This is a genomic window from Arthrobacter sp. NicSoilB11 (assembly GCF_019977375.1).
Classification (GTDB): Bacteria; Actinomycetota; Actinomycetes; order Actinomycetales; family Micrococcaceae; genus Arthrobacter.
Genome location: NZ_AP024657.1, coordinates 1197262 through 1658634 on the forward strand (window position 1 = coordinate 1197262; position 461373 = coordinate 1658634).

General features: G+C 66.9%; 415 protein-coding genes, 5 tRNA genes, 2 pseudogenes and 2 riboswitches (2 of these 424 cut by a window edge). Of the genes and pseudogenes, 265 read left to right on the forward strand and 157 right to left on the reverse strand.

Features of this window, described 5'->3' with window-relative positions; all coding sequences use genetic code 11:
• A protein-coding gene (locus LDO14_RS05625; protein WP_223994304.1) for a TetR/AcrR family transcriptional regulator crosses the window boundary here: on the reverse strand, positions 1–435 show its 5' portion. It extends 228 nt beyond the left edge of the window; 435 of the gene's 663 nt are visible here — the first part of the coding sequence; it begins with the start codon at positions 433–435; its stop codon lies off the left edge, out of view.
• A gap of 98 nt (positions 436–533) precedes the next feature.
• Here LDO14_RS05625 and LDO14_RS05630 point away from each other — a divergent pair, with 98 nt between their 5' ends.
• Genes LDO14_RS05630 through LDO14_RS05640 form a run of 3 tightly spaced genes read left to right on the forward strand, consistent with a single transcriptional unit; the run spans position 534 to position 2370 of the window.
• On the forward strand, positions 534–983 hold the full coding sequence (locus LDO14_RS05630) for a nuclear transport factor 2 family protein (protein ID WP_223994306.1): 450 nt from the start codon (positions 534–536) through the stop codon (positions 981–983).
• A complete protein-coding gene (locus LDO14_RS05635) occupies positions 980–1870 on the forward strand; it encodes an NAD(P)H-binding protein (protein WP_223994308.1) in 891 nt (296 codons plus the stop codon). Before LDO14_RS05630 ends, LDO14_RS05635 begins: the two co-directional genes overlap by 4 nt.
• Positions 1871–1890: 20 nt before the next feature.
• The gene (locus tag LDO14_RS05640; protein WP_223994310.1) at positions 1891–2370 is read left to right on the forward strand and encodes a nucleoside deaminase; all 480 of its coding nucleotides are present in this window, start codon (positions 1891–1893) and stop codon (positions 2368–2370) included.
• Between the two features lie 17 nt (positions 2371–2387).
• Here the strand turns inward: LDO14_RS05640 and LDO14_RS05645 are convergent, their stop codons facing one another.
• The 6 genes from LDO14_RS05645 to LDO14_RS05670 form a co-directional block, all read right to left on the reverse strand.
• The gene (locus tag LDO14_RS05645; protein ID WP_223994312.1) at positions 2388–2780 is read right to left on the reverse strand and encodes a type II toxin-antitoxin system VapC family toxin; all 393 of its coding nucleotides are present in this window, start codon (positions 2778–2780) and stop codon (positions 2388–2390) included.
• Complete coding sequence (locus tag LDO14_RS05650) at positions 2777–3043, reverse strand: type II toxin-antitoxin system prevent-host-death family antitoxin (RefSeq protein WP_026265951.1); 267 nt, start codon at positions 3041–3043, stop codon at positions 2777–2779. Before LDO14_RS05650 ends, LDO14_RS05645 begins: the two co-directional genes overlap by 4 nt.
• 46 nt (positions 3044–3089) lie before the next feature.
• The gene (locus tag LDO14_RS05655; RefSeq protein WP_223994314.1) at positions 3090–3863 is read right to left on the reverse strand and encodes a DeoR/GlpR family DNA-binding transcription regulator; all 774 of its coding nucleotides are present in this window, start codon (positions 3861–3863) and stop codon (positions 3090–3092) included.
• A 136-nt stretch (positions 3864–3999) separates the two neighbouring features.
• Positions 4000–5004 carry a 4-hydroxythreonine-4-phosphate dehydrogenase PdxA gene (gene pdxA / locus LDO14_RS05660; RefSeq protein WP_056393322.1) on the reverse strand — a complete coding sequence of 335 codons (1005 nt, stop codon included), beginning with the start codon at positions 5002–5004 and terminating at the stop codon, positions 4000–4002.
• A 10-nt stretch (positions 5005–5014) separates the two neighbouring features.
• Positions 5015–6205: a four-carbon acid sugar kinase family protein gene (locus LDO14_RS05665; RefSeq protein WP_223994316.1), complete on the reverse strand. Its 1191-nt coding sequence runs from the start codon at positions 6203–6205 to the stop codon at positions 5015–5017.
• Positions 6202–7191, reverse strand: coding sequence for a 2-keto-3-deoxygluconate permease (locus tag LDO14_RS05670; RefSeq protein ID WP_018770443.1), 990 nt, complete (start codon positions 7189–7191; stop codon positions 6202–6204). Before LDO14_RS05670 ends, LDO14_RS05665 begins: the two co-directional genes overlap by 4 nt.
• Positions 7192–7399: 208 nt before the next feature.
• Here LDO14_RS05670 and LDO14_RS05675 point away from each other — a divergent pair, with 208 nt between their 5' ends.
• The 4 genes from LDO14_RS05675 to LDO14_RS05690 all read left to right on the forward strand — a co-directional run bounded on the left by LDO14_RS05675 (position 7400) and on the right by LDO14_RS05690 (position 9654).
• Complete coding sequence (locus LDO14_RS05675) at positions 7400–7606, forward strand: DUF4177 domain-containing protein (RefSeq protein ID WP_134165583.1); 207 nt, start codon at positions 7400–7402, stop codon at positions 7604–7606.
• Between the two features lie 45 nt (positions 7607–7651).
• Positions 7652–8056, forward strand: coding sequence for a hypothetical protein (locus tag LDO14_RS05680; protein WP_223994324.1), 405 nt, complete (start codon positions 7652–7654; stop codon positions 8054–8056).
• Positions 8057–8218: 162 nt separating this feature from the next.
• A complete protein-coding gene (locus LDO14_RS05685) occupies positions 8219–9214 on the forward strand; it encodes a hypothetical protein (RefSeq protein WP_056393326.1) in 996 nt (331 codons plus the stop codon).
• A gap of 107 nt (positions 9215–9321) precedes the next feature.
• Complete coding sequence (locus LDO14_RS05690) at positions 9322–9654, forward strand: hypothetical protein (protein WP_056393328.1); 333 nt, start codon at positions 9322–9324, stop codon at positions 9652–9654.
• Between the two features lie 11 nt (positions 9655–9665).
• Here the strand turns inward: LDO14_RS05690 and LDO14_RS05695 are convergent, their stop codons facing one another.
• On the reverse strand, positions 9666–10307 hold the full coding sequence (locus LDO14_RS05695; RefSeq protein WP_223994326.1) for a TetR/AcrR family transcriptional regulator: 642 nt from the start codon (positions 10305–10307) through the stop codon (positions 9666–9668).
• A gap of 51 nt (positions 10308–10358) precedes the next feature.
• Here LDO14_RS05695 and LDO14_RS05700 point away from each other — a divergent pair, with 51 nt between their 5' ends.
• Positions 10359–10799, forward strand: coding sequence for a nuclear transport factor 2 family protein (locus LDO14_RS05700; RefSeq protein ID WP_134165586.1), 441 nt, complete (start codon positions 10359–10361; stop codon positions 10797–10799).
• A gap of 13 nt (positions 10800–10812) precedes the next feature.
• Positions 10813–11316 carry a nuclear transport factor 2 family protein gene (locus LDO14_RS05705; RefSeq protein ID WP_223994328.1) on the forward strand — a complete coding sequence of 168 codons (504 nt, stop codon included), beginning with the start codon at positions 10813–10815 and terminating at the stop codon, positions 11314–11316.
• Between the two features lie 9 nt (positions 11317–11325).
• Here the strand turns inward: LDO14_RS05705 and LDO14_RS05710 are convergent, their stop codons facing one another.
• Together LDO14_RS05710 and LDO14_RS05715 are read right to left on the reverse strand one after the other, a co-directional pair.
• Positions 11326–11778 carry a GNAT family N-acetyltransferase gene (locus tag LDO14_RS05710; protein ID WP_223995145.1) on the reverse strand — a complete coding sequence of 151 codons (453 nt, stop codon included), beginning with the start codon at positions 11776–11778 and terminating at the stop codon, positions 11326–11328.
• Positions 11779–11822: 44 nt separating this feature from the next.
• On the reverse strand, positions 11823–12689 hold the full coding sequence (locus LDO14_RS05715; protein WP_223994330.1) for a ribokinase: 867 nt from the start codon (positions 12687–12689) through the stop codon (positions 11823–11825).
• 157 nt (positions 12690–12846) lie between these two features.
• Here LDO14_RS05715 and LDO14_RS05720 point away from each other — a divergent pair, with 157 nt between their 5' ends.
• Together LDO14_RS05720 and LDO14_RS05725 are read left to right on the forward strand one after the other, a co-directional pair.
• Complete coding sequence (locus LDO14_RS05720) at positions 12847–14286, forward strand: MFS transporter (RefSeq protein WP_223994342.1); 1440 nt, start codon at positions 12847–12849, stop codon at positions 14284–14286.
• Positions 14287–14335: 49 nt separating this feature from the next.
• Entirely contained in the window at positions 14336–15337 is a 1002-nt protein-coding gene (locus LDO14_RS05725; RefSeq protein WP_223994344.1) for a nucleoside hydrolase, read from the forward strand.
• An 18-nt stretch (positions 15338–15355) separates the two neighbouring features.
• Here LDO14_RS05725 and LDO14_RS05730 read toward each other — a convergent pair whose 3' ends face one another.
• From LDO14_RS05730 to LDO14_RS05740, 3 genes are all read right to left on the reverse strand, one after another.
• Entirely contained in the window at positions 15356–16138 is a 783-nt protein-coding gene (locus LDO14_RS05730) for a GntR family transcriptional regulator (RefSeq protein ID WP_223994346.1), read from the reverse strand.
• Between the two features lie 94 nt (positions 16139–16232).
• Positions 16233–16586 carry a hypothetical protein gene (locus LDO14_RS05735; protein WP_223994348.1) on the reverse strand — a complete coding sequence of 118 codons (354 nt, stop codon included), beginning with the start codon at positions 16584–16586 and terminating at the stop codon, positions 16233–16235.
• Between the two features lie 8 nt (positions 16587–16594).
• A complete protein-coding gene (locus tag LDO14_RS05740) occupies positions 16595–17317 on the reverse strand; it encodes a hemerythrin domain-containing protein (protein WP_223994350.1) in 723 nt (240 codons plus the stop codon).
• 193 nt (positions 17318–17510) lie between these two features.
• Here LDO14_RS05740 and LDO14_RS05745 point away from each other — a divergent pair, with 193 nt between their 5' ends.
• On the forward strand, positions 17511–18401 hold the full coding sequence (locus tag LDO14_RS05745; RefSeq protein WP_223994352.1) for an alpha/beta hydrolase: 891 nt from the start codon (positions 17511–17513) through the stop codon (positions 18399–18401).
• On the opposite strand, the gene LDO14_RS05750 is transcribed toward LDO14_RS05745, so the two are convergent.
• Both LDO14_RS05750 and LDO14_RS05755 read right to left on the reverse strand, forming a co-directional pair.
• Entirely contained in the window at positions 18379–19104 is a 726-nt protein-coding gene (locus tag LDO14_RS05750) for a hypothetical protein (protein ID WP_051081399.1), read from the reverse strand. The two genes, LDO14_RS05745 and LDO14_RS05750, sit on opposite strands and share 23 nt — an antisense overlap.
• A 97-nt stretch (positions 19105–19201) precedes the next feature.
• The gene (locus LDO14_RS05755; RefSeq protein WP_223994354.1) at positions 19202–20791 is read right to left on the reverse strand and encodes an alkaline phosphatase D family protein; all 1590 of its coding nucleotides are present in this window, start codon (positions 20789–20791) and stop codon (positions 19202–19204) included.
• Between the two features lie 202 nt (positions 20792–20993).
• Between LDO14_RS05755 and LDO14_RS05760 the strand changes: the two genes are divergently transcribed.
• A complete protein-coding gene (locus LDO14_RS05760; RefSeq protein WP_018770428.1) occupies positions 20994–21776 on the forward strand; it encodes an SDR family oxidoreductase in 783 nt (260 codons plus the stop codon).
• 88 nt (positions 21777–21864) lie between these two features.
• Here the strand turns inward: LDO14_RS05760 and LDO14_RS05765 are convergent, their stop codons facing one another.
• Positions 21865–22203, reverse strand: a complete 339-nt coding sequence (locus tag LDO14_RS05765; protein WP_223994356.1) for a hypothetical protein — start codon at positions 22201–22203, stop codon at positions 21865–21867.
• Between LDO14_RS05765 and LDO14_RS05770 the strand changes: the two genes are divergently transcribed.
• The 5 genes from LDO14_RS05770 to LDO14_RS05790 all read left to right on the forward strand — a co-directional run bounded on the left by LDO14_RS05770 (position 22187) and on the right by LDO14_RS05790 (position 29259).
• Positions 22187–22591, forward strand: coding sequence for a GerMN domain-containing protein (locus LDO14_RS05770; protein WP_056393347.1), 405 nt, complete (start codon positions 22187–22189; stop codon positions 22589–22591). The genes LDO14_RS05765 and LDO14_RS05770 overlap by 17 nt on opposite strands.
• 361 nt (positions 22592–22952) lie before the next feature.
• A complete protein-coding gene (locus LDO14_RS05775) occupies positions 22953–23801 on the forward strand; it encodes an alpha/beta fold hydrolase (RefSeq protein ID WP_223994365.1) in 849 nt (282 codons plus the stop codon).
• 88 nt (positions 23802–23889) lie between these two features.
• Complete coding sequence (locus tag LDO14_RS05780; RefSeq protein WP_223994368.1) at positions 23890–24576, forward strand: class I SAM-dependent methyltransferase; 687 nt, start codon at positions 23890–23892, stop codon at positions 24574–24576.
• 156 nt (positions 24577–24732) lie between these two features.
• Positions 24733–27456, forward strand: coding sequence for a magnesium-translocating P-type ATPase (gene mgtA / locus LDO14_RS05785; RefSeq protein WP_223994370.1), 2724 nt, complete (start codon positions 24733–24735; stop codon positions 27454–27456).
• A gap of 123 nt (positions 27457–27579) precedes the next feature.
• Positions 27580–29259 (forward strand): GAF domain-containing protein, encoded by a 1680-nt coding sequence (locus LDO14_RS05790; protein ID WP_223994372.1) that lies wholly within the window; start codon positions 27580–27582, stop codon positions 29257–29259.
• Between the two features lie 15 nt (positions 29260–29274).
• On the opposite strand, the gene LDO14_RS05795 is transcribed toward LDO14_RS05790, so the two are convergent.
• The 3 genes from LDO14_RS05795 to LDO14_RS05805 form a co-directional block, all read right to left on the reverse strand.
• Positions 29275–29961: a response regulator transcription factor gene (locus tag LDO14_RS05795; RefSeq protein ID WP_018770421.1), complete on the reverse strand. Its 687-nt coding sequence runs from the start codon at positions 29959–29961 to the stop codon at positions 29275–29277.
• Positions 29962–30095: 134 nt separating this feature from the next.
• A complete protein-coding gene (locus tag LDO14_RS05800) occupies positions 30096–30422 on the reverse strand; it encodes a hypothetical protein (protein ID WP_134164607.1) in 327 nt (108 codons plus the stop codon).
• A gap of 13 nt (positions 30423–30435) precedes the next feature.
• Positions 30436–30996: a hypothetical protein gene (locus LDO14_RS05805; protein ID WP_223994374.1), complete on the reverse strand. Its 561-nt coding sequence runs from the start codon at positions 30994–30996 to the stop codon at positions 30436–30438.
• Between the two features lie 438 nt (positions 30997–31434).
• Here LDO14_RS05805 and LDO14_RS05810 point away from each other — a divergent pair, with 438 nt between their 5' ends.
• The gene (locus LDO14_RS05810) at positions 31435–32142 is read left to right on the forward strand and encodes a hypothetical protein (protein WP_056393356.1); all 708 of its coding nucleotides are present in this window, start codon (positions 31435–31437) and stop codon (positions 32140–32142) included.
• A gap of 95 nt (positions 32143–32237) precedes the next feature.
• Here the strand turns inward: LDO14_RS05810 and LDO14_RS05815 are convergent, their stop codons facing one another.
• From LDO14_RS05815 to LDO14_RS05830, 4 genes are all read right to left on the reverse strand, one after another.
• On the reverse strand, positions 32238–33140 hold the full coding sequence (locus LDO14_RS05815; protein ID WP_223994376.1) for an SRPBCC family protein: 903 nt from the start codon (positions 33138–33140) through the stop codon (positions 32238–32240).
• Between the two features lie 102 nt (positions 33141–33242).
• On the reverse strand, positions 33243–34007 hold the full coding sequence (locus LDO14_RS05820; protein ID WP_134164604.1) for an alpha/beta hydrolase: 765 nt from the start codon (positions 34005–34007) through the stop codon (positions 33243–33245).
• Between the two features lie 24 nt (positions 34008–34031).
• A complete protein-coding gene (locus LDO14_RS05825) occupies positions 34032–35297 on the reverse strand; it encodes an NAD(P)/FAD-dependent oxidoreductase (protein WP_223994378.1) in 1266 nt (421 codons plus the stop codon).
• 2 nt (positions 35298–35299) lie between these two features.
• Positions 35300–35701 (reverse strand): TfoX/Sxy family protein, encoded by a 402-nt coding sequence (locus LDO14_RS05830; protein WP_223994380.1) that lies wholly within the window; start codon positions 35699–35701, stop codon positions 35300–35302.
• A gap of 192 nt (positions 35702–35893) precedes the next feature.
• Between LDO14_RS05830 and LDO14_RS05835 the strand changes: the two genes are divergently transcribed.
• From LDO14_RS05835 to LDO14_RS05860, 6 genes are all read left to right on the forward strand, one after another.
• Positions 35894–36433 (forward strand): hypothetical protein, encoded by a 540-nt coding sequence (locus tag LDO14_RS05835; RefSeq protein WP_223994382.1) that lies wholly within the window; start codon positions 35894–35896, stop codon positions 36431–36433.
• A gap of 10 nt (positions 36434–36443) precedes the next feature.
• Positions 36444–37670: an Nramp family divalent metal transporter gene (locus LDO14_RS05840; RefSeq protein WP_223994384.1), complete on the forward strand. Its 1227-nt coding sequence runs from the start codon at positions 36444–36446 to the stop codon at positions 37668–37670.
• Positions 37667–38077 carry a hypothetical protein gene (locus tag LDO14_RS05845; RefSeq protein ID WP_056393368.1) on the forward strand — a complete coding sequence of 137 codons (411 nt, stop codon included), beginning with the start codon at positions 37667–37669 and terminating at the stop codon, positions 38075–38077. Before LDO14_RS05840 ends, LDO14_RS05845 begins: the two co-directional genes overlap by 4 nt.
• On the forward strand, positions 38064–38411 hold the full coding sequence (locus LDO14_RS05850) for a hypothetical protein (protein WP_018770411.1): 348 nt from the start codon (positions 38064–38066) through the stop codon (positions 38409–38411). Before LDO14_RS05845 ends, LDO14_RS05850 begins: the two co-directional genes overlap by 14 nt.
• A gap of 201 nt (positions 38412–38612) precedes the next feature.
• On the forward strand, positions 38613–38816 hold the full coding sequence (locus LDO14_RS05855) for a cold-shock protein (RefSeq protein WP_009372930.1): 204 nt from the start codon (positions 38613–38615) through the stop codon (positions 38814–38816).
• A gap of 439 nt (positions 38817–39255) precedes the next feature.
• Positions 39256–40212 carry a plastocyanin/azurin family copper-binding protein gene (locus tag LDO14_RS05860; protein WP_018771832.1) on the forward strand — a complete coding sequence of 319 codons (957 nt, stop codon included), beginning with the start codon at positions 39256–39258 and terminating at the stop codon, positions 40210–40212.
• A 57-nt stretch (positions 40213–40269) separates the two neighbouring features.
• Here the strand turns inward: LDO14_RS05860 and LDO14_RS05865 are convergent, their stop codons facing one another.
• The gene (locus LDO14_RS05865) at positions 40270–41004 is read right to left on the reverse strand and encodes an FCD domain-containing protein (RefSeq protein WP_026266159.1); all 735 of its coding nucleotides are present in this window, start codon (positions 41002–41004) and stop codon (positions 40270–40272) included.
• A gap of 191 nt (positions 41005–41195) precedes the next feature.
• Here LDO14_RS05865 and LDO14_RS05870 point away from each other — a divergent pair, with 191 nt between their 5' ends.
• The 3 genes from LDO14_RS05870 to LDO14_RS05880 all read left to right on the forward strand — a co-directional run bounded on the left by LDO14_RS05870 (position 41196) and on the right by LDO14_RS05880 (position 44125).
• Complete coding sequence (locus tag LDO14_RS05870; RefSeq protein WP_056393373.1) at positions 41196–41741, forward strand: gluconokinase; 546 nt, start codon at positions 41196–41198, stop codon at positions 41739–41741.
• A gap of 35 nt (positions 41742–41776) precedes the next feature.
• On the forward strand, positions 41777–43180 hold the full coding sequence (locus LDO14_RS05875; RefSeq protein WP_018771829.1) for a GntP family permease: 1404 nt from the start codon (positions 41777–41779) through the stop codon (positions 43178–43180).
• 114 nt (positions 43181–43294) lie between these two features.
• A complete protein-coding gene (locus LDO14_RS05880) occupies positions 43295–44125 on the forward strand; it encodes an SDR family NAD(P)-dependent oxidoreductase (RefSeq protein WP_056393378.1) in 831 nt (276 codons plus the stop codon).
• Here LDO14_RS05880 and LDO14_RS05885 read toward each other — a convergent pair.
• On the reverse strand, positions 44122–44901 hold the full coding sequence (locus tag LDO14_RS05885) for a hypothetical protein (RefSeq protein WP_223994386.1): 780 nt from the start codon (positions 44899–44901) through the stop codon (positions 44122–44124). The genes LDO14_RS05880 and LDO14_RS05885 overlap by 4 nt on opposite strands.
• A 131-nt stretch (positions 44902–45032) precedes the next feature.
• Positions 45033–46442 (reverse strand): PLP-dependent aminotransferase family protein, encoded by a 1410-nt coding sequence (locus tag LDO14_RS05890; RefSeq protein ID WP_223994388.1) that lies wholly within the window; start codon positions 46440–46442, stop codon positions 45033–45035.
• Between LDO14_RS05890 and LDO14_RS05895 the strand changes: the two genes are divergently transcribed.
• Positions 46441–47367 carry a DMT family transporter gene (locus LDO14_RS05895; protein WP_056393382.1) on the forward strand — a complete coding sequence of 309 codons (927 nt, stop codon included), beginning with the start codon at positions 46441–46443 and terminating at the stop codon, positions 47365–47367. The genes LDO14_RS05890 and LDO14_RS05895 overlap by 2 nt on opposite strands.
• A 19-nt stretch (positions 47368–47386) precedes the next feature.
• Positions 47387–48011, forward strand: a pseudogene (locus LDO14_RS05900) (FMN-binding negative transcriptional regulator).
• A 12-nt stretch (positions 48012–48023) separates the two neighbouring features.
• On the opposite strand, the gene rlmC reads toward LDO14_RS05900, so the two are convergent.
• Both rlmC and LDO14_RS05910 read right to left on the reverse strand, forming a co-directional pair.
• Positions 48024–49151, reverse strand: a complete 1128-nt coding sequence (gene rlmC, locus LDO14_RS05905) for a 23S rRNA (uracil(747)-C(5))-methyltransferase RlmC (RefSeq protein ID WP_223994390.1) — start codon at positions 49149–49151, stop codon at positions 48024–48026.
• A 100-nt stretch (positions 49152–49251) separates the two neighbouring features.
• On the reverse strand, positions 49252–49887 hold the full coding sequence (locus LDO14_RS05910) for an HAD hydrolase-like protein (RefSeq protein ID WP_263422493.1): 636 nt from the start codon (positions 49885–49887) through the stop codon (positions 49252–49254).
• 125 nt (positions 49888–50012) lie between these two features.
• Between LDO14_RS05910 and LDO14_RS05915 the strand changes: the two genes are divergently transcribed.
• Positions 50013–50528, forward strand: a complete 516-nt coding sequence (locus LDO14_RS05915) for an Lrp/AsnC family transcriptional regulator (protein ID WP_144600536.1) — start codon at positions 50013–50015, stop codon at positions 50526–50528.
• Here the strand turns inward: LDO14_RS05915 and LDO14_RS05920 are convergent.
• Both LDO14_RS05920 and LDO14_RS05925 read right to left on the reverse strand, forming a co-directional pair.
• On the reverse strand, positions 50512–51930 hold the full coding sequence (locus tag LDO14_RS05920; RefSeq protein WP_223994394.1) for an aldehyde dehydrogenase family protein: 1419 nt from the start codon (positions 51928–51930) through the stop codon (positions 50512–50514). The genes LDO14_RS05915 and LDO14_RS05920 overlap by 17 nt on opposite strands.
• Positions 51923–52975 (reverse strand): homoserine dehydrogenase, encoded by a 1053-nt coding sequence (locus tag LDO14_RS05925; protein ID WP_018771818.1) that lies wholly within the window; start codon positions 52973–52975, stop codon positions 51923–51925. Before LDO14_RS05925 ends, LDO14_RS05920 begins: the two co-directional genes overlap by 8 nt.
• 285 nt (positions 52976–53260) lie before the next feature.
• Between LDO14_RS05925 and LDO14_RS05930 the strand changes: the two genes are divergently transcribed.
• Together LDO14_RS05930 and LDO14_RS05935 are read left to right on the forward strand one after the other, a co-directional pair.
• Entirely contained in the window at positions 53261–54706 is a 1446-nt protein-coding gene (locus tag LDO14_RS05930) for an amino acid permease (RefSeq protein WP_018771817.1), read from the forward strand.
• Positions 54707–54858: 152 nt separating this feature from the next.
• Positions 54859–55632 carry an IclR family transcriptional regulator C-terminal domain-containing protein gene (locus LDO14_RS05935; RefSeq protein ID WP_018771816.1) on the forward strand — a complete coding sequence of 258 codons (774 nt, stop codon included), beginning with the start codon at positions 54859–54861 and terminating at the stop codon, positions 55630–55632.
• A gap of 7 nt (positions 55633–55639) precedes the next feature.
• Here the strand turns inward: LDO14_RS05935 and LDO14_RS05940 are convergent, their stop codons facing one another.
• From LDO14_RS05940 to LDO14_RS05950, 3 genes are read right to left on the reverse strand one after another with little or no spacing between them, the layout of a single operon-like run.
• Entirely contained in the window at positions 55640–56416 is a 777-nt protein-coding gene (locus tag LDO14_RS05940; RefSeq protein ID WP_056393396.1) for an IclR family transcriptional regulator, read from the reverse strand.
• Between the two features lie 30 nt (positions 56417–56446).
• The gene (locus LDO14_RS05945; protein ID WP_056393397.1) at positions 56447–57196 is read right to left on the reverse strand and encodes a cyclase family protein; all 750 of its coding nucleotides are present in this window, start codon (positions 57194–57196) and stop codon (positions 56447–56449) included.
• Positions 57193–57642: a hypothetical protein gene (locus LDO14_RS05950; protein ID WP_018771813.1), complete on the reverse strand. Its 450-nt coding sequence runs from the start codon at positions 57640–57642 to the stop codon at positions 57193–57195. The genes LDO14_RS05945 and LDO14_RS05950 overlap by 4 nt, the downstream gene beginning before the upstream one ends.
• Before the next feature lie 117 nt (positions 57643–57759).
• On the opposite strand from LDO14_RS05950, the gene mmuM reads away from it, so the two are divergent.
• Positions 57760–58704, forward strand: a complete 945-nt coding sequence (mmuM, locus tag LDO14_RS05955) for a homocysteine S-methyltransferase (RefSeq protein ID WP_223994396.1) — start codon at positions 57760–57762, stop codon at positions 58702–58704.
• A 54-nt stretch (positions 58705–58758) separates the two neighbouring features.
• On the forward strand, positions 58759–59109 hold the full coding sequence (locus tag LDO14_RS05960; RefSeq protein WP_018771811.1) for a hypothetical protein: 351 nt from the start codon (positions 58759–58761) through the stop codon (positions 59107–59109).
• A 2-nt stretch (positions 59110–59111) separates the two neighbouring features.
• Here LDO14_RS05960 and LDO14_RS05965 read toward each other — a convergent pair whose 3' ends face one another.
• Positions 59112–59663 (reverse strand): dihydrofolate reductase family protein, encoded by a 552-nt coding sequence (locus tag LDO14_RS05965; protein WP_018771810.1) that lies wholly within the window; start codon positions 59661–59663, stop codon positions 59112–59114.
• A gap of 222 nt (positions 59664–59885) precedes the next feature.
• Between LDO14_RS05965 and LDO14_RS05970 the strand changes: the two genes are divergently transcribed.
• A complete protein-coding gene (locus LDO14_RS05970; protein ID WP_144600522.1) occupies positions 59886–60290 on the forward strand; it encodes a hypothetical protein in 405 nt (134 codons plus the stop codon).
• A 3-nt stretch (positions 60291–60293) separates the two neighbouring features.
• Here LDO14_RS05970 and LDO14_RS05975 read toward each other — a convergent pair whose 3' ends face one another.
• The 4 genes from LDO14_RS05975 to LDO14_RS05990 form a co-directional block, all read right to left on the reverse strand.
• The gene (locus tag LDO14_RS05975; RefSeq protein WP_223994398.1) at positions 60294–61202 is read right to left on the reverse strand and encodes a diguanylate cyclase; all 909 of its coding nucleotides are present in this window, start codon (positions 61200–61202) and stop codon (positions 60294–60296) included.
• Positions 61199–64201 (reverse strand): response regulator, encoded by a 3003-nt coding sequence (locus LDO14_RS05980; protein WP_223994400.1) that lies wholly within the window; start codon positions 64199–64201, stop codon positions 61199–61201. The genes LDO14_RS05975 and LDO14_RS05980 overlap by 4 nt, the downstream gene beginning before the upstream one ends.
• Before the next feature lie 135 nt (positions 64202–64336).
• Positions 64337–66469 (reverse strand): bifunctional diguanylate cyclase/phosphodiesterase, encoded by a 2133-nt coding sequence (locus LDO14_RS05985; RefSeq protein ID WP_223995146.1) that lies wholly within the window; start codon positions 66467–66469, stop codon positions 64337–64339.
• Between the two features lie 204 nt (positions 66470–66673).
• On the reverse strand, positions 66674–66943 hold the full coding sequence (locus tag LDO14_RS05990; RefSeq protein WP_018771805.1) for a GlsB/YeaQ/YmgE family stress response membrane protein: 270 nt from the start codon (positions 66941–66943) through the stop codon (positions 66674–66676).
• Positions 66944–67218: 275 nt separating this feature from the next.
• Between LDO14_RS05990 and LDO14_RS05995 the strand changes: the two genes are divergently transcribed.
• On the forward strand, positions 67219–68082 hold the full coding sequence (locus tag LDO14_RS05995) for an HAD family hydrolase (RefSeq protein WP_056393407.1): 864 nt from the start codon (positions 67219–67221) through the stop codon (positions 68080–68082).
• An 18-nt stretch (positions 68083–68100) separates the two neighbouring features.
• On the opposite strand, the gene LDO14_RS06000 is transcribed toward LDO14_RS05995, so the two are convergent.
• Both LDO14_RS06000 and LDO14_RS06005 read right to left on the reverse strand, forming a co-directional pair.
• On the reverse strand, positions 68101–69471 hold the full coding sequence (locus LDO14_RS06000; RefSeq protein ID WP_223994402.1) for a UDP-glucose/GDP-mannose dehydrogenase family protein: 1371 nt from the start codon (positions 69469–69471) through the stop codon (positions 68101–68103).
• Positions 69468–70625 (reverse strand): glycosyltransferase family 1 protein, encoded by a 1158-nt coding sequence (locus LDO14_RS06005; protein WP_223994404.1) that lies wholly within the window; start codon positions 70623–70625, stop codon positions 69468–69470. Before LDO14_RS06005 ends, LDO14_RS06000 begins: the two co-directional genes overlap by 4 nt.
• 258 nt (positions 70626–70883) lie before the next feature.
• On the opposite strand from LDO14_RS06005, the gene LDO14_RS06010 reads away from it, so the two are divergent.
• Positions 70884–71738, forward strand: a complete 855-nt coding sequence (locus LDO14_RS06010; RefSeq protein WP_223994406.1) for a PRC and DUF2382 domain-containing protein — start codon at positions 70884–70886, stop codon at positions 71736–71738.
• Between the two features lie 436 nt (positions 71739–72174).
• Entirely contained in the window at positions 72175–73491 is a 1317-nt protein-coding gene (locus LDO14_RS06015) for a DUF6350 family protein (protein ID WP_223994408.1), read from the forward strand.
• Between the two features lie 14 nt (positions 73492–73505).
• Here LDO14_RS06015 and LDO14_RS06020 read toward each other — a convergent pair whose 3' ends face one another.
• The gene (locus LDO14_RS06020) at positions 73506–73937 is read right to left on the reverse strand and encodes a hypothetical protein (protein ID WP_056393416.1); all 432 of its coding nucleotides are present in this window, start codon (positions 73935–73937) and stop codon (positions 73506–73508) included.
• Between the two features lie 39 nt (positions 73938–73976).
• On the opposite strand from LDO14_RS06020, the gene purN reads away from it, so the two are divergent.
• Together purN and LDO14_RS06030 are read left to right on the forward strand one after the other, a co-directional pair.
• A complete protein-coding gene (gene purN / locus LDO14_RS06025) occupies positions 73977–74570 on the forward strand; it encodes a phosphoribosylglycinamide formyltransferase (RefSeq protein ID WP_223994410.1) in 594 nt (197 codons plus the stop codon).
• Between the two features lie 120 nt (positions 74571–74690).
• Positions 74691–75641, forward strand: coding sequence for a hypothetical protein (locus tag LDO14_RS06030; RefSeq protein WP_144600506.1), 951 nt, complete (start codon positions 74691–74693; stop codon positions 75639–75641).
• Positions 75642–75704: 63 nt separating this feature from the next.
• Here LDO14_RS06030 and LDO14_RS06035 read toward each other — a convergent pair whose 3' ends face one another.
• Positions 75705–77057, reverse strand: coding sequence for an MFS transporter (locus tag LDO14_RS06035; protein ID WP_018771795.1), 1353 nt, complete (start codon positions 77055–77057; stop codon positions 75705–75707).
• Positions 77058–77199: 142 nt separating this feature from the next.
• Between LDO14_RS06035 and purH the strand changes: the two genes are divergently transcribed.
• Entirely contained in the window at positions 77200–78885 is a 1686-nt protein-coding gene (purH, locus tag LDO14_RS06040) for a bifunctional phosphoribosylaminoimidazolecarboxamide formyltransferase/IMP cyclohydrolase (RefSeq protein WP_018771794.1), read from the forward strand.
• A gap of 61 nt (positions 78886–78946) precedes the next feature.
• On the opposite strand, the gene LDO14_RS06045 is transcribed toward purH, so the two are convergent.
• Both LDO14_RS06045 and LDO14_RS06050 read right to left on the reverse strand, forming a co-directional pair.
• Positions 78947–79120 (reverse strand): hypothetical protein, encoded by a 174-nt coding sequence (locus tag LDO14_RS06045; protein WP_166673078.1) that lies wholly within the window; start codon positions 79118–79120, stop codon positions 78947–78949.
• On the reverse strand, positions 79104–80069 hold the full coding sequence (locus LDO14_RS06050; RefSeq protein WP_018771793.1) for a hypothetical protein: 966 nt from the start codon (positions 80067–80069) through the stop codon (positions 79104–79106). The genes LDO14_RS06045 and LDO14_RS06050 overlap by 17 nt, the downstream gene beginning before the upstream one ends.
• Positions 80070–80397: 328 nt before the next feature.
• Here LDO14_RS06050 and LDO14_RS06055 point away from each other — a divergent pair, with 328 nt between their 5' ends.
• The gene (locus tag LDO14_RS06055; RefSeq protein ID WP_223994412.1) at positions 80398–82617 is read left to right on the forward strand and encodes an NADP-dependent isocitrate dehydrogenase; all 2220 of its coding nucleotides are present in this window, start codon (positions 80398–80400) and stop codon (positions 82615–82617) included.
• Between the two features lie 93 nt (positions 82618–82710).
• Here the strand turns inward: LDO14_RS06055 and LDO14_RS06060 are convergent, their stop codons facing one another.
• The 7 genes from LDO14_RS06060 to LDO14_RS06090 all read right to left on the reverse strand — a co-directional run bounded on the left by LDO14_RS06060 (position 82711) and on the right by LDO14_RS06090 (position 90792).
• Positions 82711–83223, reverse strand: coding sequence for a hypothetical protein (locus LDO14_RS06060; protein ID WP_134164575.1), 513 nt, complete (start codon positions 83221–83223; stop codon positions 82711–82713).
• Positions 83220–84503 carry a serine/threonine-protein kinase gene (locus LDO14_RS06065; protein WP_026266154.1) on the reverse strand — a complete coding sequence of 428 codons (1284 nt, stop codon included), beginning with the start codon at positions 84501–84503 and terminating at the stop codon, positions 83220–83222. Before LDO14_RS06065 ends, LDO14_RS06060 begins: the two co-directional genes overlap by 4 nt.
• 282 nt (positions 84504–84785) lie before the next feature.
• On the reverse strand, positions 84786–86165 hold the full coding sequence (locus LDO14_RS06070) for a hypothetical protein (protein WP_134164574.1): 1380 nt from the start codon (positions 86163–86165) through the stop codon (positions 84786–84788).
• Positions 86166–86253: 88 nt separating this feature from the next.
• Positions 86254–87222 carry a hypothetical protein gene (locus tag LDO14_RS06075; protein ID WP_223994414.1) on the reverse strand — a complete coding sequence of 323 codons (969 nt, stop codon included), beginning with the start codon at positions 87220–87222 and terminating at the stop codon, positions 86254–86256.
• Positions 87223–87430: 208 nt separating this feature from the next.
• Entirely contained in the window at positions 87431–88501 is a 1071-nt protein-coding gene (locus LDO14_RS06080) for a Gfo/Idh/MocA family oxidoreductase (RefSeq protein WP_134164573.1), read from the reverse strand.
• Between the two features lie 120 nt (positions 88502–88621).
• Positions 88622–89329 (reverse strand): ABC transporter ATP-binding protein, encoded by a 708-nt coding sequence (locus LDO14_RS06085; RefSeq protein ID WP_018770244.1) that lies wholly within the window; start codon positions 89327–89329, stop codon positions 88622–88624.
• Between the two features lie 2 nt (positions 89330–89331).
• Complete coding sequence (locus LDO14_RS06090; RefSeq protein WP_223994416.1) at positions 89332–90792, reverse strand: FtsX-like permease family protein; 1461 nt, start codon at positions 90790–90792, stop codon at positions 89332–89334.
• 145 nt (positions 90793–90937) lie between these two features.
• Here LDO14_RS06090 and LDO14_RS06095 point away from each other — a divergent pair, with 145 nt between their 5' ends.
• Entirely contained in the window at positions 90938–91972 is a 1035-nt protein-coding gene (locus LDO14_RS06095) for an AAA family ATPase (RefSeq protein WP_134164571.1), read from the forward strand.
• Positions 91973–92143: 171 nt separating this feature from the next.
• Here LDO14_RS06095 and LDO14_RS06100 read toward each other — a convergent pair whose 3' ends face one another.
• From LDO14_RS06100 to LDO14_RS06115, 4 genes are all read right to left on the reverse strand, one after another.
• Positions 92144–93247, reverse strand: a complete 1104-nt coding sequence (locus LDO14_RS06100) for a sugar-binding protein (RefSeq protein WP_056332472.1) — start codon at positions 93245–93247, stop codon at positions 92144–92146.
• Positions 93248–93293: 46 nt separating this feature from the next.
• The gene (gene mmsB, locus LDO14_RS06105) at positions 93294–94577 is read right to left on the reverse strand and encodes a multiple monosaccharide ABC transporter permease (protein ID WP_056393436.1); all 1284 of its coding nucleotides are present in this window, start codon (positions 94575–94577) and stop codon (positions 93294–93296) included.
• A gap of 45 nt (positions 94578–94622) precedes the next feature.
• Complete coding sequence (gene mmsA, locus LDO14_RS06110; RefSeq protein WP_056393438.1) at positions 94623–96182, reverse strand: multiple monosaccharide ABC transporter ATP-binding protein; 1560 nt, start codon at positions 96180–96182, stop codon at positions 94623–94625.
• Between the two features lie 131 nt (positions 96183–96313).
• Entirely contained in the window at positions 96314–97504 is a 1191-nt protein-coding gene (locus LDO14_RS06115) for an ROK family transcriptional regulator (protein ID WP_018770238.1), read from the reverse strand.
• 239 nt (positions 97505–97743) lie between these two features.
• Between LDO14_RS06115 and LDO14_RS06120 the strand changes: the two genes are divergently transcribed.
• A complete protein-coding gene (locus LDO14_RS06120; protein WP_056393439.1) occupies positions 97744–98601 on the forward strand; it encodes a nitrilase-related carbon-nitrogen hydrolase in 858 nt (285 codons plus the stop codon).
• Positions 98602–98607: 6 nt separating this feature from the next.
• Here LDO14_RS06120 and LDO14_RS06125 read toward each other — a convergent pair whose 3' ends face one another.
• The gene (locus tag LDO14_RS06125) at positions 98608–100227 is read right to left on the reverse strand and encodes a PucR family transcriptional regulator (RefSeq protein ID WP_134164626.1); all 1620 of its coding nucleotides are present in this window, start codon (positions 100225–100227) and stop codon (positions 98608–98610) included.
• Between the two features lie 214 nt (positions 100228–100441).
• Between LDO14_RS06125 and LDO14_RS06130 the strand changes: the two genes are divergently transcribed.
• Together LDO14_RS06130 and LDO14_RS06135 are read left to right on the forward strand one after the other, a co-directional pair.
• Positions 100442–101872, forward strand: a complete 1431-nt coding sequence (locus LDO14_RS06130; RefSeq protein WP_346656253.1) for an amino acid permease — start codon at positions 100442–100444, stop codon at positions 101870–101872.
• Positions 101869–103605, forward strand: coding sequence for an NAD(P)/FAD-dependent oxidoreductase (locus LDO14_RS06135; protein ID WP_223994420.1), 1737 nt, complete (start codon positions 101869–101871; stop codon positions 103603–103605). Before LDO14_RS06130 ends, LDO14_RS06135 begins: the two co-directional genes overlap by 4 nt.
• Positions 103606–103621: 16 nt before the next feature.
• Here the strand turns inward: LDO14_RS06135 and LDO14_RS06140 are convergent, their stop codons facing one another.
• Both LDO14_RS06140 and purU read right to left on the reverse strand, forming a co-directional pair.
• Positions 103622–104140, reverse strand: a complete 519-nt coding sequence (locus LDO14_RS06140) for a gamma carbonic anhydrase family protein (protein ID WP_018770233.1) — start codon at positions 104138–104140, stop codon at positions 103622–103624.
• 115 nt (positions 104141–104255) lie between these two features.
• Complete coding sequence (purU, locus tag LDO14_RS06145) at positions 104256–105116, reverse strand: formyltetrahydrofolate deformylase (RefSeq protein WP_018770232.1); 861 nt, start codon at positions 105114–105116, stop codon at positions 104256–104258.
• A 275-nt stretch (positions 105117–105391) separates the two neighbouring features.
• On the opposite strand from purU, the gene glyA reads away from it, so the two are divergent.
• The 10 genes from glyA to LDO14_RS06195 all read left to right on the forward strand — a co-directional run bounded on the left by glyA (position 105392) and on the right by LDO14_RS06195 (position 114701).
• Positions 105392–106690: a serine hydroxymethyltransferase gene (gene glyA, locus LDO14_RS06150; RefSeq protein ID WP_056393445.1), complete on the forward strand. Its 1299-nt coding sequence runs from the start codon at positions 105392–105394 to the stop codon at positions 106688–106690.
• Between the two features lie 3 nt (positions 106691–106693).
• Positions 106694–107596: a bifunctional methylenetetrahydrofolate dehydrogenase/methenyltetrahydrofolate cyclohydrolase gene (locus LDO14_RS06155; RefSeq protein WP_018770230.1), complete on the forward strand. Its 903-nt coding sequence runs from the start codon at positions 106694–106696 to the stop codon at positions 107594–107596.
• Positions 107597–107757: 161 nt separating this feature from the next.
• Positions 107758–108699 carry an ABC transporter ATP-binding protein gene (locus tag LDO14_RS06160; RefSeq protein WP_223995148.1) on the forward strand — a complete coding sequence of 314 codons (942 nt, stop codon included), beginning with the start codon at positions 107758–107760 and terminating at the stop codon, positions 108697–108699.
• Complete coding sequence (locus tag LDO14_RS06165) at positions 108692–109576, forward strand: ABC transporter permease (RefSeq protein WP_223994422.1); 885 nt, start codon at positions 108692–108694, stop codon at positions 109574–109576. The genes LDO14_RS06160 and LDO14_RS06165 overlap by 8 nt, the downstream gene beginning before the upstream one ends.
• On the forward strand, positions 109573–110418 hold the full coding sequence (locus LDO14_RS06170; protein ID WP_144600486.1) for an ABC transporter permease: 846 nt from the start codon (positions 109573–109575) through the stop codon (positions 110416–110418). The genes LDO14_RS06165 and LDO14_RS06170 overlap by 4 nt, the downstream gene beginning before the upstream one ends.
• A 77-nt stretch (positions 110419–110495) precedes the next feature.
• Positions 110496–111059: a hypothetical protein gene (locus LDO14_RS06175; RefSeq protein WP_026265924.1), complete on the forward strand. Its 564-nt coding sequence runs from the start codon at positions 110496–110498 to the stop codon at positions 111057–111059.
• Positions 111060–111069: 10 nt separating this feature from the next.
• Complete coding sequence (locus LDO14_RS06180) at positions 111070–111903, forward strand: exodeoxyribonuclease III (protein WP_018770225.1); 834 nt, start codon at positions 111070–111072, stop codon at positions 111901–111903.
• A gap of 15 nt (positions 111904–111918) precedes the next feature.
• Positions 111919–112962: a tryptophan--tRNA ligase gene (gene trpS, locus LDO14_RS06185; RefSeq protein ID WP_018770224.1), complete on the forward strand. Its 1044-nt coding sequence runs from the start codon at positions 111919–111921 to the stop codon at positions 112960–112962.
• 4 nt (positions 112963–112966) lie between these two features.
• Positions 112967–113671, forward strand: coding sequence for a 2'-5' RNA ligase family protein (locus tag LDO14_RS06190; RefSeq protein WP_081620213.1), 705 nt, complete (start codon positions 112967–112969; stop codon positions 113669–113671).
• A gap of 106 nt (positions 113672–113777) precedes the next feature.
• Positions 113778–114701, forward strand: coding sequence for a YihY/virulence factor BrkB family protein (locus LDO14_RS06195; RefSeq protein WP_043425099.1), 924 nt, complete (start codon positions 113778–113780; stop codon positions 114699–114701).
• A 45-nt stretch (positions 114702–114746) separates the two neighbouring features.
• On the opposite strand, the gene LDO14_RS06200 is transcribed toward LDO14_RS06195, so the two are convergent.
• Positions 114747–117035: a hypothetical protein gene (locus LDO14_RS06200; RefSeq protein ID WP_223994424.1), complete on the reverse strand. Its 2289-nt coding sequence runs from the start codon at positions 117033–117035 to the stop codon at positions 114747–114749.
• A gap of 304 nt (positions 117036–117339) precedes the next feature.
• Between LDO14_RS06200 and LDO14_RS06205 the strand changes: the two genes are divergently transcribed.
• On the forward strand, positions 117340–118641 hold the full coding sequence (locus tag LDO14_RS06205) for an extracellular solute-binding protein (RefSeq protein ID WP_223994426.1): 1302 nt from the start codon (positions 117340–117342) through the stop codon (positions 118639–118641).
• Between the two features lie 25 nt (positions 118642–118666).
• Here the strand turns inward: LDO14_RS06205 and LDO14_RS06210 are convergent, their stop codons facing one another.
• The 5 genes from LDO14_RS06210 to sdhC all read right to left on the reverse strand — a co-directional run bounded on the left by LDO14_RS06210 (position 118667) and on the right by sdhC (position 123023).
• Entirely contained in the window at positions 118667–119440 is a 774-nt protein-coding gene (locus LDO14_RS06210; RefSeq protein WP_144600482.1) for an alpha/beta hydrolase, read from the reverse strand.
• A 90-nt stretch (positions 119441–119530) separates the two neighbouring features.
• Entirely contained in the window at positions 119531–120313 is a 783-nt protein-coding gene (locus tag LDO14_RS06215; RefSeq protein WP_134164564.1) for a succinate dehydrogenase iron-sulfur subunit, read from the reverse strand.
• 1 nt (position 120314) lies between these two features.
• Positions 120315–122114, reverse strand: coding sequence for a succinate dehydrogenase flavoprotein subunit (gene sdhA / locus LDO14_RS06220; RefSeq protein WP_018770217.1), 1800 nt, complete (start codon positions 122112–122114; stop codon positions 120315–120317).
• Positions 122115–122222: 108 nt separating this feature from the next.
• Positions 122223–122684: a succinate dehydrogenase hydrophobic membrane anchor subunit gene (locus tag LDO14_RS06225; RefSeq protein ID WP_018770216.1), complete on the reverse strand. Its 462-nt coding sequence runs from the start codon at positions 122682–122684 to the stop codon at positions 122223–122225.
• A gap of 3 nt (positions 122685–122687) precedes the next feature.
• Complete coding sequence (gene sdhC / locus LDO14_RS06230) at positions 122688–123023, reverse strand: succinate dehydrogenase, cytochrome b556 subunit (protein WP_026265921.1); 336 nt, start codon at positions 123021–123023, stop codon at positions 122688–122690.
• Positions 123024–123344: 321 nt separating this feature from the next.
• Here sdhC and LDO14_RS06235 point away from each other — a divergent pair, with 321 nt between their 5' ends.
• The 28 genes from LDO14_RS06235 (at position 123345) to LDO14_RS06370 (ending at position 152286) form a co-directional block, all read left to right on the forward strand.
• On the forward strand, positions 123345–124478 hold the full coding sequence (locus LDO14_RS06235) for a mannose-1-phosphate guanylyltransferase (RefSeq protein WP_223994428.1): 1134 nt from the start codon (positions 123345–123347) through the stop codon (positions 124476–124478).
• 99 nt (positions 124479–124577) lie between these two features.
• Positions 124578–125795, forward strand: coding sequence for an amidohydrolase (locus LDO14_RS06240; protein ID WP_018770213.1), 1218 nt, complete (start codon positions 124578–124580; stop codon positions 125793–125795).
• Positions 125796–125939: 144 nt separating this feature from the next.
• A complete protein-coding gene (locus LDO14_RS06245) occupies positions 125940–126374 on the forward strand; it encodes a MarR family transcriptional regulator (protein WP_018770212.1) in 435 nt (144 codons plus the stop codon).
• Positions 126375–126417: 43 nt separating this feature from the next.
• Positions 126418–126849 carry an organic hydroperoxide resistance protein gene (locus tag LDO14_RS06250; RefSeq protein ID WP_134164562.1) on the forward strand — a complete coding sequence of 144 codons (432 nt, stop codon included), beginning with the start codon at positions 126418–126420 and terminating at the stop codon, positions 126847–126849.
• Positions 126846–127862, forward strand: coding sequence for an NADP-dependent oxidoreductase (locus LDO14_RS06255; protein WP_018770210.1), 1017 nt, complete (start codon positions 126846–126848; stop codon positions 127860–127862). The genes LDO14_RS06250 and LDO14_RS06255 overlap by 4 nt, the downstream gene beginning before the upstream one ends.
• A gap of 293 nt (positions 127863–128155) precedes the next feature.
• Complete coding sequence (locus tag LDO14_RS06260; RefSeq protein ID WP_051081395.1) at positions 128156–129226, forward strand: BMP family ABC transporter substrate-binding protein; 1071 nt, start codon at positions 128156–128158, stop codon at positions 129224–129226.
• A 179-nt stretch (positions 129227–129405) separates the two neighbouring features.
• Positions 129406–130977, forward strand: a complete 1572-nt coding sequence (locus LDO14_RS06265) for an ABC transporter ATP-binding protein (RefSeq protein ID WP_144600478.1) — start codon at positions 129406–129408, stop codon at positions 130975–130977.
• Positions 130970–132364 (forward strand): ABC transporter permease, encoded by a 1395-nt coding sequence (locus LDO14_RS06270; protein WP_144600476.1) that lies wholly within the window; start codon positions 130970–130972, stop codon positions 132362–132364. Before LDO14_RS06265 ends, LDO14_RS06270 begins: the two co-directional genes overlap by 8 nt.
• Entirely contained in the window at positions 132361–133686 is a 1326-nt protein-coding gene (locus LDO14_RS06275; protein WP_018770206.1) for an ABC transporter permease, read from the forward strand. Before LDO14_RS06270 ends, LDO14_RS06275 begins: the two co-directional genes overlap by 4 nt.
• A 5-nt stretch (positions 133687–133691) precedes the next feature.
• A complete protein-coding gene (locus tag LDO14_RS06280; RefSeq protein WP_144600474.1) occupies positions 133692–134099 on the forward strand; it encodes a cytidine deaminase in 408 nt (135 codons plus the stop codon).
• The gene (locus LDO14_RS06285; protein WP_144600472.1) at positions 134096–135412 is read left to right on the forward strand and encodes a thymidine phosphorylase; all 1317 of its coding nucleotides are present in this window, start codon (positions 134096–134098) and stop codon (positions 135410–135412) included. Before LDO14_RS06280 ends, LDO14_RS06285 begins: the two co-directional genes overlap by 4 nt.
• A gap of 6 nt (positions 135413–135418) precedes the next feature.
• Entirely contained in the window at positions 135419–136048 is a 630-nt protein-coding gene (locus LDO14_RS06290; protein ID WP_018770203.1) for a VTT domain-containing protein, read from the forward strand.
• Between the two features lie 134 nt (positions 136049–136182).
• A complete protein-coding gene (locus LDO14_RS06295; protein ID WP_223994430.1) occupies positions 136183–136908 on the forward strand; it encodes a DedA family protein in 726 nt (241 codons plus the stop codon).
• A gap of 53 nt (positions 136909–136961) precedes the next feature.
• Positions 136962–138098, forward strand: coding sequence for an adenosine deaminase (locus LDO14_RS06300; protein WP_018770201.1), 1137 nt, complete (start codon positions 136962–136964; stop codon positions 138096–138098).
• Positions 138099–138159: 61 nt separating this feature from the next.
• Positions 138160–138732, forward strand: a complete 573-nt coding sequence (locus LDO14_RS06305; protein ID WP_018770200.1) for a MazG nucleotide pyrophosphohydrolase domain-containing protein — start codon at positions 138160–138162, stop codon at positions 138730–138732.
• 118 nt (positions 138733–138850) lie between these two features.
• Positions 138851–140131 carry a phosphopyruvate hydratase gene (gene eno, locus LDO14_RS06310; RefSeq protein ID WP_018770199.1) on the forward strand — a complete coding sequence of 427 codons (1281 nt, stop codon included), beginning with the start codon at positions 138851–138853 and terminating at the stop codon, positions 140129–140131.
• Positions 140132–140268: 137 nt separating this feature from the next.
• On the forward strand, positions 140269–140949 hold the full coding sequence (locus LDO14_RS06315) for a septum formation initiator family protein (RefSeq protein WP_018770198.1): 681 nt from the start codon (positions 140269–140271) through the stop codon (positions 140947–140949).
• 27 nt (positions 140950–140976) lie between these two features.
• A complete protein-coding gene (locus tag LDO14_RS06320; RefSeq protein WP_018770197.1) occupies positions 140977–141648 on the forward strand; it encodes a DUF501 domain-containing protein in 672 nt (223 codons plus the stop codon).
• The gene (locus LDO14_RS06325) at positions 141645–142592 is read left to right on the forward strand and encodes a Ppx/GppA phosphatase family protein (protein ID WP_018770196.1); all 948 of its coding nucleotides are present in this window, start codon (positions 141645–141647) and stop codon (positions 142590–142592) included. The genes LDO14_RS06320 and LDO14_RS06325 overlap by 4 nt, the downstream gene beginning before the upstream one ends.
• 3 nt (positions 142593–142595) lie before the next feature.
• A complete protein-coding gene (locus LDO14_RS06330; RefSeq protein WP_018770195.1) occupies positions 142596–144005 on the forward strand; it encodes a S8 family serine peptidase in 1410 nt (469 codons plus the stop codon).
• A 34-nt stretch (positions 144006–144039) separates the two neighbouring features.
• On the forward strand, positions 144040–145506 hold the full coding sequence (locus LDO14_RS06335; protein ID WP_134164553.1) for an FAD-dependent oxidoreductase: 1467 nt from the start codon (positions 144040–144042) through the stop codon (positions 145504–145506).
• A 110-nt stretch (positions 145507–145616) separates the two neighbouring features.
• Positions 145617–145690 (forward strand) — tRNA-Leu (locus tag LDO14_RS06340).
• Positions 145691–145932: 242 nt separating this feature from the next.
• On the forward strand, positions 145933–147165 hold the full coding sequence (locus LDO14_RS06345) for a branched-chain amino acid ABC transporter substrate-binding protein (protein ID WP_056393470.1): 1233 nt from the start codon (positions 145933–145935) through the stop codon (positions 147163–147165).
• A gap of 156 nt (positions 147166–147321) precedes the next feature.
• Complete coding sequence (locus tag LDO14_RS06350) at positions 147322–148329, forward strand: branched-chain amino acid ABC transporter permease (RefSeq protein ID WP_018770192.1); 1008 nt, start codon at positions 147322–147324, stop codon at positions 148327–148329.
• Positions 148326–149573 carry a branched-chain amino acid ABC transporter permease gene (locus LDO14_RS06355; protein ID WP_018770191.1) on the forward strand — a complete coding sequence of 416 codons (1248 nt, stop codon included), beginning with the start codon at positions 148326–148328 and terminating at the stop codon, positions 149571–149573. The genes LDO14_RS06350 and LDO14_RS06355 overlap by 4 nt, the downstream gene beginning before the upstream one ends.
• A complete protein-coding gene (locus LDO14_RS06360) occupies positions 149570–150517 on the forward strand; it encodes an ATP-binding cassette domain-containing protein (RefSeq protein ID WP_018770190.1) in 948 nt (315 codons plus the stop codon). The genes LDO14_RS06355 and LDO14_RS06360 overlap by 4 nt, the downstream gene beginning before the upstream one ends.
• Positions 150504–151217 carry an ABC transporter ATP-binding protein gene (locus tag LDO14_RS06365; RefSeq protein WP_018770189.1) on the forward strand — a complete coding sequence of 238 codons (714 nt, stop codon included), beginning with the start codon at positions 150504–150506 and terminating at the stop codon, positions 151215–151217. Before LDO14_RS06360 ends, LDO14_RS06365 begins: the two co-directional genes overlap by 14 nt.
• A 151-nt stretch (positions 151218–151368) precedes the next feature.
• Positions 151369–152286 carry a Bax inhibitor-1/YccA family protein gene (locus LDO14_RS06370; protein ID WP_056393472.1) on the forward strand — a complete coding sequence of 306 codons (918 nt, stop codon included), beginning with the start codon at positions 151369–151371 and terminating at the stop codon, positions 152284–152286.
• Between the two features lie 106 nt (positions 152287–152392).
• Here LDO14_RS06370 and galK read toward each other — a convergent pair whose 3' ends face one another.
• Together galK and galT are read right to left on the reverse strand one after the other, a co-directional pair.
• Complete coding sequence (galK, locus tag LDO14_RS06375) at positions 152393–153583, reverse strand: galactokinase (protein ID WP_223994432.1); 1191 nt, start codon at positions 153581–153583, stop codon at positions 152393–152395.
• A complete protein-coding gene (galT, locus tag LDO14_RS06380; protein WP_134164551.1) occupies positions 153580–154737 on the reverse strand; it encodes a galactose-1-phosphate uridylyltransferase in 1158 nt (385 codons plus the stop codon). Before galT ends, galK begins: the two co-directional genes overlap by 4 nt.
• Before the next feature lie 98 nt (positions 154738–154835).
• Here galT and LDO14_RS06385 point away from each other — a divergent pair, with 98 nt between their 5' ends.
• From LDO14_RS06385 to LDO14_RS06400, 4 genes are read left to right on the forward strand one after another with little or no spacing between them, the layout of a single operon-like run.
• A complete protein-coding gene (locus LDO14_RS06385; protein WP_223994435.1) occupies positions 154836–155798 on the forward strand; it encodes an aldose 1-epimerase family protein in 963 nt (320 codons plus the stop codon).
• Positions 155799–155834: 36 nt separating this feature from the next.
• Positions 155835–157166, forward strand: a complete 1332-nt coding sequence (locus LDO14_RS06390; protein WP_223994437.1) for an AI-2E family transporter — start codon at positions 155835–155837, stop codon at positions 157164–157166.
• A gap of 3 nt (positions 157167–157169) precedes the next feature.
• Positions 157170–158408, forward strand: a complete 1239-nt coding sequence (gene ilvA, locus LDO14_RS06395; RefSeq protein WP_018770183.1) for a threonine ammonia-lyase — start codon at positions 157170–157172, stop codon at positions 158406–158408.
• Between the two features lie 9 nt (positions 158409–158417).
• A complete protein-coding gene (locus LDO14_RS06400; protein WP_134164549.1) occupies positions 158418–159035 on the forward strand; it encodes a rhomboid family intramembrane serine protease in 618 nt (205 codons plus the stop codon).
• A 133-nt stretch (positions 159036–159168) separates the two neighbouring features.
• Here LDO14_RS06400 and greA read toward each other — a convergent pair whose 3' ends face one another.
• A complete protein-coding gene (greA, locus tag LDO14_RS06405; protein WP_018770181.1) occupies positions 159169–159663 on the reverse strand; it encodes a transcription elongation factor GreA in 495 nt (164 codons plus the stop codon).
• Positions 159664–159815: 152 nt separating this feature from the next.
• A complete protein-coding gene (locus LDO14_RS06410) occupies positions 159816–160274 on the reverse strand; it encodes a DUF4307 domain-containing protein (protein ID WP_134164548.1) in 459 nt (152 codons plus the stop codon).
• 128 nt (positions 160275–160402) lie between these two features.
• On the opposite strand from LDO14_RS06410, the gene mca reads away from it, so the two are divergent.
• Together mca and LDO14_RS06420 are read left to right on the forward strand one after the other, a co-directional pair.
• Positions 160403–161308 carry a mycothiol conjugate amidase Mca gene (gene mca / locus LDO14_RS06415; RefSeq protein WP_018770179.1) on the forward strand — a complete coding sequence of 302 codons (906 nt, stop codon included), beginning with the start codon at positions 160403–160405 and terminating at the stop codon, positions 161306–161308.
• A gap of 98 nt (positions 161309–161406) precedes the next feature.
• Complete coding sequence (locus tag LDO14_RS06420) at positions 161407–161748, forward strand: hypothetical protein (protein WP_056393479.1); 342 nt, start codon at positions 161407–161409, stop codon at positions 161746–161748.
• Positions 161749–161789: 41 nt separating this feature from the next.
• Here LDO14_RS06420 and LDO14_RS06425 read toward each other — a convergent pair whose 3' ends face one another.
• Entirely contained in the window at positions 161790–162452 is a 663-nt protein-coding gene (locus LDO14_RS06425) for a hemolysin III family protein (RefSeq protein WP_043425080.1), read from the reverse strand.
• Positions 162453–162681: 229 nt separating this feature from the next.
• Between LDO14_RS06425 and LDO14_RS06430 the strand changes: the two genes are divergently transcribed.
• Positions 162682–163443, forward strand: a complete 762-nt coding sequence (locus LDO14_RS06430) for an isoprenyl transferase (protein ID WP_018770176.1) — start codon at positions 162682–162684, stop codon at positions 163441–163443.
• A gap of 239 nt (positions 163444–163682) precedes the next feature.
• Entirely contained in the window at positions 163683–165101 is a 1419-nt protein-coding gene (locus LDO14_RS06435; RefSeq protein WP_018770175.1) for a PhoH family protein, read from the forward strand.
• A 357-nt stretch (positions 165102–165458) separates the two neighbouring features.
• Here the strand turns inward: LDO14_RS06435 and LDO14_RS06440 are convergent, their stop codons facing one another.
• Together LDO14_RS06440 and LDO14_RS06445 are read right to left on the reverse strand one after the other, a co-directional pair.
• Positions 165459–166106, reverse strand: a complete 648-nt coding sequence (locus LDO14_RS06440) for a GNAT family protein (RefSeq protein ID WP_056393480.1) — start codon at positions 166104–166106, stop codon at positions 165459–165461.
• 36 nt (positions 166107–166142) lie between these two features.
• The gene (locus LDO14_RS06445) at positions 166143–166943 is read right to left on the reverse strand and encodes a hypothetical protein (protein WP_026265915.1); all 801 of its coding nucleotides are present in this window, start codon (positions 166941–166943) and stop codon (positions 166143–166145) included.
• Between the two features lie 59 nt (positions 166944–167002).
• Here LDO14_RS06445 and LDO14_RS06450 point away from each other — a divergent pair, with 59 nt between their 5' ends.
• Entirely contained in the window at positions 167003–167548 is a 546-nt protein-coding gene (locus LDO14_RS06450) for an A24 family peptidase (RefSeq protein ID WP_018770171.1), read from the forward strand.
• A 42-nt stretch (positions 167549–167590) separates the two neighbouring features.
• On the forward strand, positions 167591–168061 hold the full coding sequence (locus tag LDO14_RS06455; RefSeq protein WP_018770170.1) for an NUDIX domain-containing protein: 471 nt from the start codon (positions 167591–167593) through the stop codon (positions 168059–168061).
• Between the two features lie 22 nt (positions 168062–168083).
• Here the strand turns inward: LDO14_RS06455 and LDO14_RS06460 are convergent, their stop codons facing one another.
• The 5 genes from LDO14_RS06460 to LDO14_RS06480 form a co-directional block, all read right to left on the reverse strand.
• On the reverse strand, positions 168084–169808 hold the full coding sequence (locus LDO14_RS06460; RefSeq protein ID WP_223994438.1) for an MDR family MFS transporter: 1725 nt from the start codon (positions 169806–169808) through the stop codon (positions 168084–168086).
• Positions 169805–170470: a TetR/AcrR family transcriptional regulator gene (locus LDO14_RS06465; protein WP_018770168.1), complete on the reverse strand. Its 666-nt coding sequence runs from the start codon at positions 170468–170470 to the stop codon at positions 169805–169807. Before LDO14_RS06465 ends, LDO14_RS06460 begins: the two co-directional genes overlap by 4 nt.
• Positions 170471–170599: 129 nt before the next feature.
• On the reverse strand, positions 170600–172027 hold the full coding sequence (locus LDO14_RS06470) for a class II fumarate hydratase (protein ID WP_018770167.1): 1428 nt from the start codon (positions 172025–172027) through the stop codon (positions 170600–170602).
• 87 nt (positions 172028–172114) lie between these two features.
• Positions 172115–172729 carry a carbonic anhydrase gene (locus tag LDO14_RS06475; RefSeq protein ID WP_018770166.1) on the reverse strand — a complete coding sequence of 205 codons (615 nt, stop codon included), beginning with the start codon at positions 172727–172729 and terminating at the stop codon, positions 172115–172117.
• A gap of 9 nt (positions 172730–172738) precedes the next feature.
• Entirely contained in the window at positions 172739–173506 is a 768-nt protein-coding gene (locus LDO14_RS06480) for a DUF4245 domain-containing protein (RefSeq protein WP_081620211.1), read from the reverse strand.
• 138 nt (positions 173507–173644) lie between these two features.
• Here LDO14_RS06480 and glpX point away from each other — a divergent pair, with 138 nt between their 5' ends.
• Together glpX and LDO14_RS06490 are read left to right on the forward strand one after the other, a co-directional pair.
• Positions 173645–174667, forward strand: a complete 1023-nt coding sequence (gene glpX, locus LDO14_RS06485) for a class II fructose-bisphosphatase (RefSeq protein WP_018770164.1) — start codon at positions 173645–173647, stop codon at positions 174665–174667.
• Between the two features lie 88 nt (positions 174668–174755).
• Complete coding sequence (locus LDO14_RS06490; RefSeq protein ID WP_223994440.1) at positions 174756–175811, forward strand: peptidoglycan bridge formation glycyltransferase FemA/FemB family protein; 1056 nt, start codon at positions 174756–174758, stop codon at positions 175809–175811.
• Between the two features lie 78 nt (positions 175812–175889).
• Here LDO14_RS06490 and manA read toward each other — a convergent pair whose 3' ends face one another.
• The 4 genes from manA to LDO14_RS06510 form a co-directional block, all read right to left on the reverse strand.
• The gene (gene manA, locus LDO14_RS06495; RefSeq protein WP_223994442.1) at positions 175890–177134 is read right to left on the reverse strand and encodes a mannose-6-phosphate isomerase, class I; all 1245 of its coding nucleotides are present in this window, start codon (positions 177132–177134) and stop codon (positions 175890–175892) included.
• Positions 177135–177215: 81 nt separating this feature from the next.
• Positions 177216–178865, reverse strand: a complete 1650-nt coding sequence (locus LDO14_RS06500; protein ID WP_223994444.1) for an LCP family protein — start codon at positions 178863–178865, stop codon at positions 177216–177218.
• 10 nt (positions 178866–178875) lie between these two features.
• Positions 178876–179460 carry a 5-(carboxyamino)imidazole ribonucleotide mutase gene (purE, locus tag LDO14_RS06505; protein WP_223994446.1) on the reverse strand — a complete coding sequence of 195 codons (585 nt, stop codon included), beginning with the start codon at positions 179458–179460 and terminating at the stop codon, positions 178876–178878.
• Positions 179457–180605 (reverse strand): 5-(carboxyamino)imidazole ribonucleotide synthase, encoded by a 1149-nt coding sequence (locus tag LDO14_RS06510; protein WP_263422501.1) that lies wholly within the window; start codon positions 180603–180605, stop codon positions 179457–179459. The genes purE and LDO14_RS06510 overlap by 4 nt, the downstream gene beginning before the upstream one ends.
• A 222-nt stretch (positions 180606–180827) precedes the next feature.
• Between LDO14_RS06510 and LDO14_RS06515 the strand changes: the two genes are divergently transcribed.
• Positions 180828–181388 carry a GtrA family protein gene (locus LDO14_RS06515; protein WP_134164543.1) on the forward strand — a complete coding sequence of 187 codons (561 nt, stop codon included), beginning with the start codon at positions 180828–180830 and terminating at the stop codon, positions 181386–181388.
• Between the two features lie 14 nt (positions 181389–181402).
• Here the strand turns inward: LDO14_RS06515 and LDO14_RS06520 are convergent, their stop codons facing one another.
• Entirely contained in the window at positions 181403–182104 is a 702-nt protein-coding gene (locus tag LDO14_RS06520; RefSeq protein ID WP_018770157.1) for a TIGR03089 family protein, read from the reverse strand.
• 392 nt (positions 182105–182496) lie between these two features.
• Between LDO14_RS06520 and LDO14_RS21560 the strand changes: the two genes are divergently transcribed.
• From LDO14_RS21560 to LDO14_RS06535, 3 genes are read left to right on the forward strand one after another with little or no spacing between them, the layout of a single operon-like run.
• Positions 182497–183030, forward strand: coding sequence for a WhiB family transcriptional regulator (locus LDO14_RS21560; protein WP_018770156.1), 534 nt, complete (start codon positions 182497–182499; stop codon positions 183028–183030).
• A gap of 29 nt (positions 183031–183059) precedes the next feature.
• Positions 183060–186428 carry a glycosyltransferase family 2 protein gene (locus tag LDO14_RS06530; protein WP_223994450.1) on the forward strand — a complete coding sequence of 1123 codons (3369 nt, stop codon included), beginning with the start codon at positions 183060–183062 and terminating at the stop codon, positions 186426–186428.
• Positions 186421–188145 carry a DUF5719 family protein gene (locus LDO14_RS06535; protein WP_223994452.1) on the forward strand — a complete coding sequence of 575 codons (1725 nt, stop codon included), beginning with the start codon at positions 186421–186423 and terminating at the stop codon, positions 188143–188145. The genes LDO14_RS06530 and LDO14_RS06535 overlap by 8 nt, the downstream gene beginning before the upstream one ends.
• A gap of 19 nt (positions 188146–188164) precedes the next feature.
• Here the strand turns inward: LDO14_RS06535 and LDO14_RS06540 are convergent, their stop codons facing one another.
• A complete protein-coding gene (locus tag LDO14_RS06540) occupies positions 188165–188677 on the reverse strand; it encodes a metallopeptidase family protein (protein ID WP_223994454.1) in 513 nt (170 codons plus the stop codon).
• 117 nt (positions 188678–188794) lie between these two features.
• On the opposite strand from LDO14_RS06540, the gene LDO14_RS06545 reads away from it, so the two are divergent.
• From LDO14_RS06545 to LDO14_RS06560, 4 genes are all read left to right on the forward strand, one after another.
• Positions 188795–189181, forward strand: a complete 387-nt coding sequence (locus tag LDO14_RS06545; protein WP_026265913.1) for a DUF3499 domain-containing protein — start codon at positions 188795–188797, stop codon at positions 189179–189181.
• 78 nt (positions 189182–189259) lie between these two features.
• On the forward strand, positions 189260–189487 hold the full coding sequence (locus LDO14_RS06550; RefSeq protein WP_018770151.1) for a hypothetical protein: 228 nt from the start codon (positions 189260–189262) through the stop codon (positions 189485–189487).
• 75 nt (positions 189488–189562) lie between these two features.
• Complete coding sequence (gene ahcY, locus LDO14_RS06555) at positions 189563–191029, forward strand: adenosylhomocysteinase (protein WP_134164539.1); 1467 nt, start codon at positions 189563–189565, stop codon at positions 191027–191029.
• Between the two features lie 63 nt (positions 191030–191092).
• The gene (locus LDO14_RS06560) at positions 191093–192331 is read left to right on the forward strand and encodes an Ig-like domain-containing protein (protein ID WP_056393498.1); all 1239 of its coding nucleotides are present in this window, start codon (positions 191093–191095) and stop codon (positions 192329–192331) included.
• Between the two features lies 1 nt (position 192332).
• Here the strand turns inward: LDO14_RS06560 and LDO14_RS06565 are convergent, their stop codons facing one another.
• Positions 192333–193133, reverse strand: coding sequence for an RDD family protein (locus tag LDO14_RS06565; protein WP_056393501.1), 801 nt, complete (start codon positions 193131–193133; stop codon positions 192333–192335).
• Between the two features lie 88 nt (positions 193134–193221).
• Between LDO14_RS06565 and LDO14_RS06570 the strand changes: the two genes are divergently transcribed.
• Positions 193222–194214 (forward strand): stage II sporulation protein M, encoded by a 993-nt coding sequence (locus LDO14_RS06570; protein ID WP_186447784.1) that lies wholly within the window; start codon positions 193222–193224, stop codon positions 194212–194214.
• Between the two features lie 124 nt (positions 194215–194338).
• Positions 194339–195628, forward strand: coding sequence for a TIGR01906 family membrane protein (locus tag LDO14_RS06575; protein ID WP_223994456.1), 1290 nt, complete (start codon positions 194339–194341; stop codon positions 195626–195628).
• On the opposite strand, the gene LDO14_RS06580 is transcribed toward LDO14_RS06575, so the two are convergent.
• Both LDO14_RS06580 and LDO14_RS06585 read right to left on the reverse strand, forming a co-directional pair.
• Positions 195619–197448 carry an AMP-dependent synthetase/ligase gene (locus LDO14_RS06580; RefSeq protein ID WP_223994458.1) on the reverse strand — a complete coding sequence of 610 codons (1830 nt, stop codon included), beginning with the start codon at positions 197446–197448 and terminating at the stop codon, positions 195619–195621. The two genes, LDO14_RS06575 and LDO14_RS06580, sit on opposite strands and share 10 nt — an antisense overlap.
• Positions 197449–197515: 67 nt before the next feature.
• Positions 197516–199243: a phospholipid carrier-dependent glycosyltransferase gene (locus tag LDO14_RS06585; RefSeq protein WP_223994467.1), complete on the reverse strand. Its 1728-nt coding sequence runs from the start codon at positions 199241–199243 to the stop codon at positions 197516–197518.
• A gap of 46 nt (positions 199244–199289) precedes the next feature.
• Between LDO14_RS06585 and rsmI the strand changes: the two genes are divergently transcribed.
• The gene (gene rsmI / locus LDO14_RS06590; protein ID WP_056393510.1) at positions 199290–200165 is read left to right on the forward strand and encodes a 16S rRNA (cytidine(1402)-2'-O)-methyltransferase; all 876 of its coding nucleotides are present in this window, start codon (positions 199290–199292) and stop codon (positions 200163–200165) included.
• Between the two features lie 181 nt (positions 200166–200346).
• Positions 200347–201846 carry an NAD-dependent succinate-semialdehyde dehydrogenase gene (locus tag LDO14_RS06595; protein ID WP_026265912.1) on the forward strand — a complete coding sequence of 500 codons (1500 nt, stop codon included), beginning with the start codon at positions 200347–200349 and terminating at the stop codon, positions 201844–201846.
• A 60-nt stretch (positions 201847–201906) separates the two neighbouring features.
• On the opposite strand, the gene LDO14_RS06600 is transcribed toward LDO14_RS06595, so the two are convergent.
• The 3 genes from LDO14_RS06600 to LDO14_RS06610 are packed head-to-tail and all read right to left on the reverse strand — an operon-like array spanning position 201907 to position 207053.
• On the reverse strand, positions 201907–204435 hold the full coding sequence (locus LDO14_RS06600; RefSeq protein ID WP_223994469.1) for a DUF3488 and transglutaminase-like domain-containing protein: 2529 nt from the start codon (positions 204433–204435) through the stop codon (positions 201907–201909).
• Positions 204432–205943: a DUF58 domain-containing protein gene (locus tag LDO14_RS06605; RefSeq protein ID WP_223994471.1), complete on the reverse strand. Its 1512-nt coding sequence runs from the start codon at positions 205941–205943 to the stop codon at positions 204432–204434. Before LDO14_RS06605 ends, LDO14_RS06600 begins: the two co-directional genes overlap by 4 nt.
• A gap of 9 nt (positions 205944–205952) precedes the next feature.
• Positions 205953–207053 carry a MoxR family ATPase gene (locus LDO14_RS06610; RefSeq protein WP_018770139.1) on the reverse strand — a complete coding sequence of 367 codons (1101 nt, stop codon included), beginning with the start codon at positions 207051–207053 and terminating at the stop codon, positions 205953–205955.
• 164 nt (positions 207054–207217) lie between these two features.
• Between LDO14_RS06610 and LDO14_RS06615 the strand changes: the two genes are divergently transcribed.
• The 5 genes from LDO14_RS06615 to LDO14_RS06635 all read left to right on the forward strand — a co-directional run bounded on the left by LDO14_RS06615 (position 207218) and on the right by LDO14_RS06635 (position 213395).
• Entirely contained in the window at positions 207218–208123 is a 906-nt protein-coding gene (locus LDO14_RS06615; RefSeq protein ID WP_018770138.1) for a TatD family hydrolase, read from the forward strand.
• A gap of 257 nt (positions 208124–208380) precedes the next feature.
• Entirely contained in the window at positions 208381–209574 is a 1194-nt protein-coding gene (locus tag LDO14_RS06620; RefSeq protein ID WP_186447783.1) for a resuscitation-promoting factor, read from the forward strand.
• A 113-nt stretch (positions 209575–209687) separates the two neighbouring features.
• Positions 209688–210560 carry a 16S rRNA (adenine(1518)-N(6)/adenine(1519)-N(6))-dimethyltransferase RsmA gene (gene rsmA / locus LDO14_RS06625; protein WP_018770136.1) on the forward strand — a complete coding sequence of 291 codons (873 nt, stop codon included), beginning with the start codon at positions 209688–209690 and terminating at the stop codon, positions 210558–210560.
• Positions 210557–211534, forward strand: coding sequence for a 4-(cytidine 5'-diphospho)-2-C-methyl-D-erythritol kinase (locus tag LDO14_RS06630; protein WP_056393518.1), 978 nt, complete (start codon positions 210557–210559; stop codon positions 211532–211534). Before rsmA ends, LDO14_RS06630 begins: the two co-directional genes overlap by 4 nt.
• Before the next feature lie 37 nt (positions 211535–211571).
• Positions 211572–213395, forward strand: coding sequence for an ABC-F family ATP-binding cassette domain-containing protein (locus LDO14_RS06635; RefSeq protein WP_223994474.1), 1824 nt, complete (start codon positions 211572–211574; stop codon positions 213393–213395).
• 108 nt (positions 213396–213503) lie between these two features.
• Here LDO14_RS06635 and LDO14_RS06640 read toward each other — a convergent pair whose 3' ends face one another.
• The gene (locus LDO14_RS06640) at positions 213504–214130 is read right to left on the reverse strand and encodes a TetR/AcrR family transcriptional regulator (protein ID WP_018770133.1); all 627 of its coding nucleotides are present in this window, start codon (positions 214128–214130) and stop codon (positions 213504–213506) included.
• Positions 214131–214262: 132 nt separating this feature from the next.
• On the opposite strand from LDO14_RS06640, the gene LDO14_RS06645 reads away from it, so the two are divergent.
• From LDO14_RS06645 to sufU, 9 genes are all read left to right on the forward strand, one after another.
• A tRNA-Gln gene (locus LDO14_RS06645) sits at positions 214263–214334 on the forward strand.
• Between the two features lie 104 nt (positions 214335–214438).
• The gene (glmU, locus tag LDO14_RS06650; protein WP_056393612.1) at positions 214439–215917 is read left to right on the forward strand and encodes a bifunctional UDP-N-acetylglucosamine diphosphorylase/glucosamine-1-phosphate N-acetyltransferase GlmU; all 1479 of its coding nucleotides are present in this window, start codon (positions 214439–214441) and stop codon (positions 215915–215917) included.
• A gap of 2 nt (positions 215918–215919) precedes the next feature.
• Entirely contained in the window at positions 215920–216900 is a 981-nt protein-coding gene (locus tag LDO14_RS06655; protein ID WP_018770131.1) for a ribose-phosphate diphosphokinase, read from the forward strand.
• A gap of 225 nt (positions 216901–217125) precedes the next feature.
• A complete protein-coding gene (locus LDO14_RS06660) occupies positions 217126–217740 on the forward strand; it encodes a 50S ribosomal protein L25/general stress protein Ctc (RefSeq protein ID WP_018770130.1) in 615 nt (204 codons plus the stop codon).
• Positions 217741–217848: 108 nt separating this feature from the next.
• Positions 217849–218454: an aminoacyl-tRNA hydrolase gene (pth, locus tag LDO14_RS06665; RefSeq protein ID WP_018770129.1), complete on the forward strand. Its 606-nt coding sequence runs from the start codon at positions 217849–217851 to the stop codon at positions 218452–218454.
• A gap of 208 nt (positions 218455–218662) precedes the next feature.
• Positions 218663–221299 carry a LuxR family transcriptional regulator gene (locus LDO14_RS06670; protein ID WP_082581843.1) on the forward strand — a complete coding sequence of 879 codons (2637 nt, stop codon included), beginning with the start codon at positions 218663–218665 and terminating at the stop codon, positions 221297–221299.
• 70 nt (positions 221300–221369) lie between these two features.
• Entirely contained in the window at positions 221370–223943 is a 2574-nt protein-coding gene (locus LDO14_RS06675) for a helix-turn-helix transcriptional regulator (RefSeq protein ID WP_223994476.1), read from the forward strand.
• Between the two features lie 541 nt (positions 223944–224484).
• Positions 224485–225810, forward strand: a complete 1326-nt coding sequence (locus tag LDO14_RS06680; RefSeq protein ID WP_026265910.1) for a SufS family cysteine desulfurase — start codon at positions 224485–224487, stop codon at positions 225808–225810.
• Positions 225811–225833: 23 nt separating this feature from the next.
• Positions 225834–226283 (forward strand): Fe-S cluster assembly sulfur transfer protein SufU, encoded by a 450-nt coding sequence (gene sufU, locus LDO14_RS06685; protein ID WP_018770125.1) that lies wholly within the window; start codon positions 225834–225836, stop codon positions 226281–226283.
• A gap of 90 nt (positions 226284–226373) precedes the next feature.
• Here sufU and LDO14_RS06690 read toward each other — a convergent pair whose 3' ends face one another.
• From LDO14_RS06690 to LDO14_RS06700, 3 genes are read right to left on the reverse strand one after another with little or no spacing between them, the layout of a single operon-like run.
• Positions 226374–226595 carry a hypothetical protein gene (locus tag LDO14_RS06690; protein ID WP_056393524.1) on the reverse strand — a complete coding sequence of 74 codons (222 nt, stop codon included), beginning with the start codon at positions 226593–226595 and terminating at the stop codon, positions 226374–226376.
• Between the two features lie 3 nt (positions 226596–226598).
• Positions 226599–227096 (reverse strand): DUF2505 domain-containing protein, encoded by a 498-nt coding sequence (locus tag LDO14_RS06695; protein WP_223994484.1) that lies wholly within the window; start codon positions 227094–227096, stop codon positions 226599–226601.
• A 44-nt stretch (positions 227097–227140) separates the two neighbouring features.
• Complete coding sequence (locus LDO14_RS06700) at positions 227141–228646, reverse strand: SDR family oxidoreductase (protein ID WP_223994486.1); 1506 nt, start codon at positions 228644–228646, stop codon at positions 227141–227143.
• A gap of 296 nt (positions 228647–228942) precedes the next feature.
• Here LDO14_RS06700 and mfd point away from each other — a divergent pair, with 296 nt between their 5' ends.
• Together mfd and LDO14_RS06710 are read left to right on the forward strand one after the other, a co-directional pair.
• Positions 228943–232707: a transcription-repair coupling factor gene (gene mfd / locus LDO14_RS06705; protein ID WP_223994488.1), complete on the forward strand. Its 3765-nt coding sequence runs from the start codon at positions 228943–228945 to the stop codon at positions 232705–232707.
• A 6-nt stretch (positions 232708–232713) separates the two neighbouring features.
• On the forward strand, positions 232714–233526 hold the full coding sequence (locus LDO14_RS06710) for a metal-dependent hydrolase (protein WP_223994490.1): 813 nt from the start codon (positions 232714–232716) through the stop codon (positions 233524–233526).
• Positions 233527–233607: 81 nt separating this feature from the next.
• Here LDO14_RS06710 and LDO14_RS06715 read toward each other — a convergent pair whose 3' ends face one another.
• From LDO14_RS06715 to nirB, 6 genes are all read right to left on the reverse strand, one after another.
• Positions 233608–233871, reverse strand: coding sequence for a hypothetical protein (locus LDO14_RS06715; protein WP_018770119.1), 264 nt, complete (start codon positions 233869–233871; stop codon positions 233608–233610).
• Positions 233872–233923: 52 nt separating this feature from the next.
• On the reverse strand, positions 233924–234643 hold the full coding sequence (gene deoC, locus LDO14_RS06720; protein WP_018770118.1) for a deoxyribose-phosphate aldolase: 720 nt from the start codon (positions 234641–234643) through the stop codon (positions 233924–233926).
• Positions 234644–234732: 89 nt separating this feature from the next.
• The gene (locus LDO14_RS06725; RefSeq protein ID WP_223994492.1) at positions 234733–235605 is read right to left on the reverse strand and encodes an FAD-dependent oxidoreductase; all 873 of its coding nucleotides are present in this window, start codon (positions 235603–235605) and stop codon (positions 234733–234735) included.
• Positions 235606–235830: 225 nt separating this feature from the next.
• A complete protein-coding gene (locus LDO14_RS06730; RefSeq protein ID WP_223994494.1) occupies positions 235831–236997 on the reverse strand; it encodes a uroporphyrinogen-III synthase in 1167 nt (388 codons plus the stop codon).
• Positions 236998–237011: 14 nt separating this feature from the next.
• Complete coding sequence (cobA, locus tag LDO14_RS06735; RefSeq protein WP_223994497.1) at positions 237012–238043, reverse strand: uroporphyrinogen-III C-methyltransferase; 1032 nt, start codon at positions 238041–238043, stop codon at positions 237012–237014.
• Positions 238044–238045: 2 nt separating this feature from the next.
• A complete protein-coding gene (gene nirB / locus LDO14_RS06740; RefSeq protein ID WP_018770114.1) occupies positions 238046–240688 on the reverse strand; it encodes a nitrite reductase large subunit NirB in 2643 nt (880 codons plus the stop codon).
• Between the two features lie 272 nt (positions 240689–240960).
• Here nirB and nirD point away from each other — a divergent pair, with 272 nt between their 5' ends.
• On the forward strand, positions 240961–241341 hold the full coding sequence (gene nirD / locus LDO14_RS06745) for a nitrite reductase small subunit NirD (protein ID WP_018770113.1): 381 nt from the start codon (positions 240961–240963) through the stop codon (positions 241339–241341).
• 70 nt (positions 241342–241411) lie between these two features.
• Here nirD and LDO14_RS06750 read toward each other — a convergent pair whose 3' ends face one another.
• The gene (locus LDO14_RS06750; RefSeq protein ID WP_223994499.1) at positions 241412–243160 is read right to left on the reverse strand and encodes a phospho-sugar mutase; all 1749 of its coding nucleotides are present in this window, start codon (positions 243158–243160) and stop codon (positions 241412–241414) included.
• A gap of 56 nt (positions 243161–243216) precedes the next feature.
• Entirely contained in the window at positions 243217–244035 is an 819-nt protein-coding gene (locus LDO14_RS06755) for a purine-nucleoside phosphorylase (protein ID WP_018770111.1), read from the reverse strand.
• Positions 244036–244138: 103 nt separating this feature from the next.
• Here LDO14_RS06755 and LDO14_RS06760 point away from each other — a divergent pair, with 103 nt between their 5' ends.
• The 6 genes from LDO14_RS06760 to LDO14_RS06785 are packed head-to-tail and all read left to right on the forward strand — an operon-like array spanning position 244139 to position 249063.
• Positions 244139–245554: an NAD(P)H-quinone dehydrogenase gene (locus tag LDO14_RS06760; protein WP_134164529.1), complete on the forward strand. Its 1416-nt coding sequence runs from the start codon at positions 244139–244141 to the stop codon at positions 245552–245554.
• 49 nt (positions 245555–245603) lie between these two features.
• Positions 245604–246362 carry a prolipoprotein diacylglyceryl transferase family protein gene (locus LDO14_RS06765; protein WP_223994501.1) on the forward strand — a complete coding sequence of 253 codons (759 nt, stop codon included), beginning with the start codon at positions 245604–245606 and terminating at the stop codon, positions 246360–246362.
• The gene (locus LDO14_RS06770) at positions 246359–246706 is read left to right on the forward strand and encodes a hypothetical protein (protein ID WP_223994503.1); all 348 of its coding nucleotides are present in this window, start codon (positions 246359–246361) and stop codon (positions 246704–246706) included. Before LDO14_RS06765 ends, LDO14_RS06770 begins: the two co-directional genes overlap by 4 nt.
• Position 246707: 1 nt before the next feature.
• Positions 246708–247067 carry a hypothetical protein gene (locus tag LDO14_RS06775; RefSeq protein ID WP_134164527.1) on the forward strand — a complete coding sequence of 120 codons (360 nt, stop codon included), beginning with the start codon at positions 246708–246710 and terminating at the stop codon, positions 247065–247067.
• Positions 247068–247083: 16 nt separating this feature from the next.
• A complete protein-coding gene (locus tag LDO14_RS06780) occupies positions 247084–248670 on the forward strand; it encodes a radical SAM protein (protein WP_223994505.1) in 1587 nt (528 codons plus the stop codon).
• Between the two features lie 9 nt (positions 248671–248679).
• Positions 248680–249063, forward strand: a complete 384-nt coding sequence (locus LDO14_RS06785) for a hypothetical protein (RefSeq protein ID WP_134164525.1) — start codon at positions 248680–248682, stop codon at positions 249061–249063.
• Between the two features lie 21 nt (positions 249064–249084).
• On the opposite strand, the gene LDO14_RS06790 is transcribed toward LDO14_RS06785, so the two are convergent.
• The 3 genes from LDO14_RS06790 to LDO14_RS06800 are packed head-to-tail and all read right to left on the reverse strand — an operon-like array spanning position 249085 to position 254262.
• On the reverse strand, positions 249085–250644 hold the full coding sequence (locus LDO14_RS06790; protein ID WP_223994507.1) for an FAD-dependent oxidoreductase: 1560 nt from the start codon (positions 250642–250644) through the stop codon (positions 249085–249087).
• Positions 250641–252848, reverse strand: a complete 2208-nt coding sequence (locus LDO14_RS06795) for a molybdopterin oxidoreductase family protein (protein ID WP_223994509.1) — start codon at positions 252846–252848, stop codon at positions 250641–250643. Before LDO14_RS06795 ends, LDO14_RS06790 begins: the two co-directional genes overlap by 4 nt.
• Position 252849: 1 nt before the next feature.
• On the reverse strand, positions 252850–254262 hold the full coding sequence (locus LDO14_RS06800; protein ID WP_223994511.1) for an MFS transporter: 1413 nt from the start codon (positions 254260–254262) through the stop codon (positions 252850–252852).
• Between the two features lie 279 nt (positions 254263–254541).
• Between LDO14_RS06800 and LDO14_RS06805 the strand changes: the two genes are divergently transcribed.
• On the forward strand, positions 254542–255951 hold the full coding sequence (locus LDO14_RS06805; RefSeq protein ID WP_223994514.1) for an MFS transporter: 1410 nt from the start codon (positions 254542–254544) through the stop codon (positions 255949–255951).
• A gap of 58 nt (positions 255952–256009) precedes the next feature.
• Here the strand turns inward: LDO14_RS06805 and LDO14_RS06810 are convergent, their stop codons facing one another.
• From LDO14_RS06810 to LDO14_RS06835, 6 genes are all read right to left on the reverse strand, one after another.
• Positions 256010–256741 (reverse strand): glutamine amidotransferase, encoded by a 732-nt coding sequence (locus tag LDO14_RS06810; protein ID WP_223994516.1) that lies wholly within the window; start codon positions 256739–256741, stop codon positions 256010–256012.
• Positions 256742–256784: 43 nt separating this feature from the next.
• Entirely contained in the window at positions 256785–257222 is a 438-nt protein-coding gene (locus tag LDO14_RS06815; RefSeq protein ID WP_018770100.1) for a nuclear transport factor 2 family protein, read from the reverse strand.
• Positions 257223–257240: 18 nt separating this feature from the next.
• On the reverse strand, positions 257241–259040 hold the full coding sequence (locus LDO14_RS06820) for a biotin carboxylase N-terminal domain-containing protein (protein WP_223995150.1): 1800 nt from the start codon (positions 259038–259040) through the stop codon (positions 257241–257243).
• A 141-nt stretch (positions 259041–259181) separates the two neighbouring features.
• The gene (locus tag LDO14_RS06825; protein WP_223994518.1) at positions 259182–259826 is read right to left on the reverse strand and encodes a nucleoside triphosphate pyrophosphatase; all 645 of its coding nucleotides are present in this window, start codon (positions 259824–259826) and stop codon (positions 259182–259184) included.
• A gap of 9 nt (positions 259827–259835) precedes the next feature.
• Entirely contained in the window at positions 259836–262358 is a 2523-nt protein-coding gene (locus tag LDO14_RS06830) for an MMPL family transporter (protein ID WP_223994520.1), read from the reverse strand.
• Between the two features lie 18 nt (positions 262359–262376).
• Complete coding sequence (locus tag LDO14_RS06835) at positions 262377–263051, reverse strand: TetR/AcrR family transcriptional regulator (RefSeq protein WP_056393552.1); 675 nt, start codon at positions 263049–263051, stop codon at positions 262377–262379.
• Between the two features lie 163 nt (positions 263052–263214).
• Here LDO14_RS06835 and LDO14_RS06840 point away from each other — a divergent pair, with 163 nt between their 5' ends.
• The gene (locus tag LDO14_RS06840) at positions 263215–263775 is read left to right on the forward strand and encodes a hypothetical protein (protein ID WP_223994523.1); all 561 of its coding nucleotides are present in this window, start codon (positions 263215–263217) and stop codon (positions 263773–263775) included.
• 93 nt (positions 263776–263868) lie between these two features.
• Here the strand turns inward: LDO14_RS06840 and LDO14_RS06845 are convergent, their stop codons facing one another.
• The 4 genes from LDO14_RS06845 to LDO14_RS06860 form a co-directional block, all read right to left on the reverse strand.
• The gene (locus LDO14_RS06845) at positions 263869–265317 is read right to left on the reverse strand and encodes a dicarboxylate/amino acid:cation symporter (protein ID WP_018770094.1); all 1449 of its coding nucleotides are present in this window, start codon (positions 265315–265317) and stop codon (positions 263869–263871) included.
• Positions 265318–265500: 183 nt separating this feature from the next.
• Complete coding sequence (locus LDO14_RS06850) at positions 265501–267186, reverse strand: DUF885 domain-containing protein (RefSeq protein WP_223994531.1); 1686 nt, start codon at positions 267184–267186, stop codon at positions 265501–265503.
• A gap of 68 nt (positions 267187–267254) precedes the next feature.
• Positions 267255–267506: an acyl-CoA carboxylase subunit epsilon gene (locus tag LDO14_RS06855; protein WP_018770092.1), complete on the reverse strand. Its 252-nt coding sequence runs from the start codon at positions 267504–267506 to the stop codon at positions 267255–267257.
• Positions 267506–269089: an acyl-CoA carboxylase subunit beta gene (locus LDO14_RS06860; RefSeq protein ID WP_018770091.1), complete on the reverse strand. Its 1584-nt coding sequence runs from the start codon at positions 269087–269089 to the stop codon at positions 267506–267508. Before LDO14_RS06860 ends, LDO14_RS06855 begins: the two co-directional genes overlap by 1 nt.
• A 216-nt stretch (positions 269090–269305) precedes the next feature.
• Between LDO14_RS06860 and LDO14_RS06865 the strand changes: the two genes are divergently transcribed.
• From LDO14_RS06865 to LDO14_RS06880, 4 genes are all read left to right on the forward strand, one after another.
• Complete coding sequence (locus tag LDO14_RS06865; protein ID WP_223994533.1) at positions 269306–270193, forward strand: NAD(P)-dependent oxidoreductase; 888 nt, start codon at positions 269306–269308, stop codon at positions 270191–270193.
• 85 nt (positions 270194–270278) lie between these two features.
• Complete coding sequence (locus LDO14_RS06870; RefSeq protein ID WP_142073951.1) at positions 270279–271187, forward strand: biotin--[acetyl-CoA-carboxylase] ligase; 909 nt, start codon at positions 270279–270281, stop codon at positions 271185–271187.
• Positions 271180–271776 carry a PH domain-containing protein gene (locus tag LDO14_RS06875; protein ID WP_223994543.1) on the forward strand — a complete coding sequence of 199 codons (597 nt, stop codon included), beginning with the start codon at positions 271180–271182 and terminating at the stop codon, positions 271774–271776. The genes LDO14_RS06870 and LDO14_RS06875 overlap by 8 nt, the downstream gene beginning before the upstream one ends.
• Before the next feature lie 145 nt (positions 271777–271921).
• The gene (locus tag LDO14_RS06880) at positions 271922–273001 is read left to right on the forward strand and encodes an adenylate/guanylate cyclase domain-containing protein (protein WP_223995152.1); all 1080 of its coding nucleotides are present in this window, start codon (positions 271922–271924) and stop codon (positions 272999–273001) included.
• A gap of 361 nt (positions 273002–273362) precedes the next feature.
• On the opposite strand, the gene LDO14_RS06885 is transcribed toward LDO14_RS06880, so the two are convergent.
• Positions 273363–273608, reverse strand: coding sequence for a hypothetical protein (locus LDO14_RS06885; protein ID WP_223994545.1), 246 nt, complete (start codon positions 273606–273608; stop codon positions 273363–273365).
• A 37-nt stretch (positions 273609–273645) separates the two neighbouring features.
• Between LDO14_RS06885 and LDO14_RS06890 the strand changes: the two genes are divergently transcribed.
• From LDO14_RS06890 to LDO14_RS06970, 17 genes and pseudogenes are all read left to right on the forward strand, one after another.
• Positions 273646–279309, forward strand: a complete 5664-nt coding sequence (locus LDO14_RS06890) for an Ig-like domain-containing protein (protein WP_223995154.1) — start codon at positions 273646–273648, stop codon at positions 279307–279309.
• A 145-nt stretch (positions 279310–279454) separates the two neighbouring features.
• On the forward strand, positions 279455–285565 hold the full coding sequence (locus LDO14_RS06895) for an Ig-like domain-containing protein (protein WP_223994546.1): 6111 nt from the start codon (positions 279455–279457) through the stop codon (positions 285563–285565).
• 66 nt (positions 285566–285631) lie between these two features.
• Entirely contained in the window at positions 285632–286603 is a 972-nt protein-coding gene (locus LDO14_RS06900) for a MoxR family ATPase (protein WP_223994548.1), read from the forward strand.
• Between the two features lie 73 nt (positions 286604–286676).
• Positions 286677–288020, forward strand: a complete 1344-nt coding sequence (locus tag LDO14_RS06905) for a DUF58 domain-containing protein (protein WP_223994557.1) — start codon at positions 286677–286679, stop codon at positions 288018–288020.
• On the forward strand, positions 288017–290635 hold the full coding sequence (locus LDO14_RS06910) for a transglutaminaseTgpA domain-containing protein (protein WP_223994559.1): 2619 nt from the start codon (positions 288017–288019) through the stop codon (positions 290633–290635). Before LDO14_RS06905 ends, LDO14_RS06910 begins: the two co-directional genes overlap by 4 nt.
• A pseudogene (locus LDO14_RS21565) lies at positions 290632–290688 on the forward strand (hypothetical protein); the annotation flags it as partial. The gene LDO14_RS06910 and the pseudogene LDO14_RS21565, both read left to right, overlap by 4 nt.
• Before the next feature lie 285 nt (positions 290689–290973).
• Positions 290974–292254 (forward strand): RDD family protein, encoded by a 1281-nt coding sequence (locus LDO14_RS06920; RefSeq protein WP_018771880.1) that lies wholly within the window; start codon positions 290974–290976, stop codon positions 292252–292254.
• Positions 292251–293183, forward strand: a complete 933-nt coding sequence (locus LDO14_RS06925; RefSeq protein ID WP_018771881.1) for a protein phosphatase 2C domain-containing protein — start codon at positions 292251–292253, stop codon at positions 293181–293183. The genes LDO14_RS06920 and LDO14_RS06925 overlap by 4 nt, the downstream gene beginning before the upstream one ends.
• Positions 293170–295176 carry an FHA domain-containing protein gene (locus LDO14_RS06930; protein WP_223994561.1) on the forward strand — a complete coding sequence of 669 codons (2007 nt, stop codon included), beginning with the start codon at positions 293170–293172 and terminating at the stop codon, positions 295174–295176. The genes LDO14_RS06925 and LDO14_RS06930 overlap by 14 nt, the downstream gene beginning before the upstream one ends.
• A complete protein-coding gene (locus LDO14_RS06935; RefSeq protein ID WP_223994563.1) occupies positions 295173–296954 on the forward strand; it encodes a serine/threonine-protein kinase in 1782 nt (593 codons plus the stop codon). The genes LDO14_RS06930 and LDO14_RS06935 overlap by 4 nt, the downstream gene beginning before the upstream one ends.
• Positions 296955–297032: 78 nt before the next feature.
• Positions 297033–297737 (forward strand): hypothetical protein, encoded by a 705-nt coding sequence (locus tag LDO14_RS06940; RefSeq protein ID WP_018771884.1) that lies wholly within the window; start codon positions 297033–297035, stop codon positions 297735–297737.
• On the forward strand, positions 297734–302179 hold the full coding sequence (locus LDO14_RS06945) for an FtsK/SpoIIIE domain-containing protein (RefSeq protein WP_223994565.1): 4446 nt from the start codon (positions 297734–297736) through the stop codon (positions 302177–302179). The genes LDO14_RS06940 and LDO14_RS06945 overlap by 4 nt, the downstream gene beginning before the upstream one ends.
• Before the next feature lie 123 nt (positions 302180–302302).
• Positions 302303–302926, forward strand: coding sequence for a hypothetical protein (locus LDO14_RS06950; RefSeq protein ID WP_223994567.1), 624 nt, complete (start codon positions 302303–302305; stop codon positions 302924–302926).
• A gap of 140 nt (positions 302927–303066) precedes the next feature.
• Positions 303067–305319 carry an NAD-dependent DNA ligase LigA gene (ligA, locus tag LDO14_RS06955; RefSeq protein WP_223995156.1) on the forward strand — a complete coding sequence of 751 codons (2253 nt, stop codon included), beginning with the start codon at positions 303067–303069 and terminating at the stop codon, positions 305317–305319.
• The gene (locus LDO14_RS06960) at positions 305316–306125 is read left to right on the forward strand and encodes an inositol monophosphatase family protein (RefSeq protein WP_018771887.1); all 810 of its coding nucleotides are present in this window, start codon (positions 305316–305318) and stop codon (positions 306123–306125) included. The genes ligA and LDO14_RS06960 overlap by 4 nt, the downstream gene beginning before the upstream one ends.
• Positions 306126–306307: 182 nt before the next feature.
• Positions 306308–306811 (forward strand): GNAT family N-acetyltransferase, encoded by a 504-nt coding sequence (locus LDO14_RS06965; protein WP_223994569.1) that lies wholly within the window; start codon positions 306308–306310, stop codon positions 306809–306811.
• Between the two features lie 46 nt (positions 306812–306857).
• A complete protein-coding gene (locus tag LDO14_RS06970; protein ID WP_223994571.1) occupies positions 306858–307238 on the forward strand; it encodes a RidA family protein in 381 nt (126 codons plus the stop codon).
• Positions 307239–307251: 13 nt separating this feature from the next.
• Here LDO14_RS06970 and LDO14_RS06975 read toward each other — a convergent pair whose 3' ends face one another.
• The gene (locus LDO14_RS06975) at positions 307252–307914 is read right to left on the reverse strand and encodes a response regulator (protein WP_223994573.1); all 663 of its coding nucleotides are present in this window, start codon (positions 307912–307914) and stop codon (positions 307252–307254) included.
• Positions 307907–309694 (reverse strand): ATP-binding protein, encoded by a 1788-nt coding sequence (locus LDO14_RS06980; protein WP_223994575.1) that lies wholly within the window; start codon positions 309692–309694, stop codon positions 307907–307909. The genes LDO14_RS06975 and LDO14_RS06980 overlap by 8 nt, the downstream gene beginning before the upstream one ends.
• A 236-nt stretch (positions 309695–309930) precedes the next feature.
• Between LDO14_RS06980 and LDO14_RS06985 the strand changes: the two genes are divergently transcribed.
• The 5 genes from LDO14_RS06985 (at position 309931) to LDO14_RS07005 (ending at position 315772) form a co-directional block, all read left to right on the forward strand.
• A complete protein-coding gene (locus tag LDO14_RS06985; RefSeq protein WP_026266170.1) occupies positions 309931–311427 on the forward strand; it encodes an SLC13 family permease in 1497 nt (498 codons plus the stop codon).
• A 146-nt stretch (positions 311428–311573) separates the two neighbouring features.
• Positions 311574–311870: an Asp-tRNA(Asn)/Glu-tRNA(Gln) amidotransferase subunit GatC gene (gatC, locus tag LDO14_RS06990; protein ID WP_223994577.1), complete on the forward strand. Its 297-nt coding sequence runs from the start codon at positions 311574–311576 to the stop codon at positions 311868–311870.
• Positions 311871–311872: 2 nt separating this feature from the next.
• Positions 311873–313447 carry an Asp-tRNA(Asn)/Glu-tRNA(Gln) amidotransferase subunit GatA gene (gene gatA / locus LDO14_RS06995; protein WP_018771893.1) on the forward strand — a complete coding sequence of 525 codons (1575 nt, stop codon included), beginning with the start codon at positions 311873–311875 and terminating at the stop codon, positions 313445–313447.
• A complete protein-coding gene (gene gatB, locus LDO14_RS07000) occupies positions 313447–314955 on the forward strand; it encodes an Asp-tRNA(Asn)/Glu-tRNA(Gln) amidotransferase subunit GatB (RefSeq protein WP_018771894.1) in 1509 nt (502 codons plus the stop codon). Before gatA ends, gatB begins: the two co-directional genes overlap by 1 nt.
• Before the next feature lie 190 nt (positions 314956–315145).
• The gene (locus LDO14_RS07005) at positions 315146–315772 is read left to right on the forward strand and encodes a DUF5666 domain-containing protein (RefSeq protein WP_018771895.1); all 627 of its coding nucleotides are present in this window, start codon (positions 315146–315148) and stop codon (positions 315770–315772) included.
• Between the two features lie 48 nt (positions 315773–315820).
• Here the strand turns inward: LDO14_RS07005 and LDO14_RS07010 are convergent, their stop codons facing one another.
• Positions 315821–316732, reverse strand: coding sequence for a LysR family transcriptional regulator (locus LDO14_RS07010; RefSeq protein ID WP_018771896.1), 912 nt, complete (start codon positions 316730–316732; stop codon positions 315821–315823).
• 130 nt (positions 316733–316862) lie between these two features.
• On the opposite strand from LDO14_RS07010, the gene tdh reads away from it, so the two are divergent.
• From tdh to LDO14_RS07040, 6 genes are all read left to right on the forward strand, one after another.
• Complete coding sequence (gene tdh / locus LDO14_RS07015) at positions 316863–317909, forward strand: L-threonine 3-dehydrogenase (RefSeq protein ID WP_018771897.1); 1047 nt, start codon at positions 316863–316865, stop codon at positions 317907–317909.
• Positions 317910–317917: 8 nt separating this feature from the next.
• Entirely contained in the window at positions 317918–319114 is a 1197-nt protein-coding gene (locus LDO14_RS07020; protein ID WP_018771898.1) for a glycine C-acetyltransferase, read from the forward strand.
• A 40-nt stretch (positions 319115–319154) separates the two neighbouring features.
• On the forward strand, positions 319155–320270 hold the full coding sequence (locus LDO14_RS07025; protein WP_018771899.1) for an FAD-dependent oxidoreductase: 1116 nt from the start codon (positions 319155–319157) through the stop codon (positions 320268–320270).
• Between the two features lie 11 nt (positions 320271–320281).
• Positions 320282–321493: an imidazolonepropionase gene (gene hutI / locus LDO14_RS07030; RefSeq protein WP_018771900.1), complete on the forward strand. Its 1212-nt coding sequence runs from the start codon at positions 320282–320284 to the stop codon at positions 321491–321493.
• A 102-nt stretch (positions 321494–321595) separates the two neighbouring features.
• Positions 321596–322384 (forward strand): DeoR/GlpR family DNA-binding transcription regulator, encoded by a 789-nt coding sequence (locus LDO14_RS07035; protein ID WP_018771901.1) that lies wholly within the window; start codon positions 321596–321598, stop codon positions 322382–322384.
• 111 nt (positions 322385–322495) lie between these two features.
• Positions 322496–323275 (forward strand): CPBP family intramembrane glutamic endopeptidase, encoded by a 780-nt coding sequence (locus LDO14_RS07040; protein WP_018771902.1) that lies wholly within the window; start codon positions 322496–322498, stop codon positions 323273–323275.
• Positions 323276–323320: 45 nt separating this feature from the next.
• Here the strand turns inward: LDO14_RS07040 and LDO14_RS07045 are convergent, their stop codons facing one another.
• Together LDO14_RS07045 and LDO14_RS07050 are read right to left on the reverse strand one after the other, a co-directional pair.
• Entirely contained in the window at positions 323321–324973 is a 1653-nt protein-coding gene (locus LDO14_RS07045) for an HNH endonuclease signature motif containing protein (protein WP_223994579.1), read from the reverse strand.
• A 189-nt stretch (positions 324974–325162) separates the two neighbouring features.
• Positions 325163–325801 carry a VOC family protein gene (locus LDO14_RS07050; protein ID WP_026266126.1) on the reverse strand — a complete coding sequence of 213 codons (639 nt, stop codon included), beginning with the start codon at positions 325799–325801 and terminating at the stop codon, positions 325163–325165.
• 218 nt (positions 325802–326019) lie between these two features.
• A riboswitch (SAM riboswitch) is annotated at positions 326020–326134 on the forward strand.
• A 43-nt stretch (positions 326135–326177) separates the two neighbouring features.
• Here LDO14_RS07050 and LDO14_RS07055 point away from each other — a divergent pair.
• The 4 genes from LDO14_RS07055 (at position 326178) to LDO14_RS07070 (ending at position 331547) form a co-directional block, all read left to right on the forward strand.
• Positions 326178–327500, forward strand: a complete 1323-nt coding sequence (locus tag LDO14_RS07055) for a bifunctional o-acetylhomoserine/o-acetylserine sulfhydrylase (protein WP_018771616.1) — start codon at positions 326178–326180, stop codon at positions 327498–327500.
• A gap of 100 nt (positions 327501–327600) precedes the next feature.
• Positions 327601–327716: riboswitch (SAM riboswitch) on the forward strand.
• A 12-nt stretch (positions 327717–327728) separates the two neighbouring features.
• Positions 327729–328844 (forward strand): homoserine O-acetyltransferase, encoded by a 1116-nt coding sequence (locus LDO14_RS07060; RefSeq protein WP_018771617.1) that lies wholly within the window; start codon positions 327729–327731, stop codon positions 328842–328844.
• 166 nt (positions 328845–329010) lie between these two features.
• Complete coding sequence (locus LDO14_RS07065) at positions 329011–330393, forward strand: MFS transporter (RefSeq protein WP_018771618.1); 1383 nt, start codon at positions 329011–329013, stop codon at positions 330391–330393.
• Between the two features lie 8 nt (positions 330394–330401).
• The gene (locus tag LDO14_RS07070) at positions 330402–331547 is read left to right on the forward strand and encodes a zinc-binding dehydrogenase (protein ID WP_018771619.1); all 1146 of its coding nucleotides are present in this window, start codon (positions 330402–330404) and stop codon (positions 331545–331547) included.
• A 35-nt stretch (positions 331548–331582) separates the two neighbouring features.
• Here LDO14_RS07070 and LDO14_RS07075 read toward each other — a convergent pair whose 3' ends face one another.
• On the reverse strand, positions 331583–332491 hold the full coding sequence (locus LDO14_RS07075) for a LysR family transcriptional regulator (RefSeq protein ID WP_223994582.1): 909 nt from the start codon (positions 332489–332491) through the stop codon (positions 331583–331585).
• Positions 332492–332626: 135 nt separating this feature from the next.
• Between LDO14_RS07075 and mmsB (LDO14_RS07080) the strand changes: the two genes are divergently transcribed.
• Both mmsB (LDO14_RS07080) and LDO14_RS07085 read left to right on the forward strand, forming a co-directional pair.
• Complete coding sequence (mmsB, locus tag LDO14_RS07080) at positions 332627–333547, forward strand: 3-hydroxyisobutyrate dehydrogenase (protein WP_018771621.1); 921 nt, start codon at positions 332627–332629, stop codon at positions 333545–333547.
• 34 nt (positions 333548–333581) lie between these two features.
• Positions 333582–335066: a CoA-acylating methylmalonate-semialdehyde dehydrogenase gene (locus LDO14_RS07085; RefSeq protein WP_018771622.1), complete on the forward strand. Its 1485-nt coding sequence runs from the start codon at positions 333582–333584 to the stop codon at positions 335064–335066.
• A 64-nt stretch (positions 335067–335130) separates the two neighbouring features.
• Here the strand turns inward: LDO14_RS07085 and LDO14_RS07090 are convergent, their stop codons facing one another.
• The gene (locus LDO14_RS07090) at positions 335131–335736 is read right to left on the reverse strand and encodes a hypothetical protein (RefSeq protein WP_018771623.1); all 606 of its coding nucleotides are present in this window, start codon (positions 335734–335736) and stop codon (positions 335131–335133) included.
• 49 nt (positions 335737–335785) lie between these two features.
• A complete protein-coding gene (locus LDO14_RS07095) occupies positions 335786–336655 on the reverse strand; it encodes an SGNH/GDSL hydrolase family protein (RefSeq protein WP_018771624.1) in 870 nt (289 codons plus the stop codon).
• 78 nt (positions 336656–336733) lie between these two features.
• On the opposite strand from LDO14_RS07095, the gene LDO14_RS07100 reads away from it, so the two are divergent.
• Positions 336734–337384, forward strand: coding sequence for an alpha/beta fold hydrolase (locus tag LDO14_RS07100; RefSeq protein WP_018771625.1), 651 nt, complete (start codon positions 336734–336736; stop codon positions 337382–337384).
• An 84-nt stretch (positions 337385–337468) separates the two neighbouring features.
• On the opposite strand, the gene LDO14_RS07105 is transcribed toward LDO14_RS07100, so the two are convergent.
• Entirely contained in the window at positions 337469–337702 is a 234-nt protein-coding gene (locus LDO14_RS07105) for an RNA-binding S4 domain-containing protein (protein WP_018771626.1), read from the reverse strand.
• Between the two features lie 32 nt (positions 337703–337734).
• Between LDO14_RS07105 and LDO14_RS07110 the strand changes: the two genes are divergently transcribed.
• The 3 genes from LDO14_RS07110 to LDO14_RS07120 all read left to right on the forward strand — a co-directional run bounded on the left by LDO14_RS07110 (position 337735) and on the right by LDO14_RS07120 (position 341294).
• A complete protein-coding gene (locus LDO14_RS07110) occupies positions 337735–338733 on the forward strand; it encodes a DMT family transporter (RefSeq protein ID WP_018771627.1) in 999 nt (332 codons plus the stop codon).
• Positions 338734–338865: 132 nt separating this feature from the next.
• Positions 338866–340251, forward strand: coding sequence for a glycine--tRNA ligase (locus LDO14_RS07115; protein WP_018771628.1), 1386 nt, complete (start codon positions 338866–338868; stop codon positions 340249–340251).
• Between the two features lie 2 nt (positions 340252–340253).
• Positions 340254–341294: a GNAT family N-acetyltransferase gene (locus LDO14_RS07120; RefSeq protein ID WP_144600384.1), complete on the forward strand. Its 1041-nt coding sequence runs from the start codon at positions 340254–340256 to the stop codon at positions 341292–341294.
• 69 nt (positions 341295–341363) lie between these two features.
• On the opposite strand, the gene LDO14_RS07125 is transcribed toward LDO14_RS07120, so the two are convergent.
• Genes LDO14_RS07125 through LDO14_RS07135 form a run of 3 tightly spaced genes read right to left on the reverse strand, consistent with a single transcriptional unit; the run spans position 341364 to position 343128 of the window.
• A complete protein-coding gene (locus tag LDO14_RS07125) occupies positions 341364–342221 on the reverse strand; it encodes a lysophospholipid acyltransferase family protein (protein WP_223994584.1) in 858 nt (285 codons plus the stop codon).
• Positions 342222–342232: 11 nt separating this feature from the next.
• Positions 342233–342958, reverse strand: coding sequence for an alpha/beta hydrolase (locus LDO14_RS07130; RefSeq protein WP_223994586.1), 726 nt, complete (start codon positions 342956–342958; stop codon positions 342233–342235).
• Positions 342910–343128 (reverse strand): hypothetical protein, encoded by a 219-nt coding sequence (locus tag LDO14_RS07135; protein WP_223994588.1) that lies wholly within the window; start codon positions 343126–343128, stop codon positions 342910–342912. Before LDO14_RS07135 ends, LDO14_RS07130 begins: the two co-directional genes overlap by 49 nt.
• A gap of 42 nt (positions 343129–343170) precedes the next feature.
• On the opposite strand from LDO14_RS07135, the gene LDO14_RS07140 reads away from it, so the two are divergent.
• The 11 genes from LDO14_RS07140 (at position 343171) to LDO14_RS07190 (ending at position 353386) form a co-directional block, all read left to right on the forward strand.
• Complete coding sequence (locus tag LDO14_RS07140) at positions 343171–344682, forward strand: YibE/F family protein (protein ID WP_223995158.1); 1512 nt, start codon at positions 343171–343173, stop codon at positions 344680–344682.
• 154 nt (positions 344683–344836) lie between these two features.
• Complete coding sequence (dusB, locus tag LDO14_RS07145) at positions 344837–346015, forward strand: tRNA dihydrouridine synthase DusB (RefSeq protein WP_018771634.1); 1179 nt, start codon at positions 344837–344839, stop codon at positions 346013–346015.
• Positions 345999–347312, forward strand: coding sequence for a deoxyguanosinetriphosphate triphosphohydrolase (locus LDO14_RS07150; protein ID WP_051081449.1), 1314 nt, complete (start codon positions 345999–346001; stop codon positions 347310–347312). The genes dusB and LDO14_RS07150 overlap by 17 nt, the downstream gene beginning before the upstream one ends.
• Positions 347313–347430: 118 nt before the next feature.
• Complete coding sequence (locus LDO14_RS07155) at positions 347431–347784, forward strand: hypothetical protein (RefSeq protein ID WP_056390000.1); 354 nt, start codon at positions 347431–347433, stop codon at positions 347782–347784.
• A gap of 1 nt (position 347785) precedes the next feature.
• A complete protein-coding gene (locus tag LDO14_RS07160; protein ID WP_056389998.1) occupies positions 347786–348922 on the forward strand; it encodes an FAD:protein FMN transferase in 1137 nt (378 codons plus the stop codon).
• Positions 348915–349472: a ferric reductase-like transmembrane domain-containing protein gene (locus LDO14_RS07165; protein WP_223994590.1), complete on the forward strand. Its 558-nt coding sequence runs from the start codon at positions 348915–348917 to the stop codon at positions 349470–349472. The genes LDO14_RS07160 and LDO14_RS07165 overlap by 8 nt, the downstream gene beginning before the upstream one ends.
• On the forward strand, positions 349469–350791 hold the full coding sequence (locus LDO14_RS07170; RefSeq protein ID WP_056389996.1) for an NADH-ubiquinone oxidoreductase-F iron-sulfur binding region domain-containing protein: 1323 nt from the start codon (positions 349469–349471) through the stop codon (positions 350789–350791). Before LDO14_RS07165 ends, LDO14_RS07170 begins: the two co-directional genes overlap by 4 nt.
• On the forward strand, positions 350788–351048 hold the full coding sequence (locus tag LDO14_RS07175) for a ferredoxin (RefSeq protein ID WP_018771640.1): 261 nt from the start codon (positions 350788–350790) through the stop codon (positions 351046–351048). Before LDO14_RS07170 ends, LDO14_RS07175 begins: the two co-directional genes overlap by 4 nt.
• A gap of 28 nt (positions 351049–351076) precedes the next feature.
• Complete coding sequence (gene dnaG / locus LDO14_RS07180) at positions 351077–353023, forward strand: DNA primase (protein WP_056389994.1); 1947 nt, start codon at positions 351077–351079, stop codon at positions 353021–353023.
• Positions 353024–353116: 93 nt separating this feature from the next.
• Positions 353117–353189 (forward strand) — tRNA-Asn (locus LDO14_RS07185).
• Positions 353190–353313: 124 nt separating this feature from the next.
• Positions 353314–353386, forward strand: a tRNA-Asn gene (locus LDO14_RS07190).
• A gap of 72 nt (positions 353387–353458) precedes the next feature.
• Here the strand turns inward: LDO14_RS07190 and LDO14_RS07195 are convergent.
• From LDO14_RS07195 to LDO14_RS07205, 3 genes are all read right to left on the reverse strand, one after another.
• Positions 353459–353866: a hypothetical protein gene (locus LDO14_RS07195; RefSeq protein WP_018771642.1), complete on the reverse strand. Its 408-nt coding sequence runs from the start codon at positions 353864–353866 to the stop codon at positions 353459–353461.
• A 65-nt stretch (positions 353867–353931) separates the two neighbouring features.
• On the reverse strand, positions 353932–354156 hold the full coding sequence (locus LDO14_RS07200) for a hypothetical protein (RefSeq protein ID WP_018771643.1): 225 nt from the start codon (positions 354154–354156) through the stop codon (positions 353932–353934).
• Between the two features lie 120 nt (positions 354157–354276).
• The gene (locus tag LDO14_RS07205) at positions 354277–355500 is read right to left on the reverse strand and encodes a multidrug effflux MFS transporter (protein ID WP_018771644.1); all 1224 of its coding nucleotides are present in this window, start codon (positions 355498–355500) and stop codon (positions 354277–354279) included.
• Positions 355501–355681: 181 nt separating this feature from the next.
• On the opposite strand from LDO14_RS07205, the gene LDO14_RS07210 reads away from it, so the two are divergent.
• The 6 genes from LDO14_RS07210 (at position 355682) to LDO14_RS07235 (ending at position 360923) form a co-directional block, all read left to right on the forward strand.
• Complete coding sequence (locus tag LDO14_RS07210; RefSeq protein WP_223994592.1) at positions 355682–356533, forward strand: phage holin family protein; 852 nt, start codon at positions 355682–355684, stop codon at positions 356531–356533.
• Between the two features lie 66 nt (positions 356534–356599).
• The gene (locus LDO14_RS07215) at positions 356600–357223 is read left to right on the forward strand and encodes a CDP-alcohol phosphatidyltransferase family protein (RefSeq protein WP_018771646.1); all 624 of its coding nucleotides are present in this window, start codon (positions 356600–356602) and stop codon (positions 357221–357223) included.
• Complete coding sequence (locus tag LDO14_RS07220) at positions 357223–358131, forward strand: DMT family transporter (protein ID WP_018771647.1); 909 nt, start codon at positions 357223–357225, stop codon at positions 358129–358131. Before LDO14_RS07215 ends, LDO14_RS07220 begins: the two co-directional genes overlap by 1 nt.
• A 112-nt stretch (positions 358132–358243) precedes the next feature.
• Positions 358244–359440 carry a glycosyltransferase gene (locus LDO14_RS07225; protein ID WP_018771648.1) on the forward strand — a complete coding sequence of 399 codons (1197 nt, stop codon included), beginning with the start codon at positions 358244–358246 and terminating at the stop codon, positions 359438–359440.
• 74 nt (positions 359441–359514) lie between these two features.
• Positions 359515–359588: transfer RNA gene (locus tag LDO14_RS07230), tRNA-Ile, on the forward strand.
• Between the two features lie 144 nt (positions 359589–359732).
• On the forward strand, positions 359733–360923 hold the full coding sequence (locus LDO14_RS07235; protein ID WP_018771649.1) for an acyl-CoA dehydrogenase family protein: 1191 nt from the start codon (positions 359733–359735) through the stop codon (positions 360921–360923).
• A 69-nt stretch (positions 360924–360992) separates the two neighbouring features.
• Here LDO14_RS07235 and LDO14_RS07240 read toward each other — a convergent pair whose 3' ends face one another.
• Positions 360993–361604 (reverse strand): M23 family metallopeptidase, encoded by a 612-nt coding sequence (locus LDO14_RS07240; protein WP_018771650.1) that lies wholly within the window; start codon positions 361602–361604, stop codon positions 360993–360995.
• A gap of 458 nt (positions 361605–362062) precedes the next feature.
• Between LDO14_RS07240 and rpsB the strand changes: the two genes are divergently transcribed.
• The 6 genes from rpsB to LDO14_RS07270 all read left to right on the forward strand — a co-directional run bounded on the left by rpsB (position 362063) and on the right by LDO14_RS07270 (position 367068).
• A complete protein-coding gene (rpsB, locus tag LDO14_RS07245) occupies positions 362063–362920 on the forward strand; it encodes a 30S ribosomal protein S2 (RefSeq protein WP_018771651.1) in 858 nt (285 codons plus the stop codon).
• A gap of 128 nt (positions 362921–363048) precedes the next feature.
• Positions 363049–363885, forward strand: coding sequence for a translation elongation factor Ts (gene tsf, locus LDO14_RS07250; protein ID WP_018771652.1), 837 nt, complete (start codon positions 363049–363051; stop codon positions 363883–363885).
• 134 nt (positions 363886–364019) lie between these two features.
• On the forward strand, positions 364020–364757 hold the full coding sequence (gene pyrH / locus LDO14_RS07255; protein ID WP_018771653.1) for a UMP kinase: 738 nt from the start codon (positions 364020–364022) through the stop codon (positions 364755–364757).
• A gap of 129 nt (positions 364758–364886) precedes the next feature.
• Positions 364887–365444, forward strand: a complete 558-nt coding sequence (gene frr / locus LDO14_RS07260) for a ribosome recycling factor (protein ID WP_018771654.1) — start codon at positions 364887–364889, stop codon at positions 365442–365444.
• A complete protein-coding gene (locus LDO14_RS07265; RefSeq protein WP_018771655.1) occupies positions 365444–366364 on the forward strand; it encodes a phosphatidate cytidylyltransferase in 921 nt (306 codons plus the stop codon). Before frr ends, LDO14_RS07265 begins: the two co-directional genes overlap by 1 nt.
• Before the next feature lie 119 nt (positions 366365–366483).
• A complete protein-coding gene (locus LDO14_RS07270) occupies positions 366484–367068 on the forward strand; it encodes a DivIVA domain-containing protein (RefSeq protein WP_018771656.1) in 585 nt (194 codons plus the stop codon).
• Positions 367069–367089: 21 nt separating this feature from the next.
• Here LDO14_RS07270 and LDO14_RS07275 read toward each other — a convergent pair whose 3' ends face one another.
• The 5 genes from LDO14_RS07275 to LDO14_RS07295 are packed head-to-tail and all read right to left on the reverse strand — an operon-like array spanning position 367090 to position 371602.
• Positions 367090–367782: a hypothetical protein gene (locus LDO14_RS07275; protein WP_144600375.1), complete on the reverse strand. Its 693-nt coding sequence runs from the start codon at positions 367780–367782 to the stop codon at positions 367090–367092.
• A gap of 4 nt (positions 367783–367786) precedes the next feature.
• On the reverse strand, positions 367787–369268 hold the full coding sequence (locus tag LDO14_RS07280) for a cation acetate symporter (protein WP_018771658.1): 1482 nt from the start codon (positions 369266–369268) through the stop codon (positions 367787–367789).
• Between the two features lie 34 nt (positions 369269–369302).
• On the reverse strand, positions 369303–369674 hold the full coding sequence (locus LDO14_RS07285) for a membrane protein (protein ID WP_018771659.1): 372 nt from the start codon (positions 369672–369674) through the stop codon (positions 369303–369305).
• Entirely contained in the window at positions 369671–370387 is a 717-nt protein-coding gene (locus LDO14_RS07290; protein WP_018771660.1) for a LytTR family DNA-binding domain-containing protein, read from the reverse strand. The genes LDO14_RS07285 and LDO14_RS07290 overlap by 4 nt, the downstream gene beginning before the upstream one ends.
• A gap of 33 nt (positions 370388–370420) precedes the next feature.
• Positions 370421–371602, reverse strand: a complete 1182-nt coding sequence (locus LDO14_RS07295) for a histidine kinase (protein ID WP_026266130.1) — start codon at positions 371600–371602, stop codon at positions 370421–370423.
• Positions 371603–371834: 232 nt separating this feature from the next.
• On the opposite strand from LDO14_RS07295, the gene LDO14_RS07300 reads away from it, so the two are divergent.
• Positions 371835–372215, forward strand: a complete 381-nt coding sequence (locus LDO14_RS07300; protein WP_056389964.1) for a DUF485 domain-containing protein — start codon at positions 371835–371837, stop codon at positions 372213–372215.
• Positions 372212–373828: a sodium/solute symporter gene (locus tag LDO14_RS07305; RefSeq protein ID WP_018771663.1), complete on the forward strand. Its 1617-nt coding sequence runs from the start codon at positions 372212–372214 to the stop codon at positions 373826–373828. Before LDO14_RS07300 ends, LDO14_RS07305 begins: the two co-directional genes overlap by 4 nt.
• Before the next feature lie 138 nt (positions 373829–373966).
• Here the strand turns inward: LDO14_RS07305 and LDO14_RS07310 are convergent, their stop codons facing one another.
• The 4 genes from LDO14_RS07310 to LDO14_RS07325 all read right to left on the reverse strand — a co-directional run bounded on the left by LDO14_RS07310 (position 373967) and on the right by LDO14_RS07325 (position 376329).
• Entirely contained in the window at positions 373967–374587 is a 621-nt protein-coding gene (locus LDO14_RS07310; RefSeq protein ID WP_223994594.1) for a hypothetical protein, read from the reverse strand.
• A gap of 2 nt (positions 374588–374589) precedes the next feature.
• Positions 374590–374994, reverse strand: a complete 405-nt coding sequence (locus LDO14_RS07315; RefSeq protein WP_056389952.1) for a DUF4383 domain-containing protein — start codon at positions 374992–374994, stop codon at positions 374590–374592.
• Positions 374995–375164: 170 nt separating this feature from the next.
• Positions 375165–375710: a hypothetical protein gene (locus tag LDO14_RS07320; protein ID WP_018771666.1), complete on the reverse strand. Its 546-nt coding sequence runs from the start codon at positions 375708–375710 to the stop codon at positions 375165–375167.
• Positions 375711–375855: 145 nt separating this feature from the next.
• Positions 375856–376329: an Lrp/AsnC family transcriptional regulator gene (locus tag LDO14_RS07325; protein ID WP_223994596.1), complete on the reverse strand. Its 474-nt coding sequence runs from the start codon at positions 376327–376329 to the stop codon at positions 375856–375858.
• Positions 376330–376521: 192 nt separating this feature from the next.
• Here LDO14_RS07325 and pdhA point away from each other — a divergent pair, with 192 nt between their 5' ends.
• The 3 genes from pdhA to LDO14_RS07340 are packed head-to-tail and all read left to right on the forward strand — an operon-like array spanning position 376522 to position 380101.
• Complete coding sequence (gene pdhA, locus LDO14_RS07330; RefSeq protein ID WP_223994598.1) at positions 376522–377691, forward strand: pyruvate dehydrogenase (acetyl-transferring) E1 component subunit alpha; 1170 nt, start codon at positions 376522–376524, stop codon at positions 377689–377691.
• Positions 377691–378701, forward strand: a complete 1011-nt coding sequence (locus LDO14_RS07335) for an alpha-ketoacid dehydrogenase subunit beta (protein ID WP_018771669.1) — start codon at positions 377691–377693, stop codon at positions 378699–378701. Before pdhA ends, LDO14_RS07335 begins: the two co-directional genes overlap by 1 nt.
• Entirely contained in the window at positions 378698–380101 is a 1404-nt protein-coding gene (locus LDO14_RS07340) for a dihydrolipoamide acetyltransferase family protein (RefSeq protein ID WP_223994600.1), read from the forward strand. Before LDO14_RS07335 ends, LDO14_RS07340 begins: the two co-directional genes overlap by 4 nt.
• 8 nt (positions 380102–380109) lie before the next feature.
• Here LDO14_RS07340 and LDO14_RS07345 read toward each other — a convergent pair whose 3' ends face one another.
• A complete protein-coding gene (locus tag LDO14_RS07345) occupies positions 380110–380775 on the reverse strand; it encodes a TetR/AcrR family transcriptional regulator (RefSeq protein ID WP_056389961.1) in 666 nt (221 codons plus the stop codon).
• A gap of 159 nt (positions 380776–380934) precedes the next feature.
• Between LDO14_RS07345 and LDO14_RS07350 the strand changes: the two genes are divergently transcribed.
• From LDO14_RS07350 to LDO14_RS07380, 7 genes are read left to right on the forward strand one after another with little or no spacing between them, the layout of a single operon-like run.
• Complete coding sequence (locus LDO14_RS07350; protein WP_056389937.1) at positions 380935–382542, forward strand: carboxyl transferase domain-containing protein; 1608 nt, start codon at positions 380935–380937, stop codon at positions 382540–382542.
• A 13-nt stretch (positions 382543–382555) separates the two neighbouring features.
• Entirely contained in the window at positions 382556–384775 is a 2220-nt protein-coding gene (locus LDO14_RS07355; RefSeq protein ID WP_223994602.1) for a biotin carboxylase N-terminal domain-containing protein, read from the forward strand.
• Positions 384776–384777: 2 nt separating this feature from the next.
• A complete protein-coding gene (locus LDO14_RS07360; protein ID WP_018771673.1) occupies positions 384778–385941 on the forward strand; it encodes an acyl-CoA dehydrogenase family protein in 1164 nt (387 codons plus the stop codon).
• Between the two features lie 35 nt (positions 385942–385976).
• The gene (locus LDO14_RS07365; protein WP_018771674.1) at positions 385977–386780 is read left to right on the forward strand and encodes a CoA transferase subunit A; all 804 of its coding nucleotides are present in this window, start codon (positions 385977–385979) and stop codon (positions 386778–386780) included.
• A gap of 2 nt (positions 386781–386782) precedes the next feature.
• Positions 386783–387559, forward strand: a complete 777-nt coding sequence (locus LDO14_RS07370; RefSeq protein WP_155845655.1) for a CoA transferase subunit B — start codon at positions 386783–386785, stop codon at positions 387557–387559.
• Positions 387556–388113: a MaoC family dehydratase gene (locus LDO14_RS07375; protein ID WP_018771676.1), complete on the forward strand. Its 558-nt coding sequence runs from the start codon at positions 387556–387558 to the stop codon at positions 388111–388113. Before LDO14_RS07370 ends, LDO14_RS07375 begins: the two co-directional genes overlap by 4 nt.
• Positions 388110–388943 carry a CoA ester lyase gene (locus LDO14_RS07380; protein ID WP_018771677.1) on the forward strand — a complete coding sequence of 278 codons (834 nt, stop codon included), beginning with the start codon at positions 388110–388112 and terminating at the stop codon, positions 388941–388943. The genes LDO14_RS07375 and LDO14_RS07380 overlap by 4 nt, the downstream gene beginning before the upstream one ends.
• An 18-nt stretch (positions 388944–388961) precedes the next feature.
• Here the strand turns inward: LDO14_RS07380 and LDO14_RS07385 are convergent, their stop codons facing one another.
• On the reverse strand, positions 388962–390431 hold the full coding sequence (locus LDO14_RS07385) for a lipase maturation factor family protein (RefSeq protein ID WP_223994604.1): 1470 nt from the start codon (positions 390429–390431) through the stop codon (positions 388962–388964).
• Between the two features lie 102 nt (positions 390432–390533).
• On the opposite strand from LDO14_RS07385, the gene dxr reads away from it, so the two are divergent.
• The 8 genes from dxr (at position 390534) to LDO14_RS07425 (ending at position 397854) form a co-directional block, all read left to right on the forward strand.
• A complete protein-coding gene (dxr, locus tag LDO14_RS07390; protein WP_223994606.1) occupies positions 390534–391718 on the forward strand; it encodes a 1-deoxy-D-xylulose-5-phosphate reductoisomerase in 1185 nt (394 codons plus the stop codon).
• A 17-nt stretch (positions 391719–391735) separates the two neighbouring features.
• Positions 391736–393067 (forward strand): site-2 protease family protein, encoded by a 1332-nt coding sequence (locus tag LDO14_RS07395; RefSeq protein ID WP_223994607.1) that lies wholly within the window; start codon positions 391736–391738, stop codon positions 393065–393067.
• Between the two features lie 77 nt (positions 393068–393144).
• Complete coding sequence (locus LDO14_RS07400) at positions 393145–393849, forward strand: MarR family transcriptional regulator (RefSeq protein WP_134164469.1); 705 nt, start codon at positions 393145–393147, stop codon at positions 393847–393849.
• A 63-nt stretch (positions 393850–393912) separates the two neighbouring features.
• On the forward strand, positions 393913–394536 hold the full coding sequence (locus LDO14_RS07405) for a hypothetical protein (RefSeq protein WP_223994609.1): 624 nt from the start codon (positions 393913–393915) through the stop codon (positions 394534–394536).
• A gap of 154 nt (positions 394537–394690) precedes the next feature.
• Positions 394691–394984 carry a YciI family protein gene (locus tag LDO14_RS07410; RefSeq protein WP_018771944.1) on the forward strand — a complete coding sequence of 98 codons (294 nt, stop codon included), beginning with the start codon at positions 394691–394693 and terminating at the stop codon, positions 394982–394984.
• Positions 394985–395019: 35 nt separating this feature from the next.
• Entirely contained in the window at positions 395020–396186 is a 1167-nt protein-coding gene (gene ispG / locus LDO14_RS07415) for a flavodoxin-dependent (E)-4-hydroxy-3-methylbut-2-enyl-diphosphate synthase (protein ID WP_018771945.1), read from the forward strand.
• A complete protein-coding gene (locus LDO14_RS07420) occupies positions 396149–397039 on the forward strand; it encodes a GNAT family N-acetyltransferase (RefSeq protein ID WP_056389905.1) in 891 nt (296 codons plus the stop codon). The genes ispG and LDO14_RS07420 overlap by 38 nt, the downstream gene beginning before the upstream one ends.
• A gap of 248 nt (positions 397040–397287) precedes the next feature.
• Positions 397288–397854, forward strand: coding sequence for a hypothetical protein (locus LDO14_RS07425; RefSeq protein ID WP_082581695.1), 567 nt, complete (start codon positions 397288–397290; stop codon positions 397852–397854).
• A gap of 33 nt (positions 397855–397887) precedes the next feature.
• Here LDO14_RS07425 and LDO14_RS07430 read toward each other — a convergent pair whose 3' ends face one another.
• From LDO14_RS07430 to LDO14_RS07440, 3 genes are read right to left on the reverse strand one after another with little or no spacing between them, the layout of a single operon-like run.
• Positions 397888–398526, reverse strand: coding sequence for a TetR family transcriptional regulator (locus tag LDO14_RS07430; RefSeq protein WP_134164467.1), 639 nt, complete (start codon positions 398524–398526; stop codon positions 397888–397890).
• A complete protein-coding gene (locus tag LDO14_RS07435; RefSeq protein WP_082581698.1) occupies positions 398523–399266 on the reverse strand; it encodes an ABC transporter permease in 744 nt (247 codons plus the stop codon). Before LDO14_RS07435 ends, LDO14_RS07430 begins: the two co-directional genes overlap by 4 nt.
• An 11-nt stretch (positions 399267–399277) precedes the next feature.
• Positions 399278–400111 carry an ABC transporter ATP-binding protein gene (locus LDO14_RS07440; RefSeq protein ID WP_223994619.1) on the reverse strand — a complete coding sequence of 278 codons (834 nt, stop codon included), beginning with the start codon at positions 400109–400111 and terminating at the stop codon, positions 399278–399280.
• A 399-nt stretch (positions 400112–400510) separates the two neighbouring features.
• On the opposite strand from LDO14_RS07440, the gene LDO14_RS07445 reads away from it, so the two are divergent.
• The 3 genes from LDO14_RS07445 to LDO14_RS07455 are packed head-to-tail and all read left to right on the forward strand — an operon-like array spanning position 400511 to position 404561.
• Positions 400511–402322, forward strand: a complete 1812-nt coding sequence (locus LDO14_RS07445; protein ID WP_223994621.1) for a proline--tRNA ligase — start codon at positions 400511–400513, stop codon at positions 402320–402322.
• Positions 402319–403113 (forward strand): TSUP family transporter, encoded by a 795-nt coding sequence (locus tag LDO14_RS07450; RefSeq protein WP_018771953.1) that lies wholly within the window; start codon positions 402319–402321, stop codon positions 403111–403113. Before LDO14_RS07445 ends, LDO14_RS07450 begins: the two co-directional genes overlap by 4 nt.
• A 56-nt stretch (positions 403114–403169) precedes the next feature.
• The gene (locus LDO14_RS07455; RefSeq protein WP_223994623.1) at positions 403170–404561 is read left to right on the forward strand and encodes a pyridoxal-dependent decarboxylase; all 1392 of its coding nucleotides are present in this window, start codon (positions 403170–403172) and stop codon (positions 404559–404561) included.
• 57 nt (positions 404562–404618) lie between these two features.
• Here LDO14_RS07455 and LDO14_RS07460 read toward each other — a convergent pair whose 3' ends face one another.
• From LDO14_RS07460 to LDO14_RS07470, 3 genes are all read right to left on the reverse strand, one after another.
• Complete coding sequence (locus tag LDO14_RS07460) at positions 404619–405659, reverse strand: aminoglycoside phosphotransferase family protein (RefSeq protein ID WP_056389958.1); 1041 nt, start codon at positions 405657–405659, stop codon at positions 404619–404621.
• A 67-nt stretch (positions 405660–405726) separates the two neighbouring features.
• Positions 405727–406494 carry a VIT family protein gene (locus LDO14_RS07465; protein ID WP_018771956.1) on the reverse strand — a complete coding sequence of 256 codons (768 nt, stop codon included), beginning with the start codon at positions 406492–406494 and terminating at the stop codon, positions 405727–405729.
• Between the two features lie 99 nt (positions 406495–406593).
• Complete coding sequence (locus LDO14_RS07470) at positions 406594–407811, reverse strand: DUF4439 domain-containing protein (RefSeq protein ID WP_223994625.1); 1218 nt, start codon at positions 407809–407811, stop codon at positions 406594–406596.
• A gap of 104 nt (positions 407812–407915) precedes the next feature.
• Between LDO14_RS07470 and rimP the strand changes: the two genes are divergently transcribed.
• The 5 genes from rimP to rbfA all read left to right on the forward strand — a co-directional run bounded on the left by rimP (position 407916) and on the right by rbfA (position 413917).
• Positions 407916–408527 carry a ribosome maturation factor RimP gene (rimP, locus tag LDO14_RS07475; RefSeq protein ID WP_056389881.1) on the forward strand — a complete coding sequence of 204 codons (612 nt, stop codon included), beginning with the start codon at positions 407916–407918 and terminating at the stop codon, positions 408525–408527.
• A complete protein-coding gene (gene nusA, locus LDO14_RS07480) occupies positions 408527–409507 on the forward strand; it encodes a transcription termination factor NusA (RefSeq protein ID WP_018771959.1) in 981 nt (326 codons plus the stop codon). Before rimP ends, nusA begins: the two co-directional genes overlap by 1 nt.
• A 179-nt stretch (positions 409508–409686) precedes the next feature.
• Positions 409687–410034, forward strand: a complete 348-nt coding sequence (locus LDO14_RS07485) for a YlxR family protein (protein WP_056389877.1) — start codon at positions 409687–409689, stop codon at positions 410032–410034.
• A 152-nt stretch (positions 410035–410186) separates the two neighbouring features.
• Positions 410187–413102 (forward strand): translation initiation factor IF-2, encoded by a 2916-nt coding sequence (gene infB / locus LDO14_RS07490; protein WP_223994627.1) that lies wholly within the window; start codon positions 410187–410189, stop codon positions 413100–413102.
• Between the two features lie 305 nt (positions 413103–413407).
• Positions 413408–413917: a 30S ribosome-binding factor RbfA gene (gene rbfA / locus LDO14_RS07495; RefSeq protein WP_018771961.1), complete on the forward strand. Its 510-nt coding sequence runs from the start codon at positions 413408–413410 to the stop codon at positions 413915–413917.
• Positions 413918–413991: 74 nt separating this feature from the next.
• Here the strand turns inward: rbfA and LDO14_RS07500 are convergent, their stop codons facing one another.
• Positions 413992–415137, reverse strand: a complete 1146-nt coding sequence (locus LDO14_RS07500; protein ID WP_223994629.1) for a ScyD/ScyE family protein — start codon at positions 415135–415137, stop codon at positions 413992–413994.
• Positions 415138–415311: 174 nt separating this feature from the next.
• On the opposite strand from LDO14_RS07500, the gene LDO14_RS07505 reads away from it, so the two are divergent.
• Entirely contained in the window at positions 415312–415815 is a 504-nt protein-coding gene (locus tag LDO14_RS07505; protein ID WP_018771963.1) for a nucleoside deaminase, read from the forward strand.
• A 2-nt stretch (positions 415816–415817) separates the two neighbouring features.
• The gene (trxA, locus tag LDO14_RS07510) at positions 415818–416255 is read left to right on the forward strand and encodes a thioredoxin (RefSeq protein WP_223994631.1); all 438 of its coding nucleotides are present in this window, start codon (positions 415818–415820) and stop codon (positions 416253–416255) included.
• Positions 416256–416305: 50 nt separating this feature from the next.
• Here the strand turns inward: trxA and LDO14_RS07515 are convergent, their stop codons facing one another.
• A complete protein-coding gene (locus LDO14_RS07515; RefSeq protein WP_223994633.1) occupies positions 416306–417463 on the reverse strand; it encodes an aminotransferase class I/II-fold pyridoxal phosphate-dependent enzyme in 1158 nt (385 codons plus the stop codon).
• 101 nt (positions 417464–417564) lie between these two features.
• On the opposite strand from LDO14_RS07515, the gene truB reads away from it, so the two are divergent.
• From truB to LDO14_RS07565, 10 genes are all read left to right on the forward strand, one after another.
• Entirely contained in the window at positions 417565–418500 is a 936-nt protein-coding gene (gene truB, locus LDO14_RS07520; RefSeq protein ID WP_026266187.1) for a tRNA pseudouridine(55) synthase TruB, read from the forward strand.
• 3 nt (positions 418501–418503) lie between these two features.
• Entirely contained in the window at positions 418504–418857 is a 354-nt protein-coding gene (locus LDO14_RS07525) for a hypothetical protein (RefSeq protein ID WP_223994635.1), read from the forward strand.
• Between the two features lie 19 nt (positions 418858–418876).
• Positions 418877–419344, forward strand: coding sequence for a hypothetical protein (locus tag LDO14_RS07530; protein WP_223994637.1), 468 nt, complete (start codon positions 418877–418879; stop codon positions 419342–419344).
• A 96-nt stretch (positions 419345–419440) separates the two neighbouring features.
• Entirely contained in the window at positions 419441–420424 is a 984-nt protein-coding gene (locus LDO14_RS07535; protein WP_018771969.1) for a bifunctional riboflavin kinase/FAD synthetase, read from the forward strand.
• A 65-nt stretch (positions 420425–420489) separates the two neighbouring features.
• Positions 420490–421344 carry a tryptophan 2,3-dioxygenase gene (kynA, locus tag LDO14_RS07540; protein ID WP_018771970.1) on the forward strand — a complete coding sequence of 285 codons (855 nt, stop codon included), beginning with the start codon at positions 420490–420492 and terminating at the stop codon, positions 421342–421344.
• Positions 421341–422600: an aminotransferase class V-fold PLP-dependent enzyme gene (locus LDO14_RS07545; protein WP_018771971.1), complete on the forward strand. Its 1260-nt coding sequence runs from the start codon at positions 421341–421343 to the stop codon at positions 422598–422600. Before kynA ends, LDO14_RS07545 begins: the two co-directional genes overlap by 4 nt.
• Before the next feature lie 184 nt (positions 422601–422784).
• The gene (gene rpsO, locus LDO14_RS07550) at positions 422785–423054 is read left to right on the forward strand and encodes a 30S ribosomal protein S15 (RefSeq protein ID WP_013600532.1); all 270 of its coding nucleotides are present in this window, start codon (positions 422785–422787) and stop codon (positions 423052–423054) included.
• Between the two features lie 240 nt (positions 423055–423294).
• Positions 423295–425553: a polyribonucleotide nucleotidyltransferase gene (locus LDO14_RS07555; RefSeq protein ID WP_018771972.1), complete on the forward strand. Its 2259-nt coding sequence runs from the start codon at positions 423295–423297 to the stop codon at positions 425551–425553.
• 112 nt (positions 425554–425665) lie between these two features.
• Positions 425666–427009: a pitrilysin family protein gene (locus LDO14_RS07560; RefSeq protein ID WP_018772253.1), complete on the forward strand. Its 1344-nt coding sequence runs from the start codon at positions 425666–425668 to the stop codon at positions 427007–427009.
• A gap of 99 nt (positions 427010–427108) precedes the next feature.
• Positions 427109–427615 (forward strand): DUF1579 family protein, encoded by a 507-nt coding sequence (locus LDO14_RS07565; protein WP_223994639.1) that lies wholly within the window; start codon positions 427109–427111, stop codon positions 427613–427615.
• 8 nt (positions 427616–427623) lie between these two features.
• Here LDO14_RS07565 and LDO14_RS07570 read toward each other — a convergent pair whose 3' ends face one another.
• Positions 427624–427905: a hypothetical protein gene (locus LDO14_RS07570; RefSeq protein WP_018772255.1), complete on the reverse strand. Its 282-nt coding sequence runs from the start codon at positions 427903–427905 to the stop codon at positions 427624–427626.
• Positions 427906–428250: 345 nt separating this feature from the next.
• Between LDO14_RS07570 and LDO14_RS07575 the strand changes: the two genes are divergently transcribed.
• Positions 428251–429168 (forward strand): LuxR family transcriptional regulator, encoded by a 918-nt coding sequence (locus tag LDO14_RS07575; protein WP_223994641.1) that lies wholly within the window; start codon positions 428251–428253, stop codon positions 429166–429168.
• Between the two features lie 56 nt (positions 429169–429224).
• Here the strand turns inward: LDO14_RS07575 and LDO14_RS07580 are convergent, their stop codons facing one another.
• The 3 genes from LDO14_RS07580 to moaA all read right to left on the reverse strand — a co-directional run bounded on the left by LDO14_RS07580 (position 429225) and on the right by moaA (position 432554).
• Positions 429225–431057: an HNH endonuclease signature motif containing protein gene (locus tag LDO14_RS07580; protein WP_223994643.1), complete on the reverse strand. Its 1833-nt coding sequence runs from the start codon at positions 431055–431057 to the stop codon at positions 429225–429227.
• Positions 431058–431154: 97 nt separating this feature from the next.
• A complete protein-coding gene (locus LDO14_RS07585; RefSeq protein ID WP_056390936.1) occupies positions 431155–431421 on the reverse strand; it encodes a MoaD/ThiS family protein in 267 nt (88 codons plus the stop codon).
• 5 nt (positions 431422–431426) lie between these two features.
• Positions 431427–432554: a GTP 3',8-cyclase MoaA gene (gene moaA / locus LDO14_RS07590; protein ID WP_026266125.1), complete on the reverse strand. Its 1128-nt coding sequence runs from the start codon at positions 432552–432554 to the stop codon at positions 431427–431429.
• Positions 432555–432819: 265 nt separating this feature from the next.
• On the opposite strand from moaA, the gene LDO14_RS07595 reads away from it, so the two are divergent.
• From LDO14_RS07595 to LDO14_RS07625, 7 genes are all read left to right on the forward strand, one after another.
• Positions 432820–434403 carry a molybdopterin-dependent oxidoreductase gene (locus LDO14_RS07595; RefSeq protein WP_186447792.1) on the forward strand — a complete coding sequence of 528 codons (1584 nt, stop codon included), beginning with the start codon at positions 432820–432822 and terminating at the stop codon, positions 434401–434403.
• Between the two features lie 68 nt (positions 434404–434471).
• Positions 434472–435779 carry a gephyrin-like molybdotransferase Glp gene (gene glp / locus LDO14_RS07600; protein ID WP_018771610.1) on the forward strand — a complete coding sequence of 436 codons (1308 nt, stop codon included), beginning with the start codon at positions 434472–434474 and terminating at the stop codon, positions 435777–435779.
• The gene (gene moaC / locus LDO14_RS07605) at positions 435767–436258 is read left to right on the forward strand and encodes a cyclic pyranopterin monophosphate synthase MoaC (protein ID WP_026266123.1); all 492 of its coding nucleotides are present in this window, start codon (positions 435767–435769) and stop codon (positions 436256–436258) included. Before glp ends, moaC begins: the two co-directional genes overlap by 13 nt.
• A complete protein-coding gene (locus tag LDO14_RS07610) occupies positions 436255–436785 on the forward strand; it encodes a MogA/MoaB family molybdenum cofactor biosynthesis protein (RefSeq protein ID WP_223994645.1) in 531 nt (176 codons plus the stop codon). Before moaC ends, LDO14_RS07610 begins: the two co-directional genes overlap by 4 nt.
• The gene (locus tag LDO14_RS07615) at positions 436775–437266 is read left to right on the forward strand and encodes a molybdenum cofactor biosynthesis protein MoaE (RefSeq protein ID WP_018771607.1); all 492 of its coding nucleotides are present in this window, start codon (positions 436775–436777) and stop codon (positions 437264–437266) included. Before LDO14_RS07610 ends, LDO14_RS07615 begins: the two co-directional genes overlap by 11 nt.
• Before the next feature lie 130 nt (positions 437267–437396).
• Entirely contained in the window at positions 437397–438167 is a 771-nt protein-coding gene (dapB, locus tag LDO14_RS07620) for a 4-hydroxy-tetrahydrodipicolinate reductase (protein ID WP_223994647.1), read from the forward strand.
• 3 nt (positions 438168–438170) lie between these two features.
• A complete protein-coding gene (locus LDO14_RS07625; RefSeq protein ID WP_018771605.1) occupies positions 438171–438644 on the forward strand; it encodes a hypothetical protein in 474 nt (157 codons plus the stop codon).
• Between the two features lie 19 nt (positions 438645–438663).
• Here LDO14_RS07625 and LDO14_RS07630 read toward each other — a convergent pair whose 3' ends face one another.
• Complete coding sequence (locus LDO14_RS07630) at positions 438664–439899, reverse strand: heparan-alpha-glucosaminide N-acetyltransferase domain-containing protein (protein ID WP_223994649.1); 1236 nt, start codon at positions 439897–439899, stop codon at positions 438664–438666.
• A 102-nt stretch (positions 439900–440001) separates the two neighbouring features.
• On the opposite strand from LDO14_RS07630, the gene LDO14_RS07635 reads away from it, so the two are divergent.
• From LDO14_RS07635 to LDO14_RS07665, 7 genes are all read left to right on the forward strand, one after another.
• Positions 440002–440403 (forward strand): hypothetical protein, encoded by a 402-nt coding sequence (locus LDO14_RS07635; protein WP_223994651.1) that lies wholly within the window; start codon positions 440002–440004, stop codon positions 440401–440403.
• 58 nt (positions 440404–440461) lie between these two features.
• On the forward strand, positions 440462–441370 hold the full coding sequence (gene dapA / locus LDO14_RS07640; protein ID WP_018771602.1) for a 4-hydroxy-tetrahydrodipicolinate synthase: 909 nt from the start codon (positions 440462–440464) through the stop codon (positions 441368–441370).
• A gap of 40 nt (positions 441371–441410) precedes the next feature.
• Positions 441411–443102, forward strand: a complete 1692-nt coding sequence (locus tag LDO14_RS07645; RefSeq protein ID WP_018771601.1) for a ribonuclease J — start codon at positions 441411–441413, stop codon at positions 443100–443102.
• Positions 443103–443284: 182 nt separating this feature from the next.
• On the forward strand, positions 443285–446173 hold the full coding sequence (locus tag LDO14_RS07650) for a DNA translocase FtsK (RefSeq protein WP_223994653.1): 2889 nt from the start codon (positions 443285–443287) through the stop codon (positions 446171–446173).
• Positions 446174–446190: 17 nt separating this feature from the next.
• Entirely contained in the window at positions 446191–446889 is a 699-nt protein-coding gene (gene pgsA / locus LDO14_RS07655; RefSeq protein ID WP_223994654.1) for a CDP-diacylglycerol--glycerol-3-phosphate 3-phosphatidyltransferase, read from the forward strand.
• Positions 446886–447365, forward strand: a complete 480-nt coding sequence (locus LDO14_RS07660) for a CinA family protein (protein WP_018771598.1) — start codon at positions 446886–446888, stop codon at positions 447363–447365. The genes pgsA and LDO14_RS07660 overlap by 4 nt, the downstream gene beginning before the upstream one ends.
• A gap of 168 nt (positions 447366–447533) precedes the next feature.
• Entirely contained in the window at positions 447534–447986 is a 453-nt protein-coding gene (locus LDO14_RS07665) for a helix-turn-helix transcriptional regulator (protein ID WP_018771597.1), read from the forward strand.
• Between the two features lie 127 nt (positions 447987–448113).
• On the opposite strand, the gene LDO14_RS07670 is transcribed toward LDO14_RS07665, so the two are convergent.
• Entirely contained in the window at positions 448114–448644 is a 531-nt protein-coding gene (locus tag LDO14_RS07670) for a MarR family transcriptional regulator (protein WP_018771596.1), read from the reverse strand.
• Between the two features lie 41 nt (positions 448645–448685).
• Here LDO14_RS07670 and LDO14_RS07675 point away from each other — a divergent pair, with 41 nt between their 5' ends.
• The 6 genes from LDO14_RS07675 (at position 448686) to dapF (ending at position 454319) form a co-directional block, all read left to right on the forward strand.
• Positions 448686–448910, forward strand: a complete 225-nt coding sequence (locus tag LDO14_RS07675) for a DUF3046 domain-containing protein (protein ID WP_018771595.1) — start codon at positions 448686–448688, stop codon at positions 448908–448910.
• Between the two features lie 248 nt (positions 448911–449158).
• Positions 449159–450214: a recombinase RecA gene (gene recA, locus LDO14_RS07680; RefSeq protein WP_026266121.1), complete on the forward strand. Its 1056-nt coding sequence runs from the start codon at positions 449159–449161 to the stop codon at positions 450212–450214.
• Between the two features lie 120 nt (positions 450215–450334).
• On the forward strand, positions 450335–450835 hold the full coding sequence (locus LDO14_RS07685) for a regulatory protein RecX (RefSeq protein ID WP_196804798.1): 501 nt from the start codon (positions 450335–450337) through the stop codon (positions 450833–450835).
• Positions 450836–450976: 141 nt separating this feature from the next.
• A complete protein-coding gene (gene miaB, locus LDO14_RS07690; protein ID WP_263422503.1) occupies positions 450977–452416 on the forward strand; it encodes a tRNA (N6-isopentenyl adenosine(37)-C2)-methylthiotransferase MiaB in 1440 nt (479 codons plus the stop codon).
• Between the two features lie 2 nt (positions 452417–452418).
• Complete coding sequence (gene miaA, locus LDO14_RS07695) at positions 452419–453330, forward strand: tRNA (adenosine(37)-N6)-dimethylallyltransferase MiaA (RefSeq protein WP_018771591.1); 912 nt, start codon at positions 452419–452421, stop codon at positions 453328–453330.
• Positions 453331–453374: 44 nt separating this feature from the next.
• Entirely contained in the window at positions 453375–454319 is a 945-nt protein-coding gene (gene dapF, locus LDO14_RS07700) for a diaminopimelate epimerase (RefSeq protein WP_056390943.1), read from the forward strand.
• On the opposite strand, the gene LDO14_RS07705 is transcribed toward dapF, so the two are convergent.
• Positions 454291–454914 (reverse strand): methyltransferase, encoded by a 624-nt coding sequence (locus tag LDO14_RS07705; RefSeq protein WP_018771589.1) that lies wholly within the window; start codon positions 454912–454914, stop codon positions 454291–454293. The two genes, dapF and LDO14_RS07705, sit on opposite strands and share 29 nt — an antisense overlap.
• Before the next feature lie 436 nt (positions 454915–455350).
• Between LDO14_RS07705 and hflX the strand changes: the two genes are divergently transcribed.
• Together hflX and LDO14_RS07715 are read left to right on the forward strand one after the other, a co-directional pair.
• The gene (hflX, locus tag LDO14_RS07710; RefSeq protein WP_223994658.1) at positions 455351–456931 is read left to right on the forward strand and encodes a GTPase HflX; all 1581 of its coding nucleotides are present in this window, start codon (positions 455351–455353) and stop codon (positions 456929–456931) included.
• Positions 456924–458984, forward strand: a complete 2061-nt coding sequence (locus LDO14_RS07715; protein ID WP_223994660.1) for an ATP-dependent DNA helicase — start codon at positions 456924–456926, stop codon at positions 458982–458984. Before hflX ends, LDO14_RS07715 begins: the two co-directional genes overlap by 8 nt.
• 78 nt (positions 458985–459062) lie before the next feature.
• Here the strand turns inward: LDO14_RS07715 and lexA are convergent, their stop codons facing one another.
• Positions 459063–459797 carry a transcriptional repressor LexA gene (gene lexA, locus LDO14_RS07720; protein WP_018771586.1) on the reverse strand — a complete coding sequence of 245 codons (735 nt, stop codon included), beginning with the start codon at positions 459795–459797 and terminating at the stop codon, positions 459063–459065.
• A 353-nt stretch (positions 459798–460150) separates the two neighbouring features.
• Between lexA and LDO14_RS07725 the strand changes: the two genes are divergently transcribed.
• A complete protein-coding gene (locus LDO14_RS07725; RefSeq protein WP_081620253.1) occupies positions 460151–460552 on the forward strand; it encodes a LysM peptidoglycan-binding domain-containing protein in 402 nt (133 codons plus the stop codon).
• Between the two features lie 108 nt (positions 460553–460660).
• Positions 460661–461373 carry the 5' portion of a histidinol-phosphate transaminase gene (locus tag LDO14_RS07730; RefSeq protein WP_026266116.1) on the forward strand. It continues 406 nt past the right edge of the window, so 713 of the gene's 1119 nt are visible here — the first part of the coding sequence; it begins with the start codon at positions 460661–460663; its stop codon lies off the right edge, out of view.

Consider the following 461373-nt stretch of genomic DNA (forward strand, 5'->3'; position numbering starts at 1 on the left):
GCGCAGGAGCGCGGCCATGTCCTGGTCCCCGCTCGCCGCGGCGTCCCGGATGAGGAGGTAGACGGGGGAGCCCAGCGGGCTCACCTCGGAAATGAAGCGGCCGAACTGCTCCATGAGTTCGCGGGGATCGGTGACAGTGGCCTGGGCGCGGTCCGACCGCTCTTCCGCCGGCGGGCCGCCGGCGCCCAGCAGGCTCCGTTCGTAGATGGCCCGCACCAGCCCAGGCTTTCCGCCGAACCCCTTGTACACGGACTCCTTGGAGACGCCGGCCGCGTGGGCGATGGCGGCGATGGTGGTCCGGCCGTAGCCGTGGGCCAGGAACAGCGCGCGGGACTCGGCCAGCACCCGTTTCCTGGCTTCCCCGGCAGCCTCCTGCCGGCGCCGGGCGTCGTAGCTGCGGGAGCGGGGTGGCGCACCATTGACCGCGGGTCCCATCGGGCTTAAGCTCCTTGTATCAGTTAGATACAGCTGACTGTATCAAATTCAGTGTACCAGCCTCTCCGCCTCCCGCGACGGAACCTAAGGAGCAGATCATGGACGCTTCAGGAATCGAGCGCGTCCCCGAAGGCCCGGTCCGGCGCATGCTGGCCGCGGCCAACCGCCATGACCTCGAGGCCATGGTGTCCCAGTTCGCGGAGGACTACCGGAACACCGCCCCCGTTCACCCGGCCCGCAGCTTCACGGGCTCCGCGCAGGTCCGGAAGAACTGGACGGCGCTCTTTGCCGGCCTGCCGGACCTCACCCTGACGGTCCATGACGCGGCAACCGGACCGGACGGCAAGGTCTGGATGGAATGGAGCAACCGCGGCACCCGGCCGGACGGATCCGTGCAGCGCGCCGCAGGGGTGGCCATCTTCACCCTCCGCGACGACAAAATTGCCGCCGCCCAGTTCTACCTCGAACCCGTGGACCAGGACTCCGGCGACGTGAACGAAGCCGTCCGGGAGGCAGTCCATGGTGCGGCCGGAGGTGACCGGTCATGATCCTGGTGGTCGGCGGTACAGGCCGCCTTGGCCGCGCCGTGGTTCCCCTGCTCGTTGCCGCAGGGCAACAGGTCCGCATCATGGCCCGGGGCAAGTCCCAGCCCTTCCCGCAAAAGATGGGCGGCGGCGTCGAACTCCTTCACGGGGACCTCGGCTCCGACGCGGACTGTCGGCAAGCGGTGGCTGGCTGCACTGGGGTGGTGTTCGCGGCGTCGGGGTTCGGGATCAAGGACTCCAGCCCGCGTGCGGTCGACCGCGACGGCGCCATCCGGCTGGTCCGCGCGGCGGCCGCGGCCAGAGTGCGGCACGTGGTGATGATGTCCATGCCCGGCGCTGCCGCGGACGGGCCCATTGATTTCCTGCGCTGCAAAGCCGCGGCCGAGGACGCCGTGCGCTCGTCGGGCATGGACTGGACGATCGTCCGGATCGGTGCCCTCCTGGAACAGCGGCTTGAGATCATGACGGCCCCGCTTGAGTCGAAGGGCAAGGTGCCCGTGTTCGGCTCGGGGTCCGCCCCGGTGACCTATACCTCGGTCCGGGACGCGGCCGTCGTCGTGGTCCGTGCCCTCCGCGACCCGGCGCTGCGGAACCGCGTCATCGAATGGGGCTCGCAGACGCTCACCGCAAATGAGGTGGCGGAGGCTCTGCTTGCCCGGGCCGGCCGTGGATCGGTCCAGCGGGTTCCGGCGGCCGCCGTCCGGCTGCTGTCCGTGGCGGCCAGGCCGTTTTCACCGTTCCTTGCCCGGGTGGCGGGTGCCGCGGCCTGGGAGGAATCGGGGGCGGCGGCGTTCGAGTTTGGTCCAGCGCGGGCCGGGTTTCCCGACATCCCGGTCACCGGGCTGCAGCAGGTCCTCGAGGCGTCCGGCGCTCCGGGATCTCTGGCCTAGCCGCGTGCAACAATGGCGCCATGACCCATGAGCAGCATGAATCCGCCGCGCCGGAACCGGACCGCGCCGCCCACCCCGCATTCGAAGCCGCCTACCAGGCCGCCCAAAAGAGCCTGGCCGAGGGCGGGATCCCCATCGGGGCGGCGCTCGCCCGGGACGGCGTGGTGGTTGCCAGTGGGCATAACGAGCGGGTCCAGAACGCCGATCCGATCGCGCACGGGGAGATGTCCGCGCTGCGCGCCGCCGGCCGGCAGAGGAGCTACCGGGACACCACGCTCTACACCACGCTGGCACCCTGTGCCATGTGCGCGGGAACCATCATCCAGTTCAAGATCCCCCGCGTGGTGGTGGGGGAGGCACAAACGTTCGACGGCGAACTGGAGTTTTTGCGGTCACGTGGGGTTGAGGTGGTGGTGCTGGACGATCAGCGCTGCGTGGAGATGATGCGCACCTTTCAGTCCGGCCACCCGGAGCTGTGGGCGGAGGACATCGCGGAGTAGGGGTGCGGGGCAGCTGGTTAGCTGCCCGGGGAGATCGTGTGAAGTCCTGCTCGGGTTGCTGCCCCCAGCAGTTCCTTGTCGAAGGCGATCAACCGGTCTGCTTCAAGCCTGATCGCAGCCGCGAGGTGGATCGCGTCCGCGCTGCGCAATTTGCCTGGCAGTGCGGCCGCGTACAGGAGGTCTGAACGCGTCAGGTCCACCAGGTTGATTCCGGTCAACACCGCGTTGACCAGTTCCGGCGGCAGGCCGCGGCGGTTGGCGGCGCAGTGCAGCTCTGTGTGAAGGAGCATCGAGGCAACAAGTCGGTCACCCGGCTGCGCCGCCGTTGAAAGAAACTCCGCAGTGGGACCGGACTCGGGTTCCTCGACCACCAGTTTCAGGGCCGCCGACGTGTCGACGTAGAGAATCACCGGTCGCCGCGGAGGTCGGCGATTATGTCGGCCGTGCCCACATCAGACGTCACGCGTTGGAGCAACTGGAAGTCGACCGGGCTTTCCGCGGCCTGCCGCACGCTGCCGGACAGGAGCAGACGCTCGAAGGGTGAGGCTGCAGGCGGGATAAGCGTGGCGGCAACTTCGCCGTTATTCGTGACATCGATGGTTTCGCCGTTTTTCACCCGCTCCAGGATTTTGCTGCTTTGATTCCTTAGCTCGCGGTGGGGGATTGTTGTCATGGCACACCTCCGTAGCAATCGTAGCATTCGCTTCGAAGCCTAGGACTTAACGCCTGACCGCAGCCACCTCAACCTGTACCCCGGCGTCCCGGAACTTCTGCACCTGGGCGGGGTCGGCGCCGTCGTCCGTCACCAAAGTCCATGGCAGCGCCAGCCGCACCCAGGCGTGGAACGGACGCAGCCCCAGCTTGGAGGAGTCGGCCAAAACATAGACTTCCCGGCCGCGCCGGGCCATCAGCTCCTTGAGCCGGGTCTGGGCATGGTCGGCTTCGCAGATGCCGTCCTCGGCGGTGACGGCGTCGGCGCCCAGGAACACGCGGTCAAAGCTCATCCGCTCCAGCGCCGCCTCCGCCAGCGGACCCACAAAACTCTGCGAAAGGCTGCGCAGCCGGCCGCCCAGGCAGTCCACCTCGATGCCCTCGGACTCGGCCAGTTCCTGCATGGTGTTGATGCCCGGCGTGGTGACCGCGAGCTTCCCGAACCCGCGCAGTTCGTGGGCCAGGGCACCCACGGTGGAGCCGGCGTCGAGCAGGATGTTTTCCCCGGGCTGGATCACGGCCGCCGCCCAGCGGGCGATGGCGTGCTTCTGCTCGAACGCCTCGCCGGTGCGCTGCCGCAGCGACGCCTCGGGGTGGGCGCCCAGTGCCATGGCACCGCCGTAGGTGCGGGCCAGCCGGCCCTGCCCGTTCAGCAGCGCCAGGTCGCGGCGGATGGTGGAGGCCGTCACCTGGAACCGGGCGGAGAGTTCCTCCACGGAGGCCAGGCCGGTGGTCACGGCAAGGTGGTAGATCTCCTCACGCCGCGCGTTTGCGCTGAGCATTCCCGGTCTCCTTTCCGTGGGCATGGCTGTGGCAGTGCTAACCATGCTAGTTCCGGCTCCGGCAAGGTCCGCAGCCCGGAGCCGGCAAAACGGCCGGTCAGCAATATTACGCTGACCGGCCGATTCTTCCGTGCGGCTAGGGGGCCTCGTCGCGCGACGGCGCCAGGTCAACTGCCTGCCGCAGTGCCTCCAGCAGCGACTCGTGGTCCGCGATGTTCTTGCCCGCGATGTCGAACGCCGTGCCGTGGTCCACGGACGTGCGCACCACGGGCAGGCCCACCGTGATGTTCACGCCGTTCTCCAGGCCCAAAACCTTCACCGGGCCGTGGCCCTGGTCGTGGTACTGGGCCACCACCAGGTCGAAGTCGCCGCGGCCGGCCAGGAAGAAAAGGGTGTCCGCCGGGAGCGGGCCAAAGGCGTCGATCCCGTCCGCCTGGGCCTTCTCGATGCCCGGCTGGATCTTCTCCGCCTCCTCGCCGTAGCCGAACAGCCCGTTCTCGCCCGCGTGCGGGTTGATGGCGCACACGGCGATCCGCGGGTTCTCGATGCCGGACGCGCGCAGCAGTTCATAGCCCCGCTTGATGGTCCGGTACACCAGGTCGCCGTTGATCTTGGCGATCGCATCGATCAGGCCGATGTGGGTGGTCACGTGGATGACGCGCATCTTGGGCGCCGTCAGCATCATGGACACTTCCTCGGTGCCGGTCAGTTCGGCAAGGAGTTCGGTGTGGCCGGGGAACTTGTGCCCGGCCGCGTGCAGCGCCGCCTTGTTCAGCGGCCCGGTGCAGATGGCGTCCACCTGCCGGTCCATGGCCAGCTGGACGGCCTTCTCGATAAAGAGGTAGGACCCGTGTCCGGCGGCGGCGGAGAGCTCGCCCCAGGCAAGGTCCTCCGGGATGCAGTCGATGTCCAGCACGTCGATGGTGCCTTCCTCGAACAAAGCCTCGGACGGCTCCAGGACCGGGCGCAGGGTCAGCGGGCTGGCGACGATGTCCGCTGCCAGCCGCATCCGGCGGAGGTCGCCGATGACCAGCATCCGCGCCTTTGACCGAAGCTCCGCGTCGGCAAGCGCTTTGACGATGATTTCCGGGCCAATGCCGGCCGCATCGCCCATGGTGATGGCAACAATCGGGCGTCCCATTATTTGATACTCATTTCAGTCGTGGTGGCAGTAAGGAAGTTGGTGGTCCGGGCCAGGGTCCCGGCGTCGCCGAACGCGCCGCCTTGGTGACCAGCAGGGGAAGTGACCCGGGAAGCAGGCTCATCACGACGCCGGGCTCAATCTCTCCGAGGACGGTGAAGCTGCCGGCGCCGAGGGCTTTCAGGACCGCCGTGGCCGTCTCCCCGCCGGTGAGGACCAGGGCGTCGCAGTGCCCGATGCCGGACGCGGTGGCACGGGCCAGGGCCGCCGCCACAACAAGTGCCTGCGACTTGTCCACGGCGCCCATGGCGTCCGGGGTCAGCACCACGTTTGTCCGCGCCATCGCCTGGGCAACCAGGCGCGGGACCGCAGTGCCGTCCAGGCTGGCGTGGTCCAGGGTGATGTGTTCAGCCCCGGCCGCGACCAGCTCACCAATCTGCTGCCGGGCAAGGGCGGAGTAGCTGCCGATCACGGTCAGGGTCCGGCTGACGCGCCGAACCTGCGCGTTTTGCGCACCGGCACGTTCTTCGCGCTCCGCGATGTGCCCTGCCAGGCCGCCGGAACCGACCAGAAGGGCGGGGAAGTCCAGCAGGTCCGCGGCAACCGCGATGGCCTTAAGGTCATCATCGGAGACGGCGTCCAGTACGACGGCGTCAATTCCGCGTTCCTGCACGTCCCGCAGGTGCCGCGCGATTTCCTCCGGCGTGCGTCCGGTTGTTCCGGCGACTTCGGCGGTGAGGCCTCCGGCGGCGAGTGCCGCGGCGATGTCCCCGTCAAAGTTCCCTGCGGTGTTGGGAACACCGTTGACGTGCACGATGCCGCCGAGGGTGGTCCGTCCCGTGCCCGGGAACGCGGGGGCAACAACGGCCAGGCCTTTGCCGCGGCCCTGGGTGAGCCGCGCCAGTGTTGCCGCCACTTCCACGCCCACGTTGCCGCGCAGCAGTGAATCAATCTTCTTGAAGACCCGCCGGTGCTGGCCCAGGGCCCGGCCGGCCGCCGTCGTGACGGCCTTGGCTGCGTCCGCGGGAGGCAGGTAGCGGCTCTCGGTATTGATCGAGAGGATCTCGGCGTCGGGCCAAGCGCTGTCGATGTCGAGGATGACGGAACTGCTGTGCGTGGGCCCGTAGGCTGCGGCCGCATCCGCCGCTCCCGTCAGGTCGTCGGCAAGGATTGCCCAGCGCATGGCTGCGTTGGTGTTCATACTGCTGGGGACACCTCGAGAGTCTCCACGGTCTGCTTGGCTTTCAGGCGCTTAGCGTACCAAGCGACCATGAGGGGGCAGCCGATGGCGGTGACCACCACGGAGGCGGCAACCAGCACGGTGGCGGGGCCGGCTGCGGGAGCGTAGGCCGGATTGGCTGCCGCCACCAGCATGGGAACGGTGGCTGCGTTGCCGGCCGTGGTGGCTGCCGCCAGGCCGGCAATGCCCGAGCCGCCGGTCAGCTTGTCCGCAAGGAAGAGCACGGCGCCGCCGGCGATGAGGACGAACAGGCCGAGCGCCACTCCCAGCAGTCCCGCGTTGACAACCTGTCCCAGGTTCAGGCCGAAGCCCAGCGCGAGGGCGAAGAACGGAATGAGGACGGGGGCCGCGGAGGACAGGAATTTGCGCATGGCCGGATCCAGGGCGCCCAGGATGGCTCCGAGGAGCAGGGGGATGATGGCACCCACCAGGGCCTGCCACGGGAAGGCGGACAGTCCGGCGACGCCGAGGGTCACCATGGTCAGGAAGGGGCCGGATTCCAGGGTCATGACGGAGTAGGCCGCCACATCCTTGGGCTTGCCGTACTGGCCCATCAGGGCCATGTACATTCCGCCGTTGGTGTCATTGAGGGCCGCCAGGATGGCCAGGACAGAAAGGCCCGACAGGATCCCGCCGTCAATGGGAAGTTCGCCCAGGAACCTGCCGGCGATGACGCCGATGATGATCGCGAACAGGACCTTGCTGCCGAAGAGGACGCCGCCCTTTTTCAGGATGTACGGGGTGGCCTTGATATCGATGCTCGCGCCCATGCAGACGTAGAAGACCGCAAGGATGGTGGTGCCACCGGTGAAGAGTGCGCCGGTGAAGGAGCCGAAGAACTTGGCGGAATCCGGGGCGAAGGTGCCGAGAAGGGCACCGATCAGCAGGGGAATCAGCATCATGCCGCCGGGAACTTTTTCCATGGTGGCCTTGATTGGGACAGACATGAATCAACCTCATTGTTGTTGGGGGAGAGGGGCCGAGCAGTCAGCTCGAAGCATGATGTAGATCATATGCCGCGTTGCGCGTTTAGCGCAAGCCAACTTGCGTGAACCGCGCAGCGCGTTGGAGGCCGGCATCGCGGCGTTGCGATGTCTCACGCTTCCCGCGAGTAGCATTGCTGCCACTTGACCAGCGTCGGAAGGAAGCAGCGCCATGCAGTACGTCGTCATGCAGGTGATCCTCAAGGAGAAACTGTGGGGAACCGGTTCGGGCAACCTGACCTCGCTGGAAAAAGCCATCAACGACCAGGCCGCAAAGGGCTACCGGCTCCACACCATCACCACGTCCAGCAGCGGGAGCAAGGGACTTGGCGGCGGTGACCGCATCCAGGCAACGATGGTCTTCGAGAGCCTGGCGTAAGCCCACACCTCCAATCGAGCCGCGACCCCTGAATAGCCCGCCGCGATGAGTCAGGCTGCTGTCCGGGAGGCCCGGCGACGATGGACCGGAACCATTGGGTGGCTTTTGCTCGTCCTCGCCTCGATGGTCCTGATCGGCTATGGGATTGTGCGCGCCGATTTCTATTTCTGGCTGCCCACTCCGGCGGAGATGGAGGAGTCCTGGGTCGGTAACCGCTTCACCTGCGGCGGATGCGTGATGTCGATCGCGGCCGCCATCTGGTCGCACCGTCGTGGCAACCCCGTCTGGGTGACTGTCTGCGTGGGGCTGCCGGGTGTGCTCGTGGGCTGGGCGGCACTGGCGGAGCCCTACAACCTGATGCGCTTCCTGGCCGCCGTCGTTGCGTTCCCACTGGCCCTGGGCGGCGTTGCTGAGGTTATCTGGGCGCGGGGCCGCCGACAACGGGGATAGCTGGGAAAGGCCTTCGGCATTCTTGGGCACCGCCCCCCGCAGGATTCACAGCACTCCACCCTTGACAGCCGGTCCAACGCGTAAGGAGGATCAAGGTGCCGGTGCGCGTGGCTGCCTAATGCACGCCGACCTGCGGTTTCGCTGCTCGAAAGGGGATACGGGATGCGGCAAGCACTCCCTCGCCACAAACCCTTCCGGCATGTAGCCGCAGTTTCCGCAGTCCTGCTGGCGCTCTCTGCCACGGCCTGCACGCCGAAGCCGCCGGAGCCCGCGCCTCCCGGGCCCGATGTCCATATCGCCGCGGTGGGCGACATGAACCCCGCCGACAACGTTGACCCTGACAGCCCGTCCGGGCGGAACGGCGCGGCGATAACCAAGCTTGTGGAGAACAATGAGATTGACGCGTTCCTGGGGCTGGGGGACTTCCAGTACGAGACCGGATACTGCGACAACTACGTGAAGACCTGGACACCGCTGTGGGGCGGCACCAAACCCAAGCTGTATTGGGTGTCCGCGCCCAATCACGACTGGGAACCCGGCCGCAACGAAGACCTGGCGAAGTTCATGAACGGCCAATGCCCGGGATCTCCCGAGAAGGCGGCGATCAACCAGGAGCGTGGATTCATCCCGAACGGGGAACCGTACTCGAAGGACTTCGGCAACTGGCACTTCGCCTTCCTGTCGTCCGCGCTGTGGCGGTACGACAAAGCGGAAGCTTCGGCTGCAACCACGTGGCTGGACAAGGACCTCGCCGCCGCCCAAAAGGCGGGGAAGTACCTGGCTGTCGTGTACCACGAGCCCTACTTCACCTCGGATACGGAGGAGCACGGGCGGGCCGGGGACCAGAAGCCGTGGATCGACCTGATGTGGAAGTACAGGGTCCGGCTGACTTTGTCGGGGTCGCAGCACAACTACGAACGGTCCTGCCCGGTGAACAACGCGGACAAGTGCGTCAATGACGGGATGACGGCATTCCAGGTGTCCACCGGAGGCATCGATACGCGCCCGTTCATCAGCAAGCCAAAATACATCGCCAAGCGCTTCAGTGACACCCGCGGCTTCCTCCGGCTGACTCTGCACGGCGACGGGTCCTTCGACTGGAACTTCGTCCCCACCACCGGCTCCAGCAAGGACTCGGGAACCCGCTCCGCACCCTAAAGCTGCACCCATGGAGATAGAACCCCGGTGACCTTCGCCTCTACATCCACCGACACCTGGCAATGAGACTGGATGGCAGGAAGTGCGGAGCAGGGAGGTGGCTCGCCGTGCCGCAGTGGGATCTGGGAATTGCCGGCCTGTTATTGCTGGCGGCCATGTCGCTCGCCTTCGGCCTGGTGGCCCACCTGATTGTCGGCAGGCACGTGACCCGCTGGCTCTGGCTCTACGCGGCCCTGGCCTATTTCGTTGCCGGAATCCTGGTCAGCGAAGCCTGGTTCGGCTGGGCTACCGGGGAGGAGCTGCAGCCGAACATTGACGGGCTGTCCTTCGACGAAGTGCAGCTGGTGACTCTCGCCGGCCTCATCGCTGCGCTCACTGCGAGGTTCATGCTCCGGAGGAAAGGCCGCGCTGGAGGATCCGCAGGGAAACCGGCCGGCTGAAGCCCTGACCGCTACTTTGCCCGGACGAGCGCACCGATCCACGTCGCGCCGAGCCAGGTTGAGAACCTCTCGTCGCTCCAGCCGCGCTGCCCCACCAGCTGGGCCCACAGGGTGCCGTCCATGGTGGCGAACAGCACGTCCCTGCATTCCTCCTCGCTGACGCCCAGCTGGCCGGTCGCAGCCGCGGCATGCGCGTAGCGGGTGGCCACGTCCAGGCGCCGGTCCGCCCACTCGGCGAGCATGGCGGCGGCGTCGGGCTCGCTCGCAGCAGCTCCGGTAAGCGCGTCCAGGAGCGGAAAGATGCGGCGGTTGCTCGCCGTGACGAAGACAGCGTGGCGGCGGATCCTCTCCGACAGGTCCGGCTCGGCCAGGATGGACTGCATCTCCTGCCGGTCATAGAGCGCCACGTCCGCTTCATCCCCCCGGAAATCGACATACCAAACGTGCCTGAGCAGCGATGCCTTGGTGCCGAACGTGGCGTATACGGTCTCGACGGAGACGCCGGCGCGCGCGGCCACCTGCTTGATGGTGGTCTGGCCGTATCCCTGGGCAATGAAGAGTTCGTTCGCCGCCGCGATGATGGTCAGCCGGGTTTCTGCAGCCTGTTCCCGGCGGCGACGGGAATCGTACTGCCTCTTGATCTTCCGTTCCATTGGATGCATTATAGCTGTATTCAAAACAGTATGACTGTAATGGAGTTGGTCATGTCCACCGAAACGGATGCATTCCTGGCCGAAATGATTCCCCGCCAGCGGGCCGCGGACGCCGCCATCCACAACGGTGACGTCGCCCCGCGCATCGCGCTTTGGTCGCAGGATGATCCTGTGACGCTCTTCGGGGCGCGGCTCAGCGGCACCGGCTGGGCCGAGGTGGAGCCGATGTTCCACAGCGTGGCCTCGTGGTTCACGCACGCAGACTCCTTCGACCTGGAGATCATCGCTGCCGGAGCAAGCGGCGACCTCGCCTACACCGTGGGCTACGAGCACACCTCCGCCACCGTCGACGGAACGCCGCGCCAGTACACCTTGCGGGTAACGCACGTCTACCGCCGGGAGGACGGGAACTGGCGGATCGTGCACCGGCATGCGGACTTCCCGCCGGGGGAGGCCACCGTTCCTTTGCCTGGCGCCCGGACCGGCACCTAAAGGCGGGCGGCCCATGCACAAGGAAGTCATGCACAAGGAAGTCATGCACAAGGAAGCCATGCACAAAGAAGCCATGCACAAAGAAGCCATGCACAAGGACAAGGACGCGTTCCTGGCGGAGATCCTGCCAAAGCAGCGGGACATGACGCTGGCGCTGCACAGGGGAGACGTGGCACCCCGCCTGGCCCTGTGGTCACACCGGACCCCCGTGACGTTGTTCGGTGCACACATCTCCGGAGCAGGCTGGGCGGACCTCGAACCCAAGTTCCGCCAGGAGGCCCGCCGGTTTACGGGATCTGCCGGATCTGAGTTCGAGCTCGTTGCCGCGGGTGCCAGCGGAAGCCTCGCCTACACGGTCGGCCTTGAGCACAGCAGCGCCGTGGTGGATGGCATCCCCGCCGTCTACACGATGCGCACAACGCACATCTACCGCCGCGAAGAGGGTGCCTGGCGGATCGTCCACCGGCATTCTGATTTCCTGGCAGATCAAAACTCCCAGCTGGCCACGAGGGTTTAGCGGGCAGGCTCAGCCACCGAGTTCCAGCGTAAACACCCACAGCAGCACGTCCTCGCCGGGCACATGCCAATCCCGTTCCGGCGCACGGCGGAAGCCCAGCGACCCGTACAGGGCGTGCGCGCGCTCCATGAACGTGGCGCTGGTGATGCTGATGGCCCCGATGCCGGGAAGCTGCCGGGCGTGCTCGACAATCCCGCGCACCACCGCCCGGCCCACGCCGCCGCCCTGGTGTGCCGGATCCACCGCCAGCATCCGGAACTCCAGCTCCCCGGGCTCCGCGATCTCGCTGTACGGCTGGCCGGCGAATGTCAGCGTCACCGCTGCCACCACCTTCCCGGCGGACTCCGCCACCCACACCTCGGCATGGGCGGCGCGGTGCTCCACGTCTTCCAGCACGCCAATGTAGGGATGGTCTGCCGCGAAGTGCCCGGCCCTGAGGTACGCGTCCCGGGTGATGCGCATGACCTCGGGAAAGTCCGACGGCGCCGCCCGCCGCAGTGCCACGCTCACCGTGTGTCCACGGCCGGGGCGATCCGCTCCAGATAGTAGCCCAGCCGTGCCAAATCGGGCTGGGAGGAAGGGTCGCCGACAGCGTCGGCACCCACCAGGTTGGCAGCAGAAAGTGCCGAGGTGTAGTCCAGGCCCCGCTGCAGCGCCAGGACCAGGGCGGCGCAGAACGCGTCCCCGGCGCCGATGGTGTTCACCACGTTGACGGCACGGGCCGGCGCCTCCGCCACCTTCCTGCCGTGTTCCAGGAGGGCGGATCCCGCGCCGCCGTACGTGACGGCCACGAGCCGGGCCGAGGCCAGGGCCGGAATCAGGGCATACTCGCTCTCGTTCACGATCACCAGGTCGCAGCGCTCCAGCAGCTCGGCAGAGAGGTCCATGGCCGGCGCCGCGTTCAGCACAAAAAACCCCGGGGCCTTCCGGGCCGCTTCCAGCACCACGGGCAGCCCCACCTCCAGCTGGCACAGCACCGCCTCGTCGGGTCCGAACCGCACACCCTCCAGCGACAGGCACGAGTTGGCGCCCGGGCACACCACAATCTGGTTCTCGCCCTCGCGGTCCACCACGATCAACGCCGTCCCGGTGGGCTCAGGCAAAAGTTGGACGTCCCCGGTATCGACGCCGGCCCCCGCCAGCGCGTCCAGCATCAGGTGGCCGGAAGCGTCCTCACCCACAGCCCCCACCATGCGGACCCTGCCGCCCAGCCGCGCAGCGGCCGCCGCCTGGTTGGCGCCCTTCCCGCCCGGCTGCCGGGACAGCAGGGCGCCGCCGATGGTTTCACCAGCGGTGGGAAGCCGCTCCGCGGTGGCGATCAGATCCAGGTTGATGCTGCCGACAACGGCGACGGCAGGAAGTGAATTGCTCATGGGAAAACTCTCTGAAGGGGGAGGGCCGGAAGCGGCCGGGATTGGGAAATAGTGTAGCCCATGGTTGTACTTGTGAGTCATACATGGTTGTATAACAACTCGAATCGCCGCCCCGAAGCGTGGCATTCCCCAACCTGCTCGAACAAAGGAGTTTGATGTGAACGCCCCAACCCCCGCCCCAGCAGCGCCTTCCGCGGAAGCCGCTGCCGCCGTCGCAATCCCCGGCGACGCAAGGTTTTCCGGCCGCCGCGCCGCCCTGCTGATCTCCACGCTGCTGCTGGGCGTGCTGTCCTTCCAGCTCAACGCCAGCATGGTCACCCCGGCCCTGCCCCAGATCGCCGCCGACTTCGGCCGCGGCGCTGACAGCACCGCCCCCGTCCAATCCATGTTCTTCCTTGCCGGCGCCATCGCCGGGCCCGTCATCGGCCGGTGGAGCGACTTCATCGGCCGCCGCGCCGCGCTCCTGCTGGTCCTGGGCATCATGGGCGCAGGCACCATCCTCTGCATCACCGCGCCCACGCTGGAACTGCTCATCGCCGGCCGGTTCCTGCAGGGTGTCTCCAGCGCCGTCTTCGCACTCGCCTACATCGTCCTCAGCGAGAACCTGCAGGCCAGGGTCTTCGGCACGTCCGTGGGCATCATCGCCGCCATCAACGGCGGCATCGGGGGAGTGGACGGCTGGGTGGGCGGGCTCATGGCCGAAACCCTCGGCTTCCGGTCCATCTTCGTCGTCGTCCTCGTCCTCACCGCCATCGCCGCCGCCTGCATCATCCGCACCGTACCCGCCGGACGGCCGGTTGGGGTGCGCGGCGCCATGGACTGGTGGGGCGCGGGCTCCCTCTCGCTGTTCCTGGTGTTCATCACCTACTTCGTCTCGGACGGATCCGCCGCCGGCTGGACCTCGCCCACCGCCCTGGCCCTGCTGGCCGGCACCGCCGCCTCGTTCGCCGCCTTCTGGATCATCGAGAAGCGGCGCAGCCACCCGCTCATCGCCGTGCACCACCTGCGCTCCCGCCAGGTGTGGCCGGTCATCACCACCACCGTCCTCACCCTGGCCGGCATCTTTGCCATCATCAACTTCACCGTGGTGCTGCTCAGCCAGGACCACGACGGCGGCTTTGGGCTCAGCGCCTCGCTGTCGGCTTTGCTGTTCCTCACCCCCGCCGCGCTCATCGGCGTCTTCGCCGCACCCTTGGCCGGCTGGCTGGCGGGCCGCCGCGGCTGGATCAAGACCCTCCGCGCCGGCACCGGGCTGAGCCTGGCCTGCGCCGTCGCGGCCGCCGCCTTCTCCACCAGCCAGCTGGCGGTGCTGATCGCCGTCGCGGCGCTGGGCATCTTCTACAACGGACTGTTCCTCACCGCCATCAACGGGCTCTCGGTGCTGCTGTCGCCCAAGGAGGCGCCGGCGGCGCTGCCCGGCATCAACGGCGCCTCCTTCGGCATCGGGGCGAGCCTCGGCGTCGTCCTCGTGGCGCCCTTCGCCGCGCAGGCCACGGCGGCCGGCTACGCCACCGCGCTCTGGATCTCGGTGGGCATCACCGCCGCCGCCTTCATCTCCAGCCTCTTCGTCGCCGCCCCCAAGGGCGGAACCCTCTGACCCGTTTTCCCCTCCGCCGACCTGAAATCCGCTGACTGAAAGAAGAACCATGACCATGCCTTCCCCCATCTACCTGGACTGCGACACCGGGATCGATGACGCCCTCGCCCTGGCCTACCTGCTGGCCGCCCCCACCGCCGATGTGGTGGGAATCGGGACCGTCAGCGGCAACGTCAGTGCCGCCGTCGGCGCCCGGAACACGCTGGACCTGCTGGACCTTGCCGGCTCCGCACACATTCCCGTGGCGCTGGGCGCCCACCATCCGCTGGCGGGTTCCTTTGGCGGCGGGGCGCCGTGGGTGCACGGGGAGAACGGGATCGGTGAAGTGCCGCTCGCTCCTGCCGCGGCCCCGCTGGCCGGGGAAACCGCGGCCCAGATGCTGGTGCGGCTCGCCCGGCTCTACCCGGGGACGCTGCGGGTGGTGGCCATCGGTCCGTTGACCAACATCGCCGAGGCGCTGCGGCTGGAGCCGGCGTTGCCCTCGATGGTGGACACCGTGACGGTGATGGGCGGCGCCGCGCTGGCGCCGGGCAACATCACGCCGGTGGCGGAGGCCAACGTCCACAACGACCCCGAGGCCGCCGCCCTGGTGCTGGCCGCGGACTGGGATGTGACCCTGGTGCCGCTGGATGTGACCATGGCGTCGGTTCTGGAGGAACACCACCGGCAGGCGTTACTGGCGTCCCCCGGTCCGGTGCCGCGGGCGCTGGGGGAGATGCTGGGCTATTACTTCCGCTTCTACGAGGGCATCTACGGCCGGCCCTGCTCCGCCATGCACGACCCCCTCGCGGCGGCGCTCGCCGTTGGCGCCCTAAAGCCTGCCCTGGCACCTGTGGTGCGGGCCGCCGTCGACACGTCCGACGGGCCCGGCCGCGGGCAGACCCTGTGCGACATGCGCGGACTGTACGCGGGCTACCCGCCCGTGAAGGGCGCCCGCTGCCGCGTGGTGCTGTCGCTGGACGAGGACTTCGCCCCGCACCTGGTGGAGACGCTGCTGGGATTCTTTGGAAGCACGACGGCGGAAGCAGGGAAGGTGCCGGCGGTCGCCTAGGGCAATGAGCGGCTTGGCCTAAGACTGCAGGGACTGCATCACGGACAGGTGCCCGGCGCGCGCCGAGACCAGGCACTTGGCCAGGTAGAACGGCCGGTTGGTGTGCCGGACGAACTGCGTCAGCACGAGGACGGGGTCCGACGGCCGCAGGTCCAGCAGCTTGGCGCGGCTGGGTCCCACCTGGCTGAGGCTGATCTGGCACTCGCCCGGGCCGGCCAGCCGGCCCAACTGGTTGTTGAGCGTGGCAAGCAGGGTGGCGCCGCCGTCGTCCTTGATCTCAAGGGATGCGGCGGCGTTCCTGCCGATGCTGACCGGCTGGGCGGTGACGTTCTCCTGCAGGTGGGCGATGGCCTCGCCGTCGCGGATCAGGACAGATTCCCACAGCCAGCAGTCGGTGCCGGGCTCCACGCCGATGCCCGGCGCCACGAACTCGGAGGCGGCCTGCCGCACCACCTGCGTGCGCTTGACCTCCAGCGTCTGCCCGGGGACCCCGAGGACTTCCTCGAAGGGGCGGATCCGTTCGATGCCGATCCGGGGCAGCGTGTCCGCCACGAACCGTCCCACGCCGCGGCGGGCCCGGATGAGCCCGTCCTCCTCAAGGAGCATGAGCGCTTCGCGGACCACGGTGCGGCTGACCTTCATGTCGGCGCCGAGCTCGGTCTCGGTGGGGATCATGGAGCCCGGCGTCAGGAGGCCGTTGCGGATGGCCTCGGCGATCCGGGAGTACACAGCCACGCGCAGCGGTGAGCCCGGCTGGGCCGCCACCGGCTGGGACAGGAACCGGGCGGCATCCTGGTGCACGTTTGCCTCGCTCTTTTGTTTGGTCTCTGGGTGGATTCCCAGCCTAGAACAAGTTGCACGTGTGTGTTGGACAAGGTGCAATGTGCGGCTTACTTCAGCCCGGCGGGCGCCCGTGCCGGAGGTTCCGGGCATGGAGGTACACCATCAGCACCAGGAGCGGAACGTGGATGGCGGGCAGGTTGTGCGCGAACCATCGCGGCAGGTAGATGTCGGTGACGGAGCCGCGCTCGGCGCCGTAGCGCTCCGCGAGTCCGGTGAGCGGACAGCGGAACCCGTTTCCGGCGAACACCATTGATTCGGCGGCAACCACGGCGGCCGCCCACCCCACCCGCCTGTCCGTGCGGCCGGCCAGGCCGCTGTAGAGCACGTAGATGACGCAGGACTCGATGGAGAACCACGCCAGTGTGTGGACGGCCCTGACCGCCGCCACCGCAGCTTGGCGCCGCAACAGAACGCCTACAGCGTCTCGGGAACCGGGCGTCCGGGGAACAGCGTTGAGTACTGTTTCCGGTACATCCGCCGTCCCACCAGGCGGTAGGCGAGCCGCACCGGGGGAGGGATTTCCTTGAACAGTTCTTTCCGGTCCGCCGGCGGGTTGGTAGCCAGCACCATGCCGAGGTAGCCCACCAGGAATTTCTTGTCGAGTTCCTGGATCCCGTGCTGCCCCACCGCGGCAGCTTCCTTCTCCGTCATCACCCTGTCAGCAACCGGCATCATCTCCGTGACCTCGCGGCGCAGATGTACGTTGAGGACGCCGGACAGGTCTTCATAGCGGGCGGCGAGTTCCGCGCCGGACTCCTCATCCGCCGTCTGCATCCAGCGCAGCCGGACCGGCTCGATGGCCTCCAGCCTCTGCGTGACCTGCCTGTGCTGCTCAAGCATCTGCCCCACATGCAGCGCGCATGCCGGTGCCCGCTCCTTCAGCTGCGGGTACATCAGGAGGTCTTCGCCTTCGTGGTGGATATGCAGCACCTTGTCGAAGTTGCCCAGCACTTCGCCCACGTAGGCTGCCCGGGCAGTGTCGCCGGCGGCGGAGCGCACCAGTCCCGGCGCCTCGCCGTAGGCCCAGAGGAAGAACCGGTGGATGCGCCGCATCGCTGCCGTCCCCGCGCACAGGACGGGTCCCGCCGGCAGGGGAGGCGCCGTCTCGCCGGGCTGCATTGTGAAGAAGTCGGTCATGTGCGTGGCCCTTTCCAGTCTCGCGAGACAAAGGACCTCTCCCCGGGAGCATCGTAGCCCCGGGCTCCACGGCGCACAACGGCTTTGCGGAAGTACGACGGACCAGGCCTTGATGCGCGCAGGGCCGGGTGCACCCGGAGGGGCTGCGCGGCAGGTCCTGACACCGGTACTACTTAAGTAGTAAATTAGGTTCATGGAAGGCAAGGTCGCTGCGGTGCCGGAGCTTGATGGCGTCACCCACAGATGGATGAACATCCGCGGCATCCGATTGCATATCGCTGAGGCAGGTAGCGGGGATCCCCTGGTTCTCCTGCACGGCTTCCCGCAGAACTGGTGGGAATGGCACGGCGTGATGCCTTTGCTGGCCACACATTACCGGGTGATCGCGCCGGACCAGCGGGGTTTCGGCTGGAGTGATGCACCACAGGGCCGATACTCAGCCGGGTTGCTGGTGGAGGACGTCATCGGACTCATGGCAAAGCTTGGCATCAGCCGAGCCCGCTTCCTCACCCACGACTGGGGTGCCATCGTGGGGCAGCTACTCGCCGTGCAGCGGCCTGATCTTGTTGAGGCACTCATCGTTACAGGTGCCCCCGACGTCCACATCAGGCCCAATGCCCGGCTGGTTTTGGTCTTTCCCAAGCTGTGGCACGCCTTCGCCCTTGCCGTTCCATTTATCGGCCCGCGGATCCAGCGGAGCCGGAAGGTGATGCAGCACCTCTTCACAGCATTTGAACCCGCAGGGGGCGTATCCGAGGCGGACATGAACCTCTACAACGCAGCAGCCGCAAAGCCTGCCAGGGCAAAAGCGGGCTCGGCACTCTACCGCGGCACCATCCTGCCAGCCTTCCTGAAGATCATTTTCGGGGTGTACGGCCGGCGCGACTTCACGGTCCCCACCCTCGTCCTTATCGGATCCATGGAACCATCGGCCACCCTGCAACGGATGGGCCACCGCCGCGGCCGGGGCGGCAACGTCACCACCGAGATCGTCCCGGGTGAGGGGCACTTCATCGCCGACCACCGGCCGGAACTGGTCTCCGGCAGAGCTATGGAGTTCTTCAGGACTCCGCGCGCTGCTTGACCCCGCGGAGCACGCCAACTTCCATGTAGTGGTGCAGCGGGTCGCCAATGAAAAGGTCGACGGCGCGTGCCAGCAGCATCGCGCCCGGAACGTTTTGGAGGGTGAAGGCCAAAGCCCGGGTTGCCATGGGCGCGTCGGGCCCGGCACCGCGCGCCGCGGCGCTCAGGTACCCCTTGCCGCGGTACCGGATGATCAACCGGGTGCGGTTCCCCGGCAGGGGCCGCAGGATGAACTGTTCTCCCGCCACCAGGTGCCGCTTGGGCTCAAGCGCGGTGACGGTCGCGTACACGCCCCCGCCATACGGTACCTTGTCGCCCACCTTGAGGTCCTGCAGTTCCGGGTGGATTCGGGTTGCAGACTGTTTGCCCTCGACGTACCGGGCATGGAACAGGGCACGCTCGACCCGGTCATGCGTGTAGAACCCGGCGCGGTAGATTCCCATCTGCACGATCCACGGCCACACGCGCTCGGGCGGGGCGTCGATGCTGATGGCCCTGGTGCTCTGGATCACCGGTTGGGGCTCAAGGTCGTCGCCGGGCAGCCGCTCCACGGCTTCCGTGCCCTCGGTTCCCCAGCGCAGCATGGCCGGACGCCACAGCAGATATGCCGTGATCTGTACGCCGAGCGACGCCGCCAGGAGCTGCAGGCGCCTGCGCCGATTAGCTCCGCCGTCCGTCCGTCGCAAATATCGCAGTCCGGCCATAGCCGCAACATGCCACGGGACCCCCGGCACGCAAAGTGCCGAAGGTCCCGCCGCCCGGGCCACGCAGGAAAGTCACGCAAACGCCCGCCGCGAGGCGTCAGGCCCGCGCCTGCAGCCCCGGCACGCCGTCGCGGATCTCAAAGGAGGCCTTCGTGGCAACGGGTGCGCCCGGCGTCGTCACGTGGTCCAGCACGCGGAAGTCCGCCGTCATGGAGTCCCTGGTGATGCGCGTGTTCACATAGCCGCGGTTGTCGTTGTAGAACTTCAGGTGCGGGTTCCAGGCCATGGTGGCGTCCGTGGTGGAGCCCGTGCCGTCACCCGTGGAGGTGATGGACGTGCACACCAGTTCCGAGCCCACTACGGGGGAGGCGGGGTCCTTGTAGTCCACCTTCACGTCGTTGGCCCAGTGCCGGTGCACATCGCCGGTGAGGACGACGGCGTTGCGCACCTTCGCGTCGGTCCATCCCTGGGTGATGCGGCGGCGGGAGGCCGCGTACCCGTCCCAGCCGTCCATGGAAACGTCGTCGACCTCCGGTGCCTTGTTCCGGTCGCGCTCGGCGAAGAAGACCTGCTGGCCCAGGATGTCCCACCGCTGCGTGGAGTTCCTGAATCCGTCCAGCAGCCACTTCTCCTGCTCGGCGCCGGTGATGGTCCGGTTTTCGGCGAGCCGCTCTGTGACGTTCTTCTTCCAGCCGTCGCCGGCAAGCTGGTCGTCCCGGTACTGCCGTGTATCCATCATGTGGAAGTTGGCCAGCTGGCCCCACTGGATGCGGCGGTAGATCTTCATGTCCGGCCCGGCGGGGAGCGAGGACGGGCGCAGCGGCATGTTCTCGTAGTAGGCCTGGAAGGCTGCGGCGCGGCGCTGCCGGAAGTGCTCCACGCTGTCGTTCAACTGGGCGGCGTCCTGGTTCTCCGGAACGTCGTCCGCCCAGTTGTTGTCCACCTCGTGGTCATCCCACACCACCGCCCAGGGTGCGACTGCGTGCGCTGCCTGCAGGTCGGCGTCGGCCTTGTACTGGGCGTGGCGCTGCCGGTACGTCTCCAGCGTGACGGTCTCCGGGCCCTCGTGGTCACGGGGGTTCCCTCCGCCGATCACGTAGCTGCCCTTCTTGTATTCATAAAGGTAGTCGCCCAGGTGCAGTACCAGGTCCGGGTGGTCCTCCGCCAGGCGCCGGTACGCGGTGAAGTAGCCGTGCTCATACTGCGCGCAGCTGGCGAACGCCATGGCCAGCGCGGCGGGCGTCTCGTGCAGGGCAGGGCTGGTGAGGGTGCGGCCCACGGGGCTGACGTACTTGCCGGTGCGGAACCGGTAGAAGTACTCGCGGCCCGGCTGCAGGCCGCGCAGCTCCACGTGCACCGAGTGCGCGGTCTCGGTGCGTGCCTGCTCCACGCCGCGGGCCGCCACCTTCCGCATGCCCTGGTCCTCGGCCACTTCCCACTGCACGGCCACCGGGCGCGACGGCATGCCGCCCAGCCCGTCCTCCGCCACCGGGTTCACGGCCAGGCGGGTCCACAGGACGAAGCCGTCCGGCCACGGCTCGCCCGACGCGATGCCGAGCATGAAGGGATCGGTGCGAAGACCGGCGTCGTCCGCGGTGGAAACGGCGACGGCGGCACTTGGCAGTGCGGCGACGATGCCGGCTCCGATGCCGGCGGAGATGAGCGTTCTGCGGGAGATGTTGTCCATGGCTTCCACGCTATTTCCAGCTGTTGGACAGGTTTCGAGGAGGATATGAATGGCCGGTTAACGGCGTGACAAAACCTGTTGATGGATCCGCCGACGCTGGAGCCAGAGCGGGATGCGGCGCAGGGCCTTTGGACTCTGGCCCCGACGCGGGGTCGCAGGCAGAGTGGCTCACAACCCTAAGAAGCCAGGGAAAGAGGACATCATGCCCCGCACCTCCGTCGTCACCGGCGCAGCCTCCGGCATTGGCAAAGCCACCAGGGAACTGCTTGAGCAGCGCGGCGAACGCGTCATCGGGGTGGATCTCCACGATGCCGAGGTGGTGGCCGACCTGTCCACCGCCGAGGGACGCGACGCGTTGCCGGATGCGGTGAGGAAGGTCAGCGGCGGCAGGATCGATGCCATCTACGCCAATGCCGGCCTCGCCGTTCCGGCCCCCGCCACCGTGGCCGTCAATTTTTTCGGGACGGTGGCAACGCTGGAAAGGCTCCGGCCCCTTCTGGCGGGGTCGGACGCGCCACGCGCCGTCGCGGTCTCATCGATGGCCGCCCTCCTGGCCAGCGACAGCGAGCTTGTTGCACTCCTGGCCGCCGGGGATGAACCGGCGGCCATGGCCCGCGCCGAGGTCATGGCCAAGGAACCAGCGACCACGGGCCAGCTCATCTACGCCTCCACCAAGCTGGCGCTCTCCCGCTGGGTCCGCCGCCAGGCCGCAACGGCAGAGTGGGCCGGCACCGGGATCCCCCTGAACGCGGTGGCGCCGGGCGTCATCGCCACGCCAATGACGGCGGACCTGATCGATACCGAAGAGGAACGAAGGTCGCTGCTGGAAGTGGTCCCGATGCCGCTGAACGGCATCGCCGAGCCCATTGTGGTGGCCCGCCTGCTGGCCTGGCTCAACAGCGAGGAGAACACGCACCTCTGCGGGCAGATCGTCTATGTCGACGGCGGCAGCGATGTTGTCCTGCGCGGCGACTCGGTGTGGTGAGTCTCCGGGGACTCGGACTTTAGTCCCTGTTCTGGACTAACCCTCAGGCGTAGCTTGAAAGTGGTTCCCGCAACCGCGGGGCGAGCAGTCAAGGGGGCGTCATGACCAGGCCCAGGCATTCGGCACTCAGCATTCTCGGGTTCAGCAGCCTGCTGCTCCTTACGGGGTGCTTCGGCCCTCCCGCCCCGGCCCCTTCCAGCAGTTCCCCGGCCCCCAGCCCCACCGCCAGCAGCGCCAGCCCCAGCGGCGCGTCCCCAAGCACGACGGCGAGCCCCACCGCATCGGCCACCCCCACCGCCCCTGCCAGCACCTCAGCCGCGCCCACCACGTCAGCCGCCGCTCCGCCGTCGTCCGCTCCTGCCAGCCCGCCGCCCACGGCGGAACCGACGCCCACCGGGCTGCCCGAGCAGGTGGCCCCGCTGACCATCTACTACGTGGCCGTGGGTGACAACGGCGTCTCCGGGCCCGCGATCGGCTGCGGTGACAGCCTGGTGGCCACCACCACGGCTCCCGTCCGCTTCACCGACCAGGTGGGCCCCAGCATCAACACCCTGCTGGCCAACAAGAGCCGCGACATCGGCCTGTCCGGCCTCATCAACGTCCTGTACCAGTCGAGCCTGACCTATCTTGGTGGCGAGTTGAACGGCAGCACCATCACCATCTGGCTTTCCGGGCAGTTCATGCTCGGCGGCGTGTGCGACATCCCACGCGCCAAGGCCCAACTGGAATACACGGCCATGACGGCATCCGGTGCCACCAGCGCGCAGGTGTTCGTCAACGGCCGTCCCATCGACGAGGTTCTGAGCCTCAAGTAGCGATCCTGGGCAGAACGTACGACGGCAGACCTGTACGCCCGGCCGAGAGTCTCACGCCATCTGCACATTCGTGCAGTTGGGGCGGTGCTGTCGGAACGGTTCCGGCTCCAAAGGCCATGGGGGTTTCGGCCGCGCTTAATAGCTACTCACCAGTAACAATGAATATCCCGGCGTGCTGGGGCCGGCCGGGTTGCGGTGGGCCGGACGCGGACCAATTCCCCGCACGTTCGTGCAGGCGGGTCCACCTGCGGGTCCAGGCTGCCTAGCATTTCTAGGACCGCACCCCGGGCACCGGCAGGCACACCGCCGCTGGCACCTGGGGCCGCGGAACCCCTGCTGACACGCGAACAAAGAGGTTTATATGTCACTGCTGAAACGCGCCCTGTCCGTCGCCGCAGCCGCCGTCCTGGCAGGCTCGCTCTCCGCGACTCCCGCCCAGGCCGACACCCTGGACATCGCGCCGCCGGGCGCCAACGACTGGTCCTGCAAGCCCTCCGCCGAACACCCGTACCCCGTGGTCCTGGTGCCCGGAACCTTCGAAAGCATGGCGAAAAACTGGTCCACGCTTTCGCCCTACCTCAAGAGCGCCGGATACTGCGTCTTCGCCCTCAATTACGGCGAGACCAACGGCGTCTACGCAACCGCGCCGGTGGCCGACTCCGCGAAGGAACTCGCCCCGTTCGTTGATGCCGTCCGCGCCGCCACGGGTGCGCTGAAAGTGGACCTGGTGGGCCACAGCCAGGGCGGCATGATGCCGCGCTACTACATGCACCTGCTGGGCGGCGCCAAGTACGTCCACCACCTGGTGGGAATTGCGCCTTCCAACCACGGCACCCAGGGCCTGATCGTGCCGCCGCCGGATGCCGTCCCGGATCCCGCCTACACCACCCTGGGCTGCGCAGCATGCGCGGACCAGCAGGCCGGGTCGGCGTTCATGCAGGAACTCAACGCCAAGGGCGATACCGTCGCCGGCCCGTCGTACACCGTGATCTCCACCGTTTATGACGAAGTGGTGATTCCCTACAACAGCCAGTTCCTGGCGGGACCGGCCAGGCAGGTCACCAACATCACCATCCAGGACAAATGTCCTGCCGATGTCTTCGAACACGACCAGACACCCAACGATCCCGTGGTGCACCAGTTTGTGGCAAACGCGCTGGGCCAGGCCTCCGGCCCGGCGGACCCCGCGTACCAGCCCAGCTGCCTGTAGCCCGGACCGCCTTTACCAGCCGCGCCCGGCCCCGGCACCCACGCGCCGTGCCATGATGAGAGCCAGACAGTCCCAAGGAGGTATCCGGATGGACCGCACACCTGGCGGCACGGAGGGCGGGGTGGGGCCGGGCCTGCTGCAGCATCCATTCTTTGCCCGGGCATTTGCCCGGGCCGTGGGTTGCATGGACCGCCGCGGGGCAGCCGACCACCGCCGCCGCGCCCTGGCCGGCCTGCATGGATCAGTCATCGAAATCGGGGCCGGGGCCGGGGCCGGCTCATCCTTCCCCCTGTACCATCCCGCCGTCACCCGCGTCCTGGCCCTGGAACCCGATGACTACCTCCGGGCCCTGGCGCAGAAACAGGCCGCCACGGCCAGCGTCCCCGTAACGGTGGTTGCCGCCGCAGCAGAGAACATCCCGGCAGAAACCGGCAGCGCCGACGCCGTGGTGGCCAGCCTGGTTCTCTGCAGCGTCAAGGACCAGGCCGCTGTGCTTGCGGAGATCCGCCGCGTCCTGCGCCCCGGCGGAACACTGGCCTACTACGAGCATGTCCGGTCCCGGCACCCGGTCCTGGCCAGGGCAGAAGACCTCCTGACTCCGCTTTGGGGCCGGTTCATGGGCGGATGCCACCTCAACCGGGACACCCTCGCCGCCATCACCGCAGCAGGCTTCACGATCCAGGACAACCAGCGCTTCGGCTTCGCCGTGCAGCGGCTGAACCCTCCGCTTGCCCACATCCTGGGCACGGCCACCAGCCCCGGACCGCCGGGCTGACGCGCCCCGCTGGCGCGCCGCACTGATATGTCATTGAGCGTCTGAACGCCCCGGTCCGCCTGGCCAACCTCGACCTTGGGCCCTTGGCGAGGCCACGCCGTCGTACCCTTGCCCTAAGCTAACGCCACGAAAGCAAAACGTCCGAACGGATGCGGCATGACAGAGCTCAATGTCCGGGAGCGGAGCTCCCTCCAGCTGCCGATCACTGACGCCGCGAGCCTGACATCCGGACAGACGCTTGCGCGCCTGGCCTCCGGCCCGGACGGCCTGCCGGAGGAGGAAGCCGCCGCCCGCTTTGGCAGCCTTGGCCCCAATGCCGTCCGCACGCACCGCGCCAACGCCTGGGCCGTGCTGGGCCGGCAGTTCGCCAGCCCCATCCTCATCCTTTTGCTGGTCACCGCCGGGCTGTCCCTGTTCCTGGGTGACGCAACCAACTCGATCGTCATCGGCGTGATCCTGCTGGTCAGCGTGGGCCTTGGCTTCACCAACGAATTCCGCGCGGAGCGGGCGTCCGAGGCGCTGCACGACCGTGTCACCCACCGCGCCGTGGTCCTTCGGGGCGGGACCACCAGGGAAGTGGACGTTACCGCCTTGGTGCCGGGCGACGTCGTCCATCTCTCCTTGGGTGCCATCATCCCCGCCGACATCCGGCTCCTCGCCACCAACAACCTGCTCTGCGATGAAAGCATCCTCACGGGCGAGTCCCAGCCCGCCGCCAAGGACCCCGCTCCCGTGGCCGCAGGCGCGGCACTGGGCGACCTCGCCTCCTGCGTGTTCATGGGCACGGTGATCCAGTCCGGCAGCTGCACCGGGGTTGTGGTGGCCACCGGTGGCCGGGCTGAGTTCGGCCGCATCGCGCTGGGCCTGGGGGAGAGGCAGCCGCAAACCGAGTTCCAGCTGGGACTCAGGCGCTTTTCGTTCCTGCTGCTGCAGGTGGCGATGGTGCTCACCACGCTGATTTTCGTGGCCAACCTGTTGCTGCAACGCCCGCTCATTGAATCCCTGCTGTTCTCGCTGGCAATCGCCGTAGGCATCACCCCGCAGCTGCTTCCCGCCGTGGTGAGCACGTCCCTGGCCACCGGTACCCGGCAGCTGGCCAAGCGGAAAGTGCTGGTCAAGCGGCTGGTGTGCATCGAGGACCTGGGGGACATGGACATCCTGGTCACGGACAAGACCGGCACCCTGACGGAGGGGCGGATCAGTTTCACCAGCGCGCTTCCGGTGACGCAGGACGTTTCCGAAGATGACCTGCTCACTTTGGGCCTGCTCGCCACGGAGGCCGACTACTCGGAAGGAAATGCTGCCCCGGCAGGGCAGAACCCGCTGGACGCCGCCCTCTGGGACAGCCCCGGCGCCGCCGCCTTTGAACCGAAGCGTCATCAGCGCCTGGACATGATCGGCTTCGATCACCAGCGCCGCCGCACCACCGCGCTGGTCCGTGAAGACGGCGGCCCCGCCCGCCTGGTGACCAAGGGCGCCCCCGAGGACGTCCTTGCCTTGTGCGGGCCAACCCCACCCGCGGTGCAGGCGCTGTTGGACGAGCAGTTCGACGCCGGCTCCCGGGTGGTCGCCGTGGCAACCCGTCCGGCTGCAGACCTGGTGGAGCTGGCCCCGGCTGATGAGCATGGGCTGACGCTGGCCGGGTTCCTCGTTTTCCTGGACCGGCCCAAAACCAACGCCAGGCAGTCCCTGGACCTGCTGGAGGCCCTGGGTATTTCGGTAAAGATTGCCACCGGGGACAACGCCAAGGTGGCGGAGAAAGTCTGTGCCGACCTGGACGTGATCTCCGGCGGCACCCTCACCGGTGCCCAGGTTGAGCAGATGTCCGACGCCGACCTTGCCGCCGCCGCGCGGACAGCCACCATCTTTGCGCGCGTCTCGCCCGAACAGAAAGCGCGCATCATCGGCCTGCTGCGCCTCAGCGGCGGCTCCGTGGGCTTCATGGGCGATGGCGTGAACGATGCCCTGGCACTGCACAAGGCGGACATCGGCATCTCCGTCGACACGGCAACGGACGTTGCCAAGGACGCGGCCGACGTCGTCCTCCTGGACAAGGACCTGGGAGTGCTGGCGGACGGCGTGATGGAGGGGCGGCGGATCTTCGCCAACACCATCAAGTACGTGCTGATGGGCACGTCCAGCAACTTCGGCAACATGTTCAGCGCGGCAGCAGCCTCCGTGGTACTGAGCTTCCTGCCCATGCTGCCGGGCCAGATCCTGCTGAACAACCTGCTGTATGACTCCGGGCAGCTGGCTATTCCGGGGGACCGGGTGGACAAGGAGCAGCTGCGGGCGCCGTCCCACTGGGACATCGCCTTCATCCGGCGGTTCATGCTTCTCTTCGGGCCCATCAGTTCGCTGTTCGACTTCGCCACCTTCGCTCTGATGCTGTTCGTGTTCACCGCTGTGCCGGGGGAGTTCCGGGCCGGCTGGTTCATCGAATCCATCGCCACCCAGACGCTGATCATCTTCGCCATCCGCACACGGCGTGTTCCCTTCCTGCGCAGCCGGCCGTCAGCCGGCCTGATTGCCGCGTCGCTCGGCGTGGTGGCGCTGGGAATCTTCCTGCCGCTCTCGCCGTTGGCCGGCCTGCTCGGCTTCGACCCGCTGCCTGTCCCGTTCTTCCTGGCCCTGATGGGCATGGTGGTGGTGTATCTGGTCCTGGTGGAACTGACCAAACGATGGTTCTTTGCCCGCAGCGCCCAGCAGCTGCCCGCCCCGCCACCTCCCGTCAAGCGCCGGCACGCCACGCACCACATCGCCCGCAGGGCCTCCAGGTACAGCATCCCGGTCAAGGTCCCCAAGCCCGCGGTCCCCTCAGGCGTGCCCAGGCTTGGGCGGCGCAAGGCGCGGCAGGAGAGATCTGTCCGTAACCCATAACCCTTGTGGCGACGCCGGGGTTAGCATGGAGGAGAGAGAAGCTGGGGCTTTCGCTGAGATGTTCAAAGCAGGGTGATGAAGGCCGCCTTGGATCATGCTGTTCGAACTTTGGGGTGTACTCTCATGTGGCGTGAACCGATCAGGCGGCGGACCCGGGAACTTCTGCGGGAGTTCGTAGAACGGGCTGATGACCTTGTCCGGGCACAGGAACACGTTGAAGGCCTGCTCGGTGCAGTGGTGTCCCTGACCGAAGACCTCAGCCTGGAAGCGGTGCTTGACCGGGTGGTGCAGTCTGCTTGCGAACTGGTGGGAGCGCGCTACGGGGCTCTGGGCGTCATCGGTGATGACCAGCAGCTCAGCCACTTCATCACCGTAGGCATTGATGACGAGGGAGCCCGCCTCATCGGTGACCTTCCAACCGGCCACGGAGTGCTTGGCGAACTGATCCGCGAACCCAAACCACTGCGGCTCCACGATCTCGGCGAACTTCCCATTGCCGTCGGTTTCCCCGCCAACCACCCGCCGATGAGCACGTTCCTGGGTGTTCCGGTCCGTGTCCGGGACGAGGTCTTCGGGAACCTGTACCTGACGGAAAAAATCGGCGGGCAGGATTTTTCGGGTGAAGACGAAGACCTGGCTGTAGCCCTGGCTTCTGCTGCCGGCGTGGCCATCCAAAACGCCAAGTTGTTCGATGACAGCAAGCGGCGCCAAAAATGGCTTGAGGCGGGCATGGAGGTCAGTGACTGCCTGAAGGACCGGCCACGCTCGGATACCGAAAACCTGGACATGATCGCGGAACGGGCCGTTAAGGCCTCCGCTTCGGTCCTGGGGGTAATCGCATCCGCGGGCGGGGACGGAACCGTCAGGTGCCGTACATCGGTGGGCGTGCAATCGATGCCTGGCGGCCAGGAATTGCCAGCCTCTGACGTGTTATCCGAAGTCCTGGAAAGCGGGGAGTCCAGGGCGCTGGCAGACCCGTCCCTGGTATTCGACCATGAGCTGGCAGAGAAGCTCGGGCCGGTCCTGGTTGCCGCCCTGGGAAGCAACAGTGACGGACACCGGGACAGTGTGCTCATCCTGGCCCGGGGGACCGGTGGAAGCCGCTACACGGACGTGGATGTTGAGCAGAGCGCCGTGTTTGCCTCGCGGATCGGCCTGACGCTGGACCTGCTCAAGGCAAACCAGCTGCGGGAAGAGCACGCGTTGTTCATCGACCGCGAGCGGATTGCGGCGGACCTGCACGACCTGGTCATCCAGCGGCTGTTCGCAGCCGGGTTGAGCATCCAGGGCCTGCGCCGCTACACCTCCGACACCGTTGCCCATGAGCGCCGCATCGCCGATATCACCACTGAACTGGATGACTGCATCCACCAGCTCCGCGACACGATCTACTCACTGCAGGCCAGGAAACCCGACCGGGAACTCCTCAGCGGCCGCGTCCTGCGCGCCGTGCAGGAAGCAGCCAACGCCGGTGGCTTCCTGCCAAGGATCCAGCTCTCGGGCCCGGTGGATGACATCGTGGACGAGGACGTGGCCGAACAATTGTTGCCGGTGCTGTCTGAAAGCGTCAGCAACGCCGTGCGGCACTCGGGCTCTGAAGAAATTTACGTCCTCCTCGCCGTTCAGGACGGCGACGTGGTCCTCACCGTCCAGGACCATGGCTGCGGATTTGCCGATCCCGGCCGGATCAGCGGACTGAACAACATGAAGAGCCGGGCCAGCCGGCTGGGCGGGACCTGCACCATTGAGAGCGCCCCCGGCCAAGGCACCAGCGTGACCTGGCGGGTGCCCCTTCCGGCCTGACGGCGGCGTGCCCTCTCAGGACAGCATTTCCCACGCGCGCGGGATGGGAGCCGGGATCAACGGGCTGCGGCGCCGGAATCCCAACTTCTGCAGTACCGAGGACACGGTGCCAACCACCGCATCTTCGGGGAGCACCAGCTCCTGCCCGATCTGCCGGTTTGTCAGGCCGCGGGCCATGAAGGCAAGCACGTTCCGCTCCCTCCCTGTGAGGCCTTGCAGCCAGGAGGCAGAGGCGGCTGCGTACAGGCTTTCGGCAACCCTTTCCCGGACCTCCGGCCGGAACAGTGATGCGCCGGCGGCGGCACAGCGGATGCTGTCCACCAGATCCTTGCTGTTGCTCACCTGCTTGAGGACGTACCCGGACGCGCCCGCCAGCACCGCCGCCCGCACGGCATGCTGTTCGTCCCAGCCGGTCAGGATCAGGCATCGGACCCCTGGGGCCGTGGCGCGGAGGTCGCGGCAGACCTCGATCCCGGTTCCGTCCGGCAGCCTGTCGTCCAACACAGCGATATCGGGTTTCAGGCTGGGGATCAGGCGCCGGGCCTCTGCGGCCGATCCGCTCTCGCCGGCAATCGTGAACCCATCATTTTCGAGCAGGTCCTTCAGGCCCCGCCGCACCAGTTCATGGTCATTGAGGATGAAGATCCGGGCGGTCCCGGCTGGGGACTGAAAGACATCCCGGGGTTCTGCGGGTGTTTCCATGACGACGCTCTCATTGATTCGACGCCCTCCCCGGCTGCCCGTCTGATGCAGCCGCCCCGGTCGGAAGGATCCTCGTTCAATCATTTCGCGTCCCTCTGCTGTGCCAGCAGGGCCAAAAGTCCGTTCCTGATTCGTCACCAGCCGAAGCCACGGGGAGCCAATGGCCCGGCTGCCTCCTGAAGTTGGCGAAGGGCGCTGCAGCCAGAGCACCTCATGGTGTCTCCGGCCCCCTTTGCCCTGACCCACCGGTGCGATTCCTCCAGCCGGTACTCGAGCCAGCCCGAAAGCTTTTGCAGCCGGTTGAGTGCCACGCTGGCTTTCTCCCAGGAACTCCAGCGTCCCACGACGGCACCGTTGTCCTTGAAAATGACGTTGCACCCGCCATCGCCAATTTCCGCTGGGGCCTGGCCGCCAGGCGCTTCCTGACCGTACACGGCCCTGTACTCTTCAGAAGTTGCCACGGTGCCTCCCTGATCAGGCAGCTTTGGTTTGCGGGCGGGCGAGAAACGCCTCCAATGACTGGAGGGTGATGGTTGCGTCAGTGAAGGCCGGGCTGCCATGCGGGTGCAGGCGCTCCAGCAGGCCACCGTTGTAGCGGAGGCGGCGGAGGGCGGTGGACACGGCACGGATGGCGTATCCCAGGTCGCCCTGGTGCCGGAGCAGCGCGAGCGTCATGCCCTGCATTGATGCCAGTGCGACAGCAAGCACGTTTGCGTCCAGCTGCCGGCCCGCGGCCCGGTGACGGCGCAGCTGGGCGGCAAACCCGTCCCAAACCTCCCGGGCCGCAATCCGGGCCACTTCCGTCCGTGCATCCTTCTCCGCCAAACCGCGTCCCACCAGGTCCGCATGAAGGCATTCGAACCTGCTGCTGAGCTCCCCGGCCCTCCCGCCGGCTTCGCTGCCCGGGGATGTTGAGGGTTTGAAATTGGCAGGATGCAGGAGCATCGCCCGACGGCGGGAGGCGTCCTCCCGCGACAGCCGCGCGGGCTCCAGTGGCGCTTTCAGGGCGGGACGGAGCGTGCGGATGTCAGGCATGCTGGTCCTTTCAAAGTGCAGCGAGCTTGCAGCATGTGCCTGCAGGGGGGGATCATCTGCGGTGACACTGCGGGAATGCCTCAGCGGCAAGGGAAGTGTGTGCAAGTGAACTGTGTGCAAGTGAACTGTGTGCAAGTGAACTGTGTGCAAGGGAACTGGGTCTCAGGGGAGGGGCGTCAGGGGGAAAGCCACTCCGGCCTCGCAAACCTGAGGATCCGGACGGCGCCCCTACAAGGATGCCAAGGGTCTGGGCTCCCGCTGTAGGGCTGAAAGTCCCGTCATGGGGGAGGACGGGTACGGATTCCCGCGTGGAAGGTTTGGAGGTTTGGTTCCCATGGAAGGCGGGGGCTTTGTGCCCTGTTTCCGGTTGCGGGGCCGGCCCTAGCCTGAAATCAGCAGGGCGGCGTAAGGCCGCCTGCCGGATCCGGGAGGCACACGGTGAAATCGGCGAACGCAAGCATCATTGCAGGCCTTGTCCTTATTGGGCTGGGTGGGCTCTTACTGCTGGACCGGCTCGGCGTCATGGACACGGCAGCTTTTGTCGCACCGCTGATCTTCGCGGCCATAGGGGTTTTGTTCCTGTCCCTGTTCGTCCAGCGCCGGGAGAACTGGTGGGCGGCCATCCCCGGGTCCGTGTTCCTGGGCCTGGCAGCGGTCATCACCACCACGCAGCTCACCAACGGCGCATGGGGTGCATCTTTCCTCTTCCTCTTCATGGGTGGCGGGTTCGCCGCCGTGTTCCTCCGCGAGCGCACCAACTGGTGGGCCCTGATCCCGGCGGGCGTCATGTTGACGCTTGCTGTCATCGTGGCACTCCCGCAGGAACTGCAGGGCATGCCGACCGCGGCCGTCCTGTTCCTGGGCCTGGCAGCCACCTTCGGCGCGCTCTCCCTGGTCCCGGTCCGTAGCTCCGGGCACGCTGCCGACCACCCCAGCGAAAGGATGAGTTGGCCGCTGATCCCCGCGGCGGTCCTGACGGTCATGGGTTTGATCTTTGCGCTCCAGGCCACGGTGGTGTTCATTTCCCTGGACTTCGCCTTCCCGGCCATCATGATCCTGGCGGGAATCACGCTGATGGTCTACGCCTACGTCGCCCACCGCGACGGACGGCAGAAGACGCACGGCCCCGGGCCCCGGGCAGGCTAAGGGGCCCAGGCAAACGAAGCGGCAGGTGCTGGCGGACCTGCCGCCCTAGCCCCCGCCGGTTCGCACCTGCCGGTCAGCGCCGTTCCCTGGTCGGGCTACCGTGCCCCGGCCTGGGCTTCCGCCGTCGCCTTGATGCTGGCCAGGAGTTCGGTCTGGCCGCGCTCGCCCATCTTCATGACCAGGGCGTCAACTGCCGCTTCCGCCATGTTCCGCGGAACCACGTCCGATCGCATGCTGAGCCGGGTCCAGCCGTTGGCCGGGGCCACTTCCACCGTGAACACCGGGCCAAGGGCGGCCTTGGAAGTGAAGTGCTCATTCCGGGTGAACTCGGTGTACTCGTGCGTTGTCTTCAGCGGGATGCCAAGGACTTTCCAGGCCGCCTGGAAGGTGGTTCCCACGCCCTCGGGGGTGGTCTTCAAATCCGTGATCTGCACATCCGGGCCCAGCCAGACCCTTGGGTCGCGGACCAGTTCGAAGACCGCCGGCAGCGGGGCATCGATGATGACAGACCCGGACCACGTCAGGTTCTGGGTGAATTTTGCCTCGCTTTCGGGGGTCGTCTTCATCCCTGTTTCCACCAGGCTTTTGACGTTTGCCGCCATACCCTTGATGTCGGCCTCCGTCCATCGCGCAAACAGGGCCTGGGCCGGCACCCGGACCACGGGCGCCGGGATGTCCAGGCTCTCCTCGACCGTCAGTTCGGTTCCGTCATCCACCGGCTCCAGCGTGAAGGTGAGGGTGGGCCCCACGGACGTTCCGGAAACGATGCGCTTGTCCGGAACCACTTCCCGGTACTCGTGGGTCACGTGCATGGGCAGGCCCCACATCTTGGCGGACCAGCGCGCCGAGGTGCCGTTGCCCTCGGGTTTGATGTCCAGCTGGGTGACGTCGCTGTCCCCGGGGAAGGCCTTCATCCAGTTCGCGGGGTTGCTCAGGAAGGAGAACACCCTGTCCACGGGGGCCTGGATCCTAATGCTCCAAATAACGTTCCTGGTCATTTTCCATCTCCTTTTCGGCAAGCGCCGGGGTGCCCTGCACTTGTCTCTCCAGTGCAGTCCCTGGGGGAGGGCAGAAACAGGGGAAAAGGTCCCCGTCTGCAGCTAGGAGGCCGCCTCCGCCCGGGTCCAGTGCCCACGCAGCAGTGCGGCGACCCTCTGCGGCTCAGCCCGGTGCGGGGGGTCGAAATGGTGGCGGCCCGGGAAGACTTCCAGCCGGTAATCGGAAAAGACGCGGGCCAGCCGGGCGGCGTTGTCGCCCTGCTCGTCCGGACTGCTCATGCCGCCCAGCATAAACAGCACAGGTTTCGTGAAGGAGGCAAGGCGGCCGCGGTCCAGGTTATAGGTGTTGAACGCCTGGAGGAAGGCGTTGATGCCTGCCGGCCGCTTGGCCATCCACGGCGGCGGCGGGCCGGGCGGCGGTGCCGGCAGGACGGCGTCGGGCTTTACCTGCAGCCTCATGAAGGCCGGCATGAACTCGTCCTGCGGCAGGGCGGACAACTGGCCGTAACGCTGCCACAGTTCGGTGTGGGCAGGGCTCCAGTCCCAGTTTCCCGCCCAGGCCGGCTCAAGCAGCGCCAGGCTGCGGAGCCGTCCGGGATGTGAGGCGGCAAGGGCCAACGCGGCAGCCCCGCCGCCGGAATACCCCACCAGGTGGAAGGTGTCCCAGCCATGGGCGTCGGCCTCGCGGAGCACGCCGTCCCCCTCTGTATCCAAGCTCCATCCCGGCGGCGGGGCATCCCCGGCGTAGAGCTCCAGGTCCTTGGCGATGGCGTCCACTCCGGGTCCCAGGACCTGCAGCAGCGCGCCGTAGGCGGGGCCGGCGGGAAGGACGCTGCCGGGAAGCAGGATCACGCGGAGCGGTTCCATGGCATTGTCTTTCGCCGGCGCCGGTCAGCGGCGCGCTGCCAGATGTCCGGTCACGTACTCGGCGTCCGGGCCCGCCCCCACGAGGGTGGCGGAGATATGGCGCGTGAGCCAGGGGAGCCCGACGGCGTACAGGCCCGGGTGCTCCGTCACGCCTTTCGTGTGGCGCGGGTAGTTCCATTCGTCCAGGAGGGGAAGGTCCAGCATGCTGAAGTCCAGCGCGTAGCCCGTGCACCAGATGATGGAGGTGATCCCTTCCGCCTTAAGGTCCAGCCGGGCGCCTGGCTCTGCGGGCAGCCAGTGGTCTTCCTCCGCCACGTCCGCCGCCGGAGCGTCGATCCCGGCAGCCTTGATGTACGCATCGGACAGCCGTCCCAGCCGCTGCCCGAACCCTGCCTCAACCAGTGCCAGGCGCTCGGCGAGGTCGTCGGTGAAGACGAGGACGCCGTCGTCGATTCCCTCGAACCGGCCGTGCAGCCGGACGCCGCGGCGGCCCAGTTCGCGCAGGTGCACGCTGTGGCCGCCGTCGTTGCCGGACAGCAGCGGATTGCACATGAAGCGTCCGGCGGGGGAGGGCAGCCCGTCCACCTGGAGCGCGTTGATGCCGTACTCCGGGCCGTGGACGTTCACCTCCACGATCCAGTGGAAGATGTCCTGCCCCCGGTACCGCCGGGGCGCCTCCGGGCAGCTGGACACGGACAGGTGCACAGTGCGGCCGGCGTCCAGCAGGTCCTCGGTGATCTGGCCGCCCGATTGCCCGGTGCCCACCACCAGCACCGCACCTTGCGGGAGCTGGGCGGGGTTGCGGTAGTCGTGGCTGTGCAGCTGCAGGACTTCGGGGGAGAGGCCGACGGCGGCAGGCGGGGTCCGTGGGCGCTGGAAGGCGCCGCTGGCCAGCACCACGTTCCGGGCGGCCCACGTGCCCCGGTCCGTTTCGAGGGTGAACCCGGCATCCGCCGGGGCGATCCGGGTCACCGTCGTGTCCAGCTCCACCGGGGCATGGATGTCCCGGGCGTAGCGGCGGAAGAAGTCGATGGTGGCGTCCCGGGCGATGAACCCGTCCGGTTCCGGTCCGTCGTAGGGCTTCCCCGGCAGGGAGACTGAAAAGTTGGGGGTGTTCAGGTAGAAGGAATCCCACCGATCCTGCCAGGCGCCGCCCAGGGCGGGCCGCTGCTCCAGGATCCGGTGTTCCACGCCGCGCTGCGACAGCCAGTAGCTCGTGGCCAGGCCTGCCTGTCCGGCGCCCACTACCACCGTGTTGGTCTCATGGCGGGAAACCGCGGGGGCGGACATGGCTACTGCGCCGCCTTTGAGGTCCTGGACGCACGGGCTTTAGGTTCCTTGGGCTCTTTGGGCGGCAGGGACGCGACGTAGTCCAGCGCCTTCCCGGCCCAGGCCCGCGCCCGGGTGTCATCGCCGTCGCCCTCTTCATTCCACATTTCCGGCAGCCCGGTGTATCCGCCCATGGGCCGCTCGGCCGGCCCGAACGGCACGGTCCGCTCGGACGACTCCAGCACCTCCTTGTCCTTCGGGGAGAGCTTCACGCCGATGGTGGAACCGAACAGCCCGGCGAACATGTTGCCGTTGACGAACGCGCCAAGGTTGCCGAACATCGGCTTCACCACCACCCCCGGATGGTCGGGAACCACGCGCCGGAACCGCTCTTTTTCTTCCTCGGTGGCTTTGGGCATCTCCATGGCTTCATCTCCCGGTGGCAGGGTGTATCCGCAGGATCTGGATGCAGGATATGCCTATTCGGAGGCGGGGTCGAGGGTCCGGGATGCATGCGCCCAGCCGGCAATAAATCCCGTCCTGAGCAGGTCAAACTTCCCGGCGGAGTGCTATATATAGCTCAAGGCAACTATTTTGTGGCTGCCCCGCCAGGTCGCATGGATCCGGGATTGTCCCGGGGGCTGGAGGCAACGGTGCTGAACACGCCGGCCTCCGCCCCGGCTGCAGGAAGCCGGTGCCGCCCGGCCAACCGTCCCGCCACCGCACCCCGGCTCGCGTTCGTTGCCCTCGCCGCGCTCGCCCTCCTCACCGGCTGCAGCGGCGGCACCAGCCAGTCGGTGGCCACCGCCGTGAAGGACAGCTCCTCCGCGGTGGCCACAGCCCGGATCGCGCTCCGGCAGGATATGGACGGCAAGCTGACCCGCGCCGCCACCTCCACCGCCCTCGACGATGAGCTAAAAGAAGTCCAGGGGAGCCGGAACACCGTCCTCAACCTCTCGCCGGCAACGCAGGAGGACCGCGAAAGCCAGAAGCAGGCACTGGACGTGCTGGACCACTGCGCCGCGGGGTTCGCCGTGGCGCGCGCCGCCCTGGCAGGGAACGACGGCGGCGCCCCCTCCCTCGCGGACGGTGACAAGGCGCTCGCGGACGCGCAGGACGCCCTGAAGCAGCTCGAAGGCAAGGTGGGGTCACAATGAGGGCGGAACCGTGAAGCGGCTCCTCGGCGTCGCGCTCGGGATCCTCACCGCCATCGGCGGGTTCGTGGACATCGGGGACCTGGTGACCAACGCCGTTGTCGGTTCCCGCTTCGGCCTGTCGCTGGTGTGGGTGGTGGCCGTCGGCGTACTGGGCATCTGCCTCTTCGCCAACATGTCCGGCCGGGTGGCGGCCGCATCCGGCCGCGCCACGTTCGAAGTGATCCGCGAACGCCTGGGGCCCCGGGCCGGGCTGGCCAACCTCTCGGCGTCGTTCCTAATCAACCTCATGACGGTCACGGCGGAGATCGGCGGCGTGGCCCTGGCCCTGCAATTGGCCAGCAGTGTGTATTACCTGTTGTGGATTCCCGTGGCCGCGGTGGCAGTGTGGCTGGTGATCTGGCGGGTGCGGTTCTCCATCATGGAAAACGTCACGGGCCTGCTGGGGCTGACGCTGATTGTCTTTGCGGTGGCGCTGTTCCTGCTCAAGCCGGACTGGGGTGCGCTCGCCGGGCAGCTGGCGCCGGCCGTGCCGGAGCAGGAAACGGTATGGACCTACAGCTACTACGCGATCGCGCTGTTCGGCGCTGCCATGACCCCCTATGAGGTCTTCTTCTTCTCCTCCGGGGCCGTCGAGGAAGGCTGGACCGTGAAGGACCTGCTGCAGGAGCGCACCAACGTCCTGGTCGGCTTCCCGCTGGGCGGCCTGCTGTCCGTGGCGATCGCCGGGTGCGCCGCCGTCGTCCTCCTGCCCGCCGGTATTTCGGTGACGTCGCTGTCCCAGGTGGTCCTGCCCGTGGCGGAGGGTGCCGGGAAGGTCGGGCTGGCGTTTGTGCTGGTGGGCATTGTGGCCGCCACGTTCGGCGCCGCCCTGGAGACCACCCTCTCGTCCGGATACACCCTGGCCCAGTTTTTTGGCTGGTCCTGGGGGAAGTTCCGCCGGCCGGCGGAGGCCGCGCGGTTCCACCTGTCGATGATGGTGTGCCTCCTGGCGGGCATGGCCGTCCTGGCCACCGGCGTGGACCCGGTGCTGGTGACCGAATACTCGGTGGTGTTCTCCGCCATCGCCCTGCCGCTCACGTACCTGCCGGTCCTCATCGTGGCCAATGATCCCCAGTACATGGGCGAGCATGTGAACGGGAGGGCCGTGAACGTGCTGGGAATGGTTTACCTGGTGATCATCCTGGTGGCCTCGCTTGCCGCCATCCCGCTCATGATTGTGACAGGAGCAGGCTCATGACATCGCCATCCGGTCCTTTGCCGCCGGTTCCGCGCGTAAGCGGCCGCATCCTGGACGCGCAACTGCACCTCATGGACCGGCAGGTCCTGGACCACGACGGCGTCCCGGTCACCACCGTGGACGACCTTGAGGTGGGCGGGCCTGATTTGGACGTGGAGATTCCGGCGGGGACGGCACCGCCGGCCATCACCGCCCTGCTGACCGGCGCGGTCCTGGGCACGCGGATCTTTGGCGGCAGGCCGCCGTCGTCCCGGCTAATCCGCATCCCGTGGAAGGACGTGGCGGAAGTGGGTGTGGTGGTGCGCCTTGGCGTGAGCGGGGAGCCGCTGGACGCCAGCTGGGTGGAACGGTGGGTGCGGGACAAGATCATTGCGCGGATACCGGGAGGCCGCCATGATCCTCGGTGACCTGCTGGGCACACCGGTCCACGATGCCGACGGCGGACGGCTGGGCCGCGTTGCCGACGCCCGTTTCGTGCTGGACGGAGCCCCGCACCAGCTGATGGCGGAGCCGCGGCTGCTGGGGCTGGTGGTCAGCCCGCACAGTGTCGCATCGTTCCTGGGCTACGAGCGGAACGGCCTCACCCGGCCCTGGCTGCTGGCCCGGATCCTCCGGTGGCGGCACCGCGGCTCGTTCCTGGTGCTGTGGGAGGACATATCGATGGTGGGGCCGCACTCAGTCCGGCTCCGGCCGGGATACACCCGCTACAGCACGGCGTTGGAAGGCGGCGGCCAGGTTTAGCGACGCCCAACCGGTGCGGGATTAGGTGTGGGCCGAAACTCCTGTAGTGTTGAGACTGTTGTTGTGTTTATGCAGTTGGTAGTTCAGGCAGTACGCGCGGTCGAAAGTCCGTGTTCTTCTGAAGTAGCGGTTTTTGAACACCCCACGCCGGAGGGCCCGAAAGTCGGGATTTTCCCTCCACCTTCACGAAGGACAAAAATAATGGCTACTGGTACCGTCAAATGGTTTAACGCTGAAAAGGGCTTCGGCTTCATTTCCCCGGACGACTCCTCGCAGGACGTTTTCGCGCACTACTCCGCGATCAACTCCAACGGCTTCCGCTCCCTCGAAGAGAACCAGAAGGTTTCCTTCGACACCGAGCAGGGCCCCAAGGGTCCCCAGGCCACCAACATCCAGGCTCTCTAATTCCTTAGAGTTCCGGGACCGTTAGGTTTCCAAGCAGGGCCTGCCGTTTATCGGCAGGCCCTGCTTTCTGTTTAACCCATGTGTGCCAGTTCCCCGGGTTGGGCCTTGCCCAGGGCTGAGCGTTGGGCGGGCATCTTCCTTGGAAGAACCGTCTCGACAAATGTGAATTGCAGGAGCACTCTTGTACTGCGCACGCCTCTGACGTGCGGAACCAGCGCCTTGGCTGGGAAGAGAATTGAACCTGCGCGGCACCAGTTGGGGTGGTGCATATCCGGCCCCGATCACCGGCCGGCACTGGCTGCCCGCGCTCCCCGGCATCGGCAGCCGGCACCTTCACTCCGAAAAAACAGTGGCCGGTTGGGCCAGTCATGCAATGGGTTTGAATCGGCCGCAGCTGCAAATCGGCATTTAACAGATCGCCGTTCAAGAAAGCATCGCCATGAAGCACTATCGGGGAATCAAACCGAGATCCAACAAGCTGGCATTGATTGTGGCATTCGCTGTCGCATTGCTCGCCTCCCTGGCTGCAGCCGGCCCCGCGTCAGCCGACGGAGGGGGCCACCGGACCTGGCAGGTACAGGTGGGCTCTGAGTCCAGCGACCAGGAGATCCAGGGGATGGCCTTCCTTCCCTCAGAGATCTACATCAATGAGCGGGACACCATCACCTGGCAGGCAAACTCCGCAGAAATACATACCGTGACGTTCCTGGCGGCAGGCCAGTCGCTGCAGCCGTTCAATCCGTTCAGCGACGATGAGCTGCAGAAGCGCGGAAAGGATTATTACGACGGAAAGTCGTACTACAACTCCGGCATCCTGGCCAACGTGGACGTCCCTGGCTTCCCGGATGCGAGGAGTTACACCCTGTCCTTCCCCCGGGAAGGAAACTTCACCTACTACTGCCTGGTCCACGGCACGATGATGAAGGGGACCGTGCACGTGCGCGACCGGGGCACCGACTACCCGTACAGCCAGGCTGACTACGACAAGGCATCACGGGCGCAGGAGCGGGCCATCCTCCGGGACGGGCACCAACTGGACGCATCCCTGGCACAGGAGGCATCCAACCACAAGGTGATGGCAGGCGGTGACGACGGCGTGGCCATGGTCATGCGGTTCGTGCGGCCCACCGTGACGGTGCACGTGGGCGAGACGGTGGAGTTCGTCAATGACGGCATGGGCGCACCCCACACGGTCACCTTCGGCACTGAACCGGCGAACATTTTCGCCCCGTCCGGCGACCCGGAGCATTTCACCGGCGGCGACCTTAGTTCGGGCATCATCCCGCCCGGTGGCGGCACATTCGAAGTAACGTTCAAGTCCGAAGGAACGTTCGAGTACATCTGCGCACTCCATGACTACATGGGCATGGTGGGCAAGGTGAGAGTGGTCGACTAACGCCGGCTACACGGTCCGGCCGGGGCGGTTGCCCCGGCCGGACCTGCGTTTTCCGGGTCAGTGCAGCCCCATGGCCTCCCGCACCTCATCGAGGATGTGGTGCATGGCCCGTTCAGCCTCCGCCGTGTCACCGCCGGCCACGGCTGAGGCCACGTCCTCGTGCGCCTTCAGCGCCTCGTTCCTCGGCTTGAACGGCATGAGCCCCTGCCGGGTCCGGCTGGTCAGGACCTCTGCGATCATTCCTTCCAGCGCACGGAACATTTCATTGCCGCAGCTTCGCAGCAGCAGCTGGTGGAAGGCGATGTCGGCGGCCAGGAAGGCCTGAAGATCACCAGCCTCGCCCAGCTTGCGGAGGTCAGCGGCCAGGGCCACGAGCTGGGCACGTTCTGCTGCGCTGGCCCGGCGTGCCGCCCCAGCGGCCGCGATGGGTTCGACGGCGATGCGCAGCTCGGTCAGGCTGCTGTACTGCAGGTCCCGCCGGTCCGAGGCCAGCCGCCAGCGCACCAGGTTGGGGTCAAACACATTCCACAGGGAAGGTTCCTGCACCACGATGCCCACGCGACGCCGCGAATAGACCAGGTTCATCGATTCCAGGACCTTCATGGTGTCCCGGGCAACGGTCCGGGAGATGCCGTAGTCGTGCTGCAGCCCTTCAAGGGTGAGGCGGGTGCCCGGGGCCAGCTTCCCGGAGGCTATGGCTACCCCCACTGCCTCAATAACCCGGCCCTGCGTGGCTGGGGCAGGCCCGCCGTCGTGCACTTCATCGCCGTCCTGGACTGTCGCCGTCGACATTCTTTTCCCCGTTCCCTTACGCGCCGGTGCGCCCCTCAAGAATAGCCCCTAACCGCCAAAGGTATGACTTGTGACACGAATAGATAGTATCTATTGCTGAAAAAGGTGATACCTTATCGCTTGGTCCGATGAACACCGGACCCGCAGCGAGCTTCTTCGAAAGCCAAAGACGTCTTCTCCGGAGGTATGACATGCAGTATCCAGCCACGCACCTGGTGGTCATGGGCGTTGCCGGTTCCGGCAAATCCACCCTGGCGGCCGCCCTGTCCCAGCAGCTGGGATGGGCCTGCGCCGAAGCAGATGAGTTCCATCCAGAAGCGAACATCACCAAGATGAGCCAGGGGATTCCGCTCCAGGACGAGGACCGCTGGCCCTGGCTCGATGAGATCCGCAGCTGGATGACCGCGCAGGCCGCCGCCGGCAAGAGCACCGTCCTCACCTGCTCCGCGCTCAAGCGCGGCTACCGGGAGCTGCTCGCCGGCGCCGAAGGCCGTGTCATCTTCCTCCACCTCGACGGCGGCGCGGACCTGATCAGCCAGCGGATGCAGGGCCGGGTGGGCCACTTCATGCCGCCCGCCCTGCTGCCCAGCCAGCTGGCCACCCTAGAACCGCTCAGCCAGGAAGAGCTCGACGCCGGCAGCCTCCGCCTCGATATCTCGCACTCACCCGAAGAGCTGGTCGCCGCCGTCGTCCGGGCCCTGAACCTCCCCGCCGGCCAGGCGCCCAAAGCGTCCTGACCCCGTAGTCCCCAACCCTGTTTCAAAGGAGAACCATGACCATCGAAGGATGGACCCAGACGATGGGTGCAGGCCCCCTGCTGCTCATCGCTGCGGCGGCAATTCTTGTGCTGCTGTTCCTCATCATCCGGCTGAAGATGCACGCGCTGGTGGCACTGATCCTCATCAGCCTCGCCACCGCCTTCGCCACCGGAATCCCCGCCAACCAGGTGGTTCCGGTCCTGATCAACGGCTTCGGCACCACCCTGGGTACCGTGGCACTGCTCGTCGGCCTCGGCGCCATGCTCGGCCGCATCGTGGAAACCAGCGGCGGCGCCAAAGTCCTGGCCGATTACCTGATCGGCGTCTTTGGCGAGAAACGGGCACCGTTCGCCCTGGGCCTGGCCTCCCTGATCTTCGGCTTCCCCATCTTCTTCGACGCCGGCCTGGTGGTCATGCTGCCCGTCGTCTTCGCCGTAGCCCACCGACTTGGCGGCGGCGTGCTGCGGTATGGACTTCCGGCCGCCGGCGCGTTCTCGGTCATGCACATCTTCCTGCCGCCGCACCCGGGGCCGGTCTCGGCCGCTGCATTCTTTGACGCCAACATCGGCCTGGTGCTGATCGCCGGCCTCATCACCGCCATTCCCACCTGGTACGTCACGGCCTACCTGTATGGCCTCTGGACCGGCAAGAAGCTGGTCCTGCCCGTGCCGGAAATCCTGGGCCACGCCAGCGCGGAGGCCGAGTCCCACCCGCCCCGGTTCCGCACCATCATTGGCCTGCTGCTCCTGCCACTGGTCCTGATCTTCCTCAACACCGGCCTGAACACCCTGGCCTCCTCCGGTGTGCTGTCCGACGCCGTGAAGAAGGAACAGTGGTTCCAGCTCCTTCGCACCGTGGGTGAAACGCCGGTGGCGCTGCTGATCGCCGTGCTGGTGGCCATGTATGTCCTCGGAGCCCGCCGCGGAACCCACGCCGGTGCCCTGGAGAAGCTGCTTGAGTCCTCGCTGGGCCCGGTCTGCTCTGTCATCCTTATTACCGGCGCCGGCGGCATGTTCGGCGGCGTCCTGCGCACCTCGGGCATCGGCGCGGCGCTGGCTTCTGTCCTGGGCAACCTGGGCATCCCGCTGATCCTGGCCGGCTTCCTCATCTCCGCCATCCTGCGCATCGCCCAGGGTTCGGCCACCGTCGCATTGACCACCACCGCGGGCCTCATCGCCCCGGCAGTGGCCACCGCGGGGCTGACGGGCATGCAGGTGGCGGCGCTGGTCATCGCCGTGGCTGCGGGCTCAGTAGTGGTCTCACACGTCAACGACTCCGGCTTCTGGCTGGTTGGCCGCTTCTTCGGCATGGACGTCAAGACCACCCTGAAGACCTGGACCGTGATGGAAACGCTGATCGGCGTGATGGGCTTCGCCGTCGCCGCGGTCATCTTCATGGTGGCCGGTATAGGGGGCTAAAGGCCACGCAGGGTTTGGCGGCGGGGCGGCCGGTGGGAACACCGGCCGCCCCGCCGTCGTTGTTCCCCATGGCGTGCATTCCATGCGCGCCACCCGCCAACCGAAGGACACCCCTTGACTCCTCGCACCATCGTGATCACCGGCGCCAGCGACGGCATCGGCGCTGCGGCCGCCCGGACACTGGCAAAGGCGGGGGAGCAGGTGGTCGTCGTCGGACGTTCCGCTGAAAAGACCCGCGCCCTGGCGGAGGAGATTGGTGCAGACTTTTACCTCGCCGACTTCGCCGACCTTTCGCAGGTCCGGACCCTGGCCACGGAACTTGAGGAAAAGTACCCCCGCATTGACGTCCTGGCGAACAACGCCGGCGGCATGATGGGCAAGCGAACGCTCACGGTGGACGGGAACGAACTGACGTTCCAGGTCAACCACCTGGCGCCGTTCCTGCTCACCACCCTGCTGATGGACACGCTGGCGGCCAGCAACGCGAAGATCATCAACACCGCCAGCGCCGCAAACTACTCGGGAAAGATGGACCTCTTCGACCTCAAGGCCGAGCAGGGGTACCGCACCTACCGCGCCTACGGGACGGGCAAGCTCGCCAACATCCTCTTCACGTCCGAGCTGCACCGCCGCTTCCATGACCGGGGAATCACGACGGCGGCGTTCCACCCCGGCGTTGTCCGCACCAACTTCGCGGCAGATTCCACCAGCCACTTCCGGCATGCCTACAAGACCCTGCTGAACCGCTTCATGCTCAGCCCGGACCAGGGTGCCGACACCATGCTGTGGCTCATCAACGGCACCCCCGGCACGGACTGGATCTCCGGGGCCTACTACGCCAAGCGCGCCCTGGCCAAGGCCAACCCGCAGGCTTACGACGCCGAACTGGCGCGCGGGCTGTGGGACAAGAGTGATGAGCTGGTCAAGGCCTTCGTCCAGCCCTAACGCTCACAGGCAACGCCGTCGTGGTCGGCGTCCAGCCCGTAGATGTCCCTGCCAATAACCTGGAGGGGGCCACTGACGTAGGCCGGTCCGTTGCCGCTTCCGCCGGCGCAGTCCACGTCCGAGGCAATGGGGACGCACCCTGAGTAGTTCGGGTCGCAGCCGGGATTGGTGCCCGGAACGGCCGGGGCAACAGGGGCCGGAGGCGCAACGGGAGCGGGCGGCGCTGCCGCCTTCGCGGCTGCTTCGGCGGCGGCCTTTGCTGCCGCAGCATCCTGCGCCGCCTTCGCCTCGGCGGCCTGCCGGGCGGCAGCTTCTGCAGCGGCTGCGTCAGCGGCGGCCTTGTCGGCAGCGGCCTTGTCAGCTGCCGCCTTCTCGGCGGCTGCCTTTTCCGCCGCGGCCTGGTCGGCGGCCGCCTTCGCTGCGGCAGCGGCTGCCAGCTTCTCCGTGACGCGCTTGGACTCCGCGGCTTCCAGCCACACCAGCCTGCCCGACCCGTCCTTGGTACAGACGTAGGTGGTGCCGGCCGAAACCTGCTGCCCGTTTGCGGCGGTGCACGGCGTACCGGCAATGGGCGTTGCGGTGGCGGATTCGCTGGCGGGTCCGGCAGCGGCGCTCAGGGAGGCCTGGGGTGCACCGCACCCGGTCAGCAGAAGCACGACGGCGGCGGCCCCGGCGCCCAGCACCTTGTGCGGGCCCTTCCGCCCGGCGGCTCCTGGGGTCAGCGCGGGTTCCCGACGGCGGGTGCGGGGCGCGGAAAAGCGTTGGACGGCAGGCATGGTTCCCCCAAGTGCGTGTGCTGGATGCGATGTGCACGGCCAGCGTAGCTACGCCGGGATGGCCGGAACGGTTTAAGCGCAAATCTTGATGTATTCCTGCACCAACCTTGAAGCTCCCGGTTGTGCGGAGGTCAGCCCTGCCTGGCCAGCGCCCCACCGATCAGCCGCGCACCCTCCGGGTAGGCGCCCGGATTCGGACCCGAGAAGTTGAGCCGGATGAAGGCTCCGGCGGGTTCGGCCGGGAACCACTCCGTGCCGGCGGCTATGATCACGCCGGCATCCTCGCAGTCCCGCACCAGGCACGGCAGATCCGTGGCGTCGGGCAGGCGCAGCCACAGGTTCAGGCCGCCCTTCGGCAGGACATCGAGGTGCGCCTGGGGGAGGTGCTCCCGGATGCTGGTGGCCAGCAGGTCGCGGCGTGACTGGAGCTGCTGCCGGAGGCTCCGCAGGTGGGTCTGCCACCCGGGTTGCGTCACCACGTCAAGCGCGGCGGCCTGCAGGAGCCCGCTGACGTACATCGACTCGGCGGCGCGCTGGCCCAGGATGCGTTCGCGCGCCGGTCCCCGGACGATCACGGCAGCAATCCGGATGGCGGTGGACACGCTCTTGGTCAGGGACCTGATGTACACCACGTGCCCGGAATCATCGCGGGTTGCCAGCGGAACGGGGTCGGAGGTGATGCCGAAATCGTGTGCCCAGTCGTCCTCCACCAGGAAGGCGCCGTGCCGGCGGGCCACGTCCAGGATCTCGTCGCCGCGCCCTGCCGCCCACTGCCCGCCCGTGGGATTCGAATAGTTGGGCTGCACGTAGAACGCCCGCGCCCCGGTCTCGGCAAAGGCGCGGTCCACGTCCGCGGGATCCGGCCCGTCCGGGCCGGTGGGCACCGGAACCACCCGCACCCCGGTCTGCGCGGCGGCAAGGATGGCGCCCCAGTACGACGGCGACTCCATCAGCAGCGGCTGTCCCGCGCCCACCAGCGCACGGAAGATGGAGCTGAGCCCGCTCTGGCTTCCGGGCAGCACAACCACATCATTCGGGGTGGGAGGCGTGATTCCCACCGGGGTGGCCGACCCCAGTTCCTGCGCGAACCATTGCTGCAGCTCCGGCATGCCCGCCGCCGGCGGCCGCGACAGTGCGGCGTCGCCCCGGGCAGCCCGGGCCAGCGCGGCGCGGACCAGCCGTTCCGGCAGCAGTTCGCGGTCCGGGTAGCCGGAATGGAACCAGATGGCATCGCCGGGAACGTTGCGCATGGTGCCCGACGACGACGGCAGCGGGGACGACGGCGACCGCAGCGCAGCCGTCTGCCAGCCATAGTCGGACGGACGGGCGGTGCGCACGGCACGCACGAACGTTCCAACGCCGGGCCGGCTTTCAATCAGCCCCTGGGCGGTCAGCGCCTGCAGCGCCTTCTGCACTGTCACCGGGCTGGCCTGGTACTCGGCAACGAGCTGCCGGGTGGACGGCAGCCGGGCCCCCGGACCCGCGCCGCCGACCCATTGCCGGAGTGCCGCAACGATCCGCGAACTGCTATCGTTATTCATGAAAGAACATAGTAGCGCTACTGTCCTGAATCGCCCAGTGATATCGCCGCGAAAGGCCACCGGAATCTGGTGGGGCCTGCTCGGCGTGGCGGCCTTCTCCTTCACCGTTCCGTTCACCCGCGTGGCCGTGGCAGGCATCCCGCCGCTGCTCATCGGTTCCGGCCGGGCCGTCGTGGCCGCTGCCCTCGCCATCGCAGCACTTGCCATCACCCGCCAGCGGCTGCCCCCGCCCCGCACCTGGCTGCGCCTGTCGCTCGTGGCGGGCGGCGTCGTCGTCGGCTTTCCGCTGCTGACGTCCTATGCCCTCACTGCCGTACCGGCGGGACATGGAGCCGTGGTCATCGCCCTCCTGCCGGCCGCCACCGCAACGGTGGCGGTCCTGCGCGCCGCTGAGCGGCCCCCGGCCGCCTTCTGGGTGGTGATGGCGCTCGGCTCGCTGGCAGCCATCTCCTTCGCCTTCCTCCAGTCAGGCGGCGTGGGGCACCTGCACTGGGCGGACCTCCTGCTGCTCGGCGCCGTGGCCTGCGCCGCGGTGGGGTACGCGGAGGGCGGCCTGCTGGCGCGCACGCTGGGCTCGTGGCAGACCATCGCCTGGGCGCTGGTCCTTGCCGCGCCGGCCATGCTGGTCCTCGCCGTAGTTTCAGTCCTGGACCAGCCGCCGTCGGCCACACCCGTCCAGTGGGCTGCCTTCGCCTACCTCGCCGTGGTCAGCATGTTCCTTGGCTTCTTCGCCTGGTACCGGGGGCTGGCCATTGGCCCCATGGCGCAGGTGAGCCAGATCCAGCTGCTCCAGCCCGTCCTCAGCATCGGCTGGGCCGCGCTGCTGCTGGGGGAGGCGCTCACCTGGACCACCCTGATCGGCGCCCTCGCCGTGATCCTCTGTGCCGCTGCGGCCGTCCGCGTCCGGCTCAAACCGGCCCCCTGAACTGCTGAAAGGACTTCCCATGTACATTCCCGCCCACTTTGCTGCCGGCCCCGATGCCGTCCGGCACCTCCTCACGACTCCCGGCGCCGCCAACCTGGTGACCATGACGGACCACGGCCTGCTGGCAACACTGCTGCCCTTCGCCTTCAACCCGGCGGTGGGGGAGCGCGGCGCGCTGCAGGCCCACATGGCGCGCACCAACCCGCAGTGGTCCACCGCGCCGGCCGGAGAGGCGCTGGCCATCATCCAGGGCCCCGACGACTACATCTCGCCGTCGTGGTACGCCGCCAAGGCCGAGCACGGGCGCGTGGTCCCCACTTGGAACTACAGCACCGCGCACGTGTACGGCGAGCTGGTTTTCCATGACGACGCCGGCTGGCTGGCATGGCATGTCCGGCACCTGACCGGACTGCACGAGGACGGCCGGGCAGACCCCTGGGCCGTGGACGACGCGCCGGAGAAGTTCATTGCCGGGCAACTGCGGGCGATCGTGGGCGTAGAGCTGGTGATCAGCCGGATCGAGGCGAAGGAAAAACTGAGCCAGAACCGCTCCGACACCGATGCTGAAGGAGTGGCAGCGGGTCTCCGGGCCGGGGGGGCGTGAAGCCGGCGCGGCCGCCGTCGAACGCGCGCGCCGGATCTGACGCCTATGGGCCCTAAGCCGCCCGTTCCAGCAGCACCATCACCTCGTAGTGCGTGGTCTGCGGGAACATGTCCAGGACGCGGGCACGCCGGGCGGTGAACGACGGGAGCGCGGCCAGGTCCCGGGCCAGCGACTGCGCGTTGCAGCTGGAGTACACGACGTGCTGCACGTCCGAGGCTTCCAGCCAGCCGCAGAGCTCCTTGCCGATGCCGCGCCGGGGCGGGTTCACGATCACCAGGTCCGGCGACTGCTTGCTGGCCAGGGCAAACGCGGTGGCGTCCCCGGCCTGGAACTCCATCCCCTTCAGGCCTGCCTCGTCACTGCTGAGGCGGGCGGACACGATCGCTTCGCTGCTGGCTTCAATGCCCGTGACGGTGCGGGCCGGTGCGGCGCTGTGCAGGGCGAACCCGCCCACGCCGCAGTACAGGTCCCACACCGAGGCCGGCGCCAGTTCGTTGACCCACTCGCGTCCCTGGCGGTACAGGGCCGCGGCCATCTCACTGTTGGTCTGGAAGAAGCTTTGCGGGCGGAGGTGCAGGTTGATGTCGTTGACCCGCATGTTCAGGGTGGACTCGCCGGTCAGCAGGATCTCCCGGTCGCCTTCCAGCACGGCCTTGTGTTCCGGATGCAGGTTGACCGAGACCACCTTCACCTGCGGCAGGGCGGCCAGGAGGTCCGGGAGGTGCTTCCGGATGCGCGGCACCACCTGGTCCGAGCGCAGGACCAGCCGGAGCATGACCTCGCCGTCCGGGGATTCGGTGAGGATGACGTGCTTGAGTTCACCGGTCCGGCGGGGAACGTCATAGGGCGTCAGACGGACCCGGCGGATGAAATTCGCCAGCACGGGGAAACAGGCGAGCAGGCCGGGTGAGCAGACGCCGCACTTGCGCAGGTCCACGCCATGGCCATCGGCGTCCAGGATCCCGATGGTGGGATTCTGAGCGGTCCCGCCGATCACCATCTTGGCCTTGTTGCGGAAGCCGGACTCCTGGCTGGCCACCGGCGGCAGCCATTCGAGTTCGGTGTGACCGGACAGGAGGGTCTGGCAGTGCAGCTGTTTGCCGGCCAGCTGCTCACCGTAGGGCACGCCCATGTGGGTGCAGGAGCGGCAGGTACCGGCATCAAAGTAGGAACAGCGCATGACCGGACAAGTTTACCCGGTTGCCTTCCCCGCCACGACGTGCAGGTCCGACGCCGGCACTTGGGGAAGTGCCGGCGTCGTACCTTTCAGGGCTGTACCGTCAGGGCAGCGCAACCGGCAGCACCCCATCCGGGAAGGGCGCAACGAAGACGGCTCCTGCTTCTTCCCCTGCAGAGCCGTAGCCCCAACCGGCGAAGACGGTGGGAATACCGTGGACGGCTGCCCCGGCCACGTCGTAGCTGCGGTCACCCACCATGAGCGGGGCAGAGACATCCACCTTGGCTGCCCTCAGCCTGTCCAGCACTTCGGCAATGACATCTGCCTTGCTCCACCTGGCTTCCTGGTCCGATGCGCCGCAGACGGCGGAGAAGTAATGGTCAATCCCAAACAGGCGGGCCATCCGGAGCGCCTGGTCTTCGGCCTTCGAGGTGGCAACCGCCATGGGTACGCCCGCACGATGGAGCTGTTCCAGCAGTTCCCTGATCCCGGTGTACGGAACCGACTGGTGTGCACCGTGATCCGCGTAAGCCTTCCGGTAATGCCGCAGCGCCAGCCGGGCAAGGACCTCATCGTGTCCCAGGTGCTCGCGGAAGGACTCAAGCATGGGCGGCCCCACCAGCCGGACCAGGTCCCCGGCCGGTGGCACAGCGGCCCCCACGGCGGCAAGCGCCCGGGCGGCGCTCGCCGTCACGCCTGCCGCCGAATCCAGCAGCGTCCCGTCCATGTCCAACAGCACGCAGCTGAAGGCTCTCCGCTGACTCTGCAGCGGCTGCTGCCGAAGTATCATCTCTGTGTGCTTTCGTTCTGGAGCCGGGCCGACTCGTGTCTGCTGTTGTGAAGTCATGCGGTGAAGGGTGAAACATGGATCGGGCGAGTCTTGACCGGATCGACCAAGGTATCCTGGCGGAGCTGACCCGCAATGCCCGGGTCAGCCACGCGGAGCTGGCTGCAAAGGTGATGCTGTCCCGCAATGCGGTCCGGCAACGCATCGACAGGATGGAACGGCAGGGTTACATCCAGGGCTACACCGTGGTGACCGGCGCCCCGGGGCACGGCACAGTCTCTGCTTTCCTGATGGTCTACCGGAAGGACAGGGTGCGCGGATCGGACGTCATCGCCGTGCTGCAATCGATCCCGGAGGTGGTCCTGTGCGATGTGGTCAGCGGCGACTTCGACCTGCTGGTGCGGGTGGAAGCACGGTCGCTTGAACGCATCCAGGAGATCTGGGAGCAGATAGCGGCCACGCCCGGCGTGACGGACACCGTGACGGCGATGACCCTTTCCAACTACATCCGGCGGGATGCGGCAGCGAAGCCGGCCCAGCCGGGAAACGCTCTCGACCAGGCTCCGCTTCCGGTGATCAGCCCTGGCGCTTGACGCATACCACTTTCGGCTGGGTCATCTCCTCATAGGCGAACCGGACCCCTTCGCGGCCCAGGCCGCCATACTTGGATCCCCCGAACGGCATGCCGTCGAAGCGGTAGTCCGATGAGTCGTTGACCATGACGCCGCCTGCGTCGATGCGGCCCGCGGCGTCCAGGGCCGTGTCCAGCGAGCCGGTGAAGATCCCGGCGTGAAGGCTGAAGTCGATGGCGTTGGCGGTCCCCACGGCTTCGTCGAAGGTTGTGAAGGGGTACAGCATGACGACCGGCCCGAACACCTCCTCCGTCCACAGCCTGCTGCCGGCGGGCACTCTCTCCAGGACCGTCGGATGCAGCACGTTGTTTACCCTGGTGTTGCCGGCGAGGACCACGGCGCCGGAGGCAACCGCCGCCTCAATCTTGGCCTGGAGCTGATCCACGGCGGCGGGACTGATCATGGGACCGACGTCGGTGGCTTCCTCGGCGGGGTCGCCCGCCACCAGCCGTGACGCCTCCTGCAGGAAGCGCCGACGGAACTCGTGGTAGCGGGAGGCGGCCACGAGGATGCGCTGAACCCCCACGCAGTTCTGTCCGGCTGCCCAGAAGGCTCCGGAGACGCAGGCTGAAACGGCAGCATCCAAGTCGGCATCATCCATGACGATGACCGGGGCGTTCCCGCCAAGGTCCATGGACAGCTTCTTCAGGCCTGCGGTCCTGGCAATGGCCTCGCCGGCCGTGAATCCGCCGGTGAAGGACACCATGCGGACCTCCCGGCTCCGCACGATCGCCTCCGCCACGTCCGTGTCCCCGTGGACCACTGTGAGGACGCCGGCAGGCAGGCCAGCTTCGGCGAAGACTTCGGCAAGCAGTTGCGCGGACAGGGGCGTCAGCGCAGACGGCTTGAGGATGACGGCGTTGCCTCCGGCGATTGCCGGGCCCAACTTGTGTGCCACCAGATTAAGGGGGTCGTTGTACGGGGTGATGGCCGCAATGATGCCCAGCGGTTCCCGTGCGTACCACCCCATGCGGTCCTCGGAGCCTTCATAGGAGTCAAAGGGAATGATCTCGCCGGCGTTCCGGCGCGCCTCCGCGGCGGACAGGCGCAGGGTGTTGACTGCCCGCAGCACCTCCTTTCGTGCCTGGCGGATGGTTTTGCCGCTCTCGGCTGTGATGGTCTGGGCGAATTCCGCGTGGCGCGCGTCGATTAGTGCGGCAGCCGCGTCCAGCAGCTTCCCCCGGGCATGGCGGGACAATGCGCGTGCCTGCGCCGCCCCGGACCTGGCAGCCCGGATAATCGCGTCCACGGACTCCGCCGTGGTCAGGGCCACGGCTCCCACCACCCGGCCGTCGTAGGGGCTGAGCACCTCCCGGATCGCGGCCGTTGCGTGATCCAGCGGTGCAAGGGTTGATTCACGCATCTGCAGCCACCTGGTTCCGTGCGGCGTGCATGGCGATGATGTCGGACAGCAGGGCGTACGCTGTCTCCACCCGCCCGGCCCCGGGTCCGGACACCGTCACCGGGCCGAGGAGATCGGTGTTGAACGACACTGCATTGTTGGCACCCGAAACCCCGGCGAGGCCGTGGGCCAGGGGGAGCGCCACGGGGGCAACTCCGGCACTGATGCTTCCATCCAGGTTCCGCCGCGCGGAGCCCACCAGTTTCCACCGCCGCCCCTCGTTCCTGGCGCGCCTGATGTCCTCGGGCGACAGCGTTGACATCCCTTGGCGCTGCACGTCCGCCAGCGTGATGTCCGCCCCCAGCAGCTCATTGGCCAGGATCAGGACTTTCAGTTGGACGTCGTGGCCCTCGATGTCGGCCGTGGGATCTGCCTCTGCGTACCCCCGGCTCTGGGCTTCGAGGACCGATTCCTCAAAGCTGAGGCCCTCTTCCATCCTGCCCAGGACATAGTTGCTGGTGCCATTGAGGATGCCCTCGAAGCCATTGAGCGCCAGTCCGGGGAACAGTTGTTTGGCCAAACGGATGACGGGTGTCCCGCTCATCACCGCGCCCTCGAATTCGAAATGCAGCCCTTTAAGCTTCGCGAGCCGGCTCAACTCCTGGCCATGCAGGGCGACCGGACCCTTGTTGGTGGTGCAGACACTCTTTCCCGACTCCAGCGCCCAGCGAACGTGTGAAGCCGCAGGCTCGCCGTCTGCAGGGTTGGTGAACGTTGCTTCGCAAATGATCCCTGCGGAGCAGGTCCGGATCACGCGCTCGTTGTCCGGGTCCGCTGACCCGCCGTACGCTGCAAATGTCGCGACGGCGGGATCCAGGCCCAAGGCCATGTCAAGATCGATCCCCCCGTCCTGGACCAGGGAACCCAGCCCAAGGTCCGTAATGGCAACCACCCGCAGGTCAAAGCCGAGGGTGCGGCCAAGCGCATCCCCTCTGGTGGCAATCAGTTCGGCCAGGGTCCGGTTGACGCCGCCGAACCCGATCAGCGCGATGTCGTAGGTGGTCATTGCTACTCCCTTGAGGTGGTTGTTGTTGCTCCCATCCTGTGCCCACCCGGTGTCCGTTGAGGCATGTCCAAACGCTCCGCCGGGGAGGCGAAACGACCATCTGAAGGGCAAATCGACATACGGAGTAACAGCAATTAACGTGCAACATTCGCATTTGAATATGATCTTGATGACTAAAAATGCCAGTTTGTGTTACTTTCGTCACTGTCGACGCGCTTAAAGCTTTCATGGACCGGCACCCGAACCGCGGCCGTCCTTCCGACCATCCCCCACTGGAGGCACCACTTGGAATCTTCGACCCCCCTCACCCTCAAGCCGGAGCCGGACGCACCGCCGTCAACGGAATCAGGGCTCCGCCGCTCCATGGGGCCCCGGCACCTTGTCATGATCGCCATGGGCGGCGTGATTGGTTCCGGACTGTTCCTCAGCTCGGGCTACACCATTTCCCAGGCCGGCCCGCTGGGTGCCGTTCTCGCCTACCTCGTCGGTGCCTTCGTGGTTTACCTGGTCATGGCCTGCTTGGGGGAGCTCGCCATCGCCTACCCCGTCTCCGGTGCGTTCCATATCTATGCTTCCCGGTCCATTGGTCCCGCCACGGGATTCGCCACCGCCTGGCTCTACTGGCTGTGCTGGGCGGTCGCCATCGGATCGGAGTTCACAGCCTCGGGCCTGCTGATGCAGCGCTGGTTCCCGGGCGTTGACGTCTGGGTCTGGTGCCTGATCTTCGCCGCAACGTTGTTCGGCCTCAACGCCGTGTCATCCAAGTTCTTCGGTGAGTCGGAATTCTGGTTCGCCATCATCAAAGTGGGCGCCATCATCGGGCTCATCGTCCTGGGCGGGGCAGCCCTCCTGGGCTTCCACCCGCTCAGCGCATCGGGCAACCATCCCTTCCTGTTCGAAAACTTCAACACCGAGGGAGGGCTGTTTCCCAACGGTTTCACCGGCGTTCTGGTGACGGCGCTCGCAGTCTTCTATGCCTTCTCAGGCTCTGAACTGATCGGCGTCGCCGCAGGGGAGACGAAGGATCCCGCCACCAGCATTCCCAAAGCGATGCGCAGTACGGTCATCCGCCTCCTGGTGTTCTTCGTCGGAGCCATCGCCGTCATCGCCGCCACGATCCCGTACCAGGAAGTTGGGCTCGACGAAAGCCCGTTCGTGACGGTGTTCACGGCGACGGGTGTTCCCTTTGCCGCCGATCTGATGAACTTCGTCATCATCACGGCGCTGCTGTCTGCAGGCAACAGTGGCCTGTTCTCGTGCGCCAGGATGCTGTACTCCCTGGCCGACGAAGGCCACGCACCCCGGGCGCTTAAGAAGCTGACTAAGCGCGGCATTCCCATGACCGCGCTCTCGGTGAGCATGCTCGGAGGGCTGGCCTCACTCATCAGCAGCGTGGTTGCTCCGGAAACCGTGTACCTGGTGCTGGTATCGGTAGCGGGCTTCGCAGTGGTGGGAGTCTGGATGTCCATCACCGCCTCGCATTTCTTCCACCGGCGGTCTTTTGTCCGGAACGGCGGGGACGTGTCCACCTTGTCCTACCGCGCGCCGCTCTTCCCACTGGTGCCGGTCCTGGCATTCACTCTCTGCACAGTCTCCCTGGTCGGCATCGCTTTCGATCCGGCCCAAGTGGCGGCGCTGTACTTTGGGATTCCTTTCGTCGCCGCCTGCTACGGTTACTTCCACATCAGGCACGGGCGCCGGGCCGCAGCCGAAAAGACGGCGCAGGGCTGAACCGTTTCCATGGCCTGGCGCGGACGGCCGAACGTCCGCGCCAGGCCATCGCCGTGCCCGGGACTGCGTTGCTTCCGGCTGATTGGTGTTTCCCGTTGGGCGGTGCCGCAACGTGTGAGGATAGGCTGGTTGCCGGTCGGAAGGAGCAGCAGGTGGATAACTCCCCGGAGGCGGCGTCGCTGGCGCAGGGATTGCGGATAGTGCGCCTGGTCATTGACCGGGAAAAGACGGGGAAGCAGCTTATGGGTGTCTCCCAGTTGGCCGCCGAGCTGGACATGGACCAAAGCCGCGTCTCCCGTTTGACCCAGGAGCTTTGTGAGCTTGGCCTGCTGGAGCGCCGCGAACGCGGCCCGTTCCGCGTAGGGACGGGCTTCTTCGGCCTTGCCGCCACCCTCAATACGGGGTGGATCCGGCATGCGGCGGCGGAACTGGAGGCGCTGGTGGCCACTACCGGGCTGCGCGCCCGGGTCTCGGTCCGCGACGGCTACAGGGTCATCCTGCTCCTGGCGTCCAGCAACGATTCGCAGGCGGGCAGCTTCGTCCAGCCCGGCATGGTGACGCCTGTGTGGTGTACCGGATCGGGCAGGGCGCTGTTGTGGGACCATAAGCGGCGCGGGTTTGAAGCTTTGCTTTCCGACGTGAACTTTGTCGGCGTCGGTGGTCCCGGCGCCCCGCATTCCAGCGCGGAGGCCTGGGAACTCATGGCCAAAGACAAGCCCCATGGTTTCGTTGTCGCCACCGAGGAATTCGAACACGGCATCGTGGAGGTGGCCGTGCCTGTCCGGGATCCGGGCGGTGGGATCGTCGCTTCGCTGAGTGTGCTGGGCGGGCAGCCGGACGTTGGACCCCGCGCAGGGGAATTGGCGGATGTGCTCGCGGAGGCCGCGGCAAGGCTCGGTTCGGTCCATCCCGGGCCGGAGGGGTAGGCGGCCCTTAGGGGTTGCTGTCCGGAGACCGCCATCCCAGCATGCCTTCCAGCCAGCGGCCCTGACGGACGAGCGCTTCGGCGTGCCGGGACCGGCTGGGTTCAAGGCGGCCCTTCAGGCCCACCACCTGCAGGGCCGCCACCACGTCGCCCCTGAAATCCCTGATGGGTACGGCCAGTGAGTAGAGCCCGGGCTCCGCTTCCTCGTCGACGATGGAGTAGCCGCGGACCCGTGCGTCCCTGAGCCGTGCCAGGAAATCCTCGACGTCCGCGGGGGTGTTCGGGCCGTGCTGCTGGAACTGGACGCCCGCGAAGATTTTGCGGACCTCATCGTCCGGAGTCTCCCACAAAAGTGCCTGCCCGGCGTCGCTGCAGTAGGCAGGGTAGGGCCGGCCCAGCCACGAGCCCACCAGCCGGCTGCTCGCCGGGACGCTTTCGCCCACCGTTACGGTGCTCCTGCCGCTGAGGACCCCCAGGAAGCACCCCTCATCAGTCTCCCTCGAAAGGCGTTCCAGGGCGGCGGTCCCGTCGGTTGCCAGCCGGCGCCGGGTCAGCAGGAGGGCGTCGGTCAGGACGCTCCAGTCCAGGGCGAAGGTGCGTTCGGGGGTTCTCCGCAGGAAACCTTCCTGTTCAGCTGTCCGCAGGCTTCTGGAAACCTGGCTTCGGTCCCTGCCCAGGTCCGCAGCGATCTCTGCAACCGTGCCGCCGGGGAGGCCACGCAGGTGGCGTTCCCCGGCCGCCAGGACGGCCATGACGCCACGTCCCATGCTTGAAGTCCTCGACATGGTCCGAGTCTAGAGGACCGCCCGCCCGGGTCAGGAGATGGCGAAGACGCGGGCCGGGAAGCCGCTCCCTTCGGAGGGTTTGGCCCAGCTGGCCACGATTGCGGCACCCGATTCAGGGAGGCCGGACAAATCAGCCATCAGTTCTATCTGCCAGCGGTCCTTCGCCAGGATGTAGGTTTCCAGGCTAAAGTCCCCCTGCGAGGTTGCCAGCCCCGGATCGGTGTCCGTTTGCTCGTGCCCGATGGCCGAAACCCAGCGTTCCTCCACCAGGAAGGACAGCACCTCACGGGACCACCCGGGAGTGTGGCTGACTCCGTCCGCATCCTTGTTGGCCATGGCATCTCCGTCCGGCCACCGTGAGCTCCAGCCGGTCCTCAGGGCAACGAAGCATCCAGCCGGGATTCTTCCGTTCCGGTCTTCCCATCCGTGCACATCCTGCAGGGTGGGGGTTGCATCCGGATCCCGTTCCACCCGCCGGGTGATGTCCAGGACCACAAGGGGAAGAATCATGTCCTGGACTGGAATCCGGTCAAGGGTGCGTCCACCCCGGATGAAGTGGGAAGGCGGATCCACATGCGTGCCCCACTGGCCAACGATCGAATACCGGTGGGCCGTAAACCCGTCGCCCCTTTCAAGGTCGAAAAGAGCCTCCCGGGTTTCGTCCGGAAAGGCGGCGAAACGGGGCTGGCCTGGATGGAAGGCATGGGTGAGGTCCGTGAACGTCCTGCCTGCCAGGGCGGACTGAAGCGCGGGCCAGGCGGCAGTGGTGGTGAGTGTCATGATGCTGCCGCCGCCGAGGGGGTTTTACGGTGCAGCCCACCGGCCACGCTCACGGGACCGGTCACCTCGATGACAGGCAGTTCCCACGGGTGGATGGCCACCAGTTCCTGCATAACCCGTTCCAGGACGGCCTCGTCCAGGGTGGCATCAAAATAGGTGGTGAAGACGAACGTGGGGGAGAGGGTCTGCTCGCCCACCCTGCCAAGCGTGGGCGACGCCCCTTCGCCGCACGAGAATCCTTCGAATCCGATGCCGGATTCGAAGACGTGCTTGTAGTTCCCGAAATCACCGAGGTCCGGGTAATGCCCAACGGTGTGCAGGAGTTCTGCCAGCCCCGGATCCTGCTGGACGGCGTTGGCGTCTCCGGCGGCTATCCGGCCGAAGGTTTCCGCACTGATGGGCCAGTGGACCCGTAGCTTGCGGACACTGTTCAGGTGCACACTCACGAATATTCCTCCTGTAATGGTCGTTGCTGCAGTCATCGTGGCACACAGTGATATGCATTACAAGCATGGAAACTTGCCTATAATGAAGAAAACAGCCAACAATCGACCGGAGGTGCGATGCCTAGCCGCCGTTCCCTGTCCACCCTGCTTGACGCCGGCGCAGGCCTCGTAGCTGACGGCGCCCTGGCCACCGAACTGGAGGCCCGCGGCTGCGATTTGAACGACGCACTGTGGTCCGCCAAGGTCCTCCTGGAGCAGCCCGAGCTGATCAGGGACGTGCACCGGGACTACTTCGCCGCCGGCGCGAACATCGCCACCACCGCCAGCTACCAGGCCACGCCCCGGGGGTTTGCGGCGCGGGGGATGGGCGAACGGGAAGCCCTGGAGCTCGTTGCGCTGTCCGCCCGGCTGGCGGATGAAGCGCGGCGGCAGCATCTGGAGGACCACCCGGACGCCGGGCCGCTGCTGGTCGCCGGTTCCGTGGGTCCCTACGGTGCCTACCTTGCGGACGGCTCGGAGTACCGGGGGGACTACGCCCTCACCGCAGAAGAGTTCCAGGACTTCCACGCCCCCCGCATCGCCGCGCTGGTGGACGCCGGCGTGGACCTCCTGGCCTTGGAAACGCTGCCTTCCTTCGCTGAAGCCGAAGCCCTCCTGGCACTCAGCCGGGAACACGGCGTCGACACCTGGTTCTCCTTTTCCCTGCGCGACGGCGGGCACATCAGCGACGGAACCCCGCTCGCCGACGTGGCCCGGCTCCTTGACGGACAACCCCACGTCGCCGCCGTGGGTGTGAACTGCGTCCCGCTCAACCTCGTCACTCCCGCGCTCGCAGCACTGGGCCTGCACACGGACAAGCCGCTGGTGGCCTATCCCAATTCGGGGGAGACCTACCATCCCGCGACAAAGACGTGGAGCCAGGACCGGGCGGCTTCCGGCAGCCGTGCTCCCTCCAGCCTCGGCACAGGTGCCCCTGGGTGGCGGCAGCTTGGTGCCCGCATCGTGGGCGGCTGCTGCCGGACCACGCCCGCCGACATCGCAGCGTTGGCCGGGAAGGCATAGTTACCGGGAACACTGCCGTCTCCACGGGTGTTAAAACCTAAGGAGAAACGAACGATGAACAACAGAACTTACACAGCACTCGTAGTACCGGCGGGCAATTCCGAGCCCATGCGCATCGAGCAGGTGCCGGCAGACCTGCAGGCCTTGGAAGCCCTGGTGGGCGGGCCGCTGGAGTCGGTGATCCGCGGCGACTGGCATGTCTACCTCAACGCCGAAAGCGTCACCATGCTCCTGCCGGTCAACTTCCGCGCCGGGCAGCTGATGCACGAATGCGGCCTGGACCTTGACGGGATCCGTGGCACCGCGGTCTTCCTCGGCCGCGGCGAGCACGGGGCCGAAGCGGACATCCCGGACCACTTGTCCCGGCTTGCGGAGGAGCTTTTCGGGGCCCCGCTGGCCGCGTAGGCTTAGTCCCCGCGGACCCCGTAGGTGCTCAGCACGTTGCCCTTGCTGGTGGTGGACTGGTCAAGCAACACCAGCCGGGTCAGCGGGTCACCGTCCTGGAACAGCCTGCGGCCGCTGCCGGCAATGACCGGGTGCGTCATCAGCTGCAGCGAGTCCAACAGCCCGGCGAACAGCAGCTGCCGCACCACCGAGATGCTCCCGCACACGGCGATCTCGCCGCCGTCGCGGTCCTTCAAGGCGGCAACGAACTCCTCAAGCGGAGCGTCCATCAACTGAGAGTTCTGCCATTCCAGCTGCCCGGTCAGGGTGCGTGACGCAACGAACTTTTCCACCGGGTTGATGAACGCGGCAAAGTCCTGGTCTGCCGAGGCGGTGGGCCAGTAACCAGCCCACTCCTGGTAGCTGACGCGGCCCAGGACCACGGTATCCACGGTGTTCATCATCTTGGTCAGGCCCGCGCCGAGTTCGTCGTCGAAGCTGTCGAACTGGAACTTGAAGGGTTCGGACACCACCCCGTCCACGGAGTGGAACAGGCCGGCAGTGACTTTGCGCATGGGAACCTCCAGTTTTCGAGCGGACAGGCATTACGGTATGCGCCCAGGGCCTTTCCGGGAAGGGCGCCGGACCTTATTTTGTCCCGGGAATTCGGACGACGGCGGATGGTTACGTTAGCTTGATCACTCGCCGTGTCGTCTTGCACGGTTTCGCGCCGGCCGGGCCCCATACTTGTTTTTGAGCGGCTTTCGCCGTCCCCCCGGCCAGGCAGGAGGAAGTGCATGGAAACCCTGAAAAAAGTCGTGACCAACCAGTATTTTCCTGCCGGCGCTGTCCTGACGGCCGTAGTGCTGTTCTGGGTTGTTGGCATGCTGGGCGGACTGTCCCTGCTCAACAACAACCAGCCACCGCTCACCACCCTGACCTGGATGCTGTTCGTCTACGCGGCAGCTGTGCTGACCCCCCTCGCAGGCCTGCTGGCCGCCGTCGACCTGGTCCGCCGCTGGCGCCGCAACCGCGCCGCCGCACCCGGTGTGCACGCTGAACCTGCTGCTTCCGCAACGGCCAGGGCGCCGTACGCTGGCCGGCCGGCAGAAACACCCGCCCATGCGGCAGCCGTTGCTGAGCAGCGGCCCTCCGGTCAGAAGGCCCCGCAGAAGAAGTCTGGCGGGAAAAAGGCAGCATAGCGCCTACGGTGCGAGCATCACCTGGTTCCGCCCTGCGGCCTTTGCCGCGTAAAGGGCTGCGTCGGCTTCATTTAGCAGCATTTCGGCACTCACCACATGCCCCGCGGAGAACCCGGAAACTCCAGCGCTGAACCCCAACTGGCCCGATGGGTCGCCGGCATGGGGTATGGCCAGGTCACGTACGGCGCATAACGCCCGTTCCACAAGGGCCCTGGCCCCGATCACGCCCTGTCGGGGAAGCACCAGCAGGAACTCCTCGCCCCCGAACCGGTAGACACCGTCAGTCCGTCGTGCCGTTGCCGCGAGGGTGGATGCCACCGCCCGAAGGGCCAGATCGCCGGCCTGGTGACCGTAGAGGTCGTTGTAGCTCTTGAAATTGTCCACGTCGCACAGCGCCACACTGTATTCCTCGCCATGGCGGGCGCTCCGGGCGTGCAGTTGCTCCAGGTCCTCTGAAAGTTTCAACCGGTTGTGAAGTCCGGTCAGGGGATCGGTGCGCGCTTGCTCCGAGAGGACTCTCCGGTAGTGTGCGAGGTCCGCGTGAAGCGTGGTGATCCGCAACGCCACTAGGAGCCTGGTGTGCAGGACAAAGGGGTCCAACGGCTTGGTGACGTAGTCGTCGGCGCCGGCCTCGAGCCCGGACAGAACGTCGTCGCGCGATCCTTGCGAGGTCAGCAGCACGATGTAGGTGTACAGCTCAGGCTCCTCTGCACGGATGGCCCGGCAGAGTTCCAATCCGTCCATCACGGGCATCATCCGGTCGGTGACCACCACATCCGGCCGGTGTGCCTGGAACAGGGCCCATGCCTCGCCACCGTCCGCAGCCGTCATGCAGTCATGCCCCGAACGTTCGACGGCGGCCCTGGCCACCAGGAGCGACCCCGGATCATCGTCCGCTACGAGAACTCTCAATGGTCCCCCTTCACTGCGGCCTCCAGTTCGGCGTCCAATCGGTGCAGTTCAGCCTCGAGCCGGCTGACGAGTCCCTCGGCGTTGCCCAGTTGCCCGTTGCGGCCCAGTTCTTCGAGCTCGGCACAGACCGAAACCACGCCGGAGGCTCCGATGTTTGCCGCGGACCCCTTCAGGGCGTGGGCAGCCTGCACCAGGACCTGGCTGTCGCCAGGAACCGCTGCGCGGAGCGCCGCCACGCGCACCTGGCTCTCCCGTCGGAACGCCTCCAGCGTTGCCCGCAACAATGCCCCTCCGTCATCCTGGCCCAGGTCCCTAAGGACGGCGATGCGGTCCGGGTCCAGTGCGGGCCCGGGGCTTCCGGCGGAAGGACCTCCGGTGACAGCAAGAGGCTGCGGGAGCTGCACGGGAACCCAGCGGGACAACGCAGCTTCCAGGGCAGCCGCGTCCACGGGTTTTGACAGGTAATCGTCCATGCCCGCGGCGAGGCAGCGTTCCCGGTCTCCATCGAGGGCGCCTGCGGTCATGGCAATGATGGGCACCCGGATTGCAGAGGGCAGGCGGCGGATCTCGCGGGTTGCCTCGAAGCCGTCCATCACCGGCATGTGGCAATCCATCAGGATGGCGGAGTATCTTGTCGCGGCCGCGGCCGCCACCGCTTCGGCACCGTTGCACACCACATCCACCGCGTAGCCGAACTTTTCGACTGTTGCGCGTGCCACCAACTGGTTCACCTCATTGTCCTCAACGACCAGGATCTGCCCGCGGCGCGGCGTGCCGCGCCCAGCCTGCGCGGTTCGGGCGGGCCTTGGGCGGCTCCAGGATTCCGGTGTGGGCTCGCGGGTCGAGATCAGGCGGACCAGCCGGTTGTAAAACTCGGAACTGCGGACGGGTTTCATCAGCCACTCACGCACACCCGCGGCGGCAATCTCTGCCGGGTCTACCTGCATGGTCGAGGTCAGCATGATCAGTTCCATGCCCGCAAGTGCTGCGTCGGCCTTGATGCGCCGGGCCAGCTCCAGGCCATCCGTGTCGGGCATGCAGTAGTCCAAAACGGCGAAATGGAAGGGTGTCCCGGCCTGCCGCGCGGCGCGGGCCACTTCCAAAGCGGCCGTCGCGTCCGGAACGGATTGCGGTTCAAGGCGCCAGCCACGGAGCTGGGATTCGAGGACCAGCCGGTTTGTGGCATTGTCATCCACCACCAGGACGCGGAGACCGGTGAGGAATCCGGCGGCCGGCACAGGATCCGTGGACGGGGGTGCTATGGGCAGCGGCAGCCGGAACCAGAATGTGCTGCCCTGGCCCGGCGCACTGTCCATCCCGATGGCACCGTCCATCACAGCGGTCAGGCGCCTGCAGATGGCCAGGCCAAGACCCGTACCGCCGTAGCGGCGGGTGGTGGAAGCATCCGCCTGCGAGAAGGATTCAAACAATTTGCCGTGATGTTCCGGGCTGATGCCAATGCCGGTGTCGCGGACCTCGAACTCAATTGCCGCGGTGCTTCCCGGGCCGTAGCCCGGGTCTTTGGCCGTGACCCGGATGGAGACCTCCCCGGATGCCGTGAACTTCACGGCATTGGAGGCAAGGTTGAGCAATATTTGCCGGATCCTGCCGGAGTCGCCCTGCAAACGGGCAGGAACGTCAGGCTCACAGTAGGCGATCAGCTCCAGGTTCTTGGCCAGTGCAGGTTCGGCCAGCAGGGCGGCCACCTCTTCGACGAGGACCCTGGGGTCGAAGGGACGGACGTCCAGGTCCACCTTTCCGGCCTCCAGCTTCGAGAAATCGAGGATGTCATTGATAAGGGCCAGCAACGATTCCCCCGCACCCTTAACCCCTTGGGCGTACTGACGCTGCGTCTCGTCCAGCCCGGTTTCCAGAAGGAGCCCGGTTAGGCCGACTACCCCGTTCATCGGAGTGCGGATTTCGTGGCTCATGGTAGCCAGGAATTCGGATTTGAGACGGCTGGATTCCAACGCCGCCTCCCGGGCCGCCTCAAGTTCCACGGTGCGGGCAGCCACTTCATCCTCGAGTCCGCCGGTCAGGCTGATGTTCTCGAAGACGATCAGCACCTGACGGACCAGCACGGAGGCAAGGACAGTGGCTCCCACTACGAGAAGGAACGGATCGAGCTCCTGCAGGTGCGGGCCGGCGAACTGGAGTACAGCCAGGAGGAGGGGAACGTATGGGAGCAGTTCCAGTGCAAGCGTGTACCCCTTCCGGTCCGGGCCTGTGTTCTCCACGTACGGTGCAGCAGGAGCCATGGCGATGATGAGGAAGGCGCCTATCCAGCCCAAGGCAAGCGGTGATCCGGTGGTTCCCGTCACGCCGTCGAACGTCATGCGCACGTAAATGCTGTCCGTAACGGCCAGCACCACCAGGCCGCCACCGAAACAGAGCCAGGGCAGGCGCTCGCCCGGCTGACGCCGCATGGCCAGGACCAGTACCAGGGACGTGATCACCAGATCCACCACGGGGTAGGCCATCCCGGTAAGGCGTGTCAGTGGGTCCCCAACAGCGTTGAAGGCGGGGCCAAGGGCCGTGTACCAGCTGACCACAAGCACCGAGCCGGCAATGACGGCGGCGTCCATGACCGCCCGAAACAGCGCCACGGGAGTGCCGGCGCGGCGCTTGAACGAGAACAGCGCCACGACAGCGGGCACCGAGTAGCCAAGGAACAGGGCGTCTGCCAGGGAGGGAAAGGGGTAAACATGGTCGTTCAGAAGGCCGTAAAACGCGTAGAGCGCCATTCCGGCTGCCCAGACGAAGGACGCCGCAGCCATATAGGTCCAGGCCTTCGCGTTCGCACCACCTCGGGCACCGGCTCGCGCACAGCTCACCCCGGCCACCAGGGACGCGGCCAAAATGAGGAAGTCGCCGGTAACAAGGGCGGCCGGAGTGCCCCTGTTCACTGCCAAAAACACCCCGAGTCCAGTGAGGACCAACGCTGCCGCCACGATCCGCGGCCACAGCCGCGACCCACCGCTGTTGACACGGTGTTCCAAGAGACCAGACTGGGACACGGAGACCCCTTCCCCCTAATTGCGCCCAATGCCCCAAAACAGGGGCGGAGCCGCCGGAGACCACGGCGGAGACGCCCCCTCATAATATCCCGCGCATCCTTGGAATGGGCCGGAAAATTACCGCCCCTTCAAGGCATTGAGGGCTTCTTCCGCGTTCTGCAATGCGTGGCCAAGCCGCTCGCCTGGCTCCGGCAAGGAAAACAGGTAACCCTGCAGCGAATCGCACTCCAGCGCGGCCAGGTAATCCGCCTGCGCCGCCGTCTCAATCCCTTCAGCCGTGACGGTCAGCCCCAGGCTGTGGGCCATGTTGATCATGGAGCTGAGGATCGGCAGGCGCTCGTTGCCGGTCCGCACCATGGACACAAAAGACTTGTCGATCTTGACCGTGTCCACGGGCAGGTCCTGCAGCCGGCCCAGTGAGGAGTAGCCGGTGCCGAAATCATCCAGTGCCACCCTGGCGCCGGCGTCCCGCAGCGTGCTGAGTTGCCGGATCAGGCTGCAGTCGGCGTCGAAAAACACACTCTCGGTAACTTCCATGACCAGCTGGTAGGGGGCCACGCCGCTGGCTGCCGCCAGCCTTAGGACGGTCTCGGCGAAGTCCGGTTCCTGCAGCTGGACTCCGGAGACGTTCACCGCCAGGGACCGCGCCGGATCCTCGCTGAGCCATCGCGCCAGCTGCACCATGCCGGAGGCCATTACCTCGGCCCCGATCTCGCCGATCAGCCCGGTGCGCTCGGCAAGGGGGATGAAGATCGACGGCGGCACCCGCTCGCCGCCGCGGTCCCACCTGGCCAGCGCCTCGAGTTGGACCACCTGCCCCATGCGGTGCGACACGATCGGCTGGAAATCCACGGTGATTTCGCCGCGCGGAACAGCCAGCCGCAGCCCGCCCTCCATGTGGGTGCGCTGCACCAGTGCCTGCATCATGTCCGGGTGGAAGCGGAGGAACCGGTTCTTGCCTGCCGCCTTGGCCGCATACATGGCAATGTCGGCATGCCGCAGGAGTTCCGAGGGCCCAACGCTGTCCTGCCCCAACGAGGCGAGGCCCAGGCTGAGGCTCGGCCGGAGGACAGTGCCGTCGATGGTCACGGGGACGTGCAGGCAGCGCACGATGCACGCCGCGATGGCGTCGGCATCCGGGCACGCCGTCAACAGCACCACGAACTCGTCCCCGCCCAATCGTGCAACAACGTCAGCTGTAGGGACGCAGCCGCGAAGCCGGCGTGCCACTTCGATGAGCATGTCATCACCCGCCTGGTGGCCAAGGATGTCGTTGACCTCCTTGAAGTCGTCCAGGTCAAGGAGCAGGACATCCACCGTCTTCAGCCGGGCTTCCTGAAGTGCTTCGGCCAGGGCGTCGTTGAACACGGCCCTGTTCGCGAGCCCGGTCAGGGGGTCCTGGAACGCCATGGCCCGCAGCTTTTCGGCCTGGACGGCCAGGTCCATCATGGCCCTGTGCGCCTGCTCCTGCGCTTTTCGCCGGGGCGTGACATCGCGGAAGCTCCACACCCGTCCAACGATCTTTTCCTCTACCCGTTGGGGGCGGGAATATCTTTCATAGGTGCGGCCGTCCCTGAACTCGACCACGTCGTGGCTCTCGGCGGCCGGGTCTTCCTGAAGTTCGCCCAGCCGGGCGGTGAAGGCCGCTGGGTCTGCCACCTGCGCCACGATGAGCTGCATGGCCGGTTCTCCGCTGTCCGCTTCCATCAACTCGGGCGGGATGCGCCACATGGCAAGGAATTGTTCGTTGAACCCAGCCACCCTGCCGTCATTGCCCATGACCAGGATGCCGTCGGCAGTGGATTCAAGGGTGGCCGTCAACAAGGACATGGCCTCGCGCAGATCCTCGTCCGCCGCCTTGCGGTGTGCCGTGCCACGGGCGGAGAGCAGCAGCCGCGCTCCGGATTGCCCTGCCCGTTCTTCCGATTGCCCTTCGGGTCCGCGCTCTGCGCGGGCGTGGTCCTCGGTTGGCTGGGGGAGGAGTGCGGCCGCCACTTCGATGGGGATCTCGCTGCCGTCGTGACGGAGTCCCCTGATCTCGCGGGGCAGCGGATGCCCTTCCGGCTCTGCAAGGAGCTGGAGGAACAACTGGCCTACCTCGTCGCGGAAATCCTCGGCAATCAGTGGGCGGTGGTCCAGGCCGGCAAAAGCTTCCTTTGGTAAGCCGAAGAGCCTTGACGCTGCAGAATTGGCCGCAAGGATAATACCGTCCGCGGTCAAAGCCAGCAGTGCGTCCGGGCTGGCATCCATGACCACGCCAAAAGTTTGTAATGCCACATCATCGCCACGGCCCATAAAACTGGTCATTACACCACCCCTTCGCCATCATAAAGGCCATTGGCAGGAATTGGGTGCGCACCAGGGAAGGCAAATTGGGGCGGCGCGGAACAGAGAAAGCGCCGTCCTCCTTTTGGGGAGTCCGGCGCTTCTTGTTCAGTTGACTTTGTGCTGCGGCTACACCCTGCGGCCGCTGCGGTTGGCGACTGCCCCGTAGATCAGCAGCACGATGATGGAGCCGAGGATGGCCAGCAGCCAGGTCCTGAGGTCGAAGAATTCGGCCAGTCCGCCGCCAAAGATGAGCGATCCAATCCAGCCGCCCAGAATGGCTCCGACGACGCCGAGGACCAGGGTCACTACCCAGCCGCCGCCCTGGCGACCCGGCAGGATTGCCTTTGCAATGGCTCCAGCAATCAGGCCCAAAATGAGAAATCCGATAATGCCCATGTTGCCACTCCTTGTCAGTAAGTTGTGCCGGGCCCCCATTTCCGGTTCCATAATTCAATCAGCAGGCTTACTACTGTGCAAGGCCTTGAATATCACAGGATGACTGTCAGTTTCAGGCGTAATGCCGTGCTTTTATCCATCAGTGTCCTGACGGTCCTTGGTTTTCCGCCGTGTGGCCTGGCTTTGGCATCCCGTGAACGTTCATTCTCGGGTGCGGCCTGCCTGGCGTCCGCCGATAGGATGGCAAGTCCCCGAACAGACCAAGGAGCGCAGGCATGCCCAGCCAGACCGCCAGGCCCCGTGCCATCTTCCTCGACATCGACGGAACCTACGCCGACCACGGCCTGGCTCCGGCAGCGCACGTGGACGCGGTGCGGACCGCCCGGGCACGGGGCCACCTCGTCTTTGTCTGTACCGGACGCCCGCTGTCCATGGTCCCCGGCCACATCCTGGACGCTGGGTTTGACGGCACCATCACAGGCGCCGGCGCCAGGGTGGAGGTCAACGGGGAGATCCTCAAGGATGCCCGTTTTGAACCCGGCCTGGCCGCACGCATCGTTGAGGCCCTGGATGCCCACAACGCCGCCTACATCCTGGAGGCCCCGGAAGCCCTGCATGGCCGCACCGGTGTGGACCGGCGGCTGAGGGAGGTGCTGGGCCCCATCTTCGCCGGGCGTCCACGCCACGACGGAGTGCTCAGCACGGACGTGGATCCGCTCGAGGACATCCTGGGGCCAATGCATTACGGCGATGACCTCCGCGCCACCTCCTACGCCAAGATCTCCTGCTTCGATGCACCGGTGCCGCTGACCCGCCTGTTGGAGGCCTTCGGGCCGGAGGTTGGGCTGATCCCGAGCTCCCTGTCAGCGCTCGGCGACCGTGCAGGGGAAATCTTCATGGCCGGCACGCACAAGGCGGTGGGCATCCAGGTGGTGGAAGCCCGGCTCGGCCTGGACCGGGCCGACATCATTGCCATCGGCGACAGCGCCAACGACATCGAAATGCTTGAGTACGCAGCCGTCGGCATCGCCGTGGAAGGCGGCCACCCCGCCGTCCTTGCCGTGGCGGACAGGACCACTGCCGCACCCGCCGGCAACGGCGTGGCCCTGGCCTTCGCTGAGCTGGGGCTCCTCGGCTAGGCCGTCCCCTGTCGGGCGTCAGCCCACCGCGCCTGCCGTGGCCAAGGTGCCGGCGGAGGTGCCAAGGCCGCGCACCAGCCAGCCTTCCTCCCGCCACGCTGCCGCGTCCAGCACGTTCCGCGCGTCCAGGACCACCCGCCGTCGTACCAGCTGTCCGGTGACGGCGGGGCACAGCCGCCGGTACTCGTCCCATTCGGTGAGGAGCAGCACCAGTTCGGCATCCTGGAGTGCCCGCCCGGGGGACGCCTCGAAGCGCAGGCGCGGGTAGCGGCGCCAGGCAAGATTGACCGCTTTGGGGTCGGTGACGGTGACGTGCGCCCCGGCAGCGGCCAGCCGGTCCGCCACATCCAGCGCCGGCGAATCCCGGATGTCGTCCGTATCAGGCTTAAAGGAGGCGCCCAAAACAGTGACCGAGCGTCCGGCCAGCGCTCCGCCGCACAGCTCCCTGGCGAGGCCGACAGTGTGTTCACGCTGGCTAACGTTCACCGAATCGACCAGCCGCATCCAGTCCTCCACGGCGGGCACGCCGAGTGTGGCGGCCTGTGCGCGGAAACTGCGGATGTCCTTGGGCAGGCAGCCGCCGCCGAATCCCAGCCCCGCGTGCAGGTACCTGCTGCCGATCCTCGGATCCAGCCCCATCGCCGCGCTGAGCTCCGTCACGTCCGCGCCGGCAGCATCACACAGCCCTGCCACGGCGTTGATGAAGCTGACCTTGGTGGCCAGGTACGCGTTCGCGGCGGATTTGATGAGCTCTGCCGTGGCGAAGCTGCAGACCAGGCGGGGGATCCCGGCGGCCAGCAGCGGTTCATAGACGGCATCCAGTGCTGCCGCCACCCCCAGGGGCGCACCGGTTGCCGGGTTGAAGGCAGCGGGCCGGCCGCCCTCCACGCCGTAAACCAGCCGGTCCGGCACCAGCGAGTCCTTGACGGCGGTGCCCTGCCGCAGGAACTCGGGGTTCCAGCCGAGCAGCACGTCGGGCCGTCGCGCCAGGATGCGGCGCAGCATGTCCACGGTGCCAACCGGCACGGTGGATTTGCCCACGACGACGGCGCCCGCGGCCAGGTGCGGCAGCAGGCTTTCCAGGGCTGAGACCAGGAAGGTGAGGTCGGCGGCGTCGGACGCCTTGTCCTGCGGCGTCCCCACGCACAGGAAATGAACCTGCGCGCCCCTTGCCTCTGCCGGGTCGGTGGCGAACCGCAGCCTTCCGGTAGCGCGGCCGTCCTGGAGCAGATCGTCAAGCCCGGGCTCGTGGAATGGCGCCACCCCCTGCGCCAGTTGCTGCACCTTGCCGGGATCGACGTCGATGCCCACCACCGAGTGGCCCATGGATGCAAGGGCCGCCGCGTGGACAGCGCCCAGGTAGCCGCAGCCTATTACAGAAATCCTCATGACGGTGCTCCTGTCTTTGACGCCTTCCGCGGGGGACCGGGAACCGTCGCGGTGACGTCCCGGTAGTGCTGCGCCAGTTCGGCGCACAGCGCCGGCCAGGTCCTGTCCTGCACCGACGCGTGGGCTGCCGCCGCGAACGCCCGGCGCTTGGCGTCGTCGCCCACCAGGTCCTGCACCCTGGCGCGCATGGCCGCCAGGTCGCCCGGTTCGTAAAGCCACCCGGTCCGCGAATTCTCCACCAGGTCCAGCGGACCGCCCCGCCCCGTGGCCACCACAGGAACAGCCGATGCCATGGCCTCCTGGATGGTCTGGCAGAAGGTTTCGAACTCGCCGGGGTGGACGAACAGGTCGAAGGACGCCACCGCCCGGGCCAGTTCTTCGCCGCCCAGGAACCCGGTGAACACCGCGCCGGGGAGTACCGTCTCCAACGCCGTGCGCTGGGGCCCGTCGCCCACAATCACCAGCCGGGTGTTGGGGAGGCCGGAGAGGGCGGCCAGGTCCTCCACCTGTTTTTCCACGGCGAGCCTGCCCACGTAGCCGATGATCCGTTCACCGTTCGGGGCCACCGAAGCCCGCCACCCGCCGTCGCGCTTTTCCGGTGAAAACCGCGCGGTGTCCACGCCGCGGCGCCACATCCGCACCCGCGGAATGCCCCGGCCGCGCAACTGGTTCAGCGCGAACGTGGAGGGCACCAGGGTTCGGGTGGCCAGTAAATGAATGTTCTCCACCCGGTTCCATGCCCAGTTCTCCAAAAAGGGCACACCGTACCGGGCGGCATAGCTGGGGACCTCGGTCTGATAGACCGCCACGGTGGGAATGCCCAGCTGCGCGGCAGCCTGGGCGGCGCGCCAGCCCAGCACGAACGGCGAGGCAAGATGCACCACATCGGGCGCGTACTCGGCAAGGATTCGCTTGACCCGGTACACACCTCCCACGGCCACCCGCACGTTCGTATAGCCTGCCAGCGGAACCGCTGGAAGCCGGTGGACCTCGGCGCCGTTGACGTGGACTGCGGCCTCCCCGTCGTGCGCGGACGGGGCAATGACCATGACGTCGTCGCCCCGCTCCTGCAGATGGTCCAGGACCCGCAGGATTGAGTGCGTGACGCCGTTCATCAACGGCAGAAATGATTCGGCGACTATTGCGATCCTCACCCCTCAACCGTGCGCGGCCTCCCTGAAATGGTGGGGGAGTAGGCGTTACCCAGAGGCAAAGGCCCGGTGAACAACTGGACCCAGTCCCGAAAAAAATTACTAAGTAGGCTTGGCATTCGATGCTAAGCATGCTTACGGTAGGGGGGTAGTCAGCGCAGAGCCTCAAGCAGCCGGGGCGGAAACCGGGCGTCGGAGACATCCCGCGCAAGGACATCCATTGCTGGCAGACCCAGTGCAACGACACATCCAAGGAGAGTCATGCTCAACAGGGAAAATCTTGAAAACCTGCTCACCAAGGGCGGCAACGTCGTCGGTTCCGATGGTACGAAGATCGGTTCGATTGGCCAGTTGTACGCAGACGACGACACGGGTGAGCCCACTTGGGTCACGGTCAAGACCGGCCTTTTCGGCACTTCCGAATCGTTCATCCCGGTCGAAGGCGCACGCCACCAGGACGACGACCTGGTAGTCCCCTACACCAAGGAGCACGTCAAGGACGCGCCCCGCGTGGACGCGGACGGCCACCTCACCCCCGAGGAAGAGGACCGGCTGTACACCTACTACGAACGCGGTGCCCGGACCTACACGCAGGCGACCACCGGCACTGACCGGGACGTTGACCTGCAGGGCGACGCCGACCTGAACGCCGGCACCCCCACGGCAGGCCTGGCGGCAGGCAACGGCACCTCCGACCGCGACACCACTCGCGGAACCGTCGGCCACGACACCTCCGGCCCCACCACCGATGACGCCATGACGCGGTCGGAGGAACAGCTTCACGTGGGCACGGAGCGTGAGGCCACCGGCCGCGCGCGGCTGCGCAAGTACGTCACAACCGAGAACGTCACCAAGACCATCCCGGTGGAGCGCGAAGAAGTCCGCATTGAGCGCGAGCCCATCACGGACGCCAACCGCGGTGCCGCCATGGGCGGACCGGCCATCAGCGAGGAAGAGCACGAAGTGGTCCTCCATGAGGAGCGCCCGGTGGTGGAGAAGGAAGCCGTCCCCGTGGAGCGGGTCCGGCTGGACAAGGATGTTGTCCGCGACGACGTCACGGTCAACGAGGAAGTCCGCAAGGAAAACATCGAAACAGACGGCGGCAGCCGCCGCTGACAGGTGCGGGGGACTCGTCCCTACATTCCGCGGGCAGGCTGGCTGAAACAGCGGCCCTGACACGGTGAACGGCGCCGGGAGCCTACTTGGGGGCTCCCGGCGCCGCACTCTTTAAACGCTGGTGCAGCCGCGCATAAACGTGGCTGCACCAGCCAGTAGGACGAATATCTTCAGAACTTACGGTTCATCTCTCATTCGCGGCTCCTGTTTTCCCGGTTTACGGAATCCGGGTCATCGAACTGGCGCCGGGTGACGGCGGCGGCCAGCAGAAATCGCAGCACGCCCTCGGCGGGGCAGCGGGTGTTGGTTTCTACCAATTTTACGGCGGCCTCCAGGAAAAAGCGCCGGCGTCCCGGTCATTTGATTGATCATCCGCGCCCCCGTGGAGCCTGTCGTTCGCGGGCAGAGCCCACCCGGCGTGACACCATGGAGCACGATGAAACTGCGCGCTGACCAGACCGGAGACCGTGGCCTTCCCATGCCGTTGTGGCTGCAGGGAGCCCTTGAAACGGCGCAGGCGGCCATCATTTCCGCGCTGGTGGTGGTGGCGCCCATCGTGGCTGTCTGGGCCACCGCCGGTTTCCAGAACGGGCAGTTCGAGGTCCTGGCCCGGCTGGCAGGCCAGTCCTGGCTCCTGGTACACGGCGTGCCGCTGGAACTGGCGGGTGCGGGACCGCAGGCGGCCACGCACGGCGGAACCGGCGTCCTCAGCCTGATTCCCCTGGGCCTGACCCTGATCCCGTTCCTCCTTGCCTGGCGGGCTGGCCGCCGGCTGGCCCGTGCTTCCTACACGGACCAGCTGTGGCAGGCGCTGCTTGGATCCTGGGTGGTCTACGGGGCTTTCGGCGCCGCCACCGGGTTCGTCTGCCGCAATGCCGACGTCGTCATCAATCTTTGGTACGCCATGCTGGTTCCCCTGGTTCCGTACGGACTGGGCATGGTGATCGGCGCGCGCAGGGAAGCAGGATCCTGGAGCCGGCTCATCGGCGTTGACGCGGTGGACTGGATTTCGCGCACCAGCCAGCATTCACGCTGGGCCGGTTCCTACTTCGCGTCGGTGGCCAAGGCAGGATTCGTGGCGGTGGTGTCCGCGCTTGCGTTGGCAGCAGCGCTGCTCGCAGTTGACCTGTTCATCCACTGGAACCTTGTGGTGTCTGTCTATGAGGCGCTCGACGCCGGCCCGGTGGGAGGTGCCGCCCTCACCATCGCGCAGCTCGGCTTCCTGCCCAACCTTGTGGTCTTCGCCCTCGCCTGGACATCCGGTGCCGGCTTAGCCATGGGCGTGGGCTCCCAGGTGGGTCCGCTGGGCACCGCCGTGGGTCCGCTTCCGTCCATCCCCGTCCTGGCGGCCATCCCCTCGGGCCCCCTGGATTACGCCTTCGTGGCCATGATCGTTCCGGTGCTGGCCGGTGTCATGGCGGGGTGGTGGTTCCTCCGGGAGGGAGAGAACCACTTTGATGAGTGGCTTGCCATCAAGGTCCACGCCCGCTGGTTCACGGCGACAGTTTCCACCCTCGCCCTTGGCGCGCTGGCCGGCGTGGCCGCGGGGCTGCTGACCCTGTGCCTGGCCTGGGTTGCCAGGGGCTCAGCCGGGGTGGGCCGCCTGACCGCCATTGGACCTGACCCGCTGTGGACGGGACTGTGGGTGGCCGCCGAGGTGGCTGCCGGCGTCGTGATTGGCTACGCGGCCGGACCATGGCTGGAACGCGAGAAAAGCACGGCTGTTGAACGGGACGCGGAACTGGTCCACTAGGACCTGCGCGGGGCCTAGCGCACCTTGGTGGGCAGGACGTCCTGGAACTGCACCATGCAGGCGTGGGTGGCCCGGTCCGTCAGCGCACGGCCAAGGCAGGCCTGGTACTCGCGGACCTGGTCAAAGAGGACCATGGTGGTGACAATCAGCAGCACCATGACGGCAGCGACCACCAGGCCGGAAATGGTGCCGAAGAGAATCAGCTTGGATTCCTTCAACCGGACTGCACGGACCAGCAGGACAATTCCCAGGACCAGGCCCGAGGCGGTGAGCACCGTGGTCAGCCAGAGGTAGCCCACATCCAGCTGGTAGACGAAGAACGCGCCGAGCACCGAGACCACGAACATCCGGAACAGGGTCTGGGTCTTGGCGAGGGACGCTTTCGCCGCCTCGCTGAGCGGGGGCCTGACCTGCTGCTGCCCGCTCCGGCCCGGTTCGCTGTTCATGTTTTCCAGCGTACGCGAGCCTGCACCTAAGCTGGACCAATGCGTATCGTCGTCCTCGTTTCCGGCACCGGGTCCAATCTCCAGGCAGTCATCGACGCCGTCAAGGCGGGCGGGCTCGCTGTGGAAATCGCTGCGGTGGGCGCGGACCGCGAAGGAACGGCCGGCGTCGAACGCTCCGCTGCCGCCGGCATCCCCACGTTCGTGGTGGACTTCAAGGCCTACCCGGACCGTGCCGACTGGAATGCCGCCCTGACCGAAGCCGTGGCCGCCTACAAGCCGGACGTGGTGGTGTCTTCAGGGTTCATGCGGATTGTCAGCCCCGGTTTCATCGACGCGTTCAACGGCAGGTACCTCAACACGCACCCGGCGCTGCTGCCGGCGTTCCCAGGGGCCCATGGCGTGCGGGATGCGATGGCATACGGGGTGAAGGTCACGGGCTGTACCGTCCACTGGGCGGACGCGGGCGTGGACACCGGCCCCATCATTGCCCAGGAGGCCGTGACCATCGAGGATTCAGACACCGAGGAAACGCTGCACGAACGCATCAAGGTGGTGGAGCGGCGGCTCCTGGTCTCCACCTTGGCGGCCCTCGCCGCAGACCCCTCGTTCCCGTCCCCCCAGCCCCCCAACTAGCTCGCAGTTGTTGTCGTTTTGACCCGTCAAAACGACAACAACTGCGAGTCACTTAATCATCGCCGCCGCTGGCTGTGGATAACTCCGGCAGATGGCAGAAGCGTTTGCGACTATGGTCGCGTGAAGACGCCTCGTCCACTTCCCGCCGAGATCGCCCGGGTGCCGTTTACGTGCCAGGAAGCGGTCGACGCCGGCGTAACTCTTAGGCGGCTGCGCCACGGAGAGCTGGACGCACCCAGCCGCGGCATCAGGGTCCCGCAAGACGGCTCGGGCCAGGGTCGAGAGGGCACGGCCCTGTCTGAAGCGTTGAGGCCGTTTACGAGGATCACTTCGTTTTCGGCGGTGTCCCACGCCACGGCCTTCACGTTCTGGAGTTTTCCTGGTTTTTTGCCCGGTCAAGAGGACCCGCTGATCCATATTTCCCGTCCGGACACCATGGCTATTCCCCGCCGCAAGGGCGTTGTCGGCCACGTAGGACAGTTCTTCGACGACGAGATCGTGCATGTGGAAGGGGTGCTGGTAACCAGCAGGCCCCGGACATGGCTGGACAATGCCCGAAGGATGAGCGTTGAGGAGCTGACAGTAGTGGCGGACCATCTTCTGCGGGTGCCGAGGGCTGCGTTCGAAATCAGGACGGAGCCGTTTTGTACCCTTGGGCAGTTGTCCGACATGTTGGATCGACACAAAGGTACACCCGGCATCCGGAAGGCAAGACTTGCCCTGGAGTTGGCGCGGGTTGGTTCGGACTCGGCGCCGGAGACGCGGCTTCGGCTTGCCCTGAACGCCGCGTGCCTGCCTGAGCCGATGCTGAACATGCCCATCGAACTTCGCCCCGGCGTCATTCGTCAGCCTGACCTGAGCTATCCGGAGTACAGGATTGCGGTGGAATACGACGGCGACGGCCATTCCGAGCCACAACAGATCGTTAGGGATATCGACCGCGAGGAGGATTTCAGCCGAGGAGGATGGCTGCTCGTGAGGATCTCAAAGCGCCACATGCAAAACCAGGCGTTGTCCGCCCTCTCGAAAGTGCGCGGGGCGCTTCTCAGCAGAGGCTGGGTACCAAAGTAGCTCGCAGTTGATGCCGTTTTGACGTGCGAGAACGACAGCAACTGCGAGTCAGTTGGGAACCGTCTACTGCAGCCGGCGCTGGCGGGTTTCGGGGGAGAAGAACGCCATCCACAAAACGGAGACCAGTACCAGGGCTCCCGCCAGTGCAAACGACGTTGCAAGCCCGAGTTCCGGCCAGAAGTAGTTCGCGAAGATCAGCGGCCCAAAACCTGCGCCGAGGCGCGAGAACGTGGATGCCCAGCCGAAGCCGGTGCCGCGCAGTTCTGTGGGGTAGAGCTCGGACACGTAGGCATACAGCACGGGGATGGCCACCTGCACCACGAAGCCGAACACCAGCAGCCAGAACACCGCGGCCGTGGGGATGTCCACCACGAAGGCCACAATCACCAGCGTAAGAGCGGACAGCGGGCCGGTGATGGCCAGGATCCATTTGCGGCCCACACGCTCCACCAGGAGCGCTGCCACCACCACGCCAAGGAAGCCGACGGCGGCCATGGAGGCTGTGGTGACGAACGCCTTGTACTCGGCGAACCCTGCGCCGATGAGGATGCGCGGCATCCAGGTCAGGGACAAGTAGTAAACCAGCAGGATGCTGAAGAACAGGGACCATGCGGCGGCGGTGATCTTCCAGCTGAACTGCCACACTGAGCGCAGCTGCGTCCAGGCGCTGCCGGCGGAGAGCCGCGGGACATCCCTGGCGTCCGGAAGGCTGTAGGCACGCGGTTCTGCCCCGGTTGCTTCCACCAGTCCGTCGATGATACGGGCCGCTTCCTCCCGCCGGCCTTTCCGGATCAGGAACAGCGGGGACTCGGGCACGCTGCGCCGGACCCAGAAAACCAGCAGCGCCGGCAGGACCATCACCAGCATGGTCAGCCGCCAGTCGCCGTAAAGGGCCACCAGCCCGGCCGAGACGAATCCCGCCAGGGCAGCGCCGATGGGCCACCAGCCATCCATGGCCGTAAGCACTTTCCCGCGCTGCTTCCGCGGCGTGAACTCACCCACCAGTGCGTAGTCCACGGGAATGCAGCCGCCCAGGCCGAATCCTGCCAGGAACCGGAAGGCGCAGAACCAGATGAAGTCGGGGGCGAAGGCGCCGCACACGGTGAACACGGAGAAGAGCAGGAGGGTTGCCGTGAAGGCCTTCTTGCGCCCAACGGTGTCCGCGATGGTCCCCCAGATGAAGGCGCCCAGCGCCATGCCGACCAGGTTCGCCGTGCCCACCCAGGCCGCTTCCCCCGCGGAAAGGGACCAGTGCTTGGACAGCAGCGGAATCAGGATGCCGTTCAGGGTTACATCCCAGGCATCGAACATGAAGCCGAGGCCTCCGATCAGGAAGATCCTGCCCTGGACTTTCCATCGCCAGGGCAGTTCCTGGACCACCTGTTCGCCGCTGGGCACAGTGGTGTATGTATTCATCGCCGCCTCCTGTCCAAAACTTTAGCCCGCCCCAGCCCGTTCACACTCCGGCGTCCACGCCGGGCAACCGCGCCCTTCGCGATAAACTGGCCCTATCCCCACCAACCGCGGCCCTGTACCGCGAGATAAGACGGAGACATTTGTGAGCTTCACGCAGCATGAGCGCGTATCCATCGACCGTGTACCCATCCGCCGGGCCCTGATCTCGGTTTACGACAAAACCGGTCTGGAGGAGCTCGCCACGGGCCTGCACGCAGCGGGCGTGAAGCTCGTCTCCACCGGCTCCACGGCAAAGAAGATCGCCGCCGCGGGCATCCCCGTGCAGGAGGTGGAGGAAGTCACCGGTTCCCCCGAAATGCTGGACGGCCGCGTCAAGACGCTGCACCCGCGTGTGCACGGCGGCATCCTGGCGGACCGGCGCGTTCCGGCCCACATGGAAACCCTTGCCAGCATGGACATCGAAGCCTTCGACCTGGTGGTGGTGAACCTCTACCCGTTCGTGGAGACCGTCAAGTCCGGCGCCGCCCAGGATGACGTCGTCGAACAGATCGACATCGGAGGCCCCGCCATGGTGCGTTCGGCCGCCAAGAACCACGCCGCCGTCGCCATTGTGGTGGACCCGTCCTTCTACGGCCAGGTGGTGGAGGCCGCCGCCGCCGGCGGCTTCGACCTGAAGACCCGCCGCCGCCTCGCGGCCAAGGCATTCGCCCACACCGCGTCTTATGACAACGCGGTTGCCACCTGGACCGCCAGCCAGTTCCTGGACGAGGACGGCGACGGCGTCATCGACTGGCCTGCCTACGCCGGCTTGTCCCTGGAACGCTCCGAGGTCCTCCGCTACGGCGAAAACCCGCACCAGCAGGCTGCACTGTACGTGGACAAAGCCGCCCCGGTGGGCATCGCCCAGGCGGACCAGCTGCACGGCAAGGCCATGAGCTACAACAACTTCGTGGACGCCGACGCCGCCCTGCGCGCTGCCTACGACTTCAGCGAGCCCGCCGTCGCCATCATCAAGCACGCCAACCCCTGCGGTGTGGCCGTCGGCTCCAAGGACGCCGCAGACCCCATCGCCGACGCGCACGCCAAGGCCCACGCCTGCGACCCCGTCTCCGCGTTCGGCGGCGTCATCGCCGCAAACCGCCCCGTCACCGCAGGCATGGCCAACACCGTCAAGGACATCTTCACCGAAGTGGTCATCGCCCCCGGCTTCGAGCCGGAAGCCGTGGAGATCCTGTCCAAGAAGAAGAACATCCGCCTGCTCGCCCTGCCCGAGGGCTACGGCCGTTACCCCACGGAGTTCCGCCAGGTCTCCGGGGGCATGCTGGTCCAGGTAAGCGACAAGGTGGACGCCGATGGCGACAACCCCGCCAACTGGACCCTCGCAGCCGGTGAAGCAGCGGACGAGAAGACCCTCGCGGACCTTGCCTTCGCCTGGACAGCCTGCCGGGCCGCCAAGTCCAACGCCATCCTCCTCGCCGAGAACGGCGCAGCTGTGGGCATCGGCATGGGCCAGGTCAACCGGCTCGACTCCTGCCGCCTGGCCGTGGAGCGGGCCAACACGCTGGGCGTCACGGTGGAGTCCGACGTCGAAGGTGCCGGCGGTGCCTCCAACGCCAGCGCTGCCGGGGCACCGCAGCGGGCCCGCGGCGCCGTGGCTGCCTCCGACGCGTTCTTCCCGTTCGCCGACGGCCTCCAGATCCTGATCGACGCCGGCGTCCGCGCTGTCGTGCAGCCGGGCGGATCCGTGCGCGATGAAGAGGTGATCGCGGCAGCCAATGCGGCCGGCATCACCATGTACTTCACCGGGGCCCGCCACTTCTTCCACTAGGACAAACGACGGCGCCCGCCCCCTGAGCAAAGGGGGCGGGCGCCGTCGTCGTTGTGCCGGCTTAGTCCTGGTCAGCTGAACCGGGGCCGGGCTCCGGAAGTTGGATCTCCCGGGGCTTGGCCTCTGCCATTCGTTGCTTTGTCCAGTACTCGAGGACTTCCTCGTGTGACTGGGTCAGGTCAACGTGGCTGACAGGATCCTCGTCGGGCCCGGGTTCCTTAGGATTTTGCTGCACTGGCGTAGGTTGCCTGGATGACTGAGCCCCAGTATGGGCCGTACATCACGGCAGAACGGTTGTAGCCGTAGCTGTTGATGGAGTTCTGCACGCCATCGGAGCTGGTCCCGATGAACCACGGGCCGCCTGAGGAACCCCCGGTCATGTCGCAGGGGATGCCCTGGCTGTTGAACTGCGGGTTGTTCGGATCATTGGTTGCCGTGCCGGTGCAGCTCTTGAGGGTCTCACCGTTGTACGGGGCAGCGGCGGGGTAGCCGTAGGACTTGTAAGTCAGGCCCCGGGCCTGGTTGAAGGCCACGCCCGAGCCTCCGACCACAGCGGTGAGGTTCTTGCCGTTCAGGGGGTTCATGACGGCGAAGCCGGTGTCGTACGTCATGTCACCGTTTGAGACCCACTGGCTCGGCGCGTACAGGGCCCGTGCAGACCACTTGCCATACGGTGCTGCGCCATTCTCATAGGCAGGAACAAAGACGAAGTTGGTGGCGTACGCTCCAGGCCCCTCGTTAACGCAGTGTCCCGCTGTGGCAACCGTGCTGCCGTTGGTCGATGAGACAGCGTTGCCGGAGCACACATAGTTGGCGCCCCCCAGGGTGAAGAAGACCTTGCCGATGTGGCTGACCGGCGTTTCGCTCTTGGCAGTGCTGCCGGTGCTCTTGGTGCCCTTGGTGGAAGACGGTTTGCCCTTCTCCACGACGGCTGCGCTGGAGCGGTTGCCGCGTTCCAGCGCCTTGCCGGCAAGGGTATCGCCGGGGATGGCGCTCTGCATCCGCTCCGGTGTCCAGTAGTCGGCAGCACCCGCCGCGTCAAGGACAGCACTGGTAACGGACGGATTCGTGTGGTCGTCCGCGGCTGCTGGTGTTGCGGTGGCGGCACCTGCACTGGTGAAAGCCAGAACGGCGGCCGCGGAGAGGCTCAGGAGGGCGGAAGCCAGAGACCTGGTGCTTGTCATTGTTGTCCTGTCTGAACGGGGAAAGGCGTGGGAATGCCAAGTGTGACCCTGCGAATTTATCCCTCCATGACAGATTTGTAAATAGTAGTGACGTATCATGTATGGCCTGCATTGTCCCGGGATGGAGCCCTGGCGGCCGGGTGCCCGGGCGCGGCGGGCACCCGGTTTCCTGCCGCCGTCGGCCGTTCTCCATCGCTGTAATCCTGCCCACGGCAGGGGTAACGCTGGGCCTCCGGTACGCTTCAAACTGGTGTCCTCGGGTAAGTTGTACATGGTGAAATAGACCGAATTTTCACAACCAAGCCGACCCACAGGGAGACGCCCGCGCATGTCCAAGATTATCTACACCCACACCGACGAAGCGCCGATGCTGGCTACCTATTCGTTCCTGCCCATCATCGAGGCGTTCGCTTCGACAGCAGGTGTGGAGGTGGAGACCCGCGACATTTCGCTCGCCGGCCGCATCATCGCCCAGTTCGGTGACTACCTGACCCCCGAGCAGCAGATCGGTGACGCCCTTGCTGAGCTCGGTGAGCTGGCGAAGACGCCGGAAGCCAACATCATCAAGCTGCCCAACATCAGTGCCTCCATCCCGCAGCTGAAGGCCGCCATCGCCGAACTGCAGGGCCAGGGCTACGCGCTGCCGGACTATCCGGACAACCCCTCCTCCGACGAGGAAACCGCCGTCCGCTCGCGCTACGACAAGATCAAGGGCTCGGCCGTGAACCCGGTCCTGCGCGAAGGCAACTCGGACCGCCGGGCCCCGCTGTCAGTCAAGAACTACGCCCGCCAGAACCCGCACTCCATGGGCGCCTGGACCCCTGACTCCAAGACCAACGTGGCCACCATGGGCCAGGATGACTTCCGGTCCAACGAGAAGTCCGTGGTCATCGAGTCCGAGGGCACCATCGCCATCCAGCTGGTCCGCGAGGACGGCTCGGTGAAGGTCCCGAAGAAGGCCTTCCCGGTCCTGGCCGGCGAGGTCATCGACGGCACTGTGATGCGCGCCGCCGCCCTGGATGAATTCCTGAAGGCCCAGGTGGCCCGCGCCAAGGAGGAAGGCGTGCTGTTCTCCGCACACCTGAAGGCCACCATGATGAAGGTCTCGGACCCCATCATCTTCGGCCACGTGGTCAAGGCCTACTTCTCCGAACTCTTCGAAACCTACGGCAAGCAGCTCTCGGCAGCCGGCATCAGCCCCAACAACGGCCTTGCCGCCATCCTGAGCAGCCTTGAGGACCTTCCCGCGGATGTGCGCGACGGCGTGCAGAACCTGATCAAGAAGGGCCTGGAAGACGGTCCTGCCCTGGCCATGGTGGACTCGGACAAGGGCATCACCACCTTGAACGTCCCCAGCGACGTCATCGTGGACGCTTCCATGCCTGCCATGATCCGCAGCTCCGGCCACATGTGGGGCCCGGACGGCAAGGAAGCGGACACCTTGGCCGTCCTGCCGGACAGCTCCTACGCCGGCATCTACCAGGTGGTCATCGATGACTGCCGCGCCAACGGTGCCTACGACCCCACCACCATGGGCACTGTGCCGAACGTTGGCCTCATGGCACAGGCAGCCGAGGAATACGGCAGCCACGACAAGACCTTCGAGATCCAGGAAGCCAGCCGGATCCAGATCGTGGACGGTTCGGGCAACGTGCTGATCGAACACGAGGTTTACGAGGGCGACATCTGGCGCGCCTGCCAGACCAAGGATGCCGCCATCCGCGACTGGGTCAAGCTGGCCGTCACCCGCGCCCGTGCCTCGCAGACCCCGGCCGTGTTCTGGCTGGACGAGGAACGCGCCCACGACGCCAACCTCATCGCCAAGGTCAACGAGTACCTGAAGGACCACGACACCAACGGCCTGGACATCCAGATCATGTCCCCGGTCAAGGCCATCGCCTTCACCCTGGAACGCATCCGCAAGGGCGAGGACACCATCTCCGTCACGGGCAACGTGCTCCGCGACTACCTCACGGACCTGTTCCCCATCCTGGAGCTGGGAACCAGCGCCAAGATGCTCTCGGTCGTTCCGCTGATGAACGGCGGCGGACTCTTTGAAACCGGTGCCGGCGGTTCCGCGCCGAAGCACGTCCAGCAGCTGCTCAAGGAAAACCACCTCCGCTGGGACAGCCTGGGCGAGTTCCTGGCGCTGGCCGTCAGCTTCGAGCACCTGGCCACCACCACGGGCAACGCCCGCGCGCAGGTCCTGGCCGACACCCTGGACCGCGCCACCGGCACGTTCCTGCTGGAGAACAAGTCCCCGAGCCGCCGCGTGGGCGAGCTGGACAACCGCGGCAGCCACTACTTCCTGGCCCGCTACTGGGCGGAGGAGCTGGCCAAGCAGACGGACGACGCCGACCTGGCCGCCGCTTTCGGTTCCGTCGCCAAGGAGCTGTCCTCCAAGGAGGAGGCGATTGTGGGCGAGCTGGCCGAGGTCCAGGGCTCACCCGTGGACATTGGCGGCTACTACCGCCCCGAGGATGCCAAGGCCTCCGCGGTGATGCGTCCTTCCGCCACCCTTAATCAGGTCATCGCCGGCCTGGCCTAGCACCGGCCGCTGCTGCGGCAGCTGACAAAGAGAGGCGGTGGCCGGATCGTTCCGGACACCGCCTCTCTTTGTGCTCTTTATAGTATGGGCGGGCTAGTTCTTGCCTTTGCCTTTGTCGGCGTTGCTGTTCTTGCCGGTGTCCGCGCCGGAGCCGCCCGCGTTGCCCTGGGCCGGTGCCGGGGCGGGAGCCGGCTGGGGCGCGGGTGACTCGGCGGTGGGGGATGGGCTTTGAGCTGCCTGCGCGGCGTTCCGGGCATCCTCGGCGGCTTTGGCCGCAGCCTGCTGTGCCGCGACAACCTCGTTCAGGTCTGCCCGGACAGCGGAGGCCACGGTGGTGATGCTGCGGCGCCGTTCCTCCGAGACCTTGCCCTTTGCCTGCAGTGCAGTGAGGTCGGCTTCAAGACCTTCCAGTGCCTTCAGTGCCGACGCAGGATCGTCTTGGGACGACGCCTGCGTCACTTCCAGCACTCGTGCCTGGAGCTGTGCCGCAGCTTCGCGCTGAAGGCCGTTTCCCGGCGCCGCGCAGGCGCTGAGGTAGCCTGCCGCCAGAAAGGCCGCCGAGAAAGCCAGGACCAGCCGGCCCGGGATTGTCTGCCGCGGCGTCACGGCTCCACGCTTTTCTGCAGCTCCTGCAGATGGTCGCCCAAGACGCCGGTCACGGTGGGATAAGGGACGACGTCGGCGGGCCGGGCCGAGATGCTCATCATCACCGCAGCCACGGCTGCAGCAATGACAAGGACACCAAGCACGACGACCAGCCATATCCGTTGGTTCCGGGAGAGGCGGGGTGTGCGGGGAGCCTTGCCTGCGGATGCACCGGCAACCACTCCGGCCGTTGCCACTCCGCTCGTTGCCACTCCGGAACCAGCCGGCGATGCAGCAGGTTGGGCGGCTGATGCGGGATCGGCAGCCTCTGTAGAGGCCGCTGCCTCGCGCACATCATCCACCGATTCTTCAGCGGTGATCGAGGGCGGGTGGAAGGGCATGGCGGGAAGCACCCGCGTGGTTTCCGGTGCCAGTTCTCCCGGCGTTGAAGCCGGCGAGACCAGTGCCTGGCGGAGTGCCGTTTCGATGTCGGCGGCCGCAGGGCGTTCCAGCGGCTCGATGCCAGTCATGGAACGGATGAGGTCCGCCCATTCCGGGGGAACGTCGTCGGGGATCTCCGGGGCGCGGTGGAGCCGGGCAACGGCGGATTCCACTGCGCTGCCGGGGTACTCCACGGTGCCCTTGATGCACTCAAGCAGCACCAGTCCAAGGGAGTAGATATCCGTGGCTGACGAAAGGGGTTTGCCAAGGGCCTGCTCGGGGCTGAGGTAGGCAGCCGTGCCCACCATGGTGCCCGTGGCCGTGAGCCGGGTGGAATCCGCGATCCTGGCGATGCCGAAATCCGTGAGCTTGGGCCGCAGCGGCTCACCCGGGCGGATCTGGACCAGGAGGATGTTCCCCGGTTTGATATCGCGGTGGATGATGCCCAGGCCATGAACGTACGCCAGAGCGTCGGCGATGCCGGCTCCGATCACGGACAGCTCTTCCAGGGGTACCCGGCTGTGCCTGATGCGGCTGCGCAGGTCCTGGCCCTCGACGAGTTCCATGGTCAGGAAGGGCCGGGGCTCGTCCGGAATGCGGTCATCGATTCCGGCGTCGAAGAGCGTCACCAGGCCGGGGTGGTTCAGGGTGGCCAGAAGTTGGATTTCGGCTTCCTGCCGCTTAAGCTCGTCCGCATCCGGAGCCTGCGGGGCGAAGAGTTTCAACGCCACGTCACGGCCCAGCTTTTCGTCCCGTGCGCAGTACACCGACGACATCCCGCCGCGGCCTATGACCTCACCTAAACGATAGCGACCGCCGACAACTTCATTCTTGATGGAGCTAGGCGATTCCGCCACCATGACCGTTCCTCCCGGTGCGCTGCGGCACTGTCGTACCTCAAATTATACGGGCGGGACGGCGGAACCAGCGATTGACCTAGGGTTTCGCGTTGCGACACGCCGACGGCCCGGCGGCGATTTCAAACACGTTCGCCGCCGGACCATTGGCTACAAGGACATGTGTGCTGATGACATGTTTTGTACTGTTACTTGGTTGTTGGGTGGGTGTCCTCCTCTCGTCAGCCCGCCGGGTGCTGCCGCTTCAGGCGCGTGCGCGGGCGGTTTCCTTACAGGACTCAGGCCTCAGGACACCTTGCGCTTGCGGAGCATCAGGAGTCCGCCTGCCAGAAGCACCAGCGCCAGGGGAACCAGCGCTCCGTCCCAGCCGGTGTTGGCCAGGCGGGTGTGGGCTGAGCCGGTGTTGGCAAGGGCAGGATTGCCGCCAGTCGGAGTGCTCCGCGGTGTGGTGACCGGGGCGATGGCCCCGCTCACTGCGGTGGAGCCTGCCGGTGCAGCGGTGAAGTTGCCGCTTCCTGCAGTACCAGTACCGCTTGTGGAGTCATTGCCGGAAGTCGAGCCGCCGTTGCCGGCAGGGTCGCCTGACCCCGGAGTGCTGGTTCCGGGATCAAGGGTGCCGGTGTCTCCGGTGGTGCCGTCTCCCGGGGTGGTGGTTCCCGGGTCAGTGGTGCCGGGTGTGTTGGTGCCCGGAGTGCTGGTTGCGCTGTCATTACCGAGTCCGATACCCAGGTCAATGCCAAGGTCGACAACGGCATCCAGGCCGCCAGCGTCCGCAGTTCCGGTGTCCACACCGGCTCCAAGGTCGATGCCTGCGTCGACTCCACCCGATGTATCACTGCTGGTGACGCCACCGATGGTGAGGTCGAGAACTGCCTCAACGGTAGTGCCGAGCCCACTGGTATCGCCGGCACTCACGCCGCCGAGTCCCAGGTCTGCGGCTGCGTCGACGGCGAGGTTTGCCGTGGTGGCGTCCGTGGTGGTGGTGCCGGTGCTTCCGAGGCCGAGGTTTACGTCCACTGCGGCGGCCAGGTCGGTGGTGCCGGTTGTTGTGGGGTCGGTGGTGCCGGCGAGTCCCAGGTCTGCGGCTGCGTCGACGGCGAGGTTTGCCGTGGTGGCGTCCGTGGTGGTGGTGCCGGTGCTTCCGAGGCCGAGGTTTACGTCCACTGCGGCGGCCAGGTCGGTGGTGCCGGTTGTTGTGGGGTCGGTGGTGCCGGTGAGTCCCAGGTCTGCGGCTGCGTCGACGGCGAGGTTTGCCGTGGTGCCGTCCGTGGTGCCGGTGCTTTCGAGGCCGAGGTTTACGTCCACTGCGGCGGCCAGGTCGGTGGTGCCGGTTGTTGTGGGGTCGGTGGTGCCGGTGAGTCCCAGGTCTGCGGCTGCGTCGACGGCGAGGTTTGCCGTGGTGCCGTCCGTGGTCCCGGTGCCGGTGCTTCCCAGGCCGAGGTTTACGTCCACTGCGGCGGCGACGCCTGTTGAGCCGGCCGGCGTTGGGTCACCCAGCAGGCCCAACGACGTCGAGTCAGCGGGCGCCGCCGCCGAGATGAGGGCGGAAGCGGAAAGATCCGTCCCGCTGGTGGTGTCCGCTGCGTTTGCGGCAGCGCAGCCGAAGGCCAGAAGGCCGCCGGCAAAGAGGGTGCTAAGCAGCCCCCTGCGAAGGGTGCAGTTCATGATGGTTACTCCTGAAGTTGAGGTAGTTCGGGCGCTTATCAGCTGCCCGTAAAGCCACGTGCTGCCCGTTGGGGGCAGACGGCCTCAACTAGTCAGGGGAAGAACCGGGGTCGAACGACACCGGCGCAGGGGCGTGCTCGGAGGCCTCGCCGGCGGGAACAGCGCCAGGGCGCTCAAAACCAAAATAGGCAGGGCTAAGCCATGCTGCGGCACCGGATGAACCGCCGGATGATCCAGCGCTGCCGGTGCCGGATCCCGGTGCGGCAGGAACCTGGGCAGGCAGCGGTGCCGGCTCGACGGGAAGGGGCTGCCCCGACGCGGGGTCAGCCGGGACAGACATGCCAGCCCACGGGGAGGACGTGTTGGCCAGGGCTGCACTGCGGACCGTTGCCAAGGCCGCGCTGCCGCCGGCAACCGGCGCCGTGGGCGACGCATCCGGTTCCTGCCCCGGTTCCAGCCCCGTTCCGGCCCCATCCGGAAGGATTTCCAAGGCCACTGGCTGAGCTGCCGCGGGGCCAGGGACAACCCCGGGAGGAAGATCTGCCGGCACGGCGTCAACGGCCGGGGCGGGAAGCGGAAGTGGAGCGGTGCCGGTCAGGAGATCGGCAACGGGCTGCAGCGCCGGTTTAAGTACCGGGACGGCCTCGGCTGCAGGGGCTACAACAACCTGCACCACCCCGGCCGTCACGGTGTCGGCGATCTCCCCAACGGGAGCGGAGACAGTGGAAAGGGTTCCCGCCGGAATCACCTGGTCCAGCACGGGAACGGAGGTAATGAGGTTGTCGGCAACGCCGGCGACCTGGGCTACGGCAGGCTGCGCCAGTCCAGGGCCTGCAGCAGGTCCGGCCGGGGAGGCGGCAGGAGCCGGTGAAACAGTGTCCGCAAGTTCGTAGGCCAAGGATGAGGCCGAGCCGGTGACGCTGCCGAGCAGGGAAGGGGAGTCAGGCCCGGCGTCGGCGGATGCTGAAGTTGACGAAAGCGCCAGCCAAGTAACTGCGGCTGCCCCGGCAAGGAGCGCTGGTCGCAGGGCACGCCATGGCGAACTCATGCTAGCCATGCGTACCACCCCCCAGTGAGCTGTGCAATCAATGCTGGCTAAAGCCTATGACTCCTTGTTGCCGCAAGTCCAGACTTTGCTAAAGGGATTTTACAAAGGGCGGGAACAAGCACTGAAGGTGTCAAGGGCGAAAGCAGGAAGTCACATGCCCCAACCTCACCGCGAAAGCCGCCTTGCCGGCGTCGAGCATCTTTCGCGGCGCCTCTTGCTAATGGCCGTCGTTGGGGTAGGTCACACCGAGCTGGGCACGAACGCCATCGAAAAGCCGCATGGTGTTCAGTGTGTCTTCGAGCGGCATCACCGGACTCTCCGTCACTCCCTGCTGGACACACCGCATTACTTCGCGCAGCTCGTAGGTGTACCCCTTGCCCACAACGTCGAAGGTTTCCGTCCGGCGGTCTTCCCACCCCTTGGTGATGAGGAGTTCGCGGGGGTTGTTGATGGAGCCCACGCTCTGCATGAAGCCCAGGCTCCCTGCGACGGTCGCCGTGCGCGGACCGTGTGCCAGGAGTGAGGAGGTGAGCTGGACCTGGGCCGCGTGGCCGTAGCCGAGGGTCATGGCGTTCTGCGAATCCACGCCGTCGTCGTTGACGAAGCCCGTGGCGCTCACGGTGTGGGGAAAGCCAAGGGTGCCCAGCGCCCACAGGAGCGGGTAGACGGACAAGTCCAGCAACGCCCCTCCGCCGTCCTTCCGCGCCCACAACCTGGCCGTGGGGGAGTAGGGGGCGGGGAAGCCCAGGTCCGCGGTAATCCAGTGGATGTCGCCAAGTTCACCCGAAGCTGCGATCTGGAACGCGCGCTGCATCGAGGGCAGGAATCGGCTCCACATGGCTTCCATGAGGAAGAGACCTCGGCTGCGGGCAACATCGATGAGCTCGGATGCTTCCCGGGCGTTGATGGTGAACGCCTTCTCGCAGAGCACGTGCTTGCCGGCGTTGAGGGCGGCGAGAACCATCTCGTGGTGCTGCGCGTGCGGCGTGGCGACGTAGACAACGTCCACGGCGTCATCGGCGAGGAGCCGCTGGTAGCCGGGGACACCGCCGTCGTCACCATAGGCTTTTGCGAAGTCATAGGCCACGGCAAAAGCGTCCGCGCTGTCTTGTGCCCGGGAGCTGACCGCGTACAGCTCGGCGTCTTCAAGCAGCGCGAGATCCTGGGACACGGCGCGGGCGATGCTGCCCGTTGCAATAATTCCCCAGCGCAGGGGAGCCCCGGTGGCGGAGCGGGGATCCTGGTCAGGCTGGCTGGAAAGCCATGGCGTGGCGATGGGAGCAGTCATAGCTGCAATCCTGTCACAGCGGCGGGTGAGGACCGGGGACGTGCCGGCGACGGGGACAAGCAATAAAGGGGCCAGCGGTGGGGGACGGGATGTCCCCCACCGTTGGCCCCTTGGCTGAGGTCAGGCGGAAGCGGCGACGGCGGTCCGGCCGCGGACCGGTTCCTCCGTCAGCTTGCCCTGCTGGAGGCGGAAGCGGCGGTCCGTCTTGTTCGCCAGGGCCCGGTCGTGGGTGACCACCAGGATGGTGGTGTCGTGGTCGCGGCTCAGCGAGCTGAGGAGTTCGATGATGTGGTCGCCGGTCTGTTCGTCAAGGTTGCCGGTGGGCTCATCGGCGAGGATGAGCTTCGGTTCGTTGGCCAGGGCCCGCGCAATGGCCACCCTTTGCTGTTCGCCGCCGGAAAGCCGGTTGATGCGCCGTTCGTGCTTGGACGGATCCAGCTGGACCTGCTCCAGCAATTCCCTGGCGCGCTCCAGCCGGGCGGCCTTGCGCACCCCGGCAAATTCCATGGGAAGCATGACGTTGTCCACGGCGGACAGGTTGGGGATCAGGTTGAACTGCTGGAACACGAATCCGATGTCCCGGCGGCGGTATTCCGTCAGCTTGCTGTCCGGCAGGCTCGCCAGGCTGACGCCGTCCACGACGACGTCTCCGCTGGTGGGCTTGTCCAGTGCCCCAAGGAGGGACAACAGGGTGCTCTTGCCGCTGCCGCTCTTGCCCACGATCGAGGCCAGGGTGCCCTGGTCCAGGGCGAAGCTGACGTCGTTGACCGGTTTGATGGTGCGGTCACCGGAGTTGAAGGTGCGGACCAGGTTCTTGACTTCTATCATGGCTATTCTCCTCGCAGGACTTCGATGGGACGGATGCGCGCGGTGAGCAGCGCGGGAACCAGGGCGCCGATGATGGCGACACCGAAGACAGCAGCGATGCCACCGGCGATCACCCCCGGTGAGGCGCTGGCGGTCACGGAGTTCAACAGCTGGGAAGCGCCGCCGAAGGGTCCGCCCTGGCCGCCCGGGAAGCCCGCGCCACCACCGGCCCCGCCCGGGACACCGCGGCCCGTGGCGGCGGTGGTTCTGGTGGTGTTGCTGCTGATCAGTGCCGAGGCGATGCCGCCGCTGGCGAACGATGCAATGGCGGCACCGACGGCGCTGCCCAGGGCTGCCAGGACCAGTGCCTCGAGGACGAACTGCAGGCCGATGGTGCGGTTGGGCGCGCCGATCGCCTTCAGCACGCCGATTTCCCGGCGGCGCTCGCGGACCAGCATCACCATGATGAGCAGGATGATGAGCCCTGCGGTGCCCAGGGCGGCGATGAAGGCGATGAAGGAAATGTTCTTGACGCTGTCCAGCGAACTGACCGCGGTCTGCAGGTTCTGGCCCTGGGTGACATCGGCCTTGTCCGTGCCGAGAGCCGTCTGCAGGGCCGTCTTGGTGCTGGCCACGTTGTCCATGGAGTTGACCGTGACGATCATGCTGGACAGTTCACCCGGTGTGCCTGCCAGGGTCTGGGCGGTGGGGAGGGTGACATACACAGCGTTGTTGCCAAAGGTGGTGCCGGCGTCGAACAATCCCGAGACCGTGTAGGTCTGGTCGTTGATGGTGAAGGTGGAGCCAACCGTGAGGTTGTTCTTCCCTGCCAGGGTGGTGCCCAGCAGGGCACTGGTGGATGCTGCCGAGTAGTCGCCGAGCCCGGAGCCCTGCGTGATGTTCAGTGCCTTGCCGGTGGTGTCGACTTCGGCGCCAATGCCGGTGGCGGTGATCGGCAGGGACCGGACGGGCTGCTGCGTGGTTCCGGTGGAGCCCGTGCTTCCGTTGGCCTGCTGGTTGCGGTTGCCAAGGGTGCCTGCGTCCACCGCCGCCGTGAGGCTGGTGGTCAGTGTGGCTGCCGCCTGGCCGCCGGGGCCTCCCTGCCCGTTCTGGCCTCCGGGCCCTGCCTGCCCGGTATGTCCCGTTTGCCCGGCCGCGGCCTGTGCGGCCGCTTCGGTGGCATTGCGAAGCCGCAGGGAGGATGTCCCGACGACGGCACTGACGTTGGGCACGCCGGCGGCCGTGGCTGCCTGGCTGGTGGTGAGCGGCTCACCGCCGCCTTCGAAACCTTGCCCGCCGGCGGGGTTGACGGTCAGGACGGTGCCGACGGACGCATTGAGCTCCTGCACTTTCGCCCCGACCGCCTGGTTGGCTACCAGCATGGCCAGGGCAAGGCCAATGGCGACGGCCAGCACCGCGACAACAGCTGCGGTGCGGACCTTGTTTCTGAAGGCATTGCCTACGCTTCGGGCAAGGACGCTCACGTTACTCCTATGACTCAGGTGCCGGCGCGGAGGGCCGGCTTCGCATCAACCCTCGCTGGGCATCCTGTGCAGCAATCCGGCCCCACCTGTGTCTGGGCTGTGAAGGGCAGGGCCGGGAATCGAGTGCTGGTACTACAGTGGATGCATGGCTGCCAGCCGCAATCCGCTAGACGACCTGCGCGAAACCATCGGCCGTCTGGCCGATCAGCTCAAGCTGCCCGGTTCGGAGCGCGTCGACGACCTGGTGGGCGATCTCATGGCTGCGAGGCCCGGGCCGGCGCGGCCGCTGTCCGAGCTGCAGGCCGAGCTCGACGCCCTGGTCGGACTGGAGACAGTGAAGGAACAGGTGCGGTCGCTCGTCGCACTGCTCCAGGTCCAGGCCCGCCGTAAGGCGCACGGCCTGCCGGAGGTGGCCACATCACAGCATCTGGTGTTCCTCGGAAACCCGGGCACGGGCAAGACCACCGTGGCGCGGCTCCTGGCCGAGATGTACCGCGCGGTCGGCCTGCTGCAGAAAGGCCATCTGGTCGAGGTCGACCGTTCGGGCCTGGTGGGGCAGTACGTCGGCACCACCGCCATCAAGACAGACCGGGTGATCCGGCGCGCGCTGGACGGCGTCCTGTTCATTGACGAGGCCTACGCGCTGGCCCCGGAGGACGGCCGGATGGATTTCGGCCCCGAGGCGATCGAGGTCCTGCTCAAGCGGATGGAGGACCACCGCCACCGCCTGGTGGTGATTGTGGCCGGGTACCCGCGGCTGATGGAGTCCTTCCTGCTCTCGAACCCCGGACTGCGCTCCCGGTTCGCCCGTGAAATCACGTTCCCCGACTACTCCGTCGACGCACTCCAGACGATCTTCCACCGGATGCTGGCCCAGCACGAGTACAGGCTGGAGCCGGGTGCGGACCAGATGCTGCGCCGCATTTTCACCGGGCTGCACGCGGGCGAGGACTCCGGCAACGCGCGGTTCGCCCGCACATTGTTCGAGCAGGCGCTCAACCGTCAGGCGCTGCGGCTGTCGCTCGACGAGGAACAAAGTCTTGACGCGCTCGATCGTGAGGCCGTCATGACGCTCACCGCGGACGACATCGTCGGGGCCGCACTGGCCTTGGGCGAGGAGCCGGAGCCGGAACCGACGCCGGAACAGGAGCAGCCACGCTGGTGGCGCTGGCTGGTCTGACCGGATCTGCCGGCGCCGCGGCTTCGGGCTGCTCCCCGGACAGCGGACTGCCCTTAAACACGAAACTGCTCCCCGTAAGTCGGAACGAAATCTTCAGTCCAACTTACGGGGAGCAGTTCAGGGTGGCCGGGCTTCCCGGCCCCCGGGTGTACCGGCTGGTTCTAGAAGCTGTTACTTGATGATCGGTTCGAGGACCGGGTCACCTTTGTAAGCAGTCTTCACATTGGCGGCCGTCACGATGACCGGCTCCAGCAGGTAGGCGGGAACCACCTTGTTGCCATTGTTGTAGGACTTGTCGTCGTTGACCTCAGGCTTCTTGCCCGCCTGGAGGTCCTTGACCATGGTGATGGCGTGCTCAACGAGCTTGCGGGTGTCCTTATTGATGGTGGAGTACTGCTCGCCCGCAAGGATCGACTTGACGGACTCAACCTCGGAGTCCTGCCCGGTGACGACGGGAAGCGGCTTGCCGGCGGCCTTGACTGAAGTCAGGACGGCACGGGCCAGAGTGTCGTTAGGGGAGAGGACGCCGTCCAACGACTCGGTTCCGTACGATCCGGTCAGGATGGTATCCATGCGGCGCTGGGCGTTCTCAGCTTTCCAGTCCTGGGTCACAGCCTTCTCAAACGTGGTTTGGCCGGAGAGAACCTTCAGCGTGCCGTCGTCGATCTTAGCTTTCAGGACGCTCATGGCACCGTCGAAAAACACCTTTGCATTGGCATCGTCCGGCGAGCCAGCGAGAAGCTCAACGTTGTACGGGCCGGAGGGCTTCTTGGCCTTCATCCCGTCCAACAGCGCCTGTCCTTGCAGCTGGCCGACCTTGAAGTTGTCGTAAGCCACGTAGTAGTCCACATTCTCGGTGTTCAGCAGCAGGCGGTCGTAAGCGATGACCGTGGCTCCGGCGTCCTTGGCCTGCTTGAGCTGGGTACCCAGCTGGGACCCGTCCAATGCACCCACGATAACCACCTTGGCGCCCTTGGCGATCATGGCACTGATCTGGTTCTGCTGTTCGGCCACACCATTGTTGGCGAACTGGACCGTGGGTTTGAAACCGGCACTGGAAAGACCGTCGTTGAACAGCTTCTCCGCCAGGACCCAGTTCTCGCTGGTCTTCTTCGGAAGTGCCACACCGATCGCCGAGTCCTGCGGGAAGCCTCCGGCTCCCCCACTGGCGCCACCGCCAGAGTTACTGGGTTCGGAACGTCCGCAGCCCGTCAGCGCCAATGCTGCGATGGCAGCTACCGCTGCTGCCTTCCCTGCTTTGCCAAACATTCGCATTTCTTGTCCACTTTCTTTTGGGGGTGTTGGGGTCAGGAAGTCCTGATCAGGCTTCCCTGGAGATGGTTTCTCGTGTAGAGGTGACCTCGTCCGGCTGAAGAGGGGTGCCGGGTCCGCTGGATGGACGGTTGAAGTTCTTCATCATCAATCCGATAATTGACGCCCGTCCCTGTGACTTGTTGTACACATCGATGGCAACTGCCACCAGCAGCACCAGGCCTTTGATCATGGACTGCCAGTCAGCGCCGACGCTGAGCAACTGCAGACCATTGTTCAACACGGCCATCACCAGACCACCGACGATGGAGCCGATGACCGTACCGACGCCGCCAGTCACCGCCGCACCGCCGATGAACACTGCGGCGATGGCATCAAGTTCCCAGCCTGTGCCGTCAGAAGGTCCCGCCGAGGTGGAACGGGCAACGAAGATCATTCCGGCCAGTCCGGCGATGATGGACATGTTCATCATGACCAGGAAGTTGATCTTCTTTGACTTCACGCCGGAGAGTTCTGCCGCGTGGCGGTTGCCACCCACCGCATATACGTGCCGTCCAACGACCGTTTTCGAGGAAATGAAGCCATAAATCAAGACCAGCACAGCGAGAATGAGGCCGGGGATTGGGAAGGAGGTGCCCGGACGGCCAGTGGCGAACAGGTAGGTCGCGTACAGAATTGCGCCGCAAATCAGGACCAGCCTGAGGACGCTCACCCAGGTCTCCGAAACCTCAGCGCCGAGGGCTTTGGCCATGCGCCGGCGCCGTATTTCACTAAAGACCACGAACGCGACTGCTGCAAGTCCAAGGAGGAGCGTGAGGTTGTTGAACCCAGTGTCTGGCCCGACTTCAGGCAGGTAGCCTGCTCCGATGTACTGGAACTCCCTTGGGACAGGAATGGAGTTGGACTGGCCAACAAACTGCTGCGCCCCGCGGAAGATCAGCATGCCCGCCAAGGTGACGATGAATGCGGGGATGCCGACATAGGCCGTCCACCACCCTTGCCAGGCTCCGATAGCGGCCCCCAGGCCGAGGCCCAGGAGGATAGCCAGGTACCAAGGGAGGTTCCAGTCCCGCATCGTGATGGCCACCATCATCCCGACGAACGCCGCCACCGAGCCTACCGACAAGTCGATGTGGCCGGCGATGATCACCAGCACCATGCCGATGGCGAGGATGAGGATATAGGAGTTGCCATTGAAGAGGTTGATGACGTTACCCGGGGTAAGCGTGATGCCGCCGGTGAGCCACTGGAAGAGAACTATCAGAGCCACCAAGGCAAAGATCATCCCGAACTGGCGGGTGTCACCACCGAAGAGTTTCTTGAGCGCGTTCATTGTTTTGGTCCTTGTTTCTGGAAGGTTCTGGAAAGCTCCAGAGGGTTAGGCAGCTTTTCGAGTGGTGGAGGTCATGAGCTTCATCAGGCTTTCCTGGCTGGCTTCCTCTTTGTTGAGCACCCCGGTGATGGCACCCTCGAAGATCGTGTAGATGCGGTCCGAGAGACCCAGAAGTTCCGGCAGCTCAGAGGAAATCACGATGACGCCCTTGCCCTGGTTGGCAAGCTCCTGGATGATGCCGTAGATCTCGTACTTGGCCCCGACGTCGATGCCGCGGGTGGGTTCGTCCAGGATCAGCAGGTCGGGGTCCGTAAACATCCATTTGGCCAGGACCACCTTTTGCTGGTTGCCGCCGGACAGCTTGGCCACCCCTTCCTGTACTGAAGGGGCCTTGGTCCGCAGCGACCGACGATACTGCTCCGCCACAGCGAATTCCTGGTTGGTGTCCACCACACTGCGTTTGCTGATCTTTTCGAGGTTGGCGGAGACCGTTGTGGTCTTGATGTCGTCAAGCAAATTCAGTCCGAGGGATTTCCGGTCTTCGGTAACGTAGCCCAGTCCGGCGTCGATAGCTTGGTGGACGCTTTTGAGTGTGACTTCCTTGCCGTTGATATAGATCTGGCCGGAGACGAAATGGCCGTACGACCGGCCGAAGACGGAACGGGCCAGTTCGGTGCGGCCCGCGCCCATCAGCCCGGCGAAGCCGACGATCTCGCCGCGGCGTACAAAGAAGCTGGAATTCTTACATACCAGCCGGTCCTGGATCTGAGGATGGGCGACGGTCCAGTTCTTCACCTCGAAGAACACTTCGCCGATCTTGGGGGTGTGGTCCGGGAAGCGGGACTCGAGGGTCCGCCCCACCATGCCCTTGATAATACGGTCTTCGTCCACGCCGTCGGCCTTCACGTCAAGGGTTTCGATGGATTTGCCGTCACGGATGATGGTGATGGAGTCGGCGATCTGCTCAATTTCGTTTAGCTTGTGGGAAATGATGATGGACGTGATGCCCTTGGCCTTCAGCCCGAGCATCAGGTCCAGCAGGTGCTGGGAGTCGGACTCGTTGAGGGCGGCAGTGGGCTCGTCCAGGATCAGGATCTTCACGGACTTGTTTAGCGCTTTGGCGATCTCCACCAGCTGCTGCTTGCCTACGCCGATCTCCTTGATGGGCGTGTCCGGATCATCCCGCAGGCCCACCCTCGCCAGCAGGTCCAGTGACCGCAGCCTGGCTTCGGCCCAGTCGATCACGCCCCGCTTTGTGGGTTCGTTGCCAAGGAAGATGTTCTCCATGATGGACAGCTCCGGGATCAACGCCAGTTCCTGGTGGATGATCACGATGCCGGCGTGTTCGCTGGCCCGGATATCCCTGAACTGCTGGACCTGCCCCTGGTAGACGATGTCGCCGTCGTAGCTGCCGTAAGGGTAAACGCCGGAGAGGACTTTCATCAGGGTGGATTTGCCGGCGCCGTTCTCGCCGCAAATGGCGTGGATCTCACCGGCTTTGACCCGAAGGCTTACGTTATCCAACGCTTTAACGCCGGGGAATTCCTTGGTGATGGACCGCATCTCGAGAATGATCGGATCCGTATGCGTGGTCTGGGACGTCATGAACCCTAACCCTCCAATGCAATGACTTCTTTGTCCGGCCGGCAAAGCGCAGGGCCGTCTGAACCAAAAGTAAACTGGATCACAGCTGTTGTCGTCAAGTCTTTAACGCAATTGCTGGGTAACGATGTGGTCTACGGCTTGCGGATTCCGGCGTGCTGGAAGACCAGGGCGGCCGCGCCGAGGGCCTCTGCCCGATCGCCCAGGGAGGACATGGTGAGGGTGGTGGTCTCCCCGATGACCGGCACCGCATGCCGGATCAGCCCCCTCCTGATTGGGTCCAGGAGGATGTCCCCCAGGCCTGCCAGCGGCCCGCCCACCACGATCACCTCGGGGTTGATCAGGTTCGCAACATTGCCCAGCGCCCGGCCCACCGCCAGTCCCGCATCGTCCACCACACGCAGGGTGGCGGAGTCCCTGTTCAGGGCCTTGCGGACAATATCCGCCGGCGTCAATGGCCGGTCCTCGCCCCGGCTGAGGAGCTCAATCATGGTGGTGGTGGATGCTATGGTTTCGAGGCATCCACGGTTGCCGCAGCGGCACACCAGGCCCTGTTCGTGGATGGTGGCATGGCCTATTTCGCCGGTGATTCCAACGTTGCCGTAGTACGGCGAACCGTTGAGGATCAAGCCGGCGCCGATGCCGGAACCGATCTTCAGGAACATCAGGTTGCTGACGCCGGAGTGCTGCCCCCAGGTCACCTCGGACCATGCGCCCAGATTGGCGTCGTTGTCAACGAATACGGGGATTCTCAACGTTTCCTCCAGGTGCTGAAGGATGTTGATGCCCACCCATTCGGGAAGGATGGCCCCTTGGGCCACGGTCCCGGTCCGCCGGTCAATGGGGCCCGGAATACCGACGCCGGCGCCCACCACGGAGGTGCGTTCCACCCCGCTTTCCCGGAGTAGTTTCTCCAGTAGTTCCACCGCTGCATGGATGCCCTCATCCGCCTGGTGGCCCAGCGGGAGCAGCACTGATTCTTCAGCGATGACGTGGTAGCTGAGCGAGGCCAGGACCACCCGCAGGTGCCGCCGGCCGAAGTCGATGCCGACCGCCACGGCGCCGTTGCTGTTCAGTCGCACATTCAGCGCCCGGCGCCCTGAACTGGTTATCGGCTCTGTGGATGCCAGGCCGGAGTCAAGCATGATTTTGACGATGTTCGAGACGGTGGCGGTGGAGAGCCCCGTCTGCCGGGCGAGCTCCGCCTGCGTGGACGGGCCGCCCATGAGTGCCTCAATAATCCGCTGCTGGTTCAGTTGCCGCAGGGCGGACTGGGACCCCGGATTCTTGGGCTTGCTCCTCGTTGAGCGCGTGGTTGCGGACATGCTAAGAAGATTGCCCTATCGCTGCTCTTGTAGTCAAGAAGTTAACGCATGGCCTGTACGGGCATGCAGGAAATCGGCCGTCATGAGTACCCTCCGCGGCATCTGTGCATTCCGTCCCGGCGCGCGGGCGCCCGGGTCCAAACGACCCACAATCCTCCGCTGGCGGCTGGTTAGGCTGGAACGAGAGATCAGTCGGGCCCAGCCATTTCAGATGGACGGGGATACAGAAGGTGGTAACGATGCTGCTGTCCGTCCTGCAGGCGAACGCCGTGGTCCTGGACGTCGAGGCCAACCTTCGGACCATCGACGACGCCGCCACCCGGGCTGCCCGTGCCGGTGCCCACCTGCTCCTGACGCCGGAGCTTTTCCCCGTGGGCTACGCCCCGCTGCGGGTGCGCGGCGACCTGGACCCGGCAACCTTTCCCGCTGTCCGCGAACGGCTGGCTGATATCGCCCGCCGTAACAGGATTGCCCTTGTCTACAGCCTGCCCGCCGAAGCGGCTGGGGACGGTGCGGGCGCTGGGGTCGCCGGCAGCCCCGCGTGGCACATTACAGCGACCCTGGTTGATGCCACGGGCACCGAACTCCTCAGGTATGCCAAGGTGCATCTGTTCGGCAATGAGGAACGCAAGGCGTTCGTGGCAGCCGCGCAACCTCCCGCCGTCGTGGATTTCGAGGGTGTCCGCACCTCCCTGCTGATCTGCTACGACATCGAGTTCCCCGAGGCCGCCCGGGCAGCGGCGGCCCGCGGCGCGGAACTGCTCCTGGTCCCCACTGCCCTGTCGGCCGGTTACGAGGCCGTGCCCCAGGTACTCATCCGGGCGCGGGCGCTGGAAAGCCAACTTTATGTTGCCTATGCCAACCACTGTGGGGTCGAGGACGCCTACACTTTCGGCGGCGGAAGCGTGGTGGCGGGACCCGACGGCAGGCTCCTCGCCGAAGCAGCGGACACCCCTGCAGTGCTTTTCGCGGAGATAGGCCCTGATGCGGTGCGCGCAGCCAGGGACGAGGTGCCGTACCTGCGGGAACGCCGGCCGGAGCTTTACCGGGAGTGGGAGGCCGGCCTGGCGCGGGAAGCAGGCCAGCAGGGCGGATAACTGCCTTCAGGCGCCGTTTCCCGCCGCCCCGCCGGTCAGCCCTTCGGTGTACTGCAGCGCAATCCAGAGCTCAGCCCGCACCTGCGCCTGGTTCAGGTCCATCCCCAGCAGGTCGGCAATGACGCCGATCTGCCGCCGCACGCTGTTGCGGTGCAGCCCCAGCAGCTTGGCGGAACCATCCCAGCTGCCGTTTTCGCCAAGCCAGCCACGCAGGACGGCCAGCAGCGGATCGCGCCGGTCCGGTTCGAGCGCCAGGACAGGATGGAGGAGCCGCTCGGCCAGCAAGGTTCCGGCCTCACGGCCCAGCAGGCCCGTGACCGACCAGGACACCTCGTCGGCCCGCAGGCTCTGTCCACTTCGCTGGACCCGGCTGCGCAGGGACGTGGCCCGTTGGTACGCGGCGGGAAGGCTAGTCAGCTCGGTGGGTTCGCCGATCACCAGGCGCCAGCCGAGCCTCTCGACGTCGGCAAGCAGCGCGTCGTCCACCTTGAGCCGGGTCAGCGCGGCGAACCCGTAGTCGGTGATCTCCACCAGCTTGGTGTCGAACATGCGCCGCCACTGCAGCAGTTCCCTGACGGGGCTGTCTCCCGCCGGCCACTCCGGGGCATCCACCTTGACGCCTTGAAGCACGCGGATGGGCGCGGACCGGGTGGAAGACAGGCTCTGCGCCAGCAGGTCCTTGAGCCCGTTGACGTGCTTGCTCCCGCCGGTGGTGAGGCTCTCGGGGTGCAGCAGGACGGCGGTGGCCAGCTGGCTGGGGGCGAGCGAGCCACTGGTTCGCTGCCGGACCAGCAGCTCCAGCAGTCCGACGGCGGACTGGACCACGTTGTTCTGGGCGGGGGTCAGCGGATCGTCCGAGCCCAGGATCAGGGCACCGAGGTTGGCGTCCCTGGTGCTCCGCAGCGGATGGCCCACCACCAGCGCCGAGCCGGGCTGGTCAAAGCCGTCCATTTCCACCCGGGGGCCACGGCCGGACAGCAGCCGTTCCAGCATGGGTTCCAGCAGGGAAAGTTCGACGGCGGTGCTCCCGCCGGCGCTGGTGCCCCGGGCCCGGACCCGGCCGTCCGCTCCCACCATCACGGCCCACACGGGCACGCGCTGGACCAGCGCAGCCAGCAGTTCGTGCTCCGGTTTGGGGGAGAGGACGGCGCGCATGAGCTGCCGGTTGGTCTCTGCCAGCTGCCGGAAGACCCTGGCGTTGTCGGTTTCCAGGAGCTGGGAAAACTGCAGGCCGATCGCCGCGAAGGGAAGCGACTCGGGCACCTCGAACAAGGTGAGGTTGTGCCGCCGGCACGCGTCGAGGACCACCTCCGGGACGGCGTCGAAGTACGGCCTGATCCCGAAGCCCAGGGCCGCCACCTTGGCCTCCACCAGCCGGCGGACATAGGCGTCCACGCTGGCGGGTGATCCCCCGTCACCAAGGAAGGGGAGGCCGGCGGTGAGCAGGAATTCCCCCTCCGGAAGGTAGGGCGTGGGGTCCTCCAGCTCACTGGGCTCAACCCACCGCAGCAGCCGGCCGCCGCTGCCGCCGTCGTGAAGCATTGTCAACAGCGGCGGCAGCTGGTCGAGGAACTGCTGGAGGGTGACGAAGCTCAGCCGTCCTGACGTGGCCGGCTCAGCGGACATCATGTGCATTAAGTCTCATGGTGGATCACTATAAGTCATTTTGCACCGCGCTGAGAGTTGGCTCACATGCCAACCTTGGGAAGGGGAAACCGACAACTACTCTGAAGGGACGTCAACGGTGACTGTGCCTGTGACCACCGAACAAACTCTTGTGCCAAGCGGCGTGCGGCCCAGCCTCCGGACACAGCTGCTGCGCCGTAAACCGATCGGCCAGATGGTCAGCGAGGCCGGAACAGGCCAGGACGGCACTGGACTGGTTCGCAGTTTCGGCATCCTCCACCTGACCATGATCAGCGTGGGCGCCACCCTGGGGACGGGCATCCTGGTGATCCTTGGCGAGTCGGTTCCGTTGGCCGGCCCGGCCATCTGGATCTCTTTCGTCATCGCCGGCCTGGCCGCGCTGCTCTCCGCGGTGTCCTACGCCGAAATGGCCGGCCTGGTCCCCGTGGCGGGCTCCAGCTACTCCTACTCCTACGCCACCATGGGCGAGGGGATGGCCTGGATCTGCGGGTGGTGCCTTGTCCTTGAATACGCCGTCTCCGTCGCTGCCGTAGCTGTGGGGGCAGGGCAGTACGTCAACGAGGCGCTGGCAGCGTTCGGCCAGGTGCTGCCCGATGCCATGTCGCAGCCGCCCGGGGACGGCGGACTGGTGAACATCCCAGCGGTGGCCATCGTGGTGCTGGCCATGGTCCTGCTGGTCCGCGGCGCCCGTGAAAGCGCCTGGATCAACACCGCCGTCGTCATCATCAAGATCGGCATCCTGCTGTTCTTCTGCGCTGTTGCCTTTACCGCCTTCAACGCCGGCAACTTCGAACCGCTCTTTCCCATGGGTGCCGCAGGTGTGTCCGCGGCCGCTTCCCGGGTGTTCTTTTCCTACATCGGTTTCGACGCGGCATCCACTGCGGGCGAAGAGGCCAGGAACCCCAAACGCGATCTTCCCCGCGCCATCCTGCTGTCCATGGTGATCGTCACCAGCATCTACGTCCTCGTGGCCGTCGCCGCCATCGGTGCCCGGCCCTGGGGCTGGTTCGACGGCACCGAAGCCGCCCTGGTCCAGATCCTGGAGGAGACCACCAACCAGCCGTGGATCGCCTTGGTCTTTTCGGTCGGCGCTGTCCTTGCGATCGCCAGCATCGTGCTCACGGTCCTGTATGGCCAGACCCGCATCCTGCTCTCGATGTCCCGGGACGGCCTGGTGCCCGAGGTCTTTGGACGCGTCTCCGCCCGGACCGGCACCCCGGCCGCGGGAACCCTGATTGTCGGCACCGCCGTCGCACTCACCGCGGGCCTGGTCCCGCTCGGCGCCCTCGCCGATGCCACCAGCATCGGAACCCTGTTCGCCTTCGCGCTGGTCAATGTCGCCGTCATCTACCTGCGGCGCAACCGGCCGGACCTCAAGCGAAGCTTCCGGGTGCCGCTGTATCCCTTGACTCCCGTGCTGGGCACGCTGATGTGCGCCTACCTGATGGCCAACCTTGGAGCCGATACCTGGGTTGTCTTTGGTGCCTGGATGCTGGTGGGGATCGCCATCTACTTCGGCTATGGACGCCGGAACTCGAAGGTAGCGGCTCTCAGTGAGCTCGACTACCGTGAACTGACCGCCAAGGCCCCACGCCAGGAACCTGTGAAAGCAGAACTATCATGACAACCGCAACCGAACTGCCGGCCTTCGACCCCTCCAGCACCTCAGCGGCTCCCGCAGACGCCGCCGGACGGGGCGTCGCCGGACACGCGGCCCCCATCACCATGCTGAACCCCGACTTTCCGTTCAGCTACGACCACTACCTGGCCCACCCCGATGGCCTGGGTTCCGTCCCGCCGGAGCTTTACGGCACGGAAGTTGCCGTCATCGGCGCCGGCCTCTCCGGCCTGGTGACCGCCTATGAACTGATGAAACTGGGACTGCGGCCCGTGGTCTATGAAGCGGACCAGATCGGCGGGCGGCTCCGCACCGCCGCCTTCCCCGCAGCGCCCGGAGTGGTGGCGGACCTGGGCGGGATGCGCTTCCCGGTATCGGGCAAGGCCTTCTACCATTACGTGGACCTGCTGGGCCTGGAGACCCAGGAGTTCCCAAACCCCCTCGCCGAGGCCACGTCCAGCACCGTGATCGAGCTGGCCGGCAAGAAGCACTATGCGGAGAAGCCGGGCGACCTTCCGCCGTTCTTCCGCGAGGTGGCCGACGCCTGGAAGGCCGCGGTCAATGACGGCGCCAAGTTCGTCGAAATGCAGGACGCCATCCGGGCCCGGGACATGGCCCGCATCAAGGACCTCTGGAACGAACTGCTGCCGCTCATGGACGAGCAGACCTTCTACGGCTTCATCGCAGCCAGCGAGTCCTTCAAGAAGGCAGGCTTCGCCCACCGGGAGGCCTTTGGCCAGGTGGGGTTCGGCACCGGCGGCTGGGACACCGACTTCCCCAACTCCATCCTTGAAATCCTTCGCGTGGTCTACACCGACGCGGACGACCAGCACCGGCTGATCCGCGGGGGAGCACAGCGCCTGCCCGAGGCACTCTGGCAGCACGCGCCGTCGGACATGGTGCACTGGCCCGCCGGCACCTCCCTTTCCTCGCTGCACTCCGGATCGCCCCGCGGTGCCGTGGGAAGGATCAGCCGCGACCCGGACGGGAACCTGCGGATCCGTGAACGCTGGGGCCGCGAGGCCAGCTACCCGGCGGTGGTGACCACCTGCCAGTCCTGGCTGCTGTCCACCCGGATCCACACGGAGGAGGCCTTGTTCCCGGCCGAGCTGTGGACCGCGATGGAGCGCTCGCACTACATGCAGTCCTCCAAGACGTTCGTCATGGTGGACCGGCCGTTCTGGAAGGACATCGACCCGGACACCGGCAACGAGGTCCTGTCCATGACGCTGACCGACAGGCTGAACCGCGCCACCTACCTGCTGGACAACGGCCCTGACCAGCCCGCCGTCATCCTGCTCTCCTACACCTGGAACGACGACGCGCTGAAGTGGCTGGCCCTTGACGCCGACGAACGCGTGGAACTGATGCTGCACTCGCTCGAACAGATCTACCCCGGAGTGGACATCGCAGGGCACATCGTGGGCCAGCCCATCACCGTGTCCTGGGAGGCGGACCCCAACTTCATGGGTGCCTTCAAAGCCAACCTCCCCGGCCACTACCGCTACCAGCAGAGGCTGTTCACCCACTTCAAGCAGGACAAACTGCCGGAGTCCCAGCGCGGCATCTTCCTGGCCGGCGACGACGTCTCCTTCACCGCCGGCTGGGCGGAAGGCGCCGTCACTACGGGGCTGAACGCGGTGTGGGGCGTGGTGAAGCACCTGGGCGGGTCCTCCGCGCCGGGCAACCCCGGCCCGGGCGACCTGCTGGACGAGTTCGGGCCCATCAGCCTGGACTGATGCAGGCCGGACTGGGTCAGGCGTGGAGCTCGCGGTGTTTCGCCGCGAGTTCCACGTAGCGCGCCGCATTGGCGCGGACGCCGTCGAACTCTTCATCCGTGAGTTCGCGGCGCACCTTGGCGGGCACGCCCGCCACCAGCGACCGGGGCGGAACCACCGTGCCTTCAAGCACGACGGCGCCGGCCGCCACCAGCGAGCCGGCGCCGATCACGGCGCCGTTGAGGACGGTGGCGCCCATGCCGATCAGGCAGTCGTCCTCCACCGTGCAGCCATGGACGACGGCGGCGTGCCCCACGCTGACCCGTTCGCCCACCGTGCAGGGGAAGCCGGGGTCGGCGTGCAGCACCACGTTGTCCTGCAGGTTGCTGCCGGCACCCACGGTGATGGCAGCGGTGTCGGCGCGGACGGAGACGCCGTAGAAGGCACTGGAATCCGGTCCCAGGCTGGCGTTGCCGATGATCGAGGCCGACGGGGCTACGAACGCTGAGTCATGGACAGCCGGGGAATTTCCGGCGAAAGGGTACAGAGGAGCCATGGCTTCACCCTAAGCCACCCCTGCACCCAACTGACTCGCAGTAGATGCCGTTTCGAGGCCCCAAAACGGCATCTACTGCTACCTAGTTGAAGACCGCGTCAGTTGAAGACCACCGTCAGTTGAAGACCACTGTTCGGTTGCCGTCCAGGAGCACGCGGTGCTCGGCGTGCCACTGCACGGCCTGGACCAGCGTGCGCCCCTCCACGTCGCGGCCCATCTGCACGAACTGCTCAGGGGTGCGGGCGTGGTCCACCCGGATGACTTCCTGTTCGATGATGGGCCCCTCATCCAGGGCGGCCGTCACATAGTGAGCCGTGGCACCGATCAGCTTCACGCCGCGGGCATGTGCCTGGTGGTACGGCTTGGCGCCCTTGAAGGAGGGCAGGAACGAGTGGTGGATGTTGATGGCCTTGCCGGTCAGCTCGGTGCAGAGTTCATCGGAGAGGATCTGCATGTAGCGGGCCAGCACGGTCAACTCGATATCGTGCTCCGCGATGATGGCGCGAAGTTTGTCCTCCGCCTGCACCTTGGCGTCCTTGGTCACCGGGATGTAGTGGAAGGGGATGCCGTAGAACTCGGCCAGCCCGGCGAGATCCTGGTGGTTGGACACAATGGCGGGAATCTCAATGGGCAGGGTGCCCGAGCGCTGCTGGAACAGCAGGTCGTTGAGGCAGTGGGCAGAAGTGCTGGCCATCACCAGGGTGCGCACCTTGTCGCCAACAGTATTGAGGTTCCACTGCATGGAGAAGGCCTCCGCCACTGGCTCCAGCGCGGCACGGAGCTCCGACTTGGGGGCTGCCGTGGTCACCTCAACGCGCATGAAGAAGTTCCCGGTTGAAGGGCTGCCGTACTGCTGCGAATCCGTGATGTTGCACCCCGCCACCAGCAGCGCTCCGGCCACCGCGTGGACGATTCCGGGACGGTCCGGGCAGGACAGGGTTACAACGTACGCTTGGTTCAGCTGCTCTTCATTCACGCGTAATAGCCTACCCGCGCCGGGGGCGCCGGTTTTGGTAGGCTGGGATGGTCGCAACTGGCGTTGGGTGGCTAACCACCAGGGAGCGGCAATCACGAAGACCACGGATCGTACGCCTGGGCCGAGGGTCATGTTTTGCCGGAAATGGGGCTGCACCCGCGTCAGCGCAGCAGTGCCATGCCGAGCTTTCACGCCCTGTCATCAACGCGGTGCGAAAGTGCGCCACCCGGTAGCCTGACCTAAGCAGTGCCCATATCCCTAGCCAGGAGTTCTCCGTGACTACTACAGCCACCTCAACCACAGCCGTGAGCAACCAGCCGTTGGCTGAGCTCGATCCCGAAATTGCAGCAGTGCTGGACCAGGAGCTCGGCCGCCAGCGCGGCACCCTGGAGATGATTGCCTCCGAAAACTTTGCGCCCCGCGCCGTGATGGAAGCCCAGGGCTCCGTCCTCACCAACAAGTACGCCGAGGGCTACCCGGGCCGCCGCTACTACGGCGGCTGTGAATACGTCGACATCGCAGAGCAGCTGGCCATCGACAGGGTCAAGGCACTGTTCGGCGCCGAATACGCCAACGTCCAGCCGCACTCCGGCGCGCAGGCCAACGCCGCCGCCCTCTCCGCCATGATCACCCCGGGCGACAAGATCCTGGGCCTGTCCCTGGCCCACGGCGGGCACCTGACCCACGGCATGAAGCTGAACTTCTCCGGCAAGCTGTACCAGGTGGCCGCCTACCAGGTCGAGGAAGATACCTTCCGCATCGACATGGACAAGCTCCGCGAGCAGGCCATCGCCGAAAAGCCGCAGGTCATCATCGCCGGCTGGTCCGCCTACCCGCGCCACCTCGACTTCGCCGCCTTCCGCTCCATCGCCGATGAGGTTGGCGCGCTGCTCTGGACCGACATGGCACACTTCGCCGGACTGGTTGCCGCCGGACTGCACCCGAGCCCGGTGCCGCACTCCGACGTCGTCACCTCCACCGTGCACAAGACCCTGGCAGGGCCCCGCTCGGGCGTGATCCTCGCCAAGGAGCAGTGGGCCAAGAAGCTGAACTCCAGCGTCTTCCCGGGCCAGCAGGGCGGGCCGCTGATGCACGTCATCGCCGCCAAGGCCGTGGCCTTCAAGATCGCCGGTACCCAGGAATTCAAGGAGCGCCAGGAGCGCGTCCTGGAAGGCGCCCGGATCATCGCCGACCGCCTGAACCAGGCCGACGTGTCAGAGGCCGGCGTCTCCGTCCTCACCGGCGGCACGGACGTCCACCTGGTGCTCGTGGACCTTCGCAACTCGCAGCTGGACGGCCAGCAGGCAGAAGACCTGCTGCACTCGGTTGGCATCACCGTCAACCGCAACGCCGTGCCGTTCGACCCCCGCCCGCCGATGGTCACCTCCGGCCTGCGCATCGGCACCCCGGCCCTGGCCACCCGCGGCTTCGGTGCCGCCGAATTCACCGAGGTGGCCGAGATCATCGCCACCGCCCTCAAGGCAGGCACCAGCGCCGACGTCGAGGCCCTGCAGGCCCGCGTGGACAAGCTGGCAGCCGACTTCCCGCTCTACCCGCAGCACGAGCAGTGGTAACCGATGGCTGAAACCACAACCGCACAGATCCTTGACGGCAAGGCTACCGCCGCCGCCATCAAGGCCGAGCTGACCGAACGAGTGGCCGCACTCAAGGCCAAGGGCGTCACGCCCGGCATCGCCACTGTGCTGGTGGGAGCGGACCCCGCCTCGCAGCTGTACGTGTCCATGAAGCACAAGCAGTCCGAGCAGATCGGGATGAACTCCATCCAGCGTGAGCTTCCGGCCGATGCCACGCAGGAACAGGTGGAGGCCCTCATTGACGAACTCAATGCGGACCCGGCCTGCCACGGCTACATTGTGCAGTTGCCGCTGCCCAAGCACCTGGACACGGACGCCATCCTGGAGCGCATCGATCCCGCCAAGGATGCCGACGGCCTGCACCCCACCAACCTTGGCCGGCTTGTGCTGAACGTCAACAACAAGATCACCACGCCGCTGCCGTGCACCCCCCGCGGGGTCATCGAGCTCCTGGAGCGCAACGGATACAGCCTGGCAGGCAAGCACGTTGTGGTGGTGGGGCGCGGCGTCACGATCGGCCGCTCCATCGGCCTGCTGCTCACGCGGCGCGAGGTGAACGCCACCGTGACCCTGACCCATACCGGGACCAGGAACCTGTCAGAACTGCTCCGGCAGGCGGACGTCATCGTGGGCGCGGCCGGTGTGAAGCACATCGTCAAGGCCGCGGACGTAAAGCCGGGCGCGGCGGTGCTGGATGTCGGCGTTACCCGCGAGACCGATCCGGACACCGGCAAGAGCCGCGTCTACGGCGACATCGATCCCGCCGCCGCCGATGTGGCCGGCTGGATTTCGCCGAACCCCGGGGGCGTCGGTCCCATGACCGTGGCGCTGCTGATGACCAACGTGGTGGAGGCCGCCGAACGCGCGGCAGCCAACGCGCACTAGTCCCCGGCACTAAGTGCACGACGGCGGCACGGTACCTTCCGCAGGGAAGGCGCCGTGCCGCCGTCGTCCGTTTCAACGTAACTGCAAGCACACTTCCACCTGCGCCGCGCCTCCACTAGTCTGCACAGGTGCACAACCACGCCCTTACCCCCTCCGGCACGATGACCGGGGGTCCGCCGTCCGGCACCGTCATCTCCGCCGAAAACCTGACCAAGACCTACGGCGACGTGGCCGCCGTGGACGGCATCTCGTTCACCGTGCAAACGGGGGAGTCCTTCGGCCTCCTGGGGCCCAACGGGGCGGGCAAATCCACCACCATGAAGATGATCGGCGGCGTGACCCGCCGGTCCGCCGGCCGGCTCACCATCATGGGCCTGGACCCGGACACGCACGGACCCGAGGTACGCGCCCACCTGGGCGTGGTTCCGCAGCAGGACAACCTGGACGAGGAACTCCGCGTCCGCGACAACCTCCTGGTCTACGGCCGCTACTTCGGCCTGCCCATGAGCTACCTCAGGCCCAAGGCCGATGAACTGCTGGAGTTCGCACAGCTGACGGACAAAGCGAGATCCAAGGTGGACGCGCTCTCCGGCGGCATGAAACGCCGCCTGACCATCGCCCGTTCCCTGATCAACGAGCCGCAGATCCTGCTGCTGGACGAGCCCACCACGGGCCTGGATCCCCAGGCCCGGCACATCCTGTGGGACCGCCTGTTCCGGCTCAAGGAGCAGGGCGTCACGCTGATCCTCACCACCCATTACATGGATGAGGCCGAGCAGCTCTGCGACCGGCTGATCGTGGTGGACAAGGGCCGGATCATGGCCGAGGGCTCGCCCGCGCAGCTGATCCGCGGGCATTCCACCCGGGAGGTGGTGGAACTGCGGTTTGGTTCCGAGCGGAACGCCGCAATCGCGTCCCGGCTGGAAGGCATCGGGGAACGGCTTGAGGTGCTGCCGGACCGGGTGCTGATGTACGCGCACGACGGCGAGTCAGCCCTTGAGCAGGTGTCGGCCCGCGGCCTGAGGCCGCTGACATCGCTGGTCCGTCGGTCGTCGCTGGAGGATGTGTTCCTTCGGCTCACCGGCAGGAGCCTCATTGACTGATAGGCAGGCGTCCGGGCGGCAGCCGACCGGAGGGCAGGCAGGGGCCGCGCAGCCGGGCGGCCTGCGCGCGCATGCGCCGGCGGTTTCGGCGGCAAGGGCGCGGCGCTGGGGCTCCTTCTACTATGCCGAGCAGGTGCTCCGGGTGATGAAGGGTTACAGCTGGTCCATCCTGATGTACAGCGTGGGCCAACCGGTGGCGTACCTCTTCGCCATGGGGGTGGGACTGGCCACCCTGGTGGATACCGGCAACGCGGCCTTTGGCGGCGTGTCCTACCTCGCCTTTATCGCCCCGGCGCTGCTGGTGTCCGCCGCCGTGATGACGGCAGCCAACGAGTTCACTTTTCCCGTCATGGCAGGGTTCAAATGGCGCCGGGTCTACTACGGCCCGCACGCGTCGCCGCTGACGCCGCAGCAGATCGCCGCCGGGCAGGTCGTGGCCGTGACGCTGCGCCTGGTGCTGCAGTCGGCCATCTACTTCGCGGCCGTGGCACTGTTCGGTGCCTCGCCGTCGGGCTGGGGCTGGGCCGGGATACTGGTGGCCACCCTGACCGGGCTGGCCTTCGGGCTGCCGCTGATGGCATATTCCGCATCGATCACCGAAGACAAGGGGCAGTTCGCACTGGTGATGCGGTTCATCGTGATGCCGCTCTTCCTGTTCTCCGGGACGTTCTTTCCGCTGGACAACCTGCCGTTGGCGGTCCGCTGGGTGGGCTGGATTTCGCCCATCTGGCATGGCACCGAACTGGGCCGGGTGCTCAGCTTCGGATACCGCGAACCGGCGATCCTCAGCGTGCTCCATGCGGCCGTCCTGGCGGGGTTGGCAGTCACCGGCTGGGTCCTGACGCGGCGCCGGTTTGCCCTGAGGATGGGCCAGTGAGCACATTCTCCGGTCCCGCCGGCGCCTCCCGGAGCGCCGCGGAGCAAGCCCGCAGCCGCACTTTCGGGCCCCTGTATTCAGGCAATGCCAGGGCAGTCATTGCCCGTGGGCTGATGGCCACACGGAGCACCAACTGGCTGGTGATGCTGTCCGGGTTCTTTGAGCCGGTGCTGTTCCTCCTTTCCATGGGGGTGGGACTGGGCGCCATCGTTGGCAGCGTCCAGGGACCCAACGGAACCACCATCAGCTATGCGGCCTACATCGCACCGGCACTGCTGGCCGTCTCCGCGATGAACGGCGCCGTCTATGACTCCACCTGGAACGTCTTCTTCAAGATGAACTTCGCCAAGCTCTACCAGGGCATGCTGTATACGTCCCTGGGCCCGCTGGACGTGGCGCTTGGCGAGATCTTCCTGGCCCTGCTGCGGGGGATGCTCTACGCCACCGGCTTCACTGCGGTCATGGGCATCATGGGACTGATCACCACGCCCTGGGCACTGCTGATGATCCCAGCCTCGGTGCTGATCGCCTTTGGGTTCGCCAGCCTGGGCATGGGCATCACCAGCTTCCTCAAGACCTTCCAGCAGATGGACTGGATCAACTTCATCCTGCTGCCCATGTTCCTGTTCAGCGCCACGTTCTACCCGCTCAGCGTCTACCCACAGCCCATCCAGTGGTTCATCCAGGCCATGCCGCTCTGGCACGGGGTGGAACTGCTGCGGCAGATCAGTGTGGGCACTTTTACGGCTGCCACGCCACTGCATGTTGGCTACTACCTGGTGATGACCGCCGTCGGGATGCTGCTGACCACGCTGCGCCTGCGGAGTTTGTTCCTGAAATAGCCTGCCCGGCGAGCTGCCCTGTTCGCCGGGGGTGGAAGGCGGCGGGAGCACAGTCCGCCGTTTGAGACAATGGCTGCATGCGAACATTGGGCAGCTCCTCGTCATCTTCCAAACCCGCCCGGGGCGGTTTTTCCATGTTCCGGATCAGCGGGCCGGGCCTGATGGTCCTGGTGACGGCGTTCATTGTGGCCGTGATCTTCGCCGCAAACCAGAACGACGTGGTGGGCTGGGTTGTCGCCATCATCGCCGCCTTCTGGCTGGCACTGGCTGCGTTTGTGGTCTTCAGCATCCAGCGGGCCGCCAGGAAAGCGGGCGCAAAGCTGTCCGAAGCCCAGAGCGCCTTCAACACCGTCACCGGCCGCGTACCGGCCCGCACCTCCGCCGACCACGGCGGCACCCGGGTGGTCTACGAACGTTCCGAGGCAGACGAGGTGCGCGACCTGAAGCTGGACCATTCCTTCAAGATCGTCCAGGTGCAGGTCCGCGTGGTGGAGGAGGAGCGGGCCAAGGGCGCCGCCGCCAACCAGGACACGATCAACCGCGCCCTTGAAACCATCGAAATCACAGCCACCAACGCCCGGGACATGATCAAGTCCTCCGGCGGCAGCGGGGAGCCGGTGACCGGAACCATCATCGACTAGAGTGGAGCGGGTGAGCTCGGCATTGAACAAGGACCACCTTCGCATCGCATCCGTCAACGTAAACGGCCTCCGGGCTGCCTACAAGAACGGAATGGCGGCCTGGCTTGAGCCGCGGGAAGTGGACATCCTCTGCCTGCAGGAGGTCCGAGCCCCTGACGCCGTCGTCCGGCAACTGCTGGGGGAGGACTGGCATATCCTGCACGCGGAAGCGGAAGCAAAAGGCCGTGCCGGCGTCGCCATTGCCTCCCGCCAGGAGCCCCTGGCCACCAGGAACGGCATCGGTGACGACTACTTCGCCACCGCCGGGCGCTGGGTTGAAGCCGACTTCCGCGTCCCCGACGCCGCAGGGAACCCCGTGCAGCTCACGGTTGCCAGCGCCTATGTGCATTCCGGTGAAGTGGGGACGCCCAAGCAGGATGACAAGTTCCGCTTCCTGGACGTCATGACCACCCGCCTGCCGGAACTGACCAAGCACAGCGACCACGCCCTGGTGGTGGGCGACCTCAACGTGGCGCACACCCCCCGTGACATCAGGAACTCCAAGGGCAACCTCAAGAAGGCCGGGCACCTGCCGGAGGAACGTGCCTACTTCGACCGGTTCTTCGGTGAGGAGATCGGCTGGCATGACGTCCACCGGACCCTGGCCGGGGATGTCGACGGGCCCTACACATGGTGGTCCTGGCGCGGCAAGGCATTCGACAACGACACCGGCTGGCGCATCGACTACCACATGGCCACCCCCGAACTGGCGGCCTCCGCCATTTCGGCTGTCGTGGACCGTGCAGCCTCCTGGGACACCCGCTTCTCCGATCACGCCCCGCTGGTAGTGGATTACCAGCTCTAAGCCCGAAAGTTTTCCATGACCAGCCAGACTTCCTCCACTGCCAAGAAGCGCATCCTTTCCGGCGCCAAGCCCACCGCCGACTCCCTGCACCTGGGCAACTATATCGGTGCCGTGCGCAACTGGGTGGACATGCAGGCGGAGTACGACGCCGTCTTTTTCATCCCGGACCTGCACGCCATCACGGTGGACTTCGACCCCGCCGAGCTGGCCAAGCGGACCCGCATTGTGGCTGCCCAGTACATCGCGGCCGGCATCGACCCGGACAAGAGCATCTTCTTCGTCCAGTCCCATGTTCCCGAGCATGCGCAGCTTGCGTGGGCGCTGAACTGCATTACCGGGTTTGGCGAGGCTTCCCGGATGACCCAATTCAAGGACAAAACCCAGAAGTCCGGCGCGGACTCCGCAACACTGGGCCTGTTCGCCTACCCCACCCTGATGGCCGCGGACATTCTCCTGTACCAGAGCGACCTCGTGCCCGTCGGCGAGGACCAGCGGCAGCACCTGGAACTGACGCGGAACCTGGCGCAGCGTTTCAATACCCGGTTCGGCCACACCTTCACGGTTCCGGAGGCCACGATCGTCAAGGAAAGCGCCAAGATCTACGACCTCCAGAATCCCAGCGCCAAGATGTCCAAGACGGGGGAGTCGCCCAACGGTGCCATCCAGCTGCTGGAGGATCCCAAGATCGCAGCCAAGCGCATCAAGTCGGCAGTGACCGACGCCGGCACGGACATCCGCTTCGACCCTGAGGAAAAGCCCGGCGTGTCCAACCTGCTGACCATCTACTCCTCGCTGACGGGCAAGTCCGTGGCGGAGCTTGAAGCCGAGTACCAGGGCAAGATGTACGGCCACCTCAAGGTTGACCTCGCCGAAGTTGTGGTGGACTTCATCACCCCGCTGCGCAACCGGACCAATGAGCTGATGGCAGATCCCGCCGAGCTTGACCGGCTGCTGGCCCTTGGCGCTGAGCGGGCCCGCGAGATCGCCTCCGTCACCCTTGCCCAGGTCTACGAGCGCATGGGCTTCCTGCCGTCCCTCAGCCTCGCGGGAGTCCGCTAGCGCCATGTCTTCGGGAAAAGTCACCGCCAGGGGAGGTGCCTGCTCTGCCGGCCAGGTGGAGCAGACCCTGGCTGACCGCTTGGGAGACCAGCCAGGCCGGAATGCGGCGGCGAACCATGAGGTGGCCCGCAGCGAAGAGGTCAGCGTGGGCGTCATCCTGGGCTTTCCGGCAGACATCGCCGAAGAGCTGCAGCGCTGGCGGGCGTCGTTCGGTGACCCGCTGGCGGACGTGGTACCGGCCCACATTACGCTGGTCACCACCACCCCCACCCAGGACTGGGAAGCGACCCTCCGGCATGTCCGCGAAGTGGCCCGCTGCCAGAGCCCGTTCATGGTGACCATCGCCGGGACCGGAACTTTCCGGCCCGTTTCCCCCGTAGTCTTCATCAATGTGGAGGACGGGTTCGAGCACTGCGTGGACCTGCACCGCAAGCTCCAGCAGGGCCCACTCCACCGTGAACTGCCCTTTGCCTACCATCCGCACGTCACCATCGCCCACGATGTCGCCCCGGAAAGCCTTGACGAGGCCGAAACGGTGCTGAAGAACTACAAGGCCACCTTCCCTGTGGTTAGCATGGGACTCTACGAGCACGATGCCGACGGCATCTGGCAGCTACGGGAAGAGCTGGATTTTGGGACCGAAACTGACAACAACGCCGGCACCCGGTTCACGGACGCTGCCGCGGACACCCCAACCGACGCAGGGTAACCAGCAGCCGCTGCCCACCGAGCAGGCCAGGCTGAAGCTGGAGGTCATCCAAAAGCGGATGGAATGGAATCGGGCGCGCAGGTCCGGCAAAAAATTCGGTGCCCTGATGGCCTTGGTTCAGTGGCTCACCGCCCGCCTGAACGTCCTGCGCCCCATGCGCGCCTTCCGGCACTACACCCTCCACTACGGGCCGCTGATGAGCGCCGGCATTGGCTTCAACATGTTTTTCTCCGTCACAGGCCTGCTGGCCACCGGCTTCTCCATCGCCGGGCTGGTCCTCAGCGGCCAGCCGGCGCTGCTGGACACCGTTATCGGCAGCGTGGCCGCCAGCGCACCGGGCCTACTGAAAGTCAACGGCGGACCGGGGCTGGTGGACCCCAAGGACATGTTGGATCCCAACGGCCTCGGCTGGACCGCGGTCATCGGTGCGCTGGTAACGGTGGTCACATCACTCGGTTGGATCAACGGCCTCCGGGACGGCCTGCGCGGCGTCCTGCAGCTGCCGCCGCTGATCGTCAATCCCATCGTGATGAAGCTGCGCGACGCCGGAACCCTGCTGCTGCTGGGCGTGGCCCTGGTGATCAGCGGCGGTGCATCGCTGGTGTTCGGCACGCTGGCGGGTTGGGTAGCGGACTTCCTGCACCTCAGCGACGCCTTGGCCGGCCCGCTGACCACCTCCGTCAAAATCGTCGTCCCGCTGGTCCTGAACTGGGTCACGGCGCTGATCATGTTCCGGCTGGCCGCGGGGCTCAAGCTGTCCCGCCAGGCACTGGTCGAGGGCACCGGCCTGGCAGCCGTGGGCACCACCATACTGCAGATCTTCAGCACTGAACTTCTTGGCGGGGCCAGCCGCAATCCCATCCTGGCGCCGTTTGCCATCATCATCGGCCTGCTCATCTGGTTCAACCTCGTCAGCCAGGTCTACCTTGTCTCGGCAGGATGGGCGGCCGTCCGTGAAGCGGACCTGGAGTCGGACGCTCCTCCGCGCAAGACGATACTCGGCGCACGCCGAACCACGCCCCAAACCTGACGCGCGCCCGGCCGTAGAATTGTCCGGCCCTCCAGCACAGCGACGTCAGGGGGCCGGCACCAGACCTTCCCACGCAACGGTCCAGCCGGGCGGAAAGCCCGGAGCGTGGCGGTCCGGGCCGTGGTCCCAGCCGGCAGCCATCAGCGCGGCCGCGGCAAGGAGCCCCCCGTTGCCTGGAAGGTACAACGGCAAGGAGTCCGTCTGCCGGTTGTGACCGTTCGTCAGGACTGTGTTCTTACCGGCCTCCTGCAGGAGCGCGTCGACGGCGTACTCCGGGTCCCCGAGCCGGGCAGCGGTCATCGCCATCACCGGGTAGTCCCACCCCCATGTGGTGGTCCAGTCCCAGTCGGCCAGGACATCCTCAAGGGTGGCCCGCATGACTGCCTCATCGATCAGGTCTGTCAGCGGCAGGACGCCCAGTGCGCAGAGCATCGAGGGATGGTCCGTCCTGATGGTGAAGGGCTCCACGTCCATTGCCGCATAGACGCCGTCGACTACGCGCGGGCGCACCAGCCCGTCAGCAACCTCCTGCCAGCATGCAACGGGCTCGAGGCCCAACCGTTCCCGCCAGGCGGCGGCAGTCCTGAGGCCCCACTGCCAGTAAGCGAGTTCGAACGTCGGGTTTTTGATCTTCGCCCGCATGGACCCATAGCTCTCCTGTGCGGGTATGAGCGGCGGCCCAAGTTCGAAACCCCTCGGGGTGCGATGGGCGAAGCCCGCCATGAACGCGGCGGTTTCGAACACGATGTCAGCGAACTCCTCCAGCACGTCAGGGCCCGGATTGGCCCGGTACAGCAGCTCGGCCAAATGGATGGGATGCGGCTGCTGCCAAATCAGGAACGTCCCGATCGGGCTGGGGCTCTCCCTGCCGTCCGGGCCTACCTGCTTGGGCCAGCGGGCGCCGTCGAAGCCCTGCGCCCTGGCGGTTTCCCGCGACGTTTCCAGCACCGTTGAGTACCAGCGCAGGGAGGGGAGGAGGAGCTCCGTTCGGTTCCAGTGCGCAAAATGGGCGGCGTGCCACCAATGCATCTCCAGGTGGAAGCGGCCGCGCCACGAGCTGCACACCAGGCCTGTTTCCTGCGGCGGCAGCGATCCGGAGCAGTTGACGGCCGTCAGGTACTGGGAGAGGACAATCCGGCGTTCGAGCTCCCTGGCCCGTGGGTCCGGCGTGGCAGCCAGCTCGATGGCACCTCCGGACGACCAGAACCTGGGCCAACGGTCCATGGAGGCGGCTGCAACGTTGCTGCCGGGCTGGTTTGCGCTGGGAACCGACGGCGCTGAAGGGGAAGGCCCGACGGCGGGACCCGCATGGCGGCCAACGCCCGCCTTGCCTGCCACTCTGGAAAGGCCCGCACCGCCCCGGGGGATACAGTCCCCGTCCGCGGCGGATATGAACTCAATGGACAGGTCCAGCGCCTCGGTGCTCGAGTGGACATCCGGCCGTATGCGCAGGTGGTGCGCCCCGGTCTGTTCCACGACCAGGCCTTGGCCGGTGATCACCACGCGGTAGCGCGCGTTGTCCAGTTCGCGGTCCACCGTCCAGCTGCTGGCCCCTGCATGGGACACTGCAGGTTGCGGTCCGTTGAGGATGGTGGTGTGGGCGCCCGGCAGATCCCACCCGGCGCCGTTGTGCCACGCCTCGGAGCCGTACGGGAAGTCGATGCCGATCACCAGGCCGTCACCCAGCGCGGGTGACTCCACCCGAATGCCGAGTTCGTCGCGGTCCGGATGGCAGGCTGTGGTGACCGTGGCCTGGTGGCCGGCGATGGCGAAGGTGCTGGTGACGATGCCCGTCCAAAGATCAAGAATCTGGCTGGCGTGGGAAAGCTCGCTGCTGCTGATGGGCCGGCTGGTTCCGTCCTGCAGCAGCTGGAAACCGATGCGTCCCAGATCCAGGCGGTGCGGGTTTGCCCGCAGCCATGCTTCGGCCGTTGAGGTGCCTGTCTCACGGTCATTGACGATGTCACCCACCATGTCCACGTACGGCACCGGACCACGTGGGGAGTCGTAGAGGACCGTGGAACCTGCCAGGCTGTAACGATCGCCGCCAGGCATGGAGTGCCAGCCCCAGGTGGATTGGGTGCCCAGCAGCGTTCCCGGGGGAAGCGAGTCCTCACGGGGCCCCACGGGGTACTCGGCTGGCAGGCTTTGAAGGCCCGTGAGGTCCATGGTGAAGGCAAACTCCCCGTTGCCCACTGAGACAGGGCTTCGCGGATCAAGACTTTGCTGACGAACGTTGTGCCGCCGGACCAGCGCCTTCCTGTCAATCTGCTTGTGCCGCCGGTGGGACGTGGTCGTGGCCTCCGGCCGTACGGTGCTGGCGTGGCTGTGCACGGTGCACGCCCTCCTTACAGGTGTGTGGTGACTGATGCCGCGAAATGTCCGGGCATGGCCAGCGCGCCTCCCCGGAAACGCGGCACCGGGGAGAAAGCGGTTTCTGGCGATTCCATCCTTGGCGGGTTCCACAGCGCTGTCAAGGGGCCGCCATGTGAAATCGTGCACCGAGAAGTCCAGGTCGATAACCGGTACGGAAACCATGACGGGATCCTATTGACGGGCTTTACCCGCCGTTGATACGTTTCACGAAACCGCTTTCTCTCGCTCACCCACCCTTCTCACCAAGGAAGAAGCTTGCCCAATGACGCGCCCTGCTACCGGAACAATCCGTAAATCCCTTGCCGTCCTCTCAGCCGCAGCCCTCCTGGCCGTGACGGCCGGCTGTTCCAGCCCGTCGTCCAACAAGGCCGGGGACGGGCCCGTGGAGATCCGCTTTTCCTGGTGGGGCAATGCCGGCCGGGCCGAGCTGACCAACAAGGCCATTGCTGAGTTTGAGGCCGCCAACCCCAACATCAAGGTCAAGCCGGAATATGGCGACATCAGCGGCTACTTCGACAAGCTCGCAACCCAGATGGCCGCCAACGACGCGCCGGATGTCATCACCATGGGGGGCGCCTACCCCGCCGAATACGCAAACCGCGGCGCGTTGCTGGACCTGACCACGGTGCAGGGCTCACTGGACCTGTCAAGGATCGACCAGGGCGCCCTGGAAAACGGACAGGTCAAGGGCAAACAGTACGGCGTTTCCACCGGCGCCAACGCACTGGCCATTGTGGCCAATCCCGCCGTCTTCGCGGCGGCAGGGGTTCCGCTGCCAGATGACAGCAGCTGGAGCTGGGACGACTTCGCCAGGATTGCCGGTGACATCACCGCCAAGAGCCCCCAGGGCACCTACGGAACTGCAACCGTGCTCACCCATGACTCCCTGGACGCCTTCGCCCGCCAGCGCGGCGAATCCCTGTACACCCAGGACGGACAGCTGGGACTGGGCAAGCAAACGGTGCAGGACTACTTCCACTACTCGCTGAAGCTTAGTGAATCCGGTGCCGCTCCGAGTGCTTCGGAGACGGTGGAGAAGCTCAATGTCAGCACTGAGCAGACCCTCATGGGCATGGGCAAGGCCGCAATGATGCTCACGTGGAGCAATTCACTGACCGCCCTCAGCAAAGCCTCCGGCGCAGACCTGAAACTGCTCAAGCTACCGGGGGAGAAGCCCACCCCGGGGATCTGGCTGCAGTCCTCGCAGTTCTACACCATCTCCGCACGCAGCAAGCACACGGACGCTGCCGCCAAGCTCGTGAACTTCCTGGTCAACAACCCGGCCGCGGCCAGGGTCATCCAGAGCGACCGGGGCATCCCTGGCAACTCCGACATGCGCGCCGCCATCCAGGACATGCTCACCCCTCAGGGCAAGGTGGAGGCGGAGTACATCAACCAGATCGGCAAGATGGATTTCGCCCCAACGTACATCGGCCCCACCGGTTCAACCGCCGTCTCGGAGATCACCGCCCGGATCAACACGGACGTCCTTTTCAAGCGGGTCACGCCGGACAAGGCAGCCGAACAGTGGATCAGCGAGAGCAAGGCGGCTATCGGCAAGTAGGGCCGGCCAAACAGGCCGGGGAGGGTCAGGCAGGTGCGGCGTCGAGGTACTGGTCCGCCCAGGCGGCGATGATCCTGGCCGCCCGTGCGGCCTGGCCCTTGCCGGTGAGCAGGTGGTCGCTGCCCTCAAGGGACACGAAGTTCCTCGGATGCCTGGCCGTCTGGAAGATGGTGCTGGCATTCTCGATCCCCACGGTGTTGTCGGTGGGGGAGTGCAGCACCATCAGGGGCTTGTGCAGCTGCTTGATGCAGTCCGTCAGGTCCGCGTTCTCCAGGTCCTCCACGAAGTGCCGGCGGATCTCCACCCGCTTGCCTCCCAGGTCAACTTCGGCGCTGCCCTCGCTCAGGATCCTGTCCAGCGCGGCATCGAAAACGTGGGCCACATGTTTGGGGGAAAAGGGCGCTCCCACGGTGGCAACGGCGTCGAGCTCGGGTATCTCCCGCGCTGCGGCAAGAACCGCGGCGCCGCCGAACGAGTGGCCCACCAGCAGGGAGATTTCCTTCCCCTCCGCACGCATGAACTCCGCGGCCTTCACCGTGTCTGCCACCTTGTGGCTGAACGAGCCGGCGGACCATTCCCCGGCGGAGCCGCCCAGGCCCAGGTTGTCGAAGCGCAGCATTCCGATGCCGCTGTCCGCCAGCGCCTTGCACATCCGCGCTGCGGAGGGGCTGTCCTTGCCCAGCGTGAAACCGTGCGAGAAGACACCCCAGCCCTTGACGGGGCCCTCCGGGACGTCAATGATGCCGGACAGCATCTCGCCGGTGGAACCGGCAAAGGACACTTTTTCGGAGCGGGACAAGGAGGACCCCTTTCTGCTGAAACGACGACGGCGCCCCCACCACGTGTGGTGAGCGACGCCGTCGGCCGTTATATCTGTTGGTGAACGTGCCTAGATCTTGCGGGCCAGGATGGCCTGCTTGACTTCCGCAATGGCCTGCGTGACCTGGATGCCACGGGGGCATGCCTCGGAGCAGTTGAAGGTGGTGCGGCAGCGCCACACGCCTTCCTTGTCGTTGAGGATCTCCAGGCGCATGTCGCCGGCATCATCACGGGAATCGAAGATGAAGCGGTGTGCGTTGACGATCGCGGCGGGGCCGAAGTACTGCCCGTCCGTCCAGAACACGGGGCAGGAGGACGTGCACGCGGCGCAGAGGATGCACTTGGTGGTGTCGTCAAAGCGCTCCCGGTCCTCCGCGGACTGGAGGCGTTCCCGGGTGGGCTCGTGGCCCTTGTTGATCAGGAAGGGCATGACTTCGCGGTACGACTGGAAGAAGGGCTCCATGTCCACGATCAGGTCCTTCTCCACCGGCAGGCCCTTGATGGGCTCCACGGTGATGGGCTTGGACGTGTCCAGGTCCTTCAGCAGCGTTTTGCAGGCAAGCCGGTTGCGGCCGTTGATGCGCATGGCGTCAGAGCCGCACACGCCGTGGGCGCAGGAGCGGCGGAAGGACAGGGTGCCGTCCATCTCCCACTTCACCTTGTGCAGGGCATCCAGGACACGGTCCGTGCCGTACATGGTCAGGTGGAAATCATCCCAGGTGGCTTCCTCGGAAACCTCCGGGTTGTACCTGCGGACCCGCATGTGGACGTCGAACGTGGGGATTTCCCCGCCCCCGCCAACGCCGGCAGGAAGTTCAACCTTTGAGGCTGGCTCAGCGATTTCAGCGGTCATCTTAGTACTTCCTCACCATCGGCTCGTAGCGGGTAAAGACAACCGGCTTGGTGGCGAGGCGGATACCGGCGATTGACTCCGCCGATCCGTCAGCCGGCGCATGGTCATCCTTGTACGCCATGGAGTGCTTCATGAATTTCTCGTCGTCACGCTCGGGGAAGTCCTCGCGGAAGTGTCCGCCGCGGGATTCCTCACGGTGCAGGGCGGCCACGGTCATGACCTTGGCCAGTTCCAGCAGGAAGCCGAGCTCAACGGCCTCGAGCAGGTCCAGGTTGAAGCGCTTGCCCTTGTCCTGGACGTTGATGCGCTTGTACCGCTCCTCGAAGGATGCGATGTCGCGCAGCACCTGGTTCAGGGTGTCCGCCGTACGGAACACCTGCATGTTGGCGTCCATCGTGTCCTGCAGTTCCTTGCGGATCTGCGCCACCTTTTCGTCGCCGGTACCGTTGCGGGCAATGTCCAGCAGTTCGGTGGTGTAGGCCAGCGGGTTCTCCGGCAGTTCCACGAACTGGGCGGTCTTGGCGTATTCCGCGGCAGCGATGCCGGCACGCTTGCCGAACACGTTGATGTCCAGGAGCGAGTTGGTGCCAAGCCGGTTGGAACCGTGGACGGACACGCAGGCCACCTCACCGGCGGCGTAGAGTCCGGGGACCACGGTGTCGTTGTCCTGGAGCACTTCGGTCTCGATGTTCGTGGGGATGCCGCCCATCGCGTAGTGCGCGGTGGGGAACACGGGCACCGGCTCGGTGTACGGTTCCACGCCCAGGTAGGTGCGGGCGAACTCGGTGATGTCCGGCAACTTCGCATCGATGTGCGCCGGCTCCAGGTGGGTCAGGTCCAGGAGGACGTAGTCCTTGTTCGGGCCGCAGCCGCGGCCTTCGCGGACTTCGTTGGCCATGGAGCGGGCCACGATGTCGCGCGGTGCCAGGTCCTTGATGGTGGGGGCGTAGCGCTCCATGAAGCGCTCACCCTCCGAGTTGCGGAGGATGGCACCTTCACCGCGGGCGGCCTCGGACAGCAGGATGCCCAGCCCGGCCAGGCCGGTGGGGTGGAACTGGAAGAACTCCATGTCCTCCAGGGGGATGCCGCGGCGGAAGGCGATGCCCATGCCGTCACCGGTCAGGGTGTGGGCGTTGGACGTGGTCTTGAAGACCTTGCCGGCGCCACCGGAGGCGAACACCACGGACTTGGCCTGGAACACGTGCAGTTCACCGGAGGCGAGGTCGTAGGAGACGACGCCGGCCACGCGCTTCTGCTTGTAGGGCGTCCCGTCTTCGCGGACAGCATCCTCTTCGACCGTCAGCAGGTCCAGGACGTAGTACTCGTTGTAGAACTCAACGTTGTGCTTGACGCAGTTTTGGTACAGGGTCTGCAGGATCATGTGGCCGGTGCGGTCCGCGGCGTAGCATGCACGGCGGACCGGAGCCTTGCCGTGGTCGCGGGTGTGGCCACCGAAGCGCCGCTGGTCGATGCGGCCCTCGGGGGTGCGGTTGAAGGGCAAGCCCATCTTTTCCAGGTCCAGCACGGCGTCGATGGCTTCCTTGGCCATGACCTCCGCGGCGTCCTGGTCAACCAGGTAGTCGCCGCCCTTGACGGTGTCGAACGTGTGCCATTCCCAGTTGTCTTCCTCGACATTGGCAAGGGCTGCGCACATGCCACCCTGGGCCGCACCTGTGTGCGAGCGGGTGGGGTAGAGCTTGGTCAGTACTGCTGTGCGCGCGCGCTGACCGGACTCGATCGCGGCGCGCATGCCAGCGCCACCGGCACCGACGATGACGACGTCGTACTTATGGACCTGCATACCAGACGCTCTTTCTCTCAAAATTCGCTATAAAACAACGGGGCGGCTTTGCCTGCTCCGCAAAACAGGGCCCGCGGAAAAGCCCGCGGGCCCGGGGTTGTGCCAGTTCTAGGCAGGGCAGAATCCACCCGGAAGGGCAACGCCGTTCACCACGGGGCACGGGTTGAAGGTGAAGATGACCAGCGTGCCGAGGAGGATGATGACGACGGCGGCGGCGTAGAGGACGGTCTTCAGCCAGCGGCGGGTGGACGTCTTCTCTGCGTAGTCGTTGATGATGGTCCGGACGCCGTTGGTGCCGTGCAGCATTGCCAGCCAGAGCATGGCCAGGTCCCAGAACTGCCAGAACGGGTCTGCCCACTTGCCGGCCACGAAGCCGAAGTCAATGGCGTGGATGCCTTCGCCCACCATGAGGTTCACGAACAGGTGGCCGAAGATGAGGACCACCAGCACTACGCCGGAGAGACGCATGAACAGCCAGGCGATCATCTCGAAGTTGCCCCGTGAGCCGCTGCTGCGGCGGTACTGGGGGGCGATCCGCCCGCTGCGGGGGCTCTCGATCGTTGCAGTCATGGCTTAGTGACCTCCGAGGGCGAGGGACAGGTGGCGGATGGAGAAGGCGACCATGGTCACGACCCAAAGGGCCAGGACTGCCCACAGCATCTGCCGCTGGTACTTTGCGCCCTTCTTCCAGAAGTCGACCGCAATGATCCGCAGGCCGTTGAAGGCGTGGAACACGATCGCGGCAACAAGGCCGGTCTCGCCCAGCGCCATCAGGGGGTTCTTGTAGGCGCCGATCACAGCGGTGTAGGCCTCCGGTGACACACGCACCAAGGAGGTGTCCAGGACGTGGACCAACAAGAAGAAAAAGATCACTACACCGGTAATGCGGTGTCCTACCCAGGACCACATGCCTTCACGGCCGCGGTACAAGGTGCCAGCTGGTTTTGTCGGCACTGATAAACCTCCCTGCAACACAGCGGCGCTGGCATGAGATCCATGCGGGGGGAACGCCTGCTGCGAGAGCACTCGTAGCTCAGGCCTAAATCTAGGCTCCGCTAACAGCTTATTCAATTTCGGAGATTCTTGGTGCCCAGTACTGGAGCGGATTTTCCGGGGAAATGAGACGAACGCCACATCCCTGCAGGCTTTTGGGTACGACGGCGCCGCAAAACGCAGGTCTGATGTGTCGCCAAAGGAGCCGGTTGGGGCCGTTCCGCTAAAGTAGCCGTGATGAGTACAGACAAAGTGACAAGCCCGGCTTCACCCCTTGACCGCTTCATCGCGGTGATTCCGGCAGGCGGAGTGGGGACCCGCCTCTGGCCCCTGTCACGTGCAGCAGCTCCCAAGTTCCTTCACGATCTCACGGGATCGGGCAGCACGTTGCTGCGCGCCACCTATGACCGGCTGCACCCTTTGGCGGGCAACCGAATGCTGGTGGTGACCGGCCGGGCGCACCGCGACGCCGTATGCCGCCAGCTGCCCGAGGTGCAGGACGCCGACCTTGTCCTCGAGTCAGAGCCAAAGGACTCCGCTGCCGCCATCGGCCTTGCGGCGGCGATCCTGCACGAGCGCGATCCCGACACCATCATGGGTTCCTTCGCAGCCGACCAGGTGATCAGCCCGGATGATCTGTTCCAGCAGGCCGTCCGCGAAGCCATCCACACCGCTGCCACCGGCAAGATCGTCACCATCGGCATCAAGCCCACGCACCCGTCCACCGGGTTCGGCTACATCCGCTCCGGCAAGGCCCTGCACATTGAAGGCGCGCCCAGCGCCCACGACGTGGTGGAGTTCGTCGAAAAGCCGGACGAAATGGTGGCCCAGCAGTACGTGGACAGTGGCGACTACGTGTGGAACGCCGGCATGTTCGTGGCACCGGTGGCGTTGATGCTCAAGCACCTTGAGGCGAACCAGCCCGAACTGTTCCAGGGGCTGCAGGAAATCGCCCGGGCGTGGGACACCCCCCGGCGCGACGAGGTCACGGCACGCATCTGGCCCACCCTGCCGAAAATCGCCATCGACTACGCAGTGGCCGAGCCCGCCGCCGAAGCCGGGGACGTCGCCGTCGTTCCCGGAACTTTCCGCTGGGACGATGTTGGCGACTTTGCCTCCGTTGGCCGCCTCAACAGTGCCAAGGAAGTGGACGACGTCACCGTCCTCGGCGAAGGTGCCCGCGTGTTCACCGAGAACTCAAGCGGCGTTGTGGTTACCGACACCAAGCGCGTGATCGCCCTGATCGGCATCCAGGACGTGGTCATCGTGGATACCCCGGACGCTTTGCTGGTGACCACCATGGCCAATTCCCAGCGCGTCAAGGCTGCCGTCGACGCACTTAAGGCAAGCGGCGACACGGACGTCCTCTGACCCGGAACCTGCCGGCGCCACCGGTGCCGGCAGTCTCCGGAATGTAATGAGGCGTCAGTGAATGGGCACTAAAGCCGGCACCCTCGCTAGAGTGAAACAGTGCGCAACTACACTACTGAAGCCGAGCCCACCGCCCTGGTGGCTCCCTGGCTCGAACCGCTTTTGCCGGAACTGATCGAATTCCGGCGGGACCTGCATGCGCACCCGGAGCTGTCCTTCAAGGAGTTCCGCACCACGGACAAGCTTGCCGAGCGGCTCGAAGCCGCCGGCCTGAGTCCCCGCCGCCTGGAAGGCACCGGGCTGACCGTGGACGTGGGCGAAGGTCCCATCGCCACGGCGCTGCGCGGCGACATTGACGCCCTGCCCATCATCGAGGAGACGGGCCTGCCGTTCGCGTCGAAGAATCACGGCGTCACGCACGCCTGTGGCCATGACGTGCACACCACCACCATGCTGGGCATCGCCCTGGTATTGAACCGGATGCACCAGGAGGCACCCCTTGGGGCCACCGTCCGGATCATCTTCCAGCCTGCCGAGGAAACGATGCCCGGCGGCGCGCACGCCTGCATCGAACAGGGCGTCCTGGAGGGCGTCCCCCGGATCCTGGCCCTGCATTGCGACCCCCGGATTGAGGTGGGCAAGGTGGGAACGCGGATTGGTGCCATTACCTCGGCTTCGGACACCATCCGGATCGAACTCTCCGGCCGTGGCGGCCACACGTCGCGCCCGCACCTCACCGAGGATCTGGTGTTCGCGCTGGCCCAGATCGCCGTGAACGTACCGGCCGTGCTGTCCCGCCGGGTGGACGTCCGCAGCGGCGTCTCCGTGGTGTGGGGCCAGATCACCGCGGGCTCGGCACCCAATGCGATTCCCGGCAGCGGCTACATGGCCGGGACCATGCGCTGCCTGGACCGCGACGCCTGGCACGCTGCCGGCGAACTCCTTGACGAAGTGGTCCACCAGGTGGCCGCACCGTACGGCGTGGACGTCCACCTGGAGCACACCAGGGGAGTGCCGCCGGTGGTGAACTCGGAACACGAGACAGCCATCATCGAAGCTGCCGCCCGGGCCGAAATCGGCGAGAGCGCCGTGGTGCTGACGCCGCAGTCCATGGGCGGCGAGGATTTTGCCTGGTTCCTGGCGGAACTTCCGGGAGCCATGATGCGGCTGGGCACCAAGACGCCGGGCGGTGAGGACTACGACCTCCACCGCGGCGATTACATCCTGGACGAGCGCGCCCTTGGCCTGGGCATCCGGGTCCTCACCGCAGCGGCGCTGCGGACCATCCGGGACCTCGAGCAGGCACCGCTTCCGTAACCTCTTTGGCCTGGGGGCGCGCCTGGCAGAGCCCGGCCGGAAAGGTGCCCTGCCGCCGTCGTTCGCATGCCGACGGCGGCGCAACAGGGGCTGCCCCACCTGCAGTAAGTTGTGCACAACTTAATTGTGGGCTATCGTTTCTGTATGACCGAAGCACCCCGCCTGGACCGGCAAGTCTGTTTTGCCCTGTACTCAGCTTCCCGTGCCGCCACCGCCGTCTACCGGCCCGTGCTGGACCAACTGGGGCTCACCTACCCGCAGTACCTGGTGATGCTGGTCCTGTGGGAAAGCGAACCTCGGGGCGTGAAGGAACTCGGCGGGGAACTTGGCCTCGACTCCGGCACCCTGTCGCCGCTCCTTAAGCGCCTGGAAGCCCTGGGGCTGGTGGAACGGCGGCGGTCCGGCGAGGACGAACGCCGCGTCGCCATCCACCTGACGGATGCCGGGCGGAACCTCAGCGGCGCGGCCAGCGCCATTCCGCAGCGGCTGGCCGATGCCGCAGGACTTTCGCTGGACGAACTCGAACAGCTGCGGACCACCCTGGGCAAGCTCACGGCTGCCCTGCATGAATCGCTGTGAACCCGAATACTGCACCATCCCATCTACAGGACGGATTTTTTTCGTGAAGACTCTCTACACCGCCGAGGCGCTGGCCTCGGGCGAAGGGCGCGACGGCGCTGCACGCAGCAACGACGGCAGGCTCGCAGTGGATCTCGCCAGCCCGGTCGAACTCGGCGGCAGCGGCCACGGCACCAACCCCGAACAGCTTTTCGCCGCCGGGTATGCCGCCTGCTTCCATTCCGCACTGCGCCTGGTCGGCCGCAAGGCAGGCGCTGACCTGACGGACTCGGCAGTGGCAGCGAAAATCCACCTGGGGCAGCTGGACGGCGGAGCCGGCTTCGGGCTGGCCGCCGAACTGGAAATCGCCCTGCCCGCCCTGGACCTCGCCACGGCGGAAGACCTTGTGGCCAAGGCGCACCAGGTCTGCCCCTATTCCAACGCCACCCGCGGCAACATCAACGTCGACCTCAAGATCCTGGAGTACGCAGCATGAGCACAGCCCTTGCAACCACCACCCGCGAAATCCGGTTGGCTTCGCGCCCCGAGGGACGCCCGTCCAATGAGAACTTCGAACTTGCCGAGTCGCCGCTGCCCGCACTCGAAGACGGCCAGATCCTGGTGCGGAACCTCTTCATGTCCGTAGACCCGTACATGCGGGGCAGGATGAATGACGTCAAGTCCTACTCCGCGCCCTTCGCCGTGGGCAAGGCGCTCGACGGCGGGGCGGTGGGCGAGGTGATGGCGTCCCGGTCGTCCGCACACCAGGAGGGCGACGTCGTCGTGCATCCGCTTGGCTGGCGCGAGTATGCGGTGGTCGACGGCGCTTCTGCCACCCCCGCCCGCACTGACCTGGCCCCGGCGTCCGCCTTCCTGGGCGCCCTGGGCATGACCGGGCTGACGGCCTACACCGGTCTGTTGAAGGTTGCCGAATTCAAGCCGGGCGACGCCGTGTTCGTTTCGGGCGCGGCGGGTGCCGTGGGCTCGCTGGTGGGACAGATCGCCAAAGCCATGGGCGCCTCCCGGGTCATCGGCTCGGCCGGCTCGCCCGCCAAGGTGGCCCGGCTCCTGGAGCTCGGTTTCGACGCCGCGTTCGACTACCATGACGGTCCCGTTGTCGGGCAACTGGAAAAGGCGGCCGGCCCGGCCGGCATTGACGTCTACTTCGACAACGTGGGCGGCGAGCACCTCGAGGCTGCCTTGTCGGTCCTCAACGTGGGCGGCCGGGTGGCAATGTGCGGCGCCATCGCGCAGTACAACTCAACCGAACCCACTCCTGCACCCCACAACCTGATGCAGGCTATCGGGAAGCAGCTCACCCTCCGGGGCTTCCTGGTGGGCGGGCAGCGCCAGCACGCGGCGGAGTTTGCGGAGAAGATGGCCGGCTGGCTGGCGGACGGGACCGTGCGCTACGACGAGACCATCGTTGACGGACTGGAGAACGCGCCACAGGCCTTCATGGACCTCCTGGACGGCGCAAACACCGGGAAAATGCTCGTCCGGCTGTAGCCGCCACCATCACGCACAAGCAGTAGGGACACCGCATCCGCGGTGTCCCTACTGCTTGGTAACAACTTGTAAACAATCTCCCGGATGGGCTCCTGGCGTGCTATGGGGACGTGGCGCAGGCCACTAAAGTAAGTGCCATCAGTGCGCTCCGGCGCAGTGCTGCGTGCCTTCAGTGAAAACAGAATTTCAGCGCCGAAACGGACACTCATTGAATTCCAGCCCGTAGCGCCACTCGCATCATCCCTGGAGGAAAATTGAAGAAATCACTGCGTGCCAGCTTCAAGCGCGGTTCAATGGCCGGAGTGGCCACCCTCGGTGCGTCCGCGCTTGTGCTCACCGCCTGCGGTGCAGCCCCCGAAGCCGGAAGCACCTCATCCGCAGGTGCCAGCGACTACACGGGCTGCATCGTGTCGGACTCCGGTGGATTCGACGACCAGTCCTTCAACCAGTCCTCCTACGAGGGCCTGAAGAAGACCGAGAAGGACCTTGGCATCAAGGTCAACCAGATCGAGTCGAAGACCAATAACGACTTCGAACCCAACCTGCGGGCCATGGTCACGGCCGGCTGCAACCTGACCATCACGGTGGGCTTCCTGCTCGGCGACGCCACCAAGGCCCAGGCCACCGCCAACCCGGACAAGCACTTCGCCATCATCGACTTTGGCTACGACAAGCCCATCAGCAACGTCAAGCCGATCATCTACGACACCGCGCAGGCGGCCTTCCTCGCCGGCTACCTGGCTGCAGGAACCACCAAGACCGGCACCGTGGCCACCTTCGGCGGCATCAAGATCCCCACCGTGACCATCTTCATGGACGGCTACGCCGACGGCGTGAAGTACTACAACCAGCAGAAGGGCAAGAACGTCAAGCTGCTCGGCTGGAACAAGGATGCCCAGGACGGCAGCTTCACCGGCGACTTCGAAAAGCAGGACGTGGGCAAGCAGCTGACCAAGAACTTCCTGGACCAGGGTGCGGACATCGTCATGCCCGTGGCCGGTCCCGTGGGCAAGGGCGCCGGAGCCGCGCTTAACGAGGCCAAGGCTGCCGGCAAGGACGTCAAGCTGATCTGGGTTGACTCGGACGGCTACCTCACCGCCCCGGACTACAAGGGCATCATGCTCTCCTCTGTCATGAAGCAGATGGGCGAGGCCGTGGAGACCGTTGTCACCGAGGACAAGGACGGCAAGTTCAACAACACCCCGTACGTTGGCACCCTTGCCAACGACGGCGTGCAGCTGGCACCCTTCCACGACCTCGACTCCCAGGTCCCCGCCGACGTGAAGTCCGACCTCGAGAAGATCAAGAAGGACATCGTCGACGGCAAGCTGAAGGTCGAGTCCGCAGCCAGCCCCAAGGCCTGATCCACCACAGGAAGCGCCACCGCCGGTCCGTCACCCACTGGCCGGCCGGTGGCGCTTTTTGCTGGCCGAACGTTTACAGCGCCCGGCCGGCTCCTCCCGGGACTGCAGCCACTAGGCTGGTGCTGCAGCCATATATCCCGTCCGGTCGATCACCGGACGCTTCGAGATTGGTCAGAGTTTTGAAACTTGAACTCAGAGGGATCACCAAACGTTTTGGCACGCTCCTGGCCAACGACCACATAGACGTGGTGGTTGAGCCGGGACAGATCCACTGCCTCCTTGGTGAAAACGGGGCGGGGAAATCCACCCTGATGAATGTGCTCTACGGGCTGTATGAGCCTTCCGAAGGCGAAATCCTCATCGATGACAAGCCCGTCACGTTCCGGGGCCCGGGCGATGCAATGGCGGCAGGGATCGGCATGGTGCACCAGCACTTCATGCTGGTGCCGGTCTTCACCGTGGCAGAGAACGTAGCGCTGGGCGCCGAACCCACCAAGGCGGCCGGGTTCCTCAACCTGGACCAGACCCGGCAGCGCATCAAGGAAATCTCGGACCAATACGGCTTCGATGTGGACCCGGACGCCCTGGTGGAGGACCTGCCGGTGGGCGTGCAACAACGGGTGGAGATCATCAAGGCACTGGTCCGCAACGCCAAGGTGCTGATCCTGGATGAGCCCACCGCCGTGCTGACTCCGCAGGAGACCGACGAGCTCCTGGATATCATGCGCCAGCTGAAGTCGCGCGGAACCTCCATCGTCTTCATTTCGCACAAGCTGCGCGAGGTCAAGGAAGTCTCGGACACCATCACCGTGATCCGGCGGGGCAAGGTAGTGGGCACGGCCGATCCCGCCGCCTCCACCACCGAACTTGCCTCGATGATGGTGGGCCGTGCCGTAAGCCTGACCCTGGACAAGGCTCCGGCCCAGCCCAAGGACACCACCTTCGAAGTCCGCGACCTCACCGTCATCGCGCCCAACGGCCAGCACGTCGTGGACCATCTCAGCTTCCACATCAAGCGCGGCGAGATCCTGGCCGTTGCCGGCGTCCAGGGCAACGGGCAAACCGAACTCACCGAAGCGATCCTGGGCCTGCAGGAGCGGGTCACCGGTTCCATTGTCCTGGACGGCAAGGAGCTCGTGGGCCGGTCCGTCAAGGAAGTCCTGCAGGCCGGCGTCGGGTTCGTTCCCGAAGACCGCAAGGTGGACGGGCTGGTGGGCACCTTCTCCGTGGCGGAGAACCTGATCCTTGATCTTTATGACAAGCCGCCCTTCGCCAAGGGGATCAGCATGAGCCCTGCGAAAATCATGGAGAATGCCAAGGCGCGCATCGGCGAATTCGATGTCCGCACACCCTCCGCCGCAGCCGCCGCCGGGACCCTGTCCGGCGGCAACCAGCAAAAACTTGTGATGGCCCGCGAACTTTCCCGTCCACTGCGCCTGTTCATCGCCTCCCAGCCCACCCGCGGCGTGGACGTGGGTTCCATCGAGTTCCTGCACCGGCGGATTGTCGCGGAGCGTGACCAAGGGACCCCGGTGATGATCATTTCCACCGAACTGGACGAAGTCATGGAACTGGCGGACCGCATTGCGGTGCTCTACAAAGGCAAGCTGGTGGGCACTGTCCCCGCCGGAACCAGCCGGGACGTCCTTGGCCTCATGATGGCTGGCATCCCGCCGGAAGAACACGCACACACCCCGCCGGCCGGCACCCCGGCCGCCACCTCCAACGCCGAGGGAGCCGACCATGCCTGACCAGCCTTCCCCCAAACACGCAGACGAAAGCCGGCACGTCGACAACGAACAGCCCGGCGCCGGGTCTGCCGCCGGCCAAAATGCTGCGGAGGAAACGGCCGCAGTAGTGGCCGTCGACACCGCCGGCGGGGCGATGCAGCCCTCGGCTGTTCCAGCCACGGCCCAAAGCGGACTGCTTCCCGGCGGCTCCGACACCGTCCTGCGCAGGATCTTCACCGGAAGCGGCATGGTGTCCGTGCTGGCAGTGCTGCTGGCGCTGATCATTGGCGGCCTGCTCATCGCGAGCACCGACAAGCAGGTGGCCACCACCGCCGGCTACTTCTTCGCCCGGCCCACCGACATGCTGACGGCCGTATGGAATGCTGCCACGCGCTCCTACATAGCGCTGTTCCAAGGCTCGGTGTTCAACCCCCGCGGCAATGGGCTGGCCGCACAGTTCGCACCCTTCATGGAGACCCTCACCATCGCCACGCCGCTCATCACGGCCGGCCTGGGCGTGGCGCTGGCGTTCCGGGCCGGGCTCTTCAACATCGGCGCCCAGGGGCAGATCATCGTGGCCGGCATCCTGGCGGCCTGGGTGGGCTTCGCCCTGCACCTGCCGTTCGGCCTGCACCTGCTGCTGGTGCTGGTGGCCGGCATCATTGGCGGCGCCCTCTGGGGCGGCCTCGCCGGCCTGCTGAAGGCCCGCACCGGAGCCCACGAAGTCATCCTGACCATTATGTTCAACTACATCGCGCTGTACTTCCTGCGCTACCTGCTGAATACCCCGGCGTTCCAGCGGCCGGGGGAGTCGAACCCCATTTCGCCCATCCTGGATCCCAGCGCTGTCTACCCCCAGATCCTGGGCAGCCAGTACCGGCTGCACCTGGGCTTCATTCTGGCCATCGCGGCCACAGTCCTGGTGTGGTGGCTCCTCAACCGGTCCACGGTGGGCTTCGAGTTCCGTGCCGTGGGCGCCAACCCCAAGGCAGCCCAGACCGCCGGCATCAACGTCTCCCGCTCCACCGTCCTGGTCATGGCCATCGCCGGCGGGCTCGCAGGCATGTCAGGCGTGGCCCAGGTCGCGGGCACGGAGAAGGTGCTCACGGACGGAGTCGCCGCCACGTACGGCTTTGACGCCATCACGGTCGCCTTGCTGGGACGTTCGACGCCGTGGGGCACCTTCGCTGCCGGCCTGCTGTTCGGCGCCTTCCGCGCCGGGGCGGTCCAGATGCAGATCCAGACCGGCACCCCCATCGACATCGTCCTGGTGGTCCAGTCCCTGATTGTCCTTTTCATTGCCGCGCCGCCGCTGGTGCGGGCCGTCTTTGGACTGAACCCGCGGCGCAGGAAGCCCGCGCGCGCAGCCAAGTCCGGGCAGGCAGCCACTACCGGAGGTGCCGCATGAGCACAACAGTTTCATCGTCCAGGCCGGGCAAACCCCAGCCCGGAGGGCCCAAGGCGGACGCCCCTTCCGCAGCGCCGGCGGGCAAACCCGTCAGCTGGAAGACTCCCGTCCTGCTCGCTGTCTTCGCCCTGGTCTCCCTGGTGTTCTTCGGATTCCTGGCGCCCAGCCAGACGGCCAGCTTTGGCATCTCCACCGGCGGCGACTTCTTCCAGCTGCCTGCATTGGAGATCAATGCGTTTGCCGGCGGCATCGTACTGTCGGTAGTGCTCATGGCGCTGGCAGGATACGCCGTCTACCTGAAGACCAAGAACCAGCCGGCTCCGGGCTGGTTGGCGGTCACGTTCATCGTGATCTTCGTGGCGGCCTTCCTTATTTGGGTGGTGGGCGGGGCCCGCACCCCCGCCATCTCGCTGGCGGGGCTCATCGCCGGGTCCGTCACGCTTGCGGTTCCGCTCGTGTTCGGTTCATTGTCCGGTGTCCTGTGCGAGCGGGTGGGCGTGGTCAACATCGCCATTGAAGGACAGCTCCTGGGCGGTGCATTCACCGCAGCCATCGTTGCCAGCATGACAAAGAACGCCTTCATCGGGCTGCTGGCCGCGGCCATTGCCGGGGCGGTCGTGTCCATGGTGCTGGCGCTGTTCAGCATCAAGTACCTGGTGAACCAGATCATCGTTGGCGTCGTCCTCAACGTCCTGGTCTCAGGGGTGACGGGCTTCCTCTTCAGCACCGTGATGCAGGCCAACAAAGCCCAGTTCAACTCACCGCCGGGGCTGGACGTCATCGACATCCCCATCCTCTCCAGCATCCCCATCATCGGCCCCATCCTGTTCCGGCAGTCGCTGGTGGGCTACCTCATGTATGTGGCCGTCGCGGTGGTTTGGGTAGGCCTGTTCAAGACCAGGTGGGGCCTGCGCGTCCGGGCAGTGGGGGAGCACCCCCAGGCCGCAGATACCCTTGGCATCAACGTCAACGCCACGCGGTTCTGGAACGTGACCCTGGGCGGTGCCGTTGCCGGAATTGGCGGCTCCTTCTTCACCCTGGTAGCGATCGACAGCTTCACCAAGGAGATTTCCGGCGGCCGCGGCTTCATCGCGCTGGCCGCCCTCATCTTTGGCCGCTGGAACCCGGTGGGCGCCTTCTTCGCGGCACTCCTGTTCGGTTTCGCCGACAACCTGCAGAGCATCGTGACCATCATCGGCACCCCGGTGCCCAGCCAGTTCATGGCCATGCTGCCCTACCTGGTGACCGTCCTCGCCGTCGCCGGCCTGGTAGGCAAATCCAGGGGCCCGGCCGCCAGCGGCATCCCCTACGTCAAGGGATGACAGCCATGGCCGGCACGCAGCCGGTGGACTGGGCCGCCCTGGAGGCGGCCGCAGTCGCCGCCATGAAGAACGCCTACGCCCCGTACTCGAAGTTCCCGGTGGGAGCCGCGGCCCTGACCGGGGATGGCCGGATTGTCAGCGGCTGCAACGTGGAGAACGCCAGCTACGGGCTGACGCTCTGCGCGGAATGCGCCCTGGTGGGAAACCTGCACATGACCGGCGGAGGCCTGCTCCGAGCGTTCTACTGCGTTGACGGGGCGGGGAACATCCTCATGCCCTGCGGCCGGTGCCGGCAGCTGTTGTACGAATTCCGCGCCCCGGATATGCAGCTCATGACTACCCAGGGCATCAAAACCATGGACCAGGTGCTGCCCGACGCCTTTGGTCCCGAACACCTGGAGGAGACCCGGTGAACGAGAGCAGGACTGAGGCGTTCGACGCCGTTGACATCATCCGCACCAAGCGGGACAAGGGAACGCTGAGCCCCGAACAGATCGACTGGACCATCGATGCCTACACCCGCGGAGCGATCGCGGATGAACAGATGGCAGCCCTGAACATGGCCATCCTGCTCAACGGCATGGATCGCGCCGAAATTGCCCGGTGGACCGCCGCAATGATTGCCTCCGGCGAACGGATGGATTTCTCCAGCCTCCGGCGCCCCGATGGCGGCCTGAAGTACACCACGGACAAGCATTCAACGGGCGGTGTGGGGGACAAGATCACCCTGCCGCTGGCCCCGCTCGTCGCAGTGTTCGGCGTGGCCGTTCCGCAGCTGTCAGGCCGTGGTCTGGGGCACACCGGCGGAACCCTGGACAAGCTGGAATCCATTCCCGGGTGGCGGGCCAACCTCTCCAATGACGAGATCCTGGCCCAGCTCCAGGACGTGGGGGCTGTGATCTGCGCCGCCGGAGCGGGCCTGGCGCCGGCGGACAAGAAGCTCTACGCCCTGCGCGACGTGACCGGCACCGTGGAGGCCATCCCGCTGATCGCGTCGTCCATCATGAGCAAGAAGATCGCCGAGGGCACCGGCTCGCTGGTCCTGGACGTTAAGGTGGGCAGCGGCGCGTTCATGAAAGACGAGGCCAAAGCCCGCGAACTCGCCGGGACCATGGTGGCGCTGGGCAAGGATGCGGGGGTCAACACGGTGGCGCTGCTGACCAACATGAACACCCCGCTGGGGCTCACCGCCGGCAACGCCATCGAGGTGGAGGAATCAGTGGAGGTGCTGGCGGGCGGCGGTCCCGATGACGTTGTGGAACTGACCGTCCGGCTCGCCGAGGAAATGCTCGCCTGCGCAGGAGTGCATGACGCCGACCCCGCTGCTGCCCTCAAGGACGGCCGGGCCATGGACGTCTGGAACCGGATGATCGCCGCCCAGGGAGGCGACCCCCGGGCCGCGCTGCCGGTGGCCAGGGAATCCGACGTCGTTTACGCTCCGGCGGACGGTGTGCTGGTGGAACTGGATGCACTCGCCGTAGGGGTGGCCGCCTGGCGGTTGGGCGCCGGACGTGCCCGCAAGGAGGATGCGGTCCAGGCGGGGGCGGGAGTGCGCATGCACGCAAAGCCCGGCGCCACAGTGCGCGCCGGGGAACCCCTGATGACCCTGCTCACGGACACCCCTGAGCGGTTCGCGCGGGCCAGGGAAGCCCTTGAACATGCCGTGGTCATCGCTCCGGAAGGTTCGCGGCCTGCCCAGCAGCTCATCATCGACCGCATAGCATAGGCACCAATGCAGGCCATCAATGACTTCATCCTCGCCGCAGCCGGGCAGCCCTGGGTGCTGGTACTGGTGCTGGCCTGCTGCATCATTGACGGCTTCTTCCCGCCCGTCCCCAGCGAATCCGTGGTGGTGGGCCTTGCAGCCGTCGCCGCCACCGCCGATGTGCCCAACCCGCTGCTCCTGGCCCTGGTGGCGGCCGCCGGTGCCTTCTCCGGTGACAACATCGCCTACCTCCTGGGCCGGCGGGTGGGCACCGGGCGCTGGGCCTGGATGCGCGGCCCGCGGATGCAAAGCGCGTTCCGCTGGGCGGGCCGCGAACTGCGGAAGCGTCCCGCCTCGCTGATCCTGGTGGCCCGCTTTGTCCCTATCGGGCGGGTGGCGGTCAACCTGACCGCCGGCGTCACCCACTACCCGCATCTTCGGTTCGTGGGCCTGACCATCCTGTCGGCCAGCCTCTGGGCCGGCTACTCGGTGGCGATCGGGCTTTTCTTCGGCCAGTGGTTCGAGGACAACCACCTCCTGGGCGCGGCAATCGCCATCGTGTGCGCCGTGGCCCTGGGCATTGTGGTGGACCTGGTAATCAACAAATTCCGGGGCAAACCCAACGTCGTGGAGCGGATCCGGGAACCCGGTGCCTGACCGGCGCGTTTAACCTGTAATTCCGGGCTTCGGGGCGTAGCGCATTGCGGCTCCCGCATGGGACACTTAGGAACGATTTCCGCTTTGGCTGCGGCACTTTGGCTGTGTCATTTTTTATACAGGAGCAACACCGCGTGGAGTTTATTAATGAGGCCGTGCTCCATGCAGCGGGCCAATGGTGGATTTACCCCGTCCTGTTGGTGTTCTTCTTCGTGGACGGCTTCGCCATGGTGGTCCCCAGTGAGACGCTGATCGTTGCGCTGGCGGCTTTTTCCCGTCACAGCGGCGAGCCCAATCTTTGGATCCTGGGCCTGACGGCCCTGGTCGGCGCCATCTGCGGCGACAACATGGCCTATATGCTCGGCCGGAAGATTGGCCTGGACCGGTGGGGGTGGATGCGCCGGCCCAAAGTCCGGAAGGTCTTCTCCTGGGCGCGGTATGAGCTTGAGAAGCGGGGTGCCGTACTGATCTTCACCGCCCGCTACATCCCCTGGGGCCGGGTGGCGGTCAACTACGTCGCCGGCAGCACCGGCTTCTCGCACCGCAGGTTCTTCGTCTTCGACGCCTTCGCCTGCGTCACCTGGGTGGGCTACTCCCTTGGTATCGGCGTGCTGGCCAGCTCGTTCCCCTGGCTGCACCACAACCCCCTGCTGAGCGCGGGTATCGCCGTCGTGTTCGCGATTGTCCTGGGCATCGTCATTGACCACCTGCTGCGCTGGTGGCACAAACGGCTGGGCCGGAACGACGCACCTGACGCGGACGGGTGGAGCGATGAAACCTCCGGCTCCGGCCACGAGGGACGACCCGGCACCCAGGCCCTTGTAATGCCGTCGACAGAGGCCGGTCCCGCGGCCAAGTAGCGCCGGGCTTTGAACGGCTGGCTTTGAACTCTGGCCCACCCTAAGGTGGGAACGTGACTGAGCCTATTGTTGACGCTGCCCCTGCCATCGATTTTGACCTGAAGAGCCTGCCCAAGGTTTCCCTTCACGACCACCTGGACGGAGGACTCCGTCCGGCCACCATCATCGAACTGGCGGAGGCCGTAGGCCACACGCTCCCCTCGACCGACCCGGTGGCCCTGGGGCAGTGGTTCCGGGAGTCAGCGGATTCCGGATCCCTGGTCCGCTACCTGGAGACGTTCGACCACACCGTTGCCGTGATGCAGACCTACGACGGTCTGTTCCGCGTCGCGAAGGAGTTCGTTGAGGACCTCGCCGACGACGGCGTGGTGTACGGCGAAGTGCGTTGGGCCCCCGAGCAGCACCTCCAGAAGGGCCTGAGCCTTGATGAAGCCGTGGAAGCGGTTCAGGATGGCCTGGAGGCCGGCGTCGAAGCCGTGTCCGAAAGTGGCCGCGAAATCCAGGTGGGCCAGCTGATCACCGCCATGCGGCACGCCGACCGTGGCCAGGAGATCGCCGAACTGGCCGTCCGCCACCGCAACAAGGGCGCAGTGGGTTTTGACATCGCCGGGGCCGAGGACGGCTTCCTGCCCAGCCGCTTCAGGGACGCCTTCACCTACCTGGCCCAGCACAATTTCCCTGCCACGGTTCACGCCGGCGAGGCGGCCGGGCTGGAGAGCATCCAGTCCGCGCTGGTGGACGGCCGCGCCCTCCGCCTGGGCCACGGCGTCCGGATCGCCGAGGACATCATGGTGGAATTCGACGACGACGGGGAAGCCGGGGACACTGTTGGCCTGGTCACCCTCGGGGACCTCTCCAGCTGGATCCGCGACCGCGGCATCGCCCTGGAAATCTGCCCGTCCTCAAACCTCCAGACCGGCGCGATTGCAGAATTCGGTGAGGGCATCGAGAGCCACCCGCTGGACATGCTCTACCAGCTGGGCTTCAACGTCACCATCAACACGGACAACCGCCTGATGAGCGGCGTCACCCTGACCGACGAGTTCAACCTGCTGGTGGAAACCTTCGACTACGACCTCGACGACCTGCTGGAGCTGACCCTCAATGCCGCCGAAGCGTCCTTCCTGCCCCTGGAGGAAAAGGAAGCGCTGGTGGAATACATCAACGACGCCTACGCCAACCTTGGCTGACCAGGCGCCCGTCGGGAGGCTCGTCACTGTCATAGGGCAGCTGCGTGAGCACTGTCCCTGGATGGGCGCCCTGACACACGCCTCGCTGGTGGAGTACCTCCTGGAGGAGGCGTACGAGGTGGCCGAAACCATCGAGGAGGGCCACCCCGACGCCGAACTCCAGGGCGAGCTGGGCGACGTCCTGCTCCAGGTGGTGCTGCACGCCCGGCTGGCCGAGGAACGCGGTGCGTTCAAGTTCGACGACGTGGCGCGCGGCCTGGCTGCCAAAATGATCCGCCGGAACCCGCACGTGTTCCAACCTGACGGTTCCCTGCAGGAGAGCTTCCCGGCCACCGTTGAGGAGATCGAGCAGAAGTGGGACGAGGTCAAGCGGGCCGAACGCCCGGAGCGGCCCAGCGCCTTTGAGGGCATCCCGGAGGCCCTCCCGGCGCTGGCCAAGGCCCAAAAGTCGCTGGACCGTGCCGCCCGCGCGGGCCTCGGGCTTCCCGACGGCGCTGCCGTCCCTCAAAGCGAGGAGGAACTCGGAAACCTGCTGCTCGCCGTCGTGCGTTCCGCCCGTGACAACGGCATGGACGCTGAGCGTGCCCTCCGTGCCGCGGTCCGCCGTTACCAAGGCGGCCACGCGCCATCATGACGTCACGGCCCCGGCCGGTTTGAGTAACCCGGACCACTCTCGACTACGCTAGTCCCTGACGAGTACGTCGAGTTTTTTGCCTGATTCCCCCCGTTAATCGCCCATAAGGAGCAAATTCATGGCGCTTATCGATGCCATCCACGCCCGCGAGATCCTCGATTCCCGTGGCAACCCCACCGTAGAAGTTGAAGTCCTGCTTTCCGACGGCCAGATCGGCCGCGCGGCCGTTCCCTCCGGCGCTTCCACCGGCGAGCACGAGGCCGTCGAACTGCGCGACGGCGACAAGGGCCGCTACCTCGGCAAGGGCGTGCAGAAGGCCGTCGACGCCGTGATCGACCAGATTGCCCCCGCCCTGACCGGCTTCGACGCCACCGACCAGCGCAGCATCGACCAGGCCATGCTGGACCTGGACGGCACCCCCAACAAGGGCAAGCTGGGCGCCAACGCCATCCTGGGCGTCTCCCTGGCGGTCGCCAACGCAGCCGCGGCCTCTGCCGACCTGCCGCTCTACAAGTACCTGGGCGGCCCCAACGCGCATGTCCTGCCCGTGCCGCTGATGAACATCCTCAACGGTGGATCCCACGCCGATTCCGACGTCGACATCCAGGAATTCATGATCGCCCCGATCGGCGCCGAGACCTTCTCCGAGGGCCTGCGCTGGGGCGTCGAGGTGTACCACAACCTCAAGTCCGTGCTCAAGGAAAAGGGCCTGTCCACCGGCCTCGGCGACGAAGGCGGCTTCGCCCCGAACCTGCCGTCCAACCGTGCAGCACTGGACCTGATCCAGGAAGCCATCAAGAACGCCGGCTACACCCCGGGCAAGGACATCGCCCTGGCCCTGGACGTTGCCTCCTCCGAATTCTTCAAGGACGGCGCCTACCAGTTCGAAGGCAAAGCGCTCTCCGCCACCGAGATGAGCGCTTACTACGCCGAACTCGTGGCCGACTACCCGCTGGTCTCCATCGAAGACCCGCTGGACGAGAACGACTGGGAAGGCTGGAAGACCCTCACCGACACCATCGGCGACAAGGTCCAGCTGGTGGGCGACGACCTGTTCGTCACCAACCCCTCCATCCTGCAGCGCGGCATCGACACCAAGACCGCCAACTCCCTGCTGGTCAAGGTCAACCAGATCGGTTCCCTGACCGAGACCCTGGACGCCGTCAGCCTGGCCCAGCGCGCCGGCTACACCACCATCACCTCGCACCGCTCCGGCGAAACCGAGGACACCACCATCGCCGACATCTCGGTGGCCACCAACGCCGGCCAGATCAAGACCGGCGCCCCGGCCCGCTCCGAGCGCGTCGCCAAGTACAACCAGCTGCTGCGCATCGAAGAGGAACTCGACGACGCCGCACGCTACGCCGGACGCAGCGCGTTCCCGCGTTTCAAGGGCTAGTAACCGCCTAAACCCATCCGCGGTGGCTATGGTTGAAAGACCATAGCCACCGCTGTTGTTTCCAGCAGCATTTGTTTCAGCAGTGTTTGTCCAGCACAGATAGTGGCTGCCCAGGCAGGCTGCGTTTCAGGAGTGTCATGGCTACCCGCCGCCCCAAAGTTCCCAAGGTCGCCCCCGCCCGTCCAGCCAAGGAAACGGCCGACGACGGATCCGCCGGCGGTGCCGAGGTCATCCGGGCGGATTTCCGGCCGGGCAAGGGCGCCGCTACGACGGACAAAGCACCGGCGGGCGATAACCCGGGGCGTGGAACTGCGGGCAAGGCCGCGGCGAAGGCAGGGCAGGCAGCCAAGTCCGGGCCTTCCGCCGCACGCAAGGGCAGCAGTTCCGTTGACGGCAAGAGCGTCCGGGACGGCGATGAGGATCAGCACCCTGTCCCCGCCAAGGCGTTCTCCGGCCGCATGCTGGCGCTGGCCGTGGTGATGATTGCCATCACCATCATGCTGGCGCCCACGGTGAAGATCTTCTTCGACAAAAAGGCCGAAATCGACGCGCTGAACGCCGATATCGCCGCACGCCAGGCGGAAGGCGATGCCCTCCGGCAGCAGGTTTCGCGGTGGCAGGACCCCAACTACGTCAAACAGCAGGCCCGCGACCGCATTAACATGGTTATGCCGGGCGAAACCGGCTACTGGGTTTTTGGCAGCGATGAGCCGGCCGGAGAAAGCAGTAGCCCCGCCGGCGCAGCAGCACAAGACCCCGCCGATCTGCCGTGGGTGGATTCCCTGTGGGAGTCCATCAGGCGCGCGGCCACAGACTGAACCGCACAGGAAGGACGGCCCGCGAACATGGAACACAACACGGCAGCCGCCCGGGACGAATCCCGCCAACCGACAGCACACGACCTTGAAGTACTGAGCAGGCAGCTGGGACGCCCCGTCCGCGACGTCGTGGAGATTCCGGCGCGCTGCGTCTGTGGAAACCCCCTGGTGGCTGCCACCGCCCCGCGCCTCAGCAACGGCACCCCCTTTCCCACCACCTTCTACCTGACGCACCCGGTGATCACATCCGCGGTTTCCAGGCTTGAAGCGGCCGGCGTCATGAACAGCATGAATGAACAACTGGCAGGCGATGCCGGGCTCGCGGCTGCCTACCGCTCAGCACACGAGGAGTACCTCGCTGCCCGCGCGGCCATCGGGGAGCGTTCGGGCATCGGCGCTGTGCCTGAAATCGACGGCGTCTCCGCCGGCGGGATGCCCACGCGCGTCAAATGCCTGCACGTCCTGGTGGGCCACTCCCTGGCGGCAGGCAGCGGCGTCAATCCCTTAGGCGACCAGGCGCTTGACATGATCAGCGAATGGTGGACGGCGGACAGGTGTTACTGCGACGGTGCCTGGGACACCACAGGCGAGGCACCGTCCAGGGACCTCAGCCGCCACGGACCGCAGGGCCTGCCGGACATCGTGGGGCGCCCTGCCCCCGTGCGGAAGTCCGCCGGCGCCGCAGAGGCCGCCGAATGACCCGCGTGGCCGCCATAGACTGCGGCACCAACTCCATCCGGCTGCTGATTGCGGACATCGACCGCAGCAGCGGCGCCGCGAACCTCACCGACGTCGTCCGGGAGATGCGCGTGGTCCGGCTGGGCCAGGGCGTGGATGCTACCGGCGAACTGGCCCCGGAGGCGCTGGACCGGACCTTTGCCGCAGCGGCTGACTACGCCCGGCTGATCAAGGAGCGCGGCGCGGAGCGGATCCGCTTTGTGGCCACCTCCGCAAGCCGCGATGCGCGCAACCGGGACGTCTTCGTGGACGGCATCAGGGACCTGCTGGGAGTGGAACCTGAGGTGATCTCCGGGGACGAGGAAGCGGCACTGTCATTCGCCGGTGCCAGCAGCGTCCTGCCCATCCTCGACGGCCACCAGGTGCTGGTGGTGGACCTCGGCGGCGGAAGCACCGAATTCGTCCTCGGCACTGCAGCCGGGGTAACCGCGGCAAAGTCCGTGGACATCGGCTGTGTCCGGCTCACCGAACGGCACCTGCGCAACGATCCTCCCACCGCCGAACAGATCGCTGCCGCGGAAGCCGACGTGGACGCTGCCATGGCCCGCGCCGGGCGCGACGTACCGCTGGAACGTGCCACCGCCGTCGTCGGTGTTGCCGGGTCCGTCACCACCATTACCGCGCACGCGCTCCGCCTGCCCGGGTATTCCCCCGCCGCAATCCACGGCGCCGAACTCCCCATCGGGGAAGTCCGCGCCGCCGCCACCGACCTGCTGGGCATGACCCGGGCGCGCCGCGCGGCACTGCCGTACATGCACCCGGGACGCGTGGACGTCATCGGCGCCGGGGGACTGGTATGGCGCCGCATCCTGGAACGGATGGGGGAGCTGACCGGGGGGCGCATCACCGCGGCCACCGCAAGCGAGCACGACATCCTCGACGGCATCGCGCTGAGCATCGGTTAGGCCATGCACTCCACCCCAGCTTCCATCCCGCTCCTGCCCCGTGCGGCGGCCGCCGCCGTAGCCGTCCTCCTGGCAGCGTCCTGCCTGTGCGCCGGCCTCTTCACTGCACCCGCCGCAAACGCCGACGAATGGCGCGACAAGGAATACTGGCTGGCAGACTCCGGTATTACCAAGGCCTGGGAGGTGTCAAAAGGTGCCGGCGTCAAGGTGGCCGTCATTGACAGCGGCATCGACGCCCAGCACCCGGACCTCAAAGGCGCGGTCGTCGGCGGTTACGACGCCTCGGGCTCCGGCCAGCCCGACGGCCAGAAAAGCGTCGGCTCCAAACCCGAACACGGCACCTTGGTGGCCACCATGCTGGCCGGCCGCGGACACCAGCCGGCCAGTGCAAGCCCCAGCCCGGGTCCCGGGCAGCCCGGCACTCCGCCGGACGGGATCATGGGCGTGGCGCCGGAGGCCCAGCTTTTGTCCGTTTCCACCTGGCTGGGCTCGGCCAACCCCTCGGGCAAAAGCGACCAGGACCAGATTCCCGAGGCCGTCCGCTGGGCCGTGGACAACGGCGCCAAGGTGATCAACATTTCGCTGGGCAGCACCACCCCGCAGTGGCCGCAAAGCTGGGACGCCGCGTTCCTGTACGCAGAACAAAAGGACGTGGTCATCGTTGCCGCCGCGGGCAACCGCGTGGGCGGCAACACCCAGGTGGGCGCCCCCGCCACCATCCCCGGCGTACTCACCGTGGCGGGCCTGGACCGGAAGAACGTGGCCAGCGTGGACGCCTCATCGCAGGGGATCAGCATCGGGGTGGCTGCCCCCGCAGAGAACCTCCTGGGCGGCCTCCCCGGCGGGAGCTACGCGGAGTGGGCCGGGACCTCCGGGTCCACGCCCATCGTTTCCGGCGTCGCCGCCCTGATCCGGTCCAAGTGGCCGGACATGAGCGCCGAACAGGTGATCAACAGGATCGTCTCCACGGCAAAGGATGCCGGCCCTCCGGGCAAGGACCCGCTGTACGGCTATGGCATCCTGAACGCCGAGGCCGCGCTCAAGGCCGACGTCCCCCAGGTGTCGGTGAACCCGTTGGGCACCGTAGCCGAATGGATCCGCGTGCACCGGCGCGGCAACGCCGCGCCTGCAACTCCCCAGCCCACCGCCACCTCAGCGCCCATCGCGGCACCCACGCTGCCGGACGCCACCGTCCCGGCCGCCAAGGCACCCTCTCAGCGCGACACTGCCATCGGTGCCGCCGTCGTGATCGGTTTTGCCGTCCTGTTCGTGGCGATCATCGCTGCTGCCGGCATCTCGCTCCGGAGGGCTGCCCGGAACCCGGCCCTTGCCCGGGAGGAGCCGGAGACAGGGGTAGTGGAACAGGTGCAATCGCGCAGTAATCCGCACGTTACGGACCGGGGGGCAAGTTAGTGAAGATTTTCACAAACTGCGCTATCCTTAAACTATGGCAACCACCCCACAGCTCCAGGACCGTCCCAGGGTACTCGTCGTCGGCGGCGGGTACGTCGGCCTGTACGTAGCACTGAAACTGCAGAAGAAGATCGCGAATGCCGGTGGCATCGTCACCGTCGTCGATCCGCTGCCCTACATGACCTACCAGCCGTTCCTCCCCGAGGTGGCCGGCGGCAACATCGAGGCCCGCCACGCGGTGGTGTCCCACCGCCAGCACCTCAAGCAGACGGAACTGATCCAGGGCCGCGTTACCTCGATCGACCACGAAAACCGCACAGCTGTGGTGGCTCCCGCCGACGGCGGCGAAAACTTTGAAATTCCGTACTTCGACGTCGTGCTCGCAGCCGGCGCCATCACCCGCACGTTCCCCATCAAGGGCCTCGCGGACAAGGGCATTGGCCTGAAGACCATCGAGGAAGCCGTTGCGCTGCGCAACAAGCTGCTGGAGCGCATCGAGGTTGCCTCCACCATGACGGACCCCGCCGCACGCGCCCGCGCCCTCACCTTCGTGGTGGTCGGCGGCGGCTTTGCCGGCATCGAGTGCATCACCGAGATGGAAGACCTCGCCCGCGCAGCCGTGCGCAACAACCCCCGCATCAAGCAGGAGGAAGTCCGCTTCGTCCTGGTCGAAGCCATGGGCCGCATCATGCCCGAGGTCACCGCCAAGCAGGCCGAGTGGGTTGTGGACCACCTGCGCAGCCGCGGCATCGAGGTCCTCCTGAACACCTCGCTGGACAGCGCCGAAGGCACCCTGAAGCTCATCAACCTTCCGGACAAAACCCCCGCCCAGGAATTCGAAGCCGACACCCTGGTGTGGACGGCCGGCGTGCAGGCCAACCCGATGGTCCGCTCCACCGACTTCCCGCTCGAGCCCCGCGGCCGCGTCCGCGTCCTGCCGGACCTGCGCATTGCCGGGGACGAAGGCATCGTGGAGAACGCGTGGGCCGCAGGCGACATCGCCGCCGTTCCGGACCTCACCGGCAAGGGCCTGCCTGACGGCACCTGCGTCCCCAACGCCCAGCACGCCCTGCGCCAGGCCAAGCGCCTTGCCAAGAACCTGTGGGCTTCGCGCTGGGACAAGCCGCTGGCTGACTACAAGCACAAGAACCTTGGTGCGGTGGCCGGCTTCGGCGAATGGAAGGGCGTTGCCAACATCAACCTCCTGGGCCGGATCGGCCTCAAGGGCCCGCTGGCGTGGCTGGCCCACCGCGGCTACCACGGCATGGCCATGCCCACGTTCGAGCGCAAGTTCCGCGTGATCTTCAACTGGATCATCGGCTTCTTCGCCGGCCGGGACACCACCCAGCTCATGGACCTGGACAACCCCCGCGGCGCCTTCGTCGCGGCAGCTACCCCCGCCCCGAAGCCGGCAGCCGCACCAGCGGCAGTTCCGGCCGGCGGCTCTGGTTCAACCGCCACCACCGCTGCCAAGGAAACGGTGGCGGCCAACGCCAAGTAGTGCGTCTGCTCCCGCTTTACAGCGTCCGACGGCGGCCGTCCCCTTTGCGGGGCCGGCCGCCGTCGGCGTTTCCAGCCAACGTGCCATTCACAGGTACCATTGACCCCGGCGCCCCAGTAGCCCAATTGGCAGAGGCAGCGGACTTAAAATCCGCGTGTTGTGGGTTCGAGTCCCACCTGGGGTACAGACTGTCCCGGCACGGCGCTGCCGTCCCGGCGTTCCGAAAGCCGCCTGCCCAGCAGGCGGCTTTCGGCGTTTAATGCCCCACAGGAAACTACTGTTATAAGGCTGTGACCTCAGTCACTTAGGTTCGCTGGCGTCTATGCACTAGCTTGAAGCTAAATCAGGAATACCTGGTCCCGCTCCGGGCGCCACAGCGCCCGTTCCGCACCCGCATCGCACGGTCCTGTTTCGGAAGGCAGATTAATGTACCGAAAGAAAGTCCTCACTTCGTTGGCAGCGGCAGCCACGTTCAGCATGCTGCTGTCGGCCTGCGCCAACCAAGCAGGCCCCAGCAACACCGAGAGCTCCGGCTCGTCCAACAAAGTGAACATCCCCGCCATTTCGAAAGTGGACGTTCCCTCCGGCGCGGTCAAGCCCGCCGGCGACGGCAAGGCGACCTGCCCGTCCACCACCACGCTGGCCTACGCCGGCGCCCAGACCGGCCCCAACGCGCAGCTCGGCGTCAACATTTTCAACGGCATCCAGCTGGCCATCGACCAGCACAACAAGGCCAACCCGGGCTGCCAGGTGCAGTTCAAGAAGTTCGATACCGAAGGCGACCCCAACAAGGCCACCGGCCCCGTCACCCAGCTGGTGAGCGAGCCGGACATCCTGGGTGTGGTCGGCCTCCCGTTCTCGGGTGAGTCCAAAGCCACGGGCAACATCTTCGAGCAGAAGGGCCTGGTGCACATCACGCCGTCGGCCACCAACCCGGGCCTGACCAACAACGGCTGGACCACCTTCTTCCGGGGCCTCGGCAATGACGCCGTCCAGGGTCCGGCGGCCGCCAAGTTCCTCACCGGGAAGCTTGGCGCCAAGAAGGTCTACCTGGTCCAGGATGATTCCGACTACGGCATCGGCCTGGGAACCTCCACCTCTGCCGGCCTGGGCAGCGCACTGGCCGGGACGGAAAAGGTGACCACCGGGCAGAAGGACTTCTCGGCAGTCATTTCCAAGATCATGAACGCCAAGGCGGACGCCGTCTTCTACGCCGGCTACTACGCAGAGGGCGCCCCGTTCGACCAGCAGCTGGTCGGCAAGGGGTTCACGGGGACGTTCGTGGCACCGGATGGCGTCAAGGATGACCAGTTCATCAAGCAGGCAGGCGACGCTTCCAACAACGCCTACTTCACCTGCCCCTGCATCCCCGGTGAGCTGATTCCTGATTTTGCATCGGCTTACAAGGACATCGCCAAGGGTGCAGAACCCGGTACGTACTCCATCGAGGGCTACGACGCCGCAACCGTGCTCCTGTCCGGGATCGACGCCGGCAAGCAGAACCGCGCCGACCTGCTTGCCTGGGTCAAGGCCTACGACAAGGACGGCCTGAGCAAGCACTACAAGTGGGATGCGAAGGGCGAGCTCCAGGCCCCGACCGTGTACGGCTACAAGGTGGAAAACGGGAAGATCGTTCCCATCGGCCCCATCGGGGAGTAGCAGCCCGGCGCAAGACAATGGCTGTGGGGGCCAGCATCAGCAGGCCCCCACAGCCTTTTCTTCGCTTGGCAGCAGCCCAGGACCAAACTACGTCAATAGACACAAGTCCCACGGCCGGGCCCACAAGGCCGCGTGCAACTGGATCAGGATGTTCCCATGCTTCCCTCTCTTGTCCCACTACTCCCGACTGAAAACGACTGGATCACCTTCGACATACCGTCCCTGGCCCAGAACTTCTGGAGTGCCACCTTTGACGGCCTCACCTTCGGGGCCATCTACGCGCTCGTAGCGCTGGGCTACACCCTGGTCTACGGCGTGCTGAACCTGATCAACTTCGCCCACTCGGAAGTGTTCATCGTCGGCTGCTACGCAGTCTTCTTCACCCTCAGCAGCCTGGGCTTCGGCCCCTCGGTTCCCCGGCTCGACATCTGGGCGATCATCCTGAACCTGTTGCTGGCGCTGGTTTTGGCCATGGTTGCCTCGGCCGTCACAGCCTTCCTGCTGGAACGCATCGCATACAAACCCCTTCGGCGACGCAACGCCCCCCGCCTGGTCTTCCTGATCACGGCCATTGGTGCTTCCTTCACCATCCAGTACCTGATCTACCTGTGGCGTGGTCCCAGCCCCGAGCTTGCCCTGACCATGTTCCGGCCCACCCCCATCTTCGACGTCTTCGGCACCATCATCGATTCCCAGCAGCTGGTGATCATCATCGCCGCGGTGATCATGATGGTGGGCATCGACAGGTTCATCAGCAAGTCCCGCACCGGCCGCGGCATCCGGGCCGTTGCCCAGGATCCTGATACCGCAACATTGATGGGCGTCAACAAAGAGCGCATCATTATTACCACCTTCGTCATCGGAGGCCTGCTCGCAGGAGCCGCCGCCTTGTTCTATGTCATGAAAATCCCGTCCGGTGTCCAGTACAGCGGCGGATTCGTCCTGGGCATCAAGGCCTTCGCGGCCGCTGTGCTCGGCGGCATCGGCAACGTCCGCGGCGCCCTGCTGGGCGGCCTGCTGCTCGGCCTGATCGGCAACTACGGCCAGATCCTGCTGGGCAACTCGCAGTGGACTGACGTCGTGGCCTTCGTGGTGCTGGTGCTCGTGCTGCTGCTGCGGCCCGAAGGCATCCTGGGAACCTCCCTTGGAAGGAGCAAAGCATGAGCATGACGGACGGCCCCACACCGCTGCAGACAGCGGCGGCCCAACAGGCAGCAGAGGACCGCGAAGCTTCCTCGAAGGCCGCAGGAAAGAGCGACCTCCGCCAGCGGGGCAGACGCAAGTCCGGGTACTTCTCCGACCGGTGGCACGCACTGTCCCGGCAACAGCAGTGGGCGTTCCTGATTATCGTCGTCGTCCTGGCCTACCTGCTCCCGCTGATGAACCCGCCCATCATCACCACCGAGCCCGGCAACAACTTCGCCCTGGCCTGCTTCGACATGGCCCGGTTCGCACTGATCGCCGTCGGCCTCAACGTGGTGGTGGGATACGCCGGCCTCCTGGACCTGGGATACGTCGCCTTCTTTGCCGTGGGCTCCTACTGCGCAGCAATGCTGACCAGTCCGGACTCGCCCTTCCTGCATATCCCATACCTGTGGACCATTCCGATCGCCATGGCCGTCACCATGTTCTTCGGCGTAGTGCTGGGCGTCCCCACCTTGCGCCTTCGAGGCGACTACCTGGCCATCGTGACGCTCGGATTCGGCGAAATCGTCCGCATCCTGGCCACGATCATCCCGGCAATGAAGGGCCAGGTGGGCTTCCAGAACGTTGGCCACCCGCCGGGTACCGAGGCTGACGGAACGCCCATCTTCTCCAACTCGAACGGCGTGCCCTGGTACTGGCTGACGTTGACCATCATCATCATCGTCACCCTCCTGGTAGGCAACCTGGAACGCAGCCGGGTTGGCCGCGCCTGGATCGCCATCCGTGAAGACGAGGACGCCGCCGAAATCATGGGCGTTCCCACCTTCAAATACAAGGTGTGGGCCTTCGCCATCGGCGCAGCGATCGGCGGACTATCCGGCGCCCTCTTCGCCGGGCAGGTGGGGTTCGTCAACAATCAGAAATTCGACGTCACCACGTCCATCCTGTTCCTCGCCGCCGTCGTGCTTGGCGGAGCGGGCAACAAGGTTGGTGCCATCCTTGGCGGCGCCCTGGTCAGCTACATCCCGCTGAGGTTCACGGCCATTGCCGAATACAAGTACCTGATCTTCGGCATTGCCCTGGTGCTGATCATGATCTTCCGTTCCCAGGGACTGCTCCCGGCACGGCAGCGGTTGCTCGCCTACGGACGGACTGCTCTGAACAAGGTGGTCACCCGCGAGGTCACCCAGCCCAAGGACACGGACAATCCACCAGCCGGTCCCGACACCCGGGCGGCCGGACAGAGAGGAGCGGAGGCATGAGCTCCGAGGAAAGGCACGGCGGCTCCAGCAGCGTGGAGGAACAGCCGGCAAGTGATGGCTCCGCGGCTGTTGCGCCCGAGATCGACATCGAAGCCCTGGCAGAGGCCGGCGTGGACCCGGAACTTGCCGAGAAGGTGGCCCCGGACCGCGACATCGCGGTCAAGGTGGGCGACAACATCGTGGAAGTCCAGAACCTGACCATCAAGTTCGGCGGCCTCGTGGCGCTGGACAACATCAGCTTCAACATCAAGCGGGGCGAGATCCTGGGCCTCATCGGGCCCAACGGCGCCGGCAAGACCACCTGCTTCAACGCGATGACGGGCGTTTACAAGCCCACCAGCGGGAAGGTGGTGCTGGAAGGCCAGGTCCTGAACGGCATCAAGCAGCACAAAATCACCCGCCTGGGCCTGTCCCGCACCTTCCAGAACATCCGCCTGTTCGGTGAGATGACCGCCCTCGAGAACGTGGTGGTGGGCCTGGACGCCCGGCACCGGACCAGCGTCGGCGGGGCGCTGCTGCGCCTGCCCACCCACATCAGGGAGGAGAAGTCCGCCATCGAACGGGGCATGGCCCTGCTGGACTTCGTTGGCATCGGCAGCCACGCGCATGTCCTGTCCCGGCAACTGCCGTACGGCTACCAGCGCCGCCTGGAGATTGCCCGGGCCCTGGCAACCGATCCCAAGGTCCTGTGCCTCGACGAGCCTGCGGCCGGATTCAATCCTGCCGAAAAGGAAGAACTGATGGCGCTCATCCGCACCATCAGGGATGAGGGCTACACCGTGCTGCTGATCGAGCACGACATGAAGCTCGTGATGGGCGTGACGGACCGGATCGTCGTGCTGGAATTCGGGAAGAAGATTGCGGATGGACTGCCGCGCGAGATCCGCGAGGACCCGCGCGTTATTGCCGCCTACCTAGGAGAGCCCGAAGATGACGTTGCTTGAACTTAAGGACGTTTCCGTGCACTACGGCCGCATCCAGGCCCTGCGGAACATCTCCTTCACCGTGGATGAAGGTGAAGTCGTGGCGTTGATCGGCGCCAACGGTGCCGGCAAAACCACCACGATGCGGACAATCTCCGGGTTGCTGAACTGCTCGGAAGGCCGGATCATGTTCGCCGGCCAGGACATCACCAAGATGAAGGCCCATATCCGGGTGGTCCACGGAATCTCCCAGGCCCCCGAAGGCCGCGGTATCTTCCCGGGCATGACCGTCATGGAAAACCTCGATATGGGCACTTTCGGACGCAAGGACAGAAGCGGGGTGGGGAAGGACCTGGACCGCGTGTTCGACCTGTTTCCCCGCCTGAAGGAGCGGGAAAAGCAGTACGGGGGCACTATGTCCGGCGGCGAGCAGCAGATGCTGGCCATTGGGCGGGCCCTGATGTCCAACCCGAAGCTGCTGCTCCTGGACGAGCCCTCCATGGGCCTGGCACCACAGTTCATCCGCCAGATTTTCAAGATCATCAAGGAAATCAACAACCAGGGCACCACCGTCCTGATGGTGGAACAGAACGCCAACCAGGCCCTGGCCGGGGCACACCGCGCCTTCGTGCTGGAGACCGGGGAGATCACCCACAGCGGAACAGGAAAGCAGTTGCTGGACGACCCGTCCATCAAGGAGGCCTACCTGGGGGTGGGGTAGTTCGCCGCACGGGGCCCGGTGCCTGGAAAGGTGCAACGGTCACGGTTCGGTTGCAACCGGGCCCCAAGGGAACTTTCCCTGCTGCCTCCGCGTGGGAATTGGTAGCGTAACAAAAAGCTCATCACCCACATCCACATGGAGGAATCCCGCAATGGCACTTGGCGGCAACCCGATCTTCAACGGAAAGAATTTCCGTGGAGCCACCCAGGCACCGCCTGTCCCGCAGGCTCCCTACGGCGCTCCCTACGGCCAGCAGCCCTATGGCGGCCAGGCACCGTACGGCCGCCAGCCCTACGGCCAGCAGGGCTGGGGCACGCAACCCCAGAGCATGACCGACGAGCAGCTGCGGCAGATGTACAGCCAGCCCTCGGCCGGCCCCGCAGACACTGGCAGGATGACGTTCGACGACGTCATCATGAAGACCGCGGCCTGCCTCGGCGCCGTGCTGGTGGGCGCAGCCATCACCCTCACGGTGGGCCTGCCGCTGGCGTCAATGCTGATGATTGTCGGCGCCCTGGGCGGGTTCGTGCTGGCCCTGGTCAACACCTTCAAGAAGCAGCCTTCGCCGGCACTGATCCTTGCGTACGCGGCGCTGGAGGGCCTCTTCCTCGGCGGACTCACCAGGATCCTTGACACCCAATTCCCCGGTGTGGGGCTGCAGGCGGTCATCGGTACCCTGTCCGTATTTGCCGTGACCCTGGTGCTCTTCAAGAGCGGCAAGGTCCGGGCCACCCCCAAGGCCATGCGGTTCTTCATGATCGCCATCATCGGCTACGCCGTGTTTGCCCTGGTCAACATGGTGCTGATGTGGACCGGCGCCCTGCAGCAGCCCTTCGGCCTGCGCAGCGTCGAGATCTTCGGGATCCCGCTGGGCGTCTTCATCGGCCTGCTCGCCATAGGCCTCGCCGCCTTCTCGCTGATCATGGACTTCACCAGCATCGAGGAAGGGGTCCGCAGCGGAGCCCCGCAGCGCTTCTCCTGGACGGCAGCATTCGGGCTGACCGTCACCCTCGTCTGGCTGTATGTGGAGATCATCCGCCTGCTGGCCATCCTGCGCGGCGACGACTAGGCACCCGGCCAGCTTCCGCCGTCGTAAACCAACAACCGTGGGCTCCACCAGACTGGTGGGGCCCACGGCCGTTAAGGGCTGACGGCATCAGGCTGCCGCGGCGTCCCTAGGCAATGCGCATGGCGCCGGCGGCAGGGGAAACGGTAAAGATGTCCGGCGCCTTGAAGCCGGCGTCGGCAAAAGCCTGGGTGACGGCGGCGCGCACCTTCTGCTCGGCGTCCACCGGGGTCAGCGCAATCGCAGCTCCGCCAAAGCCGCCCCCGGTCATGCGGGCACCAGTGGCCCCATGGGCCCGCGAGGTGTCCACGGCCAAGTCCAATTCCGGGCAGGAAATTTCAAAATCATCGCGCATGGAGGCATGGCTGGCGTCCAGCAGGGGACCGATGGCGCTGGGACCGGGGCCGCCCAGAAGCTCCACGGCCTGGAGCACGCGGTCATTTTCGGTGACAACATGCCGCACCCGGCGGAACGTCACCTCATCCAGCAGGCCGCTTGCCTCCTCAAGGTCAGCCACCTCGACGTCCCGCAGTGCCTTAACCCCCAGCACTTCCGCCCCAAGCTCGCAGGATTCCCGGCGTGACGCATAGCCCCCGTCGGCGTGGGAGTGCGACACCTTGGTGTCAATCACCAGGAGCACCAGGCCTGCGGGTTCGGTCTCGAAAGGAACCAGGCTTGCCTTCTGGTCCCGGCAGTCCAGGAAGACGGCGTGGCCCTTCGAGCCGCGAAGGGACGCTGACTGGTCCATGATCCCGGTGGGCGCACCCACGAAGTCGTTCTCCGCACGCTGGGTTGCCAGCACCATGTCCTGGGCCGACAGCCCGGCACCCGTGAGGTCGTTGAGCGCCGTGACGACGGCGCATTCGATGGCGTGCGACGACGACAGGCCGGCACCGAGCGGGACGTTCGAGTCCAGGAGCAGGTCCAGCCCGGGAACGGTGATGCCCCGCTCCCGGAGGGCCCACATGACGCCGAGGGGGTACTTGGTCCAGCCCTTCGCTGTTCCCGGCCGCAGGGTGCCGAGGGTGGTGGTGACCACGCCCTGGTCGCCGTACGTGGACAGGAGCCGCACGGTTGAATCCTGGCGGGCCGCGATGGCCACCCGGGCGGTGCGGTCGATGGCGAAGGGGAGGACGAAGCCCTCGTTGTAGTCCGTATGTTCGCCGATGAGGTTAACCCGGCCCGGTGCCTGCCAGATGCCGTCGGGAGCGCCTCCGAACTCGAGTTCAAAGCGGGCGCCGAGACTTTGGGCGGCGGGTGCGGATGCGGGCGCGGCCTTGGCCGGATCCTGGGTGCTCACGCGGAAGCTCCTTCCGGGGTGGCCGCCCTGGCGGCGGCAGGCACGGACGACGGCGGGACCGCAACACTGCGCAGCCGTTCCGCCACAATTTCGGGGGTGGTGTCGTTGATGAAAGCGCCCATGGCCGCTTCGGAGCCGGCCAGGTACTTCAGCTTATCGGCCGCCCTGCGCGGGGAGGTGAGCTGAAGATGGAGGTAGCCCGCCGGCCGGAGGAAGTCATCCAGCGGCGCCTGGTGCCAGGCGGAGATGTAGGGAGTGGGCGTGGGGTACAGGGCATCCACCCGCTTGAGCAGGTCGAGGTAGACGTGTGCCAGCTCGTCCTTTTCCTCTCCGCCCAGTGCAGCCAGGTCCGGCACCCGGCGGTGGGGGACGAGGTGGATCTCCAGCGGCCAACGGGCCGCGAAGGGCACATAGGCGCTGAAATGCGTGCCTTCGAGGACCATTCTGCTGCCGTCTTCCCGTTCGGCCCTCAGCAGGGAACCGGTCAGGGTGTCCCTGCCGTCCTGCGCGTCGTAGTACTTCCGGGCGGCCGCCCCCAGGGTGCCGGCCCGCGGGGTGATGTAGGGGTAGGCATAGATCTGCCCGTGTGGGTGATGCAGTGTCACGCCGATGTCCGCGCCGCGGTTTTCGAACGGGAACACCTGCTTGACGCCGGCCATGGCGCTCAAGGCAGCGGTACGCTGCGCCCAGGCCTCGATCACCGTACGGGACCGCTCCCCGCTGAGGCCGCTGAAGGACCCGGTGTGGTCGGGGGTGAACGACACTACTTCGCAGCGGCCGTACGCCGGGCCTTTCGTTCCCCATGCGGCGTTGTCAGGCACGGGCCCCAGGGCCGGTCCCAGCGAGGGGAACCGGTTTTCGAAGACCACAACGTCGTAATCCGGGGCAGGGATCTCGGAAGCGTTGGCGGGCGTGGTGGGGCAGATGGGGCACTGGTCTGCCGGCGGCAGGTGGGTGCGGGCCTGGCGGTGCGCGGCGACGGCCACCCATTCGTCCGTCAGGGCATCGAAGCGCACCTCGCCCGGCTCCCCGCGAGGGGGCAGGCCGCGGTGGTCGGTGGTGAGGTGCCCGGCGCGTGACGTGCTGGTGCTGTCATCGTCGAAGTAGATCAGCTCCCGCCCATCGGAGAGTCTGGTACTGGTAATCCCTGTCATACAAAAAGTCTTGCATAAACGATCAAGAATGAATAGTTAACAACAAAAAGTAACAAAGGGGGATGGAAGGGCCATTCGTGCCATGTACGGTAATGCCCATGACAGCCTCTTCCGAACACGGAACCTCCACCCGCTCATCCGCCCTGTCCTGCGCCACCGGCCGGCAATACGAGCTTCGCCGGGGCGACGCCGTCGCCGTGGTCACGGAGCTCGCTGCAGGGCTCCGCTCCTTCAGCCGGGGCGGGGTCCTGCTGACCGAAACCTACGGCGATGATCAGATCGCCCCCGGTGGGGCAGGCATCACCCTGGCGCCCTGGGCCAACAGGGTGGAGGACGGGGTCTGGTTCCTCGACGGCCGGAAGCAGCAGCTGGACATCACCGAAGTGTCCCGCAACAACGCCAGCCATGGCCTGCTTCGGAATACCGGCTACGCGGCGGTTGCGGAGTCGCAGGACGCCGTGGCACTGGAGGCCACAGTTTTCCCGCAGCACGGCTATCCGTTCCTGGTGCGCCACAGGGTGGAGTACCGGCTTTCGGAAGACCTGGGGCTGCAGGTCAGGCAGACCCTCACGAACGACTCGGCGGCGGCCGCCCCATTCGTTCTGGGCGCCCACCCCTACCTGCGGCTTGGTGACACCCCGGTTGAGGAACTGCAGCTGACCGTTGCCGCCGGCACCCAACTGGTGACCGATGAGCGATTGATTCCCCGCAGTTCGGCCCCTGTAGCCGGGGATGTGGATTTTCGGTCCGGGCGGCACATCGCGGACCTGGCGGTGGACGTGGCCCTGACGGACCTCAGCTTCGAAGGGGGCAAGGCGCGGCACACCCTCGCGGCGTCCGACGGCGGGGAGGTGTCGCTGTGGCAGGACGAGGCCTGCCGCTACGTCCACATCTTCGTGAGCACGGTGTACCCGGGCCGTAGCCGTGCATTGGCGGTGGAGCCGATGACGGGACCGGCCAACGCGTTCAACTCCGGCGACGGTCTCCGGTGGCTGGCTCCGGGGGAGTCCTTCAGCATGCAATGGGGCATCGACTACAAGCCCGGCGCGGCGGGGGACTAGTTTCCCATCGGGCCGCAGCTGGGGAAGTATTGGCATATGACGCCTAACGAGGACGACGTTACCCTGGCCCGCCCGGTTTCAGCGCCGGCGCCCGCCTCCGCTGCGCCGCTGCGGGTCCTGACGGACCGTGAGCTGGACAAGGACATACCCTACGGCATCCGCATAGCGGCGTCCTGGTCGTGGCGGCTGGGCCTGATTCTCCTGATGGTGGGGACGCTGGTCTGGCTGCTCAGCCACATCACCCTCCTGATCATCCCGATTATGGTGGCCGCCCTCCTCGCCGGTCTCCTGAGCCCGGTCACGGTGTGGCTGAAGCGGCACGGGCTGCCTGCTGGGCTAGCCGTCGCCGTGACGGTCCTCGGGTTCATCGGTGTCATTGTCGGTGCCCTGGCCCTGGTGGGCAGGCAATTGGCGGTGGGATTCGGCGAGCTCTATTCCCAGGCCCTTGAAGGCGTCCGGCAGGTCCAGGACTGGCTCTCTGCCGGCCCCCTGCACCTCACGGCCGCCCAGATCGACCAGTACATCAGGGAAGCCACCGACGCGCTGCAGAACAACAGCAGCAGCATCCTCAGCGGCGCCCTGTCCTTCGGCAGCACCGCGGGGCACTTCGCTGCCGGCATGCTGCTGTCGCTGTTCATCCTGATCTTCTTCCTCCTGGAAGGTGACAGGATCTGGGCGTTCCTGGTGAAGATGCTTCCGCGCAAAGCCCGGGCCGCCACCTTCGGCGCCGGCCGCAGGGGCTGGGCGTCCATGGTCAGCTACGCGCGCATCCAGATGTTCGTCGCGGCAGTGGACGCGCTCGGCATTGGCGTGGGCGCCGCCATTATCGGAGTCCCGCTTGCGCTTCCACTGGGCGTGCTGGTCTTCCTCGGCTCCTTCATCCCGGTGGTGGGCGCCCTGTTGACCGGTATCGTGGCCATCCTGCTGGCGCTGGTGGCCAACGGCCCCATCAACGCCCTGATCATGCTGGCCATCGTCCTGCTGGTCCAGCAGCTTGAAGGCCACATCCTGCAGCCCCTGGTCATGGGCAAGGCAGTCTCGCTACACCCGGTGGCTGTGATCCTCAGCGTTGCGGCCGGTTCCTACCTTGCCGGCATCCCCGGAGCGCTGTTCTCGGTACCCATCCTGGCCGTAGCAAATTCGGCTGTTCGCTACATCGCCGCAAGAACGTGGGAACATGAACAGGTGCCGGTAATTGCCGGGAAGCCCATCACGGCCGGAGCAGGCGGGGACAACACCATCAAGGACGTTGAACCGCCGTCTGTACCTGGCGCGGGGAAGGACGCGGCGTCCGGCACTCCAGCCGAACACCGCGATGCCCGTGATTCCTCCCCGGAAGGCATCGGGGCAGAACCCAGAGGAGAGTAGTCCGTGAAGATCCTTGAAACCCTTCCCGTCACACTGGACGATGTCCTTGAGGCGCAGAAGCTGCTTGACGGGATTATCGCGCGCACTCCCGTGGAATCGTCGCGGGCGCTGGGGACCATGGTAGGCGGCGACGTCTATTTCAAATGCGAAAACCTGCAGCGCGCCGGCTCGTTCAAGGTCCGCGGGGCCTACGTCCGGATGGCGCGGCTCTCCCCGGACGAGAAAAAGCGGGGAGTGGTGGCAGCCTCCGCCGGCAACCACGCCCAGGGCGTTGCCGTCGCCGCCAAGAGCCTGGGCATCAAGGCCCGGATCTACATGCCGCTGGGCGTGGCACTGCCCAAGCTCGCCGCCACCCGCAGCCATGGCGCCGAAGTGGTCCTGCACGGGCACAACGTGGACGAGGCGCTCGCTGAAGCCCAGCGCTACAGCAACGAAACGGGCATGGTCTTCGTCCACCCGTTCGACAATGTGGACGTGGTGGCCGGCCAGGGCACCGTGGGCCTGGAAATCCTCGAGCAGGTCCCCAACGTTGACACAATCCTCATGGGTGTGGGCGGCGGTGGGCTCCTGGCAGGGGTCGCCGTTGCCATCAAGGCCCGCGCCAGGGAACTGGGCCGGGAGATCCGCATCATTGGCGTCCAGGCGGAAAACGCCGCCGCCTACCCGCCCTCGCTGGCCGCCGACGCGCTGGTGCCGCTGAAGAAGGTTTCCACCATGGCGGACGGCATCGCCGTGGGGCGTCCGGGGCAGCTGCCCTTCAGCATCATCCGCGAGCTGGTGGATGATGTGGTCACCGTCAGTGAAGACTCCCTGGCCCGCGCCCTGATCTTCCTGCTGGAACGGGCCAAGATGGTGGTTGAACCTGCAGGGGCGGTGGGCGTTGCAGCCCTCATGGACGGCAAGATCGAGAACCCGGGAACCACCGTGGCCGTGCTCTCCGGCGGAAACATCGACCCCATGCTGATGCTCAAGGTGATCCAGCGCGGCCTCTCCGCCGCAGGCCGCTACATGACGGTGCGGATGATGCTTGATGACCGCCCCGGCTCACTGGCAACCATTGCCCGCATCATTGCCGAAAACGATGCCAACGTCACCGGCCTGGACCACACGCGGGTGGGAGGCTCCATCAGCATGGGCGACGTCTCCATCACCGTGAACCTGGAAACCAAGGGCCACCAGCACGGTGAGCAGGTCCTCAGCGCACTCCGTGCCGAGGGTTTCCAGCCGATCGTCGTGCACTAGGAACGGGCCTTGGCAGGACTGACGGGCAACGGACGCCTCCCCGGGCGGCAGGCCATCGCGTCCCGCGCGAAGGGCGGGTTGGTGGTGCTGGGCGGCTTTGTGGCTGTGCTGTTCGCCATCGAAGTGGTCAACACACTGATGATGGGGGCCCTCACCCGGACCTTCGGCCTGCGGCCCAGGAGTGCCGACGGGCTGCTGGACATCTTCACCTTCCCGCTCCTGCATGCCAACCTGAACCACCTGCTTTCCAACAGCCTGCCCCTGGTCGTCTTCGGCTTCCTGGTGTTCCTCTCCGGGTTGCGCGTGTTCCTCACCGCCCTTGCCTTCAGCTGGCTCGGCAGCGGGCTGACGGTGTGGCTGATCGGGAACGGCATCACCGTGGGCGCTTCAGGCCTGGTGTTCGGGCTCTTTGCGTTCCTGCTGGTCAGGGGCTTCTTCAACCGCAGTTGGCGCCAGGTCCTGCTCGCAGTGGTCCTTTTCATGGGCTACGGCAGCATTCTCCTGGGCGCCCTGCCGTTCGTGTCCGGATACGTGAGCTGGCAGGCGCACCTTGGCGGGGCCGCCGGCGGCGTGGTGGCGGCGCTGCTGCTTCGTCCGCGCGCGTCTGGGATGCCGGCGAAGTTATAGCAGCCGGCCTGAAGTAGGCCCGGCACAAGGCCTTAACGGGAAGCGGTGGCCGTCCCCTGGGGGGAGGGCCACCGCTTCCCGGTTTCGCGCTGTCCTGTTACGGAGCACTGCGCGTACAAAGCTATGCGCGGAGCTAGCCGGCGTAGGGCTTGGCGGAGAGGATCTCCACCTTGATGTCCTTGCCGTTGGGCGCCACGTAGCTGAGGGTCTCGCCCTCCTTGTGGCCCAGGATGGCAGCGCCAAGCGGCGACTTTTCACTGAAGACATCCAGGTCTGAGTCGCCCGCGATCTCACGTGAACCCAGCAGGAAGGTCTCCTCGTCGCCCGCGATCCTGGCCACCACGATCATGCCGGGCTCCACGATGCCGTCATCGGCAGGCGATTCACCCACATGGGCATCCCGGAGCAGTGCCGTCAGCTGGCGGATGCGGGCCTCAATCTTGCCCTGCTCCTCCTTGGCCGCGTGGTAGCCCCCGTTTTCCTTGAGGTCCCCCTCTTGCCGCGCTGCTTCAATCTTCTGGACGATCTCCGCCCGGCCAGCGCCGGAAAGGTGGTCCAGCTCTGCCTTCAGGCGGTCAAAAGCTTCCTGGGTGAGCCAGGCTGCAGATGCGCTGTTGGTGGTAGACACGGACTTCTCCTCTAGTGGTCCTACAATGCAAAAGACCCCGCCACGGTGGCCACTTGTGGAACAGCAACCAGCTCAGCGGGGTAAAGGTATCTCCCCATTGTAGTCAATCCTCTGGAGATAACCCAACAGGGAAGCGTTCCACGTCACACTGCTCAGGACGCCCCGGCTGGAATCCAGCAGCTGTCCACCACGCCCGATACCGACTCCGACTCCGTGCGCAACGTGACGCGCTGGGCCACCGTCCTGCCGCCGTCGGCCGTTCCATCCGCCACCGAAGGCGGGATGTCCACCACTTTCCAGCCCACCACAGCGAACTTGGAATCCAGCGCCTTCACGGCACATTTCACGGGCTTGCCCGGTTCCCGCGTCACCTGGAAGTCCACCTCGGCGAGCGTGGCATCGGTGGTGCTGTAACCCACGTCCTTGAACGTCACTCCGGAGAGCGAATTCGATGTGGTCACCCACGCCAGGAACCCGATTCCCGCGGCAAGCGCCAGGCCGATCGCGGCCCGGGTGGCCTTAGGGGAGAGCCGGCGCTTTTTAGCACCATACCGATTGGCTAGGCTAGTGTCTGCGGGCGCGGGGCGGGCCGGCTGGTCCGGGGAAGTCACCAGACCAGTTTAGTTCCCTTTCCGCCGGCGCTTTGCGGCGGCTGCAGCTGCCGGCGAGGCAGCGCACCCGCGACACCATCCGAAAGCTGCCACGAGCCGCAAAAGAAGAATTAGGAGCCGTCCCCTCCATGACAGCGTCCAGCAACTCCCAGGTGCCGCTGCGGCTGCTCGCGGTCCACGCCCACCCGGATGACGAATCAAGCAAGGGTGCTGCGACCATGGCCATGTATGCGGCTGCCGGTGTGGACGTGCTGGTGGCAACCTGCACCGACGGTTCCCGCGGCGACATCCAAAATCCTGCGGTGGAAGACGAACCCCACCCCAAGCGGGATATGGCCGGTGCCCGGAGGCTGGAGATGCAGCAGGCTGCCGCCATCCTCGGGATCCGCCAGCGGTGGCTTGGATTTGTGGACTCGGGCCTTCCCGAAGGCGACCCGCTGCCGCCGCTCCCCACCGGATCGTTCGCCACCCTGCCCCTGCACCAGGCCGCGGCGCCCCTGGTGCGGCTGGTGCGTTCCTTCAAGCCGCACGTCATCCTCAGCTATGACGAGAACGGCGGCTACCCGCACCCGGACCACATCATGGCGCACAGGGTGGCCGTGGAAGCCTTCGAGGCCGCAGGCGATCCCGAACGCTATCCGGAGGCGGGGGAGCCATGGGAGCCAGGCAAGCTCTATTACGACCGCGCCTTCAGCCCTGAGCGGTTCCGGGCACTGCACTTTGCGCTGGAGGAGGCAGGGCTGCAGTCACCGTACGCCGAGCGCCTGGCCGCCTGGCTGGAGTCCGACGCCGAGGGGCACACCCCGCCGCCGGCCGCGCACCCCACCACCACCCAGATTGACTGCGGGGACTTTTTCGAAGTCCGCGACGATGCGCTGCGCGCGCACCGGACGCAGGTGGACCCGCTGGGGTTCTTCTTCGCCGTTTCGCCCGACATGCAGCGCCGGGTTTGGCCGTGGGAGGACTATTCGCTGATCCATTCCAGGGTGCCCTCCGAGCTCCCCGAGAAGGACCTGTTCGCCGGGCTAAGATAGACACGGCAGGCTATTTCTATCTTGCGTAGAAGACAGGCGCGGCGACGGCCGGTCCCGTCCGCTTCCTGCTGCATCCGCTCCACCAGAAGGTATTAACCGTGCAATCTCTGCTCCTCAGCCTCGCCACTACGCCGACCCCGCTGCCTACTCCGACACTGCGGGAGGGGATTTCCGAGGACCAGGTGACGCCGGGCCTGCTGGGGTTCATCATGACGGCGTTCTTCGTCGTGGCGACTGCCCTGCTCATTGTGGATATGGTGCGTCGGATCCGCAGGGTGCGCTACCGGGCCCAGGTGGAGGAAGAGCGCCTGGCCGCTGCAGCTGCCGCAGATGTTGACGCCGCGGACGTCCAGGACGGGCGCGACGGCGGGACGCCTCCGGAAGCTACCGATGCCAACGGAAACGGCAGTGCCGGGGGACATCCGCAGCCGCGCGAATAGGGCTGTCCCTTCGGCCGGGCCGGCTCCGGAGTGAAGGGGTTCTAGTCGAGGACTGCCATGGCGATCGCCGCGAAGTGTGCCGCGAAGGCGAGCACGGTGAACGCATGGAATAGTTCGTGGAAGCCGAAGTGGTGGTAGCTGAAATTTGGCTTCTTCAGCGCGTAGAAAATTGCGCCCGCAATGTAGAGGACGCCGCCCACGCAGATCAGCACGGCCGCCGGGATGCTTGCCTGGAAGAACTGCGGCAGGTAGAACAGCGCGCCGCAGCCCAGTGCGATGTAGATGGGCACGTAGAGCCAGCGGGGGGCTTCAGTCCACAGCAACCGGAACAGCACGCCGAGGATGGCTCCGGACCAGATGACCCACAGGAGGATCACCGCCTGCTGGCGTTCCAGGAGAGTCCATGCCAGCGGCGTATAGGTGCCGGCGATCACCAGCATGATGTTGGTGTGGTCGAGCCGCTTCAAAACGAGCTTGACGCGCGGGGACCAGTTGCCGCGGTGGTAGACGGCGCTGACGCCGAAGAGCAAAACACCTGTGGCGGCGTAGATGGCGGACGTGATCCGGCGGTCCGTGGTGGGGGCAATGACAACCAGGATAATCCCGGCGGCAAGGGCGAGCGGGGCCGTGACCGTGTGGATCCACCCCCGCCACTTGGGCTTGATCATCAGTAGTTCCGCGAGGCGGACGGCGGCGTCATCCATGGCGCTGGGCCCTGGTTCCGCGGCGGTGTTCCGCTCCTCCGGCTGGGGGTCCCGGGAGGCGTGCGGAGAGTCGCTGTTCATGCCAACAGAATAACTTACGGGCCGGTAAGTTACCCGCGGGTAACATCCCTGCTTTGATGTTCCCGGGGTACTGGCCGTGCCAGCCGGCCACGGGCGGTAGCCTAGGATGTGGATGTACGTACGGCAGGAAAGTCAGGTGAGTGGACGCGTGGAGTTGCCCGGGTTCCTCTATGGCTATTACGAACGCCGGCTGCTTAGGGACCTTCCCCGCGACCGGATCCCCCGCCATATCGGCGTCATGGTGGACGGCAACCGCCGCTGGGCCAAGCAGTTCAACGCACCCACCAGCCAGGGCCACCAGGCCGGGGCGGACAAAATCCACGAATTCCTCGGCTGGTGCCAGGAACTCGGTGTAAAAGTGGTGACGCTCTACATGCTGTCCACGGACAACATGAACCGCTCCAGCGAGGAACTGGACCTCCTGATGGGCATTATCGCCAACACCCTGGACCGGCTGGACGAGGACGCCAACATCTCGGTACACGCCATGGGCGCACCTGAACTGCTCCCGGACTACCTGGCCGAGCGCCTTAACAAGCTCACCGCCAGGACACCCGTCCGGGAAAAAATCCATGTCAACGTGGCGGTGGGCTACGGGGGCCGGCGTGAAATCGTCGACGCCGTCAGGGAACTCCTGCACGACGCCGTCGCCAAGGGCATGGACATCTCCAAGCTTGCCGATGACCTGTGCGTTGATGACATCTCACGCTTCCTGTACACGCGCGGACAGCCGGATCCGGACCTGGTGATCAGGACGTCGGGGGAGCAGCGGCTATCCGGCTTCCTCATGTGGCAGAGCGCCTACAGCGAGTTCTACTTTTGCGAGGCCCTCTGGCCTGCTTTCCGCAAAGTGGATTTCCTGCGCGCCCTGCGCGACTACGCCGGCCGCCAGCGGCGCTTTGGCACCTGAAACCCCCGGTTCATAACAAGTTCACACACCTGCAAGAGAAATCGCCGCGTAATGGTTGCGGAAATTACCCCGGGTGGATTTACGTTATATCCATCAGCAGGCAATACCGCCGGCTGATCGGGGAGGCCAGTACATGGAGCGAAACATCGCACCGGTTGTATGGGAGGCCGGACCCGGCCTCTTGGCCGAGCCGCCTCACCAATAACAATTCCGGGCTGGCGCCCGGGGCTGGAGTCGATGTGGCTACTTCTGAACAACTGCCCGAGGTCCTGTTTGGACTGGGTGGAAAAGCTACCTCTCGCGCCGAGCGAGCTACCTCTGAAACCGGCGCAGCAACTGATGCTGCGGCCGGTTTTGCTGTCTCCGGAAGGGAAGCCGACATCCACACCTTCGTCATCGACACCTCCGTCCTCCTCTCGGATCCGCGCGCACTCCTGCGGTTTGCCGAGCATGAGGTAGTGGTTCCCGTCGTGGTCATCACCGAACTCGAGGCCAAACGGCATGACCCCGAACTCGGCTACTTCGCACGGAAAGCCCTGCGGCTCCTGGACGACCTCCGGGTCAAGCACGGCGGCCTGAACCAGCCCCTTCCCATCGGCGACGAGGGCGGGACCCTGATGGTGGAACTCAACCACATCTCGTCCGAGGTGCTGCCGTTGGGCTTCCGCAGCGGGGACAACGACAGCCGCATCCTCGCCGTCGCCAAAAACCTTGCCAACGAAGGACGCAACGTTACCGTCGTGTCCAAAGACCTGCCCATGCGGGTCAAGGCGTCCGCCATGGGACTTACCGCCGACGAGTACCGCAACGAACTGGTCAAGGACTCCGGTTGGACGGGTGTTGCCGAAATCGAAGCGGACGAACAGGAGATTTCCACCCTGTACGGCCACGAGCCCGTCTTCATCCCCGCGGCCGCCGAGCTGCCCGTCAACACCGGGCTGGTCCTGCTGTCCAACCGCGGCTCCGCGCTCGGCCGGGTGGGCGCCGACAAGCAGGTGCGCCTGGTCAAGGGCGACCGCGACGTGTTCGGCCTCCACGGCCGGTCCGCCGAGCAGAGGCTGGCCATCGACATGCTGATGGATCCCGCCGTCGGCATCGTTTCCATTGGTGGCCGCGCCGGCACCGGCAAGTCTGCCCTTGCCCTCTGCGCCGGCCTCGAGGCGGTGCTGGAACGCCGCGAACACCGCAAAGTGATCGTCTTCCGGCCCCTTTACGCGGTTGGCGGACAGGAACTGGGCTACCTGCCAGGTTCGGAGTCCGAGAAAATGAACCCCTGGGCGCAGGCCGTGTTCGACACCCTCGGGGCCTTGGTCAGCCAGGAAGTAGTGGAGGAGGTCATGGACCGCGGCATGCTCGAGGTCATGCCCCTCACCCACATCCGCGGACGTTCCCTGCATGACGCCTTCGTGATCGTCGACGAAGCACAGTCCCTCGAAAAGAACGTGCTCCTGACGGTCATGAGCCGCATCGGCCAGAACTCCAAGATCGTCCTCACCCACGACGTCGCCCAGCGGGACAACCTGCGGGTCGGCCGCCACGACGGAATCGCCGCCGTCGTCGAAACCCTGAAAGGACACCCCCTCTTCGGCCACGTCACCCTGACCCGCTCCGAACGCTCGCCCATCGCCGCCCTGGTCACCGAACTTCTGGAAGGTTAGCGACACCTCGCTGAGGGCCGTGGCCGGGTTCGTCCCGCCACGGCCCTTTTCGTGCGTGGCAGTGGTTGGCTTCGCGGGGCCACGGCCCTTCTCCGTCGCTTAGACACAACGCATAGGGCCGTCTCCGGTCGCTGGGCGACCTCCGGCGGCCGATGCGTCGCGATGCGCTCCTACGAGAAGGACCGCAGCCCCGCTCGAGCGGGATCCCTACCGGAGGTGTTCAGAAGGCGCGCCCTGGCACACGTCCGGTTCGAGTCCTTCGTGGAGGAGCGCATCGCCGAACGGAGCAATGCGTCGGGAGGTGTCTAAGCGACGGCGAAGGACTCGGGGCGGACGAATCCTGCCACGGTAAGGCAATCAGGTGACCTTGAGGAACTTGGCCACAGCCTCGTGGCCTTCTACTTTCAGCTCCCAGTCGGGGCGCTTGAAGGTCTCCGGGGTGACGCGGACGTGCTGGAGTGTTTCGATTTTGGGGCCCCAGGCTTTGCGGGTGGTGCCGTTGAGTTCGTAGCCGAGGGAGCGGGACACGCCAAGGGAGGCGCTGTTCCAGATGGCTGCCTCGGATTCGGCGACTTCTGCCCCCAGCCAGTCAAAGGCCCAAAGGACGACGGCGGCACGCATCTCCTTGCCCAGGCCGCGGCCTTGAACGGACTGCTTGAGCCAGGATCCGGTGGTGACTGTCCTGAGGGCCGCGAAGTCCTTGGCTCCAACGTCCTGGCAGCCGGCGAACTGGCCTTCGTGCCAGATGCCGAGGAGCAGCGTCCAGCTTTCGGGCGTGCATTCGGCCCGGCAGCGCCAGTACCAGCGGGCCATGTTGGGGCCCAACTCCTCGTCGGGCAGCTCGGTCCAGGGAGTGCTGAAGGGGTTCCTGCCGGCGTCATGGATTCCGCCCCGGGCCGCCGCCACGGCCGCGGGGATGTCCTGGTCGGTGATGGGGCGCAGCTCCAGCCGCGGCGTGGACAGCGTGAGGTCGAACAGCGGCCAGATGGAGCCCAGGGTAGTCATCCGCGAAGCCTAGCCGATCGGTGGCATGCGGGGTTGTCACGCCTTGGCGGCGATGTCCCAGCTGATGTGCCGGCGGACGTCGGTGAGATTCATGGACTGTGCCAGGAAGAGGTCATCGAGCATGTACTCATCCACGGCGAGGATCCGGATCCAGTGGCCATACTCCCCGGTTTCCTGCTCCAGTGACTGGCTGGATACGCAGACGCCGGTACCCATGTCCACCCGCAGGAGTGAACTTCCGGGAAGGCAGAGGGGGGCGGCAGGATCGCCCGGGCGGTAGGCGGCGCTGGGGGCCACCACCGCCTCCAAAACCGGCCGGCCTTCGTGCTCGGCGAAGCGGGTGTCCCGGATGTCCAGGGCGTTGCTGCCCGGGAACTCGATGGGCACGGGGGCGTTCCCGGCCAATTCCACGGGGTCCAGGGCGGCTGAAAAGCGTCCATTTCCGAACCCGGGCTCGCCGTAGGCGGCTTCCGGCCGGCGGCGGACCAGTCCGGCGTCGTCGTACACGGGTGTGACCAGGTGCGGAGGGAGCAGCCAGGACTTACGGGTGGCGCTGACGTAGATGCCGTCGCGGGAGTCATTGATGCCTGTGGTGCTGTGAAGGACCAGGCCCTCGGGGCTTTCAAGGCGGAGCGCCCCCGGCCGGCGGAGCCACGCACGGACGAAGGGTGCACCGGGCGTGGGAGCTGACGCAAAGGCCTGGTCCCAGTACTCAAAACGCAGCGCCTGCCACTTCCAGGGGGAAGACCGGCAAAGGTTCCGGAACATCGCGGCCAGGTCCGCGGGGACGGAAGGAGGGCCCGGAACCGCCCGGCGCCGGGAGTCCCAGGTCGACATATCCACATTTTACGCGGGGGTGCTACGGGCGGAATGGTGGATCCAGTAGCATCCGAGGGGTGATCGGACGACTCGGCGAACTCTGGCAGCACACCCCGCTGGCCTTCTGGCTGGTACTGGCGGCCTGCCTTTACTTCGCGGTGATGGCGGTCCGGCTCACCATTATCGACGTCCGGCACCACCTCCTGCCCAACAGGATCGTCTTCCCGTCCTATGCGGTGGCCGGTGCGCTCCTCCTGGCGGCGGCCGCGGTTGCCTGGGCCGGTCCCATGCCGACTGCAGGGAACACCGGCGGGATCCTGGCCATCCCTGCCCTCCGCGTTGTGGCCGGCGCCGCGATCCTGTGGCTGTTCTATTTTGTCCTCCGGTTCATCTATCCGCCGGGGATGGGGTTTGGCGACGTCAAGCTGGCGGGAGTGCTGGGAATGTACCTTGGCTACCTCAGCTGGGGCCATCTGTTCGCGGGCACGTTCCTGGCGTTCCTGCTGGGCGGCTTGTGGTCACTGGCCCTGCTGGCGGCCCGGCGGGGCACCCTGAAGTCCGCCATCCCGTTCGGCCCGTTCATGCTCGCCGGCGCCGCCGCCGCGATGCTGCTGCCCGCGTGAGCTGCCTGCGATGTTGCCCGGGCTGTTCGATAGGCTGGCGGTATGCCTGCACCTGAATACGTCCTGAAGCTGCGCGAGAAGATCGGCAACGACCCCATCTGGGTCCCCGGGGTGCGGGGTGTCGTGGTGGACGATGCGGGCCGTATCCTGCTGGCCCAGCGGGCAGACAACGGGCAGTGGGCGCTGGTGAGCGGCATGCTGGACCCGGGGGAGCAGCCTGCACGGGGGCTCATCCGGGAGATCTTCGAGGAAACAGCTGTGGTGGCCGAAGCGGAACGTGTGGTGTCCGTGGGCGCGGTGGGGCCGGTTACCTATCCCAACGGTGACATCTGCGAGTTCCTGGACGTGGTGTTCCTGTGCCGTTACGTCTCCGGCGAAGCCAAGGTCAATGACGACGAATCCCTGGCTGTTGGCTGGTTCAGCATGGACGACCTTCCCGAACTCATGCCCGGCCACCTCACCAGCATCCGCCAGGCACTGGCGCCCTCCGGAGCCGTCCACTTCGAGCCCTGAAAAACCGGGTATCCGACGGCGGTCAGCGGCCCGGCGAAACCAGCTCGCCGTCGTCGTCCTTCACGTGGTCCCCGCGCCCACCTGCGTCATAATCAGTGTCCCGTCCAGTGTCCGCCTTAGTGCCGGCGGCGCCTGCGGGAGCCGCGGCGAGGCAGTGGGCGGCGAGCCGCTCGGCTTCTTCGCCGCCCACTGCCTCGCCGCGGGCCACCATCCCGGCCGTGTCCGAGAGCGGAATTTGCTTCAGCGTGAGGGCCAGGAGCAGTGCCGCGGCGATGAAGGGGAGCAGGTACCAGAACACCGGTGCCAGCGAGTCGGCGTAGGCATTTACGATGGCGTCACGCAGCTGCTCCGGGAGCTGGTTCAGTGCCTGCGGGTCCAGGGTCCGGGTGGACTGCCCGGCCTGCTCAGCGGTAGCACCTGCCCCCGTGAAAGCGTTGGTCAAGGCCTCCGAAAGGCGGGTGGTGAAGATCGAGCCGAACACCGCCACGCCCAATGCTGCGCCCACCTCGCGGAAGTAGTTGTTGGTGCTGGTGGCGGTGCCGATCTGGTCGGCCGGAACGGAGTTCTGGACCACCAGGACCACCACCTGCATGATCAGGCCGAGGCCGGCCCCGAACAGGAACAGCTGGACGCAGATCACCCAGATGGGGGTGCTGGCGGCAAGCGTGGTCATCCACAGCATGGCGGCCATGGTGAGCACGGCACCGAGGATGGGGAACATCCTGTACTTTCCGGTCCTGGAGATCCGGATACCGGAGTAGATGGACGTGCCCATCAGGCCTGCCATCATCGGCAGCATCAGCAAACCGGATTCGGCTGCCGACGTGCCGGACGACATCTGCAGGAAGGTGGGGACGAACGCGATGGCGGAGAACATGCCCAGGCCAAGGGTGAAGCCAATGGCCGTGGCATTGATGAAGATCCGGTTCCGGAACAGGCTCAGCGGAATGATGGGGTCATCAGCCCGCCGCTCCACCATCACGAAAGCGGCGGCGGAAACCAGCAGGCCGGCACCAAAGGCCCAGGTGAGGGGTGAATCCCAGCCCTCGTCCTTCTTGCCGCCAAAGTCGGTGAAGAAGATCAGGCAGGTGGTGGCCGCGGACAGCAGCACAACGCCCAGCACGTCAATCCGCTTTTCTGCCTTCTTGTTGGGAAGGGTCAGGGCGAACCAGGCAATGGCGAAGGCCGCAAGGCCCACCGGGATGTTGATATAGAAGGCCCATTCCCAGGTGAGGTGGTCCACGAAGAAGCCGCCCAGCAGCGGTCCGGCTACGGCGGAGAGCCCGAAGATGGCGCCGAGCGGGCCCATGTATTTGCCGCGCTCCTTGGCGGGAACGATGTCGGCGATGATCGCCTGGGACAGGATCATGAGGCCGCCGCCGCCCAGGCCCTGGATGGCGCGGAAGATGACGAAGCCCCAGAAGTCGGTGGCCAGTGCGCATCCAACAGATGCCAGGGTGAAGAGCGCGATGGCCACCAGGAAGAGGTTGCGCCGGCCCAGGATGTCGCCGAACTTGCCGTAGATGGGCATCACGATGGTGGTGGCCAGCAGGTAGGCGGTGGTGATCCACGCCTGGTGCTCCACGCCGCCCAGCTTGCCCACGATGGTGGGCATGGCGGTGGAAACGATGGTCTGGTCCAGGCTGGAGAGGAGCATGCCCGCGATCAGTGCGGAGAAGATAATCCAGATGCGTTTTTGCGTCAGCAGCAGGGGTCCTGCCGGTGCCTTGGTGGTGGCGGTGCTCATGGTTGTCCTTTTGCGGCAGTGTCCGGGATATCGAAGGGTTGGGAAAACAGGACGCTGGCTGCGGAGATGTTCGCCAGCAGCAGGTCCGGGTAACTGCGGGTGTTGCCGTCGGAGAAGTAGGCCATGCTGCTCTTGCGGGCGATGGTACTGAGCAGCACTACGGCCATCTGCACCACGGGGTGGTCGGGGGCCACTCCTTCGCGGCGGGCCACGTCCATGGCGAACTGGGCTTCGCGCTGCTCCGTGACGCCAATGATGCGGAGGATGAGCTGGGGCTCCTTGTGGACGACGCCAATCAGCTGCCGGGTTTCCTCTTCGGAGGCTGACATGCCCTCGGCCAGGCGGAGCGAGAGCCGGATGAGGTCGCGAAAGAGTGTGGGGGAGATTTCGCCGGCGGGAGAGTCTGCTCCGCCGGCAACGAACTCGTCGATGGCTTCGGCCGGGATGTCGTCTTCGGCGTGCCCGATGATGGCGTCTTCCTTTGTGGGGAAGTAGTTGAAGAAGGTGCGGCGCGATATTCCGGCGGCGTCGCACACTTCCTCCACGGTGTAGCCGTTGAGGCCCCGCTCGGCGGTCATGGCGCGGGCGGTTGACGTGATGGCGCTGCGGGTGGCTGCACGTTTCCGCTCCCTGAGGCCCTCCGAACTTGCACTCAAACTCATGGAGTAAAGTTTTGCACTATTCAGTTATCCGTGCAACTTATGAAAGAGGCCTTAATAGCAGTACGACGACGGCCGGCACCTTTCGCAGGAAAGGTACCGGCCGTCGTCGTACTTTTGGGCGGTGGTTCGTCAGGCCTTGTGGGCGGGGGACGTCATGGTGGTGACGTCCAGTGCCTTCTCGAGGTCGGCCTCGGAAACCTTGCCGTCGCCGTCGCCGACGAAGCCGAGCTTCTCGGTGGCCTGGCGGATGGTCAGGCCCTCCTTGACGGCGGTCTTGGCGATCTTGGCGGCGTTCTCGTACCCGATGTACTTGTTCAGCGGGGTGACGATGGACGGGGAGGCCTCGGCCAGGAAGCGGGCGCGCTCCACATTGGCCGTGATGCCGTCGATCATCTTGTCGGCCATGACCCGGCTGGTGTTGGCCAGCAGGCGGATGGACTCCAGCAGGTTCGCGGCCATGACCGGGATGCCCACGTTGAGCTCGAAGGCGCCGTTGGTGCCGGACCAGGCGATGGCGGTGTCGTTGCCGATGACCTGGGCAGCGACCATGATGGACGCTTCGCAGATGACCGGGTTGACCTTGCCGGGCATGATGGACGAGCCCGGCTGGAGGTCGGGGATGGCAATTTCGCCAAGGCCGGTGTTGGGGCCGGAACCCATCCAGCGGAGATCGTTGTTGATCTTCATGAACGAGATGGCGATGTTGCGCAGCTGGCTGGACGCCTCGATCAGGCCGTCGCGGTTGGCCTGCGCCTCAAAGTGGTCGCGGGCTTCGGTCAGCGGCAGGCCGGTGTCCGTTGCCAGCAGCTCGATGACGCGCTCAGGGAAACCGGCAGGGGTGTTGATGCCGGTGCCCACGGCGGTCCCGCCCAGCGGAACCTCGGCAACACGGGGGAGCGAAGCGTTGATGCGCTCGATGCCGTAGCGGACCTGCGCGGCGTAGCCGCCGAACTCCTGGCCCAGGGTCACCGGGGTGGCGTCCATGAGGTGGGTGCGGCCGGACTTGACGACGTCCTTGAACTCAACAGCCTTGCGCTCCAGCGACTCGGCAAGGTAGCCCAGGGCGGGAATGAGGTCGTTGATCAGGGCCGAGGTGGCAGCTACGTGGACCGAGGTGGGGAACACGTCGTTTGAGGACTGCGAGGCGTTGACGTGGTCGTTCGGGTGGACCACCTTGTCGCTGCCGGCGGCCTTCAGGGCGCGGGTAGCCAGTTCGGCCAGTACCTCGTTGGTGTTCATGTTCGAGGAGGTGCCGGAGCCGGTCTGGAAAACGTCGATGGGGAAGTCGCCGTCGTACTTGCCGGCGGCCACCTCATCGGCAGCGTCTGCAATCGCCTTGGCCAGCTCGCCGTCGAGCACGCCCAGTTCTGCGTTGGCCTGGGCGGCAGCCTTCTTGACCCGCGCCAGCGCCTCGATGTGGGTTCGCTCAAGGGTCTTGCCGGAAATGGGGAAGTTTTCCACTGCCCGCTGCGTCTGCGCGCGGTACAGTGCGTTCACGGGGACGCGGACTTCGCCCATCGTGTCATGTTCAATGCGGAACTCTTCAGTGGAAGTCATGGGGCTAGCTTATGGCGATCCGGCGCCCCATCGAAAACCGTTAAGGGAGCTTTGCCGGCGGTCCAGTGGACCGCCGGCACGTGGGTCCTAGAGCTCGCCGATTCCGGAAACAAGGTCGGCGCGGCCCTCTGCCAACCGGTAGGAGAGCCCGATGACCGCGGTGCGGCCGCCCTCGATTGCGTCGGAAATCACACGCGAGCTGTCCGCCAGCCGCTGCGATGTCTGCTTGACGTGCTCCACCACCATGTCGTTGACCTCAGGCTGGTCATTCCGCAGGGACGTCAGGACCGAGGGTGTGATGCGCTCCACGAGGTCGCGGATGAACCCCGCAGGCATGTCGCCGGTCTCAACGGCATCCTTGGTGGCCGTCACGGCACCGCAGCTGTCGTGCCCAAGCACCACGATCAGCGGTACACCCAGCACGCCGACGCTGTACTCCAGGGAGCCCAGGACGGCGTCGTCGATCACCTGGCCGGCGGTGCGGACCACGAAAACGTCGCCGAGGCCGACGTCGAAAATGATCTCTGCGGCGAGCCGTGAATCGGAGCAGCCGAAGATCACCGCGAAGGGGTTCTGTGTCTCCACCAACGATGAGCGGTGGGAGGCATTCTGGTTCGGATGGGAGGACTGGCCTTGTACGAAACGTTCGTTGCCTTCGCGCAGGCGGCGCCAGGCCAGTGCAGGAGTCAGGTTAGTCGTCACGGCCCCACCTTACGGCGTAGGCGCACCCGACGGTGAAACTGTGACGGCGGGACTGCCTTCAAGGGAGTTGACGACGGCGGCGGCGAGCGTTGCGAATTCGTCCAGTTGCGCGGCGCCGGAGAGGACGATGGTACTGCCCCTGTAGTTGAGCACCATCGACTTTTCACCCTTGCCGGTGTCGCGCAGTTCCCACTCCTTGCCGCCGGCGTTCCGTGAGCCGGTGACGGGGGCGTTTTTGGTCTGCTGGAGGAGCCAGGTGGGGTTGGCGCTCCTGGTCTGCACCAAACTGATGAAGGACGTCTTGGGGGTCACATAGCCAACCTCCCAGGTGGGCACGCCGCTGCCCGTGCCGGCTTCCCACCGGGCGTAGTTGGGGCGGAAGGCATTGCCGGTATCAGGGGCAATGGGTGTGAATCCCGCCACATCCGCCGCGTTGCGTGCCACCGAGGCAACATCGATGTCCGGCCGGTAGCCATCGCCCTTGGGCTGGGGATTCATGAGGACAACGGGCAGGAACGCCGCGATGCTGAGCACCAGGGCAATGATCATGCCGATCACGGAGGCGTTGGCGCGCTTGGCGGCCGCCGCCGGAATGACGGGCTTGACCGGGGTGTCCGCACTGCTGCCGGCGGGGCCGGAACGGCCCTCGGGCTGTGCCTGGCCGGAGCTGGGACTGGTGGCTTCCTGCATGTCATTCACCCCTCTATAGTCGCCCATCCCGGAGCCGGACTTCCATTCGGCCATGTCCCGGGGCGCGAGGGGGGCTGCGGTGCACATTGCGCGGTTGCGTCATGGGCCGCCCTCGGCGCGGTGCCGCGACTATGATCGATAGCAGAGGAATCACCGTCCTGCTGCACCGGCGGGCGGGTTCAATGATCGCCACTCGAAGAAGAGGTTCACGTGTCACCAGCGTCCATGACCCAGAAGTACTCCACGATTTCATCGTCCCTTGCGGTGGGCCACGACGAGCCGGACCGCAACCTCGCCCTTGAGCTTGTCCGCGTCACCGAGGCCGCGGCCATTGCCGGCGGCCACTGGGTGGGTTTCGGCGACAAGAACACCGCCGACGGCGCAGCCGTCGACGCCATGCGTTCCTTCCTGCAGACCGTCCACTTCAACGGTGTTGTGGTGATCGGCGAGGGCGAAAAAGACGAAGCCCCCATGCTGTTCAACGGTGAACGCGTCGGCGACGGCACCGGCCCCGAATGCGACGTGGCCGTTGATCCCATCGACGGAACGCGGCTGACTGCACTGGGCATCAACAACGCCCTGGCCGTCCTTGCCGTAGCCGAGCGTGGCTCCATGTTCGATCCCTCTGCCGTGTTCTACATGGAAAAGCTCGTCACCGGTCCCGAGGCCGCGGACATGGTGGACCTGCGCCTGCCGGTCAAGCAGAACCTGCACCTGATCGCCAAGGCCAAGGGCGTGAAGGTTAACCAGCTCAACGTGATGATCCTTGACCGCGACCGCCACAAGCCGCTGGTGGAGGAAATCCGCGAGGCCGGTGCACGCACCAAGTTCATCATGGACGGCGACGTCGCCGGCGCCATTGCCGCGGCCCGCTCCGGCACCGGCGTGGATGCGCTGATGGGCATCGGCGGCACCCCGGAAGGCATCGTGGCTGCCTGCGCCATCAAGTCCCTGGGCGGCGTCATCCAGGGCCGGCTGTGGCCCACCAGCGACGAGGAAAAGCAGAAGGCAATCGACGCCGGCCACGACCTCGACCGCGTGCTTTCCACCAACGACCTGGTCTCCAGCGACAACTGCTACTTCGCCGCCACCGGCATTACCGACGGTGACCTTCTGAAGGGCGTCCGCTACTCCAAGGACAAGGTCCTCACCCAGTCCATCGTCATGCGTTCCAAGTCCGGCACCATCCGTTTCGTCGATGGCGAGCACCGCGCCGACAAGTGGGAAGGCTACGCCCGCAAGAGCTGATCCGCAGCCACTGCAGGATGTCAGGGCCCCGGGGCGCCGCGTGCGCACCGGGGCTTTGCCGTTAATGCCTTGGTATAGGGTTTAAGCCATGATTCCTGCTGTTGTGCCCTGTACTGACCGCGCCCTTTGGGACGAATACGTCGACCGGTTCCAGGGGCATCCGCAACAGCTGTGGGGCTGGGGCGAGACCAAGGCAACGCACGGCTGGTCCGTGGACAGGGTCCTGGTCAAGGCCGGCGAGGAAACCATTGGCTGCGCCCAGTTGCTGGTCCGCAGGCTTCCCATCCCCTTCCGGGCGCTGGTCTACATTCCGCGCGGTCCCATGTGCTCCGTGGAGAACGCCCAGGTGGTCCTGAACCGGCTGGCCGAGCACGCTGCCCTCCGCCACCGCGGCGTGGCCCTCAGCATCGAACCCGACTGGGACCGCGACTCAGGTTTTGCCGGCGCCGTCGCGGCCGCCGGCTTCCGCGAGTCCGCCAACACCGTGCTCATCCCGCGCACGCTCATCCTGGACCTCACCCGTTCCGACGACGAACTGATGGCGGAGATGTCCAAGTCCACACGTGCGAACATCCGCAAGGCCATGCGAAGCGACGTGGAATTCCGCAAGGTCAAGAACGACTCCGAGCTGGAACAGGTGCTGGCCATTTACCACGACACTGCGGCACGGGCGGGCTTCGGGATCCACGAAGACCAGTACTACCGCGACATCTTCCGCAACCTCGGCGACGCCTCACCGATCATCGCCGCGTTCGACGGCGAGCAGATGCTTGCCTTCACGTGGTTGTCCCGCAGCGGTGCCACCGCGTTCGAGCTCTACGGCGGGGTCTCTGCCGAGGGGCAGAAGCAGCGCGTGAACTACGGCGTGAAGTGGGCGGCCCTGCAGTCCATGCGCGGGGACGGCTGCAGCCGGTACGACTTCAACGGCCTGCTCAACGACGGCATTTCCGACTTCAAGAAGCAGTTCGCCAAACACGAAAACATGCTGCTGGGCACCTGGGACAGGCCGCTGTCGCCGTTCTACCCCGCATACGCCACAGCCATGCCGCTGGCCCGCAAGGGCCTCCAGCAGGGGCGCCGGCTGGTGAAGACCGCAGCTGGCCGTGTCGTGCCCCTGGTCCGGAAGCTGCGGCCGGCCAGCTGACCGCACTATGACAGGAGGGCGACGGCGGCACCCGGGTGGGTGCCGCCGTCGCCCTTTGTTGTTGCCGGCGCGGCCCTGCTAAAGACCGGTGGTCACCGCGAATGCCAGCGCCGTGCCGTCGCTGCCTGCCGCCCGGTGGACGTTGACCGGAGCTTCCGCAGCGGCGATGAATGCGCTGCCGCCGCGCGACAGCTGCAGGTCCCCCTTGGGGGAGTCGAGGTACACGTCACCTGCCACCACGATGATCACGGCCGGTCCGGCCTGGGCCAGTGGAACGGGACCGGCGTCAGGGCCCAGTTCGATGCGCTGCAGCTGGAATTCCCGGAACGGCGGGCGGAAGATGTCCTGGTCCAGCACCGTCTTTTCGGCGTCCAGCATCGGCACGGCCACGGGATGGAAGTCGATGGTGCGCAGGAGTTCGGGCACATCCACGTGCTTGGGCGTCAGGCCGCCGCGCAGGACGTTGTCCGAGGAAGCCATGACCTCCACGCCCAGCCCGTGCAGGTACGCGTGCACGTTCCCGGCAGGAAGGTAGACCGCCTGGCCCGGCTTCAGTGAGATCCTGTTCAGCAGCAGCGAAATCAGGACGCCGGGATCGCCGGGGTACTTTTCGTTGAGGCTGATGGCGGTACCCAGCTCTGCCTGGTATGGCTCAAGCGGAGCCCCGGACACCAGGGCTGCCACCACCAGGGCCGTTTCCTCTGCCACGTCCGTGCCGCCCGTGATCAGCCGTTCGAAGGCCCGGCGGAGCGCCGCACCCTCATCCGGACCGTCGAGGTCGTCAAGAAGGGCCCGGAGCAGCTCCGGCGCCTGTCCGCCGCCATGGAAGGCAGCCGCAACGTGCTGCAAAATCTTCCGGGCCTCCGCAGCCGGCCGGAACCCGCACAGCGCCTCGAAAGGCGTGAGTGCCAGGATCATCTCCGGCTTGTGGTTGTCATCCCTGTAGTTCCGGTGGGCGGCATGGGGATCGATCCCGGCCTCGTTTTCGCGCGCAAACCCCTCCCGCGCCTGTTCCAGGCTCGGGTGGACCTGGAGCGAGAGCGGCTGGGCTGCCGCCAGGAGCTTGGCCAGGAACGGCAGCCGGGGGCCGAACGCGGAGACGGATTCAGCGCCCAGGAAATGCTCAGGGTCAGAGGAGATGAGGGCATCGAGCGGGCTCCGGGACCCGTCCTCGGGCAGGTGGGCCACCGAGGGAGAGTCAGGGTGTGCCCCGATCCACAGCTCGGCCTCCGGGCGCCCTGACTCGGGACGGCCCAGCAGCGAGGCGATGGCCGTCGTCGAACCCCAGGCGTAGTCCCGGAGGACGTTCTCAATCTCGTACAAAACCGTTCCGTTCCTTATGGGTGGGCAGATGTGTGGCCCTGATGGCTGGGCACTGGGTGTTTGGCCCGATGGGGCTGAAGGTTACAGCGGGGCGCACTGTCCGTTGGTCGCCACGAGTTGGCGGATGGCCTCTTCGTCGCCCGCGAGCTTGAGCTGGGTCAGCATCTCCTCGGTGATCGGCTCCCCGTCGGGCGTCGTGGTCACGGGGGTGAAGTCCGACGGCGAGGGCTGCTGGGCGGCATTGCCCGCGGCGGGCAGACTGGCGGGGACGGCCCCGCCCGCCTGGACGTGGCCGGCGCCGGCCTGGGGAACCGTGATCCCGTCGTCGGGAATTCCGGCCGACTGGGCACCCTTGGCGGATGCTGATGCCAGCAGCTGGTCCACGCGCTCATGGATCTGGTCGAAGTCAGGGTTGGTGGAGAACGAGGGGTCGAAGTCGGGCGGTCCGATGGTGAGCCGCTTGACGTCCTTGCCCTTCGCCTTGATGGCGAGGTCCAGGAAACTGCCCAGCTGGGCGGAGGAGATGTTGGACTCCACCACCTTTGTTCCGGCCCGGGCGATGTCCTCGAACTTGGACAGCAGGGTGGCCGGATCCAGCTGCTTCAACATGGCCTGCTGTACGCACTGCTGGCGCTGGATGCGGGAATAGTCGTCCACGTACTCGCGGGAGCGCCCGTACCAGAGTGCCTGGGCGCCGTTGAGCGTCTGGTCTCCGGCGGGGATCCATCCCAGCGGCATGCCGTGGGTCTTGGTGGCCTCGTCGAAATAGCCGCTCATGGGAACCCAGCCCCCGGCTTTGATCCGGATACCCCCCATGGCGTCGATGAGCGTCGAGAAGCCCTCCATGTCAACCAGGACGTAGGCCTGGATCTGCATGCCCAGGGTGCCGGAAACGGCCTCCATGGTGGCCTGGGCGCCGGGGTCTGCCACGCCGGGGTAGAGGTCGGCGTGTTCGTTGGTGACCTCGGTATTGATGGCGTTGATCAGGCATTCGTCGCCGCAGTTGTACCCGTCAGGGTAGAGGGCGCGCATGGGGGAGCCGGCGCTGAACTGTGCATTCTGGAAATTCCGGGGGACCGAAATGATGGCGGTCTGCCCCGTCTGGGCGTCCACGCTCAGGATGGAGAGGCTGTCCGGCCGGCGTCCGGTGCGGTCGTCGCCGGCGTCGCCGCCCATCATGAGGAAGTTGTAGCGTCCGTCCACGGGCTCCATGGCCGGGCCGGAGGAAAAGATGTTGCCGATGGCGTTGCGGCCCACGTTCAGCAGGTAGGCGGCGTAGCCCAGAGAGCCGCTTCCCATCACCAGCGCGAGCACCAGGGCGATGCCGACGGCGGGACGCGCCCGCGGAGCCAGCAGGACAGGCCGGATGAGCCGGAGGGTGTTCAGGAAGAGGAAGGCCCAGCCGAGCGCCAGCGCCGACAGCAGGACCACCAGCGCCATCGACGTGATCGGGTTGGTGAGGATATTGATGACCAGGCTCCGGTTGAGCAGCAGCATGGCCACTGTCAGTACCAGGAGCGCCCACACGCAGAGCGTTACGCGCAGGGCAGTCCGCCCCAGCTTCCGGTCCCCGGCGACGAGTTGCGCGCTGCCCGGTACCAGGAGCGTCAACAGGACCAGCACGAACGCACGCTTGGTACGGACCGCGGGGGAAGCACTGACCGGATAGCGTACCGGGTCCGTCATGGAGGCGCCGGAGCCGGTGTGGAGCACGCTGCTGCTGCTGGCCATGCCCGCCGCCCTAACGGCTGCCCCGGAGAGCGCTTGAGTCGCCGGGGAAGACTTCGCTGACTTTTTGCCGCAGGCTGGCCCCCTTGCGGGAGGCGACGGCGTTGAGGTCGGCGGCGAAATCCAGGAGGTCCGCCCGCAATGAAGAGGCAAGCTCATCTGTGCCGGAGGCCAGCATCCGTACGGCCAGGAGCCCGGCGTTCCGCGCCCCTGCGATGGATACCGTGGCAACCGGCACGCCGGCCGGCATCTGGACGATGGACAGCAGGGAGTCCATTCCGTCAAGGGTCTTCAGGGGAACGGGAACGCCGATCACGGGCAGCGGCGTGACGCTGGCGAGCATGCCCGGCAGGTGGGCGGCGCCGCCTGCGCCGGCAATGATGACCCGCAGGCCGCGTTCGTGGGCGGTCTGGCCGTACCGGATCATCTCGGTGGGCATCCGGTGGGCCGATACGACGTCCGCTTCAAAGGGGATGCCGAACTCGGCCAGGGCGTCGGCCGCAGCCTCCATGACGGGCCAGTCCGAGTCGGAGCCCATGACCAGCCCCACCAGGGGACCAGCGCCGGAACCGGCGGCTGTGGTTGCTTCGGCGCTCATGCATTCTCCTCGAATATTGCGGAAGGTTCTTCGGTGCCAACCCGTCCATCACGGATGATGCCTGCCACGGCCGTGGCCCGCCGGCGCACCGCGTCGACTTCCGCGGTTGACGATCCCAGCAGGTTGACGTGGCCGATCTTACGTCCGGGCCGCACTGATTTGCCGTAGCAGTGGATTTTGGCGGCCGGCTCGGCGGCAAGAGCCATGGGGTAGGCGGAGTACAGGTCCTGGTTGTCCCCGCCCAGGAAGTTCTTCATGACCGCGACGGGCGCCAGCGCATCGGTGGCGCCCAGGGGCAGGTTCAGGACGGCGCGAAGATGTTGTTCGAACTGGCTGGTAATTGAACCGTCCTGGGTCCAGTGGCCGGTGTTGTGCGGACGCATGGCCAGCTCGTTGATAAGGAATCCGGCGCCGCTGCCCGGTGTTTCGAAGAGTTCCACGGCAAGGACGCCGGTCACATCCAACTCGGCGGCGATGCGCAGGGCGGCGTCCTCCGCGGCGGCAGCAACCTCCAGCGGAATGTCCAGCGCGGGAGCAATCACCTCGTCGCAGACACCGTCCACCTGGATGGTGTGGACCACCGGCCAGGCCCGTGCCTCGCCGTCGGGCGTGCGTGCCACGAGGGCGGAGAGCTCGCGGGTGAACTCGACTTTCGCCTCTGCCAGCAGGGGACTCATGGCGGCAAACCAGTCCGCGGCTTCAGCGGCCTCGTCTGCTGAGCCCACGATCCGGACCCCCTTGCCGTCGTAGCCGCCCCGTGGGGTCTTCAACACGACAGGCCAACCGGTTTGGTCGCCGAAGCGGACCAGCGCGTCCACGTCCGCGACCGACGCCCAAGCCGGGTTAGGCAGTTCCAGCCGGTCGATGGCGGCACGCATGACCAGTTTGTCCTGGGCATGGACCAGGGCGTCCGGTCCGGGCTGGACGTTGACTCCGGCCTCCAGGAGGGCTCGAAGGTGGTCCGTCGGCACGTGCTCGTGGTCGAACGTCATCACGTCCAGGCCCTTGGAAAATTCCAGGAGCGTCTGCAGGTCCTTGTAATCGCCCACCGGCGTGGCCGGTACGGCCGACACTGCGGAAACGTCGTCGCCCTCGGCCAGGACGCGGAGTTCAAAGCCGAGTGCGGTAGCGGCAGGGGCCATCATTCGCGCGAGCTGGCCGCCGCCAACCACGCCTATCACTGGGAAAGTCACATCTGCCAGCCTACCGAAGAGGGGCCCGATCCCGCTTTTCCCGCCCGGCGGGGGACGCAGATTTTACGCCGCTGGGCTACCCGGTCTGCTGGCCGGCAACACATGCTCAAGGCTTTGGGGGCTAAAATGGGCATTTGGCCGTGTGGCCCACAGTTCGGACGGCCATGGAGGGTCATGTTTAGCGCACTTTCAGATCGTATCCGGGGACTCGCCTCACTCTTCTGGCGCGAGGTGGCCAAATTTGGTGCGGTGGGCGGTGTGGCGTTCGTCATCGACAACGGGCTGACGTATTACCTGATGCACGGTCCCATGTCGGACAGCGAGGCGAAGGCCCGCTTTGTGGGTGCCACTGTCGCTACCGTCTTCTCATGGGTGGCGAACCGTTTCTGGACGTTCCGTCACCGCCGCCAGGCCAACATCCTCCGCGAATTTGTCATGTTCGCCATCATCAATGGCATTGGCATCGGTATCTCCACCGGATTCACGGCACTGGCCAAATACTGGATGGGCATCGACGACAAGAACCTGCTGTTCCTGGCGGGTGTGGCCGGCATCCTGGTCGCCACGGTGGTCCGCTTCTTCGCGTACCGCTTCCTGGTGTTCAACGAGGAACTGGACCAGGAGCCGGAGTTCTCCCACGACCACGAGATCATCGAAGCCCACCCGCACAGGGAGCACGCACATGCCGCTGAACGCCCGGCTCCCACCCCGGCCGACGGCGGTCCGCAGGCCTAGGCTGTGCAACCTGATTAACTGCCGTGGATCCGTTCGTCTGCGAGCAGTTTGTCGGTAAGCGCCACGTCAGGATGGGTCAGCACCACGGAGCCGCCCTGCCGCCAGGCCCCCAGCGCGTTGGCCAACGCGGATTCCAGTCCCTGGTCTGCAGCAACATGCACCCTGGCTCCTTCCGAGTGCGGCAGGGCGAAACTGCTGGTCAGTTCGCTGTGCAGGATGGTTCGCCCATCGTGCGTCCGGAGCGCGCAGGCTGAAGGATCCGGGTCGGCGTGCGGCATGAACACATCCCCGTGGGACCGCACCTCCGCGGCGTAGTCAAGGCAGCCGGCGGGAAGCTCCCCGGTCCAGCGCATGGCCAGGGCGGGTAGCGCAACTGCAATAACGGCGTCGTCCTGTTCCCCGGCGCCGGCGGGATCGTCCGTGGCCAGGAAATCTGCCGGGCCGCCGTCGAGCACGGTTTCCAGTCCAAGCTGCCACCCGGCCAGGGCCCAGACCAAAGCCTTCCAATGGGCCGGCAGCGCGAGCCGCAGGCGCATGCCCGGCTCCGCATCCAGCTCGTCCTGCAACAGGTTGCTGGTCTTGGCCACCCAGTTGTCCAAGACCCGTCCCGACAGTTCCACCCGTTCCGAGTCGGGCCCGTACCAGGTCAGGCGGGGTGCCGTGGAATTTCCGGAGCGAAGGGTACCCATCAGGTCTATGGCGGGGATTGTCGTCATGGCTTCATCCTGCCACCTTCCCGGGTCTCCCGGCGGTGCCCATTTCCTGGCGGCAGTTTCCTGCCGGCTCCCAGGGTGATAATAATCACACACACTGCTAAGCGTGCTTGCTATTTCGGCGGGGACCGGGTATTTTCCCCGCGGATCCGGAGAATTTGCGGCCTGTTTGGCCCTTGTCGGCACCCCGCGGCATCCGCCACGCCCGGGTGAATGGAAATCCCGGGCGTGGCGTGCGCAAACTTCCCAGGTTGGACTGTCTATTATCCCGGCAACGGCTTGACTCGCCCTAGTTACACACGTGTAATTAGGTAACTAAAGCAATTGCGTAAATACCGGCACACAACCGAGTGTCCACGTATCCAGGCAGTGGCTGAAACATCAGGAGGGTCGCCGTGGGGCAAGCAGAGCGTATCCAGGAAGATGCCGTCGTGGCCGGTCAGGCAACGGCAAAATACCGTGCGCGGGGGGTGCCGAGTGATTGGTATGTTGACCCCGCCGATCCTGATGCCGCAGAGCGGTACAACAGGAATTCCGGCAGCATCCTCGAGGACCAGGCCACCGCGTTCCTTGCGGCACACGAGGCCCTCCTTGACGGCGGCGCCGAGCCGGAAGACGACCTGGATCCGCCCATGGAGCTGGCAGCGCCCGGTACCGCCCAGCCGGTATGGATTGGACTTCCGCTCCAGCAGGACTTCGACGACGAGGGCGAACTTGGCTGGCAGACGGACGCATTGTGCGCCCAGACGGATCCGGAAGCATTCTTCCCGGAAAAGGGCGGCTCCACCCGCGATGCGAAGAAGGTCTGTGGTGCCTGCAACGTCAGGTCCCAGTGCCTGGAGTATGCGCTGGCCAATGACGAACGGTTCGGCATCTGGGGAGGCCTTTCCGAGCGTGAGCGCCGGCGGCTAAGGAAGCGAGCAATCTAATTCTTCAGGATGTCCATGTCACTGCCGTTGTGGTCGCCCACAACGGCAGTGCCTATCTGCCCAGAACCCTTTCGGCCCTGGCGGCCCAGACCAGGCCCGTGGACCGCGCCATTGGCGTGGACACCGGATCCCGCGACGACTCGCACAGCCTCCTTCAGGAAGCCTTGGGGGAGGCCGCCACTGTCAGCCACCCCCGGGGCAAGGGCGGTATGGGCGCCGCCGTCTCCGCCGCGCTTGGCGCGCTGGCGCCCTTCGAGGCAACTGTCGACGGTCCGGGTACGGAGTGGGTCTGGCTGTTGCACGACGACGCCGCGCCCGCCCCAGAGGCCTTGGCTGAACTCCTGGGCGCCGTGGAGCGTGCGCCTTCAGTGACTGTTGCCGGCTGCAAACAGCTGGACTGGCATTCGCCGCGGAAGTTGATGGATGTGGGTTTGTCCACCAGCCGGTGGGCGGAGCGGCTTACCCTGATCGACGCTGACGAAATGGACCAGGGCCAGTACGACGGCCGCACTGATACCTTCGCCGTCAACTCCGCAGGCATGCTTGTCCGGCGGGACATCTGGGAACACCTGGGCGGTTTCGATCCCGCCCTGCCCGGCAGCGGCGATGACGTCGACTTCTGCTGGCGTAACCGGCTGGCAGGCCACCGCGTCGTGGTGGTCCCCGCAGCCCGCATGTTCCATGTGGCGCACCGCCCGCACGCCCTTGGAAACCCGTCCGCAGCCCGGAAAGCGCAGGTCCACCTGCGCCTGAAGCACAGCCCGCTCTGGATGGTGCCCCTCCACGGCATCGGTGCACTGCTGGGCAGCCTCTTCAAACTTGTCCTGAGCGTTGTGGTCAAGGATCCCGGCCACGGCATTTCCCAACTCCTTGCCACTTGCGCTGCCCTTGGCCGGCCCGGGGCCGTGGCGAGGGCCCGGCGGACAGCCAAACGCACACGGCGCATCCGCCGGTCCGTGATCCGCAAGCTCCAAACGCCCCGACGCGAGGTGTGGAGCCACCGCAGGTCGTTGATGGAGGCCCTGGGATCCGACGGGTCGGGCGCAGACCACCTCGTGCAGGATCCGCTCGCGCACCAGCCAACCGGCGATGCCGCGGACGATTTCGCCGCCCTGGCCACCAGCAAACGCGGATGGGTGGGTAACGGCGCCCTGGCTGCCGTCATTATTGCGGCGGTCGCCTCGCTCCTGGCCCTGGCGGGGCTGTTCCGCGCGGGGGCCGTAACCGGGGGCGCCCTGATTCCTGTCTCCGCCCAATTGGGCGATATCTGGCACCATGCCTCGAGCTGGTGGATCAGCCTGGGGGCGGGACTCCCGGGGCACGGCGATCCCTTTGACTACGTGCTCTGGATCATCGGCGTCCTCGGCGGAGGTGACGCCAACCCCGCCATGGCGTGGCTGCTCCTGCTCGGGGCCCCGCTGTCCGGACTCACCGCGTGGTTCGCCGCGGGCGGGGTCACAGTGCGCCGCCGGCTCAGGTTCGTGGCGGCCATCTTTTGGGCTGCTGCTCCAGCACTCCAGGTGGCACTGAACCAGGGCCGCGCCGGTGCGTTGATCGCGCACATCATGCTGCCGCTGGTGGTCCTGGGCCTGCTGCGCGCTACCGGCTCGGCGGTAGGCCACGGCCGTTTCAACCCCGCGTCAGCCCTTGACGACCGGCCGGCCGAACTGCCGCCGGCCAAGGCGGGCATCAACGGGGTGCCCTCATGGACGGCCGCCGCAGCTGCCGGCCTTGCGCTGGCGGTCACAACGGCGTCGGCGCCCTCTTTGCTTGTCCCTGCGGCCGCGGTCATCGTGCTCTGCGGGGTCCTGCTGGGACGGCGCGGGCGGACAGTGTGGTGGGCGCTGTTGCCCAGTGCGGCCTTGTTTGTCCCCTTCGCGTTGTCGACGCTTGACCGGCCGAGGGCACTCCTGGCCGACCCCGGACTCCCGCTGGGATTCGACGCTGCCCCACTCTGGCAGCAGATCCTGGGCCAGCCCCTGTCATTCGACCCTGCTGCCGGCATACAGGGGCTGGCGGCCTTCGCGGGCGGACCGATGCCGTGGGCCCTGCTGCTGGCACTGCTGGTCGCCGTGCCCGTGCTGGTCCTTGCCGTAGTGGGTCTCCTGGGCCCCGGGCGGCGTGCCGGGACTGCCAGATGGTTCTGGGTTGCCGCGGTGATCTTCCTTGCCAGTGGATGGCTGGCCAGCCACGTTGCCACGGGCCTGAACGAGGACGTCCTAGTAACGCCCTTCACCGGACCGGCAGTGTCTGCCGCGTCCTTTGCCCTCCTCGCGGCAGCCCTCCTCGGAGCCGAGCAGTTGCTGTCCGCTGCGGCACGGGCTTCCGGTACCGGGGCCAAGACCCGGACTGCGACACGCGCCGGCCTGGCACTGGGCCTGGTGGTACTGCTGGCAGGACCGTTGGCCGGAATGGCCGCCTGGTCCGCGCAAAACCTGCTGCGCCCGGCCGGAGCAACGGCCGCGCCTTCAGTGGCCACGCTGGGAGATGCCACCAGCCCAGCCCCTCCCGGGGCCGGGGGAGCCCTGGGCGCGCCGCGGCTGGTGGAAGCCACTGCCGGACGGTCCCTTCCCGCCACCGCCATTGACAGGGGGATCGGACCCGAGCAGACACGAACCCTCCTGCTCCGTACCGGCGACGACGGTACCTTCAATGCATCCCTGATGCGCGGGAGCGGCACCACCCTGGACAGCTTGTCTGCCATCGCCTCCGCACGGAACATCATTGGCGCTCCCGGCGCGGAAGAGGTACGTGGCGACGACGACGTCACCGCTGCTCTTCGACGCGTTGCAGCCACCCTGGTTGCCGGGCAGGGCGTGGACCCGCGGACGGACCTGGAACAACTCGGTGTCGGATTCGTGGTGCTCCGCTCCGCGGACACCGCAGCCCAGCTGACCGCCAGCCGGATGGATGCAGTTCCCGGCCTGGTGGCCGTGGGACAGACCGACGTTGGCTGGCTGTGGCGCATCAGCCCGCTGAACCAGCCGGTCATCCAGGCCGCCGATGTTGCCCACCGTGTCCGCATTGTCGATCCCCGCGGCGCGGCCACGGCGCTGGTGGCATCCGGAACTGATGAGGTCGACGCCGCAGTCCCGGCAGGTGCCGAAGGCCGTTTGGTGGTGCTTGCCGAACGCGCTGATCCCGGGTGGACTGCCTGGCTCGATGGGCGGAAGCTGACCTCCACCACCTCAGGCTGGTCCCAGGCGTTTACCCTTCCGGCATCGGGAGGCCGGCTTACCGTCCGGTACGAAAACCCGTGGTCCTTCTGGACTGCCGCCGCCCAGATCACGGTGATCGGACTGACAGTCATCCTTGCCATCCCCATGCCGGCCCGACGGCCGCGGACCGGCCTCTCCCGTGACGAGGGCTCCTTGCGTAAGGAACACCAACATGCATGACCACACCCCACCGGCCACGGCGCAGTCCGATGCCGGAACGCAGCCCGCAACCAAGCAGCCGGCCGCAGGCGAAAAGCCGGCCCCGGAGCGGACCGGGACCGGGACAGGCAGGAAGGCATCCGGCCGCGGCGCTACCCGGCTGCCCGGCGCCAAGGGCCGCGCAGCATCCGCGGCCGGAGTGGCGGCAGGCGTCCTCATCCTTGCCGGCACCGGTGCCGTGGTGGCCGCGGGGTCATTGACGCCGCATCCGGAAACCAGCCGGACTGTGCCGGCCGCGGAAGCCGCTGTTCCCGCAGGAGCCAGCGTCGGAGTCTGCCCCGGGCCTGCGCGGCTGCTGGAAGGCACCGACGCGGGCACTGACGCCCAGTTCCGGCCCGAGTCAGCCACGGCCGCAACCAGGGTCAGCGCCGCTGTGCTTGGCGCGGGCGGCGTGCTGCCGGGGAGCCGGCTGTCAGGACTGGACGGAACGGCCGCCGTCGAAATCGCCAAGGACCCCGGCGCGGCGCCCACTGCCGGCACTCCCCAGGAGCTCCTTGCCGGAGTAGTTGCCGACCGCGCGGTGGACCAGGTCAATGTCCTCAGTGCCAACGCCCTGGCAAACCAGAACGCATCGGCTGCGGGTGCCATGAAGTACACCGCCAGCGACGGCGACCTCCAGGGCAGTGCCGCGGCGACGTGCGCGCAACCCTCCAACGACCAGTGGCTTGCAGGTGCCGCCACCACGCTTGGCCGCACCTCCGTGCTGGCGCTGACCAACGCCTCCAGCACTCCTGCCACTGTGAGCCTGGAGCTGTTCGGGGCGGGCGGTCAGATCCAGGCTCCGGGCAGCCGCGGACTGCTGGTTGCCCCCGGCACCACGCGCAGCGTAGTCCTCGCAGGGCTGGCGCCCAACGAGTCCCAGCTCAGCGTGCATGTCCGCAGCGCCGGTGGCCCGGTTGCCGCGTCAATCCAGCAAAGTGTCCTGCGCGGCCTTGCCCCGGGCGGCGTGGATTTCATTAGCCCGGGGGCTGCGCCCGCAGTCCGCCAGGTAATGACGGGGGTGGACATCCAGGATCCGGCCGGTGTCGCTGCACTGACCGGGCAGCCGGGGTACCGGGACGCGGGCCCCGCCCTGGAGCTGACCGTGCCCGGCGCTTCCGACGCCGTGGTGGAGATCAAGCTGTACGGTCGGGACGGCCAACATGCGCTTCCCTCCGGCGGTGTTATCACCGCGAAAGCCGGGTCAACCACGGAAGTATCCCTGGCCGGGGTTCCTGCCGGCCAGTACACCGTCGCGGCCTCATCCGACGTGTCCTTCGTTGCGGCAGCACGCATGGGCCGCGGCCTCCAGGCGGGGCAGCCCCTGGACGTGGCATGGGCGGCGTCCGCCGTGCGGCTCGGCAGCCAGCACGTGGTTCCCGTTCCCAAGGGAGGACTTCGCCAGCTGGTTTTCGGCGCCCTGGACGCCCGGGCCACCATCACTTACGCACCCATCACGGCTGATGGAAAGGTGCGGCCGGCGGCCACGGCGGACATTGCCGGGGGGACAACCGCCTCCATCAGCATTCCGGCACAGGCCGACGGGGCCGACGTCGTGGGCTATGTCGTGTCCGCGTCAGGCGGCGCAGCCTATGGAGCGGTGCTCGTGGGACAGGACGGCCGGAACGATGTTTCCTCCCTGGCTTTCCTGGCTGCTGCGGCCGGGCGGGAAACAGTCCCGGTCACGCTGGGCTACTAAAGGTTCCCGGCTGCCGTTATCAATAGCGGCGGCGGTACACGGGATCCAAGGTCTCCGGAGCCACGCCGAGCATCTCGGCCGTGTGTTCCACCACCACATCGTGGACCAGGTCCTGGAGCTCATCCACGCTGGAGCAGGCCTGCTCCACAACCCGCCGGTACACCGTAATCATGGGCCCGTCATCACCGGAAGCGGGTGTGTAGGAACCCATCGGCGGTGTGGCGGCATGGGCGGCCAGCTGCTCAAGGTCCGGCGGGATCTCGTCCACACCAAAGCGCACGCCGTCCAGTGTTTTGCCCCAAATATCGTGCAGCCGCTGGGCTGAATCCAGCACCATGTCGTCAAAGCGGTCGGCACGCGTCCGGTATCCGGGGTGCGTGGGCAGCATCACCTCACCGCGAAGGCCACGCCCGTGGCGGTTCCGGCGCCGCCTGAAGAAGCTCCTGCCGGCAGTCTCCACGCCCGTTGCCGTGCTGGCATCCGGGTCAGCCAACCGGACCGAAAAGCCTGATTCATGGTTCGATGACTGCATACATCGACTCTAAACCCGGGGGAGGATTTACGCGATACATCCCTGTGGCTGCGGAGACGCGTCGGCCCGTGCGCCAATGCGCGGTTTTTGCGCAGCCAAGGGGTAGTCTGTGATGTCGTGGGAGCTATCCGTCAGTGTTCAAGGTCAGCCTGCCGCCAGTCGGCGGTAGCCACCCTGACGTACGTGTATGCAGACTCCACCGCAGTCCTGGGTCCGCTGGCCACGTATGCGGAGCCGCACTGCTACGACCTCTGCGAGCAACACGCTGACTCGTTGACCGTTCCCCGCGGCTGGGAAGTGCTGCGCCTGGCCATGCCGTCGACCCCCCAGCAGCCAGGGCCGGATGACCTTTTGGCGCTCGCCAACGCCGTACGGGACGCCGCTGCCCTCCCCCCGGAAGCCCAGCCAAGCGCCCAGCGCGGCCACCATTCCGCCCTTGAAGCTCCTGCGGGCGCCGAAGGGGTACGCCGGGGGCACCTGCGGGTCCTCCGGGAACCTTCCTGACCTCCATCTGGCGGTACGCTGGAAGCTGCACATCTTTCCGCTACCGGCGCGAGCGCGCCCGCCAGGGAGCATGAACAAATGCCTAAGATCAGTCCCGAGCTGTTGTCCGTCCTGCGTTGCCCCGTGACCGGCTCGCCGCTGGTCCAGGAGGGCGAAGAACTGGTGGCCACTGCCGCCGGGGATACGGGGATCAGGAACCGGTACGCCATCGAAGACGGGATCCCGCTGCTGCTGCCTCCGGAACTGCTGGCTGCAGCAGCATCGGCAGGTTCGGACCAGCACGATCACGCCGCGGCAGGGCTCTAGTTCACCTGTATCCGCCCGCACAGAAACAGCAGAACGGGGACTGGACCAGGACCCGGACCAAGCAAAGGACCACCCATGACTTTTGACTACAAAGTTGCCGACATCTCCCTGGCGGAAGCCGGCCGCCACCAGATCCGCCTGGCGGAGCACGAAATGCCCGGCCTGATGTCCCTCCGCGAGGAGTTCGGCCCCACCCAGCCGCTCAAGGGTGCCCGGATCGCCGGTTCCCTGCACATGACGGTGCAGACCGCGGTGCTGATCGAGACCCTTACCGCGCTGGGCGCCGAGGTCCGCTGGGCCTCCTGCAACATCTTCTCCACCCAGGACGAGGCCGCCGCGGCCGTGGTGGTGGGCAAGGGTACCGTTGAGGACCCCAAGGGAGTACCCGTGTTCGCCTGGAAGGGCGAGACCCTTGAGGAATACTGGTGGACCGCCGAGCAGATCCTCACCTGGCCCGGTGCCGAGTCCAACCCCGAGTTGGGTCCGAACATGATCCTGGACGACGGCGGCGACGCCACCATGCTGGTCCACAAGGGTGTCGAGTTCGAGGCCATCGGCAACGTGCCGTCCGCCGATGCCGAGGATTCCGAGGAATACGGCATCTTCCTGGACGTGCTGCGCCGCTCGCTTGCCGCGGACCCGCAGAAGTGGACCCGAACGGCAGCCACGATCAGGGGCGTCAGCGAGGAGACCACTACCGGTGTCCACCGCCTCTACCAACTGGCTGACCAGGGCAAGCTGCTCTTCCCGGCCATCAACGTCAACGACTCCGTCACCAAGAGCAAGTTCGACAACAAGTACGGCATCCGCCACTCGCTGCCCGACGGCATCAACCGGGCCACGGATGTGCTCATGGGCGGAAAGGTCGCTGTCGTCTGCGGTTACGGCGACGTGGGCAAGGGCGCGGCCGAGGCGCTGCGCGGCCAGGGTTCACGCGTCATTGTCACCGAGATCGACCCCATCTGCGCGCTGCAGGCGGCCATGGACGGCTACCAGGTGGCCAAGCTGGAATCCGTCCTGGCCCAGGGCGACATCTTCATTACCACCACGGGCAACAAAGACGTCATCATGGCCGAGCACATGACCGGCATGAAGAACAAGGCCATTGTGGGCAACATCGGCCACTTCGACAACGAAATCGACATCGCCGGCCTGGCCCGCATCCCCGGCGTCAAAAAGGTCGAAATCAAGCCCCAGGTCCACGAATGGGTCTTTGAGGAAGGCACGGCGGCGGAGCGCTCCATTATCGTCCTGTCCGAGGGCCGCCTGCTCAACCTTGGCAACGCAACCGGCCATCCGTCTTTCGTGATGAGCAACTCGTTCGCAAACCAAACCATTGCGCAGATCGAGCTGTGGACCAAGCGGGACCAGCACGAGTATGAGAACAAGGTTTACGTGCTGCCCAAGGTCCTGGACGAAAAGGTGGCCCGGCTGCACCTGGACGCCCTGGGCGTTGAACTTACGGAACTGACCAAGGACCAGGCGGAATACCTGGACATCGACGTCGCCGGTCCGTACAAGCCCGAGCACTATCGTTACTGAGACGTAAGGGCCCGGGCGCCATCGAGCGCCCGGGCCGTTATTTTCTGCACCTAGGATCGAAACATGGAGCCTGATGTAAAGCCCCGCCGGCGGGGGACTGCCAAGAAAATCCTTGCCGTGGCAGCCGTGTGTGTCCTGGCTGCCCTGGGCGGGGTTTTCGCCGCCGTCGCCCCGGGCCTTGCCGGCGGCCCGCTTGAATCCGAAGCAGGCTCCGCACTGCGGACATCGCCGGGCATCGCTTCCCCCGTTGTTCCGCCCGTGACTTTCGACGCGGCGCCGGCCAACGGTGCAAAGCAGGTGAACCCTGCGGCCCCGGTGTCCCTGAAAGTGGGCAACGGGACCATCCAGCGCGTCACGCTCGCCAGTACGGCGGGGAAGACCATTGATGGCAGCATCGATGCCAGTGGGACGGCGTGGTCCGCCACCGGGCCCCTGGAATTCAACACCGAGTACAGCTACACCTACGTGGTCAAGGACGCCGCCGGACGCGAGACCAGCACCACGCAGTCCTTCAACACGGTGACAAGCTCCCACGAGGCCGACGCCGCCGTCTACCCGCTGAACGGCATGAAGGTGGGCGTGGGGCAGCCCCTGCAGATCATCTTCAGCGAACCCGTGACCAACCGCGCCGCCGTGGAAAAGGCCATCAAGATCACCACGACGGCGGGACAGGCCGGAGCATTCCATTGGTACAGCGACACCATGGTCCGGTACCGGGCGGAGAACTTCTGGGCAGCGAACTCCACCGTCACCATGGACATGCAGCTCTTCGGGGTTGACCTGGGCAACGGCCAAATCGCGAACTTCAACAAAAAGGTGAATGTCTCGATCGGAGACAAGAAGGTGGCCGTCGCCGATGCCACCGCGCATACCTTCACGCTCAGCGTCAACGACCAGCCCGTCAAGACCCTGCCCGTCAGCATGGGGGATAAGCGCTTCCCCTCGGCAAAGGGATACGCAGTGCTTATGGAGAAGAACCGCTTTGACCACTTCAGGGCGGCAAGCATCGGGCTGAAGCCCGACGATCCTGCCTACTACGGTGAGGCCGACGTCGAATACACCATCCGTCTCACCCTGAGCGGCGCCTACATCCACCAGGCCCTTGAATCGGCCTTTCCATACATCGGGAACGCCAACGTGTCCCATGGGTGCATCGGCTTCCTGCCCGACGGGGCGGCGTGGGTGTTCGACAACATGGGAACCGGCGACGTGGTCCAGATCATCAACACCGAGGGTGACTACGCGGCAAATACCGACGGGTTCGGCGACTGGAATATCCCGTGGAGCGAATACGACAACTAGGTCAGGTGGAGAACGGCAGACGCTGCAGCCGTTCCCCGATCTCCGTGTTCCGCCGGTGTGACAGCGACAGCCTGGTGAACTCCCTCTGCCGCCGTTCAGCCACGACGGCGGCCAGATAGTCATCGGCGCCCGTGCCCGGAGGCGGGGGCGGAGCCACGTGTGCGGACAGTTCAGCGGCGATGGCCTGCGCCATGCCCGCCCGGGACAGCGGTGCCATCCGGCCGGCCTGGCGGATAAACTGGGCGGCCCTGCGGGCTGTGGCATCCGGAATACGGCCAATATCCGCCGCTGCAGCCCACGACTGCAGATGGGGTGGAACAAAGACCCGGAGGGCCTGGTCCGCAGGTACCCGGCTGCGGACAGCATAGGTGCCTGCGAGCAGGTCGCCGAGCCGCCTGGACTTGTCGTTGAAGAGCGCCACGGCGAGGGCAAGGCCGCCGAACGTCAGATAGATCTCAAGGAACCCGGTCAGGCCGCGGATCACCGCATGCCGGAACCGGATGGCGCCGCCGTCCTCACGGACCACCCGCAGGCCCGTGGCCAGCTTCCCCAGCGACCGGCCCCGGCTCAGGGTCTCGACGGCCACGGGCACCACCACCAGGCAGAACACGACGGCGGCCAGGCCCAGGGCCCGCGCGGCTGCCCCGTCGAGGTCCGCGCCTGCGGCCGACAGGCCAATCATGACCAGCACCAGCAGGACTACGTGGACGATTGCGTCGATAAACAGGCCCAGGGCCCGGGCGGCGAAGCTCGCCGGCCGGAGCTCCAGCACCACTGCCTCGCCGGTGATTATCGGGCTCACACTGCATCCCCGCCCTTCGCATCTGGTGGTTCGAACGATCACATGGTGCAGACGGTCAAATTCTAATGCCGGGCGCTAGGCTGTAGCCGTGGACATGGATGCCTTCGCCGCCGTCAATGCGGACAAGTGGGCGCGCCTGCGTAAGCTTGCCGGCAAGGGCAGGCTCACCGGAGCCGAAGCCGACGAATTGCTGGCGCTGTACCAGTCCACGTCCGGCCACCTGTCGCTGGTCCGTTCCATGGCGCCGGAAAGCGGACTCTCCGCGTCCCTCTCGGCCACGCTGGCCCAGGCACGGACCCGCTTCACCGGCGCCCGCTCGAATGCCTTGGCTGACCTTGCACGGTTCTTCGTCGTGGCCCTGCCGGCGGCCCTGTACCGGCTGACCTGGCTGACCCTGGCCTGCGGCACCGCTTTCGTGCTCATCGCTGCCGCGTACGCCATCTGGATCGGGACGTCCCCCGAAGCCCTCCGGGCCGTGGCCTCGGAAGCCGCTGCCGCCCAGTACGTGAACGAGGACTTCGTCAATTACTACTCGGAGAACCCGGCAGCGTCCTTTGCCGGTGCCGTCTGGACCAACAATGCCTGGATCAGCGCACAGGCCGTGGCCCTGGGGATCACCGGTGTGTGGGTGCCAATGATCCTGTTCAGCAATGCCCAGGGAGTGGGCATTGCGGCGGGCATCTTCGCGTCTGCCGGCAAGTCCGACGTCTTCTTCAGTTACATCCTGCCGCACGGGCTCATGGAGCTCACCGCCGTCTTCGTTGCCTCCGCAGCAGGCCTTCGGGTCTTCTGGGCAACGGTCGCACCCGGACCACGGACCAGGGGCCGCGCCGTCGCGGAAGAGGGCAGGTCACTGATTACGGTGGCCCTGGGGCTCGTGGTGGTGCTGTTCGTCTCAGGCCTGGTGGAAGGGTTCGTCACCCCCAGCCCGCTGCCGGCCTGGGCCAGGATCGGAATCGGGGCGGCGGTTCTCAGCGCGTATTGGATCTACGTCCTGGTGTGGGGCAGGCGCGCCTGCCTTGCAGGGGAGCGCGGCGACCTCCGCCGCGAGGATGCCGGCTACACGGAAATCGCTGCCTGAATCGTTGTAATCCTGCCGGGGTGGTTCCTCGCCCGGCGGAACTTCCGGACGGTAGGCTCGACTGCAGAATGAATCGCACCGGCTGACTGGGACCGGTGCGGAACCCAACGGAAGTGACGCTGCTGTGAATGACGAGACACCGGCCCGCGCCAAAAGCGCCACGCCGCAGCCGGAGCCGTTCCTGGACACGTCCGGGGACTCCGACGAGCCCGCATTTTCCTGGCTGACGCCCGCTGCCGGGGACAAACCGGCCGGGAACGAACCGGCCGGGGACAAACCTGCCGCTGGCAAGCCAGGCGGAGGAAAGCCAGCCGGCGACAAGCCCGGCATCAATAGGACCGGCCCCGACGAGCCCGGCGTTCACGCCGGCCGGAACCAGGCAGCGGCAGGAAGCAAGGCCGCCCAGCCAGGAAGCCGGGCCGACCGCAAGGCCGCGGAAGCCGCCGTCGGATCCTCCGCCAACGGCTCCTCCACCGCCGGAGCCCCAGCTGCCGCCTCCCGCAGGCCCGCGGAGCACACTTCCACTGCGGGCTCCGCCGCGGCCGGGCCCGGCACCGGTTCGCCGGTCTTCAAGGAACCCCTTCCCACGTCAGCACTGCACGTCCGTCCGCCCGAGGAGGAAGTGGAGCGCCGCAACGCCCAGCGCGAAAGCGCCGCGAACGCCAAACCCGTGGCACCGCGTGTCATGCAGGTTTTGCTGGCCATCACCTACCCGGTAATCCTGCTGATCCTGGCCGTCCGGGCGGTGACCAGCCCGCTTTTTCTCTGGGTGGAGTACAACCGTCCCGGGTTCCCCGGTGACGGATACGGCTTCAACACCGACGACAGAATGACGTACGGCTCCTATGCGGTGGACTACCTGAGCAACTGGGCGGGCCCCAGGTACCTGGGCGATCTGGTGCACCGCGGCGGCGAGAAGCTCTTCAAGGACGGCGAAGTCAGCCACATGGCCGACGTCAAGGTTGTCATCCTGTCCACCTTTGGTGCCGGTGCACTGCTGCTCCTCCTGGCGCTGACCGCCATCCTGTACCTGCGCAAACGCAGCACCGGCGGGATCCGGCGCGGCCTCTTCGCCGGTTCCATCATCACGCTGGCACTGATCCTGGGCCTCGGCACGCTGGCGGCCCTGGGCTGGCAGCAGTTCTTCACCGAATTCCACCGGGTCTTCTTCGCCGCCGGATCCTGGACCTTCAGCCTGGATGACACCCTGATCCGGCTGTTCCCCAGCCAGTTCTGGATCGACGCCGGCATCGCCATCGCGGGCCTGGTGCTCCTGGCATCCATTGTGACGATGGTCCTCACCTGGCCCACGCGACGCCGCCGCGGCATTGCGCAGCAGGCAAAGCCGGCCACGGCGGACCGGGACAAGGCGGACCGGGACAAGACGGGGCCGGCCACGGCGGATCAGCCGTAGATTCCGGCAATCTCCGCCTGAAACTCCTGGACCACTGCGGAACGCTTCAGCTTCAGGGACGGTGTGAGGTGCCCGGACTCGACGCTGAACTCGGCGTCCAGAAGCCTGAACGTGCGCACCGATTCGGCTTTGGACACCATCCGGTTGGCCAGGTCCACTGCCTCCTGCACCGCAGCCAGGACGGCGGGATCGTTCGCGGCTTCGCTGAGGGGGAGGGGAGGAAGGCCCCGTTCGGACCGCCAGTTGGCAACGCCCTCCGGGTCCAGGGTCAGCAGGGCTGACACGAACGGTTTGCCGTCGCCCACCACCACGGCGTGGGCCACCAGTTGGTGGCTGCGGATCTTCTCCTCCAGCGGCCCGGGCGCCACGTTCTTGCCGCCGGCCGTGACCAGGAGGTCCTTTTTGCGTCCCGTGACGGTAAGGAAACCGTCCTGGTCGAGTTCACCGAGGTCTCCGGTACGGAAGAATCCGTCCACGAACGCCTCGGCGTTAGCCTCCGGATTGGAATGGTAGCCCCGGAAAACACCGATTCCCTTGACCAGGATTTCGCCGTCTTCGGCCACCCGGATGGTGGTGCCCGGGATGGGAATGCCCACCGTTCCCACTTTGGTGCGGGAAGGCGTATTCGCGGTGCATGGCGCCGTGGTCTCGGTCAGCCCATACCCCTCCAGGACGGGAATGCCTACGCCACGGAAGAAATGGGCGTCCTCGGAAGCCAGGGGACTGGCCCCGGACACGGTGTATCCCACCTCGCCACCCATCGCCTGGCGCAGCCGCGAGTAGACCAGCCGGTCATAGATCCCGTGCCTGATCCGGCTCAACAGGCCCGGGCCAGGCCCCTCGCCGCGGCTGTGCCGGTCCTGTTCGCGTGAGTACTCGATGGCGGCAGCCGCTGCGGCGTCGAAGAGCCTGCCCTTGCCTGCCACAGCGGCCTTGTGGGCGGCCGTGGCCCTGACCTTTTCGAAGATGCGCGGCACCACCAGCAGGAAGGTGGGGCGGAACGTGCCGAGGTCTTCGAGGAGCTGGGCGGCCCCGGGGGTATGCCCCAGCGTTGCCCCTGCGGCAAGGCACACCACCTGGACGGCGCGGGCCAGCACGTGGGCCAGCGGCAGGAACATCAGGGTGCGGGCCTGGTCCTCCTGCAGGATCTCGGGCAGGAACGCAACGATGTTCTTGGCCACCAGGGCAAAATTCCCGTGCGTGATCTCGCACCCTTTGGGCTTGCCCGTGGTGCCCGATGTGTACACCAGGGAGGCGAGGTCGGCCAACCCCGCGCGGCTGCGGTGCCGCTCCAGTTCAGCATCACTGACTCCGGTGCCCGCAGCGGCGAGGCTGGCAAGGTCCGGGGCCTCGCCGTCGTAATCCATCCGCACCACGTTGACCAGGCGGTCGCTGAGCTCGGCGCAACCGGCCACCACTCCGCTGACCAGCTGCACCGTGGCCCGGTCACCGGCGAAGACGCGGCGGACCCCTGCGTCCTGGATGATCCACTCCACCTGGCTGGCCGAGGACGTTTCGTAGATGGGCACCGTCACACCGCCGGCGAACCAGATGGCGAAGTCCACCAGGGTCCATTCGTACGAGGTGGGCGACATCACGGCCACCGTGTCGCCGGGCTCCAGGCCCCCGGCGATGAGCCCCTTGGCCAGGGCGCTGACGTCCTGGAGGAATTTTTGCGCGGGGATATCCACCCAGCCGTTGGGGCCCTTCCGCCGGTACAGGGCGTGGGCCGGGTTGGCGGCGTGCTGCTCCAGCAGCAGGTCAGTCACGTTGCTGTTGGCCTCAAGCTCAACCAGCAGTTCCGTGCTCGCTTCTCTCACAGCAGGTCTCCGTTTCCGCTGCCATGCCGCGGCAGCGGCTCCTTCAGGTCTCTGTTGCCATCCTGCCCTAGATCCAGGATGGCATCCACATCCGGACCTTCCAGTCGACGTACGGGATGACCTCGCCGGTCCAGATCGGGTAGAAAAACGCCGACAGCAGGAGCGCCGCCGCCAGGAACAGGACCACCAGATACATGCCGGAGCGACGGCGCCACGGCGGATCCGTGGCCCGGCCCAGGACCAGCCCCAGGCAGTACACCAGGGCCAGGACCAGGAACGGCTCAAAGGACACCGCGTAGAAGTAGAACATGGTCCGCTCCGGATACATGAACCATGGCAGGTAGCCCGCGCCCACCCCGGCCAGCACTGCCCCGGCGCGCCAGTCCCGGCGTCCCACCCACCAGAACAGCAGGACCACCAGCGAGATGGCTGCTGCCCACCAGATCAGCGGGTTACCGACGGACAGGATGGCGGAGGTGCACTTTTCCACGTCACAGCCCGGGGTGCCCTGGGGCGGGGATTCATAGAAGAACGACGTCGGCCGTCCCATCACCAGCCAGCTCCAGGCGCTGGCCTGGTAGGGGTGCTCGGAGCTCAGGCCCTGGTGGAACTTGTACGCTTCCAGGTGGTAGTGGACAAGGGACCGGACGGAGTCGGGCAGCCAGCCCCATTCCGCTGACGGGTTGCTCTCCGCCCAGTGACGGTAGTAGGCATTGGCCGAAAGGAACCAGCCGGTCCAGGTAGCCGAGTAGACAATGGCTGCGACGGGCACGGTGGCCGCGAAGGCGGGAATTCCGTCCCGGATCACGCCGCCGCTGATCCAGCCGCGGATGCCCGCCACCCGCCGGGCGTTGAGGTCCCACAGCACGGTCAGGAGGCCAAAGCCCGCCAGGAAGAACAGGCCGGACCACTTGGTGCCCACGGCCAGGCCCAGGCAGACCCCCGCGGCCACCCGCCACCAGCGCACGCCCAGCCACGGTCCGGCCAGCAGCGCCCGGGCCGGGGGCTGTCCGCCGTTCGTGGCGGCGGCATGGGCAAGCCGGGCCGCCAGGCGACGGCGCCCGTCGTCGCGGTCCATCAGCAGGGCGCCGAACGCGGCAAGGATCCAGAACGTGAGGAAAATGTCCAGCAAGGACGTCCTGGACATCACCAGGTGGTGGCCGTCGACGGCGAGGAGCAGCCCCGCGGCACCCGCGAGCGGAAGCGAGCGGAACAGTTTCAGGGCGATCAAGGACACCAGCAGCACCGTGAGGGTGCCGGTGAGGGCTGCGGCGAAGCGCCAGCCAAAGGGATTCTCCGGCCCGAACAGCCACATCCCGGCCGCGATCATCCACTTGCCCACCGGTGGATGGACGACGTATTCGGGAGTGTTCAGCAGGACGTCCGGATTGCCGGCATTAAAGGAATCATTTGCCTTGTCCGGCCAACTGCGCTCATAGCCGCTCATGAGGTAGGAGTAGGCGTCCTTGACGTAGTACGTCTCGTCGAACACCAGCTTGTGCGGCACTTCCAGGCGGATGAACCGGAGGAGGCCGCCAGCCACCGCCGTCAGGACCGGGACCAGGACGAACCACAGCCGGAGCGACGGCGGATAATCCCGCCAGGACATGCCGGTACCAATGAGCCTTGCCCGCAGTGCCTCCACCGTGAACGCCTCATCAGGCCGGCTGATCCAGGGGCGGGCGGCCTTGCCGCCGGGTGCCGTCCCGGTTGCCCCGGCTTCGGCCGGGGATCCCGCGGCGTTGGGTTTCCCGGGCCCCGTGGGCCGCGTCGAGGTCTGCGTCACGAGCCCCATGCTACCTTTTGCGGCTGCGGAGACCCGGCGGCAGTAGGCTTGGTGGGTGGACCCGAACCCCAGCCCCCTTTCTGAACCCGGCCCTGCGACCGCGGGACGGATCGTCCTTGCCGCCACTCCCATCGGGAACACCGGAGACGCCTCGGCCCGCCTCGTGGAACTGCTGGGCACTGCAGACATTGTGGCCGCTGAGGACACGCGGCGCCTCCACCGTCTGGTCCAAAGCCTGGGCATTGACGTGGCGGGCCGCGTCATCAGCTACCACGAGCACAATGAGGCCACCAGGACCGCTGAGCTCCTTGACCACGTGCGCTCCGGCAGCACGCTCCTGATGGTCACTGACGCCGGGATGCCGTCGGTATCCGACCCCGGCTTCCGGCTGGTGGAAGGCGCCATCGCGGCGGGACTTCCCGTCACCGCGGTTCCCGGACCGTCCGCGGTCCTCACGGCCCTTGCGTTGTCGGGCCTGCCCACGGACCGGTTCTGTTTTGAGGGATTCCTTCCCCGCAAGGCCGGCGAACGGGCCTCCCGCCTGGCGGACCTTGCCGGGGAGCGGCGCACCATGGTGTTCTTCGAGGCGCCGCACCGGCTCGAAGCCATGCTGCGTGCGCTGCGCGAGAGGTTCGGGCCGGACCGGCCCATCGCAGTCTGCAGGGAACTGACGAAAACGTACGAGGAAGTCATCCGCGGCACTGTTGGCGAACTGCTCCAGTGGGCCGAGGACACGGAGGTCCGCGGCGAGATCGCCGTGGTGCTCGGCGGGGCTCCTGAGCAGGCGGCCGGCACCCCGGAGGACCATGTGGCTGCCGTCAATGAGCTGGTGTCCCAGGGCATCCGGCTCAAGGAGGCCGTCGCCGCCGTCGCCGAAGACGTCCGGGTCAGCAAGAGGGAGCTCTACTCGGCCGTCCTGGCGGCCCGCTAGCCGGGCCACGGTCCGCTTTCGGCGCCTGTGCAGGTGCACAGCGAAGCCGCGATTCCGCAGTGCGCATCGGCGTAGACCATAGCCATGCCCCGCAGTAGTCTGGCTGTTAATCAGCCCCATGATCCCGGTCACTCCGGCCGCGGCGATGGGCTGCCACAACCCTACTGACGAGGGAGTCATCGTGACTGTCACTGCACAGCCGGCCGTTTCCGCCGAGCGCGAAACCCGGCTTTTGGCCTCCGTTCCCACCGGGCTGCTCATCAATGGTGAGTGGCGCGACGCCGCCTCAGGCAAGACGTTCGACGTCGAGGATCCCGCCACCGGGAAGGTGCTGCTGAGCATTGCCGACGCCGGCCCCGAGGATGGTGCGGCAGCCCTCGATGCTGCCGCGGCTGCCCAGGAATCCTGGGCAAAGGTGCCGCCGCGCGAACGCGGGGAGATCCTGCGCCGGGCCTTCGACCTGGTCACCGAACGTGCAGAAGACTTCTCCCTCCTGATGACCCTGGAAATGGGCAAGCCGCTGGCCGAGGCCCGCGGCGAAGTAACCTATGGCGCCGAGTTCCTGCGCTGGTTTTCCGAGGAAGCAGTCCGGGCTTTCGGCCGGTACTCGGTCTCGCCGGACGGCAAGTCCCGCCTCCTGGTCACCAAGAAGCCGGTGGGCCCCTGCCTGCTGATCACCCCGTGGAACTTCCCGCTGGCCATGGCCACCCGCAAGATCGCCCCGGCCGTCGCCGCCGGCTGCACCATGGTATTGAAGTCGGCCAACCTGACGCCCCTGACCTCCCAGCTGTTCGCTGCCGTGATGCAGGAGGCCGGGCTGCCTGCCGGTGTCCTGAACGTCATCCCCACCTCAACGGCCGGTGCCACCACCGGGCCGCTGATCAAGGATTCGCGCCTGCGCAAGCTGTCGTTCACCGGTTCCACCGAGGTGGGACGCCGGCTGCTGGCCGATGCGTCCGAAACCGTGCTGCGGACCTCCATGGAACTGGGCGGCAACGCCCCGTTCCTGGTCTTTGAGGACGCTGACCTGGACGCGGCCGTTACCGGCGCCATGCTGGCCAAGCTGCGGAACATGGGCGAGGCGTGCACCGCAGCCAACCGCTTCATCGTGCACGAGTCCGTAGCCGGGGAGTTCGCGGAGAAGTTCGCCGCGAAGATGAAGGACATGACCACCGCCCGCGGCACCGAGCCCGAGTCCAAGGTGGGGCCGCTGATCGACGCCAAGAGCCGGGACAAAGTCCACGAACTGGTCTCCGACGCCGTCGCCTCCGGCGCGAAGGCCGTCCTGGGCGGCGCACCGGTAGAGGGACCGGGCTACTTCTACCAGCCCACCATCCTCTCCGGCGTCACCGAAGGCACCCGGATCCTCTCCGAGGAAATCTTTGGCCCCGTCGCTCCGATCATCACCTTCTCCACCGAGGACGAAGCCGTCCGCCTGGCCAACAACACCGAATATGGGCTGGTGGCCTACGTCTTCACCAAGGACCTCAACCGCGGCATCCGGATGGGCGAGAAACTCGAAACCGGCATGCTCGGCCTGAACGCCGGCGTCATCTCCAACGCCGCGGCGCCCTTCGGCGGCGTGAAGCAGTCGGGCCTGGGACGCGAAGGCGGCCTCGAAGGCATCGAGGAATACCTTTACACCCAGTACATCGGCATCGCCGACCCCTACGCCGGCTAGTTCCGGAAGTTTCGCAGCGTACAAGTGCCGGCCGGGGTTTCCCCGGCCGGCACCTGCCGTTCAGCCCTGCCCGGCCCCGCGGCCGCCGTCGGCCGCCCCCGCCTTGGAACGCCGTCCTGCCGACGGATGCCCGGGCGCCCCGGGGCGTAGGCGCGCTGCAGCGTGAAGTGCTGTGCGGATGGTCCTGCCGGCCGCAATGAACGGCATCCTGAGCAGCTGGCCCAGCCGGCGGGTGACCGACGGCGGAAGCCATGCCGCCGTCAAACGCCTGGGCAGGGTGGCGTTTGCCCGAAGGGACGCTTCCACGGCCGCAACCCCGGCTGCAATGTCGCCTTCGGTCGGGTCGGGGCCGGAGCCTGGGGAACCAGTGCCGCCCGGGCGGCCGTACCGGTAATGTTCGAACGCCGAGGTAAAGCGCGACACTGCCCCGTGCGCCTCCTGGTCCATGCCTCCGGGCTCACCCAGCAGTTCAGCCCGGAACCGGGATGAATATGCCCTGGGCGTCTCGCTGTCCGCGGGGGGCAGGCCGTAGTCGGCGCCAAGATCCTTGATCTCATTCCATGCCGACGGTACGGCCAGGTCCGGTCGCCTTGGACGCAGCCGCCGTGACCTGATACCCCTCCGAACCAGGTGGGGGGCGGCCACCAGGAGAAGCAGGCCCACCAATGCGGCTGCACCAAGGAACCAGGGGGTCAATTGCGCGGAGTCGCCTGTGCTGCTGCCGGCGCCGGGGACGGCCTGGGCAGTGGTGCTGGGGGATGGGGCGGGAACCGGGGCCGTGTCGGGGATGAGGCCGTCGTTGTTGCCCAGGGAATCCGCGACCGAAGGCGCTGAGGCCTCGGTTGCGTAGTCCGGGACCACCCCCCGCGACGGCGTCGGCTCGAACGGTACCCAGCCCAGGCCCTGGAAGTACAATTCCGGCCAGGCGTGGGCGTCGCGCGCATCTGCCTCATACTCCGGGAGGGCGCCTTGGCCGGACACGGAGACCGTCGCCCCGGTCAGCCTGCCGGGGGCATAGCCCACGGCGATCCTGCTGGGGATTCCGTCCAGGCGGGCCATCACCGCCATCGCCGATGCGTAATGGATGCAGTAACCGCTCTTCTGCTGCAGGAAGTCAGCAAGGACGGAAAGGCCGTTACCGTCATAGCCGCCCTGCACCGGGGACTGCAGTGAATATGTGAACTCGGACGAGCGCAGGTACTTCTGGATGGCCAGGGCCTTCTGGTACGGCGTCCCCGCACCCCCGGCAACGGTCTGTGCCGTGGTTTTGACGATGTCCGGGACGTTGCCCGGGATGCGGGTGAAAATGTCGGGGATGCCCCGTGCGGGCCCTGAGGACTGGGCCAGGAGCGCCGCTGAAAGCTTGGGCACCGCGGAGGTCACCACGTACTCCTGCCGCCGGGTGGTGGTGTCAGTGCCCTTGATGCTCAGCGTGGCCGGATCCCAGGTCCACTGTCCGCCCAGTCCGCGGACGGTCTCGGGCGCATAGGGCGCCGGCAGGTAGGGACTGGTGAAGGACCCGGTGTCGATGGCTGTCACCAGCCGCACCTGCTCATCGGTCAGGACCGGATACCCGGGGTCGATCCGGCCGTCAAGGGGCACCCTGGAGGCGGTGCGGTCGTCCGGTCCCCACGAATCGCCGTCGAAATTGTCCACGGTGACCGATCGCAGGTAGAGAGGGTTGGGTGACGTGGTGGCGTAGGTGATCCTGCCGCTTCCGTCCGGTGTGCGAAGGCTGTTGCCCAGGGTGATCATCGGATTCAGGCCTGTGGCGGCACCCCACGGATTGAGCCGTGAACCCTGCGGGAACGTGCCTGTGTCGAAGCCGGGAATCGCCAGGGGCAGTACCAGGGTGGCTGCCAGCGCCACGGAGCCCGTCAGCACGGCCCTGCGCACCAGGCCCGGGCTTCGGGCCGAGCCGCCCTGCAACCTCCCGTCCGGGGCAAACCATTGGCTGCAGGCGAGGATCAGCAGGTAGCCCGCTACGGTGGCAACGAAACTCCATACCCCCACGCTCTGCGGTTTGATCATGGCCGGAACCACCAGCAGCGCAAGCAGGCCTGTGCCGGAGGCGGCCGGCATCCCGAGCGGAACCGCGAGTGCATCGACCAGGATGACAGCCAGGCCAAGCACGGCACAGACCACCATGACGATCCCGGCGTTGGGCGCCACGGGTGCAGTCTCTGCCAGGACAGTCTCGCTGGCCCGCCGGATCAGCCGGTCCAGGTCCGGGAGCGTGGCACCTGTAGGGACCACCCACAGGAAACTGGAGCCGCGGAAGAACGTCAACGTCAGGACGGCGCCCAGTGCCACGAATCCGCCTGCGGTGACCAGCAGGGGCTGGGCCCGGACGGAACGCAGCGCGGCAAGCGTGAATGCCACCACCAGCACGGTGGTCATCACCGGCCAGTACCAGTTCCAGCCCCGCAGGACACCGTTCAAGGACAGGGCAGCGCCGCAGACGGCCACGGTGATGGATCCCCCCATGGCCCACGGGTAGGCGCCGGCGCGCAGGCGTCCCGCAGGCATTTCATGCTGTGCCTGTGCCTCGTGGCCCGCACCCGTTGGCCGGGCCGGCGCCATGGTCATGTGGCCACCCCCGCTCCCCGCCGGACCTCTGCCGCCGTAACCACCGGCAGGGCCGGGTCCTGGTCGAACTGGCGCCACGCGGCGGCAAGCTGCGTCGCGGGCGCCACGGCCACCGCCCGCCAGCCGCCCTGCCGCAGCACTTCCAGGACATCCTGGGACTCCATGGGACGTTCCACGGCCAGGATGGCGAACGCGTTGGTGCCGTACGAAGCGGCAGGGGCCAATGCTGCGGCTTCCTCCCTCGTGATGCGACCCAGGACAGCGATCAGTGGCCCGCGCATCCGATGGGCGGACAGCTTGTCCATCAAGTGGTCGTCAAAGGCCGGCAGTCCCTGCTCCGGGCCTCCCTGTGTCCGCACTTTCGGGGCACCGGGGCGCGGCGCGTTCCTGGCCATGACACCCAGCTGCATGACACCCCGCTGCACATCGTCCCGGCGAATGCTGTCCCGGTGAGTGCTTTCCCGGCGGGGGTGGGGCGCCCCGGACAGGTGGATGGCGGCAAGGCTTTCGGCAATGGACTGCAGGCCGGATGATCCGCTGAATTCTTCCACCGCCGGTTCCGGGGACGAGGGGGAGTGGAGGAACGCCGGTTCCCCGCCCGTGTCCAGCGCCCGAAGGCTGTAGTTGCGCTCGGCAAGGTGTGCGCTGACGGACATGGTGGCAACAACAGCCCACTCGAAGGTGTCGCTGGTGGCCGGCGCATGCCCCTCCGGCACGGGCAGGCCCGGCATCGACGTGCCGGAGCCCCCGCCGAACGCACTGGCCCGATGGTCCAGGATGATGGTGGCTTCCGGCGTGGTCACGGACTCCTCCTGCCTGACCATCAAGGACCCATGCCGTGCCGTGGCAGGCCAATGGACCCGTCGCATCGGGTCACCGTGACGGTATTCCCGGGTCATGATGTCGTCGTCGCTCGGGTTTGCCCGGACACGGGTGGCGGTGACGCCGTCGTTCCCCCGCGCTCCCGCCAGCCCGGCGGCAGGCAGGACGACGGCGGCCGGCGTCACGGTGAGGATGTCGCCGTCGTCAATCGCCTGCCGGTGCAGGGAGAGGCCGAAAGGGTCCGTGAACTCGGCCGTGACCGGGCCGATCCTGAACTGCCCCCGGTACCTGGACGTGAGGTGGTATTCGTAGCGGCTTGTGCCGCCGGTGGCCGAACGGGACGGGAACCGGAAGGACGGCGCGTGGCCGAAGTGCGCCGGCAGCCGCTCCTCCATGGCAACCCGTCCGCTGCCCGGGCCCGTCCTGGCCACGGCAAGGTGGACCGTCGCCGGGGCGGAGGTTTCCACAGGGGAGGGATTGAATTCGCGGTAGACGCGGAAGCGCGGCTTGACCAGCCTGACGCCGGCAAGGGAGACGAGCGGCAGGACCAGCAGCAAGATGGCAAGTGTCAGGAGGTCCCGGCGCCCCATGACCTGGGCCGCGGCCAGTGTGAAGGCCCCGGCTGCGAGCATGCCCCAGCCGCGCCTGGTGAACAGGTGCCGCGGAAGCTTATCCAGCAGGGCCATGGTCCGTGCCTAGCGGTTCCTGCTGCCGGCGGCGGCCGCGGCCCGGTTGGGCTGCCCCGGCTGGGCCTGTGGCACGGGCAGCCTGGACAGGATGCCCCGCAGGACGCTGTGGGGTGTCTCGCCTGCGCCCGCCGCCTTCCGGTCCAGGATGATGCGGTGCGCCAGGACGGCCTCGGCCACGTCCCGCACGTCGTCCGGCAGGACGAAGTCGCGGCCCTCCAGGGCGGCTGTGGCCTTGGCGGCACGCAGCAGCTGCAGCATGGAACGGGGACTGGCGCCGAGCCGCAGCAGCGGGCTTTCCCTGGTGGCCCTGCCCACTGCCACCGTATATTCCTTCACGGCGTCTGAGACATAGACCTGCTGGACAGTGGCGGTCATGGCCGCGACGTCGGACGCGGTGACCACGGGGGAGACATTGGCCAGCGGCGAGACCGCCTGGTGGGTTTCGAGCATCTCGATCTCTGCGGCCTTGTCCGGGTAGCCCATGGAAATCCGGGCCATGAACCGGTCCCGCTGGGCCTCCGGCAGCGGATAGGTGCCTTCCATTTCAATGGGGTTCTGGGTTGCGACCACCATGAACGGCTCATCGAGCTTGTAGGACGTGCCGTCCACGGTGACCTGATGCTCCTCCATGCACTCCAGCAGGGCGGACTGCGTCTTGGCGGATGCGCGGTTGATTTCATCACCGATGACGATGTTGGCGAAGACCGCACCCGGCCGGAACTCGAACAGCCTTGAGGCCTGGTTGTAGATGGACACCCCGGTGACATCCGAGGGCAGCAGGTCCGGGGTGAACTGGATGCGGTTGACCGTGCAGTCGATGGTCCGGGCGAGGGTCTTTGCGAGCAGGGTTTTCCCGACGCCGGGCACGTCCTCGAGCAGCAGGTGGCCTTGTGCGAGGAGTACGGTGAGCGCCAGCTTGGCGGCATCGGACTTACCGTCGATGACGGTATTGACCGTGGTGAGGATGCGCTGCGCCGCGGCGTGGAAGGACACCGGGTCCATGGCCGCAGGCCGGTGCCCGTTCAGGTGGCTGACGGAATCAGCGACGCCGGCCAGGTTAAGGTTCGGTGCGCTTCCATTGTTGGCAGTGCGTCGGTGGGGTTCCATCGGCAACCTTTCAGCCCGGGTTTCACCTGGACGGGACAGCAAGCCTGCCTTCGCCCCTTGGTGGGCGTGCGCGTGTGTTCGTTCCAGACTACTAACACAACTGCCGTGCCTGACAGAGAGTTCCGGCAAATATGGGGGTACCTTTCGGCCGATAGTCTGGGTGGATGTGCAATTCGTCAATTCCCGCCGCTTACCGGGTACCTGCAGACGAGGAGACTCCGGACCAGGCCGCCGGCCGCCGGAAGGATTTTCCGCCCGCGCCGGAGCCCCTGCCGGTACCAGTCATGGACAACCACACCCACCTGGACTTCCCGGACGGAAAGGGGCCGGTGGGGATCAAGGCTGCGCTGGATGCAGCGGCGGCCGTGGGAGTCCAGGGCGCCGTGCAGGTGGGCTGCGACCTCGAATCCTCACGGTTCACGGTGGAGGCGGTGGACCGGGACGAACGGCTCCTGGGCGCCGTGGCCCTGCACCCCAATGACGCGCCGCATTATGCTGCCCGCGGTGAACTGGAAGCGGCCCTTGCCGAAATCGAACGCCTGGCGGGCCATCCCCGGATCCGGGCCATCGGCGAAACCGGACTGGACTTCTACCGCACCGAGGGAGAGGGGCTGCGGCACCAGGAGTACTCGTTCCGGCGGCATATCGACATTGCCAAACGCCTGGACCTCACCCTCCAGATCCATGACCGGGACGCGCACAGCGACGTGGTGCGCGTCCTTCAGGAAGAGGGCGCGCCGGACAGGGTGGTGTTCCATTGCTTCTCCGGTGGCGAGGACCTGGCCAAAACCTGTAACGACCAGGGCTGGTGGATGTCCTTTGCCGGCACGCTGACGTTCAGGAACGCCACGAATCTGCGCGCCGCGCTCGCCGTCGCGGACCGGCAGCTCATCATGGTGGAAACGGACGCTCCATTCCTGACCCCGCACCCGCACAGGGGGCGTCCCAACGCGAGCTACACGGTCCCGTACACCGTGCGGGCCATGGCAGAATTGACAGGCTCCGACCTGGCCGGCCTGTGCAGCGCAATCAGCGAAAATACCGTACGGGCATACGGATCCTGGGCCTGACACTCCTTCCCCTGCCCGCTGCTAAATGCATATCTGGTATGCAAAAATGTTGGCCACTTTATAACGCTACGGTTACAGTGGGAAACTATTAGCCGGGGTCGGGGAAGGCCAACGGGTAATTTCACTTCATTCGCAGCCGGCCCGGCTTGTCCAGTATCCGGCCATGCCGCTGCGCGGAGTGTGGCGGCGCACCGGTGCCCGGACTGTCCTTTTCAAGGTTGCTCCGGGCATTTTATTGCGCGTTTCCCCGTGCCCGGATGGACCGAGAGTTACGGGCAATCGTGATCAAGTTCTTCACATCGGACGGCAAGTTCAGCTATATCAAAGTTGGCGCCCAGCTGCTGGTGCTTTGCGGCCTGGTCGCAGGCCTCGTAGCCTTCGTGGGCAATAACAAAACAGTCACGCTCAACGTGGACGGCAAAGCGTCGTCCGTGCAGTCCTTTGGCGGAACAGTGGAACAGGTGGTCAAGAGTGCCAACCTGGAACTGAAGCCCGGCGACCGCGTGTCGCCTTCCCTCGACGCCACGGTCCAGAACGGCACCGTCATCAACATCAACCAGGCCAAGGAAGTCAAAGTCAGCCTTGACGGGGCTGAAAAGACGGTGAACACCACCGCCCAGGACGTCGAAGACCTGGTGACAGAACTCGGCGTCGCCAGTGCCTCGTCCGTTTCAGCGCCCAAGGATGCCACCCTTTCGCTGGCAGGTTCCTACGTCTCGATCTCCACGCCCAAGACCGTCAGCATTGTGGCTGACGGCAAAGTGAACACCGCCACCACCACGGCCCCCACCGTTGGCAAGGTGCTGGAGGATTCCGGCGTGACCCTCGCCGCCAACGACCGCACCTCGCAGCCGGCCAACGCCAACGTGGTGAACAACATGGTCATCAAGGTGTCCCGGGTGGACACCAGCCAGACCACGGTCACCAGTGAAGACGTGCCCTTCGAGACCGTTACCGCCGAAAGCGCAGACATGCTCAAGGGCGAAAAGGAAGTGACCCAGGCGGGCGCCGCCGGAAAGCTGGAACGCACTTTCAAGCTGGTACTCGTGGACGGACGGGAAGCGTCCCGCACGCTGGTGTCCGAGAAGGTGGCCGTGCAGCCGGTCACCGAGAAAGTCACCGTTGGCACCAAGGCCAAGCCTGCACCCCAGGCCGCACCTGCGGCCGCTGCCGGCGCCAACACCGGCGCAGCTGCACCGGCCATGATGAACGAGGCCATGTGGGACAAGATTGCCCAGTGCGAATCCAGTGGAAACTGGAGCATCAACAGCGGCAACGGCTACTACGGCGGCCTCCAGTTCGACATCCGCACCTGGATCGGAGCCGGCGGCGGCGCCTACGCCCCTAACGCCAGCCTCGCCACCAAGGCGCAGCAGATCGACATCGCCAACCGCGTCTACGCGCAGCGCGGCCTGTCGCCCTGGGGCTGCGGCTGGGCAGCAACCAGCTGATCTACCGGACATAAGCGCAGAGTCAATGGCCGTGGCCGGGCCCGGGGTACCCGGGCCCGGCCACGGCCGTTAACCCGGCAGGGCGGACGTGCCGCGCGGGATAGGATACCTAGGTGACTGAACCGATCCCCGCCGTGCCCGCACCGTTGTTCGGTGCCTCCGACATACGCCGGCTGGCAGAGGAAATCGGGATCAGGCCCACCAAGACCCTTGGGCAGAACTTTGTCATCGATGGCAACACCATCCGGCGCATTGTCGCCGCGGCGGGCGTGGGACCGGATGAAACGGTGCTTGAGGTGGGCCCGGGGCTGGGGTCCCTCACGCTGGGCCTGCTCGACGCCGCGGCGGCAGTTGTCGCCGTCGAAATTGATCCTGTCCTTGCCGCGAAGCTGCCCGAAACCGTGCAGGAATGGCGGCCGGCCGCCGCCAACTCCTTCCACCTGGTGCATGCCGATGCGATGAAGGTCACCGAGCTGCCTGTCGAGCCGACAGCACTGGTGGCCAACCTGCCCTACAACGTGGCGGTTCCGGTGGTGCTGCACCTCCTGCAGTATTTCCCAAGCCTGCGGCACGGCCTGGTGATGGTGCAGGACGAGGTGGCTGACCGGCTGGCAGCCGGCCCGGGATCCAAGACCTACGGGGTGCCGTCCGTGAAGGCCGCCTGGTACAGCCAGATGCGCAAGGCCGGCGTGATCGGCATGAACGTTTTCTGGCCGGCACCGAAGATCCATTCCGGGCTGGTGGCCTTTACCCGCCGCGAACCGCCCGCCACCACCGCCACCCGCGAGCAGGTGTTTGCCGTGGTGGATGCCGCGTTCGCGCAGCGCCGCAAGACGCTCCGGGCCGCCCTGGCGGGCTGGGCCGGGGGAGCCCCGGAGGCCGAGCGCTGCCTGCTCGCAGCCGGCGTCGACCCCACCGCACGCGGCGAGGTCATCGACATCGCCGCGTTCGCCAGGATCGCCGAAGCCCGGGAAAACCGGCCGTGAGCGCGGGACTGGACAAGGCAGGCAGGGGGCGGTTCGCCGCCAGGACGGTCCGCGTCAAGGCGCCCGGCAAAGTCAATGTTTCCCTGGCCGTCGGTCCGCTCCGGCCGGACGGCTACCATTCCGTGGCCAGCGTCTACCTCGCGGTGTCCCTCTACGAGGAAGTGGCGGCGACCAGCACCGCCGAGCCCGGGATTACCATCAGCCTCAGCCCCGAAAGCACCCTGGACCTCGACGCGGTCGATATTCCCCTGGACAGCAACAACCTTGCCCATAAGGCGGCTGCCATCATGGCTGACGTCTCCGAACACGCCACGGGGGTGCACCTGGAGATCACCAAGCGGGTCCCGGTGGCCGGCGGGATGGGCGGCGGATCCGCCGATGCCGCCGCCACGCTCCTGGCCTGTGACGCACTCTGGAACAGCGGGCTGTCACGGGAGGAACTGGCGCACCTGGCGTCCGAACTCGGCGCCGACGTCCCCTTCTCGCTCCTGGGCGGGACCGCCGTCGGCCTTGGCCTGGGCGATGAACTCTCTCCGGCGCTGGCCAAGGCGCAGACCCACTGGGTGCTGGTGGTGGCCGACTACGGCCTGTCCACCCCCGAGGTGTACCGGACGCTGGACCGGCTGCGTGAGGCCGAAGGGGTGGAGGCCAGTGAGCCCACCGGAGTGGATCCACAAATCCTGACGGCGCTGCGGGGCGGGGATGCCGAATCCTTGAGCCGGGTGCTGGTCAACGATCTGCAACGGGCTTCCATTGAGTTGTCGCCGGCGCTGCGCGATACGCTGGGAATCGGCGAATCCCATGGGGCCATTGCCGGAATCGTTTCGGGTTCCGGCCCCACCGTGGCTTTGCTGGCTGATGATTCCGTTGCTGCGGAGGCGCTGGCGGAGGACCTGCGGCGCTACGGCCTGACAGCCCTTCCCGTCCACGGCCCGGTCCCCGGCGCGCGCATCATCTCCGACATCCTCCTTTAATTAAGACTTCCAGTCCGGCAGCAGAAAGCAGTTCCCTTTGGCACACCTTCTTGGCGGCGAGAACCTCACGGTTTCCTACGCAACCCGCACCGTCCTGGACGGCATCACCCTGGGACTGGAGGAGGGGGACCGGATCGGCATGGTGGGCCGCAACGGTGATGGCAAGTCCACGCTCATGCGTCTGCTGGCGCTGCGCTCCACCCCGGACTCCGGCCGCGTCACCAAACGCGGCGACGTCAATGTGGGGTACCTGGACCAGAGCGACGTGCTCGACGGCGACCTGACGGTGGGTGCCGCCATCGTGGGTGACCAGGCCGACTACGAATGGGCCCGCAACCCGCAGATCCGCGAGATCATGGGCGGCCTGGTGTCCGACGTCGACTGGCATGCCAACGTCCACGCCCTCTCCGGCGGCCAGAAACGGCGGGTGGCCCTCGCCAAACTGCTCATCGAGGACCACGACGTCATCATGCTGGATGAGCCCACCAACCACCTCGACGTCGAGGGCGTGGCCTGGCTTTCCCGGCACCTGAAGACGCGCTGGCGGCCCAACCAGGGCGCCTTCCTGGTGGTGACCCACGACCGCTGGTTCCTGGACGAAGTCTGCACCAAGACCTGGGAGGTGCACGACGGGATCGTGGACCCCTTCGAAGGCGGCTACGCGGCCTACGTCCTGGCCCGCGCGGAGCGCGACCGCATGGCGTCCGTGGTGGAGGGCAAACGCCAGCAGCTGGTCAAGAAAGAGCTCGCCTGGCTGCGCCGGGGCGCCCCGGCCCGCACGGCCAAGCCGAAGTTCCGGATTGAGGCCGCCAACGCGCTCATTGAGGACGTTCCCGCCCCGCGCGACTCCATGGCGTTGAGCAAGATGGCCACAGCGCGCCAGGGCAAGGACGTGCTGGACCTGGAGAACGTGTCCCTCAACTTCCAGGGCGCCGACGACGGCCGGAAGCTTTTCGACAACATCACCCTTCGCCTGGCTCCGGGGGAGCGCCTGGGCCTGGTGGGCGTCAACGGTGCCGGAAAAACCACCCTCCTGAAGCTGCTCAACGGCGAGATCACACCCGATGCGGGCAAGCTGAAGCGGGGCAAAACGGTGGTCACTGCTGTGCTCACCCAGGAGGTCAAGGAGCTCGACGACGTCTCGGACCTGCGCGTGATCGAGGTCATCGAGCGGGAGAAGCGTTCCTTCAACGTCGGCGGCAAGGAATTCAGCGCAGGGCAGCTCGTGGAGCAGCTCGGCTTCACCAACGAGAAGCAGTGGACACCGGTCAGGGACCTGTCCGGCGGTGAGCGGCGCCGCCTGCAGCTGCTCCGGCTGCTGGTGGGTGAACCCAACGTGCTGATGCTCGATGAGCCCACCAACGACCTTGACACCGACACCCTCGCCGCCGTCGAGGACGTCCTGGACGGCTGGCCCGGCACGCTGGTGGTGGTCAGCCACGACCGCTACCTGCTCGAACGCGTCACCGACCACCAGATGGCGCTGCTGGGCGACGGCAAGCTCCGCGGCCTCCCCGGCGGCGTGGACCAGTACCTCGAGTTGCGCGAAGCCGCCCTCGCCGGTTCCACCGTCACCGGCGGTGGAAACCCTGTCACCAGCGCGGGCGAGGCGCCGGCCACCGGGACCGGCCCGTCCGAGGCCGAGAAGCGGGACGCCCGCAAGGCCCTCAACAGGATCGAACGGCAGATCAAGAAGCTGGACCAGCAGGAAAAGAAGCTTCACGACGACATGGTCAAAAGCACGGAGAAGTCCGATTTCGACGCCCTGGCCGAACAGAACAAGCAGCTCAAGGACCTGGCCGACGAAAAAGATGCCCTGGAAATGGAGTGGCTCGAGGCCTCGGAACTCCTGGGCGACTGACCCTCACAAGCGGGGAGGGGGGTTATCCGGCAGCATGCGTCAGAGGCGAGGAACGAGCCAGCATGCAGAGGATGACCCCCTTCGCCGCGGACGCAACCACGGCGAGGCCTAGAGTTCAGACTGCAGTTCCGGCTCCTTCTTGAGGCCGGTCAGGCCGTTCCAGGCCAGGTTGACCAGGTGCGCGGCGACCGTGTGCTTGTCCGGCTGGCGGCTGTCCTGCCACCACTGGCCGGTCATGGCCACCATGCCCACAAGCATCTGGGCGTACATGGCACCGTCCTCGCCGCTGAAGCCGCGGCGGGAGAATTCGTCGGAGAGGATGTGTTCCACGCGCGCGGTCACGTGCGAGAGGAGGGTGGAGAAGGCGCCCTCCGGCTGGGACGGGGGAGCATCGCGCATGAGGATCCTGAACCCTTCGGTGCGTTCCTCGATGTAGGTGAGCAGTGCCAGCGCGGCGCGTTCGACGAGGACGCGGGGTTTGGCTTCCTCGGTGAGGGCCGCGTTGATCGAGTCCAGGAGAATGTGGAATTCACCGTCCACCACCTCGGTGTACAGGCCTTCCTTGGACCCGAAGTGTTCGTAGATGACCGGCTTGGACACTCCTGCGCAGGCGGCGATTTCCTCGATGGTGGTCCCGTCCAGGCCGCGGACGGCGAAAAGGCCGCGCCCGACGTCGATCAGCTGGCTCCGGCGCTGCAGGCCAGTCATCCGCGTCCGCGGAAGGTTGTTGCTCACCTTCCCATCATGCCTCACCGCCGGGGACGGGATTCCGCGGGACCGGCAGGACCCAACGCCCCGTGTCGCGCGGTGGCCTGAACCCATGGCAAAATAGGGACTTGTGCCCGGGCCTCGAGTCTTTCGGCACGGTCCGCTCTGGTGTAACGGCAGCACCCCGGCCTTTGGAGCCGTGGAGTATAGGTTCGAATCCTATGGGCGGAACTGCTGCGCAAGGAGCGATCATGAGGATGGCACCCGGTGCCCGGCGGGCTGGCCCGCCGGCTGCCGCAAAGCGCAAGCACAACCAAGCAAGGAGAACCCGTTACGTGATCCCCGAGAATACCGGCCCGGCCGCTGTAATCGTCCTGGCAGCAGGCGCCGGTACCCGGATGAAGTCGCGTACACCGAAGATCCTCCACGAGATCGGCGGCCTGTCCATGGTGGGCCACGCCCTCCGCGCCGCCCGCAGCATCAACCCGCAACGGCTCGCCATTGTGGTGCGCCACGAACGGGACCTGGTGGCGGGACACGTCGCAGCACTGGATCCGCAGGCCGTCATCGTGGACCAGGACGACATCCCCGGCACCGGCCGCGCCGTGGAGGCCGCGTTGCAGGCGCTGGACGCCGAACAGGAACTGTCAGGCACCGTCGTGGTCACCTACGGTGACGTGCCCCTCCTGTCCGGGGAACTGCTTACCGAACTCGTCGCCACCCACGAACGCGACGGCAACGCCGTCACCGTCCTCACGGCAGTCCTTGACGACGCCACCGGCTACGGCCGCATCCTCCGCGGCGAAGACGGCTCCGTTACCGGCATCCGCGAACACAAGGACGCCACCGAGGCAGAGCGGCTGATCCGGGAGGTCAACTCCGGGATCTACGCCTTTGACGCCGCGGTGCTCCGCGGGGCACTGGGGAAGGTCACCACTGACAACGTCCAGGGGGAGAAATACCTCACCGACGTACTGGGGCTGGCCCGCGAATCAGGCGGCCGGGTCGCGGCCGTCGTGACTGCGGACCGGTGGCAGGTGGAGGGCGCCAACGACCGCGTCCAGCTTGCCGCGCTCGGCGCCGAGCTGAACCGGCGCACGGTGGAAGCCTGGATGCGGGCCGGCGTCACCGTCGTCGACCCGGCCACCACCTGGATCGATTCCTCCGTCACCCTGGACGAGGATGTCCGCCTCCTGCCCAACACCCAGCTGCACGGCGCCACCTCCGTGGCGCGGGACGCCGTCGTCGGCCCTGACACCACCCTGACCGACGTCACCGTCGGCGAGGGCGCCACGGTGATCCGCACCCACGGTTCCGGCTCCGTGATCGGCCCGCGCGCCGCCGTCGGCCCCTTCACGTACCTTCGCCCCGGCACCGTGCTTGGTGAAAAGGGCAAGATCGGTGCCTTCTACGAAACCAAGAACGTCACCATCGGCCGCGGCTCCAAGCTGTCCCACCTGGGCTATGCAGGCGACGCCGAAATCGGCGAGGACACCAACATCGGCTGTGGAAACATCACGGCCAATTACGACGGCGAGAAGAAGCACCGCACGGTCATCGGCTCGGGCGTCCGTACAGGCTCTAACACCGTCTTTGTTGCCCCGGTCACCGTGGGGGACGGCGCCTACAGCGGCGCCGGCGCGGTGATCCGCAAGGACGTGCCGGCGGGCGCGCTGGCGCTCAGCGTTGCCGCCCAGCGCAACGCCGAAGGCTGGGTCCCCGCGCACCGCCCGGGAACCCGCTCCGCTGAACTGGCCCAGGCGGCCATCAATGACTCCTCAAGTACCCCGGCATCTACAGAAGAGGGCAAGTAACCATGAGTGAAATTACGGCGCACGGCGAGAAGAAGCTGGTGCTCGCCACTGGGCGGGCCCATCCGGAGCTTGCCCGGGAGATCGCCAAGGAACTCGGCACTGACCTCCTTCCCGTTGATGCCTACGATTTCGCCAACGGCGAGATCTATGTCCGGGCCGGCGAGAGCGTACGCGGCACCGACGCGTTCGTGATCCAGGCGCACCCCGCACCGCTGAACAACCACCTCATGGAACAGCTGATCATGATCGATTCGCTGAAGCGGGCCTCCGCCAAGCGGATCACCGTGGTTTCGCCGTTCTACCCCTATGCCCGGCAGGACAAGAAGGGCCGTGGCCGCGAGCCCATCTCCGCCCGCCTCGTTGCCGACCTCTACAAGACCGCCGGCGCGGACCGCATCATGAGCGTGGACCTGCACACTTCCCAGATCCAGGGCTTCTTCGACGGGCCGGTTGACCACCTGATGGCCATTCCGCTCCTGGCCGACTACATCCGCACCCGTGTCGCTGCCGACAACATCACCGTTGTCTCCCCGGACACCGGACGGGTCCGGGTCGCGGAACAGTGGGCTGAGCGCCTGGGTGGCGCGCCCCTGGCCTTTGTCCACAAGAGCCGTGACCTCACCGTCCCCAACCAGGCTGTCTCCAAGACCGTGGTGGGCCAGATCGAGGGACGCACCTGCGTCCTGATCGACGACATGATCGACACCGGCGGAACCATCTCCGGCGCCGTCACGGTCCTGAAGAACGCCGGCGCCAAGGACGTCATCATCGCCGCCACGCACGCCGTCTTCTCGGATCCGGCCGCACGCCGTCTCTCCGAGTCCGGCGCACGCGAAGTGGTGGTCACCAACACCCTCCCGCTGACGTCCTCCCAGCGCTTCCCGCAGCTGACAGTGCTCTCCATCGCACCGCTGATCGCCAGGGCCATCCGCGAAGTGTTCGACGACGGCTCGGTCACCAGCCTCTTCGACGGCAAGGCATAGCCCCGCACCAGGCCGGGGACGTTTTCAGGAAACGGCCCCGGCGCTGGTAAGCTGGTCAGCGATACCTTGGCGAGGGAGGGCATAGCCTCCGTTATCGACTGGGTCTGATCAGTCCTTCGGTTGAAGGACTGCCTTCTTGAAGGGCCGCCCTCCGGCGCCCGGCGTTGAAGGTCACACCAGACCTCCGCCCTTGCTGAACACCGTTTACTCTTCAAGGAGATATCCATGTCTGAGCAGAAGCTCGCAGCAGAACTGCGCACCGAATTCGGCAAGGGCTACGCCCGCCGCGCCCGGATGAACAACCTGATCCCCGCCGTCATCTACGGCCACGGCGCAGAGCCCATCCACGTCACCCTGCCGGCAAAGGCCACCACCCTGGCCGTCCGCACCGCCAACGCCCTGCTGTCCCTGGACATCAACGGCGAGGGCCACCTGGCCCTGGTCAAGGACGTCCAGCGCGATCCCGTAAAGCAGATCATCGAGCACATCGACCTCCTGACCGTCCGCCAGGGCGAGAAGGTCACGGTTGACGTTCCGGTCCACGTTGAAGGCGAAACCGCTCCCGGCACCGTCCACAACCTGGAACTGACGGTTGTGTCCCTCGAGGCCGAGGCAACCCACCTGCCCGAGTCCGTCGTCGTCAGCATCGAAGGCCGCGCCGCCGGCGAGCACATCCACGCTTCCGACCTGGTCCTGCCCAAGGGTTCCGCCCTGCTGACCGACCCCGAAGCCCTCGTGGTGAACATCTCCGAAGCCATCGAAATCGCCGAGGAAGCAGAAACCGAAGCTGCCGGCGAAGCAGCAGAAGCTCCCGCAGCAGAAGAAGCCGCAGCAGAGTAATTTCTCCGCAATTCATGACAGTGGCCGGACCCCCACGGGTCCGGCCACTGTCATGTCCGCACACCGCCGTTCCATTTCCGCGTAACCGCCCCCAATAGGATTGACTCCATGACAGATACCTGGCTGATCGTTGGCCTCGGCAACCCAGGCGCCCAGTACCAAGGCAACAGGCACAACGTAGGTCAGATGGTGCTCGATGAACTGGCCGGCCGCATCGGCGCCGGATTCAAGACCCACAAAGCCCGCGCGCAGGTCCTTGAAGGCCGGTTGGGGATCGGCGGCCCGCGCGTGGTCCTTGCGAAGCCGATGAGCTACATGAATGTTTCAGGCGGCCCGGTCTCCGCCCTGGCCAATTTCTACGGGATCCCCGCAGACCACGTGGTGGCTGTCCATGACGAGATCGATATTCCGTTCAACACCGTCAAGCTCAAGCTCGGCGGCGGCGAGGGCGGCCATAACGGGTTGCGGGACATCTCCAAGGCCCTGGGTACCAAGGACTACCTCAGGGTCCGCGTGGGGGTGGGAAGGCCGCCTGGCAGGATGGACACAGCCGATTACGTGCTGCGTGATTTCGGCACCGCGGAACACAAGGAACTGCCCTTCCTGCTGGACGATGCCGCCGACGCCGTGGAGTCCCTGTTGCGCGATGGATTGACGGCTGCCCAGCAGAGGTTCCACCCGGCCAAATCGGGATCACAACAGCTGGAATCGTAAAAGTTCCTTTTGACCCTGTTTCCTTGTCTGTGGCAGGGGGTACTCTTCTTCCTATGCGGGGGAGCAATGGGGCTACATCCCGCTATTGCAGGATGTAGGGGAAAAGTTCATGTCAATCGAGCCACTCAGCTGGGGACGTGGGTCAACACCTCAGGGTGACAGGCTGCCCACACCAACCTCCGCGGCGCCGGAGGGCCAGCAATGGTCCATGCCTGCACGAAGCGCCAACCTGGATGCTGTCCGCACCGCACTGACCAGCGAAAACTCCCTGGGCGTTGTCATCACCGGAGCCAGAGGCGTGGGCAAGTCCTCCCTGGCGCGCGCTGCCGTTGCGGACCTGGGTCCCGATGTCTGGTCGCTGCAACTCCGGAGCGGCCCCTCCGGTCCCAGCACCCCGTACGGCTGCCTCTCCTTCCTGCTGGCCCGGCTCCCGCAGGCCTACATGGGCTCGCCCACCGCCATCCTCCGTGGCATAACCTCCCTGATCCGCAGCGACGCCGCCGGCAGGCCCTGCGTCATCACTTTGGACACGTCGGCCTGCATCGACGACATGAGTGCGGGGGTGCTGTTGAATGTCCTGCTGACCGGCACGGCAAAGATCATCGCTGTGGCCCCCAACGCCAGCGACCTGCCGGCAGACTTCCACTGGCTGCTGACGGAGCGGAAGCTCACGGAAGTGCGGCTCAACAACCTCAACGAACTCCAAACCCGGCAGGTGCTCCTTTCCCTGCTGGGCCACCGCGTCGCCTCTTCCCTGGTGACCACCTACCACCAGATGGTGGGTGGAAATCCCTTGCTGCTCAAAGCGCTGGTCACCGAACAGCAGCTCTCCGGAAACCTGGTCCTGTCCGATTCGGTCTGGACGCTGCGGGACAAAGTGGTGCTCGACGGCGCCGCCAGCCTTGACGACATCGTCCGGTCCCGCTGGTCGCGGGAGACACCCGAAACCCGGGACGTCATCGAAATGCTTTCCTGTGCCCGGCGGGTGGAACTGGCCGCCCTTACCGCCATCTATGGCGCGGACGTGGTTGCGGACATGGAAGACGGCGGCCTGCTGGAGATCGACGACTCCGAGCACCGCTGGGTGTCGCTGCGGGAGAAGTACATCGGTGACGTAGTCCGGACCTGGCTGAGCATTTCCCGCCGGCGGGAGCTGCGCAGCGTCCTGCTGGGCGGCCAGGAGCCGGACCCGGCAGCCATGACGGTGGAAGAATTGATGTCTTTCGCCGCGTGGACCCATGAGTGCGAGGCCGAGCTGAGCCCGCAGTTGGCACTCGCGGCCGCCCAGGCCGCAGTCCAGCTCTTCGACCCCCGGTTTGCCCTGACGTACGCGGAGATGGTGCAGAGGACCGACGCCGGGTGGGCATCGGCGCAGCGGCAAAAGGCTGCGGCGTACCTGCAGCTGGACATGCCGGTCCAGGCGCTTTCCGCCCTGGATGGCATCTCCCAGCCTGAACTCGAGGCTTTGGATCCCCTGGAGTACGCCGAAGTGGTGGCCGCCAAAGCGCGGGTCATGCTCTGCATTCCGGAGCGTGCGGGCAAAGTCCGGGAACTGCTCGCCGCGGCGCGGGAACGGCTCGGGAAAGCGGACAACAACTCCTCCTGGCCGGCAGCGGCAGCGGTGGCGGCAAACCGTATCTCGTTGAGTGAATTCGAATACCAGGCCCATGCCGGCGATTACGCCGCCATGATCCCGGCGCTCGAGCGGGCTGCCGATCCCGCAGGCAATCCGGACACCGGGTTCCGGCTCCAGTGCGCGATCATCCTGATGGGCGCGCTGGCCATGACCGGGCGCGAGATGGACGCGCTGGGCCTCATGCGAAAGCTCGGCGGCCAGCTCACGGACGCCTCGCACGTCGTGGGCCTGCGCGAGCGCTACGCCAGGGAGGCCTACTTCGTCGCACTGATGGCTGGCCAGTGGCGCCGCTGCATCGACCTCCTCAGCCCATTCAGCACGGGCCAGCCCCACCGGCTTCCATACCGCAGCGCCGCCACCGAACTCGCAGCAGGCGTGGCCTTTGTCTTTTCCGGGCGCGGCGAGACCGCCCTGGAGCCTTTGATCTCAGCCGCCGCCCAGCTGGAGTTGCAGCCTGTCCAGGCCGCACTGCGTACCGCCTACGCAGCCACGGCTTTGGCGTACGCCCAGACCGGCAACGCCGCGTTCGCCCGCAAGTACCTCACCAAACTGCAAAGGGCGCCGGGCAAGGCAGGATTTGCCACGGAGAGCATAATCGATTTTTGTTCGCTCGTGGCGGGGCGCTGGCTGGGCGACTCCGAGGCAGTGGCAGCGCTGAAACAAGGGGCCCGCCGGAACCTGGAGGCGGGCAGGCACACAGTGGCCGGCATCTACCTGCTGGCAGCAACGGTGAACGGCAGCGACGCCGACTTCCGCCTCCTGGAGGAGATCGCAGGCCGCCGGCAGGGACCGCTGGCCGATGTCTCGCGGCTGATCGCAGTCGGCAGCAGGACAAAGGATGCCAAAACCCTCCTTGCCGGCGGTGAAATTGCAGCCACGCTCGAACTCGATGCGGTCGAGGCCAGGTGCATGGCGCTGGCAGTGGACTTTGCCCGGCAGGACGGGGATGCCCTTTCGGCGAGGACTGCGCAGGCCCGGCTGGACATCCTGGCTGCCACCGTGGCCAACCTTCCCATTGTTCCCAGCAGCGGAAGCCCGCTGCTGACCAGCCGGGAACGGCAGATTGCCCGCATGGCCGGCCGCGGCGTCTCGAACCGTGACATCGCCATGGAAATGGGTGTTTCCGTGCGCACCGTGGAAGGCCACCTGTACCAGGTCTTCACCAAGCTTGGCGTAACTTCAAGGGGTGATCTGACTGGACTCGTCTAATGGCCACAAGCCGGCGACTGCACACCGGCTCCTGACCGGCCGCCGCGAGCCGGTGGACCGCATCTGCACCATGGTCCGGAACGGAACCCACCGGGCCGTCTTCATCATGGCCGGCCCGGGCATCGGAAAGTCGGCCGTCACTGACGCCGTGACCGAGCGCCTGGCCGGAAACATGAAAATCCTGCGCATCCACGCCAGTTCGGCCCTGGCCGGAGTGCCATTCGGAGTCCTGACACCCTATACGGGGGAACTCACCGCCGAGGAGTCCGTCTCGCCGGTCGCGGTGCTGCGTTCCATGTGGTCCTACTTTGAGAAGCTCAAGGCCGGCAGCGGGGGAGCGGTCCTGCTGGCGGTGGACGATGCCCACCACCTCGATGATGCTTCCGCGGGGGTGCTGGCCGAGGTGATTTCAGCCGGATGGGCAACGGTGCTCGCTGCCGCCCGGCCACGGCCGGGTCTCCCACAGCCGCTCGACCAGCTCTGGTACGACGGCCTGGCCGAACGCGTGGACCTCCGGCCCCTCAACCGTGAACAGATTGAAGAAGTCCTGGACCACGTCCTCGACGGGACCGTGCCGGCTGCAACGGTGGACTCCATCTGGAACGCATCAAGCGGCAATCCCCGGATCCTCGACGCCCTGCTGCACGACGCCGCCGAGGCCGGCGTCCTCGCCAAGCGCAACGGAATTTGGATGCTGCTGGGCCCGCTGCCCGCGGATGGGGACCGCCTCGCAGGCGTGGTGGCCAAAGACCATCTCCGGCGCCGGACCGAAGAGCAGGAAGCACTGAAGCTCATTGCCCTTGCCGGGCCGGTGGGCAGGAAGGTCATCGAAGACATCAGCGGGGCAGCCGTGGTCCGGTCCCTGCTGGACCAGCAGATCATCGTCGAAGCCCCCGGCATCCCGGCGGAGCTTTCCATCTGGAACGGACTCTTCGCCGGCGCCATCCGGAACACCGTGTCGGTCTCCCGCAGCCTCCAGCTGCTGGAGAAGGTCAGGGCCCACCAGGATCCCACCCAGTTGCGCGGCGAGGGCCGGTTGCGGGCAGTGGAGTGGGCCCTGGAGTGCGGCGTCAGGGTCAGCGACGACGAGATGCTGGCCGCGGCCAAGGAAGCCTTGCTGCGGTTCCGCAACGACAGTGCACGGTCCATTGCGTCCCGTATCCACGACCCCGCCATGGTCCCGCTGGCCCAGGCCATCCAGGCGCGGGCCCTGTATAACGAGGGCGCCTATACCGGGGCCGCGGCACTCCTTGACGAGTGCTGGCTCCGGCTGGCCGATGATCCCCAGGGACCGGCCGTCCTGCTGCTCCGGGTTTCGGCCCACCTGGCCATCGGCCATCCCCTGGGGATGATCGCGGACGACGTCGAAAAGAACGTCCCGCTCTCCAGCGACGGCGAAAGGAGCTGGCAGGAAGGGCTCCTGCACCTGCTCCACCTCGGTGCCGAGGTGAACTTCCCGGCGCTGAACGACGAAGTGGACACGATGCGGAAGCGCCCCCCGGCAGAAGCCGGAGAACCGCTCCGCGCCTTGGCTGAGGGCCTTCTCTCCCACGCCCTCGGCTCGGCGGGACGCCCCGTGCAGGGGCTGGAGGCCGCACTGCTGGCAGCCTCGGAACTTCCCCCGCTCGAAGGCAGCCTGTTCTTCTTCCCTGAGTTCGTGCTGGGAAGGCTCGTCTCCGACTACCTGGCCATGGGTGAATGGGAGCCGGCGGAGCGCGAGATCGACCATTACGCGGCCGGACACACGCTTGGCGCGGCCACCTTCAACGGAAGCCTCCAGCTGCTGCGGGGGTATTCGCTGCTGCGGCAGGGGAGGATGGAACGCGCTTATCAGGTCCTGCTGCCCGCTGTTGAGGCGCTGAGGCTCAACGACCCGCTGCAGCTGTACCGGTTCGGCACGGCCCTCGGCTTCTACGCCGCGGCCCGGCTGGGCGACACGGAACAGGCACAGCGCCTTGAACAGGATCACAAGGACGCCGACGCCGGCTGGCCGGCGCATGATCTTTTGGCAGAGGCCTACATGGCCGCTGCCGCCGAATACCTGGCCCGCGACGGCAAGGGATTGGCCGCACTGCAGACGTTGATGACCACCACCCAGGCCTCCGCACGGAAGGGAAACCTGCTCCAGGTCCTGGCCATGTGCTGGGACCTGGGCGACCCCTCGGTGGTGCCCATGGTGCAGGCGGCGGCCCGGGACGTGGAAGGCCGGTGGGCAGAAGCTCTTCTGACGCTGGCCACCGCCTGGGAAAATGCCGACGGCGACACCCTCATGGCAACAGCTGCCTCGCTGGAGGAGGCAGGCTTTGTCAACCTGGCCCGCGAAGCCTATGCCCGTGCCAGCACGGTGCTGGAGCAGGCCGGTGAACGCCGGCGCTCACGCCAGGCCGTGGCCCAGCGCGAAAAGTGCGACCATGAACTGGGCGAGCGGTTCCGTGAAGGACGCTTCATCGCCGCGGCGCCCACCGTTCGCCTCACCAGGCGCGAACAGGACATCGTGGAGCTGGCCGTGCAGGGCCTGACCGACCGCGAGATCGCACAGCGGCTCATGGTCTCCGTCCGGACCGTGGAGGGCCACCTCTACCGCACCTACGTCAAGCTCGGCGTCCGCAGCCGCGATGAGCTGGAAGCGGCCCTGCCAAAGTAGGCCTGGCCTCCCAAACCGGCCCTGCCGTGCCTCCGTGCTGCCAGTCGGGCATCGGAATCCCTGCTGACCGCCCGACGTCGAAATCCCTGCCCCCGGCCACCCGCTGCCCACGGTGTTTCCACCCGGGAAGCACCGCCGGGCCGCCGTCGTACCCAAGCCCGCCAACCATCCCGCCCGGAGGGTGCGCAGGAGCGCCAACCCGGTAGTGCACCCGCCTGGATTCGAGTACACCCTACTCGTGTACGTAAGGGCCCCACGGGATTTACTTAAGGAGGCAAAGCAAAGCGGCAGGCCGGAAGCCGCAGAGCAGCCAATCAGGACATTGAGGCCCTCTCAACTTCCGGTCCCCAGGGACCGGGTAAGACGGGGCCGGCGACGTCAGAGTCTTCTGAGACCGAGACTCTCCCCCCAGCCGTCGCCGGCCCTTTACTCCCTCGGCCGAAGCCCGGGGCAGCGGTGGCGGCCGCCCCTTCCGGGCGGCCGCCACAGCCGTGTGTGGGACAATTGGGTTGTCAGACATGGGCAGCCCAAGGAGTTCGTTTTGGCCGTAGTATCAACGCCAGCCACACTGGAACGTGCCGTACCTGTCATGGACAACGCCGAGGTGCTGCGCATCCGCAATGACTTCCCGGTCCTCAATCAACTGGTGAACGGACAGCCGCTGGTCTACCTCGACTCCGGGGCCACATCCCAGAACCCCGTGAGCGTCATCGAAGCCGAGCAGGAATTCTATGAGCAGCGCAACGCTGCCGTGCACCGGGGCGCCCACCATCTTGCGGTTGAGGCCACCGAAGTCTTCGAGGACGCCCGCCAGACCATCGCCGACTTCATCGGTGCGGACTACGAGGAAACCATCTGGACCTCGAACGCGACGGAGGGACTGAACCTCCTCTCCTACGCGCTGTCTAATGCCGGACTGTGGGCTGCCCAGGGCCGCGGCGACCAGCGGCTCGGGGAGCTGTCCCTGGGGCCCGGGGACGACATCGTGGTGACCGAGATGGAACACCATGCCAACCTGATTCCATGGCAGGAGCTGGCATTCCGCACAGGAGCCACCCTCCGGTACATCCCCATCGGAGATGACGGCAGCCTTCGCATGGACCAGGCCGCCGGGATTATCGGTCCGCGTACCAAAGTCCTGGCATTCACCCACGCTTCCAACGTCCTGGGAATCATCAACCCGGTAGCGGAACTGACGGCCCTCGGGCATGCGGCCGGCGCCTTGGTTGTCCTGGACGCCTGCCAGTCGGCTCCCCACCTGCCCTTGAACGTCAAGGAACTCGGCGTGGACTTCGCGGTCTTCTCCGGCCACAAGATGCTCGCCCCCACGGGGATTGGCGTGCTGTACGGGCGGCAGGAGCTGCTGGACATCCTCCCGCCGTTCCTGACCGGCGGGTCAATGATCACTACCGTCACCATGGAGCGGGCCGAGTACCTCCCGGCGCCCCAGCGCTTCGAAGCGGGCACCCAGCGCATCTCCCAGGCCGTAGCCATGGCGGCCGCAGCGAACTACCTGACGGAAACCGGGCTGGCCCGGATCCATGCGTGGGAGGCCGCACTGGGCCAGCGCATGGTGGCGGGGCTGGAATCCATTCCCGGCGTCCGGGTCCTGGGCCCGGCAGCCGGAAAGGAACGGATCGGCCTTGCCGCGTTCGACGTCGAAGGCGTCCACGCCCATGACGTGGGACAGTTCCTGGACTCCCGGGGAATCGCCGTCCGCGTGGGACACCACTGCGCCCAGCCGCTGCACCGCAGGCTTGGACTGACCGCCACGACCCGGGCCAGCGCCTACCTCTACAACACCACGGACGACGTGGACCGCTTCCTTGAAGCCGTTGCCGGCGTCCGGGCCTACTTCCGCGCATAGCGGAGAAGACGAAAGGTGACACCATGAGCCTTGACCAGCTGTACCAGCAGATCATCCTGGACCATTCGAAGGCCCGCCACGGCAGCGGGCTCGCCGCGACCGAAGCGCCCCAAGGCACCTCCACCGGGCAGTCGCACCAGCTCAACCCCGTGTGCGGCGACGAAGTCACACTCCGGCTCGCCGTCCAGGACGGGAAAGTGGCACAGGTGGCGTGGGACGGCGCCGGCTGCTCCATTTCCATGGCCTCGGCGTCCGTCCTCAGCGACCTCGCCGAAGGCATGACCGTGGCTGAACTGCACGAAATTATCGACAGCTTCCGGGAGGTGCTGAGGTCCCGTGGGAAGGTCCATGCTGATCCTGAGCTGCTTGGGGATGCGGCAGCGTTCGAAGGAGTGGCACGCTACGCAGCCCGGGTCAAGTGCGCCATGATCTCCTGGGTTGCTGCGGAGGACGCGCTTAACCAGGCAGCCTAGGCCAGGCAACCCAGGCCAGACGGAAACAGCCCGGACCTTGCTCCAACAGGAGTAAGGTCCGGGCTGTTTTCGCGCCGTGGAACGGCTGGTTCAGCCCAGCAGGCCGAGAACGCCGATCACCGCTGTGGCGAGTCCCAGCACCATGGAGATGCTCACCAGCACCACGTGCACGGTCAGGAATTTGGTGGCCTTTCCTGCCGCATCGCGGGCGCGGGGATCCTTCATCACGCGGCGCAGGAACTGCGGCCAGACCACCAGGGACCAGACGCCGGCGACGATGAGGACCAGCGCTGCGAGGACGGGAAGCTGCATGGGTTAGTGGCTTTCCAGCCAGGCGTGAGCCTGTGCGGCCTGCAGGTTCAGGGCTTTGGCCACCATGGGTTCGGCGGCGTCGGCGATCTTGCCGCCCAGGAACGGAACAGAGGACTTAACGGCGCCCTCGAGCTCCACCCGGGTTCCACCGGCATCGGCCACCAGGCGCTGGACGGCCGTGACATCCACCGGGGCGCCGGCGATCTTCAGCGAAATGTTGCTCTGGCGGGAGCCGTCGGCGGCCGGGGCCTCCCAGTTTTCAACCTGCGTCACCTTCAGGTGCTCACCCACGAACTTGCGGGCAATCTCGGGCAGGCGCGTGGTGGGGAGGGTACGCACCGAGGTGGCGTTGAAGGCCCCTGCGATGTCACCGTCCACGCTGAAGGACTCCAGGGTGCCGCCTACCAGTTGGCTGACGTGGCGCTGGAAATCTTCGTTCACCAGCACAGCAGCAACGCTGTCAACGGAGTGCGGAAGGGTTGTGGTTGCGCTCAGCGCCATGGGTCCTCCTGGGATTTGGGGAAAGGATTTACGCCTCCAACATCCTACGGGGTGACCGGCGAGGGCTCCGCATCGGCAAGTTTCTGGGCGGCAGCGGTGATGTTCCGGGCCATGGCCGGGAAGATCAGGCTGTGGAACGGAAGCACGGCGAGCCAATAGAGCCGTCCGCTCAATCCCTTGGGGAAGAAGATGGCGCGCTGCCGGTAGCGGCTGCCCGCGCCGTCGGGCTCCACGGAAAGCTCCAGCCAGGCCCGTCCCGGCGCCCGCATCTCGGCCCGCAGCCGCAGGAGCCTGCCCCGGTCGATCTGCTCCACCCGCCACCAGTCCACCACTTCGCCGATGGCCAGGGTGTGCGGGTGCCGCCGGCCACGCAGCAGGCCTGCGCCGCCGGTCAGTTTGTCCAGCCAGCCGCGGACCTGCCAGGCCAGGGGCAGGGAATACCAGCCGTTGCGCCCGCCGATGCCCTCGATGATCGTCCAGACGTGGGCCGGGTCCACATCGCCGTGGAAGGTCCGCTCGTCGATGTAGACCTTGTGCCCCGACCAATCGGGGTCGCTGGGAAGCGGATCGGAGTCGGCACCGGCGTTGGCCCAGGTGGTCTCCACCTGGCCGTCCCGCTCCTTTCCCAGCGCCAGGGCCACCGCCTTGCGGTAGGGGGTCAGGCCGCCGTCGGGCTGGGGAATGTACTGGTCGATGTCGTGCTCGTTGGCCACCGCGTCATGCTGCAGGGACTGGACCAGCGGCACGGCCATGGAGAGCGGGATGGGTGTTGTCAGGGCCACCCACATGCCTGCCAGCTTGGGTGCCGGTACCGGCAGCGCCAGCACCACCCGGTAGGGCAGGCCCGCTTCGGCGGCGTACTCCTGCATCATCCCCGCGTAGGTCAGCACCTGCCGGCAGCCGATGTCGAAGGTGCGGTTGATGGGGCCCTCCAGCGACGCTGCGGACACCAGGTAGTAGAGGACATCACGCACGGCGATGGCTTCGATCCTGTTGCGCACCCAGCTGGGCGCCGGCATCAGGGGCAGTGTTTCGGAGAGGTGCCGGATCATCTCGAAGGAGGCGGAGCCGGAGCCGATCACCACGCCTGCCTGGAACACCACGGCGTCCACCGGTCTGTCCAGGAAGACCTTGCCCACCGCCTCCCGTGACCGCATGTGGGTGGACAGCTCCACCCCCTGGGGGTGCAGGCCGCCAAGGTAGACGATCCGGCGGACCCCCGCGGCCGCTGCAGCATCCGCGGCCGTCCTGGCCATGGCCTTTTCCTTGGCTTCGAATCCCGCGCCGGCGGCCATCGAATGCACCAGGTAGTAGAAGACCTCGACGCCGGCCAGGGCGTCGCGGAGGGCGTCGCCGTCGTCCAGGCTGCTTTCCACCACGTCCACTTTGTCCCGCCAGGGCACGCCGGCGATCTTGTCCGGCGAGCGGACCAGCACCTTGACGGTGTGGCCTGCTTCCAAAAGCCGGGGCACCAGGCGGCCGCCGATGTAACCGGTGGCCCCGGTGACAAGGACAGTCTTTGGTGCTGGCTGGGCGCTCATTGCAGTCATGCTGGCTCCTGTATGGTCCTGGCCCCTGTTCGTGCCGGCCTGGCTTCGGCCTTTGTTGTTCGGAGCCGCGGCCCGTCCGGACGGGCCGCGGCTCCGAACAACAGGGCTCCCAACAAAATGGCTCCGAACTAAGGGGCTCCGAACGGGCAACTGTCCGGCCCTGCCAGCCTAGGCCTGTGGGCGCCGCGCTGCCATGTCGTTCCTGCGCGGTAGGCTGGGAGTACCCGGGATTCGCAGCGAATTTCGGGTTTTCGCGTTGCCTGCGACCCTCGATGAACACCACAGGAGCTTCTGCCATGAGTCTTCCCGGCCAGTCCGCCGCCGGCACATCCAGCACAGGCACATCCAGCACGGGCACGTCCAGGACAGGCACGGCCCGGCCCGCCAAGACCAGTGCCGCCCCGTCGCTGGACGGGCTGCGCCGTGCCCTGGCGCCGGACCAGACGTTCGCCCGGGTCCGCGCCGAGGCTGCCCGGGGATTCGCCGTCCGCGGACAGGACTACCAGATCAGCGCTCCTCCGGGACTTCGTCCGGTGCTGCTCGCGGAGATGGCTGACGGGCTGGCGGCCAAGGCGGAACAGGCGGGCGGTATGGAGCCGGGCGTGGTGCTGGCCGTCACTGCCACCGGCCGGGAGGCGGAGGACCTCACTGCGGCCCTGCGCGCCTACCTGCCCGCGGATTCGGTGGCCGAGTTCCCCAGCTGGGAGACCCTCCCGCACGAGCGGCTGTCGCCGCGCTCGGACACCGTAGGCCGCCGCTTGTCCGTGCTGCGCCGCCTGGCCCATCCGGAAAATCCAGCCCATCCGGAAAGCTCGACGGCGGGCCGGCTCCGCGTCGTCGTCGCGCCGGTCCGCGCCGTGGTCCAGCCGGTGGTGGCGGGCCTGGGCGACCTGGTTCCCGTCACGCTGAAGGTGGGCCAGGAGGTGCCGTTCTCCGACGTCGTGAAGAGCCTTGCCGACGCCGCGTACGCCCGTGTGGACATGGTGACGCACCGCGGTGAGTTCGCCGTCCGCGGCGGCATCATCGACGTTTTCCCGCCCACCGAGGACCACCCCATCAGGGTGGAGTTCTTCGGGGACGAAGTGGACCAGATGCGCTGGTTTGCCGTGGCCGACCAGCGCTCGCTGTCCGCCCCGGGCGTCCACCACCCCGCCGAACTGCATGCCCCGCCGTGCCGGGAAATCCTCATCACCCCGTCCGTCATGTCCCGCGCCGCCACGCTGAAGTCCCAGCTTCCGGCCGCCGCGGACATGCTGGAGAAGATCGCCGGCGGAATCGCCGTGGAGGGCATGGAATCCCTGGCGCCGGTGCTGGTGGATGCGATGGTTCCGTTCGTTGACCAGCTGCCTGCCGACTCCATCGCCGTGCTGATCGAGCCGGAGAAGGTGCGCACCCGCGCCCACGACCTTGCCGCCACCAACGAGGAGTTCCTCGAAGCGGCATGGTCCACCGCGTCCGACGGCGGTGCGGCACCTTTGGACCTCAGCTCGCAGGCGAGTGCGGCGCTGCACTCTGCCAGCTTCCGGTCCCTGGCGGAAACGCGCACCTCCTCGCTGGAGCACGGCGTGTCCTGGTGGTCGATTACGTCACTGGCGCAGGACGCGGAGCTGCTGCCCGAGATCGACGTGCTGAACCTGCATGCCCGGGAGCCGCGGGGCTACCAGGGCGACGTGGCGGAAATGATGGAGTTCATCGGTTCGCACGTCCGCGACCAGTGGCGGATCGTGGTGGCCACGGAAGGGCCCGGGCCGGCCCAGCGCCTGGCCGAGTTGTTCCATGAGAACGACATTCCCTGTGCCCGGGTGGACAGCCTGGACCACGAACCCCAGCCGGGCATCATCGAGGTGACCACTGCCGCCGTCGGCCGTGGTTTTGTCCTGGACGGCCTCAAACTGGGCCTGCTCACCGAAGCCGACCTGCTGGGACGGACCTCCGCCGGGTCCACCAAGGACATGCGGAGGATGCCCTCCAAACGGCGCAACGCCGTCGATCCCCTGCAACTGGTGGCGGGGGACCACGTGGTCCATGAACAGCACGGCATTGGCCGGTTCGTGGAACTCATCCAGCGCAAGGTGGCCGGCGGCGGCGACGGCGTCCGGGAATACCTGGTGCTGGAGTACGCGCCCGCCAAGCGGGGCGCACCCGGCGACCGGCTGTTCGTCCCCACGGACCAGCTGGACCAGGTGACCCGCTACGTGGGCGGCGACACCCCCGTGCTGAGCAAGATGGGCGGCGCGGACTGGGCCAGTACCAAGTCCAAGGCCCGCAAAGCCGTCAAGGAGATCGCCGGCGAACTGATCCGGCTGTACTCTGCCCGCATGGCCTCCCGTGGCCACGCGTTTGGACCCGACACGCCCTGGCAGCGGGAACTGGAGGAGGCGTTCCCGTATGTGGAGACGCCGGACCAGCTGACCACCATCAACGAGGTTAAGGCGGACATGGAGCGGGAGATTCCCATGGACCGGCTGGTGTCCGGCGACGTGGGCTACGGCAAGACCGAGATCGCGGTGCGCGCTGCCTTCAAGGCGGTGCAGGACGGCAAACAGGTGGCGGTGCTGGTGCCCACCACCCTGCTGGCCCAGCAGCACTACGAGACCTTCACCGAACGCTTCTCCGGCTTCCCGCTGCGGGTGAAGCCGTTGTCCCGGTTCCAGAGCGCCAAGGAAGCGAAGGAGACGGCGGAGGGTGTGAAGAGCGGTGCCGTGGACGTGGTGATCGGCACGCACCGGCTGTTGGCCAAGGACTTTGAGTTCAAGGACCTGGGCCTGGTGATCGTGGACGAGGAACAGCGGTTCGGCGTGGAGCACAAGGAAGCGCTGAAGAAGATGCGCACCAACGTGGACGTCCTGGCCATGAGTGCCACCCCGATTCCCCGCACCCTGGAGATGTCCCTCACCGGCATCCGGGAAACCTCCACCCTGGCCACCCCGCCGGAGGAACGGCACCCCGTGCTGACCTACGTGGGCCCGTACACGGACAAGCAGACCTCGGCCGCCATCCGCCGCGAGCTGATGCGTGAAGGCCAGGTGTTCCTGGTCCACAACCGGGTGTCCACTATCGAGCGGACGGCCGCCAGGATCCGCGAGCTGGTGCCCGAGGCACGGGTCGAGGTGGCGCACGGCAAGATGTCGGAGAGCCGCCTGGAGCAGATCATCGTTGACTTCTGGGAGCGGCGCTTCGACGTGCTGGTGTGCACCACCATCATCGAGACAGGCCTGGACATCTCCAACGCCAACACGTTGATCGTGGACGGCGCGGACAAGTACGGCCTGTCCCAGCTGCACCAGCTCCGCGGCCGCGTGGGCCGTGGCCGTGAACGCGCCTACGCCTACTTCCTGTATCCGTCAGAGAAGCCGCTGGGCGAGGTGGCGCTGGAACGGCTCAAGGCCGTGGCCGCGCACAACGAACTGGGCGCCGGCATGCAGTTGGCCATGAAGGACCTGGAAATCCGCGGTGCCGGCAACCTGCTGGGCGGCGAACAGTCCGGCCACATCCAGGGAGTGGGCTTTGACCTGTACATCCGGCTGGTGGGCGAGGCCGTGGCGGACTACCGGGGCGAGGCCGAAGAAAAGGCCGCGGAGATGAAGATCGAGCTGCCGGTCAACGCCCACCTGCCGCACGACTATGTCCCCGGCGAACGGCTGCGCCTGGAGGCCTACCGGAAGCTCGCAGCGGCCATCACCAATGAGGCCATCGACGAGGTCCAGGCCGAGCTCGTTGACCGCTACGGTGAACTTCCGCTGCCCGCCCAGAACCTGGTGGCGGTGGCACGCTTCCGTGTTGGTGCGCGCGAAGCCGGCCTGTCCGACGTCGCTCTGCAGGGCAACTTCATCAAGTTCTCCCCGGCCTCGCTCCCGGAATCCAAGATCATGCGCCTGAACCGGATGTACCCCGGATCGCAGTCCAAACCCGCACTCGACGCCGTCCTCATCCCCAAGCCCAAGACGGCACGGATCGGCGGCCGGGACCTGCAGGACGCCGAGATCCTGGAATGGGCCAACGGCGTGATCCGGAATATCTTCTCCGACGCCCCGCTCGCCGCCCCGGCAGTCAGCGGCTAGCACGTGATGGGAGGACACCACGCCGCGTCTGGAGCCGCGGCGTGGGTAGCTGTTGCGTCCACCGGCCCCTACACCCTGGGTTGGTACCCGCTGGATCCCACGGGCATCCTCATCGGCGGCATGGCCACCGCGGGCACGGCACTGGTGTGCGACTGGGACCACCGGGCAAGCACGGTGGCCCACTCGCTGCCGCCGCTGTCCAACGTGATTGCGCGCGGCATCGAGAACGCCAGCGGGGGCCACCGGCAGGGAACGCACTCCATCCTTGGTGCCGCGGTTTTTGTCTTCCTCGCCGGCCTGGCGTCGCAGGTGCACCTGGACACCAGCTGGGGCCGCCTGTCCGTGGGGGCCGGGCTGCTGTGCATGTTCCTGATCAACATTGCGGCGAAGGCGCTGAAGCTCTTTCCCAAAAGCGGCTTTATCTCCAACTGGATCTTCGCGCTGGTCATGGCGGGCCTGGTCACCGTATACGCGCCGGGGCAGTGGACCTGGCTGCCCACCTCGATGCTGATCGGGGTGGTGGTGCACATCGTGGGCGACCTCATCACCACCGGAGGAGTGCCGCTGCTGTGGCCGCTGGTGGTCCGGCCGCCGAAAATACTGCGCCGGCTGCCCCTGCTGCGGAACGTCTGGCGGGCCAACGGCGCCCTGTCCCTTCCCCTGCTGGGGCGTGCCGGTTCCAAGCGGGAGTGGCTGGTGCTGATCCCGGTCAGCGCGTACGCCATGGTGGGCATGTCCATGGCCGGCTGGGCCATCGCCCAACAGCACTGGGGCCGTGCGGCGGCTGCCGCGGGCGCCTGGATCAGGCTCTGGTTCTAGCAGGCAACACCCTTCAGCGGGAAACAGCAACGGACCGGCGGAAAAGTCCGCCGGTCCGTTGTTTGCTGTATGGAGTGGGTGTTAGTGCTCGCCCGCAGAGTCGGACCGGCCCAGGATGGTCTGCGGGATCCAGAAGGCCAGCGCAAACAGGGCCAGGCAGGCGGCCATGGGCCACGGGTTGCCCAGGCTGAGGAAGGACAGCGAGTAGATGGCGCCCAGGAACAGCACGAAGCAGACCGCGAACAGGATGACGCTGGTGGCGAGGTTGTTCTCGTTCTGCGGGGTCCGGACGGAGTCCTGGTTCGACGCCGAGTCCCGGCTGGACGCGTTGATCTGGCTGGACATATGTTCCTCCTCGGCCCCGCGGGGCTTGGTCTGCGGCCGCTTCCGGGTCCGGTCAGTAAGCGGTTGAACCCTGTTCACCCTTGACGATGGCAATCCCGGAGCTGGCACCAATTCGTGTTGCACCTGCTGCAATCATAGCCTGCGCGTCGGCCAGGGACCGTACGCCGCCGGAGGCCTTGACCCCCAGGTCAGGGCCCACCGCGCGGCGCATCAGGGCCACGTCTTCAACGGTGGCGCCGCCACCGTTGAAGCCCGTGGAGGTTTTCACGAAGTCCGCCCCGGCCTCAACGGCCGCCCGGCATGCCAGCACCTTCTGCTCATCCGTGAGCAGGGCTGTTTCGATGATGACTTTCAGGATGGCGCCGCCGGCGTGCACCGTCTCGGCCACCGCGGCGATGTCCTCGGTCAAGGCGCCCTGGTCACCGGCCCTCGCGGCGGCAATGTTGATCACCATGTCCACCTCGTCCGCGCCGTCCAGCACGGCGCCGCGGGCCTCGAACGACTTCACGTCTGTAGGGGTGGCCCCCAGCGGAAAGCCCACCACGGAACAGGTGAGGACGCCGGAGCCCTTGAGCGCCTTGGTGACGGTCTTGACCCAGATGGGGTTGACGCAGACCGACTTGAACCGGTACTCGGCTGCCTCCGCGCAGACCTTCAGCACGTCAGCTTCCGAGGCTTCGGGCTTGAGCAGCGTGTGGTCGATGTAGGAGGCGATGTTCGCGGTCCCGGCCGGATCAGCGGTTCCTGCGTGAACGGTGGCTTCGTTGCTCATGATGGTCCTCTCGAAGGGCCTTGTGGGCCCGGCGTTGACTCGGTTTCGGGAACCATCTTGTCACAGCGCACGGCGCCGGTGGCGGCCGCTCAGGCGGCAGCCTGAAGGACCGGCGCTGCAGCCGCGGCAGTCAGCAACTGGGTGGCACAGGCACCTGCCGCCGACGCGGCGGCCACCAGCAGCCCCAGCCGCACGCCGTCGAACGCTGCTGCGTCGCCGATCGCCCAGATCCCCGGCACGGACGTCCGGAAGTCCCTGCTGATCTCGATGCCGCCGCCGGCGGCCGTCCGCAGGCCCGCGCTGGCGGCGAGGCCGTCCCGGGATACCCGCTCCTCGGCCAGGACCACCAGGTCGCCGGTCATGCTGCTGCCGTCTTCAAAGACCACGGCGGAGGCGGCGAGGGGGGAACCGGCCCCTCCGGAAACGACCGCGGGGATGATGGCCGCGGGCCGGGCGGTGGTGCGGATTGGCCGCACCCCCTTGGCCCGGAGTACCGCTTCGGCCTGCCCTGCCGCTGCCCCGGTGCCCACCAGGATCCCCACGGGGCGGCGGCCCAGCTCGCGGGTGACTTCCTGCACTCCGTCCGCAATGCGCGGGGCGTCATCGATGGTGGAGTAGCTCATGCACTGCGCGGCGCCGTCCACCGGGTTGGCCACGGGAGCCGAACCGGTGGCGATGACCAGCTGGTCGTAGGCGAATTCCATGCCGTCGGCGGTTGCCACGGTGCGCTTGGCAGCATCGATGTGGCTGGCCGGCTGGCCAAAGCGGACGGAGACCTGCGGGAGCATGGCCAGCTCCAGCAGTTCCGCCGGGGTGTCATCGCGGTTGCTCAGCACGGTGATGGTGCCGGCGAACCGTGCCCGGTCCAGTTGGGCCACCAGGGCCTGGGCGGCGGGGCCGGCGCCGGCGATGACGATGCGGGTTGCGGCGGAGGTGGACGTTGAGGGTGCCGGAGCGGACATGTGCTGGCCCTTTCGCTGGCGGCCGGGAACCGGCCGGAACTTCATGATGGAACCCAGCGTAGGGGCCTGCTTTTTCGGTTGTGTTACCCACCCATTGCTGTTTACCGGGCCCGTGTTCGCCAGTATTTACCGGCCGGTAACAGAACCCGTGACCCACCTCTCATTCACCGGCCGGCGGACACAATCCGCCATTCCCGGCGCACAAGTGGCCGGCACAGGCGTTCCTTAGACGCGGATCCGGTACCCGCGCTTGACTACCGTTTCAATGAGCTTTCCGTCCGGCAGTGACGAACGCAGCCTGCTGACCGTCATGTCCAGTGCGTGCACGGAACCCCGGAGTTCCAGCAGGTCGGAGAGGGATTCACGGGACAGGACAGCGCCGCCGGCACCCAGCAGGGCGCGCAGGAGCAGCAGGGGAGCGGGTGCCAGTTCCACCGCCTGGCCGTCGATCCGCAGGCTGCGGCCGCGAAGCTCGATGTTCCCGGAGCGGGTGTCCAGCCGCCGGACATGGTTCAGGGCCAGATGCTCGCACACCAGCCGGATGAGGGCCCCCATGCGGAAACGTTCCGGGATGAGCGGCGTCACGCCCGCGTCCAGGAGTGGCTGTGCCGTCACGGGACCCACCACCGCGGTGGTGACGTTCAGCTTCAGGCTTTCCACCAGCTGCTTGTGCAGGCCCATTTCGTGGGCGGTGCTCCACATCGCGTCCACGGCTGGGGCGCTGGTGAAGGTCAGGACGTCCAGGTTCCCGCTGCAGGCGGCCTCGATCAGGCGCGGCAGCCTGTCCTCGCCGTCGGGCTTGACCCACCGGTAGGGCGTGACAGTGAGGACCGTGGCGCCGGACATCCGCAGGCGTTCGATCTGGCGGACGTCGGTGTAGCCGTGCAGCTGCATGGCGACGGTCTTGCCCCGGACGCCTTCGGTGAGCAGCATGTCCACCAGCGTGGCGGTGGTTTCGTCGCTGCTGATGCCGACGTCGGCAAGGCCGGCCGCGCGCACGGCACCGCGGGCTTTGGGCCCCCGGACGAACATGCGGCAGTTTCCCAGCGTTTCCAGCAGTTCGTCGCCGATCCCGAAGGAGTCAGCGGCCTCGCACCACCGGCGCATGCCGTAGGCGGTGGTGGCGATGCACAGGTCCGGCTTGGCGGCGATGATGGCCCGCGTGTCCTCGATGAGGCGCATGTCCTCCTGGACGGGGGCGATCTTCAGCGCCGGCGCATGCAGCACTTCGGCACCCCGGCGCTCCAGGGCCTCGATCAGGTCGCGCGACCGCCGGTCCGAGGTGACGCCGATGCGGAACCCTTCCAAGGGCGACTCCGCGGCATCGGTGGCTTCTTCGGCCTGCGTCGTCGGTGCGGCCTGGGCCGGTTCAGCCGGTGCAAGTGCAGTCATGGGGGTCAATCCTTTCATGATCCCAGCAGCGAGGCCGCCAGCCTGTCCAGGTCTGCGGCGGCACCGGCGTGGTCACGGTTCGCTTCAGCCACCCGCACCACCTCGCCGATGACCAGCACTGCCGGGTTGCTGCAGCCGGCAGCGGCGGAGGTGATGGTGCCGAGGTCAGCGATGGTGGTGCGCTGGCCGGGCCGGTAGCCCCGCTCCACCACGGCCATGGGCATGTCCGGGCGCATCCCGGCGCGGCGCAGGCCTGCCGCCAGCTGGTGGAGGGTGCCGATGCCCATGAGCACCACGATGGTGCCGCCCAGACCGGCCAGGTGGTGGTGCTCCTTCTCTGTCAGCGGGGCGTGCCCGGAGACCACGGTGAACATGTGGCTGACTTCGCGGTGGGTCACCGGGATGCCTGCTGCGGCCGGGACCGAGATGGCGCTGGTGACGCCGGAGATGACGTGCACTTTGACGCCGGCTGCCACGCAGGCGGCAACTTCCTCGCCGCCGCGGCCAAAGACGTAGGGGTCCCCGCCCTTGAGGCGGACCACGTTGTTGCCGGCAAGGGCACTTTCCACCATCAGCTTTTCGATGTCCGACTGGCTGACCTTGTGGTGGCCAGGCTTCTTTCCGACGTCCACGAGTTCCGCGGAGGTCAGCCGCGGCAGTTCCTGGTACGGCGCCAGTCGGTCGTAGAACACGACGTCGGCATCGCGGAGTGCCTTGACCGCCGCCACGGTGAGCAGGTCGCTCGTGCCGGGGCCGCCGCCCACCAGGGTGACGTGTCCGGCGGGTCCCGCAGCAGGCTCGGCCGCGACCGGGATGCCGGTCTTCCGGCAGCGGTCCAGGAAGGCGTCCCAGCCGGGCTGTCCGTCCTCGACGGCGGCGACCAGGAACAGCCGCTCCGGCAGGTTGACGAGCCGCGCCTCTTCGGGGCTGCCAAGGCGGTGCACGACGGCGCCCGCGGCTTGGTACCGCCGCACCGCCTGCCGCGCGGCGTCGGGGGCGCCGGCCACCAGGACGTTCCGGCCGGTGAGGTCGATACTGAGCTGCATGGCTATGCCTCGTTTCCAGGGGTTTCCGTGGTGGCGGAGCGGACCGGGATGGAAGCCCCGATCAGGACCTTGCCTTTTTCCTCCGGAGTGGCGGGGCGCATCTGGCCGCGCTCGTCCGGGACGAAGGTGATGGAGTCGTCCTTCTGGTCGGGGGCATTGACGAAGGAGCGGAACCGGCGCAGGCGTTCGGGGTCCTTGAGGGTGTCTGCCCACTCATCCACGTACGTGTCCACGTGCTTGGCCATGGCGGCCTCAAGGTCCTCGGCGATACCCAGGGTGTCCTTCACCACCACGTCCTCAACGTGCTTGATGCCGCCGTCGAGCTCCTCCTGCCAGCGGGCCGTGCGCTGCAGCCGGTCCGCGGTGCGGATGTAGTACATGAAGTAGCGGTCGATGTACTTGATCAGGGTTTCGTCGTCCAGGTCCTTGGCCAGGAGCTGGGCGTGGGCCGGGGTGGCTCCGCCGTTGCCGCCCACGTACAGGTTCCAGCCGTCGGCCGTGGCGATCACGCCCACGTCCTTGCCGCGCGCCTCCGCGCATTCGCGGGCACAGCCGGAAACACCCATCTTGAGCTTGTGCGGGCTGCGCAGGCCGCGGTAGCGCAGTTCCAGCTTGATGGCCATGGCCACCGAATCCTGGACGCCGAAGCGGCACCAGGTGGAACCGACGCAGGACTTCACGGTCCGCAGGCTCTTGCCGTAGGCCTGGCCGGACTCGAAGCCGGCGTCCACCAGTTCCTTCCAGATCTCCGGCAGCTGCTCCAGCCGGGCGCCGAACATGTCGATGCGCTGGCCGCCGGTGATCTTGGTGTACAGGCCGTACTTCTCGGCCACCGCCGCAATGACGCCCAGCTTCTTGGGCGTGATCTCACCGCCGGCGATGCGGGGGACCACCGAGTAGGTGCCGTCCTTCTGCATGTTGGCCAGGGCGCGGTCGTTGGTGTCCTGCAGGGTGCCGCGGCCGGCGTCCAGGACGTAGGCGCTGTTCTGGCTGGCCAGGATGTTGGCGATGGTCGGCTTGCAGATGTCGCAGCCGGCGCCGGTGCCGTACTTGGCCATGATCTCTTCGAAGGAGGTCAGCCCCAGGACGCGGATGGCGTCGAACAGTTCCTGGCGGGACAGTTCGATATGCTCGCAGAGGGCCTTGGAGACCTCCACGCCGGACTTGGTCAGCTCGGTTTCCAGCAGCTTCTTCAGCATGGGGACGCAGGAGCCGCACTGGGTGCCGGCCCGGGTGCAGCCCTTCAACTCGCCCAGTTCCTGGACCGGGGCGTTGCCCTCGCAGGCGCCGCAGGCGTTGATGGTGTCACGGATGGTTCCGGCCGTGACGTTGTTGCAGGAGCACAGCGTGGCGTCATCCGGCAGTTCGGTCTCCGGCGCCTCGCCACCGCCGGCCGCGCTCAGGAAGGCGCCCGGTTCGGCCGGGAGCTCGCGGCCCAGGAGCGGGCGCAGGCTCATGTAGGGGGAGGCATCGCCGACGAAGATGCCGCCCAGGAGGGTCTTGGCGTCATCCGTGGTCACGATCTTCTGGTAGACGCCGCGGGCCGGGTCGGCATAGACGATTTCCAGGGCGTGCTCGGTCTTGGCGAACGCGTCACCGAAGCTGGCCACGTCCACACCGGACAGCTTGAGCTTGGTGGCGGTGTCGAAGCCCGGGAAGGTGGCGTCCCCGCCGTGCAGCCGGTCGGCCACGATCTCCGCCATGGTGTTGGCCGGCGCCACCAGGCCCAGGCACATGCCGCCGTAGTTGGCCACTTCACCGATGGCCCAGATGCCGGGCACTTCGGTTTCGCAGTAGTCGTTGATGACCACGCCGCCGCGGGGACCCAGGCTGAATACCTGTTCCTCGCCCTCGGCGGCGCGGAAGAGTTCATCGCGGGGACGGACGCCGATGGCGACGATCACGATGTCGGCGTCGATGACGCGGCCGTCGGCCATCAGCACCCCGGTGACCTGGCCGTCGTCGTCGGAAAGTACCTCCGAGGGAAAGACCCCGCCGTGGACTTCGAAACCCTTGGATTTGATGAGCCTGCCCATGGCTTGGCCCGCGCCCTCGTCGAGCTGGGTGGCCATCAGCCACTGGGAACCGTCGATGACGATCGGGTTGGCGCCGAGCTGCTCGGTGCCGGCAGCTGACTCGAGGCCCAGGAGTCCGCCGCCGATAGTGACGGCGTTGACCTTGCGGCCGAGCTTCTCCGTGAGCTCCGCGATGGCCTTGTTGATGGCCCAGACGTCTTCAAGCGTGCGGTAGACGTGCGTGTGCTCCGCGCCGGGGATGGGCAGGCGGGCCGCATTCGAGCCGGTGGCGACTACGAGTTCGTCGTAGGGGTAGCTGTTGCCGGCGGCGGTTTCCACCGTCTTCGCTTCGGCGTTGATCTTTACGACGCGCTCGCCGGTCTTCAGGTCCAGGCCGGCGTGGTCCCACATGGACGCGGTGCCGAGCGTCAGGTCGACGTCGTTGTCGGTGAGGGCTTTGGACAGCGCCACCCGGTCATAGGGGAGGTGGACTTCCTCGGTGAGGACCGTAACATGCCAGCCATCGAGGCCGCGGGCATGCATTGCGTCCGCAAAACGGTGGGCCGCGGGGCCGCCGCCGGCGACGACGATGCGGCGCGGAGTCTCTGTGCTTGAAGTCTGTTCGGTCACTGATGGGCCTTTCGCATGGGCCGCAGGCAGTTTTCCTGCAGCCTTCTCTGACGAGCTGTCCATCCAGATTAGGGAGACGCAGTTTCGCTTCAGTTTCCCATTTGTTTCGCCAACTTAACTTCTGCATCACGAGCGCATTTCCGGGCGGGTTAGGTCTCTTTTACGCGCCGGACACATTCACCGCACCCCGTTGAAACACCCGGACCCTAGCGTTGGAAACGGCCGCAAAAGCAGCCGTGCAAGGACAACAGGCACAGGGAAAGGAGCCGGACATGACGGCAACACTGGAACTTGGGGCGCTCGCCGCCGAATCTGACATCGCTGGATTCCACACCGGCTGGCACCGTGTCTGCGCGGTGGAGGACCTCGAACCAGCCTGGGGCGAGGCCGCACTGGTGGCAGGCCGGCAGGTGGCGCTGTTCCGCACCGGCCCCAGCGAAGTCTTCGCCGTGGCACACGAGGACCCGGCCACCGGAGCCCACGTCATGGCGCGCGGCATCCTGGGCTCAAAGGGGACGCGGCCCACCATCGCCTCCCCCCTGCACAAGGAGGTCTACGACCTTGAGACCGGCGAATGCTTCACCACACCGGGCCTGCGCCTGGCAGCATTCAGCACCCGGGTCACCGACGGCATCGTCGAGGTGCAGCTGTAACACCCGCACCCCTTATGGGGCGCCGGGCCTTCAGTGGCCCAGGCGCCCTTTGGTGTTTAACCGGCAGTTTCTACAGGCCCAGCGCTTCGCTGACGTCGTGCAGGACCTCGTCCAGCGAGGCACGCGCGGCCTGGCGCGCTGCCGGCAGTTCCGCGGCGGACCCCACCTGGTGGATCACCTCGAGGTAGCACTTGAGCTTGGGCTCGGTGCCGCTGGGCCGGATGATGACACGGGTCAGGTTTCGGGTGATGTAGAGCAGCCCTTCGGTGGGCGGCAGGTGCGCGCTGCCTTCAGCCAGGTCCGTGAAGACCTCCACAGCGGACTGTCCGAACGATTCCGGCGGCGAAACCCGCAGGCGGTTCATCATGGCGTCCAGGAGTCCCAGGTCCGCAACCCTGATGCTCAGCTGGTCGCTGGCGTGCAGGCCGTGCTGGAGGTACAGCTCATCCAGGGTGTCGAAGACCGTCTTGCCTGCGGCCTTGGCCGCTGCCGCGAGTTCGGCGATCAGGACGGCGGCGGAAATGCCGTCCTTGTCCTTCACCAGCTCCGGGGCAACGCAGTACCCCAGCGCCTCCTCGTAGCCGTAGACCAGCCCGGGAACCCGGGAGATCCACTTGAACCCGGTCAGTGTTTCCTCATGGGCGAAGCCGGCCGCGGCGGCGATGCGGGCCAGCAGCCGTGAGGAAACGATCGAATTGGCGAAGACGCCCCGGCCGTCAGCGTCCGCGCCGGCGGTGCCGTCCGCGAGCCGGGCCACCATGTGGGCGCCCAGCAGGGAACCCACTTCGTCGCCCCGGAGCATCCGCCAGGCGCCCGTATCGGGATCCTTTGCCGCCACGGCTGCCCTGTCGGCGTCGGGATCATTGGCGATCACGAGGTCGGCGTCCAGCTGCGCGGCCGCCTCGAGGGCCAGGTCCAGTGCGCCGGGTTCCTCCGGGTTGGGGAAACTTACGGTGGGAAAATCAGGGTCCGGTTCGGCCTGTTCAGCCACCACGGTGACATCTTTGAAACCTGCCGCTTCCAGGACGTCCAGCGCAGTCCCGCCGCCGACGCCGTGCAGCGGGGTGAGGACTATCCGCAGGTCCCGGGCGGGGAAGCGGTCCGCCATGGCCAGTGCCGCCGTCGCCCGCTCATACCCGGCTGCCAGCGAACCGTCCAGGACGGTCCAGCCGCCCTCTGCCAGCGTGATGGATTCCAGCGGCCCCACGGCGCTGATCCGGCCAGCGATTTCCGCGTCGTAGGGCGCCACGATCTGGGCGCCGTCGCCGTCTGCCGGCACGGCATGCCGTCCCAGGTACACCTTGTACCCGTTGTCCTGGGGCGGGTTGTGGCTGGCGGTGACCATGACGCCGCCGTCGCAGTCCAGGGCGCGGACGGCGTACGCCAGCAGGGGAGTGGGGAGGGGCGCCGGGAGCAGGAAGGTTTCGATGCCGACCGCGGTGAAGATTGCCGCGGTTTCGGCCGCGAAGACATCCGAGTTATGCCGGGCGTCATACCCGACGACGGCGCGCGGGCGGGTGCCCGGGGCGGCCTTGGCTGCGGCGTCCCCCAGGAAGGCCGCGAGTCCCGCTGCGGCGCGGCGCACCACCACCCGGTTCATCCGGTTCGGCCCCGGGCCCAGGGCGGCGCGCAGCCCTGCCGTGCCGAACTGGAGCGTTCCGCGGAAGCTGTCTTCCAGTTCCTGCCGGGCCGCGGGATCGCCGTCCTCAACAAGGCGGACAAGCTCAAGGAGCAGCGCCTTCGTTGCGGGATCCGGGTCTTGGGCAGCCCATTCGCGGGCTTCGGTGAGCAGGCGAAGTTCGGCATCGGAAGACGTCATGGGCCTAACGCTATCGTCATTGCCCGTGCCCGTGACGCACTCTGGCGCCTGATCCGTTAGAGCCGGGCGATGATATCGGCCAGCAGCCTGGAGATGCGCGGGCCGGCTGCCTGGCCGGATTCGATGACTTCCTGGTGGCTGAGCGGCTGGGGGCTGATCCCGGCCGCGAGGTTGGTGACCAGCGAAATTCCGAACACTTCCATCCCGGAGTGCCGCCCGGCGATGGCTTCCAGCGCCGTGGACATGCCGATCAGGTCGGCACCGATCCGCTTGGCGTACTGCACCTCGGCCGGTGTTTCGTAGTGCGGGCCGGGGAACTGTGCATACACGCCCTCGTCCAGGGTGGGGTCCACCTCGCGGGCCAGCCCGCGGATGCGCGGCGAGTACAGGTCGGTAAGGTCCACGAAGGTGGCGCCTTCCAGCGGTGAGGACGCGGTGAGGTTGATGTGGTCCTTGATCAGCACCGGGGTGCCGGGGGCCCAGTCCTCGTTGAGTCCGCCGCAGCCGTTGGTGAGGACCAGGGTGCTGCACCCGGCGGCCGCCGCGGTCCGGATTCCGTGGACCACTGCCCTGACGCCCTTGCCCTCGTAATAGTGCGTGCGGGCGCCCAGGACCAGGGCGCGCTTTCCCGAGGGCGTCAGTATGGAGCGGATGGTGCCCACGTGGCCTTCCACGGCGGGGGCATGGAAGCCGGGGACTTCTTCGGCCGACAGGGTGGCGGTGGTTTCGCCGATGAGGTCGGCGGCCTCGCCCCACCCGGAGCCGAGGACCAAGGCAGTGTCGTGCCGGTCCACGCCTGTCTCTTCGGCGATGTAGTCCGCTGCGGCGCGTGCGGCGGCAAACGGGTCCGTGTTCAGGAAGTCTGTTGTACTCACCAGTACAAGTTATCGTGCCGCCCGTGTTGCCCCCGTCACGGCCGGCCCGGAGAGCGCCCTGTTTTCTTGGTGGTCAGCGGCAAATGGGCGAGAATGGATGACTGTGACTACGCATCCAGATTTCAGCTCCCCCCGGATCGCAATCCTGGGAGGTGGTCCCGGCGGATACGAAGCCGCCATGGTGGCCGCCTCGCTCGGGGCGACGGTCACCATCATCGAACGCGCGGGCCTGGGTGGATCCGCCGTGCTGACCGATGTGGTTCCCTCCAAGACCCTCATTGCCACGGCCGACCTGATGACCCGCGTGGCAGAGGCCGGCGAGCTGGGAGTGAAGTTCGACGTCGACGGCGGCGACTTCGTGCCGGTGATGCGAGCAGACCTCAAGCACATCAACGACCGCCTCCTCAACCTTGCCCGCAACCAGTCCCAGGACATCCGGGACGGCCTGGAAAAGCTGGGCGTGCGGATTATTGCGGGTTCCGGCCGGCTGCTGGACACCCACACCATCGAGGTCATGACGGTGGACGGCACCGAGACTGTAGAGGCGGACACCATCCTGCTGGCCGTGGGCGCACACCCGCGCGAGCTGGAGACCGCCCGCCCCGACGGTGAGCGGATCCTGAACTGGACGCAGATCTACAACCTGGACGAGCTGCCCGAGGAGCTCATCGTGGTGGGGTCCGGTGTTACCGGCGCGGAGTTTGCCTCCGCCTACAACGGCCTTGGTTCCAAGGTCACCCTGGTGTCCAGCCGCGACCGCGTGCTGCCCGGCTCCGACGTTGACGCCGCCGTGGTCCTGGAGGAAGTCTTCGAACGCCGCGGGGTCCGGGTTTTGTCCCGTTCCCGTGCCCAGACCGTGGAACGCACCGACAAGGGCGTGGTGGTGACCCTTTCCGACGGCTCCACGGTGACCGGCAGCCACTGCCTGCTCTGCCTGGGGTCCATCCCCAATACGGCAGGCCTGGGCCTCGAGGAGGCCGGCGTCGCCGTCAGCGAGAGCGGCCACATCAAGGTGGACGGCGTCTCCCGCACGACGGCCCCGAACATCTACGCCGCCGGTGACTGCACGGGCGTCCTGCCGCTGGCCTCCGTGGCCGCCATGCAGGGCCGCATCGCGGTGGCGCACTTCATGGGCGACGGCGTGACCCCGCTCAAGCTCCACCAGGTGGCATCCAACATCTTCACCTCGCCCGAAATCGCCAACGTTGGCGTATCCGAAGCCGAGATCGAGTCCGGCAAGTACCAGGCCGACGTCGTCAAGCTCTCCCTGCGCAGCAACGCCCGCGCCAAGATGCGCAACGCCAAGGACGGGTTCGTCAAGATCTTTGCGCGGAAGGGTTCCGGCACGGTGATCGGTGGCGTGGTGGTGGGGCCGAACGCCTCGGAGCTGATCTTCCCGATCTCCATCGCGGTCAAGCAGAAGCTGCACGTTGACGACGTCGCCAGCACCTTCACGGTGTACCCGTCGCTGACCGGATCCATCTCCGAAGCCGCCCGCCGCCTGCACGTCCACATGTAAGGGCCGAAGGGCCCGCATTCGCTGGGTAACCCGTTGTTACACTCTGCTCATGATTGGGCTTCCCTTCGCGGGAAACGGGCTGGTGCATGCCGGGTTCGTCGGGCTGGGAATTCTCGCAGCCCTGCTCTTCTACGCATATGAGAAGCGCCGCCGCGGGCTGACGGATCCGCGGTTGTGGCCGATAGCCGGTTTTGCCGTTGCCTTCGGGGCTATCGGTTCCAGGTTGCTTACCTGGGATATCTCACGCCAGGTTTCACTTTCTGACTGGTGGGGCAACGGCGACCGCAGCATCCTGGCCGGGCTTGTGGGGGCCTGGGGCGGCGTGCTCCTGGCCAAACGGTTGACCGGTTACCGGCAGCCGACGGGGGATCTGCTGGCCCCTGCTGTAGCCCTGGCCCTCATCATCGGGCGCATCGGCTGCCTTCTGACAGAGCTCCCCGGCACGCCAACCGGGGGAGCGTGGGGAATCCTTCTCACCCCGGCCCAGGCCGCGCTGATCGGGGCGCCGGCCGGGGTGGGGCTTCATCCGTCTTTCGTCTACGAGATCTTCTTTCACGCGGCCGCTTTCGCCGTGATGTGGCGTTTCCGGGACCGCCTGCCCCACCCCGGCGACCTCTTTATCTGTTTCGTCAGCGCCTACGCCGTGTTCAGGTTCCTGGTCGAGTTTGTCCGGGGCAATGAGGTGCTGTGGCTGGGGATGAGCCGGCCCCAATGGTTCCTGCTGGCGGTTTTACCCCTCCTGGTGTGGCGGGTCCGGCGTGTTTTCGGCTCGCCGCTCCGCCGCGAGATGGAAGGAACCGCAGCATGAGTGACGCTCCGGACATCCCGCCGCAGCCCCCGGACCAGGGCAACCTGCCGCCGCAATCACCTGCCGGCGGTTCCCTGGCGGCCGGCATCGTCTTTGGGGCGCTGGCCCTTTACGCCGTCTATGTACTGGGGACGATGGCTCGGGGACCGTATGCCTGGTCAGCCACCTTCCTGGCCGTGCCAGCCCCGTTTATCCCGATTGCCGTTTATTTGGCGGTATCCATCGCTCTGGCCATCAGGCGCTCGACGGCCCGGTTGGGTGCAGGGCTGCTTATCGGTTTGGGAGTCTTCACCCTGCTGGGTGGCGGCCTTTGCGTCGCGTTCCTTGCCCAGGTCCCGGCCTGACATGAATGACGGTCAAGGGGTTCCGCCGGAGGAGCAACGGCGTGGGCAGCAGCCGGAACCGCGGGGCGGCTATCTGGGGTCTGGAGTCGTCTACGGGGCTGTGGCGCTGTACATCCTCTACCTTTGGGCAACAGTAGGCATTGGAGCACCGAACATCGCACCACCGAATGCATGGGCAACCAGCATCTTCGCCGGGCCGGCAGCCTTCGTCCCGATCGCCGTCTATCTGGGGCTGGCTGTTGTTCTTGCCGTCAGTCCCCGCACCGCGCGCACCGGGGCCGGGCTGCTGATCGGGCTCGGCATATTTACGTTACTCGGTGGGGGACTTTGCGTGGGTGCCCTGGTGCAATCCGGAATTTGAGAAGGGGCGCCGATTCATGAAGTCTCAACAGTTGCCCGGTCCGGGACAGCCGCTGCGCGGTGACAGGATCCACCGCTATGTGACCGCTTTCTGCCCCAAATGCCACGAAACCAACCCTCCACTGAGCCAGGTCCGCCGGCTGGCAGGGGCGCTGCTCATTCGTGACGGCCGCGTGTGGCTCGAACGGGGCTGCCCGGACCATGGGCTGGTCCGCACCCTGTACGACGAGTCTCCGGAAATCCTCCGCTACCTGGAGAAGTGGCAGGCGCCCACCAAGCAGCACATCCCTGACCAGACCGACAATTTCCGCCCTGTCCCTGAGGCATATGCCTTTGGGCTTCCAGCCATGCAAACGCAACACACCTGCATCCTGCTGCAGGACATTATTGAGCACTGCAACCTGCGATGCCCCACCTGCTTCACCGCATCCGGCCCACAACTGCAGGGAGTCGCACCATTGAGGGAGGTGCTTGACAATGTTGACACCCGCCTGGCCCGGGAAAACAACCGCCTTGATGTGCTGATGCTCTCCGGCGGTGAACCAACGCTGTACCCATATCTTGCCGAACTGCTGGATGAACTCGTTTCCCGGCCAATCGTCAGGATCATGGTGAACAGCAACGGCATGCTCATTGCCACCGATGACCACCTGCTTGCCCTGCTGGAACAGCACCGGGACAGGGTGGAGGTGTACCTCCAGTACGACGGTCCATCCAGGGAATCGTCGATCCACCACCGCGGCGGAGACCTTACCCGCTTCAAGGACGCGGCAATTTCGCGCTTGTCGGATGCAGGCGTTTTCACCACGCTGACCATGACAGCATCCCTGGGCGTCAACGACGGTGAAGTCGGTGCCGTGGTGATGCGTGCCCTGGAGACTCCCTTTATCGGAGGGGTGGCGCTGCAGCCCGTCTTCGGTTCCGGACGCGGACACGGCATCGATGCCATGGACCGGCTCACCCACACAGGCGTCCTTGAAAGATTGGCCGGGCAGACCAACGGCGTGGTGTCCTGGCACGACCTGACAGCGTTGCCCTGCTCCCACCCGCACTGCGCCTCAGTGGGCTACATGCTGAAGGACGACGCCGGCGTCTGGAGGTCCCTGGCAGCATTGATTGGGCATGATCAGCTGCTCACTTGGCTCGAGCTTAACCCGGACAGCCTTGCGAACCGGATCGCCGACAGCGCCATCCCCCTGGAGCTGCGGAACCTGATGAAAACCTCGCTGCTTGACCTGTTGAGCGAACAGGCGTCCCTGTCCCACCCCCGCACGATGGACCTTTGGAAGAACGTCTGCACCCAGTGCGATCTTGGCATCGGCACGCTTACCACCCTGGCGGCGGGCAAACTCCCGGGGCAGCAGCAACGCCTCCGCAGGCTCCTCGCGGAACGGGTAACGCGCATCATGGTCAAACCTTTCATGGACATCTCCACGATGATCGAGGAACGGCTCACCCAATGCTGCGTGCACGTGGGAACCAAGAGCGACGCCGGCGCGCATCAATGCGCGCCGTTCTGCGCAGTGCAGGCCTGGCCCTCTCTGGCGAGGCAACGCATGAGCACGGCCACTGGTGCACGGCTGATTCCGATGCGTCAGGTTTAGGGAGGAATGATGGACTCCGCGTCACACGCCCGGCGGATCGCCGCCGGCCCGTTGCCCTCAGAGCTTCTGGGCGCCAAGCACGGCGTCACGCCTGCAGTGCCCTCTGCCCCTCCGGGTTCCGGCCCTGACAACGCCGAAGCACCACCTTTTGACCCGTTGCGCCTGTGCATCTTCGCCACGGTTGCCCTGCTGGGGTGGCTGGCAGGGCCCGTGGCGCTGTCCGTGTTTGCAGCCATCGGGTTCATCGGATACTGGAAAGCGCGGCGGCGCGGCCTGATGAAATCCAAGTGCTACCTGCGCGACACGAGGCTCGTGCTGTCCTATCTGGGTGTCCTCCTGGCCGCGGGCATCTACGGGATCTACCTGGTCACGGGACGATTGTTCGGGGTGTGAAAAGCAACCACAGCACGCCACTCAGGCTGCCGGCACCGCCCGGAAATGCCGTTCAATGAGGCCCTTGATGTCCTCATGGCAGCCACCGCATCCTGTGCCCGCCCGGGTGGCCTTGGAAACGTCCGCCACCGTGGAGCAGCCGTCGGCCACGGCGCCCGTGATGGTGTTCCCGCTGACTCCGGCGCACCGGCACACGGTCCCGGCCGGGTCCGCGGCTGCGCCCGGCAGCTGGTCCGGCCCGTCCAGGCGGAGGAGGAGCGACCGGTCCGCAGGCAGTTCTGCGCCGCGTTCGAAGAGTCCCACCAGCTCGGCCGCCGTGCGGGGCATGCCCACCGCCACCAGGCCTTCGAGCACTCCGCCTCGGGTGGTCATCTTGACGTACCGGCCGTGCTCAGGATCAGCCCACTGGGCCACCTGCAGGCGGGCCCTGCCGTTGGCCGCGCCCGCCGTGAGCGCTTCCTCGTCCCACGGATCCGCGTCGTTGTTCCCGGCCACAGCCATGTTCAGGCCGCGGGCCTTCAGCACCACGACGCCGGGCTGTTCCGGCGGGAGCGCGGACAGCAGTTCCGCCTCCTCCACCCCACCGGAGGACAGCAGGGTGAGGTAGCCCGCCAGCCACTCGGCCTGCCGCCAGCCAGGGCCCACCAGGCCGGAGGGCCCCGTGGCGTTCCGGCATGCGGCGCAGCCCGGATCGGGGCAGTGGACCTCCGCGCAGTCGCCGATGGCAAAGATATGCGGTTCGTGGTGCGCCCGCAGCCTGTGGTCCACCAGGATCCCGGTGCCGGTGGCCAGCCCGCAGCCGTCGGCCAGCTCCGTCCGGGGACGCACCCCGCATGAAATGACCAGGAGGTCCCCGTCAATCGCCTGCCCGTCATCCAGCAGCAAAGCCGAGAAACCGCCGTCGGGCGCGTTGTGCTCAACGCCGGTGGAACGGGCGTTGCCTGCCACCCGGACCCCGCAGCGCCGCAGCCCTGCAGCGAGGACGGCCCCGCCGGCACGGTCGATGCTGCGCCCCAGGGGGTGCGGGCCGTTGTGGACCACCGTGACGGTGGCGCCTTCCTCCGCGGCGGCCAGCGCCGTTTCCAGGCCCAGGACGCCGCCGCCCAGGACCACTACGCGCTTGCCGCCGTCCACCGCCTGCCGCAGGACAGCGGCGTCGCGAAGGTCCCGCAGCGCGGTGACGCCGGCGGGAAGCACGGGGGAGGAAGGATCCGGGTTGATGCCGGTCAGGTTGGGAATGACGGGCCGGGATCCGGTGGCGAACACCAGCCGGTCGTAGTGCACGGGTGCTCCTTCAGCAAGCAGGACCTGCTGCCGTGGCCTGTCCACGCGCTTGACCCGCACGCCCAGGCGGACGTCCACGCCGTCCGCGGCCAGCTCGGCGGCATCGGCAAGGGCCAGTGCGTCAGCGGTGGTCCGGCCGACGCCGAGGTCGGCCACCAGGACGCGGTTGTAGGCTGCCTCGGGTTCCTCACCGAGCACGGTGACCTGGACCTGCCCTGCGCGCACGGCGGGCAGGAGCTCGTCCACCAGCCTGGCGGCCACGGGGCCGAATCCCACGATGACAATCTGCTCGCTCATGAGGCCTCCGTCGTTTGCAGCATGCGGGCGGAATCGGGTGCGGCCACGGGCCGGACCCATACGGTGTTGAATTTGAATTCGGGCATCCCGGAGATGGGATCAGTGGCGGCTTCGGTGAGGCGGTTGGCGCTTTCGGAGCCGGGGAAGTGGAAGGGCAGGAACACTGTCTCCGGGCGGATGGCTGTGCTCAGCTCCGCATGGCACACCACCTCGCCGCGCACGTTCGCCACGGAGACCAGCGATCCGGCGGCGATGCCCATGGCGGCTGCCGCCGAGGGGTGGATCTGCACCCTCGCCTCGGGCTGTGCGGCGACGAGTTCGGCCACCCGCCGCGTCTGGGCCCCTGACTGGTAATGCTCCAGGAGCCGGCCGGTGATGAGGGTCATGGCTTTGCCGGCGGGGTCTCCGGAGGTCCCGCCATCGCCGGCAGAAGTACGACGGCGGCGCGGCACCACCGGGACCATCACGGCCTTGCCGTCGGGGTGGGCGAAGCGGCCGGCGAACAGCCGCGGCGTTCCGCTGCTGCCGGCCGGGTAGGGCCAGTAGGCGGCCTCCCCGCGGTCCAGCATGGCGTAGTCAATGCCCGAGTAGTCTGCCAGGCCCCCGGCGGAGGCACGCCGCAGTTCCTCGAAGACCGTCTCCGGATCCTCGCTGTAGGTGGACGGGGCGTCCAGCCGCTCGGCGAGGCGGGCCATGATCCACAGCTCGCTCCGGGCACCAGCCGGAGGTGAGATGGCACGGCGGCGGCGCAGGACGCGCCCCTCCAGGTTGGTCAATGTCCCCTCCTCCTCCGCCCACTGCAGCACGGGAAGGATAAGGTCCGCCTCCGCGGCGGTTTCGGACATGAAGAAGTCGCAGACCACCAGGAAGTCCAGGCTCCGCAGCCCTTCGATGACGGCGTTGGCGTCGGGAGCTGCCACCGCGATGTTGGAGGCATGCACAAAAAGGCACCGGACGCCGTCGGGCTTTCCCAGTGACTTCAGCAGCTGCACGGCGGGCAGGCCGGGTCCGGGGATGGTCTCCTCCGGAACGCCCCAGACGGCCGCGACGTGTGCGCGGGCAGCCGGGTCGGTGATCTTGCGGTAGCCCGGGAGCTGGTCCGCCTTCTGGCCGTGCTCGCGGCCGCCCTGGCCATTGCCCTGGCCGGTAAGGGTCCCGTACCCGCTGCGGGCGGAGCCCGGCAGGCCCAGGAGGAGGCTGAGGTTGATGGCCGCGGTTGCGGTGTCGGTGCCGTCCACGTGCTGTTCCACGCCGCGTCCGGTGAGGATGTAGCTTCCGCCTTCCCGCGCCCCGGCAGCGAGCATGCGGGCGGTTTGCCGGATCAGTTCCGCGGGGACGCCGGTCAACGACTGGACGCGTTCGGGCCAGAAGGCGTTGACGCTGCGGACTACGGCGCTGTAGCCCGAGGTGCGCTCTTCGATGTAGGCGGTGTCCACCAGGTTCTCGTGGATGACCACGTGGGAGAGGCCCAGCAGCAGGGTAAGGTCGGTGCCCGGCAGCGGCTGGAGGTGCAGGCCGCCGCCGTCGGCCGTAAAGGCTGCCGTGGCGGAGCGGCGGGGGTCAACCACCACCAGCCCGCCGGCGTCGCGGGCTCCGCGCAGGTGCTGTACGAACGGGGGCATGGTCTCGGCAACGTTTGACCCCAGCATCAGGATGGTGCTGGCGGTGTCCAGGGCTTCGAGCGGGAAGGGCAGGCCGCGGTCCACGCCGAACGCCCGCATTCCGGCGGCCGCGGCGGATGACATGCAGAACCTGCCGTTGTAGTCGATGCGTGAGGTGCCCAGGGCCAGCCGGGCGAACTTGCCCAGCTGGTAGGCCTTCTCATTGGTGAGTCCGCCGCCGCCGAAGACGCCGACGGCGTCCGCGCCGTGGCGTGCGCGGGCGTCCTTCACTGCCTGGGCGGCGAGGTCCAGGGCCTGGTCCCAGCCGATGGGCCGGTGGACGCCGTCGGGTCCCTTCAGCAGCGGCTCGGTGATCCGGCCCGCGTGGTTCAGGAGCGTGGGGGAGGTCCACCCTTTGCGGCAGAGGCCGCCGCGGTTGGTGGGGAAGTCCCGGCCTGCAACCTCCAGTGCGGGCGCGGGATTCGGTGCAGGCACGGGGCCTGGCCCCGGCTGGGCAGCCGGGGCCAGGTCCGCAGGGGACGTGAGCGTCATGGCGCACTGCAGGGCGCAGTAGGGGCAGTGCGTGTCGGCGCTTTTGGTCATGTTAGACGTGTCCCATCGCGTTCCGGCCGGCGTTGCGGATGTAGCAGGTCCAGCAGACCAGCAGCATCACCACGTAGGCGGCAACGAATCCGTAGAAGGCCGGGGTGTAGGAGCCACTGGCGGTGCTGGAAGCGTTCAGGACCTGGGGGATGACGAAGCCGCCGTAGGCGCCGATCGCTGAGATCAGCCCGAGTGCCGAGGACGCCAGGCGCTGGGTTGCCACGGAGCTGGCGCCGTTGCGTGCGGCCCGGCTGGAGGTGGCGAAGATGACGGGGATCATCCGGTAGGTGGCGCCGTTTCCAAAGCCGCTGGCGGTGAACAGCATCAGGAAGAGGACCAGGAAGAGCCAGAAGTTCTTCAGCGGCAGGGTCCAGATCATGGTGAGGGTGATGACGGTCATGGAAGCGAAGGCTGTGACCGTCATCCGGGCCCCGCCCATGCGGTCCGCCATGCGTCCGCCGTACGGGCGGGCCAGCGAGCCCACCAGGGGGCCCAGGAATGCAAGGGACAGGGCCACGGTGCCTACTCCGATGGAGGAGAACGCGGGGAAGTAGTCCTTGATCAGCTTGGGGAACACACCGGCGAAGCCGATGAATGAGCCGAAGGTGCCGATGTACAGCAGAGCCATGATCCACAGGTGCGGTTCCTTGAGCGCAGCGACCGAGCCGGCCACGTCACCCTTGGCGCTGGTGAGGTTGTTCATGTACTTGAAGGCGCCGAACGCTGCGAGAAGGATGAAGGGAACCCACATCCAGCCGGCCATGGGAAGGTTGACGGTGCCGGCGGCCAGCAGGGTGATCACGATGGGAACGGCAAGCTGTGCGACGGCGGCGCCCAGGTTCCCGCCTGCGGCGTTCAGGCCCAGCGCCCAGCCCTTTTCCCTGGCCGGGTAGAAGAAAGTGATGTTCGCCATGGAGCTGGCGAAGTTGCCGCCGCCGAAGCCGGCCAGTGCGGCCACGAGCAGCATGACGCCGAAGGGCGTCTCCGGGTTGGAGACACACAGCGCCAGGCCGGTGGAGGGGATCAGGAGCAGCAGGGCGGACACGATGGTCCAGTTGCGTCCGCCGAACCGGGGAACCATGAAGGTGTACGGGATGCGAAGGGTGGCGCCCACGAGGCTGGGCATGGAGATGAGCCAGAAGATCTCCGAGGTGGAGAATGTGAAGCCGGCGGCCGGCAGCTGGACCACCACAATGGACCACAGCTGCCAGACAACGAAGCCGAGGAACTCGGCGAAGATGGACCAGTTCAGGTTGCGGCGGGCGATGGCGCGGCCGGCGGTTTCCCACTGCTCCTTGTTCTCGGCATCCCAGTTGGCGATCCAGCGGCCGGGGCGGAATTCAAGGGCAGGGGTGTCTGTGGTGCGGGTAGAGCCGGGCTGTACGCCGGCATCGACGGTGCGGTCAACAGTCACGGGTTACCTCCTTCAGGGGGATGTTGTTCCTCAAAGGTAGGGACGGCGCGTTTCACGGACGGTCGATGTTTGTTAACGCGCTGTGACTTTTGCCTATCCGGTCCGGCCCGGCGGCGTGAGGCGGCCTGCCGGACCGCATTGTGAGACATGCAACACACGTCCGAATGGTGGACGTTTCGTCCATTGACTGGACGTGGCGAAGTAAGATCGAACTCTAACTATTCGAGCCGGGAGGGCAGCCCTGCCTGTGCCCGGCCGGTCTCACGAAAGCGTTTACCTATGTCATCCACCGATACCACCACGGTGCCTGGTTCGCACCAGCCGGTGAACTCCCGCGGCCGCGTCATCGTGGCCAGCCTGATCGGCACCACAGTGGAGTTCTACGACTTCTACGTCTATGCCACTGCCGCCGTGCTCGTTTTCCCGAAGCTCTTCTTCCCGGGCGCGAACGAAACCACCCAGCTGCTGAGCTCCTTCGCCGTTTTTGGTGTGGCATTCATCGCCCGGCCGCTCGGCTCCATCGTCTTCGGGCACTTCGGCGACAAGTTCGGCCGCAAGGGCACGCTGGTGGCGTCGCTGTTGACCATGGGTATTGCCACCTTCCTCATCGGCTGCCTCCCCACCGCGCTGGTTCCGGGCTGGGAATTCTGGGCACCGGCCCTGCTGGTGGTCATGCGCTTCGCCCAGGGCCTTGCGCTCGGCGGGGAGTGGAGCGGGGCCGCGCTGCTGGCCACCGAGAACGCCCCTGCCAACAAGCGGGCCATCTACGGCACCTTCCCGCAGCTGGGCGCCCCGATCGGCTTCATCATCGCCAACGTCATCTTCCTGGTTGCGAGCTACACCCTGACGCCGGAAGCTTTCCAGGCGTGGGGCTGGCGCGTCCCGTTCCTGCTCAGCGCCGTCATGGTGATCCTGGGCCTGTACGTACGGCTCAAGCTGATCGAAACCCCCGCCTTCACCAAGGTGCTGGAATCCAAGGAGGTGGCCAAGCTGCCGCTTGGCCGCGTCTTCAAGACCAGCTGGCGCCAGCTGATCCTGGGCACCTTCATCATGCTGGCCACGTACGTGCTCTTCTACCTGATGACCACGTTCACCCTTACCTACGGCACCAAGCCAACCCTCGAAGGTGCCAAGGCCGCGGCCGAAAAGGCCGGAAAGCCCATGTCTGACGCCGCTGCTGCCGCGTTCGTTCCAGGCCTCGGCTACACCCGCAACGACTTCCTCTGGATGCTGATTGCCGGCGTCGTCTTCTTCGGCATCTTCACCCTGGTCTCCGGACCCCTGGCCGAAAAGTACGGCCGGCGCAAGATGCTCCTCGCCGTCACCGCGGGCATCTTCGTGTTCGGCCTGCTGTTTGTTCCGCTGTTCAGCGGTGGCTTTGTGGGCACCATGGGCCTGCTGATCCTCGGGTTCTCCCTCATGGGCCTCACCTTCGGGCCCATGGGAGCGCTGCTGCCGGAGCTGTTCCCCACGAACGTCCGCTACACCGGCTCGGCGATCAGCTACAACTTCTCCAGCATCCTGGGCGCTGCGGTGGCACCGTTCATCGCCGTGGCCCTGTGGGAAGTGGCCAAGGGCAGCCCTGTCCTGGTGGGTGTCTACCTGACGGCCATGGCCGTGCTCACCCTGATTGCGCTGTTCCTTACCCGCGAAACCCGCGACCTGGACTACGAGAACAACGTGGCCTGACGCTTCGGGTGCCGAAAATGCCCGGCGCGGCCATCCGGCCCGCCGGGCATTTTCATGCTCACCGTGCGTAGCGCGCCACGAAGTTCTTCAGCACGGCCATGGGCTCGGTGACCGTGAATTGGCGTGCGGCGGCCATCCGCTCCTCGGCGGATTCGGGCGGAAAGTAGCCGGCGTGCCGGTAGATATCGATCCGGGTCACCAGCCCGTCGGTGTCCAGTTCGGGATGGAACTGGGTGGCATAAAGGTTGGTCTTGACCCGGAACATGTGCACGGGGCAGGTGGCTGAGCTCGCCAGCAGCACCGCGTGCGGTGGCAGGGAACTGACCGCTTCCTTATGGCCGGTCAGGGCCGTGAAGGTCCGGGGCATGCCCTGCAGCAGGGGATCCTGCAGCCCGGCATCCGTCAGCTCGATTTCCACGGCGCCCAGCGGCTCGCCGTAGGTCCTGTCGATGACCGCGCCCTGGTGGCGGCCCAGCGTCCCCACCCCGTAGCAGGCGCCCAGGAAGGGAAAGTCGAGGGCTACCAGCTGGTCCAGGAGGCCGGACAACTCCCGCTCCACCCGGTGCTGGACCGGGCTCTTCTGCTCCGGCGGATCGCTGGACGTGAACGGGCTGCCGCCCACGATGACGCCGGAATAATCCGCAAGATCCAGCGCGGGCAAAGGAGCGGCCTCAAGCCTGACCCGGCGCAGTTCCCGTTCCTCAAGCCCGCCGTACCTCAAATAGGCGGCATATTCCTCCTCCGCGGCAGCGTCTTCCGGGCGGGAGGCGAGGAGCAGGAAAGGCAGCATGAGCTAAGTCTGCATCCTGGCGGCGCCCCCTGCCAGCACCGGCTCAGCCGGCGGGCTGGGTCAGCGACCGGCGGGACTGTGGCCGGGCTGCGGGGTCGGCGTGGCGGTGCACCAGCTTCCAGTAGCCTTCCTCGCGCCGGAAGATACTGGTCACGCGAAGCGCGAATTCCTCGGTGGCGGCCGCCGCGTCCAGCCGTGCCCGGAAGTGCTCGGTCTCCACCAGGTAGGCGGTGTCGCGGGCGGTGTAGGAGGTGACGGTGTCGAAGCCCAGCATCTCGCCGTCGCGGAACTGCCGCGCCGCCTGGTCAAGCCGGGCCTCCACCTGGGCCCAGCCGCGCGCTATGCCGCCAAAGGGATTGGCCAGGGTGACGTCGTCGAGGCGGGAGTAGAGCTCCTTGATGGGGGCCGGATTGCCCCGGGTGATTTCGGGAACCGCCTGGTGGTAGCGGTCCACTTCTTCCTGGAAGCTGGGTGCGAGCATGGCTGCCGGGACTGCTTTCTAGTCTTCGATGGTGGCGATGATGGCGCCCGCGGACACCGTTTCGCCCGCCGTTGCCGTCAGGCCGGTGATGGTCCCGGACCGGTGTGCGGTGAGGGGCTGCTCCATCTTCATGGCCTCGAGGACCACCACCAGGTCACCTTCGGACACAACGTCCCCGTGCGCCACGGCCACCTTCACGATGGTGCCCTGCATGGGGGAGGTCAGGGCGTTGCCGGTGGCAGCCGCGGGACCGGCGGAGCGGGACCGCTTCTTGGACTTGCCCGGCTTGGCGGCGGCGCCTGCTGCAGTGCCCGGCGTGCCCAGGGACGCGGGGAGGACCACCTCCAGCCGCTTGCCGCCCACCTCGACCACGACGCGCTGGCGGTCTTCTGCGGAGCCGTCTGCATCGGTTGGGGCATCCGGCGTCCAGGCGGGAAGGTTGTTGCTGAATTCGGTTTCGATCCACCGGGTGTGGACCTTGAACGGGCCCTCGGCCGGGGCGAAAGCGGGGTCCGACACAACTGCGAGGTCGAACGGGATGACGGTGGGGATGCCCTCCACCACCATCTCCTCCAGGGCGCGGCGGGCACGCTGGAGGGCCTGCGTCCGGGTGGCGCCGGTGATGATCAGCTTTGACAGCATGGAGTCGAAGTTCCCGCTGATCACGTCGCCCTGTTCCACGCCCGAGTCCACGCGCACGCCGGGACCGGTGGGGTTCTTCAGGACGCGGACCGTGCCGGGGGCCGGCAGGAAGTTGCGGCCCGGATCCTCGCCGGTGATGCGGAATTCGATGGAGTGTCCGCGGACCTCGGGATCGCCGTAGCCCAGTTCCTCGCCCCTGGCCAGCCGGAACTGTTCGCGCACCAGGTCGATGCCGGTGACTTCCTCGGAGACGCAGTGCTCCACCTGGAGGCGGGTGTTGACTTCGAGGAAGGAGATGGTGCCGTCCTGGCCCACCAGGAATTCGCAGGTTCCGGCGCCGAGGTAGCCGGCCTCCTTCAGGATGGCCTTGGAGGATTCGTAGAGGCGCCGGTTCTGGTCCTCGGTGAGGAACGGTGCCGGGGCTTCCTCCACGAGCTTCTGGTTGCGCCGCTGCAGGGAGCAGTCGCGGGTGGACACCACCACCACGTTGCCGTAGGCGTCGGCCAGGCACTGGGTTTCCACGTGCCGTGGGGCGTCCAGGAAGCGCTCGATGAAGCATTCGCCGCGGCCGAAGGCTGCGGTGGCCTCACGGACGGCGGATTCGTACAGCTCCGGGATTTCTTCCCGGGTGCGGGCCACCTTGATGCCGCGTCCGCCGCCGCCGAAGGCAGCCTTGATGGCCACGGGCAGGCCGTGGCGGTCCACGAAGTCCAGGACTTCGTCCGCGGACTCAACGGGGTCGGCGGTGCCCGGAACCAGCGGGGCGCCCACCTTTTCGGCGATGTGCCGGGCCTGGACCTTGTCGCCCAAGGCGGAGATTGCCTCCGGGGAGGGGCCGATCCAGGTGATGCCGGCCTCGATCACCCGTGCAGCGAACTGGGCATTTTCGGCCAGGAAGCCGTAGCCGGGGTGGATGGCGTCGGCGCCGGACTGGCGGGCGGCGTCAATGATCTTGTCCATCACCAGGTAGGACTCCGCCGCGGTGGTGCCACCCAGGGCGTACGCCTCGTCAGCCAGCCGGACGTGCAGCGCGTCCCGGTCCGGATCTGCGTAGACGGCCACGGAGGCAATGCCCTCGTCCCGGGCCGCCCGGATGATGCGCACGGCGATTTCGCCGCGGTTGGCGATCAGCACCTTTGTGAGGCTCGGCTGTGTAGTACCTGCGGACTGCTCCAAATTTGCTGACAAGGCGTCTCCTTCTTTCCTTCAGGGAGCCTAGCGCGCTTTTGGAGGTTCCGCCGATATTACTTGCGGAATCCGCGTGTAAACCGGCCGTCCTTTGTAGGGAAGCTACAAGGAGTATGGAAACCGGGCGATTTACCGCCGGGGCCAGAGGTCCGTAATGCGCACGTTGGCGGACGCGAGCAGCCCGCGCAGGGTGGAGACGGAAAGGCCGACGACGGCGTGCGGGTCGCCGTCGACCTTCCGGATGAAGGCGCCGCCCAGGCCGTCGATGGTGAAGGAGCCCGCGCAGTGGAGCGGCTCTCCGGTGGCGATGTAGGCGTCGATCTCTGCCGGCTCCATCTCCAGGAAGGAAACCTCGGCTGAGGCGACCGCCCCCACCGTGGCGCCCGAGCCGCGGCCGCTGCCGCCGTCGTCGTCCGTGTCCCTGCAGTCCACCAGCCAGTGGCCCGTGTGCAGCACTCCCGCGCTGCCGCTCATCCGGAGCATCCGCTCGCGGGCGACGTCGGCGGTGTAGGGCTTGCCGTGCGCCTCGCCGTCGAATTCAAAGACCGAGTCGCAGCCCAGCACCAGGGCGCCGTCCGCTTCCGGCAGCGCCGCGACGGCCTCGGCCTTGGCGCGGGCCAGCAGCAGCGCGGTGTCGTGCGGGTCCGTGACGCCGTACCGCGCCTGCACGGCGGCCTCGTCGACGTCGGAGACCAGCACGGTGTGCCGGATGCCGGCCTCGGCCAGGAGCTTGGTGCGGGCGGGGGACTGGGAGGCGAGAATCAGATGGAGCACGGCTTCAGCCTAGTGGACCAGCTCGCCGGAGGCGGGTGCTGCCTGGCCCCTGTTGAGCTTGGCGCCCTCCACGTCCACGTCCGGCAGGATCCTGTCCAGCCACCGCGGCAGCCACCAGGACCTGGCGCCCAGCAGGTACATCACGGCCGGGACGATGGTCATGCGGACCACGAAGGCGTCGAACAGTACGCCGAAGGCCATGGCAAAGCCCAGCGGCCGGACCATGGTGAGGTGGCTGAAGATGAAGCCGGAGAACACGCTGACCATGATGATCGCGGCCGCGGTGACTACGGCGGCCGCGTGCCGGAAGCCCACCCTGACCGCTTCCTTGGCGGACGATCCGTGCATGTATGCCTCGCGCATGCCGGAGGCGATGAACACCTGGTAGTCCATGGCCAGGCCGAACAGCACGCCGATCAGGATAATGGGCAGGAAGCTGAGCACGGCGCCGGGGTTGGCCACGTCGAAGATGTTCCCCAGCCAGCCCCACTGGTATACCGCCACCACGGCACCGAAGGCGGCGGACAGGGACAGCAGGAAGCCGCCCGTGGCCAGCAGCGGGACCACGATGGACCGGAACACCAGCAGCAGCAGGATCAGGGAAAGTCCGACGACGATGGCCAGGTAGGGCGGCAGGGCGTCACCAAGCTTGGTGGAGACGTCCACGTTGCCGGCGGTCTGCCCGGTCAGTCCCATGGCCACGCCGTAGTCGGACTGGATCTCCCCGTTGAGGCCGCGGAGCTCGGAGACCACCTTGACGGTGGTGGCGCTGGCCGGGCCCTCCTTGGGGATGACCTGGAACACGGCGGTCCGGCGGTCCCCGCTGAGGGCGACGGGCACGGCTGCCACCACATTGTCCACGGCACGGAGTTTGTCCGCGATGTCGTACTGCAGCTTCCGGGCCTGGGCTTCGTCCAGGTCCGCGGGGAACTCGCCGACGGCCACGATGGGTCCGGTGACACCTTCGCCGAAGCTGCGGGCCGTGAGGTCGTAGGCCTGGTAGGCCTCTGACTCCACGGGTTCGGAGCCTCCGTCCGGCAGGGCCAGCTGCAGCTGGGTGGCGGGCAGCGCAAGGGTGCCCAGCAGGAGGATGCCCGCGATCAGTGCCACCCACGGGTGCCGGGTGACCAGGCCGCCCCACCCGCGGGTGCTGCGTTCCTTATCGGTGGCGAGGTCGGCCGCTTCGTGGTCCGGTTCGGCGTTGTGGGCTTCGGCTTTGGCCCAGGCCCGCCGGGAGATGATGCGCCGTCCGATCAGGGACAGCATGGCAGGGGTCAGGGTGATGGCCACGAGCACCGCAACGGCCACGGTTCCCGCTGCCGCAAGGCCCATGACGGCGAGGAAGGGCAGCCCGGGGACCACCAGGGCGGCAAGGGCGATGATCACGGTCAGGCCGGCGAAGACCACGGCGTTGCCGGACGTGCCGTTGGCCCGGGCAACAGACTCCTCCGCATCCATGCCGGCAAGGAGCTGGGTGCGGTGCCGGTTGACGATGAACAGCGAGTAGTCGATGCCGACGGCGAGGCCAAGCATCAGGGCCAGCATGGGCGAGATGGAGCTCATGTCGAACAGGCCGGAAAGGGCGAACGTGATGCCGACGCCCACGCCGACGCCGATGATGGCCATCAGCAGGGGCAGCCCGGCGGCGATCAGCGTGCCCAGCATGAGGATGAGGACCAGCGCCGCAACGGCGATGCCGACGATTTCCGCGGTGCCGAACAGTGCCGAAATGTCCTCGGTGATTTCCTTGCTGGCCAGCGCCGTGACGCCTGCCGCGGAGGTCTCGTGGGCGATCTCCTGCACCTGCTTGCGCACGGCCGGGGCCAGCCCGTTGATGGAGGTCTTGAACTGCACCTGTGCCACGGCGGCCTTGTTGTCCGCGGACACGAAGCGGATGGCTGATGCTGCCTGGGCCTGCCGTTTGCCCTGTTCCAGCTTGGCCTTGTTGGCCGCCAGTTCCTGGGCGCCGGCGTCCAGCTTGGCCTGGCCCTGGGCCAGCGCTGCCTTCTGCTGGCCAAGCTGGGCTTCAATCAGTGCTGCCGGCGCCCCGGCGGCGGTGAGCTGCTGCTCGGCTGCCGCCAGCCGCGCCTTGCCGGCTTCAAGCTGGGCCCGGGAGGCGTCCAGCTGTGCCTGCCCGGCCGCCAATTGCTGTTCGCCGTCGGTGATGGCCTTGCCGGCCTGGTCCACCTGTGCCTGGGTGGCGAACGGGTCCACCGTGCCACGCACCTCGGGGAGGGTCTGGAGCTTCTTCAGCGCCTCCGTCACGGCCGTCCGGCTTTGGGCCGTGAAGCCGCCGTCCGGGGCTTCGAAAACGATCGTGGCGCTGCCGCCGGAGGCCGAGGGCAGCTCCTGCTTGAGCTTGTCCGCAATCCGCTGGGTTTCGGTCCCGGGAATCTGGAAGTTGTTGGACAGGGTGCCGTGGAATGCCGCGGCCGAGCCGCCCACGGCCACCAGCACGGCGAGCCACAGGGAGATGACAAGCCAGCGCCGGCGGTAGGAGAACTTGCCGAGGCGGTAGAGGAGCAGTGCCATGCGGGTGAACCGATCTGATCAGGAGGAACGGGTGGCGGATGGTGGAGCGGGGGTGTTGAAGCCGGTGGCCAGCAGGGCCATGGCATCGATGAGCAACTGCCGGAGCTCGGCCAGGGATGCGGGTGTCAGGTCCGGACCGCGGCGGCTGAACCACACCTCCATGGCGGCCTTCCCGCAGGAGATGATCGAGCCGGCCAGGGCGTGGACATAAAGCTCGTCCTGGGCGCCGGGGGTGCCGGCGAGGCGTTCGCGGGCGACGGTGAAGACCTGCGCCCGGCAGTGGTCCCACGCCTCGAGTTCCGGGTGCGACATCAGCGGGCTCTGCTGGGTCAGCGTGAACAGTTCCGCCAGCGGCGCCACGGCCTTGGGGTCGGCAAGGGCCATCAGCGCGGCCTGGGCGGATTCCAGCATGGGCTCGTCCGCCGGGCGGAGGCGCAACTGCTGAATCGCGTTGTCCAGGAAGCCATGGACGATGGAGGCCAGGGCGGCGTCGGTGCTGCTGAAGTAGTTGAAGAAGGTGCGGCGCGAGATCCCCGCGGCGTCGGCGATGTCTTCCACCGTGAAGTTTCCGGGGCCTTTGGAGCGCAGGAGTTCCAGTGCGGCGTCGGTGATCGCCTGGCGGGTGGCGGCCTTGTTCAGCTCGCGCCGGGAAGGTGCGGCGGGTTCGTCCGGCGGGGCAACGGGTGATGTCACGCGCTTACACTACGTGCAAGTTTGCACTCAATGCAACTTAAATTCACAGGAGAACCATAGCTTCCCGACAGCCCTTCCTGATCCTTGCGCCGGATGCTTGGTATGCCTCGCCCGAGGCGAATCACCAGGAGCCGTCAGTTGACGGCGAATCAGGAGACGCGACATGAGACGCACGAAGAAGATGACCGTGGGCCTGACGGCCGCAGCGCTGGCGCTTGGTGCCGGAATCGGCGTGGCCGGCATGGCATCCGCCACCACGACGCCCACTCCCACACCCAGCGCGGGTTCCAGTGCTGCCGCTGACGGAACTACCGGCAGCGCCCCCGATGGCATGGGCAGGCACGGCGGCCGCGGCGGCCATGGGATGGAGCAGGCCTCGGCGCTGGCAGCGAAGCTGGGCGTTGATGAAGCCAAGGTGGCCGACGCCTTGAAGGCCTTCCGCGAAGCCAACAAGCCCACCACGCCGCCGGCCGAGGGCCAGAAGCCGGATCCTGCCGCCCGCGAGGCCGCACTCGCCAAGTCCCTTGCTGCATCGCTGGGCATCGATGAAGCGAAGGTGACCGCAGCGCTGCAGGAGATCCGCAGCGAGGAAGAGGCCGAACATGCAGCCGGACTCAAGTCCCGCCTGGACAAGGCTGTAGCGGATGGAAAGCTGACCCAGGCTGAAGCCGACGCCGTGACGAAAGCCATCCAGAACGGGGTAATCGGAGGTGGCTGGCACTGACCATCACTGTTGTTGAGCGATACGCGCAGCCCTGATTGCAAAAAGGCGTCCCCGGGAGAATCTCCCGGGGACGCCTTTCCTTGCTGCTGTGCCTTACGCCTTTGCATCCTGCAGTTCGCGGGGTGCGGTGTCGGCGCTGGTGCCGTCGGTAGCGGTTTCGCCGGCGGCAGCATCGGCGTCGCTGTCATCCACGAACGGGGTCCCGTTGCGGGGTGCGTTGTACAGCGATTCGTCCAGGATGCCCTGGCGCTTGGCCACGATGGTGGGAACCAGGGCCTGGCCGGCCACGTTCACAGCGGTGCGCCCCATGTCCAGGATGGGATCAATGGCCAGGAGGAGTCCGACGCCGGCCAGCGGCAGTCCCAGCGTGGAGAGCGTCAGGGTGAGCATCACCACGGCGCCGGTGGTGCCGGCGGTTGCGGCGGAACCGAGGACGGAAACCAGTGCGATCAGCAGGTACTGGCTGAAGTCCAGCTGGATGCCGAAGAACTGGGCCACGAAGATTGCCGAGATCGCGGGGTAGATGGCTGCGCAGCCGTCCATCTTGGTGGTGGCGCCCAGCGGCACGGCGAAGGAGGCGTAGGCGCGGGGGACGCCCAGGCTGCGTTCGGTGACGCGCTGCGTCAGCGGCAGGGTTCCCACGGACGAGCGGGACACGAAGGCCAGCTGGACGGCGGGCCACACGCCGGAGAAGTACTGCTTGATGGACAGTCCGTGGCTGCGGACCAGGATGGGGTAGACGACGAACAGCACCAGGACCAGGCCGGCGTAGATGGCCACGGTGAACTTGCCAAGCGAGCCGATGGTGTCCCAGCCGTAGACGGCCACGGCGTTGCCGATGAGGCCAACGGTGCCCAGCGGCGCGATGCGGATGATCCACCACAGGACCTTCTGGATCACGGCAAGGGCTGAGGCGTTGAGGTTGAGGAACGGCTCCGCAGCCTTGCCCACCTTGAGCGCGGCGACGCCCACGGCGATGGCGATCACGAGGATCTGAAGGACGTTGAAGCTGACCGAGGTGGTGACGGCGCCGGAATCGCCGACCGTGGAGCTGGCACCCAGGCCCAGGAAGTTCTTGGGGAAGAGGCCCACCAGGAAGGCCCACCAGTCACCGGACTTGCCGGTGTACTTGGCTTCCCCGCTGATGCCGGTGTTGGCGCCGGGCTGCAGCAGCACACCCAGGCCGATGCCGATCAGCACGGCGATCAGGGACGTAATGGCGAACCACAGGAGCGTGTTCCAGGCCAGCCTGGCGGCGTTGGACACCTGGCGCAGGTTGGAGATGGAGCTGACGACGGCGGTAAAGATCAGCGGGACCACGGCGGTCTGCAGCAGGGACACATAGCTTGAGCCGATGGTCTGCAGGGTGGCGCCGAGGGCGTTGGGGTTGGCCTTGGTACTGCCGGTGTACTTGGCCAGCAGGCCAAGGCCAAGGCCCACGATGAGGGCGGCGATGATCTGGAAGCCGAACGAGCCCGCCCACCTGGGCAGCTGGAATCCGGTCTTCCCTGCGGGGGACGGGGTGCTTGTCTGAGTGCTCACCCGACTACGCTAGAGCCACCCCTCATACCACGACGAACGAACATTGAGAAATATTACGCGCCCACGATCACGCAGGAAGCCGGAAAACCGAGCAAACACAAGGCAGGCGGCGGCCTATGTTACTTATTCCCGCCCCGGGTGTGCTTAATGTCTCCTGTTGCCCTCCCTCCCCGAAGGGGGAGACTACGAGAGCAGCGCCCGGCGGAGCGTGTCGAGTCCAACGGAGCCGATGTTGAGGGCCTTGGTGTGGAACTCCTTGAGGTCGAACCCGGGCTGGGCCTCAAGTTCGGCGCGGATCTGTTCCCAGAGGCGCTGGCCTACTTTGTAGGAGGGGGCCTGGCCCGGCCAGCCGAGGTAGCGGGTGAACTCGAAGTTGAGTTGGCCTTCGCTGATGGGGAGGTTTTCCTTGAGGAAGCCGTAGCCCTTGTCCGCGGTCCAGGTGCCGGATCCCCAGCGTTGGGGCATCTCGAGTTCGAGGTGCACGCCGATGTCGAAGACCACGCGGGCGGCGCGCATGCGCTGCATGTCCAGCATGCCCATGTGGTCGCCGGGATCGTTGAGGTAGCCCAGTTCCTGCATGAGCTTTTCCGCGTAGAGTGCCCAGCCTTCGCCGTGGCCGGAGGTCCAGCAGACGTTCCGGCGCCATTTGTTCAGCAGCTCGCGGCGGTAGGTTGCGGTGGCCACCTGGAGGTGGTGGCCCGGGACGCCCTCGTGGTAGACGGTGGTGGTTTCAGCCCAGGTGGTGAACGTGTCCTCGCCGGCGGGGACGGACCACCACATGCGGCCGGGGCGGCTGAAGTCGTCGGACGGGCCGGTGTAGTAGATGCCGCCCTCGTCGGTGGGAGCGATCCGGCACTCGAGTTTCTTCATGACGTCGGGGATGTCGAAGTGCACTCCGGCGAGTTCGGCAACGGCTTTGTCGGAGAGGCCCTGCATCCATTCCCGGAGCGCCTCGGTGCCTTTCAGTTGCCGGGAGGGGTCGTTGTTGAGGATGTCCTTGGCTTCGGCGATGGTGGCGCCTGCCTTGATGGTGTCCGCAACGCGCTCCTGTTCCGCGATGAGGCGGTCCAGTTCCTCGACGCCCCAGGCGTACGTTTCTTCCAGGTCCACTTCCGCCCCCAGGAAGGAGCGGGAGGCCAGGGCGTAGCGGGCCCTGCCCACGGCGTCCTTCTCAGGCGCGGCGGGGAGCAGTTCGGTGCGCAGGAATTCTGCCAGCCGGGCGTAGGCACCCCGGGCGGCGTCAGCACCGGCGTCGAGCGTAGTTTGCAGCGCAGCGGGCAGTGGCCCGTCAGCCGTGGTGGCCTCTGCGGCCAGTTTGGCGAAGAAGCCGTCCGGGGCGGCGTACTTGGTCACCTGTTCGATGACGGTCCGCACCTGGCGGGCAGCGGCCACCCGGCCGGAGTCCCTGGCCATGCGCAGGGATTCGGTGTAGCCGCTGATGGCGGCCGGCACGTTGTGGGCGCGCCCGGCGATGTGCTCCCAGTCCTGTTCGGTGCCGGTGGGCATGAGGTCGAAGATGGCCCTGATGTCCTGGGCCGGGGAGGCGATGTTGTTCAGGTCCGCGTATTCCCAGCCGGAGGCGTGGATCAGCAGTTGCAGGCCGAGCCGTTCCCGCATGGCGTCCAGGGTGACGGCGTCCACGTCGTCTTCCGGTTCCAGGCCCTCCAGGGCAACCAGGGCCTCCCGCGCCGCCTCCGCGAATCCGGCAATGCCGGCGGGGGAGAAATCCTGGTACTCCGTTTCATGTCCCGGCAGGCCAAGGGTGGTGGCGAAGGTCGGGTTGAGCCTGATGAGGGTGTCCGTGTAGTTGTCCGCGACGGCGTCGATCCGGGTGTGCGGGCGCGCGGCGGGTGCAGTGTCTGTAGTCACATGACGAGACTATCGCCCGGACTGCGCCGAGGCCTGGGCCCACGCCGCCGGGGATCCACGCCCGGGACTCAGCCGCGGCTTCGTTTCCAGGCGCCGGGACCGGGCGTGGGTTCGAGCTTGAGCTGCTGCCGGCGCACCCAGTGCCGAACGGTCGGTTTGTCCGCACGTGCAGGTTCGGCGCCGCCAAGGGAGAGGACGACGGCGGTCAGTGCGGCCAGTTCCTCGGCGTTCGGCTGTCCTTTGACCACAGAGAGCAGCGGGGCGGCAAGCGCTTCGGCGGCGTCGGCGGCCGGCCCGGTCCCGGTATTTTCGGTGGCCATCACAGCGGGATGTTCCCATGCTTCTTGGCGGGGAGACTGGCGCGCTTGTCGCGCAGGGCACGCAGTCCCTTGATGATTTGGATCCGGGTATCGGAGGGGGCGATGACGGCGTCCACGTAACCCAGTTCGGCTGCCTGGTACGGGTTGAGGAGTTCTTCCTCGTACTGGCGGATCACCTCGGCGCGGCGGGCCTCAACGTCGCCGCCGTCCTGGGCGACCGCGGCGAGGTCGCGCCGGTAGAGGATGTTCACCGCGCCCTGCGCGCCCATCACACCGATCTGGGCCGTGGGCCATGCCAGGTTCAGGTCGGCGCCGAGCTTCTTGGAGCCCATCACGATGTAGGCGCCGCCGTAGGCCTTGCGGGTGATGACGGTGAGCTTGGGAACAGTGGCCTCGGCGTAGGCGTAGAGGAGTTTGGCGCCGCGGCGGATGATGCCCTGGAATTCCTGGTCCTTGCCGGGGAGGAACCCGGGGACGTCCACCAGGGTGATGATGGGGATGTTGAAGGCGTCGCAGTGCCGCACGAACCGGGCGGCCTTCTCTGACGCCGCGATGTCCAGGGTGCCGGCGAACTGCAGCGGCTGGTTGGCCACGATGCCCACGGTGTGGCCCTCCACCCGGCCGTAGCCGATCATCACGTTGGGGGCGTACAGGGCCTGCATCTCCAGGAAGTGCCCGTCGTCCACGATCTGTTCGACGACGGCGCGCATGTCGTAGGGCTGGTTGGCGGAATCCGGAACCAGCGTGTCCAGGGCGAGGTCGTCGTCGTCGACCTCCAACTCCTGCTGGTGCCCCAGCACCGGTGCCTCGGAGAGGTTGTTGGAAGGCAGGAAGTCCAGCAGTTCGCGCACGAACTCGATGGCGTCGGTCTCATCCGAGGCCAGGTAGGCGGACGTTCCGGTGGTGGCATTGTGCTGCCGGGCGCCGCCCAGGGTTTCCATGTCCACATCCTCGCCGGTGACGGTCTTGATGACGTCGGGGCCGGTAATGAACATGTGCGAGGTCTTGTCCACCATCACCACGTAGTCGGTGAGGGCCGGGGAGTAGGCGGCGCCGCCGGCGGAAGGCCCCATGATCAGGGAGATCTGCGGCACCACGCCGCTGGCGTGGACGTTGTTGCGGAAGATGTCCGCGAACATGGCCAGCGAGGCCACGCCTTCCTGGATGCGGGCGCCGCCGCCGTCCAGGATGCCGACGACGGGGCAGCCGTTGCGGAGCGCGAACTCCTGCACCTTGACGATTTTTTCGCCGTTGACCTGGCTCAGCGATCCGCCGTAGACAGTGAAGTCCTGGCTGTACACCGCCACCAGCCGGCCGTCGACGGTGCCGTAGCCGGAGACCAGGCCATCGCCCAGGGGTTTCTTCTTCTCCATGCCGAAGGCGGTGGAGCGGTGCACGGCCAGGGCGTCGAATTCTACAAACGAGTCTTCGTCCAGCAGCAGGGCGATGCGCTCGCGGGCCGTGTTCTTGCCGCGCGCATGCTGCTTTTCGATGGCTTCGGGGCCGGAGGGCTGTTCGGCGCGCGCCTGGCGGTCGCGGAAATCGGCAATCTTTCCCGCAGTCGTTGTCAGATCGTGGCTCATCAAGTGTCTCCGGCTCTGTAGCAGGTCAATTCTGTTGGCTGGCGGGCCCGTACTGTCCGGAGCTTTAAGTAGCATCCACACAAAAGACGAACCCTGCTGGCAAGTCTAGTGACGCTTTGGACGCCCGCAGCTGTAGGGAACCTACAATTTTCTGCCGTTCCTGCCACGTCCCCTCAATGTTACTCGCCGGTAACTTAGTTGGGTTACAGTGTTGCCATGACTTCAAGCGATGATGCTTTGCATGCTCCCGAAAGCCCCTACCGGGCCACCGGTTCCCTGGCGGCCAGGACCATCCTCATCTCCGGCGGCAGCCGCGGAATCGGACTGGCCATTGCCACAAGGGCGGCGCGGGACGGCGCCAATATAGTGCTGCTGGCCAAAACGGGGGAGCCGCACCCCAAGCTGGCGGGCACCGTGTATACGGCGGCTGCGCAGCTCGAGGAGGCCGGCGGCCAGGCGCTGCCGCTGGTGGGCGATGTGCGCAGGGACGAAGACGTGGCCGGCGCCGTGGCCGCAGCCGTTGAGCGGTTCGGCGGCATCGACGTCGTCATCAACAATGCCTCCGCCATCGACCTTTCCACCACTGATGCAGTGGACATGAAAAAGTACGACCTGATGCAGGACATCAACGTCCGCGGCACCTTCCTGTTGTCCAAGCTGGCGCTCCCGGCGCTCCGGAAGTCGGAACAGGGGCACATCCTCACGCTCTCGCCGCCGCTGAACCTCCACCCCTCCTGGGCGGGGAAGCACCTTGCGTACACCATGGCCAAATACGGGATGAGCCTGACCACGTTGGGGCTGGCGGAGGAACTGAAGGCTGACGGCATCAGGGTCAACTCCCTGTGGCCCTGCACCCTCATCGATACCGCCGCCATCCGGAACATGCCCCACGGCGAAACCATGGTGCTGGCGGCGCGTGGACCGCAGATCATGGCGGACGCCGCCCACGCCATCCTGACCGGCAGCAACCTCGCGGCCGGCGGGCCGCCGTCGGGCAACTTCTACACGGACGAGCAGGTCCTGGCGGCAGCGGGGGTGACCGATTTCCGTCCTTACAGCCTGGGAGCACCCGAAGACCGTCTGGTTCCGGACATCTTCCTCTAGGCGGCCGTACGGGCGTGGCCGGGTTGTCCTTCCCGGGGCGGCAGACGGCTCGGTGGGACCGGGCCAGGCTCGGTAGGATTTGGGTATGGACGACGCACACGCACCGGGCACCCCCCTGAACCGAGGGGACCTGGCCGACCAGCGTTTCCTCTCTGCCACCGGAATACCGCGGATCGACGTGGTGGACTCCACGGGCTCCACCAACGCGGACCTCCTGCGCGGTGTCACGGTGGAACCTTCGGCCTGGCCTGACCTCTCCGTGCTGACCGCCGAGTACCAGACCGCCGCCAGGGGACGCCTGGACAGGCGCTGGGAAGCGCCGCCACTGAGCTCCGTGTCCGTGTCCGTGGTGCTGCGTCCGGTCAACGCGGACGGCAGGCCCCTGCCCACCCAGAGCTACTCCTGGTTGTCCCTGATCGCAGCGCTGGCGCTGCGTGAGACGCTCCTGGAAACGGCCGGGATTCCGGCCGAGCTCAAGTGGCCCAACGACGTCCTGGTGCGGGGCAGGAAAATCGCCGGCATCCTCGCCCAGCTGGGGCCGATGGTTGATGGCAACGTGCCCCCGGTGATCCTGGGGACGGGCCTGAACGTCACCCTGACCGAAAGCGAACTTCCGGTGCCCACCGCCACCTCCGTGGCCCTGGAAGGTGCCCGCACCACGGACCGGACCGCGCTGCTGAAAAGCTACCTGTCCCACTTTGCGGTCCTGTACCGCAGTTTCTGCAACGCCGACGGCGACCCTGCGGCCGGGATGGCCGGTGGCCCGTCGCTGCACAAGAGGGTGGAAGCCGTGATGGTCACCCTGGGCAAGCAAGTGCGCGCACAGCTGCCCGGCGACCACGAGATCATTGGACACGCGTCCCGCCTGGACGATTACGGCTCCCTGCTGGTGGTGGACCGCGACTCGCGGGAGCACGTGGTGACCGCCGGCGACGTGGTGCACCTGCGGCCCTGGACGGCGCCGGACGCGCCAGGCCAAGGTGGTTATGCGTAGAATCCTGGTTCCCGGGGAGCAGGTCATCGTCACTACCCGCCCGCAGCCCCGGAAGCTGGCCGGGGCAGCCGTGGCCTTCGTGCTGGCGCCGGCGTTGGCGGCGTACGCCAGTGCCTGGATCGTCCGCGGCGGGGCAGCCCGCATGGCTCCAGCCTTTGGCCGCCAGTGGACGCCGTGGCTTGTCACTGCCTGCGTCCTCGCTGCTGCGGCTGTTTGGCTGGGCTACTGCCTGCCGCGCCTGCTCCGCTGGCAGGGCACCCGCTACACGCTTACCAGCCAACGGATGGTGGCGCGGTACGGGCTGCTTAACCGGCGGGACCAGCAGGTGAACCTGGCGTCGGTGCGTAACCTGACGGTCCACGAATCGCTGCTGCAGCGATTGGTGCGCTCGGGGAATATATCCTTGGAAACCGGGTACCAGGGCGTGGTGACTTTCCGCGACGTGCCTGAGGTTGCCAAATTCCGCGACTTTATCCTCGACGCCATCGGGGAACTGCCGGACGACAGCGCCCAGCCGGATGGCGCGACGCATTACCCTGCCGGTGCTTTTCCGGAGGACATGAGAGAAGGTGGACGGGATGACCGATGAGGACCAGCAGGAACGCGTCGACAGCACCGCCCCTGCCACCGCCGCCCTTGATCCTGACGCTGCGCCCTTGCAGGTGGCCCCTTCCGGCGACGCCGCACCGGAACCCGGATCCGCGCCGGAACCCGGTTCCACGCCGGCCGCGGCCATGCCGGATGCAGACCGGCACCCGCCCACCGGCGCCATGTCCGCCGAACGCCTGGCCATGAAGGCCCTCGAAGCCCGCCTCCTGGGCGGGGAACGGAAGCTCCGCCGTCGTGAAGTTGCCGCCGGCGCCGGACTCTCCCTGCTCTCTGCCCGCAAGCTCTGGCGTGCACTGGGGTTTCCGAATTTCGGCGACGAGGACGTTGCCTTCACCGAACGCGACCAGGCCGCCCTGTCCACCGTGGTGGACCTGGTCCGCGCCGGCAAGCTCACCGAAGAAGCAGCCATTTCGGTGACCCGCTCCATCGGGCAGATGACGGACCGCATGGTGGTCTGGCAGATCGAAGCCCTGGTGGAGGACATGGTCCACGAGCAGGGCGTCACCGATGCTGTGGCCCGCAAGCGCCTGGTCAACGAACTTCCCGCGCTGGTGGACGCGCTGGAAGAGGTCCTGGTGTACTCATGGCGGCGCCAACTCAACGCCGGCGTCCAGCGCCTCGCCGTCCGTGCCGAGGCCGGGCTGCAGGCCAGCGAGGAAGGCCGTGAAGGCGATGAGGACGACGCGCCGCTGCCCCTGGCCCGCGCGGTTGGCTTCGCGGACCTTGTCTCCTACACCAGCCTGTCCCGCCGGATGAACGAAAAGACCCTCGCCCGGCTGGTCCAGCGCTTCGAAAACAAGTGCGCCGAAATCATCTCCGTGGGCGGCGGCCGGCTGGTCAAGACCGTGGGCGACGAAGTCCTGTACATCGCCGAAACCCCGGCGGCCGGTGCCGAGATCTCCCTGGCGCTGGCCGAGGCCTTCACCGAGGACGAGATCCTTCCCGAAGCCCGGGTGGCCATGGTGTGGGGCAGGATCCTGTCCCGCCTGGGCGACATCTACGGTCCCACGGTCAACCTGGCCGCCCGGCTGACCACCCTTGCCGATCCCGGAACGGTTCTGGTCGACTCCATGACGGCCTCCGCCCTGGAGCACGACGAGCGGTTCATCATGATTCCCCAGGCCCCGGAAAATGTCCGCGGCTTCGGTGAGATCAATCCCGTCCGCCTCACCCGCGGCCGGGGCAAGGGCCTGGTCCTGGACTAGGAATCCGGCAGCCGTCGAAGCCGCCCGGAAGAATTTGTCCATTTGCTGGCGTATAGCGGTATCGTTGTGGTGCCCGGGGTCCTGTGACGCCGGCTGCAGGCACAGAGCCTAGATTTACCGGGGGATTTCCACTCATGACACGTCGCGGACAAACGCGCGCCCAGAGCCCTGCTGCCAGCGCGCCCCGACGGCCCCGCCTGCCGCGATCGCGGTGGTTCACCGGCACTGCGTTTGGTGCTGTGGTTGCTGTTGTGGTGACGGGTGCTGTGTTGTATCCGGGGTTTAAGACCACTGAGGTGGAGTTGAATGACGGCGGCGTGTGGGTGGTGTCGAAGTCGAAGAATGCTGTGGGGCGGTTGAATTATCCGTCGCGGGTGTTGGACGGTGCGGTGACGCCGGCGTCGACGACGTTCGATGTGTTGCAGCATGCAGGTGAGGTGTTCGTCGATGACGAGACTGGTTCGACGTTGAACCAGGTGTCGCCGGCGAATATGCGCCTGGGTGGGGATAAGCAGTTGCCGGGGGCTGCTGATGTGAGTTTTGGGACGCGGACGATTTCGGTGACGGATGCTGCGTCGGGGAAGGTGTGGGCGGTGTCGCCGTCCACCGTGAATGGTTTTGATAAGGAAGCGTCGGAGCCGGTGATGGTCGGTTCGGCGGGCATCGTCTCTGCGGTGGGTTCTGATGACCGGGTGTATTCGGCGGACCCTAAGACCGGTGTTGTGACGGTGACGGGTGTTGACGCCAACGGTGAGGTGACGTCGTCGGAGTCCAGCACGTGGGATGGGCTTAAGGGTGCCGGGGATCTGCAGATGACGGTGGTGGGGGACCGGCCGGTGGTGCTGGATGCCGCGGCGGGGAACCTGTTCCTGCCTGGTGGCAAGCGGCTGGCGTTGGAGAATGCCAGGGATGCGAAGTTGCAGCAGGCGGGGCCGGGCAGTGATGTTGTGGCGCTGGCCACGCGGAAGGCGTTGCTGAAGCAGCCGCTTGACGGGGGAGCGGCGAAGGTGGTGGCGTTCGACGGCGAGGGTGTTCCGGCTGCTCCGGTGCAGTTGGGCGGGTGTGTGCATGCGGCGTGGTCGGGTGCGAACAAGTATGTCCGGGATTGCGTCAATGATGGTGACGATAAGAAGGTTGACGTGCCCAGGGCGAGTGCGTCGCCGTCGTATGTTTTCCGGGTGAACCGGGACCTGGTGGTCCTGAATGATGTGAACTCCGGGAACGTGTGGCTGGTGAACCAGAACATGCAGCTGGTCAACAACTGGGACGACGTCATCCCACCAAAGGAAACTTCCGACGACGCCGACAAGGACTCCGCGGACGAGGTGCAGCAGACGGTTTTGCCGGACCGCACCAAACCCAACAGCGCCCCCGTGGCCAAACCGGACCAGTTCGGCATCCGGGCAGGGAAAACAACCATCCTGCCTGTCCTGGACAATGACTCTGACCCCGACGGCGACGTGCTGACCGTCCGCACTCCGGAAGGCGTCAAGACGGGCTCCGTTTCGCCCATCTACGGCTCCACCGGGCTGCAGGTTGCGGTGCCCGCGGACAAGACGGGCAGCGAAACCTTCAAGTACACAGTGGATGACGGCCGCGGACTCTCTGCATCGGCCGACATCACCCTCAATGTCATTCCGGCCGGCAGCAACACACCGCCGCGGCAAAAGCCCAACCGGAACACCACCCTGGTGGTCCAAACAGGCAAGGCCGTCACGCAGAACATCCTTCCCGACTGGATCGACCCCGACGGCGACGACTTGTTCGCCGTCTCCGTGTCCAGCACCGACCCGCTGGACCAGGCCCGGATCCGCCCAGACGGCCAGCTCACCTTCCAGGACTCCGGCGCCGCCCCCGGCCGTAAAAACCTGACCGTAACAATGTCGGACGGACAAGCCACGGCCGAAGGCAAAGCCACCGTGGATGTCAGGAGCCCCGGCTCCCTGCCGCCGATCGCCAACGCCGATCACGTGGTGGCCGTTGCCGGCACCGACACCGTCATCACCCCGTTGAAGAACGATTCTGACCCGCAAGGCGGCACGTTGCGCCTGGCGCAGGCCACGCCCGATGCCGAGTCCACAGCCACCCTCAACCCGGACCAGCAGACTTTCACCTTCAACTCCCGCACCCTCGGCGCCCACTACGTCAGCTACCTTGTGACCAACGGCCCGGCCAGCGCCCAACAGCTGGTGCGCGTGGATGTGGTGCCGGGCACTGACGAGGGTGCTCCCGTCGCCGTCCGCGATACCGCACTGCTCCCCACCGGCGGCGACGTACTGGTGGATGTCCTGGGCAATGACTCGGATCCCTCGGGTGGCGTACTGGTGGTGCAGTCCGTCGCCGCCGACGCCGGCCTGCCGGTGAGCGTTGCGGTACTTGACCACTCGGTGGTCCGGATTACCGACATCCGCGCCGAAGGTCAGCTGACCGTCCGGTACACCGTCTCCAACGGCCGCTCGTCCGCGACCGGCGAGATCGCCGTACTGATGGTCCCCGCCCCGGCGAAGCTCCAGGCACCACAGGCAAAGCCGGACGAAGCCACCGTCCGGGTCAACGACGCCGTCACCATCCCCGTCCTGGCCAACGACGCCGACCCCAACGGCTCCAGGCTCGCACTCCTGCCCGACCTCGCCCAGCAGCCGGATGCCGCCGATGGACGCATGTTCGTGGCCGGTGACCAGCTGCGGTTCGTTGCCGGCCCCGAGGCGAAAACCGTATACGCCATCTACAAGGTGCAGAACGAATCCGGGCAAGTGGATTCCCAGCAGGTGACCATCCGCATCCGCGCCCGTGACGATGACCGGAACTCCCGCCCCGATCCGCGCAACCTGACCGCGCGCGTGGTGGCAGGTATGACCGTCAAGGTACCCGTGCCCCTGGACGGCATCGACGCCGACGGCGACTCCGTCCAGCTCATCGGCATCGACAAGGCACCTGCCATGGGCACCGCAGTGGTACGGGACGGCTACCTGGAATTCACGGCGGCGGGCGACGCTGCCGGCACCGATAGCTTCACCTACCGGGTGCGGGACCGGATCGGCGCAGAGAACACCGGCACGGTGATCGTGGGCATCGCCCCGCCGGAGGCGAACAACCAGAAGCCCATTGCGGTGGACGACCCCGTGGATGTCCGGCCGGGCCGCAAAGTGGCGGTGGAGGCCCTGGCGAACGACTCCGACCCCGACGGCGACCCGCTCAGCCTGGTCTCCGATGGTTTCGAAGCCGGTTCCGGGTTGCAGGTGGAGGCCACAGACGGTGCCAGGGTCCTCTTCACGGCGCCCGGGGCTGCCGGCAACGAAAGCATCAGCTACCGCATCCAGGATGATAAGAAAGCTTCCTCCGGCGCCGTCATCCGGATCCGGATCAGCCCGGACGCCGAGCTCAAGCGTCCCGTGGCCAAGGATGACCGGGTAACGGTGGCAGAAACCCTTGGCAAGACCGCCGTCGATGTGCCGGTCCTGAAAAACGACACCGACGCCGACGGCGTGGCCACAGACCTGAAGGTCAGCCTGCCCGACGGTAATCCCAACGCCCGCCCGGGCGGGTCGGGCAACGTAGTGGTGACCCTCACCCCGGAAGACCAGCTGATCCCCTACACGGTCACGGACGTCGACGGCCTCACCTCCACTGCCCTGATGTGGATCCCGGGCCAGGGCGCGCAGTACCCTACCCTCGCCAAGACCGACCCCGTTGAGGTCATGTCCGGCAAGGACGCCACCCTGGACCTGTCCGAATACGTCCGGGTCCGCAGTGGCCGCAGCGCCCGGATCACTGTGGCCGACTCCGTCCGGGTCCAGGGCGGCTCCCCGGAGGGCATCATCCGGTCCGACGGCAAAGCCCTGCGCTACACCGCCAAACCGGACTATGTGGGCCCGGGCTCCATCACCTTCGAAGTAACGGACGGCTCCGGACCCGACGACGCCGACGGCCTGAAATCCACCCTGGTCATCATGACCGAGGTGATCCCGGACCCCAACGCCAACCACCCGCCCACGTTCAGCGGCACCTCCGTGGACGTCCCCAGGGCCGAAACGGCAACGGTGGACCTCGCCGGACTGGCCAAGGACGTCGACGAACGGGACAAGGACAACCTCCGCTTCGAACTGGACGGGACGCTTCCCGCCGGCTTCAGCGCAAAGGTCGACGGCGCCACCCTCGCCATCACTGCCGATGGTTCCCTTGGCATCGGCGTCACCGGAAACATCCAGGTGAAGGTCACCGACGGCAGGTCACCCGCCGTCGGCGCCACCATCAGCGCACGCCATGTGGCCTCCAACCGGCCCCTGCCGGTGGCCAACGACGATGCGGTGGACAAGGCCAACGCAGGAAAGACGGAACAGGTCAACGTCCTGGCCAACGACTTCAACCCCTTCCCGGATACGCCCCTGCGGATCGTTGGCGCCACCGTGGAGACGGGCGCCGCAGCAGGCCAGCCGTCCGTGTCGGGGGACAGCGTCACCGTTACCCCGGCTGACGGGTACAAGGGCGTCATGGTGGTCCGCTACACCTTGGCCGACAAGACGGGCGACCTGTCCCGCCAGGTGGACGGCCGGCTGCGGCTCACCGTCCGCGGCAAACCCGACGCACCCTCTGCCCCCAGCGCCACCGACGTCCGCAGCCGCACCGCCGTTCTCAAGTGGGCGCCGCCGTCGGACAACGGCGCTCCCATCACGGGGTACACCGTCCGCTCGAACAACGGCTTCGAACAGAAGTGCCCCACCACCACCTGCACGTTGAGTGGGCTCACCAACAACGTGAAGTACGTTTTCACGGTGCTCGCCACCAACGAGGTGGGGGACTCGCAGGCCTCGCCGCAGTCCAACGAAATCCGGCCTGACGAGAAGCCATCGCCACCGGAGGCGCCCACGGTGAAGGCCGGGGACAAGACCATGGCCATCACTTGGCCCGCGGCGAAGACCGAGGGCTCACCGGTGAAACACTACAACCTGGAAATTTCGCCGCCGCCAGCCAGTGGGGTGGCCGTCAAGAACGAGGTCGCCGGGCTGAACTACACCTGGACCGGCCTCACCAACGGCGTGAAGTACAAGGTGCGTGCGCAGGCCGTCAACGAGCTTGGCGCCTCCGACTGGGGGACGTATTCTGCGGAGGACAATCCCGCCGGTGTCCCGGCAGCGCCTGCAGCACCTTCGTCCGCCGTCGCATCATCCGTGGGGACCCAGAACCAGCTTCGGGTCACGTGGGCCGAACCCAACACCAACGGCGATCCGATCAGCACCTATTACGTCACCATGAGCGGTGGCAACGCCCCCGCCCAGACCCAGACCGTCCCCGGCAACGTCCGCACGGCGAACTTCACTGCCAACAACTCCGAGGCCGCCTACACGTTCACGGTGCAGGCTGAGAACAAGGCCGGCAAGGGAGCGGTCAGCCCGCCCTCCGCGCCCCGCCGCGCCACCGGCAAGCTGTCCCCGGTCTCCGGCGTGACGGCCACACCGGCCAACACCGGCGGAGCAGGACGCTCCGTGACCGTGGACTTCCGCAGGCTGACCGCGGCCGAACGCAACGGTTCTGCCGAGAATGAAGTCAGCTACAGCTACAACGCCAGCAACGGCGCCCGCGGACCCATCACGCCCGGGCAGACAATTAGTGGCTTCAGCAACGGCACCGCCGTCAGCATTACCGTCATCGCCAACTCGACGGTGGCCCCGAGCTCTGACGCCAGCACCCCTGCCACCACCACACCATACGGATCCCCGGGCACCCCCTCGGCGTCAGGCCAAAACGGCGGCGTGAACCAAAAGTCGGCCACCCTGAACTGGTCCTCACCGTCCACCAGCACCAATGACGTGGCGCAAACCAGGATCAGCATCAACAACGGAGGATGGGAGAACGTTGCCCCCTCCGGCAGCAGGACGGTCAACACGGCAAACTTCGGTGACACCGTGACCATCGCGGTCCAGACCTTCAACTCCGTAGGCACCGGCAGCGCGGTGGTCACGGCCAGCGCCTCTGCCGGCAAGCAGGGACTCTGGGAAACCCGGATCAAGACCTCGGACCCCAACTTCGTCAGGAGTTGTACCTTCACCCTGGGCGGATCAAACTACCGGCCAAGTCCATACTTCGACTGTGACGGCGTCAACGCGGACAGCCCACCCTGGTTCTACAATGCGGACCAGGACCGCATCATGGTGGCGTGCTACATCGACCAGAGCGACAACTGGTCCGGCAACGGCATCGTCCGCTGGTGGCGGGTTGAATCCGGTTCCGCGCGCAACGTTGGCCGGTACGTCATCGCCGGCCACACCACGCTTGCGGATCCCGCAGCCCTGGGAGCCCCGCATTGCTGAGGGGGTCAATCCGGGACGTCCGGGGCAGATCTCCCCATCGCGCCGAATTCGGCAATTCGGTAGTCTTACGCCCGGGAAAAGAGAGCCTCGTACCGGTCTCTGACGAGGATGCCGTTCGGCCGCACAATCTGAGGAAAAACACGCTGTGACAACTCTGCTGGGGAAGCTTGGGCTGAAGAAGCGACATAAGAAGGCCGCAGCCGGTACTGCGTTTGGTGTGGTGCTGGCTGTGGTGGTGACGGGCGCGGTGTTGTATCCGGGGTTCAAGACCACTGAGGTGGAGTTGAACGATGGCGGTGTGTGGGTGGTGTCCAAGACCAAGAACGCTGTGGGTCGGTTGAATTATCCTTCCAGGGTGCTTGATGGTGCCGTGACGCCTGCGTCTACCACCTTTGATGTCCTTCAGCATGCGGGCGAGGTGTTCGTTGATGACGAGACTGGGTCGACGTTGAACCAGGTGTCGCCGGCGAATATGCGCTTGGGTGGGGATAAGCAGTTGCCGGGCTCGGCTGATGTGAGTTTCGGGGCGCGGACCATTTCGGTGACGGATGCTGCGTCGGGCAAGGTGTGGGCGGTGTCGCCGTCGACGGTGAATGGTTTTGACCAGGAGGCGTCGGAGCCGGTGATGGTGGGTTCTGAGGGGATTGTGTCGGCGGTTGGTTCTGATGACCGGATCTACTCGGCGGATCCGAAGACCGGGGTTGTGACGGTGACGGGTGTTGATGCCAATGGTGCGGTGACGTCGTCGGAGTCCAGTACCTGGGATGGGCTCAAGGGGGCCGGGGATCTGCAGATGACCGTGGTGGGGGACCAGCCCGTGGTGTTGGATGCTGCGGCGGGGAACCTGTTCCTGCCTGGTGGTAAGCGGTTGGCGTTGGAGAATGCCCGGGATGCGAAGTTGCAGCAGGCCGGGCCGGACAGCGATGTTGTGGCGGTGGCGACGCGGAAGGCGTTGTTGAAGCAGCCTCTTGACGGGGGGACGGCCAAGACGGTGGCGTTCGACGGCGAGGGTGTCCCTGCTGCTCCGGTGCAGTTGGGCGGGTGTGTGCATGCGGCGTGGTCGGGTGCGAACAAGTATGTCCGGGATTGCGTCAATGATGGTGACGATAAGAAGGTTGACGTGCCCAGGGCGAGTGCGTCGCCGTCGTATGTTTTCCGGGTGAACCGGGACCTGGTGGTCCTGAATGATGTGAACTCCGGGAACGTGTGGCTGGTGAACCAGAACATGCAGCTGGTCAACAACTGGGACGACGTCATCCCACCAAAGAACCAGTCCGACGACCAGGACCAGGAGTCGGCGGACAACAACACCATCAACATCCTGCCGGACCGCACCAAGCCCAACCGGCCGCCTGAAACCAAACCGGACGCCATCGGTGTCCGCCCGGGCCGGACCACCATCCTCAGCGTCCTGGACAACGATTCCGACCCCGACGGCGACGTCCTCACCGCAGCGGTGGGGGACAACGGACCTAAATCGGGGACCCTGGAAAACATCTACGGCGGCACGGCGTTCCAGATCACCGTTCCAGCCGACGCCAAGCCAGGCACGGAGACATTCAACTACAGCGCCTCCGATGGGAGGGGCCTGTCCGCGACCGGACAGGTGACGCTCAGCGTGGTGGGGCCCGACGAAAACAAGCCGCCGAAGTTCAAGCGCGGCGAAGACACCACCATGCTGGTGGAACAGGGCAAGACCGTCAGCCAGAACATCCTGACCGACTGGATTGATCCCGACGGCGACGACCTGGTCCTGCTGGACGCCAAGGCCGACAACGACCAGGACCAGGTGAAGGTCCGGCGCGACGGCCTGCTCACTTTCCAGGACTCCGGGGCTACCGCGGGGAAGAAGAACGTCCAGGTCACCATCTGGGACGGCCGCGCCACCGTCACCGGCAAGGTGGTGGTCAACGTCCAGCCGCCCGGCGCCCTCGCGCCGGTGGTCAATGCCAACCACGTCACCGCCGTCGTGGGCCAGGACCTGGTGATCTCACCGCTGAAGAACGACGTCGACCCCAACGGAGGTGCCCTCCGGCTGGCGCAGGTGGAAGCGAACGGCCCCGCCGAACTCGGCCCCGTGACCGACGGCGGTACCTTCACGTTCCGCAGCAGCACCCCCGGCCCGGTCTACCTGACCTACATCGCCAGCAACGGCCCGCAAAGCAGCCAGGGCCTCATCCGCGTGGACGTCGAGTCCGGCAACGACGGCGGCGACCCCGTGGCGGTCCACGACGTTGCCCTCATGCCTACCGGCGGCAGTGTGCTCCTGGACCCGCTGGCGAATGACTCCGACCCATCCGGCGGCGTCCTGGTGCTGCAGTCCGTCAAACTTCCGGACAACGCCACCGTCTCCGTCAGCGTAATCAACCACAGCGTCCTGAGGATCACGGACATCCTCGGCACCAAGGACCCCATCCTCTTCGAATACACCATGTCCAACGGCAGGAAGTCCGCCACGGGCAGCGTGTCCGTGGTGCCCGTTCCGGCCCCCGCTGTGTTGGAGGCGCCGCAACCCAAACCGGACGAGGTGAACGTCCGCGTCAACGACGTCGTCACCATCCCGGTCCTGGACAACGACACCCATCCGCAGGGCCAGGAACTGTCTGTGGACCCCGTCCTGCCGCAGGCCGTGGATCCCGCCGACGGCAAGAGCTTCGTCTCCGAGAACACGCTCCGCTTCATTGCCGGCAGCCAGCCCAAGACCGTGCGCGCCATCTACAACGCGGTGGATCCGCAGAGCCAGAAGAGCGCAGCCGCCGTCACCATCCACATCCTGCCGCTCGAGGGCGCGGAGAACTCCCGCCCCCAGCCGCGCAACCTGACCGCCCGCGTGGTGGCGGCCGGCACCGTCCGGATTCCGGTTCCCCTTGACGGCATTGACCCCGACGGCGACTCGGTGCAGCTGACCGGCATCGACAGCACCCCTGCCATGGGAACCGCCACGGTGGGCAGTAACTTCATCGACTTCACCGCCGCAGGTGACGGCGCCGGTACAGACACCTTCCGCTACAAAGTGGTGGACCGCCAGGGCGCCATCAACACGGGCACGGTGACGGTGGGCATCGCACCCCGCGGCGAGTCCAACCAGAAGCCCACCCCGGTGGATGACGAGGTCCGGGTACGCCCGGGCCGGCAGATCGCCGTCGACGCGACAGCCAACGATACCGATCCCGACGGTGACCGCATCCGCATCCTCACCGACGGCATCGAGGCGGATCCCGCGCTGCAGGCGAGAGTGAGCAAGAACAGCGGACGCGTCATCCTGCTTGCACCGAAGGAAGCCGGGACCGTCAATGTTCGGTACACCGTGGCTGATGACAGGGACGCTGCGGCTCAGGCAACCATCCGGCTGGTGGTTGACAACGACGTGCCGTTGAAGGCCCCGATCGCCAGGGACGACAGGGTGACTGCCGCGCAGGCCATGGGCAAGACCGCCGTGGACGTTCCCGTCCTCAAGAATGACGAGGACCCGGACGGTGTGGGCGAGAACCTGAAGATCAGCACCGAGGCCGCGACTGCCCGCCCCGGCGGCAATGGCAACGTTCTGGTGGACCTCACCGAGCAGCCCCAGCTCATCCCGTACACCGTGGAAGACGTGGACGGGCAGCAGTCCACGGCAATCATTTGGGTGCCCGGGCTGGGCCAGCAGGTTCCCACCCTGGCCAAGGATGGGGTCATCGAGGTGGTCGCCGGACAGTCCGTCGACGTGGACCTCAAGGAATGGGTCAAGGTCCGGGAAGGACGGTCGCCCCGCCTGACCCAGGCCGACCGCATCAAACTCATCGGCGCGGACGGCGGCGACCCCATCATCCGGGACGGTGCTGGCCTGAAATACTCTGCAGGAGCTGACTACGTTGGCCCCGGATCGCTCACGTTCGAAGTAACCGACGGCTCGGGCCCAGACGATCCTGCCGGCCTGAAGTCCACCCTCAGCATCCGTACAAAGGTGCTCCCGGACCCCGATAAGAACAACCCGCCGGAACTGCTCGGCGCGGACGTTGATGTCCCGAAGGGTGACACGGCCAGCACGGACCTGGGAAAGCTGACCTCCGATCCCGACCGGGACGACGTCGAAAAGATGAAGTACCAGCTGGTGGGCGACCCGCCCGGCGGTTTCGGTGCACGTATCGAAGGCCAGACGCTGAAGGTTTCGGCGGCGGATTCCACGGCCACCGGTACCAGGGCTGCCGTCCAGGTCAAGGCGACCGACCCCCGCGGGCTTGAAGCCACGGCCACGTACCAGCTTGCCGTGACCGCCTCCAACCGGCCCAAGCCGGTGGCCAACGACGACGTGCAGGACAACGCGGCCGCCGGCAAGCCGGTGACGATCAACGTCCTGGCAAACGATGCCAACCCGTTCCCCGAAACACCGCTCAAGATAATCGCCGCCAACACCGAGACCGGCAGCGGCAACGTGGGCGTCAATGGTGACTCCATCACCGTTACCCCTGCCCCGGGCTTCACCGGGACTCTTGTGGTTGCCTACACGGTGGAGGACAAAACGCAGGACAGCTCCCGGCATGCCACGGCCCGGGTCCGGCTGACTGTCAAGGACAAGCCTGCAGCTCCCACCACGCCCCAGGCCCAGAGCGTGGGGGACCAGACCGCATTGCTGAACTGGTCCGCGCCGGCGGACCGCGGCTCGCCCATCACGAAGTACACGGTGTATGGGGAAGGCGGCTTCCGGCAGGACTGCCCGGCCAACACCTGCACCCTGAATGGACTGACCAACAACACCACCTACCACTTCCAGGTGACGGCCACCAACGAGTTCGGTGAATCCGACCGGTCCCCGGCCTCGGCCGACGTCCGTCCTGACGTGAAGCCCGACACCCCGCTGGCGCCGTCGCTGAAGTTCGGCGACAAGCAGTTGACGGTCACCTGGACGGCTCCGGCCAGCAAGGGCTCGCCGGTGAAGTCCTACGACCTGGAGATATCCCCGGCTCCTGCCGGCCAGAATGCCCAGGTCCAGGGACTGACATCCGTCAACTACGTCTGGAAGGGCCTGCAGAACGGCGTCTCCTACAAAGTCCGGGTCTTGGCCCGCAACGACGCCAAGGACCCCTCCGAATGGAGCCCATATTCGGCGGCGGAAGTCCCTGCCGGTGTCCCGGCAACCCCTGCAGCGCCCAGCGTGGCACAGGCGACGCCGGTGGGCTCGCAGAGCCAGTTGCGGGTGGTTTGGTCGGCACCCAATAACAACGGTGACGCCGTTTCCGCCTACACGCTGACTACGCTTCGGGGCGGAGCCGCCATTGCCAGCCAGCAGGTGTCCGGTACGTCGCAGAACGTCACGGTGGACAACTCGGAGTCCAGTTACACCTTCACCGTTTCGGCCACGAACAAAGCCGGCACCAGCAACACCAGTGCGCCGTCGGCCGCCACGCGTGCCGTAGGCAAACCCGGAACGGTGGCGGCTCCCTCAGCTACTTTGGTGGACACCAACGGCAACGGCGGCAAGATCGATGTCCGGTTTACGCCGCTGACGGACGCCCAGCGGAACGGCTCGGCGCTCAGCGAAATTTCCTACCGCTACAGCCTGACCTCCGGAGGGGGCTCCGGCACTATCCCTGCCGGCGGAGGCGTGGTTGCCGCCGCCAACGGCACCCAGACCTCAGTGGTGGTGTGGGCTGTTTCCTCCCGGAGTACCTCCGCCGGTGATGCCAGCGCCCCGTCCAACGCCGTCAACCCGTATGGTCTGGCCTTTGCCCCGAATGTCACGGGAAGCAAGAGCGGCGGCGTGGGCGACAATACGGTCTCCTGGACCTGGAACCAGCCGGACGGCAACGGCCGGGCAGTGACCGGTTACCAGTACAGTGTCGACGGCGGAGCGTGGCAGGACACCAACCAACGGTCATTCTCGAAAACCGTTGGTTACAGCCAGACAGTCACGCTCCGTGTCCGGGCCATCAGCGCCGGACAGGCCGGCCGCATCGGCAGCGATACATCCAGCAGCGGCGCCGCCCCGCCGCCGCCGGGACCCAAGCTGTGGAACGTCGTCGTCCGGGTCAACAGCTGCCTTGAAGAAGCCAAGGGCACCGGCGACCACTGGGGCTCCGGAAACTGCACGTCCTACATGATGCCGCAGGGGTCCAACCTTGGGCTCGAGTGCTACCGCGATGGCTGGGGCTCCAGCCGCTGGTACTACATCTACGAACGGAACGGTACCCGGTGGACCAACCAGTACCGGTTCATCAGGGCTGACACCATCACCGGGTCAACCGCCGGAATGGGATCCTGCCCGGCCAGTTACTAGGGCAGGCGCAACCTGCTCTGCCAACAAGCACTTCAACCAGCCACAACCAGAGGAAGAACAACTTTCATGACCATGACCATTGAGCAGGCCGAGTGGTTTGCAGGCACATTCGAAAAGCTGGTTGCCAACGTGGGGCAGGCGGTGCTGGGCAAGGAACACGTCATCCGGCTTACCTTCACAGCCATGCTGGCCGAGGGCCACGTCCTGTTTGAGGACGCCCCGGGTACGGGCAAGACCTCTCTTGCACGGGCGCTGGCCGCCACCGTACAGGGGTCCAACAACCGCATCCAGTTCACCCCCGACCTGCTGCCCTCCGACGTCACCGGCGTGACGATCTACGACCAGAAGACGCAGAAGTTCGAGTTCCACAAGGGCCCGATCTTTAACAACATCGTCCTGGCCGACGAAATCAACCGTGCCTCGCCCAAGACCCAGTCCGCGCTGCTTGAGGTCATGGAGGAATCCCGGGTCACCGTGGACGGCGTGACGTACTCGGCCGGGCGGCCGTTCATGGTGATGGCCACCCAGAACCCCATCGAGCAGGCAGGCACCTACCGCCTGCCCGAGGCCCAGCTGGACCGCTTCCTGATCAAGACCTCCATCGGCTACCCTGACCACGCCTCCACCGTCCGGCTGCTGGGCGGAAACAACCTGAAGGACCGGTCCAAGGACCTGTCTGCCGTCATCACCACCCAGGCGGTGGCGGACATGGCCGACCTCGCCGCCACGGCGCACGTGGACACCGCCGTGCTTGAGTACATCTCCCGGCTCTGCGAGGAAACCCGCAGTGCCCCGGAGACGCGCCTCGGCGTCTCCGTCCGCGGCGCCCTGGCCATGGTCCGGGCCGCCAAGGTCTGGGCTGCCTCGCAGGGACGGAACTTTGTGCTGCCGGATGACATCAAGGAACTGGCACCCGTGGTGTGGACCCACCGGTTCGTGATGGACCCCGAAGCCGAATTCTCGGGCGCCACCGCTGAGGCCGTGCTGACCAGGATCCTCGCCGACGTCGCCGCCCCGCAGCAGCGCACCAACGCCTGAGGCGCCGGGCCCGCGGCTTCAAGCCGCAGCCACCACCACTGACATTCCAGCGCAACAACGAAGGCACACCCCTATGTCTGACGGCACGTCCAGCGGCGCCCCGCTGACCCGGCTCGCGGAGCGTCTCCGGCAACCCTTCCACCGGAACGGCCGCCCCACCCGGCTGCACCCCGCGGCCGTATGGTCCGAAGCCAGCAGCACCGCCCTCCTCGCCCTGGCACCCGCCGGGCGGGCTGTCCGGGACACCTGGCTGAGGTACGCCTGGCCGGTGCTGTCCGTGGTCAGCATCCTGGGGTGGTCCGTCCTGGCCGCTGCCATCCTGCTGTGGGCCACAGGCCAGGCCTTCGGTTGGCAGGAAGCCACGGCAGCGTCCATTGCCGCCTTCGCCATGTTCGTGATCTCGGTGGCCTTCATCCTCGGCAGGTCCTCCTACGGCGTGGTGCTGGACCTTGCCCGCACGCGGGTGGCGGTGGGGGACAGCGCCGTCGGCAGCATTGCCGTCTCCAACACGTCGGCCCGGCCGCTGCTGCCGGCCGCGCTGGAACTGCCGGTGGGCAGCACCACGGCGGTCTTCCACCTGCCCCGGATGAAGCCCGGACAGGTCCATGAGGACCTGTTCACCATCCCCACCGCCCGGCGCGCCGTCATCGTGGTGGGACCGGTCCGCTCCGTCCGGGCCGACCCCCTGCACCTGCTGCGCCGCCAGGTCCTCTGGACCGAGCCGGAGGACCTCTTCGTCCACCCGCGCACCGTTGCCCTGGCCGGTTCCGCCGCAGGCTTCATCCGCGACCTCGAGGGCATGCCCACCACGGATCTGTCCAGCGCCGACGTCTCCTTCCACGCCCTGCGCGACTACGTGCCCGGGGATGACCGCAGGCACATCCACTGGAAGACCACGGCCCGGACCAACAAGCTGATGGTGCGCCAGTTCGAGGAAACCCGCCGCGCCCACCTGGCCATCTCGCTGTCCATTAACACGGACGAATACGCTTCCGGCAACGAGTTCGAGATGGCCATTTCGGTGGCCGCCTCCATCGGCCGGCAGGCAATCCGCGAACAGCGGGAACTGGATGTGCTCACGCAAAAAGGACCCCTGCGCTGCGAAACCGGCCGCAACATGCTTGATGACATGACCCGGATCGTCGGCACCCCGATGCGCCGCACCGCCGTCGACCTTGCCAGGACCCTGGCCGACACGGTGCCCAATGCCTCCGTCGTGTTCTTCGTGGTGGGCAGCAATGTGACGGCAAGCCAGCTCCGTTCCGCTGCAGCCTCCGTCCCGCCCGGCGTCCGAAGCCTGGCGGTCCGGGTGGAAACCGGCGCCGCCCCCTCCAGGGCCAACATCGCAGACCTCACTGTCCTGACGCTCGGCGACCTGGCCGACCTTGCCATCGTGCTGAGAAAGGCTGCCGCATGAGCACCGCACCCGGCCATTCGCCACAAAGCGGTTCCCCGCAAACCCGTACCCGCCGCAAGGCCGCCACCCCGGATTCGGCCTTTGCGGACGGCCAGCCGGCCTGGCATTTCCTGATCGATGCCGGAGCCTTGGTGGTCCTGCTGGGCCTGGGCCTGCTCGGATTCGGTTTGAGCTTCGGCGGCGACCCGTACTACCTCCTGTCCGGGTTCGGCGGCATCATCCTTGGCCTGGGCATCGGCGCGGCGAACGCCCACCTGCGACTGGGGCTGCTGATCACCACCGCCCTGGCCCTGGCCGCCTACCTGGTGTTCGGAACCTTGCTGGCGGTGCCGGACGCCGCCATCGCCGGATTCGTCCCCACCCTGGATTCGCTGCGGACCCTGCTCCTGGGCGTCGTCTTCGCCTGGAAGGACATGCTGACGGTGGGGGTGCCGGTGGGAACCGCCGGCGGCGTGCTCATCGTCCCCTTCCTAAGTTCGCTGGTCCTGGCACTCGTGGCAGCGCTCCTTACCTGGCGGGCAAGGAGCCCCTACCTGCCGCTCCTGCCGGTACTGGTCCTGTTCGTCACGGGCATCGCCTTCAGCACCAACGCCGCGTTCCTGATCCTGGAACGCGGCATCGGCCTGACCGTCCTCGGCATCGCCTGGGCAACCTTCCGCCGGGACGCCCTGCGCCGGAACAGCACCCGCCGGGTAGCGGTGAACAGCCCCCAGGCGGACAGTGCCACCGCACGCCGCGCCAGGATCCGCCGGCTGGGCATGGCCGCGGGGGTGATTGCCGCCAGCGTGGGAATCACCGCGGTGGCCGCGCCAATGGTCAGCGCCGGCGATGACCGGAAGGTCCTCCGCAACGTGGTGGTACCGCCGTTCGATCCCAAGGACTACATCACCCCCCTGGCCAGTTTCCGGAGCTACGTCAAGGACAAGAAGGACGACACCCTGTTCGTCGTCAAAGGCCTCCCGCGGGACGGCCGGGTGCGCCTTGGCGCCCTGGATGCCTTCAACGGCACCAACTACAACATGGACCCCAACGGTTCGGGCAACTTCAGCAAGGTGGGCGACGCCAAGTCCATCAACACCCTGGCCGACACATCCGGGGTAGTGCCCACCAACGACTACTCGATCAGCATCAACGTGGAGGACTACCAGGGCTTCTTCGTCCCCGGCGGCCGGAAGACCACGGGCATCAGCTTTGACCAGTCCGGCTCGGCTGCGGCTGCCGGACTCTACTTCAATCCCGGAACGGACACCGCAGTTACCACCAACGGACTGTCCCGCGGCGACACCTACACCGTGCAGGTGTCCGACCCCGTCAAGCTCGAGCACGGGCAGCTGACACAGTACGACTTTGCGAAGGTCTCCCTCCCCGATCCCCTGGAAGTTCCGCCGGTGGTGGGCTCCCAGGCCAACGACCTGTCCGCCGACGCCCCGACCGGCATCGACCGGGTGCGCCAGATCGAGGCGCACTTCCAGAAGACGGGGGCCTTCAGCAACGGTTTGGTCAGCGAGGGGCAGCTCCCCAGCGTCTCCGGCCACGGTTCAGCCCGGATCCGCAACCTGCTGACCGCCAAGCAGATGCTCGGCGACGATGAACAGTACGCGGTGGCCATGTCCCTGATGCTCCGGCACCTGGGCATCCCGTCCCGCGTGGTGATGGGTTTCTACCCTGAGCCAACCAGCCCGGAGAACGGTGCGGGTGAGGTGAAGATCACCGGAAAGGACGTCCACGCCTGGGTGGAGGTCGCGTTTGAACGCGTGGGCTGGGTCAGCTTCGACCCCACCCCGCCAAAGGACAACATCCCCATTCCGCCGGACCCCGAGAACAAGTCCAAGCCCAAGCCGCAGGTGCTGCAGCCGCCGCCCCCGCCGCAGGAGCCCGCGGACCTGCCGCCGGACTCCTCACCCGACGCCTTGGACGCGGACCAGAAAAAGAACAATCCCTGGCTGTTCTGGGGCGCCCTCCTGGGCGCGCTGGGCGTCGCCGCCATCCCGCTGGTGATCCTGGGTCTGCCGCTGTTGCTGATCGCCTTGTTGAAGGCACGACGGCGGAAGTCCCGTTTCCGGGACGGCCATCCCGCCCAGCGCGTGGGCGGGGGCTGGAACGAGGTGGTGAGCCTGGCAACCGACCTGGGTGCCGCCGTCGACACCCGTTCGACACGGCGGGAAAGCGCTGCGGTCCTGGCCGATGCCTTCCCGGCGACCCAGGGGACCACCACCATGCTGGCGCGCCGGGCCGACGCCTCGATCTTCGGCGCCGGGGAACCAACCGAAGAGGATGTCCGCGAGTACTGGACCATCGTTGATGGTTCCCTCAAGGAGATGACCTCCGGGATAGGGTTCTGGCGGCGACAGCAGGCACGGTTCTCGCCGCGTTCGCTGCTTGGCGACGCCCGGGCCGCGATGAACGCAGGCAAGGGCGCCAGCCTGCGCGGCGGCCGGGTGTCGCTGCCGGCGGTATCCGGGTTCATCGCTGCCCGCCGCCGTCGTGCCTCCGGCAGTGCCGGCGTACCGCCTGTTCAGCAAGGGCCTGTTCAACAAGGACCCAACCAACAAGGACCCAATCAGCAAGGGCCTGTTCAACAAGGACCCAACCAGCAAGGACCCGGCCAGCAGTGACCTTCGATCCCGAACGCTGCCCGCGCTGCCGGCAGCCCGTCCCTGCGGGTGCCACGTTCTGCACTGCCTGCGGCGCGCCGCTGCCCAACAGGGCGGCGCGCCGCCCCCGCACCCCGGACCTGCCGGCGGACCAAGCAAGGAGCGATCCCGGGGAAGCGCGCCCCGCGCACTCGTCCGGGATTCCCGGTACTATCCCGGTAGTAGAAAGGCCCCCGGCACAGCCGGCGGGCACCGCATTGACGGGCACCGCGCAAGCGGGCACCTTGCATACGGGTACCGTGCCGGGCAGGACGGGCGGTACCACAAGGGTGGGGGCCGCTCCAGGGGGAGGAACGGGAATGGCAGTGAACCTTCAGCTTGTTCCGGCTGCGGCGGGCAAGCGGCTTGGCGCTGCCGTCATTGATTGGCTGCCTGGGGTGGCGGTGCTGGTGGTGACGTTTGCCATCGGATTCGCCGGGATTACCCGCACCAGAAGCGGTGGCTTCATTGTCTATGACACGTCCTCTCTGGTGCTCTTTGGCGGCATCGGCCTTGGCCTGACCCTGGGTTACCTCTTCGTGGTGCTCGGGCTGGAAGCACGCACCGGCAAAACGCCCGGGAACCTGCTGATGGGCATCCGCAGCGCGGACCAGGACGGTTACGCTCCCGGCGCCGGCGCCGTGTTCCTGCGTGGCCTCATCACCGGAGCAGGCATCCTGTTGGCCGTGCTGGCCGCGGTGCTGGTGGTGGTCTTCAAGTGGTTTGACGCCGCCCTGCCCATCCTTGGCCCGCTGCTCCTGGTGGGTGGCGCGTGGGCCGTGCTGGTGGTGGTTTCCAGCCGGTGGGACAGGGACGGCGGGCTGCGGGGCTGGAATGACACCGCCGCCAAGACCCTGGTGTTCGATGTCAAGGCGGGCCGCGACCCCATCACCACCGGTGGCATCCAAGGGCCTTACAGCTTCGCGCCCCTGGACCTGCCGCCCGTGCAGCAGGTCCTGTCGCCGGTGGCCGGCGCCAACGTGGCCCAGACTCCCGTACACCAAGCCCCCGGACACCCAGCCCCCAGACACCCAGCCCCTGTACACCCAGCCCCTCATGCCCCTCTGCAAACCCCTGCGGCGCAACCTCCGGCTCCGGCACCCCAGGCACCTTCGCCGTCGGCCGCCCTGCCGTGGCAGACCATGCCCTACAGCCCACCTGCCTCCTTCGCGCCGCCGCCCGCCGCCGGCCACCGGATGCCCCCGCCGCATGTGGACGACGACGTCGAACGCACCCAGGTGCGGCCCGGAACCGGCGGCCCCGCCCCTGTGGCCGTCCTCCGTATCCGCTTGGACGACGGCCGCGACTTCCAGCTGGACCGCAGCGTCCTGGTGGGCCGGAACCCGGTGGGGCAGGCCGGGGAACAGCAGGCCCAGCTGTTGGCTGTGGATGACCCCGGCCGTTCGATCTCCAAGACGCACCTGCACCTGCTCACCGACGGCGCGGGCATCTGGGTGACGGACCGCCAGTCAACGAATGGAAGCGCCGTCACCACCCCGGACGGCCTGCGCACCCCCTTGGTGCCGGGCGTCCCCACGTTTGTTACCCCGGGATCCAGCGTGCACTTTGGAGACCGTACCTTTTACCTAGGACAGGCATGAACCAGCACCCCGCCAGTGTTTCCACCATCCAGCCGGGGCCGGGACTCAGCCTCGGCTACGGCTACGGAACGGACAGGGGACTCCGCCGGGAGTTGAACGAGGATTCGTATATCGCCGCCGATCCCGTCTTCGCCGTCGCTGACGGCATGGGCGGCCATGAAGCCGGCGAAATCGCCAGCGGCCTGTGCGTGCGGGCCCTGGCCGGGATTCCCCAGGTGGCCACGGGGGAGCGGAGCATCACCGCTGCCGTCCTCCAGCAGTACCTGGTGCGTGCGGACAACTCGATCCGTGAGGCCACCGGAGCCCGTGCCGGCACCACCCTTACCGGTGCTGTCGTGGTGGAACAGATGGGCATGCCGTACTGGCTGGTGGTGAACATCGGCGATTCCCGCACGTACCGGCTCAGCCAGGGACGGTTCGAGCAGATCAGCGTCGACCACTCGGAGGTCCAGGAACTCGTGGACGCGGGCGAAATCACCGCCCAGGAGGCCACCGTCCACCCGCGGCGGCACGTGGTCACCCGGGCCCTGGGCACGGGCGACGAGACGGAAGCGGACTACTGGCTCCTTCCCGTGGAGGAAGGCGACCGCGTCCTGGTCTGCTCCGACGGCCTGACGGGGGAACTGGCAGACGATGACATCCTCCGGATCCTCAGCAGCGTGGCGGATCCGCAGGAGGCGGTGGACGCCCTGATCCAGGCCGCCCTGCGCAGCGGCGGCCGGGACAACGTCACGGCCATCGTGGTGGACGCCAGGAACGTTTCGAACGACGACGGCGCTGGCACCACCGCGCCCCGCCTCACCTCCGCTGACGGGGACGAAGTGACCCTGCCGCGGCCGCAGGCATCCGAAGCCGTGACGCAGCCCCTGCCCGCACCGGTGGAGGAGACCGCGGACCACAACGGGGAGCCGGACGATGACCGCCGCTAGCTACATCCCCGGCACCTGGCTGGGCATTGTCAGGTCCCGCACCGCAGTCCTCCTGGGCCCCGGGTCGCCCGCGGAACTCGCAGGCGCATTGTGGGAACTCCTGGCCGGCCGGCCTGAGCCGCACGAGATCCTCGCCGCCGTGACCAGCACTTCCGGCGGATCCCTCACCCGCATCCCATCCTTCGGCATCCTGGATTTCAACGGATCCCTGCGGGTTTTCCTGCGGGGCGACATCGACCTCACCGTCGAACAGCCCGGGGGAGCCGTGGACCTCGACGGCCGGGACGTGACCACCTGGAACGAACGCAAATTCGTGGTCCCCGGCACGTGCCGGGTGGCGATTGCGGCTGGGACCACCGGTACCGCCGGGCTCGCCACCGAACAACCCGGGCTGCCGCTCGGTGAGGGCGTGGTGCTGCTGCAGTCCCTGACCCTGGGCGCACGCTCCGGCCCGGCTGCGGTCGATGCTCCGGCCGCAGCGGATGCTGTTGCACCGGCGGAAACTTCCGGCAGCGACGAGGCTTCTGCTGCTCCCGCCGGCCACGCCCCGGCTGACCTGCGGGAGCCGGACGTTCCGGACGAGGCGGAAGACCTGCCCGAAACCACGCTCCTGCCCGGGCATGCAGCCTCGGCCGAAACGGTGCTGGGGGTCATCGAAGAGGACGTTGATGAACGCCCGGCCGACGGGGTGGTCGATCCAGCGGAAGCCGCACACGCCCACGCCCGGGATGTCCATGACCCCGATGCCACTATTGCCCCGGATTTCATTATTGGTGTCGACGGGGAGCGTGGTGTCGACGGTGAGATTGGTGCCGGCGGGGAGCGCAGCGCTGAGGGAGAAGCTGTGGGGAATGCTTCAGGTGAGCCCGCCCCAATTGAGGTGCCGGAGACAGGCTTCGCCGGCGTTGCCCCCACCGGAGCCGGCGCCGGTCCCGCAGCGGAGATGACGACGTCCTATGACCATCTCTGGGACCGCACCGTCATGCGGCACATCGAAGACGCTGCCGTGCGTGAGGACCCTGACGACGATTCCGGCCAGGTGTCCCCGCAGCAACGCCCGGCCCTGCCGGCAGCCGAACCCCTGCCCGCCCTCCGCAGCCCGGAGGACCCGGCCCCGGATGTACCGGCAGCCGGTCCCGGGACTGCGACAGAGACCGACAGCCGCCACCAACCCACACCTGGCGCCGGACTTGGAATTGGATCCAGTGCCGGTACAACTGGAGAGCCCTCCGGCCGGCCCCGTCCTGCCTCCGCCGGCGTCCTCATCGACTCCGTCCCGTGGCGCACGGGGGGAGCTACGCCGGCCCACGACGCCCCTGGCTTCACCCCGCCGCCAAACCACGGCACGCCACTGGCTCCACCGGCATCCGGGGCACCTGCGCCCGTCGTACCGGCGCCTGCTGTATCCGGCACCGGCACCGGCACCGGTTTCGACCCCGACCACGATGGCCAGACGGTGATGAAAAGCAGCCTGCCGGGAACCGCGTCCGGTCCGGCAACAAACGCGCCGGCCGTCCAGCAGGACCCCGCCAATGGACCAATGGTGCTGGCCCGCGTCTGCGCCCAGGGCCACGCCAACCCACCCACACGTGCCCTCTGCAGCGCCTGCGGGGCTGCCCTGCTGCCGGATGCCGTGCAGGTGGCCCGTCCCAGGCTGGGCCGCATGCGCCTGTCCACCGGCGAACTGCTGGACCTCGACCAGTCGATGGTCATCGGCAGGCAGCCGTCAGTGTCCCGGGTGCAGGGCGGCGTGATGCCGCGGCTCGTCCAGGTGGCAAGCCCCGGCGGCGACATTTCCCGGTCCCACGTCGAGGTGCGGCTTGAGGGCTGGCACGTGATGCTCTGCGACCTCAAGGCCACCAACGGCACTGTCCTGGTCCGCGAAGGCCAACCGCCGCGCCGCCTGGCCCAGAACGAGATGGCCATCCTGCTCGACGGCGACATCGCGGAGCTGGGCGACAATATCTCACTGCGTTTTGAGGAGATTCCTTGAGTTCCAAACGGCCCGTTGCGCCGCCGCCCCGCATCCAGGGCTTCACCTACATCAGCCTGCTCGGCTCCGGCGGGTTTTCCGACGTCTACCTGTACGAACAGGACAGGCCGCGCCGGAAAGTCGCCGTCAAGGTGCTGCTCTCGGACCTCAAGACAGAGGGCGCGCGGCGGCGGTTCGAGTCCGAGGCCAACCTCATGGCCCAGCTGTCCTCGCACCCATACATCGTCACCATTTTCGAAGCGGAAGTCACCGATGACGGGCACTCCTACCTGGCCATGGAGTACTGCTCCCGGCCCAGCCTGGACGTGCGTTACCGGCGGCAGCGCTTCAGCGTTGACGAGGTCCTGGCGGTCGGCATCCAGGTGGCCTCCGCCGTCGAAACCGCCCACCGCGCCGGCATCGCCCACCGCGACATCAAGCCCGCCAACATCCTGGTGACGGACTACAACCGTCCTGCCCTCACCGACTTCGGCATCTCCGGCACCCTGGCCGGGGATTCTGATGACGATTCGGGCATGTCCATTCCCTGGTCCCCGCCCGAGCAGTTCCGGGACGGCGGCGTTGACGGCGTCATGGTGGACGTGTGGGCCCTCGGCGCCACGCTGTACACCCTGCTGGCCGGACGTTCACCCTTCGTGATGCCGGGCGCGGACAACTCGCAGCGTGAACTGATCAACCGGATCAGCAACATGGCGCTGCCGCGGCTGGGCCGTGCCGATGTGCCGGAATCACTGGAACTGGCCCTGGCAACCGCCATGGCCAAATCGCCCCAGTCCCGGTACTCCTCGGCCCACGCCTTCGCTCTGGCCCTGCAGCGCATCCAGGCCGAGCTCAACCTTTCCGTCACGCCTTTCGAGGTCCTGGAGGAGCCGCAGCAGGAGGAGGGCCACCCGGGCGACGGCACCGAGGAGACGCGCGTCCGCAGCATTGCTGCCATCGATCCGGAGCGGACCGGCAGCGCACCCACGTTCCCTGCCCGCACCCGCCCCAACCCGACCGGCACCGGGACTGACGCGACGGGGCCCCGGGGCGGCGCCCTCCCGCCGTCGCACTATGCTCCCGCCAGCCCCAGCCAATGGCAGCCTGCCCCGGCAGTGCCGCAGATTCCGGCCCGCACCACGTGGGCGGCGGCCACCGGGGCGGCTGCTCCGGCGGCAGCCACGGACGACGGCGCCGGCCAGGGGGAGTGGGCGCAGTCCACCGTCCTGCGTGGCAGCACAGGGACGGCCAACTACGGTGCACCCGTCACGGGCACAGGAGGAACGCAGGACACGGGCTACACCGTGGACGCAACAGTCCAGCGGGCGGTGAAGGCGGACGAGCCGCAAGCGGCTCCGAAGGCCGACCACGGCAAACGCAACCTCTGGCTCGCAATCGCCGGCGGCACCCTCCTGGTATTGGCGGCTGTGGTGGGCATCGTGGTGGCCAACACGGCGCCAGGCACCCCCAAGGCGGTGGAAACCCAGCAGGCCAGCAAACCCCCTGCGGACGCCCTGGACAGCGGCACCGTGCCCGATGTCGAAGGCCTGGCCGGAACGGTCGACACCAACGGCGAGGCATCCTTCTACTGGAACAACCCCGACCCCAAGCCGGGCGATACCTACAAATGGAGGGTCTATACCATCGGTGGGGGCGGCGACTACCAATCCATCACGCAGGCGCCCGTCCGGCTCAGGCCCAACCCGTCGGGGCAAACCTGCATCCAGGTCATGATCGTCCGCTCGGACGGTGCGTTCTCACCGCTGGGGTCCGGTTCCATCGCCTGCACCGGCCAATGAACGTCCCGCACTGCCGGTTTCACGGCAACACCACCACTCCGACTACCGCAACAGTTCTGCCTTGAGGAGGCACAGATCATGGGGGATCTAGCAATAGATTTCTGTGGCGAATGGTACGAGCCATCGGATGAGGACATCTTCAACATCGGCCGTGAAGGCGACCTTGAGGTGGACGACAACCCGTACCTGCACCGGCAGTTCCTGCAGGTCGCCCGCTACGACGGCATCTGGTGGCTGAGCAACGTGGGCAGCATGCTCTCCGCCACCGTGGCTGACGCCTCCGGCGGCATGCAGGCCTGGCTGTCACCCGGTGCGCGGATTCCGCTGGTGTTCAGCCACACCAATGTCATCTTCACGGCGGGGCCCACCACCTACGAGTTCGCCGTGCACGTGAAGACGCCGTCCTTCCGGCAGGAAGCCCGCGAAGAAGCCGGCAACGGGGACACCACCATCGGCCCCGTGGTCTTCACGGACGCGCAGAAGGCGCTGATCGTGGCGCTCGCCGAGCCTGTGCTCCGGCGTGAGGGCACCGGTTTCAGCACCATCCCGTCCTCCGCGGCGGCCGCCAAGACCCTGGGCTGGGCACTGACGCGCTTCAACCGCAAGCTGGACAACGTCTGCGACAAGCTGGACCGGGTGGGCGTGGCGGGACTGCGCGGCGGCGGCGGCAAGCTGGCCACCAACCGCCGGGCACGCCTGGTTGAACACGCCGTCACCACCCACCTGGTGACCCCCGATGACCTGTACCTGCTGGAGAAGATGAGGGGCGTGGACGAAGGATGAGGATCCGGCTGACACTCCGCCGCGAACCCGCCGACGCCAAGGACCTGGCCGTCACGGTGGACGGCATGGCCACCGTGGCCGACATCGCCACCGTCCTGTGGACGGCGGACCCCGCCCGCAAAGGCACCCCCGCGCCGGACAACCTTTCGCTGCGGATTGATGAAGCATTCGTGGGTGCCGGCATCAGCGGGAACATCCTGGCCCGGGAGGACAACCTCCTCGAATCAGGCCTGCGCCCCGGCTCGGTGGTATCGCTGGCCCAGGTCAGTGGGCAGTTCCACGAACCCGGGGCCAACCGGGGACCTGCCGCCGCAACCCTGCGCGTGTTGTCAGGGCCCGACGCCGGGCGCGAATTCTCGCTGCCCACCGGCACCAGCTACATTGGCCGGGACCGGGACGTGGACATCCGCCTGACGGATCCGCTGACCTCCAAACGGCACGCCCGGATCACGGTAGGCGAAGGCATCGAGATCGTTGACACCAACTCCGCCAACGGCCTCCTGATGGACGGGCTGCCCGTCACTAGGGCCACGCTGAACTCCTCCGACACGGTGACCCTGGGTGACACCACCGTCACCGTGGTGCCGCTGGGCCACAACCATGCGGCAGCGCCGACGTCGCCCCTGGTGGACTTCAACCGCTCCCCGCGGGTGGTGCCCCGCTTCGACGTCCCCAAGCGGGTTCTTCCTGCCGGGCCCAAGCGCCCCGAGGACCATCCCTTCCCCTACATCATGCTGGTGGCACCGCTGATGATGGGCGCGGTCATTTTCGCGGTCACGCAGAACGTGCTCTCCATGGTGTTCATGCTGATGATGCCCCTGTTCATCGTGGGCCACCACGTGGACCAGACAATGCGGACCCGGAAGCAGCAGAAGGAGCAGCTCAAGCAGTTCCGCGCCGCCATGGCCGCATTCCGGCAGGACCTTACGGAGCTGCAGCAGGTGGAACGCGCGGTCCGGCTGCAGGAAGCGCCGTCCGTAAGCGACACGGTGGACGCGATTTACAAGCTGGGGCCGCTGCTGTGGACGCACCGGCCGGAACACCCGTCGTTCCTCGGCCTGCGGTTCGGGCTGGGGACCGCGCCGTCCCGCATCCCGTTGGAAGAGCCCTCCAGCAACGACACCGAGGTCCAGTACAGCCGCGAAATCCAGGACTGCATCAAGCAGTTCAGCGGGATCGAAGGCGTCCCCGTGGTGTCCCAGCTGCGCACCTCCGGCGCGCTGGGGATCGCCGGCGCCCGCGGCCTGGTGGACGACGTGGCCCGTGGCATGGTGCTGCAGCTGGTGGGACTGCATTCCCCGGCCGAGGTGGTCCTCACCGCCATCACGTCCGCCCAGTCCCGGGAGCGCTGGAACTGGCTGCAGTGGCTGCCGCACGTAGGCTCGGGCCACAGCCCGCTGGGCGGGGACCACCTTGCCGCGGGGTCGGCCGGCGGCTCCTCACTGCTGGCCCGCCTCGAGGACCTGGTCGACGCCCGGGAGGCGGCGGCCAAACGGTCAGGCCCGGACCTGCGCCCCGGCATCGACCCCGTAAAGCATGAGCCCGAAGAGCCGGTCCTTCCCTCCGTGCTGGTCATCGTGGAGGACGACGCCCCGGTGGACCGCGGCCGCCTGACCCGGCTGGCCGAACGCGGTCCCGACTCCGGCGTGCACATCCTGTGGGTGGCCACTGACATCCAGTCACTCCCGGCTGCCTGCCGTGACTTCATGGTGGTGGACGGCGACCACGGCACCACCACCGGCCAGGTCCGGCTGGGCCGCCACACCTACCCGGTCAGCTGCGAGAGCGTGGACGCGGAGCTCGCAGCACAGCTGGCCCGGATGCTGGCGCCCGTGGTTGACGTGGGCAAGCCGGTCAATGACGATTCCGACCTGCCCCGCGCGGTGTCCTATGCGGCCCTGATCGGCAAGGACTTCCTGGACAATCCGCAGGCCGTGGTGGAGCGCTGGACGGAAAACAACTCCCTGCACGCCACCGCCGTGGCCAACCGCAAGGACAACGGGACCCTCAGGGCGCTGGTGGGCTCCAAGGGCATCGAGCCGCTGTACCTGGACCTGAAGAACGAAGGACCGCACGCCCTGGTGGGCGGCACCACCGGTGCCGGCAAGTCCGAGTTCCTGCAGTCGTGGGTCATGGGCATGGCTGCGGCCTACAGCCCCGACCGGGTCAGCTTCCTCTTCGTGGACTACAAGGGCGGAGCGGCGTTTGCCGACTGCATCAACCTTCCACACACGGTGGGCCTGGTCACGGACCTTTCCCCGCACCTGGTGCGGCGGGCCCTCACATCCCTGCGCGCGGAGCTGCACTACCGCGAGCAGCTGTTGAACCGGAAGAAGGCCAAGGACCTGCTGGCCCTGCAGCGGGAGGCGGACCCGGAGGCGCCGCCGTACCTGGTGATCATCGTGGACGAGTTCGCCGCGCTGGCCAACGACGTGCCCGAATTCGTGGACGGCGTGGTGGACGTCGCCGCCCGCGGCCGCTCCCTGGGCCTGCACCTCATCCTGGCCACCCAGCGGCCGGCGGGCGTCATCAAGGACAACCTGCGCGCCAACACCAACCTGCGGGTGGCGCTGCGCATGGCCGACGAGGACGACGCCACCGACATCCTGGGGGTGCCGGATGCGGCCTACTTCGACCCCGCCATCCCGGGCCGCGGTGCCGCCAAGACCGGGCCCGGACGGATCCAGGGATTCCAGACCGGCTACGCCGGCGGCTGGACCACGGATAAACCGCAGCGCCCCCAGATCGACATCGTGGAGATGGCCTTCGGCTCCGGTCCCAGTTGGGAAGCTCCGGCACCCGAAAAGCCTGCGGCCCCGGAACCGGCCGGTCCCAACGACATTGCCAGGATGACCTCCACCATCGTGCACGCGGCGGACACCCTGGCCATCCGGCCGCCGCGGAAACCATGGCTGGACGAGCTGGCCAAGACCTACGACTTCTCCAAGTTGCCCAACCCCCGCACCGACGAACAGCTGCTGCTGGGCGTCGCGGACGACCCCGTCCACCAGGACCAGCCCACCGTCTTCTACGAGCCTGACCGCGACGGCAACATGGCCATCTACGGCACCGGTGGTTCCGGCAAGTCCGCCGCCCTGCGCGGCATCGCGATTGCCGCGGCCGTCACCCCGCGCGGCGGCCCCGTCCACGTCTACGGCATCGACTGCGGCTCTTCCGGGCTGCGGATGCTTGAGGAGCTTCCGCACGTGGGGGAAATCATCAATGGCGACGACGTCGAACGCGTCGGGCGGTTGCTGCGCCTCCTCCGGGACATCGCCGAGCTGCGTTCCGCGCAGTTCGCCGAGGTGCGCGCCTCCACCATCGTGGAGTACCGGAGGCTGGCCAACCGGCCGGACGAGAAGCGGATCTTCGTGCTGGTGGACGGCATGTCAGCCTTCCGTGAGGCGTACGAGCACAGCAAGCTTTCCGGGCTCTGGGACATCTTCCTGCAGCTGGCCACGGACGGCCGGACCCTGGGCATCCACCTGGTGGTGACCGGGGACCGGCCCAACGCCGTCCCCGCGTCCCTGCTCGCCTCCATCCAGCGCCGCCTGGTCCTGCGCCTGTCCTCTGAGGACGACTACATTTCCATGGATGTTCCCAGGGATGTCCTCACGGCCACGTCGCCCCCGGGCCGTGGGCTGCTGGACGGGCTTGAAGTCCAGCTGGCCGTCCTGGGCGGCAATTCGAACCTGGCCCTGCAGGCCCGCGAGGTCCATAAGCTCAGCGAAGCCATGCAGCGGCAGGGCCTGGAAACCGCCCCGGGCATTGAGCGTCTCCCCGAGCAGGTGGACCTGGATGTCCTGCCGGCCGGCAGCCCCGACCTGCCCGTTATTGGAGTGGACGACGAGTCCCTGCAACCGGCCGAACTCATGGCGCGCGGACCGTTGCTCCTGGCCGGCCCGCCGGGCTCGGGGCGCACCGTGGCGCTGGTCACCCTGGCCTACGCGCTGCGCCGGTCCAATCCCGCCACGGAACTGGTCTACCTCGGGTCCCGCCGGTCCGCCGTCGCGTCCCTCCCCATCTGGAACCGCGCCGTGGTGGGCCCGGACGACGTCGCCGAAGTGGTGGAGGACCTGGTGGAGCACTCCACCGGAAACCCTGGCACCGTGGCCTTCTTCATCGAGGGCCTCACCGAGTTCACCGACACCATCGCCGAGTCAGGAATGGCGCAGCTGGTGACGGCGTCCCTCAAAGCAGACCAATGGGTCATCGGCGAGTCCGAATCCTCCACCTGGTCCTCCGCCTGGCAGCTTGCCCAGCCCTTCAAATCGGGCCGCCGCGGCCTGCTGCTGAACCCGGGGGATATTGAGGGCGACAGCCTGCTCAACACGTCCCTGGGCCGGGTCAGCCCGGACTTCATTCCGGGCCGCGGGTACGTGGTGGGGCGGGGCAAGGCACGGAAAATCCAGGTGGCGCTCCCGCCCGAAAACCGGGACTGAACAGCGCCGATGAATGCGGGGGCCGCGATCCGTCGGGATTTGCGGCCCCGCAGGACGTTGTAGAAGACTACCGGGGACACCAGAAAGCCGCGGTGGGGGGACTGCGCGCATCGAAAGGTAGCAATGACCCCGTCCGCCCCGATCCTCCGCACTGTTTCGACGACGTCATCAGCAGCTGTCCTTGCCCTGGCCCTCGGCTTGTTTTCCACCGGTCCCGCGCTGGCTGCAACCGCGGACCCCTCTCCGACGGCAGGCACCCAGGCCCCACCAGACTGCGGTCTTGTCTGCGTGCCCATCCTTGCCGACAACCCCGACCCCGGCCGGCCCCGCAAATCCAAGGAGGCTGCCCAGCCGCCGGCCCAGCCGGCGCCACCCGCCGAGCCTCCCGCCCAGCCACTCCAGCCGCAGCCAACGGAGCCAGCCGCGCAGCCGCAGGCAGGCACTCCCGAACCGGCCGGGCCTCCCGCCACGGCAGCGGAACTCCCGGATGGGTCCGCCACCGGAACCACGTCACCCGCTGCCGGCTACCGGCCGCCGACCGGCCCCTCCAGCGGGGTGGACTGGAACAGCCCGGTCAACCGGACTCCCGGGCCTGCCCGGATGGCTGCCGCTGCTGCCCCTGCCCGTGACGAGGGCCCCGGCGGACCTGCGCTCCTGCCCATCGCCCTTGGAACGCTGCTGGTGGGCGTTTCCGCGGGCGCCTTCGCCTGGTGGAACCGAAACCGGAACCGGCTGCGCTCGCACTGACAGCGTTCACGCCGCCCTGCCCGCTGGCTGTCGCAGGTGTAAGGCAAGATAGGTCTGTGAGCACAGGACCAGGACCCGCAGAACAGACCGCCACCCGAACCGCGGAACCACACGAGCCCGAAGCCGTTCCCACCGAAGCCATCCGCGAGGAATACGAAAACCTCGCGGACCTGGTGCGGAAGTACCGGTTCGCGTACTACCAGGAGGACGCACCCCTGGTTTCGGACGCCGAGTTCGACACCCTCTTCCGCCGCCTCGAGGAGATCGAGGCGCTGCATCCGGAACTGGTGGCCAACGACTCGCCAACGCAGGAAGTGGGCGGCGAAGTATCCGCCGCCTTCGCGCCCGTGGAGCACCTGCAGCGGATGTACAGCCTGGAAGACGTCTTCTCGCTGGACGAGCTTGAGGCCTGGCTCAACCGGGCCGAGGCCAGCATCGAAAAAATCGGGGACGGCGGCACCAAGGCAGCCTGGCTTACCGAACTCAAGATCGATGGCCTTGCTGTCAACCTCCTGTACCGCGACGGCAGACTGGTGCGGGCTGCCACCCGCGGCGATGGAACCACGGGCGAGGACATCACCCACAACCTGCTCACCATCAAGGAAATCCCGCAGGAACTGCGCGGCAGCGGTTTCCCCGCCGAAATGGAGGTGCGCGGGGAGGTCTTCATCCCCTCCAAGGCGTTCGCGGAGTTCAACGAGGCCCTGATCGAAGCCGGCAAGGCACCGCTGGCCAATCCCCGCAACGCGGCCGCCGGTTCCCTGCGGCAGAAGGACCCCGCGGAGACGGCCAAGCGGCCGCTGAAGATGTTCGTCCACGGCATCGGCGCCCGCGAGGGGCTCGCGGCCGGCAGCCAGTCGGAAACATACGGGCTGCTCAAGGAGTGGGGCCTGCCGGTCAGCCCGTACTTCGAGGTGCTGGAGACCAGGGAAGACGTCCTTGGCTTCATCAAGCGCTACGGGGACCAGCGCCATAAGCTGCTCCACGAAATCGACGGCATCGTGATCAAGGTGGACGACTTTGCCACCCAGCGGGCCCTGGGCAACACCACCCGCGTTCCGCGCTGGGCCGTGGCCTACAAGTACCCGCCGGAGGAAGTCCACACCAAGCTGCTGGACATCCAGGTCAACGTGGGCCGAACCGGCCGCGTCACCCCCTACGGGGTCATGGAGCCGGTCAAGGTGGCCGGCTCCACGGTGGAAATGGCCACCCTGCACAACCAGGACGTGGTCAAGGCCAAAGGCGTCAAGATCGGCGACATCGTGGTCCTGCGGAAGGCGGGCGACGTCATCCCCGAAATCGTGGGCCCGGTGCTGGCCCTCCGGGACCAGCAGGACCCGCCCGTGCGGGATTTCGTGATGCCCACCGAATGTCCATCCTGCGGTACTCCGCTGGCCCCGGCCAAGGAGGGGGACGTGGATGTCCGCTGCCCCAACGCCAGGTCCTGCCCGTCGCAGCTTCGTGAGCGGGTGTTCCACGTAGCGGGCCGTGGCGCCTTCGACATCGAGGCCCTGGGCTGGGAAGCGGCCATTGCGCTGACCCAGCCGGCCGAACCTGATGTTCCGCCCCTGGCCTCCGAAGCCGGACTGTTCGACCTCACCCCCGAGGACCTGGCCGGCGTCCGGATCCGGAGGGAGAAGAAAACCAAGGGCGTTCCCACCGGCGACTACGAGCTGGTGCCGTACTTCTTCAGCAAGGGCACGGCCAAGTCGCCGTCCAGGCCCACCGCCACCACGCAGAAGCTGTTCAAGGAACTCGAAAAGGCCAAGACCCAGCCCCTGTGGCGGGTGCTGGTTGCCCTGTCCATCCGGCACGTGGGCCCGCGGGCGTCCCGGGCCCTGGCCCAGGCGTTCGGCTCCATGGACCGCATCCGGGCAGCGTCGGAGGAGGAGCTGGCCCATGTGGACGGCGTGGGTCCCACCATCGCCGCCGCGCTGAAGGAATGGTTCGCGGAGGACTGGCATCTTGAAATCATCGACCGCTGGGCCGCCGCCGGGGTGCGCATGGAGGACGAACGGGACGAATCCATGCCGCGCACGCTCGAAGGGCTGACGGTGGTGGTCACCGGCTCGCTGCCCAATTTCAGCCGCGACGAGGCCAAGGAGGCCATCCTGCTCCGCGGCGGAAAGGCGGCCGGTTCCGTTTCGAAAAACACCAGTTACGTGGTGGCCGGCGAAAGTGCCGGCAGCAAGCTGGACAAAGCAGAGCAGCTGGGGATTCCAGTGCTGGACGAGGACGGGTTCCGGCAATTGCTCGACGGCGGCCCGGCAGCCCTGGGGGATGCGACAGCCCTGGGGGATGCGGCAGCCCTGGGGGATGCGGCAGCGCCGGGAGCGGACGGGGACGCCAACGGGGAAGCGGCCGTACCGGCCGCAGTGGAGGAGAACGCATGACGTCCGCATCGGAACTGCTGGAGGTCGCCAAACAGGCAGCCGCTGCCGGTGCCAGGGTCCTTTCCGGCCGGGACGGCACCGCGCTGGACGCCAGCAACAAGGGGGCGGCCGGGGACTGGGTGACGGCCTTCGACGTCGCCGCCGAAAACGCGGTGCGGGACGTCATTGCCGCGGCCCGCCCGGGGGACAGCATCACCGGCGAGGAACAGGGCACCACCCGCCCCGCCGATCCCACCGGCTACCGCTGGTCCATCGACCCGCTGGACGGCACCACCAACTTCATCCGCAACATCGTCTACTACGCCACCTCCGTGGCTGTTGCCGACTCCGACGGCGCCTGGCTGGCCGGCGTGGTCAACGCCCCGGCGCTGGGCCGGATCTACTACGCCGCCCGCGGCCGGGGTGCCTGGCTGGAGGAGCGCGGAACCACCACCAGGCTTGAGGGCCCGGTCCCGGGCCGGACCGGGCAGATCCTGGCCACCGGATTCAGTTACGAACCCGGCATCCGCTCCCAGCAGGCTGCCGCCTTCGCCACCCTGATGGATGGGTTTGCCGATGTCCGCCGGCTTGGTTCCGCGGCCCTGGACCTGTGCATGGTGGCGGACGGAACGCATGACGCCTACGGCGAGAGGGGCCTGAACGAGCACGATTTCTCGGCCGGGGCGCTGATCGCGGAGGAAGCCGGCTGCTGGGTGCGCAGGCCACGCCTGACCAGCCCGCTCGACGGCGGTCCCACCGATGAGGAGCGGCTCGACGCTTGGACGTGCGCGGCCAGCCTGGAGCTGAGCGGCAAGTTTCCGCTCTAGGCGGCGCGGGAAGCCGGGCCGGCTCTGCAACACTGGCTCTGCAACACCGGCTCTGCAACACCGGCACTGCCCACTGGTACTGCACTGGTACTGCACTGGTACCGCTCACCCGTTCTGATAGTTCGATCACGGAAAGCGCGTTTCCGCCGGAACCTGGGCCGGGCGGCCACTACCATTGACGGGTGCAGCAGCAGCCAACCATCCGTCCCGCCGTCGAAGTCGACTTCCCGGCCATCGCCCGGATCACCGGCGACTCCTATCTCTCCGCAGGCTACTTCGACGACCCCGCCCATCCGTACATGGTCAAGATCATGGACGTTGCTGAACGGGCCCAACAGGCCACCATCTGGGTAGCCGAACGGGAGGGAACCGTCATCGGCTCCGTCACGCTGGCGCTCGCCGGGGAACCCTACGCGGACATTGCCCTGCCGGACGAGCTGGAATTCCGCATGCTGGTGGTGGACCCTGCCGTCCAGCGCAGCGGCGCCGGCCGGGCCATGGTGGAGGCGATCATCGATTATGCCCGTACCCTTCCGGGCATCCGCGCGGTGGCCCTGACCACGGGGAAAGACTGGGAAAGCGCGCACGGCCTGTACCGCAGGACCGGCTTCCACCGGGTGGCTGAACGGGACTGGTTCGTTCCCGGAACCGACACAAAACTGCTGGTTTACCGGCGCGACCTGTAGCAGCCCTACAGTGGTGGCGACCCATTCCAGCTTTGAAAGGCCACCCATGCGCAAAACCTTCGGCAGCGGATCCGTCTGGGAACAGACCCTCGGCTACTCCCGTGCCGTCCAGGTGGACAACACCCTCTACATTTCCGCAACCGCGGCAAGCGGTGACGACGGGATCGTGGGGGACGACTTCTACACCCAGACCCAGTACATCCTGCAGAAGCTCGGCAAGGTCCTGGCCGACGCCGGCTTCGGCTACGAGGACGTGGTGCAGTCCAAGCTGTACCTGACGGACATCAGCAAATGGGAAGAGGCCGGCCGGGCGCACGGCGAGGTGTTCGGTGACATCCGCCCCACCCTCTCCCTGGTCCACGTGCTGCCGTTCCTGGATCCGAAGATGCTTGTCGAGATCGAACTCGTCGCCCAGAAAGCTGCCTGACGCTCTCCCTGGACTACCGCGCCGGCCGGCCGTACCGGTGTTCCGGCCTGCCGGTGGTGCCGTAGCGGAGCTGGATGTCCACCGCGCCGTCGTCGGCCAGGGAGGACAGGTACCGCTGGGCGGTGGCCCGGGAGACGCCCACCCGGGAGGCCACTTCCGCGGCCGAGTACTGCTCACCGGGGGCCAGGGACTCCAGCACTGCCGCTTCGGTGGCGGAGCGGGGTTTCGACGACGGCGTGACATCACCCGGAATCAGGGAACGTTTTGCACGTTCCACCGCCTCCTGGTCCAGTGCCCCCGGCTGGCCCAGGAGGCGCCGGTACCGGGCATAGGAGCGCAGCTGCTGGGACAGCGACTCCGCAGCGAAGGGCTTGAGCAGGTATCCCAGCGCTCCCCGGCGGAACGCCACCCGGAGGGACGAGGCATCGGAGGCGGCGCTGAGGATGATGGTGTCCACATCCAGTTGCTGCAGCAGGTCCAGGCCCGATGCATCCGGCAGGTACACGTCCAGCAGCACCAGGTCCGGCCGCAGGCTGTGGATGGCCTGCAGCGCCAGGGAGGCAGTGCCCACGGGCGCCAGCGCCAGGAACCCTGCCACCGAGTCGACATACGTTGCGTGGAGCTTGGCCACATGGAAGTCGTCGTCCACGATCAGGACCCGAAAATCGTCAGCCATTCTCATCCTTTCCGGCTGCCCCCGGGGTTGTGGCGGCGGGCTTTCCCGCCGTCGTCTGCGGAAGGGTCGCCATGAACACGGCGCCCGGCCCGCCCTTGGTTCCGCGCTCCAGCACTTTCACGTCGCCGCCGCGGCGCCGTGCCAGCTGGCGCGCGAGAGCCAGTCCGAAGCCCTGTCCGCCACCTGCCCGGACAGGGCCGGAGGCCGTGGTGAAACCCTCGGCAAACACGCCCTCCGCGTCTGTGCCTTCTGCCAGCCCGTCACCCGAGTCCGCCACCACGATATGCAGCGTTCCGCCGTCGTCGGCCGGCTCATCCAGGACCTCAAGCTCAACCCAGCGCTCCGTTGATGACCCGGCAACGGCGGCGTTGACGGCGTTGTCGATCAGGTTGCCCAGCACCGTGGTCACGTCCTGGGCTTCGGTGACCTGCCCCCTGACCAGGGTCTCCGGGCCGATGCGGAGCGCAACGCCGCGCTCGTCCGCCTCCACGCCCTTGGCGCCGACGAAGGCCTGGAGATACGGGTCCTGTAACAGTTCCGCCTGGTCCACCGGGAACTTCAGCGGACCGGTGGCGGCCAACCGGGCAAGGTAGTCCCGTGCCTCCTGGTGCTGCCCGATGCCCAGGAAGCCGGCCAGGGTGTGCAGCTGGTTGGCGAACTCGTGCCGCTGGGCACGCAGTGCGGTGGACATGGTTCCCACGGCGTCCAACTGGCGGGTCAGCTGCTGCAGCTCGGTGCGGTCCCGCAGCATGATCACCCAGCCCAGGTCCTCCCGGCGGTGCAGCGCCTTGCGGGCGTTCGCCACCAGGACCCGGCCACCGGCCACCAGTTCCAGCGCATCCACGGCCGGACCGGCGGAGTTTGCAGCAGTCACGGCGCCTGGAACTGCCACAGCGCCTGGAACTGCCACAGTGCCTGCCGCGGTCCGCGTAAGGGACTTCAACTGCTCCGGAACCGGGGCATCCTCCCACCGGGTGCCGGACAGATCCGGCAACTCCAGCAGGCGCTGCGCCGCGGCGTTGAAGACGCTCACCCGGCCGTCGGCACTGACGCCGATGACGCCGTCGTCCACGCCCTGCAGCACCGCCACCTGGTCGTGGACCAGCGTGCTGATCTCTTCCGGCTCCAGGCCAAGGGTGAGCCGCTGCAGGCGGCGGCGCAGCAGGAAGGACCCCAGGATCCCGGCCAGCAGGGCACCCGCGGCAGTCAGCGCCACCGGCCCGATGTCGCGGGCCACGCTCTGGGCCACCGTCTCCATGGAGTAGCCCACGCTCACCTCTCCCACCACCGTGGTGCTGCCGGGCGCATACACGGGAACCTTGGCGCCCGCGGAGGGGCCCAGGGTTCCGGTGTTCCGGGTGGTGATCTCCTGGCCGGACAGCGCCTCGGACGGGTCCGTGCTGACTTTCTCACCCAGCCGCTGGGGATCGGGATGGGCCAGCCTGATCCCGGTTTCGTCGGTGATCACCACGAACAGCGCTCCGGTCCGGGTCCGCGCTGCCTCGGCTGCTGACTGGAGCGGCCCGGCCAGAAGCTCGCCGGGCGGGGGAGTGCCGGGCTGGTCACTGATGGCCAGCACGTCGGCCCTGACCTGCGGATCCGAGGCAACGGTGCGCGCCAGCGTCAGGGCCTGGTTTTCGGCGTCGCTGCCAACCCGGTCGTACGTCAGCCAGGCATGCACGGTGGCGCTGAGCAGCACCACCAGCAGCACCACCGCCAGCTGCAGCAGCAGCGTCTGGGTGGAAAACCGCAGCGGCGGCCGGGGCACGGAACGCTGCATTCATCCTCCTTGACGGTGTATTGGCAGTGTATTGGCAGGGGTGTGTTTGCGTAGGATGCGGGTGCGGTCGAGCCGGTGGTTTCAGCGCATCAGGCCCGTGAGCACAATGAGCAAAATGCTCCCAATAAGCAGTATGCCAATCAATTGAGCCAAAGGCACTGCCGTGACGGACGCCACCCTACAGTCTGTAGCACGCATCACAACGCTGTGGTGCTGTTCACAAGAAGGAGCCGGCTGTGCTGGTAATACTTGGATTCGCCATGATCGCGGTATTCATGGTGCTGATCATGACGAAGAAGTTGACGCCAGTGCTGGCGTTGATCATTGTCCCTACTGTTTTTGGCCTTTTTGCCGGTGCCGGCCTCGGCATTGGCGACATGGTGATGGACTCCATGAAGTCCATGACCTCCACCGCGGCGCTGCTGATGTTCGCCATCATCTACTTCGGCCTGATGATCGACGTCGGGCTCTTTGACCCGCTGGTGAAGTTCATCCTCCGCAAGCTGGGCAACGACCCCGCCAAGGTTGTCCTGGGCACCGCCATCCTGGCGGCCGCCGTGTCGCTGGATGGCGACGGGTCCACCACGTTCATCCTCACCACGGCCGCCATGCTGCCGGTCTACCTGCGCCTCAAGATGAGCCCCGTGGTCCTCACCTGCGTGGCCGGCCTGGCCAACGGCACCATGAACATCCTGCCGTGGGGCGGCCCCACCGCCCGCGCCGCCACCGCCCTGAAGATCGACGTCAATGACGTCTTCGTCCCCATGATCCCGTCCCTGGTGGCCGGCCTGGTGGTCGTGTTCGCCTTCGCCTGGCTGCTGGGCCTGCAGGAGCGCAACCGCCTCCGTGCCACCGCTCCGGAAATCTGGGGCGTCCCGGAGACGGCGGCAGGGTTTGACGGAATGTCCGCCGGCGGTGCCTCCGCCGGCGGAACCGGCGGCACGGGTGCCGGAACCGGCCGCGGACGCCAGGGCAACCCCGGCGGAGCAGCCCCCGCCGTCGACGGCTCCCCGGCAGGATCCTCCGTGGCCGTACTGGACCGCGCCGACACCCTCATTGAGGACAGCGGCGCCGGACTCACCGACACCGCCCTTGACCCGAACCGCTCCACCCTTCGCCCCAAGCTGTTTTGGTTCAACCTGGCCCTGACCGTCGCCGTCATGGTGGTGCTCGTAGCCAACATCATCCCGCTGCCGTTCGTCTTCATGGTGGGGGCCGCAGTCGCCCTGCTGGTCAACTTCCCCAAGGTCAAGGACCAGGGCGCCCAGCTGATCGCCCACGCCCCCTCCATCGTTGCCGTGGTCAGCATGGTCATGGCCGCAGCCGTCCTCACCGGCGTCCTCAAGGGCACGGGCATGGTGGAAGCGATGTCCGCATGGCTGGTCCAGATCATCCCGTCCTCCATGGGCCCGTTCATGGCGGTCATCACCGGCATCCTGAGCATCCCCATGACGTTCTTCATGAGCAACGACGCCTTCTACTTCGGCGTCCTGCCGGTGCTGAGCGAGACCGCCGCCCACTACGGCGTTGGCGCCGCTGACATGGCCCGTGCCTCCATCACCGGCCAGCCGTTCCACCTGCAGAGCCCGCTGGTCCCTGCCATCCTGCTGCTGGTTTCGCTGGCCAAGGTGGACCTCGGTGACCACCACAAGAAGGTCCTGTGGCGCACTGCCGTCATCTCCCTGGTAATGCTCGGCGTCGGGCTGCTGACTGGAGCCATTGGTATCGGTTAGTCTTTAGCTGCCCGCGCTCCTGTCCCCGAGGCAGGACCGGGTAGGTAAGGTGCCCGTCTGACGCCCGCTGGGGGCCGTCAGACGGGCATCTGCGTTTCCGCACTAGACTGGATCGGAAAACAATCCGAACTTTGCAGGGGAGATCCATGGCTGCGATCAACCGTGACGACGTCGCGCATCTCGCGCGGCTCGCTCACATCGAGATGAGTGCCGAAGAGCTGGACAGGATGGCCGGCGAGCTCGCCGTCATCGTCGAGTCGGTCAAGTCCGTCAGTGAGGCCGCCGGGGATGACGTCCCGGCCACGTCCCACCCCATTCCGCTCACCAACGTGTTCCGCGACGACGTTGTTGGACACACCTTCACGGCGGAACAGGCACTCTCCGGCGCCCCGGATTCCGATGACAACCGTTTCAAGGTCCCGGCCATCCTGGATGAGGCATAACCATGACTGAACACAACACCGCCGGCACCAGCGCCGACACCCTGATCCGCCTGTCCGCCGCGCAGCTGGCCGAAAAGCTCCACGCCGGCGAGGTCACCGCCGTCGAAGTTACCCAGGCCTACCTGGACCGCATCGCCGCCGTCGACGGCAAGGTCAACGCCTTCCTGCACGTCAACGCCGAGGAAGCGCTCGCCGTCGCCGCCGAGGTGGACGCCATCCGCGCCGCCGGCGGTGCTGAGGCCCAGGCCCTGCACGTCCTGGCCGGCGTCCCCATCGCCGTCAAGGACCTCATCGTCACCATCGGCCAGCCCACCACTGCAGGGTCCAAAATCCTCGAAGGCTGGCACAGCCCGTACGACGCCACCGTGGTGGAGCGCCTGCGCGCCGCGAAGATGCCCATCCTTGGCAAGACCAACCTGGACGAATTCGCCATGGGCTCCTCCACCGAGCACTCGGCCTACGGCCCCACCCGCAACCCCTGGGACCTGGACCGGATCCCCGGCGGCTCCGGCGGTGGCTCGGCTGCGGCGGTTGCCGCCTTCGAAGCGCCTCTCGCCCTGGGAACGGACACCGGTGGCTCCATCCGCCAGCCCGGTGCCGTCACGGGAACCGTTGGCGTGAAGCCCACCTACGGCAGCGTCTCCCGCTACGGTGCCATCGCCATGGCCTCCTCGCTGGACCAGATCGGCCCGGTCACCCGCACCGTGCTGGACTCCGCCCTGCTGCACCAGGTCATCGGCGGCCACGATCCCCGCGACTCCACGTCGCTGCCGGACCCCTTGGCAGACCTCGTGGCTGCCGCGAAGACCGGCAACGTCGATGGCCTGCGGATCGGCATCATCAAGGAACTTCACGGCGAGGGCTACCAGGCCGGCGTCGAAAACCGCTTCAACGACGCCCTGGAGCTGCTCAAGGAAGCCGGCGCGGAGATCGTGGAGGTCTCCTGCCCCAACTTCCAGTACGCCCTGGGCGCCTACTACCTGATCATGCCGTCCGAGGCCTCCTCCAACCTGGCCAAGTTCGACGGCGTCCGGTACGGCCTGCGCGTCCTCCCCGAGGACGGGCCTATGACCATTGAACGCGTCATGGGTGCCACCCGCGCCGCCGGGTTCGGCGACGAGGTCAAGCGCCGCATCATCCTGGGCACCTACGCCCTGTCCGCCGGCTACTACGACGCCTACTACGGCTCGGCCCAGAAGGTCCGCACCCTGGTGCAGCGGGACTTTGACGCCGCCTTTGAACAGGCCGACGTCCTGATTTCACCCACCGCCCCCACCACGGCCTTCCCGCTGGGGGAAAAGCTGGACGATCCGCTGGCCATGTACCTGAACGACGTCGCCACCATCCCCGCCAACCTGGCAGGTGTTCCCGGCCTGTCACTGCCCGGCGGCCTGGCCGACGAGGACGGACTTCCCGTCGGCATCCAGCTGCTGGCCCCGGCCCGCGAGGACGCCCGCCTCTACCGGGTTGGCGCGGTGCTCGAATCGCTGCTCGAAGCCAAGTGGGGCGGCCCGCTGCTGGCCCAGGCTCCCGACCTTGCCGCAGCCGGTACCCTCGAAGCCCAGGAGGCAAAATAATGAACACCGAGGCAATCCTGAGCTTCGAAGAGGCCATGGAGAAGTACGACCCCGTCCTGGGCTTTGAGGTCCACGTGGAGCTCAACACCAAGACCAAGATGTTCTCCTCCGCACCCAACGTTTTCGGCGACGAGCCCAACACCAACGTCAACGAGGTGGACCTGGGCATGCCCGGCGTGCTGCCCGTGGTCAACAAGACGGCGGTGGAGTCCTCCATCAAGATCGGCCTGGCGCTGAACTGCAAGATCGCCGAATCCTGCCGCTTTGCCCGGAAGAACTACTTCTACCCGGACACCCCCAAGAACTTCCAGACCTCCCAGTACGACGAGCCCATCGCGTACGACGGCTACCTGGACGTGGAACTGGAGGACGGCACCGTGTTCCGCGTGGAGATCGAGCGCGCTCACATGGAGGAGGACGCCGGAAAGCTGACCCATATGGGCGGTGCCACCGGCCGCATCCACGGCGCCGACTTTTCGCTGGTGGACTACAACCGTGCCGGCGTCCCGCTGGTGGAAATCGTCACCAAGCCCATCGAGGGCGCCGGCTCCCGCGCCCCGGAACTGGCCAAGGCCTACGTGGCCGCCATCCGCGAGATCGTCAAGAACCTTGGCGTCTCCGATGCCCGCATGGAACGCGGCAACGTGCGGTGCGACGCCAACGTCTCGCTCCGCCCGCACGGCCGGGAACGGTTCGGTATCCGGTCCGAAACCAAGAACGTGAACTCGCTGCGCGCTGTCGAGCACGCCGTCCGCTACGAGATCCAGCGCCACGCCGCCGTCCTGGACTCCGGCAATCCCGTGGTCCAGGAGACCCGGCACTGGCACGAGGACACCCGCACCACCACGTCGGGCCGGCCCAAGTCGGACGCGGACGACTACCGCTACTTCCCGGAACCGGACCTGGTCCCCGTGGTGGCGTCCCGTGAATGGGTGGAGGAACTGCGCGCCACGCTGCCAGAACCGCCGGCCGAGCGCCGCAAGCGGCTCAAGGCCGACTGGGGCTATTCTGACCTGGAATTCCGCGACGTGGTGAACGCCGGCGTCCTGGACGAGATCGAGGAAACCATCGCGGCCGGCGCGTCCGCGTCCGTGGCCCGCAAGTGGTGGATGGGCGAGATCGTGGGCCGCGCCAAGGCCGCCGACGTCGACCCCGGCCAGCTGGGCGTCCAGCCCGCAACCATCGTGGAGCTCAACCGCATGGTGGAGGCCGGCAAGATCAACAACAAGATGGCAACGGAAGTGCTGGACGGCGTGCTCGCCGGCGAAGGCACCCCCGAAGAAATCGTCGAGAAGCGCGGACTCGCCGTGGTTTCCGACGACGGCCCCCTCCTGGAAGCCATCGATGCCGCACTCGCTGCCCAGCCCGACGTCGCGGACAAGATCCGCGGCGGTAAGGTCCAGGCCATCGGCGCCATCGTGGGCGGGGTCATGAAGGCCACCCGCGGACAGGCCGACGCCGCCCGAGTCCGGGAACTGATCCTGGAGAAGCTGGGCGTCACCGTCTAGCACTCCCATACCCAACTGGGTCGCAGCAGATGTCGTTTTGAACGCTGATAACGACATTAACTGCGACCCAGTTGGGCTTTAAGTACTCAGGTGCCGCCGGCTGAAAGTACCCGTGGCTGCGCGTCCGCGGCGGACTTACACTTGAGCCCACGGGGCGCTGGTGCCCCGGCGGCGTGCGGGAGGAACAACCATGGTGGCAAGGGAACCGATGAGGGCGCGCAAGGCATTGCTTGCCGGGGCAGTGGCACTGGCGTTGACGGGTACAGGGACGGCCCTGGCGTGGTCCGCCACGGGCACGCCGACGCCGTCGCCCTCGCAAACGGCACCAGGCAAAGACACGGCACCAGGCAAAGACACTGCACCCGGCCAGCAGGACAAGAAGGACCAACAGGACAAGCAGGACAAGAAGGCCCAGCGTCCGCAGGCACTCCACGGCGAGGGCGTGGTCAAGAACGCCGACGGCACGTTCCAGACCGTCCTGGAACAGCGTGGCACGGTGGAATCGGTCAGCGATTCGGCCATCACCGTCAAGAGCGAGGACGGCTACTCCCAGACCTACGCCGTCAACGCCGATACCAGGATCACCATGTTTCCAACAGGCGACGACGGCAAGCGGCTTATGCCGACGGACGGAACCACCGCAGACATCGCCGCCGGGGACACAGTACGCATCTCCGGCACCAAGGACGGGGACAAGGCAGCAGCAAAACGGATCGTGAAGGGCGCCGGTGACGGGCCTGGCCTTGGATTGGGACGCGGCCACGGCCTTGGACACAAGATGGGCAAGGGGAACCACCAGGACGACGAAGGGGCATAGCGTCCGGTTGCCCCTTGAGCTGCCCCTCCAGCGCGGGTTGAGCCCAGGTCAGCCCTGCCGCACCAGTCCGGCCATGATGTCCTCCAGCGCCTCGCAGACCATCACCACCGCCCGCCGTTTCAGGTTTTCCGGCCTGGCCAGCAGGTCTATCCTGCGGCGCGTGCTGATGCCTTCCAGGGGCCGCAGCACAATGCCCGGGTTCAGGACCGGCCCTGCCGTATACCTGGGCAGCAGCCCCACCACGCCGCCCGCGGCCACGAGCGCCGCCACCGTGAAGTAGTCGTTGATGCGGTGGACGATGTTTGGCTCCCGGCTGGACACGGCAGCGACGGCAGACAGGACATCGGCGGGGGAGTAGCCGGGGTGGCTGGTCACCCAGGCCTCGGCGCCGACGTCGTCCGCCGTGACCGTATCTTTTTGGGCCAACGGGTGGCCGGCGGGCAGTGCCACGTCCAGGGGCTCGTGCGCCAGCGGGATCACGGCCACGCGTTCCGCGGGCCAGCGGGGACTGTGGTCCATGCGGTGCGCCAGGACCAGGTCGTACCGGGCGGTGAGGGCAGGGAAGTCCTGCTGGGCAACATCCTCATCGGACAGTTCGATCCGGGGGTGTTCCGGCCGGTCCAGCATCCGTGCCAGCGGCGCGAACAGCGCCTGCCCGGCACTGTGGAAGCCGCTGAGCGTCACCCGGCCAGCCGGCGAGTGGTGGTAGGTGCCCAGGGCTCCGCGGGCGTCGGCCATGGCGCTGACGACGGCGGCGCCTGCGTCGGCGAGCACTTGGCCGGCTTCCGTGAGCACCAGGTTCCGGCCCTCCTTGCGTGTCAGCGGCACCTCGACTGTGCGCTGCAGGTGGGCCAGTTGCTGCGAGACCGCAGACGGGGTCACCATGAGGGTGTCTGCTACGGCCTTCACGCTCCCCAGGGCGCCCAGTTCACGCAGGATCTCCAGCTGATGTATCTCCACCCCGCCAGTCTAATCATTAGCAATTCCTAAATCGTTGATTGAGAAAATTCCTGTTGTGCTAACGCTTCGCCGAGGCTTCAATGAGGAGGACAAGACCTCCAGATCTGAATGCCAAGAAGTAAGGACGCCAATGAAGGCCCTGTACAAGCCCGGCCCGCAGGCCGGATTCGAACTCGTCGACAGGCCCGAGCCGGAGGCCGGTCCGGCGGACGTGAAGATCCGGGTCATGACCACCGGGATCTGCGGCACGGACCTGCACATCCAGTCCTGGGACTCCTGGGCCCAGGGGATCATCGAAGCGCCCCTCATCGCCGGCCACGAGTTCTACGGCGAAGTGGTGGAGGTGGGCGAAGACGTCCGCGAAGTCAAGGTTGGCGACAGGGTCTCCGGGGAAGGCCACGTGGTGTGCGGCATTTGCCGGAACTGCCGCGCAGGACGCCGCCAGATGTGCATCCACACGGTCAGCGTGGGGGTCCAGCGCGACGGGGCTTTCGCCGAGTACGTGGTGATCCCCGAGACCAACGCGTGGGTCCACCACGACGCCTCCGTCACGCCCGAACTTGGCGCCATCTTCGACCCCTTCGGCAACGCCGTGCACACCGCACTGAGCTTCCCGCTGGTGGGGGAGGACGTCCTCATCACCGGGGCCGGCCCCATTGGCCTGATGGCAGTCGCCGTCGCCCGCCACGCCGGAGCCCGCAAGATCGCCATCACCGACGTTTCCCGGCCCCGGCTGGACCTGGCCCGGCAGCTCGGGGCCGACCTCGCCATCGATGTCTCCACCACGCGGGTCCGCGACGCCCAGCGCGAGCTCGGCATGCGCGAAGGCTTCGACGTCGGAATGGAAATGTCCGGCCACCCCTCCGCCCTGCCTGAGATGATCGACAACATGAACCACGGCGGCCGGATCGCCATGCTGGGGCTGCCCAGCCAGGAAATCATCATCGACTGGGGCAAAGTGGTCACCCACATGCTGACCCTGAAGGGCATCTATGGCCGGGAGATGTACGAAACCTGGTACGCCATGAGCGCCATGCTCTCATCCAACCCGGTGCTCCATGCGGGCATCTCCGCCGTGGTCACGGACACGCTTCCCGCCACGGACTGGGAGAAGGGCTTCGACATTGCCCGCAGCGGCGTGGGCGGCAAAGTAGTCCTCGACTGGACCCGACTGTAAGGAAACCCATGTACACCTCCATCAAGGACCAGCTTCGCGACGAGCTGGAGGAAATCCGCACCGCCGGGCTCTACAAGACTGAACGCAGCATCAGCTCGCCGCAGTCCAGCCACATCACTGCCGGACAGATCGGCGCGCCGGGTGCCGACGTGCTGAACTTCTGCGCCAACAATTACCTGGGCCTGGCCGACCACCCGGACATCATCAATGCAGCCAAGGCCGCCATGGATGAGCGCGGCTTCGGCATGGCCAGTGTCCGTTTCATCTGCGGAACCCAGGACCTGCACCTCAAACTTGAGGCCAGGGTTTCCGCTTTCCTGGGTACCGAGGACACCATCCTGTTCTCAAGCTGCTTTGACGCCAATGGCGGCGTCTTCGAATCCCTCTTCGGGTCCGAGGATGCGGTCATTTCGGACGCCCTCAACCACGCTTCCATCATCGACGGCATCCGGCTGTGCAAGGCGCGCCGCTACCGCTACGCCAACCAGGACATGGCCGAGCTCGAGGCCCGCCTGCAGGAGGCGCAGGACGCCCGCCGGAAGATCATCGTCACCGACGGCGTGTTTTCAATGGACGGCTACCTGGCTCCGCTCGAGGCCATCTGCGACCTCGCCGAAAAGTACGGCGCCCTGGTGATGGTGGACGACTCCCACGCCGTGGGCTTCATGGGCGCCACCGGCGCGGGCACCCCCGAACACGCCGGCGTGTCCTCCCGCGTGGACATCTACACCGGCACCTTCGGCAAGGCCCTGGGCGGGGCGTCAGGCGGCTACGTGTCCGGCCGCAGGGAGATCATAGCCATGCTGCGGCAGAAGGCGCGCCCCTACCTGTTCTCCAACTCGGTGGCCCCCGCCATTGTGGCCGCCACCCTCAAGGCTCTGGACCTGGTGGAAAACTCGGCCGACCTGCGCCGCCGTCTCTTCGAAAACGCCGAACTGTTCCGCCGCCGCATGACCGGGGAGGGCTTCGACCTGCTGCCCGGCGAACACGCCATCGTGCCGGTGATGTTCGGCGATGCCGTGATGGCCGCCAAGGTTGCCGACCTCATGCTGCAGCACGGCGTCTTCGTCACCGCCTTCAGCTTCCCCGTGGTTCCGCGCGGTGCCGCGAGGATCCGGGTGCAGCTGTCCGCCGCCCATTCAGCGGACGACGTCGAAGCGTGCGTTCGTGCCTTCGTCGCCAGCCGCACCGAAGCAACAGCCTGACGAAAGTTCCACCGGCCACGAACTCTGCAAGGATGGACGGATGGCAGCACATTACGATGTCCTGATCGTGGGCGGCGGCATTGCCGGCCTGTCCCTGGCCTCCGCGCTGGCCGGCCGCTGCAGCGTGGCACTGGTGGAGGCGGAGCAGGAGCTGGCGTACCACACGTCCTCCCGCTCCGCCCGGCAGCTGATCCCGAGCTACGGCCCTCCCGTGGTGCAGGAACTCACGCTCCGGACCCTGGAACTGATCGCGGCGCGGGACGCGGAACTGCCGGAACCGGTCCTGACGCCGCGCAGCTTCATGCTGATCGGCTCCGAGGCCGATGTTGCCGCGGAATCCAGCGGGCACATGCAGCCCATCGCTGTTGACCGCGCGCTTGAGCTGTGCCCGGCCCTGCTCCCGGGAACCTTCGCCGCCGCCGGACTGGATACTGGCTCGTTTGGCTGCAACGCGCCCCTGCTCCTGGACACGCACCGCAAACAGGCACTCGAGGCCGGAGCCGATATCATCACCGGCGCACGGGTGCATTCGGCGCAACGGCTGGGTTCCGGATGGCAGGTGGGTGCCGGGGCCGAGGGCTTTGAAGCCGGCGTCCTGGTCAATGCAGCCGGGGCATGGGCTGATGAGCTCGCAGTGATCAGCGGCGTCGAGAAACTGGGACTGCAGCCGTACCGGCGCACTGCGGCGATTGCCGCCGTCGAACGCCCCCTGCCTGCCGCCACCCCGATGGTGGCGGCAGCGAACAATACCTTCTACTTCCGCCCTGACGGTGACGACGTCCTGGTTTCGCCGTCCGAAACCGTGCCCAGTGGCCCCGAGGACGCGCGGCCCCGGCCAGGCGACGTGGAGCGCCTGGTGGAAAAGCTGAACTCCATCACCAGCCTGGGGATCACGGGAATCCGCCGCGCCTGGACCGGCCTGCGCACTGAGGCCGCCGACGGGGTTCCGGTGGCGGGCTTCGACGCCGAAGCCCCCGGTTTCTACTGGCTGGTGGGGCAGGGCGGCTACGGCTTCCAGACCTCCGCTGCGATGGCCGAGCTCGCCGCTGACCAGATCCTCGCCGGCCAGGGAGCGTCCGGAGGTGCCGCCGCCGACGGTCCGGAATCCCGGACAGCGCAGGCCCTGGCTGCCAGCCGCTGGTCCATCCGACGCTGAAGAATAGTCCCATGAGCACCCTGATCACCAATATTGCCGAGCTGATGACCCAGGACCTTGAACACCGGGTCCTGAAGGACGCGGCGGTAGTGGTCGAGGGCGAACGGATCTCCTGGATCGGCGCCGCGGCCGAGGCCCCGGCGGCGGACGAAGCCATCGACGCCGGCGGCCGCGCCATGCTCCCCGGATGGGTGGACTCCCACAGCCACCTGCTGTTCGCCGGGGACCGTACCGCGGAATTCGAAGCACGGATGGCGGGGGAGGCGTACGCTGCCGGAGGCATCGCCGTCACCATGAACGCCACGCGTGCCACGTCGGACTTTGACCTCACCCGCCTGGCCATGGGCCGGGTTGCCGAGGCAGTCTCGCAGGGGACCACTTACCTGGAAACGAAGACCGGCTACGGCCTGGATATCGGGAACGAGGCCCGCAGCGCGCGTATCGCCGCCGGCGTGGCGGACCAGGTGACCTACCTGGGCGCCCACCTGGTTCCTGCCGGACAGGACCCGGAGGAGTACACAGACCTGGTCTGCGGACCGATGCTTGATGCCGTCCGCCCCTACGTCCAGTGGGCCGACGTTTTCTGCGAGGAGGGCGCGTTTACTGCCGAACAGTCCCGCCGCGTGCTGACGGCCTGCCGCGACGCCGGACTGGGCCTGCGCGTGCACGGCAACCAGCTGGGTGAGGGCCCCGGCGTGCAGCTTGCCGTGGAGATGGCGGCCGCCAGCGTGGACCACGTCAACTACCTGGCAGGGCAGGACGTGAAGTCCCTTGCGGCTTCCTGGTCCGGGTGGGACCCCGCCACCGGCACAGGCGAGCGGGGCACTGTGGCCACCTGCCTCCCGGCCTGCGACCTCTCAACCCGCCAGCCGCTGGCCCCGGCCCGCACGCTTCTCGACGCCGGTGTGCAGGTGGCGCTCGCTTCCAACTGCAATCCCGGAACGTCGTATACAAGTTCCATGGCATTCTGCGTCACCACCGCCGTCCTCCAGATGCACCTGAGCGTGCATGAGGCCGTCCGCGCCGCCACCCATGGCGGCGCACTGGCGTTGCACAAGGAAAGCGGGCGCGATGCGGACGGTGAACGCGCCGTGGGGTCCATCGCCGTCGGGCACCGCGCCGACCTGCACCTGCTCAACGCCCCGTCCGCAACGCATCTCGCTTACCGTCCCGGCATGCCATTGACGTACGCTGTGTGGCGGGCCGGAGCCAGGGAGCGGTAGGTCCATACCGTTTTTTTTGATTGTTCCTGACTGTTTTCCTTGAGTTATAATCAGGAAACGTCATCGATCGTGGTGGCTGATGTACGGAAAGGCCCCGCTTGCATGACGCGCACTGACCGGCTGACCGCGATTCTTGACCTGCTGGCCAGAACCGGCCAGGTGGAGGTCGACGAGATTGTCAGCACCCTCAACGTATCCCCGGCCACCGCTCGGCGTGACCTGGACAGCCTCGCCAAACGCCGGCTGCTGACGCGTACCCGCGGCGGCGCCACCACCGGTGCCCTGGCCTACGACCTCCCCGGCCGCTACAACCGCGACGACCACGCCGAAGCCAAGGAACAAATCGCGCAGTGCGCCTCGGCGCTGATCCGGCCCGGCGCTGTGATCGGCCTGTGCGGAGGTACCACCAGCACAGCGCTCGCGCAGATCCTGGCCACCCGGGAAGACCTGAACGCCCCCTCCAACCAGCCCACCCTCACCGTGGTTACCAACGCCATCAACATCGCGGGCCAGTTGGCCGTACGGCCCAACATCAAGGTGATGGTGACCGGTGGAATCCTCAACCCGCGGTCCTATGAACTGGTGGGACCCTATACGGACATCATCATGCAGAAGGTGGTGCTGGACATCGCCTTCATCGGCGTCAACGGCATCGATCCCGAAGTCGGGCCCACCAACACGGGGGAGGGGGAGGCCTCCGTCAATGCGCTGCTGGCCAGCAGGGCCAGGGTGTCCTACGTCCTGGCCGATTCCTCCAAAGTGGGCGTGCGGGCCTTCGCCACCATGGACGGCTACAACTTCACCCGGCTGATCACCGATGCCGGCATCTCGCCCCGCGACAAGGCTGCCTTTGAAGCCAACGGCACGGAAGTGATTGTCGCGCCCGCCTGACCCGAACTGCCGGCACCGGGCTCCTCCGGCGGCGCACCGCTGCCCGCTTGCGACTGCGGACACCAGCCGCTCCATCAGGCCGGATCCAGAAACTGAAGGCAAGATGGGAACATGCTGGTTCCCTCCCGCCGTCGCCTTCGGCTCGAAGTATGGATCGTCCTGGGCCTGTCCCTGGGCCAGTCGGCTGTCTACTCCGTGGTGCAGCTGCTGGACAAGATGACACGCGCCCCGCTTGCCGAGGGCACGTCCACCCTGAACCGCTCCCAGAGCACCCGCGAATACTTCGACCTCACATATCAGCTGCTGGACATCATCTTTGCGCTGGTGCCCGTGCTGCTGGTCTTCTACTTCCTGACGGACCAGCGCCAGGCAGTGCCGGGCGAGGCGGGCAACTCCCGCTCTGCCTTTCAGAAACTGGGGTTCAATTTTGCCCGGCCCGGCAGGGATCTGCTCCAGGGCCTCGGACTGGCTGGACTGATCGGCATACCCTCGCTGGGTCTCTATGCGGCCGGCCGGGCGCTCGGAATTACCACCGCCATCATCCCCAGCGCCCTGGATGCCTATTGGTGGACCGTGCCTGTGCTCATCCTGTCCGCCATGCGGCACGCCGTGCTTGAGGAAGTCATTGTGGTGGGCTACCTCCTGGACCGCTTTGGCAAGTTCGGCTGGAGCATGCCGCTGGCCATTGCGGCGAGCTCCGTGCTGCGCGGCAGCTACCACCTTTACCAAGGCTTTGGTCCCTTCATTGGCAACGCCGTGATGGGCGTGGTCTTTGCCTGGCTGTACACCCGGACCCGCCGGGTCATGCCACTGGTCATCGCCCACGCCCTGCTGGATATCGTGGCCTTCGTTGGCTTCAGCCTGTTCGGCAAAGCCGTGGGGTTGGGGTAGGACCCTGGACACCAGCCTGGGCGACTCCAGCCATGCTTGTTGCTGTCACATCAGCGTCAGCAGCAACGGCCAGTCTGCTTGTGGGTCTGGTGGCAACACGAAGGGTTTCGCGTAGAAGTCGTCCCAGAGGGCATCAGCAGCGAAAAGGTCCTCCGGGTCCAGCAGGTTGTCGCCGTCGGGTTCCTCCATTTCAAGCTCCTCCACTTCCGGTTCCGGCCAGGCTGGAACGGCGGCAAGCGGCACTATTCCTGGCGGCCAGTGGGTTGGTTCGGGGTCTTGGTGTTCGGGGTTGTAGTGGCGGCCTGTGGGTGAGGTCCAGCCGGGTGGTCCGTGTTCCGTCGCGGGATCCGGGTTCCAGGTGCGGGCGTGCTTCAAGCGGTGATGTTTGGGGCATAGCTGCGCCAGGTTCCGGACGGCTGTTCTGCCGCCGTGTTCCCAGGCTGTGAGGTGGTCGGTGTGGTTGTCGGGGGTGTGGTTGGTGCAGCCGGGGAAGGTGCATTTCCGGTCCCGCATGCGGATCCATTGTTTGATGGTTTCGGGGAGCCGGTAGCGGGTGCGTCCGATCTCCAGTGGTGCCCCGTCGCGGGGGTCGACCAGGACGCGGTAGAACGACTCCGCCCCGTCCGCGACAAGCCTCCGTGCCATTGAGGCAGGGATGGGGCCCATGCCGTTCAGCACGGCCGGCTCATCGGTGAGTCCGAGCAGGGCGAAGACCGGGACGGTGACCAGGACATCGGCCCGAGGGGTGGGGACCTTGCCAACATCACCAGTGCTCCCTGTGCCGGAAACGCTGCCTGCGGCCGCCGTATCACCTGTAGCCCGTGCAGCCCCACCCGGAGCAGCCTCACCGGTGGCCGTGGTGGTTCCGGCGCCGAGGAGGAGTGATGCTGCGATGTCGGGGCGGAGTTGGGTGAGGGTGCGGGGCTCGTCAGGGCCCTGCAGGCCGCGGGCGGTGGCGGTGGTGCGGTTCCAGATGGCGCAGGCGGTGTCGCCGGGGAGGTAGAGCGAGAGCCAGGCCATGCCGTCGCGGTCGGGGGTGTATTCCATCCGCCGGTCCGCGACGCCTTTGGCGTGGCGTTTTTCGAGGGTTTCGGGGTGGTGGCGTTCCCGCCAGGCGCGGATCTTGGCGCGGAACCGGGCGGGGACGAGTTCGCCGGGGGCGGCGCCGCGGGCGGGGTTGGGGGCGTCGGGGTCGAAGAAGTGCGCCACCAAGGCAGCAGCCCCGTCAGGGGTGAGCCCCTCGGTTTCGTCGGCGACAATCCTGGCATGCTGCCACGACAGGTCACCGGCTGACAGGGCGCCCAGGAGCGGCGGCAGGGAACACACCCGGCGGGACTGTTCCACCAACCCGCCTGCGGCCGCGGAACTGACGGTCAGGACTCCGGCGATCTCCTCCACCGTTGACATCTCCGAAAACATGCGCTCATCCACGGGGGCGTCGGGGGCAAGCAGTGCCTGCTGGATTTCGACCGCTTCTGCCGCGTCCAGGGCTTTCACCGCGGCGAGCTGAGCCTCGACCCGGGAGACTGCCTCCAGCCGTTCCAGCCGGAGCTCGTACCGCCGCTGCAGCACATCCACGTCAGCGCCAACACCGGTCCCGGCGGCAAGGAAATGATCCTCACGGGTAAGAGCATCGAGGGCAGCAACAGAGGCAGAAACACCCTCCAACACCACCCCAACACCCGTGCCGATTCCCATACCCACATCATCCAGCGAGGCACCGACATTCAGACCTGGATCGCAGCGATGTAGGAAGCAGCCACTTAAATGAATTCGGCCGCCATCGGGTAGTGACGCCGTTGTCACCACCTGATGGCGGCCGAAGCTGATCCGGGTACTGGCCCGGTGAACCCCCTCCCGGACATTCCGGGAGGCTGGGGTGGAGCGTCAGATGGTGACGGCTCCGTTGGCGGTTTCAAACGTGACCGACAGGATGCCCGGAGTTCCATGCGGGGCGACCCACTCCACCGCCACGTCCTCAAGCGGCTTCTCCACCGGTTCACCCAGCCACTCGGTCACGCGGGACGCGGAGCCGGCGATGGTCAGGCAGCTCATCTTAAGGTTGCTGGGGTAGGCGTTGGACGGGTGCAGTGCCGGGTCGCCTTCCCACTTGAGCATGTACGGCACCTGGGGATCGGCGATAAGGCCAAGGATGCCAATCTGTTTCCAGACCAGCTCCCGGCCGTCCGGGAACTTGCGGTTGCCGTTCACCGCGGCGCGGCCAAGGCGTGCCTCGAACGGGGCGAGGTCGTCCACTTCGACGCACCAGCCCATCCAGCCGCCACCGGCCGCGGAACGGGCACGCACGGCCTGTCCGAACGGTGCCTTGTCCGAAGCCGGGTGGTCCAGGACCTCTACGACTTCCAGGTACTTGTGCCCGGCGAGCGGGATGATCATATTCCGGGTTCCGAACCGGGGGTGCACCCCGCCCTTCACTGCCTCAACGCCGAGGGCAGATGAAATACGTTCGGTAGTGGCCGCGAGGCCATCTTGTTCACAGGCGTAAGAGACGTGATCCATGCGCATGGCAACATCTTGGCACTTTGTGATCCGGCTCTCAGCTAAGGGTACCCTTACTGGAAAAGGGCCGGGAAAAGGGCCGGGAACATGGGCAAGAAGGACGACGGCGGCGTCCCCGGCCGGGTGCGGGGCGGCCCACCTGTGGCGGCTCGAAAGCCATGCAGGGCGACCTTGTTCGTCACAATGCTGTCCACGGCGACTACCCCGTTCCTAGACTGGGCGCAGGTCATGAGCGCCAGCGCCAAGCCCCGGCTCGCTGGCCGGCAACCCTCCACCCGCGGTGGGGTGCCCCGGGTGAGGACCTGGCTGTCCGGCAAGAGCCGGAAGCAAGCGCGGCCCGTACTGCCCCACGCATTCCGGGCCCATGTCATAGGAGACTGAGATGTCCAACGGATGGTCTTTCGAAACCCGCCAGATCCATGCCGGCCAGGAGCCCGACAGTGCCACAGGAGCCCGCGCGCTCCCCATTTACCAGACCACGTCCTTCGTGTTCCCCAGCGCCGAAAGCGCAGCCAACCGCTTTGCCCTCGCCGAACTTGCACCCATCTACACCCGGATCGGCAACCCCACCCAGGATGCCGTCGAACAGCGGATCGCCAGCCTTGAGGGAGGCCTGGCCGCATTGCTGCTGAGCTCTGGCCAGGCCGCCGAGACGTTCGCGGTGCTGAACATTGCGGAGGCGGGGGACCATATTGTGGCGAGCCCCAGCCTTTATGGCGGAACGTACAACCTGTTCGCCCACACCCTGAAGAAGTTCGGCATCTCGGTCACCTTCGTCCAGGATCCCGACAACCTGGACCAGTGGCGCGACGCCGTCCAGCCGAACACCAAGCTCTTTTTCGGTGAAGTGGTGTCCAATCCCCGCCAGGACGTCCTGGACATCGAAGGCATCTCCGAGGTGGCCCACCAGGCAGGCGTGCCACTGATCGTGGACAACACCCTGTCCACGCCCTACCTGATCCGCCCACTGGAGTGGGGTGCGGACATCGTGATCCACTCCGCCACCAAATACCTGGGCGGCCACGGCTCCGCAATTGCCGGCGTGATCGTGGACTCCGGCAAATTCGACTTCGGCAAGGACCCTGAACGGTTCCCCGGCTTCAACACCCCGGACCCCACCTACAACGGCCTGGTCTACGCCCGCGACCTAGGCGCCGACGGTGCGCTGGGTGCCAACCTCTCCTACATCCTCAAGGCCCGCGTCCAGCTGCTGCGCGACCTTGGCTCGGCGGTTTCCCCCTTCAACGCCTTCCTGATCTCCCAGGGCCTGGAGACGCTGAGCCTGCGGGTGGAACGCCACGTTGCCAACGCCACTGAAGTGGCGCGCTGGCTGGAAGGACGGGACGACGTCGAATCCGTCGCCTACGCCGGGTTGCCCTCCAGCCCCTGGTACGAGCGTGGCCGCAAGTACGGGCCCAAGGGAACGGGCGCCGTCGTGGCCTTCAACCTTGCCGGCGGAGCGGAGGCGGGCAAGCGCTTCGTCGACGCCCTGGAGCTGCACTCCCACGTGGCCAACATCGGCGACGTCCGCTCCCTGGTCATCCACCCGGCGTCGACCACCCACAGCCAGCTCTCGCCGGAGCAGCAAGCGGTGGCCGGGGTGAATCCGGGACTGGTCCGGCTCTCTGTTGGCCTGGAGCACATCGACGACATCCTGGCCGACCTGGAAGCGGGTTTCCGCGCTGCCAAAGACGCCCAGAGCTAAAAGCGCGCCAGGGCTGACGCCGGAAGGGCCGGCAAGCGGGGAAGTCACAACCAGTCACACTCTTGGCCTGGAGCGGGGGGTGTTTCGTACACTCGAACCAGGTCATGAGTGCCAGTGACAGCCCCGGCTTGCTGGCCGGCAACCCTCCATCCGCGGTGGGGTGCCCCGGGTGAGGACCTGGCCTGCCGGTCAGACGACGGCAGGCAAGCGCGTAGAAGAGGTCTTGCCATGACGGTTACCGTCGCCCGAACCACCATCCCCGAACACGGAATTGTCCGCTACGCCTCCATCGGAGGGCTGGAACTCGAAGCCGGGGGGCACCTCCCGGACGTCACGCTGGCCTACGAAACCTGGGGCACGCTCAACGCCGACGCCAGCAACGCCATCCTGATCGAGCACGCCCTGACCGGCAGCACCCACGTGACCCGCGGCGACACGGACGAAGAAGGCTGGTGGGAACAATTGGCCGGTCCCGGCGCTCCCGTGGACACGGACAAGTTCTTCGTGGTGTCCGTCAACATCGTGGGCGGCTGCTACGGGTCCACGGGCCCGTCGTCGGCCGCCCCGGACGGAGCCCCCTGGGGCTCCCGCTTCCCCCTGGTCACCCTGCGGGACAGCACGGTGGCAGAGGCCCGGCTGGCTGACCAGCTGGGCATCAGCAGCTGGTTCGCTGTCCTGGGCGGATCCATGGGCGGCGCCCGCGCCCTTGAATGGGCAGTGACCTACCCGGAGAGGGTGCAGCGCTGCGCCGTCATCTCCGTGGGTGCCGCGAGCACGGCGGAACAGATCGCCTTCGCGCAGGCCCAGACCCTGGCCATCCGGCAGGACCCACACTTCAACGGCGGCGACTACTACGGCGGCCCCTGCCCGGAAGCCGGGCTGGCACTTGCCCGGCGCATTGCCCACATCACCTACCGGTCCGCGGCTGAACTGGAAGGCCGCTTCGGCCGGGAACCCCAGGCGCCGGAGTCGCCCCTGAAGGGTGAGGCTCTGGCCGCCCGCGGCCGCTACCAGGTGGAAAGCTACCTGGACCACCAGGGCAGCAAGCTCGTGAAGCGCTTCGACGCCAACAGCTATATCGCCCTCACCGAGGCGCTGATGAGCCATGACATCTGCCGGGGCCGCGGAACCCTGGCCGAAACCCTGGCCAGGTCCACCGCCAGGTTCTTCGTGGCCGCCGTGGATTCGGACCGGCTGTATTTCCCGTCGCAGTCCCGTGAGCTGGCCCAGGCCCTGCCGGGGGACGTGGACGTGCACGTCATCCAGGCGCCGATCGGGCACGACGGGTTCCTGACAGAGATCGGGCAGCTGGGCAGCCAGCTCCGGAGCAGCTTCCTGGCCTAGCGCCCCGCATGTGCATTCCTGCAGATGCCTTCTGCACTAATCGGCGTTGAGGTTGCACCGCAGGCAGACCATACTCAATCGAATCCGGTGCGTTCGTGGTGTGCATCACACCCGGCCGCCATTGATTGGTCCCCGTGGTGTCGACGACGACGCCGAAGGAGTTCGCATGAGTACGGAAAGCTCCGCCGCAAGGCGCACAGAGGAAACCGACGTCAAGGCTTCAGGCCTTAAGAAAGTGGTTACGGCCTCCATGGCCGGAACCGTTGTTGAGTGGTACGAGTTCTTCCTCTACGCCTCGGCTGCCACCCTGGTGTTCGGAAAGGCCTTCTTCCCCAACGCCGGCACAGAACTGGATGGCATCATCGCCGCCTTCCTCACTTATGCCGTCGGTTTCGTGGCGCGCCCCATCGGCGGCATCGTCTTTGGCCACTTCGGCGACAAGTTCGGACGCAAGAAGCTGCTGCAGCTGAGCATCATCCTGGTAGGCGTCTCCACCTTCCTCATGGGCTGCCTGCCCACGTTCCAGCAGATCGGCTACTGGGCTCCCGCACTGCTGGTGGTCCTCCGGTTCGCCCAGGGCTTTGCCGTTGGCGGCGAGTGGGGCGGCGCCGTCCTCCTCGTGGCCGAACACAGCCCCAGCAAATCCCGCGGTTTCTGGGCCAGCTGGCCACAGTCGGCAGTGCCGCTGGGAAACCTGCTTGCCACCGCCGTCTTGTTCACCCTGTCCTCCACGTTGACCCAGGACGCCTTCCTGGGGTGGGGCTGGCGCGTAGCGTTCTGGCTGTCCGCGGTGATCGTCCTGATCGGTTACTACATCCGCACCAAGGTCAATGACGCACCGATCTTCCTCGAAGCCCGCAAAGAGGTCGAAGCCGGCCACAAGGGCTACGGCGTCGCTGAGGTATTCCGGCGCTACCCCCGCGGCGTCTTCACCGCCATGGGCCTGCGCCTGGCGGAAAACATCCTGTACTACCTCGTGGTCACGTTCTCCATCACCTACCTGAAAACCGTGGTCCAGGCCGACACCACCCGCATCCTCCTCCTGCTGCTCCTTGCCCACGCCCTGCACTTCGCCGTCGTGCCCATGGTCGGCAAGCTGTCGGACCGGTTTGGCCGCAGGCCCGTCTACATGGCCGGCGCCATCATGGGGGCCACCTGGGGCTTCTTCGCCTTCCCCATGATGGACACCAAGAACGATGCCATCATCCTGGCCGCCATCATGATCGGCCTGGTGTTCCACGCCTTCATGTACGCCGGGCAGCCTGCCATCATGGCGGAAATGTTCCCCACCCGGATGCGCTACTCCGGGGTGTCCCTGGGCTACCAGGTGACGTCGATCGTGGCAGGATCCCTGGCCCCGATCATCGCCGCCTCGCTCCTGGGCGCCTACAAGTCCTCCGTCCCCGTGGCGGTCTACCTGCTGATCGCCTGCGCCATTACCGCCGTCGCGGTCTACTTCCTGAAGGAAACCCGCGGCATCTCGCTGCACGACGTGGACGCCGCCGACGCCCAGGGCACCGCCGACCTCCTTGCCGCCCGCAAGAAGTAGCAGGATCCGTGAAAGCCGCCGTCCTGTACTCCACCGTTCCCGCCGCCCCCACCACGGGGGCCGGCAACGGGAAGCAGACCTACTCCGAGGCCGCTCCGCTGCTGGTGCAGGAACTGGCGCAGCCGGAGCCCCGCGCCGGTGAGCTTGGTGTTGCCATCACCTACTCCAGCCTCTGCCACTCGGACCTCTCGGTGGTGGACGGTTCCCGCGTCCGGCCGCTGCCCATGGCCTTGGGCCACGAGGCGGTGGGTCGGGTGGTGTCCGTGGGGGCCGGCGTGTCCGACGTGTCCGTGGGCGACCATGTGGTGCTGGTCTTCGTGCCGAGCTGTGGCGGGTGCCGTGCATGCCTGGCCGGCCGGCCGGCCCTCTGCCACCGTGCAGCAGAGGTCAATGGCTCCGGCGACCTGCTGCACGGGCCGGCACTGCTGCGGACTCCGGCAGGGGAACGGATCAACCACCACCTTGGCGTCTCGGCCTTCGCCGATTACGCAGTGGTGGCAAGGGAATCGGTGGTGGTGATCGACGACGACGTCCCGGACACGGTTGCCGCGATGTTTGGTTGCGCCGTGCTCACCGGAATGGGTGCAGTGTTGAATACCGCGGCTGTCAGTCCGGGGCAGTCCGTAGCGGTGTTCGGCCTCGGAGCCGTGGGCCTGTCAGCCGTCATGGCAGCGCGCCTCGCTGGAGCCGCCGACGTCATTGCCATCGATCCAAACCAAGGCAAGCACCAGCTGGCCCGCGACGCCGGCGCCACATCGGTGGGAACGCCGGAGGACGCGGCACGGCTGATCGCGGAAGCGTCCGGGGACGGTGTGGACGTTGCCATTGAAGCGGTGGGATCAGCAGGCGTTATCGCCTCCTGCCTGGAGCAGGTGACGCGGGGAGGCGCCGTGGTGTCGGTGGGCCTGCCCCATCCGTCCGCCCAGTTGACGGTGCCGGCCCTGCAGTTTGCCGGGGCGGGAAAACGGCTGCTGGGCTCCTACATGGGGGATGCCGTGCCGGCGCGCGACATTCCGCAGTACCTGGCGTTCTGGCGCGAAGGCAGGCTGCCGGTTGAGCTGCTGCACACTGACACCCGGCCGCTCAGCGAGATCAATGAGGGCCTGGACGCGCTGGCATCCGGGCAGGTGGTAAGGCGGCTGTTCCAGGCCTGACTTGTGCGGGGGGCCTGGGTCCGCAAGAACAGCGCCTACCCCGCCAGCACCCCGGAGCGCTCCTTCATTTCCGCCTTGAGTGCCGCAATCACCGCCTGGACCGGTGCGGACCGGAGCGACTCCGGGCGGGCAACGGCCCAGATGGGGAGCTGGCGCTCAAAGTCGGCCGCCAGGACGGGCACGAAGTCCCCGCAGCCCGCCACCATGAAGTTGGGCAGCAGCCCAATGCCCGCACCCTGCCGCACCGCCTCCACCTGGGCGAACACGCTGGTGGCCTGGAAGCTCGTCCTGGGCAGCGGAAGCTGCGAGGACCAGCGCGGCCCCAGCTCCGCCACCTGGAGTGCGGACTCGACGTAGGACACAAACCCGTGCTGCCCCACGTCGTCGAGCGTTTCCGGCAGGCCATGCCGGGCGGCATACGCTGAGCTTGCGTAGAGGCGCAGGTAGTAGTTGCTCAGGAAGATTGTCTGCGCGGTGGTGACGTCCGCCCGGCCCACCACGATCTCCAGGTCCACGCCCGACCGGTTCTGGCTGACTTTCCGGGTGGCGCTGAGCATTTCGATGTTCAGCTGCGGGTTTTGCTGCTGGAGCCGCACCAGCGACGGGGTGACGAACACTGCTCCCACGCCGTCCGTCGTGGCGACGCGGACCAGGCCGGCGAGGGTGCTTTGGTCCTGGCTGATCAGGCCGGACAGCGAGCCAAGGGTACCTTCGATCGCCTCTGCCGCTTCCACGGCCGCGGCACCGAGCTGCGTCAGCTCCCAACCCTGCGGGCTGCGTTCCAAAGTCCGGCCGCCCAGTTGCCTGTCCAGGGCGAGGATGCGGCGGGAGATGGTGGTGTGGGTTGTTCCCAGCGTCTCGGCTACCGCGTTGAACCGGCCCAGGCGGGCAACGGTGAGCAGGATGAGCAGGTCGTCGGGGCTTGGCAACCGTCTCAGGTCCACTCCGGTCCTTCCTTCGATGTGCAGCAGTGCACATGGCCTCTGTGATTTTTCCCCTTGATTGCACTCTAACAGGGTGTGATCGTTGACACAGACATGCCGGCAGTACGGCTGGAATGGAAGCAAAGGAGCTTACTCGTGGCAGTTATCGGTTGGATTGGCCTGGGCAACATGGGCGGCCACATGTCCGTAAACCTGGCGAAAGCCGGGCATGATGTGCGCGGTTTCGACCTCAACCCGGCAGCCCTGGCAGCCGCTGAAGCAGGCGGCGTCAAGCGGACCGCCAGCATCGCCGAAGCGGTGGATGGTGCGGACGCCGTGTTCACCATGCTGCCCAAGGGTGAACACGCCCGTGCGGTGTATCTCGGCGGGGACGGCGTGCTGGCGCACGCGGACACCCGGACGCTTCTGATTGACTCCTCGACCATCGACGTCGCCTCCGCCCAGGAACTGCACGACGCCGCTGCTGCCGCCGGCTTCCGCTTCTTGGACGCCCCGGTGTCGGGTGGAATGAGCGGGGCGGAAGCGGGAACGCTTACTTTCATGGTTGGCGGCGAAGAGGGGGCCGTGGCGGACGCCACGGGCTACATCGGCCCCATGGCCGCCAACATCATCCCCACGGGCGGCCCCACCACGGGGCAGGCGGCCAAGATCTGCAACAACCTGATGCTTTTCATCAACCTGGCCTCCACCGCGGAGGGCGCTGTGCTTGCCGACCGGCTGGGCCTGGACAAGCAGGTCTTTTGGAACATTGCCTCTGTCTCCTCGGGCGACTCGTGGGCACTGCGGACCTGGTACCCGGTGCCCGGCGTGGTTCCCACCGCAGCCTCGAACAACGGCTTCGCGCCCACCTTCACCACAGAGCTGGCGAACAAGGACATTGGGCTGGCCATCAGCGCAGCCGAGGATACCGGCACGCCCCTGGAGATCGGCAGGCACGTCCAGCAGCTGTTCCAGCGGCTTATTGACGCCGGTGACGCCGGCAAGGACTGCTCCATGATCATCAAGCTCGTGGACGGCTCACTCGAACCCGCCAACCCGGCGCCGTCCGCCAACTAGCCCGCACCACGCAACGCAGGAAAAGAGACTCCCCGTGGAAACCATCCCGCACTACATCAACGGCACCCGCGTCAGCGACGCAGACCGCTTCGGCCCGGTGTTCAATCCAGCCACCGGTGAACAGGAGAAGCAGGTGGCGCTTGCCTCGGCGGCACGGACAGAGGAAGCCATCGCGGCTGCCCGTTCCGCGCTGCCGGCCTGGCGGGCCACCAGCCTGGCCCGGCGGACCGGCATCTTCTTCCGGGTCCGCGAAATCCTGACCCAGCGGAAGCCCGAGCTCGCGGCCATCCTCACCAGCGAGCACGGGAAGGTCCTCTCCGACGCAGAGGGCGAAATCGCCCGCGGCCTGGAGAACATCGATTTCGCCACCGGCCTGTCCCACATGCTCAAGGGCGAGCGGTCCGAGCAGGTCTCCACCGGGGTGGACGTGCACTCCGTCCGCCAGCCGGTGGGCGTCGTAGCCTGCATTACGCCGTTCAACTTCCCGGCCATGGTGCCGCTGTGGATGATCGGCAGTGCCCTGGCCTGCGGCAACACCGTGCTGCTGAAGCCCAGCGAGAAGGACCCGTCGGCCGCCGTCTTCATCGCGGAGGCCTTCGCCGAAGCGGGCCTGCCGGCCGGGGTGCTGAACGTGGTCCACGGTGACAAGGAAGCCGTGGATGTCCTGCTGGAGCACCCGGACGTCAAAGCCGTGAGTTTTGTCGGCTCCACTCCCGTTGCCCAGTCGATCTACAAGCGGGCGGCAGAACACGGCAAGCGGGTGCAGGCACTGGGCGGTGCAAAGAACCACATGGTGGTGCTTCCCGACGCCGACCTGGACATGGCTGCCGACGCTGCGGTTTCGGCCGCCTACGGGTCAGCCGGCGAACGCTGCATGGCCGTCAGCGTCCTGGTGGCCGTGGGCAACATCGCGGACGACCTGGTGAAGGCAATCTCCAGCCGCATGGCGGGTTTGAAGATCGGCCCGGGAACGGACCCCGCGTCCCAGATGGGCCCCTTGATCACCGCGGAGCACCGGGACCGCGTGGCCTCCTATGTGGCGGGGGCCGAAAATGAAGGCGCATCCGTGGTTGTGGACGGGCGCTCGCAGCAGTTCGATTCAAACGGATTCTTCATCGGCGTCAGCCTGGTGGACCACGTCAAGCCGGGCATGAAGGTGTACGACGACGAGATCTTCGGCCCGGTCCTGTCCGTGGTCCGCGTCGATACCTACGGCGACGCCGTGAAGCTGGTCAACGACAACGAGTTCGGCAACGGCACGGCCATCTTCACCCGTGACGGCGGGGCGGCCCGGCAGTTCGAGTTCGACGTCGAGGCAGGCATGGTGGGCGTCAACGTGCCCATTCCGGTGCCGGTAGGCACGTTCTCGTTCGGCGGCTGGAAGAACTCGCTGTTCGGCGACACCCACATGTACGGCCCGGACAGCATCCGGTTCTACACCCGGGGCAAGGTGGTGACCACGCGCTGGCCGGATCCCTCCACCTCGGTGATTGACCTGGGCTTCCCGCAGGTCCACTGAGCTTGACAGGAGCACTGAACGCATAAAGGAGCGCCACCGGGCAGGCCCGGTGGCGCTCCTGTTACTAGCCGTTCATGATGTCGCTGCGCCGCTTCATGTAGTCCTCCATGGACAGCTCACCGTTGGTGTACTGCTGGTCCAGTTCCGCGAGCTTGCGGGCGCGGTACCCTTGCGGTGCCGCCGGCGGCGGGGGAGTGGCCGGCGCTGGGGACTGTCCCGGCGTCGGCTCTCCGGGACGCGGCTGCTGAGACCCCTGCTGATCAAAGCCGGGCTGGCCAAAGCCTGGCTGACCAAACCCCTGTCCCTGCGGGGGACCGTAGCCGGGGTCCGGCAGAGGCTGCTGGCCGTACTGGTGGGGCAACGGCTGCGGGTCGCCCAGGGGCTGCGGCCGCTGGATACTGCGGAAGCCGCCGGAGAAGTAGTCCTGCTGGGTATAGCCGTCGCGGGGCTGGTTGCTCTGCGGCCCGGCCGAGCCTGGATACTGGCCCGGTCCCGGGTACTGGCCGGGGCCGGGATACCCGTCTTGTCCGTATTGCCCCGGGAACTGTTCAGGGAAGCGCCCGGGCAACGACTGGTCCCGGTCCCGCCGTGCCACGGACCGCCGGTACATCCGCATGGCCATGGGGACGACGAAGGACAGGACGATAATCCAGAAAAACAAGCTGCTCACGGTGCCGCGCCTCTCGAGTGTTGTCCTTCCAGCCTAACCCCGGGCGGCCTTACCGGCGGCTGGGCTCCGACGTTCCCAACGGGCCCTCACCCGCACCCAAGGGAACGCCCGGACCGAAGACGGGGCCCGGCGTCGGCCGCTTTGCCGTGATGCCGTCCCCGGAGGACTGGCGGCGCAGCCGCCGCAGCACCCACGGCACGAAGTATTCGCGCGCCCACACCAGGTCCCCGCTCCTGGCCTCGCGCCAGGTCCGGGGCGGCAGGGGCTTGGGCTGCAGCGGCTCCAGGGAATGCTCAACGTTGAGCGCGTCCAGCACCATGGCCGCTATGGTGTGGTGCCCCAGCGGGGAGAAGTGCAGCCGGTCCTGGTCCCACATCTGCGGATCGCTCAACTGCCGCAGCGACCACATGTCCGCGATGATGGCGTCGTGCCGCGTTGCCACCGTCCGCAGGTTCTCGTTGTAGATGGCCACCTTGCTGCGGATCCTGCCGAGCACTGACGAGCCGGTGTCAGGTCCGTTGAACAGGACCACCGTGGCACCACCCAGGGACAGGATCTGGACCACGGAATCGAGCTTTTCGGCCAGCACGTCCGGGTCGCCGCCCGGGCGGATGAGGTCGTTGCCGCCCGCCGACAGGGTTACCAGGTCCGGCTTCAGCTCCAGGGCAGGCGCCAGCTGCTGGTCAACGATCTGCTGCAGCAGGCGGCCGCGGACGGCCAGGTTGGCGTAGGCGAAGTCAGGCTGGGTCCTGCCCAGCTCCTCGGCCACCCTGTCGGCCCAGCCGCGGTGGCCGCCGGGGCTCGCGGGTTCGGGGTCGCCGATGCCCTCGGTGAAGGAATCGCCCATCGCCACGTAACGGGTCCACGGGTGGGATCCCGGGTGCGCGGACGGGGCCTTGATGTCACTTGCGTCAGTCACGGTCCTATCCTGCCTTCCGCTTCACTGCCTACGCGAACGTAGGTTGTTACTTGTGGGTAACTGATATGAATGGAAACCATGACTGACGCCGAAGTATTTCCTGCCCCCGTTGTCCTGTGGTCCCATCCGGAGGACCAGCGCGACGGCAAGCCGCTGCTGGTGCTCCTCCACGGCTACGGCGCCAATGAGCGGGACCTGCTCAGCCTGGCCGACCTGCTGCCCGGGGACTTCGCCGTCGCGTCCGTGCGTGCGCCGATCGCCACGGGCCCCGGCTTCACTTGGTTCCCGCTCACGGCCTCCATCGAGTACTCGCTGGAGCGGGTCAAGAAGGCCTCGGCGTACGTACTGGAGTGGATCGACACCATCCGGGTGGGGCATCCGTCGGTGACCCTGCTCGGCTTCTCCATGGGCATGGCCATGGCAACCACGCTCCTGCGGCAGCGGCCCACGGACTTCGCTGCCGTCGTCGGACTGTCCGGTTTCGTGGTGGACGCAGCCGGCGACCCTTCGTTCAGGGACGATGAGCTGGACGGCACCGTGCCCATGTTCTGGGGCCGGGACCAGCAGGATCCGGTGATCACCCAGGACAAGATCGAGTACACCATGGGCTGGGTCCGCAAGCACGTCAAGCTCACCAAGGTGCTCTACACCGGCATGTGGCACGGGATCAACCAGCAGGAGATCGGGCACGTGGGGGAGTTCCTCACTCACGAGGTGCTGAACAAGTAGGCGTACGACGGCGGCCGGCAGTCCCGGCGGACGTCACGTCACGCGGCCTGCACGTCCTCCGCCGGGCAGTGCGCCTGCGTTGCGTCAGTCCGTTTCGGGCGCCACTACCCGGACACTCTGTCCGTTCACCGTGACAACGTCGCCGTTGTGCAGCTGGCGGCCGCGGCGGTCGTCGATTTCGCCGTTGACCTTGACCAGCCCGTTCTTGATGAGCGCCGCCGCCTCCACGCCGTCCTCCACGAGGTTGGCGAGCTTCAGCAGCTGGCCCAGCCGGATCATGCTGTCGCGGATGGGGACGTCGTCAATGGGGTTGCTCATAGAGCAATAATGCCTGAACTAAGGTGGATTCAATGACCTCCCCTTCCCGCCTGCCGGTGCTCGCAGGCCTGCCCCTGGCCGTGGGTTCCGGCCTTGCCATCCCAGTCCAGGGGCGCATCAACGGGGCCCTGGGCGCCCGCCTCGGTGACGGCATCGCCGCGGCGGCCGTGAGTTTCAGCACAGGCCTGCTGGTCATGATCGTGATTTCGCTGGTCCTGCCGCGCGGGCGGGCGGGGCTGGCCGGCATCCTTCCCGCGGTCCGCAAACGCGCCTTTCCACGTATCTACGTGGTGGCCGGTGCCATCGGCGCGCTGTTCGTTTTTGCCCAGTCGTTCACGGTGGGCATCCTGGGCGTGGCACTCTTCACCGTGGCCACGGTCACCGGGCAGACCGTGAGCGGCCTGCTGGTGGACCGCCTGGGAATCGGGCCGGCCGGGAAGAAATCCGTCACCGGCATCCGCATCATTGGCTGCGTCCTCACTATCGCCGCCGTCGCCTGGGCGGTTTCGCCCCGGTTCAGCGGCGCGGAGGCCGGCGGAACCGACGGTGGTCCGTCCTCCCTGCTGCTTCCCATCCTGCTGCCCGTGGCGGCTGGCTTCCTGATGAGCTTCCAGCAGGCCATGAACGGCACCGCCACCGTCCACTACGGCACACCGATCGCGGCCACCCTGGTCAACTTCGTGGCCGGCTGCATCGTGCTCTGGACAGCGCTGGCGGTGAAGCTGGCGGTGGCCGGCCCAGCCAACCCGCTGCCGTCCGAATGGTGGTACTACCTGGGCGGTCCCATGGGCTGCGTATTCATTGGGCTCGGCGCCCTCCTGGTCCGCAGCCTTGGCGTACTGGTCACCGGGCTGGGCATGATTGCCGGCCAGCTGCTCGGCTCGCTGGCCCTGGACCTGGCGCTGCCCGCCCCGGGCACCGTCGTCGCCCCGGCCACCGTCCTCGGGACCCTGCTGACCCTCGCCGCGATCATCCTGGCAACTCTGCCGTGGCCGCGGGGCGCGCTCCGCAGGCAGCGGCCGGTACGCTAGGACACGAGCTTTTCAACGATCTTCCTTCATTCGCCCCGGCACCCTGCCCACTGTGCCTCCAGGCATACGGCGGCCGGGGCCTGACAACCCGCGGACCGCACCCAGCGGCCCTGTAGAAATTGGAGTTACCCCATGGCAGCAAAGTCCGTCCTCGACCAGGTCATTTCCCTCTCCAAGCGGAGGGGCTTCGTGTTCCAGGCCGGTGAGATCTACGGCGGCTCGCGCTCGGCCTGGGACTACGGCCCCCTGGGCGCGGAGCTGAAGGAAAACATCAAGCGCCAGTGGTGGCAGTCCATGGTCCGCGGCCGCGAAGACGTGGTGGGTCTGGACTCATCCGTCATCCTGCCCCGCCAGGTATGGGAAGCCTCCGGCCACGTAGAGGTCTTCTCCGACCCCCTGGTGGAATGCCTCTCCTGCCACAAGCGCTACCGCGCCGACCACCTCGAGGAAGAATACGAGGAAAAGAAGGGCCGGCCGGCCGAGAACGGCCTGAAGGACATTGCCTGCGCCAACTGCGGCACCCGCGGCCAGTGGACCGAACCGCAGGAGTTCTCCGGCCTGCTCAAGACCTACCTGGGCCCGGTGGCCAGCGAGGAAGGCCTGCACTACCTCCGCCCGGAAACCGCCCAGGGCATCTTCGTGAACTTCAACAACGTCCTCACCACCTCCCGGAAGAAGCCCCCGTTCGGCATCGGCCAGATCGGCAAGTCCTTCCGCAACGAGATCACGCCCGGCAACTTCATCTTCCGCACCCGTGAATTCGAACAGATGGAAATGGAGTTCTTCGTCGAGCCCGGCACCGATGAGGAATGGCACCAGTACTGGATGAAGGAGCGCATGGCCTGGTACACCGGCCTGGGCATCCGCGAGGAAAACCTGCGCTTCTTTGAGCACCCGAAAGAGAAGCTGAGCCACTACTCCAAGGGCACCACGGACATCGAATACCGCTTTGGCTTCCAGGGCTCGGAGTGGGGCGAACTCGAAGGCATCGCCAACCGCACCGACTTCGACCTCACCACGCACTCGAAGGCCTCCGGCCAGGACCTGAGCTACTTCAACCAGGCCACCAACGAGCGCTACACCCCGTACGTGATCGAGCCTGCGGCCGGGCTCACGCGCTCCTTCATGGCCTTCCTGGTGGACGCCTACACCGAGGACGAGGCCCCCAACGCCAAGGGCGGCGTGGACGTGCGCACCGTCCTGAAGCTGGACCCGCGCCTGGCCCCGGTCAAGGCCGCCGTGCTGCCGCTGAGCCGCAACGAGGACCTGTCCCCGAAGGCCAAGGACCTCGGCGCGCAGCTGCGGAAGAACTGGAACATCGACTTCGACGACGCCGGCGCCATCGGCCGCCGCTACCGCCGCCAGGACGAGATCGGCACCCCGTTCTGCATCACCGTGGACTTCGACACGCTGGAGGACCAGGCCGTCACCATCCGCGAGCGGGACACCATGAGCCAGGAGCGGGTCTCCCTGGACAAGGTGGAGGGCTACCTGGCGGCACGGCTGATCGGGGCCTGAGCATGGCCATCGAATACCGCGAATGGCGGGACGGCGACGACCTGGCGCTCCTGGAAATCTGGGGCGACCCGGATACCGCCCAGGCCCGCCAGTTCCGCGGGGCCCTGGCCGTGTCCTCCAACGGGAGGGACGGCTCCCCGTGGCGCCGCTGCGTCGTGGCCGAGGACGTCATTGACGGCGTGGGCATTCCGGTGGCGGCCGGCGTCGTCTATGAGGCCTCCCTGCACCCGGAACGCCTCTGGTGCTACATCGAGGTGGCCCGCGACCACCGCCGCGCGGGCATCGGGGCGAGCCTCCTGACCATGCTGCGGCGCGAGGCCGAACACGCGCCGTCGGGGGTCACCAGGCTGCGCGCCAAGGTGGAGCCCGGCACCGCGGGGGCGGCCTTTGCCGAGGCGTTTGGGCTGGCACCCATCCAGCGTTCCCGCCTTGTGGTGGTGGAGCCGGGCGCCCTGCGGCTTCCGGTGTTCCCCGCCAAGGACGACGGCGGCGCGGCCAGCGGCGAGAACGCCGGCTCGGACGTGGTGATGGACCTTGCCACCGGCTCCGTGGAGCTGACCGACGTGGTGGGCCGGTACTACACCTCCATCCACGGGTGGGACTCGCCCGGCGTCCTGTCCGTGGGGCAGGTGCAGAAGCTGTTCCTGGACGAGCTCACCGGGGCCCACGGTGCCATCGTCCTGCGGGCGCAGCCGGAGTCCGCGTTCGGCTCAGGCGTGGCGCCGACCAAAAAGGGCCGCATCCGTGCCTTCGCGGTGAGCTACGCGGCCCCGGCAGACCCGGACGCCGCACCCCATGCTGACGCGGCTGCGGGCTCAGGTTCGGATACGCCCACCGACGTGTTCGTGGGGCACGAGCCTTCGCTGGACGCCGACGATGCCGCAGAGGCGGTCCGGGACATGCTTGCCCTGATCGCGTACCAGCACCCGGTCATGCTGGAACTGGACGACTCCATGGCCGCCCTGCGCGCCGCCGTCGAGCCCCTGCTGGAAAGCGGCAAGGCACGGTTGGCGGGGTCCGAAACCCTGGTGGTCTCGGACTAAGGAACTGCCTGCCTGCCCCCAGGCGGCCCCCGTTGGACGCCCACACAGGCCCTCAACGTTGCGTGCGGGTCACTTGGGGGAACGGGCCGTCCGTTGCGGGGCCTGCCTTCGGCGGGGAGCCCGACGGCGGCCCGCGGCGGCGTCTGCTGCGTCCAGGAGTTGCCGCACGGCGTCGGTCGGCGCGCTGCCTCCCAGGTGCGCGGGCATCCACCACGCGCCGGATTCCGGTCGGAGGGGAAACCCGTCGATGCACTGGTCGATCCCTGACTGCAGTGTCCGGCGCAGTGCTTCCGTGGCCGCTTCAACGTCAACGTCAGGCGGATAGACCACCGGTTCGGCCACGTGCACCCGTACCGGCGCCCGCCAGCTGCGGCGCAGGGAAAAGCCGTGGCCGCGGGTCAACACCCGGTGGGCGCCCCAGATGGACACCGGAATCACCGGGACGCCGGCCTCCGCAGCCATCCGGACAGCCCCAGTGCGGCACTCGCGCACGGTAAAACTGCGGCTGACCCCCGCTTCCGGGAACACGGCAAGGTACTCGCCGTCGCGCAGCTTGGCCACCGCGGCGTCATAGGCGTCCGAACGGTCCGTATATCCCACCACCACGTGGCCGCTGGCGCTGATGGCGGGGCCGGCAAGCCAATGGTCTGCCGCGCCCTGGTGGACCAGGAACCGCAGCTGGGCACGGGCGTGCCGCCACAGGAGCAGCTCCAGCACGGCAAAATCCAGGTAGCCGAAATGCGTGACGGCGAACACCGCCCCCTTGCCGGGGGCCACCAGCCGCGAGGGCCCCCTGGTGGGTCCCTTTTCCGGCAGGTGTTCCAGGCCGGTTGCCTGGACGTCCAGCCGCAGCGCCCAGCGCAGGAACTGCCCGGTCCGGACGATCAGCCGGTAGAAGCGGTCGTTGGTTGGTGGACGCCAGGGCATGGGGAAACTGCCTAGAGGGTGACCTGGGCGGATGAGTCCGGCAGCAGCCGGGTGAAGGCAGGCGACGGCCGGACTGCGGCGCCCGTGCTCTCGGCAAAGGACTTGATGACGAACCCGGTGGCGAGTGTCTGCCACACCCGGATCTTACGGAGCATGAAGTGCCCAACGCCCTTGAGGGCCACATACTGCATGCTCGTGGCGTCGGCCGAGGCCCGGCGGGCGAAGGCAAGGGACTGGGAGGGGCTGGTCATGTGGTCGGTGGTGCCGTGGATGATCAGGACTTTTCTTCCGGCGACACTGGCTGCGGGAGTCTGCGGGCTCAGCCACGGGGCAAGCGCCACAACGGCCTCAACCTGGGCGTGGTCCGCTGCGCACACGGCTGTCAGGCCGCCCATGGAGTGGCCCAGCAGGAAGACCGGAACGTCGGGGTGGCGTTCGGAAATCTTCCCCAGCGCCCAGCGGGCATCCTGCAACGGCGACATGTCAGGCCCGTTCCAGCCGCGGACGCTGTTGCGCAGTGACCAGACGGCCAGCCCGTGTTTCCGGCCGGCGCGGTGCAGGTGCCTGGCGAAGGGGACCATCCTGGCCGGGCTCAGGTGCCGGGCCTCGACCGGATCGCGGCTGTGGGCCTTGCCGCCGTGCAGGACCAGGACCACGCCCTTGGTGTCGCCGGATGCTTCAAGGACGCTCAGTACAGGCTGGTGGCCGGGAACCACCGGCGCCTGCCCGGCCTGCACCCCGCCGGCGTCACCTTCGCCTTGAACTCCTGCGCCTTGAACGCCTGGCCCACGCGTACCACGGTTGCCCATGCCTGGTTCCTCCCCATCCCGATGGTCCATTTATAAACCCTAAGGCGGCCCACGTAGAGTTCAACCATGAGGTTGTACTGCTGATGGGCGCCGGTCACTCCCATGCTTCCTTGGATCATTCGGAGCCGACGCCCCAGGCGATGGCTGCCCGCAGCAAGGCGAACCGTATCCTTGCCGCGGTGCTCATTCCGCTGGCGCTGCTGACCCTGGCCGGAATGGCCGCATTGTGGCCATCGGGCAGCAGGGAAGGTGTCTCGCTCGCCAACCCGTACTCCACAGCCCCTGGGGTGACCTTCGATACGGGCACCATCCAGAACGTGGTGACCGAAAACTGCATGCAGGGCACCAGCCAGCAGGGGACGGGTCAACAGGGCACCAGCCAACAGGGGACAGGTCAACAGGGCACGGGCCAACAGGGCTCCACACAGCAGCCGCCGGGACAGGGCTCGGACTGCACCTTCGCCTTCACGGAGCCGGACAAGGGCGGCAGCCCGGTGAAGGTGGTCATCAACCCGGATGTGGCCTCCTCGCACGGGGTCAAGCCCGGGGACCAGATCCGGTACCTGAATCTCTCCAAGGTCCAGGGCGCCACGGGCTCGCAGGGCTCACCGGCCTACATCTTCGTGGACTTCGTCCGCACGCTGCCGATTGTCCTGCTCGCCGTGCTCTACGCCGCGGTGGTCATCGCCGTCGCCAGGTGGCGCGGCCTCCGGGCCCTGATCGGGCTGGTGGGCGCCTATTTCGTGCTGGCCAACTTCCTGCTTCCAGGCCTGGTGGAAGGCAAACCGCCGCTGCTGCTGGCCCTGGTGGGTTCCACCGTGATCATGATCGGGGTGCTGTATTTCGCGCACGGATTCTCCGCGCGCACGTCCACCGCACTCCTGGGCACCATCTTCGGCCTGGCCATCACCGCGCTGCTGGCAGCCTGGGCCACCGACGCCGCCAACCTTGCCGGAGTGGGCAGCCACGACGCCGCCACTCTGGTGAACACCTCGGCCAACATCTCCATCTCGGGGGTGATCCTTTGCGGACTCATCATCTCCGGCCTGGGTGTCCTCAACGACGTCACCATCACCCAGTCCTCCGCGGTGTGGGAGCTCTACGAACTGGCACCGGCCAGCAGTGCGCGGAAGCTGTTCACCTCCGCCATGCGGATCGGCCGCGACCACATCGCCTCCACCGTGTACACCATCGCCTTCGCCTACGCCGGTGCCGCACTGCCCATCCTCATCATCGTCATGCTCTACGACCGGCCGCTGCTGGACACCCTCACCAGCGCCGAACTGTCCGAGGAAGTCATCCGGACCCTTGTGGGATCGATCGGGCTGGTCCTGGCCATCCCCGTCACCACCCTGATCGCCGTGCTCGTAGTCAAGGCAACCGGCATCAGGGCCGCGGACGCCGCTCCTGCGGTTGCCGGGTCACGGGACACTGAGGCGCAGGACATTGGGGCGCGGGACATTGCAGCAGGAGACGGAAAGAACGACGGCGGGCACGGCCCCGCGGACGACGTTGCGGACACCGGGGCGCTCGCCGCTGCCGCGCTCGAGCAGCGCAGCCGGCGCGCCGCCGTCGAACCCCCGCACGAACAAGTGAACGAACAAGTGCACGAACCCGCCACCCGGCGGGGCCGCCGGGCCGACCGCGGCTGAACAGCCTTACGACGGACGGCCTTTCAGCGGGCTGCTTTGCTGCCGCGTGCTGCTGGGCATCGGCCAGCCTGGAAATCCGGTTGCCCAAAACCTGCGACGGGCCACTGGCACTGGCGGGAATGGCCGATTTGCCCGGCTTTGCAACAATGGACAGGTGACTGTTGCAGCAACTCCCCCCGCCCCCAAGCTGGAACTCCCGCCCCTGAAGCTGGGACCCATCACGGTTGACACCCCGGTGATCCTGGCCCCGATGGCCGGCATCACCAACTCCGCCTTCCGCAGGCTCTGCCGTGAGTACGGCGGCGGCATGTACGTGGCGGAGATGGTCACCTCCCGCGCGCTGGTGGAGCGGACACCCGAATCCCTCCGCATCATCTCGCATGACGAGGACGAAAAGGTCCGGTCCGTCCAGCTGTACGGCGTGGACCCCGTCACCGTCGGCGCCGCCGTCCGGATGCTGGTGGAGGAAGACAGGGCGGACCACATCGACCTCAACTTTGGCTGCCCCGTTCCCAAGGTGACCCGGCGCGGCGGCGGCTCCGCCCTGCCCTGGAAGACCGACCTTTTCACCTCGATCGTGCAGACCGCCGTCAGGGAAGCCTCCAAAGGCAACGTTCCACTGACCATCAAGATGCGCAAGGGCATCGACGATGACCACCTGACGTACCTCGACGCCGGCCGCATCGCCCGCGATTCCGGCGTTGCCGCCGTCGCCCTCCACGGGCGCACCGCCGCCCAGTTCTACTCAGGCAAGGCCGACTGGTCCGCCATCGCCCGGCTCCGTGAGGCCCTGCCCGACATCCCGGTGCTGGGCAACGGCGATATCTGGTCCGCGGAGGACGCCGTCCGGATGGTCCGCGAAACCGGCGTGGACGGCGTAGTCGTGGGCCGCGGCTGCCAGGGCCGGCCGTGGCTCTTCGGCGACCTGCAGGCCGCTTTCGAAGGCAGCGACGTCCGCCACCGGCCCAACCTGCGGCAGGTGGCAGAGGGCGTCTACCGCCATGCAGAACTGATGGTGGAAACCTTCGGCGATGAAGGGAAGGCGCTGCGCGAGATCCGCAAGCACATCGCCTGGTACTTCAAGGGCTACGTGGTGGGCGGGGAACTGCGCACCCGGCTGGCCCTGGTCACCAGCCTGGAGGTACTCCGGGACACCCTGGCCGAGCTGGACCTGGATTCGCCCTATCCGGGGGTGGACGCCGAGGGCCCGCGCGGCCGCGCCGGCTCACCCAAGAGGCCTGCCCTGCCCAAGGACTGGCTGGACTCCCGGGCCCTGAACGATGATCAGTCCCGGGATATTTCCGCCGCAGAACTGGATGTTTCCGGTGGCTGAAACACCGACGGCAGGAACCCCCACCGCCGCCCTGGCGCTCCCCGGGTACGACACGCACGATTCTGCCCGCTGGTTTGAGGAGCCGCCGAAGAGCACCTACCGGTCCGACTTTGAGCGGGACCGCGCCCGGGTGCTGCATTCCTCGGCCCTGCGCAGGCTGGGCGCCAAAACCCAGGTGGTGGCACCGGACACCGACGACTTTGTCCGCACCCGCCTCACGCACAGCCTGGAAGTGGCGCAGGTAGGCCGCGAACTGGGCCGTGCCCTGGGCTGCGATCCGGACGTGGTGGACACCGCCTGCCTCAGCCACGACCTGGGCCACCCGCCCTTCGGCCACAACGGCGAATCGGCGCTGAACGAGGTGGCCCATGCCATCGGCGGTTTCGAGGGCAACGCCCAGACCCTCCGCCTGCTCACCCGGCTCGAACCCAAGGTGCTCACTGCTGACGGCCGGCCTGCCGGACTGAACCTCACCCGCGCCAGCCTTGACGCGGCGTCGAAATACCCGTGGTCCGCGCTGGAAGCGCCGGTGATCCACGGCCAGCGCACCAGCAAGTTCGGCGCGTACGAGGACGACCTGCCCATCTTCAACTGGATCCGCGAGGGCGCCCCGGAACGCCGGACCTGCCTGGAAGCCCAGGTGATGGACCTGGCCGACGACATCTCCTACTCGGTGCACGACGTGGAGGACGCGATCGTTGCCGGCCACTTCCAGCTGCGCTGGATGGACAACCCGGACCACCGCGCCCGGGTGGTGGGGTACGCCAAGCAGTGGTATCTCCCGCACAACGACCCCGCCGCCATCGACGCCGCCCTGGGACGGCTCGAAGCCACCGACGTCTGGGTCCGCGAGGCGGATGGAAGCCGCAAGTCCATGGCTGCCCTGAAGAACATGACCAGCCAGCTGATCGGCAGGTTCTGCCAGAGCGCCCTGGAAACCACCCGGGCCGTTTACGGGCCGGAGAACCTCACGCGCTACAACGCCGAACTCATGGTCCCGGACGAGACCGTCATGGAAATCGCGGTGATGAAGGGCCTTGCCACCACCTTCGTGATGACCACCGAACACCGGCAGCCCATCTATGAGCGCCAGCGCGAGGTGCTGCACGCCCTGGTGACAGCCCTCAGCGCCACGGGGGACCGGCATCTGGAGCCGATGTTCGCTGCGGACTGGCGGGCGGCGGACGACGACGGCGCCCGCCTTCGCGTGATCATCGACCAGGTGGCGTCCCTCACTGACGGGTCCGCCCTGGCCATGTACGAGCGTTTGGTGGGGAGCCTGCCCTCGCTCTGGTAAACCGTCCGTGAAGGCCGCCCCTGGACATCGGCCGGATCAACAGCTTCCTTAAAGGATCTACACAGGAATGAAGCGCACCATGGGAGGAAAGACGGGCCGCTAGGATCGGGAGCAGGTCATGAGTACTCGCAGCAGGGGCAAGCGCCTCGCCACCGGGATTACCGCGGCCGTGGGCGTTGGCAGTTTCGCCGCTGCCGGCGTGGCGGCGGCTGCCGTCTATGCTGCAACGCCGTCCGTGATAGCCAGGACCACCCACACCCAGGACAGCAGCACCCAGGACAAGAGCACGCAGGACAAGAGCACCCAGGGGAGCACGCCCAAATCCGGTTCTTCCCGCTCTGACGGCGACGACTACGGAACCCGCAAAGACAACAGCACGCGCCGCTCCAAGAGCTATGGCAATAACGGCAGCACCAGTCCGGTCCAGCCCGGGAACGGCGGCACCGTCCATGGCAGGTCCTCGGGGTCCTGACGTGGACAGCGTAGATGTTTCCGGTACCGGGGTTGCTGGTTCCACCACCACCGGCGGCGCAGCAGCCTCCGTCGACACCATAACTCCGGAAGCCACTGCAACTCCGGAAAGCACAGCGCAATCCAGCTGGACAGTCTGGCAGTTGGACGCATCCGTGACCGTTACCGATCCCGGCAAGCTTGCCGCGGCGGAAGCCATTGTCCGCGGCGTGGTGGCCGCCGTCGACCTCGCCTGCAGCCGTTTCCGCGGCGATTCTGAACTGGTGCGGCTCCAGCCGCGAATGGCGTCGGGCGTCAGCGTAAGCCCACTGTTCCGGCTGCTCCTGGAACGCGCCCTGGACGTGGCGGAGATGACCGGCGGCGATGTGGATCCCACGCTCGGGGCAGACCTGGCAGCCCTGGGCCACGGCCCGGGGATGCAGGGCCGGCCCGGGCTGCACAGCGTGCCGGTGCCGGCGCTGCCCGCGCCGTCGCCGCACGTCCCGTTGCCGCCCGACCCTGCTCCCAGGCTCCCGGGATGGTCCCGGGTAACACTCGATTCGGCCAAGCTGACCGTACCGGCTGACCTGCGCCTCGACCTGGGCGCGTCAGCCAAGGCTGTCGCCGCGGATCTTGCCGCCGCCGAGGTGCACCGGAAGCTGGGCTGCGGGGTCCTCGTGGGCCTGGGCGGCGACCTTGCGTCCGCAGGGCCGGGACCCACGGTGGAAGGGAAGCCGGGCCAGTGGCAGATCCTGGTTCAGGACCTTCCCGCAGACCCAGCCCAACAAATCTCTTTGGCGCCGGGATATGCCCTGGCTACGTCCAGTACCCAAAAGCGCCGCTGGACGCACGAAGGGACGACCGTCCACCACATCCTTGACCCCCGCTTTGGCCTCCCGGCCGAAACAGTTTGGCGTTCGGTGACCGTGGCGGCCCTTACCTGCCTGCAAGCCAACGCGTTCAGTACTGCTGCCATAGTCCGCGGCTTCGCGGCCCTGGAATGGTTCCGGGCCGAAGGGATCCCGGCCCGGCTCGTGGACAGCAGAGGCAGGGTGACAACCACCGGTGGCTGGCCGGCCGGTGGCTGCCACCCTGCCGCAAACGCTGCAGGCACCAGCGCTGGAAGCTTCACGGCCGGTGGGGGTGTCCGCCATGGATGAAGCGATGTGGGCCTTTGGCCGCGTCAGTGGGTTTGTGTCCCTTGCCCTGTTCACCGGATCCGTACTGCTGGGGATCCTGAACCGGTCCGGCCGGCCGTTCATGGTGCTGCCCCGGTTTTCCATCAGCCTCCTGCACCGGAACATCTCCCTGCTCGCCACGGTCTTCCTGGGGCTGCACGTGGGCTCCCTGCTTCTTGACTCCTACGCAAAATTGAACCCGGTGGACATCGTGGTGCCGTTCCTTGGTTCTTTCCAGCCGTTCTGGCAGGGGCTGGGGACGGTGGCCCTGGACCTTGTCCTGGCTGTGGTGGTGACGGGGCTGCTGCGCCACCGGATCGGGCTGCGCAGCTTCAAGGCCGTCCACTGGCTCAGCTACGGCGTGTGGCCGGTGGCAATGGCGCACGCCCTCGGCAACGGCACCGACGCCTCAAGCGGCTGGTTCCTCCTGCTGGCTGTGGCGTCCGCGGTGGCTGTTGCCGCGGCCCTGCTGTGGCGGCTGAGCCCGTCCTTCCTCGAGACCTCGCATGCCAGGCAAGGAAACCTCCCGTGAGCCGTGACATCCACCCCCAGGTGGCCCCCGGGATCCAGCCGCAGGTGTCCCGGAAGGGCCACGATGACCCCCACAACAGCGGTCACCGGCCGGCATCCCGGGACAGCAGCCACCAGGAGCCGCGCCTCCTGGCCGCAGGCCCCGACGCAGGGTGGGCCCAGCACCTGGACACCTTCGGGCCCTGGGAGCCGCAGCCTGCCGCGGGCGGCCTGCTGGAGGCGCTGGCGGTGGCCGGACTGACTGGCCGGGGTGGAGCCGCCTTCGAAACCTGGCGCAAGGCCACGGCGGCCGTCGGCCCGGGCAGGAAGGGTTTGTTTTCCGCCAAACCTGTGGTGATCGCCAACGGCGCCGAAGGCGAACCGCTCAGCTTCAAGGACCGGACGCTCCTGGCCCATGCGCCCCATCTCGTCATTGACGGACTGTTGGTCCTGGCCGCTGCCCTGGGCGGCGCCGGCATGTACGTCTACGCGCCGGCGGCCAGTCTGCCCCGCATGCGGCAGGCGCTCAAAGAGCGCCCGGGGGCCGCGAAGATCCGCCTGGTGGAGTCACCCGAAACGTTCATCTCCGGGGAGTCAAGCGCGGTGGTCAACATGATTGCCAACGGTGCCGCCGTGCCCACGGACCAGCGCGGGCGCCTCAGCGAGTCGGGACTCAACGGCCGCCCCACCCTGGTGGCCAATGTCGAAACCCTGGCCCAGGTTGCCCTGATCGCACGCTACGGGGCGCAGTGGTTCCGCCAGGCCGGCACCGCAACGGATCCCGGCACCCGGCTGGTGTCCGTGTCCGGCCCCGCCCCGGTCCGGGATGTGGTGCTGGAGGTGCCCGGCGGCGTGCAACTTTCTGCGGTCCTGAAGGAAGCGGGGATGGATCCTGCCTCCTTGTCCGCCGTCCTGGTGGGCGGCTACCACGGCCGGTGGGTACGTCCCGGGGCACACGCCATCTCGCCCGCGGGACCGCCGGACCGGACCGCCCGGCCGGGTGCAGGAGTGATCCATGCCCTGGACCTCCAGGACTGCGGCATCCAGGCGACGGCCCGGATTGTCAGCTACCTGGCCAACCAGTCCGCCCGGCAATGCGGGCCATGCATGTTCGGCCTGCCGGCCATGGCATCCGTCCTGAACAGGATTGGCGGAGGGGAACGCAATCCCCGCTTGGCCTCCGAGCTGGACCGCCTGGGGCGGCTGGTTTCCGGCCGCGGCGCATGCCGGCATCCGGAGGGAACCACCGGACTGGTCAGCAGCGCCCTTGAGGTGTTTGCCCCGGACTTCCGGGCCCACCTTTCCGGATACTGCACGGGTCCGGGAGGCGCAGCGGCATGACGACGTACCTGCACATCGACTGGACCAGCTGTGACGGCCGGGGCCTGTGCACCGAACTTCTTCCCGGCGTGCTGGACCGGGACGACTGGGGGTATCCCGTGGCCCGCGGCAAGGCGGGCCGCGAACGCACGGACGTGCCCCTGCGGGAAGCCGACCGGGAAGCCGCCCAGGAGGCCGTCTTCCTCTGCCCCAAACTGGCACTGAGCCTGCACGGGAGGACGCCGCAGCAACCGGACCAGAAGGTGCCTGGCCGGTAGGGGCCAGGCCTGACACTAAGATTGCTGTGTGGCTGGGCTGATCAAACGTGAAGATATCGACGAAGTACGCCAGCGCACGGACATCAAGGAAGTGGTGGACGGCTACGTCACGCTCAAGGGTGCCGGGCTGGGAACCTTCAAGGGTTTGTGCCCCTTCCACGACGAGCGCTCGCCGTCCTTCACCGTCCGTCCCCAGGTAGGCCGCTACCACTGCTTCGGCTGCGGCGAGGACGGTGACGTCATTGCCTTCGTGCAAAAGCAGGACCACAGTTCCTTCCAGGAAGCCGTGGAAAAGCTTGCCGCCCGGATCGGCTACGAGCTCCGCTACGAGGACGGCGGGACCGGGCCCAACCGCGAGGAGGTGGGCCGCCGCCAGCGGCTCCTGGACGCGCACAAGATCGCGGACGAGTTCTTCCGCGCCCAGCTGCTCACCCCCGGCGCCGCCGAGGCCAGGAATTTCCTGTTTGGCCGGGGCTTTGACAGGGCAGCGGCGGAACACTTTGGCTGCGGGTATGCCCCGCAAGGGTGGGATGCCCTCCTGAAGCATCTCCGCGGCCGCGGTTTCACCGATGCCGAGCTCAAGCTCACCGGGATGTTCAGCGAGGGCAACCGGGGAATTTACGACCGTTTCCGTGGCCGCCTCATCTGGCCCATCAAGGACATGGCCGGCGACACCATCGGCTTCGGCGCGCGCAAGCTCTACGAGGACGATCAGGGCCCCAAGTACCTGAACACCCCGGAAACCACCCTCTACAAGAAGTCACAGGTCCTGTACGGCATCGACCTCGCCAAGCGCAGCATCGCCAAGGACCGCCAGCTGGTGGTGGTGGAGGGCTACACCGACGTGATGGCCTGCCACCTGGCGGGAATTACGACGGCGGTGGCCACGTGTGGCACCGCGTTCGGCACCGAGCACATCAAGATAGCCCGCCGGCTGTTGTCAGACGACGGCACCGGGGGAGAAGTGGTGTTCACCTTCGACGGCGACGCCGCCGGCCAGAAGGCGGCCCTCCGGGCCTTCGAGGAGGACCAGCGGTTCACCGCGCAGACCTACGTGGCCGTGGAACCCACGGGTGCCGACCCCTGCGACCTCCGGCTCAGCCGGGGCGATGAAGCCGTGCACGCCTTGATCCAGTCCCGGCGGCCGCTGTTCGAGTTCGCCATCCGCACCACGCTGAAGCAGTTCAACCTGGACACCGTCGAGGGCCGGGTGCAGGGCCTGAAGGCATCCGTGCCCGTGGTGGCGGCCATCCGCGACGCCTCCACCCGCACCGGCTACTGCCAGGCGCTGACCGGCTGGCTGGGCATGCCGGACCCCAACGAGGTCCTGCGCCTGGTCAATGCGGCCGTAAAGCGCGGAGACACGGGGCGCCCCGCCGCACCCGGCCAACAGCAGGGGGGAGGGGCTGCCCACCCGGCCACTGCCAACTCCGCCACCGCCCAGGCCGGCGGGCCCGGCGTGGCTGCCGGGCCGTCGTCGGGCGCTGTGCCCTCCTACCACCGCCCCGACCCGCGGGACCCCGTGGCGTCCATGGAACGGCAGGCGCTGGAAGTGGCGCTGCAGCAGCCGTCGCTGCTGGCCGGTGGGGTTTGGGAGCGGTTCGCCGCCGCCAGGTTTGCCACCCCCGCCTTCCAGGCCGTCCATGACGCCATGCGCGCCACCGGCCCCGGGCTTGTGGGCGATCCCGTGCGCTGGGTGGAGCACGTCATGCACGAGGTTCCCGAGCCCCTCCGCCCGCTCGTCTCGGAGCTTGCCGTGGTGCCGCTGCCTGCCCACACGGAGGAAGCCGTGCTGAAGTACTGCCGCGACATCCTGTCCCGGCTTTTCGAACTCCAGATCACCCGCGTCAAGGCGGACAAGATGGGCCAGCTGCAGCGCCTGGACGCCGCAACGGATCCGGAAACCTACCAGCGGCTCAACCGTGAACTGATGATGCTGGAGATGGAACGCAGGGCACTGCGCGCGGAGACGTAGGCGGGAGCCTGGAGCGGGCGGGCGTGGCAGAGGTCACCGGCCGCCCGATTTCGTTTCCGCCGCAGGTGTTTGCTAGGCTAATACCCGCTTCATTCCTCCTTAGCTCAATTGGCAGAGCATTCGACTGTTAATCGAAGGGTTGCTGGTTCAAGTCCAGCAGGAGGAGCTTCCAATCCCCGTTCCGGCCTCCGGAACGGGGATTTTTTGTCTCCCATATGGGGCGTGTGGGCCCGTGAAACCGCCGATTTCCCTTGGGCCGGAATCCTTTGCTAATGTCATACCTGCTTCATTCCTCCTTAGCTCAATTGGCAGAGCATTCGACTGTTAATCGAAGGGTTGCTGGTTCAAGTCCAGCAGGAGGAGCGCTACGAAAAATCCCCGTTCCTCCACCCGGAGGAACGGGGATTTTTTCTTTCCGCGGGGCGGGAAGCCGGGCTAGACGAAGTCCATTTCCACTTGCAGGAATCTTTCGGCCTCGGCAATTGCTGCCTCGAAGGCCTCCTTCTCGGTAGGTGACTTCCGGGGCTCGCGGGGGTTCCATTCGTGCGGAGCGGAGTGGATCCTGACAAAACCGGCGTCCGGCGGGGCGTAGAAGATGCCGAACCGCTGCACGGGCCATTCCGGCGAGGTCTCCGGCGCCACCAGCAGGGCTGCATTGAAGGCGGGGTTGAACCATTGGGCGATGGGCCGGCGCCGGTCTTCGGTGAACAGCCCGGCCGCGTACAGTGCCGCCGACTGCTGGCCCGCCTGCGCGCACAGCCGCTCCCACCACAGTGGCAGGATTCGGGCGTCGCACCGTTGCCATGTGGCCGGAAGTGGCGGTTGGTTCTGCCAGCTGGACACGGGATTATTTTATCCCTGCAGGCAGCCGCAGGGGCAGGGAAGGCCGCCCCGGTGCGGCATGTCGGTCAGCGGCGGTTCCTGCGCCCGCGCTTCTCTGGTCCGTCCTTCCCCGGTCCACCCTTCCCCGGTCCAGGGTTCACGCGGTAGAGGAGAGCGGCGCCTGCCAGCATCCCCAGGACGATGCCGATGGCAGGGTTGCCAAGGGCGCGGCCGGCGAAATAGCCCACGACGGCGCCAAGCACCGCCCCGAGGAAAAGTCCCCTGCCGTTGCGGTGCGGTTTGCTGCTCATGGGCTGCCTTTCACAGGACGGCTGGAACGTGGAGTGGATTGACGGGGCTCAGTGGATCGAAGGGGCTCAGTGGATTGAAGGGGCTCGGTGGATTGAAGGCACTCAGTGGATTGAAGGTACTCAGTGGATGGAAGGTACGGTGCGCGGCCGGACCACCAGCCAAAGGGCGGCGATGGCCAGCAGGATGCAGGAGGCCTGCACCGCACCCATCGGCGCGGCGCTGGTGATGCCCAGCCAGCCCACCACGGGCGAAATCAGTCCTGCCATGAGGAACGTGGCCGCACCCAGCAGCGATGCCGCAGTCCCGGCCTGGGCCGCATGGCCCGCCAGCGCCAGCACCTGCACGCAGGGGAACATGAAGCCCGTGCCCAGGATGTAGAACCACAGCGGGACCATCACGCCCCACAGCCCAAGGCCCGCCCGGTCGAACACCACGATCAGCAGGCCCATCAGGAACATCCAGGCGGTGGCCCCGGCCAGGATCCATTGCGGCGGGACGATCCTGATCAGCCGGGCACTGGTCTGCACGCCGGCCACGATGCCCAGGGAATTGATGCCGAACAGCAGCCCGTACTGCTGGGCAGAGAATCCGAACACTTCCTGGAACAGGAAGGGGGAGGCGGAGAGGTAGGTGAAGAGGCCGCCGAAGTTGAAGCCGGCCACCATCAGCAGCCCCACGAAGATCCGGTCGCTGAAGAGTGCCTTGTAGCGCTGCCGGGCCGTCATGCCGCTCTGGCCCCGCTTCTCCGGCGGAAGGGTTTCGCGCACCAGGAGGAGGGCGGCCACGATCACCAACGTCCCGTATACCGCCAGGAACACAAAGATGCCGGGCCACGGCATCACCAGGAGCAGCTGTGAGCCGATGACGGGGGCCAGGATGGGTGCCAGCCCGTTGACCAGAGACATCCGGGAGAACATCCGCACCATGGCATAGCCGGAGAACAGGTCACGCACCATGGCCATGGCCACCACGCCGCCCCCGGCCGCGCCGACCCCCATGAGCACACGGAAGACTCCCAAGGTGGCGATGTCCGTGGACAGGGCAGCACCCAGGGAGGCCGCAATGTGCACTGCCGTGGCCAGGATCAGCGGGGTCCGCCGACCGAACCTGTCACTGAAGGGACCCACCACCAGCTGTCCAAACGCAAAACCGACCGTTGTCCCGGCCAGGGTGAGCTGGACCTGCGCCTCGGTCACCCCAAGGCTTGCCTCCAGCGCGGGAAAGGCCGGCAGGTACAGGTCGATGGTGAACGGGCCGAGGGCCGTGAGGGCGCCCAGGAGGAGGATGTACAGCAGCTTGCGGCGGCGGCTCAGCAGGTCGCCCGGATTGGGGGGATTGGTCACGGAGAACAATCCTAGGCCCGGCCACGGCAGTTTTTGCAGCGTTGTAGGCCGCGCCGCCCGGCAAGCCCCCAAGTTCGCCCTGAACCTGAATGGTAGTTTGGGTGGCGTGGACTGTGCGGCTGCACATTTCCGCAGTAGACGGAAGCAGTATGTGACCCATGAGACCAGTAAGGCGGAACCGATGAGCGGACGTCACAGCGGGCGTACCAGCCCCGGATTGCGTATCACTGCGCTGCCCGGGACGGCAAGACTCCTATTCCGGTTGGCGCCCCGCCAGCTCAATGACGAGATCGCATTCGCCAAGATCGAACTCAAGCGCAAGGGAATCCAGGTCGGCGTGGCTGCGGCCTTTTTCGCCGTGGCGCTCCTGTTCCTTGCCTTCCTGGTGGTGGGCCTGATTGTCGCAGCCATCATGGGACTGGCCACCATCATGCCCGCCTGGTTGGCAGCCCTCCTGGTGTCCGCCGCTTTCCTGCTGGTGGCCCTCATTGGCGGACTGGTTGGCCTCGCGAGGTTCAAGAAGGCCATGCCGCTGATGCCGGAGGAAACCATCCGCGGCATCAGGCACGATATCGGCGTGGCCCGCGAAGGGTCCGCCTTCAACCCGGCTGTGCTGGATCCTGATAGCCCGGAGGGCAAGGCTGCGAAGGCCGCCAAGGCTGAAGCAGCTGCCAAGGCCAAGGCCGAGAAGGCGGCAAAGGCCGCCGAGCACGACAAGGAATTCCCGCACGCATCCGAGCCCGAGCTTGTCCGCCGGCTCAGCCAGCGGCGCCACCACATCACCGAGGTCCGTGACGAACTCGGCGTGGAGCTGGACCTCAAGACGCAGGCCCGCTACGTGCTGGCCGCCGCCCAGGTCAAAGCCCGCGAGAGCCAGGTGCTGGCGCAGCGCGGTGTGGAGGCCGCTGGGCAGAGGTTCGCGGCGTTGTCCGGATCCGCGGACCTGTCCACGCGGTGGAAGCCCCTGGCAGCTTTCGTGGCAGCCGGAACCGTCCTGGTGGTCCTCCTCCGAAAGCTGCTCCGCTCCAACTAGGCCGTTTCCGCTCAACAACTCATGACCGAAAGACCGCCACGCGGCGCAGGAAGGAGAGGGGGACGGGTGAAGTTCATTGGTGCAGGTGCCCGCCCCGGCCGTCCGCAGGTGGACCACGACCTCGTACTCACCATCCCCAACCTGCTCACCGTGGTGCGGTTCATGGGCGTTCCGCTCTTCATGTGGCTCGTCCTGGCCCAAAAGGAATATGGAGCCGGCGTGGTCGTCCTGGCAATTATGGCCGGAACGGACTGGATCGACGGCTACATTGCCCGCCGCTTCGACCAGGCCTCCAAGCTCGGCAGGGTCCTTGACCCGATCGCCGACCGGCTGGCGCTGCTCGCCGTAGCGTTCACCCTGGTGATTGCCGGCGTCGTGCATTGGCTGTACCTGGCCGCGCTGGTAGTCCCCGACGCCGTCCTGCTGGTCCTGACGCTCTCCCTTTTCCGCGGGCACCCGGATCTTCCTGTCAGCGTGGTGGGCAAGGTTCGGACCGGGCTGCTGCTCCTGGGAACGCCGCTGCTGGTCCTCTCCCGCCTGGACACCGGCTTCGCCGGCCAACTCTTCATCGCCGCCTGGGTGGTGCTGGGCCTTGGCCTGGTTGGCCACTGGGTGGCCGCCTACAACTACTTCTGGGCCATCCTGCGAAAGGGCAGGGAACTGAAACAGCACGACGGCGGGAACGGCTGATGGTGTGGGTTGCCGTCGGCCTGGCGGTGCTGGGCGCCTTCTGCCTGGCCTTGGGCGCCCAGCGCCAGGGCAGCGCTGTCAAAGCCGACACCGGCGGCCTCGCCCTGAGTTCCAACGGGTTCCTGCGCCTCCTGCGCAACCCCCGGTGGATGTTCGGGCTCCTGCTGCTCTGCACCGGAATGGCCATGAACGCGGTGGCCCTGGTCTCCGCGCCGCTCACCGTGGTCCAGCCCATCGGCGCCATCGCCCTGGTGATCACCACCGTGGTCAACGCCCGGGACCAGGACCTGACCATCAACCGTGCCACCACCGTGTCCATCGCCGCATGCGTCACCGGCTCGGCGCTCTTTGTCCTCCTGGCGGTCAACGTCACCCAGGAGAGCCACCACGTCAGCCTGGCGGACGAACTCACCATCGTGCTGCTGCTCGCCCTGGCGGTGGGCCTGTTCGGCACGCTGGCCGTGATGTTCAAGCACCGCATGAACGCGTTCGTCTACATCCTCGGCGCCGGTATCCTGTTCGGCTTCGTCGCGGTCCTGACCAGGATCATCGGCAAGCACCTCCTGGACCCCAACGGCCTGTTCCTGCTGAACGTGCAGTGGTACTCGGTGGTGGCCATCGTCGCGGCCGGCGGCCTGGGGTCCTGGTTCGTCCAGAGCGCTTACTCCACCGGTCCGCCGGACCTGGTGATAGCCGGCCTCACGGTTGTCGACCCCATGGTGGGCATCGCGATCGGCATCATCATCCTGGGTGAGCTGCGTCCCGACGTCCATGCCGTCATGGCGATTGCGATGGGAACGGCCGCCTGCCTTGCTATCGTTGGGGTTATCGCCCTTTCCCGGCACCACCCGGAGGTCACCAAGCGCAAGAAGGACGCTCGGAAGGCCGCCGGCAGGCCGTCCCACTAGCCCATTCCAGCAATTCCAAGCAATCCCACGAGGCCGCGGGCCAACTGCGCCGCCGGCCAACCGTGCTGTCAGTTCCACGCTGCCCGCACCGTGACCATCAGGAGTACTCCATATGACCACGCCAGCCGACCAGCGCCCCCTGACCATCCTGATCGCGGCGGACACCTATCCGCCGGACGTGAACGGCGCGGCACAGTTTGGATACCGGCTGGCCAAGGGCATGACTGCACGGGGACACGACGTCCATGTTCTGGCGTCCCGCGACAGCAAGGGAAAGAGCTTCACCGAGTTCCGCGAGGAAGCAACCGTGCACCGGCTGCGCTCGCACAGGGCTTTCACCCACGAGACCTTCCGCCTCTGCTTCCCCTGGGAAATCAAGAAGGACATCAGCCTGCTCTTCGACCGGGTCAAGCCGGACGTGGTGCACATCCAGAGCCACTACATGATCGGCGAGCACGTGCTCTATGAGGCCGTGAAACGCGGCGTCAGGATCATCGCCACCAACCACTTCATGCCCGAAAACCTCAACCCCTTCCTGCCCTTCCCGCAGTGGTTCAAGGACATCATCGGGCGCGTCTCCTGGAAGGACATGGGCAAGGTCATGGGACAGGCAGACGTGGTGACCACCCCCACGCCCCTGGCCGCCCGGGCCATGCACGACCATGCCTTCCTGCGGAAAGTCCTCCCGCTGTCCAACGGCATCGACTCCGCAGCCTACGAACTCAAGCCGGGCGAACACATCGAGCCCCATGCCAACCCCACCGTCCTGTTTGCCGGACGCCTGGCGGAGGAAAAGCATGTGGACGTGCTCATCGAGGCCATCGGCAAGACCCCGCCGGAGCTGAACGTCCATCTGGAGATCGTGGGCGGCGGCGAAGTGCGCTCCGCCCTCGAGGACCTGGTGCGGCGTCTGGGGCTGGGAAACCGGGTGAAGTTCCTGGGCCTTGCCAGCGACGAGGACCTGCGTAAGGCCTACATCCGGGCGGACCTGTTCTGCATGCCCGGAACGGCGGAATTGCAGTCGCTGGTGACCCTGGAAGCGATGTCCGCCTCCACCCCGGTGGTCCTTGCGAACGCCATGGCGCTGCCGCACCTGGTGCGTGACGGCGAGAACGGGTATCTGTTCACGCCCAACGACAGTGACGACCTCGCCAAGAAGATCACCCAGGTCCTGGAGCTGCCCAAGGAAGAACAGCGCGCCATGGGCCGTGCCAGCCGCCACATGGTGGAGCCGCACAGTATCCAGACGACGCTGCAGACCTTCGAGGACCTCTACCGCGGCGCCACCTACGAGGACAAAGTGGTCTGAACCCTTTCCCGGGTTTGCTAGAGTGTTTCTGCCCTGCCGGAGCGTGGCGTTTGACCACGTGTCTGCGGGGGTTTGGGGCTATAGCTCAGCTGGTTAGAGCGCGGGACTCATAATCCTAAGGTCCTCGGTTCAAGTCCGAGTAGCCCTACCGCCAATCGACAACCGCGGCCGACGATCTTCGTTGGCCGCGGTTTTCTTGGTTAACCCCGCCTCCTGCGGTATGTTACTGACCAGTAACATACCGTGCTCCGCTCCGCGGCATGGTCAGCGCTGATCACCAAAGAAGGTACCCATGGCCAGCTCCGCAGCCGATCCCCACGAACTTCCCTACGCCGACGGGGATTTCTTTGCCTTCGAACAGCTTCTCTCCGGCAAGGAACAGGACCGCCTCGCCGAGGTCCGCGACTTCCTGGCACGTGAGGTCAGGCCCATCGCGGTGGACTGCTGGAACCGCGGTGAGTTCCCCGCGGACCTGGTGCCGAAGCTTGCCGGCCTGGACCTGGTCAGCCCCGTCCGCCGGCAGGGGTACTCCAACCTCTTCGCCGGCATGCTGCACGCCGAGGTCACCCGTGCCGACGCCTCCATCGCCACATTCCTGGGCGTGCACGACGGGCTGTTCACCGGTTCCATCGAGCTGCTGGCGTCCCAGGAGCAGAAGGACGCGTGGCTTCCCGACATCTACTCGCTGAAGAAGATCGGTGCCTTCGGCCTGACCGAGCCGCTGGGCGGCAGCGATGTTGCCGGCGGAACGCGCACCACGGCGCGGAAAGACGGAGGCAACTGGATCCTCAACGGGGCAAAACGGTGGATCGGCAACGCCACCTTTTCCGACTGGGTGGTGGTGTACGCCCGGGACGTGGCGGACAACCAGGTCAAGGGCTTCATGGTGGACACCACGCTTGACGGGTTCAGCGCGACGAAGATCGAGAACAAGATCTCCCTGCGCACCGTCCAAAACGCCGACATTGTCCTGGCGGACGTGGTGGTCCCGGAACGCTTCAAACTGGCCAACGCCAACAGTTTCCGGGACGTCAACAAAGTACTCAAGGCCACCCGCCTGTCAGTCGCCTGGCAGGCCGTTGGTCTCCAGCTGGCCGCGTTCGACGTTGCCCGCCGCTATGCCGTGGAGCGCCACCAGTTCGGCCGCCCCCTGGCTTCCTTCCAGCTCATCCAGGACCAGCTGGTCCGGATCCTGGGCAACACCGTCAGTTCGACAGGGATGATGGTCCGGTTGTCACAGCTGGAGGACGAGGGCGCGGCAAGGGACGAACAGTCGGCGCTGGCCAAGGCTTTCGCCACGGCGCGCATGCGGGACAGCGTGGCGCTGGGCCGCAGCATCCTTGGCGGCAACGGAATCGTGACCGACTTCGAGATGGCCAAGATCTTCGCCGACGCCGAGGCCATCTACTCCTACGAGGGCACAGCCGAGATCAACACGCTGGTCACCGGGCGGGCCATCACGGGCATCTCGGCCATCGTCTAGCCGGCATTCCCAAGGTGCGACCCCACCGCCTGGCCGCCACCGACCCGCCGCCCCCGACGGGACTGCAGGTCACGGCGGGCCTGGCAGCGGAAGCAGGATGGACGGGCGAAGGTCCAGGACGAACTGCAGCGGATTGACGTAGTCCTCTCCGTCCCGGACTCCCCAGTGAAGGCACTGCGCCGCCGGGCAGTGTCCCGGCAGCACGGCCCCCACCACCTGGCCCGCAGTTACGGTGGCCCCGACTGCCAGGGTGCTCTCCACGGGTTCGAAACTGCTCCGCAGTCCACCGCCATGGTCGATGGTGATCACGGGCCGGTCCACCACGACCCCCACGAAGCCCACCGTTCCCGCCGCGGGGGACGTGACGGGAGCCCCGGCCACGGCGAAACCCAGGTCAACGCCCCGGTGGCCGCTGAGCCAGGGCTTTGGCGGGGGATTGAAACCGCGCAGCACAGGCGGGCGCGGTGCCAGCGGCCACTGCCAGGAAGGTGCTGCACCCGCCGCGGCAGCCGCCGTCGTTCTGTCCCTGTGGATGGTTGCCGCGCGGGTGGATGCCTGGAGTGTGGATGCCTGGAGTGTGGCTGCCTGGAGTGTGCCAGCGCCGGACGGCAGGGCCGGGCCGGGCGAGGCCACGGACGCAGGCAACAGCAGGAGTGCGGCCAGGAGCACCGGTGGTTTCATGGGACCAGCCTGCCCGGCCGCGCGTGGTACCGGCAGGGCATTTTCCGCCTATGTGGACAACCACCTGGCGGCGTGCGCCGGCAGCGCCGGGTGTCCGGTGGAAGGGGACGCCTGTAGTACACTTGATGGAGCAGTTTGCTGCGCCCTCAACGCTTCCCGTCCCAGTGGTTTACCCCCGCGGTACATGCCCCTGTCCGGATTGCGTCGGCACATCTCATTCAGAAGTGTGGGGGAGCGGCGGCTGACTACGCGCATCCAGCCCTCCGGCTGCCGACGCCCCGGTGTCGTGCACGGAGGACTGCGCTTCCTGCGGTCAGGCTTTGGTCCTGATGGGAAGGGCGGTGGATGCCAGGAGCACGGCCCGCCCGGGCCACGCTAATCAACCGTCAACTATTGGCAGGGTAAGAAGCCTCCGGGTTTTCTCATGAATGACCTGCCGGAAAATAAGGAGCGTCGGAATGCCCGTCGTAACCATGCGCCAGCTGCTTGACAGCGGCGTCCACTTTGGACACCAGACCCGCCGTTGGAACCCGAAGATGAAGCGCTTCATCTTCACCGAGCGCAACGGCATCTACATCATCGACCTTCAGCAGTCGCTGTCCTACATCGACCGTGCCTACGAGTTCGTCAAGGCCACTGTTGCCCACGGCGGCACCGTGCTCTTCGTCGGCACCAAGAAGCAGGCCCAGGAAGCAATTGCCGAGCAGGCCACCCGCGTGGGCCAGCCCTACGTCAACCAGCGTTGGCTCGGCGGTATGCTGACCAACTTCCAGACCGTCGCCAAGCGCATCCAGCGCATGAAGGAACTCGAAGAGATCGACTTCGACGACGTCGCCGGCTCCGCGTACACCAAGAAGGAGCTGCTGCTCCTCAAGCGCGAGCTCACCAAGCTGGAGTCCAACCTGGGCGGTATCCGCAACCTGACCAAGGCTCCGTCCCTGCTCTGGGTCGTGGACACCAAGAAGGAACACCTCGCCGTTGACGAGGCCAAGAAGCTGAACATCCCGGTTGTGGCCATCCTGGACACCAACTGCGATCCGGACGAAGTCGACTTCCCGATCCCGGGCAACGACGACGCCATCCGCTCCGTGAACCTCCTGACCCGCGTTGTCGCCGACGCCGTTGCCGAGGGCCTGATCGCCCGCAACAACCGCGGCACGGGCGCCACCGAAGCTCCGGAAGAGCCGCTGGCTGAGTGGGAGCGCGAGCTCCTCGAAGGCAGCAAGGCCGAGGAAGCTGCTGCAGCCCCCGCTGCTCCGGCTGAAGAAGCCGAAGCTCCGGCCGCCGCCGAGGCTCCCGCCGAAGACGCCAAGTAACACAACTTAAATCCGGATTTTCCGCGCTGTCCGCAGCCGGAACTGCTGACAGGATGGCAGCCCACCTTGTGGGCCGCCGTCCTGTCGGTCCGTACACCACCACACATTTTCTAGACAGAGGGGTTCACATGGCGAACTACACTGCCGCGGACATCAAGGCCCTGCGCGAGCGCACCGGCGCCGGCATGATGGACGTCAAGAAGGCTCTTGACGAAGCCAACGGTGACGCCGAGAAGGCCATCGAGATCATCCGCATCAAGGGCCTCAAGGGCGCTACCAAGCGCGAAGGCCGCTCCACCGCTGAAGGCCTCGTGGCCGCCAAGGTCAGCAATGGCGTCGGCGTCATGATCGAGGTCAACTGCGAGACCGACTTCGTTGCCAAGGCTGACAAGTTCATCCAGCTGGCCGACAAGGTCCTGGCCGTCGCCGTCGAGTCCGGCGCCGCCGACCTCGAAACCCTGCTGGCCACCGAGGTCGACGGCAAGCCGCTGTCCGAGGTCGTCATCGAAGAGGGCGCAGTCCTGGGCGAGAAGGTTGTTGTCCGCCGCATCTCCCGCATCGAGGGTGCAACGGTTGACGCTTACCTGCACAAGACCTCCAAGGACCTCCCGGCCCAGGTTGGCGTCCTGTTCGCTGTCGACGGTGAAGGCGAAGCCGCCGCCACCGCCGCCCACGACGTCGCCGTGCACATCGCCGCCATGGCTCCGAACTACCTCACCCGTGAGGACGTTCCTGCCGAACTCGTTGAGTCCGAGCGCCGCATTGCCGAGGAGACCGCCAAGGCCGAAGGCAAGCCCGAAGCTGCCCTCACCAAGATTGTGGAAGGCCGCGTGACGGGCTTCTACAAGGGCGAGGTCCTGGTTGACCAGGCATTCGCGAAGGACGCAAAGAAGTCCGTGGCACAGATCCTCGAAGAGGCCGGTGTCAAGGGAACCGCGTTCACGCGTTTCCGCGTCGGCTCCTAGTCGATTCCGCAAGGGGGTGGCCACTTCGGTGGCCGCCCCTTTTGCATGCGCGCAGTCCACATGGAGCGCGGCCGGTTCCGACCACAGGATCCGGCAGGATACCCTTTTTTCAGAGTCATCAACGGGAAGGCATCATGGAAGCCGTCAACACTGTCATCCATTCCGAGAAGAACAAGCGGCGGGTCCTCCTGAAGCTTTCCGGCGAGGTCTTCGGCGGCGGGAAACTCGGTGTCGACCCCGAGACCGTCCGCGACGTCGCCAAGCAGATTGCGGCGGCCGTCCCGCAGGTGGAAGTGGCCATCGTGGTGGGCGGCGGTAACTTCTTCCGCGGCGCCGAACTGTCCCAGAGCGGCATGGACCGATCCCGCGCCGACTACATGGGCATGCTGGGCACGGTCATGAATTGCCTTGCACTGCAGGATTTCCTGGAGCAGGCGGGCGTGGAAACCCGCGTCCAGAGTGCCATCACCATGGGCCAGGTGGCCGAGGCCTACATTCCGCGCCGTGCCATCCGCCACATGGAGAAGGGCCGCGTGGTCATCTTCGGCGCCGGCGCCGGCCTGCCCTACTTCTCCACCGACACCGTGGCAGCCCAGCGGGCCCTGGAGGTGCATGCCGACGTGGTCCTCATGGCCAAGAGCGGGGTGGACGCCGTGTACACCGCAGACCCCAAGAAGGACCCCACCGCGGAACGCCTGGAGACCCTGAGCTACGACGATGCGCTGCGCCGCGACATCCGCGTCATGGACCAGACGGCCATGACCATGTGCAAGGACAACAACCTCTCCATGGTGGTCTTCGGCATGGAGGGTGAAGGCAACGTCACCCGCGCCATCCTCGGCGAAAAGCTGGGCACGCTGGTCACTGCCTAGCTCCGGCTAGGATGATTCCAGGACAGTTCCGTCCCCGCCCCTCCCGGCGGGGACGGAAACGGCAACAAAGAACCACGTGAGTGCAGGGAACCGGCGCCCCGGACTGCACCAGAACCGTCAGGAGAGACCGTGATCGAAGATACCTTGCTTGAGGCCGAAGAGAAGATGGACAAGGCGGTTGAGGTAGCCAAGGAAGACTTCGCCTCCATTCGTACCGGTCGCGCCAATCCCGGCCTCTACAACAAGGTCCTGGTGGACTACTACGGCTCTCCCACCCCGCTGCAGCAGCTGGCCTCCTTCGCCATCCCGGACGCCCGGACCATCCTGATCACCCCGTTCGACAAGTCCGCCATGCGCGACATCGAACGCGCACTGAGCGATTCCGAGGTCGGCGCCAACCCGTCCAACGACGGCAACGTCATCCGGATCACCATCCCGGAGCTGACCAAGGAACGCCGCAAGGAATACGTCAAGATCGTCAAGACCAAGGGCGAAGACGCCAAGATCTCCATCCGCAACATCCGCCGCAAGGCAAAGGAGACCCTTGACCGCCTGGTGAAGGACGGCGAGGCCGGCGAAGACGAAGGCACCCGCGCCGAAAAGGAACTGGACAGCCTCACCAAGGCACACGTGGACGGCATCGACGAGCTGCTCAAGCGCAAGGAAGCAGAGCTGCTCGAAGTCTGATGGGCCAGGCAGATCAGGCCCCCGCACCCAGGGCGCGCACACGGGGGAAGCAGCCCAGGAGCAACCCGACGCCAAAGGCCGGGCGGAACCTGCCCGCCGCCGTCGTGGTGGGCCTGGCGATGCTGCTTGCCGTCCTGGGCGGCCTGCTGTTCATCCCGCTGGCTTTCGTAGCCATCGTCGCGGCCTTCGCCGTTTTTGGCGTGTGGGAGATCTACCGGGCGTTGGAGCACAACGGGACCAGGATGCCCATCGTGCCGGTCATGACCGGCACGGTGGCCTTGCCTTTCGCCGCCTACTTCGGCGGCATCGAGAGCCAACTGTTTGCCCTGCTCCTCAGCGCCGTGGCAGTCCTGCTGTGGCGGTCGATCGAAAGCGCCGCCGGATCGGCCAACAGCATTTTCGCCGGTGTCTTCACGCTGGGCTGGGTACCGTTCTTCATCAGCTTCGCGGCACTGCCGCTGCATGCGGCCGGTACCACGCCGCTGGGGCTTTGGCCCGGCGGCGCCGCCCCCATCGGTGCGTGGGAGATTGCCGTCATGCTGCTGCTGGTGGTCTCCAACGACACGTTCGGCTACCTCGTGGGCGCGTCCATCGGCAAGCACCCCATGGCGCCGAAGATCAGCCCCAAGAAATCCTGGGAGGGATTCGCAGGGTCCGCGGCGGGCGCCATGCTGATCGGCGTGCTGGCTGCCATCTTCGTGCTGGACAAGCCCTGGTGGGTAGGAGTGGTGCTGGCGGTGGGAACCGTTGCCGCGGCCACAGCCGGTGACCTTGGCGAATCCATGGTCAAGCGTGAACTGGGCGTCAAGGACATGAGCAGCATCCTGCCCGGACACGGGGGTGTCATGGACCGGCTGGACTCCATCGTCTTCGCCTCGCCCGTGGCCTTCATCCTGTACGGGCTCGTGGCCGGCGCATAACCCATCAGTCCCGGCACAACCGGGCGTCCGACATAAAAAGGGCCCGGGCGGCTGAAGCAACCCCGGCATCCTAGACTGGTGCGGAAGCACTACGGCTGAAGAGCATTGAAGGAATCGAAGTGGCATTGGACATTCATCGGCAAATCCCTGCGTCCTTTGAGCGCGTGCAGCGCAGTGAGTACGGGTACAACGCCAAGCAGGTGGACGAGTTCCTGCAGCGGGCGCGGGTCTCGCTGGAAACACCCCATGCCGCCACCGACCCCGTCAACAGCGCCGATGTCAGGGCCGTGTCCTTCGACCCCGTCAAGGGCGGCTACTCCGCGGCCGTCGTGGACGCCGCACTGGACCGGCTGGAGGACGCCTTCGCCCGCCGGGAACGGGATGAGCTCATCGCGGCCCAGGGCGAGGAAGCCTGGCTGCGCGAGATCGGAAGCCTCTCCGGCATCCTCCGGGGACGGCTGCACCGGCCGGACGGTGACCGCTTCCGCCGGCCCACCAAGAAGAAGGCCCGCAGTTACAACACGGCCGACGTCGACCGGCTGTGCCACGAACTTGTCGCCTACCTCGAACAGGACAAGCCGTTGAGCGTGGACAGCGTGCGCCGCGCAGTCTTCCGCCCGGCGGTTGGCCAGGATGGCTACGAGGAATCCCAAGTGGATGCCTTCCTGGACCGCGTCGTCGAACTGATGGCTGCCATCGACTGACGGGGCCACGCCCCGCAGCCGCTATTCCCGGTCCCGCGGCGGAGTGGGGGAGAGCGGCGCAAAACGACGCCATACATCGCGATAGCCCCTGTACCCCTTCACGGCGGCCACGCCGAGGAACCCTGCACCGCATGCGGCGCCCGCCACAAGGGCTGCCGCCATACCCGCTCCGGCCAGAGTCACCAGCAGGCCCGAAAGGATGGCAATCAAGGCGGCGTTCGCCGTCGCCATGAAGATCATGCTGCTGCCCGCCACATGGCTGAAGCTGCCCCTGCCCCCAAAGAAGTAGTACGTCTGCCGGGAGCCTGGCTCGTCGTCGTGGTGCGCAGCCATCAGGTACGGTGCCACTCCCGGATCAAGGTCCACGTAGGCAGCCCGCAACCTGTTCATTGCCGTGACGTACATGAGGTCCTCGTGCGCCACGTTCATGACCCGGAGCTGGGTCAGGAGCCCGATCGCCACGTCGATGAAGAGAATAACCACGGCCAGCAGGACAAAGGCATCCGAAAACCCTGTGGCCTGCCCCACCAGCGCCACGCTGACCAGGCTTGCCGACGTAAAGGTGAGGAACATGCTGATGCGGGTCAGTACCTCGCCTTGGGCCGTGCTGCGGGATGCCAGCAGGCCCCAGTGTTCCGTGGCGAGCAGCTGCGCACGCACGGAGGCCGGAACTGCACCATGCTGGTCGGACGTACCGCCGTCCTGGGTGGACATGGCGTTATTGTCCTCCCGGCCCCCGTTCGGTGGCCAGCGGCCGCTCCGGGGTATGGAGGCGGGTCATGATCCGCGGCATCGTGGCGGGAACCCGGTGGGAGGTGGCCCGGGACACGATGACCATGACGGCGAAGGCGGCAGGCACGCTCCACGCCGCAGGCTGCGCGAGCCACGCGGGTGTCTGCACCGAACCGGTCACGGAGCCCGCAATCATTGCCCCGCCGCACAGCACCCCGCCGGTCAGCATGCCGGCGATGGCCCCGGCGTCGGTCAGGCCGCGCCACCAGATGCCCAGCAGCAGGACCGGGCACACGGTGGAGGCGGTGAAGGCGAAGACCAGGCCCACGCTGCCGGCCAGTGCCAGGGATCCCGTCATGAAGGCAAAGCCAAGGGGGACGACGGCGGACACGACGGCGGCGAGGCGGAAACCGCGGACGCTGCCGCCCAGGACGTCCTGGCTGATGACGCCGGCAAGCGACACCACCAGGCCCGACGTGGTGGACAGGAACGCGGCGAAGGCGCCCGCCACCACCAGGGCAGAGAGCAGGTCCCCGGGCATCCCGCCGACGAGTTCACCCGGCAGCCGCAGGACCATGGCGTCCGGCTGTCCGGAACGGGCCAGGCCGGGTGCGTACATGCGGGCCACCAGGCCGTAGGCCGTGGGGAAGAGGTAGAACACGGACAGCAGGCCCAGGACGATCAGGGTGGTGCGCCGCGCCGAGTGCCCGTCCGGATTGGTGTAGAAACGCACCAGCACGTGCGGCAGCCCCAGGGTGCCGAACAGCAGGGCCACCAGCAGGGACACGTTCTGGTACAGCCCGGCGGGTGCCAGGTCCGTGGGGTTGACCGCCGGCGCGGACTGCGGCTGGGCCCCGTGGCCCGCCAGCACGAAGATGATGAACAGGATGGGCACGGCCAGGGCGGTCAGCTTGAGCCAGTACTGGAACGCCTGGACAAAGGTTATGGACCGCATTCCGCCCGCCACCACCGTCAGGCAAACCACCACCACGACGGCCACGGAACCCACCCAGGACGGCAGGCCCGTGGCGATGTGGATGGTCAGGGCCGCTCCGTGGAGCTGCGGGACGATATACAGCCACCCCACCACGACCACCACCAGGCTGGTAACCCTCCGCACCGTCCTGGAAGAGAGCCGTGATTCGGTAAAGTCCGGGATGGTGTAGGCGCCCGAACGCCGCAGCGGCGCGGCGACGAAGAGCAGCAGCATCAGGTAGCCGGCGGTGTATCCCACCGGGAACCAAAGCGCGTCTGTCCCGGACAGCAGGATGAGCCCGGCCACGCCCAGGAAGCTGGCGGCGGACAGGTACTCGCCGCCGATCGCCGACGCGTTCCACCACGGCCGCACGGTGCGCGAGGCAACGTAGAAGTCCCCCGTGGTGCGTGAGATCCGCAGCCCGTAGAAACCAATAATGGCCGTGGCAAGGGACACCACCGCCACGGCTGCCATGGCGACGCCGGCATTCACCCGTACCTCACCGGGTTGTGGTGCGAACGCGTGTTCATGGTTCGCCGGCCAGGTCCCGGTAGCGGGCCTCGTTGCGCGCCGCAGTCCTGACGTACAGCCAGGCGCTCAACCCGATCACCGGGTAGATCCCAACCCCCAGCAGGAGCCAGCCGAACGGGAGGCCGCCGATCCGGGTTTCGGCCAGGCCGGGAACCACCACAAGGATCAACGGGAAAGCGGCAAGGATCAGCAGGAAGCCGCCCGCCACCACCAGGGCAAGCCGCAGCTGGGACCTGATGAGGGAGCGGACGAACACCTGACCCACCTCGGAATCCTGTGCGGCTTCACGCGATTCGAGCGAACGCCGCCCGCCCTGCGCCGGGGACCGGGGGAAAGCGTGCGGTGCGGTGACCCGGACGCGGCTCATGCGTGCGGCCTGATCCTGGTGGCCTCCAGCCTTTCCCGCACGGTGGGCAGGTGCCGCCTGCTGATGGGGAGGCCCGCGCCCGCCACCGTGACGCGCGGCCCGTCGGCCGCCAGCTTCATTGAGGACACATGCTTCAGTGCCACCAGGTAGGAGCGGTGGGTGCGGATGAAGCCGGCGTCCGCCCATTGCTGTTCAAGGTCGGCCAGCGGCACCCGGATGAGGTAGCTGGCATCGGCGGTGTGCAGCCGCGCGTAGTCCCCCTGCGCCTGGACGTAGGTGACGTCGTCGCGGCGGATCATCCTGGTGGTCCCGCCCTGGTCAACCGTGATCATCTCCGGTGCCGCGCCGCCGTCGCGCAGTTCACTGATCCGCCCCACGGAGCGGGCCAGGCGCTCGGCACGCACCGGCTTGAGCAGGTAGTCCACGGCGGCGAGTTCGAACGCCGCCAGGGCGTGCTCCTCGTCGGCGGTGACAAAGACAACGGCCGGGGGATTGCTGCTCCGGGCGATGGCGCCGGCGATGTCCAGGCCGGACACGGCGGGCATATGGATGTCCAGGAAGACGGCGTCGATGCTCCCGGCGGACAGGGCCGTGAGTGCTTCAGCGCCGGACGTCGCCCGCAGCACCTTGCCGATGCGTTCGTCCCTGCCCAGCAGGAACGCCAGTTCCTCAACGGCGGGCAGCTCATCATCAACGACGAGGACGTTAATCATTCTCCTAGGGTACTTCCAGCTGCAGCGGCCGCCTCACGCATCGTGCCCGGGCTGGGACTTTGGCACCCGCATGGTGATCAGCGTTCCCTCACCGGGCGCGGTTTCCACCACCAGTCCATGGTCGTTGCCGTACACCTGCCGGAGGCGGGCATCGACGTTCCGCAGCCCCACGTGGTCCCCGTCCGCATGCCCCGCCAGCACCGACCGGAGCTGCTCCGGGTCCATTCCCACGCCATCGTCCTCAATGGTGACTTCCGCGAATGCGCCGGCGTCCTCGGCGGTGATGCTGATATGACCGGGCCCCGCCTTGGCCTCGAGCCCGTGCCGGACGGCGTTCTCGACCAGTGGTTGGAGGCTGAGGAAGGGGATGACGGTGCTGAGCACTTCGGGGGCGATGCGCAGGCTGACCTGCACGCGCTCACCAAACCGGGCCCGTTCCAGCAGCAGGTAGCGGTCGATGCAGCGAAGCTCCTCTGCGAGGGTGGTGAAGTCGCCGTGCCGGCGGAAGGAGTAGCGGGTGAAGTCCGCGAACTCCACCACCAGCTCCCTGGCCCGTTCAGGGTCCGTATTGATGAACGACGCGATGGCGTTCAGTGAGTTGTAGATGAAGTGCGGGCTGATCTGGGCACGCAGCGCCCGCACTTCCGCCTCCATCAGCAGGGTGCGGGACGCGTCCAATTCCGCGAGCTCCACCTGCACCGCCACCCAGTCGGCCACTTCCCCCGTCGCCCTGACCAGGCCCGCCCCGGCGGAAGGAGCGAAGGCGGCCACGGCGCCGACTATACGGGTGCCGGCCCGCACCGGGGCGATGACGCCGGCAAGGCGGCCGCCGGTTCCGTCCACGCCTGCGGAGAGGACAGCGGTCCGGCCCGACGAAAGGACCCCTGCGGCGAGTTCCATCAGGTGCGGCCGGATGTCCTCGGCGCCGCCGTCCCAGGCCAGCACGCCGGACGTGTCCGTGATCGCCAGGGCGTCGCAGCCCAGGAGGGTGCGCAGCTGCCGGCTGGCTTTGGCAGCGCCGGCCGGGTTCAGGCCGCGGCGCAGGTGCTGCCCGGCCTGGGATGCCGCGTGGAGCGTGTGGTAGGTGGCGCGCTCGGCGTCAGTGCCAAGGTCCCTGAAGGAGCGGAGCACCTTCAGGCCCACGCCGACGACGACGGCAATGGCCATGGCGATCACCGCAACGGCCGCAGCGGTGAGGAGGGGGGAGTCCGGCATGGTGCCCAGCGTAGCGGCGGGTGCCGTTTGCCGCAGCATCGCAACCGTTGAGCGACCGTGGGCGGCGAAGTTCTGGAACGGGCAGGCCGGCAGCGGCAGAGTGATTGGTGTCACATCTGCGGTGTTCCTGTGCAGTGCCTCTGCGCAGTGTCCCTGTCCGAAGCCCCAGTCCGGGGCCTTCGTCCCAGGGCCTGCCGCCCGGTGTGTACCGGCAACTCAATGAGGAGGAATCATGGGTAATGATGCCCATACTCCGGACGCAGCGGCGTCCGTGGACTTCGAGCAGGTCCAGTCGACCGGGCAGTTCCAGGAATTGCGCAGGCGTCACCGCAGCTTTGTCTTCCCCATGGCAGTGGCCTTCCTGCTGTGGTACTTCGCCTATGTCCTGCTCGCCGACTACGCGGTGGGGTTCATGTCCACCAAGGTCTGGGGCAACATCAACGTGGGCCTGATCCTGGGCCTGCTCCAGTTCATCTCGACCTTTGCCATCACCGGCTGGTACGTCCACTACTCGAACCGGAAACTGGACCCCATCGCCTCGGAAATCAGGCATGAGATCGAGGGCCACGAATTCGATAAGAACGGAAACCGAGTGGGCGGAGCCAACAAATGATCGCAATCCCAGCCGCGGTGGACGTTGCCGCCCTCAAGGAAACCACCCTTTTGAACATGGGCATCTTCGGCCTGTTCGTGGCCGTGACCATGGTGATCGTGTTCCGCGCCAGCCGCAACAACAAAACTGCCGCCGACTACTACGCTGCCGGGCGTTCGTTCACGGGCTCGCAGAACGGCACCGCCATCGCCGGCGACTACCTGTCGGCAGCATCCTTCCTGGGCATCACCGGTGCCATCGCCATCAACGGCTATGACGGCTTCATGTACTCCATCGGCTTCCTGGTGGCCTGGCTGGTGGCGCTGCTGCTGGTGGCCGAACTGCTGCGCAACACCGGCAAGTTCACCATGGCCGATGTGCTCTCCTTCCGGCTGAAGCAGCGCCCGGTGCGGATCGCGGCCGCCATCTCCACCCTGGCCGTCTGCTTCTTCTACCTGCTGGCCCAGATGGCCGGTGCGGGAAGCCTGATTTCGCTCCTGCTGGGCATCAGCGACTGGGGCGGCCAGGCGCTGGTGATCGTCGTCGTCGGCGCCCTCATGATCATGTACGTCCTGATCGGCGGCATGAAGGGCACCACCTGGGTCCAGATCATCAAAGCCATGCTGCTGATCGCAGGCGCCGCAGTCATGACCCTGTGGGTCCTGGCCATCTACGGCTTCAACCTTTCCGCCCTGCTGGGCGGCGCGGTGGAGACGGCCAACAACCCGGCCGTGCTCAACCCGGGCCTGCAGTACGGCAAGACCGAGACCTCCAAGCTGGACTTCATGTCCCTGGGCCTGGCGCTGGTCCTGGGCACGGCAGCCCTGCCGCACGTCCTGATGCGCTTCTACACGGTGCCCACGGCCAAGGAAGCGCGCAAGTCCGTGGTCTGGTCCATCTGGCTGATCGGCCTGTTCTACCTGTTCACCCTGGTGCTGGGCTACGGTGCTGCGGCCCTGGTGGGTCCGGACACCATCAAGGGCGCCCCGGGCGGCGTCAACGCTGCCGCCCCGCTGCTGGCCTTCCACCTGGGCGGGCCGCTGCTGCTCGGCTTCATCTCCGCTGTCGCCTTCGCCACCATCCTGGCGGTGGTGGCAGGCCTGACCATCACGGCTGCCGCATCCTTTGCGCATGACATCTACGCCAACGTCATCGCCAAGGGCAAGGCCGACGCGGCGACTGAAGTCCGGGTGGCCCGGCGCACCGTGGTGGTAATCGGCATCCTGGCCATCCTGGGCGGTATCTTCGCCAACGGCCAGAACGTTGCCTTCCTGGTGGCGCTGGCCTTCGCCGTCGCCGCTTCAGCCAACCTGCCCACCATCATCTACTCGCTGTTCTGGCGGAAGTTCACCACCCAGGGCGCCGTGTGGAGCATGTACGGCGGCCTGGCCGCGGCGATCCTGCTCATCGTGTTCTCCCCGGTGGTTTCCGGTGCGAAGACCTCAATGATCCCCGGGGCCAACTTCGCCCTCTTCCCGCTCAGCAACCCGGGCATTGTGTCCATTCCGCTGGCCTTCTTCCTGGGCTGGCTGGGCACCACCCTGGACAAGAGGACGGAAGACCCCGCGAAGCAGGCGGAAATGGAAGTCCGCTCGCTCACGGGCATCGGAGCCGAAAAGGCCGTGGACCACTGACAGCCGGACCACTAACTGGCTGGCCACTGGTGGATATGCCGGCAGCGTCGGCATAACAGCGAAGAGCCTCCAGCCGCATACCGCGGCCTGGAGGCTCTTTGCGTTTGCCGCCCCCGCGCGGTTTCCCGGAAGGGGGATTCAGTGCTGGTGGTGGCCGCCCGGCGCCGGGTTCCCGTGCCCGCCGTGCGGGACGGCGTACTGGCCGGCCGTCGAGGCGGCGAGGCCCGGCGTCGCAATCCCTGCCACCAGGACGGCGCCGGCGAAAGCTCCCAGCAACAGCCGGCCCGGCCGCCCTCCGGCCCCTGCGGCCGGAACCCGCGGTTCGCGGTGCTGCCGTTCGCGCTGGAGCCACCCGAGCGACGCGAGGATCATCAGCGTGAGCAGCAACGCCGAAAGGTGGGTCAGGCTGAGGCCCGAGGCCGGGCCGGCAACGGGAGGTGATGCCATCGCGGCCAGGTGGACGGCGGCTGCACCGGCCAGCACATACCGCGACTTCCGGCCGCCCGGCAGCCGGTCCCTTGCCAGGAACACCACGGCAGCGGCGAGCAGCATCAGCCCCCAGGCCCCGGCCGCAACACCTGCGGCAACCGCTGGGGTGGCCGCAGGTCCCGCTGCTGCCGAAAAGATACTGGACGAAATGGCGAGGTTGACCGATCCCGCACCAAAGCCCGCAAACCCGGTGACGAGTCGAACAGCACTGCCTGCCTGCAGGCCTGGCTGGTCCGGCGCCATCGGCCGGACCGGTACCGGGACCGCCACGGCTAAGCCCTTGCGGTGGCCGGGGACTTGTCCAGCGACAGGCCCACGCCGAGGAGGAGTACGGCGCTGGCGAGGTGCAGGACGTTGTCGGCGCCGTTCAGGGCGATGATGTTCAGCGGCGAGTTGAGCAGGAACAGACCCACGATGCCCACCAGGAGGTAGACGGCGCCTACCGTGGCGTTCACGGTTCGGGCGGTGGCCGTTCCGCGAAGCCCGGCGAAGAGCAGCGCGGCGCCGATGGCCAGGTGGATGACGTTGTGCAGCGGATTGACTTCGAAGATGATGAGGTTCGCGCCTTCGGTGGCGGCGAAACCGACGCCGGACGTGACAGCGAAGCCCAGGAGGCCCACCAGCAGGTAGACGGCTCCGAAAACGGTGGCGACGAGGCGGTTGGGTGAGTTGCGCATGGCCGGTTCCTTCCGATAGGGCGGGCAGCAGTTCCCGCCGGATAAACAGGCCCCTGGTCGGGACCCTCGGAAGCGATTCGGATCATGGCCGCGCATGGATGGGTAAAAAGATCAGTACCCTTTCCACTTTCCCGATCGGTGCCCCGCTGCCCGGGGCGCCGGCCGTCCGGCTAGGCTGCCGGCCGCAGTTTGATGTTGGTCATCAGCAGCCGGTCCGTGCCTTCGAAGCGGTAGGCGAGGTCCACCTTCTTGCCGGTGCAGCTGATCTGGCCCACTACCTCGGCCGACTTCATCCCGTTGTCGGTGGCCACCTTGAGCTCGTTGTAGGCGGGCTGGCAGGAACTGTCCATCTCCAGGCTCTTCACCCCTGAGATGAAGGCCTCCTTGGAAAGCTGCTTCTGCAGGGCCGGGTCAAGGTATTCGTCATAGGCGCGGGAGGTGTCGCCGGCGATGACTTTCCTGGTGAAGCCGTCCGCCAGGCCCCTGGCCTGGTTGGTGGCGCTTCCCACGACGTTCACCAGGATGACGACGCCGAGGATCACCAGGAGCAGCACCCCGCCGATGCTGCCAAGGATGATCCACAGCCTCCGCCGGCTCCGCTGCCGGGGCGGTTCCCCCGGGAGGCCGAACGGGGCGGGCTGCTCCGGCAGTGCTGGAAACTGCTGTGGCGTGTAGCCCGCCCGGCCCTGCCGGTACGGATCCTGGGGACTGCTCAAAAGGGAGGCCTCTCGTCTGACAGGCGCTGTGGCGCCGGCGTACTGGCCCGGGCCTCTCCCGGCCCGGCATATGACGGAATCCAGCCTATAACCCTGCCCGCCGCCGTCGTGCGTGCAGCGCCGCGCGGAAGGTCCGGTGCCTGCGCTATGCGCCCTCCGAGCCGCGGTCCAGCAGGGGCTGCACCCGGAAGGGGATCAACTCACCCATCGCCAGGGCGGTGTCAGCCCGCTCCACGCCATCACAGGCCAGGATCTTGCCGTTGATACGGAAGAGATCCTCTGCATCCCTGGCCACCACGCGCAGCAGCAGGTCCGCTGATCCTGTCAGCCCGTAACCTTCCAGCACCTCGGGGATGGCGGCAATGTCCTCCGCCAGCTGCCCGAGCCTCTGCTGTTGCACGTGGACGGAGATGAAAGCCATGAGCGGATACACCAGGGCCACGGGATTGATGCGCCGTTCAAAGGACAGGAAGACGTGCTTCTTTTCCAGCTGGGCCATGCGCGCCTGGACGGTATTGCGGGACAGGCCCAGCTTCTGCGCGAGGGCCACCACGGTGCGGCGGGGATCCTGCGCGAGTGCCGACAACAGGCGGGTGTCAGTGCCATCCAAAGCTCGCATAATGCGCAACGCTAGCACGGTGCCAGCTCTCCAGACAGGGCATCCTGCTCAATAAGCGCCGCAGTGGTTGTACCCGTTGGGCATTGTGAGTAGGGTCACAGTATCTGGGGCAATGACGCCCGGAAGGCCGGTGGCGGCAGGGCCAAAAGTCCGCAAACCACGGGTCAACGACGTACGAAGGTTGCGGCAATCGTGTCTACAGACGAAACGGGCCCTGGCGGCGCAAAAACCCCCGAAAGCGCGAAAACCCCCGGCGCAGCCGGACCGGAACTCCTCCAGCTGATCACCCCGTCAGGTGAGCGCATCAGCCACCCGGAGTTTGATTTCTGGGTCCGGGACATTACCGACGATCAGTTGTGCTCCCTCTTCGAGGACATGACCGTCATCCGCCGGATCGATGTGGAGGCCACGGCCCTGCAGCGGCAGGGTGAACTGGCCCTGTGGCCCCCGCTCCTGGGCCAGGAGGCAGCCCAGATAGGGTCCGGAAGGGCGTTGCGGGCGGACGACTTCGTGTTCTCCAGCTACCGCGAGAACGGAGTGGCGTACTGCCGCGGTGTTGACCTGACCGACCTCCTCCGGGTGTGGCGGGGGAACGCCTCCGGCGGCTGGGACCCGTACAGCATCAACATGGCAACGCCGCAGATCATCATCGGCGCCCAGACCCTGCACGCCACGGGCTACGCCATGGGGATCCAGAATGACGGCGCCGACGCCGTGGCCGTTACCTACTTCGGGGACGGTGCCACCAGTGAGGGCGACCTGAACGAGGCCATGGTGTTCGCCGCCAGCTTCCAGGCCCCGGTGGTGTTTTTCTGCACCAACAACCATTGGGCCATCTCCGAGCCCGTACGGCTGCAGTCCCACATCCAGCTCGCGGACCGGGCCACGGGTTTCGGCATCCCCAGCCTGCGGGTGGACGGAAACGATGTCCTGGCGGTCATGGCTGCCACCCGGCTGGCACTGGACCGGGCCCGTCGCGGCGGCGGCCCCACCTTCATCGAGGCCGTCAGCTACCGCATGGGCCCGCACACCACCGCCGACGATCCCACCCGTTACCGGGACGCCAATGAACTGGAGGACTGGGCCGCCAAGGACCCCATCTCCCGGCTGGCCGGCCTCCTGGACCGGAAGGGAATCCTGACCGCGGAGCTGCAGCAGCAGGTCAAGGACAAAGCCGATGCCGTTGCATCGGAGATGCGCCGCGGATGCACCACCATGCCGGATCCCCAGCCCATGGACATCTTCAAGCACGTCTACAGCACGCCCAATTCCTGGCTGGAACGCCAGCAGGACCATTACGCCCGTTACCTGGCGTCCTTCGGTGACCCCGACGGAGCCGTTTCCAAGGAAGGTGCACGCTGATGACCCAGTTGACCTTTGCCCGTGCCATCAATGCCGGGCTGCGCAAGTCGCTGGAAAACGACTCCAAGGTGGTCCTCCTCGGCGAGGACATCGGCGCCCTGGGCGGCGTCTTCCGGGTGACGGACGGCCTGCAAAAAGACTTCGGCAAGCACCGGGTGGTGGACACCCCGCTCGCGGAGTCCGCCATCGTGGGCACCGCCGTAGGCCTGGCCTACCGCGGCTACCGGCCCGTGGTGGAGATCCAGTTCGACGGCTTCATCTACCCGGCGTTCGACCAAATCGTCAGCCAGGTGGCAAAACTCCACTACCGCACCCGCGGGGCGGTCAGGATGCCCATCACCATCAGGGTGCCGTTCGGCGGCGGCATCGGCTCGCCGGAACACCACTCCGAATCCCCGGAAGCCTACTTCACCCACACCTCAGGGCTTCGGGTGGTGACCGTGGCCAACCCGCAGGACGCATACACCGTGATCCAGCAGGCCATCGCCTGCGACGACCCCGTGCTGTACTTCGAACCCAAGCGCCGCTACCACGACAAAGGCGAAGTTGACGAGTCCGTGGACCCGAGTTCCGCCCTGCCCATGGACAAGGCACGCGTCCTGACCGACGGCAGCGACGTCACGCTGGTGGCCTATGGGCCCCTGGTCAAGACGGCCCTGGATGCCGCCTCCGCCGCGGCGGACGAAGGCATCTCCATTGAAGTCATCGACCTGCGCTCGCTGGCGCCCGTGGACTATGAGCCCGTGGTGGCGTCCGTGCGGAAGACCGGGCGCCTGGTGGTGACGCACGAGGCCGCACAATCCGGCGGGCTGGGCGCGGAAGTGGCGGCCAGCATTACGGAGCGCTGCTTCTACCATCTGGAGGCCGCTCCGGTGAGGGTGACCGGGTTCGACATTCCCTACCCGTACTCCAAGCTGGAAATGCACCACCTGCCGGGCCTGGACCGCATCCTCGATGGCGTGGACCGCGCCCTGGGCCGCCCCAATTCCCTGAGCGGGCTGGAAGGATGAGCGCCACCATGATCAAGGAATTCCGGCTCCCCGACCTGGGTGAAGGACTCACGGAGTCCGAAATCCTCAGCTGGAAAGTGGCCGTTGGCGACACCGTCAGCCTGAACCAGGTCATCGCCGAAGTGGAAACCGCCAAGGCCGTGGTGGAGCTCCCGTCGCCGTTTGCCGGCGTCATCAAGGAACTCCACGAACAGCCGGGTTCCGTGGTGGAGGTGGGCAAGCCGATCGTCTCCTTCGAGGTGGCGGACGACGCCGGTGCGTCACCTGCGCAGGCGCCCGGCGCCTTTTCGCCGGGGATGGGGGAGGCCCCCGCGGAAGCTCCAAGCGCAGCGGAGACGCCGAAACGGGAACCCAACCTGGTGGGGTACGGCGCCGTCGTCGAAGGTTCCGGCCGGCCAACGCGGCGGCCGCGGAACTTCGCCCCGGTGGAGGCTTCCGGGAACCTGGCGCCGGTGGTTGAGCCCGCCCGGCCTGCCGATGTCCAGGTTGGCCATGTCCAGCCTGCCGAGCGACCCCGGTCCACGCCTCCCGTCCGCAAACTGGCCAAAGGCCTGGGAGTTGACCTCGCGCAGGTGCACGGCACAGGTCCCGGCGGGCTGATCACGCGGGAGGACGTCCAGGACTTTGCAGGGCACGGGGGCGAGCCTGCTGCGCCGCCGGCCGGACCCGTGCCGGTAGCCGGTGGAACCCGGCCGGGGGAGCGGGAGACCCGGACTCCCATCAAGGGCGTGCGCAAGTTCACCGCGGCGGCGATGGTGCAGAGCGCCTTCACCGCTCCGCACGCCACCGAATTCCTCACCGTGGATGTCACGCCCAGCCTTGAGTTGCTGGCGAAACTCAAGAACAGCAGGGAGTTCTCCGGAACCAGGCTCACCCCGTTGACGCTCGCTGCCAAGGCCGTCCTGGTGGCCGTGCGGCGGAACCCGGCGCTGAATTCCCGCTGGGACCAGGACAACCAGGAGATCGTCACCTTCAACTACGTGAACCTGGGCATTGCCGCCGCCACACCCCGCGGACTGATGGTCCCCAACATCAAGGACGCCGACGCCATGGCGCTCCCGCAGCTTGCCCAGGCGCTGACAGCGCTCGCGGAAACCGCCAGGGCTGGCAAGACCCAGCCCGCTGACCTGTCCGGCGGTACCATCTCCATTACCAACATCGGCGTATTTGGCATCGACGCGGGTACCCCCATCCTCAACCCGGGGGAGGCGGCGATCCTGGGCCTGGGTGCGGTGCGGACCATGCCGTGGGAGTACAAGGGCGAGGTGGCACTGCGGCAGGTGCTCACGCTGAGCCTGTCCTTTGACCACCGCCTGGTGGACGGCGAACAGGGGTCCCGGTTCCTGGCCGACGTCGGAGCGATCCTTGCCGAGCCGGGAATGGTCCTCACGATGGTCTGACCGGGGGACTAGGCGCCCCGTTCGGCTGTAGGTGCGCTGTCCACCATCAGGGCTGCCAGTGCCATCCGTTCAAGCAGGGGGCGGGCAACCCCGGCCGCCAATCCGGTGCCGTGGCGCCGGACGGAGTGCGGCGTGGAGTTGATCAGGCCGAATGTCGCGTGGGCCCGCATGCGCAGTTCAGCCGCACCGATGCCGGGGTGCACCTTGCCCAGGATGTCCACCCAGACCTCCACGTAGCTGCGCTGCAGGGTACGCACCGCGGACTGGTCCTGCTCCGACAAGTTGCTGAAGTCACGGTCCTGCACCCGGATTACGTCCGGTTTTCCGAGCGCGAAATCCACCTGGAATTCCACCAGTTGGCGCAGGGCAGCCAGGGGATTGGGCGTGCTCTGCGCCACCCGCCGCCCGCCGTCCAGCAATTCCTGGCTCACGGTGACCAGGAGGTCGGCCAGGACGGCCTGCTTGCCGGGAAAGTGGCGGTAGACCGCAGGGCCGCTGACGCCTGCCGCCGCGCCGAGGTCCTCCAGCGAAACGCGGTTGAAGCCATTCAGCGCGAACAACGAGGCCGCGGCGGACAGCAAAGCCTGCCGCCGGTTCTCCTTGGCCTTGCCGCGCTGGGTTGTGGGAGCGGACTGGGTTGTGGGAACGGGCTGGGTGGCAGGGGCCGGCTGCACTGTATTGCTGCGCACTTTTCCTCCTTGGACCCCGCAGATTCTAGCAAGGTAGCAGTGTGTTGGACATCACAGTTAATCGAGACTAACCTGAATTTCAGTTATTAGTCACTAACCGAGTTGGCTTGGGCCGGCTTGGCCCACCCTTAGGACGGAACGTCGATGGAGACCCTGGCCACCCGGCTTGATCCCGCAAGCGAGTCCTTCCGCGCCAACCGGGAAGCGCAGTTGTCGCTCGCCGGCGAACTGCGGAAGAGGCTGGCGGATGCAGCGTTGGGCGGGCCCCGGAAGTCGCGCGAGCGGCACGTGGCCCGCGGCAAGCTCCTGCCGCGGGACCGCATCGACCAGTTGCTGGACGAGGGCAGCCCGTTCCTGGAGATCGCACCGCTGGCCGCCAACGGCATGTACGGCGATGACGCACCCGGTGCCGGAGTCATCGCCGGCATCGGCCTGGTGCACGGCCGGCAGGTCCTGGTCATCTCCAACGACGCCACCGTCAAGGGCGGCACGTACTACCCCATGACCGTGAAGAAGCACCTCCGCGCCCAGGAGGTCGCGCTGGAGAACGGCCTGCCCTGCATCTACCTGGTGGATTCGGGCGGGGCCTTCCTGCCCAAGCAGGACGAGGTCTTCCCGGACAGGGACCACTTTGGCCGGATCTTCTACAACCAGGCGCGTCTCTCAGCCGCCAAAATTCCACAGATCGCTGCCGTGATGGGGTCCTGCACGGCCGGCGGCGCCTATGTCCCCGCCATGAGCGACGAAACCGTCATCGTCCGGAACCAGGGCACCATCTTCCTGGGCGGACCGCCGCTGGTGAAGGCGGCCATCGGGGAAATCGTGACGGCCGAGGAGCTCGGTGGGGGCGAGGTGCACTCCCGGGTCTCGGGTGTGACGGACCACCTGGCCGAAAATGACGAGCACGCCCTGCAGATCGTCAGGGACATCGTCTCCACCCTGCCGCCTCCCGCCGCGCCCGCCTGGCAGGTGGAGGCCGCCGTCGAACCCGCCGTGGACCCGGACGGGCTGTATGGTGCGGTGCCCACGGACGTCAATGCTCCCTACGACGTCCACGAGGTGATTGCCCGGCTGGTGGATGGCAGCAGGTTCCATGAGTTCAAGAAGGACTACGGCACCACGCTGGTCACAGGTTTCGCCCGGATCCACGGGCACCCGGTGGGAATCGTGGCCAACAACGGCGTCCTGTTCAGCGAGTCGTCGCTCAAGGGCGCGCACTTCATTGAACTGTGCGACCAGCGCGGTATCCCCCTGCTGTTCCTGCAGAACATCTCCGGCTTCATGGTGGGCAGGGACGCCGAGCAGGGCGGCATCGCCAAGAACGGCGCCAAGATGGTGACGGCCGTTGCCACCGCGCGGGTCCCCAAGCTGACCGTGGTGATCGGCGGCTCCTTTGGTGCCGGCAACTACTCCATGTGCGGCCGTGCCTACTCGCCGAGGTTCCTGTGGATGTGGCCTGCTGCCCGGATCTCGGTGATGGGCGGCAACCAGGCCGCCAGCGTGCTGGCAACCGTTAAGCGGGACCAGTATGAAGCGGCGGGGGAGGACTGGCCGGCCGATGACGAGGAAGCGTTCAAAGCGCCCATCCGGCAGCAGTACGAGGACCAGGGCAGCCCCTACTACTCCACTGCACGGTTGTGGGACGACGCCGTCATCGATCCCGCCGATACCCGAACCGTCCTGGGCCTGGCGCTCGACGTCGTCTCCCGCACCCCCCTGCCGGAGACCTCCTTCGGCCTCTTCCGGATGTGAGCCAGCAATGACCATGCAAACCAACACAGCCACTACCGGGGAAATCCCCACCGCAACGGCCGACGGCAAGCCCCTCTTCGGCACCGTGCTGGTGGCCAACCGCGGCGAAATCGCCTGCCGCGTCATTCGGACGCTGCGGCAGCTGGGCATCCGTTCGGTCGCCGTCTACAGCGATGCCGACGCCGGCGCCCGGCACGTGCGCGAAGCCGATGCCTCCGTGCGGATCGGCCCCGCCGTTGCAACCGAAAGCTACCTGAACGCGGACGCCATCGTGGACGCGTGCCGGCAGTCCGGGGCGGAAGCGGTACACCCCGGCTACGGCTTCCTGAGCGAGAACGTGGACTTCGCCAGGGCCCTGGAAAAGGCCGGCATCACGTTCATTGGCCCGGGCGTTGAAGCGCTGAACGTCATGGGTGACAAGATCCGCGCCAAGAACCACGTGGCGGGGTACGGCGTGCCCGTCGTCCCCGGCATTGCCAAGCCCGGCATGACGGACAGCGAACTGATGGAGGCTGCTGCCGCCGTCGGCTTTCCGCTCCTCATCAAGCCGTCCGCGGGCGGCGGCGGCAAGGGGATGCACGCCGTCGAAAACCAGGCGGACCTGCCCGCCGCCCTGGCCACGGCCCGGCGCGTCGCCGCCGCCGCATTCGGCGACGACACCCTGTTCCTGGAGCGCCTGGTGACCACCCCGAGGCACATCGAGGTGCAGGTGCTGGCGGACAGCCACGGCAACGTCATCCACCTCGGCGAGCGCGAATGCTCCCTCCAGCGGCGGCACCAGAAAGTTATCGAGGAAGCCCCGTCGCCCCTGCTCGAGGGCCTGCCCAACGGCCCCGAAGTGCGCGACCGGATTGGCGAGGCCGCCTGCAACGCGGCCCGCAGCGTGAACTACGTGGGCGCCGGGACCGTGGAGTTCCTGGTCTCCGATGACGCGCCGGACGAGTTCTTCTTCATGGAGATGAACACCAGGCTGCAGGTGGAACACCCCGTCACCGAAATGGTCACGGGCATCGACCTGGTGGAATGGCAGGTGCGGATCGCAGCGGGCGGGGAGCTGACCGTCCGCCAGGCGGACGTGGAGCTTTCCGGCCACGCCGTGGAGGCAAGGGTCTACGCTGAGGTGCCCGAAAAGAACTTCCTCCCGTCCACCGGGACCGTGCTGATGCTCGACGAACTGCCCGCCGGCACCCAGGGGCAGGTACGGGTGGACTCCTCGCTGGTGGAAGGCCTGGAACTGTCGGCGCACTATGACCCCATGGTGTCCAAGGTGATCGCCTGGGCCGGGGACCGTGCCGCCGCCCTGGCCGCCCTGGATGGTGCCCTGGCCGGCTACACGGCACTGGGCATCGAGACCAACGTCGAGTACCTGCGGCTCCTGGTCAACGACTCCGACGTCAAGGCAGGGCACCTGGACACCGGGCTGATCGAACGGAAGCTGCCCGGACTGGAATTCCGGCGCATCGGGAACCCCGAACTGGTGGCCGCCGCGCTGTTCGTCCTGTCGCTGGAAGCACAGAACACCCCCGGCCCCGGCCCCGGGCGCGGGCCGTGGCAGGGCAGGAACGGCTGGCGGCTCGGCGCAGCGGCACCACGCCGGATCAGCCTGGGAACGCCCGACGGCGGCGTGGCCACCGTGCAGGTCGGCGGCAGTCCCAATGGGGGAGCCGGAGCCGTGGTCGCCGTCAACGGCGGTCCGCAGCATCCGGCCGCCCTGCAGTGGTCCAGCCGGCAAGGCCTCGAACTTGACCTCGATGGCCAGCACCACGGCTACCGGCTGGCTGCGGACTCCACAGGGGCTGCCGTCCAACCGTGGGATAACGCGGTGCCCGACGGCCCCACACAGCTCTACCTCGGCAACGACGGCTGGTCCTGCCGCCTGGACGTACTGACCCGGGAGGCGCGGCTGGAACGCGTGCTGGCCGCCATCCAGCGGCAGGAAGGGGCGGCCGACCCGGAGGTGCGCTCGCCGATGCCCGGGACGGTCGTGGCCGTCCCGGTGGCCGACGGGGACGCCGTCCAGGCCGGGGAAGTCCTGGTTTCCGTGGAGGCCATGAAGATGGAGCACCACCTGGTGGCCCCGCTGGCCGGGACGGTCCACCTGGCCACCCGTACCGGTGACCTGGTGAAGGCCGACCAGGTGCTGGCCACCATCCATCCCGCTGCCACCGGCGTAAAAACAGACAGCACAGAAACAGCAACAGACGCAGCTGCAATCCAACGCGAAGGAGCCTGACCATGACCGGTTTTGAACTGACCGAGGAATACCGGGACCTCAGCGACACCGTGCGCGATTTCGCGGACAACGTGGTGGCCCCGGTCTCCGCCAAGCACGACGAAGAGCACAGCTTCCCGTACGAAGTGGTGAAGCAGATGGCCGAGATGGGCCTTTTCGGGCTGCCGTTCCCCGAGGAATACGGCGGCATGGGCGGGGACTACTTCGCACTGGCCCTCGCCCTGGAACAGCTCGGCCGGGTGGACCAGTCCGTCGCCATCACGCTGGAGGCCGGGGTGTCCCTCGGGGCCATGCCCGTCTACCGCTTCGGCACGGACGCGCAGAAACAGCAGTGGCTGCCCATGCTGGCGTCCGGCCAGGCGCTCGCAGGCTTTGGACTTACCGAGCCCGAGGCCGGGTCGGACGCGGGCGGGACCAAGACCCACGCCCGGCGCGAAGACGGCAACTGGGTCATCAACGGCACCAAGGAGTTCATCACCAACTCCGGAACGGACATCACCCGGCTGGTCACCGTCACTGCCGTAACCGGGCAGCAGGAACGCGGGGACGGCACCGTCAAAAAAGACATCTCCACCATCCTGGTGCCCACCGACACTCCCGGCTTCAAGGCGGAAAAGCCGTACAACAAGGTGGGCTGGAACGCATCGGACACGCACCCCCTGACGCTGAAGGATGTCCGCGTCCCGGAAGCGAACCTGCTGGGCGTGGAAGGCCGCGGCTACGCCAACTTCCTGTCCATCCTGGACGAGGGCCGGATCGCCATTGCGGCGCTGGCCACCGGCGCAGCCCAGGGTTGTGTGGACCTCTCGGTCAAATATGCGAGGGAACGCAGCGCCTTCGGGCAGAACATCGGCAAGTACCAGGCCATTTCGTTCAAGATCGCCCGCATGGAAGCCCGGGCCCACACCGCCCGCCTGGCGTACTACGACGCGGCCTTCCGGATGCTTGCCGGCAAGCCGTTCAAGACCCAGGCGGCCATCGCTAAGATGGTCGCAGGCGAGGCGGCCATGGACAACGCGCGGGATGCCACCCAGGTATTCGGCGGCTATGGCTTCATCAACGAGTTCACCGTGGCGCGCCACTACCGCGATTCCAAGATCCTTGAAGTCGGGGAGGGCACCACGGAGGTCCAGTTGATGCTGATCGCCCGCGAACTGGGTCTGTAGGACCTGGGACCGTAACCGGCCTGAGAGGATCACTGATGATTGACAAGGTTGTTGCCAGCGCCGACGCGGCGGTTGCGGATATCCCGGACGGCGCCTCGCTGGCGGTGGGCGGGTTCGGCCTTTGCGGAATTCCGGTTGCCCTGATCGACGCCCTGCACCGGGCGGGCACCTCCGGTCTGGAGACCGTCAGCAACAACTGTGGGGTGGACGACTGGGGCCTGGGCATCCTGCTCCGGGACGGGCGTATCCGCCGCACCATCAGCTCCTATGTGGGCGAGAACAAGGAATTTGCGCGCCAATACCTGGCCGGTGAGCTCGAGGTGGTGCTCACACCCCAGGGCACGCTTGCTGAAAAGCTGCGGGCCGGTGGTGCGGGCATTCCGGCCTTCTACACCAAGGCGGGGGTGGGCACGCAGGTGTCCGACGGCGGCCTGCCGCAGAAGTACGACGCCAACGGCGGCATCGCGGTTGCCTCCGCGCCCAAGGAAGTGCGGTCATTCGGCGGCGTGGACTACGTCCTGGAAGAGTCCCTCACGCCGGACTTCGGGCTGGTGCACGCCTGGAAGGGCGACCGCCACGGCAACCTGGTGTTCCATGCCACCGCCATGAACTTCAACCCCCTGTGCGCCATGGCCGGCCGGATCACCATCGCCGAGGTGGAGGAACTCGTGGAGCCCGGCGAACTGGACCCCGAACACATCCACACTCCTGGCATCTTCGTCCAGCGCGTGGTCCTGGCCCGGGACGGGGAGAAGCGGATCGAAAAGCGGACCGTTGCCCTGACGGCGCCGGGCCCAGGAGGAAGAACACCAGGCAGCCACCAGCAGGCAGGAGCGTGACCATGGATCCGAACAGCCCTGAAGCGCCGCGCCCCGAGGCCGTCCGTGCGGAATACCGGCGGGCCGGTTCCCAGCAGCATGCAGGGCCCGGCGACTCCACGTCCCCCGCCGAAACGAAGGGCTGGACGCGCAACGAACTCGCCGCGCGGGTCGCCAGGGAGCTTCGCAACGGCCAGTACGTGAACCTGGGCATCGGGATGCCCACCCTGATCCCCAACTACATCCCCGCCGGGGTGGAGGTGGTGCTGCACTCGGAGAACGGCATCCTCGGCGTCGGCCCCTACCCTGCGGACGACGCGGTGGATCCGGACCTGATCAACGCCGGCAAGGAAACCGTGACGGTCAACAGGGGAGCGGCGTTCTTCGACTCCGCTACATCCTTTGGCATGATCCGCGGCGGCCACGTGGACCTCGCCGTCCTCGGCGCCATGGAAGTGGCGGAGAACGGCGACCTCGCCAACTGGATGATCCCCGGCAAGATGGTCAAGGGCATGGGCGGTGCCATGGACCTGGTGTTCGGGGCCAAGAGGGTGATCGTGATGATGGAGCATGTGGACCGGAACGGGAATCCGAAGATCGTCAAACAATGCACCCTGCCCCTCACCGGCAAGGACTGTGTGGACCGGATCATCACGGACCTCGCCGTCATTGACATCGTGAAGGACGGCGGCCCCTCACGCCTGGTGCTGCGCGAACTGGCCCCCAACGTATCGCTCGAGGATGTGGTGGCCGCCACCGGCGCCGACCTGTTCGAGGAAGACCAGGAACTGACCGTATGACGGATGGCAACGGTCCGGTTTCCAGGCAAAAGGACGACGGCGGCCGGCGGGTCATCGAGCAGCGCGGGCTGTACTTCGACGAGCTGGAGGAGGGCGTGCTGTACGCCCACCGGCCCGGACGCACCGTGACCGAAGCCGACAACGTCCTCTTCACCACGCTGACCATGAACACCCAGGCCCTGCACCTGGACGCTGCCTGGAGCGCCGGGCAGCCCTTCGGCCAGCGGCTCATGAACTCGATGTTCACCCTGGCCACCATGGTGGGCCAGTCCGTCACCCAGCTCACCCAGGGAACCATCATCGCCCAGCTGGGCCTGACCGACGTCTCCTTCCCGCACCCGCTCTACCACGGAGACACGCTCTACACGGAGACAGCCGTCACCGGAAAGCGGCTTTCCTCCTCACGGCCCGGCCAGGGCATCGTGACCATGGAGCACACCGGGCGCAACCAGGACGGAACAGTCGTGGCCCGGGCCACCCGCAGCTGCCTCATGTGGACGCGCGACGCCCACGCCAAGACGCAGGACGCCGGACAGGGGACAATGCCGGTATGACTTTCGTAATGGGCCCCGCACTGCTTTTCTGCCCCGCCGACAGGCCGGAGCGCTACCAGAAAGCCGCCGCCCGGGCAGACGCCGTGATCCTGGACCTTGAAGACGCGGTGGCGCCGGCCGACAAGCAGCGCGCCCGAGGCGCCATCCTGGCCCAGCTGGGAACCACCGGTGTGGAACCTGAGCTCGAACCCAGCTGCACCATTGTCAGGGTGAATCCCGTGGGGACTGAGGACTTCGAAAAGGACCTGCACTGCCTGGCCCACACCCCCTACCGCACGGTGATGCTGGCCAAGGCCGAATCCGCCGAACAGCTCAAAGCGCTGGAGGGCTACCAGGTGATTGCCCTGTGCGAAACGGCGCTTGGCGTGCTCAATGCGCCTGCCATCGCCGCCGCCCCTAACGTGGTGGGCCTGATGTGGGGCGCCGAGGACCTGCTGGCCACCCTGGGTGGAACGTCCAGCCGGAAGGACGACGGAGCCTACCGGGCGGTTGCGCTGCACGCCCGCTCCGCCGTCCTGCTGGCAGCCCGCGCCTACGGCAAGGAAGCGGTGGATGCGGTCTACACCAACATCCCCGACCTTGACGGACTGGCAGCCGAGGCTGCCGACGCCGTGGCCTCGGGCTTCAGTTCGAAGGCCTGCATCCACCCCAGCCAGGCCGCCGTGGTCCGCAAGGCCTACGCACCTTCGGAAGACGAGGTGGCCGCCGCGGTTGCCCTCCTGGATGCCGCAGCATCAGCCGGATCGGGAGTGTTCCAGTACCAGGGGAAAATGATCGACGGGCCAATCCTCAAGCACGCCCAGGAGATCGTGCGCCGCGCCGCTGTGTAGGCATAGCGGGACGTTCGGCTAGCGTTGGCGTCCCGGGGACCTGCGCAGGGACGTTGGCGGGATGGGCTCGTAGAGCAGCGTCCGCACCCACCGGTTCCCCGTCTCCCGGAACTCCTTCCGCGTGGCGAAGCGGTAATGGTAACTGCGCACGCGCACCCAGTGCGGCGCGGCGCCGTCGAACGGGTCATGCCGCAGCAGCCGCAGCATCTGCCGGTCCGCCGCCAGCAGCTTGGCCAGGAACGCGTAGAACCATTCCTCGTGCACGCTGCGCAGCGGCAGGAACCACATCAGCCAGTCCAGCCGCAGGTGGTACGGGGCCCACTGCCGCGGAATCCGGCGGACATCCCCGGGCTTGCCCTTGAAACCGTACTCGCGCCATTCCGGGTCGTCGTCGGGATCGTCGTCCAGCGTGCCTTCCACCACAATCTCGATGCGCTGCCTGGTCACGGTGCCGAACGCGCCGTAGGCGTTGACCAGCTGCCACCGGTTGAAGCTGGCATTCATCAGCTGCCGGCGGGAGAAGAGGTTCCGCAACGGCCAGTAGCTCAGGGCCAGCAGCAGGGCGGATGCTGCCAGGGTGATGGCCAGCCACCACAGCGGGGTCTCCTGCCGGCCTCCCGTGGCGGCGTCCCAGTCTGCCGGAATTGCCGGTATGACGGCGTGCGCCACGGGATCGCTGACGGCTGCAAACGCCAGCACGATTGCCATCCAGTTCAGCCAGGCGAAGTTGCCGCTGGCCACCAGCCACAGCTGGGTCACGACGACGACCCCCGCCGCCACGCCGGCCACCGGCTGCGGGGCGAACAGCAGGAACGGCACCACCAGCTGGGCGATGTGGTTGCCCACCACTTCGATACGGTGCAGCGGCTTGGGCAGGAGATGCGCCTGCCGGCTCAATGGCCCGGGCATGGGCTGGGTCTCGTGGTGGTAGTACAGGGCCGTCAGGTCCCGCCATTCCCGGCCACCGCGGATCTTGATCATTCCCGCCCCGAACTCCAGCCGGAACACCAGCCACACAATCAGGATCAGGATGGTCCGGGGCGGCTCCGTCTGGTTGGAGCCCAGGAACGCCACGGTGAAGCCCGCTTCCAGGAGCAGCATTTCCCAGCCGAACCCATAGAACGTCTGGCCCACGTTCACGATCGACATGTACAGCAGCCACAGGGCCAGGAAGGCGATCATCGGGACCCACGGCGGCCCGGCCTGCGGTATCCCCGCCACGAGCAGCGCCGACACCACCAGGCCGCCGGCACAGACACCGCGAAGCAGCCTGTCCGAGTACCGCCAGCGGAACAGCGTTGGCCGGCGCAGGCGGGTGAATGCCGCCAGGAACTCCGGCACCGGGAGGAGCCCGCGCTCGCCGAGCAGGGCGGGAAACTGGTTCAGCGTGGAGAGGAAGGCAACGAAATACAATGCGGCAACACCCCGCTGCAGCACCTGCCGGGCAAATTCGTACTCCGGCGCATCAAACCACGTGAGCCAGTCCACGCAATCCACGTTACGCCCGGCCGTCCGCGGGTCAAGGCGACTAAGGCCCGTCTGCAGGCCAGGGGCGCAGGCAGGCCGGGAAGGGTGCGGGATACTTAAGCAATGCAGCCACGCAGAGTCGTCCTCCTAGGATCCACCGGTTCCATCGGCACCCAGGCGATTGACGTCGTCGACGGCGCCCCGAACCTGTTCGAGGTGGTGGCACTCAGTGCCGGGGGCGGCAACCTGGAACTCCTGGCCCGGCAGTCTGTCCACACCGGGGCCGCGGCCGTGGGGATCGCCTTCGGAGACCCCGGACGGCTGGAAGGCCTGATCCGCGACGCCGCCGCAGCGGCAGGCCGTCCGGAATACCGCCCGGAGATCGTGGCCGGCCCCGACGCCTCCGCCCGGATCGCCGCCGTCGAGGCTGACGTGGTGCTCAACGGAATCACCGGTTCCATCGGCCTGGCACCCACCCTGGCGGCCCTTAAGTCCGGAGCCACCCTGGCCCTTGCCAACAAGGAGTCGCTGATCGTGGGCGGCAGCCTGGTCAAGGCCGCGGCAAGGGACGGCCAGATCGTGCCGGTGGACTCGGAACATTCCGCGATTGCCCAATGCCTGCGTTCAGGCACCGCCGACGAAGTGGACAAGCTCATCCTCACCGCCTCCGGCGGACCGTTCCGGGGCAGGAGCCGGGACGAGCTCCACGACGTCACCCCGCAGCAGGCACTGGCCCACCCCACCTGGGACATGGGCATGATGGTCACCACCAACTCCGCCACGCTGGTCAACAAGGGCCTGGAGGTCATCGAGGCCCACCTGTTGTTCGATATCCCGTTGGACCGGATCGACGTGGTAGTCCACCCCCAGTCCATCGTCCACTCAATGGTCCAGTTCGTCGACGGCTCCACCATCGCCCAGGCCTCGCCGCCCGACATGCGGCTGCCCATCGCCCTGGGGCTTGGCTGGCCTGCGCGCGTGCCCAAGGCCGCCAGCCCGTGCGACTGGACCCAGGCCGCTACCTGGACCTTCGAGCCGCTGGACGCCGAGGCCTTCCCCGCCGTCGGCCTTGCCAAGGACGCCGCCCGGCAGGGAAGCACCTTCCCTGCCGTGTTCAATGCGGCCAATGAAGAGGCAGTGACGGCGTTCCACGACGGCCGGATCCGGTTTACCGACATCGTCGATACCGTGGACAGTGTGCTCAGCGAACACTCAGGTTCCTCCGGGCTGACGGTGGATTCAGTGCTGGATGCTGAAAGCTGGGCACGTGCCCGGGCCCACGAACGTTTAGCAGTCAGAAGTCTCTAGGAAGCAGCACCACCTCCATGACCCCTGTCCTACTTTTCATCCTCGGCGTCGTCTTCGTCGCCTTGGGTATTGCCGTGTCCGTCGCGCTCCACGAGGTGGGGCACCTGGTGCCGGCCAAGCTCTTCAAAGTCCGCGTGACCAAGTACATGATCGGCTTCGGGCCAACGCTGTGGTCCCGCCGGAGGGGCGAAACCGAGTACGGCGTGAAGGCCGTTCCGCTGGGCGGCTACGTCTCCATGATCGGCATGTACCCGCCGAACAAGGACGACGGCTCGGTCCGCCCCTCCAGCACGGGCATGTTCCAGACACTTGCCACCGAGGCCCGCTCCATGGCCCACGAGGAAGTGGGGCCGGGCGACGAACACCGGGTCTTCTACCGCCTGCCGGTCTGGAAAAAAGTGATTGTGATGCTGGGCGGCCCGGCCATGAACATGATCCTTGGCGTGCTGCTCACCGCCGTGCTGCTGATGGGCTTCGGCATTGCCACCGCCACCACGACCATTTCGGACGTCTCCAAATGCCAGGTGGCCGCGGGCCAAACCGTCGATCCCGACTCTGCGGACTGCCGGCTGACGCCCGCCGCGGCGGCCGGGTTGAAGCCAAACGACACGATTACTTCCTTCGACGGCAAACCCGTCACCAGCTGGGAGCAGTTGACGGAGTGGATCCGCGCCTCTGCCGGCAGGGAAGTAGCCATCACGGTGCAGCGGGACGGCAATCCCGTGTCCACCACAGTGACCCCCGTCCTGTCGGCGCGGCCCGTGATGGGAAGCGACGGACGGCAGGCCACCGATGCTGCCGGCAACCTCCAGTACCAGGACGTCGGATTCCTCGGCATCGGTGCGCAAACGGCGTTGGTGGCCCAGCCGGCGTCGTCCGTCCTGCCCATGGCGGGGGAGAACATCCGCCAGGTGGCCGGCGTTGTCTTCAATCTGCCGGCCCGTGTGGTGGGAGTGGCGAAGGCAGCCTTCAGCGAAGAGCCCCGCGACCCCAACGGCCCCATCAGCGTGGTGGGCGTCGGCAGGGTGGCGGGCGAGGTGGCGGCCATGGAGGCCGTACCGCTGCAGTCCCGGGTGGCTACGCTTGTTGGCCTGCTGGCCGGACTGAACTTTGCGCTTGCCGTGTTCAACCTGATTCCGCTCCTGCCGCTCGACGGCGGCCATGTTGCCGGGGCCCTGTATGAGGGCATTCGGCGCCGGGTGGCAAAGCTCCGCGGACGGCCGGATCCCGGAGCGTTCGACATCGCCAAGCTGCTTCCCGTCACGTACGTGGTTGCAGCGCTGCTGATGGGGATGAGCGCGCTGCTGATCTACGCAGACATCGTCAAGCCCGTCAATCTCTTCGGATAGTCATTCAGTTTCGGCTGACTCCGAAAAATCAGCCAAATGCGATTGATCATACGGGATCAACCGCCTATGGTTGATGAATGTTCGTCATGACCATTGACCAACGCGGAAGCACCGGCGACCAGGACCGGGTTCCGTCCTTCCTTGCACAGGTTGCCCGCCTCGAACTCCCGGGGCCGGCGCACCCGGTGTTCGAACGTTCCGTCGGGGACGAGGTGCAGGGGGTGGTGCGGGAGGCTTCCGCCGTGGTGGAGATAGCACTGCACGCGCTCCGCGAAGGGCGCTGGTACGTGGGCATCGGCGTCGGCAGCGTTTCGCTGCCGCCGGATGCCAGTCCGCGGGAAGGGACCGGGACTGCTTTTGTTGCCGCCCGCAGGGCGGTTGAACACGCCAAAAGCGCCGGTTCCCAGGTGCCGTTGTCGGTGGTGCCCGGCATCATGGCGGGGGAGGCCGGCAGGGGCGTTCCTGCGGAGGAGGGGGTCCAGGCGTGTGCCAACGCGGAAGCAGTGCTCCGGTTGCTCGGCCGGCTTGTCCAGGACCGCACGGAAGCCCAGTGGCGGGTGGTGGATGCCCTGCGCCGCTTGGGTGCTGGTGGCCAGGGCCCGGGCCGGCATGGAAGCCAGAAGCAGGTGGCCCGTGAACTTGGAATCTCGGAGCAATCGGTGAGCCGAACCGTGCTTCGGTCCGGCTGGCAGGAAGAATGGGCAGCCAGGCCGGCAGCCTCCATGCTTCTTGGTTACGCCGACTCGCAGATTACCCAGGCACTCAACGACGGCCAGGCATAGGAGTGTCCAGCATCTGAAGGAGCCGGACGACCGGATCGAAGACAACCCCAATGAAGGAGACAGGTGACCGCACTTTGGGTGGCAGTGGCGCTGGTGGTGGCTGGCTTTGCCGGCTGGCCGGTCACTGCGCTGGTGTTCAAGCTGGCCCGGACCATCGACGACAAAGCCGATGCTGCCAAGGCCGCGGAGGAAGCCCGCAGGACGGAACAGGACCCCTCTGCCGACGTCACCGTAGACGACCCTTCCCCCATCGCCAGCCGCGGGGAACCGGACAGGGCCACATCCCCGGACCCGGACGCGGTCACTGCTCCGGACGCGGTCACGGCCCCTGATGGGCCGGTTGATGCTGCCGGCAGGCCGGCCGGCCAGGCAGTGGACGGTGAGCTGACCGCCCCTGCCGCCGGGCCGGCGTCGGGCGGGCCGGCTGCCGGACCCGCGCTGCCCAGCCAACGCATCCTGCGCGGCGGCGCCATCATCGGCGTTCTGGAGCGGCTGGGGGTGTGCCTCGCCATCCTCACCGGCCAACCCGTGGCCATCGCGTACATCGTCGCCATCAAGGGCCTGGGCAGGTTCGCCGAACTGAAGGAGACGCCGGTGGCCGCCGAGCGCTTCATCATCGGGACCCTCACCTCCATGCTCTGGGCGGCCGGGACCGCGGCCGCGGTGAAGGTCCTCTTCCTGCAGTGAAACTCCCGCACCGGCAGTGAGACTGCCGCCTGGCAGTGAAACTCCCGCACTGGCAGTGAAACTCCTGCTCCGGCGGGCCTGCTCCGGTGCGGGGCACTTTTGCTCCAGGGGGAACGGTACGGTACCAAGCCGGCCATGGCGATAGGGTAGCGGTATGACAGTTTTTGCCGTTGAGTACGTTTATGCCGCCAACTCCACCGACACCCGCAACGAGGTCCGGCCCGCACACCGGGAATGGACCGGCGGCCTGGCGCAGGACGGCGTCATCGTGGCCAGCGGCCCCTACGGTGACGGCGCGGGCGCCCTGCTGATCTTCAAGGCAACCGATGAAGGCGCCCTCAACTCGATCCTTAAGCAGGATCCTTTCGCCGCGGCCGGAGTGGTCGCCGGAACCCGCATCACCGAATGGTCTCCGGTAACCGGCATGCTGGCCGGGATCGCCGCGTAGCCGCCTTTTCACCCCTTTCAACTCAAGGAGTCCACGTGACCTCGGTCAGCCTGGGAATGCCGTCAGCACCACCGCCCGTCCTTGCCCCCCGCCGCAAGACGCGCCAGATCAAAGTCGGCTCGGTAGGCGTGGGATCTGATTTCCCCATCAGCGTGCAGTCGATGACCACCACGCCCACCACGGACATCAACGCCACGCTGCAGCAGATCGCCGAACTCACGGCGTCCGGCTGCGACATTGTCCGCGTCGCCTGCCCGTCCGCCGACGATGCCGAGGCGCTGCCCATCATCGCCCGGAAGTCCCAGATCCCGGTCATCGCGGACATCCACTTCCAGCCCAAGTACGTCTTTGCGGCCATCGAAGCAGGCTGCGCAGCCGTGCGCGTGAATCCTGGAAACATCCGCAAGTTCGATGACCAGGTCAAGGAGATTGCCGCCGCCGCCAAGGACCACGGCACCTCCATCCGCATCGGCGTCAATGCCGGGTCCCTGGAGCCGGGCATCCTCAAGAAGTACGGCAAGGCCACCCCCGAAGCGCTGGTTGAATCAGCCGTCTGGGAAGCCTCCCTTTTCGAGGAGCACGGCTTCCACGACTTCAAGATTTCCGTGAAGCACAACGACCCCGTGATCATGGTGGCAGCCTACGAAATGCTCGCCGAAAAGGGTGACTGGCCCCTGCACCTTGGCGTCACGGAGGCTGGTCCAGCGTTCCAGGGCACCATCAAGTCCGCAACGGCCTTCGGCGCGCTCCTTTCCCGGGGGATCGGTGACACCATCCGCGTGTCCCTCTCCGCGCCCCCGGTGGAGGAAATCAAGGTGGGCAACCAGATCCTCCAATCGCTGAACCTGCGGCCCCGCAAGCTGGAAATCGTGTCCTGTCCTTCCTGCGGCCGTGCCCAGGTTGACGTGTACACTCTGGCTGAACAGGTCACCGCCGGGCTCGAAGGGATGGAAATTCCCCTCCGCGTGGCGGTCATGGGCTGCGTCGTGAACGGCCCCGGCGAAGCGCGCGAGGCTGACCTTGGCGTGGCTTCGGGCAACGGCAAGGGCCAGATCTTCGTTAAGGGCGAGGTCATCAAGACTGTTCCCGAGAGCGCAATTGTTGAGACACTGATCGAAGAGGCTATGCGTATCGCGGAAGAGATGGGGGAGGCCGATGGCGAAGATGCTGTCAAGGGTAGCCCCGTGGTTAGCGTCTCGTAGGGAGACTCCAGACCCTGCGGGGCTTTCTGTCCGCACGCTTGATGGCCAGGACACTCCCGCGCTGAAACTGCTGGCCCAGCAGGACCCTGTGGCCAACGTGTTCATCCTGGCCCACCTGCGGGCCACGGGGACTGCGGCGCCCACCAGCGGGGGCGCCGGTGTGATCGGGGTTTTCGACGACGGCATCCTGACGGGTGCCTGCTGGGCCGGAGCCAACCTGGTTCCGGTCCAGCTTGATCCCGCCCTGGCCCCCCTTGTAGCGGACGCCGCAAACAGTTCCGGCCGCCGGTATGCGTCTGCCTTTGGGCCGGCCCCCGCAGTGCTGGCACTCAACGCCGAGCTCGCTGTGCTGGGCCACCGTGCACACGAGGTCAGGGCTGACCAGCCGCTGATGATCATCGACGGACCGCCCCTTGTCCAGCCCAACCGCGGCCTGGACCAAGGGAACCTCGCCGACTTCGACCGCATCCTTCCCGCCTGCGCCGCCATGTTCGAGGAAGAGGTGGGGTACTCGCCCTACCTCGGCGGCAGGGAATTCTACAGCCGCCGCGTGGAGGGCCTCATCAGGCAGGGACATTCCCTGGTCCACCTCAACAACGCCCGTGAGGTGGTGTTCAAAGCCGAGCTCGGGGCAGTCACCGACGACGTCACCCAGGTCCAGGGCGTCTGGATGAATCCGATCTTCCGCGGCCGGGGGCTGAGCGCGGGCTACATGTCGGCAGTGGTGGAAAAGGCCCGGCAGATCGCCCCCGTGACCAGCCTCTACGTGAACGGCTTCAACACCCGGGCGCGGTCCACCTACGAACGTGTGGGGTTCCGCCAGGTGGGGACGTTCGCTACAGTTCTTTTCTAGCCGGGCAGCGGTCCGCGTTCATTTGAATATTGGGGGAAAAATTGAAGACGTCCGTGCTGGGAACTTTCGGGGCATCGGCCCTTCTGGCCATAGCGGTTTCGGCATGTGGCGGTCCGGCCGCCCCGCAGTCAGCGGACTCTTCACCGGCCACGGTTGCAGCCCCTCAAACACCGACCGCGTCGCCAACCCCGACGCCGACGCCCACCCCGACACCAACGCCAACAGCCACGGGTTACACCAGTGACCAGTTGGCTGCCATCGTGGGGCAGGTCCGGGATGCTGCCGACCGCAGGCTTTCCGTCCTGCCGAAGGCCGACATCGCTGCGGCGATCGAGCAAACCAAGGCCATGATCTCCTCCGTCGACGTCCAGCCGGCGGAGTGCAAGGAACTCGCTGCGGCGGGCACGGTGCCGTCCGTGGAGGATGCAACCATGGCGATAGGCATGAGTACTGACACCGCCACCGGCGCGGTCACGGCCCTGTCGCTGGTGGCCGGCCTGGATAAAGGCGTCCTGGCCCAGGTTACGGACCCGTCCGAGCAGCTGGCGAAGTGCTCCTCCATGACCATGACGGTGTCAGGCATGGACGTTGCCGTCACCATTACTCCGGTAACGGGTGTCACCGGGCTGCCGGGCGCGGTCGCCTACCGCACGGACAGTGCGTTGCCTGATGGCCGCACGCAGTCCATGGTCAGGGCGCAGGTGGTCCACCGCGGCGTACTGATCGCCTCGGTGGCGTCCGGCGGCGAGACCGAGGCAGACGCGGTCCGTCGGGCAGGTGCGCTCCTGGACTCGGCTGCCGCCCTGGTCAAGTAGAACCCGGCCTCCGGGACACGTCCGTCGACCTCCTCAGGACAGGGGCCCGGTGAGGTACCGCTGGACAGCAGGCGCGACCAGCCGCACCACGTCCTCGGGGGCTGCGGACGCGAGCGGCTCCAGCCGGACCACGTAACGCACCATCATCAGGCCCACCACCTGGGTGGCCACCAGGCTTCCGCGCAGCGCCACCTCTTCAGGCGTCCCGGGAACAGCTGCCATGATCCTGGTGATCACCCTGCGGGTCACCGTTTCCCGCAGGAGTGCCGTTTTGGCCTTGGACCCGATCGTCCCGCGAAGGAAGGCCAGCAGGCCGGCCTGCGCGGGACTCTCCCAGAGGCGGAGCACCGTGCGGACGATCAGTTCCGCCCGCTGGGCGGGGTCCGAGTCCGACATGCCCGCCAGCACCTGTTCCGGGTCGGCCGGCAGCTCCACGCTGAGGGCAAAGAGTTCATCCTTGCCCTTGAAGAAGTGGTGGACCATTCCCGGATCCACCCCTGCGGCGCGGGCCACCTGCCGCAGGCTGGTTCCCTCGAAGCCGTGCTCGGCGAAGAGCTTCCGGGCGGCGTCGAGGATGTGCTCCCGGGACTCCGTGGCGCCGCCCCGCCGGCCCCTGCGGACCGGAAACGCATCAGGGCCCTCCGGACCGGTTGCAGGACGGGACAGCTTCACGGAGTCCGCCGCCGCAGCGTGAAGGCGGCGAGGACCAGGACACCAAAGGAGATGGCCGCCATGGTGCCCGCGTCCTGCCACAGCCGCCCGGTCGCCTCCGCGTGGGACGCCACCTCCTGGAGGGCATCCACGGAAAAAGTCAGGGGCAGCACATTGGAGATCGCTTCCAGCACATCATTCATCCGGTCCCGCGCCACGAACAGCCCACACAACAGGATCTGCGGCACCACCACCACCGGCATGAACTGGACCGCCTGGAACTCGGTCCTGGCGAACGCCGAACAGAACAGGCCAAGGGCCACCCCCAGGACGGCGTTGATCACAGCGATCAGCACAACGTAACCCGGGGCGCCCGCGATGTCGAGCCCGAAAATCCAGTACGCCACAGCCGTGGCCACCAGGGACTGCAGGGCGGCCATCAGGGAAAAGGCCACACCGTAGCCGAACAGCAGGTCGGCCTTGTGGACGGGCGTCGTCAGCAGCCGCTCCAGGGTTCCGGAGGTGCGCTCCCGAAGCATGGTGATCGAGGTGACCAGGAACATCACCACGAACGGAAAAATGGCCAGCATCATCAGGCCAACGCGGTCGAACGTGCGTGGCGCGCCTGGCGGGACTGACTCATTTTCGTAGAGGAAGTACACCGCCGTGAGCAGGAGTGCCGGGACCACCAGGATCATGGCGATGCTGCGGTGGTCATGGCGGAGCTGGCTTAGCACCCTGCGTGCCGTGGCGAGCATCATCCGGACGTCCATCACCGCACGCTCCTGCCCTGTTGCATCCCTGCCCCTTCGCCGCTCCTGCCGGCATGGCGCTTCGGCGGGATCCCGGCGTCGTAATTTTCCTGCTCCCTGATGATGGCCAGGAAGGCCTGCTCCAGGTTGGCGCTGTGCCCCTGCCTGCCCAGCTCTTCCGGCGTGAGCTGGGCCAAAAGCCGCCCCTCGCGCAACAGCAGCAGCGTTTCGCAGCGGCTTGCCTCCTCCATGACGTGGCTGGATATGAGGAGTGTTGTTCCTGACTCCGCCATTGCCCGGAAACGGTCCCAAAGGTCCGCGCGCAGCACGGGATCCAGGCCCACCGTGGGCTCATCCAGTACCAGCAGCCGTGGCTTCGCCACCAGGGCGCAGGCCAGGGATACCCGGTTGACCTGGCCGCCGGACAGGTCGGCCGTCTTGCGGCGGGCCTGGGCACCAAGTCCGACGGCGTCAATCGCCTCAGCCACGTCGGCTCTGCCTTTCCGGTGCATGGCGCCGAAATAGCGCACGTTCGCTTCGACCGTGAGGTCAGGGTAGATGCTGGGTGACTGGGTAACGTAGCCCACCTGCCGCCGCAGGGACGGGCTTCCGGCGGGCAGCCCCAGCACCTCGAGGGTTCCGGCGGCAATGCGCTGCGCTCCCACGATGGTCCGCATCAGGGTGGTCTTGCCGCTCCCGGAGGGCCCCAGCAGGCCGGTGATCCGTCCCGCCGGGATGGTGAAGTCCACACTGTGGAGCACGGCTTGCCGCCGCAGTTTGACAGAGAGCGACGCGGCCACGACCGCACCGGCCGCGCCACCGCGGTCCAACGTAGTGGATGCTGCATGGGACATTGTTGCCTCCGGGCGCGTCCGCAGGTGGCGCCGCACAACGGCTAATTCATCACCTGATGAATTAAAGCTAGGCCTGGCCCTGACAGCCGTCAACAGGTTCATAAAGTAAAAACACTTGTCAAACGTGTGCGCGATCACATAGGTTCAACCTAGCTGCGCTGGAAGTGGGGTGGGCGGTCTCACCAGTCCTCACCAGTACTTAGGCGATAACGGCGTTGGGCCACGCCCGGATGCGATGACCAGCCTCATTGGGGGGCCAGGGGCTTTGTATTGCCGGGCGTGGCCCTACTGTGTCCGGGGTCCGCAGTCCGTGCCGCTTGTTGAGTGCCGGTAGATTAGTACCCAGACGAATTGTCCGGCCCTGCTGACCCAGCACTTCCCCAGAAACGGATACCACCCGTGGTCATACGACTGTCCCAGCTTTTCCTGCGCACGCTGCGCGAAGACCCCGTCGATGCCGAGGTTGCCAGCCACAAACTCCTGGTCCGCGCCGGCTACATCCGCCGCGCGGCCCCCGGTATCTACACCTGGCTGCCGCTGGGGCTGAGCGTGCTGCGCAAGGTCGAGGAAATCATCCGTGAGGAAATGGCTGCCATCGGCGCCCAGGAAGTCCACTTCCCGGCCCTGCTGCCCCGCGAGCCGTACGAGGCCACCAACCGCTGGACCGAATACGGTGAAGGCCTGTTCCGGCTCCAGGACCGCAAGGGTGCGGACTACCTGTTGGCCCCCACCCATGAGGAGATGTTCACGCTCCTGGTCAAGGACCTGTACTCGTCGTACAAGGACCTCCCGTTGAGCCTGTACCAGATCCAGAACAAGTACCGTGACGAGGCACGCCCGCGGGCAGGGCTCCTCCGCGGCCGTGAGTTCATCATGAAGGACTCCTACTCCTTCGACGTCGACGACGCCGGCCTGGACGCCAGCTACGCAGCCCACCGGGGCGCCTACCTGAAGATCTTCGAGCGCCTGGGCCTCGAGGTGGTTCCGGTGGCAGCCACCGCCGGTGCCATGGGCGGCTCCAAGAGCGAGGAATTCCTGTTCCCCACCGAGATCGGCGAGGATACCTTCGTCCGCTCGGCCGGCGGTTATGCAGCCAACGTCGAAGCCGTCACCACCGTGGTCCCCGACGATATCGACTTCAGCAACGCCCCGGCGGCAGAGGTCCTGGACACCCCGGACACCCCCACCATCGAGACGCTGGTCGCCGCGGCGAACCAGATTGCCCCGCGCGAAGAGGCCGACGGCGGCGCCTGGACTGCGGCGGACACGCTCAAGAACGTGGTCCTCGCCGTCACGCTGCCCACCGGTGAGCGGCAGCTGGTGGTCATCGGCGTCCCCGGCGACCGCGCCGTGGACCTCAAGCGCGTGGAGGCGAACATTGGCGCCTTCCTGCCGATCGCGGGCGAGATCGGACTCGAGCAGGCCGGCGAGGAGGACCTCAAGAAGCAGCCGCTGATCGTCAAGGGCTACCTGGGCCCGGGGCTTTCGCTGGACCAGCCGCTCCTCGGATCCGACAGTGCCACCAAGCTGCTGTACCTGGTGGACCCGCGCGTGGTCAGCGGAACAACGTGGATTACCGGCGCCAACGAGGCGGGCAAGCACGTCTTCGGCCTGGTGGCTGGACGCGACTTCGGCTGGGACGGCGTCATTGAGTGCACCGAAGTACGCGCGGGCGACCCCTCACCCGATGGCTCGGGCCCCCTGGAGACCGCCCGCGGCATTGAGATGGGCCACATCTTCCAGCTCGGCCGCAAGTACGCCGAAGCCCTGGACCTCAAAGTGCTGGACCAGAACGGCAAGCAGGTGGTGGTCACCATGGGCTCCTACGGCGTTGGCGTGACCCGCGCCGTTGCCGCGCTGGCCGAGGCCAACCACGATGACCGCGGACTCGTCTGGCCCCGCACCGTAGCCCCGGCCGACGTGCATGTGGTGGCAGTGGGTCGTGGCGAGGAGATCTTCCAGGCTGCCGAAAAGCTTTCGGCAGAGCTTGAGGACGCCGGCCTGTCCGTCATCTACGACGACCGCCCCAAGGTTTCGCCGGGCGTGAAGTTTGGCGACGCTGAGCTGGTTGGTGTGCCCACCATCCTGGCCGTGGGCCGCGGCCTGGTGGACGGCGTGGTGGAAATCAAGGACCGCCGCAGCGGGGAAGCCGAGAACATCGAGGTGGACAAGGCCGTGGACTACGTGGTTAACGCCGTTCGAAACCAGTGATTTCCGGCTTCGAATCGATCCAGCCCGCCACCATCATCCTGATCGTGGTGGCTGGATTCGCAGCCGGGTGGGTTGACGCGGTGGTGGGCGGCGGGGGGCTTATCCAGCTTCCCGCGCTGCTCCTGGTGCCCGGGATCACACCCGTCCAGGCGCTGGCCACCAACAAGATGGGCTCCATCTTCGGAACCGCCACCAGCGCCGCCACCTACTACCGGCGGGTGGGCCCGGACCTCCGGACCGCCATCCCCATGGCAGTGATAGCCCTGGCGGGCAGTTTCGGCGGGGCGAGCCTTGCCGCCACCCTGCCGGCCGGGGTATTCAAGCCCATCATCGTGGTGGCGCTGGTCGCCGTCGCGCTGTTTACCGCCCTGAAACCCGGGGTCGGTGAGCTGACGGCGCTGCGGCACGACGGCCACAAGCATTACGTCGTTGCCTGCCTCATCGGGGCAGTGATCGGCTTTTACGACGGCCTCATTGGCCCGGGGACGGGATCCTTCCTGGTCATCGCCCTGGTGTCAGCCATGGGTTACGCGTTCCTGGAGGCCAGCGCCAAGGCCAAGATCGTGAACATGGCCACCAACGCCGGCGCACTGCTGTTCTTCCTGCCGCACGGATCCATCCTGTGGGGCATCGGCCTGCTGCTCGGCGGAGCCAACATGGCCGGCGGCTACCTTGGCGCCCGCACGGCAGTGCAGCAGGGGAGCAAGTTTGTCCGCATTGTCTTCCTGGTGGTTGTTGCGGCCCTGATCATCAAGCTCGGCTACGACGTCTGGCAGGAAAACTTCGCCTGACCGGTCCCTAAAAACTGCTCCTCGTGGCGTGGACCGGCCCGGCGTAGCATGCAGGTATGGCACACGGCGATGACGGGTACACCCCGGCACTGGCGGCCGCAGCGCAGCATGCGCAGGCCTGGCTGGACAGCCTTTCCCACCGCCCCGTGGGACCCAGCCTGCACGCCTCCGAGCTCGCCGCAGTGTTTGGCGGGCCCCTGCCGCCGGCGGGCATGCCCGCCGATGAGGTAGTCAATTTCCTGGCCAACGCAGCGGGGCCGGGGCTCATGGCCATGCCCTCGGGCCGGTTCTTCGGCTGGGTTATCGGCGGGACACTGCCCGCGGCCCTGGCATCGGACTGGCTGGTCAGTGCCTGGGACCAGAACGCCGGGCTCCGCTATGCAACCCCGGCCACCGCGGCGATTGAGGAAGCCGCCGGGCAGTGGGTCCTGGAGTTGCTGGGCCTGCCTTCGACTGCCGACGTCGGATTCGTCACGGGCGCCACCATGGCAAATTTCACCGGGATGGCGGCCGCCCGCTGGCGGTTGCTCGCCGATGCGGGCTGGGACCTGGACCGGGACGGACTCTTCGGCGCACCCCGGATCCGCTGCTTCGTGGGACGGGAACGGCACGACACCGTGGACCTTGGCCTGCGCTACCTGGGCCTGGGACAGCCAGCGCAGGTCCCCGCCGACGGGCAGGGCCGCCTGGTCCCCGCAGCACTGGACGCCGCCCTTGCCGCCGGCACCGGCCCCGCCCTGGTGTGCCTCCAGGCAGGCAACCTGCACTCCGGCGCCTTCGACCCCTTCACCGAGGCCATCGCCGTTGCCCGCAAACATGGCGCCTGGGTGCACGTTGATGGCGCCTTCGGGCTGTGGGCCGCGGCCGCGCCGGAACTGCGGCACCTCATGCGCGGCTGTGAGGAAGCGGACTCGTGGGGGACGGATGCCCACAAAACCCTGAATGTGCCGTACGACTGCGGCATTGCCATCGTCAGGGACCCGTCAGCCCTGCGGGCCGCCATGGGCCTGCACGCCAGCTATCTCGTCCACGATGCGGAAGGCCCGGGCGACCCGTTCGAGAAGGTCCCGGAACTGTCCCGGCGGGCCCGCGGAGTGCCGGTATGGGCGGCCCTGAAAAGCCTGGGCCGGGACGGCGTGGCAGCCCAGGTGGGCGGACTGGCCTCTGCTGCCACCGCAATCGCCGAAGGCATGGCGGCTTTGGACGGCGTGGAGGTGCTCAACGACGTCGGCTACACCCAGGTGTGCCTGGCTTTTGGCGACGACGACACCACCCGCGCAGTCACAGCCCGCATCATCGAGGAGGGAAGGGTGTGGATGTCCGGCTCACGGTGGCGGGACCGCGACATCCTTCGGGTTTCGGTGAGCAACTGGCATACCTCGGACGACGAGGTGGCCATAGCCGTGGATGCTGTCCGCTCAGCCCTGGCTGCTGTTCGGAACTCCTGACGGTTTTTCGATCGTTCTTCACCGGACGGTGCGGCCCTCTCGGGGTGCGGAGTGCCCTTAGCCGCCCTGGCCGGGTTCCGGCAGCGCATGGGGATGCGGGAGGCCTTCCAAGGTGTTTCCGGCAAGGGTGCTGGCAACCCAGAGGGACCGGGCCAGGTCGCCAGGATGGCGGTGCGACGCGTACCACAGGGCATTGTCCACCTCCCTGGCGATACCCCATTGCCGGGCTACATCGGGGTCAAGTCCGGCGGCCGTGCTGAAGTCGTTGCAGCGGCTGAGCAGCGCCGGCCCGGCCTGGACTGCCGGCAGGTCTCCAAGGCGGTTCCACAGCAGCGGCGCCACCGCGAACTCCGGCTCGCCGATCATCGGCTGGGGGTCGATCGCCGCGTAACCTGCCGGTGCCGGCGGCCCGTCCGTGCCCGGGCGCGCCAGGATGTTCAGGAAATGGAGGTCGGTGTGGACCAGCAGATCGTGCGCGGACCGGCGTCCCACCGCGCCGCGCGTCTGGCACACCTCCAGGGCTGCCTCCAACAGCCACCTGGGAAACGGCCGGCCCAGCTGCTCCCAGTCCGCTGGAAGGTCGTCACTCCACTGTTCCGCCCTGGCCGCGATGTGACCGAATTCCCGCCACTCAGGGCGGTGGTCAGGGACAATCCCCAGCTGCCGCACCAGCCCGCCCCACACCTGCGCGGCGTCCTCCATCGCCAGGTCCGCCAGCGTCCTGCCGGCGTCGAGGCGTTCCAGGAGCATGGCGCAAGACCCTGCATCAGAGGCCAGCAGCGCAACTGCGCCCCGGCCGTCCCAAAGCGCAAGGGCATGCCGCTCCACCGTTGCCTCGTCGTGGGGAAAAGCGATCTTGAGCGCTGCCGGGGAGCCATCGTGCCGGCGCACCGGCACCACCAAGCCGCCGTGGCCGTTCCACGGCAGGGTCGCAGGCGGCAGGTCAACCGCCAGTTGCCACTGCTCCAAGCGGTCCCGCAGCAGGACCGGAAGGCTGACAAGCCATCCCCTTCCCTCGCTGCTGCGGGCGTAGCGGGCCGAAAGGCCGGGCGGAATGGGGACCGCCGCCGCGGAGCCGCTCACCATGGGGTTGGTCATCCCGTTGTCAGGAATCATGGGATCGGGAATCACGGCGTCAGGAATCACAGCGTCAGGCACCGCGGGGTCAGACAACACCGGAGGCCCCGAGCAGGTTGCCGATCAGGAATGTTGCAGCGAGCGCCAAGGCACCGCCCACCACCACGCGGACGGCGGCGCGTGTTTTTGAACCGCCGCCGATCCAGGCGCCAACTGCCCCCGTCAAGGCCAAAGCCAGCAGGACCGAAATAAAAGTCAGCAGGACCCGGATCTCCGGCGGTGGAAGCAGGATGGCCAGCATGGGCAGGATGGCCCCGACGGTGAACGCGATGGCGGAAGCGAAAGCCGCATGCCAGGGGCTGACGATGTCCGCCTCATCAATGTTGAGCTCGGCGGACAGGTGCGCGGCCAGCACATCGTGGGCGGTAAGCTCCCGGGCAACCTTGGCCGCTGTTTCAGGCGTGAGACCCTTGGCCTGGTAGATGGCGGTCAGCTCGGCCAGTTCCGCTTCCGGTTCTTCCGCCAGCTCGCGGCGTTCCTTCTCGATCAGGGCCCGCTGGCTGTCGCTTTGGCTGCTGACCGACACATATTCGCCCAAGGCCATCGACACTGCACCGCCCACCACTCCGGCGACGCCTGCCGTGAGGATGGGTCCTATCTCGGCGGTGGCCCCGGCCACGCCCACCACAATGGCAGCGACGGAGACAATGCCGTCATTGGCGCCCAGGACGCCGGCCCTGAGCCAGTTCAGCCGGTGCGCAATATCGTTGCCGTGTGGTTCGGTCTCGAGGTGGCTGTTGAGCCCGGGGCTCGCTGCCGTCCCTCCCGGGTCGTCGGCCGGTTGGTCCGCGTTCATCCCATCAGCAAACCACCCATGCCCGCCCATCGCCACCCTGTAGGCGGCTTTCTTCGGGCACGCGACAGAACGAAGCGGGCACGCTGAGACCGCAAGGGTTCAGGATGCGGTTGGCGACGTCGTGGGGCCGGCGTTGGCAGGAAGCCTGGCACCGGCAGGGAGGGCGGGCAGTTGCTCGGCGTCCAGGGCCAGGCCGGGAACAGGTCCGGGGTCTGCGCCCCACCGCATGGCCCGTCCGGCGGCAGACTGCAGCGCTGACATTGCCCACTGCCGGTCCTGGCCCTGGGATACTGCAACGACGTCGCCGTAGGCCTCCAGCGTGGCCGCCTCAAGCTTGCCCAAACCGGCGGCCGGTGCTGCCAGGAAGCCAGGATCAAGGACGTACCCGGGCTGTTGCGGCACGGGCGCGCCGCAGGCAGACAGCAGGCGTTCCTCCGCGGCCGCGGCCTGTTCCTTATGCCGGACCAGGAATTCCGACGCCGGTCCCTCCTCCGCGGGCGCCAGCCGGGGGAGTGCCGCCTGGTAGCCGTAGGTGGCCTGGTGCTCCGCGGTGATGGCAGCGGCCAGTGCCTGGCGTATCCCCGCAGCAGTGCCGGGCCCGGTGGTCTCCGGGACGGTGGCCGGCGCCGAAGGCGAGGGGCAGGGCGCTGGGGTTCTCGCTGCCCCGGAAGTCTGTCCCTCAGTTACTCCCGGCCCCTCCGTTCCTGACTGTCCCTGCGTTCCTGCGTGTCCCTGCGGCGCGGGCATCCCCGTTGCGGCAGCAAGACGCCCGGCCGCGAGGAGCTGTGCCGTGCCGGTGCCGGCCAGAAGCCGCGCCATGCCGCCGTCGGCCGTTTCCGCGTCCTTGACGCGCGCGGCGCCGCTGTCAGCCAGGGCCTGGACAAATTCGGCGGCAGTTGGGACGCCGGCGCTGGGAAGATTGGCACTGGGAAGATCGGCACTGGGAAGATTTGCGCTGGGAAGATTGGCACTGGGGAGGCCGGAAGTGGAAGGTGGTGGGGGCGACGCCGGCGCTGACTCCGGGGCAGGGCCCAGCAGTGCCCTTGCCTGGATGGTCAGCAAGGTCACAACCGGGTCCAGCACGGTGGCGTCCGCGGCACCGGCGGAGGCGAGCTGCATTCCCGCAGTACGCAGGTCCACTGCCTTGCTGAACGCCGCCGCCCGGGCCCGCTCCGAGAAGGAAGGCTGGGCAGGTGCGGGCTTTTCCGCGGGAACCAGGGCAAAACCGAGGCTCAGGACAACCAGCGCGGCAAGGGCGAAGACGGCAAAACGGAGCGGGCGCATGCGGGGGCTGGGGTCCTGGGGGCGGTCTTTCACAACAGACCATGGTGTCACGCTGAAGGGGAACCCGGGTGCACCAATGGCCGGTAAAATAGCTACGCTAGTAAAACCACATCATCTATAGGGAGGCGGCCGGCATCGTGAGCAATGCAGAAGCCACGGCTTCACCAGACCACACCGGTACGGGAAGCGGATCCGCGCCGGCCCACAACCCCGAAGCTGCCCGGCTCCGGGCCCTCCTGGAACCCGCAGTACAGGCCAACCGCCTGTACCTGGAGGATGTGGCCATCATCCCCGGCTCGCACCGGGTGGTCCACGTCGTGGTGGACCTGCCGCAGGAGGAAAGCGGTGGCGTCAGCCTTGACGTCATTGCGGACATCTCCAAAGTGCTCTCGGATGTACTGGACAACGATCCCAACGACGACGGCCGTCCGTACGACCTCGAAGTGTCCTCGCCCGGCGTGGGGCGCCCCCTGACGGAACCCCGCCACTGGCACCGGGCCCGTGGCCGGATGGTCAAGGTGAACGTGATCCAGGGCGACAACATCACCGGCCGCATCCAGTCCGTGGACGATGGGGGAGTCACCCTGGTCCCCGAGGTCGCCGTCAAGAAGGGCATGAAGCCCCGGCAGGGCGAACCCGTAAAACTTCCTTTCGACAGGATCCGCAACGGAAAAGTCGAGATCGAATTCAGCCACCTCCCCGAGGACGGTCTGGAACCTGAACACAATGGACCTTCTGAGGAGGCCTGATGGATATTGACATGAGCGCACTGAGACTTTTGGAGCGTGAGCGTGAAATCCCGCTGGACCTCCTGATCCCCACCATCGAGCAGGCGCTCCTGGTGGCCTACCACAAGTCTCCCGGCGCCTTCGAGAAAGCGCGCGCCGAGCTGGACCGCAAGAGCGGCCACGTCACAATTTGGGCCGTGGAGATTGACGACGACGGCGCCCCCATCGGTGAATTCGAGCACACCCCGGAAGGGTTCGGCCGGATCGCCGCCAGCACTGCGCGCCAGATCATCCTGCAGCGCCTCCGCGATGTCGAGGACGATAACGTCCTGGGCGAATTCAAGGGCCGCGAAGGCGAACTGGTGTCCGGTACCATCCAGCAGGGCAACAACCCGCACATGATCCAGGTAAACCTCGGCTCCATCGAAGCCCTGCTGCCGCCGCCCGAGCAGGTTCCCGGTGAGAAGTACATCCACGGCAACCGCCTCCGCGCGTTGGTCATCGACGTGCACCGCGGGACCAAGGGTCCGTCCGTCACGCTGTCCCGGTCCCACCCGGGCCTGGTCCGCAAGCTCTTCGAACTCGAAGTACCCGAGATCGCCGACCACTCCGTGGAAATCGTTGCCCTGGCCCGCGAAGCCGGCCACCGCACCAAGATCGCCGTCAAGGCGAACACCCCGGGGATCAACGCCAAGGGTGCCTGCATCGGCGAGATGGGCTCACGCGTCCGCGCGGTCATGACCGAGTTGAACGATGAAAAGATCGACATCGTTGACTTCAGCGAGAACCCGGCCACCTTCATCGCCAGCGCACTCTCGCCGTCGCGCGTGAATTCCGTCACCATCACGGACGAAGCCACGCGCTCCGCCCGGGTTGTCGTTCCCGACTACCAGCTGTCGCTGGCCATCGGCAAGGAAGGCCAGAACGCCCGGCTGGCGGCGAAGCTGACCGGCTGGCGCATCGACATCGTCTCCGACGCCGCGGTTTCCCGCGACAAGTAACGTCCAGGCACCGGTGGCTGGCGCGACGCGGCAGCCACCCGGTTTCTGGCAGAACGGCCCGAAGGGGCTAGAATAGATAGGACCGCGCCTAACGGCCGGTAGCCGTGTGCCTTGGGCGTGCTCGTTTCCGTAACTGCGGAACCGGTAAACCTTCGGCCAGCAGAATGAACGTCAGGACGATGACCGTGGCAGAAGTGCTTTCCACCGGAAGTCAACCTGAACGTACCTGCATCGGGTGCCGGAAGAAAGGCCCGCGGTCGCAGTTGCTCCGGCTCGTCGCCGAAGGCAGCGGGTCAACCGCTGTCCTGGTGGATGAACGACGCCGGATGTCTGGCCGGGGTGCATGGCTGCACCCCAGCCAATCGTGCCTGGCTCTGGCGATCAAGCGGCGAGCATTCGGACGTGCCCTTCCGGGCGCAACCGGAACAGCCGCCGTCGAACACTGGATCATGTCAGGTCCGAACGTTGACGCCGCCCCGGTGGCTGCAACACCAACCGTCCAACCTGAAAGCGGGTCAGAAATCTGATGGAAACCCGATGAGTTCCCAGCGATGAGTGCGTAACGATGACAACTTTGTTGCGCTCTGCAATGGGCCCCTTCGCATCAACAGCGGCTGGGGTCCGCAGTAAGAAGTAGACGGTTCGTGCCTGGCTCGGTGCGGACCGAGACAGGAGAAATGTGGCCAAGGTCCGCGTACATGAGCTCGCCAAAGAGCTCGGTATAACTTCCAAAGATGCAGTGACAAAACTGCAGGAACTGGGCGAATTCGTTCGCTCCGCCTCGTCAACCATTGAGGCCCCCGTTGTGCGGAAACTGCGCAACGCCTTCCCCGACGCCGCTGCCAAGTCAGCGGCCCCGGCCGCAGCGCCCGCCGCTGCACCCAAGGCACCTGCCCCCGTGGCAGAATCACGCCCTTCAGCACCGGCTCCCGGCCCCGCTGCGCCCAAGGCTCCGGCCCCCAAGGCACAGGCACCGGCTCCCGCTGCCCCCACCGCACCTGCACAGGCAGAAGCACCGGCTGCGCCGGCCGCCACGCCTGCCGCCCCCGCGGCTCCGTCCTCGAGTGCTCCCTCCACCGGCGCCAAGCCCGGTGCACGCCCGGCACCCAAGGCCGAAACCCCGGCTCCCTCCACCCGTCCGGGTGGATCCACAACGGGCGGGTCCGGCCCGCGTCCCGGCGGTCCCCGTCCGGGCAACAACCCCTTCGCCACCTCGCAGGGCATGCCCCGCGGCCGCGGCGGAGACGGTGAACGCGCCCCCCGTCCGGGCAACAACCCCTTCGCCACTTCGCAGGGTATGCCCCGCCCCGGTGGCAGCCGTACCGACGGCGACCGCCCCGGTGGTCCCCGTCCCGCAGCAGGTGCAGGCGGACCTCGTCCGGGTGGGCCGCGTCCCGCAGCGGGTGCCGGTGGCCCCCGTCCTGCAGCAGGCGCAGGCGGACCCCGTCCGGGCGCTCCCCGTCCCGGCGGTCCCCGTCCTACCCCCGGCATGATGCCCAACCGCACTGAGCGTCCCGCACCCGCAGGTGCCGGCCGTCCGGGCGGCGGCGGCCGCGGTCCCGGACGCCCTGGTGGCGCTCCCGGTACCGGTGGTCCCGGTGCCGGCGGCGGTGCTCCCGCCGGCGGTGGCTTCGGCAAGGGCGGCCGCGGCCGCGGCGGCACCCAGGGTGCCTTCGGCAAGGGCGGCGCAGGCCGTGGCAAGCAGCGCAAGTCGAAGCGTGCAAAGCGCCAGGAACTTGAGCAGATGAGTGCCCCGTCGCTGGGTGGCGTGAGCGTACCCCGCGGCGACGGCAACACCGTCATCCGGCTCCGCCGTGGCTCGTCCATCACGGACTTTGCCGACAAGATCGAGGCAAACCCCGCCGCACTGGTGACGGTGCTGTTCCACCTTGGTGAAATGGCCACCGCCACCCAGTCGCTGGACGAGGACACCTTCGCCCTGCTCGGCGAGGAACTGGGCTACAAGCTCCAGGTCGTTTCCCCTGAGGACGAGGAGCGCGAGCTGCTCTCCAGCTTCGACATCGACTTTGATGCCGAACTCGAAGCCGAAGGCGACGAGGAACTGGAAGCACGTCCCCCGGTTGTCACCGTCATGGGCCACGTCGACCACGGTAAGACCCGGCTGCTCGACGCCATCCGCAAGTCCGACGTCATGGCGGGCGAGCACGGTGGCATCACCCAGCACATCGGTGCCTACCAGGTCACGCACAACCACGACGGCAACGACCGCAAGATCACGTTCATCGATACCCCGGGCCACGAGGCGTTCACCGCCATGCGTGCCCGTGGTGCGAAGGTCACCGACATCGCCATCCTGGTGGTCGCAGCGGACGACGGCGTGATGCCGCAGACCGTTGAAGCCCTCAACCACGCCCAGGCGGCCAACGTGCCGATCGTCGTGGCAGTGAACAAGATCGACAAGGAAGGCGCCAACCCGGAGAAGGTCCGCGGCCAGCTGACCGAGTACGGCCTGGTTCCCGAGGAATACGGTGGCGACACCATGTTCGTGGAGGTCTCTGCCCGCCAGAACCTCAACATCGACGAGCTGCTCGAGGCCGTCCTGCTCACCGCGGACGCTGCCCTGGACATGCGCGCCAACCCGAACAAGGACGCCCGCGGCATCGCGATCGAAGCCAACCTGGATAAGGGCCGCGGTGCTGTTGCAACCGTCCTGGTCCAGTCCGGTACCTTGCGCGTCGGCGACACCATCGTGGCAGGCACGGCCCACGGCCGCGTCCGTGCGATGTTCGACGACGACGGCAGCGCCCTGACCGAGGCCGGTCCGTCCCGCCCCGTCCAGGTGCTGGGTCTGTCCAACGTGCCGCGCGCCGGCGACACCTTCTTCGTGACTGCTGACGAGCGCACTGCCCGCCAGATCGCCGAGAAGCGTGAAGCAGCCGACCGCAACGCCGCCCTGGCCAAGCGCCGCAAGCGCATCAGCCTGGAAGACTTCGACCAGGCCGTCGCCGAAGGCAAGATCGACACCCTCAACCTCATCCTCAAGGGTGACGTGTCCGGTGCCGTGGAAGCCCTCGAAGACGCGCTGCTCAAGATCGACGTCGGCGAAGGCGTGCAGCTGCGCGTCATCCACCGCGGTGTGGGTGCCATCACTCAGAACGACGTCAACCTGGCAACGGTCGACTCCGCCGTCATCATCGGCTTCAACGTCAAGCCCGCCGAGCGGGTTGCCGAACTGGCAGACCGCGAAGGCGTGGACATGCGCTTCTACTCCGTCATCTACGCAGCAATCGATGACATCGAGGCGGCGCTCAAGGGCATGCTCAAGCCGGAATACGAAGAAGTCCAGCTCGGCACCGCCGAGGTCCGCGAAGTCTTCCGCTCCTCCAAGTTCGGAAACATCGCCGGCTCGATCGTCCGCTCGGGCATCATCCGACGCAACGCCAAGGCACGCGTCAGCCGCGACGGCAAGATCATCGGTGACAACCTCACCGTTGAGTCGCTCAAGCGCTTCAAGGACGACGCCACCGAGGTCCGCACGGACTTCGAATGTGGTATCGGCCTTGGGTCGTACAACGACATCACCGAAGGCGACATCATCGAGACCTTCGAGATGCGCGAGAAGCCGCGCGTCTAACTCTTGTTAGTCCGTGGCCGGGGCCGTTGGATTTTTCCGGCGGCCCCGCCCCTTCGCTGGGCGGCTTGGGATCTTCGATCCCGCGCCGCCCAGCTTCGGCAGCGGAAAATGGCCTTCCCAACACTCGCAAGCTCGCGTCGGGACCCTCGGCTATTTCCTTAGATGCCACTCCCGGGCCGCCGGAAAAAATCCAACGGGTGCGTCATCGGCTCGCTTGGGTGCGTGGCATCCAGACCCTGGGCGCGTTGGCTGACGTTTGCGCCGCCGTCGTACGTCCCAAATTTTTCTTCTTTTAGGAGTTGTTCATGGCTGATCCGGCACGTGCTGCCAAATTGGCGCAGCGGATTAAGGTTGTTGTTGCTGAGGCCCTGGGCCGGAAGGTTAAGGATCCCCGGCTTGAGGGCATTACCGTTACCGATGCCCGCGTAACCAATGATCTGCAGCATGCCACCGTTTACTACACCGTCTTCGGGGACCAGGCTGTCCAGGCCGACGCTGCCAAGGGCCTTGAGAAGGCCAAGGGTGTGCTCCGGCAGGAGGTGGGGCGGAACATCACCGTCCGGCTGACCCCCACCCTCGAGTTCGTGGCCGACCAGATTCCGGTCAACGCCTCCAACCTGGAGGAACTGCTCCGGGAGGCCAAGAAGCGGGATGCCGAGGTTGCCGCCCTTGCCGCCAACGCCCGGCACGCCGGCGACGCGGATCCGTACAAGTCCGACGCAGTCGCCGACGTTGACATCGACGAGGACGACTTCGACGAAGAGGACCTGGACCTCAGCGACGACGAAGACCTCGACGAGGACGCCAACAAGTAGGCAGCGGACTTCCGCAAACACAGCAGCAGGACCCGGAGGCACCTCCGGGTCCTGCTGCTGTGTTTGGCTGCCGCCTATCGAAGATCAACTTCGATAACCCTGCCGGCAGGCATGGGAGCGGGAGCGTTAGGCATCGACGGATCGGGTTGCGCCGGCAGCGCATCCACGGTGGCGAAGACATCTCCGTCCTTGAACTCAACATCCGCGGGCAGGTTCACCTCCAGGAAACGCGAGCGATCCGCGTCGCAGTTGAACTTCAGGATTTCCCCGCCGAACAGCGATGCCACGTAAATGTCCCCGTTGTCGGCCACGGCCAGACCGGTAGGACTCAGGATATGGTCCGCCCAAACAGTCGTGTCACCGTTCCACGGATTCACCTTGAATATGGCACCGCGAGCACCCAGTTCCGGTCCCTCCGGGCCACCAGGCAGTGACGTGACGTACAACCAGCCGTCCGGACCGATTTCAACATCGGTGGGAACCGGTTCGAACGCGTACTTCTCGCCAACAACGCAGTCAGGAACCGTCATCGTGTGGCCTTCCATGTCACGTGGAATCTGCAGGCCAGCGGGGACCTTGGCCGGCCTTGGCGGCAGGACCGTCAGTGTGGAAATGGCGCCCGATTTGAGATTTACCTTGAGGATCGCGTTCATGCCGGCGTCAGCCACGTAGGCGGTGCTGTCCTTGACTGCCAAGGCGTACGGGTGGGAATCCACCGTGCCCGTGTATCGGGCGGGTGGGAAGGCCGGCCAGTCTGCCAGGCACTTGTCGCTGACGTCTGGCTCGAAGCCGTAGTGCTGGTCCCCGTCGGGATTGTGCTTCCGTTCGTATTCCGCGAAGTTGGCAATAGTGTCCACATCGCCTCTGGAGTCAATGGACTTCAAGTAGCCCTGGAGCTTGGCCGGATCACCCTGCCCGGCTCCGATGCTTTCCAGGAAGTACGTGGTGCTATCGCGGATTTCCACGCCGGCGACTTCCCAACCCTTCTTGGCGGTGTAGACGTCTTCTGTCGATCCGTCGTGCTCCACACGGGTAAGGACGCCGGCGAAGTCCTGGCTGACACGGACTGATTCGCCCTTGCCAACGGCAAGGTGGAGTGGGGTGAGGAGTCCTGTACCCAGGACTTCAAAGTCCGGGTCGTGAGTGGAGGCAAACGCCGGTGATGCCTGGACCATCATGGCGGCTGCCATGCAGGCGACAAAGGTGAGTTTTCTTTTCATGGGGTACTCCGGGGTGCGAGGCCCTTGCGGGCTGGATGTGGCGCCTCCGTAGAGGCGAAATATATCCCCCGGGCGTCAGCGTAGGCTCCTACCAGCGGGTAGGCGTTGGGGGCCTGCCCCCTTCCTGGCCCCCTTTCCGTCCCCCTATGGGGTGCACATGGCTAGGATCGTGCTATGACCTCCGCAGAACACGGCAACCGGGGCTTACGGCACCCTGCATTTGCCCAGTACCTTGAACAGGCCGTGGAGTTGGCCACACAAAATGTTGGTGAAGGCGGCGGCCCCTTCGGAGCTGTTGTGGTAACACCTGACGGGCGCGTGCATGCCGGGGTCAACAGGGTGACCCGGGACAACGATCCCACTGCCCACGCGGAAGTGGTGGCCATCCGGGCAGCGGCCGCGGCTGCGGCGGACTTCGACCTCACCGGCTCTGTCCTTTACGCAAGCTGCGAGCCGTGCCCCATGTGCCTGGCGTCTGCCTTGTGGGCCAGGATCGGCCACGTCTACTTCGCCGCGGACCGCCACGGCGCCGCTGCGGCAGGCTTCGACGACGCCCTCTTCTACGACTACTTCAGCGGCGCGGCCCCGGAGCTGATGCCCGTCACCAGGAGTGACATCCCGACGTCGGACGTCCCCTTCCAGGCGTGGCGCGCCTTTGACAGCAGGAAGGAATACTAGCCATGGAATCCGCCCTACTCCGCTGCCCCGCCTGCGGTAAGACCAACCGGGTGCCGGCCCAGGCCTCCGGACATCCCCGCTGCGGCAACTGCAAGGCGGACCTGCCCTGGATCGTGTCCGCGGGCGACAGCGACTTCGCCGCCGTGGCGGAGCAGTCGCCGGTTCCGGTGCTGGTGGATTTCTGGGCCGCCTGGTGCGGGCCCTGCCGCATGGTAAGCCCCGTCCTGGACCAGCTGGCCCGGGAGCGGCCCGGGAAGATCAAGCTGGTGAAGGTGGATGTGGACGCGTCTCCGGGCCTGTCGCGGCGGTTCGACGTCCAGGCCATTCCAACCCTCGTGGTTCTGGTCGACGGAAAGGTCGCAGCCCGCCAGGCCGGCGCCGCACCGGCGGGCGTCCTCCGTTCCTGGCTGGACAAGGCCCTCGCCGGCGCCCGCAGCTAACAGAGCAGGCAGCTTCGCCGGCCGGCCAAGCCAGGTATCAACCCAGGACGTCAGGGCCGGCCGTCCGGAAGCCGGGACAGCCCGTCCAGCAGATCCTGCTTCCGGCCGCACAGCGCGATCCGGACCCACCCTTCGCCGATGGAGCCGAAGGCGGTCCCTGGGGCCAGCGCCACACCGGAATCCGCCAGGAAACGCCGAACCCAGGCCCGCACGTCCCCGCCGGTCACATGGGACATATCGGCCCAAAGGTAGAACGCCCCCTGCGCCGGCAGATAGCGGATCCCTTTTGCGGTGAGGACTGCCGAGGCGGCATCCCGGTTCTCCCGGTAGTGCTGGTGGGCGTGCCGGACGTAGTCCTGCGGCCCGGTCAGGGCAGCCAGCGCCGCGTACTGCGGCGCTGACGCCACGCACGACACGATGGATTCCATCACGTTGTCCATCTGCTGTTTGAGGCCGGGCGGGCAGATGAGCGCGCCGATTCGCAGACCCGTCAGGCCGTACGTCTTGGACAGTGTCAGCGAAGTGAACACGCGTGCATCCGCCGGGGTGCCGCCGTCGAACCTTGCCGGGCTGACGTGGGGAACATCGTAAGTGAACGCCTCGTAGCACTCGTCCGAAACCACCCAAATGTCATGCCGGCGGGCCAGGTCCATCAATTCCCGGACCACTTCTTCACCCAGCACTGCTCCGAGGGGGTTGGACGGGGAATTGAGCACCAGCACCCGGGTGCGGCTGGTGATGAGGGCCTCCACGTCGGCAACCTGTGGCTGGAAGCTGTGTTCGGGGCGCAGCGGATAGCCCACCGGCACGGCACCGAGCAACCGGCTGGTCATCGCAAAGGTGGGGTAGCCCGGGTTGGGGATCAGGATTTCGTCGCCGGGGGACAGCAGCAGGCTCATGGCGAAATGCAGGCCCTGCTGCGCCCCGACCACCACGTAGACGCGGTCAGCACCGACGTCCACCCCTTGTTCTTCCCGGAACCTGGCAGCGAACGCTTCCCGAAGGGCGGGGATCCCGGCGTTGGGTGTGTAGTTGGTTTCATCGCGGTCCAGGCAGGCGATGCCTGCGTCCAGGACATGGCGGGGGAGCGGGAAACCCGGCTCCCCGATACTCAACACAATGGCGCCGGGAGTACGCCACGCGGCCTCGGTGATCTCGCGGATCTGGTTGACGGGCACGTCGCGGACATGGGCGGCAAGCTCAGGCATGGCAGCCATCCTAGCCGTCCCCGTCGGGCTGCCGCGGTGCGTCCGGGACCGGGGTGGTGGCGTGGGCCGGCGGGCCAACCAGCGCCGATATACTGGGAGGCGTGCTTTCTGGACTGGTGATAGTGGACAAGCCGCAGGGATGGACCAGCCATGATGTGGTTGGCCGGATGCGGCGCCTCGCAGGTACCCGGAAAGTAGGGCACGCCGGAACCCTGGATCCCATGGCCACGGGCGTCCTGGTGGTCGGCATCAACAAGGCCACGCGCCTGCTGACCTACATCGTGGGCACCTCAAAGACCTACACCGCCACCATCCGGCTGGGCCAGGCCACCGTCACGGACGACGCGGAAGGGGAGGTCACGGCCACGGCCGGCACTTCCGGTGTCACTGAGCAGGCAATTCACGACGGCGTCGCGGCACTCACAGGCGACATCGAGCAGGTGCCAAGCAGCGTCAGCGCCATCAAAGTGAACGGCGAACGCGCCTACGCGCGCGTCCGGTCCGGCGAGGATGTGAAGCTGGCCGCACGCCCTGTCACCATCCACCGGTTCGAGGTGCACGCCGTCCGGCGGGATCCGGCGGCGGGTGTGATTGACCTCGACGTCACCGTTGAATGCTCCTCGGGCACATACATCCGTGCCCTGGCCCGGGACCTTGGCAATGCGCTGGGTGTTGGAGGGCATCTCACTGCCCTCCGCAGGACCCATGTGGGCCCCTATTCGCTGGACCAGGCGCGCACGCTCGAACAGCTCGCCGAAGAGCTCAACGTCCTGGAAATGTCGCAGGCTGCCCGGGCACTGATGCCCAACCGCGAACTCAGCGCCGAGGAAACCACGGAGATATCCTTCGGGCGGCGGATCGCTGCCGGCGCGGCCCCCGGCGCTCCCGGCGCCGCCACTGTGGAGCATCCGGCCGCCGCCTTCGCTCCCGACGGCAGCCTCGTGGCCCTTCTTGCCGACGCAGGCAGTTACGCCAAGCCGGTGCTCGTCTTCGCCCCCGGCGCCGGGACGGCCGCAACCGCCGCCGCGGAGGCCTGACACGTGGACGCATATTTTTGGATCATCCTCGTGGTCGGCCTGGGGTCCACGCTGGTGTGCCTGGGTGCGGGCATCCTCAAGAAGGCGCCGAACGACGTCACCATCCTCTCCGTCGCAGCCGTGGAAGCGGCCCTGGTGGTGTACCTGGTGGGGTCCATCGTCCGCGTGATCGCCGGCGAACCGATTGCCGGGGAGGCGTGGGAGTTTTGGGGCTACATGGCCACCGCCGTGCTCCTGCCGCCGGCGGCAATCTACTGGTCCATTTTGGAGCGCACCCGGTGGAGCAACTTTGTCCTGGCCGCGGTCGGCGTCACGGCACTCGTCATGGCCGCCCGAATGAACCAGATCTGGTACTGAAGTGGAAGAAGCAGCAGGAATGAACGACAAGCAAGCCCCGGCGGCTCCCGGCGAGGCACCCACCCGCAATACCCGCAATACCGGGCCAGGCCGCCTGCTGATTGCCGTGTACGGCGTTTTCGCGATCTCGGCCACGGCCCGGGCCGGATACCAGATCCTCACCAAGTTCTCCGAGGCTCCGCTGGCCTATCTGCTCTCCGCCTTGGCCGCGCTGGTGTACGTGGTGGCCACGGTGTCGCTGGCCAGAGCCGGAACCACCTGGTTCAAGGTCTCCGTTGCCGCGGTGCTCGTTGAACTCGTGGGCGTCCTGGTGGTGGGTACCCTGAGCATCCTGGACTCCGTGCAGTTCCCGCACGAGACCGTGTGGTCCCTGTTTGGCCGCGGCTATGGCTTCATTCCGCTGCTGCTGCCCATCCTGGGACTGGTGTGGCTCTACCGGCGCCGGCCTTCGGTGGCGGCTGAATCGCGTTCCAAAGCCGCGCAGTGATGTCAAAGGCAGCACAGTGAATCCGGGTAACCTTGAAGAGTTCCGCGGCCGGCATGGTTCCGGAACGTGGCTTGCAGGCAGCTTAAGGCGAGGGTGATGGTTTACATCTGGAACGATCCGTCCGATGTCCCGGCGGATTTCGGCCCATCTGTTGTCACTTTCGGCAACTTCGACGGTGTTCACCGCGGCCACCAGCAGGTGCTGTCCCAGCTGATCCGCTCGGCCCGCCTTTCCCACGCCAAGGCTGTGGCCGTGACCTTCGACCCCCACCCGGCGGTAATCCACCGGCCCGAGGCCGCGCCCGAGCTCATCATGGGCCTGGACGACAAACTGGACGCGCTGGGCGGACTCGGACTGGACGCCATTTTGGTGATCAAGTACTCACTGGATCTGGCCAGCCTCACGGCTGAGGAATTCGTGGAGCAGTACCTGGTGGACTGCCTCCACGCCAGCCACGTGGTGATCGGCCACGACGCCCGCTTTGGACGGGGCAACTCCGGAGACCTGGACACCATGAAGGCGCTGGGCGACAAGTTCGGCTTCGATGTCCAGGTCATCAGCGAGTTCGGCGCCGAGGGCTACCCCCTGCATGACGACGACGGCACGGACCGGCGCTGCTCCTCCACCTGGGTGCGCGAAGCCTTGCAGGAAGGCGATGTTGCCACCGCCGCCTCGGTCCTGGGCCGCCCGCACAGAATGCGCGGCGAAGTGGTTCACGGGGCAGCCCGCGGCCGCGCCCTCGGCTTCCCCACGGCAAACCTTTCCTCGAACGCCACGGGGCTGATCCCCGCGGACGGCATCTATGCGGGCTGGCTGGTGGACCAGGCGGGCACGCGCTGGCCTGCTGCGATCTCGGTGGGGTCCAATCCCACGTTCGAGGGCGTGAGCCGCCAGGTGGAGGCGCACGTCATCGACAGGCCCAAGGAGGCCGTGGAGGACTTCGATCTGTACGGCCAGACAGTGATTGTTGAATTCGTGGCGCGGCTTCGCGGCATGGTGGCCTACCGTGGCCCTGAGGCACTGGTGGAACAAATGCGGCTGGATGTGGCCCAGGCCCACCAGCTCCTCAGCCACCACTGACTGCAGCATCCGCCGGTTGCAACACGTGGCTGCAACAACGGGGTGACAACAACGAAAGGCAGCACGTGTCCGTCGAAAAGAACACCCGCAAGCTGGATGAGGGGATTGTCCGCGACTTCAGCTCGCGGATGAGCTACGCCTCCTACCTGCAGCTTCCCACGCTGCTCAGCGCGCAGCAGCCGGTCAGCCAGCCCGAGCACCACGATGAACTGCTGTTCATCATCCAGCACCAGACCACGGAGCTGTGGCTGAAGCTGGTCCTGCACGAGCTGCGCAGCGCGGCCGCGTGGCTCCGCGGGGACGACCTCGGTTCCGCGCTCAAGGGCATTGCCCGGGTCAAGCACATCCAGAAGACCCTTACCGAACAATGGTCTGTCCTGGCCACCCTGACACCCACCGAGTACTCGCAGTTCCGGGGCTTCCTGGGCAACTCGTCAGGGTTCCAGTCGGCCCAGTACCGGGCGGTGGAATTCGTCCTGGGGAACAAGAACAGCAAGATGCTGCCCGTCTTCGAATCCGATCCGCAAGCCCACGCCATGCTGGCCGAACTGCTTGCCGCCCCCAGCATCTACGACGAGTTCCTGGCCTACCTCGCGCGGCAGGGCTTCGATGTGCCGGGATCGGTCCTGGACCGGGATGTGACCCAGGCCCATGAGTTCACCCCGGAACTGGTCCCGCTTTTCAAGCACATCTATGAAAACGCGGCGGACAACTGGGCTGCCTACGAGGCGTGCGAGGAACTGGTGGACCTGGAGGACAACTTCCAGCTCTGGCGGTTCCGCCACCTGCGCACCGTGCAGCGGACCATCGGCATGAAGACCGGCACCGGGGGATCCAGCGGTGTGACCTTCCTGCAAAAGGCCCTTGAATTGACGTTCTTCCCGGAATTATTCGCTGTCAGGACGGAGATCGGACAATGAGCATCCATCAGGAAAACCACCTCGATGTGTCTGCCGAAGCGCTCCGCGGGCGCGCCGAAGAGCTGGACCGCCGGGACGCCCTGGCACACTACCGGGACCTTTTCATTGGCACGGACACACCGCTGTCCTACCTGGACGGCAACTCCCTGGGCCGGCCCCTGACGCGCACTGCCGACGACGTCGCCGCCTTCATCCGGGACGAGTGGGGCGGACGCCTCATCCGTGGCTGGGACGAACAGTGGCTCAGCATGCCGCAGGCCATCGGGGACCAGCTCGGACGCGCCGTCCTCGGAGCTGCTCCGGGGCAGACCATAATCGCCGATTCCACCACCGTGGTCCTCTACAAGCTGATCCGCGCGGCCCTGGCCGCCGTACAGGATCCAGACCGCAACGAGCTGGTGCTGGATACGGAAAACTTCCCCACGGACCGCTACCTGGTGGAGGGCATCGCCCTCGAGGAAGGCCTCACCCTGCGCTGGATCGAGCCCGACCCGGCCGCCGGGGTGACCCTTGACCAGGTGCGCCAGGCCACCGGGCCGAGGACCGCCGTCGTCCTCCTCAGCCAGATCGCCTACCGCTCAGGCCACCTCGCGGACCTGCCGGGGATCACCGCGGCAGTGCACGACGCCGGCGCGCTGGTGGTGTGGGACCTGTGCCATTCCGCGGGGTCGGTGGAGATCGACCTGGACGGTGCCGACGTGGACTTCGCAGCCGGCTGCACCTACAAGTACCTCAACGGGGGCCCGGGCTCGCCTGCTTTCGCCTACGTCAATGCCCGGCACCTGCCCTCGTTGAACCAGCCCATCTGGGGCTGGATGGGGCGGAAGGACGCCTTCGAGATGGCCGCCGGCTATGAACCTGCCGCCGGCATCCGGGGCTTCCTCAGCGGCACCCCCGCCATTTTCGGCATGATTGCCATGCGGGGAACCCTGGACCTCATCGAGGAAGCCACCATGGCTGCCATCCGGGAGAAGTCCCAGGCCCTGACCGCATTCGCCGTGGAGGTCTTCGATGCCTGGCTGGCCCCGCTGGGAGCCGAACTGGCGTCGCCGCGGAACCCGGGGGAGCGGGGCGGGCATATCACGGTGGACCATCCCAACTTCACCAAGGCCACCGTGGAAGCGCTCTGGGAAGGGGATGTCATCCCTGACTTCCGCTCTCCCCATGGCGTCCGGGTGGGGTTGTCGCCGTTGAGCACCAGTTTTGCGGAAGTGCTCCAGGGCATGGCGGCGATCCGGGCCCGGCTGCAGGGCTGACGGCGCACTGTTTCGACAAGGTTAGGCCGCGCCCGGTAAACTGGACGATGGATCCGGCTGCAGTCCGTGGCGGCTGGTTCCTGTTGTGGTCGGCCTTCCCCGGTTATCCGGATCAGGACCAGCACGGCAGACCCGGCAGTGAATTACTGACCTGGGCCCTCACGGCACATCCCAAGGAGATATTGTGGCACTTGACGCCGCTGTAAAGCAGTCCATCATCAAGGAATACGCAACTGGCGAAGGTGACACCGGTTCACCCGAGGTCCAGGTTGCTGTCCTGACCCAGCGGATCAAGGATCTGACTGAGCACATGAAGGAGCACAAGCACGACTACCACACCCAGCGCGGTCTGCTGGCCATGGTTGGTCGTCGCAAGCGCATGCTGAGCTACCTCAAGAAGACTGACATCGCCCGCTACCGTTCGCTCATCGAGCGTCTCGGCCTGCGCCGCTAGTCACACTTTGGGGCGGCCCTTTCCCTCCGGAACGGGCCGCCTTCTTCAAATAAAAACTAAACAGGAGGATCAACCGCATCACGCATTCGCGGTCCTCGGTAGTGATCCCCGGGAACGGCTTCGTTGACTGAAGCCGGCGGCCCGTGGGTCTCGATCGATGACCGGGTGCAGGGCCAGTAGACAGATGCTGGCTGGGTTGATGCGGCTGGACTTCCGTAAATAGAAACGGAGGTGACTCTCTTGGAGGGTCCCGAAATCCAGTTCTCGGAAGCAGTCATTGACAATGGCCGTTTTGGCAAGCGCGTAATCCGCTTTGAAACCGGCCGCCTCGCCAAGCAGGCAGCCGGCGCAGCAATGGTGTACATCGACGATGACACCGCCCTGCTGTCCGCAACCACCGCCGGCAAGCACCCGCGTGAAGGCTTCGACTTCTTTCCGCTCACGGTCGACGTCGAAGAGCGCATGTACGCTGCCGGCCGTATCCCGGGCTCGTTCTTCCGCCGCGAAGGCCGCCCGTCCACCGAAGCCATCCTGGCCTGCCGCCTGATGGACCGCCCGCTGCGCCCCGCCTTCATCAAGGGCCTGCGCAACGAGGTCCAGATCGTGGTCACCGTCCTGGCCATCAACCCCGATGAGCTGTACGACGTCGTTGCCATCAACGCTTCCTCGATGTCCACCCAGCTGTCCGGCCTCCCGTTCTCCGGCCCCATCGGCGGCGTCCGCGTTGCCCTGGTCAACGACGAAAACGGATCGCAGTGGGTTGCCTTCCCCAAGCACTCGCAGCTGGAAAACTCCGTGTTCAACATGGTGGTTGCCGGCCGCGTTGCCGGTGACGACGTCGCCATCATGATGGTCGAGGCCGAAGCAACCGACAACTCCTGGAACCTCATCAAGGAACAGGGCGCCACCGCCCCCACCGAAGAGGTTGTGGCCGAGGGCCTGGAGGCTGCCAAGCCGTTCATCAAGGCACTCTGCGACGCCCAGGCCGACCTCGCCGCACGCGCTGCAAAGCCCACGGTCGAGTTCCCGGTCTTCCTGGACTACGAAGACGACGCTTACGCCGCCGTCGAATCCGCTGCCGCCGAAAAGCTCGCCGCTGTCTTCCAGATCGCCGACAAGCAGGAACGCGACAACGCCTCCGACGCGCTCAAGGACGAGGTCCTTGCCGGCCTGGCAGGCCAGTTCGAAGGCCGCGAAAAGGAGCTGTCCGCTGCTTTCCGCTCCGTCACCAAGCACGTTGTGCGCCAGCGCATCCTCAAGGACCAGATCCGCATTGATGGCCGCGGCCTGACGGACATCCGCCAGCTCACCGCAGAGGTCGAGGTTCTGCCCCGCGTTCACGGTTCGGCCATCTTCGAGCGCGGCGAGACCCAGATCATGGGTGTCACCACGCTGAACATGCTCAAGATGGAACAGCAGATCGACTCGCTGTCTCCCGTCACCCGCAAGCGCTACATGCACAACTACAACTTCCCGCCGTACTCCACCGGTGAGACCGGCCGCGTGGGCTCGCCCAAGCGCCGCGAAATCGGCCACGGTGCCCTGGCAGAGCGCGCCATCGTGCCCGTGCTGCCGTCCCGCGAGGAATTCCCGTACGCCATCCGCCAGGTATCCGAGGCCCTCGGCTCCAACGGCTCCACGTCGATGGGTTCCGTCTGCGCCTCCACCCTGTCCCTGCTGAACGCCGGTGTGCCCCTGAAGGCCGCCGTCGCCGGCATCGCCATGGGCCTGGTGTCCGACCAGGTTGACGGCCAGACCCGCTACGCGGCACTGACCGACATCCTCGGCGCCGAAGACGCCTTCGGTGACATGGACTTCAAGGTTGCCGGTACCGCCGAGTTCGTCACGGCCATCCAGCTGGACACCAAACTCGACGGCATCCCCGCTTCCGTGCTCGCGGCAGCCCTGAAGCAGGCCCGAGAGGCGCGCCTGCACATCCTCGAGGTCATCAACTCGGCCATCGACACCCCGGACGAGCTCTCCGAGTTCGCACCGCGCGTCATCGCCGTCAAGATCCCCGTGGACAAGATCGGCGAGGTCATCGGCCCCAAGGGCAAGATGATCAACCAGATCCAGGAAGACACCGGCGCCGACATCTCCATCGAGGACGACGGCACGGTCTACATTGGCGCCACGAACGGTCCGTCTGCAGATGCAGCACGCTCCGCCATCAACGCCATCGCCAACCCGCAGGTCCCGGAGATCGGCGAGCGTTACCTGGGCACGGTGGTCAAGACCACCACCTTCGGTGCCTTCGTGTCGCTGACCCCGGGCAAGGACGGCCTGCTGCACATCTCCGAGCTGCGCAAGATCGCCGGCGGCAAGCGGGTGGACAACGTTGACGACGTTGTTTCCGTGGGCCAGAAGATCCAGGTGGAAATCACCAAGATCGATGACCGCGGAAAGCTGTCCCTGTCTCCGGTCGTGGCTGAAGAGGAAGGCGCCGACGACACCGAGCGCGTTCACGCCACGGAGCCTGCTGAAGGCGCTGAGGTCTAACAGCAGGGGCTTCCCGGCATAAGCATGAATCGGCGGGACCGGTGGATGATCCACCGGTCCCGCCGCTGTTACGATGGCAGCCAGATCCGGCTGCCCGTCCTGAAAGGCATCAATGACTGTTGTACCCCTGCCGCTTGAGCAGAACCACGCCGGCGACACCCTGGTCCACGGCTCCGACGGCGGGTCCGAGGTGCGGCGTTCAGTGCTGCCAGGGGGAGTGCGGGTACTGACCGAGGCGATGCCGGGACAGCGGTCTGCCACCATCGGCTTCTGGGTGGGCGTCGGATCCCGTGACGAGGCACCCGGCCAGCACGGGTCCACCCACTTCCTTGAACACCTGCTGTTCAAGGGCACCAAGCGCCGCACGGCCTTGGAGATTGCTTCCGCGTTTGACGAGGTGGGCGGCGAATCGAACGCGGCAACGGCCAAGGAAAGCACCTGCTACTTTGCGCGGGTGCTGGACTCGGACCTTCCCATGGCCATCGACGTCATCGCTGACATGATCACCGGCGCCGTGCTGGATCCTGACGAGATGGAGCAGGAACGGGACGTCATCCTGGAAGAAATTGCCATGGACAGTGATGACCCCACTGATGTGGCGCACGAGCACTTCGTCGCCGCGGTCCTCGGCAGCCATCCGCTGGGACGGCCCATCGGCGGCACTCCCGCCGCCATCAAGGCCGTAGCCCGCGATTCCGTGTGGGAGCACTACCGCAGGTACTACAAGCCGGAAGAGCTGGTCATTACCGCCGCCGGCGGCCTGGACCACGACGTCGTATGCGGACTCGTGGTGGATGCCCTCCAGACCGCGGGCTGGTCGCTTAAGCCGGACGCCGCGCCGGTGCAGCGGCGTTCCACCGAACGTGCCCTGATCACGGGAACGGCGGGCCTGCATGTGGTCAAGCGGGCCGTGGAGCAGGCGAACATCATCATGGGCTGCCCCACGATCGTTGCCACCGATGAACGCCGCTACGTCATGAGTGTCCTGAACGCGGTCCTGGGCGGCGGCATGTCCTCGCGGCTGTTCCAGGAAGTCCGTGAGAAGCGCGGGCTGGTTTACTCCACTTACTCCTTTGCCTCGTCCTACGCCGACGCCGGCTACTTTGGGATGTACGCGGGCTGCACGCCGTCCAAGGTCCGGCAGGTGCTGGACCTGCTGGCTGTGGAGCTCGACAAGCTCGCGGAACACGGGATTTCAGACGACGAACTGCGCAAGGCCGTGGGACAACTGGGCGGCGGAATCGTCCTGGCACTGGAGGACACCGGCTCCCGGATGTCCCGGCTGGGCCGCGCCGAACTGGTGTCCGGCGAGTACCAGGACATTGACGAAACACTGCGGCTGATCAAAGCCGTCACCACGGAACAGGTCCAGGAACTTGCCGCCGAACTCGCCGCCGCGCCCCGGACCGTCACCGTGGTTGGCCCGTTCGACGAGACCGAAACCTTCGGCCTGTAGCACCCCGCGCCGCGGAGATGCCGCGGAGACGCTGGCGGCCCGGCTCTGCAGAGTCCATCCTGAGTGGGGAGTGATTCTTCAACAGGGGAAGGCGGAACGGTGAACGGGCCAGGAGCGGAGCACGGACATCCGGCGTTAACGAACCTGCTGGGTCACTGGCAGGGCTTTACACACGTGGCTGCCGGTCCCTGGGGGCCGGAACACCGCGTGAGCGCCCAGGTGTCCTACACGCAGGTTGCCGGGGGTCTCGGCGTGGTGCAGAGCTACCGGCACATTGAACCGGACGGCAGCCACTTCGAAGGCCACGGCATCTTCACGATCGATCCGGTCCACGACGACGTGCTGTGGTACTACGTTGACAGCACCGGCGTGCCGCCCGGCAACGCCGCCCGCTGTACCTGGCGCGACGGCGTCCTCCGTGTTGAACGCCGCAATGCCGGAGGCTGGACGCGCCACTCCATCGAGGTGGCGAACGGTGTCCTGACACACGTCACCGAATTGCGTTCGCCCGGGCGGGACGACGGCGGCGACGCGCCGGAGGCCGGTGTGGACGGCGAGGCTTTGTCCTACAGGCCATTCATGCGCTCGGAATTTCACCGCGCCTGAGGCATGGGCTACGATGCCGCCTCGATAATGCGCGTTTTCGGTGCACCGGCGAGGGCAGGGGCGTTGGCGGGCGAACGCCATACCTGTGTTCGAAGGTTCGTGAGCAGCTGCTCTGCCTGGGCCAGGTCCGCGAAGTCGAGTTCCACAACAATGTATTGCGGTTCGCCCACGGGCCGGCCTATCCGGTGCGCGAGAACCCCTGACGCGGACCGGCCCACCGGATCCCGGTCGAATGCCGCCTTCCACGTGCTGAAATCGGTGATGCTGTGTTCGATCTGCAGGGTGAACATCCCAGTCTCCTTACTCGTCCCGCCAGGTTGGAGGACGCTCCACGCTGCTAAAGCTAGACGGTCCGGGCTGCGGCGGGTATCCCAGAATTCTGGGTGGCAGCGCCTCCGGGTTGCCCGGGATGGCCGGAGCATACTTGGAACATGACCAAGGGCTGGGCTGGAAACCGGAGCCAGGAGCGCATCCGACTCCTGGCAGGCTCGGACCTGGATCACCAAGCTCTCCGGACAGCGATTCTGGCAGAAGTGGCCACCATGGTGCCTTTCGATGCATTCGTTTGGCCGTTGTGTGATCCCGTCACGACGGTAGGGATGGCGCCGAGGGCCAGGATTCCCTGCCCTCAGGAATTGCCCACACTTATCCGCCTCAAGTACCTCTCCGGGGCCGGCCGCTGGACCGAGCTGATGCATTCGCCGGTGCCGGCGGCATCCCTCCTGAAGGCAACGCAGGGAGAGCCCTCCCGCAGCCCGGTGTGGAGTGGCGTGTTGCAACGCTATGGGGTCCGCGATGTACTGTCCGTCGTGTTTGCCGACAAGTATGGGTGCTGGGCCTGGCTCGATTTGTGGCGGACGGGCGATTCGGTCCCCTTCACGGATGAGGAAACTGCGTACCTGGGCGAGCCCGCAGCGGCAGTGACCGCCGGCCTGCGGAGGTCCGTGGCCAGGCAGTTTCGGACTCGACTGGAACCGGAACCTGGCCCGGACCCGGCCGCCGGGACAGGAGCCGGGCAGCCCGGATTGCCGGAGCAGGCTGTCCTCACCCTGGACGACGATCTGGCGATAGCTGGCCGAACGGCGTCCGTGGACGACTGGCTGCAGCTGCTTCAGCCTGGTCCGGTCCCTCACGATCATGTGCCTGCTGAGGTGTTGAACGTTGCTGCCCAGCTGGCGGCAAGGGAAGCACTGGTGGACACCCACGCCGCGGAATGCAGGGTGTACGTCGGGGCGGGCCGCTGGGCCTCCCTGCGGGCCAACCGCATGGAGTCGGGAGTGTCCGGACCCACTCCACCGGTGGCCGTGACGATTCAGGCCAGCACGCCTGCCGCGCGGCTTGACATGTTTGCCCGGGCGTTTGGCCTGACACCCCGGCAGGGGGAACTGCTGTGGCTCACTGCAACAGGGGCCGATACGGCAGCCATGGCGGATGCCCAGGGCGTGACACCGTACACGGTCCAGGACCAATTCAAGCAACTCTTCCAGGCTTGCGGAGTCCACAGCCGGGCGTCACTGCTGGCCATTGCCCTGGGAACGGGGGCCCGGGTCTAGCGGTGGGCCGTCGTCTCCTGGAGCCACGCGTTGACGCACATGCCCCTGGGGAAGTCCTACGACAAGAGCACGTCCCAATTCCCCGCCGGGTCTGGCGGCAGGAAGAACGGCATGGCGTAGAAATCGTCCCACAAAGGATCTGTTGGCGGGAGTTGATCCGGCTCAAGCAAGTTCCCGCCAGGCGGCTCCTCGCTTGGCACCTCCAGCCACTCCGGCATGTCAGCCAGCAACTGGCACCATTGCGGCAGCCCAAACGGCAGATCGCGCCGCAATTCAGGCGGTGGTGGTTCCCGTAGCCCCGCTTCGTCCGCTTTCCGGGGTGTGCCCAACCCTCCCGGTGGGTTCAAGACTGCCGGTGGGTCTGGCGCTGCCGGCGGGTTCAAGACTGCCGCTGCGGATTGCCCGGACACGGTGCTGTTCCTCCGCAGAAGCCCTGGCGGCCAGTGGGTTGGTTGGGGGTCTTGGTGTTCGGGGTTGTAGTGGCGGCCTGTGGGTGAGGTCCAGCCGGGTGGTCCGTTGTTGGTGGCGGGGTCGGGGGTCCAGGTGCGGGCGTGCTTCAAGCGGTGATGTTTTGGGCATAGCTGGGCCAGGTTCCGGACGGCTGTTCTGCCGCCGTGTTCCCAGGCGGTGAGGTGGTCGGTGTGGTTGTCGGGGGTGTGGTTGGTGCAGCCGGGGAAGGTGCATTTCCGGTCCCGCATGCGGATCCATTGTTTGATGGTTTCGGGGAGCCGGTAGCGGGTGCGTCCGATCTCCAGGGGTGCCCCGTCGCGGGGGTCGACCAGGACGCGGTAGAACGACTCCGCCCCGTCCGCGACAAGCCTCCGCGCCATCGACGCCGGGATCGGGCCAAGGCCGTCCAGCACCGCCGGCTCATCGGTGAGGCCGAGCAGGGCGAAGACCGGGACGGTGACCAGGACATCGGCCCGCGGGGTGGGGACCTTGCCAACATCACCAGTGCTCCCTGTGCCGGAAACGCTGCCTGCGCCCGTTCCCGCCGTATCACCTGTAGCCCGTGCAGCCCCACCCACAGCAGCCTCGGCCGTGGCCGTGGTGTTTCCTGCGCCGAGGAGGAGTGATGCTGCGATGTCGGGGCGGAGTTGGGTGAGGGTGCGGGGCTCGTCAGGGCCCTGCAGGCCGCGGGCGGTGGCGGTGGTGCGGTTCCAGATGGCGCAGGCGGTGTCGCCGGGGAGGTAGAGCGAGAGCCAGGCCATGCCGTCACGGTCCGGGGTGTATTCCATCCGCCGGTCCGCCACACCTTTGGCGTGGCGTTTTTCGAGGGTTTCGGGGTGGTGGCGTTCCCGCCAGGCGCGGACCTTGGCGCGGAACCGGGCGGGCACCAGTTCACCGGGCGCGGCGCCGCGGGCGGGGTTGGGGGCGTCGGGGTCGAAGAAGTGCGCCACCAAGGCAGCAGCCCCGTCCGGGGTGAGCCCTTCGGTTTCATCGGCGACAATCCTGGCATGCTGCCACGACACGGCACCGGCTGACAGGGCGCCCAGGAGCGGCGGCAGGGAACACACCCGCCGGGATTGTTCCACCAAAGCGCCTGCGGCCGCGGAACTGATGCTCAGGACACCGGCGATCTCCTCCACCGCGGACATCTCCGAAAACATGCGCTCATCCACCGGGGCGTCGGGGGCAAGCAGTGCCTGCTGGAAACCGACGCACTCCACGGCATCACGAGCTTTGACCGCAGCGAGCTGAGCCTCGACCCGGGAGACTGCCTCCAGCCGTTCCAGCCGGAGCTCATACCGCCGCTGCAGCACATCGACATCAGCGCCAACACCGGTCCCGGCGGCAAGGAAATGATCCTCACGGTCCAGCGCATCGAGGGCAGCAACAGAGGCAGAAACACCCTCCAAAACCACCCCAACACCCGTGCCGATTCCCATGGAAACATCATCCAACGAGGCACCGACATTCAAAGCCACGGCAGCTTTGGCAAGGCCAGGGCGGCTGCTGCCCATTCGCCTGGACGTGCGCGAATACTTACCCGCCGGCGAACGGAGGCAGTACGTCCACCACGTCGTCCGGACCAAGGACTGCCGCCTGGTCCCGTACGGCCACCTCATTGAGCAGGAAGCTGCTGCGGGAAAGAAGCCGGGAAAGGGGCGGGGTCCCGGCAGGGGGTTCAGGGCGGTCCACGGCCAGCACGGCCTCGAGCAGGTCCGCCACGGTGGCGCCCTGGGGAAGGTGGAACTTTTCTTCCTCGAAACCTGCCGCAGCGCGTGCGGCAGCAAAATAACGTACAAGCATCCCGGTCAGCCCCCGATAGCACTCATGCTGCGGTCCGGCTGGACGAAGTCCGGAGCATCCAGTCCCACGTGGTCCATGCCGTGGGCTTTCGGTTTGATCCACATGGCGTCCTGCCACCGCTGCGCCAGATCATCATCGGTGGCGCCCGCCCGCAGCAGGCCCAGCAGGTCGAACTCCTCGCGGGAGAACAGGCAGCTCATGATCTTGCCCTCGGCGGTGATCCTGGTGCGCCGGCAGTCGGAGCAAAACGGCTCGGTGACGGAGGCGATAATTCCCACGGTTCCCAGCACCGGTCCGTCCGCGTCCGCGGAACCTGCCGCCCGCCGTCGTACTTCAAACCGCTCCGCAGGAGCGCCGTCACGTGCGCGGGGATCCGGACTGAGGGCAAAGTCCCGGGACAACAGCCCGCGGATCTCGGCTGCCGTGATCATGTTGCGGCGCGTCCAGCCGTGGTCCGCATCGAGCGGCATCTGCTCGATGAACCGCAGTTCGTACCCGCGCTCCAAGGCCCACGCGAGCAGCTGCGGCGACTCGAGGTCATTGATGCCGCGCATCAGGACGGCGTTCAGTTTCACAGGGCCCAGGCCGGCAGCCCAGGCGGCGTCCACACCCGCCAGGACCTGGTCCAGGAACGGACGCCGGGTCAGCTTGGTGAACGTTTCCTCATGCAGGGAATCCAGCGACACATTGATGCGCGTCAGGCCGGCGTCCTTGAGGGCCGCTGCCTTCTTCGCCAGGCCAACGCCGTTGGTGGTCATGGATATCGGCAGGTCCGGGTGGTTGGCCCGCAGTGCCGAGATGATCTGGACCAGATCGTGCCGCACCAGCGGCTCACCGCCCGTGAGGCGCAGTTCGCGCACTCCCAGCTGCTCCACGCCTACCTTGACGATCCGCACGATCTCCTCGGCGGACATGACGGCCTGCTTTGCCAGCCATTCCAGGCCCTCCGCCGGCATGCAGTAGGTGCAGCGGAGGTTGCACTTGTCCGTCAGGGACAGCCTCATGTCGGTGGCGCGGCGGCCGTAGCGGTCCGCCAGCCCGGCCGGTGCATCCGCTGGCCGGCGCGCGGGAACGCCTGGCAGCGCCGATGCTGCTTCCTCCCGCGGCTGCGGCATGCCTAGCTGGACAGTCATGAAATCAGGCTACGCCACGTTGAGCCACCCATCACACCCGTGACCCCGCTGTGAGACGCGGGGCAGGAATCCCGGCGGCACCGGCGCCGGGGACCACCGGCAAACCTATGCTGGTGTTGTGAGGAGTTCCCAGCGCGGGCATGCGGCGTACGACGGCGGCGCCGGCCTTGGGGAGCGGGCGGACAGTCCCTTCCCACTACCGGCAGTCCCGCGCGCCGGAGGTGGTTGGGCCGCGGCTGCCGGGATAGCCGCGGCAGGCGGCGGTATTGCAGCAGGGGAGTTGGCTGCGGGGGTTCTCAGCCCCTCCCTTTCGCCGTTGACGGCCGTTGGCGGTGCCGTGATCGATGCCGTGCCTCCGGGCGTCAAGGACTGGGCGATCTCTGTCTTCGGCACGGCCGACAAGGCAGCGCTCCTGGTGGGAATGGCGTTGGTCATCGCCGCCCTGGCCGCACTGGCCGGAGCACTCGAGCGCCGCCGCCGGTTCACTGGTGCTGCCGTGATCGGAATCTTTGGACTCGCCGGAGCGGCCGCCGTCCTGACGCGTTCCCAGATGACCCCCCTGTCCCTCGTGCCGCCGCTCCTGGCCGCGGTGGCCGCCGTCGTGCTGTTGCGGTTCCTGCTGCGCAGGCTGCAGGCATGGGATGCCGCGATTGCCGGCCAAGCAGCCTCCCACCAAGCGGCCTCCCACCAAGCGGCCTCCCACCAAGCAGCCGGAGATCATCCCGAGGACAGCCTTCCCGCTGCCCCCGGCGAGGCCACACCGGACTCCGCGGCCACCCCATCGCGCCGCAGCTTCTTCCAGGCCCTGGGCATCACCGCAGCGGCCGCTGCGGCAGGGGGAGTACTGGCGGGAATCTGGCGCGGGGCCACCATGGCTGTCAATGAGGCCAGGGCACGCATCACCCTGCCCGCAGCGGCATCGCCGGCAATACCTGTGCCCCCTGCTGCGGAAGCCGGTGTTGCCGGAATGCCGCCGCTGGTGACCCCGAACCGGGATTTCTACCGGATCGACACCGCGCTGTCCGTCCCGGCGGTCAGCCCGGATACCTGGGTCCTCAAGGTAACCGGCATGGTGGCCCGGGAAGTCCTGCTCTCCTTCGCCGACCTAATGGCGAAGCCCCTCACCGAGCGGCACATCACCATTGCCTGCGTCTCCAACGGAGTGGGCGGCGACCTGATCGGCAACGCCCGCTGGCTCGGCTGGCCGGTCCGGGAACTGCTGGCCCTGGCCGTTCCCCAGCCGGGCGCAGACATGGTCCTCTCCCGCAGTGCCGACGGCTGGACCGCCGGGACGCCCCTGGATGTCCTCACCGACAACCGGGACGCCCTGCTTGCCGTGGGCATGAACGGTGAACCGCTCCCGCTGGAGCACGGCTTCCCGGTCCGGTTGGTGGTTCCCGGCCTCTACGGCTATGTCTCGGCCACCAAATGGGTCACCGAGCTCAAGGTCACCCGGTTCGCCGATGACGCCGGATATTGGACCCCGCGCGGCTGGTCCGCGCGCGGCCCCATCAAGACCTCGTCCCGCATCGACGTCCCCCGCAGCGGCCGCCCGGTCAACGCGGGAAGAGTTGTCTTCGCCGGCGTTGCCTGGGCCCAGCACACCGGCATCCGGAACGTGGAACTGCGGATCAACCGGGGACCGTGGCAGGAAGCGGAACTGGCCACGGGAATCTCCGCCGACACCTGGTACCAGTGGAAGCTGGCCATGGACCTTGCCCCGGGGCAGTACGAGGTCCAGGTCCGGGCCACCAACCTGGCGGGCGAACCCCAGGACGAAACCGCGCGGCCGCCGGCACCGGACGGCGCCTCGGGATTCCACACGGTTAGAGTTGACGTGAAGTCCTGACGGCCCAAACCCTGACGGCCCAAACCCTGACGGCCCAAACCCTGACGGCCCAGACCAAAGGCGTATCCATGACCAGCCACACCCCGCACGCCCTGGCAGACCACACCCCGGAAGGCCACGTCCACCATGCAGCGGAGGGTTCCCGGTCGGTCGCGGGCCATGCCGCCGCAGTCGTGGAACTCCTGCGGCCGCTCCTGTCAATGGACCGGATGGAAACCCTCCCGCTTAGCCAGGCGCTGGGCCGGGCCCTGGTGGACGATGTGGCCGCGCCACTCAGCCTTCCTCCTTTCGCCAATTCCCAGATGGACGGATACGCCGTCCGTTCCGGTGACCTTCCCGACGGCGGCGGGGACCTGCGCATCATGCCCCCGGTTCCGGCCGGGTCAAGCCCGGAGCCGCTCGAACCGGGAACCGCGGCACCCATCATGACCGGTGCCATGATCCCGGCGGGGGCCGACGCCGTCGTACCCATTGAAAAGGCGGTGCCCGATCACTTCCTGGACCCCGGAAACACAGCGGGGGACGGCAGCGGCGCCACCGTGCGGCTGCCCGGCACCGCGCCGGGAACGTTCGTGCGCTTCCCGGGCAGCGACATCGCGGCGGGGGAGCGGGCGCTGGCCTCGGGGACCTGCCTGGGGCCGGCCCAGTTGGGGCTGCTCGCTGCCTTGGGCCTCCCGGAGGTGGCGGTGTACAAGGCGGTGACCGTCCTGCTCGTCACCACGGGCGACGAAGTGGTGGAACCCGGCCTGCCGCTTCCTCCCGGCAAAATCTACGACTCCAACGGAACGCTCCTTGAGGCCGCCATGAAGCAGGCGGGACTCACAGTCCGCCGCACCGGCATCTCCACCGACACGCCGGCGGAACTGCAGGCGCTGCTGCGGACCGAAAGCCCGGGGGCTGACCTGATCGTCACCACCGGCGGGGTCAGCAAGGGAGCCTACGAGGTAGTGCGGCAGGCAATGGCGGACCAGCCGGTCCGCTTCGTGCACGTGGCCATGCAGCCGGGCGGCCCCCAGGGACTGGGAACGTTCGACGGCGTGCCATTCCTTGGGTTTCCCGGCAATCCGGTCAGCTGCCTGGTGTCCTTCGAGATGTTCCTCCGTCCCGCTTTGTCAGCCTTGCTGGGGGCACCGGGCCGGAGGCTGCCGTTGCGCGCCCGCCTTGATCTTGGGGGCCCGGGCCGTCCGCTCACCTCTCCCGGGCACAAGCACCAGGTCCGCCGCGGCAGCCTGCAGCCGGACGGGACCGTGAAGCTGGAGGGCGGCGAGAGTTCGCACCTGATGCACGCACTCGCGGGGTCGAACGTCCTGGTTCATGTCCCTGTGGGTGTAACGGAACTCGCTGACGGCGACGAGGTGGAAGTATGGATGCTGTGAACGCAGAACATACCCCCGCACTGACGCACCTGCGCCAGGACGGCAGCGCCCAGATGGTTGATGTCTCCGCCAAGGCCGAGACCACGCGGGAGGCCACCGCCACCGCCACCGTCCGGACCACCCCCGAGGTGATGCAGCTCCTGGGCTCCGGCGGGCTCCCCAAGGGCGACGCCCTGGCCGTTGCCCGGGTGGCCGGCATCATGGCGGCCAAGAAGACGCCGGACCTGATTCCGCTGTGCCATCCGTTGCCCCTCTCGAAAGTCACCGTTGACTTCGACCTCGGCGCGGCCGCCGTCACCATCAGCTCCACCGTGAAGACCAGGGGCGTCACGGGAGTTGAAATGGAGGCCCTGACGGCTGCCTCCGTGGCAGCCCTCAGCGTTTACGACATGATCAAGGCCGTGGACAAGCATGCCGTCCTGACGGACATCAAGGTGCTGGCCAAGAGCGGCGGCAAGAGCGGAGACTGGGCACTGTGACCGACCCCAACATCCTGGACGTCTCCGAACCCCACCGCCACGGCGACGTGCAGGGGCGGAAGGCCGGCGTCGTTATCGCGTCCACCCGTGCCGCAGCGGGCATCTACGACGACGAAACCGGCCCCGTGATCACCGACTGGCTCACTGAACACGGCTTTGACGTCTTCCCGGCCATGGTGGTTCCCGACGGCGAGCCCGTGGGCGCTGCCATCCGGGCGCTCCTCACCCAGCGTCCCGCCGTCGTCATCACCAGCGGCGGAACCGGCCTCAGCCCGGACGACCGGACACCCGACGTCACCCTGCCCCTGCTGGACCGGGAAATCCCGGGCATCATGGAGGCGATCAGGCGTGCCGGCGCTGTCAAGACTCCGCTGGCGGCCCTGAGCAGGGGCTATGCGGGCGCTGCCGGGCAGACGTTCATTGTGAACCTGCCCGGGTCACCGAAGGGTGTCATGGATGGGCTGAGCGTCCTGGACCCGGTGATCGGACATCTTTGCGACCAGTTGGAAGGCGGACATGGGCACTGAAGCAGCATTCGAGGTAGTGCGGGCAGTCCTGAGCGCGGAGCCCATCTCCGTGGACCAGGCGATTGCCGCGGTGGAAAGCGACACTGCGGGTGCGGTGGTCAGCTTCAGCGGTGTAGTGCGCAACCACGACGGCGGCAAGGCCGTCGAGCGCCTCAGCTACAGTGCGCACCCTACGGCGCACCAGGTGATGGCCGACGTCGTCGCGCGCCTGGTTGCCGAGCAGGACGCCGAGGCCGGTGACGCGGCCGGGGAGACCCCCGCGGGAAAGGCAGCCCAACCCGTCAGGATCTGGGCCGCACACCGGATCGGGATGCTGGAGATCGGGGACCCGGCGCTGGTGTGCGCGGTATCCGCCGCGCACCGCGGACAGGCGTTTGCCGTCTGCTCCGAGCTGGTGGACCGGATCAAGGACCAGGTGCCCATCTGGAAGGAACAGTTCTTTTCGGACGGCACTGTGGAATGGGTCGGCGCCGGCAGCTGATGCCGCGCCGGGGCACGCCGGGCCGCGCCTCCACGCTGCCCGGGCCGGCCGGCGTTGCTCCGCCAAATTGCGAGGTAACGCACGCCGTCCGGTTCCTGCCCCAACCTGTCCCGCCGGTAGGGTTAATCCCATGACCGAACAACACCCCGCCCCCAAACTGGTGGCCGTCCTTGGCGCCAGTGGACGCATGGGCGCCGAGGCCGTTAAGGCCATTGATGCCGCGCCCGACCTGAAGCTCGTCGCAGCCCTGGGACGGGGTGACTCGCTGGAGCAGCTGACGGCCTCCGGTGCCCAGTACCTGGTGGACCTCACAGTCCCAGAAAGCACCGAAGCCAACGTCCGCTTCGCCGTCGAGCATGGGATCCACGCCGTGGTGGGCACCACCGGCTGGGACGCGGGACGCCTGTCCGCGCTGGATTCCCTTTTGGCGGAGCACCCGGAAACGGGCGTACTCATCGCGCCCAACTTTGCCTTGGGCTCTGTGCTGGCTTCGGCGTTCGCCGCGAAGGCGTCAAAGTACTTCGAGTCCGTGGAAATCATCGAGCTCCACCATCCGGACAAGGTGGACGCCCCTTCCGGCACCGCCGTCCGCACCGCAGAGCTCATCGCCGCTGAACGCAAGGCTGCCCAGGTGCCGCCCAGCCCGGATGCCACCACTTCAGAACGCGCGGGTGCACGCGGCTGCGACGTGGACGGCGTCCGCGTCCACAGCGTCCGGCTCCGTGGCCTCGTGGCCCACCAGGAAGTCCTGCTGGGCGGTCCCGGCGAGCAGCTGACCTTCCGCCACGATTCCTTCGACCGCGCGTCGTTCATGCCCGGCGTGCTTCTGGGCGTGCGCAACGTCGCTGCCCACCCCGGGCTGACCGTGGGCCTGGACGGTTACCTGGACCTGGGACTCTAGGCCGTGAACGGGTTCGCAGCCGGTTTCCTTAAGAACCGCACCAAGATCTGGGTGGGAGCGGTGACGCTGCTGCTGGTCTTCTACCTGGTGGTGTCCTTCCAGCGCTCGCTCCTGCTCCTTGCAGACAGCAACCTCACCGCCAAGGCCATCGGGGCCGCCTACCTGGTGCTGCCCATTGTTGGCGCGTGGGCCTTGATCCGCGAACTGATGTTTGGCGCCCGCACCGAGCAGATGGCCAAGGTCCTGGAAGCCGAAGGCGGGCTGCCGGTGGACGAGCTTCCCCGCACGCCCGGTGGCCGGATTGTCCGCGCCGCAGCCGACGCGGAGTTCGAAAAGTACCGGGCCGAAGCCGAGGCCGCTCCTGATGACTGGCGTTCCTGGTTCCGGCTCAGCTGTGCCTATGACGCCGCCGGGGACCGCAAACGCGCGCGGGCTTCCATGCGCGACGCTGTGAAGCTCTTCACCACGGCATCCTAGCCCCTGCTGCCGCAGGGGTTCAGGACAGGGCCTTGAAGCCGCCGCGCCCCACCAGGCTTGCAGTATGGCCCACCCATTCCAGGGGGCCGCGCCACGACATCCGCGCAAACACGATGCCCACGGCGATGGCAGCCGCGGCATGGGCAAAGTACATTCCGTCCTCGGTCCAGCCGGCGGGCAGCGGTTTGAGGTAGAAGCTGGAGACCACCCAGACATGGACGGTGTACAGCGTCAGCGTCATGGCGCCGGGTCCCCGCAGCGGCAGCAGCAGGTCCAGGTCCACCCATTCGGCCAGCCGCCCCAGAAGCAGGCAGGCACCGATGACGGCCGCCGCAACTGCCGAGGTATGCAGCAAATCGAGCGGCGTACCCGAATGCGGTGCGGCCGATGCCAGCCACCACCATGAACCTTCCTGGGGGAGTCCGGCCAGGTTCACCTGGAGTACGCTGCCCAGCGGGTAGCCCGGTGAGTTGAGGACCTTCTCCAGCGCTGCGCGGCCGCCCCAGTCCTCCATGGCCGCGACACCCAGGCTCTTGGCCGCCACGGCCACTACCGTTCCGCCCACCAGCAGCAGCGCGGGGACCAGCGCCTTGGTCAGCACCAGGCGGCCGATGGCCAGCCCCACCAGCAGGTAGGACAGCCACTGCAGCACCGGGTAGTAGCCCGTGAGGAACAGGTCCGCGAGCAGCCGGGACGGCGTTCCGAGGTCCCCCCATGCCGGGTTGTGGCCCAGCCTCAATGGCGGCTCCGGGGCAAGGAGCCAGGGCCGCAGCAGGTAGGCCAGCACCGGGGAGCCCAGGATCCAGCCGGCGGCCCACGCACACAGGCGCTTCACGCCCAGCCCCAGGAAGGGCAGGACGCACAGGAACAGCACGGCGTAGTGGACCAGGATGATGGCCACGTTCACGTCCAGGCCGCCGAGGGTCAGTCCGACGGCGGCAATCACCAGTGCGCGCAGCCCCACCCCGCGGCGGGCCGCGGAGAGTTCGGCGCCCTCCAAGGGCCTGTTTTTTCCCGTGGACAGGGCAAGCCCGACACCCGCCAGCACTGCGAAGAGGGCGGCGGCCCGTCCCGAGAACGTGAGGCCGATCCAAGTTGGTGTGAGGCTTGAGTTCGATTCGAACGTCGGCAGCAGGTGAGTGGCCATCATGCCCAGCAAAGCCAGGCCACGGGCCGCATCGATGCCCCTAAGACGCCCCGGTTGTTGACGGTCTGCGGTCTTCCGGGGCCGGGTGGCCGGGGTGCGGGACGTCATGACCAGATCGTCTCACATGCGTCCGTGGGCTGGCTGCCGCAGGGGGAGACGCGGAGGTGTGGGCTCTTGTATTCGAATATATGTTCGAATAGCATTGGGGCCATGGAGATGCCATCGTTGGGAGCCGCTTCCCCGCAGGGATTTAAGCCTGCTCCGCAGGGATTTGAGCCTGCCCCGCAGGAAAGCCGGGGTTCAGGAGTGCTGAAGGCGATGAGCCCGGGCGTGGTGGACTACCTGTTCCGCCAACTTGTCTCCGGGCGTCCGGCCGAGGACGTCCAGTGGGAACGGGAAGGCATCAGCCTGTCCGCCCAGCCGGAAGGAGCGGAGCTGGCCCGCCGACTCGCGGAAACAGACATCGACGCCCTGACGCCCACGGAGCTGTTCCACTACGTTCGGGCGGCGCAGCGGCTCGCCACTTGGGCTGAGGACCTCCGGCAGGCCGCCGTCGGCCGCTATTGCCACGCCGGAGCAGATACTCCGAAGTCCGGGCGTAGCCGTATTTGACGCTTGTCACGCCCGTGGCATTGTCATAACCAGCCAGGGACAGGGTAACGTTTTTTCCATGGCTGACTCTTCCGCGCATATCCCTGCCCTCGGTACCCTCCTGACCGCCATGGTCACGCCGTTCACCAAGGACGGCGCAGTGGACTACGACCAGGCGGCAGCGCTGGCCAGCAAGCTTGTCGACGACGGCTGTGACGGCCTGGTGGTCACCGGCACCACCGGTGAAACCTCCACGCTGACTGACGAAGAGAACCTCGGCATGTTCCGCGCCGTGAAGGAGGCCGTCGGCGGCCGGGCGGCCATCATCGCCGGCACCGGCACCAACGACACCGCGCACTCGGTCCACCTTTCCCAGCAGGCTGCTGCCCTCGGCGTCGACGGCCTCCTCCTGGTGACTCCTTACTACAACAAGCCCAGCCAGGCTGGTGTCCGCGCCCACTTCGAGACCATCGCCTCGGCCGTGGACGTACCCGTCATGCTGTACGACATTCCCGGCCGGTCCTCCATCGCCATCGAGCCAGACACCATGATCCGGCTGGCGCAGCACCCCAACATCGTGGCCGTCAAGGACGCCAAGGCCGACTTCATGGCAGCCACCCGTGTCATGGCGGAAACGGACCTCCTGTTCTACTCGGGCGACGACGGACTGACCCTTCCCTGGATGGCGCTGGGCGCCGTCGGCCTGGTGGGCGTTACCACCCACGTCGCCACCCGCCGCTTCCGCGAACTCATCGACGCCATCAACGCCAACGACCTCGGCACCGCGCGCAAGATCAACTTCGAGCTGCAGCCGGTGGTACGCGCCACCATGACCCGGGTCCAGGGCGCCGTGGCGGCCAAACAGATTCTTAAATGGCAGGGAGTCCTGCCCAACTCGATCGTCCGTTTGCCCCTCGTGGAGCCGGACGAAACCGAGATCGAAACCATCCGCGGGGATTTGGCGGAAGCGGGGCTGGTCTTCTCCTGAGGCTAAGACCGGCACCCTTCCGCCTGGAAAGTAGTGCACTATGACCCAAACTGCCCTTACCGGCCTTGTCACCCCTCCGCGCCTGCCCCAGGGCACGCTCAGGATCGTTCCGCTTGGCGGACTCGGGGAGATCGGCCGGAATATGGCCGTGTTCGAAATCGACGGCAAGCTGCTGATCGTGGACTGCGGCGTCCTCTTTCCCGAGGAAACCCAGCCCGGCGTTGACCTGATCCTGCCGGATTTCTCCTACATCGAAGACCGGCTGGACGACGTCGTGGCCGTGATCCTCACGCACGGCCACGAGGACCACATCGGCGCCGTGCCGTACCTGCTGCGCCTGCGCAACGACATTCCCCTGGTGGGATCTCAGCTGACCCTCGCGCTGATCGAGGCGAAGCTGCAGGAGCACCGCATCCGGCCCTACACGCTGACAGTGGAAGAGGGTCAGGTTGAGAAGTTCGGGCCGTTCGAATGCGAGTTCGTGGCTGTGAACCACTCCATTCCGGATGCCCTGGCGGTGTTCATCCGCACGGCGGGCGGCACTGTCCTGCATACCGGCGACTTCAAGATGGACCAGCTGCCGCTGGACGGACGCATCACTGACCTCCGGCACTTCGCCAAACTGGGTGAAGAAGGCGTGGACCTCTTCATGTCCGACTCCACCAACGCCGACGTCCCCGGATTCACCACGGCCGAGAAGGAAATCGGCCCCACGCTGGAGCGGCTTTTCGGCCAGGCCACCAAGCGCATCATCGTGGCCTCCTTCTCCTCCCACGTCCACCGCGTGCAGCAGGTGCTGGATGCAGCGGCCAAGCACAACCGCAAGGTGGCCTTCGTGGGCCGCTCCATGGTCCGCAATATGGCCATCGCCGAAAAGCTGGGCTACCTTGACGTCCCCGCCGGACTGATCGTGGACATCAAGAACATCGACAACCTTCCGGACAACCGCGTGGTGCTCATGTCTACCGGCTCCCAGGGCGAGCCCATGGCGGCCCTGTCCCGGATGGCCAACGGCGACCACCGCGTGGTGGTGGGGGACGGCGACACCGTCATCCTGGCCTCCAGCCTCATCCCGGGCAACGAGAACGCGGTGTTCCGCATCATCAACGGCCTCCTGAAGCTCGGCGCCGACGTGATCCACAAGGGCAACGCCAAGGTCCACGTCTCCGGCCACGCCGCCGCCGGCGAGCTGCTCTACTGCTACAACATCCTTGAGCCGCTGAACGCCATGCCCGTGCACGGCGAAACCCGGCACCTGATCGCCAACGGCAAGATCGCCATCGAATCCGGCGTCCCGGATGCCAGCGTGATCCTTGCTGACAACGGCACGGTCATCGACCTCCGCGACCACCAGGCAGACATCGTCGGCCAGGTCGAGGTGGGCTTCGTCTACGTGGACGGCTCCAGCGTGGGCGAGATCACCGACGCCGACCTCAAGGACCGCCGCATCCTGGGCGATGAAGGCTTCATCTCCATCATCACCGTTGTCCACCGCGCCACCGGCAAGGTGGTGTCCGGACCCGAGATCCACGCCCGCGGCGTTGCCGAGGACGATTCGGTCTTCGACGACATCATCCCCAAGATCAACGCAGCCCTGGAGGAAGCGGTCCAGAACCACGCCGACCACACCAGCCACCAGCTCCAGCAGGTGGTACGCCGCGTCGTGGGAACCTGGGTCAACCGCAAGCTGCGCCGCAAGCCCATGATCATTCCCGTGGTGCTCGAGGCCTGACACCAGGCTGGCGTCGCGCTGGTGCACACCCGGAAGGGCCCGGTTCTTCATGGACCGGGCCCTTCGGCGCATCCGGACGGTCCCCGGGCGCGTCCGGGCAGGTCCGCACCTGGCGCCCGGCGGGTGGCCCGGCGGCCCCGATATCCCCGGAATCACAGCATGCTTCCGGTACCGTGGCTATTATGGCCACACGTACTACTTCCGCGCCCAAAGGTACCGGCAGGGGGAGCTCCGGCAGCAAAGCGGGCAGTTCCACAGGCCGCGGAACCGGCTCCACCGCCAGCAGGACAGGGCGCGGCGGCTCAACCAGCACTGCACGCACCCGCCAGCTTCCCGCCGTCGAGCACCACCAGCCCTGGCTGCTGCGCGTGGTGGGCGGAGCGTGGCTTGGAGTGGGCCACCTGGTGGGCGGGGGAGTGCGCCGCATCGGCCACGACGTCAGCGACCTCCCCACGGAGGAACGCCGCGACGGTGCCGCCCTCTTCAACCTGGCCCTTGGTATTTTCATCGCCACCTTCGCATGGTGGGGACTGACGGGCTGGTTCCCGGACGCCGTCTACGCCGTGGTGAACGGCACCTTCGGCTGGATCTCCCTGCTGCTCCCGCTCATGCTGTTCGTGTGCGCCTTCCGGCTGTTCCGCCGGCCCTCGGACGGCCGGGGCAATAACCGGGTGGGCATCGGTTTCCTGATCATGACCTTCGCCGGGTGCGGGTTGGCTCATATCCTCGGCGGCCAGCCCACCGTGGCCGACGGCTTCGACGGCCTCCGCAAAGCCGGCGGGATGCTCGGCTTCCTGGCCGCCACGCCGCTGGCCGCCATCCATCCGGCTGTGCCTGTAGCCCTGTATGCCCTGCTGGCCTTTGTGTCGGTACTGATCATCACCGCCACCCCGTTCACGGCGATCCCGCGCCGCATCCGCGGCGCCTATGAACACCTCATGGGCATCGACCTGATGGACCAGGAACACCAGGACACCCACGACCGCAGCTACCTCGAACGCACGGCTGCCGCTGCGCCCAAGAAGAAGAAGCGGAAGCTTTTCGGCAAGGACCAGGAGTCCGACGCCGGCCTTGAGGGCTACGTGGGCGACGAAGCCTTCGAGCACGCCGTCATTGACGACGACGAGCCCGAACCCGAGCGGCCCGCGCCCGGAGTGCGGCGCCCCACCCAGGCGGAGATCGCCGTCGAAAAGATCAAGGCAGCCCAGGGATTGGGTGCCGGTGCCCAGGCACCTCCGGCGGAAAACGCCACCGAGGCCATCCCCCTGGTCATCCCCGGTGCCGCCGCTCCCGCCAAAGCCGCCGCCGCGCCCACCGTGCCCTCCAACCCGGTGGCCCCCGCGCCGCCGCCCGTTCCCATCCCGCAGCGGACCGAACAGCTCTCGCTCGCCGGGGACGTCACGTACACCCTCCCTGCCTCGGACTACCTGACACCCGGCTCGATCCCGAAGGAGCGCACCGAAGCCAATGACGCCGTCGTCGCTGCCCTGACGGATACCCTGCAGCAGTTCAACGTCGACGCCACCGTCACCGGCTTCAGCCGTGGTCCCACCGTCACCCGGTACGAAATCGAACTTGCTCCCGGAACCAAGGTTGAGCGCGTCACCGCGCTGTCCAAGAACATCTCCTACGCTGTGGCCTCCAGCGACGTGCGCATCCTGAGCCCCATCCCCGGCAAGTCCGCCATCGGCATCGAAATCCCCAACACCGACCGCGAAACCGTGTCACTGGGCGACGTGCTGCGCAGCCAGAATGCGCGGCGCACCGACCACCCCATGGTCATGGGTGTGGGCAAGGACGTGGAGGGCGGCTACGTGGTGGCCAACCTGGCCAAGATGCCGCACCTCCTGGTGGCAGGGGCCACCGGCGCCGGTAAGTCGTCCTTCGTGAACTCCATGATCACCTCCATCCTGATGCGGGCCACCCCTGACGAGGTGCGCATGGTCATGGTGGACCCCAAGCGCGTGGAGCTGACGGCCTACGAGGGCGTCCCGCACCTGATCACGCCCATTATCACCAACCCCAAAAAAGCCGCCGAGGCGCTGCAGTGGGTGGTCCGCGAAATGGACGCCCGCTACGACGACCTCGCAAATTACGGCTTCAAGCACATCGACGATTTCAACAAGGCGGTGCGGGCCGGAAAGGTTCAGCCGCCGGTGGACTCCAAGCGCGTCATCAGGCCCTACCCGTATCTGCTGGTGATCGTCGACGAGCTTGCCGACCTGATGATGGTGGCACCACGCGACGTGGAGGACTCGATCGTCCGCATCACCCAGCTTGCCCGTGCCGCCGGCATCCACCTGGTGCTGGCCACCCAGAGGCCGTCCGTGGACGTTGTCACCGGCCTCATCAAGGCCAACGTGCCCTCGCGCATGGCCTTCGCCACGTCCTCCGTCACCGACTCCCGCGTGGTCCTGGACCAGCCCGGCGCCGAGAAGCTCATTGGCCAGGGTGACGCGCTCTTCCTGCCCATGGGCGCCTCCAAGGCCATGCGCGTCCAGGGCGCCTGGGTTACCGAGTCGGAGATCCACAAGGTGGTGGAACACGTCAAGGGGCAACTGCAGGCTTCCTACCGTGACGACGTTGCTGCCGAAGCGCCCAAGAAGCAGATCGACGACGACATCGGGGATGACCTCGAGGTCCTGCTGCAGGCGACGGAGCTGGTGGTCACCACGCAGTTCGGCTCCACCTCCATGCTGCAGCGCAAGCTCCGCGTCGGGTTCGCCAAGGCCGGACGGCTCATGGACCTGCTCGAATCCCGCGGCGTCGTGGGACCATCCGAGGGCTCCAAGGCGCGCGATGTGCTGGTCAAACCTGATGACCTCGCCGCCGTCCTGGCCGCCATGAAGGGCCAGGAGGCGCCGGCCGGCCCCGATTCCCAGACCGCTGCCCTCAGCGACAATGCCAACGCCAACATCGCCCAGGGCGGCTACGCCGAAGACCTGGTGGCGGCGGACCTGGACCAGCGGAAGCAGAACGTCGAATATTACGACGGCTCGGATTCCGCCCCCGGCGGGTACGGCGATGACGACGACGGCTCCGAAGACGCATGGTCCCTCACCGGGCGCTAGGCCGGTAGCCTAGGAACGTGACTAGCACCGATGCAACCGCCGCCGGCCAGGGCCGTGCCGGGGTCTGGAACCTTCCCAACGTCCTGACCATGATCCGCATCGCGCTGGTCCCGTTTTTTGTGTGGTTCCTCGTGGCGGACGCGCCCGGCCTGCACAGTGTTTCCGGACCATGGCGCTGGGCGGCAGTGGCGGCCTTCGCCGTCGCCATCTACACGGACAAGCTCGACGGCGACATCGCCAGGAGCCGGAACCTGGTCACGGACTTCGGCAAGATCGCGGACCCCATCGCAGACAAGCTCCTGATCGGCTCCGCGCTGGTGATGCTCTCCTTGCTGGGTGAGCTGCCCTGGTGGGCCACGCTGGTGATCCTGGTGCGGGAATGGGGCATCACCGCCCTGCGCTTCTTCGTGATCCGGTACGGGGTCATTCCCGCCTCGCGGGGCGGCAAGCTCAAGACCGTGGTGCAGACCGCCGCGATCTTCCTCTACCTTCTGCCGTTCGGGGCATTCGCGCCCTGGATGTCCTGGGTTGCGTTTGCCGTCATGATGGCTGCCGTGGCGATCACGCTGTGGACCGGCGTCGAATACGTCATCGAGGCCCTGCGACTGCGCGCGAAGGGGAAACGGCAGGCAGGGTCTGTCACAGGGCAGGGCACAGTGACGGGGCAGGACACAGCCAGCGGGCAGGAATCAGCGACGGGCCAGGACCAGGCATGAGCAACCTCCACCGTTTGGCCGGGCAGGCCGTCCAGCAGGCGCTCGAGTCCGGGCAGACCGTCGCCACCGCCGAGTCGTTGACGGCGGGGATGGTGTCCGCTGTCCTTGCCGACACTCCCGGGGCCTCCGGCATGCTGCAGGGCGGTGTGGTCGCCTACCAGAACTCAGTGAAGGACGCGGTGCTGCACGTTCCTGCCGACCTCCTGGCCCGTGCCGGCTCCGTGGACCCCGACGTTGCCCGTGCCATGGCAGCCGGGGCACGCACGGTCCTGGGCGCCGACGTCGGGATTTCCACAACGGGGGTGGCAGGTCCCGATGCCCATGACGGCAAGCCCGTGGGGCGCGTCTACATTGGAATTGCCACAGCGGCCGGAACGGCGGCTTTCGAATACTCCTTCACCGGCAGCAGGCCCGACATCAGGGCCGCAGCCTGCGCCGCCGCCCTGGAACGGCTCCTCGAGGCACTGCCCGCCTGACGCCTGCCGGACCCCAAGTTACCGGGCGTAAAGTTGCCGGGAACAAAAGCCGGTACCGATTAGTTATTACATTGTGTCGCTTCCGGATAGTGGAGGCGCCTAGGATGAAATGACCACGACGGTTCGCCCCACGGTGAACCTGACCAATGAGGGAGCAAGGCGATACAGATGGTAAAGCAGCCCGTATCCGTAAACGGCGTTGTCCGCTGGAAGGATGTGGGCCTCGCCGAACAGGCTAAGAGCGAACAGAAGGAGCGCAAGATGGTAGTACTTCGTCACGAAATCGGTGATGTGCTGCGCGATGTCCGCCAGCGTCAGGGACGCACGCTCCGTGAAGTTTCGCACAGCGCCCGCGTCTCCCTGGGGTATCTCAGCGAAGTGGAGCGCGGCCAGAAGGAAGCCTCGTCAGAGCTTCTGTCCTCAATCTGCTCGGCACTGGATGTTCCGTTGTCAAGCATGCTCCGTGAAGTCAGCGACCGTGTGGCAGTAGCCGAAGGCGTCGCAGTTCCGGACACAGTTCCGCAGGAATTCTCCCAGCGTTACGGCCGTGACCTCGAGCGCGACCTCAACACTGAACTGAACGACGAACTCTCCACGGGCCTTCTCTCCGGCGCCCGGTAAAGCCAGCCCCACCGCAGGTGGGCCTTGGAACGCAGGAAGCCCCCGGCCGCGCCGGGGGCTTCCTGCGTTGGCGCCCAATTGATGTGCCCGGCTGGTGGTACTCCTGCCGGCTGTTCGTCGCTGCGGGCTATTCCTCTTCTGCGGGGGAGCCGCCTCCGCCTTCCCTGGGGAATCCGTCACGCTCGTAGGTGGAGTTCAGCTTGGCCATGTAGCGGGCCAGCTCCTGCAGGTCCTGCACGGGCCACTCGCGCAGCCGTTCCTGGAAAACCTGGCGCCTGGCGTCCTGGACCTGGTGCATCTTCTCTTCGCCCTTGGGCGTCAGCCGGATGGACTGTGCCCGGCGGTCCAGGGGATCGGCTTCCTTGGATACCAGTCCGAGGCTCTCCAGGAAGGCAATCTGCCGGCTGACCGACGGCTTGCCCACCCCGATGTTCATGGCAAGTTCGGTCAGGCGGATGGGCCCTTCCCGGCGGATAACCGTTAACAGCCCGTACGCGGCAGGCTCCATGTCAGGGTGGACTTCGCGCGAGAGCTGGTTGGAGATGGCCCTGGCCCGCCGCCAGAAGAGGCTGATCTGGTGTTCAACATTCTGCAGCGCGGTATCGGCGGCATCAGCGCCTGCGTCCGGCGGCGGCGGGAGATCCGGGGAGTTGCTCATGGCAACAATTCTAGGGTCCGCAATCATGAGAGGATTTACCGATGCGAATCAGCGAGTACTGGCGTCTGATGGATGACGAGTTCGGTGCGGGGTACTCCCGCGTGCTGAGCAGTACCCTGGTCCTGACCGGCGTCGGCGGGCGCACTGCGGACCAGGCGCTGGCTGCAGGCATCGAACCGCGCAAAGTCTGGCTGGCAGTCTGCGATGTCCAGGACGTCCCGGCCGAACGGCGGCTGGGCCGGGACATCGCCCCTCGCCGCGACTAGCAGCCTAACAACGGCTTCCCGGGTGGGTCCTTCGTGAGCCTGCCGCAGCCGAAGCGCCCTTGGACGGACACGCCGCAGGACCGGCACTCTTCGAATACCTGTTCGGATAACGCTATGCTTTTTCTATTGGGCTTATCCACATAGCCGTTGTCCTCAGGCCGGAATGTCAGTGGGTCCCAGTAGCGTCAGAGATGACCAATAAAACGGCCGCGAAGGCCACCATCGAGAAAGCATTAGAGGTGTCAACCATGGCGGCAGCCCCGGATCGTGCAAAAGCGCTGGAAGCAGCGCTTGCCCAGATTGACAAGCAGTTCGGCAAGGGGTCGGTCATGCGCCTGGGCGACGAAGTACGCGCCCCGATCGAAGTCATCCCCACCGGTTCCATCGCACTGGACGTCGCTCTGGGGATTGGCGGCCTTCCGCGGGGCCGTGTCATCGAGATCTATGGTCCTGAATCCTCGGGTAAGACCACCGTTGCCCTGCACGCCGTGGCCAATGCCCAGCGCGCCGGCGGCATCGCAGCATTCATCGACGCAGAACACGCCCTGGACCCCGACTACGCCGCCAAGCTGGGTGTGGACACCGACGCCCTCCTCGTGTCGCAGCCGGACACAGGTGAGCAGGCGCTCGAGATCATGGACATGCTGGTCGGCTCGGGATCGCTGGACGTTGTCGTCATCGACTCCGTCGCCGCCCTGGTGCCGCGCGCCGAAATCGAAGGTGACATGGGCGACAGCCACGTCGGCCTCCAGGCACGGCTCATGAGCCAGGCCCTGCGTAAGATCACCGGACGCTTGAGCCAGACCAAGACCACCGCCATCTTCATCAACCAGCTCCGCGAAAAGATCGGTGTCTTCTTCGGCTCCCCCGAAACCACCACCGGTGGTAAGGCCCTGAAGTTCTACGCGTCGGTCCGCATCGATGTCCGGCGGATCCAGACCCTCAAGGAAGGTGCCGATTCCGTCGGTAACCGGACCAAGGCCAAGATCGTCAAGAACAAGATGGCTCCGCCCTTCAAAGTTGCTGAGTTCGACATCATCTACGGCCAAGGCATCTCCCGCGAAGGCGGGATCATCGACATGGGCGTGGAGCACGGCATCATCAAGAAGTCCGGTTCCTGGTTCACGTACGACGGCGACCAGCTGGGCCAGGGCATGGAGAACTCGCGCCGCTTCCTGCGCGACAACCCCGAGCTCGCGGCTGAACTGGAACGCCTGATCAAGGAAAAGCTCGGCGTAGGGGTCAAGCCCGCCGAGGACGAGTCCAAGGACGCGCCAAAGCTGAAAGCCGTCGACGGGTTCTAGCCCTTGACCGGACCACGTTCACGGCGGGCCCGGTCCGGCGGCCCCTCTTCAGGGCCGCCGGACGGCTTTTCCATCCCTGAGGATCCGCAGGCTGTTGACGCCGAACCGGATCCGTTCTCGGTGGCGCAGGCCATCGTGTACCGCCAGCTCACGGCAGCTCCCAAGAGCAGGCTGCAGCTTGCCCGGAAACTGGCGGAACGGAATATCCCCGAACACGTCGCCGAGGCGGTGCTGGACAAGTTCCAGGAGGCGCGCCTGATCAACGACGCCGAGTTTGCCGATATGTGGGTCAGGAGCCGGTCCCAGTCCCGCAAGCTTGCCAAGGGCGCTCTCCGGCGCGAACTGGCCGAGAAGGGCATCGACCAGGAAACGGCGGCTTCTGCCCTGGAGCAGCTGACGGACGCCGACGAGGAAGCGGCGGCACGCGCACTGGTGGAGCGCAAGCTCCGGCCCGGGACGGTTTTGCCTGACCAGTCGGAACGGGACAAAGCCGTCCGGCGGCTCGCCTCCATGCTGGCCAGGAAGGGCTACCAGCCGTCCCAGGCGTTCAGGATCGTCAACGACGTCCTGGATTCCCGGCAGGATCCCGACAGCGGGATGCTCCAAAGCCGGTACCCTTAACTGGTGAGTTTGACCATTCCTTCCCCCCATTCCGGCGCTGCCGCGTCCGTTGAGCCTGCTGCTGATGCGCAAGCCGGTGCTGTTCCGCAATCCGGGGCAGTGCAGCCGCGTACTTACCAGGTCCGCACGTTCGGTTGCCAGATGAACGTGCACGACTCCGAACGCATGGCCGGCATGCTGGAGGATGCGGGCTACGTACCAGCAGCCGGCGACCATGCTGACGTGGTCGTGTTCAATACCTGCGCAGTCCGGGAGAACGCGGACAACAAGCTCTACGGCAACCTCGGCATCCTGGCGCCCGTGAAGGCCGCCAACCCCGGCATGCAGATCGCCGTGGGCGGGTGCCTGGCCCAAAAGGACCGCGAAACCATCCTCAAGAAGGCACCATGGGTGGATGCTGTCTTCGGCACCCACAACGTCGGCGCCCTGCCCGCACTTTTGGACCGTGCACGGCACAACAATGAGGCCCAGCTGGAAATCCTGGAGTCCCTGGACGTCTTCCCCTCCACGCTCCCCACCAAACGCGACTCCGTCTACTCCGGCTGGGTATCCATCTCCGTTGGCTGCAACAACACCTGCACGTTCTGCATCGTGCCGGCCCTTCGCGGCAAGGAAAAGGACCGCCGGCCCGGAGACATCCTCGCCGAAATCCAGGCGCTCGTGGACGACGGCGCCATCGAAGTGACCCTCCTGGGCCAGAACGTCAACTCCTACGGTGTCGAGTTCGGCGACCGCCAGGCCTTCTCCAAACTCCTTCGCGCCTGCGGCGAAATCGAGGGCCTTGAACGCGTCCGCTTCACCAGCCCGCACCCGGCCGCCTTCACCGATGACGTCATTGATGCCATGGCCGAGACGCCCAACGTGATGCCGCAGCTGCACATGCCCCTGCAGTCCGGTTCGGACCGCATCCTCCGCGCCATGAAGCGTTCCTACCGTTCCACGAAGTTCCTGGGCATCCTGGACAAGGTCCGGGACAGGATTCCACACGCCGCCATCTCCACCGACATCATCGTCGGCTTCCCGGGCGAAACCGAAGAGGACTTCCAGGCGACGCTGGACGTGGTGGAAAAGTCACGCTTTGCCACCGCCTTCACCTTCCAGTATTCAAAGCGCCCCGGCACGCCCGCTGCCGACCTGCCGGACCAGCTGCCGAAGGCCGTGGTCCAGGAACGCTTCGAACGCCTCACCGCCCTGCAGGACAGGATCGCCGCCGAGGAAAACCGGAAGCAGTTGGGCCGGAGGCTGGAAGTCATGGTCACCGCCCAGTCCGGACGGAAATCGGAGGAAACCCACCGGTTGTCCGGCCGTTCCCAGGACCAGCGGCTTGTCCACTTCTCAGTCCCCGAAGGAGCCCCGGCACCCAGGCCCGGAGACCTCGTCACCGTCACCATTACGGAGGCGGCGGCCTTCCACCTGGTGGCCGATCCCACGCCGGAGGACTACAGCCTGCGCCGGTCCCGGGCGGGGGATGCCTGGGACAGGTCCCAGGCCGACTCCTGTGGTGTGCCTGCCCCAGGCTCCGGCGCTGGACCCAAGGCTGTCTCCCTTGGCATGCCCTCGCTGCCGCTGCGCACCCGCTGAAGGTGACTGCCCCGCCTGTCATCGCCGTCGTCGGTCCCACGGGCTCCGGCAAATCCGACCTGGCCGTCAACCTTGCCCTCGAACTGGACGGCGAGGTCATCAACGCTGACGCCATGCAGTTCTACCGCGGCATGGACATTGGCACTGCCAAAATCACGACGGCCGAGCGCAGGGGAGTGCCGCACCACCTCCTGGACATCCTGGACGTGACCCAGGAAGCCAGCGTCTCCGACTTCCAGCAACAGGCCCGCAGCCTCATCGGGGATATCCATGCCCGCGGCAAGCGCGCAATCCTGGCGGGCGGCTCCGGACTGTACGTGCGGGCCGCCCTGGACGTCCTGGAGTTCCCGGGGACCGACCCCAAGCTCCGTGCACGACTGGAGGCGGACCACATACGGCTGGGGACCCCGGCGCTGCTGGACAGGCTGAGGGCCCTGGACCCCGTATCCGCGGACAGGGTCTCGGACGCCCGGCGGATTATCCGCGCACTGGAAGTCCATGAACTTACCGGACGGCCCTTCAGTTCCTTCATGCCGCGCCGCGAGTACTACCAGCCTGCGGTTCAGGTGGGCCTGAGCGTGGACCGGGAGGTCCTGCGGGAGCGCTTGGCGGTACGGGTTCACCGGATGGTGGAGTCCGGCCTGCTGGAGGAGGTCCGGATGCTGGACGCGCGGGGCCTTCGGCAGGGCAAAACAGCATCCCGTGCACTGGGCTATTCACAGTTCCTGCGGGTCATCGACGGCACGTCAACAGTTGAGCAGGCCGCAGAGGAAACAATCGTGGCCACCCGGCAGTTCGCGCGCCGCCAGTTGACGTGGTTCCGCGCCGACCCCCGCATCACCTGGCTGGACTGGCAGGACCCGGAGCTGACGGGTAAGGCGGCCGAGGTGTGCGTCCAGGATCCGGGCCGGTAGCCGCGGTTTCAGCACCGGCGGCATCCGCCGTTACGCTTGTGACCATGAATGCAACCCCCGCAGAAGCCACTGGGACTGCCTTGCACGCACTGAGCGGGCTCCGCTTTTCCAAGGGGCATGGCACCGGCAACGACTTCGTCCTGGTGGCCGATCCCGAGGGGGTGCACGCCATCGGCGCAGACCAGGCCGCAGCGCTCTGCGACCGGCACCGGGGAATCGGCGCCGACGGCCTGATCAGGGCTGTCCCGTCCCGTTTCCTGCCGGAAGGCCGGGAACTGCTCACCGATGCCCCGGACGCCGAATGGTTCATGGATTACCGCAATGCCGACGGCTCACTGTCTGAAATGTGCGGCAACGGCGTGCGGGTCTTCGTCCACTTCCTGCGGTCCGAGGGCCTGATCGACCTGCCCGACGGCGGATCACTCACCATCGGCACCCGCGGAGGGGTCAAGACCGTGGTCCGGACAGGGAACGGTTACGCGGTGGACATGGGCCCGTGGGAGTTCATATTCCCCGGGGAGGCCAGCGCCAAGGCGATGGATTCCCTGGTCACTGCCGACGGCCTGGAAGTTCCCCGGCCGGCCCTCTCCGTGAGCATGGGCAACCCACACACCGTAGTGGCCCTCGCGGAACTCAGCGAGCTCGAAGGCACCCGCCTCTTCACGGCTCCCAAGGTCGATCCGGTCCCCGTGAATGGGACCAATGTGGAGTTCGTCGTCCCTGCGGAGCCTCTGGTCCATGACGGCGTCGGATCCGTGACCATGCGGGTGCATGAGCGAGGCGTGGGGGAGACCCAGTCCTGCGGAACGGGGGCCTGTGCTGCCGCCGTCGCCATCCGGCACTGGGCCGGCGCGGAAGCCCCTGATGCCTGGCGGGTCAACGTTCCCGGAGGTGTGGTGGGCGTGAAGTTCTTCGCCGGCCCCGCCGGCCACGAGCACGTGGAACTCAGCGGCCCCGCCGTCATTGTGGCGAGCGGGACGCTTTCGTAACCTTCAGGATCCGGAAGGACTTGGACGTTGACTCGCGGGTCACGGTAAAGGAACTGTCCAGTTCGGCGGCCAGCCAGCGCTGGAGCGAATCCGAGCCCAGGTTCTTCTGCACCACCAGCCATGCCGTGCCGCCGTCCGCGAGGCGCGGAAGCCACAGCTTCAGCAGGGCGTGCAGTTCGTCCTTGCCAATCCGGATGGGCGGGTTGGACCAGATGGTGTCGAACCTGACGCCGGCGTCCACCTCCTGGGGTGTACTGGCGACGACGTTGGACAGCCCCAGCGCGGCCGCGTTTTCGTTGGCCAGGGCGACGCAGCGTTCGTTGACGTCCACGGCGTAGACCGTCGACCCGGGCGCCAGCAGCGCCATGGTGAGTGCGATGGGCCCCCAGCCGCATCCGATATCCAGCAGGTTCCCCTGGGGGTGCGGCGCCGGAACATCGGCGAGGAGCACCGCGGTGCCCTTGTCGATCCCGTCCGGGCTGAAGATTCCCGCGGAGGTGTGGAGCCTGCGGGTCTCGCCGGCCAGCTCCACCGTGAGTGGCTTACGGGTAAAGGGGCCGGCGGGGGACGTGCTGAAATAGTGTGCGGACTCCATAACTGGCCAGAGTAGTTCCCCTTGCAGCGTAATGGGAAACCGTGCAGAACCCCCTCTGCTACGCTGGATGGCATGTTCCTGATCTTCGAGTAGCCGGCACGGGCCACGCCCGTCCCCGCAGCCTGTCCTCCAGCGACAGCCCGTCCCGCAGCGATGCAGGTTTTTCAGCCTTCCGCTTGTGCACCGGCCAGACGCATCTGTTCTGCCCGGCCGCCGGACGATACTCGAAAGTCAGCCTCCTGCTGCACTTCCCGCTATTTTTCCGGCCTTTTTAGCCCTGCCGCCCCTTGACGCGGCATCCCGGCCCCGGCATCGCAGCCGGCCGCGAGACAACCAGGAGAATTGCATGACCGCAGGCCGTCAGCCCAGCGCGAATACGTTCCAACTTCCAAGCAATCAGCACTATTCTGGAATTGCCGAATCTTCAAAGGAGACCATGACCAGCCAGCCCAACACCGGTTCCGATCCAGCCGCCCAGGACATGAGTCCGCAGGAAATCCAGGCTGTTATCGACCGGATCCTCGCCAAGGACGTCCCGGCCAAGACTGTCAGCACGCCCGGCGGTGAGAGCAACGGCAATGGAAAAGCGGTGCTCGGCAAGGCGCAGGCCATTTCCCGCCTCGACGAAGAACACTCAACATACGACGGCGACCAGCAGGACCTCGAGGAACGGCGCGCGCTGCGCCGAAGGGCAGGCCTGTCCACCGAGCTCGAAGACGTCACCGAAGTTGAATACCGCCAGCTGCGCCTGGAGCGCGTGGTCCTGGCCGGGATTTGGTCCGAGGGAACGCTTGCCGACGCCGAAAACTCGCTGCGTGAGCTGGCAGCCCTCGCCGAGACCGCCGGTTCGGAGGTCCTGGATGGCATGGTGCAGCGCCGTGACAAGCCGGACCCGGGAACCTTCCTGGGGTCAGGCAAGGCACTGGAGCTCAAGGACATCGTCATGTCCACGGGCGCGGACACGGTGGTGGTGGACGCTGAACTTGCGCCTTCCCAGCGCCGCGGACTTGAGGACATCGTCAAGGTCAAGGTCATCGACCGCACGGCGCTGATCCTTGACATCTTCGCCCAGCATGCCAAGAGCCGTGAAGGCAAAGCGCAGGTGGAGCTCGCGCAGCTCGAGTACCTGCTTCCGCGCCTCCGCGGCTGGGGTGAGTCGATGTCCCGCCAGGCCGGTGGCCAGGTGGGTGGCGCTGCCGCCGGCATGGGCTCCCGCGGTCCTGGTGAAACCAAGATCGAGTTGGACCGGCGCCGGATCCGTACCCGCATGGCGAAGCTGCGGCGTGAAATCGCCGCAATGAAGCCGGCACGCGAGACCAAGCGGGCCAACCGCCGTCGCAATGAAGTGCCCTCCGTGGCGATCGCCGGGTATACCAACGCCGGCAAGTCCTCACTGCTGAACCGGCTTACGGACGCCGGAGTCCTCGTGGAGAACGCACTGTTCGCCACCCTGGATCCCACCGTCCGCAAGGCGGAAACCGCGGACGGCCTGGGATACACCCTGGCCGACACCGTTGGATTCGTCCGTTCGCTGCCCACCCAGCTGGTGGAGGCCTTCCGTTCGACCCTCGAGGAAGTGGCGGACTCGGATCTGATCCTGCACGTGGTGGACGTGTCGCATCCGGACCCCGAAGGGCAGATCGCCGCCGTCCGGAAGGTCTTCAGCGAAGTTGATGCCCGCAAGGTGCCGGAGATCATCGTGCTGAACAAGGCTGATGCAGCTGACCCGTTCGTGGTGGAGCGCCTGAAGCAGCGCGAACCGCGGCATGTGGTGGTCTCGGCCCGGACGGGTGAGGGCATCCCGGAACTGCTGAAGGCCATCAGCGAAGCCATTCCCCGGCCTTCGGTCAAGATGGAACTCCTCATCCCGTATGACCGCGGAGACCTGGTCAGCAAGCTCCATGAGTCCGACGCTGAAATCCTCAGCGTTGACCACGTTGAGGCAGGTACCAGGGCTGCGGTGAAGGTCCGCGAGGGCCTGGCGTCCGAACTGGAACCATTCATCGTCAATGAGTGACCCCGCCGCCGGCGAAACCGCGCAGACGGCCGGCGAGCAGTTCGTCATCGAACTGCTCGACCGCGCCGTCGCCGGCATGGGCGGACAAAGCCGCACCGGACAACACGAGATGGCCCGGCAGGTGGCCCGGGCCATCAAAACCGGCAACCACCTGCTGGTCCAGGCGGGCACGGGCACGGGCAAGTCGCTGGCCTACCTGGTGCCGCTCATCGCCCACGCCCTGGAGAGCAACAAGCCCGCTCTGGTGTCCACGGCCACGCTGGCCCTGCAAACCCAGATTGTTGGCAGGGACCTGCCGCGGCTGCTGAAGAACATCACCCCGGCCCTGGAACGGCCGGTCAAGGTTGCCTTGGTGAAAGGCCGGTCAAACTATGTCTGCCGGCACAAACTGGAAGGCGGGTTCCCCTCCGAGGAGCCTTCCGAGGGTCAGCTTTTCTCCTTGGGCGAAGACACCAGCGTCCCGCACTTTGCCGCCTCCGTGGGCGGACCCTCGTCCCAGCTTGGCAAGGAGGTGGTGCGGCTCCGCGAGTGGGCGGAGAAGACGGCCACCGGCGACCGGGATGAGCTCCTGCCTGGTGTGACGGACCGTGCCTGGCGCCAGGTCTCCGTCACTTCCATGGAGTGCCTGGGGGCCCAAAAGTGCCCCATGGCCGCCGAGTGCTTCAGCGAGCTGGCCCGGCAGGACGCAGCCGAGGCAGATGTGGTGGTGACGAATCACGCCATGCTGGCCGTCAGCGCCTTCGAAGGACTTGCAGTCCTGCCCGAGTACGACGTCGTGGTGGTGGATGAAGCGCACGAGTTGCAGGACCGGGTCACCGGAGCCGTGTCCGGTCAGCTGTCGGTGGCCATGGTCCACGCTGCCGCTTCCGGCGCCCGCAAACATACCGCCATCACGGTGGACGCGCTGAACGCCGCAGCCGCAAACCTTGAACTGGCCCTCGCCGGTGCGCCCAGCGGCCTGCTTCCCAACGGGCTGAACGACGAACAGCTGGACTGCATGGACCAGTTGCGGGAGGCGTGCCGGGCCGCGTTGTCCGATTCCAAGGGGGACAGCAACGCCACGGCCGACGGCGGCCGGCAGCTGGCCCGGTCCCGCCTCATGCTCATCCTGGAATTGTGTGAGCGGCTTATTGCTGCCCGTGAAAACCGCGAGGTCGTGTGGTTTTCCCGGGCCGGCACGTTCGATCCCGGCCAGGGATATTCCCAGCCCGATGACAATGCCCCGGTGCTGGTCAACATCGCGCCGCTGTCCGTGGCAGGCAGGCTCCGGGAAGGACTCTTCGCCGGGCACACCGTCGTGCTGACGTCCGCAACCCTCGCCATTGGCTCGGCATTTGAACCCGCGGCCGGGGGACTGGGCCTTATCGGCGACGGCGCACCCAGCTGGACGGGTGTGGATGTCGGCTCGCCCTTCGACTACCCGAAACAGGGCATCCTCTACGTGGCCGGCCACCTGCCAAAGCCGGGCCGCGGCGTTTCGCCGGAGGCGCTGGAGGAACTGGAAGCGCTCATCAAAGCGTCCGGCGGGGGTGCCCTCTGCCTGTTTTCATCCCGACGGGCTGCCGAAGAGGCTGCCGACGCCCTGCGGCCGAAGCTCGATGTGACTGTCCTCTGCCAGGGCGAGTCGACCATGACCGCTTTGGTGAAGCAGTTCGCCGACGAACCGGACACCTGCCTCTTCGGGACTATGTCCCTGTGGCAGGGGGTTGACGTTCCGGGAGGCTCCTGCCGCCTGGTGGTGATCGACCGCATCCCGTTCCCCAGGCCGGATGATCCGCTGATGACCGCGCGTTCGCGTGCCGTGGCCCAGGCCGGCGGAAACGGCTTCATGTCCGTCTCGGCCACGCATGCCGCCATCAGGCTGGCCCAGGGTGCCGGCCGCCTGATCCGGTCCACGGGAGACAAGGGAGTGGTGGCCGTTCTGGATTCCCGGCTGGCAACAGGGCGCTACGCCGGATTCCTCCGCGGCGCCCTGCCGCCGTTCTGGGCTACCACGGACCGCAGCAAGGCGCTGGCGGCATTGGCCAGGCTGGGCGCGGACGCGGCCACGTAGGGCCCGGCAGGCGAACGACGCCAGCGGGGGCAGCCGCCGTGCAATTTCCGGCAGGCCGTCCCTTCGCGGGAGACGCGGTCAGAGGGAACGCAGGACCGAGACAACCTTGCCCATGATGGTGGCATGGTCGCCCAGAATGGGTTCGTACTGCGTGTTTTGGGGCAGCAGCCAGGTGTGGCCGTCGCGCTGGCGGAATGTCTTGACGGTTGCCTCGTCATCCAGCAGGGCAGCAACGATGTCCCCGTTGGCTGCGTCCGCCTGGCGCCGCACCACCACCCAGTCACCGTCACAGATGGCGGCATCCACCATGGAGTCGCCGGCCACCCTAAGCATGAAGAGCTCGCCCTGGCCGACCAGCTGGCGGGGGAGCGGCATGACATCCTCCACGAGCTGCTCAGCGAGGATGGGACCGCCGGCAGCGATCCGGCCAACCAGCGGAACCATGGCCGTATCCAGCGCGGTGGGCAGCTCCGTTACCGTGGCACCGCCGCCCGTGGCCTGCGGCGCGGGGGAGGCGCCGGCGGCATTGCTTCCGCTGTCCAGCGTGAGGGGCATCAGCACCTCCATGGCCCGCGGCCGTTTGGGGTCGCGCCGCAGGTAACCCAGCTTCTCCAGCTGCGAGAGCTGGTGGGTCACGCTGGACAGGCTGGCCAGGCCAACCGTGTCGCCGATCTCCCGCATGGAGGGCGGGTAGCCGTTGTCATTGACCGAGCGCTGGATGGTCTCGAGGATCTTCTTCTGCCGGGGGGTCAAGCCCTTGGCGGTCTTCCTGGGTTGCGGGGCGGTCCTGCCCCCGGCGGCTGCTGCTGCCATATTCGCCAATGCCTTTCGCTTGCCGCCGGATCTTCCGTTGCGGCCTGTTCCACAGCGCCGCCGGAAGGACTCCCACTGTCATTGTCAGACCCTGCTGTTCAACTTCAGTGGTGGTTGTTCTTTGGTTCAAAGCTAGGCCAGCCACATTGCTTTTTCAAACATTTGTTCTAGCGAGTCTCGACATTGTTCGTTGATAGGTGCTAAAACTTAACAAGCAAAGTTCGAACATGTGTTCTAGCCAGCGATTGCCCCGTTCGAAAACATGGCCGGAGAAGCTCCGGACATGGTGTGAACGGCAGGGCGGCAGCGGGCGGACACCCGGGCAGCACGGCAGGTCCAGGAGGGCTTAGTTCATGTCAGCTTTATCTCTTCACCAGGTTTCACCTACGCACCGCGTTTCCCTGCAGACCCGGAAGCCCTCGCAGCGCCGGACGCCGTCAGCAGCGCCCCTGCGGCTGACCCGCCGGGGGCGGATCGTCCTGATCGGAGTTCCGCTTGTGCTCCTCGCGGTACTCCTGCTGTCCCTGTCCGGACTTTTCAACGCACCGGCCAAGGCATCCGATTCAGCTGCGGATTTGGCCGTGACGCCGACGGTCACCGTGACGGTGCAGGCGGGCCAGTCGTTGTGGAGCATCGCAGGCGCTGTTGCTCCGGACCGCGATGCCCGGGACGTGGTGGCGGACATCGTCCAGCTCAACAACCTTCCGGCCGCCGCTGTGCTGCCGGGGCAGCAGCTGTTCGTCCCCACGCACTGAGCGGCACCTGGGGTTGGCCTTTGAGAAAGATGACCGGGACAGCAACGCCGGTGGCGAACAGAATCCGTCACATTTTCCGGTAGTTGCCGCGGCAACTAAACTGTTCAGGTGAACGACCAGCTAGAGCGTCTGAACCGACTTCCCCTCCGCAGCAATCTTCGCGGGCTGACCCCCTACGGGGCACCCCAACTGGACGTTCCCATTTTGCTGAACGTCAATGAGAACACCCATGGTGTTCCGGCGGACGTGCGCGCCGCCATCAGCGCGGCGGTCACGGAAGCAGCTGCAGGCCTCAACCGGTACCCGGACAGGGAATTCACCGACCTGCGGAAAGCTCTCGCGGAATACCTGGGGCACGGGCTCGACGAATCAAACCTCTGGGCAGCCAACGGCTCCAACGAGGTCCTGCAGCAGATCCTCCAGGCCTTCGGCGGCCCCGGCCGCACCGCCCTGGGCTTTCCACCCACGTACTCCATGTACCCTCTGCTCGCCAGCGGAACCGACACCCAATACATCACGGGAGTGCGCTCGGAAGGCTACGACCTGAGCGCCGAATCCGCCGCCCGGCAGGTCGAGGAGCTGCGGCCCAACATCGTCTTCCTCTGCTCGCCCAACAACCCCACGGGGACCGGCCTGGGGCTTGACGTTGTGGAGGCTGTCTATGACGCCGGCGAGGACAGCCAGACCGTGGTGATCGTCGACGAGGCCTACCACGAGTTCGCGCATGACGGCACGCCCAGCGCCCTGACCCTGCTGCCCGGCCGGGAGCGGCTGATAGTTTCCCGCACCATGAGCAAGGCCTTCGCGCTCGCCGGCGCCCG

What these genes read in the sequence shown, in the direction of transcription:
- LDO14_RS05630 (WP_223994306.1), top strand. Translation starts at nt 534, where the DNA reads ATGGACGCTTCAGGAATCGAGCGCGTCCCCGAAGGCCCGGTCCGGCGC.
- LDO14_RS05635 (WP_223994308.1), top strand. Translation starts at nt 980, where the DNA reads ATGATCCTGGTGGTCGGCGGTACAGGCCGCCTTGGCCGCGCCGTGGTT.
- LDO14_RS05640 (WP_223994310.1), top strand. Translation starts at nt 1,891, where the DNA reads ATGACCCATGAGCAGCATGAATCCGCCGCGCCGGAACCGGACCGCGCC.
- LDO14_RS05650 (WP_026265951.1), bottom strand. Translation starts at nt 3,043, where the DNA reads ATGACAACAATCCCCCACCGCGAGCTAAGGAATCAAAGCAGCAAAATC.
- LDO14_RS05655 (WP_223994314.1), bottom strand. Translation starts at nt 3,863, where the DNA reads ATGCTCAGCGCAAACGCGCGGCGTGAGGAGATCTACCACCTTGCCGTG.
- pdxA (WP_056393322.1), bottom strand. Translation starts at nt 5,004, where the DNA reads ATGGGACGCCCGATTGTTGCCATCACCATGGGCGATGCGGCCGGCATT.
- LDO14_RS05665 (WP_223994316.1), bottom strand. Translation starts at nt 6,205, where the DNA reads ATGAACACCAACGCAGCCATGCGCTGGGCAATCCTTGCCGACGACCTG.
- LDO14_RS05670 (WP_018770443.1), bottom strand. Translation starts at nt 7,191, where the DNA reads ATGTCTGTCCCAATCAAGGCCACCATGGAAAAAGTTCCCGGCGGCATG.
- LDO14_RS05675 (WP_134165583.1), top strand. Translation starts at nt 7,400, where the DNA reads ATGCAGTACGTCGTCATGCAGGTGATCCTCAAGGAGAAACTGTGGGGA.
- LDO14_RS05680 (WP_223994324.1), top strand. Translation starts at nt 7,652, where the DNA reads ATGAGTCAGGCTGCTGTCCGGGAGGCCCGGCGACGATGGACCGGAACC.
- LDO14_RS05685 (WP_056393326.1), top strand. Translation starts at nt 8,219, where the DNA reads ATGCGGCAAGCACTCCCTCGCCACAAACCCTTCCGGCATGTAGCCGCA.
- LDO14_RS05695 (WP_223994326.1), bottom strand. Translation starts at nt 10,307, where the DNA reads ATGGAACGGAAGATCAAGAGGCAGTACGATTCCCGTCGCCGCCGGGAA.
- LDO14_RS05700 (WP_134165586.1), top strand. Translation starts at nt 10,359, where the DNA reads ATGTCCACCGAAACGGATGCATTCCTGGCCGAAATGATTCCCCGCCAG.
- LDO14_RS05705 (WP_223994328.1), top strand. Translation starts at nt 10,813, where the DNA reads ATGCACAAGGAAGTCATGCACAAGGAAGTCATGCACAAGGAAGCCATG.
- LDO14_RS05710 (WP_223995145.1), bottom strand. Translation starts at nt 11,778, where the DNA reads ATGCGCATCACCCGGGACGCGTACCTCAGGGCCGGGCACTTCGCGGCA.
- LDO14_RS05715 (WP_223994330.1), bottom strand. Translation starts at nt 12,689, where the DNA reads ATGAGCAATTCACTTCCTGCCGTCGCCGTTGTCGGCAGCATCAACCTG.
- LDO14_RS05725 (WP_223994344.1), top strand. Translation starts at nt 14,336, where the DNA reads ATGACCATGCCTTCCCCCATCTACCTGGACTGCGACACCGGGATCGAT.
- LDO14_RS05740 (WP_223994350.1), bottom strand. Translation starts at nt 17,317, where the DNA reads ATGACCGACTTCTTCACAATGCAGCCCGGCGAGACGGCGCCTCCCCTG.
- LDO14_RS05745 (WP_223994352.1), top strand. Translation starts at nt 17,511, where the DNA reads ATGGAAGGCAAGGTCGCTGCGGTGCCGGAGCTTGATGGCGTCACCCAC.
- LDO14_RS05750 (WP_051081399.1), bottom strand. Translation starts at nt 19,104, where the DNA reads ATGGCCGGACTGCGATATTTGCGACGGACGGACGGCGGAGCTAATCGG.
- LDO14_RS05755 (WP_223994354.1), bottom strand. Translation starts at nt 20,791, where the DNA reads ATGGACAACATCTCCCGCAGAACGCTCATCTCCGCCGGCATCGGAGCC.
- LDO14_RS05760 (WP_018770428.1), top strand. Translation starts at nt 20,994, where the DNA reads ATGCCCCGCACCTCCGTCGTCACCGGCGCAGCCTCCGGCATTGGCAAA.
- LDO14_RS05765 (WP_223994356.1), bottom strand. Translation starts at nt 22,203, where the DNA reads ATGGTCAGCGGGGCCACCTGCTCGGGCAGCCCGGTGGGCGTCGGTTCC.
- LDO14_RS05775 (WP_223994365.1), top strand. Translation starts at nt 22,953, where the DNA reads ATGTCACTGCTGAAACGCGCCCTGTCCGTCGCCGCAGCCGCCGTCCTG.
- LDO14_RS05780 (WP_223994368.1), top strand. Translation starts at nt 23,890, where the DNA reads ATGGACCGCACACCTGGCGGCACGGAGGGCGGGGTGGGGCCGGGCCTG.
- mgtA (WP_223994370.1), top strand. Translation starts at nt 24,733, where the DNA reads ATGACAGAGCTCAATGTCCGGGAGCGGAGCTCCCTCCAGCTGCCGATC.
- LDO14_RS05790 (WP_223994372.1), top strand. Translation starts at nt 27,580, where the DNA reads ATGTGGCGTGAACCGATCAGGCGGCGGACCCGGGAACTTCTGCGGGAG.
- LDO14_RS05795 (WP_018770421.1), bottom strand. Translation starts at nt 29,961, where the DNA reads ATGGAAACACCCGCAGAACCCCGGGATGTCTTTCAGTCCCCAGCCGGG.
- LDO14_RS05805 (WP_223994374.1), bottom strand. Translation starts at nt 30,996, where the DNA reads ATGCCTGACATCCGCACGCTCCGTCCCGCCCTGAAAGCGCCACTGGAG.
- LDO14_RS05815 (WP_223994376.1), bottom strand. Translation starts at nt 33,140, where the DNA reads ATGACCAGGAACGTTATTTGGAGCATTAGGATCCAGGCCCCCGTGGAC.
- LDO14_RS05820 (WP_134164604.1), bottom strand. Translation starts at nt 34,007, where the DNA reads ATGGAACCGCTCCGCGTGATCCTGCTTCCCGGCAGCGTCCTTCCCGCC.
- LDO14_RS05825 (WP_223994378.1), bottom strand. Translation starts at nt 35,297, where the DNA reads ATGTCCGCCCCCGCGGTTTCCCGCCATGAGACCAACACGGTGGTAGTG.
- LDO14_RS05830 (WP_223994380.1), bottom strand. Translation starts at nt 35,701, where the DNA reads ATGGAGATGCCCAAAGCCACCGAGGAAGAAAAAGAGCGGTTCCGGCGC.
- LDO14_RS05835 (WP_223994382.1), top strand. Translation starts at nt 35,894, where the DNA reads ATGGATCCGGGATTGTCCCGGGGGCTGGAGGCAACGGTGCTGAACACG.
- LDO14_RS05845 (WP_056393368.1), top strand. Translation starts at nt 37,667, where the DNA reads ATGACATCGCCATCCGGTCCTTTGCCGCCGGTTCCGCGCGTAAGCGGC.
- LDO14_RS05850 (WP_018770411.1), top strand. Translation starts at nt 38,064, where the DNA reads ATGATCCTCGGTGACCTGCTGGGCACACCGGTCCACGATGCCGACGGC.
- LDO14_RS05855 (WP_009372930.1), top strand. Translation starts at nt 38,613, where the DNA reads ATGGCTACTGGTACCGTCAAATGGTTTAACGCTGAAAAGGGCTTCGGC.
- LDO14_RS05860 (WP_018771832.1), top strand. Translation starts at nt 39,256, where the DNA reads ATGAAGCACTATCGGGGAATCAAACCGAGATCCAACAAGCTGGCATTG.
- LDO14_RS05865 (WP_026266159.1), bottom strand. Translation starts at nt 41,004, where the DNA reads ATGTCGACGGCGACAGTCCAGGACGGCGATGAAGTGCACGACGGCGGG.
- LDO14_RS05870 (WP_056393373.1), top strand. Translation starts at nt 41,196, where the DNA reads ATGCAGTATCCAGCCACGCACCTGGTGGTCATGGGCGTTGCCGGTTCC.
- LDO14_RS05875 (WP_018771829.1), top strand. Translation starts at nt 41,777, where the DNA reads ATGACCATCGAAGGATGGACCCAGACGATGGGTGCAGGCCCCCTGCTG.
- LDO14_RS05885 (WP_223994386.1), bottom strand. Translation starts at nt 44,901, where the DNA reads ATGCCTGCCGTCCAACGCTTTTCCGCGCCCCGCACCCGCCGTCGGGAA.
- LDO14_RS05895 (WP_056393382.1), top strand. Translation starts at nt 46,441, where the DNA reads ATGAAAGAACATAGTAGCGCTACTGTCCTGAATCGCCCAGTGATATCG.
- LDO14_RS05890 (WP_223994388.1), bottom strand. Translation starts at nt 46,442, where the DNA reads ATGAATAACGATAGCAGTTCGCGGATCGTTGCGGCACTCCGGCAATGG.
- rlmC (WP_223994390.1), bottom strand. Translation starts at nt 49,151, where the DNA reads ATGCGCTGTTCCTACTTTGATGCCGGTACCTGCCGCTCCTGCACCCAC.
- LDO14_RS05915 (WP_144600536.1), top strand. Translation starts at nt 50,013, where the DNA reads ATGGATCGGGCGAGTCTTGACCGGATCGACCAAGGTATCCTGGCGGAG.
- LDO14_RS05920 (WP_223994394.1), bottom strand. Translation starts at nt 51,930, where the DNA reads ATGCGTGAATCAACCCTTGCACCGCTGGATCACGCAACGGCCGCGATC.
- LDO14_RS05925 (WP_018771818.1), bottom strand. Translation starts at nt 52,975, where the DNA reads ATGACCACCTACGACATCGCGCTGATCGGGTTCGGCGGCGTCAACCGG.
- LDO14_RS05940 (WP_056393396.1), bottom strand. Translation starts at nt 56,416, where the DNA reads ATGTCGAGGACTTCAAGCATGGGACGTGGCGTCATGGCCGTCCTGGCG.
- LDO14_RS05945 (WP_056393397.1), bottom strand. Translation starts at nt 57,196, where the DNA reads ATGACACTCACCACCACTGCCGCCTGGCCCGCGCTTCAGTCCGCCCTG.
- mmuM (WP_223994396.1), top strand. Translation starts at nt 57,760, where the DNA reads ATGCCTAGCCGCCGTTCCCTGTCCACCCTGCTTGACGCCGGCGCAGGC.
- LDO14_RS05960 (WP_018771811.1), top strand. Translation starts at nt 58,759, where the DNA reads ATGAACAACAGAACTTACACAGCACTCGTAGTACCGGCGGGCAATTCC.
- LDO14_RS05965 (WP_018771810.1), bottom strand. Translation starts at nt 59,663, where the DNA reads ATGCGCAAAGTCACTGCCGGCCTGTTCCACTCCGTGGACGGGGTGGTG.
- LDO14_RS05970 (WP_144600522.1), top strand. Translation starts at nt 59,886, where the DNA reads ATGGAAACCCTGAAAAAAGTCGTGACCAACCAGTATTTTCCTGCCGGC.
- LDO14_RS05985 (WP_223995146.1), bottom strand. Translation starts at nt 66,469, where the DNA reads ATGGATGCCAGCCCGGACGCACTGCTGGCTTTGACCGCGGACGGTATT.
- LDO14_RS05990 (WP_018771805.1), bottom strand. Translation starts at nt 66,943, where the DNA reads ATGGGCATTATCGGATTTCTCATTTTGGGCCTGATTGCTGGAGCCATT.
- LDO14_RS05995 (WP_056393407.1), top strand. Translation starts at nt 67,219, where the DNA reads ATGCCCAGCCAGACCGCCAGGCCCCGTGCCATCTTCCTCGACATCGAC.
- LDO14_RS06000 (WP_223994402.1), bottom strand. Translation starts at nt 69,471, where the DNA reads ATGAGGATTTCTGTAATAGGCTGCGGCTACCTGGGCGCTGTCCACGCG.
- LDO14_RS06010 (WP_223994406.1), top strand. Translation starts at nt 70,884, where the DNA reads ATGCTCAACAGGGAAAATCTTGAAAACCTGCTCACCAAGGGCGGCAAC.
- LDO14_RS06015 (WP_223994408.1), top strand. Translation starts at nt 72,175, where the DNA reads ATGAAACTGCGCGCTGACCAGACCGGAGACCGTGGCCTTCCCATGCCG.
- LDO14_RS06020 (WP_056393416.1), bottom strand. Translation starts at nt 73,937, where the DNA reads ATGAACAGCGAACCGGGCCGGAGCGGGCAGCAGCAGGTCAGGCCCCCG.
- purN (WP_223994410.1), top strand. Translation starts at nt 73,977, where the DNA reads ATGCGTATCGTCGTCCTCGTTTCCGGCACCGGGTCCAATCTCCAGGCA.
- LDO14_RS06035 (WP_018771795.1), bottom strand. Translation starts at nt 77,057, where the DNA reads ATGAATACATACACCACTGTGCCCAGCGGCGAACAGGTGGTCCAGGAA.
- LDO14_RS06050 (WP_018771793.1), bottom strand. Translation starts at nt 80,069, where the DNA reads ATGACAAGCACCAGGTCTCTGGCTTCCGCCCTCCTGAGCCTCTCCGCG.
- LDO14_RS06055 (WP_223994412.1), top strand. Translation starts at nt 80,398, where the DNA reads ATGTCCAAGATTATCTACACCCACACCGACGAAGCGCCGATGCTGGCT.
- LDO14_RS06065 (WP_026266154.1), bottom strand. Translation starts at nt 84,503, where the DNA reads ATGGTGGCGGAATCGCCTAGCTCCATCAAGAATGAAGTTGTCGGCGGT.
- LDO14_RS06070 (WP_134164574.1), bottom strand. Translation starts at nt 86,165, where the DNA reads ATGAACTGCACCCTTCGCAGGGGGCTGCTTAGCACCCTCTTTGCCGGC.
- LDO14_RS06075 (WP_223994414.1), bottom strand. Translation starts at nt 87,222, where the DNA reads ATGGCTAGCATGAGTTCGCCATGGCGTGCCCTGCGACCAGCGCTCCTT.
- LDO14_RS06080 (WP_134164573.1), bottom strand. Translation starts at nt 88,501, where the DNA reads ATGACTGCTCCCATCGCCACGCCATGGCTTTCCAGCCAGCCTGACCAG.
- LDO14_RS06085 (WP_018770244.1), bottom strand. Translation starts at nt 89,329, where the DNA reads ATGATAGAAGTCAAGAACCTGGTCCGCACCTTCAACTCCGGTGACCGC.
- LDO14_RS06095 (WP_134164571.1), top strand. Translation starts at nt 90,938, where the DNA reads ATGGCTGCCAGCCGCAATCCGCTAGACGACCTGCGCGAAACCATCGGC.
- LDO14_RS06100 (WP_056332472.1), bottom strand. Translation starts at nt 93,247, where the DNA reads ATGCGAATGTTTGGCAAAGCAGGGAAGGCAGCAGCGGTAGCTGCCATC.
- mmsB (WP_056393436.1), bottom strand. Translation starts at nt 94,577, where the DNA reads ATGAACGCGCTCAAGAAACTCTTCGGTGGTGACACCCGCCAGTTCGGG.
- mmsA (WP_056393438.1), bottom strand. Translation starts at nt 96,182, where the DNA reads ATGACGTCCCAGACCACGCATACGGATCCGATCATTCTCGAGATGCGG.
- LDO14_RS06115 (WP_018770238.1), bottom strand. Translation starts at nt 97,504, where the DNA reads ATGTCCGCAACCACGCGCTCAACGAGGAGCAAGCCCAAGAATCCGGGG.
- LDO14_RS06120 (WP_056393439.1), top strand. Translation starts at nt 97,744, where the DNA reads ATGCTGCTGTCCGTCCTGCAGGCGAACGCCGTGGTCCTGGACGTCGAG.
- LDO14_RS06125 (WP_134164626.1), bottom strand. Translation starts at nt 100,227, where the DNA reads ATGTCCGCTGAGCCGGCCACGTCAGGACGGCTGAGCTTCGTCACCCTC.
- LDO14_RS06130 (WP_346656253.1), top strand. Translation starts at nt 100,442, where the DNA reads ATGGTCAGCGAGGCCGGAACAGGCCAGGACGGCACTGGACTGGTTCGC.
- LDO14_RS06135 (WP_223994420.1), top strand. Translation starts at nt 101,869, where the DNA reads ATGACAACCGCAACCGAACTGCCGGCCTTCGACCCCTCCAGCACCTCA.
- LDO14_RS06140 (WP_018770233.1), bottom strand. Translation starts at nt 104,140, where the DNA reads ATGGCTCCTCTGTACCCTTTCGCCGGAAATTCCCCGGCTGTCCATGAC.
- LDO14_RS06155 (WP_018770230.1), top strand. Translation starts at nt 106,694, where the DNA reads ATGGCTGAAACCACAACCGCACAGATCCTTGACGGCAAGGCTACCGCC.
- LDO14_RS06160 (WP_223995148.1), top strand. Translation starts at nt 107,758, where the DNA reads ATGACCGGGGGTCCGCCGTCCGGCACCGTCATCTCCGCCGAAAACCTG.
- LDO14_RS06175 (WP_026265924.1), top strand. Translation starts at nt 110,496, where the DNA reads ATGCGAACATTGGGCAGCTCCTCGTCATCTTCCAAACCCGCCCGGGGC.
- trpS (WP_018770224.1), top strand. Translation starts at nt 111,919, where the DNA reads ATGACCAGCCAGACTTCCTCCACTGCCAAGAAGCGCATCCTTTCCGGC.
- LDO14_RS06190 (WP_081620213.1), top strand. Translation starts at nt 112,967, where the DNA reads ATGTCTTCGGGAAAAGTCACCGCCAGGGGAGGTGCCTGCTCTGCCGGC.
- LDO14_RS06195 (WP_043425099.1), top strand. Translation starts at nt 113,778, where the DNA reads ATGGCCTTGGTTCAGTGGCTCACCGCCCGCCTGAACGTCCTGCGCCCC.
- LDO14_RS06205 (WP_223994426.1), top strand. Translation starts at nt 117,340, where the DNA reads ATGACGCGCCCTGCTACCGGAACAATCCGTAAATCCCTTGCCGTCCTC.
- LDO14_RS06215 (WP_134164564.1), bottom strand. Translation starts at nt 120,313, where the DNA reads ATGACCGCTGAAATCGCTGAGCCAGCCTCAAAGGTTGAACTTCCTGCC.
- sdhA (WP_018770217.1), bottom strand. Translation starts at nt 122,114, where the DNA reads ATGCAGGTCCATAAGTACGACGTCGTCATCGTCGGTGCCGGTGGCGCT.
- LDO14_RS06225 (WP_018770216.1), bottom strand. Translation starts at nt 122,684, where the DNA reads ATGACTGCAACGATCGAGAGCCCCCGCAGCGGGCGGATCGCCCCCCAG.
- sdhC (WP_026265921.1), bottom strand. Translation starts at nt 123,023, where the DNA reads ATGTGGTCCTGGGTAGGACACCGCATTACCGGTGTAGTGATCTTTTTC.
- LDO14_RS06235 (WP_223994428.1), top strand. Translation starts at nt 123,345, where the DNA reads ATGAGTACAGACAAAGTGACAAGCCCGGCTTCACCCCTTGACCGCTTC.
- LDO14_RS06245 (WP_018770212.1), top strand. Translation starts at nt 125,940, where the DNA reads ATGACCGAAGCACCCCGCCTGGACCGGCAAGTCTGTTTTGCCCTGTAC.
- LDO14_RS06255 (WP_018770210.1), top strand. Translation starts at nt 126,846, where the DNA reads ATGAGCACAGCCCTTGCAACCACCACCCGCGAAATCCGGTTGGCTTCG.
- LDO14_RS06260 (WP_051081395.1), top strand. Translation starts at nt 128,156, where the DNA reads ATGGCCGGAGTGGCCACCCTCGGTGCGTCCGCGCTTGTGCTCACCGCC.
- LDO14_RS06270 (WP_144600476.1), top strand. Translation starts at nt 130,970, where the DNA reads ATGCCTGACCAGCCTTCCCCCAAACACGCAGACGAAAGCCGGCACGTC.
- LDO14_RS06275 (WP_018770206.1), top strand. Translation starts at nt 132,361, where the DNA reads ATGAGCACAACAGTTTCATCGTCCAGGCCGGGCAAACCCCAGCCCGGA.
- LDO14_RS06280 (WP_144600474.1), top strand. Translation starts at nt 133,692, where the DNA reads ATGGCCGGCACGCAGCCGGTGGACTGGGCCGCCCTGGAGGCGGCCGCA.
- LDO14_RS06290 (WP_018770203.1), top strand. Translation starts at nt 135,419, where the DNA reads ATGCAGGCCATCAATGACTTCATCCTCGCCGCAGCCGGGCAGCCCTGG.
- LDO14_RS06305 (WP_018770200.1), top strand. Translation starts at nt 138,160, where the DNA reads ATGGGCGCCCTGACACACGCCTCGCTGGTGGAGTACCTCCTGGAGGAG.
- eno (WP_018770199.1), top strand. Translation starts at nt 138,851, where the DNA reads ATGGCGCTTATCGATGCCATCCACGCCCGCGAGATCCTCGATTCCCGT.
- LDO14_RS06315 (WP_018770198.1), top strand. Translation starts at nt 140,269, where the DNA reads ATGGCTACCCGCCGCCCCAAAGTTCCCAAGGTCGCCCCCGCCCGTCCA.
- LDO14_RS06320 (WP_018770197.1), top strand. Translation starts at nt 140,977, where the DNA reads ATGGAACACAACACGGCAGCCGCCCGGGACGAATCCCGCCAACCGACA.
- LDO14_RS06325 (WP_018770196.1), top strand. Translation starts at nt 141,645, where the DNA reads ATGACCCGCGTGGCCGCCATAGACTGCGGCACCAACTCCATCCGGCTG.
- LDO14_RS06330 (WP_018770195.1), top strand. Translation starts at nt 142,596, where the DNA reads ATGCACTCCACCCCAGCTTCCATCCCGCTCCTGCCCCGTGCGGCGGCC.
- LDO14_RS06335 (WP_134164553.1), top strand. Translation starts at nt 144,040, where the DNA reads ATGGCAACCACCCCACAGCTCCAGGACCGTCCCAGGGTACTCGTCGTC.
- LDO14_RS06345 (WP_056393470.1), top strand. Translation starts at nt 145,933, where the DNA reads ATGTACCGAAAGAAAGTCCTCACTTCGTTGGCAGCGGCAGCCACGTTC.
- LDO14_RS06350 (WP_018770192.1), top strand. Translation starts at nt 147,322, where the DNA reads ATGCTTCCCTCTCTTGTCCCACTACTCCCGACTGAAAACGACTGGATC.
- LDO14_RS06355 (WP_018770191.1), top strand. Translation starts at nt 148,326, where the DNA reads ATGAGCATGACGGACGGCCCCACACCGCTGCAGACAGCGGCGGCCCAA.
- LDO14_RS06360 (WP_018770190.1), top strand. Translation starts at nt 149,570, where the DNA reads ATGAGCTCCGAGGAAAGGCACGGCGGCTCCAGCAGCGTGGAGGAACAG.
- LDO14_RS06365 (WP_018770189.1), top strand. Translation starts at nt 150,504, where the DNA reads ATGACGTTGCTTGAACTTAAGGACGTTTCCGTGCACTACGGCCGCATC.
- LDO14_RS06370 (WP_056393472.1), top strand. Translation starts at nt 151,369, where the DNA reads ATGGCACTTGGCGGCAACCCGATCTTCAACGGAAAGAATTTCCGTGGA.
- galT (WP_134164551.1), bottom strand. Translation starts at nt 154,737, where the DNA reads ATGACAGGGATTACCAGTACCAGACTCTCCGATGGGCGGGAGCTGATC.
- LDO14_RS06385 (WP_223994435.1), top strand. Translation starts at nt 154,836, where the DNA reads ATGACAGCCTCTTCCGAACACGGAACCTCCACCCGCTCATCCGCCCTG.
- LDO14_RS06390 (WP_223994437.1), top strand. Translation starts at nt 155,835, where the DNA reads ATGACGCCTAACGAGGACGACGTTACCCTGGCCCGCCCGGTTTCAGCG.
- mca (WP_018770179.1), top strand. Translation starts at nt 160,403, where the DNA reads ATGACAGCGTCCAGCAACTCCCAGGTGCCGCTGCGGCTGCTCGCGGTC.
- LDO14_RS06425 (WP_043425080.1), bottom strand. Translation starts at nt 162,452, where the DNA reads ATGGATGACGCCGCCGTCCGCCTCGCGGAACTACTGATGATCAAGCCC.
- LDO14_RS06440 (WP_056393480.1), bottom strand. Translation starts at nt 166,106, where the DNA reads ATGACTACCCTGGGCTCCATCTGGCCGCTGTTCGACCTCACGCTGTCC.
- LDO14_RS06445 (WP_026265915.1), bottom strand. Translation starts at nt 166,943, where the DNA reads ATGTCGACCTGGGACTCCCGGCGCCGGGCGGTTCCGGGCCCTCCTTCC.
- LDO14_RS06455 (WP_018770170.1), top strand. Translation starts at nt 167,591, where the DNA reads ATGCCTGCACCTGAATACGTCCTGAAGCTGCGCGAGAAGATCGGCAAC.
- LDO14_RS06460 (WP_223994438.1), bottom strand. Translation starts at nt 169,808, where the DNA reads ATGAGCACCGCCACCACCAAGGCACCGGCAGGACCCCTGCTGCTGACG.
- LDO14_RS06465 (WP_018770168.1), bottom strand. Translation starts at nt 170,470, where the DNA reads ATGAGTTTGAGTGCAAGTTCGGAGGGCCTCAGGGAGCGGAAACGTGCA.
- LDO14_RS06470 (WP_018770167.1), bottom strand. Translation starts at nt 172,027, where the DNA reads ATGACTTCCACTGAAGAGTTCCGCATTGAACATGACACGATGGGCGAA.
- LDO14_RS06480 (WP_081620211.1), bottom strand. Translation starts at nt 173,506, where the DNA reads ATGTGCACCGCAGCCCCCCTCGCGCCCCGGGACATGGCCGAATGGAAG.
- glpX (WP_018770164.1), top strand. Translation starts at nt 173,645, where the DNA reads ATGACCCAGAAGTACTCCACGATTTCATCGTCCCTTGCGGTGGGCCAC.
- LDO14_RS06490 (WP_223994440.1), top strand. Translation starts at nt 174,756, where the DNA reads ATGATTCCTGCTGTTGTGCCCTGTACTGACCGCGCCCTTTGGGACGAA.
- LDO14_RS06500 (WP_223994444.1), bottom strand. Translation starts at nt 178,865, where the DNA reads ATGGCCAGCAGCAGCAGCGTGCTCCACACCGGCTCCGGCGCCTCCATG.
- purE (WP_223994446.1), bottom strand. Translation starts at nt 179,460, where the DNA reads ATGAGCGCCGAAGCAACCACAGCCGCCGGTTCCGGCGCTGGTCCCCTG.
- LDO14_RS06510 (WP_263422501.1), bottom strand. Translation starts at nt 180,605, where the DNA reads ATGATGGCCCCTGCCGCTACCGCACTCGGCTTTGAACTCCGCGTCCTG.
- LDO14_RS06515 (WP_134164543.1), top strand. Translation starts at nt 180,828, where the DNA reads ATGTTTAGCGCACTTTCAGATCGTATCCGGGGACTCGCCTCACTCTTC.
- LDO14_RS06520 (WP_018770157.1), bottom strand. Translation starts at nt 182,104, where the DNA reads ATGACGACAATCCCCGCCATAGACCTGATGGGTACCCTTCGCTCCGGA.
- LDO14_RS06535 (WP_223994452.1), top strand. Translation starts at nt 186,421, where the DNA reads ATGCATGACCACACCCCACCGGCCACGGCGCAGTCCGATGCCGGAACG.
- LDO14_RS06540 (WP_223994454.1), bottom strand. Translation starts at nt 188,677, where the DNA reads ATGCAGTCATCGAACCATGAATCAGGCTTTTCGGTCCGGTTGGCTGAC.
- LDO14_RS06550 (WP_018770151.1), top strand. Translation starts at nt 189,260, where the DNA reads ATGCCTAAGATCAGTCCCGAGCTGTTGTCCGTCCTGCGTTGCCCCGTG.
- ahcY (WP_134164539.1), top strand. Translation starts at nt 189,563, where the DNA reads ATGACTTTTGACTACAAAGTTGCCGACATCTCCCTGGCGGAAGCCGGC.
- LDO14_RS06560 (WP_056393498.1), top strand. Translation starts at nt 191,093, where the DNA reads ATGGAGCCTGATGTAAAGCCCCGCCGGCGGGGGACTGCCAAGAAAATC.
- LDO14_RS06585 (WP_223994467.1), bottom strand. Translation starts at nt 199,243, where the DNA reads ATGGGGCTCGTGACGCAGACCTCGACGCGGCCCACGGGGCCCGGGAAA.
- LDO14_RS06600 (WP_223994469.1), bottom strand. Translation starts at nt 204,435, where the DNA reads ATGACCATGGCGCCGGCCCGGCCAACGGGTGCGGGCCACGAGGCACAG.
- LDO14_RS06605 (WP_223994471.1), bottom strand. Translation starts at nt 205,943, where the DNA reads ATGGCCCTGCTGGATAAGCTTCCGCGGCACCTGTTCACCAGGCGCGGC.
- LDO14_RS06610 (WP_018770139.1), bottom strand. Translation starts at nt 207,053, where the DNA reads ATGGAACCCCACCGACGCACTGCCAACAATGGAAGCGCACCGAACCTT.
- LDO14_RS06615 (WP_018770138.1), top strand. Translation starts at nt 207,218, where the DNA reads ATGTGCAATTCGTCAATTCCCGCCGCTTACCGGGTACCTGCAGACGAG.
- LDO14_RS06620 (WP_186447783.1), top strand. Translation starts at nt 208,381, where the DNA reads ATGGACCGAGAGTTACGGGCAATCGTGATCAAGTTCTTCACATCGGAC.
- LDO14_RS06655 (WP_018770131.1), top strand. Translation starts at nt 215,920, where the DNA reads ATGAGTGAAATTACGGCGCACGGCGAGAAGAAGCTGGTGCTCGCCACT.
- LDO14_RS06660 (WP_018770130.1), top strand. Translation starts at nt 217,126, where the DNA reads ATGTCTGAGCAGAAGCTCGCAGCAGAACTGCGCACCGAATTCGGCAAG.
- pth (WP_018770129.1), top strand. Translation starts at nt 217,849, where the DNA reads ATGACAGATACCTGGCTGATCGTTGGCCTCGGCAACCCAGGCGCCCAG.
- LDO14_RS06670 (WP_082581843.1), top strand. Translation starts at nt 218,663, where the DNA reads ATGCCTGCACGAAGCGCCAACCTGGATGCTGTCCGCACCGCACTGACC.
- LDO14_RS06675 (WP_223994476.1), top strand. Translation starts at nt 221,370, where the DNA reads ATGGTCCGGAACGGAACCCACCGGGCCGTCTTCATCATGGCCGGCCCG.
- sufU (WP_018770125.1), top strand. Translation starts at nt 225,834, where the DNA reads ATGAGCCTTGACCAGCTGTACCAGCAGATCATCCTGGACCATTCGAAG.
- LDO14_RS06690 (WP_056393524.1), bottom strand. Translation starts at nt 226,595, where the DNA reads ATGCAGCTTCCCGTCCTCGCAGCGCTGGTCCTCATCGTCGCCGGCGTC.
- LDO14_RS06695 (WP_223994484.1), bottom strand. Translation starts at nt 227,096, where the DNA reads ATGGCGCTGAGCGCAACCACAACCCTTCCGCACTCCGTTGACAGCGTT.
- LDO14_RS06700 (WP_223994486.1), bottom strand. Translation starts at nt 228,646, where the DNA reads ATGACTGCAATGAGCGCCCAGCCAGCACCAAAGACTGTCCTTGTCACC.
- mfd (WP_223994488.1), top strand. Translation starts at nt 228,943, where the DNA reads ATGAGTCTTCCCGGCCAGTCCGCCGCCGGCACATCCAGCACAGGCACA.
- LDO14_RS06710 (WP_223994490.1), top strand. Translation starts at nt 232,714, where the DNA reads ATGGGAGGACACCACGCCGCGTCTGGAGCCGCGGCGTGGGTAGCTGTT.
- LDO14_RS06715 (WP_018770119.1), bottom strand. Translation starts at nt 233,871, where the DNA reads ATGTCCAGCCAGATCAACGCGTCCAGCCGGGACTCGGCGTCGAACCAG.
- deoC (WP_018770118.1), bottom strand. Translation starts at nt 234,643, where the DNA reads ATGAGCAACGAAGCCACCGTTCACGCAGGAACCGCTGATCCGGCCGGG.
- LDO14_RS06725 (WP_223994492.1), bottom strand. Translation starts at nt 235,605, where the DNA reads ATGTCCGCTCCGGCACCCTCAACGTCCACCTCCGCCGCAACCCGCATC.
- LDO14_RS06730 (WP_223994494.1), bottom strand. Translation starts at nt 236,997, where the DNA reads ATGACTGCACTTGCACCGGCTGAACCGGCCCAGGCCGCACCGACGACG.
- cobA (WP_223994497.1), bottom strand. Translation starts at nt 238,043, where the DNA reads ATGCAGCTCAGTATCGACCTCACCGGCCGGAACGTCCTGGTGGCCGGC.
- nirD (WP_018770113.1), top strand. Translation starts at nt 240,961, where the DNA reads ATGACGGCAACACTGGAACTTGGGGCGCTCGCCGCCGAATCTGACATC.
- LDO14_RS06750 (WP_223994499.1), bottom strand. Translation starts at nt 243,160, where the DNA reads ATGACGTCTTCCGATGCCGAACTTCGCCTGCTCACCGAAGCCCGCGAA.
- LDO14_RS06765 (WP_223994501.1), top strand. Translation starts at nt 245,604, where the DNA reads ATGATTGGGCTTCCCTTCGCGGGAAACGGGCTGGTGCATGCCGGGTTC.
- LDO14_RS06770 (WP_223994503.1), top strand. Translation starts at nt 246,359, where the DNA reads ATGAGTGACGCTCCGGACATCCCGCCGCAGCCCCCGGACCAGGGCAAC.
- LDO14_RS06775 (WP_134164527.1), top strand. Translation starts at nt 246,708, where the DNA reads ATGAATGACGGTCAAGGGGTTCCGCCGGAGGAGCAACGGCGTGGGCAG.
- LDO14_RS06780 (WP_223994505.1), top strand. Translation starts at nt 247,084, where the DNA reads ATGAAGTCTCAACAGTTGCCCGGTCCGGGACAGCCGCTGCGCGGTGAC.
- LDO14_RS06785 (WP_134164525.1), top strand. Translation starts at nt 248,680, where the DNA reads ATGGACTCCGCGTCACACGCCCGGCGGATCGCCGCCGGCCCGTTGCCC.
- LDO14_RS06790 (WP_223994507.1), bottom strand. Translation starts at nt 250,644, where the DNA reads ATGAGCGAGCAGATTGTCATCGTGGGATTCGGCCCCGTGGCCGCCAGG.
- LDO14_RS06795 (WP_223994509.1), bottom strand. Translation starts at nt 252,848, where the DNA reads ATGACCAAAAGCGCCGACACGCACTGCCCCTACTGCGCCCTGCAGTGC.
- LDO14_RS06805 (WP_223994514.1), top strand. Translation starts at nt 254,542, where the DNA reads ATGTCATCCACCGATACCACCACGGTGCCTGGTTCGCACCAGCCGGTG.
- LDO14_RS06810 (WP_223994516.1), bottom strand. Translation starts at nt 256,741, where the DNA reads ATGCTGCCTTTCCTGCTCCTCGCCTCCCGCCCGGAAGACGCTGCCGCG.
- LDO14_RS06815 (WP_018770100.1), bottom strand. Translation starts at nt 257,222, where the DNA reads ATGCTCGCACCCAGCTTCCAGGAAGAAGTGGACCGCTACCACCAGGCG.
- LDO14_RS06830 (WP_223994520.1), bottom strand. Translation starts at nt 262,358, where the DNA reads ATGGCACTGCTCCTCTACCGCCTCGGCAAGTTCTCCTACCGCCGGCGC.
- LDO14_RS06840 (WP_223994523.1), top strand. Translation starts at nt 263,215, where the DNA reads ATGAGACGCACGAAGAAGATGACCGTGGGCCTGACGGCCGCAGCGCTG.
- LDO14_RS06855 (WP_018770092.1), bottom strand. Translation starts at nt 267,506, where the DNA reads ATGGCCACCGAAAATACCGGGACCGGGCCGGCCGCCGACGCCGCCGAA.
- LDO14_RS06860 (WP_018770091.1), bottom strand. Translation starts at nt 269,089, where the DNA reads ATGAGCCACGATCTGACAACGACTGCGGGAAAGATTGCCGATTTCCGC.
- LDO14_RS06865 (WP_223994533.1), top strand. Translation starts at nt 269,306, where the DNA reads ATGACTTCAAGCGATGATGCTTTGCATGCTCCCGAAAGCCCCTACCGG.
- LDO14_RS06870 (WP_142073951.1), top strand. Translation starts at nt 270,279, where the DNA reads ATGGACGACGCACACGCACCGGGCACCCCCCTGAACCGAGGGGACCTG.
- LDO14_RS06875 (WP_223994543.1), top strand. Translation starts at nt 271,180, where the DNA reads ATGCGTAGAATCCTGGTTCCCGGGGAGCAGGTCATCGTCACTACCCGC.
- LDO14_RS06880 (WP_223995152.1), top strand. Translation starts at nt 271,922, where the DNA reads ATGCCGGATGCAGACCGGCACCCGCCCACCGGCGCCATGTCCGCCGAA.
- LDO14_RS06890 (WP_223995154.1), top strand. Translation starts at nt 273,646, where the DNA reads ATGGTCGGTTCGGCGGGCATCGTCTCTGCGGTGGGTTCTGATGACCGG.
- LDO14_RS06900 (WP_223994548.1), top strand. Translation starts at nt 285,632, where the DNA reads ATGACCATGACCATTGAGCAGGCCGAGTGGTTTGCAGGCACATTCGAA.
- LDO14_RS06905 (WP_223994557.1), top strand. Translation starts at nt 286,677, where the DNA reads ATGTCTGACGGCACGTCCAGCGGCGCCCCGCTGACCCGGCTCGCGGAG.
- LDO14_RS06910 (WP_223994559.1), top strand. Translation starts at nt 288,017, where the DNA reads ATGAGCACCGCACCCGGCCATTCGCCACAAAGCGGTTCCCCGCAAACC.
- LDO14_RS06920 (WP_018771880.1), top strand. Translation starts at nt 290,974, where the DNA reads ATGGCAGTGAACCTTCAGCTTGTTCCGGCTGCGGCGGGCAAGCGGCTT.
- LDO14_RS06925 (WP_018771881.1), top strand. Translation starts at nt 292,251, where the DNA reads ATGAACCAGCACCCCGCCAGTGTTTCCACCATCCAGCCGGGGCCGGGA.
- LDO14_RS06930 (WP_223994561.1), top strand. Translation starts at nt 293,170, where the DNA reads ATGACCGCCGCTAGCTACATCCCCGGCACCTGGCTGGGCATTGTCAGG.
- LDO14_RS06940 (WP_018771884.1), top strand. Translation starts at nt 297,033, where the DNA reads ATGGGGGATCTAGCAATAGATTTCTGTGGCGAATGGTACGAGCCATCG.
- LDO14_RS06945 (WP_223994565.1), top strand. Translation starts at nt 297,734, where the DNA reads ATGAGGATCCGGCTGACACTCCGCCGCGAACCCGCCGACGCCAAGGAC.
- LDO14_RS06950 (WP_223994567.1), top strand. Translation starts at nt 302,303, where the DNA reads ATGACCCCGTCCGCCCCGATCCTCCGCACTGTTTCGACGACGTCATCA.
- LDO14_RS06960 (WP_018771887.1), top strand. Translation starts at nt 305,316, where the DNA reads ATGACGTCCGCATCGGAACTGCTGGAGGTCGCCAAACAGGCAGCCGCT.
- LDO14_RS06970 (WP_223994571.1), top strand. Translation starts at nt 306,858, where the DNA reads ATGCGCAAAACCTTCGGCAGCGGATCCGTCTGGGAACAGACCCTCGGC.
- LDO14_RS06975 (WP_223994573.1), bottom strand. Translation starts at nt 307,914, where the DNA reads ATGGCTGACGATTTTCGGGTCCTGATCGTGGACGACGACTTCCATGTG.
- LDO14_RS06980 (WP_223994575.1), bottom strand. Translation starts at nt 309,694, where the DNA reads ATGCAGCGTTCCGTGCCCCGGCCGCCGCTGCGGTTTTCCACCCAGACG.
- gatC (WP_223994577.1), top strand. Translation starts at nt 311,574, where the DNA reads ATGGCTGCGATCAACCGTGACGACGTCGCGCATCTCGCGCGGCTCGCT.
- gatA (WP_018771893.1), top strand. Translation starts at nt 311,873, where the DNA reads ATGACTGAACACAACACCGCCGGCACCAGCGCCGACACCCTGATCCGC.
- gatB (WP_018771894.1), top strand. Translation starts at nt 313,447, where the DNA reads ATGAACACCGAGGCAATCCTGAGCTTCGAAGAGGCCATGGAGAAGTAC.
- LDO14_RS07005 (WP_018771895.1), top strand. Translation starts at nt 315,146, where the DNA reads ATGGTGGCAAGGGAACCGATGAGGGCGCGCAAGGCATTGCTTGCCGGG.
- tdh (WP_018771897.1), top strand. Translation starts at nt 316,863, where the DNA reads ATGAAGGCCCTGTACAAGCCCGGCCCGCAGGCCGGATTCGAACTCGTC.
- LDO14_RS07020 (WP_018771898.1), top strand. Translation starts at nt 317,918, where the DNA reads ATGTACACCTCCATCAAGGACCAGCTTCGCGACGAGCTGGAGGAAATC.
- LDO14_RS07025 (WP_018771899.1), top strand. Translation starts at nt 319,155, where the DNA reads ATGGCAGCACATTACGATGTCCTGATCGTGGGCGGCGGCATTGCCGGC.
- hutI (WP_018771900.1), top strand. Translation starts at nt 320,282, where the DNA reads ATGAGCACCCTGATCACCAATATTGCCGAGCTGATGACCCAGGACCTT.
- LDO14_RS07035 (WP_018771901.1), top strand. Translation starts at nt 321,596, where the DNA reads ATGACGCGCACTGACCGGCTGACCGCGATTCTTGACCTGCTGGCCAGA.
- LDO14_RS07040 (WP_018771902.1), top strand. Translation starts at nt 322,496, where the DNA reads ATGCTGGTTCCCTCCCGCCGTCGCCTTCGGCTCGAAGTATGGATCGTC.
- LDO14_RS07045 (WP_223994579.1), bottom strand. Translation starts at nt 324,973, where the DNA reads ATGGGAATCGGCACGGGTGTTGGGGTGGTGTTGGAGGGTGTTTCTGCC.
- LDO14_RS07050 (WP_026266126.1), bottom strand. Translation starts at nt 325,801, where the DNA reads ATGCGCATGGATCACGTCTCTTACGCCTGTGAACAAGATGGCCTCGCG.
- LDO14_RS07055 (WP_018771616.1), top strand. Translation starts at nt 326,178, where the DNA reads ATGTCCAACGGATGGTCTTTCGAAACCCGCCAGATCCATGCCGGCCAG.
- LDO14_RS07060 (WP_018771617.1), top strand. Translation starts at nt 327,729, where the DNA reads ATGACGGTTACCGTCGCCCGAACCACCATCCCCGAACACGGAATTGTC.
- LDO14_RS07065 (WP_018771618.1), top strand. Translation starts at nt 329,011, where the DNA reads ATGAGTACGGAAAGCTCCGCCGCAAGGCGCACAGAGGAAACCGACGTC.
- LDO14_RS07100 (WP_018771625.1), top strand. Translation starts at nt 336,734, where the DNA reads ATGACTGACGCCGAAGTATTTCCTGCCCCCGTTGTCCTGTGGTCCCAT.
- LDO14_RS07105 (WP_018771626.1), bottom strand. Translation starts at nt 337,702, where the DNA reads ATGAGCAACCCCATTGACGACGTCCCCATCCGCGACAGCATGATCCGG.
- LDO14_RS07110 (WP_018771627.1), top strand. Translation starts at nt 337,735, where the DNA reads ATGACCTCCCCTTCCCGCCTGCCGGTGCTCGCAGGCCTGCCCCTGGCC.
- LDO14_RS07115 (WP_018771628.1), top strand. Translation starts at nt 338,866, where the DNA reads ATGGCAGCAAAGTCCGTCCTCGACCAGGTCATTTCCCTCTCCAAGCGG.
- LDO14_RS07120 (WP_144600384.1), top strand. Translation starts at nt 340,254, where the DNA reads ATGGCCATCGAATACCGCGAATGGCGGGACGGCGACGACCTGGCGCTC.
- LDO14_RS07125 (WP_223994584.1), bottom strand. Translation starts at nt 342,221, where the DNA reads ATGCCCTGGCGTCCACCAACCAACGACCGCTTCTACCGGCTGATCGTC.
- LDO14_RS07140 (WP_223995158.1), top strand. Translation starts at nt 343,171, where the DNA reads ATGGCTGCCCGCAGCAAGGCGAACCGTATCCTTGCCGCGGTGCTCATT.
- LDO14_RS07150 (WP_051081449.1), top strand. Translation starts at nt 345,999, where the DNA reads ATGTTTCCGGTGGCTGAAACACCGACGGCAGGAACCCCCACCGCCGCC.
- LDO14_RS07155 (WP_056390000.1), top strand. Translation starts at nt 347,431, where the DNA reads ATGAGTACTCGCAGCAGGGGCAAGCGCCTCGCCACCGGGATTACCGCG.
- LDO14_RS07165 (WP_223994590.1), top strand. Translation starts at nt 348,915, where the DNA reads ATGGATGAAGCGATGTGGGCCTTTGGCCGCGTCAGTGGGTTTGTGTCC.
- LDO14_RS07175 (WP_018771640.1), top strand. Translation starts at nt 350,788, where the DNA reads ATGACGACGTACCTGCACATCGACTGGACCAGCTGTGACGGCCGGGGC.
- LDO14_RS07200 (WP_018771643.1), bottom strand. Translation starts at nt 354,156, where the DNA reads ATGAGCAGCAAACCGCACCGCAACGGCAGGGGACTTTTCCTCGGGGCG.
- LDO14_RS07210 (WP_223994592.1), top strand. Translation starts at nt 355,682, where the DNA reads ATGAGCGGACGTCACAGCGGGCGTACCAGCCCCGGATTGCGTATCACT.
- LDO14_RS07220 (WP_018771647.1), top strand. Translation starts at nt 357,223, where the DNA reads ATGGTGTGGGTTGCCGTCGGCCTGGCGGTGCTGGGCGCCTTCTGCCTG.
- LDO14_RS07225 (WP_018771648.1), top strand. Translation starts at nt 358,244, where the DNA reads ATGACCACGCCAGCCGACCAGCGCCCCCTGACCATCCTGATCGCGGCG.
- LDO14_RS07235 (WP_018771649.1), top strand. Translation starts at nt 359,733, where the DNA reads ATGGCCAGCTCCGCAGCCGATCCCCACGAACTTCCCTACGCCGACGGG.
- LDO14_RS07240 (WP_018771650.1), bottom strand. Translation starts at nt 361,604, where the DNA reads ATGAAACCACCGGTGCTCCTGGCCGCACTCCTGCTGTTGCCTGCGTCC.
- rpsB (WP_018771651.1), top strand. Translation starts at nt 362,063, where the DNA reads ATGCCCGTCGTAACCATGCGCCAGCTGCTTGACAGCGGCGTCCACTTT.
- tsf (WP_018771652.1), top strand. Translation starts at nt 363,049, where the DNA reads ATGGCGAACTACACTGCCGCGGACATCAAGGCCCTGCGCGAGCGCACC.
- pyrH (WP_018771653.1), top strand. Translation starts at nt 364,020, where the DNA reads ATGGAAGCCGTCAACACTGTCATCCATTCCGAGAAGAACAAGCGGCGG.
- LDO14_RS07265 (WP_018771655.1), top strand. Translation starts at nt 365,444, where the DNA reads ATGGGCCAGGCAGATCAGGCCCCCGCACCCAGGGCGCGCACACGGGGG.
- LDO14_RS07275 (WP_144600375.1), bottom strand. Translation starts at nt 367,782, where the DNA reads ATGTCCACCCAGGACGGCGGTACGTCCGACCAGCATGGTGCAGTTCCG.
- LDO14_RS07285 (WP_018771659.1), bottom strand. Translation starts at nt 369,674, where the DNA reads ATGAGCCGCGTCCGGGTCACCGCACCGCACGCTTTCCCCCGGTCCCCG.
- LDO14_RS07290 (WP_018771660.1), bottom strand. Translation starts at nt 370,387, where the DNA reads ATGATTAACGTCCTCGTCGTTGATGATGAGCTGCCCGCCGTTGAGGAA.
- LDO14_RS07295 (WP_026266130.1), bottom strand. Translation starts at nt 371,602, where the DNA reads ATGCCGGACTCCCCCCTCCTCACCGCTGCGGCCGTTGCGGTGATCGCC.
- LDO14_RS07300 (WP_056389964.1), top strand. Translation starts at nt 371,835, where the DNA reads ATGGGTAATGATGCCCATACTCCGGACGCAGCGGCGTCCGTGGACTTC.
- LDO14_RS07305 (WP_018771663.1), top strand. Translation starts at nt 372,212, where the DNA reads ATGATCGCAATCCCAGCCGCGGTGGACGTTGCCGCCCTCAAGGAAACC.
- LDO14_RS07315 (WP_056389952.1), bottom strand. Translation starts at nt 374,994, where the DNA reads ATGCGCAACTCACCCAACCGCCTCGTCGCCACCGTTTTCGGAGCCGTC.
- LDO14_RS07325 (WP_223994596.1), bottom strand. Translation starts at nt 376,329, where the DNA reads ATGCGAGCTTTGGATGGCACTGACACCCGCCTGTTGTCGGCACTCGCG.
- LDO14_RS07335 (WP_018771669.1), top strand. Translation starts at nt 377,691, where the DNA reads ATGACCCAGTTGACCTTTGCCCGTGCCATCAATGCCGGGCTGCGCAAG.
- LDO14_RS07340 (WP_223994600.1), top strand. Translation starts at nt 378,698, where the DNA reads ATGAGCGCCACCATGATCAAGGAATTCCGGCTCCCCGACCTGGGTGAA.
- LDO14_RS07350 (WP_056389937.1), top strand. Translation starts at nt 380,935, where the DNA reads ATGGAGACCCTGGCCACCCGGCTTGATCCCGCAAGCGAGTCCTTCCGC.
- LDO14_RS07355 (WP_223994602.1), top strand. Translation starts at nt 382,556, where the DNA reads ATGCAAACCAACACAGCCACTACCGGGGAAATCCCCACCGCAACGGCC.
- LDO14_RS07360 (WP_018771673.1), top strand. Translation starts at nt 384,778, where the DNA reads ATGACCGGTTTTGAACTGACCGAGGAATACCGGGACCTCAGCGACACC.
- LDO14_RS07365 (WP_018771674.1), top strand. Translation starts at nt 385,977, where the DNA reads ATGATTGACAAGGTTGTTGCCAGCGCCGACGCGGCGGTTGCGGATATC.
- LDO14_RS07370 (WP_155845655.1), top strand. Translation starts at nt 386,783, where the DNA reads ATGGATCCGAACAGCCCTGAAGCGCCGCGCCCCGAGGCCGTCCGTGCG.
- LDO14_RS07375 (WP_018771676.1), top strand. Translation starts at nt 387,556, where the DNA reads ATGACGGATGGCAACGGTCCGGTTTCCAGGCAAAAGGACGACGGCGGC.
- LDO14_RS07380 (WP_018771677.1), top strand. Translation starts at nt 388,110, where the DNA reads ATGACTTTCGTAATGGGCCCCGCACTGCTTTTCTGCCCCGCCGACAGG.
- dxr (WP_223994606.1), top strand. Translation starts at nt 390,534, where the DNA reads ATGCAGCCACGCAGAGTCGTCCTCCTAGGATCCACCGGTTCCATCGGC.
- LDO14_RS07395 (WP_223994607.1), top strand. Translation starts at nt 391,736, where the DNA reads ATGACCCCTGTCCTACTTTTCATCCTCGGCGTCGTCTTCGTCGCCTTG.
- LDO14_RS07400 (WP_134164469.1), top strand. Translation starts at nt 393,145, where the DNA reads ATGTTCGTCATGACCATTGACCAACGCGGAAGCACCGGCGACCAGGAC.
- LDO14_RS07410 (WP_018771944.1), top strand. Translation starts at nt 394,691, where the DNA reads ATGACAGTTTTTGCCGTTGAGTACGTTTATGCCGCCAACTCCACCGAC.
- LDO14_RS07420 (WP_056389905.1), top strand. Translation starts at nt 396,149, where the DNA reads ATGCTGTCAAGGGTAGCCCCGTGGTTAGCGTCTCGTAGGGAGACTCCA.
- LDO14_RS07435 (WP_082581698.1), bottom strand. Translation starts at nt 399,266, where the DNA reads ATGATGCTCGCCACGGCACGCAGGGTGCTAAGCCAGCTCCGCCATGAC.
- LDO14_RS07440 (WP_223994619.1), bottom strand. Translation starts at nt 400,111, where the DNA reads ATGTCCCATGCAGCATCCACTACGTTGGACCGCGGTGGCGCGGCCGGT.
- LDO14_RS07455 (WP_223994623.1), top strand. Translation starts at nt 403,170, where the DNA reads ATGGCACACGGCGATGACGGGTACACCCCGGCACTGGCGGCCGCAGCG.
- LDO14_RS07460 (WP_056389958.1), bottom strand. Translation starts at nt 405,659, where the DNA reads ATGACCAACCCCATGGTGAGCGGCTCCGCGGCGGCGGTCCCCATTCCG.
- LDO14_RS07465 (WP_018771956.1), bottom strand. Translation starts at nt 406,494, where the DNA reads ATGAACGCGGACCAACCGGCCGACGACCCGGGAGGGACGGCAGCGAGC.
- nusA (WP_018771959.1), top strand. Translation starts at nt 408,527, where the DNA reads ATGGATATTGACATGAGCGCACTGAGACTTTTGGAGCGTGAGCGTGAA.
- LDO14_RS07485 (WP_056389877.1), top strand. Translation starts at nt 409,687, where the DNA reads ATGACCGTGGCAGAAGTGCTTTCCACCGGAAGTCAACCTGAACGTACC.
- rbfA (WP_018771961.1), top strand. Translation starts at nt 413,408, where the DNA reads ATGGCTGATCCGGCACGTGCTGCCAAATTGGCGCAGCGGATTAAGGTT.
- LDO14_RS07500 (WP_223994629.1), bottom strand. Translation starts at nt 415,137, where the DNA reads ATGAAAAGAAAACTCACCTTTGTCGCCTGCATGGCAGCCGCCATGATG.
- LDO14_RS07505 (WP_018771963.1), top strand. Translation starts at nt 415,312, where the DNA reads ATGACCTCCGCAGAACACGGCAACCGGGGCTTACGGCACCCTGCATTT.
- trxA (WP_223994631.1), top strand. Translation starts at nt 415,818, where the DNA reads ATGGAATCCGCCCTACTCCGCTGCCCCGCCTGCGGTAAGACCAACCGG.
- LDO14_RS07515 (WP_223994633.1), bottom strand. Translation starts at nt 417,463, where the DNA reads ATGCCTGAGCTTGCCGCCCATGTCCGCGACGTGCCCGTCAACCAGATC.
- LDO14_RS07530 (WP_223994637.1), top strand. Translation starts at nt 418,877, where the DNA reads ATGAACGACAAGCAAGCCCCGGCGGCTCCCGGCGAGGCACCCACCCGC.
- LDO14_RS07535 (WP_018771969.1), top strand. Translation starts at nt 419,441, where the DNA reads ATGGTTTACATCTGGAACGATCCGTCCGATGTCCCGGCGGATTTCGGC.
- LDO14_RS07545 (WP_018771971.1), top strand. Translation starts at nt 421,341, where the DNA reads ATGAGCATCCATCAGGAAAACCACCTCGATGTGTCTGCCGAAGCGCTC.
- LDO14_RS07560 (WP_018772253.1), top strand. Translation starts at nt 425,666, where the DNA reads ATGACTGTTGTACCCCTGCCGCTTGAGCAGAACCACGCCGGCGACACC.
- LDO14_RS07570 (WP_018772255.1), bottom strand. Translation starts at nt 427,905, where the DNA reads ATGTTCACCCTGCAGATCGAACACAGCATCACCGATTTCAGCACGTGG.
- LDO14_RS07580 (WP_223994643.1), bottom strand. Translation starts at nt 431,057, where the DNA reads ATGGGAATCGGCACGGGTGTTGGGGTGGTTTTGGAGGGTGTTTCTGCC.
- LDO14_RS07585 (WP_056390936.1), bottom strand. Translation starts at nt 431,421, where the DNA reads ATGCTTGTACGTTATTTTGCTGCCGCACGCGCTGCGGCAGGTTTCGAG.
- moaA (WP_026266125.1), bottom strand. Translation starts at nt 432,554, where the DNA reads ATGACTGTCCAGCTAGGCATGCCGCAGCCGCGGGAGGAAGCAGCATCG.
- glp (WP_018771610.1), top strand. Translation starts at nt 434,472, where the DNA reads ATGACCAGCCACACCCCGCACGCCCTGGCAGACCACACCCCGGAAGGC.
- moaC (WP_026266123.1), top strand. Translation starts at nt 435,767, where the DNA reads ATGGATGCTGTGAACGCAGAACATACCCCCGCACTGACGCACCTGCGC.
- LDO14_RS07615 (WP_018771607.1), top strand. Translation starts at nt 436,775, where the DNA reads ATGGGCACTGAAGCAGCATTCGAGGTAGTGCGGGCAGTCCTGAGCGCG.
- dapB (WP_223994647.1), top strand. Translation starts at nt 437,397, where the DNA reads ATGACCGAACAACACCCCGCCCCCAAACTGGTGGCCGTCCTTGGCGCC.
- LDO14_RS07630 (WP_223994649.1), bottom strand. Translation starts at nt 439,899, where the DNA reads ATGACGTCCCGCACCCCGGCCACCCGGCCCCGGAAGACCGCAGACCGT.
- LDO14_RS07635 (WP_223994651.1), top strand. Translation starts at nt 440,002, where the DNA reads ATGGAGATGCCATCGTTGGGAGCCGCTTCCCCGCAGGGATTTAAGCCT.
- dapA (WP_018771602.1), top strand. Translation starts at nt 440,462, where the DNA reads ATGGCTGACTCTTCCGCGCATATCCCTGCCCTCGGTACCCTCCTGACC.
- LDO14_RS07645 (WP_018771601.1), top strand. Translation starts at nt 441,411, where the DNA reads ATGACCCAAACTGCCCTTACCGGCCTTGTCACCCCTCCGCGCCTGCCC.
- LDO14_RS07650 (WP_223994653.1), top strand. Translation starts at nt 443,285, where the DNA reads ATGGCCACACGTACTACTTCCGCGCCCAAAGGTACCGGCAGGGGGAGC.
- LDO14_RS07660 (WP_018771598.1), top strand. Translation starts at nt 446,886, where the DNA reads ATGAGCAACCTCCACCGTTTGGCCGGGCAGGCCGTCCAGCAGGCGCTC.
- LDO14_RS07665 (WP_018771597.1), top strand. Translation starts at nt 447,534, where the DNA reads ATGGTAAAGCAGCCCGTATCCGTAAACGGCGTTGTCCGCTGGAAGGAT.
- LDO14_RS07670 (WP_018771596.1), bottom strand. Translation starts at nt 448,644, where the DNA reads ATGAGCAACTCCCCGGATCTCCCGCCGCCGCCGGACGCAGGCGCTGAT.
- LDO14_RS07675 (WP_018771595.1), top strand. Translation starts at nt 448,686, where the DNA reads ATGCGAATCAGCGAGTACTGGCGTCTGATGGATGACGAGTTCGGTGCG.
- recA (WP_026266121.1), top strand. Translation starts at nt 449,159, where the DNA reads ATGGCGGCAGCCCCGGATCGTGCAAAAGCGCTGGAAGCAGCGCTTGCC.
- miaB (WP_263422503.1), top strand. Translation starts at nt 450,977, where the DNA reads ATGAACGTGCACGACTCCGAACGCATGGCCGGCATGCTGGAGGATGCG.
- dapF (WP_056390943.1), top strand. Translation starts at nt 453,375, where the DNA reads ATGAATGCAACCCCCGCAGAAGCCACTGGGACTGCCTTGCACGCACTG.
- LDO14_RS07705 (WP_018771589.1), bottom strand. Translation starts at nt 454,914, where the DNA reads ATGGAGTCCGCACACTATTTCAGCACGTCCCCCGCCGGCCCCTTTACC.
- hflX (WP_223994658.1), top strand. Translation starts at nt 455,351, where the DNA reads ATGACCAGCCAGCCCAACACCGGTTCCGATCCAGCCGCCCAGGACATG.
- LDO14_RS07715 (WP_223994660.1), top strand. Translation starts at nt 456,924, where the DNA reads ATGAGTGACCCCGCCGCCGGCGAAACCGCGCAGACGGCCGGCGAGCAG.
- lexA (WP_018771586.1), bottom strand. Translation starts at nt 459,797, where the DNA reads ATGGCAGCAGCAGCCGCCGGGGGCAGGACCGCCCCGCAACCCAGGAAG.
- LDO14_RS07725 (WP_081620253.1), top strand. Translation starts at nt 460,151, where the DNA reads ATGTCAGCTTTATCTCTTCACCAGGTTTCACCTACGCACCGCGTTTCC.